The sequence below is a fragment of the Paracoccus chinensis genome, assembly GCF_900102885.1.
Lineage (GTDB): Bacteria > Pseudomonadota > Alphaproteobacteria > Rhodobacterales > Rhodobacteraceae > Paracoccus > Paracoccus chinensis.
Genome location: NZ_FNGE01000001.1, coordinates 1 through 406,966 on the forward strand (window position 1 = coordinate 1; position 406,966 = coordinate 406,966).

Annotated in this window: 375 protein-coding genes, 4 tRNA genes, 1 rRNA gene, 9 pseudogenes and 1 riboswitch; of the genes and pseudogenes, 176 read left to right on the plus strand and 213 right to left on the minus strand. The window is 69.3% G+C overall.

Features of this window, described 5'->3' with window-relative positions; translation table 11 throughout:
* Positions 1-275 (plus strand): annotated as a pseudogene (locus BLQ03_RS00005) (IS5/IS1182 family transposase); the annotation flags it as partial.
* A gap of 41 nt (positions 276-316) precedes the next feature.
* On the opposite strand, the gene BLQ03_RS00010 reads toward BLQ03_RS00005, so the two are convergent.
* From BLQ03_RS00010 to BLQ03_RS00020, 3 genes are all read right to left on the minus strand, one after another.
* Entirely contained in the window at positions 317-1,279 is a 963-nt protein-coding gene (locus BLQ03_RS00010) for a hypothetical protein (RefSeq protein ID WP_090751398.1), read from the minus strand.
* A gap of 104 nt (positions 1,280-1,383) precedes the next feature.
* Complete coding sequence (locus tag BLQ03_RS00015) at positions 1,384-2,520, minus strand: GNAT family N-acetyltransferase (protein WP_090751399.1); 1,137 nt, start codon at positions 2,518-2,520, stop codon at positions 1,384-1,386.
* 31 nt (positions 2,521-2,551) lie between these two features.
* Entirely contained in the window at positions 2,552-3,391 is an 840-nt protein-coding gene (locus BLQ03_RS00020; protein WP_090751400.1) for an AAA family ATPase, read from the minus strand.
* A 168-nt stretch (positions 3,392-3,559) separates the two neighbouring features.
* Between BLQ03_RS00020 and dksA the strand changes: the two genes are divergently transcribed.
* The gene (gene dksA / locus BLQ03_RS00025) at positions 3,560-3,982 is read left to right on the plus strand and encodes an RNA polymerase-binding protein DksA (protein ID WP_090751401.1); all 423 of its coding nucleotides are present in this window, start codon (positions 3,560-3,562) and stop codon (positions 3,980-3,982) included.
* A gap of 58 nt (positions 3,983-4,040) precedes the next feature.
* Positions 4,041-5,180 (plus strand): FAD-dependent monooxygenase, encoded by a 1,140-nt coding sequence (locus tag BLQ03_RS00030; protein ID WP_090751402.1) that lies wholly within the window; start codon positions 4,041-4,043, stop codon positions 5,178-5,180.
* A 90-nt stretch (positions 5,181-5,270) separates the two neighbouring features.
* On the opposite strand, the gene glmM is transcribed toward BLQ03_RS00030, so the two are convergent.
* The 6 genes from glmM to xth form a co-directional block, all read right to left on the minus strand.
* Positions 5,271-6,617 carry a phosphoglucosamine mutase gene (gene glmM, locus BLQ03_RS00035; RefSeq protein WP_090751403.1) on the minus strand — a complete coding sequence of 449 codons (1,347 nt, stop codon included), beginning with the start codon at positions 6,615-6,617 and terminating at the stop codon, positions 5,271-5,273.
* Entirely contained in the window at positions 6,614-7,600 is a 987-nt protein-coding gene (folP, locus tag BLQ03_RS00040; RefSeq protein WP_090751404.1) for a dihydropteroate synthase, read from the minus strand. The genes glmM and folP overlap by 4 nt, the downstream gene beginning before the upstream one ends.
* A gap of 56 nt (positions 7,601-7,656) precedes the next feature.
* The gene (locus tag BLQ03_RS00045) at positions 7,657-8,442 is read right to left on the minus strand and encodes a dihydroneopterin aldolase (RefSeq protein ID WP_090751405.1); all 786 of its coding nucleotides are present in this window, start codon (positions 8,440-8,442) and stop codon (positions 7,657-7,659) included.
* A gap of 68 nt (positions 8,443-8,510) precedes the next feature.
* Complete coding sequence (locus BLQ03_RS00050) at positions 8,511-9,038, minus strand: cell wall hydrolase (protein ID WP_090751406.1); 528 nt, start codon at positions 9,036-9,038, stop codon at positions 8,511-8,513.
* 191 nt (positions 9,039-9,229) lie between these two features.
* Positions 9,230-11,827, minus strand: a complete 2,598-nt coding sequence (locus BLQ03_RS00055; protein WP_090751407.1) for a putative PEP-binding protein — start codon at positions 11,825-11,827, stop codon at positions 9,230-9,232.
* A 58-nt stretch (positions 11,828-11,885) separates the two neighbouring features.
* Positions 11,886-12,674 carry an exodeoxyribonuclease III gene (gene xth / locus BLQ03_RS00060; RefSeq protein ID WP_090751408.1) on the minus strand — a complete coding sequence of 263 codons (789 nt, stop codon included), beginning with the start codon at positions 12,672-12,674 and terminating at the stop codon, positions 11,886-11,888.
* A 105-nt stretch (positions 12,675-12,779) separates the two neighbouring features.
* Between xth and BLQ03_RS00065 the strand changes: the two genes are divergently transcribed.
* Complete coding sequence (locus BLQ03_RS00065) at positions 12,780-13,286, plus strand: DUF421 domain-containing protein (RefSeq protein WP_090751409.1); 507 nt, start codon at positions 12,780-12,782, stop codon at positions 13,284-13,286.
* A gap of 12 nt (positions 13,287-13,298) precedes the next feature.
* On the opposite strand, the gene BLQ03_RS00070 is transcribed toward BLQ03_RS00065, so the two are convergent.
* Both BLQ03_RS00070 and BLQ03_RS00075 read right to left on the minus strand, forming a co-directional pair.
* The gene (locus tag BLQ03_RS00070) at positions 13,299-14,567 is read right to left on the minus strand and encodes a hemolysin family protein (protein ID WP_090751410.1); all 1,269 of its coding nucleotides are present in this window, start codon (positions 14,565-14,567) and stop codon (positions 13,299-13,301) included.
* 6 nt (positions 14,568-14,573) lie between these two features.
* Positions 14,574-14,897, minus strand: coding sequence for a HesB/IscA family protein (locus BLQ03_RS00075; protein ID WP_090751411.1), 324 nt, complete (start codon positions 14,895-14,897; stop codon positions 14,574-14,576).
* Positions 14,898-14,982: 85 nt separating this feature from the next.
* Between BLQ03_RS00075 and BLQ03_RS00080 the strand changes: the two genes are divergently transcribed.
* A complete protein-coding gene (locus BLQ03_RS00080; protein ID WP_090752079.1) occupies positions 14,983-16,143 on the plus strand; it encodes a deoxyguanosinetriphosphate triphosphohydrolase in 1,161 nt (386 codons plus the stop codon).
* Positions 16,144-16,146: 3 nt separating this feature from the next.
* Here the strand turns inward: BLQ03_RS00080 and BLQ03_RS00085 are convergent, their stop codons facing one another.
* Positions 16,147-17,031, minus strand: a complete 885-nt coding sequence (locus tag BLQ03_RS00085) for a DMT family transporter (protein WP_090751412.1) — start codon at positions 17,029-17,031, stop codon at positions 16,147-16,149.
* Positions 17,032-17,132: 101 nt separating this feature from the next.
* Between BLQ03_RS00085 and BLQ03_RS00090 the strand changes: the two genes are divergently transcribed.
* From BLQ03_RS00090 to BLQ03_RS00100, 3 genes are all read left to right on the plus strand, one after another.
* Entirely contained in the window at positions 17,133-17,558 is a 426-nt protein-coding gene (locus BLQ03_RS00090) for an OsmC family protein (RefSeq protein WP_090751413.1), read from the plus strand.
* Positions 17,559-17,664: 106 nt separating this feature from the next.
* A complete protein-coding gene (locus tag BLQ03_RS00095) occupies positions 17,665-18,033 on the plus strand; it encodes a PH domain-containing protein (protein ID WP_090751414.1) in 369 nt (122 codons plus the stop codon).
* A 318-nt stretch (positions 18,034-18,351) separates the two neighbouring features.
* Entirely contained in the window at positions 18,352-18,555 is a 204-nt protein-coding gene (locus tag BLQ03_RS00100) for a hypothetical protein (protein ID WP_090751415.1), read from the plus strand.
* Positions 18,556-18,749: 194 nt separating this feature from the next.
* Here BLQ03_RS00100 and BLQ03_RS00105 read toward each other — a convergent pair whose 3' ends face one another.
* The gene (locus tag BLQ03_RS00105; protein ID WP_090751416.1) at positions 18,750-20,348 is read right to left on the minus strand and encodes a peptide chain release factor 3; all 1,599 of its coding nucleotides are present in this window, start codon (positions 20,346-20,348) and stop codon (positions 18,750-18,752) included.
* A 106-nt stretch (positions 20,349-20,454) separates the two neighbouring features.
* A complete protein-coding gene (locus tag BLQ03_RS00110; protein WP_090752081.1) occupies positions 20,455-21,327 on the minus strand; it encodes a branched-chain amino acid aminotransferase in 873 nt (290 codons plus the stop codon).
* A gap of 161 nt (positions 21,328-21,488) precedes the next feature.
* On the opposite strand from BLQ03_RS00110, the gene BLQ03_RS00115 reads away from it, so the two are divergent.
* Together BLQ03_RS00115 and BLQ03_RS00120 are read left to right on the plus strand one after the other, a co-directional pair.
* Positions 21,489-22,034, plus strand: coding sequence for a MarR family winged helix-turn-helix transcriptional regulator (locus BLQ03_RS00115; protein WP_090751417.1), 546 nt, complete (start codon positions 21,489-21,491; stop codon positions 22,032-22,034).
* Positions 22,031-22,735, plus strand: coding sequence for a response regulator (locus tag BLQ03_RS00120; protein ID WP_090751418.1), 705 nt, complete (start codon positions 22,031-22,033; stop codon positions 22,733-22,735). Before BLQ03_RS00115 ends, BLQ03_RS00120 begins: the two co-directional genes overlap by 4 nt.
* 138 nt (positions 22,736-22,873) lie before the next feature.
* Here BLQ03_RS00120 and rfbA read toward each other — a convergent pair whose 3' ends face one another.
* From rfbA to rfbC, 5 genes are all read right to left on the minus strand, one after another.
* Positions 22,874-23,743: a glucose-1-phosphate thymidylyltransferase RfbA gene (gene rfbA, locus BLQ03_RS00125; protein WP_090751419.1), complete on the minus strand. Its 870-nt coding sequence runs from the start codon at positions 23,741-23,743 to the stop codon at positions 22,874-22,876.
* Entirely contained in the window at positions 23,740-24,591 is an 852-nt protein-coding gene (gene rfbD / locus BLQ03_RS00130; protein WP_090751420.1) for a dTDP-4-dehydrorhamnose reductase, read from the minus strand. The genes rfbA and rfbD overlap by 4 nt, the downstream gene beginning before the upstream one ends.
* The gene (locus tag BLQ03_RS00135) at positions 24,588-25,505 is read right to left on the minus strand and encodes a hypothetical protein (RefSeq protein WP_090751421.1); all 918 of its coding nucleotides are present in this window, start codon (positions 25,503-25,505) and stop codon (positions 24,588-24,590) included. The genes rfbD and BLQ03_RS00135 overlap by 4 nt, the downstream gene beginning before the upstream one ends.
* Before the next feature lie 64 nt (positions 25,506-25,569).
* Positions 25,570-26,607, minus strand: coding sequence for a dTDP-glucose 4,6-dehydratase (gene rfbB / locus BLQ03_RS00140; RefSeq protein ID WP_090751422.1), 1,038 nt, complete (start codon positions 26,605-26,607; stop codon positions 25,570-25,572).
* 1 nt (position 26,608) lies between these two features.
* Positions 26,609-27,157: a dTDP-4-dehydrorhamnose 3,5-epimerase gene (gene rfbC, locus BLQ03_RS00145; RefSeq protein WP_090751423.1), complete on the minus strand. Its 549-nt coding sequence runs from the start codon at positions 27,155-27,157 to the stop codon at positions 26,609-26,611.
* A gap of 108 nt (positions 27,158-27,265) precedes the next feature.
* Here rfbC and rsmD point away from each other — a divergent pair, with 108 nt between their 5' ends.
* Positions 27,266-27,838 (plus strand): 16S rRNA (guanine(966)-N(2))-methyltransferase RsmD, encoded by a 573-nt coding sequence (gene rsmD / locus BLQ03_RS00150; protein ID WP_090751424.1) that lies wholly within the window; start codon positions 27,266-27,268, stop codon positions 27,836-27,838.
* Here the strand turns inward: rsmD and BLQ03_RS00155 are convergent.
* Together BLQ03_RS00155 and mog are read right to left on the minus strand one after the other, a co-directional pair.
* Entirely contained in the window at positions 27,835-28,161 is a 327-nt protein-coding gene (locus tag BLQ03_RS00155) for a hypothetical protein (protein ID WP_090751425.1), read from the minus strand. The genes rsmD and BLQ03_RS00155 overlap by 4 nt on opposite strands.
* A complete protein-coding gene (mog, locus tag BLQ03_RS00160) occupies positions 28,158-28,700 on the minus strand; it encodes a molybdopterin adenylyltransferase (protein WP_090751426.1) in 543 nt (180 codons plus the stop codon). Before mog ends, BLQ03_RS00155 begins: the two co-directional genes overlap by 4 nt.
* A gap of 150 nt (positions 28,701-28,850) precedes the next feature.
* Between mog and BLQ03_RS00165 the strand changes: the two genes are divergently transcribed.
* Genes BLQ03_RS00165 through BLQ03_RS00175 form a run of 3 tightly spaced genes read left to right on the plus strand, consistent with a single transcriptional unit; the run spans position 28,851 to position 31,861 of the window.
* Positions 28,851-29,504 carry a protein-L-isoaspartate O-methyltransferase family protein gene (locus BLQ03_RS00165; protein WP_090751427.1) on the plus strand — a complete coding sequence of 218 codons (654 nt, stop codon included), beginning with the start codon at positions 28,851-28,853 and terminating at the stop codon, positions 29,502-29,504.
* The gene (locus tag BLQ03_RS00170; protein WP_245688615.1) at positions 29,501-30,907 is read left to right on the plus strand and encodes a TolC family outer membrane protein; all 1,407 of its coding nucleotides are present in this window, start codon (positions 29,501-29,503) and stop codon (positions 30,905-30,907) included. The genes BLQ03_RS00165 and BLQ03_RS00170 overlap by 4 nt, the downstream gene beginning before the upstream one ends.
* Before the next feature lie 30 nt (positions 30,908-30,937).
* Positions 30,938-31,861, plus strand: a complete 924-nt coding sequence (locus BLQ03_RS00175) for a hypothetical protein (RefSeq protein WP_090751429.1) — start codon at positions 30,938-30,940, stop codon at positions 31,859-31,861.
* 383 nt (positions 31,862-32,244) lie between these two features.
* On the opposite strand, the gene BLQ03_RS00180 is transcribed toward BLQ03_RS00175, so the two are convergent.
* From BLQ03_RS00180 to surE, 3 genes are read right to left on the minus strand one after another with little or no spacing between them, the layout of a single operon-like run.
* Entirely contained in the window at positions 32,245-33,180 is a 936-nt protein-coding gene (locus tag BLQ03_RS00180) for a murein hydrolase activator EnvC family protein (protein ID WP_217629629.1), read from the minus strand.
* Positions 33,177-33,848: a protein-L-isoaspartate(D-aspartate) O-methyltransferase gene (locus BLQ03_RS00185; protein ID WP_090751431.1), complete on the minus strand. Its 672-nt coding sequence runs from the start codon at positions 33,846-33,848 to the stop codon at positions 33,177-33,179. The genes BLQ03_RS00180 and BLQ03_RS00185 overlap by 4 nt, the downstream gene beginning before the upstream one ends.
* Positions 33,849-33,851: 3 nt before the next feature.
* Positions 33,852-34,646, minus strand: a complete 795-nt coding sequence (surE, locus tag BLQ03_RS00190; protein ID WP_090751432.1) for a 5'/3'-nucleotidase SurE — start codon at positions 34,644-34,646, stop codon at positions 33,852-33,854.
* Between the two features lie 147 nt (positions 34,647-34,793).
* Between surE and BLQ03_RS00195 the strand changes: the two genes are divergently transcribed.
* Together BLQ03_RS00195 and BLQ03_RS00200 are read left to right on the plus strand one after the other, a co-directional pair.
* Entirely contained in the window at positions 34,794-35,705 is a 912-nt protein-coding gene (locus BLQ03_RS00195; protein ID WP_090751433.1) for a sulfite exporter TauE/SafE family protein, read from the plus strand.
* Between the two features lie 2 nt (positions 35,706-35,707).
* Complete coding sequence (locus BLQ03_RS00200; protein ID WP_090751434.1) at positions 35,708-36,565, plus strand: TIGR02186 family protein; 858 nt, start codon at positions 35,708-35,710, stop codon at positions 36,563-36,565.
* A gap of 61 nt (positions 36,566-36,626) precedes the next feature.
* Here the strand turns inward: BLQ03_RS00200 and BLQ03_RS00205 are convergent, their stop codons facing one another.
* Positions 36,627-37,802 (minus strand): pyridoxal-phosphate-dependent aminotransferase family protein, encoded by a 1,176-nt coding sequence (locus tag BLQ03_RS00205; RefSeq protein ID WP_090751435.1) that lies wholly within the window; start codon positions 37,800-37,802, stop codon positions 36,627-36,629.
* 218 nt (positions 37,803-38,020) lie between these two features.
* Here BLQ03_RS00205 and BLQ03_RS00210 point away from each other — a divergent pair, with 218 nt between their 5' ends.
* From BLQ03_RS00210 to BLQ03_RS00230, 5 genes are all read left to right on the plus strand, one after another.
* Positions 38,021-39,760, plus strand: a complete 1,740-nt coding sequence (locus BLQ03_RS00210; RefSeq protein ID WP_090751436.1) for an ABC transporter ATP-binding protein — start codon at positions 38,021-38,023, stop codon at positions 39,758-39,760.
* The gene (gene ygfZ / locus BLQ03_RS00215) at positions 39,760-40,506 is read left to right on the plus strand and encodes a CAF17-like 4Fe-4S cluster assembly/insertion protein YgfZ (protein ID WP_090751437.1); all 747 of its coding nucleotides are present in this window, start codon (positions 39,760-39,762) and stop codon (positions 40,504-40,506) included. Before BLQ03_RS00210 ends, ygfZ begins: the two co-directional genes overlap by 1 nt.
* Before the next feature lie 72 nt (positions 40,507-40,578).
* A complete protein-coding gene (gene dinB / locus BLQ03_RS00220) occupies positions 40,579-41,667 on the plus strand; it encodes a DNA polymerase IV (RefSeq protein ID WP_090751438.1) in 1,089 nt (362 codons plus the stop codon).
* A 60-nt stretch (positions 41,668-41,727) separates the two neighbouring features.
* Positions 41,728-42,597 (plus strand): EamA family transporter, encoded by an 870-nt coding sequence (locus BLQ03_RS00225; protein ID WP_090751439.1) that lies wholly within the window; start codon positions 41,728-41,730, stop codon positions 42,595-42,597.
* A gap of 273 nt (positions 42,598-42,870) precedes the next feature.
* On the plus strand, positions 42,871-43,191 hold the full coding sequence (locus BLQ03_RS00230; protein ID WP_090751440.1) for a DUF6280 family protein: 321 nt from the start codon (positions 42,871-42,873) through the stop codon (positions 43,189-43,191).
* Between the two features lie 51 nt (positions 43,192-43,242).
* Here BLQ03_RS00230 and BLQ03_RS00235 read toward each other — a convergent pair whose 3' ends face one another.
* Together BLQ03_RS00235 and BLQ03_RS00240 are read right to left on the minus strand one after the other, a co-directional pair.
* Positions 43,243-43,962, minus strand: a complete 720-nt coding sequence (locus BLQ03_RS00235; protein ID WP_090751441.1) for an LrgB family protein — start codon at positions 43,960-43,962, stop codon at positions 43,243-43,245.
* Complete coding sequence (locus tag BLQ03_RS00240; protein ID WP_090751442.1) at positions 43,962-44,312, minus strand: CidA/LrgA family protein; 351 nt, start codon at positions 44,310-44,312, stop codon at positions 43,962-43,964. The genes BLQ03_RS00235 and BLQ03_RS00240 overlap by 1 nt, the downstream gene beginning before the upstream one ends.
* Positions 44,313-44,438: 126 nt before the next feature.
* On the opposite strand from BLQ03_RS00240, the gene smc reads away from it, so the two are divergent.
* The 3 genes from smc (at position 44,439) to BLQ03_RS00255 (ending at position 49,385) form a co-directional block, all read left to right on the plus strand.
* A complete protein-coding gene (gene smc / locus BLQ03_RS00245) occupies positions 44,439-47,888 on the plus strand; it encodes a chromosome segregation protein SMC (RefSeq protein ID WP_090751443.1) in 3,450 nt (1,149 codons plus the stop codon).
* A 128-nt stretch (positions 47,889-48,016) separates the two neighbouring features.
* Positions 48,017-48,475: a RidA family protein gene (locus BLQ03_RS00250; protein WP_090751444.1), complete on the plus strand. Its 459-nt coding sequence runs from the start codon at positions 48,017-48,019 to the stop codon at positions 48,473-48,475.
* 148 nt (positions 48,476-48,623) lie between these two features.
* On the plus strand, positions 48,624-49,385 hold the full coding sequence (locus BLQ03_RS00255; protein WP_090751445.1) for a glycerophosphodiester phosphodiesterase family protein: 762 nt from the start codon (positions 48,624-48,626) through the stop codon (positions 49,383-49,385).
* 10 nt (positions 49,386-49,395) lie between these two features.
* Here BLQ03_RS00255 and BLQ03_RS00260 read toward each other — a convergent pair whose 3' ends face one another.
* From BLQ03_RS00260 to BLQ03_RS00325, 14 genes are all read right to left on the minus strand, one after another.
* Positions 49,396-49,860 (minus strand): PTS sugar transporter subunit IIA, encoded by a 465-nt coding sequence (locus BLQ03_RS00260; protein WP_090751447.1) that lies wholly within the window; start codon positions 49,858-49,860, stop codon positions 49,396-49,398.
* 86 nt (positions 49,861-49,946) lie between these two features.
* Complete coding sequence (hpf, locus tag BLQ03_RS00265; protein ID WP_090751449.1) at positions 49,947-50,528, minus strand: ribosome hibernation-promoting factor, HPF/YfiA family; 582 nt, start codon at positions 50,526-50,528, stop codon at positions 49,947-49,949.
* Between the two features lie 132 nt (positions 50,529-50,660).
* Positions 50,661-51,428: an LPS export ABC transporter ATP-binding protein gene (gene lptB / locus BLQ03_RS00270; protein WP_090751451.1), complete on the minus strand. Its 768-nt coding sequence runs from the start codon at positions 51,426-51,428 to the stop codon at positions 50,661-50,663.
* Positions 51,428-51,913, minus strand: coding sequence for a lipopolysaccharide transport periplasmic protein LptA (gene lptA / locus BLQ03_RS00275; protein ID WP_090751453.1), 486 nt, complete (start codon positions 51,911-51,913; stop codon positions 51,428-51,430). Before lptA ends, lptB begins: the two co-directional genes overlap by 1 nt.
* A 35-nt stretch (positions 51,914-51,948) precedes the next feature.
* Entirely contained in the window at positions 51,949-52,518 is a 570-nt protein-coding gene (locus BLQ03_RS00280; RefSeq protein WP_090751455.1) for a hypothetical protein, read from the minus strand.
* A gap of 1 nt (position 52,519) precedes the next feature.
* Positions 52,520-53,476: a KpsF/GutQ family sugar-phosphate isomerase gene (locus tag BLQ03_RS00285; protein ID WP_090751457.1), complete on the minus strand. Its 957-nt coding sequence runs from the start codon at positions 53,474-53,476 to the stop codon at positions 52,520-52,522.
* Positions 53,477-53,485: 9 nt separating this feature from the next.
* Entirely contained in the window at positions 53,486-54,100 is a 615-nt protein-coding gene (locus tag BLQ03_RS00290) for a ribonuclease D (protein ID WP_090751460.1), read from the minus strand.
* A 70-nt stretch (positions 54,101-54,170) separates the two neighbouring features.
* Positions 54,171-55,094: an SDR family oxidoreductase gene (locus tag BLQ03_RS00295; RefSeq protein ID WP_090751462.1), complete on the minus strand. Its 924-nt coding sequence runs from the start codon at positions 55,092-55,094 to the stop codon at positions 54,171-54,173.
* 109 nt (positions 55,095-55,203) lie between these two features.
* Positions 55,204-56,280 carry an AI-2E family transporter gene (locus BLQ03_RS00300; RefSeq protein ID WP_175558729.1) on the minus strand — a complete coding sequence of 359 codons (1,077 nt, stop codon included), beginning with the start codon at positions 56,278-56,280 and terminating at the stop codon, positions 55,204-55,206.
* A gap of 196 nt (positions 56,281-56,476) precedes the next feature.
* Complete coding sequence (gene gltB, locus BLQ03_RS00305) at positions 56,477-61,015, minus strand: glutamate synthase large subunit (protein WP_090751466.1); 4,539 nt, start codon at positions 61,013-61,015, stop codon at positions 56,477-56,479.
* Between the two features lie 50 nt (positions 61,016-61,065).
* Positions 61,066-61,665, minus strand: a complete 600-nt coding sequence (locus BLQ03_RS00310) for a hypothetical protein (RefSeq protein ID WP_245688616.1) — start codon at positions 61,663-61,665, stop codon at positions 61,066-61,068.
* Positions 61,666-61,835: 170 nt separating this feature from the next.
* Positions 61,836-63,410 carry an NAD(P)-dependent oxidoreductase gene (locus BLQ03_RS00315; RefSeq protein ID WP_090751471.1) on the minus strand — a complete coding sequence of 525 codons (1,575 nt, stop codon included), beginning with the start codon at positions 63,408-63,410 and terminating at the stop codon, positions 61,836-61,838.
* Between the two features lie 145 nt (positions 63,411-63,555).
* Entirely contained in the window at positions 63,556-64,359 is an 804-nt protein-coding gene (locus BLQ03_RS00320) for an undecaprenyl-diphosphate phosphatase (RefSeq protein ID WP_090751473.1), read from the minus strand.
* On the minus strand, positions 64,359-65,345 hold the full coding sequence (locus BLQ03_RS00325) for a complex I NDUFA9 subunit family protein (RefSeq protein ID WP_090751475.1): 987 nt from the start codon (positions 65,343-65,345) through the stop codon (positions 64,359-64,361). The genes BLQ03_RS00320 and BLQ03_RS00325 overlap by 1 nt, the downstream gene beginning before the upstream one ends.
* Positions 65,346-65,519: 174 nt before the next feature.
* Between BLQ03_RS00325 and BLQ03_RS00330 the strand changes: the two genes are divergently transcribed.
* From BLQ03_RS00330 to BLQ03_RS00355, 6 genes are all read left to right on the plus strand, one after another.
* Positions 65,520-65,604: transfer RNA gene (locus BLQ03_RS00330), tRNA-Leu, on the plus strand.
* Positions 65,605-65,718: 114 nt separating this feature from the next.
* Positions 65,719-66,291, plus strand: coding sequence for a DUF1269 domain-containing protein (locus BLQ03_RS00335; protein WP_090751477.1), 573 nt, complete (start codon positions 65,719-65,721; stop codon positions 66,289-66,291).
* A gap of 48 nt (positions 66,292-66,339) precedes the next feature.
* On the plus strand, positions 66,340-67,062 hold the full coding sequence (gene mtgA / locus BLQ03_RS00340) for a monofunctional biosynthetic peptidoglycan transglycosylase (RefSeq protein ID WP_090751479.1): 723 nt from the start codon (positions 66,340-66,342) through the stop codon (positions 67,060-67,062).
* 84 nt (positions 67,063-67,146) lie between these two features.
* Positions 67,147-67,827, plus strand: a complete 681-nt coding sequence (gene fzlA / locus BLQ03_RS00345; protein WP_090752083.1) for an FtsZ-binding protein FzlA — start codon at positions 67,147-67,149, stop codon at positions 67,825-67,827.
* 49 nt (positions 67,828-67,876) lie between these two features.
* Positions 67,877-68,899, plus strand: coding sequence for a tRNA epoxyqueuosine(34) reductase QueG (gene queG / locus BLQ03_RS00350; protein WP_425415708.1), 1,023 nt, complete (start codon positions 67,877-67,879; stop codon positions 68,897-68,899).
* Positions 68,896-69,810 carry a DMT family transporter gene (locus BLQ03_RS00355; RefSeq protein ID WP_281200978.1) on the plus strand — a complete coding sequence of 305 codons (915 nt, stop codon included), beginning with the start codon at positions 68,896-68,898 and terminating at the stop codon, positions 69,808-69,810. Before queG ends, BLQ03_RS00355 begins: the two co-directional genes overlap by 4 nt.
* Here BLQ03_RS00355 and BLQ03_RS00360 read toward each other — a convergent pair.
* The 8 genes from BLQ03_RS00360 to cysQ form a co-directional block, all read right to left on the minus strand.
* Positions 69,807-71,192, minus strand: coding sequence for a hypothetical protein (locus tag BLQ03_RS00360; protein ID WP_090751483.1), 1,386 nt, complete (start codon positions 71,190-71,192; stop codon positions 69,807-69,809). The genes BLQ03_RS00355 and BLQ03_RS00360 overlap by 4 nt on opposite strands.
* 79 nt (positions 71,193-71,271) lie before the next feature.
* The gene (locus tag BLQ03_RS00365) at positions 71,272-73,065 is read right to left on the minus strand and encodes a DUF5927 domain-containing protein (RefSeq protein WP_090751485.1); all 1,794 of its coding nucleotides are present in this window, start codon (positions 73,063-73,065) and stop codon (positions 71,272-71,274) included.
* A complete protein-coding gene (locus tag BLQ03_RS00370; protein WP_090752086.1) occupies positions 73,062-74,057 on the minus strand; it encodes a glycosyltransferase family 2 protein in 996 nt (331 codons plus the stop codon). The genes BLQ03_RS00365 and BLQ03_RS00370 overlap by 4 nt, the downstream gene beginning before the upstream one ends.
* Positions 74,058-74,233: 176 nt before the next feature.
* On the minus strand, positions 74,234-75,274 hold the full coding sequence (locus tag BLQ03_RS00375; RefSeq protein ID WP_090751487.1) for a glycosyltransferase family 2 protein: 1,041 nt from the start codon (positions 75,272-75,274) through the stop codon (positions 74,234-74,236).
* A gap of 2 nt (positions 75,275-75,276) precedes the next feature.
* Positions 75,277-76,278: a UDP-glucose 4-epimerase GalE gene (gene galE / locus BLQ03_RS00380; RefSeq protein ID WP_090751489.1), complete on the minus strand. Its 1,002-nt coding sequence runs from the start codon at positions 76,276-76,278 to the stop codon at positions 75,277-75,279.
* 2 nt (positions 76,279-76,280) lie between these two features.
* Positions 76,281-77,171, minus strand: a complete 891-nt coding sequence (locus tag BLQ03_RS00385) for a UTP--glucose-1-phosphate uridylyltransferase (RefSeq protein WP_090751491.1) — start codon at positions 77,169-77,171, stop codon at positions 76,281-76,283.
* Positions 77,172-77,315: 144 nt separating this feature from the next.
* Entirely contained in the window at positions 77,316-78,116 is an 801-nt protein-coding gene (locus tag BLQ03_RS00390; RefSeq protein ID WP_090751493.1) for a 3-deoxy-manno-octulosonate cytidylyltransferase, read from the minus strand.
* A gap of 3 nt (positions 78,117-78,119) precedes the next feature.
* Complete coding sequence (gene cysQ / locus BLQ03_RS00395) at positions 78,120-78,920, minus strand: 3'(2'),5'-bisphosphate nucleotidase CysQ (RefSeq protein ID WP_090751496.1); 801 nt, start codon at positions 78,918-78,920, stop codon at positions 78,120-78,122.
* Between the two features lie 146 nt (positions 78,921-79,066).
* Between cysQ and BLQ03_RS00400 the strand changes: the two genes are divergently transcribed.
* The 5 genes from BLQ03_RS00400 (at position 79,067) to BLQ03_RS00420 (ending at position 85,449) form a co-directional block, all read left to right on the plus strand.
* Entirely contained in the window at positions 79,067-79,888 is an 822-nt protein-coding gene (locus BLQ03_RS00400) for an ABC transporter permease (RefSeq protein WP_090751498.1), read from the plus strand.
* Between the two features lie 429 nt (positions 79,889-80,317).
* Entirely contained in the window at positions 80,318-82,231 is a 1,914-nt protein-coding gene (dnaK, locus tag BLQ03_RS00405; protein WP_090751499.1) for a molecular chaperone DnaK, read from the plus strand.
* 96 nt (positions 82,232-82,327) lie between these two features.
* Positions 82,328-83,473, plus strand: coding sequence for a molecular chaperone DnaJ (gene dnaJ / locus BLQ03_RS00410; RefSeq protein ID WP_090751501.1), 1,146 nt, complete (start codon positions 82,328-82,330; stop codon positions 83,471-83,473).
* A gap of 54 nt (positions 83,474-83,527) precedes the next feature.
* The gene (gene radC, locus BLQ03_RS00415; RefSeq protein WP_090751503.1) at positions 83,528-84,319 is read left to right on the plus strand and encodes a RadC family protein; all 792 of its coding nucleotides are present in this window, start codon (positions 83,528-83,530) and stop codon (positions 84,317-84,319) included.
* Positions 84,320-84,435: 116 nt separating this feature from the next.
* Positions 84,436-85,449: an NAD(P)H-dependent flavin oxidoreductase gene (locus BLQ03_RS00420; RefSeq protein ID WP_090751505.1), complete on the plus strand. Its 1,014-nt coding sequence runs from the start codon at positions 84,436-84,438 to the stop codon at positions 85,447-85,449.
* Positions 85,450-85,507: 58 nt separating this feature from the next.
* Here the strand turns inward: BLQ03_RS00420 and serB are convergent, their stop codons facing one another.
* Positions 85,508-86,398: a phosphoserine phosphatase SerB gene (serB, locus tag BLQ03_RS00425; RefSeq protein WP_090751507.1), complete on the minus strand. Its 891-nt coding sequence runs from the start codon at positions 86,396-86,398 to the stop codon at positions 85,508-85,510.
* Between the two features lie 149 nt (positions 86,399-86,547).
* Here serB and BLQ03_RS00430 point away from each other — a divergent pair, with 149 nt between their 5' ends.
* The 5 genes from BLQ03_RS00430 to BLQ03_RS00450 all read left to right on the plus strand — a co-directional run bounded on the left by BLQ03_RS00430 (position 86,548) and on the right by BLQ03_RS00450 (position 91,378).
* Positions 86,548-87,696, plus strand: coding sequence for a phosphoserine transaminase (locus BLQ03_RS00430; protein WP_090751510.1), 1,149 nt, complete (start codon positions 86,548-86,550; stop codon positions 87,694-87,696).
* Between the two features lie 99 nt (positions 87,697-87,795).
* The gene (serA, locus tag BLQ03_RS00435) at positions 87,796-89,388 is read left to right on the plus strand and encodes a phosphoglycerate dehydrogenase (protein ID WP_090751512.1); all 1,593 of its coding nucleotides are present in this window, start codon (positions 87,796-87,798) and stop codon (positions 89,386-89,388) included.
* 52 nt (positions 89,389-89,440) lie between these two features.
* Positions 89,441-90,190, plus strand: coding sequence for a metallophosphoesterase (locus tag BLQ03_RS00440; RefSeq protein WP_090751514.1), 750 nt, complete (start codon positions 89,441-89,443; stop codon positions 90,188-90,190).
* Between the two features lie 110 nt (positions 90,191-90,300).
* Positions 90,301-90,621: a heat shock protein HspQ gene (gene hspQ / locus BLQ03_RS00445; RefSeq protein WP_090751517.1), complete on the plus strand. Its 321-nt coding sequence runs from the start codon at positions 90,301-90,303 to the stop codon at positions 90,619-90,621.
* A gap of 7 nt (positions 90,622-90,628) precedes the next feature.
* The gene (locus BLQ03_RS00450; protein WP_090751519.1) at positions 90,629-91,378 is read left to right on the plus strand and encodes a TSUP family transporter; all 750 of its coding nucleotides are present in this window, start codon (positions 90,629-90,631) and stop codon (positions 91,376-91,378) included.
* Positions 91,379-91,388: 10 nt separating this feature from the next.
* On the opposite strand, the gene BLQ03_RS00455 is transcribed toward BLQ03_RS00450, so the two are convergent.
* On the minus strand, positions 91,389-92,381 hold the full coding sequence (locus BLQ03_RS00455) for an asparaginase (protein WP_175558730.1): 993 nt from the start codon (positions 92,379-92,381) through the stop codon (positions 91,389-91,391).
* A gap of 140 nt (positions 92,382-92,521) precedes the next feature.
* On the opposite strand from BLQ03_RS00455, the gene BLQ03_RS00460 reads away from it, so the two are divergent.
* Positions 92,522-93,043 carry an invasion associated locus B family protein gene (locus BLQ03_RS00460; RefSeq protein WP_090751523.1) on the plus strand — a complete coding sequence of 174 codons (522 nt, stop codon included), beginning with the start codon at positions 92,522-92,524 and terminating at the stop codon, positions 93,041-93,043.
* Between the two features lie 94 nt (positions 93,044-93,137).
* Positions 93,138-94,352, plus strand: a complete 1,215-nt coding sequence (gene rlmN, locus BLQ03_RS00465; protein WP_090751525.1) for a dual-specificity RNA methyltransferase RlmN — start codon at positions 93,138-93,140, stop codon at positions 94,350-94,352.
* Here the strand turns inward: rlmN and BLQ03_RS00470 are convergent.
* Entirely contained in the window at positions 94,325-95,449 is a 1,125-nt protein-coding gene (locus BLQ03_RS00470; RefSeq protein ID WP_090751527.1) for an NAD(P)/FAD-dependent oxidoreductase, read from the minus strand. The genes rlmN and BLQ03_RS00470 overlap by 28 nt on opposite strands.
* A 67-nt stretch (positions 95,450-95,516) precedes the next feature.
* Positions 95,517-96,137 carry a translation initiation factor IF-3 gene (gene infC, locus BLQ03_RS00475; protein ID WP_425415704.1) on the minus strand — a complete coding sequence of 207 codons (621 nt, stop codon included), beginning with the start codon at positions 96,135-96,137 and terminating at the stop codon, positions 95,517-95,519.
* A 116-nt stretch (positions 96,138-96,253) separates the two neighbouring features.
* Between infC and BLQ03_RS00480 the strand changes: the two genes are divergently transcribed.
* A complete protein-coding gene (locus BLQ03_RS00480; protein WP_139166581.1) occupies positions 96,254-96,904 on the plus strand; it encodes a hypothetical protein in 651 nt (216 codons plus the stop codon).
* 131 nt (positions 96,905-97,035) lie between these two features.
* Positions 97,036-97,896, plus strand: coding sequence for a glycosyltransferase family 2 protein (locus tag BLQ03_RS00485; protein WP_090752090.1), 861 nt, complete (start codon positions 97,036-97,038; stop codon positions 97,894-97,896).
* A gap of 93 nt (positions 97,897-97,989) precedes the next feature.
* Here BLQ03_RS00485 and gdhA read toward each other — a convergent pair whose 3' ends face one another.
* Positions 97,990-99,345: an NADP-specific glutamate dehydrogenase gene (gene gdhA / locus BLQ03_RS00490; protein WP_090751531.1), complete on the minus strand. Its 1,356-nt coding sequence runs from the start codon at positions 99,343-99,345 to the stop codon at positions 97,990-97,992.
* Between the two features lie 250 nt (positions 99,346-99,595).
* Here gdhA and fabA point away from each other — a divergent pair, with 250 nt between their 5' ends.
* From fabA to BLQ03_RS00505, 3 genes are read left to right on the plus strand one after another with little or no spacing between them, the layout of a single operon-like run.
* Positions 99,596-100,105 carry a bifunctional 3-hydroxydecanoyl-ACP dehydratase/trans-2-decenoyl-ACP isomerase gene (gene fabA / locus BLQ03_RS00495; protein WP_090751533.1) on the plus strand — a complete coding sequence of 170 codons (510 nt, stop codon included), beginning with the start codon at positions 99,596-99,598 and terminating at the stop codon, positions 100,103-100,105.
* A 17-nt stretch (positions 100,106-100,122) separates the two neighbouring features.
* A complete protein-coding gene (gene fabB / locus BLQ03_RS00500) occupies positions 100,123-101,352 on the plus strand; it encodes a beta-ketoacyl-ACP synthase I (RefSeq protein ID WP_090751535.1) in 1,230 nt (409 codons plus the stop codon).
* 24 nt (positions 101,353-101,376) lie between these two features.
* A complete protein-coding gene (locus BLQ03_RS00505) occupies positions 101,377-102,165 on the plus strand; it encodes an enoyl-ACP reductase FabI (protein ID WP_090751537.1) in 789 nt (262 codons plus the stop codon).
* 22 nt (positions 102,166-102,187) lie between these two features.
* Here BLQ03_RS00505 and BLQ03_RS00510 read toward each other — a convergent pair whose 3' ends face one another.
* A complete protein-coding gene (locus tag BLQ03_RS00510) occupies positions 102,188-103,327 on the minus strand; it encodes an alpha-D-ribose 1-methylphosphonate 5-triphosphate diphosphatase (protein ID WP_090751539.1) in 1,140 nt (379 codons plus the stop codon).
* Between the two features lie 76 nt (positions 103,328-103,403).
* Between BLQ03_RS00510 and BLQ03_RS00515 the strand changes: the two genes are divergently transcribed.
* Entirely contained in the window at positions 103,404-104,084 is a 681-nt protein-coding gene (locus BLQ03_RS00515; protein WP_090751541.1) for a DUF1045 domain-containing protein, read from the plus strand.
* Here the strand turns inward: BLQ03_RS00515 and phnN are convergent.
* Positions 104,060-104,587, minus strand: coding sequence for a phosphonate metabolism protein/1,5-bisphosphokinase (PRPP-forming) PhnN (phnN, locus tag BLQ03_RS00520; RefSeq protein WP_090751544.1), 528 nt, complete (start codon positions 104,585-104,587; stop codon positions 104,060-104,062). The two genes, BLQ03_RS00515 and phnN, sit on opposite strands and share 25 nt — an antisense overlap.
* A gap of 125 nt (positions 104,588-104,712) precedes the next feature.
* On the opposite strand from phnN, the gene BLQ03_RS00525 reads away from it, so the two are divergent.
* Positions 104,713-105,582 (plus strand): alpha/beta fold hydrolase, encoded by an 870-nt coding sequence (locus BLQ03_RS00525; RefSeq protein WP_245688619.1) that lies wholly within the window; start codon positions 104,713-104,715, stop codon positions 105,580-105,582.
* A gap of 68 nt (positions 105,583-105,650) precedes the next feature.
* Here the strand turns inward: BLQ03_RS00525 and BLQ03_RS17840 are convergent, their stop codons facing one another.
* The 3 genes from BLQ03_RS17840 to thyX form a co-directional block, all read right to left on the minus strand.
* Positions 105,651-106,238, minus strand: a complete 588-nt coding sequence (locus BLQ03_RS17840) for a hypothetical protein (RefSeq protein WP_139166583.1) — start codon at positions 106,236-106,238, stop codon at positions 105,651-105,653.
* A 186-nt stretch (positions 106,239-106,424) separates the two neighbouring features.
* Positions 106,425-106,829 (minus strand): hypothetical protein, encoded by a 405-nt coding sequence (locus BLQ03_RS17845; protein ID WP_175558731.1) that lies wholly within the window; start codon positions 106,827-106,829, stop codon positions 106,425-106,427.
* A 62-nt stretch (positions 106,830-106,891) separates the two neighbouring features.
* Entirely contained in the window at positions 106,892-107,797 is a 906-nt protein-coding gene (thyX, locus tag BLQ03_RS00530; RefSeq protein ID WP_090751548.1) for an FAD-dependent thymidylate synthase, read from the minus strand.
* Between the two features lie 89 nt (positions 107,798-107,886).
* Here thyX and BLQ03_RS00535 point away from each other — a divergent pair, with 89 nt between their 5' ends.
* On the plus strand, positions 107,887-108,309 hold the full coding sequence (locus BLQ03_RS00535) for a VOC family protein (protein WP_090751550.1): 423 nt from the start codon (positions 107,887-107,889) through the stop codon (positions 108,307-108,309).
* A 3-nt stretch (positions 108,310-108,312) separates the two neighbouring features.
* On the opposite strand, the gene BLQ03_RS00540 is transcribed toward BLQ03_RS00535, so the two are convergent.
* Both BLQ03_RS00540 and BLQ03_RS00545 read right to left on the minus strand, forming a co-directional pair.
* The gene (locus tag BLQ03_RS00540; RefSeq protein WP_245688636.1) at positions 108,313-108,714 is read right to left on the minus strand and encodes a winged helix DNA-binding protein; all 402 of its coding nucleotides are present in this window, start codon (positions 108,712-108,714) and stop codon (positions 108,313-108,315) included.
* 178 nt (positions 108,715-108,892) lie between these two features.
* Positions 108,893-109,183 (minus strand): FAD assembly factor SdhE, encoded by a 291-nt coding sequence (locus tag BLQ03_RS00545; RefSeq protein ID WP_090751552.1) that lies wholly within the window; start codon positions 109,181-109,183, stop codon positions 108,893-108,895.
* 78 nt (positions 109,184-109,261) lie between these two features.
* Between BLQ03_RS00545 and BLQ03_RS00550 the strand changes: the two genes are divergently transcribed.
* The 3 genes from BLQ03_RS00550 to BLQ03_RS00560 are packed head-to-tail and all read left to right on the plus strand — an operon-like array spanning position 109,262 to position 112,482.
* Complete coding sequence (locus BLQ03_RS00550) at positions 109,262-110,476, plus strand: pyridoxal phosphate-dependent aminotransferase (RefSeq protein ID WP_090751554.1); 1,215 nt, start codon at positions 109,262-109,264, stop codon at positions 110,474-110,476.
* Positions 110,477-110,520: 44 nt separating this feature from the next.
* On the plus strand, positions 110,521-110,904 hold the full coding sequence (locus tag BLQ03_RS00555) for a host attachment family protein (protein ID WP_090751556.1): 384 nt from the start codon (positions 110,521-110,523) through the stop codon (positions 110,902-110,904).
* Between the two features lie 45 nt (positions 110,905-110,949).
* Positions 110,950-112,482 carry a phospholipase D family protein gene (locus tag BLQ03_RS00560; RefSeq protein WP_090751558.1) on the plus strand — a complete coding sequence of 511 codons (1,533 nt, stop codon included), beginning with the start codon at positions 110,950-110,952 and terminating at the stop codon, positions 112,480-112,482.
* On the opposite strand, the gene BLQ03_RS00565 is transcribed toward BLQ03_RS00560, so the two are convergent.
* Positions 112,479-114,605 (minus strand): malate synthase G, encoded by a 2,127-nt coding sequence (locus BLQ03_RS00565; RefSeq protein WP_090751560.1) that lies wholly within the window; start codon positions 114,603-114,605, stop codon positions 112,479-112,481. The two genes, BLQ03_RS00560 and BLQ03_RS00565, sit on opposite strands and share 4 nt — an antisense overlap.
* 102 nt (positions 114,606-114,707) lie before the next feature.
* Here BLQ03_RS00565 and BLQ03_RS00570 point away from each other — a divergent pair, with 102 nt between their 5' ends.
* Complete coding sequence (locus BLQ03_RS00570) at positions 114,708-115,487, plus strand: IclR family transcriptional regulator (protein ID WP_090751563.1); 780 nt, start codon at positions 114,708-114,710, stop codon at positions 115,485-115,487.
* Between the two features lie 4 nt (positions 115,488-115,491).
* Here BLQ03_RS00570 and BLQ03_RS00575 read toward each other — a convergent pair whose 3' ends face one another.
* The 4 genes from BLQ03_RS00575 to BLQ03_RS00590 all read right to left on the minus strand — a co-directional run bounded on the left by BLQ03_RS00575 (position 115,492) and on the right by BLQ03_RS00590 (position 119,437).
* The gene (locus BLQ03_RS00575; RefSeq protein WP_090751565.1) at positions 115,492-116,316 is read right to left on the minus strand and encodes an NAD-dependent epimerase/dehydratase family protein; all 825 of its coding nucleotides are present in this window, start codon (positions 116,314-116,316) and stop codon (positions 115,492-115,494) included.
* Positions 116,313-117,140, minus strand: a complete 828-nt coding sequence (locus tag BLQ03_RS00580; RefSeq protein ID WP_090751567.1) for a glycosyltransferase — start codon at positions 117,138-117,140, stop codon at positions 116,313-116,315. Before BLQ03_RS00580 ends, BLQ03_RS00575 begins: the two co-directional genes overlap by 4 nt.
* Complete coding sequence (locus tag BLQ03_RS00585) at positions 117,140-118,354, minus strand: NAD-dependent epimerase/dehydratase family protein (protein ID WP_090751569.1); 1,215 nt, start codon at positions 118,352-118,354, stop codon at positions 117,140-117,142. The genes BLQ03_RS00580 and BLQ03_RS00585 overlap by 1 nt, the downstream gene beginning before the upstream one ends.
* 123 nt (positions 118,355-118,477) lie before the next feature.
* Positions 118,478-119,437: a GntR family transcriptional regulator gene (locus tag BLQ03_RS00590; protein ID WP_175558732.1), complete on the minus strand. Its 960-nt coding sequence runs from the start codon at positions 119,435-119,437 to the stop codon at positions 118,478-118,480.
* A 117-nt stretch (positions 119,438-119,554) separates the two neighbouring features.
* Here BLQ03_RS00590 and BLQ03_RS00595 point away from each other — a divergent pair, with 117 nt between their 5' ends.
* The 8 genes from BLQ03_RS00595 to BLQ03_RS00625 all read left to right on the plus strand — a co-directional run bounded on the left by BLQ03_RS00595 (position 119,555) and on the right by BLQ03_RS00625 (position 126,799).
* Positions 119,555-120,631, plus strand: coding sequence for an Ldh family oxidoreductase (locus tag BLQ03_RS00595; RefSeq protein WP_090751573.1), 1,077 nt, complete (start codon positions 119,555-119,557; stop codon positions 120,629-120,631).
* Between the two features lie 122 nt (positions 120,632-120,753).
* Positions 120,754-121,440, plus strand: coding sequence for a FadR/GntR family transcriptional regulator (locus BLQ03_RS00600; RefSeq protein WP_090751575.1), 687 nt, complete (start codon positions 120,754-120,756; stop codon positions 121,438-121,440).
* Between the two features lie 64 nt (positions 121,441-121,504).
* On the plus strand, positions 121,505-122,479 hold the full coding sequence (locus BLQ03_RS00605; RefSeq protein WP_090751578.1) for a sialic acid TRAP transporter substrate-binding protein SiaP: 975 nt from the start codon (positions 121,505-121,507) through the stop codon (positions 122,477-122,479).
* Between the two features lie 67 nt (positions 122,480-122,546).
* A complete protein-coding gene (locus BLQ03_RS00610; protein ID WP_090751580.1) occupies positions 122,547-123,122 on the plus strand; it encodes a TRAP transporter small permease in 576 nt (191 codons plus the stop codon).
* Between the two features lie 3 nt (positions 123,123-123,125).
* Positions 123,126-124,532 (plus strand): TRAP transporter large permease, encoded by a 1,407-nt coding sequence (locus BLQ03_RS00615; RefSeq protein ID WP_090751582.1) that lies wholly within the window; start codon positions 123,126-123,128, stop codon positions 124,530-124,532.
* Between the two features lie 11 nt (positions 124,533-124,543).
* Entirely contained in the window at positions 124,544-125,587 is a 1,044-nt protein-coding gene (locus tag BLQ03_RS00620) for an L-idonate 5-dehydrogenase (RefSeq protein WP_090751584.1), read from the plus strand.
* 34 nt (positions 125,588-125,621) lie between these two features.
* Positions 125,622-125,792, plus strand: a complete 171-nt coding sequence (locus BLQ03_RS18210; RefSeq protein ID WP_217629631.1) for a hypothetical protein — start codon at positions 125,622-125,624, stop codon at positions 125,790-125,792.
* Entirely contained in the window at positions 125,789-126,799 is a 1,011-nt protein-coding gene (locus BLQ03_RS00625) for a zinc-binding alcohol dehydrogenase family protein (protein WP_090751586.1), read from the plus strand. Before BLQ03_RS18210 ends, BLQ03_RS00625 begins: the two co-directional genes overlap by 4 nt.
* A 15-nt stretch (positions 126,800-126,814) precedes the next feature.
* Here BLQ03_RS00625 and BLQ03_RS00630 read toward each other — a convergent pair whose 3' ends face one another.
* Positions 126,815-128,482 (minus strand): alpha-D-glucose phosphate-specific phosphoglucomutase, encoded by a 1,668-nt coding sequence (locus BLQ03_RS00630; protein ID WP_090751588.1) that lies wholly within the window; start codon positions 128,480-128,482, stop codon positions 126,815-126,817.
* 167 nt (positions 128,483-128,649) lie between these two features.
* Here BLQ03_RS00630 and BLQ03_RS00635 point away from each other — a divergent pair, with 167 nt between their 5' ends.
* The gene (locus tag BLQ03_RS00635) at positions 128,650-137,208 is read left to right on the plus strand and encodes a GH36-type glycosyl hydrolase domain-containing protein (protein ID WP_090751590.1); all 8,559 of its coding nucleotides are present in this window, start codon (positions 128,650-128,652) and stop codon (positions 137,206-137,208) included.
* A gap of 181 nt (positions 137,209-137,389) precedes the next feature.
* Here the strand turns inward: BLQ03_RS00635 and BLQ03_RS00640 are convergent, their stop codons facing one another.
* From BLQ03_RS00640 to BLQ03_RS00670, 7 genes and pseudogenes are all read right to left on the minus strand, one after another.
* Positions 137,390-138,493: a flagellar basal body P-ring protein FlgI gene (locus BLQ03_RS00640; RefSeq protein ID WP_090751592.1), complete on the minus strand. Its 1,104-nt coding sequence runs from the start codon at positions 138,491-138,493 to the stop codon at positions 137,390-137,392.
* Complete coding sequence (locus tag BLQ03_RS00645) at positions 138,493-139,506, minus strand: flagellin (protein WP_090751594.1); 1,014 nt, start codon at positions 139,504-139,506, stop codon at positions 138,493-138,495. The genes BLQ03_RS00640 and BLQ03_RS00645 overlap by 1 nt, the downstream gene beginning before the upstream one ends.
* Entirely contained in the window at positions 139,503-139,808 is a 306-nt protein-coding gene (locus BLQ03_RS19160; protein WP_425415709.1) for a flagellar basal body rod C-terminal domain-containing protein, read from the minus strand. The genes BLQ03_RS00645 and BLQ03_RS19160 overlap by 4 nt, the downstream gene beginning before the upstream one ends.
* 270 nt (positions 139,809-140,078) lie before the next feature.
* Positions 140,079-140,950, minus strand: a pseudogene (locus BLQ03_RS18750) (FlgK family flagellar hook-associated protein); the annotation flags it as partial.
* A gap of 31 nt (positions 140,951-140,981) precedes the next feature.
* Entirely contained in the window at positions 140,982-142,298 is a 1,317-nt protein-coding gene (locus tag BLQ03_RS00660) for a flagellar hook protein FlgE (protein WP_090751600.1), read from the minus strand.
* 87 nt (positions 142,299-142,385) lie between these two features.
* Positions 142,386-143,150 (minus strand): OmpA/MotB family protein, encoded by a 765-nt coding sequence (locus BLQ03_RS00665; protein WP_090751602.1) that lies wholly within the window; start codon positions 143,148-143,150, stop codon positions 142,386-142,388.
* A 62-nt stretch (positions 143,151-143,212) separates the two neighbouring features.
* The gene (locus BLQ03_RS00670; RefSeq protein WP_090751604.1) at positions 143,213-144,802 is read right to left on the minus strand and encodes a GMC family oxidoreductase; all 1,590 of its coding nucleotides are present in this window, start codon (positions 144,800-144,802) and stop codon (positions 143,213-143,215) included.
* Between the two features lie 108 nt (positions 144,803-144,910).
* Between BLQ03_RS00670 and BLQ03_RS00675 the strand changes: the two genes are divergently transcribed.
* The 4 genes from BLQ03_RS00675 to BLQ03_RS00690 are packed head-to-tail and all read left to right on the plus strand — an operon-like array spanning position 144,911 to position 149,432.
* Positions 144,911-145,648, plus strand: coding sequence for a paraquat-inducible protein A (locus BLQ03_RS00675; RefSeq protein ID WP_090751606.1), 738 nt, complete (start codon positions 144,911-144,913; stop codon positions 145,646-145,648).
* A complete protein-coding gene (locus tag BLQ03_RS00680) occupies positions 145,645-146,319 on the plus strand; it encodes a paraquat-inducible protein A (protein WP_090751608.1) in 675 nt (224 codons plus the stop codon). Before BLQ03_RS00675 ends, BLQ03_RS00680 begins: the two co-directional genes overlap by 4 nt.
* On the plus strand, positions 146,316-148,703 hold the full coding sequence (locus BLQ03_RS00685; protein WP_090751610.1) for a PqiB family protein: 2,388 nt from the start codon (positions 146,316-146,318) through the stop codon (positions 148,701-148,703). The genes BLQ03_RS00680 and BLQ03_RS00685 overlap by 4 nt, the downstream gene beginning before the upstream one ends.
* 3 nt (positions 148,704-148,706) lie before the next feature.
* On the plus strand, positions 148,707-149,432 hold the full coding sequence (locus BLQ03_RS00690; RefSeq protein ID WP_090751612.1) for a PqiC family protein: 726 nt from the start codon (positions 148,707-148,709) through the stop codon (positions 149,430-149,432).
* Between the two features lie 3 nt (positions 149,433-149,435).
* Here BLQ03_RS00690 and ferA read toward each other — a convergent pair whose 3' ends face one another.
* The 4 genes from ferA to BLQ03_RS00710 form a co-directional block, all read right to left on the minus strand.
* A complete protein-coding gene (gene ferA, locus BLQ03_RS00695) occupies positions 149,436-149,981 on the minus strand; it encodes a flavin reductase FerA (protein ID WP_090751614.1) in 546 nt (181 codons plus the stop codon).
* Complete coding sequence (locus BLQ03_RS00700; protein ID WP_090751617.1) at positions 149,978-150,799, minus strand: 3'(2'),5'-bisphosphate nucleotidase CysQ; 822 nt, start codon at positions 150,797-150,799, stop codon at positions 149,978-149,980. Before BLQ03_RS00700 ends, ferA begins: the two co-directional genes overlap by 4 nt.
* Positions 150,786-152,144 carry a TldD/PmbA family protein gene (locus BLQ03_RS00705; protein WP_090751619.1) on the minus strand — a complete coding sequence of 453 codons (1,359 nt, stop codon included), beginning with the start codon at positions 152,142-152,144 and terminating at the stop codon, positions 150,786-150,788. Before BLQ03_RS00705 ends, BLQ03_RS00700 begins: the two co-directional genes overlap by 14 nt.
* A 75-nt stretch (positions 152,145-152,219) precedes the next feature.
* Entirely contained in the window at positions 152,220-153,878 is a 1,659-nt protein-coding gene (locus tag BLQ03_RS00710) for a DUF2125 domain-containing protein (protein WP_090751621.1), read from the minus strand.
* A gap of 86 nt (positions 153,879-153,964) precedes the next feature.
* On the opposite strand from BLQ03_RS00710, the gene BLQ03_RS00715 reads away from it, so the two are divergent.
* A complete protein-coding gene (locus BLQ03_RS00715; RefSeq protein ID WP_090751623.1) occupies positions 153,965-154,585 on the plus strand; it encodes an enoyl-CoA hydratase/isomerase family protein in 621 nt (206 codons plus the stop codon).
* A 4-nt stretch (positions 154,586-154,589) separates the two neighbouring features.
* On the opposite strand, the gene BLQ03_RS00720 is transcribed toward BLQ03_RS00715, so the two are convergent.
* From BLQ03_RS00720 to BLQ03_RS00730, 3 genes are all read right to left on the minus strand, one after another.
* Positions 154,590-154,952 carry a YbaN family protein gene (locus tag BLQ03_RS00720; protein WP_090751625.1) on the minus strand — a complete coding sequence of 121 codons (363 nt, stop codon included), beginning with the start codon at positions 154,950-154,952 and terminating at the stop codon, positions 154,590-154,592.
* A complete protein-coding gene (gene ahcY / locus BLQ03_RS00725) occupies positions 154,952-156,355 on the minus strand; it encodes an adenosylhomocysteinase (protein WP_090751627.1) in 1,404 nt (467 codons plus the stop codon). The genes BLQ03_RS00720 and ahcY overlap by 1 nt, the downstream gene beginning before the upstream one ends.
* Positions 156,356-156,448: 93 nt before the next feature.
* Positions 156,449-156,874 carry a hypothetical protein gene (locus tag BLQ03_RS00730; RefSeq protein WP_090751630.1) on the minus strand — a complete coding sequence of 142 codons (426 nt, stop codon included), beginning with the start codon at positions 156,872-156,874 and terminating at the stop codon, positions 156,449-156,451.
* Positions 156,875-157,126: 252 nt separating this feature from the next.
* Here BLQ03_RS00730 and BLQ03_RS00735 point away from each other — a divergent pair, with 252 nt between their 5' ends.
* From BLQ03_RS00735 to BLQ03_RS00755, 5 genes are all read left to right on the plus strand, one after another.
* On the plus strand, positions 157,127-159,019 hold the full coding sequence (locus BLQ03_RS00735) for an autotransporter assembly complex protein TamA (protein ID WP_245688620.1): 1,893 nt from the start codon (positions 157,127-157,129) through the stop codon (positions 159,017-159,019).
* Positions 159,019-163,860: a translocation/assembly module TamB domain-containing protein gene (locus BLQ03_RS00740; protein ID WP_090751634.1), complete on the plus strand. Its 4,842-nt coding sequence runs from the start codon at positions 159,019-159,021 to the stop codon at positions 163,858-163,860. The genes BLQ03_RS00735 and BLQ03_RS00740 overlap by 1 nt, the downstream gene beginning before the upstream one ends.
* Before the next feature lie 118 nt (positions 163,861-163,978).
* On the plus strand, positions 163,979-165,529 hold the full coding sequence (locus BLQ03_RS00745; RefSeq protein WP_090751636.1) for an OpgD/OpgG family glucan biosynthesis protein: 1,551 nt from the start codon (positions 163,979-163,981) through the stop codon (positions 165,527-165,529).
* Positions 165,530-165,533: 4 nt separating this feature from the next.
* A complete protein-coding gene (mdoH, locus tag BLQ03_RS00750; RefSeq protein ID WP_245688621.1) occupies positions 165,534-167,693 on the plus strand; it encodes a glucans biosynthesis glucosyltransferase MdoH in 2,160 nt (719 codons plus the stop codon).
* Positions 167,690-168,808: an OpgC domain-containing protein gene (locus BLQ03_RS00755; protein ID WP_090751638.1), complete on the plus strand. Its 1,119-nt coding sequence runs from the start codon at positions 167,690-167,692 to the stop codon at positions 168,806-168,808. The genes mdoH and BLQ03_RS00755 overlap by 4 nt, the downstream gene beginning before the upstream one ends.
* Positions 168,809-168,821: 13 nt before the next feature.
* On the opposite strand, the gene BLQ03_RS00760 is transcribed toward BLQ03_RS00755, so the two are convergent.
* The 13 genes from BLQ03_RS00760 to BLQ03_RS00820 form a co-directional block, all read right to left on the minus strand.
* Positions 168,822-168,897: transfer RNA gene (locus BLQ03_RS00760), tRNA-Ala, on the minus strand.
* Positions 168,898-168,946: 49 nt separating this feature from the next.
* Positions 168,947-169,384, minus strand: a complete 438-nt coding sequence (trxC, locus tag BLQ03_RS00765; protein WP_090751640.1) for a thioredoxin TrxC — start codon at positions 169,382-169,384, stop codon at positions 168,947-168,949.
* Positions 169,385-169,618: 234 nt separating this feature from the next.
* Complete coding sequence (gene gcvP, locus BLQ03_RS00770; protein WP_090751643.1) at positions 169,619-172,453, minus strand: aminomethyl-transferring glycine dehydrogenase; 2,835 nt, start codon at positions 172,451-172,453, stop codon at positions 169,619-169,621.
* A 136-nt stretch (positions 172,454-172,589) separates the two neighbouring features.
* Positions 172,590-172,946 carry a glycine cleavage system protein GcvH gene (gene gcvH / locus BLQ03_RS00775; protein ID WP_175558739.1) on the minus strand — a complete coding sequence of 119 codons (357 nt, stop codon included), beginning with the start codon at positions 172,944-172,946 and terminating at the stop codon, positions 172,590-172,592.
* A gap of 11 nt (positions 172,947-172,957) precedes the next feature.
* The gene (gcvT, locus tag BLQ03_RS00780; protein WP_090751647.1) at positions 172,958-174,058 is read right to left on the minus strand and encodes a glycine cleavage system aminomethyltransferase GcvT; all 1,101 of its coding nucleotides are present in this window, start codon (positions 174,056-174,058) and stop codon (positions 172,958-172,960) included.
* 124 nt (positions 174,059-174,182) lie between these two features.
* A riboswitch (glycine riboswitch) is annotated at positions 174,183-174,270 on the minus strand.
* Between the two features lie 69 nt (positions 174,271-174,339).
* The gene (locus BLQ03_RS00785; protein ID WP_090751649.1) at positions 174,340-174,855 is read right to left on the minus strand and encodes a L,D-transpeptidase family protein; all 516 of its coding nucleotides are present in this window, start codon (positions 174,853-174,855) and stop codon (positions 174,340-174,342) included.
* 106 nt (positions 174,856-174,961) lie between these two features.
* Entirely contained in the window at positions 174,962-176,179 is a 1,218-nt protein-coding gene (locus tag BLQ03_RS00790; RefSeq protein WP_090751651.1) for a class I SAM-dependent RNA methyltransferase, read from the minus strand.
* Entirely contained in the window at positions 176,176-178,029 is a 1,854-nt protein-coding gene (locus BLQ03_RS00795) for an ABC transporter ATP-binding protein (protein ID WP_425415705.1), read from the minus strand. Before BLQ03_RS00795 ends, BLQ03_RS00790 begins: the two co-directional genes overlap by 4 nt.
* On the minus strand, positions 178,026-179,219 hold the full coding sequence (locus BLQ03_RS00800; protein WP_090751653.1) for a CCA tRNA nucleotidyltransferase: 1,194 nt from the start codon (positions 179,217-179,219) through the stop codon (positions 178,026-178,028). Before BLQ03_RS00800 ends, BLQ03_RS00795 begins: the two co-directional genes overlap by 4 nt.
* Positions 179,216-179,806, minus strand: coding sequence for an NUDIX hydrolase (locus BLQ03_RS00805; RefSeq protein WP_090751655.1), 591 nt, complete (start codon positions 179,804-179,806; stop codon positions 179,216-179,218). Before BLQ03_RS00805 ends, BLQ03_RS00800 begins: the two co-directional genes overlap by 4 nt.
* Complete coding sequence (gene hslO, locus BLQ03_RS00810) at positions 179,806-180,825, minus strand: Hsp33 family molecular chaperone HslO (RefSeq protein ID WP_090751657.1); 1,020 nt, start codon at positions 180,823-180,825, stop codon at positions 179,806-179,808. The genes BLQ03_RS00805 and hslO overlap by 1 nt, the downstream gene beginning before the upstream one ends.
* Before the next feature lie 84 nt (positions 180,826-180,909).
* A complete protein-coding gene (gene hemH / locus BLQ03_RS00815; RefSeq protein WP_090751659.1) occupies positions 180,910-181,968 on the minus strand; it encodes a ferrochelatase in 1,059 nt (352 codons plus the stop codon).
* A complete protein-coding gene (locus BLQ03_RS00820; protein ID WP_090751661.1) occupies positions 181,965-182,804 on the minus strand; it encodes a class I SAM-dependent methyltransferase in 840 nt (279 codons plus the stop codon). The genes hemH and BLQ03_RS00820 overlap by 4 nt, the downstream gene beginning before the upstream one ends.
* Here BLQ03_RS00820 and BLQ03_RS00825 point away from each other — a divergent pair.
* From BLQ03_RS00825 to BLQ03_RS00840, 4 genes are all read left to right on the plus strand, one after another.
* Entirely contained in the window at positions 182,803-183,588 is a 786-nt protein-coding gene (locus tag BLQ03_RS00825) for a ComF family protein (protein WP_245688622.1), read from the plus strand. The two genes, BLQ03_RS00820 and BLQ03_RS00825, sit on opposite strands and share 2 nt — an antisense overlap.
* 207 nt (positions 183,589-183,795) lie before the next feature.
* Positions 183,796-184,224, plus strand: a complete 429-nt coding sequence (arfB, locus tag BLQ03_RS00830) for an alternative ribosome rescue aminoacyl-tRNA hydrolase ArfB (protein ID WP_090751663.1) — start codon at positions 183,796-183,798, stop codon at positions 184,222-184,224.
* Positions 184,221-184,694 carry an NUDIX hydrolase gene (locus BLQ03_RS00835; protein ID WP_090751665.1) on the plus strand — a complete coding sequence of 158 codons (474 nt, stop codon included), beginning with the start codon at positions 184,221-184,223 and terminating at the stop codon, positions 184,692-184,694. The genes arfB and BLQ03_RS00835 overlap by 4 nt, the downstream gene beginning before the upstream one ends.
* Positions 184,695-184,701: 7 nt before the next feature.
* The gene (locus BLQ03_RS00840) at positions 184,702-186,117 is read left to right on the plus strand and encodes an inorganic phosphate transporter (RefSeq protein WP_090751667.1); all 1,416 of its coding nucleotides are present in this window, start codon (positions 184,702-184,704) and stop codon (positions 186,115-186,117) included.
* A 5-nt stretch (positions 186,118-186,122) separates the two neighbouring features.
* Here the strand turns inward: BLQ03_RS00840 and BLQ03_RS00845 are convergent, their stop codons facing one another.
* From BLQ03_RS00845 to def (BLQ03_RS00865), 5 genes are all read right to left on the minus strand, one after another.
* The gene (locus BLQ03_RS00845; protein ID WP_090751669.1) at positions 186,123-186,359 is read right to left on the minus strand and encodes an Lrp/AsnC ligand binding domain-containing protein; all 237 of its coding nucleotides are present in this window, start codon (positions 186,357-186,359) and stop codon (positions 186,123-186,125) included.
* A 30-nt stretch (positions 186,360-186,389) separates the two neighbouring features.
* On the minus strand, positions 186,390-187,763 hold the full coding sequence (locus tag BLQ03_RS00850; protein WP_090751672.1) for an MATE family efflux transporter: 1,374 nt from the start codon (positions 187,761-187,763) through the stop codon (positions 186,390-186,392).
* A 70-nt stretch (positions 187,764-187,833) separates the two neighbouring features.
* Positions 187,834-188,727: a methionyl-tRNA formyltransferase gene (fmt, locus tag BLQ03_RS00855; protein WP_090751674.1), complete on the minus strand. Its 894-nt coding sequence runs from the start codon at positions 188,725-188,727 to the stop codon at positions 187,834-187,836.
* Between the two features lie 85 nt (positions 188,728-188,812).
* On the minus strand, positions 188,813-189,313 hold the full coding sequence (def, locus tag BLQ03_RS00860; protein ID WP_090751676.1) for a peptide deformylase: 501 nt from the start codon (positions 189,311-189,313) through the stop codon (positions 188,813-188,815).
* The gene (gene def / locus BLQ03_RS00865) at positions 189,314-189,832 is read right to left on the minus strand and encodes a peptide deformylase (RefSeq protein WP_090751678.1); all 519 of its coding nucleotides are present in this window, start codon (positions 189,830-189,832) and stop codon (positions 189,314-189,316) included.
* Positions 189,833-189,908: 76 nt separating this feature from the next.
* Between def (BLQ03_RS00865) and BLQ03_RS00870 the strand changes: the two genes are divergently transcribed.
* Together BLQ03_RS00870 and BLQ03_RS00875 are read left to right on the plus strand one after the other, a co-directional pair.
* The gene (locus BLQ03_RS00870) at positions 189,909-191,111 is read left to right on the plus strand and encodes a MalY/PatB family protein (RefSeq protein WP_090751680.1); all 1,203 of its coding nucleotides are present in this window, start codon (positions 189,909-189,911) and stop codon (positions 191,109-191,111) included.
* A gap of 11 nt (positions 191,112-191,122) precedes the next feature.
* Positions 191,123-191,731 carry a L,D-transpeptidase family protein gene (locus tag BLQ03_RS00875; protein WP_090751682.1) on the plus strand — a complete coding sequence of 203 codons (609 nt, stop codon included), beginning with the start codon at positions 191,123-191,125 and terminating at the stop codon, positions 191,729-191,731.
* A gap of 75 nt (positions 191,732-191,806) precedes the next feature.
* Here the strand turns inward: BLQ03_RS00875 and hrpB are convergent, their stop codons facing one another.
* A complete protein-coding gene (gene hrpB / locus BLQ03_RS00880; protein WP_090751684.1) occupies positions 191,807-194,230 on the minus strand; it encodes an ATP-dependent helicase HrpB in 2,424 nt (807 codons plus the stop codon).
* Positions 194,231-194,377: 147 nt separating this feature from the next.
* Between hrpB and BLQ03_RS00885 the strand changes: the two genes are divergently transcribed.
* From BLQ03_RS00885 to BLQ03_RS00910, 6 genes are all read left to right on the plus strand, one after another.
* Complete coding sequence (locus tag BLQ03_RS00885) at positions 194,378-197,554, plus strand: helicase-related protein (protein WP_090752101.1); 3,177 nt, start codon at positions 194,378-194,380, stop codon at positions 197,552-197,554.
* Between the two features lie 123 nt (positions 197,555-197,677).
* Complete coding sequence (locus BLQ03_RS00890) at positions 197,678-199,057, plus strand: YcjX family GTP-binding protein (protein ID WP_090751686.1); 1,380 nt, start codon at positions 197,678-197,680, stop codon at positions 199,055-199,057.
* A 78-nt stretch (positions 199,058-199,135) separates the two neighbouring features.
* Positions 199,136-200,344, plus strand: coding sequence for a YcjF family protein (locus tag BLQ03_RS00895; protein ID WP_090752103.1), 1,209 nt, complete (start codon positions 199,136-199,138; stop codon positions 200,342-200,344).
* A 100-nt stretch (positions 200,345-200,444) separates the two neighbouring features.
* On the plus strand, positions 200,445-201,065 hold the full coding sequence (gene pgsA / locus BLQ03_RS00900) for a CDP-diacylglycerol--glycerol-3-phosphate 3-phosphatidyltransferase (RefSeq protein WP_090751688.1): 621 nt from the start codon (positions 200,445-200,447) through the stop codon (positions 201,063-201,065).
* Positions 201,066-201,067: 2 nt separating this feature from the next.
* Entirely contained in the window at positions 201,068-201,313 is a 246-nt protein-coding gene (gene moaD / locus BLQ03_RS00905; protein ID WP_175558740.1) for a molybdopterin converting factor subunit 1, read from the plus strand.
* Entirely contained in the window at positions 201,313-201,744 is a 432-nt protein-coding gene (locus tag BLQ03_RS00910; RefSeq protein WP_090751692.1) for a molybdenum cofactor biosynthesis protein MoaE, read from the plus strand. The genes moaD and BLQ03_RS00910 overlap by 1 nt, the downstream gene beginning before the upstream one ends.
* Before the next feature lies 1 nt (position 201,745).
* Here the strand turns inward: BLQ03_RS00910 and BLQ03_RS00915 are convergent, their stop codons facing one another.
* The gene (locus BLQ03_RS00915; RefSeq protein ID WP_090751694.1) at positions 201,746-202,048 is read right to left on the minus strand and encodes a YciI family protein; all 303 of its coding nucleotides are present in this window, start codon (positions 202,046-202,048) and stop codon (positions 201,746-201,748) included.
* A 147-nt stretch (positions 202,049-202,195) separates the two neighbouring features.
* Between BLQ03_RS00915 and BLQ03_RS00920 the strand changes: the two genes are divergently transcribed.
* Positions 202,196-203,155, plus strand: coding sequence for an acetyl-CoA carboxylase carboxyltransferase subunit alpha (locus BLQ03_RS00920; protein WP_090751696.1), 960 nt, complete (start codon positions 202,196-202,198; stop codon positions 203,153-203,155).
* Positions 203,156-203,808: 653 nt separating this feature from the next.
* On the opposite strand, the gene BLQ03_RS00925 is transcribed toward BLQ03_RS00920, so the two are convergent.
* The 4 genes from BLQ03_RS00925 to fliF all read right to left on the minus strand — a co-directional run bounded on the left by BLQ03_RS00925 (position 203,809) and on the right by fliF (position 207,116).
* On the minus strand, positions 203,809-204,633 hold the full coding sequence (locus BLQ03_RS00925; RefSeq protein WP_090752106.1) for a flagellar type III secretion system pore protein FliP: 825 nt from the start codon (positions 204,631-204,633) through the stop codon (positions 203,809-203,811).
* 92 nt (positions 204,634-204,725) lie between these two features.
* Complete coding sequence (locus tag BLQ03_RS00930; protein WP_090751698.1) at positions 204,726-204,974, minus strand: FliM/FliN family flagellar motor C-terminal domain-containing protein; 249 nt, start codon at positions 204,972-204,974, stop codon at positions 204,726-204,728.
* A 1-nt stretch (position 204,975) separates the two neighbouring features.
* Positions 204,976-205,536, minus strand: coding sequence for a hypothetical protein (locus BLQ03_RS00935; RefSeq protein ID WP_090751701.1), 561 nt, complete (start codon positions 205,534-205,536; stop codon positions 204,976-204,978).
* Positions 205,536-207,116, minus strand: a complete 1,581-nt coding sequence (fliF, locus tag BLQ03_RS00940; RefSeq protein WP_090751703.1) for a flagellar basal-body MS-ring/collar protein FliF — start codon at positions 207,114-207,116, stop codon at positions 205,536-205,538. The genes BLQ03_RS00935 and fliF overlap by 1 nt, the downstream gene beginning before the upstream one ends.
* A gap of 111 nt (positions 207,117-207,227) precedes the next feature.
* Between fliF and BLQ03_RS00945 the strand changes: the two genes are divergently transcribed.
* The 9 genes from BLQ03_RS00945 (at position 207,228) to BLQ03_RS00985 (ending at position 214,257) form a co-directional block, all read left to right on the plus strand.
* Complete coding sequence (locus BLQ03_RS00945) at positions 207,228-207,710, plus strand: flagellar basal body-associated FliL family protein (protein ID WP_090751705.1); 483 nt, start codon at positions 207,228-207,230, stop codon at positions 207,708-207,710.
* Entirely contained in the window at positions 207,707-208,045 is a 339-nt protein-coding gene (locus tag BLQ03_RS00950) for a hypothetical protein (protein WP_090751707.1), read from the plus strand. Before BLQ03_RS00945 ends, BLQ03_RS00950 begins: the two co-directional genes overlap by 4 nt.
* Positions 208,038-208,577: a MotE family protein gene (locus BLQ03_RS00955; protein WP_090751709.1), complete on the plus strand. Its 540-nt coding sequence runs from the start codon at positions 208,038-208,040 to the stop codon at positions 208,575-208,577. Before BLQ03_RS00950 ends, BLQ03_RS00955 begins: the two co-directional genes overlap by 8 nt.
* Positions 208,578-208,581: 4 nt before the next feature.
* Complete coding sequence (gene motA / locus BLQ03_RS00960) at positions 208,582-209,448, plus strand: flagellar motor stator protein MotA (RefSeq protein ID WP_090751711.1); 867 nt, start codon at positions 208,582-208,584, stop codon at positions 209,446-209,448.
* A complete protein-coding gene (locus BLQ03_RS00965; RefSeq protein WP_090751713.1) occupies positions 209,445-209,708 on the plus strand; it encodes a hypothetical protein in 264 nt (87 codons plus the stop codon). The genes motA and BLQ03_RS00965 overlap by 4 nt, the downstream gene beginning before the upstream one ends.
* The gene (locus BLQ03_RS00970; protein ID WP_090751716.1) at positions 209,705-211,783 is read left to right on the plus strand and encodes a flagellar biosynthesis protein FlhA; all 2,079 of its coding nucleotides are present in this window, start codon (positions 209,705-209,707) and stop codon (positions 211,781-211,783) included. Before BLQ03_RS00965 ends, BLQ03_RS00970 begins: the two co-directional genes overlap by 4 nt.
* A complete protein-coding gene (locus BLQ03_RS00975) occupies positions 211,780-212,526 on the plus strand; it encodes a flagellar biosynthetic protein FliR (RefSeq protein WP_090751718.1) in 747 nt (248 codons plus the stop codon). The genes BLQ03_RS00970 and BLQ03_RS00975 overlap by 4 nt, the downstream gene beginning before the upstream one ends.
* Entirely contained in the window at positions 212,523-213,617 is a 1,095-nt protein-coding gene (gene flhB, locus BLQ03_RS00980) for a flagellar type III secretion system protein FlhB (protein ID WP_090751720.1), read from the plus strand. Before BLQ03_RS00975 ends, flhB begins: the two co-directional genes overlap by 4 nt.
* A gap of 256 nt (positions 213,618-213,873) precedes the next feature.
* A complete protein-coding gene (locus tag BLQ03_RS00985) occupies positions 213,874-214,257 on the plus strand; it encodes a hypothetical protein (protein ID WP_090751722.1) in 384 nt (127 codons plus the stop codon).
* 188 nt (positions 214,258-214,445) lie between these two features.
* On the opposite strand, the gene BLQ03_RS00990 is transcribed toward BLQ03_RS00985, so the two are convergent.
* The 4 genes from BLQ03_RS00990 to BLQ03_RS01005 form a co-directional block, all read right to left on the minus strand.
* Positions 214,446-214,874: a GNAT family N-acetyltransferase gene (locus BLQ03_RS00990; RefSeq protein ID WP_090751724.1), complete on the minus strand. Its 429-nt coding sequence runs from the start codon at positions 214,872-214,874 to the stop codon at positions 214,446-214,448.
* The gene (gene tsaB, locus BLQ03_RS00995; RefSeq protein ID WP_090751727.1) at positions 214,871-215,626 is read right to left on the minus strand and encodes a tRNA (adenosine(37)-N6)-threonylcarbamoyltransferase complex dimerization subunit type 1 TsaB; all 756 of its coding nucleotides are present in this window, start codon (positions 215,624-215,626) and stop codon (positions 214,871-214,873) included. Before tsaB ends, BLQ03_RS00990 begins: the two co-directional genes overlap by 4 nt.
* On the minus strand, positions 215,619-216,182 hold the full coding sequence (locus BLQ03_RS01000; RefSeq protein WP_090752108.1) for a NifU family protein: 564 nt from the start codon (positions 216,180-216,182) through the stop codon (positions 215,619-215,621). Before BLQ03_RS01000 ends, tsaB begins: the two co-directional genes overlap by 8 nt.
* Before the next feature lie 73 nt (positions 216,183-216,255).
* A complete protein-coding gene (locus tag BLQ03_RS01005) occupies positions 216,256-216,711 on the minus strand; it encodes a universal stress protein (RefSeq protein ID WP_090751729.1) in 456 nt (151 codons plus the stop codon).
* 288 nt (positions 216,712-216,999) lie between these two features.
* On the opposite strand from BLQ03_RS01005, the gene BLQ03_RS01010 reads away from it, so the two are divergent.
* Complete coding sequence (locus tag BLQ03_RS01010) at positions 217,000-217,626, plus strand: sugar transferase (RefSeq protein WP_175558741.1); 627 nt, start codon at positions 217,000-217,002, stop codon at positions 217,624-217,626.
* Here the strand turns inward: BLQ03_RS01010 and truA are convergent.
* Both truA and BLQ03_RS01020 read right to left on the minus strand, forming a co-directional pair.
* Positions 217,598-218,395 carry a tRNA pseudouridine(38-40) synthase TruA gene (truA, locus tag BLQ03_RS01015; protein ID WP_090751733.1) on the minus strand — a complete coding sequence of 266 codons (798 nt, stop codon included), beginning with the start codon at positions 218,393-218,395 and terminating at the stop codon, positions 217,598-217,600. The genes BLQ03_RS01010 and truA overlap by 29 nt on opposite strands.
* Positions 218,396-218,399: 4 nt before the next feature.
* The gene (locus BLQ03_RS01020; RefSeq protein WP_090751735.1) at positions 218,400-219,362 is read right to left on the minus strand and encodes a 5-bromo-4-chloroindolyl phosphate hydrolysis family protein; all 963 of its coding nucleotides are present in this window, start codon (positions 219,360-219,362) and stop codon (positions 218,400-218,402) included.
* A gap of 325 nt (positions 219,363-219,687) precedes the next feature.
* On the opposite strand from BLQ03_RS01020, the gene BLQ03_RS01025 reads away from it, so the two are divergent.
* Positions 219,688-220,212 carry a hypothetical protein gene (locus BLQ03_RS01025; RefSeq protein ID WP_090751737.1) on the plus strand — a complete coding sequence of 175 codons (525 nt, stop codon included), beginning with the start codon at positions 219,688-219,690 and terminating at the stop codon, positions 220,210-220,212.
* 41 nt (positions 220,213-220,253) lie between these two features.
* Here BLQ03_RS01025 and BLQ03_RS01030 read toward each other — a convergent pair.
* Positions 220,254-220,327: transfer RNA gene (locus BLQ03_RS01030), tRNA-Gly, on the minus strand.
* A gap of 85 nt (positions 220,328-220,412) precedes the next feature.
* On the opposite strand from BLQ03_RS01030, the gene BLQ03_RS01035 reads away from it, so the two are divergent.
* Entirely contained in the window at positions 220,413-221,861 is a 1,449-nt protein-coding gene (locus BLQ03_RS01035; protein ID WP_090751739.1) for a TrkH family potassium uptake protein, read from the plus strand.
* Here the strand turns inward: BLQ03_RS01035 and BLQ03_RS01040 are convergent, their stop codons facing one another.
* Entirely contained in the window at positions 221,862-223,244 is a 1,383-nt protein-coding gene (locus tag BLQ03_RS01040; RefSeq protein ID WP_090751742.1) for a peptidoglycan-binding domain-containing protein, read from the minus strand. It abuts the gene before it with no gap.
* A 95-nt stretch (positions 223,245-223,339) separates the two neighbouring features.
* Between BLQ03_RS01040 and BLQ03_RS01045 the strand changes: the two genes are divergently transcribed.
* From BLQ03_RS01045 to BLQ03_RS01075, 7 genes are all read left to right on the plus strand, one after another.
* Positions 223,340-224,287, plus strand: a complete 948-nt coding sequence (locus BLQ03_RS01045) for a glycine--tRNA ligase subunit alpha (RefSeq protein ID WP_090751745.1) — start codon at positions 223,340-223,342, stop codon at positions 224,285-224,287.
* Positions 224,284-224,766, plus strand: coding sequence for a DUF6446 family protein (locus BLQ03_RS01050; RefSeq protein WP_090751747.1), 483 nt, complete (start codon positions 224,284-224,286; stop codon positions 224,764-224,766). Before BLQ03_RS01045 ends, BLQ03_RS01050 begins: the two co-directional genes overlap by 4 nt.
* A complete protein-coding gene (glyS, locus tag BLQ03_RS01055) occupies positions 224,763-227,057 on the plus strand; it encodes a glycine--tRNA ligase subunit beta (protein WP_090752110.1) in 2,295 nt (764 codons plus the stop codon). The genes BLQ03_RS01050 and glyS overlap by 4 nt, the downstream gene beginning before the upstream one ends.
* A 475-nt stretch (positions 227,058-227,532) precedes the next feature.
* Positions 227,533-228,720, plus strand: coding sequence for a kynureninase (gene kynU / locus BLQ03_RS01060; protein WP_090751749.1), 1,188 nt, complete (start codon positions 227,533-227,535; stop codon positions 228,718-228,720).
* 71 nt (positions 228,721-228,791) lie between these two features.
* Positions 228,792-229,844 (plus strand): efflux RND transporter periplasmic adaptor subunit, encoded by a 1,053-nt coding sequence (locus BLQ03_RS01065; protein WP_245688624.1) that lies wholly within the window; start codon positions 228,792-228,794, stop codon positions 229,842-229,844.
* A gap of 2 nt (positions 229,845-229,846) precedes the next feature.
* Positions 229,847-230,944: an efflux RND transporter periplasmic adaptor subunit gene (locus tag BLQ03_RS01070; RefSeq protein ID WP_090751754.1), complete on the plus strand. Its 1,098-nt coding sequence runs from the start codon at positions 229,847-229,849 to the stop codon at positions 230,942-230,944.
* Entirely contained in the window at positions 230,941-234,000 is a 3,060-nt protein-coding gene (locus tag BLQ03_RS01075) for an efflux RND transporter permease subunit (protein WP_139166589.1), read from the plus strand. The genes BLQ03_RS01070 and BLQ03_RS01075 overlap by 4 nt, the downstream gene beginning before the upstream one ends.
* Before the next feature lie 3 nt (positions 234,001-234,003).
* Here the strand turns inward: BLQ03_RS01075 and recQ are convergent, their stop codons facing one another.
* Positions 234,004-236,025 carry a DNA helicase RecQ gene (gene recQ, locus BLQ03_RS01080; protein ID WP_090751756.1) on the minus strand — a complete coding sequence of 674 codons (2,022 nt, stop codon included), beginning with the start codon at positions 236,023-236,025 and terminating at the stop codon, positions 234,004-234,006.
* Complete coding sequence (locus tag BLQ03_RS01085; RefSeq protein WP_090751758.1) at positions 236,025-236,318, minus strand: YggT family protein; 294 nt, start codon at positions 236,316-236,318, stop codon at positions 236,025-236,027. The genes recQ and BLQ03_RS01085 overlap by 1 nt, the downstream gene beginning before the upstream one ends.
* Positions 236,319-236,460: 142 nt before the next feature.
* On the opposite strand from BLQ03_RS01085, the gene BLQ03_RS01090 reads away from it, so the two are divergent.
* The 5 genes from BLQ03_RS01090 to BLQ03_RS01110 all read left to right on the plus strand — a co-directional run bounded on the left by BLQ03_RS01090 (position 236,461) and on the right by BLQ03_RS01110 (position 240,943).
* Positions 236,461-237,036, plus strand: coding sequence for an acyl-CoA thioesterase (locus BLQ03_RS01090; protein WP_090751760.1), 576 nt, complete (start codon positions 236,461-236,463; stop codon positions 237,034-237,036).
* A gap of 43 nt (positions 237,037-237,079) precedes the next feature.
* Positions 237,080-238,438: an MFS transporter gene (locus BLQ03_RS01095; protein ID WP_090751762.1), complete on the plus strand. Its 1,359-nt coding sequence runs from the start codon at positions 237,080-237,082 to the stop codon at positions 238,436-238,438.
* Positions 238,435-239,295 (plus strand): penicillin-insensitive murein endopeptidase, encoded by an 861-nt coding sequence (gene mepA, locus BLQ03_RS01100; RefSeq protein ID WP_090751764.1) that lies wholly within the window; start codon positions 238,435-238,437, stop codon positions 239,293-239,295. The genes BLQ03_RS01095 and mepA overlap by 4 nt, the downstream gene beginning before the upstream one ends.
* Positions 239,271-240,161: an esterase-like activity of phytase family protein gene (locus BLQ03_RS01105; protein ID WP_090751766.1), complete on the plus strand. Its 891-nt coding sequence runs from the start codon at positions 239,271-239,273 to the stop codon at positions 240,159-240,161. Before mepA ends, BLQ03_RS01105 begins: the two co-directional genes overlap by 25 nt.
* 176 nt (positions 240,162-240,337) lie before the next feature.
* Positions 240,338-240,943 (plus strand): queuosine precursor transporter, encoded by a 606-nt coding sequence (locus BLQ03_RS01110; protein WP_090751768.1) that lies wholly within the window; start codon positions 240,338-240,340, stop codon positions 240,941-240,943.
* A 301-nt stretch (positions 240,944-241,244) separates the two neighbouring features.
* On the opposite strand, the gene BLQ03_RS01115 is transcribed toward BLQ03_RS01110, so the two are convergent.
* Positions 241,245-242,429, minus strand: coding sequence for an acetyl-CoA C-acyltransferase family protein (locus BLQ03_RS01115; protein WP_090751770.1), 1,185 nt, complete (start codon positions 242,427-242,429; stop codon positions 241,245-241,247).
* Positions 242,430-242,612: 183 nt separating this feature from the next.
* Between BLQ03_RS01115 and BLQ03_RS01120 the strand changes: the two genes are divergently transcribed.
* Complete coding sequence (locus tag BLQ03_RS01120; protein WP_090751772.1) at positions 242,613-243,200, plus strand: transglycosylase SLT domain-containing protein; 588 nt, start codon at positions 242,613-242,615, stop codon at positions 243,198-243,200.
* 24 nt (positions 243,201-243,224) lie between these two features.
* Here the strand turns inward: BLQ03_RS01120 and BLQ03_RS01125 are convergent, their stop codons facing one another.
* Positions 243,225-243,821, minus strand: a complete 597-nt coding sequence (locus BLQ03_RS01125) for a LolA family protein (RefSeq protein WP_090751774.1) — start codon at positions 243,819-243,821, stop codon at positions 243,225-243,227.
* A 93-nt stretch (positions 243,822-243,914) separates the two neighbouring features.
* Entirely contained in the window at positions 243,915-245,138 is a 1,224-nt protein-coding gene (locus tag BLQ03_RS01130) for a UbiH/UbiF/VisC/COQ6 family ubiquinone biosynthesis hydroxylase (protein WP_090751777.1), read from the minus strand.
* Positions 245,139-245,318: 180 nt separating this feature from the next.
* On the opposite strand from BLQ03_RS01130, the gene BLQ03_RS01135 reads away from it, so the two are divergent.
* From BLQ03_RS01135 to BLQ03_RS01150, 4 genes are all read left to right on the plus strand, one after another.
* Positions 245,319-246,647 carry an amidase gene (locus BLQ03_RS01135; RefSeq protein WP_090751779.1) on the plus strand — a complete coding sequence of 443 codons (1,329 nt, stop codon included), beginning with the start codon at positions 245,319-245,321 and terminating at the stop codon, positions 246,645-246,647.
* Positions 246,648-246,735: 88 nt separating this feature from the next.
* Entirely contained in the window at positions 246,736-247,917 is a 1,182-nt protein-coding gene (locus BLQ03_RS01140; protein WP_090751781.1) for an aminotransferase class I/II-fold pyridoxal phosphate-dependent enzyme, read from the plus strand.
* A 7-nt stretch (positions 247,918-247,924) separates the two neighbouring features.
* Positions 247,925-250,567, plus strand: a complete 2,643-nt coding sequence (locus BLQ03_RS01145; RefSeq protein ID WP_090751784.1) for a DNA translocase FtsK — start codon at positions 247,925-247,927, stop codon at positions 250,565-250,567.
* Between the two features lie 19 nt (positions 250,568-250,586).
* The gene (locus BLQ03_RS01150; RefSeq protein ID WP_090751786.1) at positions 250,587-251,402 is read left to right on the plus strand and encodes a DUF2268 domain-containing putative Zn-dependent protease; all 816 of its coding nucleotides are present in this window, start codon (positions 250,587-250,589) and stop codon (positions 251,400-251,402) included.
* Between the two features lies 1 nt (position 251,403).
* Here the strand turns inward: BLQ03_RS01150 and BLQ03_RS01155 are convergent, their stop codons facing one another.
* From BLQ03_RS01155 to ribA, 3 genes are read right to left on the minus strand one after another with little or no spacing between them, the layout of a single operon-like run.
* Positions 251,404-252,018: a rhomboid family intramembrane serine protease gene (locus BLQ03_RS01155; protein ID WP_139166591.1), complete on the minus strand. Its 615-nt coding sequence runs from the start codon at positions 252,016-252,018 to the stop codon at positions 251,404-251,406.
* A gap of 37 nt (positions 252,019-252,055) precedes the next feature.
* Positions 252,056-252,586: a L,D-transpeptidase family protein gene (locus BLQ03_RS01160; protein ID WP_090752114.1), complete on the minus strand. Its 531-nt coding sequence runs from the start codon at positions 252,584-252,586 to the stop codon at positions 252,056-252,058.
* A 17-nt stretch (positions 252,587-252,603) separates the two neighbouring features.
* Positions 252,604-253,665 carry a GTP cyclohydrolase II gene (gene ribA, locus BLQ03_RS01165; protein WP_090751791.1) on the minus strand — a complete coding sequence of 354 codons (1,062 nt, stop codon included), beginning with the start codon at positions 253,663-253,665 and terminating at the stop codon, positions 252,604-252,606.
* A 134-nt stretch (positions 253,666-253,799) separates the two neighbouring features.
* Between ribA and BLQ03_RS01170 the strand changes: the two genes are divergently transcribed.
* Positions 253,800-254,486 carry a response regulator transcription factor gene (locus tag BLQ03_RS01170; protein ID WP_090751793.1) on the plus strand — a complete coding sequence of 229 codons (687 nt, stop codon included), beginning with the start codon at positions 253,800-253,802 and terminating at the stop codon, positions 254,484-254,486.
* 140 nt (positions 254,487-254,626) lie between these two features.
* Here the strand turns inward: BLQ03_RS01170 and BLQ03_RS01175 are convergent, their stop codons facing one another.
* Entirely contained in the window at positions 254,627-255,601 is a 975-nt protein-coding gene (locus tag BLQ03_RS01175; RefSeq protein WP_090751795.1) for a glutathione S-transferase family protein, read from the minus strand.
* Between the two features lie 39 nt (positions 255,602-255,640).
* Between BLQ03_RS01175 and BLQ03_RS01180 the strand changes: the two genes are divergently transcribed.
* The 5 genes from BLQ03_RS01180 (at position 255,641) to BLQ03_RS01200 (ending at position 258,757) form a co-directional block, all read left to right on the plus strand.
* Positions 255,641-256,432: an exodeoxyribonuclease III gene (locus tag BLQ03_RS01180; protein ID WP_090751797.1), complete on the plus strand. Its 792-nt coding sequence runs from the start codon at positions 255,641-255,643 to the stop codon at positions 256,430-256,432.
* A gap of 74 nt (positions 256,433-256,506) precedes the next feature.
* Positions 256,507-257,418 carry a thioredoxin family protein gene (locus BLQ03_RS01185; protein WP_090751799.1) on the plus strand — a complete coding sequence of 304 codons (912 nt, stop codon included), beginning with the start codon at positions 256,507-256,509 and terminating at the stop codon, positions 257,416-257,418.
* Positions 257,415-258,047: an LON peptidase substrate-binding domain-containing protein gene (locus BLQ03_RS01190; RefSeq protein ID WP_090751802.1), complete on the plus strand. Its 633-nt coding sequence runs from the start codon at positions 257,415-257,417 to the stop codon at positions 258,045-258,047. Before BLQ03_RS01185 ends, BLQ03_RS01190 begins: the two co-directional genes overlap by 4 nt.
* Positions 258,048-258,082: 35 nt before the next feature.
* Positions 258,083-258,241, plus strand: coding sequence for a Trm112 family protein (locus BLQ03_RS01195; RefSeq protein ID WP_090752115.1), 159 nt, complete (start codon positions 258,083-258,085; stop codon positions 258,239-258,241).
* Between the two features lie 6 nt (positions 258,242-258,247).
* Entirely contained in the window at positions 258,248-258,757 is a 510-nt protein-coding gene (locus tag BLQ03_RS01200) for a GNAT family N-acetyltransferase (protein WP_245688625.1), read from the plus strand.
* Positions 258,758-258,997: 240 nt separating this feature from the next.
* Here the strand turns inward: BLQ03_RS01200 and argC are convergent, their stop codons facing one another.
* The 4 genes from argC to BLQ03_RS01220 form a co-directional block, all read right to left on the minus strand.
* On the minus strand, positions 258,998-259,903 hold the full coding sequence (argC, locus tag BLQ03_RS01205) for an N-acetyl-gamma-glutamyl-phosphate reductase (protein WP_090751804.1): 906 nt from the start codon (positions 259,901-259,903) through the stop codon (positions 258,998-259,000).
* A gap of 40 nt (positions 259,904-259,943) precedes the next feature.
* The gene (locus BLQ03_RS01210) at positions 259,944-260,273 is read right to left on the minus strand and encodes a DUF779 domain-containing protein (protein ID WP_090751807.1); all 330 of its coding nucleotides are present in this window, start codon (positions 260,271-260,273) and stop codon (positions 259,944-259,946) included.
* Positions 260,270-261,328, minus strand: coding sequence for a DNA topoisomerase IB (locus BLQ03_RS01215; protein WP_090751808.1), 1,059 nt, complete (start codon positions 261,326-261,328; stop codon positions 260,270-260,272). The genes BLQ03_RS01210 and BLQ03_RS01215 overlap by 4 nt, the downstream gene beginning before the upstream one ends.
* A gap of 70 nt (positions 261,329-261,398) precedes the next feature.
* Positions 261,399-262,451 carry a quinoprotein relay system zinc metallohydrolase 2 gene (locus BLQ03_RS01220; protein WP_090751811.1) on the minus strand — a complete coding sequence of 351 codons (1,053 nt, stop codon included), beginning with the start codon at positions 262,449-262,451 and terminating at the stop codon, positions 261,399-261,401.
* Positions 262,452-262,607: 156 nt separating this feature from the next.
* Here BLQ03_RS01220 and BLQ03_RS01225 point away from each other — a divergent pair, with 156 nt between their 5' ends.
* From BLQ03_RS01225 to BLQ03_RS01235, 3 genes are all read left to right on the plus strand, one after another.
* Positions 262,608-263,405, plus strand: a complete 798-nt coding sequence (locus tag BLQ03_RS01225; protein WP_245688626.1) for a quinoprotein dehydrogenase-associated SoxYZ-like carrier — start codon at positions 262,608-262,610, stop codon at positions 263,403-263,405.
* A 61-nt stretch (positions 263,406-263,466) separates the two neighbouring features.
* On the plus strand, positions 263,467-264,525 hold the full coding sequence (locus BLQ03_RS01230; RefSeq protein ID WP_090751813.1) for an aldo/keto reductase: 1,059 nt from the start codon (positions 263,467-263,469) through the stop codon (positions 264,523-264,525).
* 72 nt (positions 264,526-264,597) lie between these two features.
* Positions 264,598-265,566 (plus strand): NAD(P)H-dependent flavin oxidoreductase, encoded by a 969-nt coding sequence (locus BLQ03_RS01235; RefSeq protein WP_090751815.1) that lies wholly within the window; start codon positions 264,598-264,600, stop codon positions 265,564-265,566.
* Positions 265,567-265,589: 23 nt separating this feature from the next.
* On the opposite strand, the gene BLQ03_RS01240 is transcribed toward BLQ03_RS01235, so the two are convergent.
* Positions 265,590-267,074 (minus strand): nucleobase:cation symporter-2 family protein, encoded by a 1,485-nt coding sequence (locus BLQ03_RS01240; protein ID WP_090751817.1) that lies wholly within the window; start codon positions 267,072-267,074, stop codon positions 265,590-265,592.
* Between the two features lie 143 nt (positions 267,075-267,217).
* On the opposite strand from BLQ03_RS01240, the gene BLQ03_RS01245 reads away from it, so the two are divergent.
* Genes BLQ03_RS01245 through trxA form a run of 6 tightly spaced genes read left to right on the plus strand, consistent with a single transcriptional unit; the run spans position 267,218 to position 276,913 of the window.
* Positions 267,218-268,069 carry an IclR family transcriptional regulator gene (locus BLQ03_RS01245; RefSeq protein WP_090751820.1) on the plus strand — a complete coding sequence of 284 codons (852 nt, stop codon included), beginning with the start codon at positions 267,218-267,220 and terminating at the stop codon, positions 268,067-268,069.
* 10 nt (positions 268,070-268,079) lie between these two features.
* A complete protein-coding gene (tsaE, locus tag BLQ03_RS01250) occupies positions 268,080-269,519 on the plus strand; it encodes a tRNA (adenosine(37)-N6)-threonylcarbamoyltransferase complex ATPase subunit type 1 TsaE (RefSeq protein ID WP_090751823.1) in 1,440 nt (479 codons plus the stop codon).
* Complete coding sequence (locus tag BLQ03_RS01255) at positions 269,516-270,199, plus strand: nucleotidyltransferase family protein (protein WP_090751825.1); 684 nt, start codon at positions 269,516-269,518, stop codon at positions 270,197-270,199. Before tsaE ends, BLQ03_RS01255 begins: the two co-directional genes overlap by 4 nt.
* Entirely contained in the window at positions 270,196-273,132 is a 2,937-nt protein-coding gene (gene addB, locus BLQ03_RS01260; protein ID WP_090751827.1) for a double-strand break repair protein AddB, read from the plus strand. The genes BLQ03_RS01255 and addB overlap by 4 nt, the downstream gene beginning before the upstream one ends.
* Complete coding sequence (addA, locus tag BLQ03_RS01265; RefSeq protein ID WP_090751829.1) at positions 273,125-276,553, plus strand: double-strand break repair helicase AddA; 3,429 nt, start codon at positions 273,125-273,127, stop codon at positions 276,551-276,553. The genes addB and addA overlap by 8 nt, the downstream gene beginning before the upstream one ends.
* A gap of 39 nt (positions 276,554-276,592) precedes the next feature.
* On the plus strand, positions 276,593-276,913 hold the full coding sequence (trxA, locus tag BLQ03_RS01270; RefSeq protein WP_090751831.1) for a thioredoxin: 321 nt from the start codon (positions 276,593-276,595) through the stop codon (positions 276,911-276,913).
* A 36-nt stretch (positions 276,914-276,949) separates the two neighbouring features.
* On the opposite strand, the gene BLQ03_RS01275 is transcribed toward trxA, so the two are convergent.
* The 6 genes from BLQ03_RS01275 to BLQ03_RS01295 form a co-directional block, all read right to left on the minus strand.
* Positions 276,950-278,641 carry a putative bifunctional diguanylate cyclase/phosphodiesterase gene (locus tag BLQ03_RS01275; protein ID WP_090751834.1) on the minus strand — a complete coding sequence of 564 codons (1,692 nt, stop codon included), beginning with the start codon at positions 278,639-278,641 and terminating at the stop codon, positions 276,950-276,952.
* 377 nt (positions 278,642-279,018) lie between these two features.
* Complete coding sequence (locus BLQ03_RS18755) at positions 279,019-280,617, minus strand: M10 family metallopeptidase (protein ID WP_245688627.1); 1,599 nt, start codon at positions 280,615-280,617, stop codon at positions 279,019-279,021.
* Between the two features lie 108 nt (positions 280,618-280,725).
* Positions 280,726-283,131, minus strand: coding sequence for a phenylalanine--tRNA ligase subunit beta (pheT, locus tag BLQ03_RS01285; RefSeq protein WP_090751835.1), 2,406 nt, complete (start codon positions 283,129-283,131; stop codon positions 280,726-280,728).
* On the minus strand, positions 283,131-283,691 hold the full coding sequence (locus BLQ03_RS17850) for a hypothetical protein (RefSeq protein WP_139166593.1): 561 nt from the start codon (positions 283,689-283,691) through the stop codon (positions 283,131-283,133). The genes pheT and BLQ03_RS17850 overlap by 1 nt, the downstream gene beginning before the upstream one ends.
* A gap of 41 nt (positions 283,692-283,732) precedes the next feature.
* A complete protein-coding gene (gene pheS / locus BLQ03_RS01290) occupies positions 283,733-284,815 on the minus strand; it encodes a phenylalanine--tRNA ligase subunit alpha (protein WP_090751838.1) in 1,083 nt (360 codons plus the stop codon).
* 53 nt (positions 284,816-284,868) lie between these two features.
* Positions 284,869-286,206 (minus strand): cytochrome P450, encoded by a 1,338-nt coding sequence (locus BLQ03_RS01295; protein ID WP_090751841.1) that lies wholly within the window; start codon positions 286,204-286,206, stop codon positions 284,869-284,871.
* A 91-nt stretch (positions 286,207-286,297) separates the two neighbouring features.
* On the opposite strand from BLQ03_RS01295, the gene BLQ03_RS01300 reads away from it, so the two are divergent.
* Positions 286,298-287,707: an alanine/glycine:cation symporter family protein gene (locus BLQ03_RS01300; protein WP_090751844.1), complete on the plus strand. Its 1,410-nt coding sequence runs from the start codon at positions 286,298-286,300 to the stop codon at positions 287,705-287,707.
* Positions 287,708-287,769: 62 nt separating this feature from the next.
* Here BLQ03_RS01300 and rplT read toward each other — a convergent pair whose 3' ends face one another.
* The 4 genes from rplT to pyk all read right to left on the minus strand — a co-directional run bounded on the left by rplT (position 287,770) and on the right by pyk (position 290,196).
* Positions 287,770-288,153, minus strand: a complete 384-nt coding sequence (gene rplT, locus BLQ03_RS01305) for a 50S ribosomal protein L20 (protein ID WP_090751846.1) — start codon at positions 288,151-288,153, stop codon at positions 287,770-287,772.
* Between the two features lie 14 nt (positions 288,154-288,167).
* The gene (gene rpmI / locus BLQ03_RS01310) at positions 288,168-288,368 is read right to left on the minus strand and encodes a 50S ribosomal protein L35 (protein WP_090751848.1); all 201 of its coding nucleotides are present in this window, start codon (positions 288,366-288,368) and stop codon (positions 288,168-288,170) included.
* A 120-nt stretch (positions 288,369-288,488) separates the two neighbouring features.
* On the minus strand, positions 288,489-288,713 hold the full coding sequence (locus BLQ03_RS01315; RefSeq protein WP_090751851.1) for a hypothetical protein: 225 nt from the start codon (positions 288,711-288,713) through the stop codon (positions 288,489-288,491).
* 34 nt (positions 288,714-288,747) lie between these two features.
* Positions 288,748-290,196 (minus strand): pyruvate kinase, encoded by a 1,449-nt coding sequence (gene pyk / locus BLQ03_RS01320; protein ID WP_090751853.1) that lies wholly within the window; start codon positions 290,194-290,196, stop codon positions 288,748-288,750.
* Positions 290,197-290,296: 100 nt separating this feature from the next.
* Here pyk and BLQ03_RS01325 point away from each other — a divergent pair, with 100 nt between their 5' ends.
* A complete protein-coding gene (locus BLQ03_RS01325) occupies positions 290,297-291,061 on the plus strand; it encodes an N-formylglutamate amidohydrolase (RefSeq protein ID WP_425415706.1) in 765 nt (254 codons plus the stop codon).
* 99 nt (positions 291,062-291,160) lie between these two features.
* Here BLQ03_RS01325 and BLQ03_RS01330 read toward each other — a convergent pair whose 3' ends face one another.
* From BLQ03_RS01330 to ruvC, 7 genes are all read right to left on the minus strand, one after another.
* Positions 291,161-293,356, minus strand: coding sequence for a primosomal protein N' (locus BLQ03_RS01330; RefSeq protein ID WP_090751856.1), 2,196 nt, complete (start codon positions 293,354-293,356; stop codon positions 291,161-291,163).
* Between the two features lie 80 nt (positions 293,357-293,436).
* The gene (locus BLQ03_RS18215; RefSeq protein ID WP_175558735.1) at positions 293,437-293,592 is read right to left on the minus strand and encodes a hypothetical protein; all 156 of its coding nucleotides are present in this window, start codon (positions 293,590-293,592) and stop codon (positions 293,437-293,439) included.
* A complete protein-coding gene (locus BLQ03_RS01335; protein WP_090751858.1) occupies positions 293,589-294,005 on the minus strand; it encodes a PaaI family thioesterase in 417 nt (138 codons plus the stop codon). Before BLQ03_RS01335 ends, BLQ03_RS18215 begins: the two co-directional genes overlap by 4 nt.
* Positions 293,998-295,023, minus strand: coding sequence for a Holliday junction branch migration DNA helicase RuvB (gene ruvB / locus BLQ03_RS01340; RefSeq protein ID WP_090751860.1), 1,026 nt, complete (start codon positions 295,021-295,023; stop codon positions 293,998-294,000). The genes BLQ03_RS01335 and ruvB overlap by 8 nt, the downstream gene beginning before the upstream one ends.
* A complete protein-coding gene (gene htpX / locus BLQ03_RS01345; protein ID WP_090751862.1) occupies positions 295,020-295,907 on the minus strand; it encodes a zinc metalloprotease HtpX in 888 nt (295 codons plus the stop codon). Before htpX ends, ruvB begins: the two co-directional genes overlap by 4 nt.
* A 13-nt stretch (positions 295,908-295,920) precedes the next feature.
* The gene (gene ruvA / locus BLQ03_RS01350) at positions 295,921-296,607 is read right to left on the minus strand and encodes a Holliday junction branch migration protein RuvA (protein ID WP_090751864.1); all 687 of its coding nucleotides are present in this window, start codon (positions 296,605-296,607) and stop codon (positions 295,921-295,923) included.
* Entirely contained in the window at positions 296,604-297,098 is a 495-nt protein-coding gene (gene ruvC / locus BLQ03_RS01355; RefSeq protein WP_090751867.1) for a crossover junction endodeoxyribonuclease RuvC, read from the minus strand. The genes ruvA and ruvC overlap by 4 nt, the downstream gene beginning before the upstream one ends.
* 124 nt (positions 297,099-297,222) lie before the next feature.
* On the opposite strand from ruvC, the gene BLQ03_RS01360 reads away from it, so the two are divergent.
* Genes BLQ03_RS01360 through BLQ03_RS01385 form a run of 6 tightly spaced genes read left to right on the plus strand, consistent with a single transcriptional unit; the run spans position 297,223 to position 303,111 of the window.
* On the plus strand, positions 297,223-300,051 hold the full coding sequence (locus tag BLQ03_RS01360; RefSeq protein ID WP_090751869.1) for a monovalent cation/H+ antiporter subunit A: 2,829 nt from the start codon (positions 297,223-297,225) through the stop codon (positions 300,049-300,051).
* Between the two features lies 1 nt (position 300,052).
* The gene (locus BLQ03_RS01365; RefSeq protein WP_090751871.1) at positions 300,053-300,400 is read left to right on the plus strand and encodes a Na+/H+ antiporter subunit C; all 348 of its coding nucleotides are present in this window, start codon (positions 300,053-300,055) and stop codon (positions 300,398-300,400) included.
* Positions 300,397-301,950: a monovalent cation/H+ antiporter subunit D gene (locus BLQ03_RS01370; protein ID WP_090751873.1), complete on the plus strand. Its 1,554-nt coding sequence runs from the start codon at positions 300,397-300,399 to the stop codon at positions 301,948-301,950. The genes BLQ03_RS01365 and BLQ03_RS01370 overlap by 4 nt, the downstream gene beginning before the upstream one ends.
* Positions 301,947-302,438 (plus strand): Na+/H+ antiporter subunit E, encoded by a 492-nt coding sequence (locus BLQ03_RS01375; RefSeq protein WP_090751875.1) that lies wholly within the window; start codon positions 301,947-301,949, stop codon positions 302,436-302,438. Before BLQ03_RS01370 ends, BLQ03_RS01375 begins: the two co-directional genes overlap by 4 nt.
* A 2-nt stretch (positions 302,439-302,440) precedes the next feature.
* Positions 302,441-302,710, plus strand: a complete 270-nt coding sequence (locus tag BLQ03_RS01380; protein ID WP_090752125.1) for a K+/H+ antiporter subunit F — start codon at positions 302,441-302,443, stop codon at positions 302,708-302,710.
* Positions 302,707-303,111, plus strand: coding sequence for a Na+/H+ antiporter subunit G (locus tag BLQ03_RS01385; RefSeq protein WP_090751879.1), 405 nt, complete (start codon positions 302,707-302,709; stop codon positions 303,109-303,111). The genes BLQ03_RS01380 and BLQ03_RS01385 overlap by 4 nt, the downstream gene beginning before the upstream one ends.
* A 6-nt stretch (positions 303,112-303,117) precedes the next feature.
* On the opposite strand, the gene BLQ03_RS01390 is transcribed toward BLQ03_RS01385, so the two are convergent.
* From BLQ03_RS01390 to fsa, 3 genes are read right to left on the minus strand one after another with little or no spacing between them, the layout of a single operon-like run.
* Positions 303,118-304,062, minus strand: coding sequence for a tyrosine recombinase XerC (locus BLQ03_RS01390; RefSeq protein ID WP_090751881.1), 945 nt, complete (start codon positions 304,060-304,062; stop codon positions 303,118-303,120).
* Entirely contained in the window at positions 304,059-304,769 is a 711-nt protein-coding gene (locus BLQ03_RS01395; protein WP_245688628.1) for a DUF484 family protein, read from the minus strand. Before BLQ03_RS01395 ends, BLQ03_RS01390 begins: the two co-directional genes overlap by 4 nt.
* On the minus strand, positions 304,766-305,422 hold the full coding sequence (gene fsa, locus BLQ03_RS01400) for a fructose-6-phosphate aldolase (protein WP_090751884.1): 657 nt from the start codon (positions 305,420-305,422) through the stop codon (positions 304,766-304,768). Before fsa ends, BLQ03_RS01395 begins: the two co-directional genes overlap by 4 nt.
* Before the next feature lie 132 nt (positions 305,423-305,554).
* Here fsa and BLQ03_RS01405 point away from each other — a divergent pair, with 132 nt between their 5' ends.
* Positions 305,555-306,082: a TIGR00645 family protein gene (locus tag BLQ03_RS01405; protein WP_090751887.1), complete on the plus strand. Its 528-nt coding sequence runs from the start codon at positions 305,555-305,557 to the stop codon at positions 306,080-306,082.
* A 15-nt stretch (positions 306,083-306,097) separates the two neighbouring features.
* On the opposite strand, the gene folD is transcribed toward BLQ03_RS01405, so the two are convergent.
* Positions 306,098-306,976 carry a bifunctional methylenetetrahydrofolate dehydrogenase/methenyltetrahydrofolate cyclohydrolase FolD gene (folD, locus tag BLQ03_RS01410; RefSeq protein ID WP_090751890.1) on the minus strand — a complete coding sequence of 293 codons (879 nt, stop codon included), beginning with the start codon at positions 306,974-306,976 and terminating at the stop codon, positions 306,098-306,100.
* Complete coding sequence (locus BLQ03_RS01415; protein ID WP_245688629.1) at positions 306,966-307,274, minus strand: chorismate mutase; 309 nt, start codon at positions 307,272-307,274, stop codon at positions 306,966-306,968. Before BLQ03_RS01415 ends, folD begins: the two co-directional genes overlap by 11 nt.
* Before the next feature lie 115 nt (positions 307,275-307,389).
* Here BLQ03_RS01415 and BLQ03_RS01420 point away from each other — a divergent pair, with 115 nt between their 5' ends.
* Positions 307,390-308,586 (plus strand): ATP-binding protein, encoded by a 1,197-nt coding sequence (locus tag BLQ03_RS01420; protein ID WP_090751892.1) that lies wholly within the window; start codon positions 307,390-307,392, stop codon positions 308,584-308,586.
* Positions 308,587-308,632: 46 nt separating this feature from the next.
* Here BLQ03_RS01420 and ftsH read toward each other — a convergent pair whose 3' ends face one another.
* From ftsH to BLQ03_RS01510, 19 genes and pseudogenes are all read right to left on the minus strand, one after another.
* Positions 308,633-310,525 carry an ATP-dependent zinc metalloprotease FtsH gene (ftsH, locus tag BLQ03_RS01425; RefSeq protein ID WP_090751895.1) on the minus strand — a complete coding sequence of 631 codons (1,893 nt, stop codon included), beginning with the start codon at positions 310,523-310,525 and terminating at the stop codon, positions 308,633-308,635.
* Between the two features lie 63 nt (positions 310,526-310,588).
* Complete coding sequence (gene tilS, locus BLQ03_RS01430; RefSeq protein WP_090751898.1) at positions 310,589-311,848, minus strand: tRNA lysidine(34) synthetase TilS; 1,260 nt, start codon at positions 311,846-311,848, stop codon at positions 310,589-310,591.
* Entirely contained in the window at positions 311,838-312,719 is an 882-nt protein-coding gene (locus tag BLQ03_RS01435) for a tetratricopeptide repeat protein (protein ID WP_090751900.1), read from the minus strand. Before BLQ03_RS01435 ends, tilS begins: the two co-directional genes overlap by 11 nt.
* A complete protein-coding gene (locus tag BLQ03_RS01440) occupies positions 312,719-313,231 on the minus strand; it encodes an OmpA family protein (protein ID WP_090751903.1) in 513 nt (170 codons plus the stop codon). Before BLQ03_RS01440 ends, BLQ03_RS01435 begins: the two co-directional genes overlap by 1 nt.
* 14 nt (positions 313,232-313,245) lie before the next feature.
* Positions 313,246-314,619, minus strand: coding sequence for a Tol-Pal system beta propeller repeat protein TolB (gene tolB / locus BLQ03_RS01445; RefSeq protein ID WP_090751906.1), 1,374 nt, complete (start codon positions 314,617-314,619; stop codon positions 313,246-313,248).
* 50 nt (positions 314,620-314,669) lie between these two features.
* Complete coding sequence (locus tag BLQ03_RS01450) at positions 314,670-316,316, minus strand: hypothetical protein (protein WP_090751909.1); 1,647 nt, start codon at positions 316,314-316,316, stop codon at positions 314,670-314,672.
* Positions 316,309-316,761, minus strand: a complete 453-nt coding sequence (locus BLQ03_RS01455; protein ID WP_090751911.1) for an ExbD/TolR family protein — start codon at positions 316,759-316,761, stop codon at positions 316,309-316,311. Before BLQ03_RS01455 ends, BLQ03_RS01450 begins: the two co-directional genes overlap by 8 nt.
* A complete protein-coding gene (tolQ, locus tag BLQ03_RS01460; protein ID WP_090751914.1) occupies positions 316,761-317,453 on the minus strand; it encodes a protein TolQ in 693 nt (230 codons plus the stop codon). The genes BLQ03_RS01455 and tolQ overlap by 1 nt, the downstream gene beginning before the upstream one ends.
* 98 nt (positions 317,454-317,551) lie before the next feature.
* Positions 317,552-317,947, minus strand: a complete 396-nt coding sequence (ybgC, locus tag BLQ03_RS01465; RefSeq protein ID WP_090751916.1) for a tol-pal system-associated acyl-CoA thioesterase — start codon at positions 317,945-317,947, stop codon at positions 317,552-317,554.
* 122 nt (positions 317,948-318,069) lie between these two features.
* On the minus strand, positions 318,070-318,681 hold the full coding sequence (locus tag BLQ03_RS01470) for a hypothetical protein (protein WP_090751918.1): 612 nt from the start codon (positions 318,679-318,681) through the stop codon (positions 318,070-318,072).
* Between the two features lie 38 nt (positions 318,682-318,719).
* Positions 318,720-319,349, minus strand: coding sequence for a 3-oxoacid CoA-transferase subunit B (locus BLQ03_RS01475; protein WP_090751920.1), 630 nt, complete (start codon positions 319,347-319,349; stop codon positions 318,720-318,722).
* Entirely contained in the window at positions 319,349-320,086 is a 738-nt protein-coding gene (locus BLQ03_RS01480; protein ID WP_090751923.1) for a CoA transferase subunit A, read from the minus strand. The genes BLQ03_RS01475 and BLQ03_RS01480 overlap by 1 nt, the downstream gene beginning before the upstream one ends.
* A gap of 155 nt (positions 320,087-320,241) precedes the next feature.
* Positions 320,242-322,848 carry a type I DNA topoisomerase gene (gene topA, locus BLQ03_RS01485; RefSeq protein WP_090751925.1) on the minus strand — a complete coding sequence of 869 codons (2,607 nt, stop codon included), beginning with the start codon at positions 322,846-322,848 and terminating at the stop codon, positions 320,242-320,244.
* Positions 322,849-322,993: 145 nt separating this feature from the next.
* The gene (locus tag BLQ03_RS01490) at positions 322,994-323,635 is read right to left on the minus strand and encodes a DUF4142 domain-containing protein (RefSeq protein ID WP_090751928.1); all 642 of its coding nucleotides are present in this window, start codon (positions 323,633-323,635) and stop codon (positions 322,994-322,996) included.
* A gap of 81 nt (positions 323,636-323,716) precedes the next feature.
* On the minus strand, positions 323,717-324,571 hold the full coding sequence (locus BLQ03_RS01495) for a ferredoxin--NADP reductase (protein WP_090751930.1): 855 nt from the start codon (positions 324,569-324,571) through the stop codon (positions 323,717-323,719).
* A 42-nt stretch (positions 324,572-324,613) separates the two neighbouring features.
* On the minus strand, positions 324,614-325,066 hold the full coding sequence (locus BLQ03_RS18975) for a DUF934 domain-containing protein (protein WP_342672000.1): 453 nt from the start codon (positions 325,064-325,066) through the stop codon (positions 324,614-324,616).
* A gap of 66 nt (positions 325,067-325,132) precedes the next feature.
* Positions 325,133-325,864 (minus strand): annotated as a pseudogene (locus tag BLQ03_RS18225) (phosphoadenylyl-sulfate reductase); the annotation flags it as partial.
* Positions 325,857-327,521: a nitrite/sulfite reductase gene (locus BLQ03_RS01505; RefSeq protein ID WP_090751935.1), complete on the minus strand. Its 1,665-nt coding sequence runs from the start codon at positions 327,519-327,521 to the stop codon at positions 325,857-325,859. The gene BLQ03_RS01505 and the pseudogene BLQ03_RS18225, both read right to left, overlap by 8 nt.
* On the minus strand, positions 327,514-327,840 hold the full coding sequence (locus BLQ03_RS01510) for a DUF2849 domain-containing protein (RefSeq protein ID WP_090751938.1): 327 nt from the start codon (positions 327,838-327,840) through the stop codon (positions 327,514-327,516). Before BLQ03_RS01510 ends, BLQ03_RS01505 begins: the two co-directional genes overlap by 8 nt.
* A 124-nt stretch (positions 327,841-327,964) precedes the next feature.
* On the opposite strand from BLQ03_RS01510, the gene BLQ03_RS01515 reads away from it, so the two are divergent.
* The 3 genes from BLQ03_RS01515 to BLQ03_RS01525 are packed head-to-tail and all read left to right on the plus strand — an operon-like array spanning position 327,965 to position 330,721.
* Positions 327,965-328,453 carry an Lrp/AsnC family transcriptional regulator gene (locus BLQ03_RS01515; RefSeq protein ID WP_090751940.1) on the plus strand — a complete coding sequence of 163 codons (489 nt, stop codon included), beginning with the start codon at positions 327,965-327,967 and terminating at the stop codon, positions 328,451-328,453.
* A 39-nt stretch (positions 328,454-328,492) separates the two neighbouring features.
* Positions 328,493-329,197 carry a CDP-alcohol phosphatidyltransferase family protein gene (locus BLQ03_RS01520; RefSeq protein ID WP_090752132.1) on the plus strand — a complete coding sequence of 235 codons (705 nt, stop codon included), beginning with the start codon at positions 328,493-328,495 and terminating at the stop codon, positions 329,195-329,197.
* A gap of 57 nt (positions 329,198-329,254) precedes the next feature.
* A complete protein-coding gene (locus BLQ03_RS01525) occupies positions 329,255-330,721 on the plus strand; it encodes an ABC transporter substrate-binding protein (RefSeq protein WP_090751942.1) in 1,467 nt (488 codons plus the stop codon).
* 39 nt (positions 330,722-330,760) lie between these two features.
* Here BLQ03_RS01525 and BLQ03_RS01530 read toward each other — a convergent pair whose 3' ends face one another.
* The 3 genes from BLQ03_RS01530 to BLQ03_RS01540 all read right to left on the minus strand — a co-directional run bounded on the left by BLQ03_RS01530 (position 330,761) and on the right by BLQ03_RS01540 (position 333,679).
* Entirely contained in the window at positions 330,761-331,825 is a 1,065-nt protein-coding gene (locus tag BLQ03_RS01530) for a lytic transglycosylase domain-containing protein (RefSeq protein WP_245688630.1), read from the minus strand.
* A 181-nt stretch (positions 331,826-332,006) separates the two neighbouring features.
* A complete protein-coding gene (locus tag BLQ03_RS01535) occupies positions 332,007-332,738 on the minus strand; it encodes a hypothetical protein (RefSeq protein ID WP_090751946.1) in 732 nt (243 codons plus the stop codon).
* Between the two features lie 137 nt (positions 332,739-332,875).
* Positions 332,876-333,679: a L,D-transpeptidase gene (locus BLQ03_RS01540; RefSeq protein ID WP_090751949.1), complete on the minus strand. Its 804-nt coding sequence runs from the start codon at positions 333,677-333,679 to the stop codon at positions 332,876-332,878.
* 336 nt (positions 333,680-334,015) lie between these two features.
* Here BLQ03_RS01540 and BLQ03_RS01545 point away from each other — a divergent pair, with 336 nt between their 5' ends.
* Positions 334,016-334,309, plus strand: coding sequence for a GlsB/YeaQ/YmgE family stress response membrane protein (locus tag BLQ03_RS01545; protein WP_090751951.1), 294 nt, complete (start codon positions 334,016-334,018; stop codon positions 334,307-334,309).
* 81 nt (positions 334,310-334,390) lie between these two features.
* On the opposite strand, the gene BLQ03_RS01550 is transcribed toward BLQ03_RS01545, so the two are convergent.
* Positions 334,391-334,741, minus strand: a complete 351-nt coding sequence (locus BLQ03_RS01550; RefSeq protein ID WP_139166595.1) for an aminopeptidase P family N-terminal domain-containing protein — start codon at positions 334,739-334,741, stop codon at positions 334,391-334,393.
* A 122-nt stretch (positions 334,742-334,863) separates the two neighbouring features.
* Here BLQ03_RS01550 and BLQ03_RS01555 point away from each other — a divergent pair, with 122 nt between their 5' ends.
* From BLQ03_RS01555 to BLQ03_RS01575, 5 genes are all read left to right on the plus strand, one after another.
* Entirely contained in the window at positions 334,864-336,495 is a 1,632-nt protein-coding gene (locus BLQ03_RS01555) for an MFS transporter (protein ID WP_090751956.1), read from the plus strand.
* Positions 336,496-336,529: 34 nt separating this feature from the next.
* Positions 336,530-337,468 (plus strand): ABC transporter permease, encoded by a 939-nt coding sequence (locus BLQ03_RS01560; RefSeq protein WP_090751959.1) that lies wholly within the window; start codon positions 336,530-336,532, stop codon positions 337,466-337,468.
* Positions 337,465-338,295 (plus strand): ABC transporter permease, encoded by an 831-nt coding sequence (locus tag BLQ03_RS01565; RefSeq protein ID WP_425415707.1) that lies wholly within the window; start codon positions 337,465-337,467, stop codon positions 338,293-338,295. The genes BLQ03_RS01560 and BLQ03_RS01565 overlap by 4 nt, the downstream gene beginning before the upstream one ends.
* The gene (locus tag BLQ03_RS01570; RefSeq protein ID WP_090751961.1) at positions 338,292-339,857 is read left to right on the plus strand and encodes a dipeptide ABC transporter ATP-binding protein; all 1,566 of its coding nucleotides are present in this window, start codon (positions 338,292-338,294) and stop codon (positions 339,855-339,857) included. The genes BLQ03_RS01565 and BLQ03_RS01570 overlap by 4 nt, the downstream gene beginning before the upstream one ends.
* A gap of 67 nt (positions 339,858-339,924) precedes the next feature.
* Entirely contained in the window at positions 339,925-340,263 is a 339-nt protein-coding gene (locus tag BLQ03_RS01575) for a TFIIB-type zinc ribbon-containing protein (protein WP_090751963.1), read from the plus strand.
* Positions 340,264-340,393: 130 nt separating this feature from the next.
* On the opposite strand, the gene BLQ03_RS01580 is transcribed toward BLQ03_RS01575, so the two are convergent.
* Positions 340,394-341,362 carry an L-malyl-CoA/beta-methylmalyl-CoA lyase gene (locus BLQ03_RS01580; RefSeq protein WP_090752136.1) on the minus strand — a complete coding sequence of 323 codons (969 nt, stop codon included), beginning with the start codon at positions 341,360-341,362 and terminating at the stop codon, positions 340,394-340,396.
* Between the two features lie 168 nt (positions 341,363-341,530).
* Here BLQ03_RS01580 and BLQ03_RS01585 point away from each other — a divergent pair, with 168 nt between their 5' ends.
* Positions 341,531-342,391 (plus strand): D-amino-acid transaminase, encoded by an 861-nt coding sequence (locus BLQ03_RS01585; protein WP_090751965.1) that lies wholly within the window; start codon positions 341,531-341,533, stop codon positions 342,389-342,391.
* 53 nt (positions 342,392-342,444) lie between these two features.
* Here BLQ03_RS01585 and BLQ03_RS01590 read toward each other — a convergent pair whose 3' ends face one another.
* From BLQ03_RS01590 to rplO, 19 genes are all read right to left on the minus strand, one after another.
* Complete coding sequence (locus tag BLQ03_RS01590; protein WP_139166597.1) at positions 342,445-343,401, minus strand: calcium-binding protein; 957 nt, start codon at positions 343,399-343,401, stop codon at positions 342,445-342,447.
* Between the two features lie 24 nt (positions 343,402-343,425).
* Entirely contained in the window at positions 343,426-344,169 is a 744-nt protein-coding gene (locus tag BLQ03_RS01595) for an amino acid ABC transporter ATP-binding protein (RefSeq protein WP_217629639.1), read from the minus strand.
* Between the two features lie 48 nt (positions 344,170-344,217).
* Positions 344,218-345,675 carry an amino acid ABC transporter permease gene (locus BLQ03_RS01600; RefSeq protein ID WP_090751971.1) on the minus strand — a complete coding sequence of 486 codons (1,458 nt, stop codon included), beginning with the start codon at positions 345,673-345,675 and terminating at the stop codon, positions 344,218-344,220.
* Between the two features lies 1 nt (position 345,676).
* Positions 345,677-346,936, minus strand: coding sequence for an amino acid ABC transporter permease (locus tag BLQ03_RS01605; protein WP_245688631.1), 1,260 nt, complete (start codon positions 346,934-346,936; stop codon positions 345,677-345,679).
* 118 nt (positions 346,937-347,054) lie between these two features.
* Positions 347,055-348,080, minus strand: coding sequence for an amino acid ABC transporter substrate-binding protein (locus tag BLQ03_RS01610; protein ID WP_090751975.1), 1,026 nt, complete (start codon positions 348,078-348,080; stop codon positions 347,055-347,057).
* Between the two features lie 129 nt (positions 348,081-348,209).
* Positions 348,210-348,959 (minus strand): ATP12 family chaperone protein, encoded by a 750-nt coding sequence (locus BLQ03_RS01615; RefSeq protein ID WP_090751977.1) that lies wholly within the window; start codon positions 348,957-348,959, stop codon positions 348,210-348,212.
* Positions 348,956-349,612 (minus strand): HAD-IA family hydrolase, encoded by a 657-nt coding sequence (locus tag BLQ03_RS01620; RefSeq protein ID WP_090751979.1) that lies wholly within the window; start codon positions 349,610-349,612, stop codon positions 348,956-348,958. Before BLQ03_RS01620 ends, BLQ03_RS01615 begins: the two co-directional genes overlap by 4 nt.
* Positions 349,609-350,646, minus strand: a complete 1,038-nt coding sequence (locus tag BLQ03_RS01625) for an RluA family pseudouridine synthase (RefSeq protein WP_090751980.1) — start codon at positions 350,644-350,646, stop codon at positions 349,609-349,611. Before BLQ03_RS01625 ends, BLQ03_RS01620 begins: the two co-directional genes overlap by 4 nt.
* Positions 350,643-351,008, minus strand: a complete 366-nt coding sequence (gene crcB, locus BLQ03_RS01630) for a fluoride efflux transporter CrcB (RefSeq protein WP_090751982.1) — start codon at positions 351,006-351,008, stop codon at positions 350,643-350,645. The genes BLQ03_RS01625 and crcB overlap by 4 nt, the downstream gene beginning before the upstream one ends.
* A gap of 31 nt (positions 351,009-351,039) precedes the next feature.
* Positions 351,040-352,365: a replication-associated recombination protein A gene (locus BLQ03_RS01635; protein WP_090751985.1), complete on the minus strand. Its 1,326-nt coding sequence runs from the start codon at positions 352,363-352,365 to the stop codon at positions 351,040-351,042.
* A gap of 57 nt (positions 352,366-352,422) precedes the next feature.
* The gene (locus BLQ03_RS01640) at positions 352,423-353,016 is read right to left on the minus strand and encodes an acyl-homoserine-lactone synthase (RefSeq protein ID WP_090751987.1); all 594 of its coding nucleotides are present in this window, start codon (positions 353,014-353,016) and stop codon (positions 352,423-352,425) included.
* 73 nt (positions 353,017-353,089) lie between these two features.
* Complete coding sequence (locus BLQ03_RS01645; RefSeq protein WP_090751990.1) at positions 353,090-353,701, minus strand: autoinducer binding domain-containing protein; 612 nt, start codon at positions 353,699-353,701, stop codon at positions 353,090-353,092.
* Between the two features lie 195 nt (positions 353,702-353,896).
* Positions 353,897-354,322, minus strand: coding sequence for a 50S ribosomal protein L17 (rplQ, locus tag BLQ03_RS01650; protein WP_090751992.1), 426 nt, complete (start codon positions 354,320-354,322; stop codon positions 353,897-353,899).
* A 161-nt stretch (positions 354,323-354,483) separates the two neighbouring features.
* The gene (locus tag BLQ03_RS01655; RefSeq protein ID WP_090751994.1) at positions 354,484-355,500 is read right to left on the minus strand and encodes a DNA-directed RNA polymerase subunit alpha; all 1,017 of its coding nucleotides are present in this window, start codon (positions 355,498-355,500) and stop codon (positions 354,484-354,486) included.
* A 118-nt stretch (positions 355,501-355,618) separates the two neighbouring features.
* Positions 355,619-356,008 carry a 30S ribosomal protein S11 gene (rpsK, locus tag BLQ03_RS01660; protein ID WP_036704563.1) on the minus strand — a complete coding sequence of 130 codons (390 nt, stop codon included), beginning with the start codon at positions 356,006-356,008 and terminating at the stop codon, positions 355,619-355,621.
* 15 nt (positions 356,009-356,023) lie between these two features.
* Positions 356,024-356,392 (minus strand): 30S ribosomal protein S13, encoded by a 369-nt coding sequence (gene rpsM / locus BLQ03_RS01665; protein ID WP_090751997.1) that lies wholly within the window; start codon positions 356,390-356,392, stop codon positions 356,024-356,026.
* Positions 356,393-356,543: 151 nt separating this feature from the next.
* The gene (locus BLQ03_RS01670) at positions 356,544-357,236 is read right to left on the minus strand and encodes an adenylate kinase (RefSeq protein ID WP_090752000.1); all 693 of its coding nucleotides are present in this window, start codon (positions 357,234-357,236) and stop codon (positions 356,544-356,546) included.
* A 21-nt stretch (positions 357,237-357,257) separates the two neighbouring features.
* Entirely contained in the window at positions 357,258-358,628 is a 1,371-nt protein-coding gene (gene secY, locus BLQ03_RS01675) for a preprotein translocase subunit SecY (protein WP_090752002.1), read from the minus strand.
* Between the two features lie 147 nt (positions 358,629-358,775).
* Positions 358,776-359,267 (minus strand): 50S ribosomal protein L15, encoded by a 492-nt coding sequence (gene rplO, locus BLQ03_RS01680; protein ID WP_090752004.1) that lies wholly within the window; start codon positions 359,265-359,267, stop codon positions 358,776-358,778.
* A 207-nt stretch (positions 359,268-359,474) separates the two neighbouring features.
* Here rplO and BLQ03_RS01685 point away from each other — a divergent pair, with 207 nt between their 5' ends.
* The 11 genes from BLQ03_RS01685 (at position 359,475) to napH (ending at position 368,766) form a co-directional block, all read left to right on the plus strand.
* The gene (locus tag BLQ03_RS01685) at positions 359,475-360,323 is read left to right on the plus strand and encodes a LysR family transcriptional regulator (RefSeq protein ID WP_090752007.1); all 849 of its coding nucleotides are present in this window, start codon (positions 359,475-359,477) and stop codon (positions 360,321-360,323) included.
* 214 nt (positions 360,324-360,537) lie between these two features.
* Positions 360,538-361,374, plus strand: a complete 837-nt coding sequence (locus BLQ03_RS01690) for a methylamine utilization protein MauF (protein WP_139166599.1) — start codon at positions 360,538-360,540, stop codon at positions 361,372-361,374.
* Between the two features lie 110 nt (positions 361,375-361,484).
* Positions 361,485-362,828, plus strand: a complete 1,344-nt coding sequence (gene mauB, locus BLQ03_RS01695; protein WP_245688632.1) for a methylamine dehydrogenase (amicyanin) large subunit — start codon at positions 361,485-361,487, stop codon at positions 362,826-362,828.
* 4 nt (positions 362,829-362,832) lie between these two features.
* A complete protein-coding gene (locus BLQ03_RS01700; RefSeq protein ID WP_090752016.1) occupies positions 362,833-363,390 on the plus strand; it encodes a MauE/DoxX family redox-associated membrane protein in 558 nt (185 codons plus the stop codon).
* A 1-nt stretch (position 363,391) separates the two neighbouring features.
* Complete coding sequence (mauD, locus tag BLQ03_RS01705; RefSeq protein WP_090752018.1) at positions 363,392-363,991, plus strand: methylamine dehydrogenase accessory protein MauD; 600 nt, start codon at positions 363,392-363,394, stop codon at positions 363,989-363,991.
* Positions 363,992-364,036: 45 nt separating this feature from the next.
* Complete coding sequence (gene mauA, locus BLQ03_RS01710; RefSeq protein WP_090752020.1) at positions 364,037-364,606, plus strand: methylamine dehydrogenase (amicyanin) small subunit; 570 nt, start codon at positions 364,037-364,039, stop codon at positions 364,604-364,606.
* A 63-nt stretch (positions 364,607-364,669) separates the two neighbouring features.
* Positions 364,670-365,065, plus strand: a complete 396-nt coding sequence (locus BLQ03_RS01715; RefSeq protein WP_090752023.1) for an amicyanin — start codon at positions 364,670-364,672, stop codon at positions 365,063-365,065.
* A gap of 19 nt (positions 365,066-365,084) precedes the next feature.
* Complete coding sequence (locus BLQ03_RS01720) at positions 365,085-365,960, plus strand: methylamine utilization protein MauJ (protein ID WP_090752025.1); 876 nt, start codon at positions 365,085-365,087, stop codon at positions 365,958-365,960.
* Positions 365,954-367,153 carry a cytochrome-c peroxidase gene (locus BLQ03_RS01725; RefSeq protein WP_090752027.1) on the plus strand — a complete coding sequence of 400 codons (1,200 nt, stop codon included), beginning with the start codon at positions 365,954-365,956 and terminating at the stop codon, positions 367,151-367,153. The genes BLQ03_RS01720 and BLQ03_RS01725 overlap by 7 nt, the downstream gene beginning before the upstream one ends.
* Positions 367,154-367,180: 27 nt before the next feature.
* A complete protein-coding gene (gene napG / locus BLQ03_RS01730) occupies positions 367,181-367,843 on the plus strand; it encodes a ferredoxin-type protein NapG (RefSeq protein WP_090752029.1) in 663 nt (220 codons plus the stop codon).
* Positions 367,840-368,766, plus strand: coding sequence for a quinol dehydrogenase ferredoxin subunit NapH (gene napH / locus BLQ03_RS01735; protein WP_090752031.1), 927 nt, complete (start codon positions 367,840-367,842; stop codon positions 368,764-368,766). The genes napG and napH overlap by 4 nt, the downstream gene beginning before the upstream one ends.
* Here the strand turns inward: napH and BLQ03_RS01740 are convergent.
* The gene (locus BLQ03_RS01740; protein ID WP_090752034.1) at positions 368,726-369,541 is read right to left on the minus strand and encodes a CoA transferase; all 816 of its coding nucleotides are present in this window, start codon (positions 369,539-369,541) and stop codon (positions 368,726-368,728) included. The genes napH and BLQ03_RS01740 overlap by 41 nt on opposite strands.
* 120 nt (positions 369,542-369,661) lie before the next feature.
* Between BLQ03_RS01740 and BLQ03_RS01745 the strand changes: the two genes are divergently transcribed.
* Together BLQ03_RS01745 and BLQ03_RS01750 are read left to right on the plus strand one after the other, a co-directional pair.
* On the plus strand, positions 369,662-370,411 hold the full coding sequence (locus tag BLQ03_RS01745; protein ID WP_090752036.1) for an SDR family oxidoreductase: 750 nt from the start codon (positions 369,662-369,664) through the stop codon (positions 370,409-370,411).
* A gap of 1 nt (position 370,412) precedes the next feature.
* The gene (locus BLQ03_RS01750; protein ID WP_090752038.1) at positions 370,413-371,318 is read left to right on the plus strand and encodes a 2-dehydro-3-deoxygalactonokinase; all 906 of its coding nucleotides are present in this window, start codon (positions 370,413-370,415) and stop codon (positions 371,316-371,318) included.
* A gap of 190 nt (positions 371,319-371,508) precedes the next feature.
* Here the strand turns inward: BLQ03_RS01750 and BLQ03_RS01755 are convergent, their stop codons facing one another.
* From BLQ03_RS01755 to BLQ03_RS01775, 5 genes are all read right to left on the minus strand, one after another.
* Complete coding sequence (locus BLQ03_RS01755; protein ID WP_090752040.1) at positions 371,509-372,243, minus strand: SDR family oxidoreductase; 735 nt, start codon at positions 372,241-372,243, stop codon at positions 371,509-371,511.
* A complete protein-coding gene (locus tag BLQ03_RS01760; RefSeq protein ID WP_090752042.1) occupies positions 372,240-373,004 on the minus strand; it encodes a GntR family transcriptional regulator in 765 nt (254 codons plus the stop codon). The genes BLQ03_RS01755 and BLQ03_RS01760 overlap by 4 nt, the downstream gene beginning before the upstream one ends.
* A complete protein-coding gene (denD, locus tag BLQ03_RS01765) occupies positions 373,001-373,972 on the minus strand; it encodes a D-erythronate dehydrogenase (protein ID WP_090752044.1) in 972 nt (323 codons plus the stop codon). The genes BLQ03_RS01760 and denD overlap by 4 nt, the downstream gene beginning before the upstream one ends.
* Before the next feature lie 54 nt (positions 373,973-374,026).
* Complete coding sequence (locus tag BLQ03_RS01770; RefSeq protein ID WP_090752046.1) at positions 374,027-375,169, minus strand: fumarylacetoacetate hydrolase family protein; 1,143 nt, start codon at positions 375,167-375,169, stop codon at positions 374,027-374,029.
* 65 nt (positions 375,170-375,234) lie between these two features.
* A complete protein-coding gene (locus BLQ03_RS01775) occupies positions 375,235-376,482 on the minus strand; it encodes an SMP-30/gluconolactonase/LRE family protein (protein ID WP_245688633.1) in 1,248 nt (415 codons plus the stop codon).
* 121 nt (positions 376,483-376,603) lie between these two features.
* On the opposite strand from BLQ03_RS01775, the gene BLQ03_RS01780 reads away from it, so the two are divergent.
* The 4 genes from BLQ03_RS01780 (at position 376,604) to BLQ03_RS01795 (ending at position 380,666) form a co-directional block, all read left to right on the plus strand.
* Positions 376,604-378,385 carry an IlvD/Edd family dehydratase gene (locus BLQ03_RS01780; RefSeq protein WP_090752048.1) on the plus strand — a complete coding sequence of 594 codons (1,782 nt, stop codon included), beginning with the start codon at positions 376,604-376,606 and terminating at the stop codon, positions 378,383-378,385.
* 31 nt (positions 378,386-378,416) lie between these two features.
* Positions 378,417-379,151 carry an SDR family oxidoreductase gene (locus BLQ03_RS01785; protein WP_090752051.1) on the plus strand — a complete coding sequence of 245 codons (735 nt, stop codon included), beginning with the start codon at positions 378,417-378,419 and terminating at the stop codon, positions 379,149-379,151.
* Positions 379,151-379,918: an SDR family oxidoreductase gene (locus BLQ03_RS01790; protein WP_090752053.1), complete on the plus strand. Its 768-nt coding sequence runs from the start codon at positions 379,151-379,153 to the stop codon at positions 379,916-379,918. The genes BLQ03_RS01785 and BLQ03_RS01790 overlap by 1 nt, the downstream gene beginning before the upstream one ends.
* Positions 379,919-380,000: 82 nt before the next feature.
* The gene (locus tag BLQ03_RS01795; protein ID WP_175558736.1) at positions 380,001-380,666 is read left to right on the plus strand and encodes a GntR family transcriptional regulator; all 666 of its coding nucleotides are present in this window, start codon (positions 380,001-380,003) and stop codon (positions 380,664-380,666) included.
* Between the two features lie 93 nt (positions 380,667-380,759).
* Here the strand turns inward: BLQ03_RS01795 and BLQ03_RS01800 are convergent, their stop codons facing one another.
* The 4 genes from BLQ03_RS01800 to BLQ03_RS01815 form a co-directional block, all read right to left on the minus strand.
* Positions 380,760-381,635: a carbohydrate ABC transporter permease gene (locus BLQ03_RS01800; protein ID WP_090752056.1), complete on the minus strand. Its 876-nt coding sequence runs from the start codon at positions 381,633-381,635 to the stop codon at positions 380,760-380,762.
* 10 nt (positions 381,636-381,645) lie between these two features.
* Positions 381,646-382,581, minus strand: coding sequence for a carbohydrate ABC transporter permease (locus BLQ03_RS01805; RefSeq protein WP_090752058.1), 936 nt, complete (start codon positions 382,579-382,581; stop codon positions 381,646-381,648).
* 53 nt (positions 382,582-382,634) lie between these two features.
* Entirely contained in the window at positions 382,635-383,963 is a 1,329-nt protein-coding gene (locus BLQ03_RS01810; RefSeq protein WP_090752059.1) for an ABC transporter substrate-binding protein, read from the minus strand.
* 64 nt (positions 383,964-384,027) lie between these two features.
* Entirely contained in the window at positions 384,028-385,086 is a 1,059-nt protein-coding gene (locus tag BLQ03_RS01815; RefSeq protein WP_090752061.1) for an ABC transporter ATP-binding protein, read from the minus strand.
* 254 nt (positions 385,087-385,340) lie between these two features.
* Between BLQ03_RS01815 and BLQ03_RS01820 the strand changes: the two genes are divergently transcribed.
* The 4 genes from BLQ03_RS01820 to uvsE all read left to right on the plus strand — a co-directional run bounded on the left by BLQ03_RS01820 (position 385,341) and on the right by uvsE (position 390,176).
* Entirely contained in the window at positions 385,341-386,996 is a 1,656-nt protein-coding gene (locus BLQ03_RS01820) for an alpha/beta hydrolase (protein ID WP_090752063.1), read from the plus strand.
* On the plus strand, positions 386,993-387,844 hold the full coding sequence (locus BLQ03_RS01825; protein ID WP_090752066.1) for a dienelactone hydrolase family protein: 852 nt from the start codon (positions 386,993-386,995) through the stop codon (positions 387,842-387,844). The genes BLQ03_RS01820 and BLQ03_RS01825 overlap by 4 nt, the downstream gene beginning before the upstream one ends.
* Positions 387,845-387,997: 153 nt before the next feature.
* Complete coding sequence (locus tag BLQ03_RS01830; RefSeq protein ID WP_217629632.1) at positions 387,998-389,059, plus strand: single-stranded-DNA-specific exonuclease RecJ family protein; 1,062 nt, start codon at positions 387,998-388,000, stop codon at positions 389,057-389,059.
* Positions 389,052-390,176, plus strand: a complete 1,125-nt coding sequence (uvsE, locus tag BLQ03_RS01835; RefSeq protein ID WP_090752068.1) for a UV DNA damage repair endonuclease UvsE — start codon at positions 389,052-389,054, stop codon at positions 390,174-390,176. Before BLQ03_RS01830 ends, uvsE begins: the two co-directional genes overlap by 8 nt.
* On the opposite strand, the gene BLQ03_RS01840 is transcribed toward uvsE, so the two are convergent.
* On the minus strand, positions 390,173-390,913 hold the full coding sequence (locus tag BLQ03_RS01840; RefSeq protein WP_090752070.1) for a CDP-alcohol phosphatidyltransferase family protein: 741 nt from the start codon (positions 390,911-390,913) through the stop codon (positions 390,173-390,175). The genes uvsE and BLQ03_RS01840 overlap by 4 nt on opposite strands.
* The gene (locus tag BLQ03_RS01845) at positions 390,910-391,590 is read right to left on the minus strand and encodes a phosphatidylserine decarboxylase (RefSeq protein ID WP_090752072.1); all 681 of its coding nucleotides are present in this window, start codon (positions 391,588-391,590) and stop codon (positions 390,910-390,912) included. Before BLQ03_RS01845 ends, BLQ03_RS01840 begins: the two co-directional genes overlap by 4 nt.
* Positions 391,591-391,790: 200 nt before the next feature.
* Here BLQ03_RS01845 and BLQ03_RS01850 point away from each other — a divergent pair.
* A pseudogene (locus tag BLQ03_RS01850) lies at positions 391,791-392,815 on the plus strand (IS110 family RNA-guided transposase).
* A gap of 316 nt (positions 392,816-393,131) precedes the next feature.
* Here the strand turns inward: BLQ03_RS01850 and BLQ03_RS18765 are convergent.
* Positions 393,132-393,374, minus strand: a pseudogene (locus BLQ03_RS18765) (IS5/IS1182 family transposase); the annotation flags it as partial.
* Positions 393,375-393,427: 53 nt separating this feature from the next.
* Between BLQ03_RS18765 and BLQ03_RS01855 the strand changes: the two are divergent.
* Together BLQ03_RS01855 and BLQ03_RS01860 are read left to right on the plus strand one after the other, a co-directional pair.
* Positions 393,428-394,401 (plus strand): annotated as a pseudogene (locus tag BLQ03_RS01855) (IS5 family transposase).
* Between the two features lie 498 nt (positions 394,402-394,899).
* Positions 394,900-397,080, plus strand: a complete 2,181-nt coding sequence (locus BLQ03_RS01860) for a catalase (protein ID WP_090752074.1) — start codon at positions 394,900-394,902, stop codon at positions 397,078-397,080.
* A 224-nt stretch (positions 397,081-397,304) separates the two neighbouring features.
* On the opposite strand, the pseudogene BLQ03_RS01865 reads toward BLQ03_RS01860, so the two are convergent.
* Positions 397,305-398,538, minus strand: a pseudogene (locus BLQ03_RS01865) (helix-turn-helix domain-containing protein); the annotation flags it as partial.
* A 205-nt stretch (positions 398,539-398,743) separates the two neighbouring features.
* Here BLQ03_RS01865 and BLQ03_RS01870 point away from each other — a divergent pair.
* Entirely contained in the window at positions 398,744-400,612 is a 1,869-nt protein-coding gene (locus BLQ03_RS01870) for a YbhB/YbcL family Raf kinase inhibitor-like protein (protein ID WP_175558737.1), read from the plus strand.
* A 166-nt stretch (positions 400,613-400,778) separates the two neighbouring features.
* Here the strand turns inward: BLQ03_RS01870 and BLQ03_RS01875 are convergent, their stop codons facing one another.
* From BLQ03_RS01875 to BLQ03_RS18770, 5 genes and pseudogenes are all read right to left on the minus strand, one after another.
* Positions 400,779-401,894 carry a flavodoxin family protein gene (locus tag BLQ03_RS01875; protein ID WP_090752076.1) on the minus strand — a complete coding sequence of 372 codons (1,116 nt, stop codon included), beginning with the start codon at positions 401,892-401,894 and terminating at the stop codon, positions 400,779-400,781.
* Between the two features lie 286 nt (positions 401,895-402,180).
* On the minus strand, positions 402,181-402,513 hold the full coding sequence (locus tag BLQ03_RS01880) for a four-helix bundle copper-binding protein (protein ID WP_090752078.1): 333 nt from the start codon (positions 402,511-402,513) through the stop codon (positions 402,181-402,183).
* 139 nt (positions 402,514-402,652) lie between these two features.
* A pseudogene (locus BLQ03_RS19295) lies at positions 402,653-404,529 on the minus strand (pyrroloquinoline quinone-dependent dehydrogenase).
* Positions 404,486-404,638: a hypothetical protein gene (locus BLQ03_RS18550; RefSeq protein WP_217629637.1), complete on the minus strand. Its 153-nt coding sequence runs from the start codon at positions 404,636-404,638 to the stop codon at positions 404,486-404,488. Before BLQ03_RS18550 ends, BLQ03_RS19295 begins: the two are co-directional and overlap by 44 nt.
* Before the next feature lie 6 nt (positions 404,639-404,644).
* Entirely contained in the window at positions 404,645-405,235 is a 591-nt protein-coding gene (locus BLQ03_RS18770; protein WP_245688634.1) for a hypothetical protein, read from the minus strand.
* Between the two features lie 208 nt (positions 405,236-405,443).
* Here BLQ03_RS18770 and BLQ03_RS01890 point away from each other — a divergent pair.
* Positions 405,444-406,508: pseudogene (locus tag BLQ03_RS01890) on the plus strand (molybdopterin-dependent oxidoreductase); the annotation flags it as partial.
* Positions 406,509-406,611: 103 nt separating this feature from the next.
* Here BLQ03_RS01890 and BLQ03_RS01895 read toward each other — a convergent pair.
* A tRNA-Met gene (locus BLQ03_RS01895) sits at positions 406,612-406,688 on the minus strand.
* Positions 406,689-406,779: 91 nt separating this feature from the next.
* A 5S ribosomal RNA gene (gene rrf, locus BLQ03_RS01900) occupies positions 406,780-406,894 on the minus strand.
* Positions 406,895-406,966: the final 72 nt, after the last annotated feature.

Below are 406,966 nucleotides of genomic sequence, written 5' to 3' on the forward strand. Positions count from 1 at the left end.
GCCTGCGAGGGCGCCCCCGCACCCGTCCCAAGTATCTCGCGGGCGACAAGGCCTACAGCTACCGGCCCGTCTTCGCCTACCTGCGCCGACGCCGGATCCGGCCGGTCATCCCACCCCGCCAGGGCGGCAACATGGGCAAGGGCTGCCCGCGACGCTTCGACCCTGATCGCTACCGCAGGCGCAATGTGATCGAGCGCTGCGTCGGATGGCTCAAAGGAGCCGCTCCATCGCGACCCGACATGAGAAGCTCGCCGTCAACTTCGGCGCCATGCTGAAGCTCGCCTTCCTGCGCCAATACCTGCGGACCCTCAGGCCGTCAGACAGGACCTAGGTGGATCAGCCGCCCGTCCGGCGTGATGGTGAACAGGCTCAGCCCGTCGTCGGCGCCCCCCACCACCACGAAGGCGCGGCCTTCGATCGTCACGGCCTCCATCACCGTGGCGGACTGGAAGCGCGTCGTGCGTTCGTCGATGACATGGTCCACCGGCACCAGCCCGCCGCCGGGCAGAATGCGCACCGTCGTCAGCGAGGAGCTGTAGGCCGAGCTGACGACCAGGAAATGCCGCCCCTCGACCTCGACCGCTGCGATGTCGCGGGGGCCGTTGAAGCCCGTGCCGCGGGTCGTGCCCACGAACTCGCCGGCATCCAGCCGCCCGTCGGGCAGCACCTTGTGCGCCGCGATGAAGTTGCCGCGGGTCGAGGCGGAGACGATCAGGTCCACGCCCCCGATCCGCAGCGGCACCAAGGCATCGATCTGGGCGTCGGTCGGCATCCGGGGCGGCGCGGTGGTCGTGCCCGCCTGCAGGATCCGCCCGTCTCCCCCTTGCCGCCACAGGGTGAAGACGGCCTGGTCGTGGCGCGCGGCATAGATCATCGCCTGCCCGCTGGCGATGGTGAAGCTGCCCGCCTGCAGCAGGTCCAGCGGCAGGGCCGCGCGTGTCAGGTCCGCATCCACTGCGCCCTGCTTGCCCTCTGGGCCAAGCTGGCGCACCCAGTCCGCGCCCCTTGCCAGCCCGGTGGTCAGAAGCGACACGCCGCCGGGGCGGTCGAGCAGGATCGCCTGCGGCTCGGCCAAATGGGTCAGCGCCTTCGGATAGTCATAGCTGGCGACCGACCGGGCCTTCTGATCGGCCGCCGCCACGCCCCAGACCGACAGCCCGCCCCCTGCATGGGTCGCGCCCACCAGCACGACGCGATCCCCCACCTGCCCCAGGGTCAGGTCCGTCAGGCTTCGGACAAAGCCCTGCGTGATCGTCGTGACATACCGGAACTCGACCATCTGCCCTGCCGATCGCTGTGGTGAAGCCAGCGGTCAGCCTGCGGCGGATCCCTTAAGAAGGGGTGAGAAAAGGGCGTCCTCGAGGCTGCTCTTTCCCTTGCATTTTACCCATCGCCGCGCCGGTAGGGGCCAAAGGCGGCAGTCTCGGCCATGTCGTCGCCGACCGCCTCGGCTTCCTGCGCGAGATAGCCCTGCAGCGCCCGACGGAACCCCGCGTCCGAGACCCAGTGGATCGAATGCGTCTCGGCCGGCATGTAGCCGCGGGCCAGCTTGTGTTCGCCCTGGGCGCCCGCCTCGACGCGGGACAGGCGGTGCTCGATCGCCCAGTCGATGGCGCGGTGATAGCAGAGTTCGAAATGCAGGAAGGGGTGGTCCTCGGTGCAGCCCCAGTAGCGGCCGTAAAGCGTCTCGCGCCCGATCAGGTTCAGCGCGCCCGCCACCGGGCGGCCGTCACGTTCCGCCAGGAACAGCAGGCAGTCGTCCCGCATCGTCTGGTGCAGCAGGTCGAAAAAGGCGCGGGTCAGGTAGGGCCGGCCCCATTTGCGCCCGCCAGTGTCCTGGTAGAAGGTCCACATCGCGTCCCAATGCTCGGGCCGCAAGTCGTCGCCGGTCAGCGCCAGGATGCGGCCGCCGAAGGCATTGGCGCGCTCGCGTTCCTTCCGCAGTGCCTTGCGCTTGCGGCTGGACAGCGCGCCCAGGAAGTCCTCATAATTGCCGTAGCCCGCGTTCTGCCAGTGATATTGCGTCGTCGTGCGGCCTAGCCAGCCCTGCGCCTCGCCCAAGGCTCGCTCGGCCTCGGTGCAGAAGGTGACATGGGCCGAGGACAGGTCCGCCCGCCCGGCGATTTGGGTCATCGCCGCCAGCAGCGCCGCCTGCACCTGCGGGTCATCCGCGATCAGGCGCGGCCCGGTTGCGGGGGTGAAGGGCACGGCGCATTGCAGCTTGGGGTAATACTGCCCGCCCGCGCGCTGCCAGGCATCCGCCCAGGCATGATCGAAGATGTATTCGCCCTGGCTGTGGGTCTTGAGATAGAGCGGCGCGACCCCCACCACCCTGTCCCCGCTGCGGGCGACCAGATGCGAAGGATGCCAGCCCGTCCCCTTGCCCACCGACTTCGACTGTTCCAGCGCCAGCAGGAAGCGGTGCGTCGTGAAGGGATCGCCCCCGGGACCGCAGGCGTCCCACGCGGCGGCGTCCAGCGCATCCACGCCGTGCAGGATCGAGACGGTCAGTTCGGCCATGGCAGGGAAGATAACCGCCTGCCGCCCGGTTTCAACGCTGCCGGCGCGCCATGAAGGCCAGCCGCTCGAACAGCGCCACGTCCTGCTCGTTCTTCAGCAGCGCGCCGTGCAACTTGGGCAGCATCTCGTTCGGCGCGCGCTTGAGATCCTCGGGCGCCAGATCCTCGGCCAGGATCAGCTTGAGCCAGTCCAGGAACTCGCTGGTCGAGGGCTTCTTCTTCAGCCCCGGCGCTTCGCGCAGTTCGAAGAACTGGATCAGCGCCTCGTCCAGCAAGCGCTGCTTCAGCCCCGGATAATGAACAGCCACGATCTGCTTCAGCGTCTCGGCGTCGGGGAAGCGGATGTAGTGGAAGAAGCAGCGGCGCAGGAAGGCGTCGGGCAGCTCCTTTTCGTTGTTCGAGGTGATGATGACGATGGGCCGGTGCCGGGCCACGACGGTCTCGCCGGTCTCGTAGACGTGGAACTCCATCCGGTCGAGTTCCTGCAGAAGGTCGTTGGGGAACTCGATGTCGGCCTTGTCGATCTCGTCGATCAGCAGGACGACCTTGGCCTCTGCCTCGAAGGCCTGCCACAGCTTTCCGCGGCGGATGTAGTTCCCGACGTCATGCACGCGCTCGTCGCCCAACTGGCTGTCGCGCAACCGGCTGACGGCGTCGTATTCGTAAAGCCCCTGCTGCGCCTTGGTGGTGGACTTCACGTTCCATTCGATGATCGGCAGGCCGAGGCTGGCCGCCACCTGCCGCGCGAGTTCGGTCTTGCCGGTCCCCGGCTCTCCCTTGACCAGCAGCGGGCGTTCCAGCGTCACGGCGGCGTTCACCGCCAGCGCCAGGTCGGGCGGGGCGACATAGCTTTCGGTCGAGCGGAACTGCATGGATCGGTCCTTCTGGCAGGCGGGCGGGCCAAGGGGACACTAGGCCGCAGGCTCCTCACGGGCAAGTTTGGCCCCCACGTCATGGAACTATTTCCTTCCCCCGGCTCATCCTTTAAGGGGGCGCCAAAGGAACGGGCACCGCCCTTCGGGCCCGCCTTCGGAGGAGCCATGAAGCGCCAGACATTCCTTCCCGAAGAATACCGTCCCGCCGAGGACGAACCTTTCATGAACGAGCGCCAGCTCGAATATTTCCGCCGCAAGCTGCTCGCCTGGAAGCAGGAGCTTCTGGAACAATCCGCCGAAACGCTGGAAGGAATGAAGGACAGCGCGCGAAACGTCCCCGACATTGCCGACCGCGCCTCCGAGGAAACCGACCGCGCCATCGAGTTGCGCACCCGCGACCGCCAGCGCAAGCTGGTCAGCAAGATCGACGCCGCCCTGCGCCGGATCGAGACGGGCGAGTTCGGCTATTGCGAGATGACGGGCGAGCCGATCAGCCTCAAGCGCCTGGACGCGCGTCCCATCGCCACGATGACGCTGGAAGCGCAGGAACGGCACGAGCGGCGCGAGCGGGTGCACCGGGACGACTGACCGCATCGCCATCCGGCCGCCTGCGCCTTACGGCTTGCCGCGGAACAGGAGGACGAGCATGGCGGATCAGGATCGCGGGGCGCTGGCGGGACGAGAGGCGGTTGTCGTCGGCGGCGGCATCGGTGGTCTGACCGCTGCCTTGGCGCTGGCCCGGCGCGGCGCCCGCGTCATCGTCCATGAACGCGCCGGCGCCTACCGCGAGGTCGGCGCGGGCATCCAGGTCAGCCCCAACGCGGGCCGCGTGCTGGATGCGCTGGGTCTGCGTGACGCCTTCCATGCCGCCTCCGTCCCTTCCCTTGGCGTCGAACTGCGCGACGCTGGAGGCGCCCTCGTCTTGGCAATGGACTTCACCCGCGCCCGTCCGCAGGCGAGCTTCCGCACTGTCCACCGGGCCCGGCTGCTGCAGGTACTGGAGGAGGCCGCGCGTGCGGCCGGCGTCGAGATCCGCCTCGATTCGCCTGTCGAGACGCTGCCCGAGGCACCGCTGCTGATCGGGGCGGACGGGCTGCACAGCCGTGTCCGCCTGGCGCTGAACGGGCCCGAGACGCCCTTCTTCACCGGCCAGACCGCCTGGCGGGCAATCATCCCGGCAGAAGACAACGCCCGCCCCGTGTCGCAGGTCTTCATGGGGCCGGGTCGGCATCTGGTCAGCTATCCGCTGGGCTTCGGCCAGCGCAACATCGTCGCGGTGATCGAGCAGAACGCTTGGACCGCTGAAAGCTGGTCACAGACGGACGACCCGCAGAACCTGCGCCGCGCCTTCGCGGGCTTCGACGGGCCGGTGCCGGGCTGGCTGGCGCAGGTGACGGAAACCGGTCTCTGGGGACTGTTCCGGCACGAGGTCGCCGCCCGCTGGCACGACGACAGCCGCGCAATCCTCGGCGATGCCGCGCACCCCACCCTACCCTTCCTGGCGCAAGGCGCCTGCATGGCGATCGAGGATGCCTGGGTGCTGGCCGCCTGCCTCGACGCCGATCCCGACCAGCCCCGCGCGCTGGCCCGCTACCAGACCCTGCGCCGTGACCGCTGTTTTCGCATCGTCGCGGCGGCCACGGCGAACGCGCGGAATTATCATCTGTCAGGGCCGAAGCGCCTCGCGGGCCACACCGCGCTCAGGCTGGCAAACCGCCTCGCCCCCCACGCGGTGTTCGAGCGCTTCGCCTGGGTCTACGACCACGACCCGACTGCCATAGGCTGACCGGCGAGGTTCTTCTTCGCCCAAATATCCCGCAGGGGATCGTCGTACACGACGATGGGCGCGCGAAGCCCCCCGGTCCGGCGTCTCCACTCAGGCGGCGGCCTTCTCGACCGCCGCGACGATGCCTTCGACGACCTCGCGCAGCACCGCCTCGTCCTCCGCTTCGGCCATGACGCGGATCAGGGGCTCGGTGCCCGACTTGCGGATCAGGACGCGGCCCGATTTCGCCAGCCGCGCCTCGGCCGCGGCGATCTCGGCGCGCACGGCCTCGGCCGACAGGGGGTCCGCCCCGGCCTTGTAGCGCACGTTCTTCAGCATCTGCGGCACGGGCGTGAACTGGCGCACGAGTTCGCTGGCCCGTCGCCCGCTGTCGGCCAAGGCCGCGAGGAACTGAAGCCCGGCGATCAGCCCGTCACCGGTGGTGGCATAGTCGGTCATCACGATATGGCCCGACTGCTCGCCACCGAGGTTGAAGCCCGCGCCCCGCATCCGCTCGACCACATAGCGGTCGCCCACGGCGGTGCGTTCCAGCCGCAGCCCTCGGCCGGTCAGGAAGCGTTCGAGCCCGAGGTTGGACATCACCGTGGCGACCAGCGCCCCGCCGCGCAGCCGGCCCGCGTCGGCCCAGCGTCCGGCCAGCAGCGCCATGATCTGGTCGCCGTCGGCCACGGCGCCGGTCTCGTCGATGATCATCACACGGTCGGCGTCGCCATCCAGGCTGATGCCCAGATGCGCGCCATGTTCCAGCACCGCCGCCGCCGCCGCCTGCGGATGGGTCGAGCCCACGCCGTCGTTGATGTTGAAACCGTCCGGGTCCACGCCCAGCGGGATCACCTCGGCGCCAAGTTCCCACAGGACCTCGGGGGCGGCGCGATAGGCGGCACCGTTGGCGCAGTCGATCACGACCTTCAGCCCGTCCAGCCGCTGCCCCTGCGGGAAGGTGGTCTTGGCATATTCGACATAGCGCCCGCGCCCGTCGTCGATCCGCTTGGCCCGGCCGATCTGGGCGGGGGCGGCCAGAGGGATCTCGGCCGACAGGATCGCCTCGATCTCCGCCTCGGCCTCGTCCGACAGCTTGAAGCCGTCGGGACCGAAGAACTTGATGCCGTTGTCCTCGGCCGGGTTGTGGCTGGCCGAGATCATGATGCCCACGTCCGCCCGCATCGACCGCGTGAGATAGCCTACGGCGGGCGTCGGCACCGGCCCCAGCAGCAGCACGTTCATGCCCGTGCTGGTCAGCCCCGCCGTCAGCGCGTTTTCCAGCATGTAGCCCGAAAGCCGCGTATCCTTGCCGATCACGACCCGGTGGCCGTTGGTGCCGTCGCCCCGGAAATAGCGGCCCGCCGCCGCGCCCAGGCGCAGCGCCATCTCGGCCGTCATCGGGTGGCTGTTGGCGCGCCCGCGCACGCCGTCGGTGCCGAAAAGCTTCCTGCTCATGCCTCTGCCCCTCTTATCGCCTGCCACAGGGCAAGCCCTTGTCTGGTTCCCGCCACGTCATGGACGCGGTGGATCTGGATGCCCTGCTGGACCGCCGCCAGCGTCACCGCAAGGCTGCCCGGATCGCGCTGCGCAGCCGTTTCCGTCCCGCCGAGCGTTCCCACGAAGCGCTTGCGCGAGGCGCCCAGCAGCACCGGCACGCCCAGGCCATGATACAGCGAAATGCGCCGCAGAATGGTGAGGTTATGTTCCAGCGTCTTGCCGAAGCCGATGCCGGGGTCGATCACGATGCGGTCACGAGGGATACCGGCGGCCTCGGCGCGCACGATCCGCTCGGCCAGCGCATCATAGACGTCCAGCAGCACGTCGCCGTAGCGCGGGTCGTCCTGCATGTTTTCCGGCAGGCCCTGGGCGTGCATCAGGCAGACCGCCGCGCCCGTGTCCGCCACCGCCGCCGCCATCCCCGGATCGAAGTCGAAGCCCGAGACATCGTTCACCATCCCCGCGCCCCCGGCCACCGCCGCCCGCGCGACCTCGGCCTTGCGGGTGTCCACCGAGACGGCGGCCTCGGCCGACAGGGCCTCGATCGCCGGACGGGTGCGGGCGATCTCGTCCGGGACGGGCACGGCCGCCGCACCGGGGCGGGTCGATTCGCCCCCGATGTCGAGGATATGCGCGCCTTCCGCGATCAGCTCGCGCCCATGCCCCAAGCCGCCATCACCGTTCCAGCGCCCGCCATCCGAGAAGCTGTCGGGGGTCACGTTGACGATGCCCATGATCCGCGGCGCGTCCAGGGACAGGCCCAGCACCGGCGGGCGGGGAGCGATCAGCGCGGCGATCACCTCGGGCGGGGCGTCGGTCACGATCCGGGGCGGGGCGCCCCGGGTCAGCAGCTCGAAGGAGGAAAAGCCCGTCCAGCCGCCGGCAAGGCGCCAGCGACCACCGGAGAGGTCGGGAATGGGTCGGAAATACTGGATGGACATGACGTGATGGTTCTCAATCAGCGACTCATGCCGCCGCGCGATCCGTGCCGCAAGGCTCAGGCGCCCAGCAGCACCGAGGGAATGCGGAAACCCGCCGCTTCGGGCGGCAACGTGGTCCCTTCAGGCAGCGCCCAATGGATGCGGTCCGCCTCCAGCCGGTCAGCCAGCCAGAGGGCCAGCGCAGCAGGATCGGCAGGCACTTCGGTATCGGCGGCCATCCGGAAAGGCGCCCAGACGACGGCGAGGCCGTTCGCGGCGGCCCAGTCGATCTCGGTCCGGCTGTCCGCCACGTCCACGCCCAGCGCCCCGGCCAGCGACCAAGCCGTCTGGTCCAGCGCCAGCAGCGCGATCCGCCGCCGGTTTCCTCCCTGCGGCAGGGGCAGGTCCGGGGCCGGGGGCACGATCACCAGCGGCCCCGGGGGCAGTGGGACCCGCCGCCCCATGACCAGCAAAGCCGGGCGCACCGCCTGCGCCGCGACCTCGATCTGCGCCGTCCGGCGCGTCAGCGTCACGCCCAATGCGCCGGGCACGCGGTCCAGCTTCTCGATCGTGACCGTCACCTCGGCCGCCTGGGGATGCGTCAGCACCTGCGCCGCGATCCGCTCGGCCAGAGTTTCCAGAAGGTCATAGCGCCGGTCGGCCAGCCCGTCGCCCACGGCCGCGACCAGCACGTCATAGCTGAGGATCTCGTCGACCTTGTCCTCGGCCCCGGTCACGGACTGGACCAGCGCGACCTCGAGGGAAAAGCGCAGGCGCTGGGTCTGGCCGCGCTCGCTCTGGAACGCGCCGATGTCGGCGGGAACGATATAGTCGCGCAGGTGGATGCGGTCGGGTCTGTCCATGGGCGCCAGTTGAAACGAAAGCGGCCCCGCCGCAAGGGCGAGGCCGCACCATCCCTGTCGGGCACGCCTCAGTTCGAGGCGATCCGCTGCCCGCCGCGACGATAGAAGACATGGGCGCCGATCCTGGTGGTGCGGGTGAACCGCTTGGACCAGGACGGCTTGACATAGGTGGTGTGGAAATAGGTGGCCCCACCGGTCAGGTTGCGCGGCGCGCCCGCCAGCGCCTCGGAGGCGATCTTCTGCGCACGGTTGAATGCCGCGCGGTCGCGCATCTTGCCGACCTTGCCCTTGTAGCTGAACTGCTTGGGCTGGTTGACGACGCCGCAGACCGACTTGGGGAAGGCCGGGTGGTCGACGCGGTTCAGGATGACCTCGGCCACGGCCCGCTGGCCCTTGACCGATTCACCCCGCGCCTCGTGATACAGCGCCTCGGTCAGGCACTTCAGCGAGGCATTTGACGTTCCGCCCGCCTTGGCCTGGATCAGCCGCTCGGGCCCGCCCGCGGCTGCACGCGGGTTCTGGGCCTGCGCTGTGGCAGGGATAGCCAGCGCGATACACACTCCGACGTGCGCCAGCCATTTCAGCAGCTTGCTCATGAAGGATCCTGTTGTTGCCATTCCTTTCGCCTCGGACCTGCCAGGATCCTCGGCGGCTGGTGACGGTCATGCGGCACCGGTTCCCTTCGGCGCTACCAAAAGAAGCGGGAAAGGCTAGAAAGGGAGGAAAATGAGCAATTTCCGGCAGGTTCCTGCCGACACCAAACGACCGCTTCGGCAAGAAACGGCGCTCAGGCGCCGTGTGACCTGTGGGAACCGAAGCTGGTTCCGGCGGCGAGGTCGCTGTCATCACGCACCGATTCAGTCAACCGGGACAGAATCGCCTCCTGCGCGGCCGCCAGCCGGGCGACCGGCACCCGGAAGGCCGAGCAGCTGACATAGTCGAGTCCCGCGCGCTGACAGAAGGCGATGGATTCAGGATTGCCCGCATGTTCGCCGCACATGGCGACGGTGATGGCCCCGTTGCGCGTCCGCGCCCGCTGGGCGCCGATCAGCACCAGCTCGCCCACCCCTTCCTGGTCGAGGATGTGGAAGGGGTCCTCGGCATAGACCCCCTGCCCCACGTAGCTGCCCATGAAGCGCGCCGCGTCGTCGCGCGACAGACCATAGGTCATCTGCGTCAGGTCGTTCGTCCCGAAGGACAGGAAGGCGCAATGTTCCGCGATGTCGCCCGCCCGCAGCGCGGCGCGGGGGGTTTCGACCATGACGCCCAGCCGATAGGTGAACTCGGCTCGCGTCTCGGCGCGGACGGCGGCGGCAATGCCCTCGATGCGGTGGCGGACCAGTTCGACCTCGCGCATGGCGCTGACCAGGGGGATCATGATCTCGGGGACCACGCCCTGCCCGCTGCGGCCGACCTCGACCGCGGCCTCGAAGATGGCGCGCGCCTGCATCTCGTAGATTTCCGGCACGGTGATGCCCAGTCGGACCCCGCGCATTCCCAGCATGGGGTTGTATTCGGTCAGCGCCTCGACCCGGCGGACCACGTCCGACAGCGGCAGGTCAAGCGATTCCGCCAGTTCCCGCATCCCCTCGCGGTCATGGGGCAGGAACTCATGCAGCGGCGGGTCGAACAGGCGGATGGTGACGGGATAGCCGTCCATGATGCGGAACAGCGTGGTGAAGTCGCCTCGCTGCATCGGCAGCAGGCGGTCCAGCGCGATGCGGCGGTCTTCGGCGCGGTCGGCGAAGATCATCTCGCGCATGGCGGGCAGGCGCTCGTCGTCGAAGAACATGTGCTCCGTGCGGCAAAGGCCGATGCCCTGCGCGCCGAAGCGGCGGGCGCATTTCGCGTCCTGCGGCGTATCGGCATTCGCCCGCACCTTCATCGTGCGCGCGGCATCGGCCCATTCGAGCAGCTGGTTGAAGCTGTCGTCCAGCGCCGGTTCCAGCATTTCTGCCGCGCCGGCCAGCACCTCGCCCGAGGTGCCGTCCACAGTGATCTCCTCGCCCTCGCGGAAGCTGCGGTTGCCGGCCTGCATGACGCGGCCCCGCAGGTCGATCGTCAGCCCCGAGGCGCCCACGATGCAGGGCAGCCCTAGCCCGCGCGCGATCACGGCGGCATGGCTGGACATGCCGCCGCGTTCCGTCAGCACCGCAACCGAGGCGTGCATCCCCCGGATGTCCTCGGGCAGCGTCTCGCGGCGCACCAGCACGCAGGATTCGCCTCGCGCGGCTGCAGCTTGGGCGGCAGCGGCGGAAAAGACGATGCGGCCGGTGGCGGCGCCGGGGCTGGCGGCCATGCCTCGGGTGATCAGGTCGCGCGGCGCGCGCGGATCGACCTGGTGGTGCAGCAGGTCTGTCAGCGCGCGGGGCTGGACGCGCATCACCGCCTGTTCCGGCGGGATGATCCCGTCACGCGCCAGCCCCACCGCGATGCGCACTGCCGCGCGCGAGGAGCGTTGCACCCGCACTGCGTCGATCAGGGACAGGCGGCCATCGGCTACCACGAACTCGATCTGCATCTCTTCCTTCAGGCGCTCGCGGGCGGCCACGCCGAAGCGGACAAGATCGGCAAAGACCTCGGGTGCGGCTTCCTCCAGCGAAGGGCCGCGCGGGTCGCGGGTCAGATAGATCGACTCGGCGTCATGGCGCTGCGCCCGGCCCTGGGTCTGGCCGCGAAAGCGCCCGGTGATGCGGGGATCGCCCGTCACGCTGTCGATGAACTGGATCGTGCCCGATCCGGTGACGCCCGGTCCCAGAGCCAGCGCCATGTCCTGCACGACCAGCCCCAGAGGCGCCTCTGCGGGCGCGCCCTTGGCCTGGCGCAGCAGACGCGCGGTCGGCCCTTCCCAGGCGCGGGCCATCGAGCGCAGCACCTCGACCAGTTGCCGTTCGGGGTCCTGCGGGAATTCCTCGTCGGTCTCGTCCTGATAGCTGCGCAGCGCCTCGGACAGGGTCGCCTCCGAGTCGCTGAACATGTCAGGGTCAAGCCGCGCGACATGGATCGCATAGGCCTGGACGAAGCCGCGATACAGCGCATCCGCCGCCTCGCCGCCCAAGGTTTCGGTCAGCTCGGCATGGCGGGCGGCGTTCATGCCCACGTTCATGACCGACCGGGGGCCGCCCCATTCGGGATCGAGGGCCGAGGGACGGACGCCCAGCAACCCGCCCGCGCTGCCGATCAGCCGCCCGAGGTCGGCGCCGGGCAGCGGCCGTCCGGCGGCAATGGCCCGCACGGCGGCGGCCGGAATGGCAAAGCTGCGGGGAACCGGCAGGTTCATGCGGATCAGCCGCTGCAGGCACTTGGCCCGCCAGCCGTGGGTGGCGGTGTCGATCCGGGCAGAAGGCGTGATCTCGACGATGGTCGTCTCGGTGGGCTGGTCCATGGCCCGGCACCCTAAGCCCGGCCCGGATCACCGGGCAAGAGCGAAGGCGGGCTGGCCGTTACGCGGCCAGGTCCACCCAGACGGGAACATGGTCGCTGGGCTTCTCGCCCGCGCGCTGGTCGCGGTCGATGCCGGCGCCGCGCATCAGGTCGGCGGCCTGCGGCGACAGAAGCAGGTGGTCGATCCGGATGCCGTTGTCGCGTTCCCAGGACTGGCGCTGATAGTCCCAGAAGGTGAAGGGGCCGCGCGTGGCATGAGGGTCCGAGATGCGGATCGCGTCGGTCCAGCCCTGGTTGACGATCCGGCGGAAGGCCTCGCGCGATTGCGGCAGGAACAGCGCGTCGTCCACCCAGGCCTCGGGCTTGGCGGCATCGCGCGGCTCGGGGATGATGTTGTAGTCGCCCAGCATCACCACGGGCGTTTCCGTTGCCAGCAGTTCGGCCGAGCGCAGCCGCAGCCGCTCCATCCAGGCCAGCTTGTAGTCGTATTTCGGACCCGGTGCCGGATTGCCGTTCGGCAGGTACAGGCCCGCCATGGTGACGGCATGGGTGTCGCCGATCACCACGGCCTCGATCCAGCGGGCCTGCTCGTCCGTGTCGTCGCCGGGCAGCCCGCGGCGCACTTCCTCGACGGGCAGGCGGGACAGGACGGCGACGCCGTTCCAGCTTTTCTGCCCATGGGTCCAGACGCGCCAGCCCAGGTCCTCGATGACTTCCGAGGGAAAACCCTCGTCCACGGTCTTGATTTCCTGCAGCACGACGACATCGGGCTGCGCCTCGGGCAGCCAGGCCGTCAGCTGGTGCAGCCGCGCCTTGATCCCGTTGACGTTGAAACTGGCGATCTTCATGGGCGCGACCCTAGGCCGGGCGCAACGCCGGGGCAAGCGGCGCCGCAGGAACCGGCCCGCAGGCGAAAGGATTGAACATGCTGAACGACTTGAAGGTCCACGTCCATGTTTCAGCTTGAAAACTCCATCCCCGAACTGATGGGACGCGGCGCGTTCCTGTTCATCCTGTTCATGGTCCTGTTCCGGCTGCTGCCCCGCCGCACGGGCGGAGAGCTTGCGCCGATGGACCTGGTGTTCCTGCTGCTGATCACGGAAGCCGCATCGAACTCGATGGGCGATTACAACTCGCTGGCGGACGGCACGGTGATCATCCTGACCATGCTGGCGCTGAACTACATCACCAACCGCCTGTCCTTCACGCTGCCCTGGTTCGAGCGGGTGATGGAGCACAAGCCCCTGCAGATCATCCGCGACGGCCAGACGATCCCGCGCAACCTGAAAAAGGAAATGCTGACGGCCGACGAGCTGATGGGCAGCCTGCGCCTGAACGGCGTGGACGACATCGCCCAGGTCCGCAGCGCCTGGGTCGAGGGCGACGGACGGCTGAGCGTCGTCAAGAAGGAGGACAACAGCCGCGGCGAGGGCGCGCAGCGTGGCAGCAGGGCGGGCTGACCGCCCTTCTTGTCACTCGGCCACGGGCGGGGTGACGATCAGCTTGTCGATCCGCATGGCGTCCATGTCGGCGACCTCGACCGTCCAGCCCTGATGGTGGAACACGTCGCCAGCCCGTGGAATGCGGTTGATGATGGACAACACCATGCCCGCCACGGTGTTGAAATCGCCCTCGGGTACGGGAAAGCCCGTCTCGCCCGCGAACTCATCGGCGCTTTCCCCGCCCGAAACGAGCCAGGAGCCGTCGGCACGGCGCACCATGTCGGGCTCGTCGCCTTCCGCGTCGGCGAAGTCGCCGGTGATGGCCTCAAGCAGGTCCATTGCGGTGATGATGCCCTGGAAATGCCCGTATTCATCATAGACCAGCACCATGCGCGACGGCGTGGCGCGCATGACCTCGATCACAGACAGGGCGTCGGCGGCGTCCAGAACGGTGGGGGCCTCGCGCATCAGGGCGCGCAGGTCGGGCTTTTCCACGCCGATCAGGTCACGCAGGGCCACGACGCCCAAGATCTCGTCGTCCGAGCCTTCCGTCACCGGCAGGCGGGAAAAGCGGGCGCTGCGGGCCTTTTCCAGAACGACCTCGGGCGGATCGTTCACGTTGATCATCTCGACATCGCGACGGGGCGTCATCATCGCGGCGGCTGACCGGTCGGCCACGCGCATCACGCCCGCGATCATGCCGCGCTCGCCCTCCATCAGAACCCCGGCCTGCGTGGCCTCGGCGATGGTCATGCGCACTTCCTCGTCGGTGATCGCGCGGTCCGAGCTGTTGTCGATCCCGATCAGGCGCAGCACCAGCCGCGCGCCCGTGTCGAGGAACCAGACTAGCGGCGTGCCGATCCTGGCCACCATCCGCATCGACGGCGCCACCCGTGCGGCGATGCCTTCGGGATTTGACATGGCGATCTGCTTGGGCACCAGCTCGCCGATGATGACCGACAGGGCGGTGATGGCGGTCACGACCAGAAAGACGCCCAGCGATTGCGCCACGCTGTAGGGCACGCCGGCCACCACAAGGGCGGTGCCCACGCGCGCGCCCAAGGTCGCGCCGGACACGGCGCCCAGCAGCACGCCGACCAGGGTGATCCCGATCTGCACGGCCGACAGGAACTTGCCCGGATGCTCCAGCAGCTCCAGCGCCGCCTGCGCGCCGCGGTCGCCCTTTTCGGCCATGCTGGTCAGGCGCGCGGGGCGCGATGAGACAACGGCAAGCTCGGACATCGACAGCAGACCGTTCAGGATGGTCAGGCCGACGATCAGCAGGATCTCAAGGAACATGGGGTCTCAGATCGAGAAGGACGTGCCGCAGCCGCAGGATGAACTGGCGTTCGGGTTGTCGATGACGAAGCGCGCGCCGATCAGCTCGTCCGACCAGTCGATCCTGGCGCCGGCAAGGAAGGGCAGCGAGACCGGATCGACGACCACGCGCTGGCCCTCGCCTTCCAGCACCAGGTCCTCCGCCGCGGGTTCGTCCATGCGGATGTCGTACTGGAAGCCCGAGCAGCCGCCGCCCAGGACGGCCACGCGCAGCGCCGGCCCCGGTCCGCCTGCGTTGATCTCGGCCAGCCGCGCGAAGGCGCGGGGCGTGACCATCGGTGGCAGGTTCATGGGGCGTTCCCGTTTCGTTGAGGTTTCACAGACTATAGGGTCGCCGATGCACTCCCGCAAGGAACCAGCCCCGATGGTCGCCGTCCTGCCCGCCCCCTATGCCTGCCAGCCGGGCGAAAGCCGGGGTCGCCTTCACCCCGAGGAACTGTCCACCTTCCGCAGCCCCTGGCAGCGCGACCGCGACCGGATCATCCATTCCTCGGCCTTCCGGCGGCTCAAGCACAAGACGCAGGTCTTCGTGGAACATGACGGCGACGAATACCGCGGCGACTATTACCGCACCCGCCTGACCCACACGATCGAGGTGGCTCAGGTCGCCCGCACCATCTCGGCCGCGCTGGGCCTGAACACGGACCTGGCCGAGGCGGTGGCGCTGGCCCACGACCTCGGCCACCCGCCCTTTGGCCATACCGGAGAGGATGCGCTGGCCGCGCTCATGGCCCCTTATGGCGGCTTCGACCACAACGCGCAGGCGCTGCGGATCGTGACGCGGCTCGAACGTCATTACGCGGGCTTCGACGGGCTGAACCTGACATGGGAAACCCTAGAGGGCATCGCCAAGCACAACGGCCCCGTCGCCGCCCCCTACCCCTGGGCGCTGGCCGAGGTGAACGCGGCCTGGGACCTTCGCCTGTCCACCTATGCCAGCGCCGAGGCGCAGGTCGCGGCCGTCGCCGACGATGTGGCCTACAACCACCACGACCTGCATGACGGGCTGCGATCCGGCCTGTTCACCGAATCCGACCTGATGGAGCTGCCCCTGATCGGCCCCGCCTTCGCCGAGGTGGATCGCCTCCATCCGGGGCTGGAAACCATGCGCCGCCGGCACGAGGCCCTGCGCCGCATCTTCGGCACCATGGTCGAGGACGTGATCGCCGTGGCCCAAGGCCGGATCGAGGCCGCCCAGCCCGCCAGCGCCGAGGCGATCCGCGCCATGGATGGACCCATCATCCGCTTCTCGAAGCCGCTCTACCAGAGCCTCAAGGCGGTCAAGCAGTTCCTGTTCCAGCGGATGTACCGCGCGCCCTCGGTGATGGAGGAGCGCGCCCGCGTCACTGCCATCCTGAACACGATCTTCCCGATGATGCTGGACGATCCCCGCCTGATGCCCGAGGACTGGCAGGCCGAGGCGCTGGGCGCAGGCGACCGCACCGCCTGCGCGCGGGTGGTGCTGGACTACATCGCCGGGATGACCGACCGCTTCGCCATCGCCGAATGGCGGCGGCTGACGGGCGGTCGGGACTGACGGTCAGCGCAGGAAGATCAGCCCCATCCCCGTGACCGCGATCAGCGCGCCCGCCCAGCTTGCGGCCGGCGGACGCTCGCCGGTGAGCACCCACAGGACCGGCAGGATCAGCACCGGCGACAGCGCCGACAGGGTGGACACGATCCCGACCTTGCCGCCCTGCAGCGCAAACAGCAGCAGCGTCATGCCGACGACCATGGCCAGTATCCCCGAGGCCCCGATCTGCGCCGCGCCCCTGCCCGACAGCCTGCCCCTCGGCTTGGCCACCCCCAGCGGCAGCCCTGTCAGCGTGCCTAGGCACAGCACCGCCACCCCGACACGCATCAGCGAGGCCACCATCGGGTCGAGCCCCGCCGCCATCGCCGGCCGCGCGATCAGAGACCCCGAGGCCTGCCCCAATGCCGCGAAAAGCCCCAGCGCCACGCCCTGCCAGATCGGGCCATGCACCCGTTCCAGATGGCTCGACGACGCACGCCCCAGCACGCAGATCGCCACCCCTGCGGTGCAAAGGGCCACGCCTGCCGCGCCCTGCGGCGACAGCGTTTCCCCCAGCACCGCCCAACCCAGCACGGCCGCCATCGGCGCGTTCATTGCGAACAGCGCCCCCGTGCGGCGCGGACCCAGGCGGCGCAGGGCAAAGAACAGCACTGTGTCGCCCATGAAGACACCGACGAAGCCCGAGAGCGCCAGCACCGGCAGCAGCGCGGCGTCGATCCCCTTCCAGGCGCCGGACAGCAGCACCAGTCCCCCCAGCACCAGGGTGACAAAGGACTGCCGGTAAAGGTTGAAGGCGAATGGCCCCACCTCGGCCACCGGCCGCGCGGCCAGCAGTCCGGTCAGCGCCCAGCAGACCGCCGCGCCGAGTGCCGCAAGCTCGTGAATCGGCACGTTCGGCCCGTCCCCCGCTCGTTTGCGCAAGTGCTAGCGCGGGCGTTGAACCTGGGCAATGATCCCCGCGTTCGACCGCGAACCAACTCAGGAGAAGCGACATGAAGGTCACGAAAACCGGCTCGGCCCGCTGGCAGGGCGGCATCAGGGACGGCAAGGGCGAAGTTTCGACCGAATCCGGCGCGCTGTCGGCGCTGCCCTATGGCTTCAACACCCGCTTCGAGGGCGCGCCCGGCACCAACCCCGAGGAGTTGATCGGCGCCGCCCATGCCGCCTGCTTCAGCATGGCGCTGTCGCTGCAACTGGAACAGGCGGGGGTGACGGGTGCGCAGATCGAAAGCACCTCGGCCATCACGCTGGAAAAGCAGGACGACGGATTCACCATCACGAAGGCCCACCTGACCGCCCGCGTTTCGGGCCAGGGCGACGAGTCGGCAATCCGGCAGGCCGCCGAGGCCGCAAAGGCCGGCTGCCCGGTCAGCAAGGTGCTGAATGCCGAGGTGACGATGGACCTGACGGTGGGGTAAGACTGGCGGGGACGACAGGATAAGGGATCAGGATTCCGCTCCCTCTTCCGGATGTTAGTTGTTCCTTAACTCCTGTGCCATAGCCTGACTGGCACAGGAGGCAGGAATGATTGATTTCAACAACAAATCCTTCTTCAAGATGAAGCAGGATCCTGAATATGGAATGAAGGTGAATGACCTTCTCATTCCGGGGGAAACGATCGTTTCGTCCTACCGGTCCATGAGGGACGGGGTTGTCTTCACAAACAAGCGGATCATCGCCGTCAACGTGCAGGGCTTCACTGGAAGCAAGAAGGACTACACCTCGCTTCCCTACAAGAACATAGTTGCATATTCCGTGGAAACGTCAGGAACACTCGACCTCGACTCGGAGCTTGAGATTTATTTTTCCGCTCTGGGCAAGGTCAGATTCGAATTCACGGGCAGGACCAACATCGTCGAGATCGCGCGAATCATCTCGGAAAGGATCTTCTAGTCCCGCAGCGCAGCTTCCTGAGTCGCAGTTGACAGGCCCAGTTGGACTGCAGCAACTCAAGTACTGAGGTGGGCTGTGCTCCTGCTCGATCCGGCTCACCGACACATCGAACTGCCGCGTGCCTGTGACGCAGAGGGACCGTTCCGGAAGAGCCCCGATGGCTACCGGAACCACCTGTCAGACCCCGGATGTGCCACGCAGGCAAAGCCTCTTGCCGCCCGCAGCGCCGTTTCACCAGGAGCGGTGCCGGATCACTCTTCGGGAAACTTCTCCCTCTTCTGCATGTTGTAGGGAGGAGATCGAAGAAGGGGACACTCAATGGCGCCGGAACCCAAACCCTCGCGCGGGATGCCGCGTTCGCTGCTTTATGCACTGATCCCCGGCGGGTTCATCCTGATGGTCGTGCTCATGCTGGTGTTCGGGCGGGCCGAACAGGAGGAGGCTGGACCGCCGGGCCAGGTCGAGACAACCGCACCCGCGACAGGCACGGCGGCGGAACGGGCGGCGCAACCGTCGCAGTGATTTCCCTGCTTCCCCCGAGTTGGCCTTACCATGGCCTGCGAGGGTTACAGGCCGAACACAGGCAACAGCTTTTTGGGGCCGCATCGCGGCCCGGCTGAGCGCACCGGAACCGGAGAGCGATCAGGCCTTTGCCAGTCGCGTGAGGGACCGGGGCAAGGCCCCTGCGAGAGGCAGATCAGCCTTTTATGGGGCAATCAGACCATCATTTCCTTGGTCGCGGTCAGCTTCAGTTCGGGATGGTCTCGTTGCACCCGGTCGATGTCCCACTGCAGCCGGGTCAGATAAACCATGTCGCCGTCGTTGTCGGCCGCCATGTGCTGCTTGTTGGTCTGCGCGAACTTCTCGACCGCGTCCTTCGGACCCGACAACCAGCGGGCCGAGGTGAACTGCGAGGATTCGAAGCGCACGGGCAGCCCGTATTCCTGCTCGATCCGGCTTGCCAGCACGTCGAACTGCAGCGCGCCCACGACTCCCACAATGAAGCCCGAGCCGATCATCGGCCGGAAGACCTTGGCCGCGCCTTCTTCCGCGAACTGCATCAGCGCCTTTTCCAGGTGCTTGGCCTTCATCGGGTCGCCCGCCCGCACCGTCTGCAGCAGTTCCGGCGCGAAGGAGGGGATGCCGGTGAAGCGCAATGCCTCGCCTTCCGTCAGCGCGTCGCCGATGCGCAACTGGCCGTGGTTCGGAATGCCGATGATGTCGCCCGCCCAGGCCTCCTCGGCCAGCTCGCGGTCGGCAGCAAGGAACAGCACCGGGTTCGACACCGCCATCGGCTTCTTCGACCGCACATGCAGCAGCTTCATCCCCCGCTCGAAATGCCCCGAGGCGAGGCGCACGAAGGCCACACGGTCGCGGTGCTTGGGGTCCATGTTGGCCTGCACCTTGAAGACGAAGCCCGCGACCTTTTCCTCCTCGGGGGCGATCTCGCGCTCGGCGGCGTTCTGCGGCTGGGGCTGCGGCCCGAACTCGCCGATGCCGACCATCAGTTCCTTCACGCCGAAGCTGTTGATGGCGCTGCCGAACCAGATGGGCGTCATGTGCCCTTCCAGGAAGGACTTGCGGTCGAAGGCGGGCAGCAGCTCGCGGGCCATCTCGACCTCTTCGCGCAGCTTTTCCAGCAGGTCGGCGGGCACATGCTCGGCCAGCTTCGGATCGTCGAGGCCGGAAATCTTGATCGACTCGGCCACGCGGTTGCGGTCGGCGCGGTCCATCAGCTCCAGCCGGTCGTGCAGCAGGTCATAGGTGCCCAGGAAGTCACGGCCCGAGCCGATGGGCCAGCTTGCCGGCGCCACGTCGATGGCAAGGTTTTCCTGGATCTCGTCGATGATCTCGAAAGTGTCGCGGCTTTCCCGGTCCATCTTGTTGCAGAAGGTCAGGATCGGCAGGTCGCGCATCCGGCAGACCTCGAAGAGCTTGCGGGTCTGGGACTCGACGCCCTTGGCCCCGTCGATCACCATGATCGCGGCATCCACGGCGGTCAGCGTCCGATAGGTGTCCTCGGAAAAGTCCGAGTGGCCGGGCGTGTCCACCAGGTTGAAGCGGTATTGCCCGAAGTCGAAGGACATGGCGGAGGCCGAGACCGAGATGCCCCGGTCCTGTTCCATCTTCATGAAGTCGGATCGCGTCCGCCGCGCCTCGCCCTTGGCGCGGACCTGGCCGGCCATCTGGATCGCGCCCCCGAACAGCAGGAACTTCTCGGTCAGCGTGGTTTTCCCGGCGTCCGGGTGCGCGATGATCGCGAAGGTCCGGCGGCGGGCGATTTCGGGCGGAAGTTGGGGGCGATTGTCCAGCATGGGGCGGCATGTAACGCTCAAAGCGGCTTCCCGCAACGGAGGGAACCTCCCGAAAGGTGCATGACCTTCGGGCGGTTCCAAGTTTTGTAGGCGCCCCAAGTTGCGGTTACGACCGCACCAGCGCCTCGTAATCCTCGGCGATCTTCCGCGTGGTCGGGCCGACCTGGAAGTGCCAGTTCTCGCCGATCTGGGCCACCGGGGTCACTTCGGCCGCCGAGCCGGTCAGGAAGCATTCCTGGAAGCTGTCCACTTCCTCGGGCAGGATGTGGCGCTCGTGCACGGCCATGCCCTGGTCCTTGCACATCTGGATGATGGTCTGCCGGGTGATGCCGTTCAGGAAGGAATCGGCCAAGGGCGTGTGGATTTCCCCGTCCTTTACGAAGAAGACGTTGGCGCCGGTCGCCTCGGCCACATAGCCGCGATAGTCCATGAACAGCGCGTCCGAGCAGCCTTTCCTCTCGGCCGCGTGCTTGGACATGGTGCAGATCATGTAAAGGCCTGCCGCCTTGGCCGCCGCCGGGATCGTCTCGGGGCTCGGCCGCTTCCATTTCGAGATGTCGAGCTTGGCGCCCTGCCACTTGGCATCGCCATAGTAGCTGCCCCACTCCCAGGTGCAGATGGCCAGGCGGACCGGGTTGTTGCTGGCGGCGACCCCCATGTCGGGACCCGCGCCGCGGAAGGCGATGGCGCGCAGATAGGCGTTGGTGAAGCCGTTGGCTTCCAGCACCTGGCGCTTGGCCTCGCAGATCTGCTCGGCCGTCCAGGGGATCTCCATGTCGATCAGTTCGCCCGATTTCAGCAGTCGTTCCGAATGCTGGCGCGACTTGAAGATCTTGCCGTCATAGCAGCGTTCGCCTTCGAAGACGGCGCTGGCATAGTGCAGCGCATGGGTCAGGACATGGACCTTGGCGTCGCGCCAGTCGACCAGCTCCCCGTCCATCCAGATCTTGCCGTCGCGGTCTTCGTAGCTGCCTGCCATGATCCCCATGACCCCCGTTCTTTTCGGAATGTTTCGCGCGACCCTTCGCACGCGGCGGAAAGTTGCGTCGAAGGCAAGGCGTAGAGATTGATTCTTGGAAAGTCAACAAGGCTGCCCTATCCTTGGGCAGACCTTCGGCAACAAGGATGCGGCAATCCGGAATGAGAAACGACCCCCATCCCATTCCCGGCGGCGAAAGCCTGCTGTTCCTGACCGACGAACAGATCCGGCGCGGGATCGAGGCGATGTATTTCGCCTATCGCGCCTTCACGGCCGACCCCGACCTGATCCTGGAAGAGATCGGTTATGGCCGCGCCCATCACCGGGCGCTGCATTTCATCACCCGCGACCCGGGCCTGACGGTGACTTCGCTGCTGGCGGTCCTGGGTGTCACCAAGCAGTCGCTGAACCGCGTGCTGCGGACTCTGATCGAGGACGGGCTGGTGGACAGCCGCGTCGGCCGCCGCGACCGGCGCGAGCGCCAGCTTTACCTGACCGAGAAGGGCGTGGCGCTGGAACGCCGCCTGTCCGAGGCGCAGCGCGCCCGCGTCCGTGCCGCCTATCGCGCGGCGGGGCCGCAGGCGGTGGCGGGCTTCCGGCAGGTGCTCGAGGCGATGATGGACGGCGAGATGCTGGTGCAGTTCCGCGCGCTGCGCGAGGCGCCGGACCAGCGGCTGAGCGCCCGCCGCGCGGGGTCCGCGGGATGAGCGTGCCCGAGACCCACCTGCTGATCGTCGACGACGACGAACGCATCCGCACACTGCTGCGCCGCTTCCTGGTCCGCAACGGCTATTACGTCACAACGGCAAAGGACGCCGCGCAGGCGCGCCGCCTGCTGGCGGGGCTGGAGTTCGACCTGATCGTCCTGGACGTGATGATGCCCGGCGAGGACGGCATCGCGTTGACCCGCGCGCTGCGGCGCCACGGCCAGACGCCGATCCTGCTGCTGACGGCCAAGGGCGATACCGACGACCGCATCACCGGGCTGGAAGCGGGGGCGGACGACTACCTGTCCAAGCCCTTCGAGCCGCGCGAACTTCTGCTGCGGATCGCGGCGATCCTGCGCCGGGTGCCCACGGTGGAAAGCCGCGGGCCCAAGTTCCTGACGCTGGGGCCCATGCGCTTCGACACGGCCAAGGGCGAGCTATGGAACGGGGACACGCCCATCCGCCTGACCGGCAGCGAGCAGACGCTGATGCGGCGGCTGGCCGAGACGCCCGGCGAGGCCGTGGACCGCCCCACGCTGATCGAGGAGCTGGGGCGCGAGCCGGACGACACGGGCGAGAACTCGGATCGCGCTATCGACGTGCAGATCACCCGGTTGCGCCGCAAGATCGAGCCCGACCCGCGCGAGCCCCGCTATCTGCAGACGGTGCGCGGCATGGGCTACATGCTGGTGCCGGACTGAGAGAGCGCGCTTGGCTCACCCGCCGGACCGGCGGTTTTCCACCCCCATCGTCGTATACGACGATCCCGGAGGATATTACCGGACAGAAGATGCAGGCTGGGCCTGTTCCGGTCGCAATCTCACGCTTTCGGGCGGCGGTCAGTCCAGCAGCCTTGCCAGATACCGTCCGTAGTCGGTCTTTCCAAACCTTTGCGCCTGTCGGCGCAGCTGGACATCGCTGATCCAGCCCTGCTGATAGGCGGCCTCGTCGGGGCTGCCGGATTGCATGCCTTGCCGCGTTTCCAGTGTGCGCACGAAGTTGCCCGCGTCCAGCAGGCTGCCATGGGTGCCGGTGTCGAGCCAAGCGAAGCCCCGGCCCATGCGCTCGACCGTCAGGCGGCCTTCGTGCAGGTAGGTTTCCAGAAGCGTTGTGATCTCGAGTTCGCCCCGGTCCGAGGGCTGGACCTCGCGCGCGCGGCGCGGCGCGTCGGCGTCGAGGAAGTAGAGCCCTGTCACCGCGTAGTTCGAGGGCGGCACGGCGGGCTTTTCGATGATCTGCACGGCCCGGCCGCCGTCGTCGAAGGCGACGACACCATAGCGCTCGGGGTCGGCCACGTGATAGCCGAAGACGGTCGCGTCTTCCCGCCCGTCCGCGGCCGCCAGCAGCTCGGTCAGCCCGTGGCCGTAGAAGATGTTGTCGCCCAGCACCATCGCCGACGGGGCCCCGGCAAGGAACTCCTCGGCCAGGATATAGGCCTGCGCCAGCCCCTCGGGCCGGGACTGGACGATCCAGGTAAGCGCGATCCCCCACTGGCTGCCGTCCCCCAGCAGGCGCTGAAATTGCGCCTGGTCGTCGGGCGTGGTGATGATGGCGATCTCGCGGATGCCGGTCAGCATCAGGACCGACAGCGGATAATAGATCATCGGCTTGTCATAGACGGGCAGAAGCTGCTTCGAGACGCCAAGCGTGATCGGATAAAGGCGGGTGCCCGACCCGCCGGCCAGGATGATGCCCTTGCGGCTGCTCATGCGGAAAGCTCCTGAATGACGCGGCCCAGCCCTTCGCGCCAGTCGGGGCGCGCAATGCCGAAGTCGCGGGAAATGGCGGTGCAGTCGAGGCGCGAGTTCAACGGCCGTCGTGCGGGTGTGGGATAGGCGCTGGTCGGGATGTCCTCGACCTGCGGCGACAGGCCGGACCGGGCGAAGATCTCGCGCGCGAAACCGGCCCAGCTGGTGTCGGGGGCGCCGGCGAAGTGATAGATGCCGCCCTTCGCGGGGTCCGCGATCATCGCCCGTGCCATGACCAGCAGCGCGGCCGCGATGTCGGCGGCGGGGGTGGGTCCACCGATCTGGTCGGCCACGACCGTCAGCCGGTCGCGCTCGGCCCCGAGCCGGCGCATGGTCTTCACGAAGTTCGCCCCATGCGCCGAGAAGACCCAGGAGGTCCGCATCACCGCCCATTGCCCGCTCGCGGCGGCAATGGCGCGCTCGCCGTCCAGCTTGGTCTGGCCGTAGACGCCCAGCGGGCCGGTCGGGTCATCTTCGGCACGGGGCGCCTCGCCCGAGCCGTCGAAGACGTAGTCGGTCGAGACGTGGACGAAGGGGATGCCCAGTTCGGCGCAGGCACGGGCCATGGCGCCCGGCGCCTCGGCATTGACCAGCCGGGCGGTGGCGGCGTCGCTCTCGGCCCGGTCCACCGCCGTATAAGCGGCCGCATTGATGACGGCGGCCGGTCGGGCAGCGAGGATCCGCGCGGCGCAACCGGCGGGATCGGTCAGATCGGCCTCGTCGCGCCCCAGGAACCGCGCCGCCGGAGCAAGCCGCGCCACTTCCAGCGCCACCTGCCCCGTCCGTCCGAAGATCAGAAGATCCGTCATGTCGTGCCCTCCTGCTTGCGGCGCTCGAGTTGCTCGGCCATTGCCTGGAACAGCCAGGCGGTTGTGGGATCGGCGCGGCTTTCGGCTTCCAGCTCGTCCAGCAGGGCCGCCAACGTCCCGGTCCGGGGGTCGGGCTGCGCCGCCTGCTGGCGCGCAAGCTCGCGCAGCGTGTCGTTGCGGGTGTCCAGGGTGTCCTGCATCAGCGCCAGCAGCGCGTCGCGCGGGCCGCCCTGCGCGCCCAGGGCGTTGATCCTCAACACCGCGGGGACGACCGAGTCCGCGATGGATTCATGCCGTCGCTCGGGCACAGTCGCCCCGGTCGCGTCGATGTCGATCACGCGCGCAAGCTTCGGCATCCAGTTGTCCTGCGCGGACAGCTCGATCAGGTCGCGCGCGCCGAAGCCCGCCGCGAGATCGCGCCGCAGCCCCTTGAGGTCGGTCAGCTTCTGCACCCGTGGTCGGGCAGCGAAGTCGGCCATGTCCAGATCCAGCGCGAAGTCCATGCCTTCCTCGGGCGGGTTGATCATGCACTGCTTCCACATGGACCGCTGCCAGCCCGACAGGTCGCGCGTCATCAGGATCAGCCGCACGTCCCAGCCTTCCGTTTCCTCGCGGAACCAGGCCAGATGTTCGGGCGCGAAGTCGTGGAAATGCAGCGTCAGCCCCTCGGCCGAGATGAGGACGTCGCCGGCGGCCCCTGCCAGCACGGCGGGCAGCCGTTCGTCCGGCCCGTGCCGCAGCGCCGAGACAAGCCAGCGGTGGCGCGCGGCCATCAGCCCGCAGTCGTCGGTCTCGGGCCAGCCCAGCCCCTGCGCGGCCAGCAGCTCGCGGTTCGTGCCGGCCCAGTCCTGCAGCGCCGACGATCCGCAATGGGGCAGCCCGACATGCAGGAAGAGCGAGCGGCGGCCCGTCATCAGCCCCGCCCCCGAAGGCGCCGTGGCCCCGGCCCGGCCCGAAGATCCCTGCGGACGCGCATTCTCAGGCCGTGCCCAGGCGCCGGCCCACGCCCTCGCGATCGAGAAGCGGGCGCCACCAGGCCTCGTTGTCGAGATACCAGGCGACGGTGCGGCGCAGGCCTTCCTCGACCGTGACCGAGGGGCGCCAGCCCAGTTCGGTGCGGATGCGGGTGGGATCGATCGCATAGCGCCGGTCATGGCCGGGGCGGTCGGTGACAAAGCGGATCAGCCGGTCATGGGGCGCGCCTGCGGGGCGCAGTTCGTCCAGATGCGCGCAGATCATGCGCACGAGGTCGATGTTGCGCGCCTCGTTCTCGCCGCCGATGTTGTAGCTGCGTCCGACCGCGCCCTGTTCCAGGCACAGCAGCAGCGCGTCGGCGTGGTCCTCGACATACAGCCAGTCGCGCACGTTGCCCCCGTCGCCGTAGACCGGGATCTCGCGCCCGTGCAGGGCATTGAGGATCACCACCGGCACCAGCTTTTCGGGGAAGTGGAAGGGGCCGTAGTTGTTCGAGCAGTTCGTCAGCACCACCGGCAGCCCGTAGGTCTCGTGCCAGGCGCGGACCAGGTGGTCGCTCGCCGCCTTGGACGCCGAATAGGGCGAGCGCGGGTCATAGGGCGTGTCTTCGGTGAACTGGCCCGTCTCGCCCAGAGAGCCGAAGACCTCGTCGGTCGAGATGTGGTGGAAGCGGAAGCCCTCGGGTTTGCCCTGCCCCGTCCAGAAGGCCCGCGCGGCTTCCAGCAGGTTGTAGGTGCCGGTCACGTTGGTCTCGATGAAGGCGCCGGGGCCGTCGATGGATCGGTCCACGTGGCTTTCGGCCGCTAGGTGCATCACCGCATCGGGCTTGTGCTTCCCAAACACCCGGTCCAGCGCCGCGCGGTCGCGGATGTCGGCCTGCTCAAAGGCATACCGCGGGCTCTCCGCCACGCCCGCCACGTTTTCCAGGTTCGCCGCATAGGTCAGCGCGTCGAGGTTGACGACCTCGTGCCCGCGCGAAACCGCCAGCCGCACCACCGCCGAGCCGATGAAGCCCGCGCCGCCCGTTACCAGTATCTTCATCTCAGGCCTCGAAGGGGGATTGCCAGTCAGCGAAGGGAACGGCCGCCTGGTCCTTGTCGGACAGGAGCGGATCGGCCACGCCCCAGTCGATGCCGAGGCTGTCCCAGCGCACCGCACCGTCGGCGGCCTTGTCGTAAAAGCCCGTGCATTTGTAGACGACCTCGGTGTCGTCCACCCGCGTCACGAAGCCGTGCAGAAAGCCCGGCGGCACCCAGAGTTGGCGGCCGTTCTCGAAGCTGAGTTCCACGCCCACCCACTGCCCATAGGTCGGGCTGCCATGCCGCCCGTCCACGGCCACGTCGTAAAGCGCGCCGCGCCCGCAGCGCACCAGCTTGCCCTGCTCATGCGGCGGCGCTTGGTAGTGCAGCCCCCGCAGCGTGCCCGCCTTCGCCGAGAGCGAGTGGTTGTCCTGCACGAACTCGGGCAGGCGCACGCCCGCCTCTTCCAGAGTGCGCCGGTTCCAGCTTTCCGAGAAGAAGCCGCGCGCATCGCCATGCCGCGCCGGCGTCAGGATCAGCACGCCCGGCAGGGCCGTTTCCTCGATCTGCATCAATAACCCCTCAACTCCGCAAGGGGGCGCTTGCCATTTTTCACGGGAAAGGGAAAGCCGCCTGCAACCGCGGCGGTCCCGCGCCGCATCGTCACAGGAGAGCTTCCCATGCGAATCGTCGGCGGCCGCCTGCGCGGGCTGAAACTGGCCGAAGTCGGCGCGGGCGATCCCGCCGCCCACCTGCGCCCCACGACCGACCGGGTGCGCGAGGCCGTCTTCAACCTGCTGTTGAACAGCCACGGCTTTCCCATCGAGGGCGCGCGGGTGCTGGACCTGTTTGCCGGAACCGGGGCGCTGGGGCTTGAGGCCCTGTCTCGGGGCGCGGCGCGGGTCGCCTTCGTGGACGAGGGCGCGGCTGCCCGCGCGCTGCTGCGGGCGAACGTGGAAAAGGCCCGCGCCATGGGCGTGACCGACATCTGGCGGCGCGACGCCACCAACCTCGGCCCGAACCGGGGCGCGGGCTACGATCTGGTGTTCCTCGACCCGCCCTATGGCCAGCGGCTGGGCGAGGCGGCGCTGGCCTCGGCGCTGGCCGGCGGCTGGCTCGCCCCCGAGGCCATGGTCGTGTGGGAGGAGGATACCGCCCCCCTGCCCCCGCCGGGACTGATCCCCATCGACCAGCGCCGCTACGGCGACACGCTGGTCACGCTGCTGCGGACAGGATCGGAAGCCGGGGCCTAACGGCTCAGGGCCCAGAGACCCAGGGCGGCAAGAAGGACCGTCCAGACCACCGCGGCGTGCCAGAAAGCGATGGACATCAATGCGATCAGCCGCACGACATCGGCAGGCGTCCCGGCCCATGCGGCGGCAGGCACGGCAGGAACGATCCCGACGGCGATGCAGAGGAAGCTCGCCAAGGGCAGTCCTGCCAGCACCAGCGCCACGATGCCGGCCAGCGACCGCGGCTTCGCCTGACGGAAGCGAGGGCGCGGCAGCCGGAGCCCGAGGCGCTCGGGGCCCTGACCCTGCCAGCGGCCCCGGCCGCTCCGCTGCCGCCGGTTCACCCCTTGGGCCGGAAGGCCGTGATCCGCGCGGGGTTCGTCTCGATGCGCCCGGCGCCGATCAGGTCTAGGCAATAGGGCACCGCTGCGAAGACCGCGTCGAGGCAGGTGGCGATGGCGGCGGGCTTGCCGGGCAGGAGGATCATCAGGCAGGCACCGCGGATGCCCGCCGTCTGGCGCGACAGGATCGCGGTCGGCACGCCCTCGGCCAGGCTCGCGCGGCGCATCTCCTCGCCGAAGCCGGGCAGTTCCTTTTCGATGACGCCGGCCAGAGCCTCGGGCGTCTCGTCGCGGGGGGCCGGGCCAGTGCCGCCGGTGACGAGGATCAGGTCGGTCCCCTCGCCCTCGGCCAGGCGGCGCAGGGTCGCGGCGACCCCCTCGCGGCCGTCGGGGATGATGTGGCGCGCGATCTCGACCGGCGAGGTCACGACCTCGCGCAGCCAGGCTTCGGCAGCGGGGCCGCCGCGGTCCTCGTATTCGCCGCGGCTGGCACGGTCTGACACGGTCACGATGGCGATGCGGGCGGTCTGGCGCTGGGTCAAGGTGGGCTCCGGCGTGGCAAGTCTGCCGCATCCTGCAGCGGAATCGCGTAAGTTGAAACGGCGATCTGCGCCGGGTGCGGCCTCCAGCGGCGTTGCCCCGCGCGGGCAATCGTGCCAAAGATCGGGCAAAAGCAACGCCGGATTGCCGCCATGATCGACTACCAGGAACGCCGAACGATGATGGTGGACACCCAGGTCCGCCCGAACGATGTCACCAAGTACAACGTCATTGCCGCGATGCTCGAGATCCCGCGCGAGGAGTTCGTGCCCGACAGCCGCCGCGACGTGGCCTATGTCGGCGAGAACATCGAGATCGCGCGGGGCCGGGTCGTCCTGGAGCCCCGCACCATCGCCAAGATGATCGACGCGCTGGATCTCCAGCCGACCGAGCTGGTCCTGAACCTGGCGGCGGGCTACGGCTACACGGCCGCGGTGCTGGGACGGCTGGCCCAGGCGGTCGTCGCCGTCGAGGAGGATGCCGAGATGGCCGCCGAAGCGACGCGCAGGCTGGCCGGGATCGGGGCCGACAACGTGGCGGTCGTCCAGGGGCCGCTGGCCGCCGGGCACAAGGCCGAGGCTCCTTACGACGCCATTCTGATCGAGGGCGCCATCGAGGAACTGCCCGACTCCCTGGCCGAACAACTGGCCGAAGGCGGCCGCATCATCACCCTGTTTCTCGACGCGACCGTGGGGGTCGTGCGCAGCGGGGTCAAGCTCGACGGGGTGATCACATGGCGCTACGCCTTCAACGCCGGGGCGCCTGTCCTGCCGGGCTTCCGCCGCGTCCGCGAGTTCACGCTGTGATCCGGCGCCGTCTTCTTGTCGCGGCGCTGACCCTGGGAACGGCGCTGTCCAGCGCGCCGGCCTGGGCCGAATCGCTGGCCGACACCCTTGTCGCGGCTTATCGCAACTCGGCCCTCCTGGATCAGAACCGCGCGCTTCTGCGGGCGGCCGACGAGGACGTGGCCCAGGCCATGTCCACGCTGCGCCCGGTGGTCCAATGGGCGGCCTCGCACAACTTCCAGCAGGTGGACGGGATCGAGGCTGTCTCGACCACGCTGGAGCTGGTCGGGCAGATGACGCTTTACGACTGGGGCCGGGGCCAGCTGGCGATCGACATCGCCAAGGAACAGGTGCTCGCCACGCGGGAATCGCTGGTTTCGGTCGAGCAGGACGTGCTGCTGACCGCGGTGCAGGCCTTCCTGGATGTCCGCAGCGCCGAGCAGCAGGTGGCCCTGCAAGGCAGTTCGGTCCAGCTTCTGTCGCGCGAACGACAGGCGGCGCAGGACCGCTTCGACGTGGGCGAGATCACCTCGACCGACGTGGCGCTGGCCGAAGCCCAGCTGGCCTCCAGCCGGGCCGGGCTGGCCTCGGCGGAGGGTCAGCTCGAGGTCGCGCGCGAGAACTACCGGGCCGCCGTCGGGCGCTTCCCCGATGACCTGGACGCGCCCCCGCCCCTGCCGCAGCGCCCCGCCTCACTGGAACTGGCGCGCGAGACGGCACGCCGCACCCATCCGGCGGTCCGCCAGTCGCAGCGCACCGTGGCGGCGGCGGAACTGTCCGTGGCCGCCGCCCAGGCCGAGCGCCGCCCCCAGCTGACGGGCTCGCTGGGGCTTGGCACCACGCGCGCGCCGGGGCGGACGCTGCTGGGCTCCTCGGGACAGGAAAACACCACCACGCTGCGGGCGGGGGTGCAGGCAAGCCAGACGATCTATTCCGGCGGGCGCCTTCCGGCGGTGCACCGCCAGGCGATGGCGCGGCGCGATTCGGCGCGCTCGGCGCTGCTGGACACGGCGCGGCAGGTCGAGCAGTCGGTCGGGACCGCCTGGGCCAACATCGACGTGGCCCGTGCCCAGATCGGGGCCATCGAGGAACAGATCGTGGCCGCGCGCGAGGCTTATGAGGGCGTGCGCGAGGAAGCCACGCTGGGCGCGCGCACCACGCTGGATGTGCTGGATGCCGAACAGGAGCTTCTGGAAGCGCAGGTGGACTTGATCACGGCGGAATCCAACCTGCAGTTAGCACATTATCAATTATTGGCCGCTATGGGTTTGCTGACGGTAGCAGAGCTGCAGTTGGGGATACCCACCTATGATCCATCGGCCTATTACAGCGCGGTCCGCGACGCGCCCTATACCAGCAGCCAGGGCGAAAGCCTCGACCGCGTCCTGCGCGCGATCGGCAAGCAGCCGGGCGGCGGCAACTAGGCGCCTCGCCTCCCTTCCGGGGGCGATGGCATGACCGGGGCGGCTTGCCTGTTCGAGCCTGCGCCCGTTGACACGGGCGACGTGCTCGCCTCGATCCGCCGGCTGATCGCCAGCGACAATGCGATAACCGGCGCCAGGGGCGAGGGCGCCCGGATGACCGGCGCATCCTTCGCCCGGGATGGCGCCCTGCCCTGCGCGACAAGCCTCGGCTGTGCCCGATCCGTCAGGGCTCCGTTTGTGGACGGCGACCGGGCGGCAACCTTGCCCGAGGTTGCGCACCTCGCGGCTCCCGGCATGATCCGGCAGTTTGACTCCGGCCCTGGCCAGATGCCGCTGCGCCTGAAGCCAGAGGCGATGATCGCCACGGCAGAGGCGGCCAGTGATGCGGCCGGACCCCTGCGCCTGTCGCAGGAGATTGCAGCGCCCCGGCCTGTGGTTGCCCCGCCCGAGGAAGCGGCACCAAGCGCCGAGCAGGATGGGGCCGACCCCTCTCTCGATGAAGTTGCGGTGATGCCTGACACGGCGCCGATGGTGACCACTGGTACCGATGCGCAGCCCATGCTGGATGCCGGAAGCGGTTCTCCTGCCGCGCCGGGCTCCGACGCACGTGACAGCAACCCTCATGACCTTCCCAGCCCTTCGAACAAGGAAACGACCATGCATGCCTACCCGACCGGCGTCGTCTCGCCCCTGCATGCCGAGCCCATGATGGCAGGCGCTCCGGAACGCTGCGCGCAGAACATGGTCCCTGCGGCTTCGTCGGCTGCGGCCCCCGCCCCTGCCTCTGCAAATCCCGTAACCGAGGAAAACCCGCTGCGTGCCCTGCTGCGCGAGGTCGTGCGCGAGGAATTCGAGGCCGAGATGCAGCGCCGCCTGGACGACAACCTCCGTGGCATGATCCGCGGCGAGATCGTCGTCGCGCTGACCGAAGCACTGGTCCGTCGGCCCGCCTGACCCTTATGGCAGCGGGTGCAGGAGAGGCACCTTGGATGAGCCTGTTCCTTCCCCGCCCGCTGCGCCCGTGCCTGCTGCGTCAGCAGCTTGGCACGGATGCGTCGGCAGGCGAGGACAAGGGGACGGATACAGGTACCGGCAGCCGCAGACACCAGCCCCCTTCTACATATCCGTAACTCGTGCCCAGTTATCCCGCACTACGCATGTGGGGGCCAATACTTCAGGCATCGAAGGACGTGCCCCCTGCCAAGCAGGGCCAAGGCAAGGAGGTGCAGAACGCCAATCCGGCTGCCGGCCTCTGATCCGCGCATGCCACACTCGGCGGAAGAAGCCGGGGTCGGCGGCTTGGTCTCCTGCACTTTCAGTCGAGGCTGCTAACGGCCCTACAGGTAATCCTCGGGATCGACGCTGTCGAAGCCGTCGCGGACCTCGAAATGCAGGACGCCGCTGCTGCGGGCGGCGCCGATGCTCTGGCCGCGCTTGACGGCGTCGCCCTTGGCAACCGACAGCTTGTCCACGCCCGCATAGACCGTCATCAGCCCGTCATCGTGCCGCACGACCACGATGGGCACCCCGTCGGTGTCGCGCGTCACCGCCGCGACCGTCCCGCCACCCGCCGCCTTCACGGGCGACCCCGGCGGGGCCGAGATGTCGATGCCCTCGTTCGTGCCCTTCTTGTAGGCCCGCATGATCGAGCCGTTGGCCGGCATGGCGAACTTGCCGCTGCCCGAGGCCGCGGTCCGCGTGCTGCCCAGGTTCGGCGCATCCGCCGTCTTCGTCGGGGCGCTGGCGGGCTTGGTTTCCTCACGCGGCAAGGGCTGCCCGGAGGACGGCGGCCGGGGGGTGGGCGACCCGACGCCCGGCGCGGTGACCACGGCCGCCGTTGTCTGCGAACCCGCGGACGGCGTCGCGGCGCGCGCGGGCGTCGCATCCGAGACCGAGGGCTTGCGGACGCCCTGCCCTGCGAAGGGGTCCGTCACCTGCGGCGTGGCGCCCGCAGCGCCCCCCTGGGCCGGGCCCGCACCAGCGCCAGTGCCCACGGGCCAGCGGATCTGCGGGATCCTGAACGGACCCATGCTCACGGTCCCCGCCCCTCCTGCCGCCGGTTGCCCCGCAGCCGCCTGACCCGGCGCTGCGGCGGACCCGGGCTGCCCAGGCGCCCCCGGTGTCGCGCCCGGCTGGACGCAGCCCGCCAGGACCAGCACCAGCCCGCAGGCCACGACCTGCCCCGCAATCCGACCGAAACCCGCGCGGGTCCCCGCCCGCGCTGTCACTGAATTGACCATCTGCCCGTCCTCATCGTCCCTGCCGGGGGTCATGTCTGTCCCAACCCCTCGACCAGCGGCACGAACCGCACCTGCCGCATCTCGTCATAAGCGAAGCCCGTCTCGGTCCGCGTCACGCGGATCAGCGTCTGCACCGCGTCCGACTGCCCGACCGGCACGACCATGATACCGCCGACCTTCAGTTGCGACAACAGCGGCCCCGGAGGGTCCTCGGCCGCCGCCGTCACCATGATGCGGTCGAATGGCGCCTGCTCGGGCAGCCCGAAGGAGCCGTCGGCCACCCGCGCCGTGATGTTGGTCAGGCCGAGACGGCGGAACACCTCCTCGGCCTCGATCACCAGCCGGCGATGGCGGTCCACCGTCATCACGCGACGGCACAGCAGCGACAAAATCGCCGCCTGGTAGCCCGAGCCCGTTCCGATCTCGAGCACCACGTCGCGCGGGCCCACATTCAGCGCCTGCGTCATCAGCCCCACGACCGAGGGCTGGCTGATCGTCTGCCCGCAGGCGATGGGCAGGGGCGTGTCGTCGTAGGCGCGGTCCTCGAAATGGCCGCGCACGAAGGCGCCGCGGTCGATCCGCTCCATCGCGGCCAGGACGCGCGGGTCCGTCACCCCGTGCGAGCGCAGCGCAAACAGGAAGCGCATCTGCCGCTCGGCAGGACCGTCCCCGGGGTCGTCGGGCGGAGGGGCCGGGACCATGGCTCAGCCCTCGTCCAGCACCGCGGCCAGCCGCTCGGTCGTCGCGCGGCAGGTCAGGTCGGGGCGCATGGGGGTCACGGCGATGTGGTTCGCGCGCAGGGCCTCGACATCGCTGCCCGTGCCGCCGGGCGCCTGCTGGGAGCCGCCCGCGATCCACAGGAAGCGCCGCCCGTTGGGGGCGACCTGCGCCTTGACCCCGAATCCCACGCCCTCGCGCCGCCCCTGGGGCGTGACGCGGGTGCCCCGGACCTCGGCCGCCGAGCAGGGCGGGAAGTTGACGTTGTAGAACAGGGGATAGTCCTCGCCCTCGGCCCAGTCGGCATGATCGAGCAGCGCCCGGATCACGCGGGAACCGTGGAGGCGCGCGCCCTCGAAGGGATCGTCCAGCCGCGCCGTGCCCGGTCCCAGGTACTGCGACAGTGCGATCGAGCGCACGCCCTGCAGCGCCCCTTCCATCGCGCCGCCGATGGTGCCCGAATACATCACGTTCTCGCCCGCGTTGTTGCCCCGGTTCACGCCCGAGAGCACCAGGTCCGGCCTGCGGTCCGACAGGATGTCCCCCAGGCCCGCCAGCACGCAGTCAGCCGGGCTGCCCTCGGCCGCCCAGCGCCGGGGCGACAGTTCCGCGATCAGGGTCGGGTGGGCATAGCTGATGCAATGGCCCACGCCCGACTGCTCGAAGGCGGGGGCCACCGTCCAGACCTCGCCCCCGGGTCCGGCAAGCTCGGCCGCGATTTCGGCCAGTGCCTCGAGTCCCGGCGCGTTGATGCCGTCGTCGTTCGTGATGAGTATGCGCATCGCTTTCCCTGACGAGGGGCCGGCATGCTCTGCCCCCGAATGGCCGCATCCTGATTAGCCTCGCGCAGCCTTGACGTGCAAGTCGGCCGAATCGCTGTTTGACGCCCGCCCCTTGGGATATCAGGATGGCCCAAAAGCCGGGCAGCCATGCAGATCTTCCTTCCGATCGCCGAAGTTTCGGTGAATGCCTTTACCCTGGTCGCGCTGGGCGGCATCGTCGGGCTGATGAGCGGGCTGTTCGGCGTGGGCGGTGGCTTCCTGATCACGCCGCTTCTGTTCTTCATCGGCATCCCGCCCGCGATCGCGGTCGCAACCGGCGCCAACCAGGTCGTGGCCTCGTCCTTTTCCGGCGTGCTGGCGCATCTGCGGCGCAAGACGGTGGACATCCGCATGGGGCTGGTGCTGCTGGCCGGCGGCATCGCGGGGTCCGCGCTGGGCGTCGGCGTCTTCAACCTGCTGCAGCGGGTGGGGCAGGTCGAGCTGGTGGTCCAGCTGAGCTATGTCGTGTTCCTCGGCCTGATCGGCCTGACCATGCTGCGCGAAAGCCTGGGTGCGCTGATCGCCTCGCGCTCGGCCGCGCCGCCCAAGCGGCGGCTGCACGAGCACAGCTGGGTCCACCGCCTGCCCTGGAAGATGAAGTTCCGCGCTTCGGGGCTTTACATCAGCGTCATCCCGCCCCTGCTGGTTGGGCTGGCCGTCGGCGTGCTGGCCGCCGTGATGGGTGTCGGAGGCGGCTTCATCATGGTGCCTGCGATGATCTATCTGCTGGGGATGCCGACCAAGGTCGTGATCGGCACCTCGCTGTTCCAGATCGCGGCGGTCAGCGCCTTCACCACGCTGATGCACGCGGTCAGTTCCAACACCGTGGACATCATGCTGGCGGTTCTGCTGATCGTGGGCGGAGTTGTCGGTGCGCAAATCGGCACCCACTGGGGCGCGAAGCTGCGGGCGGAACAACTGCGGGTGCTGCTGGCCCTGCTGGTGCTGGCGGTCTGCGGCCGGCTGGCCCTGGACCTGGTGCTGCGGCCGGACGACCTTTTCTCGCTCGCGGCGGGTTGAGCATGCGCGGGTGGATCACAGCAGCGGCCCTTGCCGCGCTGCTGCCCCTGGCGGCGGCAGGCCAGACCGCGCCCCAGGACCCCCCGGTCACGCAGCCCGGCGTGCCCCTGCAGCGCGGCCCTGCCGTGCCGGCGCCCGAAACCCCTCCGCCCGAGCGGCTGGTCAGCGGATTGTCCCGCGACGAGGTGGCGATCACGGCCACCTTCACCGGGTCCGAGATCCTGATCTACGGCGCCATCCGCCGCGACCGGCCCGCGCCAGCGGCGGCCCCGCCCGGCATCATCGTCACGGTGGAAGGCCCCTCGCAGACCGTCACGGTGCGCCGCAAGGACCGGGTCGGAGGAATCTGGGTCAACACGCAGGGCGTCCGCATCGGCGCCGCCCCCGACTTCTACGTGGTGGCCACCAGCGCGCCCCTGGAAAACATGCTGGACCCCGCCGAGGACGTGCGCCACCGGATCTCGCCGCCGCTTGCCATCCGGGCGCTGTCGGGCGGCCTCGACGTCGAGGACACCACCCCCTTCACCGAGGCGCTGCTGCGCCTGCGTACCGAATCGGGCCGCTACCGGGTGGACGAGGGCGCCGTGCATATCCTCGAGGACACGCTGTTCCGGGCTGACGTGCAGCTGCCCTCGAACCTGGTCGAGGGCGACTATCGCGCCCGCATCTTCCTTTTGCGGGAAGGGCAGGTGATCGACAGCGACACGGTGCCGATCCGGGTGCAGAAGGTGGGGCTGGAACGCTGGCTCTACCGGCTCGCGATCCAGCAGCCCTTCTGGTACGGGCTGATGTCGCTGGCCATCGCCATGGCCGCCGGCCTGATCGCCTCGGCGGCCTTCCGGGCACTTCGGCGGGGCTGAGGCAGCCCCGCGCTTTCCTGAAGGGAAAAGTCCGGCTTCTCCGGAGGCAGGCGGGCGCCCTTCAGCGCGCCGCGCGGCGGGCGATCTCGGCCGCGGCGGCGCCCGTGCCGCCCGGCGCATGGGGCAGGCCCAGCGCCGCCATTCCCGCCTCGACCGTGGCAAGCGTACCCAGGTGCATCGGCGCGGCGATGTGGCCCATATGCGCGATCCGCAGCGCGTCCGAAGGCTCGGGCGCGCCCAGGCCGATGCCCAGCGTCAGCCCGGCGGCTTCCTCGGTCCAGGCCCGCAGCCGCCCGGCGCCGGGCAGGTGGACGGCCGTGACCGAACGCGCCCGCGCCGCCGGGTCGGCCACCAGCGCCCGAGGGCCCTGTCCGCCTGCGCCCCAGGCATCCAGCGCCGCCCAGGTGGCGGCGGCCAGCCCCTCGTGCCGCGCCCAGGCGGCCTCCAGCCCCTCCTCGTCCAGCAGCATCGCCAGCGCCTCGGCCAGCCCGTAGATGTGCTGGACCGGAGGCGTGCCGCCCCAATAGCGCCACAGCTCCTCGGGGCCGCTGCGGGGGCGCCAGTCCCAATAGGGCGTGGCCGCGCCACGGCCCGCGGCGACCTTCTCGGAATACCAGACGAAGCCCAAGCCCGGCGGCACCATCATTCCCTTCTGGCTGGCCGAAACCAGCACGTCCACGCCCCAGTCGTCCATGTGCATCGGCTCGCAGCCCAGCGAGGCGATGGCGTCCACCGCCAGCGCCGCCGGGTGGTCGCCCATGGCCTCGCGCAGGGCGGGAATGTCGCTGCGGACCGAACTGGCCGTATCCACCTGGCAGACCAGCACGGCCCGGATCTCGCCTGCCTTGTCGGCAGCCAGCCGGTCGCGCAGGCGCTGGGGATCGACGGCGGTGAAGGGGGCGGATTCGATCCGCTCGACCTGCACGCCCATCGCCTCAGCGGTGTTCGCCCAGGCGCTGCCGAAATGCCCCGACACCAGCACCAGCGCCCGGTCGCCCGGCGCAAAGAGGTTGATGTTCGCGGCCTCCCAGGCGGCATGGCCGTTGCCGATATAGGCCGCGACATGCTGCGTCGTGCCCGCCAGACGCTTGAGGTCCGCCATGACGCGCAGGTTCAGCTCGACCAGCTCGCCCCCGTAGATGTCGGGCGAGGGGCGGTGCATCGCCCGCAGCACCCGGTCGGGCACGGGCGAGGGACCGGGAATGGCAAGCACGGGGCGGCCGGCGGCAAAGCTCATGAAAGACCTCGGGAAATGGATAGGCCCGGAATGGGTAGAACCGCCCGGCCTTCCCGTCCAGCCCGGCCGCCGATCCGCCGGCGCCACGCCGCATTTCGTCCTGATCCGACTGCTTTCCCGGCCGGGGTCCCGCGAGGGCCGGGCAGAAACGCCCCGACCGCCCCGGCCTTGCCCCCCCTTCCCCGCGCGGCTATCCCGCCCTGAACCAGGAGTGCCCGATGCCCTCACGCGCCGACCGACAACGCGGCCTGTTCCGCAGGCTCTGGCGGGATTACCTGCGCCCCTACTGGCCGCGCATGGGTTTCGCCACGGTGCTGATGGTGATCGAGGGCTCGACGCTGGCGCTGCTCAGCTGGATGCTGAAGCCGCTGTTCGACCGGGTCTTCGTGGGCCGCGACGAAAGCGCGATCTGGTGGGTCGGCGGGGCGATCTTCGGGCTGTTCCTGATCCGGGCCGTCACGTACGTCGTCACCCGCGCGATCCTGACCTCGGTCCAGCAGGGCGTGGCCACCCGGATGCAGGCGGACCTTCTGTCCCACATCATGACGCTGGACGGCGACTTCTTCCAGGAGAACCCGCCCGGCGCGCTGATCGAGCGCATCCAGGGCGACACGCTGGCGATCCGCTCGATCTGGACGACCTTCATCACGGGGGCGGGGCGCGACGCGATCTCGCTGGTGGCGCTGTTCGGCGTGGCGGTCGCAACCGATCCCTGGTGGACGGCCGCCGCGCTGGTGGGCGCGCCGCTGCTGATTCTGCCCACGGGGCTGGTCCAGCGCTATATCCGGCGCAAGATGCGGCAGAACCGGGGCTTCGCCTCGACCCGCGCCACGCGGCTGGACGAGGTGCTGCACGGCATCCGCGCGGTCCGCCTGTACCGGATGGAGGAGTACCAGACCGCCACCTTCCGCCGCATCGTGACCGACATCCAGCGGTCCGAAACCAAGGTCAGCGCGGTGGGCGCGCTGGTCCCTGCCCTGATCGACATCGTGACGGGGCTGGGCTTTCTGGGCGTCCTCGCCCTGGGCGGCGCGCAGGTCACCAGCGGCGAGCGGACGGTGGGCGACTTCATGTCCTTCTTCACGGCCTTGGCGCTGGCCTTCCAGCCGCTGCGGCGCCTGGGCGGGCTGGCCGGAGGCTGGCAGACGGCGGCGACCTCGCTGGAGCGGATCTACGCGGTCTTCGACACCCATCCGACGATCCGCTCGGGGCCGCGCGGCGAGCCGCCGTCCGACACGACCATCCGGCTTGAGGACGTGCATCTTTCCTATGGCGGCCACCCGGTCCTGCGGGGCCTCAGCTTCACCGCCGAGGCAGGCAAGACCACGGCGCTGGTCGGTCCTTCGGGCGCGGGCAAGTCCACCGTCTTCAACCTGCTGACGCGCATGGTGGACCCGGATGCGGGCGCCGTTACCCTGGGCGGCGTGCCGGTGCGGGACTTCACCCTGCCCGTCCTGCGCGACCAGTTCTCGACCGTCAGCCAGGAGGCCGCGCTGTTCGACGAGACGCTGCGCGAGAACATCACGCTGGGCCATCCCGTCCCGGAAGACCGCCTGCGCGCCGCCGTGGCTGCGGCCCATGTGGCGGATTTCGCCGACGAGCTGCCGCTTGGCCTCGACACACGGGTCGGCCCGCGCGGCTCGGCCCTGTCGGGAGGCCAGCGCCAGCGCGTCGCCATCGCCCGCGCGCTTCTGCGCGACGCGCCCGTGCTGCTGCTGGACGAGGCGACGAGTGCTCTGGATGCCGCCTCGGAACGGCTGGTGCAGCAGGCGCTGGATGAACTCAGCCAGGGGCGCACGACGCTGGTGATCGCGCACCGGCTGTCCACCATCCGCGCGGCCGACCGGATCGTGGTGATCGAGGCGGGGCGGGTTGTCGAACAGGGCAACCATGACCAGCTTATGGCGGCAAACGGCGCCTATGCGGCGCTGGTCAGATTGCAGTTCGGGGGCGATTGATGCGACGGATCATCCGGGTCGGCGGGGCCGACCGCATGGACTTCCTGCAGGGGCTGGTCACCAATGACGTGACCCGCGCGCCCGTCTCGGCCGCGCTGCTGACGGCCCAGGGCAAGTACCTGGCGGATTTCCTGGTCGTGCCGGACGGCGAGGCGCTGCTGATCGACGTGGACGCGCGGCTGGCGGACGACCTGCTGCGGCGGCTGTCGATGTACAAGCTGCGCGCGGCGGTCGAGCTTGCGCCGACCGACCTGCAGGTGACGCGCGGCACCGGCCGCGCGCCCGAGGGCGCGATACCCGACCCGCGCCACCCGGCCCTTGGCTGGCGGCTTTATGGCAAGGTTGAAGGCGACGACGGCACCGACTGGGACGCCATTCGCGTTGCCCACACCATTCCCGAGACGCTAGTCGAACTGATCCCCAACGAGACCTTCATCCTCGAGGCCGGTTTCGAGCGCCTGAACGGCGTCGATTTCCGCAAGGGCTGCTATGTCGGGCAGGAGGTCACCGCCCGGATGAAGCACAAGACCGAGCTTCGGAAGGGCCTCGTCACGGTCGCCATCGACGGCGAGGCCCCGGTCGGCACCCCCATCCTGATGGCCGACGGGCGCGAGGCGGGAACCTTGTTCACCCAGTCCGGCGGCCGGGCCATCGCGCATCTGCGCTTCGACCGCATGGACAGCCCGCTGACCGCCGGAGGTGCGGCGATCCTTGCGGCTGATGAGCGGGCCCAAGCCACGCCGTAGGATGCGTGCTCTGCACGCACCATCCCGGCCCCGGTGCGTGGAGGCCATGCACCCTACTGGCGCGTCGAAACCATGACCCCTGACGCGCCCGACCGCATCCGCCGCATCGTCCATGTCGACATGGACGCCTTCTTCGCCAGCGTGGAACAGCGCGACAACCCCGACCTGCGCGGCAAGCCCGTGGCCGTCGGCGGCTCGTCCCTGCGCGGCGTCGTGGCGGCGGCCAGCTACGAGGCGCGGCCCTTCGGCGTACGCTCGGCCATGCCCTCGGTGCGGGCAAAGCGGCTCTGCCCCGACCTCATCTTCGTCAAGGGCAGGTTCGAGGTCTATCGCGCCGTCAGCGCCCAGATCCGGGACATCTTCGCCCGCTTCACCCCCCTGATCGAGCCCTTGTCGCTGGACGAGGCCTACTTGGACCTGACCGACCACCTCGAGGGCCGCACCGCCACAAGCATCGCCAAGGAAATCCGCGCGCTGATCCGGGCGGAAACGGGGCTGACCGCCTCGGCGGGGGTCAGCTACAACAAGTTCCTGGCCAAGCTCGCATCCGACCAGCGCAAGCCCGATGGGATGTTCGTGATCCCGCCCGAAGCCGGGCCGGACTTCGTCCTGACCCTGCCCATCGGCCGCTTTCACGGCATCGGCCCGGCCACGGGCGCCAAGATGGAACGCCACGGCATCCGCACCGGCGCCGATCTGCGCCGCCAGAGCCTTGAGTTCCTGACCGCCCGCTTCGGCAAGTCCGGGCAGTATTACTGGAACATCTCGCGCGGGATCGACCATCGCGAGGTCCGCCCTGACCGCGAGCGCAAGTCGATCGGCGCCGAGACGACCTTCATGACCGACATCCACGACCTCAATGCCGCAGCCGAGGCGCTGGCGCCCTTGGCCGAGAAGGTCTGGCGCCACTCGAGCCCGCGCGGGATTTCGGGCCGGACGGTGACGCTGAAGGCGAAATACACCGACTTCCAGACCGTCACCCGCGCCCACAGCCAGCCCGGCCCCGTGATGTCGCAGACCGAACTGCTGGCCCAGGCCACATTGCTGCTGCCGCAGGTGCTGCCCGACCCGCGCGGCGTGCGCCTGCTGGGGATCACGCTTTCCGGCCTCTGCCCCCTGCCGCAGGGACCCTGGCCCGAACAGCTGAGCCTTTTCGGCTGAGGCTTGCGGCCGGCGCATGGATCGGCTCCAGTGCGGCGATTTCAAGATGCGAGGCGGCGGATGCAGGGGGGCGATCGCGGGCTGGTCCTGCTTGTGCCGGTGTTATGGGGGCTGAACTTCCCGGCGACGGCGCTGCTGCTGACCCATTACCCGCCGGTCCTGGCGGCCACGCTGCGCTTTGTCCTGCTGGCGATTCCCGCGATGCTGTTCGTGCCCTTTCCGCAGGTCAGGCTGCGCTGGCTGATCGGCGGGGCGATGGGCGTGGGCGTCATGCAGTTCGCCTTTCTCTACATCGGGATGGCGGTGGGGATGCCGGCGGGGCTCGCCTCGCTGGTGCTGCAGGCCTCGGCGCCCTTCACCATCCTTCTGGCCGCGGGTTTCCTGGGCGAGCGGCTGACGCCCCGTCGGCTGGCGGGGATCGGCCTTGCCGTGCTGGGACTTGCGATCATCGGAGCCACTCGCGCGCAGTCGGCGGCGCTGCTGCCGGTGCTGCTGACGCTGATGGCCGCCTTCGGCTGGGCCATCGGCAACATCTGCTCGCGGCTCGCGATGCCGCCGAAGCCCCTGCACATGACGATGTGGATGTCGATCGTCCCGCCCATCCCGCTGTTCGCGCTGTCGCTGCTGATGGAAGGACCGCAGATCGTCCCTGCCCTGAGCGGCGCCTTCACGGCCGGGGCCATGCCCGCCAACCTCGGGCTGCTTTACGTCGTCATCTTCGCCTCGTTCATCGGCTATGGCATCTGGAACACGCTGATCTCGCGCTATCCCGCCAGCGAGGTTGCGCCCTGGTCGATGCTGGTCCCTATTGTCGGCGTCGCGTCGTCCTGGGCGCTGCTGGGCGAACGGCCCCACCCGGTCGAGCTGATGGCCGGCGCCCTGGTGATCGGCGGGGTCATCCTTGCCAGCAGGGCGGCCGTCCGCGCATAGACATTTTTTGATGCGTTTTCCCGCAACCCAAGCGGCTTCCAAGGGTTGTCAAGCAGGCTTTGCGGAATAGCTGCCACATCGGCGTCGCATAAGCCTTGATAAACTTGGCTCATGCGCGGTTTGCGTGCGGCGCATGGCCGCAATGCGGGCAAGGGGATAACGAATCGGTGCCGGGGCATATACTGCTACGCGACACCCTTCAGGGCAGATAACACGGGGCCTGCGGCGAGCCCCTTTTCCCTCGTTGTGGGGTGACAGGAATGGAAAGACTTCATGCGTGATTTTGTGGACGGCTCGGCATTCAACTTCGAACAAGGGCAGCGGGCGCGCAAGCTTTTCGCGGCGGTCGTGCTGGCCGCGCTGGATGACGCCATCGCGGACGACAAGAAATACGGCAACGGCGCCGAGCAGATCGCCCGCTGGGCGCGGTCGCGCGACGGGCGCGAGGTGCTGAGCTGCGCCGGCATCGACCCGAACGAGCGGGTGGTGAAGGGCCTGGTCGAATTCGTGACCAAGGGCGTGCGCACCTCGGTCGCCCTGTCGCGCGAGGAAAGCGAGCGCCGCATGGCCGCGGAAGAGGCCGAGGCCGCCTGAGGCATCCGTCCCCTGCATCACGGGCCGCCCCTTGGGGCGGCCTTTTGCGTTTCAGCCGAACAGCCGCAGGACAAGCGGCGCGATCAGCGCCGTCAGGATGGCGTTCAGCCCCATGCCGATCCCGGCGAAGGCTCCGGCCGTGGGATTGACCTGGAAGGCGCGGGCCGTGCCGATCCCATGCGCGGCCGTACCCACCGCCAGTCCCCGCGCGCGCCAGTCGCGCAGGCCCAGCGCATTGAACAGCGGGGTCACCACGATCGCCCCGCAGATGCCCGTCAGCAGCACCAGCACCGCCGCCAGCGTGGGCTGTCCCCCCAGGTTCTCGGCAATGCCGATGGCGACGGGCGCGGTCGCTGACTTGGGCGCAAGCGAGGCGATGACCTCGCCCCCCAGACCGAAGAGCCGCGCGATGGCCAGGGCCGAGACGACCGCCACCACCGACCCCGCGACCAGCCCTGCAACGATCGGCAGCGCCGCCGCCCGCATCCGGGGCAGGTTGTCCTGCATCGGCAGGGCCAGGCAGACGGTGGCCGGACCCAGCATGAAATGGACGAACTGCGCGCCCTCGAAATAGGTCGCATAGGGCGTGCCGGTCGCTGTCAGCAGCAACCCCAGCAGGACGACCGAGATCAGCACCGGGTTGGCCCAGCTCTGCCCCCGCGCCAGGCGGAAGACGGCGGCGCCCAGCGCATAGGCGGCCAGCGTCGCCGTGAGCCACAGCAGCGGCCCCTGAGAAAGATAGGCCCAGATCAGGGCAGGATCGGCGCTCATCACTCTTTGGACCCCGTCCAGCGCGCGACCAGCGTGAAGGCCCCCGCCCCCGCGACCAGCGCCAGCACCGTCGAGACGACGATGGCCGCCAGCAGCGCCAGCCCCTGATCCCGCAGCAAGGGCAGATGCGCGACGATGCCGACGCCCGCCGGCACGAAGAGCAGCGACAGATGCGCCAGCATCCCCTGTCCCACCGGCCGCAGCCAGTCGGCCAGCCCCGGGCGCAGCCGCATGGCCGCGAGCAGCAGCACCAGCCCCACGACCGGCCCCGGCAGCGGCAGGTGGAGGCCGCGAGAGACGACCTCTCCGACAAGCTGGAAGCCGAGAATGGTGACAAGCGCCGGGACCATGCGCCATCGTTAGCACGGGTCTGCCGCTTTGGAAGCCTCCCGCCGTCACGCCGCGGAAAGACGGCTGCCGCGTTGACTTGCCCGCGCGCAGGGGTTGAATCGCGCCCGACCTTCCACGGAGCCGCCTTGCAGTTCGACCGCCTTCGCCTTTCCGGCTTCAAGAGCTTCGTGGACCCGACCGAGCTGGTCATCCGCGACGGGCTGACGGGTGTCGTCGGTCCGAACGGCTGCGGCAAGTCGAACCTGCTGGAAGCCCTGCGCTGGGTGATGGGCGAAAGCCGCCCCACCGCCATGCGAGGCGAGGGGATGGAGGACGTGATCTTCGCCGGCACCACCCGCCGCCCCGCCAAGGGGCAGGCCGAGGTGACGCTGGCCCTGGACAACAGCGCCCGCCGCGCGCCCGTGGGCTTCAACGACACCGACGGGCTGGAAGTCACGCGGCGGATCACGCGCGAGGCGGGCTCGGCCTATCGCATCAACGGGCGCGAGGTGCGGGCACGCGACGTGCAGATGCTGTTCGCGGATGCCTCGACCGGGGCGCAGTCGCCCGCGCTGGTCCGCCAGGGGCAGATCAGCGAACTGATCAACGCCCGCCCCAAGGCGCGCAGGCGTGTGCTCGAGGACGCGGCGGGCATCGGCGGCCTTTACCAGCGCCGGCACGAGGCCGAGCTGCGCCTGAACGGGGCCGAGCAGAACCTGTCGCGCGTGGATGACCGGCTGGAACAGCTCGCCTCGCAGGCCGCCGCGCTGTCCCGGCAGGCCCGCACCGCCGCCCGCTATCGCGAGATCGGCGCGGCGCTGCGCCGGGCCGAGGGGGCGCTGGTCTGGCGCCGCTGGTCCGAGGCGCAGGCCGCCCTGACCATCGCCCTGTCCGCCCTGGCCGACGCCCGCGCCGCAGCCGCCCTGGCCGAAACCCGCGCCCGCGCCGCCAGTGCCGCGCGCACCCGGGCCGAGGCCGCCCTGCCTGCCTTGCGCGAGGAGGAGAGCATCGCCGCCGCCCTGCACAGCCGTGCAGGCGCCGAAGCCGATGCGCTGGACGAGGCCGAGGCCCGCGCACGCGACAGCATCGCCGCCCTCGCCGCGCGCATGGCGCAGCTTGACCGCGACATCGCGCGCGAGTCCGCGCTGAACCGCGACGCGGGCGAGACACTGGCGCGGCTGAAAGGCGAACGGGACGATCTGGATCGGGCGCAGGCAGGCCACGAGGACCGCCTTGCCGCAGCCGCCAGCGCCGCCGAGGCCGCGGGCGCCGCCCTGCGCGACGCCGAGGCGCGGCTGTCCGCCCTGACCGACGAATCCGCCCGGCTCGAAGCGCGCCACCAGTCGGCGGAGCGTCTCGCCACCGACCTCCGTGCCATGCGCGACCGGGCCGAACGCGCCCGCGCCGACGCCGAGGCGGCAGCCGAGCTTGCGGAAAAGGCCGGGTGCGAGGCCGGGGACCTGCTGACGGCCGCGACACGCGCTCTGGACGCTGCGCGGGTCCAGGCCGAGGCGGCCGAAACCCGCCTTTCCGCGGCCGAGACCGCACGCGCCACGGCAGCCGAGGCCGAGACCACCGCCCGCGCCGCCCGCGCCACCGCCGAGGGCGAGGGCGCCGTGCTGGAGGCGGAGCGCGCGGCGCTGGCCCGCCTCGTCGAACGCGGTCGCGCCACGGCGGGCGCGGTGCTGGACGCCGTAACGGTCGCGCCCGGTTTCGAGGTTGCCTTGGGCGCCGCGCTGGGTGACGACCTGCACCTGCCCGTGGCCGACCGGGGCGCCGGCTGGCGCGAGCTTCCCGCGCCTGACCAGACCCCAGCGCTGCCCGAAGGCGCCGCGCCCCTTGCGGCACAGGTGCAGGCACCCCCCGCCCTTGCCCGACGGCTCGCCCAGATCGGCGTCGTTCCGGATGCGGGGACGGCCGCCCGGTTGCAGCCCGCGCTGGGCCCCGGCCAGCGGCTCGTCACCCCGGCGGGCGACCTTGTCCGCTGGGACGGGCTGGCCCTTCCGGCCGGGCAGGCCGCCTCGGCCGCAGCGTTGCACCTGCAGCAGGCGAACCGCCTCAAGGCCACGCAGGCTCAGGCCGCCGAGGCCCGGAACCGCGCCACCGCAGCCATCGCCGCCCATGGCGTTGCCGGCGCCGCGCTGAAACAGGCCGCCGCCGCCGAGGCCGCCGCTCGCGACGCTGCCCGGGCCGCCGAACGCGCCCTGTCCGAGGCCGCCCGCAGCGCGACCCGCGCCGAATCCGACCTGTCGCGCGCGTCGACCAGGGCCGAAGCCGCCCATGCCGAACGCGCCCGCCATGCCGCCGACGCGGCCGAAGCCGCCCGCCGCCTGTCCGGGGCCGAGGCAGCCCTGTCCGCCCTTCCCGACCGTCAGGCCACGGCGGCGGCACTCTCGCAGATCCGGACGGCGGTCGAGGCAGCCCGCACGACGACCCTCGCCCAGCGCGCCGCCTGGGACGAGTTGCGCCGCGAAGGCGAGGCCCGCGCTCGCCGCCTGCAGGCCCTCGCCCGCGAGCTTCCCGGCTGGCGCGCGCGGCTGGACCAAGCCAGCACCCGCGACGCCGAACTGACTGCGCGCCGTCGGGCCACCGCCGCCGAACTGGCCGAGGCCGAAGCGGTGCCCGCAACCCTTGGCCAGCGCCGCGCCGCCTTGTCGCAACGCCGGGGCGAGGCCGAGACCCGCCTGTCCCGCGCCCGTGCTGCACTGAGCGCCGCCGAAGCTGCCCTGCTTGCCGCCACCGCCGCCGAGCGCGAGGCCGAGCGCGCCGCCTCGGATGCCCGCGAGGCCCGCGCCGTCCGCGAAGCCAAGGCAGACGCCGCCCGCGAGGCCGAAGCGCAGGCCCGCGCCCGTATCGCCGAGGACACCGGCGCTGGTCCAGACGCACTGGCCGCGACCCTGGGCGCCACTGACTCCCTGCCCTCGGCCGCGCAGCTCGAGATTGAAATCGCCCGGCTACGCAGCCAGCGCGACGCCTTGGGCGCCGTGAACCTGCGCGCCGAGGAGGACAAGCGCGAACTGGAGGAGGAACGCGAGAAGCTCGCCGCCGAGAAGGACGACCTGACCGAGGCCATCCGCAAGCTGCGCGCAGGGATCGGCAGCCTGAACCGCGAGGGACGAGAGCGGCTGCTGGCCGCCTTCGACACGGTGAACGCCAGCTTCGGCACGCTGTTCGCGCATCTCTTCGGCGGGGGCGAGGCGCGGCTGGTGCTGGTCGAGTCCGATGACCCGCTGGAGGCCGGGGTCGAGATCCTTGCCCAGCCGCCGGGCAAAAAGCTCTCCACGCTCAGCCTGCTGTCGGGGGGCGAGCAGACGCTGACAGCGCTGGCGCTGATCTTCGCGGTCTTTCTGGCGACGCCCGCCCCGATCTGCGTGCTGGACGAGGTGGACGCGCCCTTGGACGACGCCAACGTCGCCCGCTTCTGCGACCTTCTGGACGAGATGACGCGGCGCACCGACACGCGCTTCCTGATCATCACCCATCACGCGGTGACCATGTCGCGCATGGACCGGCTGTTCGGCGTCACGATGGTGGAACAGGGCGTGAGCCAGCTGGTCAGCGTGGATCTCCGGCGCGCCGAGGCCATGGTGGCGTGACGGAAGAAGGGGGCGCTGCCCCCGCCTTCGGCTCCCCCGGGATATTTGGGTCCGGCCCGAGGGGCGCGGGGTGGCAAACCGGGCGGGGCGCGGCTAGCGTGGCGCCCGACCACATATCGGAGGAAGCCATGTCCCACGCTGCCCGCCTGCGCGAGTTGAACATCAGCCTTCCCGACGCGCCGCTGCCGGCCGCGAACTATGTCCCCGCCGTGCAGGCCGGCGACATGCTGTTCGTGTCGGGCCAGATCGCGGCCGGACCCGAGGGGCTGATCCGAGGCCGGCTGGGCGAGGACATGGACGTGGCCCAGGGCGCGGCCGCAGCGCGGGCCTGCGGCCTGGCGCTGATCGCGCAGGCGCAGGCGGCGCTGGGCTCGCTGGACCGCGTGGTGCGGGTCGTGAAGCTGACGGGCTTCGTGAACTCGACCCCCGACTTCACCGACCAGCCCGAGGTCATCAACGGCTGCTCGGACCTGATGGTCGAGGTCTTCGGCGATGCCGGCCGCCATGCCCGCGCCGCCGTCAGCGCCCCCGCCCTGCCACGCGGCGTCGCGGTCGAGATCGAGGCGATCTTCCAGGTGACCGGCTGAGGGCACCTGCCGGTCTTCTTCTCACAAATATCCCGGGCTGCCGAGCGCTCGGGAAACAGTCCGGCGGGCTGTTTCCAACGAGGCAGGCCCGGGAGGCCCGAGCGGGGCAGCGCCCCGGTCCAGCGGTTCCACTATCCGGACATCTGTCATGCTGCATCCCGCCTTCCTGACCCGTCCCCTGGCGCATCGCGGCCTGCACGGGCCGGGGATGCCCGAAAACTCGATGGCGGCCTTCCGCGCCGCCGTCGCGCAGGGCTACGGGATCGAGCTGGACATCCAGCCCGCCGCCGACGGCACGCCCCTGGTGTTTCACGACCATGATCTGAAGCGGCTTGCCGGGCGCGAGGGCATGATCTCGGCGCTGTCTCCATCCGACGCCACCGCGACCCGTCTGCTCGGCACCGACGAGACGATCCCCACGCTGAAGGCGGTTCTGGACATGGTCGCAGGCCGGGTGCCGGTGCTGATCGAGATCAAGGACCAGGACGGCAGCCTCGGCCCTCGGATGGGCGGACTGCCGGACCGGGTGGCCGAGGTCGTCGCGCCCCGGCAGGCGCAGGGACATCCGATCGCCGTGATGTCCTTCAATCCCCATGCCGCGGCCGAGGTGCGCGCGGTTGCCCCCGGCGTCACGGTCGGGCTGACCAGCTGCCGCTTCGACCGCGACAACTGGCCCCGCGTCCCCGAGGCGCGCCGGGTGGCCCTGTCGCGGCTTGAGGATTTCGAAAAGGTCGGCGCGGATTTCATCTCGCACGATCACCGGGACCTCAAGAACCCGGCAGTGGTCCGGCTGGCCGCTCAGGGGGTGCCGGTCCTCTGCTGGACGATCCGATCGCCCGCCCAGGAAACCGCCGCCCGCCGCATCGCCTGCAACATCACCTTCGAGGGCTACCTGCCGCAGGCGTCCTAGCCGAGGCGCCTCAGACTGACGCCGTGTCCTGCGCCGCCGCCAGCACCGCGTGCAGCGCCACCGGGTCGTCGTTGGCCCGCAGCTTTGTGCGCATGTCGCCATCCCGCAGGGTGCGGCTGACGAGGGCCAGGGCCTTGAGATGCTCGACCCCGGGGCTGTCGGGGGCCAGCAGGGCGAAGACCAGGTCCACCGGCTGGCGGTCCACCGCGTCGAAGTCCATCGGCTTTTCCAGCCGCAGGAACAGGCCCGCCACGCGGTCCAGCCCCGGAATGCGGGCATGGGGCAATGCCACGCCATGGCCCACGCCCGTCGCGCCGAGGCTTTCGCGTTCCTGCAGCGCGTCCAGCGTCGTGGCCGCGTTCAGGCCGTAGGCCTGCGCGGCCATCTCGGCCAGGTCGTGGAAAAGCCGCTTCTTGGAACTGACCTGCGCCTGCGAGCGGACCGCCGCAGGGGAAAGAATATCGCTGATGCGCATGTTCTGCTGTCCTGCCCGTCCTTGACCCGCGGCGTGAAAACCGGACAGGCCGAAACCTGCCCGGCTATCGTGCTAACGCTGCGGCGTCAGCTCAGGTTGCGGGGGTCGATCCAGCCGACATTTCCGTCCTCGCGGCGGTGAACCACGTTGACGCCCCCATGTTTCTCGTTGCGGAACACCAGCATCGGCGCGCCCGCAAGCTCCATCTGCATGACCGCGTCACCGACAGACAGCGTCGGCACCCGGGTCTCCATCTCGGCGACGATGATGGGCTGCAGGCCGGCTTCGTCCCGGTCTTCCCACTCATCTTCGTCGGCGGCCAGCACATAGCTGGCTGCGGCGCCGTATTCAACAGGCTCGGTGCGGTCCTTGTGATGGTCCTTCAGGCGGCGCTTGTAGCGGCGCAGCTGCTTGTCCATCTTCTCGCGGCATTTCTCGAAGGCCGCATAGATGTTGTCGGGGTCCTGCCCCTTCGCCTGGACCGTCAGCCCGGTGGACAGGTGCACCACCGCGTCGCAGGTCAGGTGATGGGCATCACGCGAAAAGATCACCGTGGAGTCGGTCGGCCGCTGGGCGTACTTCTCGAAGGTCGCGTCCAGCTCGTTCTCGACATGGGTGGACAGCGCCTCGCCGATGTCGATCTGCCGTCCACTGATCTGATAGCGCATGATTCTTTCCTTTCCGAAAGCCGCCCTGACCACCGCGCCCAGCCGGCACGGGATCGGGCCGGGAAGAGAGCCTGAAGCGGCCCCCTGTTCTTCATTTGGGAACAGCCTGCCTCCCGTGTCAATCAGCGGGGCTCAGCCCAGCGAGAAGCTTTCGCCCAGGTAGACCTCGCGCACGCGGGGATCCTGGACGATCTCGGCGGTGGTGCCCGACATCAGCACGCGGCCGTCATGCAGGATATAGGCGCGGTCCACGATCCCGAGCGTTTCGCGCACGTTGTGATCGGTGATCAGCACCCCGATGCCGCGCGACTTGAGGTCGTGGACAAGGCCCCGGATCTCGCCCACGGCGATCGGATCGACGCCCGCGAAGGGCTCGTCCAGCAGAAGAAAGGCGGGGTCCGAGGCCAGGCAGCGCGCGATCTCGACCCGCCGCCGCTCGCCCCCCGACAGCGCCAGCGCCGGGGCGTGGCGCAGGTGGCCGATCGAGAAGTCGCCCAGCAGCTCCTCCAGGCGCTCGCGGCTCTGGTGGCGCTCGCGGCCCGCGACCTCGAGGACGGCCATGATGTTCTGTTCCACCGTCAGCCCGCGGAAGATCGACATCTCCTGCGGCAGGTAGCCGATGCCCATCTGGGCGCGGCGGAACATGGGCAGGGCGCTGACGTCACGCCCGTCGATGACGATGCGGCCCGCGTCGGGAATGACCAGCCCCGCGATGCAGTAGAAGCAGGTGGTCTTGCCCGAGCCGTTCGGCCCCAGCAGCGCCACGACCTCGCCCCGCGCTAGCCGCAGCGAGACGTCGCGGATCACGGGGCGATTGCGATAGGACTTGCGCAGCCCCTCGACCACCAGCCCTTCCCGCACGGCCGCCCGGGGCCGCGCCGCCTCGCGCGCATCGGCCATCAGTTGGCGCCCGGCTGCAGGACGGTGCGCACGCCCCCCTGGACCGAGGCGGTGCCGTCCGTCAGGTTCACCTCGATCCGGTCTCCCGCGAGCACGCTGCCCTCGCGGGTGACGATGGCATCGCCCGTCAGGACGACCGTGCCCTTTTCCACGTCATAAACGGCCTCGGCCGCCTCGGCGGCGTCGGGGCCGCTGACCAGCGTGACGCCGCCCGTGGCGTTCAGCGAACGGATGCTCTGCGTGCCGCCCTCGGCATAGACGACGGTCACGCTGTCGGCCGACAGCCGCATCTCGCCCTGCCCGATCAGCACGTTGCCGGTGAAGACCGCCTCGCCCGTGTCCTGGTTCACGCGCAGCGATTCGGCCGTGACCTCGACCGGGGCCGCCGTGTCGGCCTGGATGCCGCCGAAGGCCACGGTCTGGGCCGCGGCGGGCAGCGCCAGGCCCAGGGCCAGAAGGCTGGGCAGGAACGGAAATCGCGGCATGGTCAGGCTCCTCTTCCCTTGGGAAACGGCGGCGCTCAGGGGCGGTATAGCAGCCGCACGCCTCCGTTCAATTCAAGAACCTTGCCCCCGCCCTCGCCGGGGCCGAGGCGCATGGCGCCCGCCTCAAGCTCGCCGAAGGGCGCGGTGACGGCGACGGATCGCGGGGCGGTGGCAACGCCGGCCCTGATCCCGGCCTGCAGTTCGGGGGCGGTCATCTCCCATCCCGTGGACAGGGTCATGCGCACACCGCCGTCCAGGGTCAGGCCGTCGCCCTCCAGCTGCGCGCCGGGGGCCGTGACCAGCATCAACAGCCCGTCGCGGAAACGCCAGTCCAGCGTCACGTCGCGCGCGGTGCCGCTGTCGCCCCCGCCCGGAACCGCGCGGGCCGCCCGCAGCGTGACCTGCGCACCATCCGCGGTGACGGTGGTGAACTCGGGCGTGCCGATGCCGGGGCTGCGCGACAGTTCCTCAATCGCGCCGCGGGCATAGGGGATCGCCGCCTGCGGATCGGGCTTGCGCGCCAGCAGGAACAGGACCGACAGCAGCGCCAGCGCCGCCAGCGGCAGGATCACCCGCAGCAGGCGGACGATGCTCGTGCGCAGCACCTCACACCATCCCGGCCCGCAGGCAGTCGTGGATGTGCAGGATGCCGCGCGGGCGGTCGCCCTGAACCGCAAACAGGCTGGTGATCTTGCTGTCCTGCATCTGCGCCAGCGCGGCCTCGGCCAGCGCCTCGGGAGCGATGGTGCGGGGGTTCCTCGTCATCACCTCGCCCGCCGTGTTGTCCAGCAGCCCTTCCATGTGCCGCCGCAGGTCGCCGTCGGTGATGATGCCGACCAGCCTGCCGTCGCCATCCGTGACGCCGGTCACGCCGAAGCCCTTGCGGCTGATGGTCAGCAGCGCCTCGGCCATGGGGGCGGTCTCGGAAACCAGAGGCATGTCCTGGTGCATCAGGTCGTCCACGCGGGCAAGCCGCGCGCCCAGCTTGCCGCCGGGATGGAAGGTTCGGAAATGCTCGGGCGTGAAGCGGCGATGCTCCATCAGCGCCACGGCCAGCGCATCGCCCAAGGCCAGCGTCATGGTGGTCGAGGTCGTGGGCACGATCCCCGTCCCGCAGGCCTCGGCCGCCTGCGGCAGCAGCAGCGCCACGTCCGACTGGCGCAGCAGGGTCGAGCCCTCGCGTCCCGCCACCCCGATCAGCGGGATGGAAAAGCGCCGCGTATGCGCCACGATGTCCGCGATCTCGGGCGTCTCGCCGCTGTTGGACAGCACCAGCGCCACGTCGCCTTTCGTGACCATCCCGAGGTCGCCGTGGCTGGCCTCGGCCGGGTGGACGAAATGAGCGGGCGTGCCGGTGGATGCCAGCGTCGCCGCGATCTTGCGGCCCACGTGCCCCGACTTGCCCATGCCGGACACGATCACCCGGCCCGTGGCTTCCAGGATCAGCCGCACGGCGGCCTCGAAGGGCTTGGCCAGCGGGCCGTCCAGCGCGGCCTCGATCTCGGACAACCCTTGCGCCTCGCAGCGGATCACGCGGCGGGCGGTATCGACATATTCGCTCATGGACGGGACTTAATGGTGGAAGATGTCGTTGTCATCGCCCCAGCCCATCAGGTCCAGCGTGGCGCGGGCGGGCAGGAAGTCGAAGCAGGCCTGCGCCAGCGCCGTCCGCCCCTCGCGCTCCAGCCGCTTTTCCAGCTCGGCCTTGAGCGCATGCAGATGCAGCACGTCCGAGGCCGCATAGTCCAGTTGCGCGAGGGTCAGTTCCGCAGCCCCCCAGTCGCTGGTCTGCTGCTGCTTGGATACGTCCACGCCCACAAGGTCGTTCAGCAGGTACTTCAGCCCATGCCGGTCGGTGAAGGTCCGCACCATCTTCGACGCGATCTTGGTGCACCAGACGGGCCGCGTCACCACGCCGAAGGCGTTTTCCAGCGCCGCGATGTCGAAGCGGCCGAAGTGGAACAGCTTCAACGTGCCCTCGTCGGCCAGCATCCGGGTCAGGTTCGGCGCCTCGCGCTGGCCGCGGGCGATCTGCACCAGATGGGCGTCGCCGTCGCCCGCGCTCATCTGCACCAGGCACAGCCGGTCGCGGCGCGGGTCAAGGCCCATGGTCTCGGTGTCGATGGCCACGACCGGCCCCAGGTCCAGCCCGTCGGGCAGGTCGTGGCGGTGAAGATGGATGGTCATGCGCGGGTCCCTTCGGCTTTGGGGCGGATGTGCCCGCCCCGCCGGGGCGCGTCAATGAAAAGGCGCGGGCTCAGCCGGTGCCCTGCCCGCCGGTCGCGGCATAAACCTCGCCGGTGATGTAGCTCGCCTCGTCGCTGGCCAGCAGCACAAAGATCGGCGCGATCTCGACCGGCTGGCCCGCGCGACCCAGCACGGTGTCGGCCCCGAACTGGGGCAGATCCTCCTTGGGCTGCCCGCCCGAAACCTGCAGCGGCGTCCAGAACGGTCCCGGCGCCACCGCATTCACCCGGATGCCCTTGGACGCGACCTGCTTGGCCAGCGCCTGGGCAAAGACCTTCCCCGCGCCCTTGGTCATCGCATAGTCCAGCATGTCGGGCGAGGGCGAATAGGCGTTGATCGAGGAGGTCACGATGATCGAGGCGCCCTTCTTCAGGTGCGGCAGCGCCTGCTGCGCCATCCAGAAGGGGGCATAGATGTTGGTCTTCATCGTGGCGTCGAACTGCTCGGTCGTGATGTCCGTGATCGACTTCTGCGCCTGCTGCATCCCGGCGTTCAGAACCAGCACCTCAAGCCCGCCCAGCGCCTTCACGGCATCGTCCACGACCTGACGCGCGGCCTTCTCGTCCTTGAGATCAGCAGGCAGCGCCACGGCGCGGCGGCCCTCGGCCTCGATCAGCCTGATCACGGTCTCGGCGTCGCTTTCCTCGCGCGGGTGATAGCAGATCGCCACGTCCGCGCCCTCGCGCGCATAGGCGATGGCGGTGGCGCGACCGAGGCCGCTGTCGCCGCCCGTGATCAGCGCGCGCTTGCCTGCCAGCCGCCCGTTGCCCTTGTAGCTGGTCTCGCCGTGATCGGGCTGGGGTTCCATCTTCTCGGCCAGCCCCGGCCAGGGCTGCTGGTCGTCGGAATACGGGTTCAGCGGCAGGTCGGGGTTCTCGATCGAGCCCGCGCGGTGCGGCGGGATGACGGGATCGTTCTCTTCCTTCGAGGACATGGATTCGGCCTTTCACTTGTCGGAAGCTGCCGGGGGCAACGCCGCGCGTCCCGCCCCGTTCCACCGCGGCCCCGCGATACTGGCCAACAAAAGCGAAATGCGCCGCCCTTCAGTCCACGCGTGGCCGGTCCACCGCCCGCGTGCGGCGGCGGCGGATGCTGGCGCGGTATTCCGCGTCGAAATAGCGCACGACGACCCCGATCGCCGCCCCCAGCGGCACCGCCAGCAGCAGGCCCGCAAAGCCGAAGAGCGTCCCCCCGACCGCCAGCGACAGCAGCAGGAAGACCGGGTGCAGCTTGACGGAATCCCCCACGATGCGGGGGGTGACGAAGTTCCCCTCGGCCACCTGTCCGAAGACGAAGACAAAGGCTACCAGCGCCACCATCCACCAGTCGCCCCAGAACTGCACCAGCGCCACGCCGGTGGCCAGGATGAAGCCGGAGAACGACCCCAGGTAGGGGATGAAGTTCAGCAGTCCCGAGGCGACGCCGATCAGCAGGCCATAGTTCAGCCCCAGCGCCATCAGCACCGTGGAATAGAAGGTCGCGAGCAGGGCTCCCACGATCACCTGACCCCGCACGAAGCCCGTCATCACGTCGTCGATGTCGCGGGCCAGCCTGCGGATCAGCGGCGCCTGCTCGGGCGGCAGGCGCTTGTTCACGCCCTGGAGGATCCGGTCCCAGTCATACAGCATGTAGATCGAGACCGTCGCCGTCGCGATGAAGATGAAGATCGTGCCCACCGCGCTGATCACGGTGCTGACCGTGCCGCCCAGCAGCAGCAGCGCCGTCAGGCGGATGCGCTCGAACAGGTCGGTGATGAACTGGCGCAGGAAGCCGCCGTCCTCCATCAGTTCGGGAAAATGCACGGTCAGGAAATCGAAGCCCGAGCGCACCGCGCGCGGCAGCGCCTCGACCGCCTGGCGGACCTGCGCGATCAGCGTGGGCAGCACCCACAGCGCGACCGCGATCATGGCCGACAGGCCGACCAGCGCGATGATCGCCACCGCCCAGGCGCGACCGATGCCCAGCCGCTCCAGCCGGTCGGCCAGGGGATCCAGGAAATAGGCCAGCGCCGTGCCCAGGACGAAGGGCGACAGCACATGGCCGACCTCGCGCACCAGCAGGACGAACAGCACGAGCCCCGCCAGCATCCAGATCGTCCGCGGCCGAAGCATTACCAGCATGTCGCGCCCACCGTCCCTGTTTTGACCGCGACTATTGGCGACAAAGCCTGCCTGCGCAACGCCGCCGCGCGCACGCCCTTCGCACATCCGCTTGACGCGGAAAGGGGGCGCTTGCGGCGCCCCCAGCATGCTTCTTCTTCGTCCAAATATCCCGCGGGGGCGCGGGGGCGCGAAGCCCCCGCTCCGGCCTCTCCGCTCACTCGGCGGGGATCGCCGCCAGGTCCCCCGTCTCGGCCAGCGGGTGCTTCAGGTGCGGCAGCATCTCGCGCGGGCAGAGCTGCAGGAAGTTCGCCCGCTCGCGTTCCCAGTCGGCCAGGATGTCCCGGGCGCGGCGGCTGCCGGTCTCGGCGGCGTGGCGCTCGATCAGCCCGCGCAGCTCGGCCTCCCAATGGGCGACCGTGACCGGGCAGGTCACCAGCGTCTCGGCATTGACATAGCGATGCGCCACGCCCTCGGGATCGTACAGGTAGGCCATGCCCCCCGTCATGCCCGCGCCGAAGTTCGCGCCGATGGACCCGAGGATCACCGCCACGCCGCCGGTCATGTATTCGCAACCGTTGGTGCCGCAGCCCTCGATCACCACCTTGGCGCCCGAGTTCCGCACCGCGAAGCGCTCCCCTGCCCGCCCGGCCGCGAACAGCCAGCCGTCGGTCGCGCCATACAGCACGGTGTTGCCGATGATGACGTTGTCGGCGGCCTCCAGCGGCGAGCCCATGGCGGGCTTGACCACGATGATGCCCCCCGACAGGCCCTTGCCCACATAGTCGTTGGCATCGCCCGAGACCTCGATCTTCAGCCCCGGCGCCGCGAAGGCCCCGAGCGACTGCCCGGCGGAACCCGTCAAGCGCACCGTCAGATGGTCGGGCTGCAGCTTGTTGCGCATCCCGTAGCGCTGCACGATCAGCGACGAGGTCCGCGTGCCGACCGTCCGCTGGGTGTTCCGCACCGCATAGGACAGCTGCATCTTCTCGCCGTCCTCGAAGAAGCGGGCGGCGTCGCGCTGGATTTCCGCATCCAGCGTGTCCATCACCGCATTCCGGGGCTTCGAGCGGTCATAGACGATCTTCTCGGACCCATCGACGGTGATCAGCAGCGGGTTCAGGTCGAGGTCATCGAGGAAGGCCGAGCCGCGCGACACCTGCGTCAGCAGGTCCGCCCGCCCGATCACCTCGTCCAGGGACCGCGCGCCGATGGACGCGAGGATCTCGCGCACCTCCTGCGCGTAGAAGGTGATCAGGTTCACGACCTTGTCCGCGCTGCCGGTGAACATCGCCCGCAGGCGCTCGTCCTGCGTGCAGACACCGACCGGGCAGGTGTTCGACTGGCATTGCCGCACCATGATGCAGCCCATGGCGATCAGCGCGGCGGTGCCGATGCCGTATTCCTCGGCACCCATCATCGCCGCCATCACCACGTCGCGGCCCGTCCGCAGACCGCCGTCGGTCCGCAGCGTCACCCGGTCGCGGAGCCGGTTCATGGCCAGCACCTGGTGCGCCTCGGTCAGGCCCATCTCCCACGGAAGCCCCGCGAACTTGATGGACGTTGCGGGGGATGCCCCGGTGCCGCCGTTGTGGCCCGAGATCAGGATGATGTCGGCCTTGGCCTTGGCCACCCCCGCCGCGATGGTGCCGACGCCGCCGCCTGCGACCAGCTTGACCGTGATCTTGGCGCGCGGGTTGATCTGCTTCAGGTCATAGATCAGCTGCGCGAGATCCTCGATCGAGTAGATGTCGTGGTGCGGCGGGGGCGAGATCAGCGTCACGCCCTTGGTCGAATGCCGCAGCCGCGCGATCAGCTCGGTCACCTTCATGCCCGGCAACTGCCCGCCCTCGCCGGGCTTGGCCCCCTGGGCGACCTTGATCTCAAGCTCCTCGCAGGCGTTCAGATATTCGGCGGTGACGCCGAAGCGCCCCGAGGCGACCTGCTTGATCTTGGCGCAGGGATTGTCGCCGTTCGGCAGCGGATGCGAATGCGCCGGGTCCTCGCCGCCCTCGCCCGAGTCTGACTTGGCCCCGATCCGGTTCATGGCGATGTTCAGCGTCATGTGCGCCTCGGGGCTCAGCGCCCCCAGGCTCATCCCCGGCGTGACGAAGCGCTTGCGGATCGAGGTGATCGACTCGACCTCCTCGATCGGCACCGGCTTGCCCAGCGGCCTGATGTCCAGCAGGTCGCGGATATGGATCGGCGGGTTCGCCCGCATCGCGCCCGAGAACTGCTTCCAGATTTCATAGGAAGCCTTCTCGCAGGCCAGTTGCAGCAGCCGCATGGTGCTGGCTTCCCAGGCATGCTTCTCGCCCGAGCGACGCGCCTTGTAGAAGCCGCCGACCGGCAGCAGGTCGGCCGAAGGCGTGTGCCAGCCCTTGTGGTGGATGTCCTCCAGCTTGGCCTGAAGCCCGTGCAGGCCGATGCCGGAAATCCGGCTCTGCATCCCGGGGAAGTATTCCGCCACCATCGCACGCGACAGCCCGACGGCCTCGAAGTTCAGCCCGCCGCGATAGGAGGACAGGACCGAGATCCCCATCTTCGCCATGATCTTCAGAAGGCCCGCGTCGATGGCGTCGCGATAGTTGCGCATGACCTCGATCAGGTCGCCCTTGATCAGTCCGCGCTCGATCCGCTCGGCGATGGTGTCCTGCGCCAGATACGGGTTCACCGTGGTCGCGCCGCAGCCGATCAGCACGGCGAAGTAATGCGGGTCGATGCACTCGGCCGAGCGCACGTTCAGCGAGCAGAAGGTCCGCAGCCCCTTGCGCGTCAGCCAGGAATGCACCGCGCTGGTCGCGAGGATCATCGGCAGGCCGATCCGGTCCGGCCCCTGGTGCTCGTCCGTCAGCACAAGCTGTCCCGCGCCCGATCGGACGGCATCCTCGGCCTCGCCACGGATGCGCGCCAGCGCCTCGCCCATGGCCTGCGGCCCCGCGCCGTCGTCGAAGGTGCAGTCGATGGTGGTGACCGCCTCGCCGAACATGGCGATGACCTCGGCCAGCTCGCCATTCGCAAGGAAGGGCGTTTCCAGCAGCGTGATCTCGGTGTGCTTGGAGCTTTCGTCCAGCACGTTCTTCAGGTTGCCGAAGCGCGTCTTGAGGCTCATCACCCGCGTCTCGCGCAGCGAGTCGATGGGCGGGTTCGTCACCTGGCTGAAGTTCTGCCGGAAGAAATGGCTCAGCGGCCGATACTGCGCCGACAGCACCGCGGGCGGCGTGTCGTCGCCCATGGATGCCAGCGCCTCCTTGCCGTCCTCGGCCATGGGCGCCAGCACGGCCTCGATCTCCTCGACGGTGTAACCCGCGGCGATCTGGCGGCGGCGCAGTTCCTCGCCGGTGTAGGTCACGGGCTCGGGCAGGTTTTCCAGCATCGTGCCGGGCTGGACAACCTTTTCCACCCAGTCGCCGAAGGGCTGGCTGGCGGCCAGCTTATCCTTCAGCTCGACATCGTGATAAAGCCGCCCCTCGACGATATCGACGGCGATCATCTGCCCCGGCCCCAGCGCGCCCTTTTCGCGCACGCTGGCCTCGTCCACCGGCACCATGCCGACCTCGGACCCCGCGATCAGCAGGTTGTCGCCCGTCACGACATAGCGCATCGGCCGCAGACCGTTGCGGTCCAGTCCCCCGCAGACCCAGCGCCCGTCGGTCATGGCCAGCGCGGCGGGGCCGTCCCAAGGCTCCATGATGGAGTTGCAATAGGCATACATGTCCGACCAGGCTTTCGGCAGGTCGGTCGTGGCCTTGGACCAGGCCTCGGGCACCATGATGGTCTTGACCATGGGCGCGGACCGGCCCGACCGCACCATCACCTCGAAGACCGCGTCCAGCGCCGCCGAGTCCGACGATCCCCCCGGCACGATCGGCTTGATGTCCTCGGCCATGTCCCCGAAGGTGCTCGAGGCCATGCGGATCTCGTGGCTTTTCAGCCAGTTGAGGTTGCCCTTCAGCGTGTTGATCTCGCCGTTATGGGCCAGCATCCGGAAGGGCTGCGCCAGCCACCACTGCGGGAAGGTGTTGGTGGAATAGCGCTGGTGATAGATGGCGAAGGCGGATTCGAACCGCTCGTCCTGCAGGTCGGGGTAGAAGACGGCGACCTGCTCGGCCAGCATCATCCCCTTGTAGATGATCGACCGGCAGCTGAGCGTGCAGATGTACATCCCCGCGACCTGGGCCGCGACGGCCGCGCGCTCGATCCGGCGGCGGATGATGTAAAGCTCGCGCTCGAAGGCTTCCTCGTCGATGTCCTTCTCGCAGCGGATCAGGATCTGCTCGATCTCGGGACGCGTCGCATTGGCCTTTTCGCCCAGAACCGCCGTGTTCACGGGGACGTGCCGCCAGCCGTAGATGTAATGGCCCATGCGCAGAACCTCGGTTTCCACGATGGTCCGGCAGCGTTCCTGCGCGCCGAAATCCGTGCGCGGCAAAAAGACCTGCCCCACGGCGATCATCTTGGACGCGTCGGGTTCATGCCCGGTGCTGCGGACCTGGTCGTGGAAGAAGGGGACCGGGATCTGGACATGGATGCCCGCGCCGTCGCCGGTCTTGCCGTCGGCATCCACCGCGCCCCGGTGCCAGACCGCCTTCAGCGCGTCGATGCCGTTTTCCACGACCTTGCGACTGGCGGTGCCATCGATGGACACCACCAGCCCCACCCCGCAGGAGGAATGCTCGTCCTCGTCGCGGTAAAGCGAGTTTTCCGCCATCCAGGCGCGGCGGGCTTCTTCCTGGGCTTGCCAGTCCTGGGTCATGGTCGGGCTCCTTGGCGGCGCGACGCGAGGGGCGTCGGAGGGAATGGGGATCAGGCGGGGGTGCGGAGGGTCAGGCCGACCATCTGCATGTTGCAATCATGGTCGGGCGTCGTGGAGCCGAAGCCCGGCTCGCCGGGGCGGATGAAGCGCATGGGCGAATCGTCGGTTTCCTGCGTCTCGCCCGTCCAGTCGGTCGAGGTCTCGATGCCTCCGAAGAAGCGCCCGAGGCTGCGGCTGACGAATTGCGTGCCGCTGCGCTCGATCAGCAGCTCGCCCGTTTCGGCAAAGGTCCGCAGGGTGAAGCGGGTGGTGTCCAGTGTCTCGCCGTCGATCTCGACCGTGCCGGTCAGGTCGTCGCGGCCGATGTGGCGCAACCGCTCGCCGGTATCGGACTGCGTCCAGAAGTCGAAATCGTCGCTGCCGGTCTTCAGCAGCGTGGACAGGCTCGCATGGTCGCGGGCATCCTCGTCCAGCCGGTCGGTGATCCCGCTGACAAGGTCGGTGCTTTCCATCCAGCGCGTCTCGGCGTCGATCCGCGACTGGCTGACAAGGCCGTCCTGCGTGAAATAGGCGACCCACTGGTCGCCCGGCGCATCCGCCGCGCAGCGGTAATGCTGGGCCACGGTGCAGGACCGCTGCTGGACCGTCATCTCAAGCCGGCAGCCCTGCGGCGGCCTCCATTCCGCAGCCACGGCGGGCACCGTGCCAAGTGCCAGAACAAGGCAAAGACCCTGACCCACGCGCCGCGCCGCAGCATTTCCTGCTGCGCCCGCGGTATGCATCGCCTGTGCATGCCATGTGCATGGCTTGTGCATCGGTCTCACTCCGCCGCGATGCTGGCTTCGACGGCCAGTTCGGCGGCAATGGACTCGGCCGCCTCGCGCCCGTCGCGGATCGCCCAGACCACCAGCGAAGCGCCCCGCACGATGTCGCCCACGGCCCAGACGCCGGGCAGGCTGGTGCGATGGGTGCGGTAGTCGGCGCGGATCGTGCCCCAGCGCGTGACCTCCAGCCCCTCGACGCCCCAAAGGCGCGGGATGTCCTCGGGCTCGAAGCCCAGCGCCTTGATGACGAGGTCGGCGGGTTCGTCGTAATCGGCGCCCTCGATGGCTTCGGGCGACTGGCGGCCGGTGACATCCGGCGCGCCCAGCCGCATCCGCGTCACGCGCAGGCCCGCGACGCCCACCGGGCCGGTCGAAATGTCGGTTTCCGTGACCACGTGCACCGGCGACAGCTTCGGGTTGTCGCCGATCCCGTCGCCGTCCACGTCGCCGCCCGCATTGTCCACCAGCGCCTCGGTTTCGGCCGCGGCGACGCCCGTGGCATGGCCCGCGAAGGCCGAGGGGGCAGACAGCCAGACGAACTCGACGCCCTCTTCCTCGGCGTTCTGCACCTCGCGCTGGCTTCCCGGCATGTTGGTCCGGTCGCGGCGGTAAAGGCATTTCACGCTGGTCGCGCCCTGCCGGATCGCGGTGCGCACGCAGTCCATCGCCGTGTCGCCGCCGCCGATGACGACGACGCGCTTGCCTTCGGCATTCAGCTCTCCGTCCGCGAAGTCCGGCACCTCGTCGCCCAGATCGATGCGGTTCGAGGCGGTCAGGTAGTCCAGCGCCGCGACCACGCCGCGTTCGGGCGCGTTGTCGATATCAAGGTCGCGGGTCTTGTAGACGCCTGTTGCGATCAGCACCGCATCATGCTTGCCGCGGATCGCGTCGAAGCTGATCGTGCGGCCCACGTCGGCGTTCAGGACGAACTCGACGCCTGCGTCTTCCAGCCAGCGGGTGCGGCGCTCGACCACGGGCTTTTCCAGCTTGAAGCCGGGGATGCCGTAGATCATCAGCCCGCCCGCGCGGTCGTGGCGGTCGTAGATCGTGACCTGGAAACCCTGCCGCCGCAGGCGTTCCGCCGCTGACAGCCCCGCGGGCCCCGCGCCGATGATGCCCACGCTTTCGGGGCGCTCGGCCACGGGGCGGATCGGCTCGACCCAACCCTGCTCCCAGGCGGTGTCGTTGATGTATTTCTCGATGGCGCCGATGGTCACGGTGCCGTGGCCCGACTGCTCGATGACGCAGTTGCCTTCGCACAGCCGGTCCTGCGGGCAGATTCGGCCGCAGATCTCGGGCAGCGCGCTGGTTTCCTGAGAGCGGAGGTAGGCCTCGTGCAAACGCCCCTCGGCGGTCAGGCGCAACCAGTCGGGAATGTTGTTATGAAGGGGGCAGTGCGACTGGCAATAGGGGACGCCGCATTGCGAACAGCGACTCGCCTGCTCCTTGGCCTTGGCGTCCGCGAACTCGCGGTAGATTTCGTGGAAGTCGGTGTTGCGTTCGTCCGCTGCACGCTTCTCGGGCATCTCCCGATCGACGGTCACGAATTTCAGCATCGTCTGCGTGGCCATGCGCTGCGTCCCTCGAATCAATCGAGAACCGCTGTAAAACAGGGCTTGCCAGCCAAAAAGTCAGCATAGCTGACCTATATGTGATTTTATCCCGCAGCGCTTGATAAATCAGAAGATTTTTCACGTATATTTAGGTCAGCTATATTTACCCAACCAAGCTAAGCCCTAGCAGCGCCACGATTCCCACAATGATCCGCCACCAGGCGAACAGCCCGTAGCCGCGGCGCGAGACATAGTTCAGCAGCCACTTCACCACGAAGACCGCCGCCACGAAGGCGCAGGTGAAACCCACCGCGACATTCATCCAGGCCGCCGCGTCCAACACCGCGCCGGTCTTGTAGAGGTCATAGGTGAAGGCGCCGACCATGGTCGGCATGGACAGGAAAAAGCTGAATTCGGCCGCAGCCCGCTTGCTGGCGCCCATCAGCAGCGCGCCCACGATGGTCGCGCCCGAGCGCGAGACGCCCGGCACCATGGCAAGGCACTGGATCGCCCCAATCCCGGCAGCCACGCGCAGGGGCAGGTCCTCGACCTCGGCATAGCGGGGGCGGGTCGCGATCCGGTCCACGAACAGCAGGACGATCCCGCCCAGGATCAGCATGACGGCGATCAGCGCGGGCGTCTCGAACAGCACGGTCTTGATGATGTCATGCGCCAGCACGCCCACCGCCGCCGCCGGCAGGAAGGCCAGCAGCACCGCCCCGATGAAGCGGCGGGCCTTGGGATCATGCGGCGCACTGGAAAAGATGCGCCACAGCCGCCCGGCATAGATGCCGAGGATGGCCAGGATCGCGCCCAGTTGGATCAGCACCTCGAAGGCGCGGCCGGGGCTGTCGAAGCCGAGGAAATGCCCCGCCAGCAGCAGGTGCCCGGTCGAGGAAACGGGGATGAACTCGGTCAGTCCCTCGAGCAGCCCGAGGAACGCCGCGACAATGGTGTCCTGCTGCATCAGTCGGCGCGCAGGTTCTTCGCCGATTCCTTGATGGCGGTGTATTGTCCCGAGGGCCGGAAGCGCCACAGGTATTGCGGCACCACGGCCGCCGCCGCCGCGGGCTGGATGCCGAGGTCGGCGAAGGTCCTGACCCCCTGCCCCACCCGATTCGGATGCCGCAGCAGCCGCGCCTGGTCGCGGGTCATCACGCGGTTGACCAGCAGCCCGCCGCTGAGCGTCTGAAGCGCGTCAAAGGACACGCCCAGCAGGCTGGCCATGAAGCCGGGCAGCCCCAGGATCCACCGGCGGCGATGGGCGACCTGGGCCACCAGCCGCGCGATCTCTCGCATGGTCATGACGTCCGGGCCGCCAAGTTCATAGATGCCGGGCTCGGCCTCGCCCGTCGCGCCCATCATCGCGACGCGGGCAACATCATCGACGAAGACGGGCTGCAGCTCGGCATTGGCGCCAGGTAGCGGCACGACCGGCCCCAGCCGCATCATGCCGCCGAGCTTGTTTAAGAAATGGTCGTCCGGCCCGAAGATCACGGACGGACGCAGGATCACCGCGTCGGGGCGGTGCTGCAGGATCGCCTGCTCGCCCAGGCCCTTGGTCCGGGCATACTGGCTGTCCGAATCGGGATCGGCGCCGATGGCCGACAGGTGGACCAGCCGCCCGACCCCCAGCTCGGCCGAGATGCGGGCGATGCGGCCCGCGGCCTCGTGGTGGATGGCCTCGAAGGTGTTCTTCTTCTGGCCGACCAAGATGCCGACGCAGTTGATGACCGCATCCGCGTCCATCATCGCGGCCCGCACAGACAGCTCGTCGCGCACGTTGCAGGAAACCGGCTGGACCTGGCCCACGTCGCCATACATCCGCACGGCGCCCGCCAGATGCGGACGGCGGACTGCCACGCGGACGCGCCAGCCCTCGGCCGCCATGATCCGCGCGATCTGCCGCCCGACGAATCCCGAGCCGCCATAGATCGTGACCAGCCTTGCCATGCCTCGCCTCCAGCCGTCGGACGCTGCAGCGGCGCCCCTTTCCGCAATAGCGAACCGGCCCCGCCGCATCAAGCGCAGGGCCGGAACGCGCCTTGGCAGAGGCGGATGATTTTTCTTCGAAAGGGCCGTTGACAGTCCCCGCGGCTCCCTCTACATCCCCGCCTCACGACACCGGCCCAGGTGGCGGAATTGGTAGACGCGCACGGTTCAGGTCCGTGTGCCGCAAGGCGTGGAGGTTCGAGTCCTCTTCTGGGCACCAACGTCGCAAGGCCCCCGCAGCACCCGCTGCGGGGGCTTTGCGTTTCGGGGCTGCGTGAACCCGCGCGGGACTTCGGACGTTGTCGGGCCGCCCCCGAACGCGAAAGGTCCGGCCATGTCCCAACTGATCGTCATCGGCTTCGATGCCGAAGCTGACGCCTTTGCCCTGCGGCAGGAGCTTGGCGCGGCACAGAAGGAATATCTGCTGCGGCTCGAGGATGCCGTGGTGGTCACCCGCCCGACCGAGGGCGAGTACCAGTTGCACCAGGGGCTGAACCTGACCGGCGCGGGCGCGCTGACGGGCACCTTCTGGGGCGGGCTGATCGGGTTGCTGTTCCTGAACCCGCTGGCGGGGGCGGCGATCGGGGCGGCCTCGGGCGCCCTGGCGGGGAACGCCACCGATTACGGCATCAACGACGACTTCATCCGCCAGATCGGCAAGACCGTGCCGGTCGGCAGCGGCGCGGTGTTCATCCTGGCCCGCGACTTCAACCTCGACAAGCTGATGCCGCGACTTGAAAAATACGAGGGGCGCGCGCGGGTCATCCAGACCTCGCTGTCGAATGCAGACGAGGCGCGACTGCGCGATGCGCTGGCCGGAAGCAGCGGGCGGATGCCGCAGGTCGGGGATGCCCCGGTTCCGGACGCGACGGCAGCGCATCCGCCAGGCGTGCCCGGGCGCCCCTGAGGCCAGCGTTTCCTTGACGCAGGCGCGCCGGGCGTGACACGACGGGCCATGTCCCGCCCGGATGCCCTTGCCGATGCCCTTCCGGCCCTGCCGTCACGCACAGGGTCCAGGCGCGCGCGGCTGTGGCGGATGCTGAAACCCCTGCGCTGGCTGGCCCGGCGCTTTCTGGCCCTGATGCTGGCGGCGGTGATCCTGTTCGGCTGGATCCTCAATCCGCCCACCACCTGGACCATCGTCTCGGAGGGCGTCAGCACCCCCCGCAAGTGGACCCGGGCCGCCGACATCGCCCCTGTGATGCTGCGGTCCGTCGTCGCAGCCGAGGACGCCAATTTCTGCCGCCACTGGGGCTTCGACATGGCCGAGATCCGGCGCGTCATCGCGCGGGGGGAAAGCCGCGGCGCCTCGACCCTGACCCAGCAGACGGCCAAGAACGTCTATCTGTGGCAGGGGCGCAGCTGGGTGCGCAAGGCACTGGAAACGGCCTACACCCCCATGATCGAGGCGCTGTGGAGCAAGCGGCGCATCCTGGAGGTCTATCTGAACGTGGCCGAGTTCGGCCCCGGCGTCTTCGGCATCCACGCAGCCGCCGCCCATCACTTCGGCACCACGCCCGACAAGCTGAGCGCGCGGCAGGCGGCGGCGCTGGCGGCGGTCCTGCCCGCACCCAAGACGCGGGCGGCGCAGACCCGCTCGGCCCGGGCGCGCGCCATCGCCGACGGGGCGGCCACGATCCAGCGCGACGGGCGGGCGGCCTGCTTCCAGGACGGGTGACGGTGAGGCCCTGCGGTTGAACAACCGGCCCCGGAGGCGTATCACCCCTTGGTCCCCTTCCTCGGAATGCCGAAATTTCCCCTCATGAACACGCATTCGACCCCGCGTCTTTACCACGTTGCCCTGTCGCCCTTCTGCCGCAAGGTGCGGCTGGTGCTGGCCGAAAAGCGCATCGACGTCGAACTGGTCGAGGAGCGTTGGTGGGAGCCGGGGTCCGAGATCCTGCGCCGCAACCCGGCCGGCAAGATCCCGGTGCTGCGGCTGGACGGGCGGCTCTGGGCGGAAAGCCAGGCGATCGTGGAATATCTGGACGAGGCCTATCCGAACCCGCCGCTGATGCCGCTGACCCCGACCGAGCGGCACGAGGTGCGCCGCCTCTGCGCCTGGTTCGACGACAAGTTCAACACCGAGGTGACGCGGCCCATTCTGTCCGAACGGGTCTGGAAAAAGGTGATGAACGCGGGCTACCCGGATTCGCGGTTGGTCAAGTCGGGGCTGCGGGCCGTCAAGGACCACATGGACTACCTCGGGCACCTGCTGGAACATCGCAAATGGCTGGCGGGGAACATGCTGACGCTGGCGGACTTCACGGCGGCGGCGCATCTGTCCTGCCTCGACTACATCTCGGACGTGGACTGGGACCGTTCGGCGGCGCTGCGGGACTGGTATGCGACGATCAAGTCGCGCCCCGCCTTCCGCAACCTGCTGGTCGACCAGGTGCCCGGCTTCGCACCGGCGCCGCATTATGCCCAGCTTGATTTCTGAAGACAGGGGGGCGTTGCCCCCCGCCGGCGGGGCCGGCTCCCCCCAGGATATTTGGGCGAAGAAGAACGAACTGGTCGCGCGCGCATTGGCCGAGGGGTTTTCGGCGGCGCGGGTGACGACGCCCGACGCGATCCCGCAGGCGGCCGGACGGCTGGCCGCCTATGTCGCCAAGGGCCGGCACGGGCAGATGGGCTGGATGGCCGAGCGCATGAACTGGCGCGGCGCGCCGGACGCGCTGTGGCCCGAGGCGCGGTCCGTCATCATGCTGGCCGAGGCCTATACGCCCCCCCATGATCCGCGCGAGGACCTGGCGCGGCCGGACCGGGGCGCGGTCAGCGTCTATGCGCAGGGCAAGGATTACCACGACATCGTCAAGGCGCGGTTGAAGCGGCTGGGCCGCTGGATGATCGAGCGCTGGGGCGGCGAGATCAAGGTCTTCGTGGACACGGCGCCCGTGATGGAAAAGCCGCTGGCGCAGGCGGCGGGCCTCGGCTGGCAAGGCAAGCACACGAACCTGCTGAGCCGCGACCTGGGAAACTGGTTCTTCCTGGGCGCGATCTTCACCACCTTGGCCCTGCCGCCCGACGCCCCTGAGGCCGAGCATTGCGGGTCCTGCCGCGCCTGCCTGGACGCCTGCCCAACGGGCGCCTTCCCCGCACCCTTCCAGCTGGATGCGCGGCGCTGCATTTCCTACCTGACCATCGAGCACAAGGGTCCGGTGGACCCCGAACTGCGGCCGATGCTGGGCAACCGCATCTATGGCTGCGACGATTGCCTCGCCGCCTGTCCCTGGAACAAGTTCGCCGTTCAGGCGCAGGAGATGCGCTATCACGGGCCGCATCGCGCGCCTGCGCTGGAGGAACTGGCGTCCTTGGACGACGCGGGTTTCCGGGCACGCTTCTCGGGCAGCCCGATCAAGCGGATCGGGCGCGACCGGATGGTGCGGAACGCGCTTTACGCCATCGGCAACAGCGGGCAGGCCCGGCTGCGTCCGGTGGCGCAGGGGCTGGTGGATGACCCCGATCCGGCGGTCGCGGATGCGGCGCGCTGGGCGGTGAGGCGTCTGGCGTGAGAAACCCCACCACCGGCATCCTGCTGAAGCTGGGCAGCGTCTTTCTGTTCACCTGCATGGGCGCCATCCTCAAGGCCACTGCCGAGGAGGTGCCGCCGGGCGAGCAGGTGTTCTTCCGCTCGTTGTTCGCCATTCCCGTGATCCTGGTCTGGCTGCTGCTGCGGCGGGAGCTTGCGACCGGGCTGCGGACCGCCAATCCGATGAGCCATGCCTATCGCGGGATCGTCGGCACGATCTCGATGGGCTGCGGCTTCGCCGGTCTGGGGCTGCTGCCCTTCCCCGAGGCGACCGCGCTGAACTATGCGATGCCGCTGATGACGGTGATCTTCGCCGCGATGTTCCTGAACGAGCGCGTCGGCGTCTTCCGGCTGAGCATGGTGGGCCTTGGCTTCGCGGGCGTGCTGATCGTGCTGTCGCAGCGGCTGTCGGTCGGCATGAACGGCGTTTCGGCCGCGCAGACGCTGGGCGCGATGCTGACGCTGACCGGCGCGGCCTTCGGCGCGCTGGCGCAGATCTTCATCAGCCGGATGGTGGCGACCGAGCGGACCTCGGCCGTGGTCTTCTGGTTCTCGGTCACGGCCACGGTGCTGTCGCTGGTCACGCTGCCCTTCGGCTGGGTGGTCCCCGGGGCCGGGACGGCCGCGCTGCTGGTCGGCGCGGGGCTGATCGGCGGCGTGGCGCAGATCATGCTGACATCCTCCTATCGCTTCGCCGACGCCTCGCTGGTGGCGCCCTTCGATTATGCCTCGATGCTGATGGCGATCGCCGTCGGCTGGTTCGTCTTCGGCGAGCCCACATCGCCCCGGATGCTGGCGGGCGCGGCGGTCATCATCGCGGCGGGCGTGGCCATCATCCTGCGCGAGCGGCACCTGGGCATCCGCCGCGGGCAGCGGGCCGCAACCCCGCGCTAGGGCCGGTCGGGAAAACCGAACGCCACGTAGTCGCGCAGGTAAGCGGCCTTGGCGGCCTTGCGCAGCGCGGGGTCGTCCAGCGCCGCGGGCAGCGGCTCGGGCTCGGGGCCGTCGCGGTCGAGCCCGGCCGCGCGGGCGAGAAAGCCCAGGTCTTCGGCCATGCGGTTCTCGCGCGCGACAAGGTCGGGGGCCGCGATCCGGTTGAACCCCGCCAGCACCTCGGACTGCGAGGCCCAGCCGGGATGCGTGGCAAGCCCGGTCTGGCCATTGAGGTTGCGGCGAAGGAAATCGAGGAACCCGGCGAAGAGCGGCAGCTTGTCCGTCTCGGTCAGGGCGTGCAGGTCTTCGTCGGCGGGTAGGTCGATGCGGTGGACCTCGCGCAACACGCGCCGCAGGTCGGGGTTGCGGGCAGCCAGCAGGACGTGGAACGCCTCCCAGGCGCGGGGCAGCGGATGGCGCAGCACGGTGAAGGCGCGGTGGCCGGGATGGGCGCGCTTCCACTGGCGCAGGGCGTTCTGGGTCAGGTCGCCCTCGACCGGACCCAGGGCGGACAGCCAGGCTTCGATCCGGTCAGAAGGTCCGCCGCGCACCGGCATGAACAGCAGTCCCCGCCCCGCCTCGGCCGTCAGGAACGAGGGCACGGCGGGCCCGCGCTTCGGCTCGAAGCCGGGGATGCGGTGCAACTGGAAGGGGTCAGTGGCGACCAGCTCGGCCTGCATGGCGGTGAAGTTCGTGACCTTCTCGGCCATCTCGCGCGGGTTCTGGGGCACCTGGTCCTGCGCGGGTTCGACGCGGTCCAGGTCGGTGCGGCCGAGCCAGTGCAGAAGGCCCGTCATCACGTCCGCGTCGCGCAGGTCGTCGTAGTTCAGCCAGAAGGCCGTCTGGCCGCGCTGCTGCAACCCATGGTGAATGCGGTCAAGGAAGGCCTGCGTAGCGCCCAGACTTTCGCGGAAGCTGGGCGCGTCGAACTCGACCGCCGCCGGGATCGGGGTCTCGGTCGCGTTCAGCTTCCACTGGTTGGTGGCATAGGCCAGTTGCGTCGAAACCCAGCTGTCGATCGGGTTCCGCGTCAGAACGATCTTGGCGCAGGCGGGATCGTCCATGATCGCGTCGAAGACACGCGGGTCATGGTCGTGGAAATAGCGGAAGCCGGCAAGGTGGTCGGGCTTGTCGAACAGTGCGCGCAGCAGGCGGTGGGGATCGGCCTCGCGCTCGGCCATGGTGACGCCCCGCAACTCGTCCTTGTCGGGCCAGCCCATCATGTAGGGGTTGAAGGCCTCGCCGAAGCAGGTGACGCGCCTGACCCCGTTCAGCGTCGCTTCCAGCAGGTTCGAGCCGGTGCGCATCCCGGCAAAGATCACGAAGCTGCGAAAGGCTGTCATCGGCTGGTCCTGCATGTCGTGGCCCAAGGCGGCCGCGCGCAACCTTGGCGGTTGCGCGGGCGGCGTCAACCAGCGGCCCTCAGCCCGTCCGCTGCCGCGGAAGCGCGATTTCCCGCGGCGGCGCCCCAGCCTCTGCCGGGCTGTCCGCCGCCTCGGGAACGGGGAGTGGCGCGGCCAGCGCCCGCAGCACGCGCGGGTCACCCATCTTGCGCGGTCTCAGGCCCGCGTTCCGCAGCGCCCGGACCAGCCGCAGGACGCCGGTGATGTCCTGCAGGGGCGGCGCGGGAAGGCTGGCGGCGCCCCCTTCCGGCAGCAGGGTCATGCAGATTTCCGACCAGACCTCGTCGGGCTGGGCCAGCGCCTCGGCCAGGGTCCAGCGGCGCACCCGCGCCTTGACCCAGACCGAATCGAGGGTGTCGAGGAACCGGACCTCGGCCCGCTGCAGCTTGGCCGCGATGCGCCGCACGTCGTCGAAAGGCATGCCGGAATGGATCAGCGGCAGGATCCAGGCGCCCGTGACGACCAGAAGCTGCGCGTTCGGATCGGTCGCCATGAACCAGTTGAGATATTGACGGTCCCGCGGCGAATACAGGAACGCGGGCATCGGATCCGAGGACCGGATCAGCGAGGCGAGGAACCCCTGCGGGTCGAGGTTGCGCAGCCCCACATGGGCCGATAGTGCCCCCGGTCCGATGAGGCCGCCATCCGCGAACTCGACCTCCTGCCGGCCGAAGACATGGCCGTGGATCGTCCGGCCCGTGGCTTGGGCCGCAGCCTCGCGCAGGCCCAGGAACAGGTCGCCCACGCCGTAAAGGACGGCATAGGGCTGGGCCGTCTTGCCGTTCTCGGCGTCCTTCCGGGGAAAGCGGCTTTGCATGTAAAGCCCCGGCCGCCCCAGCCTGCGACGCGCCGCCGCCCGGTCCAGCAGCGCCTCGATCCGCTCGGTGTCGGGCTCCTCGTCGGCGTCCGCAGGCTCGGTGCGCCGGGGGAAGGCGTCGTAAAGCGCCGAGGCGCCGGGCCAGATCTTGCGCGCGACGAAGATGCGCGAGGTTCCCAGCAGCGCTAGGTGATCGTCGTAGAAGACGTAGGGCTTGCCCTGGGCGTCGAACTTGGCCAGCGTCAGCGACCGGCTTTCGACATGCACCGAATGGCGGCGGACCAGGGTCTGGAAATAGCTTTCGTCGGGAATCCAGACGTGGCGGAAATAACGGTCGAACTCGGCCCGGCGGGGATCGTTCAGGACCGCTTCCAGTGTCCCGCGCGTCAGGCACCACCATTGCGAGCCGATATGCGGCGTGACGCCCTGAGGGATGGGACGTGCCACACCCAGCCGGCGCTGCAGCCGCACATAGCGGTCGAAGAGCTTGCGGTGGCGGCGGAAGGAAAAGGGGAAATGCAGCGTGAAGCGTTCCTCGTTCAAGCCGCCCACGGTCCAGCCCACGTCGCGCACGCTGACGCTTTCGATGAAATCGGCCTCGGGATAGTTGGCGAGGAAGCGCCGCAGTTCGTCCACCGGGCGCAGGGGCAGGCAGGCCCCCGAGGCGAGAAAGACATGGGTGACGTCGGGATGCGCCTGCAGCAGCTGCGCCGCCGCGTCCAGCGTGGCCGCCACCAGGCTGAAGGTGCCCCAGGTGCAGGACCGGCGCGGGGCGTAGATGGTGCCCGTCCCCTCGAGCGCGTCCTTCAGCGCCTCCACGGCCGCCTCGGGGGCCTTGGCATCGACATGCATGATGACGCGCGCGCCGCCATCCGACCAGATGCGGGCCATCCGCGCGGCCAGGCCGAGGTTCTCGTGGCACAGCATGATGACGCCCAGCCGGACGCCTGCGCCTTCCTTGCCGCCGCGGATGAAGGGGATCGGCGCCGCGTTCATGCCCAGTTGCCCCTCGAGATCAGGCCCAGGTCCTCGAGCTGGCGCCAGTCGCGGTAATCGCGCGACTGCTCGCACCAGAAATCGGCCCGTTGCTGAAGACCCTGCTGGTAGGCGTGGTATTCGCGGCTGTTGGCGTAATGCTGGCGGCGGTCCAGTTCCTCGGCGGACTTGTCGGCGAAGGTGGACAGGAACTTGGCATGCAGCAGCGCACCCGAGGCCATCTCTCCCCCGTCCTCGTCATAGACGACGTTCAGAGAGCGCGGCAGCAGCATGTGGGTCGAGCTGACATAGACATAGCTGCGCTTCCATCTGACCAGCGGGATCTTGTTCAGCGCCGGCGCATTCTCGGCGTCCTCAGCGAACAGGGCGCGGGCGCGCGGGCCGCCCTGGATCCAGAGGTTGCGGTAAAGCGCGTTCTTGCGGATCGAATAGTTGGCCGGATCGAACCACGAGGCGATCTCGAACGGATCCTGTCCTTCCGCATAGGGCTGCGCCGTGACGGGCCCCTTGGGATACATGTCCAGCAGCATCGCCGAAAAGGACCGCATGCCGGACGACGCCAGCCAGTCCGTCAGGGCCCCGAGCGGGCGGGTGTTGATATGGGGATAGACCAGGAATTCGTCGGGATCGACGGTCAAGCACCAGTGGCCGTCGCCATGCCGGCGCAGCAGCGCGTTGATCCAGTCCATCCCGAAGCGCGAGCCCTTGTAGCTGGCCGTCGTGCTCCAAAGCGACAGGTCGGGCTGCTCCGCCAGGTATTCGCGGCTGCCGTCATTGCTGCCGTTGTCCACGATCAGGAAATGCCCGACCCCGATCCGGCGATAATAGTCCAGGAAATAGGGCAGCCGAACCCGTTCATTCCGCAGCGTGACAAAGGCCAGGATATCGCCCGGAGCGATCTGCGCCGTGCGGTCCCTGACCGAATCGAGATGGCGCCCGCGGCGAATCGCCCGGGCAAGAAGATACTGGCGACGTGCCCTCAGTCGGAACATCGTCACCAGACGCTGTTTGAACTTGCGCACACCAAACGCCCTTGAAAGTCACGCGAAACACAGGGCCGTGACGCAGAGTCGGCAAGAAAAAAAGCCAAGGCAACCTGCAGACCAGCATAGGCCAGGCAGATGATCGCGTCACGCGATGCTTTGTTACACCTTTCAGCATCGACATGCTAGCTTGGTCCGTTCCAGCCGCCCGCGGACATCAATCCCGCCTCGACAAGGCTTTCCCAGCCCGCAAGCCGCCACGCCTGCGGAGCCCAGAGATCGGGGTTGTCGATCAGGGCGGCGTAATAGTCCTGGAAGGCCGAGGGATCGTGAAAATGCTGGCGCCGCTCGCGTTCGATCCGCGACTTCTCGACAATCGAGGGCAGGAACTTGGTGTGCAGCAGCGCCCCAGACAGGCGGGGGTCGCCGGGGCCGTCCCAGGCATCGTTCAGCCGCGCGGGCAGGGCCGAATGGGTCGAGTTCACGTAAGCGAAGCCCCGTCGCCAGCGGACCAGCGGCAGCTTGTTCAGCGTGGGCGCGCGGCGCGGGTTGTCCCGGAAGAAGACGCGGTCGCGCACGCCGCCTTGAACCCAGCGGTTCCGCAGCGGCGGCTGGATCGCCGTGCGGTAGTTGTCCGCGTCGAACCACTCCAGCCGGGCAAGCGCCGCCTGATCCTCCATCGGCTCGGGCGGGCAGAGCGGCCCCTTGGGATAAAGCTCGACCATCAGCGCGCCCAGGGCGGTCACGCGGCGGCGGTCGAGTTCGGCGATCAGATCCCGCAGCGTGGCGCGGTCGTGATGGGGAAAGAGGAACAGCTCGTCGGCGTCCAGCGTCAGGCACCAGTGCCCGGCGCCATGACGGTTCAGCAGCCAGTTCGTCCAGTCGCGGCCGAAGCGCGAGCCGCGATAGCTGGCACGCGTCGTCCACAGCGTCACATCGGGCTGGCTGGCCAGCATCTCGGCGCTGCCGTCGTCGCTGCCGTTGTCCACGATCAGGAAGCGACCCACGCCCAGTCGGCGGTGATGGTCCAGCCAGTGCGGCAGGCGTTCCTCTTCGTTGCGCACCACGGCAAACGCCAGCACCGCACCTTGCCCGAGCGTCGGCCCCCCCTTGGTCACAAGCGTCAGGTCATGGCGACTGCGGAAGGCCCGCCACAGCAGGCGGCGGCGTTTCCAGTCAAGCGTCAGGCGCTGTCGCAGAGTCGGGACGGGCGCGGGGTCCGCCACCGTCAGCCGGCGTAATGCCCGGTCTGGTGCCAGCGCCAGGCGTCCGAGATCATGGACGGCAGGGTGGAGCGGTGCGGCTGCCAGCCCAGTACCCGGCCCGCCTTTTCACTGCCCGAGACCAGCTTCACCGCGTCGCCACCACGCCGCGGCCCCTCGACCATCGGCACGGCGCGGTTGGTGACATGGCGCGAATGGTCCAGGACCTCGCGGACCGAGAACCCGTTGCCGGTGCCGAGGCAGAAGACCTCGGTCCCGCCCTGCGGCAGTTCGCCCGCCGTCCGCAGCCAGTTCAGGCCCAGCACATGAGCATCCACCAGGTCCATCACGTGGACATAGTCGCGGATGCAGGTCCCGTCGGGGGTCGGGTAATCGGTGCCGTGGATCGTCAGCGCGTCGCGCTTGCCGTCGATGGCGTCCAGGATCAGCGGGATCAGATGCGTCTCGGGCTGGTGGAACTCGCCCACCTGTGCCTCGGGGTCGGCGCCCGCGACATTGAAGTAACGGAAGATGACAGACCGCAGCCCATGCGCATCGCCGAAGTCGCGCAGCATGTCCTCGATCGCGCGCTTGGAGGCGCCATAGGAGTTCAGCGGCGCCTGGGGGCTGGATTCGTCCAGCACCACGCCGTCCTGGTCGCCGTAGGTGGCACAGGTCGAGCTGAAGACGAAGTCGCGGACACCTGCCGCCACCGTCGCCTCGATCAGGTTCAGCGAGGCGCAGACATTGCCGCGCCAGTACTTGCCCGGCTCGCGCATCGCCTCGCCCACCTGGCTGAGGGCGGCGAAATGCATCACGGCGACGGGCTTGTGGATGGCGAAGACCTCGTCCAGCCGGGCGCGGTCCATCAGGTCGCCCTGTTCGAAGGGGCCGAACTTCACCGCCTCGCGCCAGCCGGTGCAAAGGTTGTCATAGGTCACGGGCACATAGCCCGCCGCCGCCAGCGCCTTGCAGGCGTGCGAGCCGATATAGCCCGCGCCGCCCGTCACCAGAACCGTGTCGGCCATTCTTATTCCGCGGCTTTCCGCATCGCCATGACGTCGTGCAGATATTCCGCGAACTCGTCCTTGAGCTCGTCGCGCGCCAGGCCGAAGGCCACCGTCGCCTGCAGGAAGCCCGCCTTGGACCCGCAGTCGTAGCGCTGGCCGCGGAAGCGCAGGCCATAGACGTCGCGGCCTTCCTCGATCTCGTCGGCAATGGCGTCGGTCAGCTGGATCTCGCCGCCCGCGCCCTGCTTGAGCTTGTTGAGGTTCTCCATCACCGTCGGCGCCAGGATGTAGCGGCCGATCACGGCGAGGTTCGAGGGCGGGTTCTCCTTGGGCTTCTCGACCATGCCCTTGGCACGGACGATGGCGCCCATGTCCTCGGCCACGTCGAGCACACCGTAGGATTTCGTCTTTTCCAGCGGCACTTCCATGGTCGCGACCATGCTGCCGCCGGTTTCGGCATGGGCCTCGATCATCTGCTGCAGGCAGGGCGGTTCGCCCATGACCACGTCGTCGGTCAGCACGACCGCGAAGGGCTCGTCATGGATCAGGCGGCGGGCGCACCAGACGGCATGGCCCAGGCCCATGGCCTTGTGCTGGCGGATATAGGCGATCGCGCCGGATTCCATGTTGGTCTGGCGCAGCAATTCCAGCAGATCGTCCTTGCCGGCCTTGCGCAGCGTGTTTTCCAGCTCGTGCGCATGGTCGAAATAATCCTCGAGCGCGCCCTTGCCGCGCGAGGTGACGAAGATGAATTCCTTGATACCCGCGGCCCGCGCCTCGTCGATCGCGTACTGGATCAGGGGGCGGTCCACGAGGGTCATGATTTCCTTCGGGATCGACTTGGTCGCCGGAAGGAAGCGTGTGCCCAGGCCCGCGACGGGGAAAATGGCCTTTGTAACCTTGCGATTCATCCTGCGCTCCGTCTGCGAACCGGGTTTATTGGACTTATCCTATGGCTGCCGCACTGCGGCAAGATAGCTTGCGGGCAAAATCCACGGAACTGCGGCGAATGCCGCGGATTTTTGCCTAAAAGGACAGCACAGGGCTGGAACGCGTCAGGCCATGCCCATGCGCTGCATCATTTCCTCGATCCGGGGAACATCCTCGGGGTTGTTCAGTTCCCAGAACTCGCGGCCCTGCGCCTGCACCTCGACGCAAAGCACCGAGCCGCCGTTCTCCAGGAAACGCAACTGCTCGAGCCCTTCCAGCCGCTCCAGCCGCCCCTCGGGCCAGCCGGCATAGGCCGCCAGCGTCGCTGGGCGATAGGCATAGACGCCGACGTGGTGGAACACCGGGCTTGCCGCGTCGGGCGCAACCTCGTGGGGTACGAAGGGGATGACCTCCTTCGAGAAATAAAGCGCCCGGCCGTCCACCCCGAAGACGGCGGTGGTGCCGCCGACCCGACCCGCCGCGCGGTCGGCCAGAAGATCGGCGCGCATCGCGCCCGAGCAGTTCAGCACTGGCGTCGCCACCTGCGCCTCGGGCGCGGCGCGCAGGCCCGCGACCAGGTCCTCGACGAACCAGGCCGGCGTCAGCGGCGCGTCGCCCTGAAGGTTCACGATCATTTCGGGCGTCTCGGGCAGACCCACCAGCACCTCGGCGCAGCGTTCCGTCCCGTTGCGGCAGGCGGAGGAGGTCATGGCGACCTCGGCCCCGAAGCCCGCGGCATGATCGGCGATGCGGCTGTCGTCGGTGGCGACGATCACGCGGGCGGCGCCCCGGACGACCATCGCGGCCTCCCAGCTGCGGCGGATCAGGGTCCTGGCCTCGCCGTCCGCCCCCCGCAACTCGACCAGCGGCTTGCCGGGATAGCGGGTCGAGGCGAAGCGGGCGGGAATGACGATGACGACGGACACGGCTCAGCCCTTCGGGTGCAGCAGCACGCCCGGCGCATAGGCGATGAAGAAGGGGTTCTCGAAGCCCGGCTTGCCGTAGGTGAGCGGCGTGTGGTCGTCGAAGCGCACGACCTCTCCCCCTGCCCCGCGCAGCACCGCGTCGCCCGCCGCCGTGTCCCATTCCATCGTGCGGCCGAGGCGCGGGTAAAGGTCGGCCTCGCCCGTCGCCACAAGGCAGAACTTGAGCGAGGAGCCCGCCGAGGTCATGTCGCGCACGCCGTATTGGGCGATGTAGTCGTCGGTCGCCTGGTCGCGGTGGGATTTCGAGGCCACCACCATCAGCGCCCGGTTGTCGGGGGTGGCGTTGACGCCGATCGGCCGGATCGCACCCGGCTGGGGCCCGAAGGGGCCGGTCTCCTCGACCGAGCCGCCGTCGGCCGCCGTATAGAACAGCCGCCCCTTGGCGGGGGCGTAGACCACGCCGCGCACCGGCACGCCGTCCTGCACATAGGCGATGTTGACGGTGAAATCGCCGCGGCGCTGCACGAACTCCTTGGTGCCGTCCAGGGGATCGACGATCAGGAAGCTCGACAGCCTCTGGCCGTGGGTGTCGGCCTGTTCCTCGGTCACCAGCGGGATGTCGGGGAAGGCCGCGCGCAGCCCTTCGGCGATCAGCGCGTCGGCGGCCTCGTCGGCCTCGGTCACGGGCGAGGCGTCCGTCTTGGACCGGACCTCGAAATCGGGGCCTTCGTAGATTTCCATGATCCGGGCGCCCGCGGCCAGCGCAAGGCGGCGCATCTCGAACGTCAATCGGTCGAATTGCATGGATGTTTCCTCGTCGGACGCCGGGATCGGCGGGCTTGCACATTGAACGATGCCTTCGGGCGACTTATGATCGGCTCTCGGACGATGAGCAAGCGACCCGCATCCGGGTCCGGCGAGCGACCGCGCAGGCCAAGGGGGGCTTTCCCATGTTCACGCAGCGCAGAACCCGCAGCATGGGCGGGGCCGTCTTCACCACGGCGGCGCTGATCTATCACCAGACGGTCCAGAACCTGCGCAAGACCCACCGGAACGCGGTCGTGGGGCTGGTGCTGACGATGCTGCAGGCCTCGGTCATGATCGGGGCCTTCTTCCTGATGTATGTCATCCTCGGGGTCCGCTCGGCGCCGCTGCGGGGCGACTTCATGCTGTTCATCATGAGCGGGATCTTCCTGTTCATGGCCTTCAACCAGTGCCTCGGCCAGGTCTCGTCGGCCGGCAAGGCCACCAGCGCCATGCTGAAGCACGGGCCGATGAACACCGCCATCTCCATGTGCGGGGCGGCGCTTGCCGCGCTTTACAATAACATGCTGACGGCCCTGGTGCTGCTCGGGCTTTATCACACGCTGTGGCAACCCATCCAGATCGAGAACTGGAAGGCCTCGCTGGGGATGCTGATCTTCGCCTGGTTCACGGGGGGAACGGTCGGGCTGCTGCTGCTGTCCATCACCACCTGGCTGCCCGAGATCGGGCCGATGCTGTCGCGCATCATCCGGCGGGTGAACATGATCGCATCCGGCAAGATGTTCGTGGCCAACATGATGCCGACCTATCTGCTGAACATGTTCGACTGGAACCCGCTGTTCCACCTGATCGACCAGAACCGGGGCTTCGTGTTCATCAACTACACGCCCCATAACTCGAACCTGGCCTATCCCTTCTATTTCACGCTGACGATGCTGATGATCGGGCTGATGGCCGAGTTCGTGACCCGCAACGCCATTTCGCTCAGCTGGAACGCGGCGCGCTAGATCGGGGAGTCACCCGCAGCGTCAGGTTGACGCGCCCGGCATCGTCGACGTCGAGCGGCCGGGCCGGATGCGGTCGATGGCATGGTGCCTCGGCCGCGCCCGCCCATCACCCCAGGTCGTCCGTGTCAAGCCGCGGGCGCCCGGTCGCCCCGCCCTGCCAAAGGGTGCCGCTGCCGAGCAACCCTTCGTCGCCCGCGCCGACCGAGGCGATGGGCCAGCGGTACCCGCTGCCCCAAGGGGCCGCAAACTCTGGCTAATCGTCGTGAAAATCCTCGGGCGGCGGCGCTTGCACGCCTTGATCGCCGTCTTATATAGCCATCGAACCACCCAGGGCCCAGGCCCGGGGGCAGAATTCAACCACGGGATAGGGACGCGGGGGCCGCGTACGGACCCGCTTCCCGCACCATCGCCGCAAGAAAGGTTTTACGTATGGCCAAAGTCATCGGGATCGACCTCGGGACCACCAACAGCTGCGTCGCCATCATGGATGGCAGCCAGCCCCGCGTCATCGAGAACGCCGAGGGCGCGCGCACGACTCCCTCGATCGTTGCCTTCACCGAAAGCGAACGGCTCGTCGGCCAGCCGGCCAAGCGCCAGGCCGTCACCAACCCGGAAAACACCATCTTTGCCGTCAAGCGCCTGATCGGTCGTCGCGTGGGCGATGCGGAAGTCGAGAAGGACAAGAACCTCGTCCCCTACAAGATCGTGGACGGCGGCAACGGCGATGCCTGGGTGCAGGTCCGGGGCGACAAGTATTCCCCTTCGCAGATCAGCGCGATGATCCTTCAGAAGATGAAGGAAACCGCCGAGTCCTACCTGGGCGAGAAGGTCGAGCAGGCGGTCATTACCGTGCCGGCCTATTTCAACGACGCCCAGCGCCAGGCGACCAAGGACGCGGGCAAGATCGCGGGCCTGGAAGTCCTGCGCATCATCAACGAGCCGACCGCGGCTGCGCTGGCCTATGGCCTCGACAAGAAGGACAGCAAGACGATCGCGGTCTATGACCTCGGCGGCGGCACCTTCGACATCACCATCCTGGAAATCGACGACGGCCTCTTCGAGGTGAAATCGACCAACGGGGACACGTTCCTCGGCGGCGAGGACTTCGACATGCGGATCGTCAACTACCTGGCCGACGAGTTCAAAAAGGAACACGGCGTCGACCTGACCAAGGACAAGATGGCGCTGCAGCGCCTGAAGGAAGCCGCCGAGAAGGCCAAGATCGAGCTGTCGTCCTCGAGCCAGACCGAGATCAACCAGCCGTTCATCTCGATGGACAAGAACTCGGGCACGCCGCTGCACATGGTCGTCAAGCTGACCCGCGCCAAGCTGGAAAGCCTGGTCGGCGACCTGATCAAGGCCACGCTGAAGCCCTGCCAGGCCGCCCTGAAGGATGCGGGCCTTTCCAAGGGCGACATTGATGAGGTCGTTCTGGTCGGCGGCATGACCCGCATGCCCAAGGTCATCGAGGAAGTGACCTCGTTCTTCGGGAAAGAGCCCCACAAGGGCGTGAACCCCGACGAAGTCGTGGCGCTGGGCGCGGCCATCCAGGCGGGCGTTCTGCAGGGTGACGTCAAGGACGTCGTGCTGCTGGACGTGACGCCGCTGTCGCTGGGCATCGAGACGCTGGGCGGTGTCTTCACCCGCCTGATCGACCGCAACACCACGATCCCGACCAAGAAGTCGCAGACCTTCTCGACCGCCGAGGACAACCAGAACGCGGTGACGATCCGGGTCTTCCAGGGCGAACGCGAGATGGCCGCGGACAACAAGCTGCTGGGCCAGTTCAACCTCGAGGACATTCCCCCGGCGCCCCGCGGGATGCCGCAGATCGAGGTGACCTTCGACATCGACGCCAACGGCATCGTGTCGGTCAGCGCCAAGGACAAGGGCACCGGCAAGTCGCAGAACATCACGATCCAGGCTTCGGGTGGCCTGTCCGATGCCGACATCGAGAAGATGGTCAAGGACGCCGAGGCGAACGCCGAGGCCGACAAGTCCCGCCGCGAGCTGGTCGAGACGAAGAACCAGGCCGAAAGCCTGCTGCACTCCACCCGGAAGTCGCTGGACGAGCATGGCGACAAGGTGGACAGCTCGACCGTCGAGGCGATCGAACTGGCCGTGGGCGCGCTGGAAGACGCGCTCAAGTCCGAGGACGCGGGCAAGATCAAGGGCGGCATCCAGAACCTGATGGACGCCTCGATGAAGCTGGGCGAGGCCATCTACAAGGCCAGCCAGTCCTCGGACGAGGGCCAGGGCCGGGACGCCGACGCGCCGCGCGATATCGACGACGACATTGTTGACGCCGACTTCGAGGATCTCGGCGAAGACAAGCGCAAGTAAGCGCGGTGAAGCAAGCGACCGGCCCGCGCCACCCCGCGGGCCGGTCTTTTCGTGAAGGGCCGGCGCTCGCCACGGCCCAGGGGCGTACGGACGATCATGGCAAAGCGCGACTATTACGAGATTCTGGGCATCACTCGCGGGGCATCGGCCGACGAGATCAAGCGGGCCTACCGCAACAAGGCCAAGTCGCTGCATCCCGATCTCAATCCCGACTGCAAGGTTTCCGAATCCGAGTTCAAGGAAGTCAACGAGGCTTACGATTGCCTCAAGGATCCGCAGCGCAAGGCGGCCTATGACCGCTTCGGCCATGCGGCCTTCGACGGCGGCGGATTCGGGGGCGGACGCGCGCCGCAGGGCGATTTCGGCGCGGCCTTCGCAGATGTCTTCGAGGATCTCTTCGGCGAGTTCGTGGGCGCGCGCGCGGGCGGGCGGCCCCGCGCCACGCGCGGGCAGGACCTGCGCTATGACCTGCGCGTGTCGCTGGAGGAAGCCTATCGCGGGATCGAGAAGACCATCACGGTTCCCGGCGCCGTCGCCTGTTCCTCGTGCAACGGCACGGGCGCAGAGGGCGCGGCGGAACCCACGCCCTGCCCCACCTGCTCGGGCATGGGCAAGGTCCGCGCAAGCCAGGGCTTCTTCACCGTCGAACGCACCTGCCCGACCTGCAGCGGCAACGGCCAGATCGTGAAGAACCCCTGCAAGTCCTGCGCGGGCGCGGGCCGCGTGGCGCAGGACCGCAGCCTGTCGGTCGTGATCCCGGCGGGCGTCGAATCCGGCACCCGCATCCGCTTGGCCGGCGAGGGCGAAGCGGGCGTGCGCGGCGGGCCGGCTGGCGATCTGTACATCTTCGTCGAGGTGCGCGAGCACCCGATCTTCATCCGCGACGGCCGGACGCTTGCCTGCCAAGTGCCGGTGGGCATGGCGACCGCCGCCTTGGGGGGTGAAGTCGAGGTGCCGACGATCGACGGCGGCCGTTCGCGCGTCAAGGTTCCGGCCGGCAGTCAGACGGGCCGGCAGATGCGCCTGCGCGGCAAGGGGATGCCGCCCCTGCGCCATGGCGCGGGGCTGAACGGCGATCCCGGCGACATGGTGATCGAGCTGGTCGTGGAAACCCCGGTGAACCTGACCACCCGGCAAAAGGAGCTGCTGCGCGAGTTCGAGGCGATCGCGGCCGACAACCACCCCCAGACGGCAAGCTTCTTTTCCAAGATCAAGAACTTCTGGGAAGGTTTGGGGGCCTGACGCGGCAGTACGCGCATTAACCGCGTGTTAACTGCTCTGGGGCAGGCTGAAGGCATGACCGCGAATCGTGCCTTTCAGGAAGCCTCGCCCTCGCTGTTCGGATTTGTCCCGGCCGAGGATGACTGCACTCCCGTCCCGCCGCAGGCTGCGCCTCCGGGGAAGACCACGCGGCTGCCCAGCTATATCGCCGACCACCGCGCCCGCCTGCGCGACCGCTTCATGCAGGGTGGCGCGGGCGCGATGCCGGATTATGAGCTGCTGGAGCTGATCCTGTTCCGCGCCGTGCCGCGCCAGGACATGAAGCCCATTGCGCGCCGGCTTCTGGACCGCTTCGGCGACTTCAACCGCGTGCTGTCGGCCGACCCGACGCAGCTGGCGCAGGTGGAAGGCGTCGGCCCGGCGGTCGTGACCGAGTTGAAGATCGTTGAGGCGGCGGCCCAGCGGCTCGCCCGGTCCAGGGTGATCAACCGCCCCGTCCTGACCAGCTGGGACGCGCTGCTGGACTACTGTCACACGACCATGGCCCATGGCGCGGTCGAGCAGTTCCGCGTCCTTTACCTTGACCGCAAGAACGTGCTGATTGCCGACGACGAACAGGCGCGGGGCACGGTGGACCACGTCCCGGTCTATCCGCGAGAGATCGTGCGCCGCGCGCTGGACCTGAACGCCAGCGCCATGATCCTGGTCCACAACCATCCCTCGGGCGACCCGACCCCCAGCGCCGCCGACATCGACATGACTCGCCAGATCGTGGCGGCGGCAGGAACGATGGGGATCACCGTCCACGACCACCTGATCATCGGGAAAAGCCGCGAGCTCAGCTTCCGCAGTTCGGGACTGCTGTAGTCCCGGCATCTTCCGCGCGGGTTGCCCGACATCGGACAATCCCGGCGGCAGCCTGTGCCGGCTGGACACCTCGGCCCGCACCCGCATGATGCGGCCAGCGGCAGAGGGAGGGAGACATGAAGATCCTGACAAGGCTGGGAATGCAGGTCCCGGTGATCCAAGCGCCGATGGCGGGCGTCTCGACCCCTGCCTTGGCGGCGGCGGTCAGCACCGCGAGTGGTCTGGGCAGCCTCGGCCTCGCCGCGATGACGGGGGTCGAGGCGGCCGAAGCCATCGCCGAAACGCGCCGCCTGACCGGCCGCCCCTTTGGCGTGAACCTGTTCTGCCACCAGCCGCAGCCCCGCGACCCTAAAGCCGAGGCGCGATGGCTGGACCGGCTCACACCTCATTTCACCAAGGTCCGGGCAGAGCCGCCGAGATCCCTGACCCCGCGCTACCCGAGCGTCCTGGAAAGCGACGAACTGTTGGCCGCCGTCCTTGCCGCCCCTCCGGCGCTTGTCACCTTCCACTTCGGCCTGCCGCGCCCCGACCAGATCGCCGCCCTGCGCGAAGGGGGGTGCCTCTTGGGCGCAACCGCCACCAGCGAGTCCGAGGCCCGGCGCATCCGCGATGCGGGCCTTGACCTGATCGTCGCGCAGGGCTGGCAGGCCGGAGGTCACAGGGGGATATTCGACCCGGCTGGCCCGGACGAACGATTGGAAACGCTGGATCTTGTCCGGCGCATCGCACCCCTGGGACTGCCGGTCGTAGCGGCAGGCGAGATCATGGACCGCACCGACAGCCGCCGCGCGATTGATGCGGGAGCGGTCGCGGTTCAATGCGGCACGGCCTTCCTTCTGGCCCTCGAGGCCGCGACCTCGCCCGCCCATCGGCAGGCGCTGGGCCGGGGCGAGACGTGGATGACCAAGGCGATCTCGGGCCGCCCGGCACGCTGCTGCGCCAATGACTTCACCGCCATCCCGGACGAGGAGGCACCGGGCTATCCTGTCACCTATGCGGCAGGAAAGGCGCTGGATGCGGCCGCACGGGCGCATGGCGTTACGAGCTACGGCGCGCATTGGGCCGGCACTGGCTGCGCCCGCGCCGTGGCGCGACCGGCCGCGGAGACCGTCGCAGCACTGGCACCCTAGCGCGGGCGCCTACCTGTAGCGGCTGACATCGCCCTCTTGCGGGATCGTCGGGTTGCGCTCAGGCGCCCTGCGCGGCCACGAACTCGTCCCGGCCGTAGCCCTGCAGGTACAGCAGCGCCGTCAGGTCGCCGTGGTTGATGCGGATGGGAGCCTGCGCGGCAACGACCGGCTTGGCATGCAGCGCAACGCCCGTCCCGGCCAGCTGCAGCATCCCCAGATCGTTGGCCCCGTCTCCGACCGCGATCGCGTCCGCTGGCGTCAGGCCGCGGACGGCAGTGATCTCGTGCAGCGCCTCGACCTTGGCCTCGCGCCCGAGGATCGGCAGGGCGACCCGGCCGCTGAGCCTTCCCCCTTCGTCCGACAGCAGCACGTTGGCGCGCTGTTCGTCAAAGCCGAGGCGGTCGGCAACCGGCCCGGTGAAATCCGTGAAGCCGCCCGAGACCAGCGCCGTCCAGGCACCGTTGGCATTCATCGTGGCGACCAGTGTGGGCCCTCCGGCCGCGAGGGTGATGCGGGTTTCCAGCACCTGCGCGATCACCGTCTCGGGCAGGCCTTCCAGCAGCGCCACGCGGGCGATCAGCGCCTCGTGGAAGTCCAGTTCTCCGTTCATGGCGCGTGCCGTGATCGCGGCCACGCGCGGGCCGACCCCCGCCATGTCGGCCAGTTCGTCGATGCATTCCTGCCCGATCATGGTCGAATCCATGTCCGCCAGCAGCACCGCCTTGCGCCGCCCCGCCGTGGGCTGCACCGCAAGATCGAGGCCGCGCCCGTCAAGCTGTGCCCAGACCTCGTCGAAATCGGCGGGCGGCGATTCGATGGCGAACTCGGCCGCCGTGCCCCGGTCGAGCCAGATCGCCCGGCCACCGCCCCATCGGCGCTGCAGCGTGGTGATGATGTCGTCGTCGAGATCGGCGCGCGTGGGCGAGGCGAGGATGCTGACGGTATACATGAAGGCCTTTCCGCTGTCGGCCCTCGCATTACGGAGAAATTTCACGATCCGCCAGCGTCACGGGCCTTGCGTGAAGGGAGATGCCGGGCGTATGTCCGTGAGTGGGACACCCCTCCCCAACGAGGGGCTTTTTAGCTGGAAGGCTAACCATGCTCGATACCACGACCCCGGCCGCGCGGCCGGCCAATCCGCGCTTTTCGTCTGGCCCATGTGCCAAGATCCCCGGCTACAATCTCGACCTGCTGAGCGACGCGCCCTTGGGCCGCTCGCATCGCGCAGCCGTCGGCAAGAACAAGCTGGCGCAGGCGATCGACCTGACGCGCGAGGTGCTTGAGGTTCCGGCCGACTACCGCATCGGCATCGTTCCCGGTTCCGACACCGGCGCGGTCGAGATGGCGATGTGGACCATGCTGGGCGCGCGCCCCGTCGAGATGCTGGCTTGGGAAAGCTTCGGCGAAGGCTGGGTCACGGATGCGGTCAAGCAGCTGAAGCTGGATGCGACCGTCCGCAAGGCGGACTACGGCCAGATCGTGGACTTCGCAGAGGTCGATTTCGACAAGGATGTCGTCTTCACCTGGAATGGCACGACCTCGGGCGTGCGGGTGCCGAACGGGGACGCGATCCCGGCGGATCGGCAAGGGCTGACCATCTGCGACGCGACCAGCGCGGCCTTCGCCATGGACCTGCCCTGGGACAAGCTGGATGTGGTGACCTTCTCCTGGCAGAAGGTGCTGGGCGGGGAAGGCGCGCATGGCGTCCTGATCCTGTCGCCGCGCGCCGTCGAGCGGCTGGAAAGCTATGCCCCCGACCGCCCGCTGCCCAAGATCTTCCGCCTGACCAAGGGCGGCAAGCTGATCGAGGGCATCTTCAAGGGCGAGACGATCAACACGCCCTCGATGCTGTGCGTCGAGGACTACATCGTTGCGCTGAACTGGGCCAAGTCCGTGGGCGGTCTGAAGGGCCTGATCGCGCGGGCGGATGCCAACGCCAAGGCGGTGGCCGATTTCGTGGACGGGCGCGACTGGATCGCGAACCTGGCCGAGGACCCGGCAACGGCCTCGACCACCTCGGTCTGCCTGCGCTTCACCGATCCCGCGATCAAGGATGCCGCGGGCTTCGCCAAGGCCGTGGCCAAGCGGCTCGAGAAGGAAGGCGTGGGGCTGGACCTTGGCGCCTATCGCGACGCGCCGGCGGGGCTGCGGATCTGGTGCGGCTCGACCGTCGAGACGGCGGACGTCCGGGCGCTGATGCCCTGGATCGAATGGGCGTTCCAGGCGGAACTGTCCGCGCAGGACTGACGCCAGGCGGTGCGTGGAAACCACGCACCCTACCCCCTTCCCGTAGGGTGCGTGCTCGGCACGCACCATTTCCCCACATCTCACATGGGACGAACCCACATGGCACCCAAGGTTCTGGTTTCCGACAAGCTTTCCGAAACCGCCGTTCAGATCTTCCGCGACCGCGGGGTCGAGGTTGACTATCTGCCCGAGGTCGGCAAGGACAAGGAGAAGCTGGCCGAGATCATCGGCGATTATGACGGGCTGGCGATCCGGTCGGCCACCAAGGTCACCGAGAAGCTGCTGGAGAAGGCCACGAAGCTGAAGGTCATTGGCCGCGCCGGCATCGGCGTGGACAACGTGGAGATCCCGGCCGCCTCGAAGAAGGGCGTGATCGTGATGAACACGCCCTTCGGCAACAGCGTCACCACCGCCGAGCACGCCATCGCTCTGATGTTCGCGGTCGCGCGGCAACTGCCAGAGGCGAGCGTCTCGACCCACGCCGGCAAGTGGGAAAAGAACCGCTTCATGGGGGTGGAACTGTTCAACAAGACGCTGGGCGTGATCGGCGCGGGCAACATCGGCGGCATCGTGATCGACCGCGCCCGGGGCCTGCACATGAAGGTGCTGGCCTATGACCCCTTCCTGTCGGAAGAGCGCGCAACCGAGCTGGGCGCGGCCAAGGTCGAGCTGGACGAACTGCTGGCGAAGGCCGATTTCATCACCCTGCACGTGCCGCTGACGGAAAAGACCCGCAACATCCTGTCGGCGGAAAACCTCGCGAAGACCAAGAAAGGCGTGCGCATCGTCAACGCCGCCCGCGGCGGGCTGATCGACGAGGCGGCGCTGGCGGAAATGCTGAAGTCGGGCCATGTCGCGGGTGCGGCGCTGGATGTCTTCGCCACCGAGCCCGCCACGGAAAGCCCGCTGTTCGGGCTGCCGAACGTCGTGGTGACGCCGCACCTCGGGGCCTCGACCACCGAGGCGCAGGAGAACGTGGCCCTGCAGGTGGCCGAGCAGATGGCCGATTACCTGCTGACCGGCGCGGTGCAGAACGCGCTGAACATGCCCTCGGTCACAGCCGAGGAAGCAGCGGTCATGGGGCCGTGGATCAAGCTGGCCGGTCACCTCGGCGCCTTTGTCGGCCAGATGACGGACGAGCCGATCACGGCGGTCAACATCCTTTATGACGGCGTGGCCTCGGGGATGAGCCTGAACGCGCTGAACGCGGCGGTGATCGCGGGCGTGATGAAGGCCGCGAACCCAGACGTGAACATGGTCTCGGCCCCTGTCATGGCGAAGGAGCGGGGCGTTCACATCGCCACCACGACGCAGGACAAGTCGGGCGTCTATGACGGCTACATCAAGGTCACGATGGTCTCGGGCGACCGCGAGCGGTCGATCGCGGGCACCGTCTTCAGCGACAGCAAGCCGCGCTTCATCCAGATCCGTGGCATCAACGTGGACGCCGAGATCGGCGAGCACATGATGTATACCCGCAACAAGGACGTGCCGGGCGTGATCGGGACGCTGGGGATGACGCTGGGGGGACTGGGCGTCAACATGGCGAACTTCACCCTTGGCCGTGCCGCGAACGGGGGCGATGCCATCGCCATCACCTATCTGGACGAGCCCCTGCGCGACGACGTGCGCCAGGCACTGCTGGCGACCGGCAAGTTCATCCAGGTCCGCCCGCTGCGCTTCGAGGTGTGACGGAACTCCCTCCCCGGCCGGTCCGTTGGCCGGGGAACCTCAAGGGGGCAGCATGCGCATCTATGCCATCGGCGATATCCACGGCCAGCTGGAGCGGCTGCGCGAGGCGCACGCGCGCATCCTGCGTGACGGCGGCGAGGAAGCGCGGATCGTCCATGTCGGGGACCTGATCGACCGCGGTCCGGACTCGCGCGGGGTGGTGGAACTGCTGATGGAGGGCCAGGCGCGCGGCCGGAACTGGATCGTCCTCAAGGGCAACCACGACCGCGCACTGCCCAACTTCCTGCGAGATCCGCGCTGGATCGACCCCCGCGCGGCCGAGCGCAAGGACTGGATCGCCCGCGATGTCGGGGCCGGGGCGGCGCTGGCCTCCTGGGGCATTCCCGATGCCGCCCGCCGTCCGCTGGAGGAGGTCCATGCCGAGGCGGTGGCGAAGGTGCCCCAGGATCACGCGCGCTGGCTGCTGGGCCTGCCCGCCTGGTATCTGAGCCCGCTGGCCCTGTTCGTCCATGCGGGCCTGCGCCCCGGCGTGGACCTCTGCGCGCAGATCGAGGATGACCTGCTGTGGATCAGGAAGCCCTTTCATGACGACCGCCGCGACCACGGGGTGCTGGTGGTCCACGGCCACACCCCGATCCGGCAGCCGACCCATTACGGCAACCGCGTCAATATCGACAGCGGCGCAGGCCACGATGGCCCCCTGACCGCAATCCGACTGGACGCGCAGGGCGTCTGGGTGCTCGGGGACGGACCACCACGCCCGCTGCGGCCCTCACCCTCTCGGATGCGGAATGCTACGTGAGGTTTTGTGAGGTTTCTGGGACATTTGATGCATCCGTGACCGCCCGCCGATTTACTCGGACGCCTCAACGCGTTAAGACTTGTTCCGGATACCCATAGCCGGAAGACCCGATGCGCACGGCGAAATACAACATCGGCCAGGTGGTTCGCCACCGCGAACACCCGTTTCGCGGGGTAGTGTTCGACGTGGACCCGCAATTTTCGAACACCGAGGAATGGTACCAGTCCATCCCCGAGGATTGCCGTCCGTCCAAGGACCAGCCCTACTATCACCTTTATGCCGAGACCGAGGCAACCTATTACGTCGCCTATGTGTCGGAACAGAACCTCGTGCCCGACGCCTCGGGCGAGCCGCTGGAGCATCCCGACCTGGGCATCCGCTTCGGCGAGTTCCAGAACGGCCGCTATCCGCTGCAATACGGGTTGAACTGAACCGGAAATGGAGCCTTCGCTGATCGCGGCCCTGGTGGCGGCGGCCGCTGCGGCCGGGTTCGTCGATGCCATTGCGGGCGGCGGCGGGCTGATCACCGTGCCGGCGCTGATGCTGGCGGGCCTGTCGCCGGATCAGGCGCTGGCGACCAACAAGGTGCAGGGCAGCTTCGGCGCGGCGACGGCCGCCTTCAGCTATGGGCGCAGCGGGCTTGTCGATCTGCGCCGCCAGTTGCCGACGGGGGCCCTGGCCTTTGCGGCGGGCGGCGCGGGCGCGGGCCTGGTCACGGCCCTGCCGACCGATGTGCTGCGCGTTGCCCTGCCCATCCTGCTGATCGGCATCGCGCTGTTCTTTGCCTTCAAGCCCGGTCTGAACGATCTGGACCGCGCGGCGCGGCTGCGGCCGGCGCTGTTCGCCCTGACGGCGGTGCCGTTCATCGGGTTCTACGACGGGCTGATCGGACCGGGGGCCGGGGCCTTCTACATGCTGGCCTTCGTGACGCTGGCAGGCTTCGGCATCCTGAAGGCCACGGCGCATACGAAGCTGCTGAACTTCGCCTCGAACATCGGCGGGCTGACCGTCTTTGCGCTGACCGGCCATCCGCTGTGGATCGTGGGGCTTGCCATGGGCGCGGGCCAGGTGCTGGGCGCGGCGCTGGGTTCGCGGCTGGCGATGCGGGTCGGCGCGCGGGTCATCAAGCCGCTGCTGGTGGTCAGCTCGACCGTGCTGGCGCTGCGGCTCCTGTGGCAGATGATCTGAGGCCGGGCCCTCAGATCTTCAGGAAGCCTTCCGCCAGCCGCCGCTCGGCCACCTCGATCCCGCGCCAGTTCCGCAACGGGTCGGTGAGGTACTTGCCGACGACCGGATGGTTCGCCTCGAGAAAGCCGTAATGGACCAGAAGCGCCGTGATCGCGGCCTCGGAGGCGCGGGTGGCGCCGTCCGCGATCTTCAGCGCGATGCCCATGCCGCGCTCGGGCGCGATGGCGATGAAGACCGCCTCGGCTCCCGTCTTGACAGCGACGCGGCCCTTCATGGCGCGCATCAGGTCCGTGCAGGCCCGCCCCTCGCCTGCGACCAGTTCCGGGTGCAGCATCATCGCCTGCACCAGCCGCTGCATGCCCTGGCCACGCGCGTCCTCTCCGCCGCAGGCGAAGGCCGACATGGCGCGGGCCAGACCCGCGACCGAGGTGGCGAAGTTCGGGGCCGAGCAGCCGTCGATGCCCATGCCCGCGACCGGCTCGCCCGTGACTTCCTCGGTCGCTGCGCGGATCGCCTGCTGCAGGGGATGATCGGGCAGGTGATAGTCGGGGTCGGCCCCATGGTGCCGGTTCCAGGTCAGGAAGCCCGCGTGCTTGCCCGAGCAGTTGTTGTGGATCTGGCAGGGCGCCTCGTCCGAGCAGGTGAGCCGCCGGCTTTCCGCCGCGTCCCATGGCAGATGCGTTCCGCAGCGCAGGTCGGACTCGCCCAAACCCAGGGCGCCCAGCCAGGCGCCCACGCGGTCCACGTGGATGCGCGCACCGCTGTGCGAGGCGCAGGACAGCGCCAGTTGTTCCGTTCCCAGCCGGGCTGCGTCGGCAGCCCCGCTTTCCAGCAGCGGCAGGGCCTGGATCATCTTGCAGGACGACCGGGGGAAGATCACTGCCTGCGGATCGCCCCAGGCGGCGACCATGCCGCCCCGGTCCCAGACCACGGCGTGGCCCTGGTGGATGCTTTCGGGCAGACCGCCCCGCCACAATTCGATCAGGTCGGCCGCCGCCATCATCCAGCCCTTTGACAAATGCGCGATTTCCTGCCCGCAGGGGTTTTGCGGGCCGATGGTTTGCGGTTATTAGTCGCCATCAGGTCGCAAGACCACCGATTTGTGACAACCCGGCCCAACCGGGGCAGCAAGAGGGCACGAGCATGACGAAATCCATCTTCCACCTCGGCCTGGTGGCCGCGGCGCTGACGGCCCTTGCCGCCCCCGCGTTCGCCGCCGAGCCGAAGGTTCTGGGCAGCCAGGGCGACTGGACTGCCTTCGGGGGCGACGACCCCAAGGAATGCTGGGCCGTGTCCCCGCCCAAGTCCATCCGCAACACCGACGCCGAGGGCAACCCGCGCGAGGTGACGCGCAGCGACATCCGGCTGTACATCGCCTATCGCCCCGGCCAGAACGGCGAGGTGTCGTTCCAGGGCGGCTATCCCTTCGCCCCCGATTCCACCGTGGACGTGACCGTCGGCAGCCAGACCTTCAAGCTGTTCACGGAAGGCGAGAACGCCTGGACCGGCTCGCCCGACGAGGACTCGAAGCTGATCAGCGCCCTGCGCGCGGGTTCGGAAGCCGTCGTGAAGGGCCGCTCGACCCGCGGCACCCGGACGACCGACACCTTCTCGCTGTCGGGCATCACCGCCATGACCAACGCGGCGCGCGACGCCTGCCGCTGATCGCGGCTGCGGCGTTCCGTCCCTTGCGCCAACGCCGGGGCCGCCCCATCTGGGTGCGGCCCCCTTCCTTTTTCCCGCCGCTGGATTTCCGCCGATGACGACGCACGCCGCCCCGACCCTTGAGACGCCGCCCGCCCCGGCTGCGCCGATCGTGCAGGATGTGCGGACGATCCCGCGCAAGCTGGACGCCGGCGCCCGCACGAACATCGTCGGCCTGACGCGCGAACAGCTGCGCGACGCCCTGATCGCCGCCGGCACGCCCGAGCGGCAGGCACGGATGCGCGTGGGCCAGATCTGGCAGTGGGTCTATCACTGGGGCCTGCGCGACTTCGCGCAGATGACCAACCTCGCCAAGGATTACCGCGCCTTCCTGGCGGATCGCTTCGAGATCGCCCTGCCCGAGGTCGTGACGCGCCAGGTCAGCGACGACGGCACCCGCAAATACCTTCTGCGGATCGCGGGCGGGCACGAGGTCGAAACGGTCTACATTCCCGAGGAAGGCCGGGGGACGCTCTGCGTCTCCAGCCAGGTCGGCTGCACCCTGACCTGCACCTTCTGCCACACCGGCACGCAGAAGCTGGTCCGCAACCTCACGGCGGGCGAGATCGTGGGCCAGCTGATGGTCGTGCGCGACGACCTGGGCGAATGGCCCGAGCCCGGCGCGCCCAAGGACGAGACGCGGCTTGTGTCGAACCTCGTGCTGATGGGCATGGGCGAGCCGCTTTACAACTTCGACAACGTGCGCGACGCAATGAAGGTCGTGATGGACAACGAGGGGCTGAGCCTCTCGCGCCGCCGCATCACGCTGTCCACCTCGGGCGTCGTGCCGGAAATCGCCCGCACCGCCGAGGAGATCGGCTGCCAGCTTGCGGTCAGCTTTCATGCCACCACCAACGAGGTGCGCGACAGGCTGGTGCCGATCAACAAGCGCTGGAACATCGACGAGCTGCTGGGCGCCCTGCGCGAATACCCCCGCCTGTCGAACAGCGAACGGATCACCTTCGAATACGTGATGCTGGACGGCGTGAACGACACGGACGAGGACGCGCGCCGCCTGATCCGGCTGATCCGGGGCATCCCGGCCAAGATCAACCTGATCCCCTTCAACGAATGGCCCGGCGCCCCCTACAAGCGATCGTCCTGGGAGCGGATCGAGGCCTTCGCCGACATCATCTACAAGGCGGGCTATGCCTCGCCCATCCGCACGCCGCGGGGCGAGGACATCATGGCCGCCTGCGGGCAGCTGAAATCGGCCACCGAGCGTGGCCGCAAATCGGCGGCTCAGGTTGCGGCCGAGGCGGGGATCTGACCCAGCCGGGCTGCGACCTCCTCGGCAATCGCCAGAGATGAGGTCAGGCCCGGGCTTTCGATGCCGAACAGGTTGACGAGGCCGGGGAGGCCATGCGCTTCCGGCCCGTCGATGCGGAAATCAGCGGCAGGCTCTCCGGGGCCGCTGATCTTGGGGCGGATGCCGCAATAGGTGGGCGCCAGCGCCCCCTCGGGCAATTCAGGCCAGTAGCGGCGGATCTCGGATTCGAAATGCGCCTGCCGATTGGGGTTCACGCGATAGTCGATGCTGTCGATCCACTCGACATCCGGGCCGAAACGCATCGAACCGCCAAGGTCCAGTGTCAGGTGGACGCCCAGTCCGCCCGGTTCCGGCACCGGGTAGATCAGGCGCGAGAAGGCGGGCCTGCCCGGCGCGGCGTAATAGCTGCCGCGCGCATAGCGGGTAACGGGCACATGGGCGGGGTCCAGCCCCTGCACCGCCTGCGCCACCTGCGAGGCCCAGAGCCCGGCGGCGTTCACCACCATGTCGGCAGCCAGCCGGAAGCGCTCGCCATCCGTTTCGGTGTCCACGACGAAGCCGTCGGCGGTGGGTTCTATGGCGAAAACCTGCGTGCCAAGGGCCAGAGAGGCGCCCGCGGCTTCCGCATCCGCCAGCAGCGCCTCCATCAGCGCATGGCTGTCCACGATGCCCGTTTCCGGCGACAGAAGCGCACCGTGGCAGGAGAGTGCAGGTTCAAGCTCCATCGCCTGCGCCCCGGTCAGCATGGTCAGTGTCACGCCATTCGCCGCCGCGTGGCCCGCGATGGTCTCCAGCACCGCCAGTTGCTCGGGCGAGGTCGCCACGATCAGCTTGCCGCAGCGCCGGTGGGGCACGCCGCGCCGGGCGGCATAGTCGTAAAGCATCGCCCGGCCCGCCGTGCAGAGCCGCGCCTTGAGGCTGCCGGGGGCGTAATAGATGCCTGCGTGGATCACCTCGGAATTGCGGGAACTCGTCTCGGTGCCGATGGCTTCGGCCTTCTCGGCGATCACCACCTCGATCCCCTGCAGGGCCAGGGCGCGGGCCACGGCCAGTCCCACGACGCCCGCGCCCACAACGATGCAGCCGACCCGATCCATGTCCGAACTCCGCCCAAGAAAAAGGCCCGCCCCGAAGGGCGGGCCGTTCATCCATATGACCGGCGCCTCAGCGGGGCGCGATCATCATCACCATCTGCCGGCCTTCCAGCTTGGGCATCGATTCGACCTTGCCCGCCTCGCCCACGTCGTCGCGGACGCGGTTCAGAAGCTCCATCCCCAGGTTCTGGTGGGCCATCTCGCGGCCGCGGAAGCGCAGGGTGATCTTCACCTTGTCGCCGTCTTCCAGGAAGCGCATCACCGACCGCATCTTGACGTCGTAGTCGTGGTCATCGGTTCCCGGACGGAACTTGATTTCCTTGATCTCGATCGTCTTCTGCTTCTTGCGGGCCTCGGCCTCGCGCTTCTGCTGTTCATACTTGAACTTGCCGAGGTCCATGATCTTGCAGACCGGCGGCACGGCGTTGGGCGAGATCTCGACCAGATCCAATCCGGCTTCCTGGGCGAGGGCGATGCCCCGGGCAGGAGTAACCACCCCGATGTTTTCCCCGTCGGCGCCGATCAGGCGGATTTCCGGAACCCTGATCCGATCGTTCGTGCGGGGGCCGGTGTCGCGGGTGGGCGGAGCGTTGTGCGGTCTGCGGGCTATGGGCGTAGTCCTTGCATGGTTGAAAGAATCGATCACGAGATAATCAAGCGCGCCCCGCGATTCAACAGGCAAGGCGGGCACCTGGGGCAGCCCGCGCGGGTTTTCCGGCGCGTCGCGCTGTGCGATAGAAGGATTGTCCCCTGTGGCGGCGGCGGATGCGGCGGCACGGGCGGGCGATGGATCATGGGGTTTCGCTGATGACGCGCCTTGGGGCTGTGATTCTCGTTCTGGTCATCCTGCTGGCCGGTGTCTTCGCCTGGCAATGGCAGTCGCGCCAGCCGGCCGAGCCGGTCGCGACCGCCCCTGCCCCCCCGCCGGCCGATCCGGCCGCAGAGGCGGGCGACAGCGCCGCATCGGCTGCAGGCAGCGCCGCCGATGCCGCCGCCGACGCCGCGGACATGGCCGCGGATGCCGCAGCGACCGCGACGCAGGCGGCAGAGGGCACGGCCACCGTGCCGCTGGACGAGGCCGCGCGCGCAGCGCAGGAAGCCGCTGAAGCCGCCATCCAGGCAGCCGCCGAGGCGGCGGATGCCGCAGCGCAGGCGCAGGCCGAAGCCCGGGCGGGCGACGCCACGGACGCCGCTGCCGCGACCGAGGCCGCAGGGTCCGCCGCGCGCGACGCGGGGACTGCCGCCGGAACCGCCACCACCGCCGCGCGCACCGCCGCCGAGATCGACCGGCTGCTGACCCCTGAGGGCTTCAACGCGGGGGAGGTCGCCGCCCTGATCGATTCGAGCAACCTCGAGGCCGCGCAGAAGCAGTCGCTGAAGACCATCGTGACGGCGGCCTCGAGCAGCCCGGCCATGCTGCGCTCGGCGCTGGAACAGGTGCGGGCGGTGCTGCGGTGAACGAGGCCAGCCCTCTTGTCCGGCCCGACCCGGCCGACCCCCAGGGCCTGAACGAACCCTCGCGCCCGGCCGCGCCCCCGCTGCCCGCAGCCGCCGAGGGCCAGCCGGCCGCGCCTTTCCGCCCCGTTCCGCTGGACGCCTTCCTGGCAAGTCCCGGCGACCACCTGCGCCGCGGTCCGATCGCCATCATCCTGGTCGAGGACATGGTCGAGGTCGCCGCGACCCTGTCCCATCACATCGAGGCGGGCTTCAAGAAGATCCTCGCCCTGTCGCCCGAGCCGCTGTCCCCTGCCGACCTGCCCGACGATCCCAAGGGCCGGGTGCTGAACCTGCTGTTCGACGCGCGCGCCTCGGGGGCCCATGTCCGCGCGGTCAATGCCGTGATCGAAGCGGCCCCTGCCGATACCTGGCTTTACTACGGCTACAACGCCGAGTTCCTGTTCTATCCCTTCTCGGAAAGCCGCGGCGTGGGCGAGATGCTGGCCTTCCACGCCGAGGAGCGACGGCGGGGGATGCTGACCTATGTGATCGACCTTTATGCCCCGGACCTGGCGCGCCATCCCGATGCCGTCAGCATGGACGAGGCCATGTTCGACGGGACGGGCTATTACGCCCTGGGCCGTTCCGACCGCAGCGGCGGCACCCGCGAGCGGCAGCTGGATTTCTTCGGGGGCCTGCGCTGGCGCTTCGAGGAGCACCTGCCCCCCGACCGCCGCCGCATCGACCGCATCGCGCTGTTCCGCACCGAAAAGGGCCTGCGGCTGCTGCCCGACCACCGGCTGTCGATCGAGGAATACAACACCTATTCCTGCCCCTGGCACAACAACCTGACGGCGGCTGTGGCGTCCTTCCGGGTGGCGAAGGCCCTGGTGCGCAACCCCGGCTCGCGCGAACAGATCCGGGGCTTCACCTGGCGCAACTCGGAACCCTTCCGCTGGTCCTCGCACCAGCTGATGGAGCGCGGGCTGATGGAGCCGGGGCAGTGGTTCTGACGCGGGGCCAAGGACCGCGAAGGAAAAAGGGGGCCGCAAGGCCCCCTTCGCATTCCTGAAGCCGGGGGCGCGCAACCCGCGCCCCGGCCTGCGTCAGATGACGCCCAGCGCGCGCATCGCCTCGGCCACGCGGACGAAGCCCGCGATGTTGGCGCCCAGCACGTAGTCGCCCGGCGCGCCGTATTCCTCGGCGGTTTCGGCGCAGACGTCGTGGATGTCGGTCATGATGCCGTCCAGGCGCTCGACCGTTTCCTCGAAGGTCCAGCTGTCGCGCGAGGCGTTCTGCTGCATCTCCAGCGCCGAGGTGGCGACCCCGCCCGCGTTCGCGGCCTTGCCGGGGGCGTACAGCACGTCGCCCCGGCGGAAGGCTTCCACCGCGTCGGGGGTGCAGGGCATGTTGGCGCCCTCGGCCACGACGCGGACGCCGTTCTGGATCAGCGTCTTGGCATGACGGCCGGTCAGTTCGTTCTGCGTCGCGCAGGGCAGTGCGATCTCGCAGGGAACATCCCAGATCGCGCCCTTCCCGGCCTCGATGAAATAGGTGCCGGTGCCCTTGATGCGGGCATATTCCGAGATGCGGCCGCGGCGCTTTTCCTTGATCTCGCGCACGAGTTCGAGGTCCAGCCCGTCCTCGTCCACGACATAGCCGCCGGAATCCGAGCAGGCGACGACCTTGGCGCCGTATTCCTGCAGCTTCTCGATGGCAAAGGTCGCCACGTTGCCCGAGCCCGAGACGACCGCCGTGCGGCCCTCGAAATCCTCGCCCACGGCCTTGAGCATCGAGCGCACGAAGAACACCGCGCCGTAGCCTGTGGCCTCGGGGCGCGCGCGCGAGCCGCCGTAGGACAGGCCCTTGCCGGTCAGAACGCCCGCCTCGTAGCGGTTGGTCAGGCGCTTGTACTGGCCGAACATGTAGCCGATCTCGCGCCCGCCCACGCCGATGTCACCGGCCGGAACGTCGGTGTATTCGCCCAGGTGCCGGTGCAGTTCCGTCATGAAGGACTGGCAGAAGCGCATGATCTCGCGGTCGCTGCGGCCCTTGGGATCGAAGTCCGAGCCGCCCTTGCCGCCGCCGATGGGCATGGTGGTCAGGGCGTTCTTGAAGGTCTGCTCGAAGCCCAGGAACTTGATGATGCCGACGTTCACCGAGGGGTGGAAGCGGATACCGCCCTTGTAGGGGCCGAGCGCCGAGTTGAACTGGACCCGGAAGCCGCGGTTGATCTGGACCCGGTTCTGGTCGTCGATCCACGGCACGCGGAAGATGATCTGGCGCTCGGGCTCGCAGATGCGCTCGATCAGGCCTTCTTCCAGGTATTCAGGGTGCTTGGCGACGACGCGGCCAAGGCTTTCCATGACCTCGATCACGGCCTGGTGGAACTCGGGCTCGCCCGCGTTGCGCTCCTTCACCGTGGTGAGGATGTGTTGAAGCTTGTCGTCGATGCGTACCATGTCCGTCCCGCCACTGTGGGTCTCCGGCGCGCGGCATAATCCCAGACTCGGGCAGGCTACAACTGCCTTGCACAATTTTTGTGCGGAAATACGATGAAATCTTGGGCCCTCCACCACCTTCCGCCGGGTTGCGCGCAATATTTCGCGGGCCGGGCAGAGGCGCCCTCGCCTGCTTGCGCGGTTTGCCGCCCGGATGATAGACGCGGGAAAAGCCGGCACGGGCCGGCGTGGACAGACAGGACCAAACCGCATGGCGATGGAACAGACCCGCTTCGACAAGGGCGACCTTCTGGCCTGCGCGCGGGGCGAGTTGTTCGGCCCCGGCAATGCCCAGCTTCCCGAGCCGCCGATGCTGATGATGGACCGCATCACCGACATCAGCGAGGACCGGGGCGCGCATGGCAAGGGCCATGTGGTGGCCGAGTTCGACATCACCCCCGACCTGTGGTTCTTCGCCTGCCATTTCCCCGGCAATCCCATCATGCCGGGCTGCCTCGGCCTTGACGGGCTGTGGCAGCTGACGGGCTTCAACCTGGGCTGGCGCGGCTGGACCGGGCGCGGCTATGCGCTGGGCGTGGGCGAGGTCAAGCTGACCGGCATGGTCCGGCCTGACCGCAAGCTTCTGACCTACAAGGTCGATTTCACCAAGGCCGTGCAGACCCGCCGGCTGACCATGGGCGTGGCCGACGGCATCGTGGAAGCCGATGGCGAGGTCATCTACCAGGTCAAGGACATGAAGGTCGCTCTTTCCGAGAGCTGAACAAGAAGGGCTGCATCATGCGCCGAGTCGTCATCACCGGGCTGGGGATCGTCTCGCCCATCGGCAACAACGCCGCCGAGGTCACCGAAAGCCTGCGCACGGGCCGTTCCGGCATCGTCTTTTCGCCCGAATACGCCGAGCGCGGCTTCCGCAGCCAGGTCGAGGGGCGCCCGACCATCGACATCGCCGCCCATGTGGACAAGCGCGACCTGCGCTTCATGGGCGAGGGCGCAGCCTGGAATTTCATCGCCATGCAGCAGGCCGTTGCGGACTCGGGGCTGGAGCCCGGCGACGTGTCGAACCCGCGCACGGGCCTTGTGATGGGCTCGGGCGGGCCGTCGACGTCCAACTTCTTCAACGCCCACCAGATCGTCGTTGAAAAGGGCGCGCCCAAGCGCATGGGGCCCTTCATGGTCACGCGCTGCATGTCGTCCACGAACTCGGCGACGCTGGCGACGCCCTTTTCCATCAAGGGCGTGAACTACTCGATCACCTCGGCCTGCTCGACCTCGGCCCATTGCATCGGCAACGGGACCGAGCTGATCCAGATGGGCAAGCAGGACATCGTCTTCGCCGGTGGCGGCGAGGAACTGGACTGGACGCTCTCCTGCCTGTTCGACGCGATGGGCGCGATGTCCTCGAAATACAACGACGCGCCCGCGACCGCCTCGCGCCCCTTCGACGCGACCCGCGACGGCTTCGTGATCGGCGGCGGCGGCGGCGTGGTCGTGCTGGAAGAGCTTGAGCATGCAAAGGCGCGCGGCGCCAGGATCTATGCCGAGGTGACGGGCTACGGCGCGACCTCGGACGGCTACGACATGGTCGCCCCCTCGGGCGAGGGCGGCGAGCGGTCGATGAAGCTTGCGCTCGGCACGCTGCCGGAAGGCCGCAAGATCAGCTATGTGAACGCGCATGGCACCTCGACCCCGGCGGGCGACGTCACCGAGATCAAGGCCCTCCGCCGCGTCTTCGGCGAGGGTGCGGTGCCGCCCGTGTCCTCGACCAAGTCGCTGACCGGGCACAGCCTCGGCGCGACAGGCGTGCACGAGGCGATCTATTCGCTGCTCATGATGCAGCACGGCTTCATCGCCGCCTCGGCCAACGTCACGGAACTCGACCCCGAGATCCGGCCGGAAGAGATTGCCACCAGCCGCATCGACAACGTCGATTTCGACAGCGTGCTGTCCAACAGCTTCGGCTTCGGCGGCACCAATGCGACGCTGGTGATGTCCAGGTTCCGCAACTGACATTCATAACAAGGATCTTTGTCCATGCCGGGATTGCTCGAGGGGAAACGCGGCCTTGTGATGGGGGTCGCCAATGACCGCTCGATCGCCTGGGGCATCGCAAAGGCGCTGGCCGCGCAGGGGGCGGAACTGGCCTTCACCTACCAGGGCGAGGCCTTCGGCAAGCGGGTCCAGCCGCTGGCGGAGTCAGTTGGGTCGGACCTCCTGCTGGATGTGGATGTGACGAATGACGACTCGCTCGACGCCGCCTTTGCCGCGTTGGGCGAACGCTGGGGGCGGCTGGACATCCTGGTCCACGCCATCGCCTTTTCCAACAAGGACGAGCTGACCGGCCGCTTCGTGGACACGAGCCGGGCGAACTTCAAGCAGTCGCTGGACATCTCCTGCTATTCGCTGATCGAGGTCGCCCGCCGCTCGCTGCCGCTGATGACCGAGGGCGGCACGATCCTGACCCTGACCTATGGCGGGTCGAACCGGGTGACGCCCTTCTACAACGTGATGGGTGTGGCCAAGGCGGCGCTGGAATCGGCGGTGCGCTATCTGGCGAACGACCTCGGGCCGCAGGGCATCCGCGTGAACGCGATCAGCCCCGGCCCGATGAAGACGCTGGCCGGCGCGGCCATCGGCGGCGCCCGCAAGACCTATCGCCATACCGAGGCGAACGCCCCCCTGCGCGCCAACGCCACGCTTGAGGCGATTGGCGGGACGGCGGTGTGGCTCGCCTCGGACTGGGGCGCCTGCACGACCGGAGAGGTCGTGACCGTGGACGGCGGCTATCACGTCCTGGGAATGCCGCAGCCCGAAAACATCTGAGCGCGGGGGCGCGCGGCGCGGATCAGACCCGCCGCCCCTCGACCCAGACCCCCCGCACGGCGGCGGCCTGGCCGATGCGTGCCACGCGGATCACGTCGGCCCGGGCACCGAGGCTCAGGCGCCCACGGTCGTCCAGCCCCGTCGCCGCGGCCGGCGCGGCGGTGACACAGGCGATCCCGCGCGCCATGTCGCCCCACAGGTCGCCCAGCATCAGCGCACCCGACAGCAGCGAGGAGGGGACGTAGTCCGAGGACAGGATGTCCAGCAGGTCCGCCCGCGCCAGTTCCTCGGCCGCCACGTTGCCGCTGTGCGATCCGCCACGGATCAGGTTCGGCGCCCCCATCATCACGCGGATGCCGTGGGCGCGGCAGGACTGCGCTGCCTCGACGGTGGTCGGGAACTCGGCAAAATGGACGCCGTGACGTGCGCTGACGGCCACCTGCCCCGTCGTGGTGTCATCGTGGCTGGCCAGCACCGCGCTATAGCGGCGGGCCTCGGCCACGGCGGTCGCCTCGTGCAGATCGCCGACGCGGTCGCGCAGGGCGCGCTGTTCGGCGACATGCTGGCGGAAGACCTCGTCCGTCAGCCCGTAGCGGGCCAGCGCGAATTCGCGCAGCTTGCTTACGTCGCGGAACTGCCGCTCGCCCGGCGTGTGGTCCATCAGGCTGACGATGCCGACACTGTCGCCGGGACCGAACTTGGCCATCTCCTCGACCAGCGTCTCGGAGCAGATCTCGGCCCGCAGGTGCAGGAGATGGCTGATCCGCAGCGCCCCCTGACCGCGCAGTTCCAGGATCTCGTCGGCCAGCGCCCGGGCGTATTCGCCGTAGTTCGCGTCCTCGTTCGAGACGACCGAGCCCACGCGCAGCGCGTCAAAGACCGTGGTGATCCCGACACTGGCGAGTTCCGCATCATGGGCGATGATCGCCGCCTGGTGCGGCCAGTCGACCTTGGGGCGCGGCTGGATGTGGCGTTCAAGGTTGTCGGTGTGCAGCTCGACCAGACCCGGCATGACCAGGTCGCCCTCGCAGTCGATGGCGCCCTGGGGGACGCCCGCGCCTTCGGCGATCTCGGCGATCCGGCCCCCGGACAGCCGCACCCGTCCCCGCAGGGTCTCGGTCGGCAGGACCAGGGTGGCATTGGCGAGGATCGTGTCGGTCATCGGGCAGTCCTGTCTTGCGCATGCGGAACACCCCCGCCATGCGGGCCGTTCGGGGTCAGCATGTCCGGAGGTAGGAATGAAACGCTTTGCCGTCTATTACGCGCCGCGCCAAGGAGAGTTTGCGTCCCGCACAGCCGCCTGGCTGGGCTGGGACCCCGAAGCGGGACGCGAAGTGGCGCAGCCCGATCTGCCCGGCATGCCCTGCCCCGTGGCGGATCTGACGCGCGATCCGCGGAAATACGGCTTCCACGGCACGATCCGTGCGCCCTTCCGTTTGGGCGAAGGCGTCAGCCCCGACGATGCTGTGGCGGCGGTCGAGGCGCTGGCGGCCCGGCTTGCCTCCGTGACCTGCGACGGGCTGCGAATGGTGGACCTGCATGGCTTCCTTGCGCTGATCCCTGAAGGCTGCGACGAGGCGCTGCAGGCCCTTGCCGCGGCCGTGGTCGAGGGCACCAATTCCCTGCGCGCGCCCCCGACCGACGCCGAGATCGCCCGCCGCAAGCCCGAGCAGCTGTCGTCCCGCCAGCGCGAGTTGCTCGACCGCTGGGGCTATCCCTTCGTCATGGAGGAGTTCCAGTTCCACCTGACCCTGACCGACAAGCTGCCCGGCGACCAGCGTGCGCCGGTGATGGCGGCCCTGCAGGATCACCTGTCCCCCGTCCTGCCGCGCCCTTTCGTCGTCGAGGACCTCTGCCTCTTTGGCGAGGACACCGAGGGCCGCTTCCACCTGCTTCACCGCGCTGCCCTGTCCGGCTGAAGCGCGGCCAGCAGGCCCGCCACGCCGTCCTCCACCGTGCCGTCGTTCATGACCACCGTGGCGCGGGTGCCGGGCGGCAGGTCGAAGGAGGCGCGCTCCAGCCGCTCGCGGATGTCGGCCTCGCTTTCGCGGCCCCGGGCGGCAAGGCGCGCGGCCAGCACCGGTGCCGAGGCGGTCACAAGGATCACCCGCAGGTCAGGGAACAGCGCCTGCGCGGCAGGTAGTGCCGCGCGGCTGCCGTTGAAGATCACGTCGCCACCCCGCAACTGGTCATGGGGGATGCCGTAGCGCAGGCCATGCGCCTCCCAGTCCAGCGCGAACTCGCCCCGCACCTTGCGGGCGGCGAATTCCGCCGGCGTGATGCCCTCGAAATCCTCGCCCCCGGCCTCGGTCGGGCGGGTGATGACGCGGCGGGCCAGCCGCAGGTCGGGCCGACGCCGCAGGGCGCCCGCGATCAGCGTGTCCTTGCCCGCGCCAGAGGGGCCGACAACGGCAAAGATCATGCCCCTGCCCCCCTTTGCAAAGCTGCCGCCGCGCCGCTGAACCCCGTCCCCTGCATCCGGCGGATGTGCCCCCGGCGGTCGCGCGGGTCAACCCGCTGTTGCTCCCGCCCGGCAGGCACGTCAGGATGCCCGCCAAAGCAGGGGGACGGGACATGGACGTGCAGCATTTCACCGCCGCGGACGGCGCGCGGATCGCCTATCGGGACGAAGGCGAGGGGCTACCGGTCCTGTGCCTCGCGGGGCTGACGCGCAGCATGGACGACTTCGACTATCTCGCGCCGACGCTGGCCGACTGCCGGATGATCCGCATGGACTATCGCGGACGCGGGCAGTCCGACTGGACGGGCGCCGCCACCTACACCGTCCCGCAGGAAAGCGCGGATGCGCTGGCGCTGCTGGACCACCTCGGGGTTCAGAAAGCGGCCGTCGTCGGCACCTCGCGCGGGGGGCTGATCGCCATGTACCTGGCGGCCGTCGCCAGGGAGCGCCTGCTGGGCGTCTGCCTGAACGACGTGGGTCCCCAGTTGCGGCGCGAGGGGCTGGAGGCGATCATGGACTATGTCGGCCGCCCCCCGACCGCCCGGACGCTGGCCGAGGTGGCCGAGCGCCTGCCCCGCACGCTGCGCGGCTTCGGCGAGGTCCCTGAGGGCCGCTGGGTTGAAGAGGCTGCCCGCCTCTACCGCCAGGCCGAGGATGGCGTGAACCTGACCTACGACCCGTCCCTGCGCGAGGCCTTCCTCGCCGCCTTCAAGAACCCCGACGCCACCGCCTGGCCCCTGTTCGATGCGCTCGAAGGGCTGCCCATCGCGCTGATCCACGGCGAGGGCTCGGACCTGCTGGGCGAGGATGCGGTCGAGGAAATGCAGCGCCGCCGCCCCGACATGATCTACGGCAAGGTGCCGGGACGCGGGCATATCCCCTGGCTGGACGAGGGGGAGAGCGTGCAGGTGGTCAGGGCGTGGATGGGGGCGGTGCAGGGGACGGCGGCTGCGTAGGGTGCGTGCTTTACACGCACCGTTCGGCGGCGGGATGGTGCGTGCAGAGGACCATCCCACGCTTGCTACTAAATTGCACTCCCTCGGAATTTCTGTGCGGCAGCATGTATACGCTCTTTCCTCATGATACCTTCAACTGACGTAGGCATATCAAGAAATTCCCAGAATTCTTCCACCCTCTCAAACCCGAATGGATTTATTATGAAATGACGAAATATCGGATTGACTAGCTGCTGGCACTGCTGGGCAAGGCAGTCGTCAGCCTCTCCAATGACCTCTCTCCCATGCGTCAGAGCGTTGCGCCGTTCACGTACATGAACACCCAAGTACTGCATTTCAAATGCATCTTCCATCAAGTAAGATGCTCGATCAATGAGAACATCTGATTTGTCACTAGGCTCGCCCGCAACAAACTCCAGCAGCCGCCAAGCACCCAAAACTGTGTTTGAGACTTGATGCTCACTAAAGGCATCATAGTAGAGCAACAGCGCAGTTTCGCAACGCTTCGGCCATTTTGAACTTTTTGCCGCTGATAGCAATTTCCGAACCGCTTCGGCTACCTTGCTGCAGCGATCAGCATTGGGCTGAGTTGCCAGCCTAGCCTTTGGGCTCCATTCAGTATGCCAGAATTTCTTAGCAGCTAGTTGTCCATCCATTGTATGGACTGTTATTTGCGGCGCTATCAACGGTGAAGCTATTGGATATCGCAACCCTCCGATAGCCCACTGAACATGTCCATCAACGTGGGAAATTGCAGCAAGTACTTTCCTCAGGAAAGTGTGAGCTCTCTCAAACGCATCATCTTCATTGTGCGCTGCACTCTGGATGTAGCAAATCTCATATCACTCACATCCAAAATAAATTGTCCGAAACAGATCACTACCTTCCTCCCTCTGCTCAGATCTTTCTTTAAGAATCTTTTCTTCTACCCCCTGATTCAAACCTTGCACAATGCAAGTACCGTTTTCCTCGTAAGCCGTAATACCATCAAGCAGACTAGTGCGACCCCACACAGGAAAGGCAACAATATACGAGCTTTTTAGACGCAAAATTTTTGCGCGCTCTTCCTTGTATAAGTGAAGGAATTCATTTGGAGAATGATCTTGCGCCTTGTGGTTCGCCTTCGCAATAGCCTCTTTCTTGACCGCAATGCCGACACTCTTGTCGACAAGATACGTCTCTAGAAGAGCTTGCCACTCTTCAAATGATCCAATTCTCTGGGTGGATGCCGATCCGTCTGGATTCACAGTTCGGCTCTTCGAAAGGCGCTTCAAAAGTTCGCAGGGCTCTACGCCTTTTCGCCAAGCTGTCACCTCCACACCCCCTCGAACTCCCGCCACTCGCCCTTGCTCATGCCGCTGGTCTCCTGCGTGACCGTCTCGCCGGCCAGCCGCCGCTTCAGCACCTCCACGGCCTTGCCGGACAAGGACACCCCGCCCAGCCGGTAGTCTTCGAAGGCCGCGTAGGCCAGCGGCACCCAGTCGGCCACGATGCGGCACATCGCCTCGGCATAGACGCGGATCTCGTATTGCGCGTGGGCGTCAGCGCGCAGGCGCAGGAAGTGGAACAGGTTGTGCAGGTCGGTTTTCCAGTACCACTGGGTGTAGATGTTCGCGGGCAGGTTCATCCGCGCAAGCTCGCGGGCAAGGCCCTGCTGGCCCTCCTGGCTCAGCATCCCCTCGTAATGGTCATAGGACCGCATCGCGTCGTCGCGCAGGATGTCCAGGACGCGCTGCGCCTCCTCCCCCGACAGCACCGCGCCCCGGCCCTGGTTGTTCACCGTGGACTGGGCAGCCAGCTGTTCCGGCGCGGGGATGTAGAACTCGCGGTCGAGGATCGAGTAGCGGGCGGAGTATTCGTTCACGTTCGCGGTGCGGTGGCGGATCCACTGACGTGCGACAAAGACCGGCAGCTTGACGTGGAACTTGACCTCGCACATCTCGAAGGGGGTCGAGTGCCAGTGCCGCATGAGGTAGCGGATCAGCCCCTCGTCGTTCGACACGGCCTTGGTGCCGCGGCCGTAGCTGACGCGCGCCGCCTGCACGATGGCGGAATCGTCGCCCATGTAGTCGATGACGCGCAGAAGCCCGTGGTCCAGCACGGGGTGGGCTACGTAAAGGTGCCGCTCCATCCCCTCGCTAACCGCGCGCAGCGTCTGGCGCGGGGTGGCGCGGGCCTCGTCGATCTCGGCTTGCTGCTCGGGGGTCAGGGGCATGGCGTCCTCTCGGCTTCTCTTTCCCCCGTCTCTAGCGATCCGCACCGCCGCGTGCCACCATTGCCGCCGCACCAAACGGGAGAAGCACGATGCGTTATCTGCACACCATGGTCCGCGTGAAGGATCTGGACACCAGCATGGGTTTCTATCGCCTGCTGGGGCTCGAGGAGACCCGGCGGGTGGAAAGCGAGCAGGGCCGCTTCACGCTGGTCTTCATGGCCCCGCCCGGCCAGCCGGAAACGCCGGTCGAGCTGACGTACAACTGGGACGGCGACGAGGGCCTGCCCTCGGACAGCCGTCACTTCGGGCATCTCGCCTATGAGGTGGACGACATCTACGCCACCTGCCAGCACCTGATGGACAATGGCGTGACGATCAACCGGCCGCCGCGCGACGGCCACATGGCCTTTGTCCGCAGCCCCGACAACGTCTCGATCGAGCTGCTGCAGAAGGGCGGTTCCCTGCCGCCGCAGGAGCCCTGGGCCAGCATGGGCAACACCGGCCACTGGTAGGCGTCAGTAGATGTAGCGGATCTGATCGGCCCAGAAACGCTCGACCCGCCGCCATTGCAGGTTCACCTGCGGAAGCGGCGGGTCGTCCAGCACGCCCGAGGCCTGCAGCCCCGCCGCGTGGCGCAGGAACATCTGCCCGATGATCTCGCGCACCTCCTCGCCGCGCGGGGTCAGGCGGACGCGGACCGAGCGGCGGTCCATTTCCGAGCGCTGGTGGTGGACATAGCCCATCTGCACCAGCTTCTTGAGATTGTAGCTGACGTTCGAGCCCTGATACATCCCGCGCGACCGCAGCTCACCCGCCGAAACCTCGGCATTGCCGAGGTTGAACAGCAGCAGCGCCTGCACCGGCGTCAGGTCCTCGTGCCGAAGGCGCTCGAACTCGTCCTTGATCAGGTCCAGCATCAGCCGGTGCAGCCGGTCGAGGATCTGCAGGCTTTCGAGATAGGGCTCCAGCACCTCGGGCAGGTCGTCGGCAGGAGGCACAGGCGTCGCGGAGGGGCGCAGCACGGCAAGTCGGGTCATGGCAGGCATCCGTTTGGCGTCTTTCCCGCCACCCTGACACCGACGTCCCAAGATTCGGTTAAGCGCCGCGGATTTCCCTCAGCCGGCCCTGCGCATGGGCCGCGATGCGGTCCAGCATGGGCGCATGGACCTGCGGCCCCGCCGTGCCGCCTTTTAGCCGGGCCGTGATCCAGGGGTAGAGGTCCTGGTCGTTTTCCTCGAGCAGCCGCTCATAGGCGTCGAGGCTGTCGGCATCCATCGCGGCCAACTCGGCTTCCGCGAAGGGACCGAGGATCAGGTCCATCTCGCGCGTGCCGCGCCGCCAGCTGCGCATGACGATCCGCTTCAGCCGGGCCTCGTGATCATCCATTCGCATTCCTCCTGCGCTTGCGGCGGTGCCGCCCCGCGCCTATCACCGCCCCGTCCCCCATGGTTCCGGAGCGCGCCGATGAGCTTTCTGTCGCAGACCCTGTCCCGCGTCAAACCCTCGCCCACCATCGCCATGACGAACCTGGCGCGCGAGCTGGCGGCGGAAGGCCGCGACATCATCAGCCTCTCGGCCGGAGAGCCGGACTTCGACACGCCCGCCCATATCCGCGAAGCGGGCAAGGCCGCCATCGACGCGGGCCACACCCGCTACACCGCCGTGGACGGCATCCCGGAACTAAAGCGCGCCGTCGCCGACAAGTTCCGGCGCGAGAACGGGCTGGACTATGCGCCCGGGCAGATCACCGTCGGCACGGGCGGCAAGCAGATCCTGTACAATGCACTGATGGCGACGCTGAACCCCGGTGACGAGGTGATCATCACCGCGCCCTACTGGGTCAGCTATCCCGACATGGTGGCGCTGGGCGGGGGCACGCCCGTGATCGTCACCGGCAGCCTGGAAAACGGCTACCGCATCACGCCCGAGCAGCTTGAGGCGGCGATCACGCCGAAGACGAAATGGGTGATCCTGAACTCGCCTTCGAATCCCACCGGCGCGGGTTATGGTGAGGACCACATGCGCGCCCTGACGGACGTGCTGCTGCGGCACCCGCAGGTCTGGGTGCTGGCCGACGACATCTACGAACATCTCGTCTATGACGACTTCCGCTTCGTCACCCCGGCGCAGATCGAGCCGCGCCTGATCAACCGCGCGCTGACCATGAACGGGGTCAGCAAGGCCTATGCGATGACCGGCTGGCGGATCGGCTATGGCGCGGGCCCGGTGGAACTGATCAAGGCAATGGCGAACGTGCAGGGGCAATCGACCTCGAACCCCTGCTCGATCAGCCAATATGCGGCACTGGCCGCGCTGACCGGGCCGCAGGACTACATCACGGAAAGCCGCGCGGCCTTCCAGCGGCGCCGCGACCTGGTCGTCTCGGGGCTGAACCAGTGCGAGGGAATCGACTGCCCCACCCCGCAAGGGGCCTTCTACGTCTATCCCTCGATCGCGCGCCTCATCGGCAGCCGCACGCCCGAGGGCACGGTGATCGCCGACGACCGCACCTTCGCGATGGAACTGCTGAACGCGACCGGCGTCGCCGTGGTCTTTGGCGAGGCCTTCGGCCTCTCGCCGCATTTCCGTATCAGCTATGCCGCCTCGGACGAGCAGCTGTCGGATGCCATTGCCCGTATCCGCGGCTTCTGCGGCAACCTGCGGCAGGAACCGGCGTGACAGGGGGGCGTTCTGGTCGGGAATAAACCCGAAAGGACAAGAACATGCTGTCTCGTGATGCGCTGGTCGTCGTTGCCGACGGGAAAAAGGCCGTACTGTTCCGCAACACCGCCAAGTTCAGGATCGAGCTGGAGGAGGTCGAGCGGATCGGCCCGACCAACCTGCAGGACGAAAGCCAGGGCCGGCAACCCGACGACACGCCCCCCCGCGACGAGGACGAGGCGACCTTCGCCAAGCAGCTGACCGAGCGTCTGAACCTCATGGTCCTGCAGAACAAGGTGCAGGAACTGGTGATCATCGCCGACCCCAACACGCTGGGTGTCATGCGGAAGAACTATCACAAGATGCTGGAGCAGAAGGTGGTGAAGGAAGTCGCCAAGACGCTGACCGCCGCCAGCGCCGACGAGATCGCCCGCGCGCTGGCCTGACCGGGAGAATCGACAGGACAGGGCGCCGCGGCGCGGATCATCCCCATGGAGCTTGCGGCCCTTTTCGTCATCGTCCCGGCGCTCGTCCTGGCGATCCTGCGGCTGTATTACCGCCCGCCCTCGCTGAAGAACCGCACGGTCAGCGAGGCCGTGCACCTGTCCGACGCCACCACGATCGGCCGCGCGGTCCTGGCGCATGGGGGTGCGCGGTCCAGCGTCAGCGGGGTCGTGGCGCTGCATGACGGGCTGGACGCCTTCGGCGCGCGCATCTCGCTGATCCGCGAGGCCGAGGTGGCGCTGGATGTCCAGTATTACATCTGGCAGCGCGACATGACCGGCCTCGTCCTGCTGGACGAACTGCGCCAGGCGGCGGAACGCGGCGTGCGCGTCCGGCTGCTTCTGGACGACAACGGCATCTCGGGGCTGGACGCCGATCTGGCCGCGCTGAACGCGCATCCGAATGTCGAGGTGCGGCTGTTCAATCCCTTCATCCTGCGCCGGCCCAAGCTGCTGGGCTATCTTTTCGACTTCCGCCGCCTGAACCGGCGGATGCACAACAAGCTGATGGTCGCGGATGGCGCGGCAGCGATCCTCGGCGGGCGCAACATCGGCGACATCTACTTCGCCTATGGCGAGGGGCCGCATTACCTCGACACCGACGTGCTGGCGATGGGCCGGGTGGCGGTGGACGCGGGCGAGGACTTCGACCGCTACTGGGCCAGCGGCTCGGCCTATCCGGCCGAGCTGATCCTGCCCGCCCCGGGCGAAACCAGCGCCCGCAGCGACCTGGACGTGCTGCTGGCGAACGACCGGGCGCTGGCCTACCGGCAGACCGTGGTCACGCGCCCCCTGGTGCAGGACATGGTGCAGGGGCGGCTGGCGCTGGACTGGGCGCCGGTCACGCTGATCAGCGACGATCCCGCCAAGGGTCTCGGCCGGCACCGCAACCGCGACCTGATGTTCGCGCGGCTGATGCGGATGATCGCCAGTCCCGAGGATTCGGTGGACATCATCTCGGCCTATTTCGTGCCCGGCAAGCGCTTCACCCAGCGTCTGGCGCGGCTGGTCGCCGAAGGGCGGCAGGTGCGCATCCTCACGAACTCGCAGGAGGCGACGGACGTGCTGGTCGTCCATTCGGCCTATGTGAAATACCGCCCCCGGCTGATCGACACCGGCGTGCGGCTGTACGAGCTGCGCGCCAACCGCGGCATGCCGCCCGAGCCGCGCACCCCCGGCACCTCGACCCGCGCGAGCCTGCATTCCAAGACAGTCTGCGTGGATCACGAGCGGATCTTCATCGGCTCGTTCAACTTCGATCCCCGCTCGATCATCTTCAACACCGAGATGGGGGTGATGATCGACAGCCCCCGCCTCGCCTCCGAGGTCAGCCGGGGACTGGACGAGGTGCTGCCGCTGGTCAGCTACGGCCCGCGCCGGGACGAAGGCGGGCGGCTGGTCTGGCACGAGCCTGCGGTGGACGACGCCGAGATCGTCCACCGCCGCGAGCCGGGCACCAACTTCGCCCAGCGCGCGCTGTTGTGGCTGATCGGCAGGCTGCCGATCGAGTGGCTGCTTTAGGCCTGGGCCTTGGCCGCCCGGCGCGCGGCGTGCAGCAGCGGCTCGGTATAGCCCGAGGGCTGCTCGGCCCCCTTCAGGATCAGGTCGCGCGCCGCGTTGAAGGCAGGGCCGTCCAGCGCGGGGGCCATCGGCTGGTACAGCGGGTCGCCCGCGTTCTGGCGGTCCACCTTCTCGGCCATGCGCGCCAGCGAATCCTGCACTTGGCGTTCGGTGATGATCCCGTGCTTCAGCCAGTTCGCCAGATGCTGGGCCGAGATCCGCAGCGTCGCCCGGTCCTCCATCAGCGCCACGTCCTCGTAGTCGGGCACCTTCGAGCAGCCGATCCCCTGGTCCACCCAGCGCACGACATAGCCCAGGATCGACTGGCAGGAGTTGTCGATCTCGTAGGCGACCTCGTCGGGCGAGAGGTTCGCGCCCCCCAGCAGCGGCGGCGTCAGCAGCGCGTCGAGCGAAGGCTTCTCGCGCGAGCGCAGTTGCTCCTGCACGTCATGCACCGAGACCTGGTGGTAATGCGTCGCGTGCAGCGTGGCAGCCGTGGGCGAAGGCACCCAGGCGGTGTTCGCGCCCGCCTGCGGATGGGCGATCTTGGCCTTCAGCATGTCGGCCATGTCATCGGGCTTGGCCCACATGCCCTTGCCGATCTGGCCCTTGCCCGCGAGTTCCAGCGCAAGGCCGGTGTCCACGTTCCCGGCCTCATAGGCGGCAAGCCACGGCTGGTCCTTCATGCGGCCTTTCGGCACCACCGGCCCGGCTTCCATCGAGGTGTGGATCTCGTCACCCGTGCGGTCGAGGAAGCCCGTGTTGATGAACACGACCCGGTCTTTCACCTGCGCAAGGCAGGCCGAAAGGTTGGCCGAGGTCCGGCGCTCCTCGTCCATCACGCCCAGCTTCACGGTGTTCGCGGGCAGGCCGAGGATGCGCTCGACGCCGGCATAAAGCCGCTCGGCAAAGGCGACCTCGTCGGGGCCGTGCATCTTGGGCTTCACCACATAAATCGAGCCGGTGCGCGAGTTCCGCCTGGCCTGCAGGTCATGCATGGCGCCGGCGACGGTCATCAAGGCGTCCATGATGCCCTCGGGCGTTTCCTGCCCGTCCAGCATCACGGCGTCGGTGGTCATCAGGTGGCCGACGTTGCGGACCAGCAGCACGGCGCGGCCGGGATGGGTGACTTCGTTCCCCTGCGGGTCGGTGTAGGCCACGTCCTCGGCCAGGCGGCGCGTCATCTGCCGCCCGCCCTTCTCGAAGGTGTCGGTCAGGTCGCCGCGCATCAGGCCCAGCCAGTTGCGGTAGTTGGCGACCTTGTCCTCGGCATCGACAGCGGCGACCGAGTCCTCGAAGTCCTGGATCGCCGTCAGGGCGCTTTCCAGGATGACGTCCGAGATGCCCGCCTTGTCGTCGCGCCCGATCACCGTGCTGCGGTCCACCTTCAAGCGGATCAGCAGGCCGTTCACGCGCAGGAACACGTCCTCGCCGCTGGTGCCCGCGAATTGCGCCGCATCGGCAAGGCCGGTCTCGCCCGCGCCCGTGGTCAGGACCAGGCGGCCCCCTTCGGCCTTCATCCCGGTCACGTCGGCCCAGGAGGCGCCGTCCAGCGGCGCCACGGAATCGAGGTGCTTGCGCGCCCAGGCGATCACCTGCGCGCCGCGCCCGGCATCATAGCCGCCCGGAGCAGCCTTCCCCGGCAGCGCGTCGGTGCCGTAAAGCGCGTCATACAGCGAGCCCCAGCGCGCGTTCGCCGCGTTCAGCGCGAAGCGGGCGTTGCTGATCGGGACCACAAGCTGCGGGCCCGCGACCTGCGCCAGTTCCGGGTCCACGTTGGACGTGCCGATCGTGAAGGGCGCGGGCTCGTCCACCAGGTAGCCGATCTCGCGCAGGAAGGCGCGATAGGCCTCGGCGTCATGCGGCTGGCCGCGGCGCGCGCGGTGCCAGTCGTCGATCTGCGCCTGCAGTTCGTCGCGGCGCTTCAGCAGGGCGCGGTTCTCGGGGGCAAGCTCGCGCAGCAGCGCGGCATAGCCGTCCCACAAGGCTTGGGGCGTGACGCCGCCCGTCAGCAGTTCCTTTTCGACCAACTCGGCCAAGGGGGCTGCCACCTGCAAACCGGCGCGCTCAACGTGATCGGTCATCTTCAACCCTCCATCAATGCAGCAGGATGGATAGCAGTCCCCGGGCAGGAAGGTGACAACGCCGGCGTTCTTTCCCATGATGCGGGAAACGGAGGAAGACTTATGGCGGAGAATGGGGTTCAGTCGGTCAGCCGCGCGCTGACGCTGCTGCGGTTGCTGGCGCAAGGCGACGGCAGCCGGCTCAGCGATCTTGCGCGGGCTGCGGGGCTGCCGGTGTCCACCGCGCACCGCCTGCTGACGACGATGGAGCAGCAGGGCTTCGCGCAGTTCGAGCCCGCCTCGTCCGCCTGGCACGTCGGGCGCGACGCCTTTTCGGTCGGCATGGCCTATGGGCGCAGGCTCAGCTTCGTGGCCCCTGCCCTGCCGCTGCTGCGGCGATTGCGGGACGCCACGCGCGAGACGGCGAACCTCGGCATCCTGGACGACGATCACCTGGTCACGGTCAGCCAGGTCGAAAGCCGGGAAATCCGCCGCGCGCTGTCGCCGCCGGGGCGGCGGGTGCCGGTATTCTCCTCGGCCATGGGCAAGGCGATCCTGGCCACCTGGCGTGACGAGGATGTGCTGGCGCTGGCCGACCGCGCGGGCCTGCCGCCGCTGACCTCGAAAAGCCTGCGGACACGGGACGCGGCGCTGGCCGACATCACCCGCACCCGCGCGCGCGGCTGGGCGCTGGACGACGAGGAGTTCAACCTTGGCATGCGCTGCCTTGCCGCCGTGGTCTGGTCGCCACAGGGAGAGGCCGCCTGCGCCATCTCGATCTCGGGCGCGGCAGGGCGCCTGACGGACGACCGGATCGCGCCCCTGGGAACACTGGTGGCGCAGGCAGCCGAGGAACTGACGGTGCTGCTGGGCGGTGTGGCACCCGAGAGCGGCACCGGTTGATCCCTCAGGGACGGTCGGGAATGGTCGGGGAGAGCATCGCGGGCAGGCTGGCCCGCAACGCGTCCCAGCCTCCGGGTTGCCAGCCGAGCGCGGCCAGACGCTCGCAACTCATCACGGACACCGCGTTCTCGGCGCCCGGCGGCGGGGGATGCGGGCAGCCGGTCAACCGCTGAACCTCGGCCAAAAGGTCATGGCGGTCGAGCAGGAGGTCCGAGGCGTTGAAGGCACCTCGCGCCCCGTTCCGCAGGATCAGCAGGATCGCGGCAGCGAGATCATCGCCGTGCAGTTCCGTGGCAACGCGCGGTGCAATGGGACGGCCGGCAAGGTAATCGGCGAAGAGGCCGCTCCACTTGTGGCCCTCGCCCGGGCCATAGATGCCGGTCGCGCGGATGCTGGCCGTGGCGAAGCCCTCGCCGCTGAGCGCGGCAAGCCCCGCCTCGGCCTCGGCCTTCACCCGGCCGTAAAGGCTTGCAGGCGCGGCCGGAGTGCCGTCCGGCAGCGGCGTTCCCGCAGGCAGCGCGTCATAGACGGCGCGCGACGACAGGAAGACCACCTGCCCCGCCCCCGCCGCCTTGGCGTCCTCAAACAGCCGCAGCGAGCCGTCGCGGTTCAACGCCACGAAACGCTCGGGATCGTCGCCCTCGCCGCAGCGATACTTGCCCGGCACATGGGCGAAGGCGGCGTGGACCAGCGCCGCGCAGCCCTCCAGCGGCGCGGACTGGTCCAAGCGCCAGCCGGGCAGCGTCTCGACCTGATGGCCCTCGGCCCGGAAGGCGCGGAGGAGGAAGCGCCCGACCAGCCCGCTCGCGCCGCTCAGGGCGATCCTCATGCCGGGTCAGGCAGGCTGCGCGGGTCGGGCACCGGGCCGTCGCCTGCGTAAGCCCGCCACAGGTCGATCAGCGGACGGACACGATCGGCCTTGGCGTGGTCCTGCCACGGTTTCTCGTACTGGAAATGCAGGATCTTCACGTCCTGCCAGCGCCACAGTTCGGGCATGGCGAACCAGACGTATTGCAGCATGTTGAAGAACACCGGCAGGCCGTGCCAGTCGGGGAAGTAGCTTTCAAGGAAGGTCTGGTCGGTCCGCCGCCAGAAGACGCCCGGCACGTCCAGCTTCGCCAGCATGTCCCCGAAAGTCGTCGAATCGGGCCGCGCCGTGAAGACGCCCGAGTTCATGCGGTGGAAGTCGGCTAGGCTTTCATAGACATTCGGCGCGGCGCAGAACTGCGGATAGTCGAACAGCTTGTCCACGTTCTGCAGGACCAGCGCGTCCGCGTCGATGAAGACGACGCGCTCGTAATCCAGTTGCCACAGCCGCAGCTTGGCGAAGTTGTCGAGCGGAGTGTGGAAGGGCGGCTTTTTGCCCTTGGTGAAGGCCGCGCGGCCGTGCAGCGCGTCCTTTGCATGGGTGGCGTTGAACTCGGGGCTCGTCGGCAGCAGCTCGCAGCGAACTAGCCGGGCGCCCAGGGCCGACAGCGGCGCAAGCTCCGCCTCGGCTACGTCGGTGTGCAGGACGCAGATGTCGGCCTGCGTGCCGGAGAGCACGATGGACCGCACCAGCGCCTTTGCACCCAGCGCATAGTCGGCGTTCGTCACGAGCGTGACGAAGGCGCGGTCGGACCGGGCGGAGCGGTCCGGCGTCAGTCCATGCATCAGACGGCCTTGAGCTTCTTGCCCTCGGGGTCATGATCGACGCGCTTGGCGATGTCCTTGGTCCAGGCGCTGACGGCGGGCACGCGCGAGCGGTCGATGCGGTGGGCGTATTTCTTCGCCACGTCCACGACTTCGGCCAGCAGCCCCTCCTGCAGGGTGATCGGGTTCAGGCCCAGCGACAGGAACTGGTCGTTCTTCACGATCAGGTCGTTCTCGTCGGCCTCCTTGCGCGGGTTCGGCAGCATCCGCACCTCGGCTCCGGTCATGCGCGCGACCAGTTGGGCGAGGTCGCGGACGCGGTGCGTCTCGGTCATCTGGTTGAAGATCTTCACCCGCTCGCCCGTCTTGGGCGCGTCCGACAGCGCGAGTTCAATGCAGCGCACGCAGTCCTGGATGTGGATGAAGGCGCGGGTCTGGCCGCCCGTGCCGTGGACCGTCAGCGGATAGCCGATCGCCGCCTGGATCAGGAAGCGGTTCAGCACCGTGCCGTAGTCGCCGTCATAGTCGAAGCGGTTGATCAGCTGCTCGTGCCGCCGCGTCTGGTCGGTGTGGGTGCCCCAGACGATCCCCTGATGCAGATCGGTGATCCGCAGCCCGTCGTTCTGGGCGTAGAACTGGAACAGGATCTGATCGAGGCTCTTGGTCATGTGATAGACCGAGCCCGGGCGGGTGGGGTACAGGATCTCCATCCCCTTCCTGCCCGCGGGCGTGTCGATCTCGACGTCGAGATAGCCTTCCGGGATCGGCGCCCCGACCGAGGAATAGCCGTAGACACCCATGGTCCCGAGATGGACCAGATGCGCGTCGATGCCGGTTTCAACCAGCGCCGCCAGCAGGTTGTGCGTGGCATTGACGTTGTTGTCGACCGTGTAGACCTTGTGGCGGTCGGTCTTCATCGAATAGGGCGCGGCGCGCTGCTCGGCGAAATGGATCACGGCGTCGGGCTTGTGGTCCGCAAGCCACTGCTTCAGCCGCTCGTATTCCTTGGCGAGGTTCAGCAGGTGAAAGTGGATCGTGTTGCCGCTTTCCTGCTTCCAGATGCGGCAGCGTTCCTGGATCGAGTCCATCGGCGTCAGCGACTGCACGCCCAGTTCCGTGTCGATCCAGCGGCGCGACAGGTTGTCGACGATATGGACCTCGTGGCCCAGGTTGGACAGGTGCAGCGAGGTGGGCCAGCCCACGAAACCGTCACCGCCGAGAACCGCGATCCGCATGATCCATTTCCTTCTGTCCATCTGCGTCGCGCGCCGATTACTCCGGCGGCAGGCCGCTGTCGAATGAACATATGGCGACAGATGACGGCTTCGTGAAGCCCTGCCCCCTCCCGTGCGACTGCCTCAGGCGGGTTCCAGCCGCACCAGGTAGGGCAAGGGCTCGGGCTGGATCAGGTCGCGGACCGCCTCGACCCGCAGCATGGCCCGTCTGCGCGAAATCCGCAGATGCGCGACCAGCGAGTCCCTGGCCCCTGCGACATTGCCCGCTTCCAGCCTTGAGACGACCTCGAGATGCTCGGCCAAGAAGGGCTCGGTCCCGAACAGGTCCAGCGTCCAGCGGTAAAGGACGTGGTGCGCGACCAGAAGCGACTGCGCGAGGTTCATCGCCTGCATCAGCGCGGCATTGGCGCAATGGGACAGCAGATCGACATGCAACTGCTGTTCCAGCCGGTCCAGCACGGCGCTATCGCGCAGCGCGCTTTCGGCCATCGCGGCCTGCAGGTCGTCCCTCAGCCCGGCGAGATAGCCCGGCGGCAGGCGCGGCGCGGCCTTTTCCAGCGCCACGGGCTCGAGCACCCAGCGCAGTTCGTAAAGCTCGTCGGTGTAGTCGGGCGTCAGCCCCGGCGCGACCCAGCGGCCCGAGCCGTCCTTGCGCAGGATGCCGCGCTGGTGCAGCCGGGCCACCACCTCGCGCGCGACGGTGCGGCTGACGCCGTGGTGGCGGGCCAGTTCAGCCTCGTTCACCCGCCAGCCGCCTAAGGGCGTGCGGGACATGATGGCAAGCTCGATCTCGGGGTAAAGCCGCTCCCATCCTGCAGGAACGGTCAGTTGCCGGGGCGCCGGGGTCCGGGGAGCGTGAGGCGCGCCTTCCACCAGGGCCACAGCCTCGCCTTCGATCAGCCCGGCCTTGCGCAGCCGGTCCAATGCACGGCGCGCGGGCGTGCGGCTGATGCCGAAGCGGCGCGCGACCGCCGTGGGGCTGAGCCGCGTGCCCGGCGGCAGGACGCCGCGCGCGATCTCGTCGGCCAAGGCCTCGGCAGCGGCCTGCCACAGATGCGTGGGACTGGGCGATGCTCCGGGCAAGGCACTCTCCGTCATCCTGCGCCCAAGGGGGCCTTTGGTGGAATAGCACGCCTCGGCCATTGCCAGCGAGCGTGACGTGGTGAACAGTGTATGCAGAAAACTGGCAAGGACCTTCCCATGACCGCCGAAACGCCGCGACCGCAGCTGCCCCTGGCCGAACTGGACCGCTTCTGCCGGGAGGCCTTCCGGGCGGTCGGCGCGGATGAGCAGACGGCCGACGCGGCGACCCGCGGCATGATGCACGCGACCGAACTGGGGGTGGACAGCCACGGCGTCCGCCTGCTGCCGCATTACCTGCGCGCGCTGGAAGGCGGGCGGCTGAACCGCAATCCGCAGGTGCGCAAGACCGGCGGCTTCGGCGCGGTCGAGGTGATCGACGCCGACCATGCCCAGGGCGCGGTCGGGGCCTTCCACGGCATGGACCGGGCGGTCGAACTGGCCCGGCAGTTCGGCCTCGGCGCGGTCGCGGTGCGCAACAGCTCGCATTTCGGGCCGGCGGGCGCCTATGCGCTGGCGGCGGCGCGGCAGGGCTTCATCGGCATGGCCTTCTGCAATTCGGACAGCCTCGTGCGGCTGCACGACGGGGCCGCGCGTATCCACGGCACGAACCCCATCGCCGTGGGCGTGCCGGTTGCGGGCGAAGAACCGTGGCTGCTGGACATGGCGACCAGCGCCATCCCCTACAACCGCGTGCTGCTGTATCGCAGCTTGGGGATCGAACTGCCGCAGGGCGTGGCCTCGGATACGGGCGGGCATGACACGCGCGACGCCATGCAGGCCGAGATGCTGGCGCCGCTGGGAGGCGAGTTCGGCTTCAAGGGCGCGGCGCTGGCAGGCGTGGCCGAGATCCTCAGCGCGGTGCTGACGGGCATGAAGCTCAGCTTCGACATCGCCTCGATGGAGGGGCCGGATTTCAGCACGCCGCGCCATCTGGGCGCCTTCGTGCTCGCGCTGAACCCTGACGCCTTTCTGGACCGCGGTAGTTTCGACACGGGGATGCGCCGCTACCTGGACAAGCTGCGCAGTTCGCGCCCCGTCACGGGCAGCCGCGTCATGGCGCCGGGCGACCGCGAGTGGCGCGTCGCGGCCGAGCGGCGGCAGGAGGGCGTGGCCATCGACCCCGCGACCGAAACCGCCTTTGCCGAGATCGCCGCGCGCTTCGACCTGCCCCTGCCTGCGGCGACCCGAGGATAGAGGCAAAGAAATCCCTTGACCGATCCAGCGCCGCTGCGGCTAATGACAGAAGTGGTCTGACCACTTGCCCGGATTACCGCGAGAGGAGCGCGGCCCGGGAGCAGGGAAGGGGAGAAGCAGCCTTGCAGGGCGACAAGCCGCGCCGGCCTTATCGGGTGATCGCCGACCAGATCCTGGACCTGGTGGCCGACAACGGGCTTGCGCCCGGCGACCGCCTGCCGGCCGAGCGCGATCTGGCGGAACGCTTCGGCGTCTCGCGCCCCTCGCTGCGCGAGGCGCTGATCGCGCTTGAAGTCGAGGGGCGGCTCGAGATCCGCATGGGCTCGGGCATCTATGTCGGCGCCTGCCCTCGGGCCGGGGCGATCGAGGGCGAAAGCCCCTTCGAGGTGTTGCAGGCCCGCGCCATCGTCGAAAGCGCCATCGCCGAGGAAGCCGCACGCCGCTGCGACCCCAAGGCCGTTGCGGCGATGGACCGAATCCTGTCCCGGATGGCCGAGGCGACGGGCGATCCCGCGCGCTCGCTGGATCTGGACGGGGCGTTCCACATCGCGGTGGCGATGGGGACGGGCAACGGCCTGCTGGCCGACATGACGGCCGACATCTACCGGCTGCGGCTGTCGCCCTTCTTCAGCCGCCTGGCCGCCCATTTCGAGGGACCGGGCACCTGGAGGCTGGCGCTGGCGGAACATGGCGCGATCCGTGACGCCATCGCGGCCGGGGACACGGGCGCCGCGCGCGAGGCGATGCGCCATCACCTGACCGAATCCCAGCGCCGCTTCTGCGGCGCCTTCGCGGCCGACGCCGCATGACCGCCTTGCCCCCGCCGCCCGCGGCCGGGGCCAATGACGACCGCATGCAAACGGGAGGAAAAGCATGACGTTCACGATCCGCGGGTGGCTGGGTACGGCCGCCTTCATCATGGCCGGCACGGTGGCCGCGCAGGCGCAGACCACGCTGAAATGGGCCCATGTCTACGAGGCGTCCGAGCCGTTCCACACCGAATCCGTCTGGGCCGCCGAGGAAATCGCCAAGCGCACCGAGGGGCGCTACAAGATCGACGTCTTTCCCGCCTCGCAGCTGGGCAAGGAAACGGACATCAACCAGGGGCTCAAGCTCGGGACGGTGGACATCATCATCTCGGGGGCAAGCTACGCGGCCCGCGACTATCCGCGGATCGGGATCAGCTATTATCCCTACATCTTCCGCGACCCCTCGCACCTGCTGGCTTACGCGAAAAGCGACGTCTTCAAGCAGCTGGCGCAGGGCTACGAGGAAGCCACCGGCAACCACATCACCGCCATGACCTATTACGGCACGCGGCACACGACGGCGAACAAGGACATCAAGGCCTGCGCCGACATGCAGGGCCTGAAGATGCGCGTGCCGGACGTGCCCGCCTACTTGGCCATGCCCCGCGCCTGCGGCGCCAATACCACGCCCATTGCCTTTGCCGAGGTCTACCTGGCGCTGCAGAACGGCACAGTCGAGGCGCAGGAAAACCCGCTGACCGCCATCGACGCCAAGAAGTTCTACGAGGTGCAGTCGCATATCTCGCTGACGGGCCACATCGTCGATGCGCTGAACACCATCGTGTCCAAGAACGTCTGGTCGCAGCTTTCGGACGAGGACAAGCAGATCTTCACCGAGGTCATGCTGGAAGCCGCCGAGCGGGGCACCCGCATCGTCGAGGAACGCGAGGCGGCCCTGGTCGAGGACTTCCGCTCGCGCGGGCTGACCGTGACCGAGCCCGACCGCGCCGACTTCGAGCGCGCCGTGCTGGACAAGGTGCCGCTGTCCGACTTCGGCTACGAACAGGCCGACTACGACGCGATCCGCGCCCTGCAGTAAGCCCAAGCTCCCTGCCGGTGCCCCGGGGGCGCCGGCCTCCCCTTCCCCCCATCCAAGGTTGCGGCCGATGACCCATGACCCCGCCACGCCGATCAGCGTGGAACAGATGGCGCATGCCTTCGAGGACGACGAGGCCCATGAGGTGGACCTGTCCATCTACGCCGTCGAGGACTGGCTGGTGCTGGCGCTGTTCTGGGGCATGGCGCTCTGCGTCTTCCTGCAGTTCTTCACCCGCTACGCGCTGAACAACAGCCTTGCCTGGACCGAGGAGATCGCGGCCAACCTGCTGGTCGTCATCGTCTTCGTGGGCGCGGCCATGTGCGTGCGGCTGGGACGCCACATCGCGGTGGACCTGCTTTACCGCTTCCTCAGCCGCCCTGTGGGCCGCGTGCTGCAGGTGATCGTGGACCTGATCTCGATCGTCTTCTTCGCCTACATGTCCTGGCTTTTGTGGCGCTATGTCGGGATCGTCGGCTCCGAGCGGATGGTGACGGTCGACCTGCCGCGCGGCCTTGTCTTCTATTCCGTCCTCGCGGGCTTCGTCCTGATGACGCTGCGCGCATTGCAGAACTTTGCCCGCGACCTTCGCAGCCGCCGCACCGTGCGCGAGCAGGCCGAAGACCTTGGCCCCACCGGAGTCTGACCCATGCTGCTGCTGATCGGTTCCTTTCTGCTGCTGATGGTCATCGGCGCGCCCGTCGCGGTGGCGATGGCGGCGGCCTCGCTGCTCTACCTCGGCATCTACGACGTCGCCCCCGACATCATCGCGGCCCAGCGGATGATCGCGGGCGTCGAAAGCTTCCCGCTGATCGCCGTGCCCTTCTTCATCCTGGCGGGCAACCTGATGAACATCGCGGGCGTGACCGGCCGCATCTATCACTTCGCCCTGTCGCTGGTCGGCTGGATGAAGGGGGGCCTCGCGCAGGTCAACATCATCGGCTCGGTTGTCTTCTCGGGGATGTCGGGGACTGCGCTGGCCGACGCCGCCGGCATCGGCACCATCGAGATCAAGGCGATGAAGGACCACGGCTACCCGGTCGAGGCCGCCGTCGGCGTCACCGCCGCCTCGGCCACGCTGGGGCCGATCTTCCCGCCGTCCCTGCCCTTCGTGATCTACGGGATGATGGCCAACGCCTCGATCGGGGCGCTGTTCATGGCCGGCATCATCCCGGGTGTCGTGATGACCTCGCTGATGATGCTGACGGTCTGGATCTTCGCCCGCCGCTATGGCTGGGGCTCGGACACGCCCTTCGACGGGCGCGAACTGCTGGGCGCCTTCCTCGAGGTGGTGATCGTGATGTGCTTCCCGCTGTCGGTCTGGCTGCTGATCCAGGCTGGACTGTCGGTCAACGTGGCCGTCTTTCTGGCGCTGGGCGCGCTGATCGCGCTGGACTGGTACTTCGACTGGCACGCCGTCATGGCGCTGATGGCGCCGGTGCTGCTGATCGGCGGCATGACCATGGGCTGGTTCACGCCGACCGAGGCCGCCGTCGCCGCCGTCCTGTGGTCGCTGTTCCTTGGGCTCGTGCGCTATCGCACCATGACCTTCCGCACGCTGGCCAAGGCATCCTTTGACACGATCGAGACGACCGCCTCGGTGCTGTTCATCGTCACCGCCGCCTCGATCTTCGCCTGGCTCCTGACGGTCAGCCAGGCAGCGCAGCTGTTTTCCGACTTCATGTTCTCGCTGACGGACAACTGGTGGACCTTCCTGATCGTGGTCAACATCCTGCTGCTGATCGTGGGGGCGTTCCTGGACACGATCGCCGCGATCTCGATCCTGGTGCCGATCCTGATGCCGGTGGCCGCGCGCTATGGCATCGACCCGGTGCATCTGGGACTGATCCTCACGCTGAACCTGATGATCGGGCTGCTGACGCCGCCGGTGGGGATGGTGCTGTTCGTGCTGTCGCGCATCGCCAAGATGTCGGTGGAACGGACGGCACTGGCGATCCTGCCTTGGATGATCCCGCTGTTCGTGGCGCTGCTGCTGATCACCTTCATCCCGGCGATCACCCTGTGGCTGCCGACGCAACTCGGCCTGATCCGATGAAAGGGAACCCCATGCGCAGCCGCGTCGCCCGCCTGTATGCCGCCCACGACCTGCGGGTCGAGGAGGACGAGGTCCCCACCCCCGGGCCGGGCGAGGTCCTGCTGCGCATGGCCGCGGGCGGGATCTGCGGGTCGGATCTGCATTATTATCACGACGGCGGCTTCGGCCCCGTGCGGGTGCGCGAGCCGATCATCTCGGGGCACGAGGCCTCGGGCCGGGTCGCGGCTCTGGGGGAAGGCGTCGAGGGTCCCGCGCCCGGCACGCTGGTCGCCGTCAGCCCCTCGCAGCCCTGCGGCGAGTGCGAATACTGCCGCGCGGACCAGCCGATCCACTGCCTGTCCATGCGCTTCATGGGCAGCGCCATGCGCCTGCCGCATGAACAGGGGATGTTCCGCGACCTGATGGTGGTCCCTGCCGCGCAGGTCCACGCCTTTCCCGACACGACCACTCCGGCCGAGGCCGCCTGCGCCGAGCCGCTGGCCGTCTGCCTTCATGCCGTGGCACAGGCGGGTGGGCTCGCTGGCAAGCGCGTCCTGATCACCGGCGCGGGTCCCATCGGGCTTCTGGTGCTGGCCGCCGCGCGCCATGCGGGCGCAACCGACATCACCGTCACCGACCTGACCGACGCGGCGCTGGAGCGTGCGCGCGCGATGGGCGCCAGCCAAGCGATCAACGTGGCAACCGACGCGGACGCGCTGGCGCCGCTGACAAGGGACAAGGGCCAGATCGACGTCGCCTTCGACTGCTCGGCCGCCGGACCCGCGCTGCGCAACGCATTCGCCGCGCTGCGCCCGCGCGGCACGCTGGTGCAGGTCGGCGTGACCGGGGATGTCACGATCCCGCTGAACGCGCTGGTCGGAAAGGAAATCACCTGGCGCGGCTCTCAGCGCTTCCACCCCGAGTTTGCCGAGGCCGTACGCCTTATCGGCAGTCGGGCCATCGACGTGCGCCCGATCATCAGCCACTCCCTGCCGCTGGAACGTGCGGCCGAGGCCTTTGACCTTGCCTCGGACCGCAGCCTCGCCTGCAAGGTCCAGCTGAGCTTCGCCGAATGAGGCGGGGTGCGCAGATGACCCGCGCTGGAACGAAATGATGGCGACCGCCGAAGCCATGACCGGCGACCAGCCCACGGCCCCCTTCCTGGCGCTGGAGGGGCTGTTTCCCGCAATCCTCGCCACCAATGCCGAATGGCACGCTCAGGTCGATGACGCGATCCGCGCCGACCTCGCGTGCGCCCGGCCTGCCGGAGCCACGCGATGAAGGCCCTTGTCTGCGACGAACCCGGCCGCCTGAGCCTTGCCGAACGGCCCGAACCCGTGCGCGCGGAGGGCGAGGTTCTGGTCCGCATCCGCCATGTCGGCATCTGCGGCACGGACTTCCACATCTTCGGCGGCAAGCATCCCTTCCTCGAATACCCCCGCGTCATGGGGCACGAACTGTCGGGCACCGTCGAGGAAGCCCCGCCCGGCAGCGTGCTGAAGCCGGGCGATCCGGTCTACATTGTCCCCTACCTGTCCTGCGGCACCTGTCAGGCCTGCCGGATCGGGCTGACCAACGCCTGCTGCAACATCCGCGTCCTTGGCGTCCATTGCGACGGCGGCATGGCCGAGCTGGTCTCGGTTCCCGAGCCCAACGTGATCCCGACCGGCAACATCCCCCTGGCGGATGCCGCGATGATCGAGTTTCTCGCCATCGGCGCCCACGGCATCAGGCGCGGCGCCGTCACCGCCCGCGACCGCGTGCTTGTGACCGGGGCCGGGCCCATCGGCATGGCCGCGCTGCTGTTTGCCAAGGCGCGCGGCGCCGAGGTGACGGTGATGGACACCCGCGAGGATCGCCTTGCCTTTGCCCGCGACCGGTTGGGCGCGGACGCTGTCCTGCTGGCCGATGCGGATGCCGAGGACAACGCCCGCAGCCTCACCGGGTCCGACTGGTTCGACGTGGCCGTGGACGCCACCGGCGCCGCGCCGCCCATCGAGCGCGGCTTCGGCTTCCTCGCCCACGGCGCGCGCTATGTCCTGCTGTCGGTGGTGCGCGACCGCATCTCCTTCTCGGACCCCGAGTTCCACAAGCGCGAGGCCACGCTGCTGGCCAGCCGCAATGCGCAACCCGACGACTTCGCCGAGGTCGTCCGCCAGATGCAGGCCGGCCGCATCCCGACACGGGCGCTGAATACTCACCGCGGGCAACTGGCCGACGGGGTGGGGCTGTTCGGCGAATGGTCGCGGCCCGAGGCGAGGGTGATCAAGGCGATCCTCGACCTCTGAGGATCGCCCCCGTGCTCAGGTGGTGACGTCGGGCCGGTCGCGGCCGGTATGCTCGCGGATCAGCGCCAGCTCCTCGGCCGCCGCGATCACGGGGGCCAGCGCCGTTTCCGGGTCAAGGTCATGCGGCTGATCCGCGCCGGCATAGCGTTCCAGATAGACGCGCAGGGTCGCGCCCTCGGTCCCCGTTCCCGACAGGCGCAGCACGACGCGGCTGCCATCCTCGAACATCACGCGGATGCCCTGACGGGCCGAGGTCGAGCCGTCCACCGGATCGAGATAGGCGAAATCGTCCGCCGCCTGCACCCGCAGCCCCCCGACGCTCTGACCCGGCAGCGCGGCCAGCAGTCCCCGCAGCCGGTCCACCAAGGCATTGGCGCGATCCGAGGCCACCGCCTCGTAATCGTGGCGGCTGTAGTAGTTGCGCCCGTATTCGGCCCAATGCGCCCTCATGATCTCGGCCACCGACTGCCGCCGCACGGCCAGGATGTTCAGCCACAGCAGCACCGCCCAGAGCCCGTCCTTCTCGCGGACGTGATCCGAGCCGGTACCCGCGCTTTCCTCGCCGCAGATGGTGACGCGGCCGGCGTCCAGCAGGTTGCCGAAGAACTTCCAGCCGGTCGGCGTCTCGTGCATCTCGATGCCTAGGGCCTCGGCCACCCGGTCTGCGGCGCGGCTGGTCGGCATCGACCGTGCGATCCCGCTGATGCCCTTCGCATAGGCAGGCGCGAGATGCGCGTTTGCAGCCAGCACCGCGAGGCTGTCCGAAGGCGTGACGTAGACTCCACGGCCCAGGATCATGTTGCGGTCCCCGTCCCCATCCGAGGCGGCGGCGAAGTCCGGGGCATCCGGTCCCATCATCAGATCGACAAGATCCTTCGCCCAGACCGGGTTCGGGTCGGGATGGCCGCCGCCGAAATCGGGCAGCGGCACGGCATTGACAACGGTTCCCGGCTCGGCGCCCAGGCGGCGCTCGATGATCTCGCGCGCGTAAGGCCCCGTGACCGCGTGCATGGCGTCGAAGCGCATGGAAAAGCCCGAGGCGAAGAGCGACCGGATCGCACCGAAGTCGAACAGCCGCTCCATCAGCGCGGAATAGTCGGCCACGGGGTCGATCACCTCGACCGCCATTCCGCCCAGCTGACGCTCACCCAAAGCCGAGAGATCAACGTCGGGCGTGTCGAGCGTGCGGTATTCCGCGATCTCGCCCGTCCGCGCGAAAATCGCGTCGGTGACGCTTTCAGGCGCGGGACCGCCATTCGGTCCGTTGAACTTCATGCCGAAGTCCTCATCCTCCCCGCCGGGGTTGTGGCTGGCCGACAGGACGATCCCGCCATCAGCGCGGCGGATGCGGATCAGGTTCGAGGCGGCGGGGGTGGAAAGGATCCCCCCCTGCCCCACGATCACCCGCGCCGCGCCATTGGCTGCGGCCATGCGCATGATGACCTGGATCGCGCGGTCGTTGAAGAAGCGCCCATCTCCCCCCAGCACCAGCACCTTGCCCGCGATTCCGCCGATCGCGTCGAACAGCGACTGGGTGAAGTTTTCCAGGTAGCCCGGCTGCATGAAGACGCGGGTCTTCTTGCGCAGGCCCGAGGTGCCGGGCTTCTGCCCCTCGAAGGGCCGGGCGGGCACGGTGCGGATGTCGAGGGTCGCGGAAAGGTCGGTGTCGGAAAGCGCGGTCATCGGGTGCAAGTCCTTGCGGCATTCGGGCTGACGCAGGTGCCATAGCGCAGTTGCGGCGGGCGCGACAGGGGGCCGCGGAGGGGCGCGGGGCCGGGAACCCGGCCGCGGGGATTGCGCTTTCCCCGGTGCCGCACCACCCTTGCGGGCATAACCAATCGGGACAGGACATGACGAAGGACAGCCCCCGGATCGCGCGCGGCCGCCGCCGCAGCGGCGCCACCAGCCTTGAACAGGCCCTGCGCCTGCGGGACCGGGGCGCGCGGGCGAACGGGCGCGGGCGGCGCGACCTGCCGCGCGCCTGGGGCGACATCCCCCTGCCGATCCGGCTGGACATCTGGACGGGCCGCTCGCTGCAGGACGCGGGGGCGGAACTGGCCTCGACCCTGCGGCCCGAGCTGGCGGACGCGCCCGCGCGTCCCATCGCGCGGCTGATCGACAACCAGGCCGCGATCCGGCGCAACTACCTCGACACGGTCGCGGCCGAGGAGCGGGGCGACACGATCACCCCCGCCGCCGAATGGCTGATCGACAACCACCACATGGTCGAGGAGAACCTGCGCCAGTTGCGGCAGGCGCTGAACCCGGCCTTCCTGAACCGCCTGCCCTCCGCGGCGCTGTCGGGCGGCGGCACGGCCCCGCGCGCCCTGGTGATCGCCTGGTATTTCGTGGCGCTGACCAATTCGGAAATCACCGCCGAGGCGCTGACCCAGTTCCTGCGCGGCTACCAGTCCGTCACGACGCTGGCCATCGCCGAACTCTGGGCCGTGCCCACCTTCCTGCGCTATGTGCTGGTGGAAAACCTGCGCCGCCTGTCCGACCGCGTGGTGCTGGCGCGCGAACGCCGCGCCTTCGCCAACGCCCTGGCCGACGAACTGGCCGAGGCGCAGGGCAGCCGCGCCGCCGCCGTGATCGAACGCCACGGCGCGCTGGTCACCAACGACACCGTGGCCGCCCAGCTTCTGTATCGCCTGCGCGACGGCGGCCCGGACGCGCAGGCCGCGCTGACGGCGCTGGAACGGCGCCTGGGCCAGGCGCAGGGCGCCGAGCGGGCCGTCCAGGCCGAATACGCGCGCCAGTCCAGCGGCAACGTGACCGTCGGCAACATCATCCGCAGCCTGCGCCGCATGGGCGAGATCGACTGGCTCGACTGGTTCGAGGGCGTCAGCCATGTCGATGCCCTGCTGGCCGGCGCAACCGAGTTCGACCGTCTCAACCAGGCCACGCGCGCGGATTACCGCACCGAGATCGAGCGCATCGCCCGCCGCTCGGACCTGACCGAGACCGAGGTCGCCCAGCGCGCCATTGACCGCGCCCGGGCCGAGGCCACCCAGCGCGGCGAGCCCCCGGCCGCCCGCGTCGCGGTGGGCCATCTTCTGGTCGGCGACGACCGCCCGTCCTTCCGCGCGGATGCGGGCTATCGCCCCCGCTTCTTCGAGCGGCTGGCGCCCCTGGCGCGCGGCGCCGGCTGGTGGGTGCTGGCCCTGCCGCTGGTCGCCCTGACCGCCATGCTGGTGGCCTCGCTCGGCCATGCCCTGCCCGACCGGCTGCAGGGCTGGCAGGCGGCGCTGCTGCTGGCGCTGGCGGTGCTGCCCGCCTCGGACACGGCCATGCATGCCATCGCCTTCCTGGCCGCGCGCATCGTCCCGCCGCGGCGGCTGCCCGCCTATGACTTCCGCGACGGGGTGCCCGCCGAGGCGCGCACGCTGGTCGTCATCCCCGGCATGATCACCTCGGTCGACGCGATCGACGAACTGGCCGAGATGCTGGAATCGCATTACCTCGCCAACCCCCTGGGCGACGTCTTCTTCGCGCTGCTGTCGGACTGGAAGGACGCCCCCCGCGAGACCCTGCCCGAGGACCAGCGCCTGCTGGCCCATGCCCGCGCCCGCATCGACGCGCTGGCGGAACGCTATGACCATGGCGGCGTCCGGCGCTTCTTCCTTCTGCACCGCCGGCGGCAGTGGAACCCGTCCGAAGGCGCCTGGATGGGGTGGGAACGCAAGCGCGGCAAGCTGACGGAACTGAACCAGCTTCTGCGCGGGCGCGAGGGCACCAGCTTCCTGCCCACCGGGCCGACGCCCCCCGAGGGCATCCGCTACGTGGTGACGCTGGACAGCGACACCCGCCTGCCGCGCGACACCGTCAGCGCGCTGGCCGGCAAGATGATGCATCCCGTGAACCGTCCCGTCCACCGCGAGGACGGCGTGGTGGTCCGCGGCCACGGCATCATGCAGCCGCGCGTGACGCCCTCGCTGACCACGGGGGCCGAGGCCTCGGTCTTCCAGCGCATCTTCTCGGCCAACCGGGGGCTCGACCCCTATGTCTTCACCGTCTCGGACCTGTACCAGGATCTCGCGGGCGAGGGCAGCTTCACCGGCAAGGGCATCTATGACGTCGATGCCTTCGAGCGCGCGCTGGAAGGGCGGCTCAAGGAAAACACGATCCTGTCCCACGACCTGCTGGAAGGCAGCCTCGCCCGCGCGGCGCTGGTCACGGATGTCGAGGTGGTCGAGGACTTCCCCATCCGCTACGCGACCGAGGCCAGCCGCCAGCACCGCTGGACGCGCGGCGACTGGCAGTTGCTGCCGATGATCGTGGATCCCCGCAACGGATTGTCGGGGCTCGCGCGGTTCAAGATGGTGGACAACCTGCGCCGCTCGCTGGTCACGCCCGCCTGGGTCGCGGCCTCGGGCTTCGGCTGGCTGGTGCTGGACGACGGCCATGCCATCCTGTGGCAGGGGGCGCTGATCCTGCTGGTGGCGCTGGTGCCCATCCTGCAGATCGACATGCGCGTGTTCCGTCCCGGCTATGGCGTGTCCTGGGATTACCACCTGCGCCACATGGGCCGCGACCTTCTGACCTACGTCACCCAGCTGGGCCTGCGGCTGGCGACGGCGGCGCACCGGGCGGCGGCCTCGCTGGACGCGGTCGGGCGGTCGCTGTGGCGGATGTTCGTCAGCCGTCGGCACCTGCTGGAATGGACCACGGCGCGCGACGCGGGCCGCTCGGCGGGCGCGGGCGTCCGGGCCGAATACCGGCGCATGATCGCCTCGCCCGTCATCGGGGTGCTGGGCATCCTCGCCACCGCCGCCCTGAACCCCACCGCGCTGCCCCTGGCGCTGATCTTCGGCGGCGTCTGGATCGCCGCGCCCTGGATCATGGACCGCGCCTCGCGGCCCCTGGAAACCGAGGACCGGCTGCTTCTGTCGCCCGGGGACGAGGCCGAGCTGCGCCGCATCGCCCGCCGCACCTGGCGCTATTTCGAAACCTTTGTCGGCCCCGAGACGAACCACCTGCCCCCCGACAACTGGCAGGCCGACCCGGAACCCAAGCTGGCCGAACGGACCTCGCCCACCAACATCGGGCTTTACCTGATGTCGGTGATGTCGGCCCATGACTTCGGCTGGATCGGGCTGGACACGGCCCTGACGCGGATCGACGCCACGATCTCCTCGATGGAGCGGATGGCCCGCTTCCGGGGCCATTTCTTCAACTGGTACGACACCCGCAACCTGGCCGTGCTGCCCGCGCCCTATGTCTCGGCCGTGGACAGCGGCAACCTGGCAGGGCTGCTGATCGCGCTGTCGGCGGGTCTGCGGGCCTGGGCCGAGGATGCGCCCTCGGTCCGCCGCCGCCGCACGGCGGGCCTGGGCGACGCGCTGGCCAACCTGCAGCTGGAGCTTGAGGCGCTGGGCGAGGACCGGCGCAGCCTGCGCGACCTGCGCCGGGCGATGGACGGGTCCATCGCGGGGATACGGGGCGTCCTGGACCAGATGGGCGGGCGGCCGGTGTCGGACCCGCTGGCCGCGTCGCAACTGATCACCCGCGCGGCCGAGATCGCGCGGCTCGCGGCCGAGCTGGACGCGGCGACGCAGGGCGGGGCCGCCGAGGCGCTGGCCTGGGCGCGGCTTCTGGAACGGGACACCCGCGACGTGATGACCCCCGCCCCCGAGGGGCGCGAGGCCATCGAGCTGTTCATGCTGCGCACCCGCCTGCTGGCCGAGCGCGCGCGGATGCTGGCCTTCGGGATGGACTTCAGCCTGTTCGTCCAGGCCGACAAGCTTCTGCTGTCGATCGGCTACCGGCCGCTCGACGACCAGCTGGACGAAAGCTCCTATGACCTGCTGGCCTCCGAGGCGCGCCTGACGAGCTTCCTGGCCATTGCCAAGGGCGACATCCGCAAGGAACACTGGGCGCGCCTGGGCCGCCCCTTCGCCACCGTTGGCCACCAGGGGGCGCTGCTGTCCTGGTCGGGCTGCATGTTCGAATACCTGATGCCGCCCCTGCTGCTGAAGGAACGGCAGGGCGGCATCCTGAACCATTCCAACATGATGGCGGTGCAGGTCCAGATGGACTGGGGCCGCTCGCACGGGCTGCCCTGGGGCATTTCCGAAAGCGCGTTCAATGCCCGCGACCGGCAGATGAACTACCAGTACTACGCCTTCGGGGTGCCGGTGCTGGCGCTGAAGCGGGCCTATGGCGACTATGTCGTGGCGCCCTATGCCTCGATCCTGGCCGCGCAGATCCGGCCCCATGACGCGGCGCTCAACCTTGCGCGGCTGCGGGACCTGGGGGCCGAGGGGGCTTACGGCTTCTATGACGCCGTGGACTTCGCCCCCTCGCGCCTGCGCGAAGGCAAGACCCATTCGGTGGTCAGGAACGTCATGGCCCATCACCACGGCATGTCGATCATGGCCATCGCCAACACGGTGATGGACGGCATCCACCGCGAACGCTTCCATGCCGACCCCGTGGTGCGGGCATCCGAACTGCTGCTGCAGGAAAAATCGCCCCGCGACATCACGCCCGTGACCCGGCGCCCGCCCGCGAACGTGCTGGGCCGGGGCGCGCTGGCCGGCAACGGCGACACCCTGACCGCCGTGGACGAACCCGGCCGTGCCGAGCGCGAGGTGGCGCTTCTGTCGAACGGACCCTTCTCGACGCTGCTATCCTCGACGGGGGCGGGGCGGTCGATGCTGGGCGGCACGGCGCTGAACCGCTGGACGCCGGACCCGACGCTGGACGACGGCGGCATCTTCGTCTTCCTGCGCGACATGCAGTCGGGCGAATGGTGGTCGGCCACCCATTCCCCCTGCTCGGGGCCCGACGAACGGTCAAGCGTGGTCTTCGCCGACCACAAGGCCGAGTTCCTCAAGACCGCCAACGCCATCGAAAGCCGGCTCGAGGTCATCGCCGCGACCGAGGGCCACGCCGACGGCCGCCGCCTGACGCTGCGCAACCGCTCGGGGTCCGACAAGACGATCGAGATCACCTCCTATGGCGAGATCGTGCTGGACAACCCGGCGTCCGACCGCGCGCATCCGGCCTTTTCCAAGATGTTCGTCCAGACCGAGATCCGCGAGGGCGGCGCCCTGATCGTGGCCGAGCGGCGGCCGCGCGACCCCAGGGGCCGCCCCGTCTATCTGGCCCATCTGGTCGCGGGCCCCGAGGGCGCGATCACGCCGGGGGCCGATGCGGAAACCGACCGCCGCGCCTTCGTCGGGCGCGGGCGTTCGATCCGCAACCCCGCCGCCTTCGAGCGCGGCGCCACGCTGACGGGGACGCAGGGGCACACGCTGGACCCGATCTTCGCCATCCGCCGCCGGGTGCGGGTGCCCGCGGGCAAGTCCGTCTCGCTGACCTTCTGGACGCTGATCGCGGACACGGCCGAGGACCGCGACCGCATGGCGGCACATTACGCCCGCGCTTCGGTCTTCGAACACGAGCTGCGGCTGGCCTGGACCTATTCGCAGGTCCAATTGCGCCACCTGAACGTCACGCTCGACCAGGCCAAGCTGTTCCGGGCTTATGCCGCGCTGCTGGTCTGGCCCGACCTGCGCCTGGCCGCGACGCCCAAGCGCCGCACCGAACTGGGCCCACAGTCCGACCTGTGGCCCATGGGTATCTCGGGCGACGACCCGATCCTTCTTCTGCGCATCGACGACGAGGCCGACCTGCCCATCATCCGCGAGGCGCTGCGGATGCACGAGTTCCTGCGCACCCGGGGCGTCGCCCATGACGTGGTGATCCTGAACGAGCGCGCCTCGAGCTATGTGCAGGACCTCCAGCACGCGATCCAGACGGTGGTGGACACCGCGCGCCAGGCGGCCGGGCCCGACGCGCCGCGCCACGTCCACGCCGTCCGGCGCGACCAGATCAGCAAGGCCAGCTTCGACACGCTGGTCTCGGCCGCGCGGATCATGCTGCACACCCGCAACGGGCGGCTGGCGGAGCAGATCGACCGGCTGCGCGACGCGGGCCCTGCCCCCGCGCCTGTCCCTGCCCGGCGCGAGGCGCGCCGCCCTGTCCCGGCCCTGCGCGATCCCCGCCCGGCCGCGCCCTCGCGCTCGCCCCTGCTGTTCTGGAACGGCTACGGGGGCTTCGCCCCGGACGGGCGCGAATACGTCCTGCGGATCACCCGCGACCGCCAGACGCCGCATCCCTGGATCAACGTCGTCGCGCGCGAGAACTTCGGCTTCCACGTCTCGGCCGAGGGCGCGCCCTACACCTGGGCGGTGAACTCGCGCGACTACCAGATCACGCCCTGGTCGAACGACCCGGTGACGAACCGCCCGGGCGAGGCGCTGCTGATCCACGATCCCGCCACCGGCCGCACTGCGACCCCGTTCCTGGGACTGTCCGAGGACCCCGACGCGGTCCACGAGATCGCCCATGGCCTTGGCTACTCGCGCTTCACCGCCGATTACGGCTGGGTGCGGCTCGAGGCCACCATGACGCTGGCCGAGGACGCCCCGGCACGCGTGACGCGGCTGACGGTCACGAACCGCACCGCGCGGGTGCTGAGCCTGCAAGGGATCGCCTATGCGGAGCTGGTGCTGGGCACCGACCGCAGCCGCAGCGCGCCCATGGTCCAGACCCGCTTCGAGCCCGCGATGAACGCCGCGCTGGCCCGCAACCCGTTCTCCACCGAGCACGCAGGCCGCATCACCGCGCTGGCCTGCGACCGCGCCGTGGACGCGCATTGCGGCGATCGGCAGGCCTTCCTCGGCCGCCTGGGGCAGCTGTCGCAGCCGGCGGCGCTGGCCGCCTGGCCGCAGGCCGAGGCGGCGGGCGACCCTTGCCTCGCCATCCGCTGGCCGATGGTGCTGCAGCCGGGCGAGACGGCCAGCGCCACGCTGGTCCTGGCCAATGCGCCCGAGCCCGAGATCGCGGGCGTGATCGCCGCCGCAACCGCGCCCGACGCGGCCGACCGCGCGCTGGCCTCGGCCCGCGCGGGCTGGGACGAGGTGCTGGGCCGCCTTCAGGTGCAGACGCCCGACCCGGCGCTGAACCTGATGGTGAACATCTGGCTGCCCTATCAGGCGCTGGCCTGCCGCATCCGCGCGCGCACCGCCTTCTACCAAGCCTCGGGCGCCTTCGGCTTCCGCGACCAGTTGCAGGACACCAGCGCCCTGATCCTGCAGGACCCGGGCCTCTGCCGCCGCCAGATCCTGAACGCGGCCTCGCGCCAGTTCCCCGAAGGGGACGTCCAGCACTGGTGGCTGCCGCGCACGGGCATGGGCGTGCGGACGATGATCTCGGACGACGTGGTCTGGCTTGGCCACATCACCGCGCTTTACGTCGCCTCCACGGGCGACGCCGCGATCCTGGACGAGGCCGTGCCCTTCCTCACCGGCCCCGCGCTGGAGCCGGGCGAGCACGACCGCTTCTTCGAGCCCCAGCCGTCCGAGGAGCAGGCCCCGGTCTATGAGCATTGCGCCCGGGCGCTGGACCTGGCGATGGCGCGCACGGGCGAGCGCGGGTTGCCCCTGATCCTCGGCGGCGACTGGAACGACGGCATGAACCGCGTGGGCGAGGAAGGGCGCGGCGAAAGCGTCTGGCTGGGCTGGTTCCTGTGCGACACCATCGCGGCCTTCGCGCCCCTTGCCCGGGCGCGGGGCGACCATGCCCGCGCCGACGCATGGGAAGCCCATGCCGATCGCGTGGCGCAGGCGCTGGACAAGGCGGGCTGGGACGGCGCCTGGTACCGGCGCGGCTATTTCGACGACGGAACGCCGCTGGGATCGGCGGGCAGCCCCGAATGCCGCATCGACAGCATCGCGCAAAGCTGGGCCATGATCTCGGGCGCGGGCCGGGCCGACCGTGCGCGCGAGGGCGTGGACGCGGCGCTGGCGCAGCTGTTCGACCGCGATGGCCAGTTGCTGCGGCTGTTCACGCCTCCCTTCCAGAACACGCCGGCCGAGCCGGGCTACATCAAGTCCTATCCGCCGGGCGTGCGCGAGAACGGCGGCCAGTACACCCATGCCGCCGCCTGGATGGTCTATGCGCTGGCGCGCCACGGCGACGGCACCCGCGCCCACCGGCTGCTGAGCGCGCTGAACCCCGTCAACCACGCGCTGGACGCCCGCTCGGCCGAGGTCTACCGGGTCGAGCCCTATGTGGTCGCCGCCGATGTCTATGCCGCGCGCGACAAGATGGGGCGCGGCGGCTGGACCTGGTACACGGGCTCGGCCGGCTGGATGTACCGCGCGGCCGTTGAGGGGCTGCTGGGCATCCGCCGCCGCCCGGGCGGGATCGAGATCGACCCCAGCCTGCCCGACGACTGGCCCGGCTTCACGGCCCGCCTGTCCGGCAACGGCGCGACGCACGAGATCGCCGTGACCCGGGAGGACGGCCGGACCCGCATCACCCTGGACGGGCAGGAGATCGGAGAAGGCCGGCTTGTCGCCCTGCCCGGTCTCATCGGGGAATCTGCCGGCACCTAAGGTCGGCGGGTCCCGGCTCCCGGCCTCAGGGACCAAGGTCGAGGCCCCGTTAACCGTTAACCTTGGGGCAAGACGTCCTCACCGCAAGGGCAAACAGGGGCATTCCCGAAGGCCAGATGGCCACATAAGGGGCAATCCCGCCCTGCATGGAAGGCGCGGCAGGCATCGGCCCCGCCTTCCCTCAGTTCACGATGAACTCGGCGTGCAGCGCGCCCGCGGCATGGACGGCCTTGAGGATGTCGATCAGCTCGCGCGGGCGGACCCCCAGCGCGTTCAGCCCCGCGACCACGTCGGACAGCGAGGACTCTCCGCTGACCTCGGCAAAGCCGATTCCCGGCTCCTGCGTGATCTCGGCGTCGGTGCGCGGCACGACAACCGTCTCGCCGGGCGAGAAGGGATTGGGTTGCGACACCATGGGCGTCTCGCGCACCCGCAGCGTCAGGTTCCCCTGCGAGACCGCGACGCGGGAAATCCGCACCTCCTCGCCCATCACGATGGTGCCCGAGCGGTGATCGACCACGACGCGGGCGCGGCTTTCCGGCTCGACCGAGATGTTCTCGATGCGGCCCACCAGCCGCGCCGGGTTCACCGTGCCGAGGCTGGTGGAGTCGATCGAGATCGTCGTCGCGTCCAGCAGCGTCGCCACCCCGTCCCCCAAGTCGTCGTTGATCGCCTTCTCGATCCGCGCGGCGGTGGTGAAGTCGGCCGAGCGCAGCGCCAGGCGGAAGCTCGACATCTGGCTGAAGTCGAAATCGACCTCGCGCTCGACCCGCGCGCCCGAGGGGATGTGCCCCGAGGTCGGCACCCCCTGGACGACCGAGGCGGCCTCGCCCTCGGCCGAGACGCCGCCCGCGATGATCGACCCTTGCGCCACCGCGTAGACCTCGCCATCGGCGGCATTCAGCGGCGTCATGATCAACGTGCCCCCGAGCAGGCTCTTCGCGTCGCCGATGGCCGAGACCGTGACGTCGATCTGCCCGCCCGCATGGGCGAAGGGCGGCAGCGTGCCGGTCACCATGACGGCCGCCACGTTCTTGGGCCGGAAGCTCTCGCCTGTGACGTTCACCCCAAGGCGTTCCAGCAGGCTGCCCAGCATCTCCTCGGTGTAGGGCGTGTTGCGCAGGCTGTCGCCGGTACCGTTCAGGCCGATCACCAGTCCGTAGCCCAGAAGGTCGTTGCCCCGGACCCCGTCCACGGTGGCCAGGTCCTTGATCCGGACCGGGGCCGCCCAGGCAAGGCAGGGCAGCAGCAGGACAAGCGCGAGAATCCGTGTGAATGCCGCCATCAGAGGTAATCCGTCAGCGAAAGGCGCGACAGCCGTGCCGTCAGGGCGTAAAGGTTCTGCAGGCTGGCCTCGGCCTGGGTCAGGGCCGTGGCGGTCTCATAGGGATCGGCGGCCAGGATGTCGGACCGCGCCAGCGACATCGCCGTGGTCTCGGCCGCGTTCCGGCTCGAGGCGCGCTCGACCGTTTCCTCCAGCAGGCCGACCTCGGCGCGCCGCATCGTCAGCGTGGTCCCGGCGCCGCTCACCTGCCGGCCGGCTTCGGCCAGCAGCGCGGCCTTGCCGTCCCGCGTCAGGCCGAGGTCGGGATCGTCTGCCAGCGCCGCCATCGCCAAGCCCTTCAGAAGCCCGCGAAAGGATGGATCGAGCGCGCTCAGATCCTGCCGCACCGCCTTGTCGGGCGAGACCGCGACCTCGCGCGCGGCGGCATTGCCGTGGAACTGGCTGTCCGCGAACCCGCCCGCGCCCGCCGGGGCCTCGAACCAGGCCGCAAGCGCCAAGGTGATGTCGGCGGGCGCGGTCAGCCCAGCCACCTGGGCTTTCGCGGCGGCAAGGATATCCTCGGGATCGGAGAGGGGCGGCCTGTCCACGGCCGTCCCCGACAGCAGGTAGCGGCCGCCCACATCGACATTGAGCAGGCGCACGGCCGTCCCGAAATCCTGCCGCGCTTCCCCGGCCCGGACGGCAAGGCTGGTGTCGTCGCCCATGGTGGCCGCCGTCTGCAGACCGGGCCCCATGTCAACGGCAATCCCCTCGAGTTCTCCCATCGCGGCCTGCAGCCCGCCCAGTTCGACCTGCGCAAGAGCCGCGTTCCGGCCATGGGCCGCCAGCGCGGAAAGGCGTGCCTGCACCTGCGCCAGCCGCCCCATCTGGCCGTTCGTCGCGGCGGGGACATCGGCCTTGAGGCCGGTGGCGGCCTCTTGCGTCAGCGTGGCCAGCTGCGACTTGAGCTGTCCGCTTGACTGGCGAAGGATCGTGGCGCGCGCCAGGTCGCCCCCGGAAACAGGATTGCTCATGTCAGCCTCAGCATTGTCTGGAGCATCTCGTCGACGGCCTGCAGCACCTTCGCGTTCGAGGCATAGGCCCGTTCCAGCGCCAGCAGAGTCTCCATCTCGCGGTCGCTGTCCACGCCGTCCTGCTGGCGCATCGCCTCGAAGGTCGCGGATTGCGCGGTCGCACCGCCCAGCACGCGCTCGGCCTCGATCCGCCCCGACGCGGCCCAGGAACTCAGGTCGGCGGCCAGGGTCGCGGCCGACCGGGGCACGGGGCTCATGCCCGCCAGCGAGGAGGGCCGCAGGGCACCAAGCGCCTCGTGCATTCCAAGCAGCAGGTCCGCGTTGCCGACCGGCCCCGGCGCGGATGCCTGAAGGCCGTCGCGCACCCGCCACAAGGCGCCCCCTGCCGCGGGATCAGCGGCGGCGTTGACGGTCAGGCGCTGCGCCAGGCCGGGAACGGCGGTCGCCGCCCCGCCCGGGTCGGTGAACAGCCCCGGTGCGCCAGGGGGAAGCGTGGGGTCGGGGCCAGCGGCGAAGCGGTCGTGAATGTCCCGGGCCGCCGCGTCGAGGCTTGCCTGCGCGCCGGGCCCGTCGAGGTCGCGGATCTGGAAGTTGGCGGCCAGCCGCCCCCCGGCGAAGCGGCCCATCTGGGCGGGCGGGATCTCCTCACCGTTCAACCTCAGAAGGCCGAGGGCGGGCGCGCCCACCGCCTCGGCGGTCATGACCGGGACGGGCGAGAACTCGAAGCGCGCCGGCGCCGTGCCGTCCAGAAGCGTGCCGCCGGTGGCCGTGAACAGCGCGACCTTGCCATTCTCGCGGGGCAGTTCCTTGATCGGAACGATCTCGGACAGACCGTCCACGATCCGCTGGCGCTCGTCCAGAGGGCATTGGCGTCACCGCCGCTGGCCATCTGGACGGCGATCTGCCGGTTGAGGTCCGCGACGCGCGCAAGTCCCGTGTTCAGCCGGTCGACGTCGGCGGCGATGGCGCGGTCGGCGTTGCCCCGCGCCTCCTGCACCCGGGCACCCAAGGCGTTGCAGGTTCCCGCAAGCGTGCGGGCGGCCGAGACGACGCGCGCGAGGCCCGTTTCGCTTTCCGGCCGCGCCCCGGCGGCCACCAGCGCGCTGTCGAAGTCCGACAGCGCCGTGGCCAATGCCCCCGCCTCTCCCGGAACGCCGACGGCGTCGGACAGGGTCTTGTGGAACGCCGCCAGCGTTCCGGCCCGCGCCGCCTCGGCTTCCGCCAAGCGGCCCTGCGCCACGACCGAGTTGCGCAGGACGCGGGCCACGCCCTCGACCTGGACACCGCCCCCGCCGGCGATGACGGGACGCGAGGTCAGCTGCAGCTCGCGCCGGGCAAAGCCGGGCGTTGCCGCGTTGGCGAGGTTCGAGGCCACGACCTCGGTTCCGCGCGCGGCGGCCCCCAGGCCCGACAGGGCGTTCGACAGGGCGTTCGACAGGCTCATCTTCGGTCAACCCGCGGCATGGCACGGCCCCTCAGCGCTTGATGTTGGTGGTTTCCTGCAGCATCTCGTCCACCGTCTGGATGACCTTGGCGTTCGAGGAATAGGCGCGCTGGGTCTGGATCAGGTCGGTCAGCTCCGAGGCGACGTCGGTGGTCGATCCCTCGCGCGCATAGCCCGCGATCGCCCCCGTCGGCCCGTCGCCCGCGTCCCACAGGAAGAACGACCCCGAGGTGGTCGAGACCTGGTAGGTCTGGTTGTTCAGGGCGGTCAGCCCGTTCAGGTTCGGGACATCGACCAGCGGGATCTGGTAAAGGGTACGGATGAAGCCCGTGTCATAGGTCGCCCGCAGCATCCCCTGCTCGTCGATCTCGACCGTCGCCAGGTTGCCGACGGGCGAGCCGTTCTTGGTGATGTTGGTCGGCGCGAAGTCGGCCGCGAACTGGGTCAGCCCGTTGCGGTCCCCCAGTCGCCCGATGCCGATCGTCATCGGTCCGCCCTGGACCTGCAGCGGAAGCTCACCCGTCGCCGGATCATAGGCCGGGCCCGTGAGCGTCGTCACCGAAGACAGGGTGCCGCTGCTCGGGGGTTGGTCGTTGAAGACCAGGGCGTAGCTGCCGATCAGGTTGGACGCGGGATCCATCGCGGCGTCCCGGATCTCCATTGTCCAGCCGTTGGAGGGCAGCGCGCCGGTGGCGGGGGTGGGCGTGAAGGTGACAAGCAGGTTCTCGGAGGTGCCGAGATTGCCGAAATACTCGATCGTGGCCGATTGCGGCGTCGGGATTGCGCCCGGCCGCGTGGCCCCGGCCGGCAGGTTGATGCCCAGCGACATGCGCGTGGTCGGGTCCGCCGAAGTCTGGTTGGTGTTCAGCACCACCGGCCGCAGCCCGCCCACCGCATCGCGCGTCTGCACCGGGATCGTCCCGTCCGCATTCGCGGGCCAGCCCATCAGCACCAGCCCCGAATCGGTCCTGAGCACACCTTCTGCGTCGGGGCGGAAAGAACCGGTCGAGGTCATCATCATGGGCCGGTCCCCCATGCCCACGTCCAGAAGGACCGAGGGCATGACCGGCAGCATCCCCCGTCCCGTCGTGGCGATGTCCAGCGCGTTGGAGGAGGTGACCAGCGCGCCCTTTTCATCGATCAGCCGCGTGCTCATCCCCCGCACGCCGCCCGCCGAGTAAAGCCCCGCGCCGCGCGCCTGGCTGATCACCAGGCTTTCGAATTCCGTGTTCACCCGCTTGTAGCCATAGGTGCCAGAGTTCGCGATGTTGTCCGAAATGCCGGCCAGCCGCGTCGCGTTCGCGGCGAGGCCGGCGATTCCGGCATTGAGGGACGAGGAAATCGACATTCGGATCACCTTGGTTGTGAGTCGCCGTTGAAGCGCAGGATGCAGGCAAGGGTTTAATTTCCCGCTAACGCGGGCCGCCGAAGCCGGTCATCTGAGCAGGATCACCTCGATCCGGTTGTTGGCCGGGTCCATGGCATTAGCGTTGCGGGGCTTCTTGTCGCCGAAGGCCGTGACGCGCTGGATCCGGCCTTCGTCCAGGCGGCCCTGCACCAGCAGTTCGCGCACCGCATGGGCGCGCTGGTCGGACAGGGGCCAGACCGGATTGTCGATCATCATCCGGGGAAAGGCGCGGACATGGCCCGTGATCGCCACCTGATTCCTGGCCCGGCCCAGGACCGAGGCAAGGATCGCCGTCAGTTTGCGCAGGGCCGGGGTGGGCTCGGCCGTCTCGCCCTCGAACAGGGGCTCGTTCACGACGTCGCCCAGTTCGATCACCAGCCCCTCGTCGGTCATGCGGGTGACGACATGGCGCAACAGGTTCACCCGCTGCATCGATTCGCCGCCGCGTGCCGTCAGCGCATCCTGCAGGGCGCGGGCAAGCTCCTGCATCTCGGCCTCGCCGGCCGGGGCGGAAACGGACTGGTCCGCCGGAGGGTCGAGCGACCTTCCCCCGTCCACTCCCGCCGCCCCGCCCGACCGCGAGTGCGCGATCGTGGGGTCGAAATACTCGGCCAGGCCCTGCCGCTGCTTTTCGGTGGTGGCGTTCAGCAGCCACATCAGCAGGAAGAAGGCCATCATCGCGGTCACGAAATCCGCATAGGCGACCTTCCATGCGCCGCCATGGTGGCCGGCTTCGCCCCCGCCCTGCACGCGCTTGATGATGATCGGCGAAGCAGTCCTGTCAGCCGGCATCGGCACCCCCGTTTCCCTGGGGAGAGCCTTAGCAGGACGGGACTTGCCCGGGCGTTAACGGATCAAATGCCGCGCATTTCCTCGGCCATCATCACGGCCGCCTTTTCCGCGATCATGATCGTCGGCGCATTGGTGTTGCCGGAGGTGATCACGGGCATGACCGAGGCATCCACGACCCGCAGCCCCTCGACTCCGCGCACGCGCAGGCGCGGGTCCACCACCGCGCCCTCGTCCGCGCCCATGCGCGCGGTGCCCACGGGATGGAAGATGGTCGAGCCGACCACCCCGGCCGCATGGGCCAGTTCCTCGTCGCTCTGGTAGTCGGGGCCGGGCTTGAACTCCTCGGGGCGGTATTTCGCCAGCGGCGCCTGCGCCATGATGCGCCGCGTCAGGCGGATCGCGCGGGCAGCCGTCAGGCGGTCGCCGGGCGTGGACAGGTAATGCGGCGAGATCACCGGCGGCCGCATCGGGTCGGGCGAACCGATCCGCACATGACCCCGGCTTTCTGGCCGCAGGTGGCAGACGCTGGCGGTGATGGCGGCGAAATCGTGCAGGGGCTGGCCGAAGGCCTCGAGGCTCAGCGGCTGCACGTGCCATTCCAGGTCGGGCGTCGCCACGTCGGGCGAGGATCGGGCGAAGGCGCCAAGCTGGCTGGGGGCCATGCTCATCGGGCCGGTTCGGCGCAGGACGTATTCCGCGCCGATCATCCCCTTGCCCCACCAGCGGCGGGCGAGCTGGTTCAGCGTCCGCGCCTCGGACACCTTCCAGCTGCAGCGCAGTTGCAGGTGGTCCTGAAGGTTCTCGCCGACCGGGGCCTCGCGCAGGACGGGAATCCCCATTTCCTGCAGCAGGGCACCGGGGCCTATGCCGGAGAGCTGCAGGATCTGCGGCGTGTTGATCGCGCCCGCGCTCAGCACGATCTGGCCGCCGCGCACGATCTCGGACCGGCCGTCGGCGTAAAGCTCGAGCCCCACGGCGCGGGTGCCCTCGAAGACCACGCGGCGGACGTGGCGGCCGGTCAGCACCGTCAGGTTCGGCCGCCGCATCGCCGGGCGCAGGAAGGCGCGGGCGGCCGAGACGCGGAAGCCCGACTTCTGGCTGACCTTGAAATAGCCCACGCCCTCGTTGTCGCCGGTGTTGAAATCGTCGGTGGCAGGAATGCCGACTTCGTTCGCGGCCTTCGCCCAGTCGTCCAGGATGTCCCAGCGCAGCCGCTGCCGCTCGATCCGCCACGGGCCGCCCTCGCCGTGATGCTCGGACGCGCCGGCGAAGTAATCCTCGGACTTGAGGAACAGGGGCTGCACGTCGTCCCAGCCCCAGCCGGTGCAGCCCATCTGCCGCCAGCCGTCGTAATCGGCGGCCTGCCCGCGCAGATACAGCATCCCGTTGATGGAACTGCAGCCGCCCAGCACCCGCCCCCGCGGATAGATCAACTGCCGCCCGTGCAGCCCCGGGTCGGGCGCGGTCTTGTACATCCAGTCGGTGCGCGGGTTGCCGATGCAGTAAAGATAGCCGATCGGGATGTGGATCCAGGGATAGCGGTCGCTGTCGCCCGCCTCGATCAGCAGGACGCGCAGGCGCGGGTCCTCGGACAGGCGGGCGGCCAGCACGCAGCCGGCGCTGCCCGCCCCTGCAATGACGACATCGTGCATCCTGGCAACCCCTCTCCCCCTCGTGGCGGGTGATGCTAGCAGGGCCGCCAGCCGGAGCAAGCGCAGCGGCGCGCTTGCGCGGCGGCGCGCCCGGCTTATCTTGGGCCCATGATCGAGGCGGGGCAGTATGACATGCGGACCGGCGCGGGGCTGATCGCCTGTCCGCGCTGCGACGCGCTGCATGTGGAAACCGAGCTGCTTGACGGCGAAAAGGCGGCCTGCATCCGCTGCGGCCATGTGCTGGCCCGCCCGCGCGAGGGCGCCTTCACCCAGATCGTGGCGCTGTCCTTTACCTCGCTGGTGCTGATGGTGGCGGCAGTGTTCTTTCCCTTCCTCGAGATCTCGCGGATGGGTCTGGGAAATGCGACCTCGCTCTTCGGGGTGGCGATGGCCTTCTCGCAGGGCTGGCTGATGCCACTGACGGTGGCCATGCTGGCCTTCATCGTGGGCTTGCCAGCGCTGCGCGCCGCGCTGCTGGTCTATGTGCTGCTGCCGATGCGCGGCCAGGGACGGCCCGCGCGCCATGCGGGCGAGGCCTTCCGGCTGTCGGAACTGCTGCGGCCCTGGTCGATGGCGGAAATCTTCGTGATCGGCACCTCGGTCGCGCTGGTCAAGGTCGCGGGACTGGCGACGGTCAGCCTCGGGCCCGCCTTCTGGGCCTTCTGCGCGCTGATCATCGTGGGCGCGGCCAGCGACGTCTTCACCTGCGCCGCGACGATCTGGGACACGCTGGAGGACCGCGGCGCCTTCACCGACGGGCGCGAGGTCGTGCCCGATACTGACGCCGCCGCCCGCGAGCGCCGGATCGTCGAACGCGCCCCCTCTGCACCGGACCGCGCCGGATGAGCGGTCCCGACGGGCTGTCCGATCACGCCCCGGTCCTGACCGCCCATCGCGCGGGGCTGGTCGGCTGTCGCGGCTGCGGGCGCGTCTGGCCCAGGCACACGGATGTCTGCGGCCGCTGCGGCGCGCGGCTGGCCCCGCCCGACCGGCGCAGCCTGCAGGCGGTCTGGGCCTGGTGGCTGGCCGGGCTAATCTTCTACATCCCCGCGAACCTGTGGCCGATGCTGCGGACGCAGTCCTTCCTGGGGCTGGCCGGGAACACCGAGGCCACCATCCTGGGCGGCGTGGTGGACCTGATGCATTACGGCAACTACGGCATCGCCGCGATCGTCTTCGTGGCCTCGATCGTGGTGCCCATCGGCAAGTTCGTCGTCATCGCCTGGCTGGCGCGCGTGGCGGGCAAGCCCGCCAGCGTCGAGGCCGCCCACACCCGCCTGCGCGCGCTGGAGGCTGTCGAGTTCATCGGCCGCTGGTCGATGATCGACGTCTTCGTGGTGGCGATCCTGTCGGCGCTGGTGCAGCTGGGCTTCGTCGCCTCGATCCACCCCGGCCCCGCCGCCGTCAGCTTTGCGCTGTCGGTTGCCTTCACCATGCTTTCGGCGCTTAGCTTCGACCCGCGGCTGATCTGGCGCGGATTGCCGCTTCGCACGCGCAGGGACAGAACAGCCGAATGACCGACACGCCTCCGACCGACGACACGTCCCGCGCGGACGCCGCCCCCCTGCGTCCTGCCAGCCCCGTCCGCCGCACCGCCGCCCGGGCCGCCCGCGCGGGCGTGTCCGTCATCTGGGCCGTGCCGATCATCGCGCTGCTGGTGACGATGGCGCTGGCCTGGAACGCCTATGCCGGGCGTGGCACGCTGGTCTCGGTCGCCTTCAACGATGCGACCGGCATCACCCCGGGCGAAACCGAACTGCGCTTCCGCGAGATCCCCGTGGGCCGGGTCGAGGCCGTGCGCTTCACCCACGACCTGCAGCGGGTGATCGTGGACATGCGGGTGGACAAGGACATCGCCCAGTTCATCGACGACGACGCCGAGTTCTGGATCGTCCGCCCCGAGGTCTCGGCCCAGGGCATCTCGCGCCTCGACACGGTGCTGACCGGCGCCTTCATCGAGGGCTGGTGGGACAACGAGTCCGGCGGCGCCGACCTGGTGGTGCACGAGGGGCTCGAGCGCGCGCCCCTGACGCGCAGTAACGAACGGGGCACATGGGTCACGCTGACCGCCAACGATGCCTCGGGGATGACCGAGGGCGCACCGATCTTCTATCGCGGGCTCACGGTCGGGCGGATGCAGAACCTGCGCCTGGCCGAAGGGGCCGAGTCGGTGGTGGCCGACGTCTTCATTGAAGCGCCGCACGACCAGCAGCTGACCACGACCACCGTCTTCTGGGACACTTCGGGCTTCTCGGTCTCGCTGGGCACCAATGGCATCTCGCTGGACGTGGCCTCGGTCTCGTCGCTGCTGCAGGGGGGCGCCGAGTTCGCCACGCTTTCCTCGGGCGGCCAGCCCGTGCAGCCGGGTCATGTGTTCCAGCTTCAGCCCGACCGGCAGACGGCGCAGAATAGCCTCTTCGCGGCCTCGCCGCAGGACGAGCTGCGCCTGACCATGCTGATGAGCGAGGCCGTGCGCGGGCTGACCGAGGGCGCCGAGGTCCAGTTCCAGGGCCTGACCGTGGGCCGGGTCACGGGCCTGTCGGTGCGCGTCGTGCCCGGGCCCGAGGGCCAGCCGGGCCAGGTGCTGCAGGACATCACGCTGGCGGTCTCGCCCCAGCGCATGGGGCAGCCCGAGGACGCCGGACCCGACGAGGCCCTGGCCTTCCTGTCCCGCAGCGTCGAGGAAGGCCTGCGCGCGCGCATCACCGGCGCCGGATTCTTCGGCACCTCGCTGATGGTGGAACTGGTGGACCTGCCCGGCGCGGCGCCCGCGCGGATCGTCGCGGATGCCCAGCCCTATCCCGTCATCCCCTCAGCCCCGCCGGACCTGTCGGACATCTCGACCACGGCGCAGGGCTTCATGGCGCGGATCGGCAACCTCAAGCTCGAGGAGCTGCTGAAATCCGCCACCGACATGATGAACAGCGTCACGGCCATCGCCAGTTCGCAGGACACCCGGGCGATCCCGGAATCGCTGCGCCGCACCATTGACGAGGCGAACGTGACCATGACGGAACTGCGCACGGCCACGCAGGACCTGCGCGCCTCGGGCGTGGTGGAAAACGTCGCGGGCGCGACCGCTGCCGCCAACGAGATCGCGGGCAAGCTGAACGGCGTGGCCGACCGCCTGCCGCGCATCGCCGAGAACGTGGAAACCGCCACGACCTCGATTCGAGACGTGGATTTCGACGGCATCGGCGACCAGATCACCCAGGCGCTGGCCGACATCCGGGGCGTTCTGGGAACGGAAGCCGCGCGCAGCCTGCCCGACCGGCTGGGAAATGCCGTGGACAGCCTGGGTTCGGCGGCAGGCGACGTGGGCGCCATCGCCTCGGACCTGCGCGGGCAGAACCTCGGGCCGCGCGTGGGCCAGTTCATGGACGAAGCCTCTGCCGCCGCGACGGCGGTGCGCGACGCCGCCGCCGACGTGCCCGAGATGGTCCTCCAGGTGGACGAGGCCGCGGCCTCGGTGGACGAGTTCGACTTTGCCGGGGTCAGCGCCTCGGCCCGCGGGCTGATCGAGGACCTGCGCGCCATGCTGGGGACCGAGGATGCCGAGCAGCTTCCGCGCAACCTGTCGGACACGCTGCAGGCGGCCTCGGGGTTGCTGAACGACCTGCGCGAAGGGGGCGCGGCCGGCAACCTGAACGCAGCCCTGCAATCGGCGCGCCGGGCAATGGACCAGGTGGCGCAGGCGGCCACCACCCTGCCGGGCCTGTCGCAGCGCTTCCAGGCGCTGGCCGCGCGCGCCGAGTCCGTGATCGCCGCTTACGGCGACCGCGGGGCCTTCAACACCGAGACCATCAATACCATGCGCAGCCTGCGCCGCGCGGCCGAAGCCTTCGGCAGCCTCGCCTCCACCATCGAGCGCAATCCCCGCGCCTTCATCCTGGGACGATAGACCATGCGCCTTGCCTTCCCCCTTCTGGTCCTCGCGGCGCTGGCGGGCTGCTCCAATCCCGAGAAGACGGGACGCTACCTGATCGATCCGCCGACGCCGCAGGCCCGCGTCGCCAACAACCTCGGCACGGCGGAACTGCGGGACGTGTCGCTGCCCGAATACGCGGCCTCGGGCGAGGTCGCCTGGCAGACAGGCGACGGCGCGGTGCGGTCGAACCCGCGCAACCTGTGGGCCGACAACCCCGAACGCGCCTTCACCCTGACCCTGGCGCGGGCGATTTCCGACATGTCGGGCGCGACCGTCATCGCCGAGCCCTGGCCCCTGGCCGAGCCGCCCCGGCGACGGGTCGAGGTGCGGGTGGAAAAGGCGCTCGCGCAGCTGGACGGAATCTACCGGCTCAGCGGGCGCTATTACGTCTCGCAGGACAGCGCGGGCGGGACCAACCACGCGCGCAGCTTCGACATCGCCGTGCCGCTGCCGGTAACGCAAGGCTCGGCCAGCAGCCTGTCGCGGGGCGGCGCACGCAAGATCGAGGCCTCTCCGCCCGCCATCGCCGCCGCGCAGAACGCGGCCATCGCTCAGCTTGCGGCGCAGATCGCCACGCTGGGCGGACCAGGCGGTACGATCCGCACCACGGCGCCGCAGCTTGATCCGATCTTTTCGACGCCGCTGGAACCGCTGGCGCCACTGGAACCCCTGCCCGAGGTCAGCATCGAGCCGCTGGGCTGAGGCTCAGCCCTCGCCCGGCTCGAAGGCGCCGAAGCGGCCGGCTGCGAAGACCAGCGGATGGTCGTCCGGGCCGCCGACGGTGACCTGAGCCACGCGGCCCACCAGAACGCTGTGGTCCCCGCCCTCATGAACCGCATGGGCATGGCAGTCGAAGCGCGCCGCGACCCCGGGGATCAGCGGCGTGCCAAGCGCGGTCACGCCGAGGTCCAGCCCCTCGAACTGCGGGCCGCCGCGCGTGAAGCGCAGGCAGATGTCCAGTTGCTCGGCCCCCAACACGTGGATCGACCAGGCCTTGGCCTCCGCGAAGATGTCGTGGCGCGACGAGGACCGTGCCGGGCACCACAGCACCAGCGCCGGGTCCAAGGACACGCTGGTGAAGCTGTTGACCGTCATCCCGACGGGGCACTTCGGCCCCGCGACGGTGACAACGGTGACCCCCGTGGCGAAGCGTCCCAGCGCCTGTCGGAACAGGCGGCCGGGCTCGGTATCGGGATGAAAGCTGATGGCATCGGCCAGGCGGTCAAGCGACTCGGGCGGCAAACGGTTCATCCTGCGGCCCTTCCCGGTCCTGCCTGCGCGGGTTCTGGCGGCTCAACGTCCAGCGCCGCGATCAGTTCGTGGTGCAATCCCGGCGGGGCGACGATCAGCCCGTCGCCCAAGGGCGGCATCCGGTTGAAGACCAAGGCCCGCCCGCGCCGGTCCGTGACGGTGCATCCCGCCTGCACGGCAATGAGGCTTGCCGCCGCGACGTCCCATTCCCAGACGGGCCGCATCGACAGGGTGGCGTCGAACCGCCCTTCGGCAACAAGACACAGCCGCCAGGCCAGCGACGGCCGGAAGCTGCGCCTGATCCGGGGTACCCGGCGCCCGCGCCAGAAGGCGGGGTCCAGCGCGGCCTTGGTGGTCAGCACCTCGGCGCCCTCCAGCCGCGCCTTGCGGGGGCGGATCAGCTGGCCGTTGCGCGTGGCGGGCTGCCCGGCTGCGGCCGCATAGGTCACGCCGCGCGCGGGCTGGTGGACGACCCCGGCGACGGGCTGGCCGTCTTCCACCACGGCCACGGCCACGGCAAATCCGTCCTCGCCCGCGATGAAGGCGCGGGTGCCGTCGATCGGGTCAATGACGAAGACGCGGGCGGCCGTCGCGCGGCGGGGGTCCTCGGGGCTTTCCTCGCTGAGCCAGCCGTAATCGGGACGGGCCGCGCGCAGCGCCTGTTCCAGCGCGGCATTGACGGCCAGGTCGGCCTCGGACACCGGCCCCGCGCCTTCGTCCTTTTCCCAGTGGCGGAAGGTGCCGCGCCAATGGGCCAGCGCGATCTGCCCCGCCTCTTCGGCGGCCCGGACGATGAGGTCGAGGTCAGCTTCCGGCAACGGTCATTCCTTCGACCAGAAGGCTCGGAACGCGCAGGCTGCGCCAGTCGGGCAGGTCGCTGGCCGCCGTGATCCGCATCAGCATCTCGCGCAGGTTGCCGGCGATGGTGCATTCGTTGACGGGATAAGCGATCTCTCCGTTCTCGACCCAGAAGCCTGCCGCGCCGCGCGAATAATCCCCCGTGGTCGCGTTGATCGAGGCGCCCAGCATCGAGGTCACGACCAGCCCCCGCCCCATGTCGCGGACCAGGTCGGCGGGCGAAGCCGTCCCCGCCGTCAGCGCCACGTTCGTCACCCCCGGCGAGGGCGGCGAGGAGGTGCCCCGCACCGCATTCGCCGTCGAGGCCATCCCCAGCTTGCGCGCGGTCGCCAGATCCAGCGTCCAGCCCTGCAGCACGCCGCCTTCCACGATCATGCGGGACGCGGTCGGCAGCCCCTCGCCGTCGAAGGGGCGCGAGGCGCCGTGGCGCGGCAGGCGCGGGTTCTCGGTCAGGTCGAAGCCCCCCGGCAGGACCGGCTGGCCCAGGTCGTTGCGCAACCAGCTAGACCCGCGCGCCACCGCGCTGCCGTTCACGGCCGACAGCAGGTGCGAGATCAGGGTCGCGGCGACCCGCTCGTCGTAAAGGATCGGGAAGGCGCCGGTCGGGGGCTTCCTCGCCCCCCGCCGCGCCACCGTGCGCTCGCCCGCGCGGCGGCCGATCTCCTCGGGCGAGGGCAGGTCCTCGGCCCAGACGCGGCTTTCCCCGGCCCAGTCGCGTTCCATCCCCAGGCCCTCACCGGTGATGGCAACGGTGGACAGGCCGTGGCTGCTGCGCCTGTAGCCGCCCGAAAAGCCGTTGGTGCCGGCGATCCAGCTTCGGCGGTGCATGACCGAGGCGCTGGCGGATTCGACCATGCTGATGCCCTCGACCTCCAGCGCCGCCGCCTCGGCCCGCAGGGCCAGATCCAGCAGCGCCTCGGGCTCGGGCGCGGGGGCGCCATCGTCCAGTTCCAGCGCCGCCGTGTCCGGATCGCGGGCAAGCTGCGCGGGATCGGCCAGACCCACGTTGTCGTCCACGGGCGCCTCGCGCGCCATGGCGACGGCACGCTCGGCCATCTCGCGGATCGTGCGGTCGGACCGGTCGCTGGCCGAGACACAGGCCTGCCGCCCGTTCACGATGACGCGCAGGCCGATCTCGACCCCATCGGCGCGCTCGGCATGTTCCAGCGCGCGGCCCCGCACCTCGACCGAAAGGGACTCGCCCGCGACCGCCACCGCGTCGGCCTCGGTCGCGCCCGCGGCACGGGCGGCGGCCAGCAGGGCCTCGGTCAGGGGCGCGAGATCTTCGGGCGCGGGTCGGGTCATGGGCAAGGCCTTTCCGTGGATGCGCAAAAGGGGGCCGGACATCGCCCGGCCCCCGGTATTCGCCGTCACGTGGTGTTACTTCACCTGCTGGCCGTTGGCAAAGATCTGCCCGCCTTCGCGGAACTCGAACTGGCCGACCAGCGCGTCGCCGCCCTCGGGGGCGGGACGGGCAAAGAGCGCCAGCATCATCCGGTAGCCCGCGACCTCGTCCTGCGAGATGGCGCCCATCTGCACAAGCCGGTCGAGCAGGCCGTTCACGCCCTCGAACCGCGCCTGCACCTGGCCCACCGGCTGCTCGGGGTTGCCGCCCTCGGGCACGGACAACTCGCCCGAGGCATCCAGGCTGGCGCCCGCCGCCGCAAGGGCCAGCTTGTTGATCGACAGCTGCACCGGCTCGAAGGGGTTGGGGGTCTCGGCGGGAAGCTCGGCGCTGTCCTCGGCGGGCGCCGCGTCAGTTCCGGCCGAGGGCGCGGTGACAGGAGCCGCCGAATCGCCCTCGGCAGCGGGGGCATCGTCATGCGCGTGCGCCTCGCCCGCGGCCTCGGCCTCTTCCGCAGCCTCCATCAGCGCGGGATCGAACAGGTCCATGGTCACGCGGACCAGCCCGGTAAGATCGATGTCCAGGCTTGCCGGGTCGCGCGGCAGCACGCGGGCGCTGTCGAACATGTTCCAGACGCTGTCGGCCAGCGTCAGCCCGCCAATGGAATAGGCGAACTTGAAGGGCTGGGCCTCGGTGGCCTGCATCACCGGGAACTGCATGTCGAAGCTGGCCTCGGTCACGGTGTAGCCGACCGGCGCGGGCAGGTCGCTGACCGTCATCTCGGTCGAGGTCGAATCGAGCCCGCCCTGGTATTTCAGCCCTTCGGGACCCACGGCGACCGTGACGTCCAGCCCCTGCAGCGTGGTGTTCGCCTTGGCCGTGTCCTGCTGGCCCTGGTCGTCCGTTCCCGCGAAGTCGAGATCCAGCCGCCCCTGCCCCGCCGACAGCGCCGCCGTCACGTCCATGCCCGCCCGCAGGGCCGTATGCATGGCCTGGGTGATGTCCACATCCTTGGGCAGGCTGCCCGCGCTGGTGGCCTGCAGGTTCTCGAGTGAACCATTCACCTTGATGCGGCCCGGGGCCTCGGTGCCCTCGGGATCGGCATAGTCTGCCGCAATCTCCATCCGGTCGGCGGACATGGTCGCGTCGAAGCGCATCATCTCGGCGTCGGTGATCTGCTGGCGGCTGGTGGCATTCACCAGCTTGACCGAGGCGGGAACCTCGCGCGTTCCCTCGGCCGTCTGGACCGTCTGCAGCGCCAGCGTCAGCTCGCCCGAGCGGCTCTCATGGGTCATGTCCGCCGCGGTCCCGCCCGACACGATCTCGGTGTCGCGGGCGACCAGCGAACCGTTCAGCGTGACCTGCCCGCCCTCGGAGTCGCGGAAGGTCGCAGTCACGGGCGAGGTTTCGGCCAGCGTGGTGCGCACGCGTCCGTCGCCGGTGGCGGTCATGGTGATCTCGGGGGTGCGGAACTCGACCCTCGTACCCTCGTCGGGCTGGGCGTAGCCCACCACCACGTCCCGCAGGGTCAGCGTCTCGCCCGCCTCGTCGCGCGCGCCTTCGGTGACGGTGTAGCCGTTCGCCTTGTAATACTCGACCCAGTTCTGCCAGACTTCCGAGGGCGTCACCTCGGCCAGCGCGGGGGCGGCGCAAGCGACGACGGCAAGGACAGAGGTGGTCGTCCGCAAGAACATGAATCGATTCCTTTGAAGAATTACGGCGATGCGACGATAGACGGCGCATCGTCGCACATCCACGCGCCGCGTCACAGGAGACAGTCTTGATCGAAACGAATTCTTCCCGCGAGGGGTTCTTCACGATCGCGTTGAACCGGCCCGACAAGGCCAATGCCCTGACCCCCGGGATGATCGAACAGCTGATCGCGGCCGTGCGCTCGGCCGTGGACGGCGGCGCGCGGGCCATCGTGCTGACCGGCCGGGGGCGCGTCTTTTCCGCCGGCGCCGACCTGGAGGCCGCGCGGGCGGGCCTTGCGACCTCACCCTTGTGGGAAGAGCTTTCGGGCGCGATCGCCGAGGCCCCGGCGCTGACCATCGCCGCGCTGAACGGGACGGCGGCGGGCGGGGCGCTGGGGATGGTGCTGGCCTGCGACCTGCGCATCGCGGTGCCCGAGGCGCGGATCTTCTATCCGGTGATGAAGCTGGGCTTCCTGCCCCAGCCTTCGGACCCTGCCCGGCTGGGGGCGCTGGCGGGGCGGTCGCGGGCGGCGATGATCCTGATGGCGGGCCAGAAGATCGGGGCCGAAACGGCGCTGGGATGGGGCCTTCTCGACCGGATCGTGCCGTCTGATGCACTGATCGAGACGGCCGGGGAACTGGCCGCCGACGCGCTGGGCGCGGCGCCCGCCCATGTGGCGGGGGTCAAGCGGATGATCCGCGGCTGAAGGCTCAGGGATGCGTCGGCGGGTTCGCGCGCGTCACGATGAAGACCGCCACCGCCGACAGGACCGCCACCTGCACCGCCCAATAGGGATGGGGCAGGATGAACCAGCTGACGCAAAGCCCGACCGCCATGCTGACGCAGACGATGACCTTGACGCGGGGGTCAATGGCCCGGTGTTCCTGCCAGTCCCGGATCTGGGGGCCGAACACCGGATGCGTCATCAGCATGTCGTGGAACCGCGGCGACGAGCGGTTGAAGGCGAAGGCCGCCACGATCAGGAAGGGCACGGTGGGCATGATCGGCAGCACCGTCCCGGCGAAGGCCAGGACGACAGCCAGAATCCCGATCGCACCCCAGAGAAGCCGCATCAGTAGCGGTAATGCTCCGACTTGAAGGGCCCCTCGACCGGAACGCCGATGTAGTCGGCCTGGTCGGGACGCAACTGGGTCAGCTTGACCCCGATCTTGTCCAGGTGCAGCCGCGCGACCTTTTCATCCAGCGCCTTGGGCAGGATGTAGACGCCGGGCTGGTATTCGTCGCCCTTGGTCCACAGTTCGATCTGCGCCAGCACCTGGTTGGTGAAGCTGGCCGACATGACAAAGGACGGGTGGCCCGTGGCGTTGCCGAGGTTCAGCAGGCGGCCCTGGGACAGCAGAATGATGCGGTTGCCCGAGGGCATCTCGATCAGGTCCACCTGGTCCTTGACGTTGGTCCACTTGTGGTTGCGAAGGGCCGCGACCTGGATCTCGTTGTCGAAATGGCCGATGTTGCCGACAATGGCCATGTCCTTCATCTCGCGCATGTGCTCGATGCGGATCACGTCCTTGTTGCCGGTGGTGGTGACGAAGATGTCGGCAGTGGACACCACGTCTTCCAGCAGCACGACCTCGAAGCCGTCCATCGCGGCCTGCAGCGCGCAGATCGGATCCACTTCCGTGACCTTCACGCGCGCGCCCGCGCCGCGCAGGCTGGCGGCCGAGCCCTTGCCCACGTCGCCATAGCCGCAGACCACGGCGACCTTGCCCGCCATCATCACGTCGGTCGCGCGGCGGATGCCGTCCACGAGCGATTCCTTGCAGCCGTACTTGTTGTCGAACTTGGACTTGGTGACGCTGTCGTTCACGTTGATCGCCGGGAACGGCAGGCGGCCCTGCTTGTGCAGGTCATACAGGCGATGGACGCCCGTCGTGGTTTCCTCGGACACGCCGCGGATGGCGTCGCGCTGGCGGGCGAACCAGCCCGGCGACTGCGCGAGCCGCTTGCGGATCTGGGCGAACAGCGCCTCTTCTTCCTCGGACTGGGGCACGGCGATCAGGTCGGTCTCGCCCGCCTCGACCCGCGCACCCAGCAGGATGTACATCGTGGCGTCGCCGCCGTCGTCGAGGATCATGTTCGCGCCTTCCGGGAACTGGAAGATGCGGTCGGTATAGGCCCAGTATTCCTCCAGCGTCTCGCCCTTGACGGCGAAGACGGGGATGCCGGCGGCGGCGATGGCCGCGGCGGCGTGGTCCTGGGTGGAATAGATGTTGCAGGACGCCCAGCGCACCTCGGCGCCCAGCGCGACCAGCGTCTCGATCAGCACGGCCGTCTGCACCGTCATGTGCAGGCTGCCCGCAATGCGCGCGCCGGTAAGCGGCCTGGCCGCGCCGAATTCCTCGCGCAGGGCCATGAGGCCCGGCATCTCGGTCTGCGCGATGTCCAGCTCCTTCCGGCCGAAATCGGCCAGACCGATGTCGCGCACGAGATAGTCTTGGGGAGCTACCTGATTCATCGAGGGCCTCACGGGGAAATGGAACAGGGCGGCCTTGTCACAGACCGCCCTCGAAGGCAACGCAGCTTGGGTGAAACGCAGCGTTTTTCCCGCTCAACCCAGGCCGACCTTGGCGTAGAAGGCGCCGGGATCGACCCCATCCTGGTAGCCGATGCCCGAGGCGATCACGCAATGGGTGTCGCCGCGTTCCAGAAGCACTGTCCAGGTGCCCATCATGTCCGAGCCCCAGAGCTGCGTCCCGTCGGCGCGGCGGGCCACCAGGTTCTCGTCGAATTCGGATTTCAGCGCGGTGCTGACAACGGGCGCGGCATCGCACCAGGGCAGGTTGCCGCTGGCTTCGGTCGTCTGGGCAGGCAGGCTGCGCACCAGCTCGACGACTTCGGGGCCGGACATGCCTGCGACGGCGGTCCATCCCCGGACGGGCGCGTTCAGCACGGGCGAGGGGACGACGGCGGATTGGGCGGCGCCCACGGAAAGGGTCGCGGCGAGGGCAGCAAGGGCAACTCGATGGAAACGCATAAGAAGCGCCTTTCCTCAAACATCGTCAAGCGGTTTCATCTGGCTCGTGACCAAAACACCACAATCCGGGCGCAGTTCCTGATCCCTTCCAGATGGACTCTTGACAAACCCGTGAAGGCTTGTGCTGGGGGTTGTTTTTCCATCACAATCCTGTCTCGAAAAATCCGCCTGCCTTGTGGCAGAGGGTAGCAATCGCGGTCCCGTCCTGCGACACTCGGGTCAAAACAAGACATCAGGCGGCGGGCAGGGCAGATGACGAACTGGTGGAGGATGGCGGCAGCGGCCACCGCGGCGGGCTGCATGCTGGCCGGCACGGCCGCGGGGCAAAGCGGCAGCGGCTCGGGGTCGTCGGCCTCCTCGCCCTTCTCGGGGCTGTTCTCGCGCGGCGACCCGGTCGCGAACTCGCCCGTCGACCTGCAATTCCGCGTCACGACCGGGGACGAGGACCTGGAACGGCGGCTGCGCAACACCTCGCGCATCACCGGCGCGCTGGTCGAGGGACGCTATACCGCCCAGGACGTGCTGGCGGCGGCGCGCGCGGATTACTCGCGCCTGCTGGGACTGCTTTACGACGAAGGCTTTTACGATTCGATCGTCGAGATCCGGCTGGACGGGGTCGAGGCGGCGGGGATCGCGCCGCTGGATGCGCCGGAGATCGTGCGCCAGGTGGTCGTGACCGTCGATCCGGGCCAGGCCTTCCGCTATTCGCGCGCCGAGATCGCGCCCGTCGCGCGCGGCACCGAACTGCCCGAGGATTACCGGGTGGGCGAGATCGCCCGCACTTCCGACATGCGGACGGCCGCCCGGGCCGGGGTCACCGGATGGCGCGACCAGGGCCATGCCAAGGCCGAGGTCGCCGCGACCGAGATCATCGCCGACCACGAGATCCACCGCGTCGAAAGCCGCATTGCCCTGTCCCCCGGGCCGCAGGTGCGCTTCGGCCAGTTGCGCGCGACCGGGAACCAGCGGCTCAGCACCCGCCGGCTTTACAAGATCGCGGGCTTCCCCGAGGGCGAGCGCTTCGACCCCGAGACGCTGGAGGAGGTCCGCCGCCGCCTGCGTCGCACCGGGGTCTTTTCCTCGATCACGTTGGAAGAGGCCGAGACGCTGGGCCCCGGCAACACGCTGGACGTCAACCTGACCGTGCTGGAACAGCGCCTGCGCCGGATCGGCGGGGGTTTCGAGATCAGCAGCACCGACGGGGCGCTGATCTCGGGCTACTGGATGCACCGCAACCTGCTGGGCGGGGGCGAACGGCTGCGCGTGGACGCCGAGGCCAAGGACATCGGCTCGGGCACCTCGGGGCGCGACTACCGCCTGGGCGTGCGGATCGACCGCCCCGCGACGATCACGCCCGACATCACCGCCTCGGTCGAGGCGCGGGCCGAGCGGCTGCGCGAGGAGGACTATGACCTCGACCTCGGGGTCCTCGGCTTCGGTCTGACCTGGCTGCCCAGCGAGCGGCTGACCGGCCAGACGACGCTGGAATACCGCCGCTCGCGCGTGCGCGACGACACGGGGATCACCGATTTCGAGATCCTGGCCCTGCCGACCTCGGTCACCTGGGACCGTCGCGACGAGCCCACGGACGCCAAGCGCGGCTATTGGCTGACCGCAACGGGCACGCCCTTCTACGGGCTGAACGAGGCCGGGTCCGGCCTGCGGCTGGTGGGCGAGGGCCGCGCCTACCGCAGCTTCGGCACGGACAACCGCTTCACCCTGGCCGCGCGGGCGCGGGCCGGGTCGATCTGGGGGTCGGACATCGCCGAAACCCCGCGCGAGTTCCTGTTCTATTCGGGCGGCGGCGGCTCGGTCCGGGGCCAGCCCTACGAATCCCTCGGCGTGCGGGTGATCGAGGGGCCCGACGGCGTCACGGTCAAGACCGGCGGCATGAGCGTGGCGAACCTGACTGCCGAGGCGCGGGTGCAGGTCCGTCCCCGCATCGGCGTCGTGGCCTTTGCCGACGCGGGCCGGGTCTGGGCCGACAGCTCCTTCGAGGGGCAGACCGACTGGCACGCGGGCGCGGGTCTCGGCGTGCGCTACAACACCCCCATCGGCCCCTTGCGGCTGGACGTCGCGGGCCCCGTAGGCGGCGACACCGGCGAGGGCGTGCAGCTTTACCTTGGACTGGGGCAGGCCTTCTGATGAAACAGCTTCTGGCCGCCTTGGCCTTCGTCCTTCTGCTGCCCGTGACGCCGATCACCGCGCAGGAACCCCCGGCCCCGCCCGCCTCCGAGGCTGCCGCCGAAGCGGAAGGCGGCATTGCCGCCGAGGCCGCCGAGATTTCCGCCGAGGTCGAGGACGACCAGGGCTTCATCACCCGCTTCCTGGAACGCAACCTGTCCAGCGCCGGCCGGCAGGTCGAGATCCGGGGCTTCCAAGGGGCGCTGTCCTCCCGCGCGACATTCACCGAACTGACCATCGCCGATGACCAGGGCGTCTGGATCACGCTGCGCAACGGCGCGATCCAGTGGAACCGCTCGGCCCTTTTCGCCCGGCGCATCGACATCCAGGAACTGTCCGCGGAGGAAATCATCATCCCCCGCCTGCCCCAGGGCGAGGGTGACCCCCGCACCCCCGAGGTGCGCGAATTCGCCCTGCCCACCCTGCCCGTGGGCATCAACATCGCCCGCATCGCGGCGGGCCGGGTCGACCTGGGTCAGCCCGTCATCGGCGAGGCGGCCGTGGTATCGCTCGACGGCGCGATGAACCTTGCAGGCGGCGAGGGCGCGGCGCGGCTGGCCATCAACCGCGTGGACGGCAAGCGCGGCACCTTCGCCGTGGACGCGGGCTTTTCCAACGCCACCACCGTCCTGCGACTGGACGTGAAGCTCGATGAAGCCGAGGGCGGGCTGTTCGCCAACCTCGTGGGCCTTTACAACCGTCCGGCCGTGCAGGCCGAGATCCGGGGCGAGGGGCCGCTGCGCGACTTCATGGCCGAGGTCCGGCTGGCGACGAACGGGCAGGATCGCGTGACTGGCCGCGTCTCGGCCCGCACCGAGGCCGGGTCGGACAACACCCCCGGCACCGCCTTCCGGCTGGAACTGGGCGGGGACGTCGCAAGCCTTCTGCCACCCGAGAACGCGCCCTTCTTCGGCCCGCAATCGCAGGTGCTGGTCGAGGGCTGGCGCGGCGAGAACGGGCGGCTGTCGCTGCCGGTCCTGCTGATTGACACGGAATCTCTGAACCTGACCGGCTCGGTCACGACCAACGAACAGGGCGCGCCGCAATCCGTGGTGCTGCTGATGTCGCTGGGCGAGGATGCGGGCGCGACCACCCTGCCCGCCCGCCTGCCCCTGCGGGGCGAGCCCATCGACGTGCAGTCGGGCAACCTGCAGATCAGCTATGACGCCGCGCAAAGCGATGCCTGGACCCTGAACGGGCGCCTGGGCGACGTGACCCGCGGGGCCAACCGCATCGGCGCGCTGACGCTGGAGGGTGGCGGCTCGGTCCGGCTGGAAAACGGAAAGTTGCAGGCCGTGCTGGGCCGCATCGGCTTCGGCACCCAGGGACTTTCGCTGGCCGATGCCGGGCTGCAGGCCGCGCTCGGGGCCGAGATCACAGGCGAGACCGGCTTCGACTTCACCCCCGGCAACGCGCTGGAACTTGCGGGCTTCAGCCTGTCGGGGCGCGACTACGGCCTCAGTGGCGACATCCTGATCGACGGGCTGCGCTCGGGGATCACCGTCTCGGGGGCGCTGGACGCGGCCTACGAGGACGTGTCGCACCTGTCCGCGCTGGCCGGGCGGCCCCTGACGGGACAGGCCTCGGGGCGCGTGAGTGGGCTTTACACCGTTCTGACCCGCGGCTTCGACGCCGAGGTCGAGCTGAACGGCACCGACATCACCCTGAACCAGGAACAACTGGATCGTCTGCTGGCTGGCGAGGCCGCGATCACCGCCAGCGCGCGCCGCGACGAGACGGGGATCGAGATCCGTGACCTGACGGTCGACGGACAGCGGCTGACCGCGCGGGCGCAGGGGCTCATCAGTTCAACCGCGACCGACCTGCGCGCGACGATGCGGCTGGCCAGCCTGACCGACGCCGACGCTGCGATGGCCGGCGCGCTTGAGGCCGAGGCGACGGTGACCGGCGCCCCCGGCGCGCGTCGCGTCAGCGTCGAGGGGATGGCCACGGACCTCGTGCTGGGTTTCGAACAACTGGATCCGGTGCTGCAGGGCCGGACCGAGCTTCTGGCCGTCGCGCAGGAACGCGAGGGCAGCTTCGTCATCGACAGCTTCCGCCTGACGAACCCGCAGATCGCGGCGGAAGGCAGCGGCAGCTTCGGCGAAGTCCTGGACGCCACCCTCGACCTGAACATCCCCAGCCTGACCGCTCTGCGCCCCGAGATGTCGGGCGCCGTCCAGGCGACGGCCCGCGTCAGCGGCCGCGACGGCGCGCGCGTCTTCGAGGTCAGCGGCACCGGCGAGGACCTGCGGCTGGGCCAGCAGGACGTGGACGGCGCGCTGACCGGCACGACCGAGTTCCGTCTGTCCGCCGAGCAGACCCCGGACAGCCTGACCATCAACGACCTGCGCCTGACGAACCAGCAGATGCAGGCCACTGTCGCGGGCACAGTGGGCGAGAACGTCACCGACCTCAGCGGGAACCTCGACATCCGCTCGCTGGCCGCCTTCGGACGCGGCTGGCGCGGCGCGGTGCAGGTGAGCGGCAGCCTTCAGGATGACGGCAGCGGCGTCCGGCGGCTGGTGGTGGATGGCACGGGGCAGGACCTGTCGCTGGGCCAGCGTAACGTGGACGGGATGCTGGCGGGCGAAACGCGGCTGACCCTGCGCGGCAGCCAGCAGGGCCAGCTTTTCACCATCGAGCAGGCGATCCTCGACAATCCCAGCGCGCGGGCCGACATCTCGGGCGTTATCGGGAACGGCAGCACGGATGTCAGCGGGCAGGTGGACCTGCGTGACCTGTCGGCGCTGGGACTGGGCTGGCGCGGGTCCTTCGCGGCCCGGGGCAGCTTTGCCGATGACGGCACCGGCACCCGGCGGCTGGTGGTGGACGGAACGGCGAATGACCTGTCATTGGGGCAGGCGCAGGCCGACGCCGCGCTGGCTGGGGAAACCCGCCTGACCTTGCGCGGGACCGAGCGCGAGGGCGTGCTGACGATCGACGAGGCGGTGGTGGACAACCCGCGCCTGAACGCCACGGCGCAGGGCACCCTGGGCGCGGGGCAGACCGACGTGACAGCGCAACTGCGCGCCGACAGCCTCGCCTTCCTCGGCCGCGGCATCGGTGGCGGACTGACCGCAAGCGCGCGCCTGACCGACACGCCCCAAGGCCGCCGAGTCACTGCCGAAGGGACCGCCAGCGGGCTGCGGATCGGCAACGAGCAGGTGGACCGGCTGCTGTCGGGCGCCACCCGCTTCGATGCGGCCGCCACCCTGCCCCGCCAGGGCCCGATCGCCATCGAGCGGCTGAACGCGAGCAACCCGCAGTTGCGGATCAGCGCGGATGGCTCGGCCACGGCGCTGAACGTGGATGCGGGGCTGGCGAACACGGGCCTGCTGGTGCCGGGCCTGACGGGGCCGGCGACCGTGACCGGCAGCGTCCGGCAGACGGGCGGCAGCTACGCGCTGGACCTGGCCGCGACCGCGCCGGGCGGCACCCGCGCCACCGTGGCGGGCAGCCTGGCCGCGGATTTCTCGAACGCCGACATCCGCGTCTCGGGGGTCAGCGACGCCGCGCTGGTGAACCCGCTGCTGCGCACGCGCTCGATCGCCGGGTCGGTGGACTTCGACCTTGCGCTGAACGGGCGCCCCGCGCTCGAGAACCTGTCGGGCCGGGTCAGCCTGCCCAATGCGCGGCTTGCGGACCCCAATATCGGCCTGTCGGTCGAGAATCTGTCGGCCACAGCCGACATCGCGGGCGGGCTGATCACCGTCAATGCGACGGGGGCCATCGCGGACGGCGGCACCCTGACCGTCACCGGCCCGGTGGACCTGCGCAACGGCACGCAACTGGACCTTCAGGCGCGGCTGAACCAGGTCGTCCTGCGCGACCCCAACCTGTACGAGGCGGTGGCGGACGGCACGGTTTCGATCTCGGGCAACCCGGCCGACGGGCCGCTGGTCACGGGCGCGCTGACCCTGGGGCCGGTCGAGTTCCGCATCCCCAACACGGGCTTGGGCGGCCGGGCGATCCCCGACATCGTGCACCTGAACGACCGCCCTCCAGTCCGGGCCACCCGCGCCAAGGCGGGGCTGCTGCCCTTTCCCAGCGCCGACAGCCGCATCGCGGGCATGGTGGCGCCCCCCGCCACGCCGCCCGCGAATCCCGCGCGTCTGGACCTGACGATCAACGCGCCGAACCAGGTCTTCGTGCGGGGGCGCGGCGTGGACGCGGAACTGGGCGGGCAGATCCGCCTGACCGGCACTGCCCGCAACGTCGTCCCCATCGGCTCGCTGCAGCTGATCCGGGGACGCGTGGATCTGCTGGGCCGCCGCTTCGACATGACCGAGGGGCTGATCGAGATGCAGGGCAGCCTCGTGCCCGTTCTGCGTCTGGTTGCGCAAACGCAAGCCGACGGGATCACCACCCGCATCGTCATCGACGGCGACCTGCGCGACCCCGAGATCACCTTCCAGTCCGATCCCGAGCTGCCCGAGGAAGAGGTGCTGTCGCAACTGCTGTTCGGGCGCGGCCTTGAAACCATCTCGCCCCTGCAGGCGGCGCAGCTGGCCAATGCCGTGGCCGTGCTGGCGGGACGGGGTGGCGAGGGGCTGGTCGGCAACCTGCGCAACGCCGCCGGGCTGGACGACCTGGACCTGACGACGGACGACGAGGGCAACATCTCGGTCCGCGCCGGGCGCTACCTGTCGCGCAACCTTTACAGCGACGTTTCAGTGGATGCCGACGGCAAGTCCCGGATCAACCTCAACCTGGACGTGAACGACGCGATCACGGCGCGCGGCTCGGTCGCCAGCGACGGCGAAAGCACGCTGGGCGTTTTCTACGAGCGCGATTACTGAGGCGGCGCCCCGGCCATGGTTCCGGGGCGTCGATCCCTGCCAACATTCTGGAATCTTGCGGCAAGCAGGGGCATTCTCTAATGTCCTTGGCAAACCGCACCATCGGATCGAGACACGCTTGGAACGTCGCTTCTTCATCGGCACGATGACTGCCGCGCTGGCTGGCGCCATGCTGCCTCCCCAAACCGGGCGGGCGCAGGACATCACGGCCCCGGCCGAGGCCGAGCCCGTCCTGTTCAGCTTCGAGGAAGTGGCGCGGATCGCCGCCGACCTTGCGCGCGCACCCTATGTCGAACCGCCCTCGACGCTGGACCCGCCCTTCCGCGACCTGGGCTATGACGCCTATCGCGGAATCCGCTTCCGGCGCGAGGCCGACCCTTGGGCCGCCATTCCCGGCTTCGGGCTGGATCTCCTGCCGCCGGGGATGCTGTTCACCCAGCCTGTGCGGATCAACCTGGTCGAGGCGGGGGTCGTGCGCCCCTTCCCCTTCGATCCCTCGGTCTTCGATTATCACGAGAACTCCTTCCCGCCCGACGCCGCCCAGATGCCGCCCGGCAACATGGGCTGGTCGGGCTTCCGCCTGCGGACGGTGATGAACCACCCCGGCTTCCTGGACGAGATGGCCGTCTTCCAGGGGGCGAGCTACTTCCGCGTCCTCGGCCGCGGCAGCCGCTACGGCCTGTCCGCCCGCGGCCTCGCCATCGGCACCGGCAGCCGCGAGGGCGAGGAGTTTCCTGCCTTCCGCGAGTTCTGGATCCACACCCCCGACCAGACCGGGCAGAGCGTCACGGTTCATGCGCTTCTGGACAGCCCCTCGGTCGCGGGCGCCTTCGAGTTCATTCTGACGCCCGGCGACGACACGGTGGTGGCGACCCGCGCGGCGCTGATCCCGCGCCGCGACCTGGCGGACGTGGGGCTTGCGCCGCTGACCTCGATGTTCTGGTTCGGTCCCGGCGACCGCGGCAGTTTCGACGACTATCGCCCGGCCGTCCATGACAGCGACGGGCTGGAAATGGTGACGGGCGGCGGGCTGCGCTTGTGGCGGGCGCTGAACAACCCGGCGACCCTGCAGATCTCGGCCTTCGCCGACCGCAATCCGCGCGGCTTCGGCCTGATGCAGCGCGGGCGCGACTTCGACGTCTACCAGGACGCCGAGGCCCGCTATGAGCTGCGCCCCTCGGGCTGGATCAAGCCTGCGCCGGGCTGGGGCGACGGGTCCGTGGTGCTGGTCGAAATCCCCGTCCAGTCCGAGTTCCACGACAACATCGTGTCCTTCTGGAAGCCAGCCGAGCCGCTGGTCGCGGGCGTGCGCCATGATTTCGCCTATGAACAGCGCTTCGGCATGGCGCCGGGCGACGGCTTCCCGGTCGCGCGGGTGCGCCAGACCCGCTCGGGGCGGTCGGTGAACGCGCAAGGGGCGCGCAGCTATTTCATCGATTTCGACCTGGACCTGTTCCAGGACCAGCCCGACCCCGTCGCCGTGGTCAGCGCCTCGGCCGGCAATGTCGAGCATCCCTATGTCGTGCGCCTGCCGGGCGAAGGGCTGCTGCGCCTTGCCTTCGAGTTCCGGCCCGAACGCGTCGACCTGGCCGAGATCACCGCCCGGCTGGAAACCCCGGATGGCAGCCCGCTGAGCGAGACCTGGCTGTACCGCTGGACAAGGGAATGATCGGTTGGAACGGACCGATCCACCCCTGCTGACCGACCGGGACGCCCCGGCCGGGATGATCCACCGCCCCGCGCCCATGCCTCCGGTCGCAGGATCGCGCTGGCTGGGCCACATGCCTCCGGTCCCGCCGGAAGCGCCCCTGCCCATGCCTGCGCAGGACTTCCGCGCAGCCCCTCCTCCGGGTCCCGCGCGCGAGCCTGCCACGGCCAGCGTGCTGGCAGCGCGGCTGATCGCCTTCGGCGGCGCGGCGCTGATCACGGCCATCGGCTTCTGGCAGATGCTGATCGTCTTCAGTGACGGCATCCAGCCGCTGCAATGGGCGCTGCTGGCCTTCTTCACCCTGACCTTCGGCTGGGTCGGCTTCAGCTTCTGTTCGCTGATCGCGGGGCTGGTCGCCCGCCCGCCCGTGACGCCCGCCGATCCGGGGACCGCCCGTGTCGCCATCGTGATGCCCATCTATCACGAGGACCCCGCCGACAGCATGGGGATGCTGGGCGCCCTGGCCGACCAGCTGGCCGAGGCGGGCCTGTCCGACCGCGCCGAGATCTTCGTCCTGTCCGACAGCCGCGACCCCGAGTTCTTCGCGGCCGAGACGCTGGCCGTCGCCGCCCTGCGCGACCATTGCCCCCTGCCCGTCTGGTATCGCAGGCGCACCGACAACACCGGACGCAAGGCGGGCAACATTGCCGAGTTCGTGCGCCGCTGGGGCGGGCGCTACGACCAGATGGTGGTGCTGGACGCCGACAGCGTCGTCAGCGGCGATGTCGTGCGCCAGATGAGCGCGCGGATGAGCGCCGATCCCGCGATCGCCCTGATCCAGACCCTGCCGATGCTGGTCGGCGGCCAGACCCTGTTCGCCCGCGTGATCCAGTTCGCGGGCCGGGTCTATGGCCCGCCCATCGGGCGCGGGGTCGCCGCCTGGTCGGGCGACAACGGCAATTTCTGGGGCCACAACGCGATGATCCGCGTCAGGGCCTTCGCCGAATGCTGCGGCCTGCCGGAACTGCCCGGCTCGCCCCCCTTCGGCGGCACGATCCTGTCGCATGACTTCGTGGAGGCCGCGCTGCTGCGACGCGCCGGCTGGAAGGTCCGGCTCGACTGGGACCTGCGCGCCAGCTACGAGGGCTGCCCGCCGACGCTGCTGGACATGGCCGTGCGCGAGCGCCGCTGGGCGCAGGGCAACCTGCAGCACCTGCGCCTGATCGGGGCGCGCGGCTTCACCGCCATCAGCCGGGTTCATTTCGTGATCGGCGTCCTCGGCTTCCTGATGAGCCCGGTCTGGCTGGCCATGATCCTTGTCGGCCTTGCGCTGACCGCCAACGTGATCCTGTCGCGGCCCGAGTATTTCCCCAACAGCTACCAGCTGTTCCCCGACTGGCCGACCTTCGACGCGGCGCGCATGACCTGGCTGTTCGTCGCCGCCATGACGCTGCTGCTGCTGCCCAAGTTCGTGGCGCTGGGACGGGCTTGGCGGCGGCCGCTGGCCTCGGACGTGGGCGGTCGGCCCCGCATCCTGCTGAGCGCCCTGTTCGAGATCGTGCTGTCGGCGCTGATCGCCCCCGTTCAGATGCTGATCCAGACCCGCCAGATCCTCGAGATCCTGCGCGGTCGCAATTCGGGCTGGGAAAGCCAGGTCCGCAAGGGCTCGATGCCGCCTTGGGGCCTCGTGCTGCGCCGCCACGCGATCCATGTCGTCTCGGGCGTGGTCACGCTGGTGGTGGTCACGATGCTGTCCCCCAGCCACGCGCTGTGGCTGTCGCCCATCCTCGCGGGGCTGATCCTCGCGCCGGCGATCTCGCGCTGGACCGCCTCGCCCGTCTTCGGCCGCTGGGCGCGCATGGCGGGCCTGCTGGTCACGCCCGAAGAACGTGTGCCTCCCGCCATCGTCGTCTCCAGCATGGCCCATGCACGCCGGCTGCGCCATGTCGAGGGCACCACCCCGGCCCTGGGACGGGACCCGCAGGCGCGGGCGCGCCATGTCGCCCTGCTGCCACCCCTGCCCGACCTGCCCGTGGCCGAGCGCCTGCCCGCCATCGCGGCCGAGGCCAAGATCAGCGCTGCCGCCTCACAGCCGCAGGCGCTGGGTTTCCTCGACCGGGCCGAGCGGGCCGCCCTGCTGTCCGATCCGCGGCTGCTTGAACGCTGGGCCGCGCTGCCAAGATGAGCCGGATCGTTTCGCTGGACATGCTGCGCGGTTACGCGCTGGTCTGCATCATGCTCAATCACATGCCGCACGGGGTGCTGAGGCAGGCAACGCTGACCAACTTCGCCATCTACGACTCGGCCGAACTGTTCGTGCTGCTGTCGGGCTTCCTTGTCGGTCTGGTCTGGATGAAGGTCGAGCGTTCGGAAGGCCGCCTGGCCGCGCAGTGGCGCTTTGCGAGGCGCGCGGGGCAGGTCTGGCTGGCGCTGGTCCTGGGCGGCATCATGCTGGCCCTGCTGTCACGCGGGCTGCTGGAACTGGGCTTCGCCCACAGCGCGATCTGGAACGAATACGCGCGCTGGATCATCGACGTGCCCGTGGGCTATGTCGCCACGCTGGCGCTGATGTGGATGCAGCCGAACCTGCTGGACGTGCTGGCGCTTTACGTCATCCTGCTCGCGCTCGCGCCCGTGCTGGTGCCCCTGATGCTGCGCTGGCCGGTGGCCTTCTTCGCGGGCTCGGTCGCGCTGTGGCTGGTGGCGGTTCCGCTGAACGCCGCCCTGCCGAACCAGCGGGTCGAGGGCGGACTGCTGTTCAACCCCTTCGGCTGGCAGCTTCTGTTCCACAGCGGCGTGGCCATGGGAGCCTTCCGCCACCGCTTCATGCCGGTGCTGCGCCGGCACGGCGCCTGGATCACGCTGCTGGCCGTCGCAGTGACCCTTTATTCACTGGGCATGGTGACCCTGTGGCGCATGGGTCCCGAGGGCAAGCGACTGGCTGACATCATGTGGCACGCGGTCGGCATCGTGGACAAATGGTCACTCGACTGGGTGCGCTACGTGGCGATCCTGGCGGCAAGCTGGCTGGTCGCCGTGCCGCTGGCGGGTCTGTTCGCCTGGATGGCCGCGACCGGGCCCGGGCGCGCGCTGGCCACCATCGGCAAAGGCGGGCTGGTGGCCTTTGTCGCCTGCGTGCTGCTGTCGGTCCTGGGTGATGCGATGATGGTCAGCTTGCCCCAAACGACCTTGGCACGGCTGGCCGTGGACCTGTGGACGATCGGTGCCCTGTGGCTGAGCGCCCATGTCTGGCTGAAAGCAAAGGCGCAGCGCGCGGCCAAGGGCCGGGCAAGCAGCTGAGATTTCAGGAAACTGGTGGAGCCGAGGGGAATCGAACCCCTGGCCTCATCATTGCGAACGATGCGCTCTACCAACTGAGCTACGGCCCCACAGGCGCGGTATTTGGCCGGTCGGCGAAGGGTTGTCAAGCAGCCTTCTTCAGCTCGTCGTGATATGGCCGCGGGTCCAGTCGGCCAGTTGCGCGGCGGGCCGAGCGCCGGCCAGGCGCGCCCTCTCGCGGCCGTCCCGGAACAGGATGAAGGCGGGGATTCCCTGGATGTTGAAGCGCACGGTCGCGTCGGGATGGCTTTGCGTGTCGATCTTGGCCAGCCGGGCCGTGCCCTGCAGCATCGTGGCGGTTTTCTCGAACTCGGGTGCCATCATCCGACAGGGGCCGCACCAGGGTGCCCAGAAATCGACCAGCAGCGGCAGATCATCCGTCCGGGCCGCCTTTTCAAGCGTGGCGAAATCTAGCGCTACGGGCTTGCCGGGCAGCAGAGCCGCCCCGCAGGTGCCGCATTTTGGTCCCGCCGACAATCGGTCCTGCGGGACGCGGTTGACCTGACCGCAGTGCAGGCATGTCAGCTTGAGCGACATGGCCGCTCAGAAGATGCCGATGAGATAGAACAGGATGATGACGATGACGGGAACGCCGAGAAGCCAGGCGATGATGCCCTTCATGGAAAATTCCTTTCGGTTCATGACTGTGGGCCAACGCCGCCACCGGGATGAGGTTCCTGCATCATGGCGGCGCGTCAGCCGGGCGTCCTGCCTTCAAAGCAGAAAGCCGCGCGAGGGGCGCGGCTTTCAAGGCTGGATGGCAGGAACGGATCACTCCGCCGCTTCGGCGTAGGCCTCCAGCGGCGGGCAGGTGCAGATCAGGTTGCGGTCCCCATAGGCGTTGTCCACCCGCCCGACCGGGGGCCAGTACTTGTCCACCCGGAAGGCCCCGGGCGGGAAGCAGCCCTGCTCGCGCGAATAGGGGCGATCCCATTCTGCGACGAGATCCTCGACCGTATGAGGGGCGTGGCGCAGGGGACTTGCCTCGGCGTCGATGCGGCCCTCGGCGACTTCGGTGATCTCATCCCGGATCGCCAGCATGGCGGTGATGAAGCGGTCGATCTCGGCCTTGGTCTCGGACTCGGTCGGTTCCACCATCAGCGTGCCCGCCACGGGCCAGCTCATCGTCGGCGCGTGGAAGCCGTTGTCGATCAGGCGCTTGGCGATGTCATCCACGGTCACGCCATGTTCGGCGAAGACACGGGTGTCGATGATGCATTCATGCGCGACCCGGCCACGGTTGCCCATGAACAGGATCGGATAGGCCCCGGCCAGCCGCGAGGCGATGTAGTTCGCGTTCAGGATCGCCACGCGGGTCGCCTGCGTCAGCCCCTCGCCGCCCATCATGCGGATGTAGGCCCAGGAGATCAGCAGGATCGAGGCCGACCCCCAGGGCGCGGCCGAGACCGCCCCTGCCCCCTCGCGCGGGTCGGCGGGCAGATAGGGGGCCAGGTGCGCCTTGACGCCGATCGGGCCCATGCCTGGGCCGCCGCCGCCATGCGGGATGGCAAAGGTCTTGTGCAGGTTCAGGTGGCTCACGTCGCCGCCGATCTCGCCGGGCTTCACCAGCCCCACCAGCGCGTTCATGTTGGCGCCGTCGATGTAGACCTGGCCGCCGTGTTCGTGCGTGATGCGGCAGACCTCGCGCACGGTGTCCTCGAAGACGCCATGCGTGGACGGATAGGTGATCATCACCGCCGCCAGCCTGTCCCCGGCCTTCGCGGCCTTGTCGGCGAAGTCTTCGAGGTCGATGTCGCCGTTCGGCGCCGACTTCACCACCACGACCTTCATCCCGCACATCTGGGCGGATGCCGGGTTGGTGCCATGCGCGCTGGTCGGGATCAGGCAGATGTCGCGGTCCTCGCCATTCGCCTTGTGATAGGCGGCGATGGTCAGAAGCCCCGCATATTCCCCCTGCGCGCCGCTGTTGGGCTGCAGCGAGAAGGCGTCATAGCCCGTGATCGTGCACAGCTTGTCGGACAGGTCCTTGAAGACCCGGTGATAGCCCGCCGCCTGCGCCTGCGGCGCAAAGGGATGCAGCATGGCGAACTCGGGCCAGGTCAGCGGCATCATCTCGGCCGCGGCGTTCAGCTTCATGGTGCAGGACCCCAGCGGGATCATCGCCCGGTCCAGCGCCAGGTCGCGGTCCGACAACCGGCGCATGTAGCGCATCATCTCGGATTCGGCCCGGTTCATGTGGAAGACCTGATGGGTCAGGTAGTCGCTTTCGCGCAGCAGATCCTGAGGGATCGCGGGCTCGGTGGCGGGTTCGGCCGGATCGGTGATCCCGAAAGCGTCCAGCACCCGCGCGATCACGCCCTCGTCCGTGGTCTCGTCCACGCTGATGCCGACGCGGTCGCGGCCGACGCGGCGCAGGTTGATCCCGCGCTGCTCGGCGGCGGCGAGGATGCCCGCCTGTCCCACGCCCACGCGCACGGTGAAGGTGTCGAAGAAGGCGTCCGTCTCGACCTCGGCTCCGGCGGCGCGCAGGGCATTGGCCAGCGTCACCGCGTTCAGATGCACCCGCTGGGCGATGGCGCGCAGGCCCACAGGCCCGTGGAAGACGGCATAGAAGGACGCCATGACCGCCAGCAGCGCCTGCGCCGTGCAGACGTTGCTGGTCGCCTTCTCGCGGCGGATATGCTGCTCGCGCGTTTGCAGCGCCAGCCGATAGGCCGGGCGGCCCGCCGCGTCGATGGAAACGCCCACGATGCGGCCGGGCATGGCGCGCTTCATCTCGTCGCGGCAGGACATGAAGGCGGCATGCGGGCCGCCATAGCCCATGGGGACGCCGAAGCGCTGGGCCGAGCCCACGCAGATGTCGGCGCCCATCGCCCCCGGCTCCTTCAGCAGGCACAGCGCCAGCAGGTCGGTGGCGACGATGGCGACGGCGCCCGCCTTGCCCAGCGCCTCGCAGTCGGCACTCAGGTCACGGATATGGCCGAAGGTGCCGGGATACTGGAAGATCGCGCCGAAGACCTTCGACGGATCGCAGTCCTCGGGCTTGCCGCGCAGGATCTCGATCCCCAGCGGCTCGGCCCGCGTCTCGATCACGCTGATGGTCTGCGGATGCAGGTTGTCGCTGACAAAGAACGCCTTGGCCTTCGACTTCGCCACCCGCTGCGCCATGGCCATGGCCTCGGCCGCCGCCGTCGCCTCGTCCAGCAGCGAGGCGTTGGCGACCGGCAGCCCGGTCAGGTCCGCCACCATGGTCTGATAGTTCAGCAGCGCCTCGAGCCGCCCCTGCGCGATCTCGGGCTGATAGGGCGTGTAGGCCGTATACCAGGCCGGGTTCTCGAAGATGTTGCGCTGGATCGCGGGCGGCGTGACCGTGCCGTAATAGCCCTGCCCGATCAGGCTGGTCATGACGCGGTTCTCGCCCGCGACCTCGCGCATCAGCGACAGCATCTCGCGCTCGGACAGAGCCGGCCAGTCCAGCCGGGTGTCCTGACGGATCGACCCGGGCACGGTCTGCTCGATCAGCTGGTCAAGGCTGCCCGCGCCCACGACCTTCAGCATCTCCTCCATCTCGGAAGGGGAAGGACCGATATGGCGGCGGTTGCCGAAATCGTCGGGGTTGTAGGAGGTCGGGTTCCAGCGGGTCATGGGATCGCTCATGTGCAAATGGCCACACCGGGCCGGATTACCTGCATCGGTGGCGCGGCCGTTCGCCGCCCGCGCCTCGTTCTTCTTCGCTCAAATATCCCGTGGTCCGGCAGAGCCCCGGACCGGCGGCGAAATCTCAGCCGATCAGTTCCTGATAGGCCGACTCGTCCATGAAGCCGTCCAGCGACACGCCGTCAGCGGGCTTGATGCGGAAGAACCAGGCCGACATCGCGTCCGAGTTCACGTCGCCCGGCGCATCGGCCAGCGCCTCGTTGACGGCGGTGATCGTGCCCGCGACGGGCGCCACGATGTCCGAGGCGGCCTTGACCGATTCGATCACCACGATCTCCTCGCCCGCCGCGACCTCGCGCCCGGTTTCGGGCAGCTCGATGAAGACCACGTCGCCCAGCTGCTCGCTGGCATGGGGGGTGATGCCCACGACGATCTCGTCGCCCTCGGCGCGCAGCCATTCGTGGTCGGAGGTGTATTTCAGCATGGGGCGCCTCAACGTTTGTAGGTGGGTTTGACGAATGGCATGGGGGCGATCACGGCCGGCAGGCGCTTGCCGCGCAGTTCGGCATAGACGGTCGCGCCTTCGGGGATCTCGGCGGGCAGGCTGGCCATGGCGACCGGCGCCCCGACCGAGGGGCCGAAGCCGCCCGAGGTCACGCGGCCGACCGGCTCGCCGCCCTCGGCCTCGGCAAAGACCGGCGTGCCTTCGCGGATCGGGGCGCGGCCCTCGGGGCGCAGCCCGCGGCGGGCGCGCGAGGACTTGCCGAGTTCGGGCAGGATCGCCCCGGCGCCTGGGAATCCGCCTTCGCGCTCGCCGCCCGCGCGGCGGACCTTGGGGATCGACCAGCCGAGACCGGCCTGCGCGGGCGTGACCCCGGTATCCATGTCGTGGCCGTAAAGCGGCAGCCCGGCTTCCAGCCGCAGCGAGTCGCGGGCGCCGAGACCGATGGGCGCGACGCCCTCCTGCGCCAGCAGGGCGCGGGCGAAATCAGGGGCACGGCTCTCGTGGATGCTGATCTCGAAGCCGTCCTCGCCGGTATAGCCCGAGCGGCTGACCCACAGCCTGTCGCCTTCCCAGGTCAGATCGACGGCATCCATGAAGCGCAGGTTGGCGGCATCCGGCACCAGAGCCGCCAGCGCGGCCTCGGCCCCCGGCCCCTGCAAAGCCAGCAACGCACGGTCGGTCACGACTTCGGGCGCCAGCCCGGTCGCGGTCATGTGAGCGATGTCCTGTTCCGCGCAGGCGGCGTTCACGACCAGCAGCAGGTGGTCGCCCTTGTTGGCCACCATCAGGTCGTCAAGGATGCCGCCCTCGTCGTTGGTGAACAGCCCGTAGCGCTGCCGCCCCCGGGCAAGCCCCACGATGTCGGCGGGCACCAGGCGCTCAAGCGCCTGCGCCGCGTCCTCGCCGCGCAGGATCACCTGCCCCATGTGGCTGACGTCGAACAGCCCGGCGGCCTTCCGGGTGTGCAGATGCTCGCCCAGCACGCCCATGGGATACTGGACCGGCATCTCCCATCCGGCAAAGGGCACCATCCGGGCGCCGAGTTCGATATGCAGGTCGTAAAGCGGCGTGCGGCGCAGTTCGGTCATGGCATCTCCCCTGGCGGCCAGCGGCCGCGTGTCGATGCCCCCTCTGTCCCTGCCCGCAATGGGCGCCTGAGATCGTTATCCTTCGGCGGGCCGCCCCGAGAGGCAAGCCACTCTTCAGAGTTTTATGTGGACGCGGTCTTTCTGCCTGAGAGTTTACCGGGGCGGTTGCTCCTTCGGCCCTGGCCTGCGCCAGCGTCTCCCGTCATCCACGACTTTGGTAGCAGCGCAGGTGGCGCGCTGGCAAGGGCCTTTGAGCCGGGGCCGGCACCGGCACCTGCCCGTCAGGGATAGATCACGACCGGCACGCCGGGACGGACCATCGCGAAGATCTCCTCGATCTCCTCATCGTTGACGGCGATGCAGCCTGCGGTCCAGTCGCGGTTCTTCTGCTTGTTGCCGTAGGGTCCGCGGCCATGGATCATGATGTCGCCGCCCGGCTGCTGGCCCAGCATCATCGCCCGCGCCTTGTCGGTCGGATCGGGATAGGAGATCCCCAGCGACAGGTGATACTGGCTGTTCGGGTTCTGCCGGTCGATGAAGTAGATGCCTTCCGGCGTGCGGCCGTCGCCTTCGTAAAGCTTGTGGCCGATCGGCTGGAAGCCCAGGCCGATGTCATAGGCCTTCAGCACCGTGCGGCCGCTCAGCAGGAACATCTGCCGGTCGCCCTTTTCCACCACGACCTGCGTGACAGGCGGGCCGTTGTAGGTGCGGAACTTGCTCTTGGGCTGGCTGCTGCCACAGGCTGCCAGCAAGACAAGCGCGGTCAGCGCAAGAAGATTGCGGATGGTCGAGATCATCACTGCCCCAGAATCGCTTATTTGCGTCTTATTGATCGAGCGTTACCACAACCGGCGGTTTTCCGCCAACTCTGTCTCTCGACAATCTTAAGCAGTTCCAGCGGCCCTAGTGCGTGAAAGCCGCAGTCAGTTCGACATGGGGCGACCAGCGGAACTGGTCCACGACCTCGATCCGGCCTAGCGCATAGCCTCCCTCCAGCATCACACGCGCGTCCCGCGCGAAGGTCACGGGATCGCAGCTCACCCATGCCACGACTGGCACAGACGACTGCGCCAGCGCCGCCGCCTGCGCGGGGGCCCCGGTGCGCGGCGGGTCGATCACCACCGCGTCGAAGCGCGCCAGCTCATCGGGCAGCAGGGGCCTGCGCGCGAGGTCGCGGACCTCGGTCGTGACCTTCCTCAGCCCCGGCGCCGCGCGCCAGCCCGCCTGCAGCGCGGCCAAGGGCGTGGCCAGCCCCTCGACCGCGTGGACCTCGGCCGTTTCCGCCAGGGGCAGCGTGAAGGTCCCGGCGCCGGCAAAGAGATCGGCGATCCGCCCTGCCCCGCCCACCGTGCGGCGGACGAAGTCCAGCAGCGCCGCCTCGCCTTCCACCGTCGCCTGCAGGAACCCGCCGGGCGGCGGCACGACCCGTGCGCGGCCGAAAGGCACTGCGGGAGGGCGGATCACCAGCGGCTCGCCATCCCAATCGAGTCGCGCCCAGCCCGCTGTCCCGGCCAGCACCGCGAGTTCGCCCAGCAGCGCGGGCGTCATCGGCTTGCCCCCGCGCACGGCGAGATCCAGCCCGGCGGGCGTCTCGGTGACGACCAGTGACAGTTCGGCCGCCCGCGAGCCGCCCAGGCTCACCAGCTGCCGAAGATCGGGCAGGGCGGCCAGGATCGCGGGCCGGACCACGAGGCATTCGGCCACGTCCACGATCACGTCCGAGGCCCGCTGGTGGAAGCCCACCAGCGCCCCGGCCTTGGTCCGCCGCCCCGACAGCACCGCCCGGCGGCGCGAGCGCGACGGAGAGATATGGACTTCCCCCACCTCGACCTCGATCCCCTGCGCGGCCAGCGCCGTCCGCACCACCTGCGCCTTCCAGCCCGCGACGAAACCGTCGCTCGCGTGCATCAGCGAACAGCCGCCGCATTGCTTGTAGTGGGGGCATGGCGCCCGCACCCGGTCCGCCGAGGGCGTGACGATCCGCGGCCTGGCGATCCGGCCATCCTCGGCCTCGCCCTCGATCTGCTCGCCCGGCAGCGTCAGGGGTGCGAGCGCACGCTCCTCCCCCCGCACCGCGACGCCGTCGCCGCGCCGGCCCAATCGCTCGACAGTCCAGGTCATTCGGCGGCCTGCGCGTCCTCGGGCTCGGTCCCCAGGAAACCGCCCGACTGCCGGTTCCAGTAGCGGGCGTAAAGGCCGCCCCTGGCCAGCAACTCGGCATGGCTGCCCTGCTCGACGATCCGGCCCGCGTCCATGACGACGATGCGGTCCATCTCGGCAATGGTGGACAGGCGATGGGCGATGGCGAGCACCGTCTTGCCCTGCATGATCCGGTGCAGCGAGTCCTGCACCTGCGCCTCGACCTCGCTGTCAAGCGCGCTGGTGGCTTCGTCCAGCACCAGAATCGGGGCGTCCTTGACGAATGCGCGGGCCAGCGCGATCCGCTGCCGCTGTCCCCCGGACAGCTTCACGCCCCGCTCGCCCAGATGCGCGTCGTAACCCTTGCGGCCCGTGGAATCCTGCAAGCCGAGGATGAAGTCATGCGCCTCGGCGGCCTTGGCGGCGGCGATCATCTCCTCCTCGGACGCGCCGGGGCGGCCGTAAAGGATGTTGTCGCGGGCCGAGCGGTTGAACATCGCCGTCTCCTGCGTGACCATCCCGATATTGCGGCGCAGGGATTCCTGCGTGACCCCGCGCACGTCGAAGCCGTCCACGCGCACCGCGCCCTTTTCCACGTCATGCAGCCGCAGCAGCAGCGAAACCAGCGTGGACTTGCCCGCGCCCGAGGCACCGACGATCCCGATCCGCTCTCCGGGCGCGATCCGCAACGTCAGATCGTCGATCCCGCCGTCGCCCCGGCCGTAGGAGAAGCTGACGCTGTCGAAGACGACCTCGCCCCGCAGCCGCCTAAGTTCCACCGCATCCGGCGCATCGACCAGCGTGTGCGGTGGGGACAGGGTCTGCATCCCGTCCTCGACCTCGCCGATGGACCCCCAGATGCCCATCAGCGACATGCTGACCCAGCCGGTCATCTGCGCCAGCCGCATGGCGATGGCGCCTGCCGCCGCCACGTCGCCCGGCGTCGCCGCGCCGCGTTGCCACATCATCACCGCGCCGCCGACCAGCACCACCGGCAGGATGCCTGCGACCAGCGTCAGGGACAGCCGGAACCAGGTGTTCAGCCGGCCGAAGTCGATGGCGCGGTCGCGGAAGGTCTCCATCGCGCCCAGCGCCGCCTGGTCCTCGTATTCGGCACTGGCGAACAGCTTGACGGTCTTGATGTTGGTGATCGTGTCAACGACCTGCCCCGTGATCATGGCCCGCGCACTGGCCCGTCCCTTGGACTGGGCCCGCACGCGGGGCAGGAAGAAGCGGATCAGCGCCAGATAGACGACCAGCCAGACGACCAGCGCCACCGCGGCCCAGGCGTCGATCGTCACCAGGAACAGCGCCGAGCCCAGCACCGCCGAAAGCGCGAAGGTGCCGGTGTTGACCATCTCGCTGGCGACGTCGGTGATGGCGCGGGCGGTCTGCATCTGCTTCTGCGCGATGCGTCCGGCGAAGTCATTGTCGAAGAAGGTGACCGCGTGCCCCATCGTCCAGCGGTGCAGGCGCGACAGCACCAGAGGCAGGATGTTCGGGCCGATGATGACGTTCGACGACGCCGCCGACAGGCCCATGATGACCGGTCGGGCAATCAGGAAAAAGGCGACAAAGGCGGCGATCAGCAACCCCTGATCGACCAGCACCCGCCCGCCCGACTGCGCCACCGCATCCACGACCCAACCCAGCAGCGTGGCCGAGGCGACCTCGGCCGCCCCAGACAGCGCCGAGGTGAAGGCCGCGACCCCCAAGCCACCCCAGGCCCCTGACAGCGCCCAGCGGAAGAAGGCCAGCAGCGTGCGGGGCGGCGGCCCGTCGGCGGGGCGGAAGGCGTCGATCAGCCGCTCGAAAGTCTGGTGCAGCATCATGGCGCTTCTCCTGTCAGCAGGGCGATGTCCACCAGCGCGGGCGCGGGCATCAGAAAGTCGCTTTCGATCCACGCCGCTTCGGCCGCCTTGAGGCCCCGCCCCAGCGCCGGTCCCGACAGCCGGTGCGACAGGTCGGCGGCGGAAATCGGCAGCACCTGTCGCGCCGCGAAGTCGATCTGCTCGCGCCAGTCCGCCCGCAGCGCCTCGCCGCGCGAGGCCCGCAGCAGGGCCAGCTGCCCCGCTCGCCCGGCCCCCAGCCGATAGGCCGCCTCGCCCAGCGTCAGACCCGAGTGCAGTTCCTCCTGCACCCGCGCCTCCGCCCGGGACAGCCGCAAGGCGCCTGCCGGGTCGTCCGCCCCAAGCGAGGCAAGCCGAAGCTCCCAGTCTTTCTTCTTTGTTAAAATATCCCGGGGTCCGGGGCAGCGCCCCGGTCCGGCATCTCCATCCGGCGCCACCGCGCAAAGCGCAGCCAGACCCCCAGCCCTTGCCCCCTGCAGCACCTGCGCCAGAACGCCAGCGTCCTCCATCAGCTGCACCGCCTCCACGGGATTATCCGCCGACAGGAGCTTCCGCATCTCGGCCCCGATCCGCTCGCGCGAGATGTGCGCCAGCCCACCGGCATGGCGGGCACAGGCGGCCAGCGCCTTGGCGTCCGCCGCGCCGGGGCGGCCGTAATGGGCATGGAAACGGAAGAAGCGCAGGATGCGCAGATAATCCTCGGTGATGCGCTCGTCGGGGTCGCCCACGAAGCGCAGGCGCCGGGCGGAAAGGTCGGGCAAGCCCCCCACGGGGTCCAGCACCTCGCCCGAAGGCTCGGCATAAAGGGCGTTCATGGTGAAGTCGCGCCGCGCGGCGTCGTCCTCGATCCGGTCCGAGAAATCTACGACAGCGCGGCGGCCATCCGTTTCCACGTCGCGGCGGAAGGTCGTGACCTCGAAGCCGCGCCCGTCCGCGACCACGGTGATCGTGCCGTGCTCGATGCCCGTGGGCACCGGCTTCAGCCCTGCTGCCCGCGCGAGGTCCACCACCCGCTCGGGCAGCGCGTCAGTCGCGATGTCGATGTCCTCGACCGGCTGGCCCAGCAAAGCGTTGCGGACCGCGCCGCCCACGACCAGGGCCCGGTGCGGCGACAGCGCCGCCAGCACCCGGCGCAGGGCGGAGTCGCCCATGATCGCCTCGGGCATCCTCATGCGGAAAGCCTTTTCGCAAGCGCCAGCAGCACCCGCGCCGTCGCGCCCCAGATGTAATAGGGACCGAAGGGCGCCACGTGATAGGATCGCCAGCCCCCACGCCAGAGCCGCCGCTCAAGACGATAGTTCCCGGGATCGGCAATGTGAGCGAAGGGCACGGTGAAGGCCTCCTCGACCTCGCCCGCCTCCGGGACCGGCGTGAAGGACCCCCGGATCATCGCCAGCACCGGTGTCATGGCAAAGCCGGTGACCGTACGGTGCGGCGGCAGAACGCCCAGCACCTCGACCTGCGTGGGGTCCAGCCCTACCTCCTCGCGCGCCTCACGCAGGGCAGCGGCAGTCTCGTCGGTATCATCCGGATCGACCTTGCCGCCGGGCAGGGCGATCTGGCCCGGATGGTGGCGCAAGCCGCTCGCGCGCTTGGTCAGCAGCAGCCGCCCGTCCTCGTGGAAGGCGGCCAGCACCCCCGCCGGCCGCGCCGGAAGGTCCGCCGGGATGGCCCCGTTCCGGTCGAAGTCCGAGGTGGCCCCGGCGGGCACATCGAGCGCCCGCTTGAGCCTTCCCCGGACCTCGGCCGCCTGCAGCATCAGCCGCGCTCCTCCGCGCCGGACAGGGCGTTGCCGTCGGCGTCCACGGTCGCCTCGAAGCCCAGCGAGGCCGGGTCGAACTCGTAATGCGCGCCGCAGAACTGGCAGTCGGCGGTGACCGTGCCCTCGTCCGTGGTCATGTGGCGGATGTCCTTGGCCGAATAGATAGACAGCGTCCCGCGCACCCGGTCGGCCGAGCAGGAGCAGCCGAACTCGACCCGCTGGGGATCGAAGACGCGCGGCGTTTCCTCGTGGAACAGGCGCACCAGCAGGTCGGTGGGCGCGACCGAGGGGCCGATCAGTTCCATCGACTCGACCGTGGACAGCAGGTGGTTGGCGCGGTTCCAGTCCTCGGACTGCGCGCCCTGCAGGATGTCGGCGGCCTCGATCAGCCCATGCTCGCCCGAGCCGCCCTTGCCCGCGTCCATCGGCTGCGCCGGCAGGGTCTGCAGCATGACGCCGCCCGCGCGCCAGCGTTCGGCGTCACCGGCCATCCGGCTTTGCCCGTAGGACAGGGTGAAGCTGGTCGGGATCTGTTCGGACTGGGCAAAATAGGTGCCCGCGCAGGCTGACAGCGACCCGCTCGCCAGAGGCGTGATCCCCTGGTAGGGCAGGTTGCCCGCGCCCTGGTCGATCAGGATGGCGAAATAGCCCTCGCCGATCTGCTCGAACGGCGTGCGGTCGTCCAGCCGGTCGGTGTCGAAGCTGGCCCAGGCGCGGATGCGGGCAGGGCCGCCGTCCGAGGCGGGCGCGTAATAGTCCGCCGCGATGGTGCGGACGGCGCCATTGCCGCGCACCTGGATCGACAGCTTCCAGCGCAGCTTGATCGTGGGCCCGATCAGCGCAGTCAGAAGCGCGACCTCGGCCACGAGCGCCGCCACGGGGGCAGGATAGTCGTGGCGCGACAGGATATGTTCGAGCACGCCGTCCAGGCGGGCCACGCGTCCGCGCACCCCCGAACGGTCAAGCTGGAAGGGCAGAACGGTATCGTCCCAGGCGATCTGGTTGATGTTGGTCATGGGGGCCTTTCGGAAATCTGCGCGCCAAGGGTCGCGGCGCGGCGTCGCCCGCCAATATAGGCAGGCGCGCGCGCCAACCCAAGGTCAGGCCCAGCCGGCCATGTTCTCGGCGATCACCCCGGTCAGGACGGCGATATGGGCGTCGTCGTCGTTCAGGCAGGGGATGTAGGTGAAGCCCTTGCCGCCCGCGTGCTCGAAGGCCTCGCGGATCTCGCCGTTGATCTCCTCCAGCGTCTCGATGCAGTCGGCGCTGAAGGCGGGCGAGATCACCGCGATGTCGGTGATGCCGTGCTTCGCCAGTTCCGCCACATGCTCGACCGTATAGGGCCGCAACCATTCCTCGGTCCCGAAGACCGACTGGAAGGTGGTGTCGATCGCGTCCTCGGGCCAGCCCAGCCGCTCGCGCAGCAGGCGCGAAGTCTTCTGGCACTGGCAGTGGTAGGGGTCGCCTTCCATCAGATAGCGCCTGGGCATCCCGTGATACGAGGCCACCAGCTTCTGCGGGCGGCGGCCCCCCAGCGTGCGTTCGACCGACTGAGCCAGCGCCTCGATATAGTCGGGGCGGTCGAAATAGGGCGGGCAGACGCGGGCCGAGGGTTGCCATTTCTGCGTCATCAGCGCGCGGAAGAACTGGTCGTTCGCCGTGGCCCAGGTGGCGCCCGCATATTGCGGATACATCGGCAGGAAGACGATCCGGTCGCAGCCCGCCTTGACCATACGTTCCACGGCCGACTGGGTCGAGGGATTGCCGTAGCGCATGCAGAAATCGACGATCACCCGGTCGCCCCACCGTTCGGCGCAGGTCTGGCGCAGCTTGGCGACCTTGGCCTTGGTGATCGTCATCAGCGGGCTTTCGTTCGCCTCGTTGTTCCAGATCGAGCGGTAGTTCCTGCCCGAGGTGAAGGGCCGCTTGGTCAGGATGATCCCCTGCAAGAGCGGCTGCCATTTCCACGCCGGATAGTCGATCACCCGCTTGTCCGACAGGAACTCGCTGAGATAGCGGCGCATCGACCAGTAGTCGTGGCCGTCGGGCGTGCCGAGGTTGGCCACAAGGATGCCGATCTTGGGCTGCGGCAGCGCCGGATGATCCTTGGGGGCGTGGCGCGGCTGGCTCAGGTCTTGCGGGCGAGCGTGCTGGTTCATTGGGTCCTCTGGCTCAGCGCCTCGGCCAGGCTTTTCCTGGCGGATCCGGGGCGCAGGGGTTTCGGCTGGTTCTCGGCGGGGGCCCATCCGGTCAGGAACATCAACTCAAGCTCGAGCCGGATGCGGCCGGGGTCCTGGGGATCGGGGGCGGTGTCGGAAAGGATCTGCGCCGCGCGCAGCAGCACGTCGCGGCGCGTCGGGTGCCGCAGGCGGCGGTCGAGCGCATTGCCCTCGCCCATCGCGCGCAGGTCGCGGGCCAGGTGGAAGAAGTCGCGGTAGCTGACCTTCTGGCTGATCTGGTCGGCCACCGGCAGCGCCAGCCCCGCGCGGGCCAGCAGCGCGCCGAGGTCGCGGATCTCGCCCAGGGGCACGACGCGCGGCGAAAGGCCCCCCGTGACCTCGACCTCGGCCTGCGCCAGCGCGGCGCGCAGGGGGGCGAGCGTCTCGCCGCCCGGCAGGACGGCCATGAACAGCCCGTCCGGCACCAGCGCGCGGGCCGACTGGATGATCTGTCCCACCGGATCGTCGGCCCAGTGCAGCGCCAGCACGTGGATCACGAGGTCGTGCGCGCCCTGCTCAAGGTCCAGCACGGCCTCGTCCGGCACCACCCGGGCGCCGGGCATCGCGGCGGACCAGAACGCGGGATGGCCGGTCACGACGGCGGGCGCGGTAAACCTTCTGTTAATCTCGGAAAGCCTATCCTGGATCTCGTCCAGCACCAGCGCGTGCAGCCAGTCCTCGCGCCCCGTCCGGGCGGCGCGGGCGCGGTTGCGTTGCAGCGCAGGGCGGTCGGTCAGGCGCGGCGGGGCGCTGGAGGAGGGGGCAGGGGCGGACATGGGACTGCAACTTAGGGCCTTCGGTGCGGTGATGAAAGCGGGGCGCACGATTCTGTTCCCGCCGCAATGCCTCGATTGCGGGGCGGGCGTGGCCGAGGACGGGGCGCTCTGCCCCGCCTGCTGGCGCGAGGCCGAGTTCATCGGGGCCTGCCTGTGCGACACCTGCGGCATTCCCCTGCCCGGCGACGGCGGAAACGAGGCGGGGCTGCGCTGCGACGACTGCCTCGCCCGCCCGCGTCCCTGGACGCGGGGCCGGGCAGCGGTGGTCTATGCGGGCAGCGGGCGGCGGCTGGTCCTGGCACTGAAGCACGGGGACCGGCCGGACCTTGCCCCCGCGTTGGGCCGTTGGCTCGCGGCGGCCGCGGCACCGCTGGTCGCGCCGGGCATGGTGGTGGTGCCGGTGCCGCTGCATCCCCGTCGGATGCTGGCGCGGAAATACAACCAGGCGGCGCTGCTGGGCGCGGCCGTGGCACGCATCCACGGCCTGCGGCTTGAAGCCGCAGGCCTGAGGCGGGTGCGGCACACGCCCATGCAGGACCACGGGTCGGTGGGTGACCGCTTCGCCAATGTCGAGGGCGCGATCCGGGTGGCCGACCGCGTGCGGGCGCGGCTCGAAGGGCGACCGGTGCTGCTGGTCGATGACGTGATGGCCTCGGGGGCGACGCTGGCGGCGGCGGCACGGGCTCTGGCCGAGGGGGGCGCGGGACCGGTCTCGGTCGCGGTGCTGGCGCGGGCCGTCAAGGAAGGCAAGCCAGGCGCCGCGGTCACCGAACCGCCGGAATGAAGCGCCGCAGCGAGGCACATCCCCGAGACCTCATTCGCCGCAGGGTCATCCCGCACCCCCTTGCATGGCTACAGCACGCAGCGCCCTGCCGAAGCGACTGCCATCCTGCCCGGCGGCCGCAGGATTTCCGGGCAGGAACGCAAGCATTCAAGATAAGTTATCCTTCGACCTCTTTCCAACCGTCACAGGGATTTGCATCTTTTCTCCATGCTGCGGATCAACGACACCATTGCCCTTGCGGACTGGGAACTGTCCGAGCAGTTCACGCGTGCCCAGGGACCGGGAGGACAGAACGTCAACAAGGTCTCGACCGCCGTCGAGCTGCGCTTCGAGGCCGAGCGTTCGCCCCACCTGCCCGCGCCCGTCAAGGCGCGGCTGCGGCGGCTCGCGGGTCGGCGCTGGACCTCGGACGGCGCCATCGTGATCCAAGTCCAGGACACCCGCAGCCAGGCCCGCAACCGCGAGATCGCGCGCGAGCGGCTGGCCGAGCTGATCCGCTCGGCTCTTGCCGCCCCCCGCCCCCGCATCGCCACACGCCCCACGCTGGGCAGCCAGCGCCGCAGGCTGGCCGCCAAGGCGCAGCGCGGCACGGTCAAGGCCCTGCGCGGCTCGGTGAGCACGGCGGACGACGGATGATCGGGCTGCGCCAGCGCCTGGCCCGGCTTCTCGGCGCGCGCCGTCCCCGCCTGCAGGTGGGGGCGGTCTGCCGCGATGCTGCGACGGGCGACGTGCTGATGATCACCAGCCGCGGCACGGGGCGCTGGATCATCCCAAAGGGCTGGCCCATGCCCGGCCGCACCCTGGCCCAGGCCGCCCTGCAGGAAGCGTGGGAAGAAGCGGGGGTGCGCGCTCCAGCGGCTCAGGAACTGGGCGGCTATCTTTACGACAAGGCCCAGGACGAGGGCTTCGCCATCCCGGTCGAGGTGCGGGTCTTCGTGGTCCCGGTCGAAACCCTGGCCGACCAGTGGCCCGAACAGGCCCAGCGCAGCCGCCGCTGGTTTCCCCCCGCCCAGGCGGCCGCGCTGGTGGCCGAGCCCGAACTTGCCGCCCTGTTGAAGGGACTTGCGCGCGTCCCTGCGCCCGCACTCCGCCCCGCGCGCGCCTAACCGGGGGATGAGCAGCTTCCGCACCCTCGACAAGGACCTCGACCGCGTGGCCAATGCCGAAAGCGCCGGGGTCCATTCCTTGCGCGCGGTGTCGCGGCTGGGGCTCGCCCTGACCTTTGCCGCACTCGTTGCGCTTGTCGGCGCGGTCGTGACAGGCGGGACCGCCGCGCCCGGCATGATGATCGCGGGCCTGCTGGTGGCGGCCTTCCTGGCACTGACGATCGGCGCCAACGACGTGGCGAACGCGCTCGGGCCTGCTGTGGGCGCGGGGGCGGTCTCGATGAAGACGGGCCTTCTCCTTGTCGCGCTGGCCGAGGTCGCGGGCGCGATGCTGGCGGGCGGGCGCGTCACCGAGACGCTGACCACCGGCATCCTGCCGGCCGAACTGATGCTGCAGGGCACCGCCCCCGCCACGGTCATGCTGGCCGCGATGCTGGCCGCCGCCAGCTGGATCGCGCTGGCCACCTGGGCAGGCGCGCCTGTCAGCACGACCCATGCGGTCGTGGGCGGCATCGCGGGCGCGGGGCTCGCGGTCTTCGGCCCCGGCGCGCTCTACTGGGGCGGGCTCGCACGGATCGCGACGGTCTGGGTCGCCTCGCCCATCGCGGCGGCGCTGGTGGGGGCGGCGCTCTTGGCGGTGCTGCGGCACCTGATCCATCGCGCGCCTGACCGGACAGAGGCGGCCGTGCGCTGGCTGCCCTGGCTTGTGGGAGTCATCGCGGCAGTGCTGGCGGTCAACGCGCTGACACTGGGCGGCGCGCGGCCTGCGCTGGTCATTGTGGCGACGCTGGCCATCGGCGCGGGCGCCGTCCTTGCCGCCCGCATCCGCATGGCCGGAGAACTCGCGGCGGGTCATCCGAGCCGCCAGATGCTCGACCGCCTGCTGGGGCCGCCACTGGTGCTGGGGGCGATCCTGATGGGCTTCGGCCACGGCTCGAACGACGTGGCCAACATCGTGGCGCCCCTGGCGGTGCTGGTGCGCGCGGCCGCGATGTGGCCCGAGGCGGGGCCTGCCTCGCTGCGCCTGCTGGCGCTGGGGGGCGCGGGGATCGCGGTGGGCGCCCTGCTGTTCGGGCGGCGGATCGTGCACATGGTCGGCAGCCGGATCACCCGGCTGAACACCGCCCGCGCGCTCTGCGTGCTGCTGGCGACCTCGCTGACGGTGCTGGTGGCGACGCGGCTGGGGATGCCGGTGTCCACCACCCATGTCGCCGTGGGCGGCGTCTTCGGCGTCGGCTTCTACCGCGAATGGGAAGAGCGGCGCTTCCGCCGGACCCGGCCCCGCAAGCCCCTGCCACCCGAGGAACTGCATCGCCGCCGGCTGGTGCGCCGCTCGGCCGTGCTGCGGACGCTGGCCGCCTGGGTGGTGACGCTGCCCGCCGCGGGGGCGTTGGCCGCCGTCATCGCCCGGGTGATCGCCTGACGCCCTCAGAAGGCGCGGAAGGTCATCGTGGTCAGCGTGCGGTTGATGCCGGGGATGTCGAACAGCCGTTCGGACAGGTAATGGCCCACGTCCTGGTCCTCGGGGACATACACCTTGGCCAGCAGGTCGTATTCGCCCGAGGTCGAGTAAAGCTCGCTCACGACCTCGCGGTCGTAGATGGCATCGGCGACCTCATAGGTCTTGCCGGGGGTGCAGCGGAACTGGACAAAGACGGGACGCATGGGAACCTCGCAGGAAGGGCGCGGGCCAGTCTAGCGGGCTTGCGGCGCGCGGGCCAGAGCGGCGCCCTGCGCGCCCGCCCAGCGCCAGAAGCGCGACATCAGCAGCCCGGCCGCCGCCGTCAGCCCGAGAAGCAGCCCCAGCCACAGGCCTTGCGGCCCCATGCCCAGCGGGAAAGCCAGCAGCCAGCCCGCGGGCAGGCCGATCAGCCAATAGCTGACCACCGCCAGCACCATCGGCACGCGGGTGTCCTGCACGCCCCGCAGCAGCCCCAGCGCGATGGCCTGCATCGCGTCCGCCAGCTGGAACAGCCCGGCGTAAAGCATCAGCGAGGCCGCCAGCGCGACGATCACCGGCGCCTTCGGATCGGCGGGGTTGAGGTAAAGCCCGGTCAGCGTCTCGGGGATGGCAAGGAAGGCCGCCATCGGGATCAGGGCGAAGCCTGCCGACAGCAGGATCGCCGCGATGGCGGCCAGCCGCATCCCTTGCGCGTCGCCGGTTCCATGCGCCGTCCCCACGCGGATCGTGGCGGCGTTGGAGATCCCCAGGTGGACCATGAAGGTCAGCCCCGCGATCTGCAGGGCAATGCCATGGGCGGCCAGCGGCTCGGCCCCGAACCAGCCCATCAGGACATTGGCGCCGGTGAACATCCCCGTTTCCGCCACCAGGGTCAGCCCGATCGGCAGCCCTAGCGCGAAGACTGACCGGAAGGCCGCCCAGTCAGGCCGCCAGAGCCGCTGGAACAGGCGGTACTGCCGCCCCTCGGGCGCCCAGGCGGCGCAGGCGGCAAGTGCCGCAAGCTGCAGCCAGTTCACCGCGAGGCTGGCGATGCCGGAGCCGCGCACGCCCAGCTCCGGCAGGCCCCAGTGGCCGAAGATCAGCAGCCAGTTGAACAGGGCGTTGACCGGCAGTCCGACCACGTTGATGACAAGCGCCAGGTTGGGCCGCCCCAGCGCCGCGAGATAGCTGTTCAGCACCATCCCCGCCAGCACGGCGGGCATCGCCGGGATCATCACCCGCAGCCATTCCTGCCCCAGCGCGGCGACCCGGGGTTCCTGCCCCAAGGCCGACAGGATCGGTCCCGACCACCACAGAAGCGGCACGATCAGCAGGGAGTGCAGGACCGACAGCCACAGCGCCATGCGCGTCGCCCGCCGCAGCTCGGCCGCGTCATCCCGCGCGCGGGCATTGGCGATCACCCCCATGACGCCCAGCGCATAGCCGGACCCGAGCATGGTCAGGATGAAGAAATACGAGGTCGCCAGCACCAGCGCCGCCAGCTCGTCGACGCCGTAGCGGCCGATCAGGATCGTGTCCGTCACCCCGATCAGCATCCGGCTGACATGGGTGCCGACCAGCGGCAGGCCGAGAAGGAATGTGGCGGTCAGGTGCGGGCGCAGGCTCATGCCCTGCCCGTTACTCTCAATCAGGCGGCGCGGGAAGGCCGCGCCTGACTGCTCGCCCGGACCGTGCCGGTCAGTCCAGCCTCGCGGGCAGCGCCATTCCCCGCAGCGCCTCGGCGGTGGGCAGGGGGCGCTTGCCCTCGCGCTGGACCTCGGTGATCTCGACCGCGCCCTCGCCGCAGGCGACGACCAGCCCGCCCAGCACCTCGCCCGGCGCGCCCTGCCCCTCGGCCAGCCGCGAGCGCAGCAGCTTCAGACGCTCGCCCCCGGCCATGCACCAGGCGCCGGGAAAGGGCGACAGCCCCCGGATCAGCCGGTCCACCTCGGCGGCGGGCCGGGTCCAGTCGATCCGCGCCTCGGCCTTGTCGATCTTGGCGGCATAGGTCACGCCCTCGGCCGCCTGCGGCACGGCGGGCAGCGGCAACCGGTCCAGCACCTTCAGGATGAGGTCGGCACCCATCCCCGCCAGCCTATCGTGCAGGTCGGCCGTGGTGTCCTCGTCTCCGATCAGGGTGCGCGCTTCGGCCAGCACCGGCCCGGTATCCAGCCCCGCCTCCATCTGCATGATGGCGACGCCGGTCTCGGCATCCCCCGCCATCACCGCCCGATGGATCGGCGCCGCCCCACGCCAGCGCGGCAGCAGCGAGGCGTGGATGTTGAGGCACCCGAGCCGCGGCGCATCCAGCACCGGCTGCGGGAGGATCAGCCCATAGGCCACCACCACCGCCACATCAGCGCCAAGGGCCGCGAACTCCGCCTGCTCCTCGGCCCCCTTCAGCCGCACGGGGGTCCGCACCGGAATGCCCATCGCCTCCGCCGCTGCCTGCACCGGCGAGGGCCGGGGTTTCTGCCCCCGTCCCGCAGCCCTCGGCGGCTGCGAATAGACGCAGACGACCTCGTGCCGTGCGGCAATCGCCTGAAGCGCAGGAACCGAGAATTCGGGTGTCCCCATGAACACGACGCGCATCACCCGCTCCCCTCTTTTCCTCTTCGTGAAAATATCCCGGAATTGTCGTATACGACGATGGGGCAGAGCCCCGGTCCGGCGCGTCTCACCTGCGCGCCAGCTTCGCCGCTTTGGCCACCAGCATCCGCCGCTTCAGGGGTGACAGGCGGTCCACGTAGACCCGCCCGTCCAGATGGTCGATCTGGTGCTGCACGCTCGTCGCCCACAGGCCCACGAAGTCCCGCTCCTCGACCTCGCCCGCCGCGTTGAGGAACCGCACCGTCACCGCCCGCGGCCGCTCGATCACTGCCGAGACGCCCGGCAGGTTGGGTGAGGCCTCCTCGTGCGACCGCATCTTCACCGAGGCGTGCAGCACCTCGGGGTTCGCCATCCGCACCGCCTGCCCCCGCTGGTCCGAGGCATCCACGACCGCCAGCCGCAGCATCACGCCAATCTGCGGCGCGGCCAGGCCCACGCCGGGCATCGCCTCCATCGTGTCGATCATGTCGTCCCAGATCGCGCGGATCTCGTCCGTGACCGCCTCGACGGCTGCTGCGGGCGTGTGCAGCCGCCGGTCGGCATAGGGGATGAAGGGCCGGACCGCCATTCAGGCCCGCGCCATCTCGCGCTTCATCTTGGTCATGCGGCGCGAAATCATCTGCCGCTTCATCGGCCCGATATGATCGATGAAGAGCTTCCCGTTCAGGTGGTCCAGCTCATGCTGCGCGCAGGTGGCCCAGAGCCCGTCGAAGTCGCGCTCGTGCACCTTGCCATCGAGGCCCGTCCAGCGCATCCGCACCTCGGCCGGGCGCGTGACCTCGGCATATTGCTCGGGGAAGGACAGGCAGCCCTCCTCATAGGTGTTCAGCGCCTCGGACGTGCCCACGATCTCGGGGTCCACCATGACCAGCGGCGCGCGGGGCGCGTCGGGGTCCTTGGTGCAGTCCATGACAAAGAGGCGTTGCAGCACGCCCACCTGCGGCGCGGCCAGGCCCACGCCCGGCGCGGCATACATGGTGGCCAGCATCTCGTCGGCCAGAGCCTCGATCTCGGGCGTGATCCGGCCCACGGGGTCGCAGAGCTTCTTCAGCCGGGGATCGGGGAACAAAAGGATGGGGCGCGTCATGGCCCTCGCACATAGGACAAGCCTTTCCGCCGCGCAACAAGCCGCTATGGTCGGGGCGCGTGACAGGAGACCTCCGATGAACAGACCCGACCGCTTCGCCGCCCCCGACTTCGACCACGCCATCGAGCGCCGGGGCACGATGTGCAACAAGTGGGACGACATGGCCGGGGTCTTCGGGCTGGACGCGCCCGACGCCCTGCCGATGTGGGTCGCCGACATGGACTTCGCCGCGCCCGCAGGCGTCCGCCGCGCGCTGGAGGCGACGGTCGCCCATGGCGTCTACGGCTATCCGGGCGTGAACGAACCCTATCTCGACGCGATCCGCTGGTGGATGCAGACCCGGCACGGGTGGCAGGTCGAGCGTGATCACATCCTCTCGGTCCACGGACTCGTCAACGGCACGGCGCTGGCGGTGGACGCCTTCACCGCGCCGGGCGACGCGGTGGCGCTGATGACGCCCGTCTACCACGCCTTCGCCCGCGTCATCAAAGCCGCAGGCCGCACCGTGACGGAACTGCCGCTGGCGGTCTGTGACGCCCAGTATGCGCTGGACTGGAACGGCTGGGAAAGCCGCCTGACGGGCCGAGAACGGATGCTGATCCTCTGCTCCCCCCACAACCCCGGCGGCCGGGTCTGGAGGGCCGAAGAATTGCGCGAGATCGCCGGTTTCTGCCGCGCCCGCGACCTGATCCTCGTCTCGGACGAGATCCATCACGACCTCGTCCTGCCCGGAGGTCCCCGCCACACTGTCACGGCACTGGCCGCGCCCGAGATCGCGGACCGGCTGGTGACGCTGACGGCCGCCACCAAGACCTTCAACATCGCGGGCGCGCACTTGGGCAACGCGATCATTGCCGATGATACCCTGCGCGACCGGTACAAGGCGCGGATGATGGCGCTGGGCATCTCGCCCGGCCTTTTCGGCCTGCCGATGGTGACGGCGGCCTATTCGCCCGAGGGCGCTGCCTGGGTGGATGCGCTGGTCGATTACATCGCCGGCAACGCCCGCATCTTCGACGAGGCCGTCAACGCCATCCCCGGCGCGCGGTCCATGCCCCTGCAGGCGACCTATCTCGCTTGGGTCGATTTCACCGGCACGGGGATGGAGCCGGCAGAAATCCACCGCCGCATCGAGCAGGGCGCCCAGATTGCGGCCAACCACGGCGAAAGCTTCGGCCTGGGCGGCGCGGGTCACATGCGCTTCAATCTCGCCACGCCCCGCGCGCGGGTGGCCGAGGCCGCGTCCCGTCTGCGCGAGGCCTTCGCCGACCTGCAATGAGGCCGCTGCGCATGGCCGCGCTGGGGGCGGTGGCGCTGGCCGGGTGGTTCGCCTGGACCGGCGGCATCCCCCTGCCGCTGCCGCTGCCGCTGCCACCCACCCTGCCCTTGCCGGTGCCGCCTCCGGCCACGAACATCCCGATCCCGCGGCCGCCGCGCCTGCCCGAGATCCGCATCCCCCAGCCTGCACCGGCAATCACAAGCCCGGTCGAGCGCATCCTGGTCGAGAAATCCGCCCGCCGGATGACCATCTTCCAGCGCGACGGCAACCCGCGCGTGATGTCCATCGCTCTGGGCTTCGCGCCGGAGGGCGACAAGGTGCAGCAGGGCGACGGCAAGACCCCCGAGGGCATCTTCACCGTGGACCGGCTGAACGACCGCAGCAGCTTCACCCTGTCGCTGGGCCTCGACTACCCGCGCCCCGAGGACCGCGCCCGAGCGAGCGCAGAAGGCGTCGATCCCGGGGGCGACATCATGATCCACGGCCAGCCCAACCAGGTCGATGAGGGTTTCAAGGTCAGAGGCGACTGGACCGCCGGCTGCATCGCCGTCACCAACCCCGAAATCCGCGAGCTTTTCGCCCATACGCCCATCGGCACCGAGGTCGAGATCAGGCCCTGAGCGCGCCTCGGCGTCTTTCTTCTTTGTCCAAATATCCCGGGGGAGCCCGCAGGGCGGGGGCAGAGCCCCCACTTCTCACGTCCCGCGCGGCTTGGCCCGCAGTGTCGGATCGGCGCTCGTGGGGTCCTCGGGCCAGGGATGGCGCGGATAGCGCCCGCGCATGTCCTTGCGCACATCGGCATAGCCCCCGGCCCAGAAACCCGGCAGGTCGGTCGTCAACGCGATGGGCTTGCCACCCGGCGACAGCATCTGGATGCGCAGGGGGCGGCTGCCCGCCGTGGGGTGGCGGGTGACGCCGAACAGCTCCTGCAGCCTGGCCTCGATGGTGGGCGTCTCGGCATCGTAGTCGATGGGAATGCGGCGGCCGAGCGGCGAGACAAAAGCTGCGGGCGCCGCCTCGTCCAGCCACCGCTGGCCGTCCCAGCCGATTAGCGCCTTCAACGGCTCGGTCAGGTCCAGCGACCGCAGGTCGGCGCTCGTGCGGGCCTTTCCCAGCCAAGGCAGCAGCCAGCCAGGATCTGCCAGCAGCGCCGCGTCGGACACATCCGGCATCCCTTCCACCAGCGCGATCCTCGCCCGCAGTCGCCGGGCAGCAGGCGACCAAGGCAGGCCGAGGTCGCGCAGGCCCTCCCACGCCGCAAGCGCCACCGCCTCGGGGTCGGGATCGTCCAGTGCCCGATCGGACAGAACCAGCGCCTCCAGCCGCTCCTGCCGCCGCGCAAGCACCCGGCCGTCGCGGCGGGACCACTCGACCACCTCAACCACCTCGATCCGTTCGGCGTAGAGCGCCCGCAGGTCCGCCTCGTCCAGCGCAGCCGCCATCCGCACCCGCGCCTCGCGCGCATCGCCGTCGAGGTCGGTCGCCACGATCAGCCGCTGCCCGCCCAAAGGATCACCTTCGGCCAGCACCGCGCCCTTGCCGCCGGACAGGACATAGCGCGGCGCATCCCCCTTGCGGCGCAGACCGATGCGGTCAGGGTAGGCCAGCGCCGCCATCTCACCCAGGCTCATCGGGGGCGCGTCGGGCGCGAGGCGGCGCAGGCGGCGTCCTTCCGCACGGATGCGTTCCACCGTGCCGCGGTCGGCGGGCCAGGGGTGGCGCTCGGCATAGGCGCGGGGATCGCGGATGGCCTGAAGCCGCAGCGACAGGTCGGCGGGCGCCCCCCGGATCGGGTCGCGCTCGGCCATCAGCGCGGCAAGGTCCGCCGCCTCGCGCCCGGCCCTCAGCAGCATGTGCCCGAGGCGCGGATGCAACGGCAGCGCGGCCAGCGCCCGGCCATGCGGGGTGATCCGGCCGTCCTTCAGCGCGCCCAAGGCTTCCAGAAGCGCCCGCGCCTCGGCCAGCGCGGCAGTGGGGGGTGGGGTCAGGAAGGCCAGCCCCTCCTCGGAACCCCAGGCCGCCAGTTCCAGGGCAAGCCCCGCCAGATCGGCGGTGGCGATCTCGGGCGGGGCGAAAGCGGGCAGGCTCCCCTCCTCGGCCCGCGCCCACATGCGATAGCAGATGCCCGGCGCGATCCGGCCCGCGCGGCCACGCCGCTGCTCGGCTTCGGCGCGGCTGACGCGCTCCGTCACCAGCCGCGTCATGCCGGAGCCGGGGTCGAACCGCGCCCGCCGCGCCCTCCCTGCGTCCACCACCACCCGCACGCCCGGGATCGTCAGCGAGGTTTCCGCGATCGAAGTCGCCAGCACGATCCGCCTTCGCTCACCGGGCGGGGCCAGGGCGGCACGCTGCGCCGACAGCTCCATCGCGCCGTAAAGCGGCATCACCTCGGCGGGACCGTCCAGCATCGCGGCCACGCGGCGGATCTCGCCCTCGCCCGGCAGGAAGGCCAGGATCGTGCCGCCGGTCTCGCGTGTCTCAGACTCGGCCTCAGCGATCAGCCGGGCGGCCTCGGGGACCAGCCTTGCGCCCGCAGGCAAGGGCCGTTCGAGCCAGCGCGTTTCCACCGGAAAGGCCCGGCCCCGCGAGCGCACCACGGGCGCGTCGTCCAGCAGCGCCGCGACCGGTTCCGCGTCCAGCGTGGCCGACATCACCAGCACCGCCAAATCGGGCCGCAGCGCCGCGCGGCTTTCCCACACCAGCGCGAGCCCGAGGTCGGCGTTCAGGCTGCGCTCGTGGAACTCGTCGAAGATCACGCAGCCGGTGCCGGGCAGGTCGGGGTCGGACTGGATCATGCGCGTCAGGATCCCTTCCGTCACGACCTCGATCCGCGCCCCCGGCACCGCCTCGCCCCGGATGCGGTAGCCGACGGTCGCGCCCAAGGGTTCGCCCAGCGTCGAGGCCATCCGCTCGGCCGCGGCCCGGGCGGCCAGGCGGCGCGGCTCCAGCATGACGATGCGGCCGGGGATCAGGTCGAGCAGCGCCAGCGGCACCCGCGTCGTCTTGCCCGCGCCGGGCGGGGCCACCAGCACCGCACGGCCCTGTTCGGCCAAGGCCGCCCGCAACTCGGGGATTGCATCGTCGATGGGAAGGGCGTCGGGGGATCGGGCGTCGGTCATCGCCCTTGTCGTGGCCGAAAACGCGCGCGGCTGCAAACCTGCCGTCCGCGCCGGAACCGGCGCGCGCGAATGTAGTTGAAGCTGACGCAGGAAGGGCCGGACACGGACCTGATTGCCTCCGGACCCGTTCCTTTGCCGAAAGCCATCATGCCCCCATCTCCCGAGAAGGCCCGGCCCGCCGGCCGCCTTGGAAATGCCGAAACCGCCGCGGCCCTCGCCGAGCAGCTACCGCAGGGCGACATCATCTTCGCCGCCGAATCGGAAACCGAGGCCATGGCCGTCGCCCGTGCGCTGGCCGTGGCTGCGCCGGGGGCACAGGTGATCCTTCTGCCCGAAAGCGACGCGCTGCCGGGGGACAGCTCGCCCGCCTCGCCCGCCAACATCGGCCTGCGGAACGCCGGGATCTCGCGCCTGCGCGGGCGCGAGGACGGACCCGTCGCCCTGGTCACCACGGCCGACGCGCTGGCACTGGCCTGGCCCGCGCCGTCCGAGGTCCCGGCCGAGCTGCTGTCGGTGACGGTGGGCACCGAGATCAACCTGCCTGCCCTGCGCGATTCCATCGTGGCGCTGGGCTATGCCGAGGACGACCGGGTGGACGAGCCGGGCGAGGTCGCCCTGCGCGGGCAGGTGCTGGACGTCTTCCCCGCACAGTCCGAGGACCCCGTGCGGATCGAGGTGGCGGAGGGCCGGATCGCCTGGATCAGCCTTTACGACATCCTCGACCAGCGCACGCTCTCCGAGGTCCAGTCCTGCACCATCGCCGCCGTGACCGAGCCTGCGCTGGGCGAGACGCGCTGCGCCCTGCCCGACCACCTGCCCGGCGCGCGGCTGGTTCTGTCCCCCGCCGCCGACAAGCGTCGCCGCAATGTCCTGAAGCTGGCCGCCGAGATCGGCAGCGCCGCTGCGATCCGGCGCGTGCTGCCGGAAGAGGCTTGGGCGGCCTCGATCAAGGACCGCGAGACCCTGGAGCTGGCGCGCGCCGGCGACCCGCCGCCGCGCTTCGTCGAAAGCCGCGCGCCCGAACGCGCCTTCACCCGCACTGCCCGTGCCGTGCTGGAGGCAGGCGAGCGGCTGGTCCTTCTGGGCAGCGAGCGCGACCTGCGCTTCCTGTCCCGCCGCGCGGCACGTCTGCTGGAACGCACGATCCGCGCCGCCGGCTCTTGGGAGGAGGTCGCGGGGGCCGAGCCCGGCAGCCTCCTGTCCCTGCCCATGCCGGCCGAGCGGGGCTTCCGGCGCGACTGCGTTCTGGCCGTTGCCGCCGCCGACCTGCTGGGCAGCCGCGCCCTGCGCGAGGATGCCGTGGCCTCGGGCCAGACGCTTCTGGACCAGGTGGGCATCCGTATCGGCGACGTGGTGGTCCACGAGGACCACGGCATCGGCGTCGTGGCGGGCATCGAGCCCTTGCCCGACCTGGGCGAGGGCGACCCGGGCGAGGCGATCCGCCTGACCTATGCGGCGGACGGCGTGCGGCTGGTCCCCGTCCTGCAGGCGCACCGCATCTGGCGCTATGGGGCCGAGCCCGAGGCGGTCACGCTCGACCGCCTGGACGGCTCGAGTTGGCGCAAGCGCAAGGACGAGGTCGAGGCGGCGGTTGCGGAAACCGCCCAAGCCCTTTCGGAACTGGCCGAGGCGCGCAGGGGGCAGGAGGCCCCGGTGCTGGAGGGCGATCCTGCGGATTACGAACGCTTCGCCGCGGGCTTCGCCTTCACCGAAACGCCCGACCAGGCCCGCGCCATCGAGGCGGTGCGCGACGACCTTGCCTCGGGGAAGCCGATGGACCGGCTGGTGATCGGCGACGTGGGCTACGGCAAGACCGAGGTCGCCCTGCGCGCGGCCGCCATCGCCGTGCTGGAGGGCCGTCAGGTGGCGGTCGCCGCCCCCACGACGGTTCTGGCGCGCCAGCATGTCGAAACTTTCCAGCGCCGCTTCGCCGCCTTGGGCAAGACGGTCGGCGCACTGCACCGCCTGTCCACTGCCGCCGAGAAGAAGGCGGTAAAGGAAGGACTGGCTGACGGCTCGATCGACGTCGTGATCGGCACGGGCGCGGTCGCGGGCAAGGGGGTCAGCTACAAGGACCTCGGCCTTGTCATCATCGACGAGGAGCAGCGCTTCGGCACCGCCGACAAGGGGAAGCTGCGCGAGCTGTCCGCAGGCCATGTCCTGACGCTGACCGCGACCCCCATCCCGCGCACCCTGCAATCGGCGCTGGTAGGCCTGCAGCAGCTGTCGGTCATCGCCACGCCCCCCGCGCGCCGCCAGCCCATCCGCACCTCGGTCGCGCCCTTCGACGCAGGCACCCTGCGCGCGGCCCTGCTGCGCGAGCGCGCCCGGCGCGGGCAGAGCTTCGTCGTCGTCCCCCGGATCGAGGACATGGAGCCGATGGCCGAGCAGTTGCGCGAGCTTCTGCCCGGCTTCGAGATCCTGCAGGCCCATGGCAAGCTGCCCGCCGCCGAGATCGACGAGTCCATGATCCGATTCGCCCGCGGCGAGGGCGACGTGCTGCTGGCCACCAACATCATCGAGGCGGGGCTGGACGTGCCGCAGGCCAACACCATGGTCGTCTGCAAGGCCGACCGCTTCGGCCTGTCGCAGCTGCACCAGTTGCGGGGCCGCGTAGGCCGGGGCAACCAGCGCGCCCACATGCTGATGTTCACGGAAGCCGGAAAAACGATCCCCGAGCTGACGCTGAAGCGTCTGCAGACGCTGGAGACGCTGAACCGCCTGGGCGCGGGCTTCGAGATCAGCGCCCGCGACCTCGACCTGCGCGGGGCGGGCGACCTGCTGGGCGAGGAGCAGGCCGGCCACATGAAGCTGATCGGGATCGAGCTTTACCAGCGGCTGCTGGCCGACGCCCTGTCGGCGCGGGGCGGCGCAGGCGAGCGCTGGATCCCCGACCTTCAGCTTGGCCTGCAGGGGAAGCTGCCCGAAAGCTGGATCGCCGACCCGGACACGCGGCTGGAAATCTACATGCGTCTGGCCCGCATGGATTCCTCGGAAGCCGTCGACCTGCTGGAAGCGGAACTCGAAGACCGCTTCGGCGAGATCCCGGCCGAGGCGCGGGTGCTGCTGCAGATCGTCCGCCTGCGCGAGGCCGCCCATGCGGCGGGCATCGCCCGCGTGGTCGCCGGTCCCGCGGGCATCGTCCTTTACCCGCGCGAGGGGGCTACACCCGACGCCGAGGCGCTGGGGCTCGATGGCAAGGAGGACTGCCTCGTCCTGCGCGAGGCGATCGAGGACCCGCGCGAACGGCTCGAACGCACCGCCGGGCTGCTGGCGGCCGTGGCGGAGCGCGCCGAGGAGATGGAGCCCGCCCGGGCCGCCTGACGCAGGGGCCGCGGCGTCAAGCCTGCGCCGGACACTGAACCCGACGGCCCCGCTGGCCGTTGGGGCCGGGACCGCCTATGTGACAGGCCGTTCATTCATGCCGTTGATTTCACGGGGGACCGCATGGCCTTGTCCGACACCACTGGCAGTCTGATGCGCGGGCTTGGGCTGGCCGATCCGGTCATCCGCCTGGGCGTCACGGGTCTCAGCCGGGCGGGCAAGACGGTGTTCATCACCTCGCTGGTGGCGAACCTGCTGGACAGGGGGCGGATGCCGGGCCTGCGGGCGGCGGCCGACGGCACCATCCGCGCGGCCTGGCTGCAGCCCCAGCCCGACGACACCGTGCCCCGCTTCGAGTTCGAACGTCACCTTGCCGCCCTGACCGGCCCCGACCCCCACTGGCCCGAGGGCACCCGCCATGTCAGCGAGCTGCGCCTGTCCTTGCGGGTCCAGCCGCGCGGGCTTCTGTCGGGACTGAGGGGCGTGCAGAACATCCACCTCGACATCGTGGACTACCCCGGCGAGTGGCTTCTGGACCTGCGCCTGATGGACCGCAGCTTTGCGCAATGGTCCGCCGAGACGCTGGAGCGGATGGAGGGCCGCCCCGGCGCGGAGGCCTATCTTTCGGGCCTCGGCGGCATCGACGCGCAGGCGCGCTTTGCCGAGCCTCTGGCCCAGCGCATGACGGCCTCCTACACGGCGCATCTGGCGGCAGCGCGGGACGCGGGCTTTTCGGACACCACGCCGGGACGGTTCCTGCTGCCGGGGGAGATGGAGGGCTCGCCCGCGCTGACCTTCTCTCCGCTGCCCGAGACAATGGCGGGCTCACCCCTGTACAAGGAATTCCGGCGCCGCTTCGACGCCTACAAGTCGCGCGTGGTCCGGCCCTTCTTCCGCGACCACTTCGCCCGCATCGACCGGCAGGTGGTGCTGGTGGATGTCCTCGGCGCCATCCATGCCGGTCCCCGCGCGGTCGAGGACATGCGCCGCGCCATGGCCGACATCCTGTCGGCCTTCCGCCCCGGCCGGGTGGGCTGGCTTTCCCAGCTTCTGGGCACGCGGCGGGTGGAACGCATCCTGTTCGCCGCGACCAAGGCCGACCACTTGCACCATCTGCAGCACGCGCGGCTGACGAACATCCTGACCGCCATGCTGCGCGAGGCCCGCGACCGCGCCGACTTCCAGGGCGCGCGCACCGAGGCGCTGGCCCTTGCCGCCCTGCGCACCACGACCGAGGAGATCATCCGGCAGGAGGGGCTGGATCTGCCCGCCGTGCGCGGCACGCTGATGGACGGACGGCAGGCGGCCTTCTACCCCGGCGAGCTGCCCGACAACCCCGCCGACCTGCTGCGCCCGGCAGCGGAAGGCGCGACCCGCTGGCTCGATGCAGATTATGCCGTGATGAACTTCGCCCCTGCCCCGAACACCCTTCGCCCCGGCGACGGCCCGCCCCATATCCGGTTGGACCGCGCCGCCGAGTTCCTGATCGGGGACCGGTTGTGAGGAGCCGAGGGAAAATGCAAATGGAAAACCTTTCCATGCAAGACGATCAGATATCGGTCCTGCTCAACGAGGGTCGTGATGGCTGACACTCCTCCGCCCCGCCGCGGGCCGGTGCTGATCGAATACGGACCCGCTGCGCCCGAAAGCGCGGCAGAACCCGAGGCAGCTCGCACGGCTTCCGGGCCCGAGGATGCCACGTCGCGGCCGCAGGAGACCCGCCCGGACCCGCAGGACCGCGTGGTGCCTGGTCCGGTCCCGCCCCGCGTCGAACGGACCGACACGCCCCCTCCGCGCCGGGACGCCCGCGCGCCGCGCCTGCTGGATGCGCCCCCCGGTCCCTCGCCCGCCGACGCGCCGCCCATCGACGATGGGCTGGCCTCTCCCCTGCCCCGCCCGCGCACGATGGAGATGGTGACGCGGATCGTGGGGCGCGGCCCCTCGAAGGTGACGCGGTTCTTCCTGAACAGCCTCGCGGCTCTGCTGACCTTTCTGCTGTCCATGGCGGCGCTGCGATTCTTCGACAGCCTCATGGCGCGCTCGCCGGTGCTGGGCTGGATCGGGATCGGGCTGTTTGCGGCCTTCACGCTGGCCACCCTGGCGCTGGCGGTGCGCGAATACGCCGCCTGGGCGCGGCTGGGGCGCATCGACGCAATCCACCGCGAATCGGGGCTTGCCCTGTCCTCGGGCGACCTGAAGCGCGCGAACGCGGCGGTGGACCGGCTCGACGCGCTTTACGCCCGCCGCCCCGAGATGGCGCGCGCGCGCCAGAACCTCGCCCAGCGCCGGGGCGACAGCTTCGATGCCCGCGTGGTCCTGGCGGTGGCCGAGGCCGAGTTGCTCGCCCCCCTCGACCAGCAGGCGCGGCGCGAGATCGAGGGCGCGGCCCGCACCGTCGCCGCCGCGACCGCCCTGATCCCGCTGGCGCTGGCCGACGTGCTGACGGCGCTGGCCGCGAACCTGCGGATGATCCGCCGCATGGCCGAGATCTACGGCGGCCGCGCGGGTGCGGTGGGCGGCTGGCGGCTGGCCCGCACCGTCATCACCCACCTGATCGCCACGGGCGCGGTCGCGGCGGGCGACGACCTGATCCACACCGTCGCGGGCGGCGGCATCCTCGCCAAGGTCAGCCGCCGCTTCGGCGAGGGAGTCGTGAACGGCGCGCTGACTGCCCGGGTCGGCATCGCCGCAATGGAGGTCTGCCGCCCCCTGCCCTTCATCCAGGCGCCGCGTCCCAAGGTCGGCAACCTGCTGACGCGGGGCCTCAAGGGTCTGTTCGGCAACGACTGACGCCCGATCGGGCGCCGGTCCGCCGTCAGCGGATGAAAGCTCCGTGCATCGCGCCTGCCGCCCCTTTCGCCCGCGCGCCCGAGACACTAGCCTGCGGGGCATGAGATGGAACCTGCCCAACCTGCTGACGCTTCTGCGCCTGGTCGCCGCCCCCGGGGTGCCGCTGATGTTTCTGTTCATCAGCCGTCCCTTCGCCGATTTCGCGGCGCTGGCGCTGTTCGTTCTGGCAGCGGTGACAGACTGGATCGACGGCCATCTGGCACGCAGCTGGCAGCAGGAAAGCCGTTTCGGCGCGGCGATGGATCCGATCGCGGACAAGGCGATGGTGGTGATCGCGCTGGTCGTGATCACCGGCTATTCCGGCATGAACCCCTGGCTGATCCTGCCCGCGACCGTGATCCTGTTCCGCGAGGTCTTCGTGGCGGGCCTGCGCGAGTTCCTGGGCTCGGATGCCGGGCGGCTGAAGGTCACCAAGCTTGCCAAGTGGAAGACCACCGCCCAGATGATCGCCATTGCCGTCATGTTCCTGGGCACGGGCATCGACTATTACGAAAAGGGCCTGCCGCCGCTGGTGGGCGAAGGCCGCGTCTGGCGCGGCGACTGGTCGGACCTCGCCACGCATCTGGGGCTGGTCCTGATGTGGATCGCGGCGATCCTGACCGCGATCACCGGCTGGGATTATTTCCAGAAGGCCCGGCCCTGGCTGAGGGATGTGCGATGACGCTGGATATCCTTTACTTCGCCTGGCTGCGCGAGCGCATCGGCGCCCCCCGCGAGCGCGTGGAAACCTCGGCCGCGACCGTGCGTGAGCTGGTGGCGGAACTGGTCGCCCGCACCGACCGCCACGCGGCGGCGCTGTCGGACCTGGGCGCGGTGCGCGTGGCCGTGGACCAGGCACTCACGGATCTGGACGCGCCCTTGGGCAATGCCCGCGAGGTCGCCTTCTTTCCGCCGATGACGGGCGGCTGATGCGTGTCCTTGTCCAGCCGGAGCCCTTCGACGCCGCCGCCCTGACGCAGGGCTTCGGCGCGGGCGCGGGCGCGGTCGTGACCTTCACCGGCCTCGTGCGCGGAGACGACGGCCTGACGGCGCTGGAGATCGAGCATTACCCCGGCATGACCGAGCGCGCCCTGTCCGAACACGCGCAGGCGGCCGCCGAGCGCTTCGGCCTGTCCGACGTGCTCGTTGTCCACCGTCATGGCCGCATCGCGGTCGGCGAGCCGATCATGATAGTCGCCACCGCCGCCCGCCACCGCCGCGCGGCCTTTGATGCCGCCGATTTCCTGATGGACTGGCTGAAATCCCGCGCGCCCTTCTGGAAGCGCGAGATCGGCGCGCAAGGCCCGCGCGGCTGGGTCGCCGCGAAGGACGAGGACGAGGCGGCACTGAACCGCTGGTAGGTCAGGATCCCGGCAGGATCAGCCCGCCCATCTGCACCGCCGTATAGCGGAAGCCGAGGCCCGCGGTCAGCACCGGGTCGCCCTTGACCAGCCGCAGCGCGTCGGCCTCGCTGTCGGCCCAGACAAGGGCCAGGCCCCAGACCCCCTCGGGGTCCAGCACGGGGCCGACCGCAATCGCGTAGCCCTCGTCGGCCATCGCCTGCCACCAGGCCGCATGGTGCGTCATCGCCTGCTCTTCGGCGGCGGTCGCGCCATCGGGAAAGTCGGGGCGGGGAGGGTGAAGGCGTAGAAGGATGGCGGGCATGGCAACCTCGTGCCTTTCTGGCGCGAGACTGCGCCCCCGGACGCCCCTTGGCAAGCGGCCCTGCGCGCGGTCCCTGCCGCGCGGCCTTCGTTGCAATCCGCCGCCTTGCCCCGCATATAGGCGGCGATCAGCGAAAGGCGCCCGCCCATGACCTATCTCGAGTTCGAAAAGCCGCTGTCCGACCTGGAAGGCAAGGCCGAGGAGCTGCGCGCGCTCGCCCGCCGGGGCGAGGGCGTTGATCTCGAGAAAGAGGCCGCGGCGCTGGACCGCAAGGCGCAGGACATGCTGCGCGACCTTTACCGCAACCTCGATCCGTGGCGGAAGGCGCTGGTCGCGCGCCACCCCGACCGGCCGCACTGCAAGGACTATGTCGAGACGCTGTTCACCGAATGGACGCCGCTCGCGGGCGACCGCGCCTTCGGCGACGACCACGCGGTCATGGGAGGCCTTGCCCGCTTCCGCGACCAGGCGGTGGTGGTGATCGGGCACGAGAAGGGCAACGACACCCGCTCGCGCATCCACCGCAACTTCGGCATGGCCCGCCCCGAAGGCTATCGCAAGGCGATCCGGTTGATGGACATGGCCGACCGCTTCCGCCTGCCGGTGGTGACCCTGGTGGACACGCCCGGCGCCTATCCCGGCAAGGGCGCCGAGGAGCGTGGCCAGTCTGAAGCCATCGCGCGATCGACCGAGAAATGCCTGCAGATCGGCGTGCCCCTTGTCTCGGTCATCATCGGCGAGGGCGGGTCGGGCGGCGCGGTGGCCTTCGCCACGGCCGACCGCGTGGCGATGCTGGAACATTCGATCTATTCGGTGATCTCGCCCGAGGGCTGCGCCTCGATCCTGTGGAAGGACGCCGACAAGATGCGCGAGGCGGCCGAGGCGCTGAAGCTGACCGCGCAGGACCTGAAAAAGCTGGGCGTGATCGACGCGATCATCCCCGAGCCCACCGGTGGCGCCCAGCGCGAACGCGACGAGACGATCCGCTCGGTCGGCGACGAGATCGCGCGTCTTCTGGGCGAGTTGCAGGGCCGCAAGCCCGCCGACCTGATCCGCGCCCGGCGGCAGAAGTTCCTCGACATGGGCGCGCGCGGCCTGGCGGCCTGAGCGGCAGGCACCTTGAAGCAGAGCGCCAGGCCTCCTCAGGAGTACTGGTGCCTTCCTGCGCGATGCACTCCTGAACTTCGGCCCAGCTGGCGCGCAGCGCGCCGGGTCTCGGCGTCCGTCTGGCGAGGTCGGGACTCCGGCCTTTCCGCTCCATCTAAATCCGAGGAACTTTGCCTTCCTGACGGCTTGGTGCTGATGAAAATAGACTCGTCCATCAATGGCAAACGCATCAATCCGCCTTCGTGGCCCCCTGGCAAAGGTCGGCAGAAACCTGCAGCTTGACCTTGGCTGAAGCGCTGATGGCTCCTCGCAACGAGCGCTGCCCCGAGGGGCTCGCCTCATGCCTGTTGTTCGAAGCCTGCAGCCGCGATCAGCGACACCGGTCATCGGCATAGACTTGGCAGGCCGTGTGACGCGCCGCCGCTCCCCTTGTCCATTCCCGGCGTCAGCACTGTCGCGGACCGTTGGGGCGTAGCCATGCGTTTTCGGGATGCTGCGGGACCTGCTTGATCCCGACATGGCCAAGGTCAGGCCAAGCGCATGATCTCACCTGCATGATAAGCTTCCCGAGGTCGCATTTACCTTGGACCGCGTCACGGCGGGCATTGCCGCATTAGTACCACCTTAGGTCTATCAGAGCTCGAAGCCTGCGCTCATCCACCACCCTGGTAGCCCCGCACCAAGGCCGCAGCGATCAGTCCCCAGCCATCGACCGCCACGAAGAAGGCCAGCTTGAAGGGCAGCGCGACCACGGTGGGCGGCACCATCATCATCCCCATCGACATCAGGATCGCGGAAACCACCAGGTCGATGATCAGGAAGGGCAGCGAGACAAGAAAGCCGATGGCGAAGGCGCGCTCGATCTCGGTCAGCATGAAGGCGGGCACCAATAGCGACAAGGGGGCTGTCTCGGGATCCGGCATGTCACCCTGAGCCGTTTCTGGTGCGAAAGGGCCGGGCTGCGACACCTCGGGGCGCGGCGCCACCTCGGCCAGGGCGGCCATCGTGTCAAGGTCGGTACGCTCGGCCATGAAGCGGCGGAAGGGCTCGATTCCGCGATCGAAGGCCGTGTCCAGTGCGATCTCGCCCCGCGTCAGCGGCGCGCCCGCGACCTCCCAGGCATCCCGCAGCACCGGGTCCATCACGTACCAGCTGAGGAACAGGGCAAGGCTGACGATCAGCATGTTCGGCGGCGACTGCTGCAGCCCGATCGCCTGCCGCATGATCGACAGCACCGTCACGACAAAGGGAAAGCAGGTCACCATGACCGCGAGCCCGGGCGCGAGCGACAGCAGCGTCAGCCCCACCACGAGGATCACGGCATTCTGGCTGACCCCGCCCGCAGCCTGGGTGGCAAGACCCGAAAGATCCTGCGCTGCCGTGCTGTCCGGCAACGCTGCAAGGACAGCCAGCGCAACCCAACCAAGCGGGCAGCATATCCCACAGGCCCTGCTCTGCCTTGACGCTGCCGAACCCATTTCGGTCGTCGCCCGGCCAGGGCCGCTTGGCGCGATCATTGCAGGAATTGGCGCCCCCCTGCCGCGCCCGTCGCCGCCACCGCCCTTCGCAGTCATGCGGCGGCCGGGCCGAGGATGCGCACGGCCAGGCGGCCCTCGCCATGTTCGACAAGCTCGCCGCGGGCCACGACTTTGTCGCCGATGCAGATTTCGACCCCGTCCGCGGCATCCTGGTCCAGCGGCAGCACGTCCTCGGCCTGAAGGCGCGCGAGGTCCGCCACTGACATCCGCGTGCGGCCGATGCGGATCGCGATCTCGACCTGGATCTGCTCGGTCGGGATCAGGCCCTGTTCCAGGTCCATGTCATTCCACCTCTATCATCTCGAGGACAAGGCCGCGCAACTGCTCGGTTACGCGCGCAACCTCCCAGGTCGCGGTGCCGCCCAGCATCTCGGCCTCGATGCACCCCTCGGGTCCCGAGGGATCGATCCCGATCGCCTCGATGCCGGTCATGGCGAGGCAGGCGGCCGTGAAAGGCGCCATGTCCGGCCCGCATCGGATCTTCACGGTCAGCGGCGCGACCGAGGCCGCAACCTGCCGCAACTCGGCCAGAAGCGCCGCTTCCAGCCGCGCCCGCGCCACGACCGGCATGATCCCGTCCAGAAGCGCCCCGACCAAAGGCGCAAGTGCCTGGACCTGCCCCTCTCCTGCAGCAAGGCGGGCGGCGCCTTCGGCCTCGAGTCGCTCGGACAGTCCGCTCAGGGCGGCGCAAAGCTGGTCGAGCTGCAGGGCCTCCGCCTCTCGCCGACCCTGTGAAAGACCTTCGGCAAAGGCGGCCTCCAGGTCGGACTGGGCGAAGACAGGCGGCGGTGACGCCTTCTCGGCACCAGTGTCGAAGCGTTCCAGCTGAAGCAGCGCGCCCATCAGGCTTCCTCCTTCTGGCCGATCCAGCCCGACAGGATGCGCATGCTTTCCTCCTGACGCTCGCGCATCAGCTCGCGCAGGCGGGCCACGGGATCGGCCAGCGCGGCGGGCGGCGTCACCTCGAACTCGGGCGCCGCAGCCGACAGGCTCGGCAGTTCCGCCCCGGAGGCAGCCCCGGGCGGCGCAAGGGCAGGCGCAAGGATCTCGCCCGCGCCTGCGCCCGAGTTGTCCAGCAGCGCGGGCTCGGCGCTGCCCGAGCGTGCGCGCAGGATGGGACGCATCACGACCATCGCCACGGTCAGCGCGAAGAACCCGATCAGCGCCAGCCGGGCCAGGTCGTTCAGCGGCAACTGCGCCAGCAGCCCGCCGGGTTCGGCCGAGCTGCCCTCGGTGCCAAGCGCCGAGAAGGGCAGCGACTTGACGGTGATGACATCGCCCCGCGCCTCGTCGAAGCCCACGGCCGAGGCGACAAGCTCGCGCAGCGCCTCCAGTTCCGGCTCGCTGCGGGGCACCAGGGTTTCGGTGCCGTCGGGGGCCTTTTCGGCCGTGCCGTTCACCAGCACCGCCACCGTCAGCCGCCGCGTGGCACCGGGCTGGCGCAGGACCTCGCGCGTCAGTCGGCTCACCTCATAATTCTGCCGCTGCCGCGTTTCCGAACTGGATGTCCGGCTCTGCTCGCCCTGTGCGCCCGTCCCCTCGGGCAGGTTCGACGAGGCCGTGACCGCCGCCTGCTCGCCGTTGGTGGACTGGTCGGTGGTTTCCTCGTTTTCCTGCGAGACCAGCGCGCGGCCGTTCGGGTCGAAGGTCTGCTCGGACAGCTGCTCGGTTTCGGTCACCAGGTCGAGGTTCAGTTCCACGATTGCATTGCCGGGGCCGACATGGGGCTCGAGGATGCGCTCGACGTTGCGCTTCATCTCGGCCGCGCGGTCGGCGGCGACGGTTTCCTCGCCGGTTGAGACGATGCCGCGGGCGCTGTCGATCACCTTGACCCGCTCGGGATCGAGCCCGGGCACCGCCGAGGAGACCAGGAACTGCAGCGACTGCGCCTGCCGGGCGTCCAGCGTGCCCCCGCTCATCGTGACCGTGACCGAGGCCGCCCCGCCCGCGTCACGCCGATAGCCCCGCGTGGAAGGAGGCGCGACATGCACGCGCGCCGCCTTGACACCCGGAACCGTCAGGATGGTGCGGGCAAGCTCGCCTTCCTTCGCCCGCCAATAGGCCGCGTCGAACATCTGCGAGGTCGTGCCGAAGCCCGACATCCCGTCCAAGATCTCGTAGCCCGCGCCGCCCTGTGAGGGCAGACCCATGCCCGCCAGCGTCATCCGCAGCCGGTCTCGTTCTGCCTCGGCGACCCAGATAGCGTCGCCACGGATTTCCGAAGGGATGCCGGTCTTGTCGAGCTCGGCCATCACCTCGCCGGCCCGGGCCGAATCGAGGCCGGAATAGAGCAGCGCCATGGGCGTGCGGCTGGCCAGCCAGGCAAAGCCCGCAACGGCCACGAAGGTCAGCAGGAACGCCGCCCCGATCAGCCGCTTCTGGCTGGCACTGCGGTCGTTCCAGTACTCGGCAAGCTTCTGCATTCCGCCCTCTCGAATCGTTCTCGAATCGACAGGAACGGTGATGGCACGGGGCCGATTAAGAATTGGTTAGCCCCCTGCTGCTACTCCGGTCCCATCAGGACGGAGAATCAGATGACGGACATCAGCGAACCGCTTGACGCATCGCCCCCCCGGCCATTGCTGAAACGGCTGCGTCCGGTGCTGCTGCCGGTCCTGGCGCTGGCAACGGGGGCAGGCACAACGGCCACGGGGCTCTGGTCGCCGATGGCAATGCTGCGCCCTACCGAACCCGCCCCGGCCGAGGTGCAGGCGCCCCCTGCCGCGACCTTCCTCGACGTGCCGCGCATCGTGCTGACACTGCCGGGCGAGCGGACGCAGACGCTGGCGCTGGCCGTCACGCTCGAGGTCGCGCCCGAGGCGCTTGCTCAGGCGCGGCTGCTGATGCCGCGCATCACCGACAGCTACAACGGCTTCCTGTCGCAGATCGACGCAGCCGCCTTCAGCCGCCGCGGCATCCTGGAAATCCTGCGCGGCGAGCTTGCGACCCGCACCCGCTTCGTCCTGGGCGACTCGGCTCTTCGCGACCTTCTCATCACCGAGTTCCGTATCCAATGACCCTTTCCCTCATCCTGCAAGTCGCGCTGGTGGTCGCGGGACTGGCCGTGGCCGGCTTCTGCCATGTCCTCGCGCGGCGCCTGCGCAAGCTGAACGACCTGGAAACCGGCTTGGGGGGCGCGATTGCCGTCATGGCGGCCGAGATCGCGCGGCTGGAGGCGGCGTTGGCTGCCGCTCAGGCGGGCGCCACGACCGCCAGCGACGGCCTTGCGCGCGAGATCGAGAAGGCCAAGTCCGAACGCGCCTATTGGGCGCTGCAGCAGCAGTTCCTGCCCCAGGCGGCGCCCGCCCGTCCGCTGCGCCGCCGGCGGGTCAAGGAGGCCGGCCATGCCTGACCGCATCTTCTGGATGGGCAGCGCCATCGCCCTTGTCGCGGGACTGGCCATCGCGCAGGGGGACCGGCTCGCGCGCTCGCTGACAGCCGAGGCCGCTCCGGCCGAGCTGCTCGACGGCTGCACCGACATTCCCGAGGCCGTGGCCCTGGCCGAAACGCTGCGGCTGCGGGGCATCGCCGTGGACCGCGCGCTGGCCGATCTCGAGCGCCGCAAGGGCGAGATCGCCGCCGCCGAAGCGCAGATCACAGCGCGGCTCCTGTCCCTGAAAAAGGCCAAAGCTGCGCTGGGAGAAACCCGCGCGGGCCAGGACGCGGGCCGCAGCGAGGGGATCGAGCGGCTGATCGCCGTCTATGACGCGATGAAGCCTGCCGAGGCCGCGACGATCATCGCGGCCCTGCCGCCCGATTTCGCGGCCGAGATCCTGACGCGCGTCCAGCCCGACGCGGGCGCGCGCATCATCGCCCAGATCGACCCGGGCCAGGCCGCGGTCCTGACCGCTCACATGGGCGCGCGCCGCCTGACCGGAGACTGAGCCCATGTTCGGCATCATCGGCATCGTCCTGACCTTCGCCATGGTCTTCGGCGGCTATATCCTCGCCGGCGGCAAGATGGCGGTGATCACCCATTCGCTGCCCTTCGAGATGATGATGATCGGCGGCGCGGCGGTGGGGTCGTACCTGCTGTCGAACGACGGCGCGACCCTGAAGCACACGGTTCCGGGCATCCTGCGCGCCTTCAAGGGGCCGCGCTGGCACGAGGCCGACAACACGCAGATGCTGTGCCTGCTGTTCCAGCTGCTCAAGATCGCGCGCTCGAACCCCGTGGCGCTGGAAGAGCATGTCGAGAATCCGCAGGGGTCCGCAATCTTTCAGGCCTATCCCGCGATTCTAGCAGATGAGAACGCGGTGACGCTGATCACCGACACGATGCGCTCGGCCAGCCTCAACTACGACGACCCCTACCAGGTCGAGGACATGCTCGCCCGCCGCATCGCCCTGATGAAGGAAGAGGCGATGCATGTCCCGCACGCGCTGCAGAACATGGCCGACGCCCTGCCCGCGCTGGGGATCGTCGCGGCCGTGCTGGGCGTCATCAAGACCATGGGGGCGATCGACCAGCCGCCCGAGGTGCTGGGCGGCATGATCGGCGGCGCGCTGGTCGGCACCTTCCTGGGCGTCTTCCTCGCCTATGGACTGGTCGCGCCCTTGTCGCAGCGGCTGGCAGCGGTGATGAAGCAGGACCTCGCCTTCTACGAGGTCATCAAATCGGTGCTGATCGCGGGGCTGCACCAGCACGCGACGAACCTCTGCGTCGAGGTGGGCCGCCAAGCCGCGCCCGAGCACCTGCGCCCGAGCTTCACCGAGGTCGAAAGCGCGCTGCGCGAGATGAAGAAGGCCGCATGATGCTGGCGGCTCTTGCCCTTGCCGCCGCCCAGGCGCTCAGCCCCGCCGCGGCCGCCTTTGTCGATGACGCGACCGCGCGCCTGCTGGCCGGAGAGGAGCTTGCCCCCGACTTTCCCGTCCGGCTGCAGGCCCTGCCCCCCGACCAGCGGCTGCTGGTGATCGTCTATTTGCGCCGCGCGGGCTTTCTGGCGGACGTGGTGATGCCGGTGGACTGGGTGATCTCGCCCGCAGGCCCCGCCGAGACCGAGGGTGGAAAATGACCGCGGTGGCGCCCGCCGAGGGGCTCGGGGCCTCGGCCAAGCCGCTTGCCATCACAGGCGTGCTGGTGCTGGTGGTGATGTCGATGGTGATCCCGATCCCGGCCGCGCTGCTGGATGCCGGGATCGCGCTGTCGATCGCCACGTCGGTGCTGATCCTCGTCATGGCCAGCGTCGTCCACAAGCCCACCGACTTCCAGGCCTTTCCGGTGATGCTGCTGCTGTCGCTGGTGATCCGGCTGTCGCTGAACGTCTCCTCGACGCGCCTGATCCTGACCGAGGGGCATACCGGCCCGGTTGCTGCGGGCGAGGTCATCAACGGCTTCGCGCAATTCGTCGCGGGCGGCTCGCTGATGGTCGGAATCACGGTCTTTGCCGTCATCTCGATCGTGAACTTCATGGTGATCACCAAGGGCTCGGGGCGGATGGCCGAGGTCTCGGCGCGCTTCGCGCTCGATTCGCTGCCGGGCAAGCAGCTCGCCATCGACGGCGACCTGAACTCGGGTGCGATCACCCATGACGAGGCCAAGCGCCGCCGTCTTCAGGATCAGCGCGAGATCAGTTTCTACGGATCGCTCGACGGCGCGTCCAAGTTCGTCAAGGGCGACGCCATCGCAGGGCTGCTGATCACCGCCGTCAACTTCTTCGTGGGCTTGGGCGTGGGCCTGATTTCCCACGGGATGCCGGCGGGTGAGGCGCTGTCCACCTACTCGCAACTGACCATCGGCGACGGGCTGGTCACGCAGGTCCCCGCGCTCATCACCTCGATGGCGGCGGCGCTGCTGCTGTCGCGCGGCGGATCGACCGAGTCGACGGCAGACCTGCTGTCCCAGCAACTGGCGGAGAACTGGCACGCCCCGGCGCTGGCCGCGGGCGCGATGGCCGTACTGGGCTTCGTGCCGGGGATGCCCACGCTGATGTTCTTGGGGATCGCCGCCGTCGCCGGCTGGTTCGCTTGGCGCAACGCTACCCGCCCGGCCCCGACACCCGAGGACAGCAAGGCCGCCGCCCTGCCCGCGCAGGAGGCGCGCCCTCGCATCGGCGACGTGCTGGATACCGACGAGATCTGCGTGGAAATCGGCGCGGACCTCATCGCCGCCGCGCTCGACCCGGCGCGGGGCCTCGGCGGGCGGATCAACAACCTGCGCATCCACATCGCCCGCAGCTACGGCATCATCCTGCCCGAGGTGCGGATCACCGACGCGATCGGCATGGGCGGCGGCGACTATGTCATCCGTGTCCACGGCGTGGTGCGCGCGCGCGGACGGCTGAACCCGCACCAGATCCTTGCGCTCGGCTCCGAAGACATCCTGGCCGACATCCCGGGCGAACGGACACGCGAGCCCGTCTACGACAGCCCCGCCCGCTGGATCGCCCCCTCGCACCAGGACGAGGCCGCCATTGCCGGCGCCAGCGTCGTGACGCCGATGGAGGTCCTGTCCACCCACCTCATGGAAACCGTCAAGTCACAGATGCCCGCGCTGCTGACCCTTGGCTCGATGCAGCGGCTGATGCAGGAACTGCGCGCGTTGTCGGACGAAACGCGGGCGCAGGGATACCAGCGCGTCTTCGACAGCCTGATTCCCGACAAGGTCGCGCCCGAGCAGCTTTTGTCCGTGCTGCGCCTGCTGCTTGAGGACCGCATCTCGATCCGAAACCTCGCGCTGATCGTGGAAGGCATCCATGAAAGCCGCTCGCCCGACCCCGAGATTGCCGCCGAGTTCGTCCGTCGGCGCCTGCGCGGCCAGATCACCGAGGCGCTGACGGACCCCGACGGGCAACTGGACGTCCTGCAACTGCATCCGGGGTGGGAGGCCGAGTTCCTGCGCGCCGAATCCGAGCCGGGCCGCGCCGCTGGTGCCGTGACCCCGCCGCTGATGCAGCGCCTGACCGAGAAGCTGCGCCTCGCCGCCGCCGGCCTGCCGCCCGGGGCCCAGCCAGCGCTGGTCGTCCCCGACCACCGCCGCCGGTTGGTCCGCGCGGTGGCGGCGGGCGCGGGTCTCTCCTGGCCGGTGCTCGGCCTCGAGGAGGTCGACCCGCAGGCCCGCGTCCGGCTGGTGGGCTCGGTCGAGCCATGACGCTGGACCCGGGTCTTCTTCCCTGGCTGATGCCGCTGCTGCTGGTTTACGCGCGCATCCAGGCCTGCCTGCTGGCGATGCCGGGCCTGGGCGAGCGGATGATCCCCGTTCGCATCCGCGTGGCCGCTGCCATGGCGCTGACGCCCCTTTACGCGGGCGCTGCCCGACCCGGGCCCCTGCCCGCGCCGCTGCAACTCGTGGCCCTGGTCGCGGCCGAGATCGTGGCGGGGCTGGCGCTCGGCCTCATGGTGCGGGTGGTCGCCATGGCGCTCGACGTGGCCTCGACGGCGCTGACGCAAAGCGCCTCGATGTCGGCGATGCTGGGGATTTCCGAGGACATGCCGCCCCATCCCATCGGCAACCTCATGCACATGGCAGGCATGGCGCTGCTGATGGCGCTGGGGCTGCCGGTGCTGGTCTGCCAGCTTCTGACCGACAGCTTCGTGCTGAAGCCCGCGGGGCTCTGGCCTCAGATCGCGCAGGTGTGGCCCGCCTTCCTGACCCTGGTCGTCCATGGCTTCACCCTGGCGCTGCTGATCGCCTCGCCCTTCGTGCTGGGCGGGCTTCTGTTCCAGATGCTCTCGGGCGTGGTCTCTCGGGTCATGCCCGCCATGCCCGTCGTCTTCGTGGCCGCACCCGCCGCGATCGGGCTCGCACTGGTGGCGCTGGCCCTGCTGACGCCGGCGCTGCTGGCGATCTGGGCCGATGCCGTCCTGTCCGTCGACCTGCCGGGGCTGCGATGAGCGGCGGCGAGGACAAGGACGACCGCCAGCACGAGCCGAGCGAGCAGAAGCTGCGGAAGGCCCGCGAGCAGGGCGACATCCCGCGCTCGACCGAGGCCACGACGGCGCTGGCCTACCTAGGGATCTTCGGTGCCTTTATCATGGGCATGGCGGCGGTGGTGCCGGCTTGGCTCGGCATGGCCGAGCGGCTGATGGGTGCCGAGCCCCTGCCCGATGGCGCCGAGGCCGCGGCACGGTCCTTGGGCCTTCTGTCGGGAGCAGCCGTGCTGGGCGCCGCACTGGTTCCGGCCGCACTGGTGGTGGCGGGGCTGCTGGCGCAGCGCGGGCTTGTCTTCACGCCGTCGCGCCTCGCCCCCGATCTCAAGCGGATCGACCCGTTCAGGAATGCGGGCCAGAAGTTCGGCAAGACCGGGCTGGTGAGCTTTGCGATCTCGCTCGCCAAGCTCTGCGGCGTCACGCTGGGGGGCGTGCTGCTGTTTTCCACCTTGGGCCGCAGCATCGCGCAGGCAGCGAACATGGGCGCCACGGCCTGGATCGAGGCGCTGCCCCTTTTGATCCGGCAGGTGCTGCTGCTGGCGCTGGCCGTGGCAGCGGTTTTCGCGGTGATCGATCTGCTGTGGAAGCATCTCGATCACCGCCGCCGCAACCGCATGACCCGGAAAGAGGTCGAGGACGAGCACAAGGACAGCGAGGGCGATCCCCATCTCAAGGCCGCGCGGCGGCAGAAGGCGGTCGATCTGGCCTTGGGCTCAATGCTGGCGGATGTGGAACGCGCCGACGTGGTGATCGTGAATCCGACGCATTACGCGGTCGCGCTGGAATGGAAGCGGGGCAGCGGCCGGGCGCCGGTGTGCCTCGCCAAGGGCGTGGACGAGGTCGCGGCCCGCATCCGCCAGCGCGCCCGCGACCACAGGGTGCCGATCTGGTCCGACCCGCCCTGCGCCCGTGCCCTGCACGCAACCGTCAGGATCGGCGACGAGATCCCGCGGACCGAGTTCGGTCCCGTCGCCGCCGCCATCCGCTTTGCGGAGGCGATGCGCGCCAAGGCGCGGCGCGGCTATGACGGCGCTCTCGAAGGGGCGGCGCGATGATGGGCAAGGGGGAACTCTGCCCTGCTCCTAATACCGGTTGGGAGAGGCAAGCCCGGAGGATGGAACCTGCTTGCGGCGGGTGCGGCACTGCTTTCGGGAGTTGGGAGCGTGCGCGCCGGAAGACGTTCAGCCGGTACGCCCGTTGGGTTGGCCAGACGCGCTGGAGAGGACATCTGGCCTGCCTCGCGCCTTTGCGCGTCGATCAAAGGGCGGGCACGGTTGCGCGCGTCCGTTCGCCTGTCGCGGGAACCGGAAGATGAGCCGCAAGGCCGATCAGCTCGGCAAGCTGGCGCGGATCGCGCGGCTGAAGGCCGATGCGGACCTGCGGCGCTATTCGGCCTATCGCGCCCATGCCGACGCCATGCAGCGGCAGGTCGAGGGTATCCGGGCCGAACTGGCCGAGGCAATCGCCACTCCGGTTTCCGATGCGCTGGGCCAGTGGCGGCTGACCACCGCGCTGGTCGCCTATCGCGCCGGAGAGGCGCAGCGCAGCGAGGCGGCGCTGGCGCGGATGAAACCGGGCCTCGACGCGGCCCATCGTGCCGCCCTTCTGACCTTCGGGCGGGCGGAAGCGCTGCTGCAGGTGCAGCGGCAGGTCTTGGAGCAGGAGAAAACAGAGGCAGAGCGCAGGCGCTGGTGACAGGAGAGCCTGCGGGCCGGCATGCGCAGGAACCGGCGCCTGTGCCAGATGATGGACCTTGCAAGCAGTGAGGTCCCGCAGGGGCACCAGGAGGATCGAAGGCAAGGCACCAGCGCTGCCTCGCCGCGCTGCAGCTCGGATGGCTGATCAGGCGCGTTCCACCTTCCAAGGCGGTCCGGAATGGACCGTCACGCGGCCCGGCCCAGCCCGTGCCGCATCACCACGGCATCGATTCCGGGGGCATAGTATCGGGGGCGGCGGCCGACTGCCTCCCACCCCGTCCGGCGGTAAAGTGCAAGGGCGGCGGCGTTATCCGAGGCAACCTCCAGAAAGGCGGCCTCGGCGCCCTGGGCTTGGCATTGCTCAAGGAATCGGCCGACCAGAGCCCGGCCCTGGCCCGCGCGGCGCGCCTCGGGGGCAACGGCAAGGGTCAGAAGCTCGGCCTCACCCCCCGCAATCCGGCCAAGGAGAAAGCCGTCAGCTGCCGTCAGCAGGACGCAGCCGGGCGCAGACAGCAGCCCTTCGAACTCGGTTGCGGTCCAGGGACGCGGCGTCACGAAGCACCGGCCGTGCAACGCGGCGAGTTGCTTGGGCCCCGTCGCGGAACCGCCGCTCATCGCAGGATCACGGGTGCCGGGTCGCGAGGCGGCGCGGCATCGGCCGGACGCAGGTAAAGGGGCGCGGGGCGCAAGCCCGGAGGCGCGGCGTTGCGGGTTCTGCTGAGGGGGGCGCCCTTGTCCGCCGTCCCTGCAAGACCCTCAGTCCTACGCTCATGGGCAATCCGCGCGATGGCGACCGCGACGGGATGGAGAGGGGCGCAGTCGGGCGGACCCGGTGGAAGATCGTCGATCATGCCCAGCCGGGGACCGGAGGCACGGGCCTGACTCGCGTGGTTTCCGTCCTGAGAAGGCGCAGCATGGGGCCAGTCAGCCTTGACGTCCTCGCGTGCCGTGAACCCGTCCTGCAGGCCCGCGCTGTCCCGGGAACCGAAGTCCTCCCACACGACCTCGTTCCCGCGCAGCGGGACCACGGCCCGGCAGGGGCGGGGTGCGCCGCAGGCGGCCGCCTCGGTCGCGCTGACGCCGATCGCCGGAATGCCCAGCGACAGCGCCAGCCCGCGCGCGGCGGCGACCGAGATGCGCACGCCGGTGAAGTTGCCGGGGCCCACACCCACGCCGATCGCGTCGAGGTCGGACCACACCAGGCCCGCCTCGGCCAGCAGTTCTTCCAGCAGGGGAAACAGCCGCTCGGCCTGGCCCTTGGTCATGGGCTCGGCGCGTTCGGCCAGGACGCGGTCGCCGCAAACGACAGCGGCCGCGCAATGCGCGGCCGACGTATCAAAGCCAAGCACCCAGAGAGGGTCAGGCAACGGGGCGCACCTCGACCACCTCGGGGATGTAGTGGCGCAGCAGGTTCTCGATCCCCATCTTCAGCGTCAGGGTCGAGGACGGACAGCCCGCGCAGGCGCCCTGCATGTGCAGGTAGACTACGCCCCGGTCGAAGCCGTGGAAGGTGATGTCGCCGCCGTCCTGGGCCACGGCCGGGCGGACGCGGGTGTCCAGCAATTCCTTGATCTGGCCCACGATCTCGGCGTCGGGGCCGTCATGGGCGGCATGCGCGCTGGCCTGGGTTGCGGCGGCCCCCGGCATCACGGCGTCGCCGGACTGGTAGTGGTCCATGATCGCACCCAGGATCGACGGCTTGATCTGGTCCCAGATCGCCGCGTCGGACTTGGTCACGGTCACGAAATCCGACCCTAGGAACACGGCCGTGACGCCGGGCACCGCGAAGATGCGGCGCGCAAGCGGGCTGGCCACCGCGCCCTCGGGCGTCGGGAAGTCGGCGGTGCCGCTGCCCAGCACGGTCTCGCCGGGCAGGAACTTCAACGTGGCGGGGTTCGGGGTGGTCTCGGTCTGAATGAACATCGGGTGCTCCTCGGTCAGGTCCGATATGGTCGCGGCGGCCCCCAAGTCAAGGCTGGCGGTCCTTCGGCACCTGTCAGGTGATCTGCTCCAGCCGCTCGCGCGAGATGTCGCCGGGCACGATGGTCAGCGGACAGGGCAGCGTGGTCATCTCGCGCATCAGCCGCGTGACGAGGGGACCGGGGCCGCCGCTGTCCGAGGCCGCGGCCAGCACGACGATGGCGATCTCGGGGTCGCCGCTGATCTGGGCGATCAGCTCGCCCCCCGGATCGCCCTCGCGCACGACCAGCTCGGGCTCGACGCCGGGGCGGTCGCGCATCCACTTGGCGAAAACCTCGAACTGCTGCTCGATCCGCTCGCGCGCCTCGGCGCGCATGACCTCGGCCACACCGAAGCCGTGCTGGATCTCGCTGGCTGGGATGACAGCCAGCACCTGCACCGCGCCGCCGGTGTTGGCAGCCCTCAGGGCGGCATAGCGGATGGCGTTCAGGCACTCCTTGCTGTCGTCCAGCACGACCAGAAACTTGCGCATCGTCCCGCCCCTTCGGTGCCATCGGCCAATTCCTGCCGGTCAGAGTCGCAAAACTGCATCAGCTTCTCAACCCCCGAAGGAAAGGGGTTTGCTGCACTTGCATTGAACCCCCACTATGCTAACCGCGGGCAGTGTCCCCAGCATGACCAACCAAAGGTGGCAGGGCGAGTGACGGTCCAACACGACTGGAACAGCGAACAGATCGGTCTTGCCTCCTTCGCCGCCCCCCTGGCGCGCGACGCGGGGCTGATCGCGTCACGGCGTGCGGGCCGTGCGCCTGCCGTGGGGATGACCCTCGGCAAGCGGCTGTTCGACGTGACCCTGGCGCTGCTGCTGCTGGTGCCGCTGTCACTTGTCATGCTGGTGGTGGCCGGCCTCTTGCTGGTGGCCGAGGGGCGGCCGATCTTCTACGTCTCGGAACGGATGCGGGCGTCCGACCGGGCGTTCCGGCTGATCAAGTTCCGCACCATGACCGCCGTCAAGGAAGACGCGGGCGCGACCGGCGCCCACAAGGCCTGGCGGATCACGCGGCTCGGCTGCATCCTGCGCCGCACGCGCATCGACGAGCTGCCGCAGCTGTTCAACATCCTCAAGGGCGACATGAGCTTCGTCGGCCCCCGCCCACCCCTGCGCGAATATGTCGAGCGCTTCCCTCGCCGCTATGCCCAGGTGCTGCGGACGCGGCCGGGCGTCACGGGCCTCGCCACGCTGATCTATCACGGGCATGAGGACCGGATCATGGCGCGCTGCCATTCGCCCGAGGCGACCGAGGCCGCCTATTACCGGCGCTGCCTGCCCACGAAGCTGCGGCTGGACCTGATCTACCAGCAGCGCCGGACGCTGGCCCTGGACCTGTGGATCATCCTCAATACCGTGATGACGGTGATCATCCCCGGCTGGAAGCGGCGCCGCTGAACGGGTCCGCCGGGTAGTCCGCCCCGACCAGATACAACCCCTGCGGCGGGCAGACCGGCCCGCAGGCCGCGCGGTCGCGCGCCTCAAGCGCCTTGCGCACCCGGTCAGGCGCCCAGGCGCCGGCGCCCACCCGCTCCAGCGTGCCCACGATGGACCGGACCTGGTTGTGCAGGAAGGACCGCGCGGAAAGGTGAAAGCGGTATTCCGCGCCATGCGGGACCGCGATCTCCTCGATGGCGATGCAGTCCAGCGTCTTCACCGGACTGGCCGCCTGGCACATGGTCGAGCGGAAGGTTGTGAAGTCATGCCGCCCGACCAGATGCGCCGCGCCGTCCCGCATCGCCTGAACGTTCAAAGGATGAACGACCTGCCACACGCGGCCCCGGTCATGGGTCGCAGGCGCCCGGCGGGACAGCAGGCGGAACAGGTAGCGCCGTCCTTGGGCCGAGAAGCGGGCATGGAAGTCATCGTCCACACGTGCGGCGGCAAGGATCGCGACCGGAGCGGGCTTGAGGTGCCAGTTCAGCGCCTCGGACAGCCGGAAAGGGTCCCAGTCGCGTTCTAGGTCGGCATGGGCCACCTGCCCCGTCGCATGAACACCCGCATCCGTCCGCCCCGCCGCCGCGATCCGGGCGCCCGCGCGAAAGCCGGGGTCGAGCGCGGCCAGCGCGCGCTCGACCGCGCCCTGGACCGAGGGCAGCTCGGCCTGCGCCTGCCAGCCGGCGAAGGGTCCGCCGTCATATTCGATCTTCAGCGCGAAGCGCGGCATGGGACTAGCGGCGGCGAAGGTTCTCGGGGATGCGGAACAGCTCGTCCGCGGTCTGCTCGCTGCGATCCTCCAGCAGGGCGCCCTCGGGCGGGCGGACACCCTCGCGAGCCAGGCGGTCGCGCAGGACCTGGATCTCGATGTCCATGTCGGTGCGCCCGCCCTGGTGCAGCCGCTGGGTCACGGCTTGGAAACCGGCTTCCAGATCACCCAGCAAGGCCTCGTATTGCGCCCGGGCGCCTTCATCGCGGGTGCGGGCGTAAAGATCGACGAACTTGACCGTCGCGTCACGGGCGCCGATCAGGTAGACGCCCAGGTAGCGGCGGGCCGCGGCCAGCGCGCCGGGGTTCTGTTCCACCCCGTCAAACAGGTGCCGCGCGGTCGCGGCGAACATCCCCACCCGCGCTTCCAGCCGCCGGTCGTCCACCCGCTTGATCGCGTCGGTGATGCCGGCCAGATGCTTTTCCGCCTCCTCGACCATGCGGGACGCGCGGTCCTGCTGGAAGCTGTCCACGCCCTCCATCCCCTTGTCGCTCATCGGGTCCGGGCCAAAGGTCAGCCAGTGCAGGATCGAGCCGGTGAAGCCGATGGCCAGCGCGCCCCCCAGCGCGCCCGGCTCGGCCGAGCCCACGGCCAGTCCGAGGCCCGTCAGCACGCCGCCGAACAGCTTGCGCGGGATCGCCGGGCGGCGCGCCACGCGGCGCGCGTCATAGGCGGCCTCGGCCTGCAGGCCTTCGCGCGTCATCCACATCGCGCCTGCGGTGATGCCGAAGCCGGCAAGGCTTGTGGCCATCACAACCGGATCGCCCTGGAAGAAGGCCGTCAGCAGGAAGGGCGAGGCCATGAAGGTGATCCACTTGGTCCGCCCTTCATGCGGGTGGCGCACCTCGCCCGGCGCGGGACGCGCGGGCGGGGCATTGTCCGCCCGGCCCGCGTTGGGGGAATACTTGCCGCCGAACCGTTTCGCCATGATCCCGCCCTCAGCCCGCGCCGAAGAGCGAGGCGTAAAGCGTCACCCCCATCAGAAGGAAGAAGGACAGGCGCTGCGCGGCGGGACGGGACATGGCATGATCTTTCGGCGGATCGGCGTTTCGGCGGTGGCCGCTCTTGCGGTCGCACGGGGGCGGTCGCCCGGTCAACCCCGCAGCGGCCCGCCCGTTCCGGGGCGCGGCACGGGAAAAGGCGCAGGCCTGCGTGGCAGGCAGGCCGGAATCAGGAACATCCGCCTTGCGCGCGCGGTTGTCCCGGGCGAGTTGCCCTTCGCTTCACGCAAACCGCGACCTGCAGGTGTCCCCTTGATCTGGCGCACAGCCGTCCTTGCCGCCATCGCCTGCCTGTTCCTGGCCGTGCCGGACGTGGACCTGATGCTTCTGTCGCTGCTGCACCACCGCTCGATCCTGACGCATTCGGCGCTGCCCGCACTCATCCCCTTCCTTTTCCGCCGCAGGATCGGGCTGATGCCCACGGCCGGGGCGCTGATCGGGCTGTACGTCCACCTGATCTGCGATGCGCTGTCGCCCTCGGTGGGCTTCGGGCAGGTCTGGCTGCCCGCGCCCTTCAAGATGCCGCTGGGCGGGCTCAGCCGCCTGTGGCTGGCCGGGAACGCCGCCCTCTGCTTCCTGCTGGCGCAGGGAATCTGCCGCCGCCTCTCGCCCGGCCTGGCGGGCTTGGTCGCGGTGGTGCTGGCCAGCGCCGGGGTCGGGATCTTCTATGGGCTGGTCAACGAAAGGTCGCTTCTGTCCGCAGCGGTCTGCCTGGTTTTCCCGGGCCTTCTCGGCCTGTCGATCCGGCAGCGCCTGCGGAAGCGTCCTTCCGCCTAGAGGGCCTGCGCTTCACGGCGCCTGCCGACAAGAAAGGGGATTGGAGCGGGTGATGGGAATCGAACCCACGTATTCAGCTTGGAAGGCTGCTGCTCTACCATTGAGCTACACCCGCATGACGGGCAGCTTTACCCAAGCAGGACCCGCCGCGCAAGCGGGCCGCGCTTGACCGGCGCAAGGCGCGGGGGCAGTCAGGCGGGATGATCGACATCCGCCCCGTCGCCCAAGCGATCTCAAAGCTTTCCGTCGCCATGGGCGGGCTGATGCTGCTGCCGGCCGCCGTCGACTGGAGCATGGGCGACCCGAACTGGCGCGCCTTCTTGGCCTCGGCCTGCGGGACGGTCGTCCTGGGCCTGATGACCATGCTGGCAACGCGGGGCGGCGGCGGGCGGCTGCAGATCGAGCAGGCCTTTCTTCTGACCACGGGCCTCTGGATGGTGCTGCCGGTGCTGGGGGCGATTCCCTTCGTGCTAGGCGCGCCGGGGGCAAGCTGGACCGACGCGATGTTCGAATCGATGTCGGGCATGACCACGACAGGGGCCACGGCCTTCCGGAAACTCGACGGCCTGCCGCTGGGCACGCATCTGTGGCGCGGCATCCTGCAATGGGCGGGGGGCCTGGGCATCGTCGTGGTCGCCATGGTGTTCCTGCCCATCATGCGGGTCGGCGGCATGCAGTTCTTCAAGTCCGAGGGATTCGACACCATGGGCAAGGTCATGCCGCGGGCGGGCCAGATCGCGGCCGAGATGGCGCAGCTTTACCTCGGCATCACCATCGCCTGCGCCCTGGCCTATGCCGCGCTGGGGATGGGCGGCTTCGACGCGGTGATGCACGCGCTGACGACCTGCTCCACCGGCGGATTCGGGCGCTATGACGCGAGCTTCGTCCCCTTCATCGGCCCCATCGAATACGCGGCGTCCTTTTTCACCATTCTGGCCTCGCTTCCCTTCGTGCGGATGCTGCAACTGGCGCATGGCGACCCCGGCCCGATCTGGCGCGACAGCCAGATCCGCACCTACCTGGGCATCATAGCCGCCATCTGCGGGCTGATCATGGCCTATGAAGCGGCCTGGCGCGAGGTCGCGCCCTCCTTCGACTTGCTGCGCGAGGTGATCTTCAACGTCGTCACCATCATTTCGGGCACGGGCTTCGCCTCGGCCGACGTGACGCAATGGGGTCACCTGCCCTTCGTGCTGCTGGTGCTGGCGGGGCTGATCGGGGGCTGCACGGGCTCGACAGTGTGCTCCATCAAGGTCTTCCGTTATCAGGTGCTGTTCGAGGCCCTGCGCGGCCAGTTGGTGCAGATGCACTCGCCCCATCGCGTGCGGCCCTTGCGGCTGCAGGGGCGCAGGCTGGACGCCGAGGTGGTGAACTCGGTCATGGCCTTCTTCACGCTGTTCGTGCTGACCTTCGGCGTGCTGATCGTGGCGCTGGCGCTGAGCGGACTGCATTCCCGCACCGCCCTGACCGCTGCCTGGACCGCCATCGCCAACGTGGGCCCGATCTGGGGCCCCGAGGTGACGGCGAACGGTGGCGTCGCGGCCTTCCCCGAGACCTCGAAGTGGCTGATGATCCTGGGGATGTACCTCGGCCGGCTGGAACTGATCACCGTTCTGGTCGTGCTGCTGCCGCGCTTCTGGCGGCAGTAGTCAGGCGGGATCGGTTCCGGCGGGGCCTTCCGCCTGCGGGGCAGGTTCCGGCGCCGGGGTCGCCCGCAGGCTGTCGAGGATTTCCGCCGCGACATGGGGCTGGTCGGCAGCGTCCATCACCGGCCAGATCAGCACCACGCCCTGCACGCGTCCATCGACGACCCGCGCCTCGGCCTGGCCGATATGGGTGTCGTTGCGCCCGATCAGCGAGGCGCGGCCCTGCGCCACCTGCCGCTCGGGCGAGGGCACCCAGCCCAGCGCGGTGACAAGGCCGGTGAAGTCCAGCATCTCCTGCTGCCCGCCGGGCGCGCCGTAAAGGATCAGCGCCGAGCCCGAGTCGTCCTTGGGCCCGTAGATCGACAGCCCCTGTTCGTTGCGGTCGAACTGCAGCCGGTCCATCGGCACCATCAGCGACAGGCCCGACTGCGGGTCGTCCAGTTGCGTCAGGTTCATCTCTGCCCGCCACGCCTCGCGGCGCTGGATCAGGGCGCGCATGGTTTCGGCCGCATCGGGCGAGGCGCGCAGGGACAAGACCTCGGCCGCGATGGCGGCGCGGGTCTGCGGGCCGTCCTTGCCGTCGATCTCGCCGTTGTAATGGCCAGCCCAGCGCAGGGCGCGCTGGACGTCCTCCAGCGGCGGCATCTCGGCGCCGGAACCCGCTTGGGGCAGTTCGATGGCGCCGGCAGGCTCCAGCGGCTCGCCCAGGTCGTCGGGCGGCAGGACGGCGGCGAAGCGGCCCACCCGCTCGGCCCGCCGGAAGGCGCCGAGCCAGGCCTCAGCCACCTCGGCGGGCATGGGACCCAGCGCGATGGCGAGGCCGCCGTCCGGCTGCTGGAACAGCCCGGCCTCGGGGAAATCCTCGCGCCAGGTCGCCAGCGCCGCATCCGCCGCCTCGCGCGTGTCGAAGCGCTGCAGGCGCAGGTAGTCGCCGGGCGGGGGCGCAATGACGGGTTCGGCGGCGGCCGTGTCAGGCGCAGCGCTTGCGGATGCGCCCCCCGTACCCGCGCCCTGCGGCGCGAAGGTCGAGGCCCCTGCCGCCGGACCCGCCCCATCGGGCGGAGCGCCGGCAGCCCCCGCCACGGCGGCCGCAACCGGCTGCGCGCCCTCGGGCACCGGCACGATGAAGCTGTCGCCGGGGATCTCGCCCGCCGCGCTGAGGCGGGCAAGCTCGGCCTCGGCCTCCTCGCGCTCCATCGGTCCCAGGCCGATGCCGGTCCAGCCGCCGGGCAGCGGGAAGCGCATCACCTCGGGGTAGCGCCCGGCCCAGCGGGCGATCATCGCCTCGGCCGCCGCCGCGCGCTGCGCCTCGACCCGCAGCACCACCGGCTCGGCCAGCACCGCCCCCGGCAGCATCGCGCAGATCAGAAAGGCCAAGCCCCGCATCGGTCACATCCCTTGCCCCTGGGCCGATTGACCCGGCCCGGACCGCACCCTATGAGCGGCCTGCATTCGCGTCAGTTATGCGAAAGGACGCCGGGATGACCAGCCCCGAACAGGCCGACCGGCCACGCTGTTTCCAGGACGTGATCCTGCGCCTGCAGAGCTATTGGGCGGCCACCGGCTGCGCCATCCTGCAGCCCTACGACATGGAGGTGGGCGCCGGCACCTTCCACCCGGCGACCACGTTGCGATCCCTGGGCACCCGCCCCTGGGCCGCGGCCTATGTCCAGCCCTCGCGCCGCCCGACCGACGGGCGCTATGGCGAGAACCCGAACCGGCTGCAGCATTATTATCAGTACCAGGTCATCATCAAACCCTCGCCGCCGAACCTGCAGGAGCTTTACCTTGGCTCGCTCAAGGCGATCGGTCTCGACCCGCTGGTCCACGACGTCCGCTTCGTCGAGGACGACTGGGAATCCCCCACCCTCGGCGCTTGGGGCCTCGGATGGGAAGTCTGGTGCGACGGCATGGAGGTCAGCCAGTTCACCTATTTCCAGCAGGTCGGCGGGCATGACTGCCGCCCCGTGTCGGGCGAACTGACCTATGGCCTCGAACGGCTGGCCATGTATGTGCTGGGGGTCGAGCATGTCATGGACATGCCCTTCAACGCGCCCGATGCGCCGATCCCGCTGACCTACGGCGACGTCTTCCGCCAGACCGAGCGCGAATATTCCCGCTGGAACTTCGAGGTTGCCGACACCGAGATGCTGTTCCAGCACTTCAAGGACGCCGAGGCCGAATGCGCCCGCATCCTCGACGCGGCAGCAGAGGACAGCGCCGGGCGGCATATCCCGATGGCGCACCCGGCCTATGACCAGGCGATCAAGGCAAGCCACATCTTCAACCTGCTCGATGCGCGCGGCGTGATCTCGGTCACGGAACGGCAGGCCTATATCGGCCGCGTCCGGGCGCTGGCGAAACGCTGCGCCGACCTGTTCGTGACGACCGAGGCCGCGACCGGCGCCAACGCGGGGGATGCGGCGTGACCTCGGGCAAGATCATGGCATCCATGCTGGTGCTGGTGGCAGTGCTCGCGGGCGTCGCCGTCTGGTACCTGCAGGTCTACGGCTTCTACGAGGACGTGGACGAGATCACCGGCGCCTCGCAGATGATGGTGACCCTGCCGGACGGCTCGACCCGGCCCGTCGCCGTCTCGGAGTTCAAGGGCATCGACGCGGACTCCTCGCCGATCCGCTGGCGCTCCTGCTTCACGCTGGACCCGGCCGAGGTCGCGGACGCGGCCCCCTTCCCGGCCGCCACGCCCCTGAACGGACCGAACTGGTTCCAGTGCTATTCTGCCAAGGCCCTGACCGCCGATCTCGAGGCCGGGAATGCCCGCGCGATCCTCGGCCAAGCGGAAGTCCACCCCGACGTGGACCGTATCATCGCCGTTTATCCCGACGGCCGTGCCTTCGGCTGGCACCAGTTGAACGACAAGACCCCCGCACGCGGAGTGATGGACTGATGGACCTGCTGATCGAGCTGTTTTCCGAGGAAATCCCCGCCCGGATGCAGCCCCGCGCACGCGAGGACCTCAAGCGGCTCATCACCGACGGGCTGGTGGACGCGGGCCTGACCTATGCCTCGGCCGGCGCCTTCTCCACGCCCCGCCGCCTCGCGCTGGCGGTCGAGGGGCTGACAGCGGAATCCAAGCCCGTGCGCGAGGAGCGCAAGGGGCCGAGGACGGACGCGCCGGAAAAGGCCATCGAGGGCTTCCTGCGCTCGACCGGCCTGACGCTGGACCAGCTGGAACGCCGCGCCGAGAAAAAGGGCGAGGTCTTCTTCGCCGTCATCGAGAAGCCCGGCCGCAAGGCCGCGGACATTGTGGCCGAGGTTCTTGAGGCCACGATCCGCGACTTCCCCTGGCCCAAGTCGATGCGCTGGGGCTCGGGCTCGCTGCGCTGGGTCCGCCCGCTGCATTCGATCATCGCGATCCTGTCGGACGAGGGTGGCGCACAGGTCGTGCCGCTGACCGTGGACGGCATCGCGGCCGGCGACACCACGCGCGGCCACCGCTTCATGGCCCCCGACGCCTTCCGCGTGACGGGCTTCGACGACTACGCCGCCAAGCTGCGCCGCGCGAAGGTCATGCTCGACCCCGCCGAGCGCGAGGCCGCGATCCGGCAGGAGGCCGCGAACCTCGCCTTCGCGCGCGGGTGGGAGATCGTGTCCGACGAGGGCCTGATGACCGAACTCGCCGGGCTGGTCGAATGGCCGGTGCCGCTGATGGGCGTGATCGAGCAGCGCTTCCTCGACCTGCCGCCCGAGGTTCTGCAGACCTCGATGAAGGAGCACCAGAAATTCCTGTCCGCCCGTAACCCGAAGACGGGCCGGATCGAGGGCTATGTCACCGTCGCCAACATCGAGACGCCCGACCACGGCGCGACGATCCTGGCCGGCAACCAGCGCGTCCTGGCCGCCCGCCTGTCCGACGCCGCCTTCTTCTGGGAGAACGACCTGCGCGAGGCTCGCGCGGGGATGCAGGCCTGGGCCGAGGGCCTGAAGGCCGTGACCTTCCACGCCAAGCTGGGATCGCAGGCCGACCGGGTGGAACGCATCGCCGCGCTCGCCCGCGAGATCGCCCCCGCCGTGGGCGCGGACCCCGATCAGGCCGAGCAGGCGGCCAAGGTCGCCAAGCTGGACCTGCGCTCGGCCATGGTCGGCGAGTTCCCCGAGTTGCAGGGCACGATGGGCCGCTATTACGCGCAGGCCGCCGGGCTGCCGGATGCGGTGGCGGATGCCGCCCGCGACCACTATTCGCCCCTGGGGCCGTCGGACGAGGTGCCCAGCGCGCCCGTCTCGGTCGCCGTGGCGCTGGCCGACAAGTATAATATCCTTGGTCACTTCTTTGCCGCAAAAGAGAAGCCCACTGGCTCAAAAGATCCCTTTGCGCTCCGGCGTGCAGCGCTCGGGATGATCCGGCTTATCGTTGATAACAGCGTCCGGCTCTCGCTCGAATATCTAGTCAGCAAAGATATCGACGGCGCTTCATTCGTTTATGCAATGCACAATGGCGCGGCTTTGATGACGGGCCAACCTGATGGCTCGACTGTCATAACCGATTTCAACAGCGCAATGGTATTAGGTAATCAGTTTCCGGACACGTTTGGCCGCGCCCGCAGCCAAATGCTCGAAATGTTCGAAACCGGACACGATGATTTCGTGAAGCTTGTGGATGACAAGCCGGCTGGCCGCTTCCCGACAAAGCGCGAAGTATTAGAGTTGCTCGCCGCTGACCTCCTCGCCTTCCTTCACGACCGCCTCAAGGTCCATCTCCGCGACCAGGGCATCCGCCATGACGTGATCGACGCGGTGCTGGCGATGCTGGGGTCGGACGACCTCACGCTGGTCGTGCGCCGGGCGACTGCTCTGAACGGGATGCTGGGGACCGGAGACGGCCCGAACCTGCTGCAGGGGCTCAAGCGCGCGGCCAACATCCTGGCGCAGGCCGAAGAAAAGGACGGCGTCGAATATTCCTTCGGCGCGGACCCGAAATTCGCGGAAACCGACGAGGAACGCGCGCTGTTTGCCGCGCTGGACGCCGCCGAGCCGAAGATCGCCGCCGCCATGCGGGCCGAGGACTTCCCCGCCGCCATGTCGGCCATCGCGGCCCTCCGCGCCCCCATCGACGCCTTCTTCGAGGCGGTGCAGGTCAACACCGACAACCAGGTGGTCCGCCGCAACCGCCTGAACCTTCTGTCCCGCATCCGCGAGGCGGGCCGCCTGATTGCCGACTTCGGCCGGATCGAGGGGTGAGCCGGATCAGGGAAAGGTCCAGTGGACCTTTCCCCCGGCGAACGCCCGGCGCGCAAGCGGAGGGCCCGCATGACGTCCGCAAACAGTCTGGTGGACCGTTTCCAGTCCCGAACGCCCGGAACGAAAGCAGAGGGCTGGGCCGGATCAGGCGCGAATGCCCGAAGCGCAAGCGAAAACCTGGATAGGGAAGGGAGCGCGGCCTTTTTTCCCTTGGCAGCGTGGCGCATCGCACGGATGCCCCCCCCTTCGCACCCAGCCCCGTTCCGCTGAACTGAAGGGCGGACGAATAGTCGAAACAGGCGTTCCTGCCGCGCCTTCGTTCCGCTGGCCGACGGCTTCCGAGACTGTGGCCCAACCTTGCGGATCGACGCTTACGGCATCGGGTCGCAAGCCCATGCATTATCGCGAAAATGATAGCGATACCCCATCTTGCAGCCGCCGGTTGCGCTGCTAGCTTGCGTCAAAGGGGAGCCTCATGACCGACTTCGCCGCCACGCGCGACGCCTTCCACCTACCCGAAGGCATCACCTACCTTGACGGCAACTCGCTGGGACCGATGCCCCGCCATGCCGTTGACCGGGTGGCGGCAATGATGCGGGACCAGTGGTCGGAGATGCTCATCACCGGCTGGAACCGGGCGGGCTGGTACGTGCAGCCGCGCAAGGTGGGCGACCGGATCGCACGGCTGATCGGCGCAGGCGAGGGACAGGTCGTCATGGGCGACACGCTGTCGATCAAGGTCTTCCAGGCGGTCTCGGCCGCGCTGCGGATGCGGCCGGGCCGGCGGGTGATCCTGTCGGACAGCGGCAACTTCCCGTCCGACCTCTATGTCGCGCAGGGGCTGGCCGAGACGGTCGGGGCCGAGTTGCGCGTCGTCGCGCCCGAAGAGGTGGCGGCCCACATCACCCGCGACCTTGCCGTGCTGATGCTGACCGAGGTCGATTACCGCACCGGCCGCCGCCACGACATGGCCGCCCTGACGGCCGCCGCGCATGAGGCGGGGGCGCTGACCGTCTGGGACCTCGCCCATTCGGCGGGAGCGGTGGACGTGGACCTGCTGGGCGCGGGCGCGGATTTCGCGGTGGGCTGCACCTACAAGTATCTCAATGGCGGGCCGGGTGCCCCGGCCTTCATCTGGGTCCATCCCGACCATGCCGACGCCGCCCGACCTTGCCTGCAGGGCTGGATGGGCCACGCCCAGCCCTTCGCCTTCGAGCAGGGCTACGCCCCCGCACAAGGCATCGAGCGGATGCGGGTCGGCACCCCTCCGGTCATCGCACTGGCAGCACTGGACGCCGCGCTCGACGTCTGGGAGGGCGTGGACATGGCCGCGCTGCGCGCCCGGTCGATCGAACTCAGCGAGGCCTTCATCGCGGGCGTCGAGGCCGCCTGCCCCGAACTGGTTCTGCATTCTCCACGCGACCCGGCCCAGCGCGGCAGCCAGGTGGGCTTCCGCCACCCGCAGGCCTATGCGGTCATGCAGGCGCTGATCGCGCAAGGGGTGGTCGGCGACTTCCGCGCCCCCGACGTGCTGCGCTTCGGCTTTGCGCCGCTTTACAACGACATGGAGGACGTGGCCCGCGCGGTCGAGGTACTGGCCGGGGTCCTGCGCCAAGGTCTCTGGGACCGGCCCGAGCATCACCGCCGCGCGGCGGTAACCTGACATGGCGGCTGTGGCTTCCCGTGCGACCGGGCTGGAACCATAAGGCCCCCATGCCGCCCAGAAATCGCCGCTTGACCCTTCGCTCGCTTCTGGCCCTTTGCACCATCATCCTGGGGGCTGGAACCGCTTGGGCTGTCGACGCCATTGCCGTCGAGATCGTGCCGGTCGAGGAACGGCCGCTCACCTTCGACATCAAGCTGACCGGCACCATCGCCGCCCAGGACAGCATCGACCTGTCCTTTCCGGCCGGCGGCAGGATTACCAGCATCCTCGTGCAGGCGGGCGACAGTGTCAGGGGAGGCTATGCGCTGGCGCGCAGCGACGATGTCCAGCAGCAGCAGGCGCTGGTGCAGGCGCTGGCCGGGGTCGAAGCCGCCCAGGCCGCCGAGCAGCAGGCCGCCCAGGCCGCCGCCCGCACGGCCGAGCTGCTGGAGCGCGGCGTGGGCACGCGCGCGGCCGCCGATGCCGCCGAGCAGGCGCTGGCCGCGGCAAGGGGCCAGCTGGAAAGCGCCCGCACCAGCCTCCGGCAGGCGCGACGCGCCGTGCTTGATGCCGTGATCCGAGCGCCGCAGGCGGCGGTGGTGACCGCGCGCTGGGCCGAGCCGGGCCAGGTCGTCGGCGCCGCCCAGCCGATCCTGAGGCTGGCGGCGCTGACACGGCTCGAGGCGGTGTTCCAGGTGCCCGACACGCCGCAGCTTGACGGCGCGGCGGATGCGCGCATCTCGCTGGTGCCGCTGGACCGGCCGGGGGCCGAACTGACCGCCCGCGTCACCGAGATCGCGCCCTTAGTCGATCCGGCCACCGGCTCGGTCACGGTGCGCGCGGCGGTCGACGGGCCCTTCGACGCCAGCCTGCTGGGGGCGGCGGTGCAGGGCACGCTGCACATGCCTGCCGGAACCGGCATCGAGGTGCCCTGGTCGGCGCTGAGCGCGTCGGGCCCGTCCCCGGCGGTCTGGCGCGTGGCCCCCGACGGCACCGTTGCCCTTGCCCCCGTGGAGATCGAGCGCTTCGCCACCGGCCGCGTGGTGCTGCGGTCGGGCGTGTCGCCCGGCGATTCGGTCGTGGGCGAGGGCTCGCACCTGATGTTTCCCGGCCGCCGCGTCGTGCCCGGGAAGGGGAGCTGACGATGCGGCTGGCGGCGACCCTGATCCTTTGCCTGCTGGCGGGTGCGCCAGCATGGGCCTTCACCCTGCCCTTCGGAGGCGGCGAGCCGCAGGCGCCGCCTGCCCCGGCGCGCCCCGTCGTGTCCGAGATCCTGGAGGCCGGCACGACCATCGCCGCGGTGCGCAGCATTCCCGGCGTCATCGCGGCGGCAACCGAGGTGCAGATGGCCTTCCAGACGCTGGGGCGGATGATCGAGCGTCCGGTGGACATCGGCGACCGCGTGAAGGCCGGCGACCTGCTGGCGCGGCTCGACCCCGAGGGTCTGGCCGCCTCGACCCGCGCGGCCAAGGCGGCGCTGGCCTCGGCCGAGGTGAACCTGACCACAGCCCGGAACGCCGCTGACCGGGCGCGGTCGCTGGCAGAGCGAAACGTGGCCTCGATCGCGCAGCTGGAACAGGCCGAACGGGCCTTGTCGGGCGCGCGCTCGGCGGTGGAACAGGCCCGCGCCCGGCTGAAAAGCGCACGCGATGCGGAAGGTTACGCGGTGATGAGGGCGCCCATCAGCGGCGTGGTCAGCGCCATCCGCGCCGCCCCCGGCGCGGTCGTGGCAGCGGGCGATCCGGTCCTGACGCTGTCCTCCGAGGACGAGCTTGAGGCGCGGGTGGACCTGACCGAGGCAGAGCTGTTCGGCGTCGTTCCGGGGACCGAGTTCCTCATCACGCGCGAGCACGGCGACGCGCAGCCGATCCGCGGGCGCGTGGGCCGCATCTCTCCCGTGGCCGATCCGCAGACCCGCACGCGGCGCGTCCATATTGCCCTGCCGAAGGGCAGCGGGCTGCGGCTGGGCAGCCTGGTCCGGGCCAGCCGCCTTGCGGGGCCGGCCGTGGCCCTGACCATTCCCGCGACCGCCCTTCTGAACTCGCCTGAGGGTCCCGCTGTCTGGGTCGTCGAGCGCCAGGGGGAAACCGCCCATGTGGCGCTCAATCCCGTGGCACCGGGCGTGCGCGTCGGCGACCGCATCGAGGTCATCCAGGGATTGGCCCCCGGCGCCGAGATCGTCATCCGGGGCGTGCACTCCCTGACAGATGGGCAGCCCGTCGGCCGCAGGGTCGCGCCATGATCCGCCAGCGCCGCTTCAACCTGTCGGACTGGGCCCTGAAGCACCGCTCTCTGGTGTGGTTCCTGCTGATCGTGTCGATGGTCGCGGGCGTCATGGCCTACCGCAACCTCGGGCGCGAGGAAGACCCCAGCTTCACGGTCAAGGTCATGGTGGTCAGCGCCGCCATGCCCGGCGCCACCACCGACGAGATGCTGGAACAGGTCACCGACCGGATCGAGACCAAGCTGGAGGAACTGGACGAGCTGAAGATGACCCGCTCGGTCACGATGCCGGGGCAGGCGGTGGTCTATGTCGAGCTGCTGGACAGCGTGCGCGGACAGGACGTGCGGCGTGCCTGGCAGCGCGTCCGCCACATGCTGACGGACCTGCGCCCCGAGTTCCCTCAGGAATTCGCGGGCCTTCAGTTCAATGACAGCTTCGGCGACGTTTACGGCAACATCTACGCCTTCACGGCGGACGGCTTCACCTCGCGCGAACTGCGCGACCGGGTCGAGGACATCCGCAAGCAGGTCCAGGCGCTGCCGGCCTCGGGCAAGACCGGGCTGATAGGCGTGCGCGAGGAACAGATCTACATCGAGTTCTCCTCGGCCCGGCTGGCGGCCTTCGGGCTGAACGAAGCCCAGGTCCTGCAAAGCCTGGCCGCGCAGAACGCCATCGCCCAGTCGGGCATCGTGCAGGCCGGCGACGAACAGGTGCTGGTGCGCGTGGGCGGCCAGTTCGACACCGCCGCGGCCATTGCCGCCGTCAACCTGCGGATCGGCGACCGCTTCTTCAACCTGGGTGAGGTGGCCACGGTGCGCCGCGGCTATGCCGACCCGCCCGCCAGCATCTTCCGCTACAATGGAAAAGAGGCCGTCGCCCTGCGGATCGCCATGCGCCAGGGCGAGAACATCCAGACCTTCGGGGCCGAGCTTGATGTCCTGATGGAGAAGATCGCGCGCGACCTGCCCATCGGCATCGAGATGCACAAGTTCGCAGACCAGCCCCATGTCGTCGCCGAGGCGGTGGGCCATTTCGTGCAGGCGCTGGCCGAGGCCGTTGCAATCGTGCTTCTTGTCAGCTTCATCAGCCTCGGGCTGCGGGCGGGCTTCGTCGTGGCGCTGACGATCCCGCTGGTGCTGGCGATCACCTTCGTCATCCTCGACATCTGGGGGATCACGCTGCAGCGGATCTCGCTGGGGGCGCTGATCATCGCGCTGGGGCTCTTGGTCGATGACGCGATGATCGCCATCGAGACGATGATCTCGCGGCTGGAACTGGGCGAAAGCCTGACCGAGGCCGCCAGCTACGCCTGGACCTCGATCGCCTTTCCGATGCTGACTGGGACGCTGGTCACGGTCGCGGGTTTCATCCCCATCGGGCTGAACAGCTCGGCGGCGGGCGAGTTCACCTTCTCGCTGTTCGTCGTGATCGCCGTGTCGCTGCTGGTCAGCTGGATCGTGGCGGTGCTGTTCGCGCCGCTCCTGGGCGTGACCTTCCTGCCCCGCACGCTCAGTCATCACGCCGGCCGCGCGGGTCCCCTGCGGCGGGCCTTCCATGCCATGCTGAGGGCGGCCATGCGGTTCCGCTGGACGACCGTGGCGCTGACCTTCGCGCTGTTCGCGGGCTCGGTCTGGGGGATGCGCTTTGTCGAGCAGCAGTTCTTCCCGACCTCGGACCGGCCCGAGGTGATGATCGACATCACGGAACGCCACAACGCCTCGATCGCGCGCACCGACGCCTCGGTCGCGCGGCTGGACGCCTTTCTCGCGGACCAGCCCGAGGCGCTGTTCTGGACCAGCTACGTGGGCCGGGGCGCCCCCCGCTTCGTGCTGGCGATGGACGTGCCGACGCCAGGGCCCTTCATGGGGCAGATCGTGGTCCAGACACCCGATATCGAGGCCCGCGACGCGCTGAAGGAAAAGCTCGCCGCCTTCGCCGCGGCCGAGATGATCGGCACCGACATCTACCTGAAGAACCTCGAGATCGGCCCGCCCGTGGGCAAGCCCGTGCAATACCGCGTCAGCGCCGACGACCCGGCCGAGGCGCGGGACGCCGCACGCAGTCTCGCCGCCCTTCTGGCCCAAGAGCCGCGCCTGCGCGACATCACCCTGGACTGGAACGAGCCCGCCCGCGTGGTCCGCGTCGAGGTGGACCAGGACCGCGCCCGCCAGCTTGGCCTGTCCAGCGCGGACATCTCGAACGCGCTGTCGGCGCTGTTCTCGGGCAAGATCGTCACGCAGCTGCGCGACGGGATCTTCCTGATCGACGTGGTGGCGCGCGGCCAGGAGGCCGACCGGCAGTCGCTGGAATCGATCCAGAACTTGGAGCTTTCCCGGCCCACGGGCACGCCCATCCCGCTCGCCGCGCTGGCACGGCTGAGCTATGACACCGAGCAGCCGGTCATCATGCAGCGCGACGGCCGGCCCACGGTGACGGTCAAGGCGGCGGTTGCCACCGACGACCAGCCTGCGACGCTGGTGGCGGCGCTGGCGCCGCGCGTGGCGGATTATGCGGCCGGCCTGCCGCCCACGGTCGCCATCGCCATCGGCGGCACGGTGGAAAGCTCGGCCGAAAGCCAGCAGCCGATCGCGGCGGTGGTGCCGCTGATGCTGCTGATCATGGCGACGCTGGTGATGATCCAGACGCAGAGCTTCCGCCTGTCACTGATCGTCTTCGCCGCCGCGCCCCTGGGCCTGATCGGCGTGGTGGCGACGCTGGTGCCTTTCCGCGTGCCGATGGGCTTCGTGGCGATCTTGGGCATCCTTGCGCTGATCGGCATCCTGATCCGCAACTCGATCATCCTGGTTCATGAAATCCAGGCGCTGCTGGTCCAGGGCCGCAGCCAGTGGCAGGCGGTGTTCGAGGCCTCGGACAGCCGCGCCCGGCCGATCCTGCTGACGGCCGCGGCGGCGAGCCTCGCGCTGATCCCGATCTCGAGGCAGGTGTTCTGGGGACCGATGGCCTTCGCGATGATGGGCGGCATCATTGCGGGCACGCTGATCACGCTGCTGTTCGTGCCGGCGCTCTATTGCGTGGTGTTCCGGGTGAAGAAGCCCGAGGGCAGAGCGGACTGAGCCTCAGCCCTCGGCGATCTCCTGCGCGAAGGCCGCGCCGAAGCGGTCGAGCCGCGCGGGGTCGAGATAGCGCGACAGGTCGCGGGGCCGGTCCTCGGCGATGCGGCGCAACTGGCTGGCCGTCAGCGACAAGGGCTTTTCCGTGCCGTCCTCGCCACATGCGAGCCGCTGCGCCGTCTCGGCAAGGCGGTCGTAAAGCGCGGCCGAAGCGCGCCCCGCAAGCGCCCGGCGAGCCGGATGCATCTCCGGCACCTCGCCCGCGATGACGGACAGGAAGGCCGCGCCGTAGCTTTCCAGCTTCTTCGCGCCGACGCCGCCGATGCGGGCCATGTCGTCCAGCGTTTGCGGGCGGACCTGCGCCATCTCGATCAGGGTGCGGTCGGGGAAGATGACATAGGCGGGCACCCGCTGCGCCTCGGCCAGCGCGCGGCGCTTGGCCTTGAGCGCCGACAGAAGGGGTGCGTCTTCCTCCTCGACCTGCGTGCGGACGACGGTGGCAGGCTTGGCGCGGCGGATCAGGTCGCGGCGCAGGGTGACGGGCGTTTCGCCCCGCAGGACCGGATGGGCGGCGGCGGTGATGCGCAGGCCCCCGTGGCGTTCCGGGTCGGGGCGGATCAGGTCATGGCCCAGCATCTGGCGCAGGATCGCCTGCCATTCGGCCTTGGATGTGGCCTTGCCCACGCCGAAGGTCGGCAGCTGGTCATGGCCGCGCTGGGTGATCTTGTCGGTCGCATTGCCCGTCAGCACGTCGATGATGTGCCCCTGCCCGAACCATTCGCCCGTCCGCAGGATCGCCGACAGCGCCATCCGCACCGGCTGGGTCGCGTCGAAGACCTCGGGCGGCGTATCGCAGAGGTCGCAGTTGCCGCAGGGCTCGGCCGTTTCGCCGAAATAGGCCAGCAGGTGCTGGCGGCGGCATCCCGTCGCCTCGGCGAGGCCCAGAAGGGCGTTCAGGCGGCCGTGGTCGGCCTCCTTCCGCTCGGGGGGCGCGAGCCCCTCGTCAACCTGCGTCCGGCGCAGGCGGATATCGTCGGGGCCGTAAAGCGTCAGGGTCTCGGCGGGCGCCCCGTCGCGGCCGGCGCGGCCGATTTCCTGGTAATAGGACTCGATCGACTTCGGCAGGTCGGCATGGGCCACCCAGCGGATGTCGGGCTTGTCGATGCCCATGCCGAAGGCAACGGTGGCGACCACGACCAGCCCGTCCTCACGCTGGAAGCGAGCCTCGACCTCGCGGCGCGTCTCGGCCTCCATGCCCCCGTGATAGGCGACGGCGGGAATGCCGGCGGCGTTCAGCGCGGCTTCCAGCGTTTCCGTCTTGGCGCGGGTGGCGCAGTAGATGATGCCCGACTGCCCGCGCCGGGCGGCGGCGAAATCCATGATCTGGCGGCGCGGGCTGTCCTTGGGCTGGAAGGCGAGATGGATGTTCGGCCGGTCGAAGCCGCGCAGGAAGGTCAGCGGCGCGCGGCCGTCGAACAGGCGCGCAACGATCTCCTCCCGCGTCTCGGCGTCGGCCGTGGCGGTGAAGGCGGCCAGCGGCACGCCCAGCGCGCGACGCAGGTCGCCCACGCGCAGGTAATCGGGGCGGAAGTCGTGGCCCCACTGGCTGACGCAATGCGCCTCGTCCACCGCGATGGCGGTGACGCCCGCGCGCTTGAGCATCGGCACCGTCGCGCCCGAGGCCAGCCGTTCCGGCGCCATGTAGAGCAGCTTGAGGCTGCCCTCGGACAGCGCCCGGAACACCTCGTCGCTTTCCTCCTCGGTATTGCCCGAGGTCAGCGCGCCCGCGGCCACCCCTGCCTCGCGCAGGGACCGCACCTGGTCCCGCATCAGGGCAATCAGGGGCGAGATGACCACCGTCACGCCGTCGCGCATCAGCGCGGGCAGCTGGTAGCACAGCGACTTGCCGCCGCCCGTGGGCATGATCGCCAGCACGTCGCGGCCTTCGGCCACGGCCTCGACGATCTCCTGCTGGCCGGGGCGGAATCCGTCGAAGCCCCAGACCTGCCGCAGCAAGTCCCCCGGCATCAGTAGCCCAAGAAGAACCCGGCGTTGTTCACCAGCGCCCGCTGCAGGATGATGATGCCGATGAAGACCACCAGCGGCGCAAGGTCCAGCCCGCCGAGATCGGGCAGGATGTTCCGGATCGGGCGATACAGCGGTTCCAGCAGGCGCGACAGCCCGTCCCAGACCTGCCGCACCAGCGGCTGGCGCAGGTTCAGCACGTCGAAGTTGATCAGCCAGGACATGATGATATGCGCGATCATGATGAACCACAGCACATCCAGGATCAGCATCAGCGCCTGAAACAATGTCGTCATCCGTGGTCCGCCCTTTTCCGCATCTCGGCCCGAGGTAGGCGAGCCCGCACGTCCGCGCAAGCGCCCGCGCGCAATGCCGCGCCGTCGTGATTGACGCGCGCCGCCCGTCCCCTTAGCGCAGGGGCGGAAAAGGAGCCGGCCCATGTATCCCATCCTGCGCTTCCTGGGCGAGGTCGCCTCGGCCCGCCGCGCCCCCCGGCTGGGCCCTCTGGAGCCCCATGTCTCGACGCACCGCATCTCTCCGCTCGACCTCGACCCGTGGTGGGAGCTGAACAACGGCCGGACGCTGACGATCTATGACCTGGGCCGGATTCCCATGGCGATCCGGCTGGGCATCACCGACACGCTGAAGAAGAACGGCTGGGGCTTCACCGTCGCGGGCAACACCGTGCGTTACCGCCGCCGCATCAAGGCCTTCCAGCGCGTCACGCAGGTGTCCCGCACGATCGGCTGGGACGACCGCTTCGTCTACATGGAGCAGTCGATGTGGGCCAAGGGCGACTGCCTGAACCACATGCTGCTGCGGGTGGCCATCGTCGGCGGCAGCGCCCGCAAGGGGCTGGTGTCCCCGGCCGAGTTCATGGCCGCCTTGGGTTATTCCGATCCCAGCCCGCCCCTGCCCGACTGGGTCACGGCCTGGATCGAGGCCGACGCCCGGCGCCCTTGGCCGCCCGTCCTGCCGCCAATGTCCAGCCGCACGGACGACTTGCCAGCCTGAGCGACTTTGCGCCTTATGCGCCCGCATGGGCATGAGGGGCGCGATGGACCGCAAACGCATCTGGGGCTGGTGGTTCTTCGACTTCGCCAGCCAGCCCTATGCCACCCTTCTGCTGACCTTCATCTTCTCGATCTACTTCGCCGAGGTGGCGAGCACCCGCTTCGTCCTTGAAGGCACGGACCCGGCGCAAGCGGGCGCGCGGGCGCAGGCCCTGTGGGGCTGGGGGCTGGCCGCCTCGGGCATGGTCATCGCGGCTCTGGCGCCGATCCTCGGCGCGGTCGCGGACACCACGGGGCGGCGGATGCCGTGGATCCGGCTCTTCTCTGCCTTCTATGTCGCGGGCGCGGCGGGGCTGTGGCTTCTCGCGCCCGACGGGAAGGGGCTGGTGCTGGCGCTGACCTGCTTCGGCCTCGGCCTGATCGGGATGGAGTTCGCCACGATCTTCACCAACGCCTTGATGCCGACGCTGGCCGGGCGGGAGGAGATCGGCCGCATCTCGGGCTCGGGCTTCGCCTTCGGCTATGTGGGGGGCGTCCTGTCGCTGGCGCTGATGCTGGGGCTGTTCGCCGAAAGCGCCGTCACTGGGCTGACGCTGCTGGGGAACCCGCCCGCCCTGGGGCTGGACGGCGCGGCGCGCGAGGGCACGCGCTTTGTCGGACCCTTCACGGCGCTGTGGTACCTGATCTTCATGATCCCGTTCTTCGTCTGGGTGCGAGAGCCGCGCGGCGTGGCCCGGCCGCTGCAACTGGGCAGGGCGATGCGCGACCTCGGCGCGCTGCTGCGCAGCCTGCGACACCGGCGCTCGCTGGCGGCCTGGCTGCTGTCGTCAATGTTCTCGCGCGATGCGCTGAATGCTCTTTACGGCTTCGGGGGCGTCTATGCGGGCACGGTACTGGGCTGGCCGGTGATCCTGTCGGGCATCTTCGGCGTCACCAGCGCCGTTTCCGCCGCCGTCATCTGCTGGATCGGCGGCCGCGCGGACCGGCGCTGGGGGCCGCGCCCCGTGATCGCCGCCTGCACGCTGGTGCTGATCGCGGTCTGCCTTCTGGTCGTCGGAATGGACCGGACCAGCATCTTCGGCGTCAAGCTTCCCCCCGGCTCGCGCCTGCCCGACGCGCTGTTCTTCGCCTGCGGGGTCGCCATTGGCGGCGCGGGCGGCGTGGTGCAGGCGGCAAGCCGCACCATGATGGTCCGCCATACCTCGGCCGAGCGCGCAACGGGCGCCTTCGGCCTTTACGCGCTGTCGGGCAAGGCCACGGCCTTTCTTGCGCCGACGCTGATCGCCGTTGTCACCACGGCCACAGGCAACCAGCGGCTGGGCATCTCGCCCCTGATCGTGATGTTCCTTCTGTCGCTTGCCCTGCTAAGCTGGGTAAAACCAGAGGGAGAACCCGAGCAGTGATCCGCAAGTTCAAGTCCATGCTGGCCGCGCTGGCTCTTTCGGCGCTGGCCCTGCCCGCCGCGGCCGCCGACCCGCTGGCCAAGGACGTCTTCGGCGCCTTCCGGCAATCGAACGGAGGCCCCTCGGGCGCCTTCGGCGGCTATTCCCGCGGCTGCGCCACCGGCAACATCCAGCTGCCCGAGACGGGCCCGACCTGGCAGGCCATGCGGCTGTCCCGGAACCGCAACTGGGGCCATCCGCAACTGGTCGATTTCCTTGTCGGGCTGTCGCAGCAGGCGACGCGCTACGGCTGGGCCGGGCTTTACATCGGCGACATGAGCCAGCCGATGGGCGGACCCATGACCTCGGGTCACGCGAGCCACCAGATCGGGCTGGACGCCGACATCTGGATGCTGCCGCCCTCGTCCCTGCGGCTGACGCCCTCGCAGCGGGAAAACCTGTCCTCGCAGTCGGTGGTGGCGAAGAACGGCATCCGGCCCAGCCCGCTCTGGTCGGCCAGCCACCACGCCATCATCCGCGCCGCCGCGTCCGACCCGCGCGTGGCGCGCATCTTCGTCGATCCCGTGGCCAAGGTCGCGATGTGCCAGGCCGAACGCGGCAACCGCGCCTATCTGCGCAAGATCCGCCCCATCAACGCGCATGACTACCACTTCCACGTCCGCCTCGCCTGCCCCAACCAGGGCTGCGAGAACCAGGCGCCCCCGCCCCCCGGCGACGGCTGCGAGGAAGCCGCCCGGTGGATCCGCAACCGCATCGACCCGCCGCCGCCTGCCCCCGCCGATCCCGACTATCGCCACCCCCGCACCTACCGGCTGAGCGAGCTTCCCCGGACATGCCAGACCCTCGTCGCGCGCTGATCGCGGCGGCGCTGGCATGGGGGCTGTCGGCGCCCGCCCATGCGGCCGCCCTGATCGTGGATTACCTGGGCACCCATGTGTGGACCGGGACCGATGAGGATTTCGGCGGGTTCTCGGGGATCGAGATGTCGGCGGACGGGCGCAGCTACACGGCGCTGTCGGACCGGGGCACGGTCCGCTGGGGCAGCATCGAGCGTGACAACCAGGGCCGCATCCGCGCGCTGTCCACCGCGGGCCGGGCACGCCTGCAGGACAGCACCGGAACCAAGCTGAAGCCCGGCTACCTGGGCGATGCCGAGGGACTGGCGATCGACGCCGAGGGGCGGATGTTCGTCAGCTTCGAGGGGCTGGACCGGATCGCCCGCTTCGACGACCCCGACGACCCGGCCGAGCGCATCCCCCCCGCGTCCGCCTTCAAGGCGCTGGTCCGCAACGCGGGGCTCGAGGCGCTGGCGATCACGCCCGAGGGCGACCTTCTGACCATGCCGGAACGGTGGGAGTCATCCGAGCCCCTGACGCCGGTCTGGCGCTTCCGCGACGGCGCCTGGTCCACCGCCTTCCATCTGCCTCGCGACGAGGTCTGGGCCCCGGTCGGGGCCGACGTGGGGCCGGACGGCAAGCTTTACGTCCTTGAACGGGACTTCCGGGGCCTGCGCGGCTTCGCCAGCCGCGTGCGCCGCTATGCGATGGAGGACGACAAGATCGGCCCGCCCGAGCATATCCTGACCACCAGCCTGATGCAGTTCGACAACCTCGAAGGCATCGCCGTCTGGGCCGACGGCCAGGGCATCCGCATCACCATGATCTCGGACGACAATTTCCTGTTCGTCCAGCGCACCGAACTGGTCGAATACCGGGTGCGGTGAAGCCTCCCCTTGTTCTTCTTCGCTTAAGTATCCTGGGGGAGCGCGTCGCGCGGGGGCGAAGCCCCCACTTTGACGCCCATCCTGCTTGACTTGCCCCGAGGCAAAGGCGTAGGCGCCCCTCGTTCCGCCCTTGCGGGGCCGAGTTCTTCCGCCACCTTGTAAAACGGAAACCATCCATGCGCCCGATCCTTCCCGCCATCCTGGCGATGGCCGCGACTGTGCTCGCCTCGAACATCCTTGTGCAGTTCCGCCTGGGCGACTGGCTCACCTGGGGGGCGCTGACCTATCCGGTGGCTTTCCTCGTCACCGACATCACCAACCGCATCCACGGCCTTGCCGCCGCGCGGCGCGTGGTGGTGGCAGGCTTCGTGATCGGCGTCATCTGCTCGCTAGTCGCGGCGACCGGAGGCGGAACCACGCTCAGGATCACCGTGGCCTCGGGCGCGGCCTTCCTGCTGGCGCAACTGCTGGACGTGTGGCTGTTCGACCGGCTGCGCCACCGTGACTGGTGGCAGGCGCCCTTCCTGTCCTCGGTCGTGGGGGCGGTGCTGGACACGGTGCTGTTCTTCACCATCGCCTTTGCCGTCTTCCTGCCCGCCGACGCCAACACCGGCTGGTCGAACGAGGCCGTGCCGCTGCTGGGCGCGGGCCCGCTGGCGCCGCTGTGGGTGTCTTTGGGAATTGCCGACTGGATGTGCAAGATGACCCTTGCCGTGCTGGCTCTTGTGCCATTCCGGGTGCTGGTCCGCAAAATCTTGTCTGCGCCGGTCCGCGGCTATTGACTTGTTGCCCGCCTGTGCCAACCTCAACCCTACGAGCAACATTGAAAGGAGGTGGTCCAGTGTCGAGAGTGATGTTGGAGAGAGGTGCCGGGACAGCAGGGGGGACCAGCGCCTGAGGGCAGCCCCAAGGGTGCAGAACCCCAGTCTGGGACGGATCATCCATCCCTAACCGGACCATCTTCCTGATCTCGCGGGCCGTCCTCAGGGGGCGGCCCGTTCGGTTTTCCGGGCGCCTGTCAGGCGCCCATGAAAAAACCCCGGCCGCGTTTCCACGGCCGGGGTTCCTTTTGGTCGAAAGGCGTCAGATCCGCTCGATCGCCAGCGCGATGCCTTGGCCACCGCCGATGCACATGGTGATCAGCCCGTACTTGCCGCCCGTGCGCTCAAGCTCATAGAGCGCCTTGACCGTCAGGATCGCGCCGGTCGCACCGATCGGGTGGCCCAGCGCGATGGCGCCGCCGTTCGGGTTCACCTTGGACGCATCGAGCCCGAGCCCCTTGTTCACCGCCAGCGCCTGAGCCGCGAAGGCCTCGTTCGACTCGATCACGTCGAAGTCGTCCACGGTCAGGCCGATCTTTTCCATCAGCTTCTGGACGGCCGGGATCGGGCCGATGCCCATGACCTCGGGGCGCACGCCCGCATGGGCATAGCCCAGCAGCTTCGCGCGCGGCTTGAGGCCCGCGCGTTCGGCCGCTTCCGCGCGCGCCAGGACGATGGCGGCCGCGCCGTCGTTGATGCCGCTGGCGTTCCCGGCGGTGACGCTGCCGCCGTCCTTCTTGAAGGCGGGGCGCAGGCCCGCCAGCGCCTCGGCCGAGGTCTGCTTGGGATGCTCGTCGGTGTCGAAGCTGATCACGCCCTTGCGGGTCTTGATCTGGATGGGGACGATCTGGTCCTTGAAGCGGCCCTCGGCGATGGCCTCGGCGGCGCGCTTCTGGCTTTCCAGCGCAAAGGCGTCCTGCTCGTCACGGCTGATCTGGTGCTCGGCCGCGACGTTTTCCGCCGTCACGCCCATGTGGCCCGTGCCCATCGGGTCGGTCAGCGCCCCCACCATCATGTCCAGCGCCTGCTGGTCGCCCATCTTGGCGCCGTGGCGCATGGACGGGATGATGAAGGGCCCGCGGCTCATGCTTTCGGCGCCGCCCGCCAGCGCGAAGTCCGCATCCCCCAGCATCAGCGACTGCGCGGCCGAGGCGATGGCCTGCGCGCCCGAACCGCAGAGCCGGTTCACGTTCATCGCCGGAGTGGTTTCCGGGATGCCCGCGTTCAGCATCGCCACCCGCGACAGGTACATGTCGCGCGGCTCGGTGTTGATGACATGGCCATAGGCCACGTTGCCGATCTGGTCGGGCGTGACGCCCGCCCGGGCCATTGCCTCTTTCGCGACGGTGGTCGCAAGCTCGATCGGCGGAACGCTTGCCAGGCTGCCACCGAAACCGCCGATCGCGGTCCGCACGCCCGACAGGATCACGATGTCGCTGTCTGCCATTCTGAGTCTCCCCCTCGGAAAATATTGTCGTCCGAGATTAGCGACTGCATCCCACGGGATACAAGGGAAACCCGGCAGGATGCGGCAGCGCAGCGTTGCCCCTTCTGACGCAAAGGCGATTTTACAGGGCGGCGCGAGGCCCTAAGATGCCCCGCAAAAGAAAAGAACCCGAGGGCACAGGCAATGAACACCTATCTGAAGCTGGCCATCGTCATGCTGGTCGCGTCCTGCGGGGGCGGCGGCGGGAACTTCAAGGCGCCGCGCGATCTGGACAACGCCTGCTCGATCGTGGCCCAGCGCCCAGCCTACCTGCGCGCCATGAAGGCGGCGGAACGCCGCTGGGGGGTGCCGGTCGCGGTGCAGATGGCCTCGATCCACCAGGAATCGAAATTCATCGGCGATGCCCGGACGCCGCACCAGTATGCGCTGGGGATCATCCCCATCGGGCGGCAAAGCTCGGCCTACGGCTATTCGCAGGCGCTGGACGGCACGTGGGAGGAATACCTGAAATCCACCGGCAAGCGCCGCGCGCGCCGCGACGACATCCGCGACGCCACCGACTTCATGGGCTGGTACATGGACGGGACGGCGCGAAGTCTGGGCGTGTCCAAGGCGGACGCCGCGAACCAGTATCTCGCCTATCACGAGGGGCGCTCGGGCTATGCCCGGGGCAGCCACCTGTCCAAGACCTGGCTGCTGGGCGTCGCGGGCCAGGTGCAGCAGCGCGCGGTCATGTACCAGGCGCAGCTTTCGGCTTGCGGCCGGGCCTGAGCCCGGCCACCGGAGCCCGGCGCCTCAGCGCCGGCGCTCGACCTCGGAGGTGATCGAAAAGCGCGAGGGCGGGATCTGCACGCCTTTCTGCATCTCGCCCAGGATCACCGTCGTCTTCTTGCCGGTGTCATCGGTCACGATCCACTGGCGCAGCTCGGTCGGGTTGGCCGTGAAGACCATCTGGATGTTGCCGTATTCCGGATGCTGGGGGTCCTGCGCGGTCACGACCGTGGTGTTCTTGCGCTCGCTATGCCCGATGACCGAGCCGTTGCGGCCCAGGTTCACGTTGTCGGCCAGGATGATGTTCAGTGGCGTGCGCGACAGGGGATACTGCTGGGCGCCGGTGTTCGACTTCCTGTCGAAGACCGCGACCTGTCCGCCCGAGGCCAGCACCAGCGTGCTGTCGCCCTTGTACTCGAAGCGCACCCGGCCGGGGCGGTGGATGAAGACGCGGCCCGGCGTGACCGATCCGTCGGCGTTCACCTGGGTGAAGTCGGCCACCACGGTCTTGAGGCCATTGAGATAGCGCGAGATTTCATTGAGCGAGATCTTCTCGGCCGCCGCGGGCAGCGCGAAGACAAGGGCGAAGGCGGGCGCAAGAGCGAGAGAGCGAAGGTTCATGAGCGAAGTGAATACCGCCTTTCCAAGGACTTGCACGTCACGAAACAGGGACGGCACCGCCCCGAACGCTCGCGCGCAAGTGAGGGTTCCGGTCTAGAGCGGGCGACCCGTCAGCAGCCGGGGCATCGGCGCGACCGACAGCCCCGCCGCCTGCCGCATGAAGGCGCGGCGCAGGGGCGCGATGGCCGTGACAAGGCCCATGCCCAGCCCGCGCGCCTGCCGCAGGACCGGCAGGTCGTTGGAAAACAGCCGGTTCACCGTGTCCATCCCCAGCCCCAGGGCCGTCGCGTCGAATCGCCGCCACCTCTGGTAACGCTCCAGCACGTCGGGGGCGCCGATATCCTCGCCGCGCCGGGCGGCCTCGACCACGACCTCGGCCAGCGCCGCGACATCCCGCAACCCGAGGTTCAGCCCCTGCCCCGCGATCGGATGGACCCCATGCGCGGCATCCCCCACCAGCGCGATGCGCGGCGCGACGTAGGATTCGGCCAGGCTCAGGCTCAGCGGATAGGAGAATCGGGGCCCGGCCAGCCGGATCTCGCCCAGATAGTCGCCGAAGCGCGGGCGCAGGACGTCGAGGAACTCGTCGTCCGGCAGGGCGGCGATGGCGCGGGCATTCTCGTCCGTTTCGGACCAGACGATGGAGCTGCGGTTACCCGGCAGGGGCAGGATCGCCAGCGGCCCGGTCGGCATGAAATACTGCCAGGCAGTGCCACCGTGGGGCCGCTCATGATCGACCGCACAGACCAGTGCCGTCTGGCCGTAGCCATGCCCGCGCCGGGTGATCCCCGCGCGCGCCGCCACGCCCGAGCCGCGTCCGTCCGCGCCGACCAGCAGCCGCCCGGTCAATTCGCGTCCGTCGTCCAGCGTGACGGCGACATGGCCGGGGCGCTCCTGCTGCCCCGTGACCTGCCGGCCGGGCAAATGGGTCACGCGCCCTTCCATCGCCTCGACCAGGGCCGCGTAAAGGAAGCGGTCCTCGAGCATGTGGCCGACCGGGCCTTCCTCGATCTCGGCCGAATCGAAGATCAGGTGGAAAGGCCCTGCCCCTTCGCCCGGCTGGCCCTGCGCGGCCTCGACCCGCAGGATCGGCTGCGCCTTGTCGGCCAGCCCGCCCCAAAGCCCCAGCGCCGTCAGCAGCCGCCGCGAGGCCAGCGCCAGCGCATAGGCGCGCCCGTCGAAGCCCTCCCCGGCCCGGTCGCGGGCAGGACGCGCGTCGATGACGGCGACGGATAGCCCCACCTGGGCCAGGGCAAGCGCCAGCGCAGGCCCGTTCAGGCCTCCGCCCGCGATGATGATGTCGTGATCCACAGCCATGTCACCTACCCTATCCCGGGCTCCGACCACGGTCCATGCGGCGCATGGCACCGGGCTCCATCTTCTTCGCACGAATATCCCGGGATCGTCGGATACGACGATGGGGCAGCGCCCCGGTCCGGCATTGCCGCCCCGGCCCGGCGCCGCTAGCGTGTGGCCGACACTTTCAGGGAACACCGCATGGACTGGCTCAAGGCATCGGCGACGGAACAGGGGCGCGCGATCATGGCCGGGCTGGTCAGTCCCGTTGATCTGGCCGAGGGCTATCTGGACGCCATCGCGCGCGCACCGCTCAGCCCGCGCATCTTCGCCCGCACCACGCCCGAACGTGCGCGGGCCGAGGCCATTGCCGCCCATGACCGCGCCAAGGCGGGCCTGCGGCGCAGCCTGCTGGACGGCGTGGCGCTGGCCTGGAAGGACAACATCGACAGCGCGGGCGTGGCGACCGAGGCCGGCTCCATGCTGCTGGAAGGTCGCGTTCCCGCCCAGGATGCGGCGGTGCTGGCAACGGCGACGCTGCAGGGCGCGGTGTGCCTCGGCAAGACCCACATGACGGAACTGGCCTTCTCGGGCCTCGGGCTGAACCCCACCGTCGCCACGGTGCCCAACGCCTATGACGCGAGCCTTGTCGCGGGCGGCTCCTCGGGCGGCTCGGCCGTGGCGGTGGCGATGGGGCTCTCGGCGGCGGCCATCGGGTCGGACACGGGCGGCTCGATCCGCCTGCCCGCGGCCTGGAACGGCATCGTCGGCTTCAAGCCCAGCCCCGGCGCGGTGGACATGACCGGCACCCTGCCGCTCTGCCGTCGCTTCGACGTCGTGGGGCCCTTGGCCCGGACGGTCGAGGACTGCGCCGAGGTCTTCGCGATGATTCAGGGCATTCCCGCCCCGGACCTGCGCGAGGCCGAGCCGCGCGGCCTGCGGCTGATGGTGCTGGACGGCCTGCCGTTTGAGGGCGCCCGCGAGGAACCCGTCGCCGCCTTCGAGGAGGCAGTGGAGCGCCTTGCCGCCGCCGGTGTCTCGATCACCCGCGCGGCGCCTTCCTGCGTCACCGATGCCGCGGCGCTGTCGCCAACCCTGTTCGCCCCCGAGGCCTATGGCCTCTGGCGCGACCAGATCGAGGCCGCGCCAGAGGTGATGTACCTGCCGATCCTCGAACGCTTCCGGGGCGGACGCGAGGTCAGCGCCGCCGATTACGTCGCGGGATGGGAACGGCTGATCCACCTGCGCCGGGACTGGGCCGCCACCGTGGCCCCTTATGACGCGGTGATCCTGCCCACCGCGCCGATCCTGCCGCCCGAGATTGCCCGGCTGGAAGAGGACGCCATCTTCTTCGCGGCCGAGAACCTGCTGGCGCTGCGCAACACCCGCATCGGCAATTCCATGGGCCTGCCCTCCATCAGCCTGCCTACCGCGCGGCCTGCCTGCGGGCTGATGCTGATGGGCGCGGCGGGAGGTGATCTTGCCCTGCTGCGCGTGGCGCAGGCGGTCGAGGCCGCCCTGCGGGACTGACCCCGTCCGGCCTTTGTCTGGACGCATCGGCCCTTTGCCGATAGTCTGGCGCCAAACGGGACGGCAGATCCCGTGAGAGCGAGGCAGCATGACATCCCCCCAGCGGTTTTCGAACCTGCCGGACTATGCGTTTCCGCGCCTGCGGAAGCTTTTGTCCGACGTGGCTCCCGGCCCCGACCCGATCGTGATGACGATCGGCGAGCCGCGCCACGGCATCCCCGATTTCGTCGCCCCGATCCTGTCGCGGACCGTGGGCGAACTGGGGAAATACCCGCCGAACGAGGGCACGCCGGAGCTGCTGGCGGCGATCTCGGGCTGGCTGAAGACTCGCCACGCCATCGAGGTGCCCCCCGAGGGAATCACCGGCCTAAACGGCACGCGCGAGGGGCTGTTCAACGCGGCCCTCGCCCTCTGCCCCGAACGCAAAAACGGCACGACGCCGCGAATCCTCGTGCCGAATCCCTTCTACCAGGTCTATGCCGTGGCCGCCGCCGCGGTGGGCGCCGAGCCCGTCTTCGTCAACGCGACCGGGACGACCGGCCACCTGCCCGACTTCGCGGCGCTGGACCCGGCCACGCTGGACGCCGCCGCGATCTGCTATCTCTGCTCGCCCGCGAACCCGCAGGGCGCGGTCGCGGGCCGCGACTACCTGGAACGGCTGGTCGAGTTGGCCGAGCGGCATGATTTCCTGATCTTCGCCGACGAATGCTATTCCGAGATCTGGCGCAGCGCCCCCCCGCCCGGCGCGCTGGCCGTCGCCATGGGCATGGGTCTGGGCCACCGGGTGGTGATGTTCAACTCGCTGTCGAAGCGGTCGAACCTGCCCGGCCTGCGTTCGGGCTTCGTCGCGGGCGCGGTGGAACATATCGCGCGGCTGCGGACGCTGCGCAGCTATTCCGGCGCGCCGGTCCCCCTGCCCCACCAGCGCGTCAGCGAGGTCGCCTGGGCCGACGAGGATCACGTCATGGCGAACCGCGCGCTGTATCAGGAAAAATACGCCATCGCCGACCGGGTCTTCGGCAATGTGCCCGGCTACGTGCCGCCCGAGGGAGGCTTCTTTCTGTGGCTGCCCGTGGAAGACGGCGAAGCCGCCGCCCGCAGGCTGTGGGCCGAGGCGGGGGTGCAGGTGCTGCCGGGGGCCTATCTGTCGCGCGACACCGATGCCGGCAATCCGGGCAAGGGCTACGTCCGCGTGGCGCTGGTGGGCCCGGCCGGGGAAACCGAGGATGCGCTGACCCGCATCCGCGACACGCTGTATGGGAAAGGGTAAACGGGGCATGGCCAGCTGGCAGGCGAAACACCGCGATCCGCTGTTCGACCAGACCACGCAGGTGGCGCTGGAACGACGGGTCAAGGAACTGGTCGGCGCGGGCCTGATCGTCGCGGGCGTGCTGGTCGCCACCATGCTGTTTTCCTTCAATCCCGACGATCCGGGCGTGGGCACCGCGACCGACCAGCCCGCGCAGAACCTGCTGGGGCGGGTCGGGGCCTATATCGCCTCGGCGCTGTTCATGATCGTGGGGCACGGCAGCTGGATGCTGGCCATTTCGGGCATCGTCTGGGGCCTCCGGCTGATGCTGCACCGGGGCGAGGACCGGCTTTTGCGCGGCGTCTTCACGCCCATCGCCATGGTCGTGGCCTCGCTGCACGCCTCGTCCATGGTGCCGCCACCCGGCTGGACGCAGAGCTTCGGCCTTGGCGGGCACCTGGGCGACATGCTGATGGGGGGAATGATCGGCATCCTGCCCTTCAGTGCCGCCGTGGGCCTGAAGATCCTGGCGCTGCTGACCGCCGCTGGGGCGGTGGCGATGGCGGCTTTCGTGCTGGGCTTTGACCGGCGCGAACTGATGGGGATCGGCCGCTTCCTCGCCACGGGGCTGGCCACCGCCTATGACCTGGGCATGACGGCGGTGGGACACGGGGCCTCGGCCTCGGTCGCCGCCGCGCGCGAGGTCCGCCGCCGGGCCGAGGCGCGCCGCCGCCGCATGGCCGGAGAGGAGGCCCCTTCCGAAGCCGAGCCCGAGGCGCAGGCCCCCTCGCCGGTCATGTTCTCGCGCCTGCGCCGCCCTGCCCCCCTGCCCCCGGCCGAGGACGCGGCGCTGCCGCCCGAACTGGTCGAACCCGCTCCCCAGTATGACGAGGCGGCGCCCGCCCCCGACGCACAGGTCGTGCGCGAGCGGATCACCGAGGCGATCCGCCACCATCACGAACCCGAGGCCACGCCCGAGCCTGACGGCCGCTCGGTCCTTTCCGCCGTCACTGCCCGGCTGACGGGGCGCGCGCAATCGGTCCCGCCGGTGTCCCCGGCGCCGCCCACGGACACCTCGCGCGTGGTGATGCCGCCCGCACGGCAGCTTGCGCCCTCGCGCCAGGCGATGGCCGAGGCGCAGCCGGGCCTGTCCTATGACAGCGCCGCCGTCGCCTATGAACGTCCGCCCCTGTCGCTGCTGGCCGCCCCCGGCACGGTCGAGCGCCACACGGCGAGCCCCGAGGCGCTGGCCGAGAACGCCCGGATGCTGGAGGCCGTGCTGGACGACTATGGCGTCAAGGGCCAGATCACCGCCGTGCATCCCGGCCCGGTGGTCACGCTCTACGAACTCGAACCCGCGCCGGGCCTGAAGGCGAGCCGGGTGATCGGCTTGGCCGATGACATCGCCCGATCCATGTCGGCGCTGTCGGCCCGTGTCTCGACCGTGCCCGGCCGCACCGTGATCGGGATCGAGCTTCCGAACCAGCGCCGCGAAAAGGTCGTGCTGCGCGAGATCCTGTCCGCCAGCGCCTTCGGCGACAGTTCGGTGCCGCTGCCGCTGGCGCTGGGCAAGGACATCGGCGGCGAGCCCGTCGTGGCGAATCTCGCCAAGATGCCGCATCTGCTGATCGCGGGGACCACCGGCTCGGGGAAATCCGTCGCCATCAACACGATGATCCTGTCGCTTCTCTACAAGCTGACGCCCGAGGAATGCCGGCTCATCATGATCGACCCCAAGATGCTGGAACTGTCGGTCTATGACGGCATCCCGCATCTGCTCTCCCCCGTCGTGACCGACCCAAAGAAGGCCGTGGTGGCCCTCAAGTGGGTCGTCTCCGAGATGGAGGAGCGCTACCGCAAGATGTCCAAGATGGGCGTCCGCAACATCGAGGGCTATAACAGCCGCGTCCGCGAGGCGCTGTCCAAGGGCGAGTTGTTCCGCCGCACCATGCAGACCGGCTTCGACGAGGAAACCGGCGAGCCCGTCTTCGAGACCGAGGAATTCCAGCCCGAGACCTTCCCCTATATCGTCGTCATCGTGGACGAAATGGCCGACCTGATGATGGTGGCGGGCAAGGAGATCGAGGCCTGCATCCAGCGCCTTGCCCAGATGGCGCGGGCTTCCGGCATCCATATCGTCATGGCGACGCAGCGCCCCTCGGTCGATGTCATCACCGGCACGATCAAGGCGAACTTCCCGACCCGGATCAGCTTCCAGGTGACGTCCAAGATCGATTCGCGCACTATCCTTGGGGAACAGGGGGCCGAGCAGCTTCTGGGCATGGGCGACATGCTCTACATGGCCGGGGGCTCGCGCATCACCCGCGTCCACGGGCCCTTCGTCTCGGACGAGGAGGTCGAGGAGGTCGTCAACCACCTCAAGTCCTTCGGGCCGCCGCAATATGTGTCCAACGTGGTCGAAAGCCCCGAGGACGAGCGCGACGCCGAGATCGATGCGATCCTGGCCTCGGACGGCTCGGACGATGCGCTCTATGACCAGGCGGTGGCGATCGTGGCCAAGGACCGCAAGTGTTCCACCAGCTACATCCAGCGCAAGCTCGCCATCGGATACAACAAGGCCGCGCGGCTGGTCGAGCAGATGGAGGAGCAGGGCGTCGTGAGCCCGGCGAACCACGTCGGCAAGCGCGAGGTCCTGGTGCCCGAGGTCTGACCGCGGGAGCCGGCGCGCCATGCCCTACTGGCAGGTCCATTTCCTGAACGCCCGCCACGCGCTGACCGGCATCATGCCCGAGGTCCGCGCGGCCATTGCCGAGTCGGTGGCGCGGGTCTCGGACCACCTGGACCTGCCTGACTTTGACGTGGTGGTGCGGGCGGGCGACGGCGGGTCCGACTGGGGCGTAATCGGCGCCGCGCCTGCGCCGGGCGTGGTCGAACTGACACTGTCGCCTGCCCGCTTCGCCCATGAGCTGACGGTCCGCCGGATGCTGCGCGAGCTGCACCACGTCGCCCGCTGGGACGGGCCGGGCTATGGCCGCTCGCTGGGCGAGGTGCTGGTCAGCGAGGGGCTGGCTGGGCATTTTGTCACCCGCGTTCTAGGCAGTCCCCCGGACCCATGGGACGCGACCACGCCACCCTCGGGACTGGCGAAGCGGGCCATGACGGAATGGGCCTGGCGCGACCTCGACCGCGGGCTGTGGTTCGAAGGCCGCGGCAACATCCGCAAATGGGCGGGCTACGGGCTCGCGCACCGGCTGCTGGCCGAGCACCTGTCGCGCGAGCCGGAACTTGAAGCTGCGGCCCTGGTCCACATCCCGGCCGAGGTTCTGCGCCCCGCGATGCGGCGTCTGAGCGGCGCGCCCGAGGCCGAGCCGGAACCCGGGGCTTCGCCGCAGGAACCCTCGGGGGAAACGCCGGGCGAAGAGATTGTTCCGCAGTCCGGCGCCGAGTCACAAGCGCCCGCCGAGGAAGCGTCGGGGACAGACGCCCTCTCGCAAGGCAGGGATTCGCCCGCAGCCTCCTGCGACGAACCTCCGCCGCAGGCCTGAGTCAGCGCCGGCGTGGCCGGTAAAGCAGGCCCATGACAAGCCCGGCCACGGCCCCGCCCAAGTGGGCCTGCCAGGCAATGTTCGGCACGGCCAGCGTCAGCAGGACGTTCAGCAGGACGAACTGCAGCACCGGGCCCATGAGCGGGCGCAGGCTGCCGCCCTTGCCCAGCTGGATGCGGGCGGCGATGGCAATCTCGGCCCCCGCAAGTCCGAAGATCGCGCCCGAGGCCCCCACCACCGGCAGGGGGCTGTCGGAGAGCCACAGTTGCACCGCCCCTGCCGCGACCTGTGCCACGACATACAGCGCCACCATGGCCACCCCGGACATCGCCAGCGACAGCGAGCGGGCCAGCACGTAAAGCGCCAGCATGTTCATCCCCAAGTGCAGCAGCCCCCCATGCAGGAAGCCGTAGGTCAGGAACATCGTCACCTGCTGGCCGGGAAACATCGGCCGGACATTCTGGAACAGCTGCGGCCACAGGGCGCCGTGCAGCATCCCCCATTCGTCCCAGGCAGGCACCAGCATCAGCAGCTGGACCACCACGCAGGCCAGGATGACGCCCATGAAGGCGCGCGGAACGGACGGACGGGGAAAGGTCGGGATCGGCTCTGTCATGGGGACAGCATAAGCGCGGATCGGGCGGCGGAAAGCCTCATGCCGCCTGCGCGACGGCCCCGTGGCGGCCAAGGCGGCCGGACAGCGTTGCCGGCACGACCAGCCTGGTCCCCGGCGCGGCCTCGGCGGCAAGGCGGATCAGGTCGCGGCGGGCGAAGGCGATGCAGCCCGCCGTCGGATAGCGCGGACGCCGCCACTGGTGCAGGAAGATGGCCGAGCCCTGCCCCGCCCTCGCCTCGGGCCAGTTCCAGTCGGTGACCACCACCAAGTCGTACAGCGGATCGGCCCGCCGCAGCCGTTCATGGCTGGCGGCGAAGGGCGCCTGCACCCAGTGGTTATAGGCCGGATGGCCGCTTTCGTCGCACCAGAGGTCGCGGGGTCCGATCGCTTCCGCCCAGGGCGCGGGCCGCGCGATGCGGTCAGGCCGATAAAGCAGCCCGACGATCCGGTGGATGCCGGCAGGGGTGGCGCCGTCGCCCTCGCGCTTGGCGGCCAAGACGCCGCCCCGGCCGAGGCTGCAGGGAATCAGGCGACCCGCGAAGCGCAGTCCCGCTGGGGTCAGCACCATGTCCTTGAAGCGCCCGATCACAGCAGGTGCCCCGACTTGTCGCGCTTGACGGTCAGGTAGGCGTCGTTCCAGCGGTTGCGACCAACCTGCAGGGGCACGCGCTCGACCACCTCGATGCCGTGGCTCTCCATCATCGCCACCTTGCGCGGGTTGTTCGTCATCAGCCGCACCGACGAAAAGCCCAACCGCCGCAGCATCGCCGCGCCCAGGCGGAAGTCGCGCTCGTCATCCTCGAAGCCCAGCCGGTGGTTGGCCTGCACCGTGTCAAAGCCTTGGCTTTGCAGGTCATAGGCGCGCATCTTGTTGGCCAGCCCGATGCCCCGGCCTTCCTGGTTGAGATACAGGAGCACGCCCGCGCCCTCCGCCCCCATGGCCGCCAGTGCCGCGTGCAACTGCGGCCCGCAGTCGCACTTGAGGCTGCCCAGCACGTCGCCGGTGAAGCAGGCCGAATGCAGCCGCGCCAGCACGGGGGCGTTGCGGGGCGGGTCGCCGATCTCGACCGCGTAATGCTCGGACCCGCCGTCCTCGGCGCGCAGGATGTGCAGGCGCGTGTGCTCGGCCGCCGCGATGGGCAGGCGCGCTGCGGCGACGGGGGCCAGTGCCGTCTCAGTGGCAAGTTGCGCCAGCACGGGGCCGGCGGGCAGGATCGTCAGGCCCGGGGGCGGCTCTGCCACGGGCACCATCAGCACCGCGGGCAGAAGCTCGGCCGATTTCGCCAGCGCCAGCGCCGCGCGATGGGCGGCCGGGTCGCCTTCGCGCCGGGTGAACAGCGGCCCCTTCATCGGCACCCGCAGGTCGTCCGAGGGATCCGCCACCGCCCGCAGCCAGGCAAGACCGGCATCCCCAGGAACCTCGACGCGGGCGAGATCGCCGTCATAGGCCCGGGCCTTCAGCGTCTCGGCGCGGCGGTCGGTCAGCGCCAGCACGGGCTTGCCAAAGCTGCGCAGCGCCGCCAGCCGGGCGGGCGCCAGCGTTTCCACCGCCGCCGCCAGATGGCCGTCGATCACGACCGGCAGGCCCACCCGTAGGTCGGTGCGGGCGCGGCTGATCGTCTCGGTCAGGGTGGGCAGCAGGGTCATGGGGCCATAAATCCTGAAACATTCCGTAACATAAGGGCGCTCGGCCACAACTGCTTGTGAGAAACATTGCAACCCACTGGACGTGGGCGCCCGCAGGGCCATCTTCGCGCAAACGTCAACCGAAGGAGGCATCCATGGCCGGACTGAAGAAGATCCTGCTTGTCGACGACGAGGAAGACCTGCGCGAGGCCCTGGCCGAGCAACTGGTCGCCACCGAGGATTTCGACGTCTTCGAGGCCGGCAGCGGGGCCGAGGCGGTCGAGAAGACAAAGGGCGCCATCTTCGACCTGGTGGTGCTGGACGTGGGCCTGCCCGACACCGACGGGCGCGAACTGTGCAAGCGGATGCGCAAGCAGGGCGTGAAATGCCCGATCGTCATGCTGACCGGCCATGACACGGACGCCGACACGATCCTGGGCCTCGACTCCGGGGCCAACGACTACATCACCAAGCCCTTCAAGTTCCCGGTCCTGCTGGCCCGCCTGCGTGCGCAGCTTCGCACGCACGAGCAGTCCGAGGACGCGATCTTCCAGCTTGGCCCCTATACCTTCAAGCCCTCGATGAAGATGCTGATCGACGGCAAGGACCGGAAGATCCGCCTGACCGAGAAGGAAACCAACATCCTCAAGTTCCTGTATCGCGCGCAGGACGGGGTGGTGCCGCGCGACGTGCTGCTGCACGAGGTCTGGGGCTACAACGCGGGCGTGACCACCCACACGCTGGAAACCCACATCTACCGCCTGCGCCAGAAGATCGAGCCCGATCCCTCGAACGCGCGGCTGCTGGTGACGGAAAGCGGCGGCTACCGCCTGGTCGCGTAAATTATTTCAAGCGACGCCGGGAACCCGCCGCGCAGCCGCGGGTTGAACAGGACGAAGCCCAGTGGTCGGGGACGCGGCCACATTCCTCCCTCCCTGTCTCACTGGCCCCGGCATTCTTGCCGGGGTTTTTTTCTGGGCACTCAGCCGCGGCCATGCGGCTCGTCCCAGTCGATGACCGGGTTGATCGGGATCAGCCCGTGCGGGTTCAGGTCGGGGTGGCTGCGGTAATAGTGGTGGGTGATGTGGTCCTGCCGCACGGTGGGGGCGATGCCGGGGATCTGGTAAAGCTCGCGCGTCCAGGCCCAGAGGCTCGGATAGTCGCGCAGCCACTGGCGGTTGCACTTGAAATGCGTGTGATAGACCGTGTCGAAGCGCACGGCGCTGGTGAACATCCGCCAGTCGGCCTCGGTCAGCCGCTCGCCGGTCAGATAGCGGTTGCGGGACAGGATGTCGTCCGCCCATTCCATCGTTTCAAAGACGGGACCGACCGCCTCGTCATAGGCCTCCTGCCGGGCGGCGAAGCCCGCGCGATAGACCCCGTTGTTGAAGTTCGGGTAAACGCGGTCGTTCACGGCCTCGATGGCGTCACGCAACTCCTCGGGCCAGTAATGCGTGTCGTTCCCGGTCAGCGCATCGAAGGCACTGTCGAACATGCGGATGATCTCGCTCGACTCGTTCGAGACGATGGTGCCCTGCTGCTTGTCCCACAGGACCGGCACCGTGACCTTGCCCGTCATCTTCGGATCGGCGCGCAGGTAGATCTCGCGCAGGTAGTCCGCGCCGAAGAGCGGATCGCCTGTTGCCCCGTCGAAATCGGTCGCGAAGGTCCAGCCCTCGTCGCCCATGACGGGGTGGACCATCGAAACGTCGATATGCGGCGCCAGCCCCTTCAACTCGCGGAAGATCAGCGTCCGATGCGCCCAGGGGCAGGCGTAGGAGACGTAAAGATGATAGCGCCCGCTTTCCGCCGCGAACCCGCCCTGCCCCGAGGGTCCGGCCGCGCCGTCGGGCGTGATCCAGTTGCGGAAGCCCGCGTTCTGGCGCTTGTAGGCGCCGTCCTTCTTGCTGGCCCCGATGCTGCCCTTGGTCCAGACCCCGTCCACCAGCTGGTTCATCGGCTTCCCCTTTTCCGCGCTGCGGGTTAAGTCGCCCCCATGTTCACCATTGCCACCTGGAACATCAACTCGGTCCGCCTGCGGGCCGGTCTCGTCACCCGTCTCTTGGGCGAGGAAGCCCCGGACATCCTCTGCCTGCAGGAATGCAAGTCGCCGGTCGAGAAGATGCCCTTCGAGCTGTTCCACGAACTCGGCTATCGCTGGATCGTGGCGCGCGGGCAGCGGGGCTACAACGGCGTCGCGATCCTGTCGCGGCTGCCGATCACGGACGCGGGCGACCGCGACCACGCGGGGCTTGGCCACGCCCGCCACGTCGCGGCGCGGCTGGAAAACGGCGTCACCATCCATAACGTCTACGTGCCCGCGGGCGGCGACACCCCCGACCGCGAGGTCAACGTCAAATTTGGCCAGAAGCTCGACTACCTGACCGACATGCGCGACAGCTTCCATGCCGAGAAGCCCGAGCGGTCCATCCTCGTGGGCGATCTCAACATCGCGCCTTTGGAGGACGACGTCTGGTCCCACAAGGCCATGCAGAAGATCGTCAGCCATACGCCCATCGAGATCGACCACCTGTCCGAGGCGCAGGACGCCGGCGCCTGGGTGGACGTGACCCGCAAGGACATCCCCGAGGGCAAGCTTTATTCCTGGTGGAGCTATCGCGCCCGCGACTGGGATGCCGCCGACAAGGGCCGCAGGCTGGACCATATCTGGGCAACGTCCGACATCGCCCCGGCGGGCCACGCCAGCCGCATCCTGCGCCCCGTGCGGGGATGGGAGCAGCCCAGCGACCACGTTCCCGTCTTCGCCTGCTTCGACCTGAGGGTGTAAGCAAGGCCCCTTCCGGTCCCCCGCTGCAGCGCCCATATTGCGGCCAAGCAAGGAAACAGCCGGGGATCAGGACGATGCTGCTGCAAGGCTCGGGCGAGACAGCGCCGAACACCGCCGATTTCATCAAGAACGTGACCGAGGCGGATTTCATGGCCGAGGTCGTGGACGCGTCCATGCAGGTGCCGGTGATCGTCGATTTCTGGGCGCCCTGGTGCGGCCCCTGCAAGACGCTGGGCCCGCAACTGGAAGCCGAGGTCGCCCGCCACAAGGGCCGCGTCCGCATGGCCAAGGTCAACGTGGACGAGAACCAGATGATCGCGGGCCAGTTGCGCGTGCAGTCGATCCCGACCGTCTATGCCTTTTTCCAGGGCCGCCCGGTCGATGCTTTCCAGGGCGCGATCCCGCAAAGCCAGATCAAGGCTTTCGTTGAAAAGCTGGTGGCGCTGGGCGGCGATGACGGCGGCCTCGGCGCGGCGCTTGAAGCCGCCGAGGCGATGCTGGCCGAGGGCGCGGCGCTGGACGCGGCCGAAACCTTCGCCGCGATTCTGGGCGAAGAGCCCGAGAACGCCGAAGGCTGGGGCGGGCTGATCCGTGCGCATCTGGCCGCAGGCGATGTCGCATCCGCCGAGGAAGCGCTGGAGCAGGTGCCCCCTGCCGCCGCCAATGCCGCCCCGGTCGAGGCTGCCCGCGCCCAACTGGCGCTGGCGCGGCAGGCCGAGAAGGCCGGGCCACTGGCAGACCTGGAATCGCGGGTCAGCGCCGATCCCGCCGACCACCAGGCGCGCTTCGACTATGCCACTGCCCTGCACGCGGCCGGCCGGGTCGAGGAGGCGATCGACCAGCTGCTCGAATCCTTCCGCCGCGACCGCGACTGGAACGAGGGCGCGGCCAAGACGCAGCTGCTGACGATCTTCGATTCGCTCAAGCCGACCGATCCGCTGGTGCAGAAGGGGCGCCGGCGGCTGTCGTCGCTGATCTTCGCGTGACTCCGCGGGGCGCCCTGCCGGACACCATTCCGCTGTTCCCCCTGCCGGGCGCGGTGCTGCTGCCGCGCACGCGCCTGCCGCTGCACATCTTCGAGCCGCGCTACCTGCAGATGCTGGAGGATGCGCTGAAATCCGGACACCGGCTGATCGGCATGATCCAGCCCGTCGGTGATGGCCTGGCTGCCGTGGGCACGGCCGGCCGTGTCACGATGTTCTCGGAAATGGACGACGGGCGGCTGATGATCTCGCTTCGGGCGATCTCGCGCTTCCGGCTGGAGGAGGTGATCGAGGGCTTCACCCCCTATCTGCGCGGCCGGGTGGACTGGACACCCTTCCGGGCCGACCGCGCCCCCTCGGTTCCACCCGACCAGGAGTTCGACCGCCCTGCCTTCATCGAGCGGCTGCGCCGCTACATGGCCGAGCGCGAGTTGTCGACCGACTGGAACGCCGCCGAGGAAGCCGACGACGAGCTGCTGGTGAACAGCCTGTCCATGCTGCTGCCGCTGGGCGTCGAGGAAAAGCAGGCGCTGCTGGAGGCCGTGGACCTGCCCGCCCGGCGCGAGATGCTGGACGGACTGCTGGAATACGCCCTGCATGGCGGCGGCGACGACGAGGAGATGCTGCATTGACGACCCAAGCCCCCGCCCCCGCCTTCGACCGGCACATGCTGGAAGCGCTGGTCTGCCCGGTCACGCATGGTGCGCTGGATTATGACGCGGCCCGGCAGGAGCTGATCTCGCGCCGGGCGGGGCTGGCCTTTCCGATCCGCGCGGGCATCCCGATCATGCTGGTCGGCGAGGCGCGCCAGATCAAGGCGGACTGAGCAGCCGTGCCCGATCCGGGCCTGACCCTTCGTGACGAGACGCTCGAGGATGCAGAGGCGATCCGCAGCCTGATCACAGAGGCCTTCCGGAACGCGGCCCATTCCAGCGGGACCGAGGCGCAGATCGTGGACGATCTGCGCGCAGCGGGTGCCCTGACCCTGTCTCTGGTGGCCGAGGATGATGACGGCATCGCAGGCCATCTCGCCGCCTCGCCCGTCCACGTCGGAGAGGCGCCCGGCTGGTCCGGCATTGGTCCGGTCGCGGTCAGGCCCGACCGGCAGTCGCAGGGCATCGGCTCGGCGCTGATGAAGGCGGCGCTGGCGCGCTTGCGGGCCGAGGGGGCGCAAGGCGCGGTGCTGGTCGGAGATCCGGCATATTACGGGCGCTTCGGCTTCGCTGCCGATCCGCGGATCGTGGTTCCCGGCATCCCGGCCGAGTATGTTCTGGCACTGCCCTTCGCCGAGCCTGCCTGTGGCCGGGTTCGCTATCATCCCGCCTTCGGACTCGACGACTGACAGCTGGAACCGCCTTCACGGCCTCGTCCCCCGGGGCGCTGGCCGAAGGTCAGCCGCGAGCCATGATCTTGGCTCGCATCCCGTACGACAGGCCGGCGCGTGACCGAGCTTTCAAGGATGCAGTGTCCCGGTCCGCTCAGTCTCTCGGAGGCTCAGCCAGCATCACGCCGGATCCTCGACTGTCCTGCTCATGGCCGGTCCCCTTTCCGTCGCTGGATCGCGGACCGGCCGCGGCGGGAACTAGAGTCCTGCCGCCTCGTCCGCCCCGATCATCAGGTTGAGGTTCTGCACCGCCGCACCCGAGGCGCCCTTGCCGAGGTTGTCCAGCACGGCGACCAGCATTGCGCAGCCGTTCTCGTCGCTGCCATGGACGGAGAGGTGCATCTCATTGGTGTCGTTCAGCACGGTCGGGACCACGCGGGCGACGGGGTCGATCACCTTGACGAAGCGCGACTCCTCATAGTGGCGGGCCAGCGCGTCGCGTAGGTCGGCCAGCTTGCGGGCCTCAAGCTGCAAGGGGATCTGCACGACCATGCCCTGGGCGAACTGGCCCACGGAGGGCGCGAAGACCGGGCGGCGCGTCAGCTTCGAGTGCTTGATGATCTCTGGCAGGTGCTTGTGGCCCTGGGCCAGCGCATAGACGAAGTGGTCGGGCGCGCCCTCGGCCTCCATCTCGGCGATCAGTTCCTTGCCGCCGCCGGTATAGCCCGAGACGGCGTTGATCGAGGCGATCTCGTCCGGGGCCACCAGCCCCGCCGCGACCAGCGGCGCGGCGAGCGCGATGGCACCGGTGGAATAGCAGCCGGGATTCGAGACGCGGGCGGCACCCGCGATGGCCTCGCGCGCGCCGGGGGCCAGTTCGGGGAAGCCGAAGGCCCAGCCGTCGGCCACCCGATGCGCGGTCGAAGCGTCGATGAAGCGCACGTCCAGCCCCTCGGCCAGAGCCACGGCTTCCTTTGCGGCGGCGTCAGGCAGGCAGAGAATGGCGATGTCGGCTGCGGCCAGCGCCTCGCGCCGGGCGCCCGCGTCCTTGCGGCGGGCGGGGTCCACCTGCACCAGCTCGATATCGGTGCGGGGGGCCAGACGCTCGCGGATCTGCAGCCCCGTGGTCCCGGCCTCGCCGTCGATGAACACCTTGTGCGCCATGTCGCCCCCTTTCGCTTGCCCCGCGATGTGGCCCGTTCGCTCAGGCGGCGCAAGTGGGCGGGCGCAGGACGAAATGGCGGTCCATGGCGTTGTCGAGGCTGAAGCCCGACCCGCGCCCCGGCACCGCGTCGACAGCCAGGTCGGTGTCGGCCCAGGCCTCGGCCTGAAGGCTTCCGGTCCAGAAGGGCGCGGTGCCCACCGTCCCAAGCTGCACATCGTTGGCTCCGATGCGGAAGTCGCCCTGCGCGTAGACCATGGGCGCGGTCCCGTCGCAGCAGCCGCCCGACAGGTGGAACATCACGGGGCCATGCGTGGCCTCGATCTCGGCCAGCAGGTCCAGCGCGGCTTGGGTGGCGGTGATGCGGTTCATGCGGCAAGCCTCTGCTTCAGGAAATCCAGCACCTGCCGTTCCTCGGGGCGCAGGGCCGGTTCCTCCAGTTCGTCCTCGATCTCCTCGCTGATTTCCAGCGCCAGATCGTCGGACAGGTAGCTGTCGATTACCTGCGGGTGGACATAGCACTTGCGGCAGATCGTGGGGGTGTTGCCGAGGCGGGCCGAGACCTGCTCGATCGCCTCGCGGACGTTGCGCTTGGCGGCGGCCGCGCTGTCGGCCTTTTCGTATTCCGCCAGCGCCAGCGCCGCCAGCACCGTGCCGGTCCAGGTGCGGAAGTCCTTGGCGGTGATGTCGGTGCCGGAAATCTCGCGCAGGTAGGCGTTCACGTCGCCCGAGGTGACCGTGCGCCGCTCGCCCTCGTCGTCGAGATACTGGAACAGGTGCTGGCCCGGTAGGTCCTGGCTGGCCTTGACGATCCGCGCCACCCGGCGGTCGCGGATGCCGAGGTTCCATTCCTTGCCGCTTTTCCCCTTGAAGCGGAATCGGACCTGGGCGCCGTCCACCTTGACATGCCGGTCGTTCAGCGTGGTCAGGCCGTGCGACTTGTTCTGCTTGACGTAATCGGCGTTGCCGACCCGGATCATCGTCGTTTCCAGCAGATGCACGACCGTCGCCAGCACCTTCTCGCGCGGCATCCCCCGGCGGCCCATGTCCTCATCCACCCGCGCGCGCAGGGCCGGAAGAGCTGCGGCGAAGTCCAGCATCCGCTCGTACTTGGTGCTGTCGCGGACCTCGCGGAAGCGGGGGTGATAGCGATACTGCTTGCGACCCCGCGCATCGCGGCCCGTGGCCTGGATATGGCCGTCCGGGTCGGCGCAGATCCAGACGTCGGTATAGGCGGGCGGGATCGCCAGCGACCGGATGCGGTCCAGCGTCTCCTGGTCCTTCACCGTCCTGCCCTGGGCATCGCGGTAGCTGAAGCCCTTGCCGGCGCGGCGGCGGGTGATGCCCGGCTCGGTGTCGCTGACATAGACCAGGCCCGCGCTGACGGCGGCCTCCTGCGGATCGACGATATTGCCTGTCGCCATCATCCGCTCCCTGCGGCTGTGGCCCCGAACGCGGCAGAAGCGCGTTTGGTTCGCGCGCAAGGGACCGGAGGGCTCACTCCCACTCCAGCTCGGCATAGGCGGCGGCGGCATTGCGGGCAGTCGTCGCCTCGAAATCGGCCCAGCCGGGCGCGAGCGGCGCCATGGCCTGCCCCACGGCGGGAACAGCCTCGGACAGCCCCAGTCCCGCGTCCAGCGCCTGTCGCACGGCGTCGCGCAGCGCCGCCAGATAGCTGCCCTGCGCGGCGCCGGCCTCCTTGAACGATCCCGCCACGGGTCCGTGCCCCGGGATCACCGGGTCGCCGTCATGGGCTCCGGCCAGCCAGTCGAGCCAGCCCTTCAGCGAGCCGTCCACCACCGGCGTCAGCCCCCGGAACACGAGGTCGCCCGTGAACAGCGCGCCGGTGACGCTGTCACGGACGGTCAGGTCGGTGTCGGTATGGGCAGCGGGCGCGGGTGTCAGGTCCAGGCTGCGGCCGCCGAGGTCCAGCGTCTCGGGACCTTCGATGGTGCGGGTCGGCCCGATCAGGACCGTGCCCGCCCATGCCGCTGCGCCGATCTGGGCAGGGATGCTTTCGGCCCAGGTGTCGCGGCGCAGTTCCAGCGCCTCGGGCAGCCGGGCGTCGGCGATGATCTCGGCGCCGGCCTCTGCGAAAACCTCGGCGCCCGCGAGGTGGTCGGGGTGCATGTGGGTCAGGACCACGGGGCCGATCGGCAGGTCGGTCAGGCGGCGGATGGCAGTGTAAAGCGCCTCGCCCTGTTCGCGCGATCCGCCGGGGTCTATGACGGCCACGCGGTCCTGGCCCAGCACCACGCCGAGATTGGCGATCCAGCCGCGGTTTTCGGGGGAAAGCTGCGCGTCGGCGCCGCGATGGACATGGACGCCGGCTGCGACCTCGGTCAGATCCAGCGCAGGGGCCTCGGACAGCGGGGCGCAGCGCCAGTCCCGGCCCGACAGGTCAGGGTGAGCGGCCAGCCAGGCGGCGGCTGCCTGCGCGGCGCGGGCTTCGCAGGCGGCGGCATCCGGGGACTCCACCATGGGCAGCAGCCGGTCCGCGCAGAGCGAGGGGTCGGCGGCAAGGCAGGCGGTCAGGATCAGGACATGCATGGACGGGCCTCCTGCGCGAAGGATGGCGTCCGACGGCGCGGCGTGCAGCAGGCAGGCCGGCTTCTACGACCTTCGTCGGGGTCGCCGCATCGGCCCCTGCCTTGTCACCATTGCCGCGCATCCGCGCCGATCCCATCGGCGCAAGGGAGATTCGCCATGTCCCCTTTCCTTGCCACCCCCATCCGGCTTGCCGCCCTTGCACTGTCGCTTGCGGCCGGTCCCGCGCTGGCGGCCGACAACCCCCTGCAACCCTCGCCTGCCTGGGAGGACATGCGCTCGGGCGTGATCGGCAGCGATACCGAGCCTCCCATCGACCCAGCTGTCTTCGACCTTGACGCACCGGTGCGGGCGGAAAACCCGGCGCTGGTTCCGATCCGCGTGACCCAGGCCCCCGGTGCCCCGCGCATCACCAAGCTGGCGCTGGTCATCGACCAGAACCCCGCCCCGGTCGCCGGGGAGTTCACCTTCGGCCCCGCCACCGCGCCCTTGGATTTCGAGGTCAGGGTGCGGGTGGACGCCTATTCCGACGTCCGCGCCATCGCCACGCTGGAGGACGGGCGGCAGGTCATGGCGGGGCGCTTCGTCAAGGCCTCGGGCGGCTGCGCGGCGCCTGCCGGCGGCGGCGCCAAGGCGCGCGAGGGGATGGGCGAGATGCGCTTCCGCGCCGAGCCCCAGGGCGACCGCGCGATGGGGACGCTGATGATCCGGCACCCCAATTTCTCGGGCCTCCAGCGAGACCAGGTGACGCTGCTGAACATCCCCGCCGAGTTCGTCCAGACCGTCGAGCTGAAGCAGGGCGACGAGACGCTGATGACCATGGAGGGCGGCATCTCGATTTCCGAGAACCCCGTCTTCCGCCTGGGCTACAAGCCGAACGGCCAGCCGGTCGCGGCCCATGCCGAGGACACCGACGGCCGCGTCTTCGACGCGAGCTTCCCGGCGGCGGGCGGTTGACCGGGTTGCACGCGCCAGGCGCCGCTGTCAGGTTGCCCGCGCATCCGCGACAGGACCCTTCATGATCGACACACGCAAGCTGGGCGGGCTGACCGTCAGCGACATCTGCCTGGGCACCATGACCTTCGGCAAGGACACCCCGAAGGACGAGGCGCTGGCCCAGATGGACCGGGCGATCGGCGCCGGGATCACCTTCTGGGACACGGCCGAGATGTATCCGGTGAACCCCGCCGCCGCCGAGACCTATGGCCGCACCGAGGAGATCATCGGCGAATGGCTCGCCTCGCGCGGGGGACGCGAGCGGCTGCAGATCGCCACCAAGGCCAGCGGCCCGAACGGCGGCCATACCCGCGGCGGCAAGGGGTTCGAGCCCGGCAACATCGCCCAGGCCGTGGACGATTCGCTGCGGCGGCTGGGGACCGACCACATCGAACTTTACCAGCTTCACTGGCCCAAGCGCGGCAGCTACGCCTTCCGCCAGAACTGGACCTTCGACCCCAGCCGCGCCTCCAAGGCCCGGGTGCAGGATCACATGGACGGCATCCTCGAAGCCCTGCGCGGGGTGGTCGCCGCGGGCAAGGTGCGCGAGTTCGGCCTGTCGAATGAAACGGCCTGGGGCACGATGGCTTGGCTTGCGGCGGCAGACCGCACGGGCGGGCCGCGCGTGGTGTCGGTCCAGAACGAATACGGGCCGCTCTGCCGGCTTTACGACACCGACCTGGCCGAGGTGGGTCACAAGGAAAACGTGACGCTGCTGGCCTATTCGCCGCTGGCCGCCGGACTGCTGACCGGGAAATACGCGGGCGGCACGCTCCCGCCGGACAGCCGCGCGGCGACCGGGATGCCGCGGGGCGAGGACGGCCGGCTCGGCGGGCGGATGACCGCGCGCGGCATCGCTGCCGCCGACGCCTGGGGCGACATGGCGCGCGGGCTCGGGCTCGACCCGATCCACGCGGCCATCGCCTTCGTGCGGCAGCGGCCCTTCCCCTCGGTCCCGATCGTCGGGGCCACGCGGATGACGCAGCTCGACCACCTACTGGCCGGGCTGGACGTCCGGCTGGACGCCGAGGCGATGAAGGCGATCGACGCCTTCCACCGCGCCCACCCGCTTCCCTACTGACGCAGCGGCGGGGGTTGCGGCCCCCGCCCTGCCCCGCATCATGACCCGCGTCTGGCCATGAAGGGGGGAACCATGCTGCCGCCGATCCTGTCGAACCTGCGCGTCCCGGTGGTCGCCGCGCCCATGTTCATCGTCTCGGGCCCCGAACTGGTCATCGCGCAGTGCAAGGCCGGGATCGTGGGCTCGTTCCCCGCCCTGAACGCGCGCGAGAGGGACGGCGAGCCGCCGCTGCTGGATGCCTGGCTGACCCGCATCCAGGAGGAACTGGATCGCCACAATCAGGCCAATCCCGACAACCCCGCCGCGCCTTTCGCGGTGAACCAGATCGTCCACCGCTCGAATGCGCGCCTCGAACGCGACATCGAGATCTGCCACCGCCACCGCGTGCCGATCTGGATCACCAGCCTCGGCGCCCGCCCCGAGGTGAACGCCGCCGCCCATGACTGCGGCGGCATCGCGCTGCACGACGTCATCAACGCGACCTTTGCGCGGAAGGCGCTGGAAAAGGGCGCCGACGGGCTGATCGCGGTCGCGGCCGGCGCGGGCGGACATGCGGGGCCGCAAAGCCCCTTTGCGCTGATCCAGGAAATCCGCGCGTTCTTCGACGGCCCGCTGCTGCTCTCGGGCGCCATCGCCACGGGCCGGGCGGTGCTGGCCGCGCAGGCGATGGGGGCGGACCTCGCGTATGTCGGCAGCCCCTTCATCGCGACCGAGGAAGCGAACGCCGTTCCCGACTACAAGCGAATGATCGTGGAAAGCGGTGCCGAGGACATCGTCTACACCCCCGTCTTCACCGGCATCGCCGGCAACTACCTCAAGCCTTCCATCCGTGGTGCGGGCATGGACCCGGACGCGCTGGATGCCAGCCACGGCGAGGGCATGGACTTCGGCAAGTCTGCCGGCAAGGCCAAGGCCTGGAGCCAGATCTGGGGCTCGGGCCAGGGGATCGGCGCAGTGCGCGAGGTCGTGCCCGCCGCCGCGCTGGTGGAGCGGCTGGCGCGCGAATATGCCGAAGCGCGCCAGGCCCTGCTGGAACGGTAAAGGGGGGCCGAAGCCCTCCCCGATCAGTGCGCGTCGGCCTGGGCCGCGGCGCGGGACAGTTCGGTCCGGTCAAGCTGGCGCGCGCCGTTGAAGAACCAGTTCAGCCCCACCGCCGAGACGGCCGCCAGCAGGATGCCCGAATGGGTCAGAACCTTGGTGGAGGCGGGCAGCCACTGGTCGAAGTTGCCCGCGATCATCGGGATCATCCCCATGCCCAGCGACACTGCCACCACGAACAGGTTGTGCCGGTTCGCGGCGAAATCGACCCGCGACAGCACACGGATGCCCGTGGCCGCGACCATGCCGAACATCACCAGCCCCGCGCCGCCCAGCACGACCGTCGGCAGCGCCTCGACCAGCGCGCCCATCTTGGGGATCAGCCCCAGCACGATCATGATGATGCCGCCCGCCACGCAGACATGGCGCGACCGTACGCCCGTCACGCCGACAAGCCCCACGTTCTGGCTGAACGAGGTATAGGGGAAGGTGTTGAATATCCCGCCCAGCAGCGTGCCCACGCCATCCGCCCGCAGGCCCGCCGCCAGCCTCGGCTGGTCGATGCGCTGGTCCACGATGTCGCCCAGCGCAAGGAACATCCCCGTCGATTCGATCATCACCACCAGCATGACCATGGTCATGGTCAGGATCATCACGGGATCGAAGGTCGGCGTGCCGAAGTGGAAGGGCTTGATCGGCGCGAACCAGGCGGCGGCCGCGACCTTCTCGAAATGCATCAGTCCCAGCGCGGCGGCGATGATGCCGCCGACCAGAATGCCGACCAGCACGGCGATATTGGCCACGAAGCCGCGGCCGAAGCGGGCGATCAGCAGGATCGTGGCCAGCACGAGAACGGCGATCAGGATGTTGCCGGGCGCGGCGTAAAGCGGGTTCGGCACGGTCGGCGCGAGCTTCAGCCCCTCGGGCACGCCCCCCGCCGCGACCTGCGCGTCCAGCCAGGCCTGCATCGCCGGATCGACCAGCGTGGGCGCGGTGGGCCCGGCCTGCAGGCCGAAGATCCAGTTGATGCCGATGGGCATCAGGCTGACCCCGATGGTCAGGATCACCGTGCCGGTCACGACCGGCGGGAAGAAGCGCAGCATCCGGCTGACAGCGGGCGCAAGGAAGATCGAGATCACCCCCGCCCCGATCACTGCGCCGAAGAGCGCGCGCGCCCCCTCCTGCCCCGGCATGGACTGGGCGATGGCGACCATCGGTCCGACGGCGGCAAAGGTCACGCCCATCATCACCGGCATCCGGACGCCCAGCCACGCCCCCATGCCCAGCGACTGGATGATCGAGGCGATGCCGCAGACGAAGAGGTCGGCCGAGATCAGGAAGGCCACCTCCTCGGGCGGCAGTTGCAGGGCGCGGCCCACGATCAGCGGCACGGCAATGGCGCCGGCATACATCACCAGCACGTGCTGCAGGCCCAGCGTGAACAGGCGCGGCGCGGGCAGCACCTCGTCCACCGGATGCACGTCTGCGCGTCGATGAGTGAGATCGGTCATGTATCCTCCCCCCCGGGCGACGTTCTCAGGCCCGGTTCTTCCCATCAGACTGCAGCAGCGTGCCGGTGCCGCAAAGCCTTTCCCCGTATTTTCCGCGATGCGGATTGCGGACTGCCGCCAATTGCGTCAGCTTGGCGCGCGCCATGAACGACACCCGCCCGCAGAAAGGCCCCGCCACCTCCTCTGGCCGCCCCGCGCGCGAGGGTCCGGCGGCGGGCTCCCCTGCCGTGGACCGGGCGCTGATGCTGCTGGACACATTGGCCGAGGGCGACGGCCTGTCGCTTTCCGAACTGGGCCGCAGGCTGGGGCTCGCCCCCTCGACGGTGCACCGCCTGCTGGGGGCGCTTGCCGCGCGGCGGCTGGCCGAGGTCGATCCAGCCACGCAGCTGTGGGGCGTGGGCCCCGGCGCCTTCCGCCTGGGCGCGGCCTTCCTGCGCCGCGGGGGCCTGGCCGAGCGCGCCCGCCCGGTGCTGGCGCAACTGGCCGAGGCCAGCGGCGAGACGGCGGTGCTGGCCGTCGCGGATGGCGATTCGGCGCTGGTCGTGGCCGAGGTGCCGGGCACATCCAGCCTGCGCGCCGTGCTGCCCCCCGGCACCCGCCTGCCCTATCACGCGACCGCCCCCGGCAAGGCGCTGATCGCGCATCTGCCCCTGGCGCAGGTCCGGGCGCTTCTGGGCCGCGCGCCCCTGCCCGCGCTGACGGGACGTTCGATCACCGACCAGGGGGAACTGACCGCCGATCTTGCCACCCTGCGCCACGGCGGCTGGCTAACCGAGCGGGGCGAATCCGCCGTGGGCCAGAATGGCATCGCTGCCCCTGTTTTCGGGGGTGCGGGCGACCCGGTGGCGGCGTTGGGGCTGGCGGGCCCCTCGACCCGGCTGGACGACGCGGCGCTGGCCGCGCTGGGTCCGCAACTGGCCGAGGCCGCCGCTGTTCTTGGCGCGGCGCTGGGCGGCCCCGCCCGGCATCTTTCCCCGGCCGCGCAGGGGCGATAGTTTCGCGGGCATGACCACGCCCCTTCCCGCCCTCGCCGCCATTGGCGACGCCGATGAAACGCTGACCGCGACCCTGGCGCGCGTGCTGAGCGCCGTCCTGCATCCCGGCGACACGCTGCTGCTGGAAGGCCCCGTCGGCGCGGGCAAGACCCATTTCGCCCGCGCCCTGATCCGGTCGCGCCAGGGCGATGCGGCCGAGGACGTGCCCAGCCCCACCTTCACCCTGGTCCAGACCTACCGGGACGCGGCGGGGGCCGAGATCTGGCACGCCGACCTTTACCGCCTGACCGATCCCTCGGAACTGGTGGAACTGGGCCTGGACGAGGCGATGGAGCAGGCGGTCACCCTGATCGAATGGCCCGACCGCCTGGGCGCGCCCCTGCCCGGCGCGCTGACGGTGGCGTTGACGCCTGCGGGAGAGGACCGTCGCCAGATCGTCCTGTCGGGCGATCCCGCCCGCTGGCGGGGTGTCGAGCGGCTGCTTCAGGTGGCGCAATTCCTGCGCGGCACGCCTTGGGCCGATGCGCGGGTCGAGCCGCTGGCCGGGGACGCCTCGGCCCGGCGCTATTTCCGGCTGCAGGGCGATCAGGGCAGCGCCGTCCTGATGGACGATCCCACCGGCGCGATCTCCCGCTATGCGGCCATGACCGACTGGCTGCGCCAGCGCGGCTTCCACGCCCCCGCCATCCTTGCCGAGGACCAGGCGCAGGGCCTTCTGATTGCCGAGGACCTGGGCGACGATCTCGTGGCCCACGTGCTGGACCGTGCGCCCGATGACGCGCCCGCGATCTACGACCGCGTCACGGACCTGATCGTGGACCTGCACGCCCACCGCCCGCCGGAGTTCGTCCCTGCGCTCGACGGCCCCGCGCTGGCGGAACAGGTGGCGCTGTTCGCAGACTATGCCGCTGCCGCAGGTGTCCCCGGGGCGGGCGCAAGGGTGCCGCAGACCATCGCCGCCCTTCATGCCGAGCTTTGCGCCGACGCGCTGCCGGTCGTGTCCTTGCGCGACTTCCACGCCGAGAACCTCGTCTGGCGGGGCGAGGCCCCGTTGGGCCTTCTGGACTTCCAGGACGCGGTGGCCACGCATCCGGCCTATGAACTGGCCTCGGTCCTGCAGGATGCCCGGCGCGACGTCCTGCCCGAGATCGAGGAAGGTGCAATCACCCGCTACCTGACCGCGACCGGGTTGGATTATGCCGCGTTCCGCGCCGCCTATGCGCTGATGGGCGCGCAGCGGAACCTGCGGATCATGGGCATCTTCACGCGGCTCTGCCTGCGCGACGGCAAGTCGCGCTATCTGGACATGATGCCGCGCGTCTGGGGCGCGATCACCCGCAACCTGTCCCATCCGGCGCTGGCGCCACTGGCCGCCGCGCTGAAGGACGTGCCCCCGCCCACGCCCGAGATCATCGCGGCAATCCGCGCCCGTTGCGGGTCTGTGCAATGACCGCCCCCGACAGCCTGATGCTGTTCGCGGCCGGCAAGGGAACGCGCATGGCGCCCCTGACGGACGTGACGCCGAAACCGCTGATCCGCGTGGCGGGCCACCCGCTGATCGATCATGCGCTGGCGCTCGCCCGCGCGGGCGGGGCGCGGCGGATCGTGGTGAACACCCATCACCTCGGGCAGCAGATCGTCGATCACCTTGCGGGCAGCGACGTGGTCGTCTCGGACGAAAGCGGCGCGCTGCTGGAAACCGGCGGCGGGCTGCGGAAGGCCCTGCCGCTGCTGGGTCCGAGTCCGGTGCTGACGATGAACCCCGACGTCGTCTGGACGGGGCCGAACCCCGTCGCCGCGCTGCGAGCGGCCTGGGACGGCCGGATGGACGCGCTGCTGATGCTGGTCCCGGTCAAGCGCGCGCAGGGCCGCATTGGCGGGGGCGACTTCGCGCTGGACGCAAAGGGTCGCATCGCGCGCGGCGGGCCCTTCGTCTATACCGGCTGCCAGATCATCCGCACCGAAGGACTGGCCGAGGTCGACGCCGAGATGTTCTCGCTGAATCTCCTCTGGGACCGCATGATCGCGCAGGGCCGCGCCTATGGCCTGGTCCATCCGGGCGGCTGGTGCGACGTGGGCCGCCCCGACTGCATCCCGCTGGCCGAGGCGATGCTGAGAGAGGCCGCATGACCGAGATGCAGGGCCTTTACGCGCTGCCCCCCGGCGTCGATTTCGCGGGCGAGGTCGTGCGCGGACTTCTGGACCGCATGAGCCATCTTCCACCCGAGGCGCTGGCGGGCGTCACGATCTACGGCAACTCCAGCCACACGCTGCGGGCGATCGAGGCCGCCTTCCACGAGGCGGGGCCGCTGCTGCTGCCGCGCCTGCGGCTGCTGGCCGAGATCGGCAGCGAATGCGGCTTCCCGCCCCCCGCCTCCCCTTTGGCGCGGCAGTTGGAACTGGCGCATCTGGTCGCCCGCGCGATGGCCAGCGACGACACCGGCCAGTCGGTCGCCGCCATGACCCGCTCGCTGGCCGAACTCATGGCCGAGATGCAGGCCGAGGGCTTGGGTGCCGAGGCGCTGGACGGCATCGACGCCGAGGATCACGCCGCCCACTGGCAGCGCGCCCTGGCCTTCCTGCGTATCGCCGCGCGCTTTCACCTGGACGGCGGCCCCGTCGACCGCGAGGCCCAGGCGCGCGCGGCGGCCGAACGGCTGGCCGCCGATTGGGCTGAAGGGCGCAACCTGCCCCCGGGACCGGTGATCGTCGCAGGCTCCAGCGGCTCGCACGGGGCCACGCGGCTGTACATGGAGGCCGTGGCTCGGCTGCCCCAAGGGGCGGTGATCCTGCCCGGCTATGACCCCGCCCTGCCCGAAGCCGTCGCCGCCATGCTGCGCGAGGGGAACGAGGATCACCCGCAGGCGCGCCTGGCCCCACTGGCTGCCTCCTGCGGGGCGCCGCGCCCCTGGACCGATGCAGCACCCCCGGATCCAGGGCGGAACCGGCTTCTCAGCCTCGCCCTTCGTCCTGCGCCGGTGACCGACCAGTGGGTGGCCGAGGGGCCTTCGCTGGGCGATCTCGGCGTGGCCGCTGCGGGCATGACGCTGATCGAGGCCGACAGCCCCGCCGACGAGGCGGGCGCGCTGGCCGTCCTGATCCGCGACGCCGTCCACCGGGGCGAGGAGGTCACGCTGATCTCGGCCGAACGGGGGCTGACGCGCCGGGTCGCCGCCGCGCTGGACCGCTGGGGGATCATCCCCGACGACAGTGCAGGCGTGCCGCTGCCCCTGACCGCTGCCGGCCGCTTCGCCCGCCACATCGCGGAACTGCCCGGCCGCCCCTTGGGGATCGATACGGCGCTGATCCTGCTCAAGCACCCGCTGACGGCGACGGGCCGGGGCCGCTGGGCCCGCCGCGCCCACCTGCTGCGCACGCGCGAGTTGGAACTGCACCTGCGCCGCAACGGCCCCGCCTTCCCCGACGGCGCGGCACTGCGCAAATGGGGCGAGCAGCCCCGGCGCGGCAAGCGCGACGAGGCCCGCGTCGCCTGGGCCGAGGGCATTGCCGCGCTGCTGGACGCGACCCTGCCCCTGATTGCCCACGCAGGCCCCCTGCCCTTGGCCGAACGCGCCGCGCGGCACCGGCAACTGGCCGAACTGTGGGCTGCCGGGCCCGATGGCTCGGTCGAAGCCTCGGCGCTTTACGCGGAACGGCCCGGCGAAAAGCTGCGGGCGGTCATGGACCACATCGCGCTGCACGCCGCGCGGGGGCCCATGATGTCGGCGCGCGACTTCGCCCGGCTGCTGTCGGACCAGTTGCAGGCCCAGGCCGTGCGCGCGGATGTCGAGGCGCATCCGCTGGTCCGCATCCGCGGCCCGCGCGAGGCCCGGACCGAGGCGCAAGGCCTCGTGATCCTGGGCGGGCTGAACGAGGGCGGCTGGCCGCAGCCCTTGGACCCCGACCCCTGGCTCAGCCGTCCCATGCGGCGGCAGGCGGGGCTGTCCCTGCCCGAGCGGCGCATCGGGCTGGCCGCCCACGACTTCCAGATCGCCGCCGCCGCTCCAAAGGTCGTCCTGTCCCGCGCCCATCGCAGCGACGAAGCCGAGACGATCCCCTCGCGCTGGCTGAACCGGCTGGTGAACCTGATGAACGGGCTGGGGTCGCAGAACGGGCCCGCCGCGCTGGCCGCGATGCGTGCGCGGGGGCGGCACTGGCTGGACTGCGCGGCGGCGCTGGCCGCACCCGGCCCCGCGGACATGGCGCCCCCGTCGCCCCGCCCCTCGCCGCGCCCGCCCGCGCCCGCGCTGCGCGAGCTGTCCGTGACCGCCGTGTCGCAGCTGATCCGCGATCCGTACGCGATCTACGCCCGCCATGTCCTGCGCCTGCGCCCGCTGGACCCGCTGCGCCCCGAACCGGACGCCGCCGAGCGCGGCAACGTCCTGCACGCCATCATCCAGACCTTCCTGTCGCCGCCGCCCGCGCCCGATCTGCCGCCCGAGGCGCTGATGGCACGGCTGATGGAGGCGGCCGACCGCGTGCTGGCCCAGGTGCCCTGGCCCTCGGTCCGGCTGTTCTGGCAGGCCCGGATCGCGGGCATCGCCCGGCAGCTGGTGCGCGACGAGCACGAGCGGCTGCAGTTGGGCACGCCCCTGGCAGTCGAGACGCGCTACCAGATCAAGGTCGCGGGGATGGAGTTCACCCTGACCGCCCGGCCCGACCGCATCGATCGGCTGGCCGACGGCACCGCCGTGATCTACGACTACAAGTCCGGCACGCCCCCCAGCCGCCCGCAGATCCTGAGCTTCGACAAGCAGCTTCCGCTGGAGGCGGCCATGGCCGAACGCGGCGTCTTCGGGCAGCCTATGAAGGTGGCGGACCTGCGCTACATCCGCCTTGGCGGCGAGGGCGAGACCACGCCGCGCGGCTGGGACGCGGAGATGGCGGAAACCTGGGACCAGTTCGTGGCCCTGATCTCGGCCTATCTGCGGGGCGAGCACGGCTTCACCGCCCGCCGCGCAATGGAGCGCACGGGCTTCGGCTCGGACTACGACCACCTCGCCCGCTATGGCGAATGGTCCGAGGCCGATCCGCCGCAAGCGATCAGGGTGGGGCATGAATGATCTTTCGGTGAAGACGCTCGGACCGGACCCCGCGACCCGCGCGCAGCATGTCGCGGCGGACCCCGACCGCTCGACCTGGCTGACGGCCAATGCGGGCTCGGGCAAGACAAGCGTGCTGACCGACCGGGTGGCGCGGCTGCTTCTGGCGGGGACGCGGCCGGAACGCATCCTTTGCCTGACCTATACCAAGGCCGCCGCGACCGAGATGCAGAACCGCCTGCTCAAGCGTCTGGGCGAATGGGCGATGCTGGACGACGCGGCGCTGACCCAGCGGCTGGCCCGCATGGGCGTGGGCGCGGGGGCGGACCTGAACGCGGCCCGGCGGCTGTTTGCGCAGGCCATCGAGACGCCGGGCGGGTTGAAGGTCCAGACCATCCACAGCTTCTGCGCAGGCGTCCTGCGGCGCTTTCCGCTGGAGGCCGGGGTGCCCCACGGCTTTGCGGAGCTCGATGAGCGCAGCGCCGCCAACCTGCGCGCCGAGATCATCGAGGCCATGGCGCGCGACGGCGCCCCCGAAATGGCCGACCTGCTGGCGCTGCAATCCGACAGCGGGCTGGACGGCTTCCTGGGCGGCCTGCGCGACTATGACCAGCCGCCCTGCACCCGGACGCTCTGGGGCGATTGCGGGCTGCCCGAGGGCTTCGACGACGCCACCCTTCTGGCGCAATGCTTCGACGGGGACGAGGCGACGCTGATCCCCGCGCTGATCCCGCTGTTGAGGGCGGGCGGCAAGACCGACGCCACCGCGGCCGAGAAGCTGTGCAAGGGCGCCTGGGACCGCGCGGGCGTGGACGAGCTTGCAATCCTCGAACAGGTGCTTCTGACCGGCGAGAAGGCCAAGGCGCCCTTTTCGGCCAAGCTCGGCGCCTTTCCGACCCAGGCACTGCGGCAGGGCTCCTGCACAGCGCTGATGGACCGGCTCGAGGAGATGATGTCCCGCGTCGAGGCCGCGCGGCCCATGCGGTTGGCCCTGGCTCACGCCCAGCGCACGCTGGCCCTGCAGCGCTTCGGCCATGCCTTCTGCCGGCGCTATGCGGCGGCCAAGACGGGGGGCGGCTGGCTCGACTTCGACGACCTGATCCAGCGGACGGCGAAGCTTCTGGACCATCCGACCATGGCACAATGGGTGCTGTTCCGGCTGGACGGGGGGATCGACCACATCCTCGTGGACGAGGCGCAGGACACCTCGCCGCTGCAATGGCAGGTGATCCAGCGGCTGACGGACGAGTTCACGGCCGGGGCCGGCGCCGCCGACCGTCCGCGCACCCTGTTCGTCGTGGGCGACCCCAAGCAGTCGATCTATTCCTTCCAGGGCGCCGACATCGCCGTCTTCGAGGCGCGGCGGTCCGAGTTCTCGCGCGCCTTCGAGGCCGCGGGCCAGCCCATGCAGGACGCGGCGCTGCGGCATTCCTTCCGCTCGTCGCCCGCGATCCTGCGGCTGACGGACGCCGTGTTCCAGGGCGAGGCCGCCCAGGGGCTGGGCGACACCCCGGCGCATATCGCCTTCCACGAGGGGATGCCCGGCCGGGTGGATCTCTGGCCCCCCGTGCCCGACCCCGAGAAGCCCGAGCCCATGCCCTGGCATGCGCCGGTGGACACGGTGGCCGCCAATGCCGCCCCTCGCGTGCTGGCCGATGCGGTGGCGAAAGCCGCCCGCGACATGATCGACACGCCCATCACCTTGCGGAACGGGCAGGTCCGGCCGCTGCGGCCGGGCGACATCCTGATCCTCGTCCAACGCCGCTCCGCGATCTTCCACGACATCATCCGCGCGCTGAAGCAGGCCGGGCTGCCCGTGGCGGGCGCCGACCGCCTGAGGCTGGGGGGTGAGCTTGCGGTGCGCGACATCCGCGCCGTCCTGTCCGTGCTGGCCACGCCCGAGGACGACCTGTCGCTGGCCGCCGCTCTGCGCTCGCCCCTGTTCGGGCTGACCGAGGACGAGCTTTACCGCTTGGCCGCCCCGCGTCCCGGCCTGCTGATCGAGGCCCTGCGCAAGTCGCCCCACGAACAGGCCCGCGCCCTGCTGGCTGACTTGCAGGGGCACGCGGATTTCCTGCGGCCCTATGACCTCATCTCGCGCCTGCTGGTGCGTCACGGCGGTCGCGCCCGGCTGATCGGGCGCTTGGGCCCCGAGGCCGAGGACGGCATCGACGAGCTTCTGTCGCAGGCGCTGACCTACGAGACGACGGAAACGCCCTCGCTGACGGGCTTCCTGGTGTGGCTGGCCGACGACGAGGCGCAGGTGAAGCGCCAGCCCGGCGCGGCGCAGGAAGGCGGCGGGCTGATCCGCGTGATGACGGTGCATGGCGCCAAGGGTCTGGAAAGCCCCGTGGTGATCCTGCCCGACTGCGCCAGGCGCAAGGGCGCAGGACGCGGGGCACCCACGATCCTGCCCGACAGCGGCCCGCCCGCGCATTGGCGCCCGGCCAAGCCCTGGCAGACGCCGCAGGTACAGGAATGGATCGCTCGCGACCAGCAGCGGCAGGAAGAGGAACGGCGGCGGCTTCTCTATGTGGGCCTCACCCGCGCGGAAAGCTGGCTGATCGTGGCGGCGGCGGGCGAGACGGGCGAAGGCTGCGAAAGCTGGCATGCGATGGTGGCCGAGGGCTTTGCCCGCGCCGAGGGGATGATGCAGGCCGACCTGCCCTGCGACTGGGGCGACTGCGGCATCCGCCGCCTGTCCTTCGGCGACTGGCCCGCCGAGGCGGCGGCCGAGGCCCCGCCCGCGCTGCATGAAACCTTCTTGCCCGACTGGCTGCGCGAACAGGCCCCCGCGATGCCCCGCGCGCCCGGTCCCGTGGCCGCGACCGCGCTGGGGGGCGACAAGGTGCTGTCCTCGGACCTTGCCACCGGCAGCGCGGGCGACCGCGAGGCCGCGCTGCTGGCGGGCACCCGGCTGCATCTGCTGCTGGAGCATCTGCCGGGCGTTTCTCCCGAAGAGCGCGCAACCCGCGCCCGCGACCTGCTGGCGGGCTCCGAAGGAGGCCTGCCCACCGAACCTGAACTGGCGGTTCTGCTGGAAGAACTGTCGGCGCTGCTCGAGGCCGAGGAACTGGCGTCCCTTCTGTCGCCCGCGGGCGCCACGGTTCTGCGCGAGGTGGCGCTGTCGGCGCCCCTGCCGAACGGGCGCCGGCTTTCGGGCACCATCGACCGGCTGGTCGTCACGCCCGACCGTGTCACCGCCATCGACTACAAGTCGAACGCCGCCGTGCCCGACCGGCCCGAGGAGGTCCCCGAGGGCTATCTGCGCCAGATGGCCGCCTATCGCCACGCCCTGCGCGGCATCTATCCGGGCCGCGCGGTGGACTGCGCGATCCTCTGGACCCGCGCGCGGTCTGCCATGACCCTGCCCGACTCGCTGCTGGATGCCGCGTGGGAGGCCGCCATGCGCGCCCTTGACCCCGCCGGGGCGGGCCCATAGCTCTGCCCTGACCCCCAGATCCCCGCAAGGAGCTTTCCCATGGCCACCTCCAAAGCCACCGACGCCGATTTCGACAGCGTCGTCCGTCAGTCCGATGTCCCCGTTGTCGTGGATTTCTGGGCCGAATGGTGCGGCCCCTGCCGCCAGATCGGCCCGGCGCTGGAAGAACTGTCGGACGAATACGCCGGCCGCGTGAAGATCGTGAAGGTCAACGTGGACGAGAACCCCGACACCCCGGCGACGCTGGGGGTGCGCGGCATCCCGGCGCTGTTCATGTTCAAGGACGGCGAGGTCGTGTCGAACCGCATGGGCGCCGCGCCCAAGGCCTCGCTGAAGGCCTGGATCGACGAAGCCGTCTGATCCCGTAACCCGGACGCCGTCCCTGCCGGGCGGCGTTCAGGCCACCGCGGCCGGGGCCGGGCACAGTTCGGACAACCGGCGCGGGCGGTCGTAGTAATAGCCCTGCACCAGCCGCACCCCGGCCGCGCGCAGACACTCGAGTTCCTCGTCCGTCTCGATCCCCTCGGCTACCACGGTCAGTCCCAGGTCGTCGCACAGGTTGACGACATGGCGCAGCACCATCCAGGCCCGGTCGGCGGTGCAGCAGTCGGCGATGAAGTCGCGCGACAGCTTAATCCCGTCGAACAGGCCCGAGCTGACATGCGACAGGGCCGCGTATTCCGTCCCGAAGTCGTCCAGCACCAGCCGGAAGCCGTGCCGCCGCAGCGCCTCGACCTCGGATCCGGGCGCGACGGTGCTGACCGCGACGCTTTCCGTCAGTTCCAGCGTCAGCCGTGCCGGGTCCAGCCCGTACGCGTGCACGATCGCGGCCGCCGCCTCGGCAAAGCCCGGCTCGGCCAGTTGCCGGGCCGAGACGTTGATTGCCAGCCGGAGGTCTGCGGGCGCCCGCAGCAGGTCGGCACAGGCGCGGTTCAGGACCCAGCGCCCCATCTCGCCGATCATGCCGTTCTGCTCGGCCAGTGGAACGAAGACCGAGGGCTCGATGCGGCCGTGGGTGGGATGCTGCCAGCGCAACAGGGCCTCGAAGGCAATGGGGCTGTCGCTGTCCAGCGAGATGATGGGCTGGTATTCCAGGAAGAATTCGTCGTTGCGGCAGGCGCTGCCGAGGGCGTGCAGCAGCGTCTCGCGCGCATCGGCCTCGTCCTGCATCGCGGGGGTGAACTGCAGGGCCGAACCGGGCTGCGCCTTGGCGGAATACAGCGCCAGATCCGCCTGCCGCAGCACGGTCGAGACGGGATTGCGCGCGGTCCAGTCCGCATCGGCGATTCCCGCACTGAAATCCGGCACGCAGAAGACGGGGCCGATCGTCATCCCTGCCGCACAGGCCGTCTTGAGCCGCGCGCAGAGCGCCCGCGCCTCGACCGCGTCCGCGACCACCGCGCAGAACTCGTCCCCGCCCATGCGCGCGCAGACGGCATGGGCGGGTGCGCAGGCAACCAGCGCCTGGGCAAGCCGCACCAGGAAGCGGTCGCCGATCTGGTGACCATGGAGGTCGTTGATCGCCTTGAAGCGGTCCACGTCGATCAGCACCACGGTTGCGGTCGCGTCCTTGCCGCGCAGGCGGTGAAGATGCTCGTACAGGGTGCGCCGACTGCCCAGGCCCGTCAGCGCGTCCCGTTCCGCCAGATAGCGCGCGCGTTCCAGCGCCAGCCGCTCCTCGTGCATGTCTTCCAGCGTGCCGACCCACTCGGCCGGGTGACCATCGGATTTAGGGATCAGCACGCCGCGGGCCCGCACCCAGCGCCAGTGGCCCTGGGCGTCCCGGACACGGCATTCCACCTGCAGGCTGTCGCAATGCTCCAAGCCGCGGAAATCCAGCCGGGCGCGATCCTCGGGGTGGAAGCGACCCAGGCTGGCCCGGCCCAAGGCCAGGTGGTCGGGCTGGCCGGTCAGGGCTTCCCAGCCGAGGACGGCCCGGACGCGCCCCGCCAGATCCGCCCGCCACAGCACCAGCGCCCCCGCCTTCAGCGCCGCGCGATAGCGATCGCTGCTGCGCTGAAGATCAGCCTCGGCGCGGCCCGACGCCCCACCGTCGAAGCCGAAGTCGTCGTGGTGCGAATCCGTCATGGTTCATCCGCCAGCGGAAATTGCCCCTTTTGTATAGGCAAACACCTGCCGGTCAAAGAGAATCCGCCGCTTTGCAGGTTTCCCGGGAAAGCCTCAACCGAAGGGATGAGGCCCTGACACCTTGCGCGCCAATGGACCCGCACCGAGGCGGCGGCATCCGGCCAAGACCAAGACGGTGCGCCTTTCAGCCGCCTTTCCCTGCACCCAAGACGAGGCACTGCCGAACCCAAGGTCCGGCAAGCCAGATGATTCCGCGTGCAAAGAGCCTCGCCGCCGGACCCTATGGTTCACGGCCCGGCACTGGGCAGGAGATCACGGCAGACGGGGCCCCTCTCAGTCCTTAGCGTCAGCTACCGCAATTCCCCGGCAGGCAGGCGTCACCACAGGAAGTCGTCCGACCCCAGTTCGGCAAGCCTTGTCCATTCGATCCGCAGCACATCGCCGCCCTGCCGGAACTCGACATGATTGCCGGCCTGGACCAGCTGGCCGCGCACGTCAGCCCATGTGTCCAGCCCCGCGAAGCTGCGCAGGTCGATGACGTCCTGCGCCTCGTCGAAGTTGCGGATCGTGTCCAGCCCGTCGTTGAAGACGAAGCGGTCCACCCCCGCGCCCCCGCGCAGAAGATCGCTTCCTGCCCCCCCGTCCAGCACGTCGCGGCCGCCCTCTGCCGCCAAGTCGTCGTTGCCGGCCCCGCCCAGCAGGGTGTCATCGCCCGCGCCGCCGATCAGGATGTCGTGCCCCGCGCCGCCCTGGATCCGGTCGGCGCCGTCCTGCCCGAACAGGCGGTCGCCGCCATCGCCGCCGTCGATCTGGTCGTTGCCGCCGTTGCCCGAAATCGTGTCGGAGCCCGCGGCCCCCAGCAGCCGGTCGGCGCCCCCGCCACCGATCAGCGCATCATTCCCGGCGGCGCCATCCAAGAGGTTCGCGCCGCCCGAATCCGTCAGCCGGTCGTTGCCCGCACCGCCGTAAAGCGAGTCGTTGCCCGCCCCCCCAATCAGCTGGTCGTCGCCATCCTCGCCCCACAGCCGGTCATTGCCGTCGCCGCCGTTCAGCACGTCCGCTCCGCCACGGCCATAAAGCTGGTCCGCGCCCGCGTTGCCCGTCAGCCGGTTGGCCGCGCCGTTGCCGACGATCGTGTCTGCGCCGCCGCCGCCGGTCGCATCCTCGATCATCGTGTCGGGGGCGATCTGCATGTTGCCCACCGCACCCATCACGTTGGAAAAGGCGCCCGGCATCAGGTCGATCCGCTGCGCCGCGCTTGTGCCCGAGAAGTTCACCGCGTCCCGCCCGCCGTGGTCGGCGATCAGGAACGTCGCCTGCGCCCCCAGACGCGCCGCCGCGTCCAGCGAGCCGCCTGCGTTCGAGTTCACGCCATAGGTCGTGTTGCCCATGTGCATGTTCGAGGCGCCATACATCTGCCGCAGCGCCAGATAGTCGGCCAGCATCGGGGTCAGGTGATAGGCCTTGGTCGCGGTGACCCAGGTGTTCTCGTTCTGATCGAAATAGGACATGATGCTCATCTGCCAGCTGTCGTTGGCGATGGCGGACTGGCTGAACTCCTCGACCCGGTCATAATCCTGCGGGTGGCCCAGCCCGAGAGCATGCAGGGTTTCGTGCACATAGGTGCGGAAGGCGAAGCTGCCGTAACTGTCGCCCGGCTCGACCCGGTCGGCCGCGATCCGCACGGTCGCGTTGTTGATGGTGGTCCCGGAATAGGTCGTGCGCGTGTTGGCCCCCGAGCCCTCGTGGCTGTAGGTGATCTTGGCCGAGCCCGTCGTTTCGCGGAAGTTCAGGCCGGTCATCCGGGCGATCTCGGCCAGCGCGTTGCGGGCGAGGCCCTGTTCCTGCGCGGTCAGGGCGGTGATGTTGACGGTGATGGTGCCGTCCGAGCCCGGCCGCATGGTGCGGATGGCCCCTTCCCCGTAATTGCTGGTCATCAGGCGTTGCGCGAACTGCTGGGCGGTCAGAACCTGCATGGGCTGAATCCTTCCGGTCGTGGCGGACCCAGCCTAGGCAGGAATGACCCGGCCCGCCAACCTGTGATTGCGATCTTGGTTAATCATCTACCAAGGCGCGAACGACCCTCAGCCGCGCAGGGTTCCTCCGGTCGCCTTGCCGACCTTCTCGACGATCTTCTCCGCGACCGCCTCGATTTCCGCGTCCGTCAGGGTCTTGCCCCTGGGCTGCAGGCGGACGGTCAGGGCGATGGACTTCTTCCCGGCACCCATCTGCGCCTCGGCCCGCTCGCCCTTGAACTCGTCGAAGACGGTGACGCGCTCGACCAGCGCCTTGTCGGCGCCCTGCGCCGCGTTGACCAGCGTCAGAGCCTCGACGCGGTTGTCCACGACGAAGGCAAAGTCGCGTTCCACCGCCTGCAGGTCGCTGATGTCCAGCGCAGGCCGCGTGGGCGTCTTCACCTTCGGCAGCGGCACGTTGGCGAGGTGAACGGTGAAGGCCACCGCCGGCCCCTTGACGTCCAGCGCCTTGAGGATGCGGGGGTGAACCTCGCCGAAACTGGCCAGCCGCTTCGGCCCCAGCGCGATGTTGCCGGCGCGGCCGGGATGCCACCAGCCGTCCAGCTTGCGGTCGATCTGGGCACGGGCGGGGGCGCCGATGGCGGACAGGATCGCTTCGGCGTCGGCCTTGGCGTCATAGATGTCCACCGCGCGGCGCGAGCCATGCGGGTCGCGGGCGGCGCTGGCGCCGACCAGCAGGCCCGACAGCTGCACCGCCTGCTCGCCCGGCTCGCCGCCGGCGAAGACGGGGCCGACCTCGAAAAGCGACAGGTCCATGAAGCCCCGCGCCTGGTTGCGGGCCGCCGCGGCCAGCAGGCCGGGCAGCAGGTCGGGGCGCAGGTGGGTCATCTCGGACGAGATCGGGTTCTCGATCCGCACCGCCTCGGACCCGCCGCCGAACAGCGCGGCCGAGGGCTGGTCGATGAAGCTGTAGGTCACGCATTCGTTGTAGCCCAACGCCGCCGCCATTCGCCGGGCGGCGGATTCGCGGCGCTGCAGCGGCGTCAGCACCGGCTGCGGCACGCCCGCGCGGGGGCGCGGCAGGGGCTGGCCCTGCAGGCGCGAGAGGCTGGCGATGCGGGCGATTTCCTCGACCAGATCGGCCTCGCCCTGCACGTCGGGACGCCAGCTCGGCACCTGGGCCATGTCGCCCTCGAGCCGGAAGCCCAGAGCCTCCAGCGTGGCGCGCTGCTCGGATTCGGGGATCTCGAGGCCGACGAGGCTTTGCGTCCGCGCGGGGTCCAGCTTGTAGGCGCGGGCGTGGTCGGGGGCGGCGCCCGCCTCGACCACGTGGCTCGGCTCGCCGCCGCAGAGGTCGAGGATCAGCCGCGTCGCCAGTTCCAGCCCGTCACGGGTGAAGGCCGGGTCCACGCCGCGTTCGAAGCGGTAGCGGGCGTCCGAGTTGATCTTCAGCGCCCGGCCCGTCGCGGCGATGCCGATGGGCTGCCAGTAGGCGCTTTCGAGGAAGACATCGACGGTCTCCTCGGTCACGCCCGAGGCCTCGCCGCCCATGATCCCGGCCAGGCTTTCGGGGCCGTGGTCATCCGCGATCACCAGGTCGCCCGCGCGCAGGGCATAGGTCTTGCCGTCGAGCGCAAGCAGGCTTTCCCCTTCGCGCGCGCCGCGCACGGTCAGGTCGCCCTGCACTTTCCCCGCGTCGAAGACATGCAGCGGGCGGTTCAGGTCGAAGGTGAAGAGGTTGGTGATGTCCACCAGCGCCGAAATCGGCCGCAGCCCGATGGCGCGCAGGCGGCTTTGCAGCCAGTCCGGCGAGGGGCCGTTCGTCACGCCCCGGATCAGCCGACCCGCGAAATGCGGGGCGCGGTCCAGCACGTCCGCCTCGATGGTCACGCCGAGGGGGCTGTCGAAGCTGCCCGCGACGGCCTGCACCTCCAGCGGCTTCAGCGTGCCCAAGCCCCGCGCGGCGAGGTCGCGGGCGATCCCCCGCACGCCCAGCGCATCGGGGCGGTTCGGGGTGATCTTGATGTGGATCATCGGGTCGATCTTTTCGGGCGCGTTCTCGGCCAGCCAGTCGATGAAGCGCTGCCCGACCTGCCCCGAGGGCAGCTCGATGATGCCGTTGTGCTCGTCGGAAAGCTCGAGCTCGCGTTCCGAGGCCATCATGCCGTGGCTCTCGATCCCGCGGATCTTGCCGATGCCGAGGGTGGTGTCGATGCCCGGCACATAGTCGCCGGGCTTGGCCAGCACGCCGACCAGCCCCGCCCGCGCATTAGGCGCGCCGCAGACGACCTGCTTCTCGCCCTCGTTCGTCGCCACCCGCAGCACCCGCAGCCGGTCGGCGTCGGGATGCGGATGGGCCTCCTCGATCCGGGCGATGGTGAAGGCGGAAAGCTTCGAGGCGGGATCGACTACCTCCTCGACCTCGAGCCCGAGGTCGGTCAGCGCGTCGGTGATCTCGGTCAGGCTCGCCGTGGTGTCGAGATGGTCACGGAGCCAGGAGAGGGTGAGTTTCATCAGAGTTCGATGCCTTCTGAACCGCCTTTTAGCATGGCGCTTACAACGGCGTTCTCAACGGTCTCAGGACGTCGCACATCGTAGATCTTGAAACCATCCCACTTCGGTGGAAGTGGGCGAGGGGCAAGCTGCTGCTCCAAGAAATCAACTGCTGATTGAACATCCCTGACAAACTGCGGAACTGCTTCCCTCAGATCATTGTATCCCCCTGCCACAGTTAACGCGATATTAAAAGCGAGCATTATATCAAAGCGAGCCTCACGGGAACCGGGTATGAAATGAATACCCGAGAAATAAACTCCCAAATACTCAAATAATGGCTGTTCGTTGCTCCCGGGTAGTGCAGCAGGTGCAACGAACTGGAAGTTCTCTGTCTCAGCGGCCACAAGTCGGCGGGGTTCGTATGACCTCATTGCGCCAACTACACTCTGAACCTCCTCCGCAAGGCGACCTGACGAGAGACCCATTTGGAAGCCCTCATCGCTCAACTTGTATCGTGCTTTGGCAATATCTACAGTGATAACATTATGTCGATCTTCAAATATGGGCCACACTGCCATTTAATTAATTCCTTGCTCCATTTCTTTCGGCACAAATGCACTCACCGCGACAGCCCCCCACTCACACTCGGCACATCCCCCGCCGCGAACCCATAGTGCCGCAGCCAGCGCAGGTCGCTCTCAAAGAACGCCCGCAAATCAGGAATCCCGTATTTCAGCATCGCGATCCGGTCGATGCCCATGCCGAAGGCGAAGCCCTGCCACTCGGCGGGGTCGATCCCCCCGGCCTGCAGCACCTTGGGATGGACCATGCCGGAACCCAGGATTTCCAGCCAGCTTTCCCCCTGCCCGATCTTCAACTGGCCGCCGGACCAGTCGCAGCGGATGTCCACCTCGGCCGAGGGCTCGGTGAAGGGGAAATGCGAGGCGCGGAAGCGCAACTCGACCTCGTCGACCTCGAAGAAGGCGCGGCAGAATTCTTCCAGCGTCCATTTCAGGTTGGCCATCGAGATGTCGCGGCCGATCGCCAGCCCCTCGACCTGGTGGAACATGGGCGTGTGGGTCTGGTCCATGTCCATGCGATAGACGCGGCCGGGGCAGATGATCCGCAGGGGCGCGCCCATCGCCTCCATCGCGCGGATCTGGACGGGCGAGGTATGGGTGCGCAGGACATGGGGCGGGCGGGTGTCGCCTTCCGCGCGGGCCATGAAGAAGGTGTCGTGCTCCTGCCGCGCGGGGTGTTCGGGCGGGATGTTCAGGGCGTCGAAGTTGTACCAGTCGGATTCGACCTGCGGCCCCTCGGCCACCGAAAAGCCCATGTCGGCGAAGATCGCGGTGACCTCGTCCATGACCTGGGACACGGGGTGGATGGTGCCCTGCGGGCGCGGGCGGCCGGGCAGCGTGACGTCCAGCCATTCGCCCGCGAGCTTTGCCTCCAGCGCCGCGTCTTCCAGCGCCAGCTTGCGGGCGCGCAGGGCGGCGTCGATCTCGTCCTTGACGCGGTTCAGGGCGGCGCCCGTGGTCTGGCGCTCCTCGGGGGTCATCTTCCCCAGTTCGCGCATCTTCAGCGCGATCTCGCCCTTCTTGCCAAGGGCCGCCAGGCGGACCTCCTCCAGCGCCGTGACGCCTTCAGCCTCGGCGACGCGGCCAAGCCAGGTGGAACGCAAGCTGTCGGGATCGGTCATCGGGGGCCTCGCGGGAATTGCGGGGCGGGGTTAGCACGGGGGACGCGCGGTTTCTAGCGCGGCGTGGCGCGCAGCCAGACGCCGCCCTCGGGGCGCAGCGTGAGGATCATCCGGGGGTAAGGGTCGCGGCCGGGAACCAGCGCGAAGTCGAAGCGGGCGAGCAGCGTGGCCAGGATGATCGCGGCCTCCTGCAGGGCGAAGCTGGCGCCGATGCAGATGCGGGGGCCGCCGCCGAAGGGCAGAAAGGCGAAGCGGTCGCGCTGGACACCGGGGGCGAAGCGGTCGGGGTCGAAGGCGTCGGGGTTGTCCCACAGCAGGCGGTGCCGGTGCAGCGCGTAGATCGGCAGGATGACGGTGTCGCCCGGCTCGATCCGCCGTCCGCAGAGGGTGTCGGCGCTGCGCGCGGTGCGCGAGAAGAAGGCGGCGGGCGGATAAAGCCGCAGCGATTCCTGCACGACCTGCTGGACGTAGGAAAGGCGCGGCAGTTCGGCGGCGGTGATGCGCGGGCCTGCCGCCTGCGCCTCGGCCGCGGCGCAGGCCTGCACGGCGGGGTCGAAGGCGCAGAGGTACAGCGCCCAAGACAGGGTCAGCGCCGTCGTCTCGTGCCCCGCGACGAGAAAGGTCAGCAGGTTGTCCCGCAGTTCCGACGGGTTCATGGAGCGTCCCGTTTCCGGGTCCACGCCCGCCCGCAGCAGATCCAGCAGGTCGGGCGGCAGGCGGGCACCACGGCGGGCGCGTTCGGCAATGGCGTGATCGGCGAGCGCCCGCGTTTCCCTCAGCACCCGCCCCGAGAAGATGCGCCCCGGACGCGGCACCCAGCGGGGCAGTCCCAGCACGTCCAGCAGCGACACTTGGGCGACCGAGGCGATGTAGCCGTTGAACGCGCGGTAGACGACATCGCGGTCGATGCTCTCGCCGCCGGAAAAGGTCACGTCGCTGATGATGTCGAAGGTCGCGGCGACCATCTCGGCATGGGCGTCGAAGGGCTGGGGGGCTTGGGCGATGCGCGCGGCGGAAGCCTCGGCGGCGGCGGTCATCACCGGGGCCAGCGCCTCGACATGGCGGGCGGCGAAGGCGGGGGCGGCGGCCAGCCGCTGCCAGCGCCACTGCGCGCCTTCGGCGATGAACATGCTGTTGCCAATGGCGGGTTCCAGCAGCAGCTTGGTGACGACGGACTTGGGATAATCCTCGACCCGATCCTTCAGCACGCGACGCAGGGCGCCGGGGTCCATGACCATGTGCCAGCGAAGGCCCGCGCGCCCCGAGATGATCGGCTCACGCAGGGCGGCCTCGGGGATCAGCTCCAGCACGTTGCGCTGCGCGGCCACCGCCCAGCCGAGGACTCCTCGCGGGCGCGGGGCAAGGGCAACGCGGGGCGGCAGGCGGTCCATGGCTTTTCCAATCCCCGCCCCCCAGCCTAGTTGCAGCGGCGCGCGCAAGCTGTCACGCCTGCGTGATGGCACCCTTGGGACGGAGAGACCCATGCTCGACCCCATCATCGACGCAATCAACGGCGTTCTGTGGAATTACGTGCTGATCTACGGGCTGATCGCCGTCGGCATCTATTTCACCCTGCGCCTGCGCTTCATCCAGTTCGTCCATTTCGGCGAGATGCTGCGCTGCACCTTCGGCCGGACCGAGAAGGACCGGGACGGGATCTCGCCCTTCCAGGCGCTGTCGGTCAGCCTGGCCAGCCGCGTCGGCACCGGCAACATCGCGGGCGTGGCGGTGGCGATCACGCTGGGCGGCCCCGGCGCGGTCTTCTGGATGTGGATCGTGGCGCTGGTCGGCATGGCCACGGCCTATGCGGAATCGGCGCTGGCGCAGCTTTACAAGGTTCACGGGCCCCACGGGATGTATCGCGGCGGGCCCGCCTTCTACATCGCCAACGGGCTGCGGCTGCGCTGGCTCGCCATGCTCTTCGCGGTGGCGCTGCTGATCTCCTTCGGGCTGGTGTTCGAGGCGGTGCAGGCCAATTCCATCGCCGAGGCCTGGGAAACCTTCGGCGTGCCGCGCTGGGTCACCGGCGTGTCGCTGGCCTTCTTCACCGCAATCATCATCTTCGGCGGCATTCCCCAGATCGCGAAGGTGGCCGAACTGATCGTGCCCTTCATGGCCGGGGCCTATCTGCTGGCCGCCGCCTGGATCTTCGCCACGAACATCGCCGAGGTGCCGGGCGTCCTGGCGCATATCTTCCGCCAGGCGCTGGGGCTGGAGCCTGCCGTGGGCGGCGTCGCGGGCGGCATGGCGGCGGCCATGCTGAACGGGGTCAAGCGAGGGCTCTTTTCCAACGAGGCGGGGATGGGTTCGGCTCCGAACATCGCGGCGGTGGCGACGCCCGACCCGCATCACCCGGCGGCGCAGGGCTTCGTGCAGTCGCTGGGCGTCTTCATCGACACCATCCTCGTCTGCACGGCGACGGCGGTGATGATCCTGCTGTCGGGCGCGGTGCCCTCGGCCGAACTGACCGGAGTCGCGCTGACGCAGGCCGCGCTGGGCGAGCATTTCGGACAGACGGGCATCTATTTCGTTGGGCTGGCGATCCTGTTCTTCGCCTTCACCTCGATCATCGGCAACTATGCCTATGCCGAGAACGCGCTGGTCTACCTGGGCTTCGGCGACCAAGGCATCTTCGTGCTGCGACTGGCCGTGCTGGGCATGGTGATCTGGGGCGCGCAGCAGGCGGTCACCACGGTCTTCAACTTTGCGGATGCCTCGATGGGGCTGATGGCGACGATCAACCTGATCGCCATTGTGGCGCTGTCGGGGATCGTGGCGCAGCTGACGCGCGACTATGTCACCCAGCGCCGCATGGGCCGCCGGCCCGAGTTCCACCTGTCCGCCCATCCCCAGCTGGCGGATCGCGGCGTGGACAACGACATCTGGCGCTGAGGCCTAAAACGAAAGAACCCGCGCCGAGGCGCGGGTTCCTGCATTCCATCCTGTCCGATGGATCAGGCGGCGACGGTGGCCGGGGTGCCGGCGGCGGCCTTCGCCTGGGCCACGATGGCGTTGAAGGCCTCGGGCTCGTGCACGGCCAGGTCGGCCAAGACCTTGCGGTCCACCTCGATCCCCGCCTTCGACAGGGCGGCGATGAAGCGCGAATAGGTCATCTCGGCATCCACCGCGCGGACGGCGGCGTTGATGCGGGCGATCCACAGCGCGCGGAAGTTCCGCTTGCGGACCTTGCGGTCGCGGGTCGCGTACTGCAGCGCCTTGTCCACGGCCTGGGTGGCGGTGCGGAAGTTGCGCGAACGGTTGCCGTAATAGCCCTTGGCGGCGTCAAGGACCTTCTTGTGGCGGGCGTGGGTGACCTTGCCGGATTTAACGCGGGACATGGTTCAGATCCTTCTCAGCGGTCGTAGGGCATGTATTTCTTGACGATCTTCGCGTCCTGGTCGGACAGGATCATGGTCCCCGTCACGTCCCGGATGAATTTCGTCGAGCGCTTGATCATGCCGTGGCGCTTGCCCGCCGGGCCTGCCTTGACCTTGCCGCTTGCCGTCATCGAGAACCGCTTCTTTGCCGCGGCCTTGGTCTTCATCTTCGGCATTTTCTTCTCCTTGTCAGAGTGAACGCGCGACTCGGCAATGCCAACCGGCCGGCCGCGCGGGACGTGTGGAAGCGCGCCTGATACCGGCGCGCGGGCGGGATGGCAAGCGGAAGTTGCGGCCTACAGCCGGACCTGACCCGCTATAAGGCGCTGCCAGGCCTCGCCCAGGTCCTGCACCCGGAAAGGCGTCGGGTCCATCCAGGCGCCCAGGAACAGCGCCGCCACGCCGAGAACAAAGGCGATGGCCGCGCCGCGCGGCGGCTCGATCCGGGCCAGCGAGACGATCGCCAGGATGACCGACACCGCCATCAGCGCGGTGCCCAGCAGGATAAGGACGTCGGACATGGGATCGAACTCGTGCAGAAGGCGGACCGCCCCGTCACTCGGGGTCGGTGCTGGATAGCAACAGCTCGTCGCAGGATGCAACGCGAAGAATGTTCGTGGACCCCGCGGTGTTGAAGGGCACGCCCGCGATCACGATGACCTTCTGGGTGCGATCCGCGAAGTCGAACTCCTGCGCGGCGTTCACGGCGTTCAGCACCGCCTGCTTGAAGCGCTCCAGCGCGGGCGTGCCCACGCAATGCGCTCCCCAGACCAGCGCCATGCGCCGCAGCACGGCAGGCTCGGAGCTCATGGCGATGATCGGCACCTTGGGGCGTTCGCGGGCGACCAGCCGCACGGTGGTCGAGGACTGGGTATAGGCGCAGATGGCGGCGATGTCGGTCGTTTCGGCGATCTCGCGCGCGGCCACGGCCATGGAATCGGCCACGCTGGTGCGGTTGTCCGTCCCGCGCGAGCCGTCGATGATGATCCGGTAGGTCGGGTCGCTCTCGACCGAGCGGGCGACGTTGTCCATCGTCGCGACCGCCTCGACCGGATAGCGCCCCGCCGCCGATTCGGCCGACAGCATGACGGCATCGGCCCCCTCGTAGATGGCGGTGGCGACGTCGCTGACCTCGGCCCGGGTGGGCATGGGGCTTTCGATCATGGATTCCAGCATCTGGGTCGCCACGATGACGGGCTTGGCCGCCTGACGGCAGGCCCGGACCAGCCGCTTCTGGATCGGCGGCACCGAATGGACCGGCAGTTCCACGCCGAGGTCGCCCCGTGCGACCATGATCCCGTCCGAGACCTTCAGGATGTCGGCAAAGCATTCGACCGCCGCGGGCTTCTCGATCTTGGACAGGATCGCCACGCGACCGCGGGACAGCTCGCGCGCCTCGGTCACGTCCTCGGGTCGCTGGACGAAGGACAGCGCCAGCCAGTCCACGCCCAGCCCGCAGGCGAATTCCAGATCCGCGCGGTCCTTGTCCGACAAGGCCTTCAGCGGCAGCACCGCGTCGGGGACGTTGACGCCCTTGCGGTTGGAAATCATGTCCCCCGCCGTCACGACGCATTCCGCGAAGTCCGGCCCGCAGCTTTCCACGCGCAGCCGGATCTTGCCGTCGTTCACGAGCAGACGAGAGCCGACCTTGAGCGCGGCGAAGATCTCGGGATGCGGCAGTTGCACCCGCCGCCCGTCGCCCGGCGCGGGGTCGAGGTCGAAGCGGAAGCGGTCGCCTTCCTTCAGCTCATGCGGGCCGTTGGCGAAGGTGCCCACCCGCAGCTTGGGTCCCTGCAGGTCGGCCAGCACGGCGATGGGACGGCCGAGTTCCGCCTCGACCGCGCGGATCGCGTCATAGCGAGCCTTCTGCTCGGCATGGTCGCCATGGCTCATGTTCAGGCGGAAGACGTCTGCGCCCGCCTGGAACAGCGCGCGGATCGTGGCCAGGTCACTGGACGACGGCCCCAGAGTCGCCACGATCTTCACGTTGCGGTGTCGTCTCATCTGCCGGTCCCTCCCGATCATGTTTGCGCTATCGTCTACCTGTCGGCGGCCGCACGGGCAACTGGCGCGGCCATGTCGCGGGACGTATACCGCCCCCATCATGAACGCGCATGACAGCAATCCGATCGACGCCCCGCCCTTCACCATCGAGGGAGAAGACCGCCCCTCGCGCTGGCTCGTCACCTGCGACCACGCCACGAACCGCGTGCCGCCCTGGGTCAACGGCGCCGATCTGGGCATCGCGGCGCAGGACATGGCGCGCCACATCGCTTGGGACGTCGGTGCGGCTGGGCTGGCATCCGCGCTGGCCCGCAGGCTGAACGCGCCCATGATCCGGTCGGACTTCTCGCGCCTCGTGATCGACCCGAACCGGGGCGAGGACGACCCGACGCTGCTGATGCGGCTTTACGACGGCACGGTGATCCCGGCGAACCGCCGCGCGGACGCGGCCGAGCGGGAACGCCGGCTCGACCGGCTCTACCGCCCCTATCACCGCGAACTCGCACGATTGGCCGCGGCCCACCCGGCGCGTGCGATCTGCGCGGTCCACAGCTTTACCCCGCAGCTCAAGGGCCGCCCGCCGCGTCCTTGGCTGGTGGGCATCCTCTACTCGCACCGCGACGAGCGATTGGGTCCTGCGATGGTCCGCGCCTGCCGCGCGCAAGGGTGGATCACCGGCGACAACGAACCCTACAGCGGCCATCTGGAGGGCGATTCCATCGACACCCACGCGCTGTCACATGGCCGGCCCAACGTGCTGGTCGAGGTCCGGAACGACCTGATCCGCGATGCCGAGGGGCAGGAACAATGGGCGGGGCGACTCGCCGCGGTGCTCGAGTCGGTGCTGGCGGAAAGCGGGGCGTAGCGCGGGCTGCCTCGGACCGGGGCTCATGCGGAATAGTTGTGCGAAGATCTTCGCAGTTGGCTTCCTTCGATCCCGGATGGCCCGATCTGGAGGCTGCCCTTATAGGAAGCTCTGCGGATCGATGTCCACCGCCAGCCGCAGGTTTGTCGGTGCCTTGGGCGCCAGTGCCAGCCAGGCGGCGATGGCCGATTGCAGCGGCGCCTGGCGGGGCGCGCGGACCAGCATCCGCACCCGATAGCGCGCCCGGACCCGCGCGATGGGGGCGGGGGCGGGTCCGAACAACTCGGCCCCGATCTCGGACAGCGGCGCGGCGCGGCGGGCGAGTTCCTGCGCATAGGCCTCGACCACCGGCTGGTCGGGGTGGGACAGGATGATGCCGGCTAGTCGGGCAAAGGGCGGCATCCGGGCGGCGTGGCGGGATTCGGCCTCGGCGTTCCAGAAGGCCTCGTCGTCGCCCGACAGGATCGCGCGGATCACCGGATGCTCGGGCTGGTGGGTCTGCAGCAGCGCCACGCCCGGCCGGTCGCCCGCCTGCCGGCCCGCGCGGCCCGCGACCTGCCGCATCAGCTGGAAGGACCGTTCCGCCGCCCGCAGGTCCGCTCCCTGCAGCCCGAGGTCCGCGTCGATCACCCCCACCAGCGTCAACAGGGGGAAGTTGTGCCCCTTGGCGACGATCTGGGTGCCGATGATGATGTCGGCCTCGCCTGCCGCGATGTTCGCGATCGTCTCCTTCAGCGCGCGGGCCGAGGTGTAGAGGTCCGAGGACAGCACCACCGCGCGTTTTTCCGGGAAACGCTCTGCCACCTCCTCGGCCAGCCGCTCGACGCCGGGGCCTATGGCGGCCAGCTTGCCCTCGACCTCGCAGGCCGGACAGGCGACGGGGATGGGCTTGGTCGCGCCGCACTGGTGGCAGATCAGCCGCCGCTGGAAGCGGTGCTCGACCATCCGCGCGTCGCAGTCGTCACAGCCGATCTGGTGGCCGCAGGCGCGGCAGGTCGTCACCGGCGCATAGCCCCGGCGGTTGAGGAACAAGAGCGACTGCTCCCCCCGCTCCAGCCGCTCCTCGACCGCCCGGCCGAGGGTGGGCGAGATCCAGCGCCCCGAGGGCAGGTCCTCCTTGCGCAGGTCGATGGCGGCCATTTCGGGCAGTTCCGCCTCGCCATAGCGGGCGCGCAGGTCCACGCGGCGATACTTGCCCGTGGCCGCGTTCACCCAGGTCTCGACTGACGGCGTGGCCGAGGCCAGCACCACCTGCGCCCCCTCGATGCTGGCGCGCAAGACGGCCATGTCGCGGGCGCTGTAATGGACCGTCTCGTCCTGCTTGTAGGAACTGTCGTGTTCCTCATCGACGACGATCAGGCCGAGGTCGCGGAAGGGCAGGAACAGGGCCGAGCGGGCCCCGACGACCAGCCCGACCTCTCCCCTGCCCGCCATGTGCCACAGGCGCCGGCGTTCGGTACGGGTGATGCCCGAGTGCCACTCGCCCGGGCGGGCGCCGAAACGGGCCTCGACCCGGTCGAGAAACTCGGCCGACAGCGCGATCTCGGGCAGCAGGACCAGCGCCTGCCGGCCCATGCGCAGGGTCTCGGCCACGGCTTCCAGATAGACCTCGGTCTTGCCCGAGCCGGTGACACCCCGCAGCAGCGTCGTCGCATAGCCACCGCCGCGCAGGCCCGTCCGCAGCGTCTCGGCCGCCTCTGCCTGGTCCGGGGCCAGAGGCTTGCCCGGCAGCGAGGGGTCCAGCCGGGGATAGGGCGTGTCCTTCGGGGCCTCGGTCTCGACCAGCGTGCCGGTGCCGACCAGCCCCTTGACCACCGACGTGCCAACACCCGCTAGCTGCGCCAGTTCCGAGGGCGCGAAGCCTGCGCCGCCATGTTCGTCGATCACCCGCAGGACGGCGGCCCGCGCATTCGTCATCCGCTCGGGCGCAGGCCCCACGCGATGGACAACGCGGCGGGCGGCGGGCGGCTGGTCCAAGTCCGGCGCGCGCAGCGTCATCCGCAGCATCACCGGCAGGGGCGTCAGGGTATAGTCGGCGGCGCGCTGGATGAACTCCAGCATCCCTTCCCCGAAGGGTGCCGCGTCCACCAGCCGGGCCACGGGCCGCAGCTTGGCCGCGTCGAAGTCACCCGTCCCCTTGCCCCAGACCACGCCCAGCACCCGGCGAGGCCCCAGCGGCACGACGACCAGTTGCCCCAGCAAGACGCCCCCCTCGGGCGAGAGGTAGTCGAGCAGCCCCACCGGCTCGGTCGTCAGCACCCCGATGCGGGCGCCCTGGGGGAAATGCGTGGTCATGGATTCCTGCGGATGGCGGGCGGGACGTCCCCCTACCTAATCATGTCGCCGCGTCCTGTCAGGGGCGAGGCCCCGGGGCATCAGATGTCCGACAGGAAGAGCCGCTTGAACACGAAGGCACAGGCGGCGACGCCGATCACAGCCAGCAGCATGTGACCTGTGCTGAAGGCCCAGATCGTCAGGGCGAAGACGATCGCCGTCACGGCGTAGCGCAGGATCAGGGGCCAGTCGCTCATGGCTCGACCGGAACCATCGTGCCCAGCAGGGTGGCGACGTGCTTGCGACCCTTGTCGCCCTCGGCAAAGACGTCCGAAGCCACGGCGACGATGCGGCGGCCGGGGCGGATCACCCTTCCCTCAGCCACGAGGCGGTCACCCACGGCGGGCGACAGTAGGTTGATCTTCATCTCGACGGTGACGACCTCGGCCCCCTCGGGCATGACCGACAGCGCCGCGTAGCCCGCTGCGGAATCGCCGATGGCGAAGGCCAGCGCGGCATGGGCGAAGCCCTGCTGCTGCAGCACATGATCCGCGATGGGGGCGGCGATGCGGGTGCGGCCCTCGGCGGCCTCTTCCAGTTCCGCCCCCAGCGTCTGCATCATCGTCTGCCGGGCAAAGCTGCCCCGCAGTCGGCTTTCCACGTCAATCATCGAACAATCCTGCCTGCGCGGCCTTGGGCATGTCCATCCCCAGATGCCGCCATCCCAAATGCCCCAGCATCCGGCCACGCGGCGTGCGCAGGATCAAGCCCTGTTGCAGCAGATAAGGCTCGATCACCTCCTCGATGGCGTCGCGGCTTTCCGACAGCGCGGCGGACAGCGTTTCCACCCCGACCGGCCCGCCGCCGTAATGCTCGGCCATGAGCGTCAGGTATCGCCGGTCGGCCGAGTCCAGCCCGAGGTCGTCCACCCCCAGCCGCGTCAGCGCCATGTCGGCCAGCTCGCGCGTCAGCCGCCCGTCGCCTTCCACCAGCGCGAAGTCCACGACCCGGCGCAGAAGCCGCCCCGCGATCCGGGGGGTGCCGCGCGCACGGCGGGCGATCTCCTGCGTGCCGTCGGGCTCGGCCTTGATCCCCATCAGCCGGGCGCCGCGGGCGACGATCAGGTCAAGCTCATCGACCGTATAGAACTGCAGCCGCGTCGGGATGCCGAAGCGGTCGCGCAGCGGCGTCGTCAGCAGGCCGAGACGGGTCGTCGCGCCCACCAGCGTGAAGGGCTGAAGCTCGATGCGGACGGTGCGGGCGGCGGGCCCCTCGCCGATCACGAGGTCCAGTTCGAAATCCTCCATCGCCGGGTAAAGGACTTCCTCGACCGCCGGGTTCATCCGGTGGATCTCGTCAATGAAGAGGACGTCACGCGCCTCGAGGTTCGTCAGGATCGCAGCAAGGTCCCCTGCCCGCGCCAGCACCGGCCCCGAGGTCATCTTGAAGTTCACGCCCAGTTCCCGCGCCATGATCTGCGCGAGCGTTGTTTTCCCCAGCCCCGGAGGCCCGTGGAACAGCGTGTGGTCCATCGCCTGTCCCCGCATCCGGGCGCTGTCGATGAACACGCGCAGGTTGGCGCGCGCCTCGGCCTGGCCGATAAACTCTTCCAACTTCTGGGGGCGCAGGGCGCGGTCCTCAGCCTCGCCCTCCATCCGCTCACCGCGCAGGGTCGGGTCGGGCGTCATCCGCGGCGCACCGGCGGGACGGAGCTACGGGCGAAGGACGGGGCGGCGGGCGCCACCTGCATCCGCGCCAGCAGGTCGATCCGCTCCTGCGTCGAGGGATGGGTCGAGAACAGCTGATCCATCCGCAGCGCTCCCAGCGGGTTGATGATGAACATGGACGCCGAGGCCGGGTTGCGTTCGGCCGGGATGTTGACCGTGCGCCCCGCCGCATTGGCGATCTTCGCCAGCGCCGAGGCCAGCGCCATCGGGTTGCCGCAGATTTCTGCCCCCGAGCGGTCCGACACATATTCCCGCGACCGCGAGATCGCCATCTGCACCAGCATCGCGGCCAGCGGCGCGAGGATCATGGCAAGGATGCCGCCCAGCGCCCCTCCCGGGCGGCCCCGGTCGCCCGTGAACAGCATGAGGTTGCCCAGCATCGCGATGGCCCCCGCCATGGCAGCGGTTACGGTCATGACCAGCGTGTCGCGATGCCTGATATGGGCCAGCTCATGCGCGATCACGCCCGCCAGTTCGTCGCGCGTCAGGATGCGCAGCAGCCCCTGCGTCACCGCCACGGCCGAGTTCTCGGGGTTGCGCCCGGTGGCGAAGGCATTGGGCTGCTCGGTCGCCAGCACGTAGACTCTGGGCATCGGCAGGCCCGCGCGGTCGGCAAGCTGCCGCACCATCCGCACGAGATCAGGGGCCTCGGCCTCGGTCACCGGCATCGCGCCATGCTGGCGCAGCACCGCCTTGTCGCTGTTCCACCAGGCCCAAAGGTTACCCACGCCCGCGACGACCAGTGCAAGCACCGCGCCGCCCTGCCCGCCGATCAGCCAGCCCATCCCCATCAGCAGCGCCGTCATCGCCGCCATGAGGATAAAGGTGCGCATGTTCCCGTGCATCGCCCGAACCCTCTTATTCCTTGGGCGCCAGAGACTTGAGCGCCGCGCGGATCAACGCGGCCGTGCCGGCGTCAGGTTCCCTGGTAGAAGCCTCGGCCACCGCCATCGCCGCCTCGGACGGGCCATAACCCAGGTTCGTCAGCGCCGAGAGCGCATCGGCCGAAGCCGCCGCAGAACCGGCACCCCTGACAGGCACAGGCTTCGGGGCGGCAGCGGGCGTGCCGGGCTCGATGCCCGGCTCGTCCGCATCCAGCACCGCACCCGCGTCCACCGTCAGCGCGCCGCCCATGGCGATGATCCCCGGCGCCTTGTCCTTCAGTTCCAGCACCACACGCTGCGCGAGCTTCGGCCCCACGCCCGGCGCGCGGCGCACGGCCGCCCAGTCGCCCAGCGCGATGGCGCGGCCCAGGCCCTCGGGCCCCAAGGTGCCCAGAATTGCCAAAGAAGCCTTGGCCCCGATCCCCTGCACCGAGGTCAGCAGCCGGTGCCATTCCTTTTCCAGCAGCGTCGGAAAGCCGAAAAGCTGCAGAAGATCCTCGCGCACCAGAAGGTCGGTATAAAGCGCGGCGGCCTGACCCACAGGGGGCAGGCTCGCGGCCGTGCGCTCGCTCACATGGACGATGTAGCCGACGCCGCGGACGTCGATCAGGACGTGGTCGGCTGCGCGGTGCAGGATCAGCCCGGCAATGCGTCCGATCATGCGACGACCTTGATGCGCAGGCTGCGGCTCTGCAGGTGGCGCGCGTGGCAGATGGCGATGGCCAGCGCATCCGCCGCATCCGGACCGGCAAGCTCCACCCCCGGCAACTGGAAGCGGACCATGTGCTCGACCTGCTGCTTCTGGGCGTGGCCCACGCCGACAATCGCCTTCTTCACGGCGTTGGGCGCGTATTCCCCGACGGCGATCCCCGCCTGCGCGGGCGCCAGCAGTGCGACCCCGCGCGCCTGCCCCAGCTTCAGCGTGCCGACCGCGTCCTTGTTGACGAAGGTCTGCTCCACCGCCGCCGCATCGGGCGCATGCGCGGCGATCACCGCCACCAGCCCCCGGTGCAGGTCACACAGCCGCGCGGCAAGGCTGTCGCTGTCGGACCGGATGATCCCGTTCGCCACGTGCCGCAGGCGCGAGCCATCCGCGACAATGATCCCCCAGCCCATGTTCACAAGACCGGGGTCGATGCCCAGAACCTTCATGCCCGCCCCTTCGGCCCTGTTTTCCCAAGGGCTAGCACGAAGCGCGAACATCGCAAAGCCGGTTTCGTCAATCGCTTGACACCCGGCGGCCCACTTGGGACACCCTCTCAAATCTGAGGAGCCCATGTCCCCAGCCCTGATCGCCGTCCTTCCGTTCCTGGGTGCCCTGCTGCCCGGCCTCATGGTCCGCTCGGGCCGCAGTCCCGCCGCCATCGCCTGCGCGGCCATCACTGCCGTCGCGCTTCTGGGATTGCTTCTGCACATCCCGACCGTGCTGGCGGGCGAGGTCGTCACGACGCGCCTGCCTTGGATGCCCCAGATCGGGCTGAACGCGGATTTCATGCTGGACGGGCTGGGGCTGCTCTTCGGCATCCTGATCCTGGGGATCGGGCTGCTGATCATCCTCTACGCAAGGTTCTACCTGTCCGAACAGGACGCGGCGGGTCCCTTCTTCACCTACCTGATGCTGTTCCAGGGCGCGATGACGGGCATCGTGCTGTCGGACAACATCCTCATGATGCTGGTCTTCTGGGAACTGACGTCGCTGTCGTCCTTTCTGCTGATCGGCTTCTGGAAGCACCTGCCCGAGGGGAGGCAGGGCGCGCGCATGGCGCTGACCGTGACCGCGCTGGGCGGACTTGCCATGATCGCGGGCTGCCTGATGCTGGGGCAGGTCGCGGGATCGTACCGCCTGTCCGAGATCATCGCCCAGCGCGAGGCGATCCAGGGCTCGGACCTTTACCTGCCGGCGCTGCTTCTGATCCTGCTGGGGGCCTTCACCAAGTCGGCGCAGTTCCCTTTCCATTTCTGGCTGCCGCGGGCGATGGCCGCGCCAACTCCGGTCAGCGCCTACCTGCATTCGGCCACGATGGTGAAGGCGGGGATCTTCCTGATGGCGCGGCTGTGGCCCGCGCTGTCGGGCACGCCCGAATGGTTCGGGATCGTCGCCACCGCTGGTCTTGTCACCATGCTGGTCGGCGCGGTGATCGCGCTGTTTCAGGACGACCTCAAGGGACTGCTGGCCTATTCCACGGTCAGCCACCTGGGGCTGATCACCATGCTGCTGGGCTTCGGCACCGAGGCCGCCGCCACCGCCGCCATGTTCCACATCACGGCCCATGCCAGCTTCAAGGCGGCGCTGTTCATGGGCGCGGGCATCATCGACCACGGGACGCATACCCGGTCGATCCGCCAGCTTGGGGGCCTCAGGTCCCTGATGCCGCTGACCTTCAGCCTGATCCTGGTCGCCTCGCTGTCGATGGCGGGCATCCCGCCCTTCAACGGCTTCCTGTCCAAGGAGATGATGCTGGAACAGGCCGCGGCCCAGGCCGGTCAGGGCATGAGCTGGGCCATCGGCGCGCTGGCGACCCTGGCCGCACTGGCCTCGGTCGCCTATTCGCTGCGGCTGGTGGCGCATGTCTTCCTGGGACCGGCGCGCGACGACTATCCGCACGCGCCCCATGACCCAGGCCCCGGCCTCTGGGCAGGACCGGCGCTGCTGGTGGGGCTGGTCGTGGTCACGGGGCTGTTCCCGAACGCGACGCTGGGCTGGCTGGTCGCCGCTGCGGGCAGCGCCGTCACGCAGACCCCGCAGCACCCCCATTTCACGCTGTGGCACGGCATCACCCCGGCGCTGGCGATGTCGGCGCTGGCCATCGGGGGCGGCGTCCTGCTGCTGCGGCGCTGGCACCGGGCGGACAGGCTGCGTCACCGCCTGCCCCGCCCCGACGCCAAGCGGGTCTTCGACGCGGTCGAGCGCGCCGTCGCCCGCATCTCGCGCGGCTTCACCGACAGCTTCACCAACGGGTCCATGTCGCGGGCGCTGGCGCTGCTGATGCTGTCCTGCGTCATCTGCGGCTTCGCGGCCTGGCACACGGGCCTCGCCCGCCCGGACCTGAGGCCCATGCTGCCGGTCACCCCCGTCGCCCTGATGGGCTGGGTGCTGATGCTGGTGGCGACCGGCACCATGGTCGCCCTGCACCGCCGCCGCATCCTGGCGCTGGTTCTGGTCGGCATCGTCGGGCTGATCGTGTCCTGCACCTTTGTCTATTTCTCGGCCCCCGACCTGGCCCTGACCCAGATCACGGTCGAGGTCGTCACGGTCATCCTGATGCTGCTGGCGCTGAACTTCCTGCCCAAGCGCACCGTGCTGGACACCAGCAACGTCAAGCGCGGCGCGGACGCCTTTGTCGCGGCGCTGGCGGGACTGGGCGTCGGCATCCTCGCCTATGCCATCCTGCGGCGCGACTTCGCCTTCCCCTCGATCTCGGGCTACATGGTCGAGAACAGCTACAAGCTGGGCGGGGGCGACAACGTCGTCAACGTGATCCTTGTCGATTTCCGCGGCTTCGACACCTATGGCGAAATCACCGTGCTGGGCATCGCGGGCCTTGCGATCTTCGCCATGACCCAGGCGCTGCTGGGAGGCCGCGCCTCGGCCCGGCTGCGGGGCTGGATCAGCGAGATGCGCCGCGCGGGCGACCGCCACCCGCTGATGCTGGTGGTGGCGACGCGGGTGCTGATGCCCCTGTCGCTGGTCGTGGGCCTTTACATCTTCCTGCGCGGGCACAACGCGCCGGGCGGCGGCTTCATCGCAGGCCTTGTCGTGTCGGTGGCGCTTGTCATGCAGTACATGGCCTCGGGCTATGCCTGGGCCATGGCCCGGCAGAACATTCCCTATCACGCGCTGATCGGACTGGGCGTGCTGGCGGCGGGCATCACCGGCGCGGGCGCCTGGTTCGCGGGCATGCCCTTCCTGACCTCGGCCTATGGCTATGTCCACCTGTGGGGCGTCGATCCGGTCGAATGGGCCACCGCCATGGGCTTCGACACCGGCGTCTTCCTGGCCGTGGTGGGCGCGGTGATGCTGGCGCTGAACTCGCTGTCGCGCATCGCCCGCGCGGCCGGGCAGGAAACCGCCCCTTCCGACACCCCGCAGAAAGGGAGGCGCTGAGATGGAGTTCCTGCTGGCCTCGGCCATCGGCTGCCTGACTGCCGCCGGAGTCTACCTGACGCTGCGCAAGCGCAGCTTCGCCGTTGTCCTCGGCATGACGATGCTGAGCTATGCGACCAACCTGTTCCTGTTCGCCACCGGGCGGCTGGTGATCGACCGCCCGCCGATCCTGAGCGAGGCGGCGCAGGGCTATACCGATCCCCTGCCGCAGGCGCTGGTGCTGACGGCCATCGTGATCTCCTTCGGGATGACGGCCCTGGTGGTGATGATGGCGCTGGGGGCATTCGTCGAAGGCGGCGACGACCGCATCGACCTGCCCCGCCGCGACCGCAGGGGGCCGCGCGCATGAACCACTGGCTTGTCGTCCCGGTGGTCCTGCCCGCCTTCGTGGGTCCGCTGATCGTTCTGGGAATGCGGCGCGACCTGCTGCTGCAGCGGGTGTTCAGCACCGCCGCCACCGCCGCGCAGCTTGCGCTGGCCGTCTGGCTGATGGTCCAGGCGCTGGGCGGCGAGGTGCAGGTCTATCGATTGGGCAACTGGGCCGCCCCCTTCGGCATCGTGCTGATGCTAGACCGGCTGGCCGCGCTGATGCTGGTTCTGGCCGCGCTGGTCGGGCTGGCCGTCCAGCTTTACGCCATAGGGTCCGGCTGGGACCGCCGGGGCTGGCACTTCCACGCGCTGTGGCAGTTCCAGCTGATGGGGATCAACGGCGCCTTCCTGACCGGCGACGCCTTCAACCTGTTCGTCTTCTTCGAGATCCTGCTGATCGCCAGCTACGGGCTGATGATCCATTCGGGCGGAGAGCTGCGGCTGCGCGCGGGCGTGCAGTATGTCATCTACAACCTCGCCGGGTCGTCGCTGTTCCTGGCCGCTCTGGGGACGATCTATTCCGCGACCGGCACGCTGAACATGGCGGACCTCGCGCTGCGCGTGGCGCAGATGCCCGCAAGCGACACGGCGATCCTGCGGGTAGGCGCGGTGCTGCTGATGCTGGTCTTCGCGATCAAGGCCGCGCTGGTTCCGCTGCATTTCTGGCTGCCCTCGACCTATGCGCGCGCACCCGGGCCGGTGGCCGCGCTGTTTGCCATCATGACCAAGGTCGGCATCTACGGGATCATCCGCTTCTTCACGCTGGTCTTCCCCGCCGACAGCGTGATCGAGCGTTTCGCCGCCGATATCCTGCTGCCTGCAGCCCTTGTCACGCTGATCGTGGGACAGTTGGGCGTTCTGGGCTCGCGCCACCTCGGGCGGATGGCGGCCTTTGCCGCGCTGGGCTCGGTCGGCACGCTGATGATCGCGGTCGCGCAATTCCGCCTGCCGGGGCTGACGGCGGGGATCTGGTACCTGGTCCACTCGACGCTGGCCACCGCCGCGCTGTTCCTGGCCGTGGACCTGATCGCCACGCGCAGGCAGGGCGGCAGCCAGTGGCTGCGGGTCGCGCCCCCCATCGCGCAGGCGGGGATCGTGGCGGCGCTGTTCTTCGCGGCGGCCATCGGCATCGCGGGGCTGCCGCCCCTGTCGGGCTTCCTGGGCAAGCTCGCGGTCTTGCAGTCGGTGCGCGACGCCGAAGGGGTGGCGGTGATCTGGGCGATCATCCTGATCACCTCGCTGCTGGCCATCGCCGGGCTGACGCGGGCCGGCTCGCTGGTCTTCTGGAAGGCCCATGCCGCGCAGGACGCCCCTCCCCCGCAGGCCGAGCCGGACGAGCCCCCCCATGACGCCACGCCGGTTTCGGCGCCGCTTGCGCTGACCGCCACAGCGGCGCTGGTCGCGGGGATGGTGCTGCTGACCGCCTTTGCCGGGCCGGTGATGCGCTATGCCGACGCGACCGCGCGCCAGTTGATCGACCCCGAGCCCTATATCGAGGCCGTGCTGCGCAACCAGGAGGGCGTGAAATGATCCGCCGCCTTCTGCCCCACCCTGCCCTGTCACTGGCCGTCGCGCTGATCTGGCTGCTGCTGGTCAACCGCTTCGCCTGGGGATCGCTGGTCTTCGCCCTGGCGCTGGGGCTGGTGATCCCGATCGTGACCGAGCCCTACTGGCCCGGCCGCGCCCGCCTGCGCAGCCCCCTGCGCATCCTTGGTTACCTGGGCATCGTCATTCATGACATCGTCAAGGCCAACATCGACGTGGCCCGTATCGTGCTGTTCATGCCCAAGGCCGATCTGCGTCCCTGCTGGCTGGTCGTCCCGCTGGAACTGACCGCGCCCGAGGCTGTCGCCGCCCTGATGGGCACCATCACCCTGACCCCCGGCACCGTCAGCTGCGACCTGGCCGAGGACGGGTCCGCCCTGCTGGTCCACGCGCTGCACTGCCCCGACCCGGCCGCCACGGTGGACGAGATCAAGACCCGCTACGAGGCCCGCCTGAAGGAGATCTTCCGATGAGCATCCTGGACGCCGCCCTGTGGTTCGCCTTCGGCTGCTTCGCGCTGGCGCAGCTTCTGTGCCTTTACCGCGTCGTCCGGGCCCCGGGCTTCAGCGACCGGGTGCTGGCGCTGGACACCATGACCATCAACATGATCGCGCTGATCACGCTGTTCGGCATCCAGCGCGGCTCGGGCTTCTACTTCGAGGCGACGATGCTCTTCGCCATGGTGGGCTTCGTGTCCACCGTCGCCTTCGCCAAGTTCGTCCTGCGCGGGGACATCATCGAATGATGGCGCTGGCGGACATCCTGATCGCGGCGCTCCTGGTGGCGGGCGGGGTCTTCGGGCTCGTCGGCGCCTGGGGCCTGGTGCGGCTGCCCGACATGATGACGCGCCTGCACGGGCCGACCAAGGCGGCGACGCTGGGGGTGGGCTCGGTCCTGATCGCCTCGATGGCCTTCTTCTGGGTCCACCATGACCATCTCAGCTGGCACGAGCTGCTGATCGGCCTGTTCCTGTTTCTGACCGCGCCGATCACCGGGCTGTATATCGGCAAGGCGCACATGCATCTGTCCTGGAAGCCCGAGGAACTGCCGCAGCCCCCTTCGGGCGCCGAATGGGCGACCTGGGGCAAGGGCGCCGAGACGAGCCCCATCGTCACCGTCCCGGACGATGCCCCGGGCCGCGAGTGAAGGCCCTCAGCGCCGCGGATGCGCGGCGCGGTGGACGGCCAGCAGATGCGCGTCGTCCACGCCGGTATAAACCTGCGTCGTGGACAGGCTCGCGTGCCCCAGAAGCTGCTGGATCGTGCGCAGGTCGCCCCCGGCGGCCAGCAGATGCGTGGCGAAGCTGTGGCGCAGCGCATGGGGCGTCGCGGTTTCCGGCAGGCCCAGCGACTGGCGAAGCGAGGCCATGGCGCCCTCGATGGCGCCTGCATAAAGCCGCTTGCCCTTGACCGTGAAGAACAGCGGCCCGTCCGGGGTCAGCGGAAAGGGGCAGATCCGCAGGTAGGCCGCGACCGCCTGCCGCGCGGCGGGCAGGACGGGCACCATCCGCTCGCGCCCGCCCTTGCCACGGATCACGAGCGAATCTTCCATCGGCCAGTCGCGTCCGTTCAGCGCGAGAGCCTCGCCGATGCGCAGGCCCAGACCGTAAAGCAGCGTCAGCACCGCCATGTCGCGGGCGGCGATCCAAGGCGTCGGATGCCGCTCGCCCGCGAGATCGAGGACGGCGCGGGCCTGCTCCACCGGGATCGGGCGCGGCAGGCTCCGGCGATAACGGGGGCTGCGGGCGGACAGGGCGCGGCTGGCGTCGAAACCCTCGCGGTCGCTGATCCAGCGCAGGAAGCTGCGGATCGCGGACAGGCGGCGGGCGAGGCTGCGGGCCGACAGGCCCCGCGCCCGTTCGGCGGCGGCAAAGGCGCGCAGGTCGGACTGGGTCAGCGCGGCCAGTGCTCCGGGCAGCGCAGGCGTTCCGTGATAGCCGCCCAGGAAGGACAGGAAGGCCAGCAGGTCACCCTGATAGGCAGTGATCGTATGTTCGGACCGGCCGCGCGTTCCGCGTTCGCTGTCCAGCCAGCGGGCCAGCGCGTCCGACATGGCCGGGGCCAGCGCCAGGGGCGGCACCGGACCCTGCCCGCTCATCCCCGAAGCCAGCCGATCAGGACCAGCCGGAAGACCTGCGCGAAGAAGCGCAAAAGGTCCGTGCCCTGCGCGGGCGAGAACCGCCCCACATCGCGCGAGCCCATGACCAGCAGCGCGGGCCTGCGCCCGGGGCCGAGGTCCAGCGGCAGCAGCGCCTCGGACCGGACCTCGGTGCCGTGGACGGCCAGCGTCTCGGGGCTGGCGCGGCGCAGCACGATGTCGTCGCCGCGCGGGGCCTTGCGGCCCGCCGCGATCAGCCGGCCGATGCTGCCCGCCGGCAGCACCACCAGCGGCCCCGTGTCCGAGGGCGCCGCGTCCTCGGGCGATTCCATCACCAGCTTCAGCGTCTCGACCCGCAGGATCGGGGCCACGTCCGTTTCCAGCGTTTCCAAGAAACCCGGGAAATCCATCGGCTCGAGCAGCGACAGCACCGCGCGGTGGATCGTCTGCGTGCCCGCCTGATTTTCATAGGCCGCCGAGATCACGCTTTCATGCGCAGATTCCAGCCGATCGAGCCGATGCTCCAGCGCCTGCATGGCGCGGCCGCGGATGTCGATGACATTCTCGCCCAGTTCCGCCTCGCGCGCGGCCACCAGCGCCCGCATCAGCTCGCGGTCGCCCAGGATCAGCGCCGGCTCGGCCAGCAGCCGGTCGCGCGTGCCGGGGTCCAGCGCGGCCTCGGGCGTCCTGTCCAGGGCCTCGGTCACAGCCCGATCTTCTGGCCGGTCTTGGCCCAGTCGGCGTTGAACTGGTCCAGCCCCTTGTCCGTCAGGATGTGGTTCGCCATCGCCTTGATGACGGCGGGCGGTGCCGTGATCACGTCCGCGCCGATGCGGGCGCATTCGATGATGTGGTTCACCGACCGGATCGAGGCGGCGAGCAGGTTCGTCTCGTAGCCGTAGTTGTCGTAGATGCGGCGGATGTCGGCGATCAGCTCCATCCCGTCCAGGCCGATGTCGTCCAGGCGGCCGATGAAGGGGCTGATGAAGGTCGCCCCCGCCTTGGCCGCCAGGATCGCCTGCGCGGGCGTGAAGCAGAGCGTGACGTTGACCATGTGGCCCTCGTCCGTCAGCGCCTTGCAGGCCTTAAGCCCGTCCCAGGTCAGCGGCACCTTGACGGTGACGTTGGGCGCGATCTCAGCCAGGTGCTTGCCCTCGCGGATCATGCCTTCGGCGTCCGAGGCCACGACCTCGGCGCTGACCGGGCCGGGAACCATCTCGCAGATCTCGCGGGTGACCTCGGCGATGTCGCGGCCCGATTTCAGGATCAGCGAGGGGTTGGTCGTGACCCCGTCCACCATGCCCAGTTCGTGCAATTCGCGGATGGCGGCGATGTCGGCGGTATCGACGAAGAATCTCATGGCGCGGTGGCCTCCTGACCTTTGGGTTGCGCGTGGTGTAGACCAGATCGCCCCAGCCGAAAAGCCCGGCGCGGGCTTGCCTCGGGCCGGGCCCACTCGTATCTGCCCGCGAAAACCGGGAAAGGGACACCCATGGAAAAGGCGTTCGAGCGGCTGATCTTCGCCTCGCGCTGGCTGATGGCGCCGATGTATCTGGGGCTGGTCGCCGTGCTGGGGATGATGCTGGCGGTGTTCCTGCGCCAGACCTTCTACTACGTCCCGCAGGCGCTGACGATGTCGGCGGAAACCGCGATCCTGGCGGCGCTGTCGCTGATCGACCTGACGCTGGCGGCAAACCTGCTGCTGATCGTGATCTTCTCGGGCTACGAGAACTTCGTCTCGCGCCTCGACGTGGGTGACGAAGCCGAGCGTCCGGGCTGGATGGGCACGGTCGATTTCTCGGGGCTGAAGATGAAGCTCATCGCCTCGATCGTGGCGATCTCGGCCATCGACCTGCTCAAGCGCTTCATGGAACTGGGACGCCCGAACATCACGCCCCTTGGCGACCGCGAGCTGCGCTGGCTGGTCATCATCCACGTCGTCTTCGTGGTCTCGGGCCTTCTGATGGCGGCAATGGACTGGCTGATCGCCCGCAGCGGAAAGAAATACGGCGGCCAGTAAGGCCGCCGCCCTCGGTCAGGGCGTCAGGCCCTCGGGTTCCGGCAGGCCGTTCACCCGTGCCGTGGCGGTCAGGGTATTGGCCAGCAGGCAGGCGATGGTCATGGGACCGACGCCGCCGGGAACCGGGGTGATGGCACCTGCGACCTGGCGGACGGACTCGAAGTCCACGTCGCCGACCAGCCCGTCCTCGGTGCGGTTGATGCCCACGTCGATCACGGTCGCGCCCGGCTTGATCCAGTCGCCCTGCACGAAGCGCGCCCGGCCCACGGCGGCCACGACGATGTCGGCGCGGCGGCAAAGGTCGGGCAGGTCCTCGGTGCGTGAATGGGCCACGGTCACGGTCGCGCTGTCGGCCAGCAGAAGCTGCGCCATGGGCTTGCCGACGATGTTCGACCGCCCGATCACCAGCGCATCCTTGCCCGCGAGCGAGCCCAGCCGGTCCCGCAGCAGCATCAGGCAGCCCAGCGGCGTGCAGGGCACCATGGCCTTCTGCCCCGTGGCGAGCCGCCCGGCGTTCAGCACCGTGAAGCCGTCCACGTCCTTTTCCGGCGCGATGGCATTGATGACCGCCGCCTCGTCCATATGCTTCGGCAGAGGAAGCTGCACGAGGATGCCGTTCACCTTCGCATCGCCGTTCAGTCGCGCGACCAGCGCCAGCAGGTCGTCCTGCGACGTTTCGGGGGGCAGGCGGTGCTCGAAGCTTTCCATGCCGACCTCGACGGTGGCCTTGCCCTTGCTGCGGACATAGACCGACGAGGCCGGGTCCTCGCCCACCAGCACCACGGCCAGGCCCGGCGTGACGCTGTGATCGGCCTTCATGGCGGCGACCGCCGTGGCGATGCGGCCGCGCAGGGCGGCGGCGAAGGCCTTGCCGTCGATCAGGTCAGCGCTCATCGGCTTCCCCCAGCTGTCGGGCTTCCTGAGCAATGAAATGCTCCATCATCAGGCGCCACAGGGCCTCGGCCAGGTCGGGATCGTAGCCCGTCGCCTCGGCGTTCCGGCGGGCCTTGGCGGCGACCTCCTCGACGCGTTCGTCGATGCGGGCAGGCAGGCCAGCCCCGGCCTTGATCTGGGCCGCGCGGTCGATCATGCGCGAGCGCCGGGCGAGAAGGCGCGCAAGTTCCAGGTCAAGCGCGTCGATGGCGGACCGCAGGGCGGTCATGTCGCTCAGATGCATCAGGTCATCGGTCATGCGCCGCCTCATGCCCTCTGCGCGGGGGCGGTGCAAGGCCGGCAAGCGCGGCCCTTGCATCATGACGGAAATGCGTCACCTTCCTGACGATCAACCTCAGCCGGATGACAGAACCATGACGCTGACAGTGCTGACCGGGGCCGCGGGGGCGGGAAAGACCTCCGAGGTCATCCGCATCATCAACGACCTGCGCGAGCGCAAGCAGAGATCCTTCCTGATCGCCACGCTGGACGGCGGCACGGTGCGGCCCGCGCTTGAGAAATTCGACATGATCAATGCCCGCAGTGGGCGCAAGGTGCGCGTGGACTTCAAGGGCCATGCCCCCGAGATCCGGGCCTTCATCGGTGCCCGGACGACCGCCCCCTCGACCTTCGTCTTCGACGAGGCGCAACGCTTCGGCCAGGATTTCGCCGAGGACTGGATTTCCCTGTCCGAAGCCGGGCACCGGGTCATCGTCTCGACACCCTCCAGCCAGCAGCTCGAGCGCCTGCGCGCGGCCGGGGCCACCGTCACCCGGATCCGCAAGATCTGCGACCTGATGGCGGACGGCGAGGCCACCACCACGATCCGGCTGCCGGGAGGGGACGGGACCATCTCCGTCTGCCCGCGCTGCGCGGGGCAACTGCAGGCGCAGGCCCGCACCCACCTGCGCGAGCGCCTGATCGCCAGCGCCCCCGGAGCCGGCTCGGTCCAGATCTACCAGCCGATCGACAGCGACTTCCCCGAATTCGCCGGCCTTGAGCCGATCCGCGCCGACAGCGCCACCCGCGCCGGCATCATGGCCGAGTTCGTCGGCAAGCACGTCGACCTGACGGACGCGGGGCAGAAAAGCTACATCGACGTCGGCTGCAACAGCGGCTTCTTCTGCAAGCGCATGTCGGACCTCGGCCTGCGGGCCATGGGCATCGACGTCGCGCCGAACGACATCGAGATGGGCCGGGTGGCCGACAGCTACATCTACAACCGGCACCTGGACCTGCAGGTGCAGAACGCGCTGACCTGGGTGCCCGAGGTGATGGCGGAGCACGACGTCGCCTCGACCTTCAGCGTCTACCAGTGGCTCTTCGACAAGCATGACGCCGAGGCGGTCCACCGCTCGCTGCGGGCGCTGATGGCCAAGACGCGCAAGCTGTTCTTCTTCGAGATGGGCTATACCGAGGAAGCGCATTACCGCGACCGCCTGGGGCTTCGCATCGACCGCGAATGGTGCCTGGCGCAGATGCGCGAACACGGCGGCTTTGCCGATATCGTGACTTATGGCGCTGGCTGGAACGGGCTGAAGCGCGACTTCTTCGTCGGCATCAAGCCCTGAAACGAAGAACCCCGGCCGAAGGGCCGGGGTCGGGTGCGTGACGGGCTCAGGCCGTGGGCACGGGCGCCGGGCCACTGCTGGCCGGGGGAATGCGCGGCACGGCCGGCACCGCCGGGATGGCCGAGCTGGGCGTGTCGTCATCGCCACCCAGCTGCTCGCCGCGGATGACCTTGCCGATTTCCTCGCCGGTCAGGGTCTCGTACTCCAGCAGGCCCTTGGCGAGGCGCTCGAACTCCTGCTCCTTTTCCAGCAGGATGCGGCGGGCGGCCTGGTAGCCTTCCTCGATCAGGTCGCGGACTTCCTGCTCGATCAGTTCCTTGGTCTTGGTGGACACCGAGAAGCCGCCGGTGTTGCCCTGATAGCCCTCATGCGCCTCGGCATAGTCCACGGCGCCGACCTTGTCGGACATGCCCCAGCGCATCACCATCGCGCGGGCCAAGGCCGAGGCCTGCTGGATGTCGCCGGCCGGGCCGTTGGACACGCCTTCCTCGCCATACTTGATGATCTCGGCGGCCTTGCCGGCCATGGTCATGGCGATCTTCTGCTTGGCCTCGTCCTTGTGGTAGTTCAGCCGGTCCATCTCGGGCAGGCTGACCACCATGCCCAGGGCGCCGCCGCGCGGGATGATGGTGGCCTTGTATACGGGATCGCACTTTGGCAGCGACAGCCCGACGACGGCGTGACCGGCCTCGTGATAGGCGGTCTTTTCCTTCTGCTCGGGCGTCAGGACCATGCTGCGGCGTTCCACGCCCAGCATCACCTTGTCCTTGGCGTTCTCGAAATCCTCCATCGTGACGAAGCGGCGGCCGATGCGCGCGGCCATCAGCGCGGCCTCGTTCACGAGGTTCATCAGGTCAGCGCCCGAGAAGCCGGGGGTGCCGCGCGCGATGATTCGCAGGTCCACGTCGGGGCCTTGCGGCACCTTGCGGGCATGAACGTTCAGGATCTTCTCGCGGCCCTTGATGTCGGGGTTCGGCACGTGGATCTGGCGATCGAAGCGGCCGGGGCGCAGCAGGGCCGGGTCCAGCACGTCCTTGCGGTTCGTGGCGGCGATGATGATGATCCCCTCGTTCGCCTCGAAGCCGTCCATTTCCACCAGAAGCTGGTTCAGCGTCTGCTCGCGCTCGTCGTTGCCGCCGCCGATGCCAACGCCCCGGGCGCGGCCCACCGCGTCGATCTCGTCGATGAAGACAATGCAGGGGGCGGATTTCTTGGCCTGCTCGAACATGTCGCGCACGCGGGACGCACCCACGCCCACGAACATCTCGACAAAGTCCGAGCCCGAGATGGTGAAGAAGGGCACGCCCGCCTCGCCCGCGATGGCACGCGCGAGCAGGGTCTTACCGGTGCCCGGCGGGCCGACCAGCAGCGCGCCTTTCGGGATCTTGCCGCCGAGGCGCGAGAACTTCTGCGGGTTGCGCAGGAACTCGACAATCTCCTCAAGCTCCTCCTTGGCCTCGTCGATGCCCGCCACGTCGTCAAAGGTGACGCGGCCGTGCTTTTCGGTCAGCAGCTTGGCCTTGGACTTGCCGAAGCCCATGGCCCCGCCTTTGCCCCCGCCCTGCATCCGGTTCATCATGAAGATCCACACGCCGATCAGCAGGATGAAGGGCAGCCAGACGCCCAGCAGGGACATGAAGCCCGACTGCTGCTGGCGCTCGACCTTCACCTCGACGCCGTTGTCGATCAGCCGGTCGGCCAGGTCCTCGCCCACGGGGCGGACGGTCGAATAGCGGCGGCCGTCGGTGCCGGTCACGATAACGGTCTCGCCATCGATGGTGGCCGCCGTGACCTGGTCGTTCTCGACCCTCTGAATGAAGTCGGAATAAGCGATCTGGGTGCTGTTCATCTGCGCGCTGTTGCCGCCGAAGGCGTTGAACAGGGCCAGGATCATCAGGAACAGGACCACCCAGAAGGCGATGTTGCGCGCGTTGCCCAAGGGCGTTGTCCTCCGAGGGATGGAAGTCTTTCCCCGTGAAAATAGGGGCTGGAGTCCCCTGTATCAATGCGCTCGCAAGATTGCGAGGAAGTCGTCAAGTCCGCGCAGCGGCAGGGCGCCGACAGGCGAGGGATCGAGCAGCGGCAGGATGACCCTTTCGCCAAGGATCACGGCGGGCGAGGATGCCAGCGCCATGCGCGGCAGACCTGCCGCGCGCCAGTCGCGCCCCGCCAGCGCGGCCTCTCGGGCGGCGGTCACCACGGCATCGTCGGGCAGTCCCGCCAGGCGCCAGCGCCGGTCCCAGAGGACTTCGGGTGCATTTCCCCTGACCCGAATATCCTGAGGCCCCGGCCCGGTGCCACTTCGGGCGGCGGCGGCTGGTTCGCGGATGAACTCGACCATCTCGCCGCGGGTCCGGGCGATCACACCATCCAACGTGCCCTGCCCGCCTGCCGCCAGCAGCGCGATCAACCGCGCGACATCCGCGCCGCGCGGCGGATAGTCGGCGCCCGTGACCCAGCGCAGCGCCGCCACGACCAGACGCCGCCTGATCTCGGGGCTTGCTTCCATGACATGCCGGGGCAGGCGCAGCATCCCGCGATCCGCCTGCGCGCCCCTAGCGGCAGCCACGGCGGCTTCGGAGAGGGCCGCGCGGGCCTCGGCCAGGTTCTCGGCCGAGCGGGCCAGACCCTCGACCGGCAGGTTCAGGGCGGCGATTGCCTGACGGATGCGGACACGCTCGTAAGCCCGGTCCTCGTTCGAAGGGTCGTCCACCCATGCGATGCCGCGCCCTGTCAGCCAGTCCTGCAGGGCCTTCCGACGCAGCCCCAGCATCGGCCGCAGCCAGAGCATCCCGTACTGCTGACGCGAAGGAGCCATCCCCGACAACCCGTCCAGCCCCGCGCCGCGCCCCAGCCGCATCAGCAGGGTTTCGGCCTGATCGTCCTGCGTGTGCCCCAGCGCCACCGCCGGAAGGCCCTGCACCTTGGCCCAGCCGGCCAGCAGGTGCATCCGCGCCCGGCGGGCGGCATCCATGACATTGCCCGTGACACCCTCGTGCTGCCAAGTCAGGACGGCATGGGGCAGACCCAGCCCCTCGGCCATGCGCCCGACCCACGCCGCCTCGGCGGCGGCTTCGGGCCGCAGGCGATGGTCCACGGTGGCGGCCTCGATCCGCACCCCATGGGCACGTGCCCATTCATGGGCCAAGTGCAGCAGCGCGACCGAGTCGCTGCCGCCCGAGACGGCGATGCCCAGCGCGGGCAGTCCGCCCGCGAGCCGGTCAAGCTCAGTGGAAACGACGGACTGCGGCTCAGCCGCCATTCGCCCCCTGCGCCGCCTCGCAGCCTGCCGAAACCATGCGCCGCCCGGCTTCCTCGGCTTGGGGTGTGCCGGGGAAGCGCGCGGTCAGCTCGGCAAGATAGACGCAGCCCTCCGAGGGCGGGCGCCCCGCTGCCGAGACCCGCGACAGGCCCAGCAGCGTGTCGGGCGCCCGGGGGCCGGTCGGCTCGGCGGCAAAGGCCTGCAGCCAGGCGGCGGCGGCGCCCTTGGGATCGTTCGCGCTGTCCAAGGCCGCGCCCTTGAGGAACAGCGCCTCGGCCGCGGCGGGGCTGCCGGCATGGGTTTCGGCGAAGCGGCCGAAGAGCTCGGCCGCGCGGGTGAAGTCGCCCGCCTGCATCGCCTCGCGCGCCTGACCCAGGTCGGCTTCCTCCTGAACGGTCAGCGGCGCGTCGGGAGCCACCGGCGCCGGACCGCCCAGCGAGGGCTGCAGCATCCCCCCGCCCGCATCCGCCTCGCCCAGAGTGGGCGTGGTCAGCGCGCCCAGGTCGCAGCCTTCCTCCATCTCGCACAGGCGGAACTCGATGTCGCCGATGCGGTTGGTGCCGTCGCGCACGACGCCGTCGATGCGGTGCTTCAGCCGCTCGGTCTCGCCGGTCAGGCGGGTGATCTCGCGCTCCATCGCGTTCATGCGGTCAATGGCGCTGTCGCCGCCTGCCGCGCGGAAGCCCTCGGCACCCGAGGCGTTCAGCTCGGCACGCAGCGCGCGCAGTTCGGTCCCCACGGCGCGCAGGTCGGCGCGCAGGTCGGCCAGGGTCCGGCCCGAGGCCGCGGCAGCCGACGGGGGCACGGCCTCCTGCGCCAGCGCGGGCGCCGCCAGCGCAAGAGCCGCGCCAAGGACCAATGCGCGCAGCATCAGACGCCCGCCCCCGGCGCGACCACCGTCACCGCGCGGCGGTTCTGCGCCTGGCAGGCCGGGTCCGAGCAGACCTCGATCGGCCGTTCCTTGCCGAAGGAGCTGGTGCGGATGCGCCCTGCCTCGACCCCTTGCGAGATCAGGTATTCCTGAACTGCGCTGGCCCGGCGCGCACCCAGGGCAAGGTTGTATTCCCGCGTTCCCTGTTCGTCCGAATGGCCCTCGACGACCGAGGAGAAGCTGCCGTTCCGCTTGAGCCACTCGGCCTGGCGCACCAACGTCGCCCGGGCGGTGCCGTCCAGCGCCGCGTCGTTTTCGGGGAACAGCACGGTGTCGCCGGCGGTGCGGCGGAAATCCTCGGCCGTGACACCGGGCAGGCTGCCGCCGGGCAGCGTGCCGGTATAGCGGCTGCCCGCATAGGGGTCCGTGACCACCGCCGGCGGCGGGGCCTGGGTGCAGGCGCCAAGTCCGGCAAGGACAAGGGCGGCAACGGCGATGCGAAGGCCGGTCATCGGGGGCAAGCTCCTCATGGCAAAAGCGGTCCCCAGTCGGGGTCGGAGGCGGCACCCTCGATCGAGAGGGGACGCATGTTCCGGCCGGTCACGTCCACCGAATGCAGGCGCGGGGTGCCGTCGCCGCCCGGCGTCTGGCGCGTGAACATGACGACGCGGCCATTGGGGGCCCAGGTCGGACCCTCGTCAAGGAAGGATTCCGTCAGCAGCTTTTCCTCGGTCCCGTCGGGCCGCATCACGCCGATGTGGAACTTGTCGCCGTTGCGCTTGGTGAAGGCGATCAGGTCGCCCGTGGGCGACCAGGCGGGGGTGCCGTAGCTGCCCTCGCCGAAGCTGATCCGGGCGGGCTCGGCCGAGCCGTCGGCGGGCATGACATAGATCTGCTGCGTGCCCGACTGGTCGCTTTCGAAGACGATCTGCCGTCCATCGGGCGAATAGCTGGGCGAGGTCTCGATGGCCGCCGTTTCCGTCAGCGGGCGTTCCGCGCCGGTCGCCACGTCCATCTGCCAGATGTCCGTGTTGCCGCCTTTTTCGCGCGAATAGACGATCCAGCGGCTGTCGGGCGAAAAGCGGGGGGCAAAGCTCATGGTGCCCGCCTCCTGCTTCAGCGGCCGGGACTGGACGGTCGCCACGTCCATCAGCATGACCTGCGGCATCCCGTTGCCGAAGCTGGTGTAAAGCAGCTGGCTTCCGTCCGGCGAGAAGCGGGGCGAGACAACCAGCGCGCTGTCGTCCGTCACCCACAGGGGGTTCGCGCCGTCGTAGTCCATGATGCCGATGCGCTTGAGACGCGCGTCCTTGGGCCCGGTTTCCGATACAAAGGTCACGCGACTGTCGAAATAGGGACCCTCGCCCGTGATGCGCGCATAGACCTGGTCGGCCAGCTTGTGGGCCACGCGGCGCCACCCGGCCTCGGGGGCGTCGAACTGCATCCCGTCGCCCAGCGGCTGGCCGGAGAAGACGTCGAACAGCCGGAACCGGGCCGTCACCTGCCCGTCGCGAACCGCGACCGAACCCAGGATCAGCGCCTCGGCATTGATCGCGCGCCAGTCGGGGTAGGCCACCGGATCGTCGAAGCCCGAAGGACGCGCCACATGGGCCGAGGCCGGGATCTCGCGGAACAGGTCCGTGCCGGTCAGGTCGGCGGTCACGACCTGCTGGATGCGGGCGGCCATCTCGGCCGCGCCCCCTTCGTCGAAGAAGGGGGCGATGGCGATGGGCATCGCCTCGACCTGACCGCCCGTGATCTCGATCCGCAGCGGGCCCTCGTCCTCGGCGGCAGGCAGGGCCAGGGGCGCGGCCGCATCCTGCGCGGCGACGGGTCCGGCCAGGACCACGGCGGCGGCAAGGGCAAGCGAAAGGCGGGCGAGAGAGACGGAAAACGGCATGGTGCGTGAAGCCTAACCTGTTTGGGATGCGATGGAAATGCGGGCCATCTTCACCGGATCGAGGGGCCGCCCTGGGGGCGGAAGTCGATGATCGTGTCACGCCAGCGGCCGTATTTCTCGGCCGGCAGGTTGAAGCCGCCGCCCTGCAGGGCGCAGCGCAGGATCGCGCGGCGTGCGGCCTCGAAGGCCTGCGCGGCGGCCGCGTCCGAGCCACCGTCGAAGCCGATCATCCGCACGCTGTCGGTCTCGGGCATCCCGTCGGCGGACATCGAGAACTGCACCGAAACCGCCGTCCGCTGCGCCTCGCGCGACAGCGAGCCGATGTTCCAGCAGGCCTCGATCTGCAACCTGAGCCCGTCCTTTTCCCCCTGCGACAGGGGCGGGCCCAGAGCGGCGCGGCCGCCGCCGCCTTCCTCGACGGCACCGGGCAGATCCAGCGCCTCGTTCAGCGCGGCCATCAACGGGTCGGCGTCCTCGGGGGCCTGCCGCGCGGCCTCGGCCTCCTCGCGGGCTTGCGCCTCGGCACGGGCGCGGGCGGCCTCCTCCTCGGCGCGGGCGAGCGCCTCGGCGGCCTCGGCGGCAGCGGCTTCCTCCTCGGCGCGGCGGCGCGCCTCCTCGGCCTCGCGCTCTTCGGCAAGGCGGCGGGCCTCGGCGCGTTGGGCTTCCTCGGCCAGCCGCTGCTGCTCGGCCCGGCGGGCGGCGGCCTCGGCACGTTCACGGGCCTCGGCCTCGCGCCGCTCCTGCTCCTGCCGCTCGGCTTCCAAGGCGGCCTGCCGCTCCGCCTCAAGCGCGGCCTGCGCCTCGGCTTCCGCACGAGCAGCCTCTGCGGCAGCGGCTTCGGCTGCGGCGCGCTCGGCCTGCTGCCGCGCGGCGGCCTCGGCGGCGATGCGGGCCTGCTCGGCCGCAAGGCGCTCGGCTTCCAGCGCTTCCTGCGCCTGCCGCTGGGCCTCGGCCTCAGCCTCGGCCTGCCGGGCTGCTTCCTGCCGTGCGGCTTCCTGCCGGGCCGCTTCAGCGGCCTGCGCCTGGGCGCGTGCCTCGGCCTCCGCCGCTTCGGCGGCCGCGATCCGCTCGGCGCGGCGTTGGCGGGCGGCAGGAACGTCGAAGGGCGCGGCCGAGGTCATCAGCACCGGCGGGGGCGGAAGCGCGGCAGGCGCCGCCGCCTCGGCCGTGGGCGAGGAAAGGGGCGGGACCGCCGCGACCCTCGGCAACTCGGGCGGCAGGTCCACCGCTGCCGGGGGCGGTGCCTCGTCTTGCGCCTGCGGGGGCTGCTGCGGCATGGGCGCGACGGTGGCGACAGCCACGGGGGTCTGCGGCACCTGCAGGTCGGACAGGTTCGGCGCGGCCTCGCCTGCGAACTCGGGCGCGGGCAGCGCCTGAGGGTCGGCGTTCGGCGCAGGCGGGGCCATGGCCACCGGGCCGCCGGCGATCACCTCGGCCGAGGGCGGGCGCGGCTGGGCGGGCGTGACCGCCACCTCGGCGCCGATGGGCCCCGAGCCGCGCGCGGCGGCGGCCATCGACTCGAACTCGGTCGCCGACATGGTTTCCACGGGCGACATCCGCAGCGCGGGAGCCTGCGGCGGGCGGAACAAGGCGCCGCCGACCGCCACCCAGCCGATCAGGGCCGCGTGCGCCACGCCCGAAACCCAGGCGCCGATCCGGCGCTCGCGCGCCTCGGTGGGGGGAAACGGGTCAGCCATCCATCCGCGGGCCGCCCGAATCGGTGACCAGCACGATGTCGCGGAAACCGGCCGCGTTCAGCGCGCCCATGACCTCCATCACCCGGGCATAGGCCACGGCCCCGTCGGCGCGCAGGTAGATGCGGCTCGACTGCCGTTCGGCGGCGACCGCCCGCAGGCGGGACACGAGCTCGCCCGCGGGCACCTCGGTCGTCATCAGGACCAGCGGCCCTTCGGCAGGCAGCGAGATGGTCAGCGGCTCTTCGGGCTCGGCCGTGACGGCCTCGGCCGCCGTGCGGGGCAGTTCCAGCGGCACGCCCACGGTCAGAAGGGGGGCGGCCACCATGAAGATGATCAGCAGCACCAGCATCACGTCCACAAAGGGCGTGACGTTGATTTCCGCCATGGGCGCGTGACGCTGGCGCCCGTGGCGGCTGAGCTTGCGCCGCGCGACCCCGCCCGCCATCACGCGTCCTCGACCTGGCGCGACAGGATGGTGGCGAATTCATCGGCAAAGGCCTCGTGCCCGGCGCTGATGCGCTCGGCATCCGAGGCGAGCTTGTTGTAGAAGATCACGGCCGGGATCGCGGCCAGAAGGCCCAGCGCGGTCGCGACCAGCGCCTCGGCGATGCCGGGGGCCACGACGGCGAGGCTGGTGTCCTGGCTCAGCGCGATGCCCTCGAAGGCGGTCTTGATGCCCCATACGGTGCCGAAAAGCCCGATGAAGGGCGCGGTCGAGCCCACCGTCGCCAGAAAGGGCAGGCCGCGCGTCAGCCGGTCGCCCTCGCGCCCGATGGCCACGTTCATGGCGCGTTCCACCCGCTGCAGGACACCCGCGATCAGGCCCCCGTCATCGCGCTGCGAACGACGCCATTCGGTCATGCCGGCGGAAAAGATCCGCTCGGCCGGGCCGCCCGCGCGCCCGTTCATGCGGTCGAAAACGTCGTCCAGGGGCTCGCCCGACCAGAAGCGCCGCTCGAAGCCTGCGGCCTCGCGGCGGGCCGTGGCGTGGACCATCAGCTTCTGGATGATCAGCGTCCAGGACCAGACCGAGGCCAGGACCAGCAGCACCATCACGATCTTGACGGTGAGGCCCGCGCGCAGGAACAGCGCGATCAGCGAGAAATCGGCCGGCGCACCGATTGCGAGGTTTTCCATCGAGACTTGCCTGTTCTTGCGCAGTTCCGCGCGTTTGCCATCATCCTATCGAGGAAGGCCATTCAAAAGGTCAACACAGTTCCGTGCGGCGGCGGCTGTCAGCCGGCCAGCGCGGCCCGGACCGCCTCGGGCAGGCGATGCGGCCGCATGGTCCGCAGATCCACGCAGACCACGGTGACGCGGGCGCGAAACAGCGCCTTTCCGTCGCGTTCCACCACCTGCGAGACGGTCACGCGCGGCCCCGTGGCCTGTTCCAGCGTGGTCACGACCTCGAGCTGGTCGTCGAAGCGGGCCGGGCTGAGGTAGTCGGCCTCGACCCGGCGGACGACAAAGGCCAGATGCGAGTCCTCCAGCAGGCGCTGCTGGTCCACGCCCGCCGCGCGCAGCCATTCGCTGCGGCCACGCTCGATGAATTTGAGGTAGTTGGCGTAATAGACGATCTGCCCGAGGTCGGTGTCCTCGTAATAGACGCGGATCGGGAAACGGTGAGTCATGCGCGGGGGCCCTTGCCGGTTTGGGGCAAGGGTCAAGCACGTCCGGCGGCGGAAGGGAACCTCGGGCAGGAAGATGGGGGCTCTGCCCCCGCCGTCCTGCGGACGGCTCCCCCGGGATATTTTCACAAAGAAGAAGGCGTCTGGAGCCGTGCGGCCAGGCGCAGGGCGTGGCTGGGGTCGCAGGCGCAGGCGGGCAGCAGGGGGTCATAGGCCGCGCGGATGAGACCGGCGAGCGGCTGCGAGGGCGTCACCGGATGCGCCCAGGTCAGAAGCGCGTTGACCGCGACGGACTCGGCCAGCTGCGCGGGGTGGCACTGGCCCAAGGGCCCGCCGAGGCGCAGGAACGCAAACGCGGCGCGGATGCTGCCGTCGGGGTCGAAGCGGAACAGGCGATACTGGTCGGCCCCTTGCCCTGCCAGCCTCTCGGGCAGCCCCTGCATCCCCGTCAGCCGGTCGAGGTCAGGCAGTTCCGCCAGCTCGTCCCAGTCGCGGACGGCGAAGACCATGAGGTTTGCGCCCATATCGGGGTCGGTCTCGGCCAGGGGGTGGCGGGCATGGGCGAAGACGGCTGCGATGGCAGCGCGGAAGACGGAAAGCGAGGCGTCGTCCAGCCCGAAGACGACCGGGGCGACCGGCCGACCCCAGCGGGCGCAGAGGAAGGCGCCGGCGGGCGCGGTGAACAGCGCGGCGATCCGGTCGGGGGTCAGCGTCGCACCGTCGTCAGCGGGCCGCATGGACGGCCCGCCGAGGGTTGCAGGGGCGGATATGCCGGTCAGCCGACAATCGTCGCCTCGGTGGCGGCGCGCAGCTCGTCCTCGGTCACGCCATCGGCGACCTCGACGATCTTCAGCCCGCCCGGCACAACGTCCAGGACGCCGAGATTGGTAATAATGCGGTCCACCACGCCCTTGCCGGTCAGCGGCAGGGTGCATTCGCGCAGCACCTTGGATTCGCCGGCCTTGTTGGTGTGGTCCATGACCACGACCACGCGCTTGACGCCGGCAACGAGGTCCATCGCCCCGCCCATGCCCTTGACCAGCTTGCCGGGGATCATCCAGTTCGCGAGGTCGCCGTTCTCGGCCACTTCCATCGCGCCGAGGATCGCCATGGCGATCTTGCCGCCGCGGATCATGCCGAAGCTGGTGGCGCTGTCGAAATAGGCGGAATGGGGCAGCTCGGTGATCGTCTGCTTGCCGGCGTTGATGAGGTCGGCGTCCTCCTCGCCCTCATAGGGGAAGGGCCCCATGCCCAGCATCCCGTTTTCCGACTGCAGCGTCACGTGGACGCCCTCGGGAATGTAGTTCGACACAAGCGTCGGGATGCCGATGCCGAGGTTGACATACATGCCGTCCTCGAGTTCGCGCGCGGCCCGCGCCGCCATCTGGTTGCGGTCCCAGGCCATCAGGCTTCCTCCCCTTGCGCGGCGGGCGCATTGTTCTGATCGGCGCGCTTGCGGACGGTGCGCTGCTCGATGCGCTTCTCGTGCTCGCCTTGGATGATGCGGTGGACGTAGATCCCCGGCAGGTGGATGTGGTCGGGGTCGATCGAGCCCGCGGGCACGATCTCCTCGACCTCGACCACGCAGACGCGGCCGCAGGTGGCGGCGGGCACGTTGAAGTTGCGCGCGGTCTTGCGGAAGACGAGGTTGCCCGTCTCGTCGGCCTTCCAGGCCTTGACGATGGCGAGGTCGGTGACGATCCCGCGCTCGAGGATGTAGTCCTCGCCGTCGAAATTCTTGACCTCTTTCCCTTCGGCGATGACAGTGCCGACGCCGGTCTTGGTGTAGAAGCCGGGGATGCCCGCGCCGCCCGCCCGCATCCGCTCGGCCAGCGTGCCCTGCGGGTTGAACTCGAGCTCAAGCTCTCCGCTCAGATACTGGCGCATGAACTCGGCGTTCTCGCCGACATAGGACGACTGCATCTTCCGGATCTGCTTGCTGTCCAGCAGGATGCCCAGACCGAAGCCGTCGACGCCGCAGTTGTTGGACGCAACCGTCAGGTCCTTGACGCCGGACTTGTGGATGGATGCGATCAGCAGTTCGGGAATGCCGCAAAGGCCGAAGCCCCCGGCCGCGATGGACATGCCGTCCTTCAGCAACCCTTCCAGCGCGGCATCCGCGTTGTCGTAAATCTTGCGCATGGTCCCCCCGTGCAAACCTTTCGGGGGGTTCTGCACGGGGGGGGCGCAGGTGTCAACGACGGGTCCCCGACCCAGCGGCACACAGTCGTGACGCAGCGGCATTTCCGTCCCGCCCTCGGGCGCCGCGAGGCGGGCAGGACGGCCAAGGCCGCGCCTCAGCCCTCGGCCGCCTTCCTGGCGGCTGCCTTCCGGGTCGTGGTCTTGGCGGGCGCCTTCTCGGCCGTTTTCGCCGTCTTCTTGGCAGCGGGCTTCTTGGCCGCCGTCTTCGCGGGCTCCTTGGCGGCCTTCTTCGGGGCGGGTTTCTTGCCGCCCTTCGAGGCCTTGGCCGCGATCAGTTCAAGCGCCTGCTCCATCGTCACCGACTCGGGCGTCATGTCGCGCGGCAGGGTGGCGTTGACCTTGCCCCATTTCACGTAAGGCCCGAAGCGGCCGTTCAGCACCTGCACGGGACCGCCCTCGGGGTGCTCGCCCAGTTCCGCCAAGGCCGCTGCCGGGGCCGCACGGCCGCGCTGGGGCTTCGCGGCCAGCACCTCGACCGCACGGTTCATGCCGATGGTGAAGACCTCGTCCACCTCGGGCAGGTTCGCATAGCGCGGCCCGTGCTTGACGTAGGGACCATAGCGGCCGATCCCCGCCTCGATCATCACGCCGTCCTCGGGATGCGGGCCGATCTCGCGCGGCAGGTTCAGCAGCATCAGCGCCTTTTCCAGGTCCATCGACGCCGCGTCCCAGCCCTTGGGGATCGACGCGCGCGGCGGCTTCGGCTGCTCCGCCGTCGCCTCGCCGCGCTGGACGTAAGGCCCGAAGCGACCGGTCTTGAGGCTGATCTCAATGCCTTCCGGGTCCAGCCCCAGCACGGTGTCGCCCACCGCCTCGCCTTCCGCGCCCGAGATCGGGCGGGTGTAGCGGCATTCGGGATAGTTGTTGCAGCCAATGAAGGCCCCGCCCGAGCGCGCGGTCTTGAGGTTCAGCCGCCCCTTGCCACACAGCGGGCATTCGCGCGGATCGCCCCCGTCGGCACGCGCGGGATACAGATGCGGGGCCAGCGCCTCGTCAATGGCCTCCAGCACCTCGGTGATCCGCAGCTCGCTGGTCCCTTCCAGCGCGGCCGTGAAGTCGCGCCAGAAGCGGCGCAGGACCTCGCGGTATTCCCGCTCGCCCGAGGAGATGTCGTCGAGTTCGCCTTCAAGGTCGGCGGTGAAGTCGTAACTGACGTAGCGCGGGAAGTATTTCACCAGGAAGGCCGTCACCAGCCGGCCCTTGTCCTCAGGGATCAGCCGGTTCTTGTCCTTGCGGACATATTCGCGGTCCTGAATCGTGGTGACGATCGAGGCATAGGTCGAGGGCCGACCGATGCCGAGCTCCTCCATCCGCTTGACCAGCGTGGCCTCGGTATAGCGCGGCGGCGGCTGGGTGAAATGCTGCTCCGGCACAACGGCGCGCTTGGCGGCGGGCTCGCCCTGCGCGATCTGTGGCAGGCGGGCGCTGTCTTCGCCCTCGTCATCATCCGTGCCCTGGTCGTAGACCCGCAGGAAGCCGTCGAACAGCATCACCTGCCCTGTCGCGCGCAGGCCCACCTGGCCGTCGGCGGAACCGATCTCGACGGTGGTCCGCTCCATCCGGGCGGCCTCCATCTGGGAGGCCAGCGTGCGCTTCCAGATCAGGTCGTAGAGCTTCCTCTGCTCGGGCTCCACGTTCAGCTTGTCGGGGGACAGCATCATGTCGGTCGGCCGGATGCACTCATGCGCTTCCTGCGCGTTCTTGGCCTTGTTCTTGTACATGCGCGGCGACTTGGGGACGTAATCCGCCCCGAAGCGCGCCTTGATGGCGTCGCGCGCAGCCATCACCGCCTCGGGCGCCATGTCGATGCCGTCGGTCCGCATGTAGGTGATGTAGCCGGCTTCATAGAGCCTCTGCGCGGCGCTCATGCAGGCCCGCGCACCAAGGCCAAGCTTGCGGCTGGCCTCCTGCTGCAGGGTCGAGGTCATGAAGGGCGGCCAGGGGTTGCGGCTGGCGGGCTTCGAGGCGACCGAGGTCACCTTGAGGTCGCGGCTTTCGACCGCCTTCACGGCCAGCCTGGCGGCTTCCTCGTTGGCGAGGTCGTAGCGTTCCAGCTTCTTGCCCGCATAGGTGACAAGCTGGGCACGGTATTCGTCGCCCTTGGGTGTCGCCAGCGTGGCGTGGACGGACCAGTATTCGCGGGCGCGGAAGGCCTCGATCTCCATCTCGCGGTCCACGATGATCCGCAGGGCGACGGACTGGACGCGGCCTGCCGACTTGGCGCCCGGCAGCTTGCGCCACAGGACCGGCGACAGGTTGAAGCCCACGAGATAGTCCAGCGCACGGCGCGCCAGATAGGCATCGACCAGCGGCTGGTCGATCTCGCGCGGGTTCGCCATCGCCTCGGTTACGGCGTTCTTGGTGATCGCGTTGAAGGTGACGCGGCTGACCTGCGCCTTCTTCAGCGACGAGGCCAGCGCCTCGCGTAGGTGCCAGCTGATCGCCTCGCCCTCGCGGTCGGGGTCGGTCGCGAGGATCAGGTTCGGGTCCGAGGCCAGCGCGTCCTTGATCGCCTTGACGTGCTTCTTCGATGCCGACGCGACTTCCCATTTCATGGCGAAATCGGCGTCGGTATCGACCGAGCCGTCCTTGGGCGGCAGGTCGCGGACATGGCCGAAGGACGCGAGAACGGTGTAGTCGTCGCCCAGATACTTGTTGATTGTCTTGGCCTTGGCCGGGGATTCGACGACAACGACGGGCATGACACGACCTTTGGCAGATTCGGGGCGGCAACATGGGTGCCCCGAGGGGCGGAGTCAACGCGGGGCAATCCCTGCCCCAACGTGGCACAAGGACGCGAAAGGGCGCCGGGCGACCGGCTCCGGCGCCCTGGATGATCCGGGCCGCTCAGTCGGCGCGGATCTTTTCCAGCGTCTCCTGGTGGGTGCGGATGTGCTGAACGGCTTTCTGCGCCAGGGCGGCCATGTCGGTGTCGTCCGTCTGCTCGGCCCAAGGCTCGAACAGCGCGATGGCCTCGGCATGGGCCTGCGCCTGATGGCCGAGGTAGGCCTGATCGAAGCTGTCGCCCTCGGCCCCCATCACGGCCTCCATGTGCTGCGCCGGGGGGCCGGCGATCTCGGCCGGAACGGTCAGGCCCTTGGCGGCGGCCACGGCCTTGAGCTGCTCGTTCAGCTCGCCATGGTCGCGGATCATCATCCGGGCGAAGTCCTTGACCTCGTCGCTGCCGGCGCGCTCCAGCGCAAGCTCGCTTGACTGGACCTCGAACATGCCGCTGCTGGCGGCCTGGTTGACGAAATCCTGCGGTGTGGCGGCAGGGGTGGCCGAGGCGGCGGCGGGGGCCGTCGCAGGCTCGGGCGCGGCCTCGGAATGGGGCATCACCACCGGGTTCTGCGACGCGGCCCCGCCGGTCGCCTCGCCGGAGGGCATGGTGCCGGTCACGGTGGGGTCGGTCGGCGGGGTGGCCGTCTGCGCCAGAAGCGCGGCGGGCGCGGCCATTCCCAGGAAGGCGGCAAGAACTGCGAGTTTCATGGTCGTCTCCGGCTTTGCGTGGATCCTGTCACCGAACAGGGCCACCAAAGCCGGAGTTCCGCCCAAGGGCTCACGGACGGGTCAGACGCCCTCGCCGACGAAAGCCTTTTCGACCACGAACTCGCGCGGCTCGCTGTTGGCGCCCTCGTGCAGGCCGAAGCTTTCCAGCACCGCCTTGACATCCACGTTGAAGGCCAGGCTGCCGCAGACCATGGCCCGGTCCTCGGCCGGGTTCATCGCCGGAAGGCCGAGATCGGCGAAGACCTTGCCGCTGGCGAGGTTGTCGGTGATCCGGCCCATGAAGGGCGATTCCTCGCGCGTGGTCGTGGGATAATAGACCAGCCGGTCGGTGAAGTCGTCGCCGTGGATCTCGCTCAGCAGCGGGTCGTGGCGCAGGTTCTCGACCAGCTCGCGGCCGTATTCCAGTTCGGCCTTCGTGCGGCAGGTGTGCATCATGATCACCTGCTCGTAGCGCTCGAAGGTCTCGGGATCGCGCATCAGGGACGCGAAGGGCGCGATGCCGGTTCCCGTCGCCAGGAACCACAGCCGCTTGCCCGGCAGCAGCGCGTCAAGGACCAGCGTGCCCACGGGCTTGGGGCGCAGGATGATCTGGTCGCCAGGGCGGATGTGCTGAAGCTTCGAGGTCAGCGGCCCGTCCGGCACCTTGATCGAGTAGAACTCCAGTTCCTCGTCCCAGTTGGGCGAGGCGATGGAATAGGCGCGCAGGATCGGCTTGCCGTTGTCGCCCAGGAGGCCGATCATCACGAACTCGCCCGACCGGAAGCGCAGGGATGCGGGCCGCGTGACCCGGAACGAGAACAGCCCGTCCGTCCAGTGCCGGACCGACGTGACGGTCTGCGCGTCGGGCAGGATATGCGCGGTCGATTTGGGCTGGGTGACGTGGGGATCGTCTGCCAAGGGAATATCCAGGGTCATGTCGGGTGTCCGCAATAATCTAGGGGAAAAGGCGGCCGGGGACTAGCCCGCCAGCCGCGACCTGTGGTCCCACTCGCGCCAGTCGGCGCGGGCGAGCCACTGGTCCGCCGGCTGACGGCGGGCAAGGGCCGCAGGGATCTGCACCTCGTCGATGCCGACCCGGCGGGCCATGGCATACTGATCGGCGATCAGGCTGCCGGTCGCCCGGATGCGGCCCTTGTAGCCCAGTTCCCGCAGCAGCCGCGCCAGGGTGAAGCCGCGACCGTCGGTCATGGCCGGGAACTCGACCGCGATCATCGCGGCGTTCAGGTGATCCGCCAGCGTGTCGGGGTCGGTGTCTGAAGGCAGGCTGACGTCGGGCTGCCCTTCCAGCGGGTGGAAGCCGTCGTCACGAACCAGCACCGGCGCATCCGCCTGAGGCACGGCGGAAGTGGAGGCTTGGGTCAGGTCGGCGGTCGTCATCTCGTTGTCCTTGCTTGCGGCGGGGCGTTCCATGACCGGCGTCACTACGTGCAGATGGGCAACGGGGGCAACCCGCGCAACCTCCGGCTCGGGCTGGGGCTCGGGCGCGACGGGGCCGCGCACGATCCTGCCGCCGATGAAATGGATGCCGCATTCCGTCTTGGCCGAGCCGCGCCAGCGGCCCGAGCGGGGGTCCTCGCCCGGTTTCACCGGCGAGGTGCAGGGCGCGCAGCCGATGGACGGATAGCCCCTGGCCACCAGCGGATGCCGGGGCAGCGCGTTCTCGTCCATGTAGTCGATGATGTCCTCTGGCCGCCAATGCGCCAGCGGGTTCACGCGCAGCCGGAAGGGCGGCTCGGGTTCGAAGAACTCCAGTTGCTTCCGCTCGCCGCCCTGGAACCGCTTGCGACCCGTGATCCAGGCGTCGAAGCCGGACAGCGCCCGTTCCAGCGGCACGACCTTGCGGACGTTGCAGCAGGAATCGGTGTCGCGCTGGTGCAGCGTGCCGTCGGGGTCCACCGCCGCGATCTCGTCCTCGGATGCGCGGATCACGCGGACGTCGGTCAGGGGCAGGCGCGCGGCGATCTCGCGCTGGTAGTCCAGCGTTTCGGGGAACAGCATCTCTGTGTCGATGAACAGCACCGGCGTGTCGGGCGAGGCCACCGACAGCATGTGCAGCAGCACGACCGATTCCGCCCCGAAGGAGGACACCAGCGCCACCCGGCCGAGATCGGGGTCGGACAGCGCATGGCGCAGCACCTGCACCGCCGCGTGGTTGCGATAGCGCGCGTTCAGCGTGGCGGCGCGGCTGTCGAGGTTCGCGTCAAGCATGGCTCGCCTCGGCCGGGTAAAGCGCCGCCTTGAAGGGCGCAGGCCCCAGCCGCCGCAGGGCATCGATGAAGCGTTCCTCGGGCGATTCCCGGACCTCGAGATAGGCGTCGATCAGCCGGCCGATGGCGGGCACGACCTGGTCATAGGGGAAGCCCGCGCCGGCGCGCTCGCCGATGGCCGGCATCTCGTAGCCGTCGCCACCCAGCGTGATCTGGTAGTTCTCGACCCCTGCCCGGTCCAGGCCGAGGATGCCGACATGGCCCAGATGGTGATGGCCGCAGGCGTTGATGCAGCCCGAGATGCGGACGTCGAACTTGCCGATCTCGTCGTCAAGGTCGCGGGCGCGGACGTAATCCGCCAGCTCCTGCGCGATCGGGACCGAGCGCGCGGTCGCCAGCGTGCAGAAGTCCATGCCGGGGCAGGAGATGATGTCGGTGATATGCCCCGCGTTGGCCGTGGCCAAGCCCGCCTCGCGCAGCGCCGCGTAAAGCGCGGGCAGTTCCGACTTCGGCACATGCGGCAGGACGATGTTCTGGTCATGGGCGATGCGGATGTCGCCATGGGCATGACGCTCGGCCAGTTCCGCGATCAGGCGCATCTGCGCCGCCGTGCAGTCGCCCGGCACCGCGCCCGGCGCCTTGAGCGTCACGGTAACGCTGGCATAACCCGGCACGCGGTGTTCCGACAGGTTGGTGTCGATCCAGGACCGGAAGGCCCCGCTGGCGGCGCGGGCGGCGTGGAAGCCGGTCTCGTCCACCTCGCGGAAGACGGGCGCGGCGAAGCGGTCGCGCAGACGGGCCAGCAGCTCCTCGTCATGGCCGCGGAAGACGGCGCGGCGGCGCTGGAACTCTTCCTCGATCTCCTCGCGCAGCACGTCCAGCCCGCGCTCGGCCACGGTGATCTTCAGCCGCGCCTTGTACTTGTTGTCGCGGCGGCCGCTGAGGTTGTAGGCGGCGAGGATGCCCTCGACGTAAGGAAGCAGGTCCTCGGCGGGCAGGAACTCGCGCACGACCTTGCCGATCATGGGCGTGCGGCCAAGTCCGCCGCCGATCCAGACCTGGAAGCCCAGGCGTCCGTCCTGGCGACGCAGGCGCAGGCCGATATCATGGGCGGCGATCACCGCGCGGTCGCGCTTGCCGCCCGAGATGGCGATCTTGAACTTGCGTGGCAGGAACTGAAACTCGGCATGGTCGGTGGACCAGAAGCGCAGCAGCTCCGCCCAGGGGCGCGGGTCCTCGATCTCGTCGGCGGCGGCACCGGCGAAGGCGTCGGTCGTCACGTTGCGGACGGTGTTGCCCGAGGTCTGGATGGCGTGCAGGCCCACGTCGGCCAGCGCGTCCAGCATGTCGGGGATATCGACCAGCTTGGCCCAGTTGAACTGGATGTTCTGCCGCGTGGTGAAATGGCCGTAGCCGCGGTCCCAGCGGTCGGCGATGTCGGCCAGGCCCCGAATCTGGTTCGGGCTAATCGTGCCGTAGGGGATCGCCACCCGCAGCATGTAGGCATGCAGTTGCAGGTAGACGCCGTTCATCAGGCGCAGGGGGCGAAACTCTTCCTCGGTCAGGCTGCCGTCCAGCCGCCGCGCGACCTGGGCGCGGAACTGCTGGGCGCGGTGCTGCAGATAGGCGCGGCCGTCGTCGTTGGTGGCGTCAAGCATGGGCAGCCTCGGGGATGGAAGTGGCGTTGGTCTCGACCGAGGGGCCTGCCTGGCGGAAGGCCTCGCGGAAATGGACGGGGATCGGCAGGCCCTCGGCATCGCGGCCGGATTCGACCAGGTAGGGGCCGACCACGACATCGGGCTGGGCCTGCGCGGCCAGCAGCGCGGTTTCAGCGGTGGCCGCGTCCTCGTAAAGCGTGGCGGCCCGAGGGTCCGTGGTCCAGCCGCGCGCCGACATCCAGACGGACAGCCCGTCCAGTAGATTATTGGCGGTCAGCACGGCGGGCGTGCGGGGCGAGGGGACGAAGGTCTTGGACATGAATGGCGGCCTGCTGAAGAATTCCCTTTCAAAATAGGAAAAACATGTTGCCAAAAGCCAGAGAGGCAAGGAAATAAGGACATATTCACGGCCTGACTGGCCCATTACAGGAAGAATTATCCAGATGGCTGAGGAAAGGCAGACGCCGGTCCGGCTGGACGAACTGGACCGCAAGATACTGTCCCTGCTGCAAGGGGACGCAAGCCTGCCGCTGGAGGAGATCGCCTCGCGCGTGGGGGCCTCGCGCACGCCCGTCTGGAACCGGATTCGACGCATGCGCGAGCAGGGCGTGATCCGGGCGCAGGTCGCACTGCTGGATGCCGAGGCCCTGGGGCTGGAAGCCTGCTTCTTCGTGCTGATCCGCACGACGGAACATGACGCCGACTGGGCCGCCCGCTTCCTTGCCGCCGTCCGCGCCCGCCCCGAGGTGATCGAGGCGCATCGGCTGGCCGGCGACATCGACTATATCCTGAAGGTCATGGTGCGGAACGCGCGAGCCTACGACCGCTTCTACCAGTCGCTGATCTCGGAAGTGCGCATCCAGAACGTCACCGCGCTTCTGTCGATGGAGGAGATGAAGGCGACCTCGGCCCTGCCGATCCCCCCCGCCTGACCCGGTTGCATGGCCCGCGCGGCGGTGCGAGAAAGCCGCATGATGCTGCGTCTCAAGGCCCTCGGGGTCCATCTCTTCACCGCCACGGGCGCCATCTGGGCCGTGCTGGCGCTGCTGGCCGCCGTGGACGGGGACTGGTCCACCATGTTCGTCTGGCTGATCGTGGCGATGGTGGTGGACGGCATCGACGGGCCGTTGGCGCGCCGCTACGGGGTCAAGCAGAACTGGCCGACCTATGACGGCGTGGCGATGGACCTGATGGTGGACTACATCACCTGGATCTTCATTCCCGCCTTTGCGCTGTTCAAGTCGGGGCTGCTGCCGGGCTGGACGGGCTGGGTCTGCACCATCGCCATCGTCTTCGGCTCGATCCTGTACATGGCCGACACGCGGATGAAGACAAAGGACAACAGCTTCGCGGGCTTTCCGGCCTGCTGGAACATGCTGGTGCTGGTGCTCTTCGCGCTCAAGCCCTCGTACTGGGTGATCTTGGCGCTGGTGATCCCGCTGACGGGGGCGATGTTCCTGCCGGTCAAGTTCATCCACCCCGTCCGCACCGAGCGATGGCGCGCGCTGTCGCTGCCGATGATGGGGGCCTGGGTGGTCTTCGCCCTCTGGGCCATCGCGGTGAACTTCCATCCGCAAAGCTGGGCGCTGTGGGGGCTGGTCGTCAGCTCGATCTGGCTGCTGCTGGCGGGACCGTTGCAGCAGATGATCCCGCCCAGGGGGCGACAGCGCGCTTGATCGCGCGGCGGCAAGCCCCTTAGTGTCCGCGCCAAATTCCGTCACAGGGGAACGTCCATGCTCGACCGCCTGCTGCCCGCCGCCCTGGCGCTGATCGCCGCGCCCGCGCTGGCCGCCACCGACACGATCCGGCTGGGCATGGTGCTCGAACCGCCGGGCCTCGACCCCACCGCCAACGCCGCCGCCGCCATCGACGAGGTGGTCTATGCCAACCTTTTCGAGGGGCTGACCCGCTTCGCCCCCGACGGCACGATCGTCCCCGGCCTCGCCTCGGAATGGCAGGCCAGCGAGAACGGGACGGTCTATGAATTCAGGCTGCGGCAGGGCGTGACCTTCCACGACGGCGCTGCCTTCGACGCCTCGGACGTGGTCTTCTCGCTGGACCGGGCGCGGGCCGAGGATTCGACCAATGCGCAGAAGCAGCTCTTTGCCGGGATCACGGCGGTCGAGGCGGTGGCGCCCGACCTCGTGCGCGTCACGCTGGACGGCCCGGACGGCAGCTTTCCCTGGAAGATGGCCTGGGGCGACGCAGTGATCCTGGACCCGGCCTCGGCCGCGCAGGCTGCGACCGCGCCTGTGGGAACCGGCCCCTTCCGCTTCGGCGCGTGGACCCAGGGCGACCACATCACGCTTGAGGCCTTCGACGGCTACTGGGGCGAAAAGCCCGCGCTGCGCTCGGCCACCTTCCGCTTCATCCCGGACCCGACGGCGGCCTTTGCCGCGATGATGGCGGGCGACGTGGACGCCTTCCCGATCTATCCCGCGCCGGAAACGCTGCCGCAACTCGAGGCCGATCCCCGCTTCAAGGTGATCGTGGGCACGACCGAGGGCGAGACGATCCTGTCCATGAACAACCGCCATGCGCCCCTGAACGACCCGCGCGTGCGCAAGGCCATCGCCCTGGCCGTGGACCGGCAGGCCATCATCGACGGCGCGATGTTCGGCTACGGCACCCCCATCGGCAGCCATTTCGCCCCCCATCATCCCGATCACGTGGACCTGCTGGACCGCTCGCCCCATGACCCGGACCAGGCCAAGGCCCTGCTGGCCGAGGCGGGCGTGTCGAACCTCAGCCTGCGGCTCGCGCTGCCGCCCCCGCCTTATGCCCGACGCGGCGGCGAGATCGTGGCGGCTCAACTGCGCGCGGTCGGGATCGAGACGCAGATCACCAACATGGAATGGGCGCAGTGGCTGGAAACGGTCTTCCGCGGCGCCGACTTCGACCTGACCATCATCAGCCATGTCGAGCCGCTGGACATCGATATCTACGCCCGCGACGGCTATTACATCGGCTATGACAACCCCGTCTTCCGCGACCTGATCGCGCGCTTCACCGCCTCGACCGACGCGGGCGAGCGCAGCGAGCTGCTGCGCGAGGCGCAAGGGATGCTGGCCGAGGACAATCCCGCCGCCTTCCTGTTCCAACTGGCCAAGATCGGCGTGGCCGACGCCCGGATCGAGGGCCTGTGGGAAAACGCCCCCACCCCCGCGAACGATCTGACCAAAGTGCGCTGGACCGAGTGAGGGAGTGGCAATGGTGCGCGCAAAGCACGCACCATTGCCTCAGTTCTTCAGCACGATGCAGCGGCCGCCGATGGCGCGGAACTGGCTGCAGAAGGCATTGGCCTCACCGCGCGAGGAATAGCCGACCTGCGCGGTGTAGACACGCCGGCCGCTGCCTGACAGCGTCTTGCGGACATAGGTGATCTGCTTGCCGCCCAGGATCGGCCGCAACTGGCGGTTCAGCCGGCTGACCTGCTGCTGCGCGCCCGACTGCCTGGGATGCGAGGCCAGGATCACGCCCCAGGGGAAGCTGCGCTGCGGGGACTTGAATTCCTTCAGCTTGCGGTTTGCGGCCAGCTGCACGCAGGCCTCGCCGAAGGGCTTGTCCTTGTCCAGCCGCACGTCGATCTGCCCGGGCGGGTCGTCGCGCCATTTCCAGGCGTTGTGGCCGGTGATCGCCTCGACATAGTCCTGCGTCTCGAAGGGCAGGACATTGCCGCCCTTGTTGAAGGTCTCGGCCCGCCGCTCGCCGCCGTTATAGGCAACAGCCGCCAGCCCCATGTTGCCGAAGCCGTCGATCAGATAGCGCAGGTAGTCGGCCGAGGCATGGATCGCCTTGGCCGGATTGAAGGGGTCGTCGAGCTTCCGCATGCGCGCCGTGTCCGGCATGAACTGCGCGATGCCCAGGGCGCCTGCGGGGGACACCGCCTCGGGCTCGAACAGGCTTTCCTTCCACAGCAGCCGGGCCAGGAAGTTGGGATCAAGCCGGTTCTCGGTCGCCGCACGCTCGATGGTGGAACAGACATCCGCCACATAGGAGGCCACGGTGATGCAGCTGCGTCCATCCGCCGTGCAGCGCCGCTCCTTGCTGTCGGCGGTGGGCGTGGTTCCCTTGGCCGGAGCAGCGGCTTCCTTCGCGGCTGCGGGTTGAGCGGGCTGGGCCGTCGCCGCAGGAGCGCCGGGCGCCGGAGCGGCCGGTTCCTGCAAAGGTGACCCGACCGCATTCAGAGAGGCCTGGGCGTCGGCAGCTGCAACAACGGCAGGGGCCGGGGGCACGCCTGCGTCCTGCGCAAGGCCGGGGGTCGCGGCCAGTGCCGCAAGGACGACGATCTGGAAACGGCGCACGGGGAGTCCCTCGTCATGTAACGGGTCCGCGATAGCAAAACCCCGCGCCGAAGTGAACCTTGGCGCGGGGTTTCCCATGAACTCGGACCCTGCTCTCAGCGGACTGCTGCCAGCCTTCGGCCGACGCAAGAGGCCGCGCCAGAGCAAGGGCCCGTCATGCCCTTGAAGGCAAGCGCCCTGCTCAGGAGGCCGCGCTGTCTCCGGGGCCCTTCCCGGCCTTCCTTCCGGCCTTCTCGGCCTCTTTCTGGGCCTTGCGTGTCGCCTTCTCCTCAGCCTTCTCGGCCTCCTTGACACGCTTGCGCTCGGCCTTTTCGGCCTCCTTGCGGGCCTTCTTCTCCGCCTTGTCCTCGCGGGCACCCCCGGCGTCCACCTTCGCGGGTGGCGGGGTCATGCCGCCCGCCCGGCGCGCTCCTGCGGCGGGGGCTTCGGGCGCAGTGGCGCCCGCCTCGGCCCGGCTCATCTTCGGTGCGCGGACAGGCTCCGCCGCCGTATCCCCTGCGGGCTCACCCGACTGCGGTTCGGCCCGCTGCGGCTTGGGCATCTTGCGGGCGCCCGGGCGGCCTGTCCGGATTCCAGGCGAGCGCGGCGCGCGGGCGCCCCCCGCCCCTGCCGTTTCCGCCGCACCGGTCGGGACCGGCTCCTGGTCGCCGGCCTCCTCGTCGGACGCGGCCTCGCCACGCCGCGCGATCTCGGCCCGCACCCGTCGAAGCGCCGCGCCCAGATCCTTGATCCCCTGCTCGTCGCCGCCCTGCGCGCGCGTCTCGTCACGCAAGGCCCTGATCTTGCGGGCCAGCGCGCCCAGCGCTCGGTCCGCCTGCCGGCCTAGGGCAGGCTGCCGCGACCTGGCGATCAGCGTCTCGGCATCGTCCGAGCCGCCACCACCGGCTTCATCGGGTTTCGCAACTTTCGCCATGCTCGTCCTTGCCGTCCTTCATGGGGGGCGGATCGCCCGCAAACGCCTGTTTTGCCCAAAAGTTCGCGCAAGAATCGCAGCGTTGCAACGCAAAAACGCCCGGCACGGGGCCGGGCGCCTGCAGCGATGTCAGCCGATCAGTAGGACGGGACCGCGCTTTCGACCAAGGCGACATTCTGGACGGGGGCGCCCGCCGCCGCCACGGTCTGCACGGGCGCGCCCGCGGGCTCCAGGTAGCCGTCCGGGGTCTGGAGCAGCGGGCCTTCCAGCCTTTGCGATTCCGCCTCGGTCCGCACCTTCACGGTCGTGCCGTTGGGGATGCGCTCATACAGGTCCATGATGTCCTGGTTGAACAGCCGGATGCAGCCCGCCGAGGTGGCCTTGCCGACCGACGAGGGATCCATCGTGCCGTGGATGCGGTACATCGTGTCCTTGTTGCCCTCGTAGAGGTACAAGGCGCGCGAGCCCAAGGGGTTGCTGAGGCCGCCCGGCACGCCGTTGCGGAACTGGGCGTAAAGCTCGGGCTCGGTCGACACCATGTTCGACGTGGGCGTCCAGGACGGCCACCGGGCCTTGCGCTTGATGGTCGCCGTGCCCGCGTAGCCCACGCCCGCGCGGCCCACCGCGATGCCGACGCGCGTCGCCATGCCGCCGTCCTCGACCAGGTAAAGGAAGCGGGCATAGGGATCGACAACCACGGTGCCGGGCGCATCGGGGCCGTTGTAGGGGACGCGAGCGCGCACGTTGCGGTCGCGCAGGTAGGCGGGCTTGATCGCGGGGATCGGCAGCGCCTCGCCGTTCGGGCCCTGGTCAACGCGAGCCTGGTAGATCTCGGGGACGAAGTTGTTGGTCTGGGGCGCCTGCTCGACAGGCGGGGTGCTGGGGCCGCAGGCGGCAAGGCCCAGGGCGCAAGCCAGGAGGGCGGCAGAGGCGAGACGCATCCGAGGTTTATCCTTCAAGATGGGCAGCACGCGGGCAAGCCGTGCGCCGCTCAAAGGGTGGCAGAATGGACAGCACGAATCGCAGGGCAGGCTGCGGGCCGGTCCGATCGGCCCATAGGCCGACGAACCGAAGGCATCGTCAAGAATTCGCACGGTGCCCAGAGGGGGGGCGTGACAAATTTGCCGCGCGCGCGACTTTTTGAACACGGCGTGATCTGTTGCCGATATGGCGCAGCTTTCCGGAACGGTGCCAGCGCCGGAACCGGCCTGCCAGATCGACGTTCGGACCACATCCGGCAGTCACACATGGCCTGCTGCAACTGCAAAGGACAGAACATGGGCTTCATCATCTCCATCATCATCGGAGCCATCGCCGGCTGGCTGGCCGGCCTGATCGTCAAGGGCGACGGACAGGGCGTCTTCATGAACATCATCGTGGGCGTGCTGGGCGCCGTGCTGGCAAGCTGGCTGTTCCCGAGCCTCGGCTGGAACCTGGGGGCCGCCCCTGCCGTTCCCGGCGCCACCGTCCGGGGCACGAGCTTCCTGGGCTCGATCGTCTTCTCGACCATCGGCGCGGTGATCCTGCTGCTGATCGTGTCGCTGTTCACGGGCCGCCGCCGCCGCGGGTGACCCGCCCTGCTGCCCGGCGGCCGTCTCCTCCCTCCGGCCGCCGCTCCAGGCCCCCGCCGTCTGCCCGGCGGGGGCCTGTGATCACCTGCCCCCGACCTGACGGGCGATCTCGGCGGCAAGGCACAGCACCCGGCGGGGGCCGAGAGCCTGCACCAGGATCGCCAGTTCCTCGGCCGCCGCATTCTCATGGCCCAGCGCGCAGCCCTTTGGCAGCAGCGCCGCCGCCCGCTCCCATCCCCCGGTCTGCAGCAGAAGCGCCTCGCGCGCGGTGACGACCAGCAACGCGCCCCCGGGTGCCGCGAGGCCGCCGTAATGGGCAAGGCTGCGGGGCCGGGACAGGATCACCGCATCGACCCCGCGCCCGTCCATGATGGCCCGCAGCGCAAGGCGGCGCGGGGCGAACCCGTCGCGGGGCAAGGAAACGGGCGGCATCGGAACCTCGGCATTCAAGGGAAAGGGGCAGAGTGGCCCTTTCACCCCGGCGGTCAAGCCATCCCGCACCGGCAAGCCCGCGCCGGATTGCCCTTCCCGCCGGGGCCGCTAGTCTGGCCGGGATGTCACGCCCTTCTGCCCTTGCCCCCTTCCGCCACAAGGCGTTCCGCACCCTTTGGGCGGCGACGCTGGTGTCGAATTTCGGCGGGCTGGTGCAGGCGGTTGGCGCGGCCTGGATGATGACGCAGCTGACCGACAGCGCGACGCTGGTGGCGCTGGTGCAGGCCTCGAACACCCTGCCGATCATGCTGTTCGCGCTGCTGTCGGGCGCCCTGGCCGACATCTTCGAGCGCAAGCGGCTGCTGCTGATCGCGCTGGGCGTCATGGCCAGCGTCTCGCTGCTTCTGGCGGTGGTGGCGGGCTATGGCTGGCTCGACCCCTACAGCCTGCTGGCACTGACCTTCCTGATCGGGATGGGGCAGGCGCTTTACAACCCGCCCTGGCAGGCCAGCATGGGCGACCTCGTCCCGCGCGAGGACCTGCCGGCGGCGGTCACGCTGAACTCGGTCGGCTTCAACCTGATGCGGTCCGTGGGACCGGCGGCGGGCGGGCTGATCGTGGCGGCCTATGGCGCAGCTGCGGCCTTCGCGGTCAACGCCTTCAGCTATGTGCCGCTGATCTTCGCGCTGACCCGCTGGAAGCCGCCCCTCCGCAAGCGCGACGTCCCGCCCGAGCCCCTGGCCCCCGCCATCGCCGCGGGCCTGCGCTATGTCGTGCTGTCGCCGAACCTGGTGCGGGTGCTGGCGCGCGGCGCGCTGTTCGGCCTGTCGGCGGTCGCGGTGCTGGCCCTGCTGCCCCTGATCGCGACCGAACACCCCGAGGGCGGCTCGCTGACGCTGGGCCTGCTGCTGGGCTGCTATGGCTTCGGCGCGATCATGGGCGCCGCCGCCAACGGCCGCATCCGCGAACGGATGAACAACGAAAGCGTCGTGCGCGTCGCCTTCATGGGCTTCGCGGCCTCCTGCCTGATCCTGTCAGCCAGCGACAACGTCCTTGTCCAGGGACTGGCGCTTCTGCCCGCCGGGGCCTCCTGGGTGCTGGCGCTGTCGCTGTTCAACGTCACCGTCCAGCTGTCCACGCCGCGCTGGGTCGTGGCGCGGGCGCTCGCGCTCTACCAGACCGCGACCTTCGGGGGGATGGCGGCGGGAAGCTGGCTCTGGGGGATGGTCGCCGACCTTCAGGGGCTGGACGCGGCGCTCGCCTGGGCGGCGGGGCTGCTGATCTTCGGGGCGGTGATCGGGCACTGGTTCAGCCAGCCCGAGTTCGGCAAGCTCGACCTCGATCCCATCGGCCGCTTCCGCGCGCCCGAGCTTGCGCTGGACCTGCGCGGGCGGTCGGGGCCGATCATGGTGATGGTCGACTACGTCATCGACATCGGCGACACGCCCGAGTTCCTGCGCCTGATGGCCCGGCGGCGCGCCATCCGCCGCCGCGACGGGGCGCGCAATTGGGCGCTGCTGCGCGACCTGGAAAACCCTCGCCATTGGTCGGAAAGCTATCACATCGCCACCTGGGACGAATATGTCCGCCACAATCTGCGTCGCACCCGCTCGGACGACGAGGTGATCCTGGCCCTGCGCGCCCTGCACCGGGGCGAGGGCGATCCCCATGTCCACCGCATGATAGAGCGCCACAGCGTCAGCCCCGGCGACGACCTGCCGCTGATCGGCAAGATCGAGGTGCCGGGCTCATGAGCGCCCCCGCCCCTGCCCCCAAGGGCAGCCCCGGATGAGGATGCTGGCGCGGCGGCTCGCGCTTCTGGCCTTGGCGCTGGTCGGCGCCTCGGCGGTGATCTTCGCGGTGGTGGACCTGGTGCCGGGGGATCCGGCGGTCTTCGTGCTGGGCACCGGGGCGCGGCCCGACACAGTGGCGGCGCTGCGCGAGCAGCTGGGCCTGGACCTGCCTTGGCCCGTCCGCTACGCGCAGTGGCTCGGGGGCGTGCTGACGGGCGACATGGGCACGAGCCTTGCCTACAAGACGCCGGTCGCGGGCATGATCCTGGACCGGGTGCAGGTGTCGCTGCCCTTGGCGCTGATGGCGCTGGCGCTGGCCGTCGCGGTGGCGCTGCCGGTGGGGATGCTGGCCGCCTCGAGGCGTGGGCGCCCGGCCGACGCCCTTGCGATGGGGGCCGCGCAAGTGGGGATCGCGCTGCCGAACTTCTGGTTCGCCATGCTTCTGGTCCTGGTCTTCGCCGTGAAGCTGCGCTGGCTTCCGGCCGGGGGCTTTCCCGGCTGGTCCGATCCCTTGGCGGCCCTGCGCGCCCTCATCCTGCCCGCTTTCGCGCTGGCGCTGCCGCAGGCCGCAATCCTTGCGCGCGTGCTGCGCTCGGCCCTGATCGAGACGCTGGGCCAGGACTATATCCGCAGTGCCCGCGCCAAGGGCCTGAGCCGGGCGCAGGTCTTGCGCCGCCATGCGTTGCGGAACGCCCTGATCCCGGTGCTGACGATCCTGGGGATGCAGTTCTCGTTCCTGCTGGCGGGCGCGATCATCATCGAGAACGTCTTCTACCTGCCGGGCCTCGGCCGGCTGATCTTCCAGGCGATCAGCCAGCGCGACCTCGTGGTCGTCCAGTCGGCGGTGCTGGTGCTGGTCGCGGCCGTGATCCTTGTCACCTTCCTGGTGGACCTGGCCTATGCCGCCGTGGACCCGAGGCTGAGGGGCCGATGATCCCCGGACGCCACCGCATGGGACTGGTCGCGGGCGCGGCGCTGGCAGGGATTGCGCTGGCGATGGCGCTGGTCTCGGCCGTGTGGACACCCTTCGACGTGACGGGGGTGGATGTCGCGAACCGCCTGCTGCCGCCCGGCGGCGTCCATCCCCTGGGCACCGACCACCTGGGCCGCGACCTCTTGTCGATGGTGATGATCGGGGCGCGGACCTCGCTGTCGGTGGCGCTGCTGGCGGTGGGGATCGGCGCGGGCATCGGCGTGCCGCTGGGGCTGGCGGCGGCGGCTTCGCGCGGGGGATGGCTCGACGAGGCGATCATGCGCGCGGGCGACCTGGTCTTCGCCTTCCCCGCCTTGGTGACGGCGATCCTGATCACGGCGGCGCTGGGCCCCTCGGCCATGAACGCCATGCTGGCCATCGGGATCTTCAACATCCCCGTCTTCGCCCGCGTGACCCGGGCGGGCGCGCTGCCGCTGTGGACGCTCGACTACATCCGCGCGGCCGAGATCGCGGGCAAGGGCCCGGCCCGCATCAGCACCGAACACATCCTGCCCAACGTGGCGAGTCTGCTGATCGTGCAGGGCACCATCCAGTTCGCCTTGGGTATCCTGGCCGAGGCCGGGCTGTCCTATGTGGGCCTGGGCGCGCAGCCCCCCACCCCAAGCTGGGGGCGGATGCTGGCCGAGGCGCAGACAATGGTGACGCTTGCGCCCCATGTGGCGGTCGTGCCGGGCCTGGCGATCGTGCTGACGGTGCTGGGGCTGAACCTGCTGGGCGACGGCCTGCGTGACGCGCTGGATCCAAGGCTCAAGGCGCGGCTGACATGATCGCGCTGAGGGATCTGTCCATCACCATCGCGGGGCGCCGGGTGGTGTCGGACGTCACGCTGCCGCTGGCGCCGGGACAGGTCACGGCGCTGGTGGGCGAAAGCGGCTCGGGCAAGTCCATGACGGCGCTGGCGGCCATCGGCCTTCTGCCCGAGGGCGCACACGCCAGCGGCCGGGTGGACCTGGACGGCCGCAACCTGCTGGACCTGCCCGAGCGCGGGATGGACGCCCTGCGGGGCCGCCGCATGGGCATGATCTTCCAAGAACCAATGACGGCGCTGAACCCGCTGATGACCATCGGCGATCAGGTGGCCGAGGGCCTGCGCCGCCACCGCGGCCTCGGCCGGGCGCAGGCGCTGGCCCGCGCGCGCGAAAGGCTGGACCGCGTGGGCCTGCCCGCCGCGCGCTTTCCGCTGGGGCTTTACCCGCATCAGCTGTCGGGCGGCCAGCGCCAGCGCGTGGCCATCGCCATGGCCATTGCCGCGGCCCCCGACCTGCTGATCGCGGACGAGCCCACGACCGCGCTGGACGTGACGACGCAGGCCCAGATCCTCGACCTGCTGCGCGGGCTGGTGCGGGACGAAGGAATGGCGCTGTGGCTCATCACCCATGACCTGGCGGTGGTCTCGGGCGTGGCGGATCATGTCGCGGTCATGCAGCAGGGCCGCATCGTCGAGGCGGGACCCACGGCGCAGGTCTTCCGCGCCCAGGCCCATCCCTATACCCGGGCTCTCTTCGCCGCCGCCCGCCATGTTCCCCCCGCCTCGCCCGCGCGCGCGCCCGGCCCGCCCCTGCTGCGGGTAGCAGAGGCGTTGCGCGAATACCGCCTGCCGCGCCCGGCCCCCTTCGCCCGCCGCCCGGTGCTGCGGGCGGTGGACGGAGTCAGCCTCACCATTGCAGAGGGCGAGTCGGTCGGGCTGGTGGGCGAGTCGGGCTGCGGGAAATCGACGCTCGCCCGCGCGATCCTGGGGCTGGATGCCCTGCAGGGGGGCGCGATCCGGCTGGACGGCGCCGGCGTCGGCCCCCGGATGCCGAAGGATCAGCGGGCGCAGGTGCAGGCGGTCTTCCAAGATCCCTTCGCCAGCTTCGACCCGCGTTGGCGGGTGGACAGGCTGGTGGCCGAGCCTTTCCACCTGACCGGCCGCCCTGCCGACTGGCGCGACCGCGTGGCCGAAGCGCTGGCCGAGGTCGAGATCGGCACCGAGGCCATGTCGCGCCACATCCACGAATTCTCGGGCGGCCAGCGCCAGCGCATCGCCATCGCCCGCGCGCTGATCATCCGCCCCCGCCTGATCCTGCTGGACGAGGCGGTCAGCGCGCTCGACGTGCAGGTGCGCGCGCGCGTCCTGGACCTGCTGGCACGGCTCAGGCGCCAGCACGGGCTCGCCTGGCTCTTCATCAGCCACGACCTGTCGGTGGTCCGCGCCATCACCGACCGGGTGCTGGTGATGGACGCGGGCCGCATTGTCGAGGAAGGCCCGACCGGCCGCATCCTGTCCCAGCCGCTCCATCCCGTCACCCGGCGGCTTGTCGCCGCCGCGCCGATCCTGCCGCCGGCGTGACGCCCCGTGCCCTTGCACCCCGGCCCGGGCGCCCTACCTGTCAATCGGCACAACAAGGGAGCGGCCCATGAAATGTCCGGTTGACGGCGAGACGCTGGTGATGACGGACCGCAGCGGCGTCGAGATCGATTATTGCCCGAAATGCCGGGGGGTCTGGCTGGACCGGGGCGAGCTGGACAAGATCATCGACCGCGCCGGCGCAAGCGCGCAGCCGACCCAAGCAGCCTTTGCCGCGCCTGCCGCGCCGCCCACCGCCGCGCCCCATCTGCAGGACCGCCCGCAGTTCGAGAACCGGTCCCGCGGCGACGACCATTATCGCGACCGCCACGACGATGACGACGACTATCACCGTCACGGCAAGAAGAAGCGGCGCGAGTCCTTCCTGGGCGATCTCTTCGATTTCTGAAGGGACGGCGCGGTCCGGAAAGGTGGCGGGCAGCCCCTGAAACAGCGACAGGCCCCGCAAGGGACGGGGCCTGTCGCTCCTCCCCCGGAACGGCTGGCCTCCCCGCCGCGCCGTCCGGGTATACACTGCGTCAGTGGGCTGCCTCTGCCGCGATCAACTCTGCCTGCCGCACGATCACTTGTGCCTGACGAATCGACGCGATGTCAACCAGTCGACCTTTGTATACCGCGGCACCGGCGCCCGACCGCTGAGCCTCTTCCATCGCGGCCAGGATCTCGCGCGCCTCGGTCACGGCCTTCTCGCCGGGCGAGAAGATCTCGTTCGCAAGCGCGACTTGGCTGGGATGGATCGCCCATTTGCCGACCATGCCCAGCGTGGCCGAGCGCAGCGCCTGGGCGCGGAAGCCCTCGGCGTCGCTGAAATCGCCGAAGGGGCCGTCCACCGGCAGGACGCCATGGGTCCGGCAGGCCGCGACGATGGCCGCCTGCGCCCAATGCCAAGGATCGGACCAGTATTTCTGGCCCTCGCGCGCCATGTAATAGTTTTCCTGCGTCCCGCCGATGCCGGTGGTTGCCATCCCCATGCTGGCGGCGAAGTCGGCCGCGCCCAGGCTCATCGCCTGCAGGCGGGGGCTGGCGGCGGCGATTTCCTCGACATGGCTGATGCCGGCCGCAGATTCGATGATGACCTCGAAGGCGATGGGCTTGGCGCGGCCCCTGGCACGTTCCACGGCCGTCACCAGCGCATCGACCGCATAAAGGTCCGAGGCATTGCCGACCTTCGGGATCATGATTGAATCCAGCCGGTCCGAGGCCTGTTCCAGCAGGTCCACCACGTCGCGGTACCAGTAGGGCGTGTCCAGCCCGTTGATGCGCACGGACAGCGTCTTGTTGCCCCAGTCGACGTCGCCGATCGCCTGGATCACGTTCCGCCGCGCCTGCTCCTTGTCGTCGGGCGCGACCGAGTCCTCGAGGTCAAGGTTGATCACGTCGGCGGCCGAACCCGCCATCTTCTCGAACAGCTGGGTGCGGGAGCCGGGACCGAAGAGCTGGCAGCGGTTCAACCGGGCGGGCGCGGGGGGTTGCAGGCGGAAGGACATGGGACCTCGGGCAAGGTTGTTGCGTCTGGCGGCGCCAAGTTGAAGGATCATTGCTGTGCTTGCAACCATGCTTTCTGCACCTGCACGCGCCCCTTCCGGCGGACAGCCCATTGATCGACCGCCCGCCTTGGCGCAAAACCCGAGGCGCGCGCTTTCCAGGAGAACCCCATGACCCGCATCGTCCATGTCAACGGCCGCTACCTGCCCGAGGACCAGGCCACCGTCTCGATCTTCGACCGGGGCTTCCTCATGGCCGACGGGGTCTACGAGGTCGTCAGCGTGCTGGACGGCCGCCTGCTGGACTTTGAGGGCCACATGAAGCGGCTGTCGCGCTCGCTGGACGAACTAGGCATGACCCACCCGATGACCGACGAGGAATGGCTCGAGGCGCACCGCCGCCTGATCGCGGAAAACGACATCACCGACGGGCTGGTCTACCTGCAGGTCACGCGCGGCAATCCCGGCGACCGCGACTTCGCCTATCCGCCCAAGGACACGCCGCCGACGGTGGTGATGTTCACGCAATCCAAGCCCGGACTGGCCGAGAACCCGCAGGCGGACAGCGGGCTGCGCATCTGCACCCTGCCCGACCTGCGCTGGGCGCGCCGGGACATCAAGACGGTGCAGCTGCTTTACCCGTCCATGGCCAAGATGGAGGCCAAGGCCCGCGGCTGCGACGACGCCTGGATGGTCGAGGACGGGCTGGTGACCGAGGGTACTTCGAACAACGCCTATATCGTCAAGGACGGCACCATCGTCACCCGCCAGCTGTCCAGCGACATCCTGCACGGGATCACCCGCGCCTCGGTCCTGCGGCTGGCGCAAGAGGCGCAACTGGCCGTCGAGGAGCGCAGCTTTACCGTGGAGGAAGCCAGGGCCGCCGACGAGGCCTTTGTCACCTCGGCCTCGGCCTTCGTGATGCCGGTCGTGGCCATCGACGAAGCGACCGTGGGCACCGGCGCCCCCGGTCCCGTCGCGCGGCGCCTGCGCGAGATCTACCTGGACGAAATGCGCCGCACGGCCATCTGAAAATCCAAAGGCCCGCCAATCCGGCGGGCCTTTTCGTCAAGGGGTCCTGGTAATCAGCTGACGCTTACAGGGCCGCCGGGACCAACGGTTCCCCCAACCGTGGAACCGCCAGGCCCGCCCACGACAGATCCTACCACGGCGCCCGTTGTGCTGGTCTGGGCCACGAGATCGATGTTCCCGACCTCGTCCGCATCGGTGTCCTGCAGCACGGCCACGACCCGGCCGTCCACCACCAGGTGGGCGTCCGCGCCGGACTGGACGACATCCACCTCGGGCGGGTTGTCGGGGCTGCCGATATAGTTGACCACGATTTCGTCGTCGTCGCGGTTCCAGTCCACGATCCGCGCGGCGCTTTCCAGGTCCGCGTCCATGACAAAGCGGTCGTCGCCGTCGCCGCCGTCCCCGGTGTCGCCCGCGCCCAGCGTCAGTTCGTCGTCGCCCTCGCCGCCGTAAAGCATGTCGACCACCGAGGGGTCGCCCGAGCCGCCGTCATGAGCGGCCAGCGTGTCGTCGCCCTCCCCGCCGCGCAGCGTCACCTGCCCGCCATTGGCCGTCAGCAGGTCGTCGCCTTCCTCGTCATCGTCGGAATCGTCGCCCCAGACCTCGTGGTTGCCGCCATTGACGGTGATGGTGTCGTCGCCGCTGCCGCCCTCGATCCAGTCGTTGCCCTCGTCGATGCCGCTGCCGGGCGCGCCATAGACGTCATCGCCCGAACCCAGGAAGACGCGGTCGTCGCCCGCGTCGGCGATCACCGAATCTTCGCCCGTGCCGGCGTAGATCCAGTCGTCGCCCGCGCCGCCGTCGATCGTGTCGCGCCCCTCGAAGCCGCGGATGATCTCGGCCCCGTCGGTGCCCGTGATCTCCTCGCTGTCGTCCTCGCCATCGATGATCGGCAGGTCGGGGATGTCCTCGCCCGTGTCGAATTCCTCGTCGTCGTCGTCGCTGGACATGAGGCTGCCCAGCGCGGCGATCCCCAGCGCCCCAAGCAGCAGCAGATACATCTGACTCATCCGATCACCCCCTTCTTTTGTCCCTCAATGCCCCAGAATCTGGCTGAGGAACAGCTTGGTGCGATCGGACTTCGGATTGTTGAAGAACTCCTGTGGCGTGTTCTCCTCGACGATCTGGCCCTGGTCCATGAAGATCACCCGGTGCGCCACGGCCTGGGCGAAGCCCATCTCGTGCGTGACGCAGATCATCGTCATGCCGCCCTCGGCCAGTTCGATCATGGTGTCCAGGACCTCCTTGATCATCTCGGGGTCCAGCGCGCTGGTGGGTTCATCGAAGAGCATGATCTTGGGCTTCATGCAGAGCGAGCGGGCGATGGCCACGCGCTGCTGCTGGCCGCCCGACAGCTGCCCCGGATACTTGTGCGCCTGGTCGGGGATGCGGACCTCGCGCAGGAAATGCATGGCCGTCTCCTCGGCCTCGCGCCGGGGAATCTTGCGGACCCAGATCGGGGCCAGGGTGCAGTTCTCCAGCACGGTCAGGTGCGGAAACAGGTTGAAGTGCTGGAACACCATCCCGACCTCGGACCGGATCTTGTCGATGTTCTTGATGTCGTTGGTCAGCTCGATCCCGTCCACGGTGATGCGGCCGGACTGGTGTTCCTCGAGCTGGTTGATGCAGCGGATCAGCGTCGATTTCCCCGAGCCCGAAGGCCCGGCGATCACGATCCGCTCGCCCCGGCGCACGGTCAGGTCGATGTCGCGCAGCACGTGGAAGCTGCCGTACCACTTGTTCAGCTTCTCGATGCGGACGGCGATCTCGGATCCCATCGCGGGGGCCGGCCGAGGTTGGGTGTTCAGGTCGGTCATGTCAGCCCCTCAGCGGTGGTCGGTCTTGAGCCGCCGTTCCAGGTACATCGCGTACCGGGACATGGCGAAGCACAGGATGAAGAAGATGGCGCCGGTGAAGACGTAAGGTTCCCAGTAGGCGCCCTTCCAGGCGAAGGTCGCGCGAATGGTGTCGGCCATCTGCTTGAGGGGGTCGAAAAGGCCCACGAAGGTGACCAGCGTGGTGTCCTTGAAGACCCCGATGAAGGTGCCGACGATGCCGGGGATCGAGATCTTCAGCGCCTGCGGCAGGATGATCAGCCGCTGCGCCTGCCAGTAGGTCAGCCCTAGCGAATCCGCGCCCTCGTACTGTCCGCGCGGCAGGGCAGCGAGACCGCCGCGGATCACCTCGGCCATGTAGGCGGCCGCGAACAGCGTCACCATGATGATGACCCGCAGGATGATGTCGAAATTCGTGCCCGGCGGCAGGAAGTAGTTCAGCAGGATCGAGGCCACGAAAAGCAGCGTGATCAGCGGCACGCCGCGGATGAACTCGATGAACATGACGGCCAGCGTCCGCACCACAGGCAGGTTCGACTGCCGCGCGAGCGCCAGGATGATGCCCAGAGGCAGCGACATGACAATGCCCGAAACGCCGATGGTCAGCGCCAGAAGGAAGCCACCGAAAGACCGCGATTCGACCGGCACCAGCGCCAGCGGCATCAGCCCCTGCAGGTCGGCCGCAACGCGCGGCCCAAGCGCCGCCCACCACCAGACGGCCGCCGCGACGCCCAGGGCAAGCCCCAGCAGTCCCACGCCGAGGCGCGCGCCCAGGCGCCAGACCACCAGCGCCAGGGCGAAGCCTGCCAATACGGCGATCGGGCTCCAGATCGAACCGCCCCACAGCATCCAGACGGCAAGGAAGGGATAAAGGACGCTGAAGGCCAGCGCCCGGCGCGGCGCGTATTCGATCAGAGCCGCCAGCGCCACGAAGCCTGCGCCCACGGCCAGCAGCACGCGATCGGGCGCACCCAGCGCCACGCAGGCGGCGAAGCTTGTGACCGCGCTGACCGCCAGCACCGTCCAGCGCAGGCGGCGGCTTTCGGAAAACAGGATCGGCGCCACCGCGAACATCATCAGCCCGAAGACGGCGGTCGGGCGCCAGTAATGCTCGGCCGGGTAGAAGCCGAAGATGAACTGGTTCCAGCGCTCGCGGATGATGGCGAAGCAGGCCCCCGTCGTGCCCTCGCCGTGACGCTCGGCGATGATCTGGCGGCATTCGCCGATGCTGGAGGCGTTCCAGACCGCATGGGCGAACCAGGGCCACAGGTGCGACACAATCCCCCAGACGGCGGCCAGCCCGGCCAGCGTCAGCAGGATGTTCAGCGGCCCCGAAAACAGGTTCTCGCGCAGCCACAGCACCACGCCTGACTGCCGTGCGGGCGGGGCCGCGGACGGCAGCATCGTGTCGCGGACGAAGGGAACGGTTTCGGCATGGACCTCGCTCATCTCAGCGCTCCTTCAGCCGGACACGGGAATTGTAAAGGTTCATGACCGCCGAGACGATCAGGCTGATGGCAAGGTAGATGCCCATCATCAGGATCATCGACTCCATCTCGCGCCCCGTCTGGTTCAGCGTCGTGCCGCCCAGCGTCGCCCGCAGGTCGGGATAGCCGACCGCGATCGCCAGCGAACTGTTCTTGGTCAGGTTCAGGAACTGCGAGATCAGCGGCGGGATGATGACCCGCAGCGCCTGCGGCAGCACCACCAGCGCCATGATGGGGCGCGGGCGCAAGCCCAGGGCGGCAGCGGCCTCGGTCTGGCCGCGGCTGACGGCCAGGATGCCCGCGCGGACGATCTCGGCGATGAAGGCGCCGGTATAAAGCGACAACGCCAGCAGCAGCACCACGAAGCCGTTGTCGAGGTTCATGCCGCCCGCGAAGTTGAAGCCCCGCAGCTCCGGCGCGACCAGATGGATGCCGAAAAGCTGCATCAGCCCCAGGATCGGCAGCAGGTACAGCAGGACCGAGATCCACCAGGTCGTCGGCCGCCGCCCGGTGCTGTCCTGCCGTTCCTGCGCCCAGGCGCGCAGCCAGAGATGGATCATCCAAGCGGCCAGCAGCGCCAGGGCGAAGGCCACCACCATCGCGTCGATCTGCAGCCCCAGCACCGTCACGGGGCCGGGATCATGTTCCGCCACGATGGCGGGGACGGCGGTATAGCGGTTGGTGGGGGCGATGCCGCCGAACAGGATCATCTCGGCGCCGGCGGTCCCGTCCTCGGCCACGCGATAGTCGCGGGGGGCGGGCATCACCTCGGTGAACAGCGCGAGGATCACCAGGATCCACAGCAGCAGGGGCACGTTGCGGAAGATCTCGACATAGACCGTCATCAGCCGTGCCACGAGCCAGTTCCGCGACAGGCGCAGCACGCCCGCGAAAACGCCCAGGATCGTGGCGAAAAGGCAGCCCAGCGCCGACACCAGCAGTGTGTTCAGAAGCCCCACCATCGCCGCGCGCAGGTGGGTCGAGTTCGAATCGTAGGGGATCAGGCTGAAGGGGATGTCATAGCCCGAGCGATTGGTCAGAAAGCCGAAGTCGAAGGTCTTGCCCATGCGGGCGAGGTTCTGAACCGTGTTGTTCACCAGCCAGGACGCGACCGACATGACAAGGATGAAGACCAGCGCCTGGATCAGCAGGGCGCGGTAATGGCGGTCGTGGATCAGCATGGACAGCCGGAACGGCTGCCCTGCCCCGGGTGCAGGCGCCATGAGCGTGTTTCTCCCAGTTGGGCCGGGCGGATCTTCCGTCCACCTCGGCCGGGCCGTGTCGTTCAGCCGGAACGAAGCGCCCCGCCGCGCAGGTCAGCGGGGCGGGGCGTCAGGGTTCTCAGCGGAAGGGCATCGCGTACATCAGGCCGCCCTGGGTCCACAGCGCGTTCAGCCCGCGCGGCAGCCCGATGGGGGTCTGCTCGCCGATGTTGGCGGCGAAGATCTCGCCGTAGTTGCCCGAGGCGGCGATGGCGCGCTTGGCCCATTCCTTGTCCAGCCCCAGCATCGCGCCGTAGTCGTCGGTCGCGCCCAGCATCCGCTGCACGTCCGGGTTGGTCGAAGAGCGCGACAACTCGTCGAGGTTGGCCGAGGTGACGCCGTATTCCTCGGCCGAGATCAGCGCGTAAAGCGTCCAGCGGACGATGTCGGTCCAGTTGTTGTCGCCATGGCGGGTGGCGGGGGCCAGCGGCTCCTTCGAGATGATCTCGGGCAGGATGACGTGGTTGTCGGGATCGGCGAAGGCCGCGCGCGTCGCCGCAAGGCCCGAGGCGTCGGTGGTGTAGGCGTCGCAGGCGCCCGCCATGTACTGCTGCTCGCCTTCGGCGTTCGAATCGATGTTGACCGGCTGGTAGGTCATGTTGTTGGCCTTGAACCAGTCGGCGAGGTTCAGTTCCGTCGAGGTGCCGGTCTGGATGCAGATGGTCGCGCCGTCCAGTTCCGTGGCCGAGCTCACGCCCAGGTCCTTGCGGACCATGAAGCCCTGCCCGTCGTAGTAATTGACGCCCGCGAAATCCATCTTGAGGTCGGTGTCGCGCTGGAAGGTCCAGGTCGAGTTCCGGGCCAGCAGGTCCACCTCGCCCGAGGTCAGCGCGGTGAAGCGGGTCTGCCCGGTGGTGGGCACGTATTTCACCTTGGAGGGATCGCCCAGCACGGCGGCGGCGACCGCCTTGCAGACGGCGATGTCGAAGCCCGACCAGTTGCCGTTCGCATCCGGCGCGGCAAAGCCGACAAGGCCGGTGTTCACGCCGCAGTTCAGCACGCCGCGCTGCTTGACCTGCGCGAGGGTGTCCCCCTCGGCCGCAAGCGCCACGCCCGCGGTCAGCGCCGAAGCCGCCACCGTGGCCAGGAAAGCCGTATAACGCATGAAAGTCCTCTCTGCTGTCGGCCGGATCTGCGCCCGGCGCGGTTCCGCGGGTCGGCGCCCCGGCCCGGCCCTGGGCCGCACCTCGGCGCGCCCCGCCTGACCCTCATACTGCCGGTCGGATCGCGTCCGTCAAGCGTCAGGCTCGGCCGCGCTTTCGGACCCCGCGTCCGCAGGGGCGAGTAGCGCGAGCAGCCGCGCGGCGTTGCACAGGGCCTGCAGCCGGTCCCCGGCGGCGAGGTCGGCTTCCTCGTCGCGGCCCCAGATCTCGGCCTGGTGCTCCTCGTCGATGCGCGACAGGCGATGCGCGGCCTCGGCGTCCAGCCGGCCTTCCAGCACGGCCAGCCCCAGCACCAGCGAGCCGGACAGCGTCACCAGGTCATGCAGCGCGGTCAGCTGCCAAGGCGTCAGCCCACCCAGCCGCGCCCGCAGCCGATCCAGCGCGGCCTGTTCCTGCGTGACCGGGATCACCCCCTGCGTGACCCGCAGAGCGGCTCCCAGATCGTGGCGCGCCCAGTCCAGCCAAGGGTTCCACCCCTCGGCCTGGCGCACGACCAGTTCGACCGGGTGTTCGGCGCGATAGCACAGAAGATCGGTGCCGCCGTATTCGGCCAGCATGTCGGCGACGGCGTCGAACTGCGGCGCAACCCGCTCGATGGCCGAGTTCGCGGCGCGCGTAAGAGGCATCGCGCCGGGGTCGATCGCGTCGGCCTGCGCGTCCCATTCGGCGGCCACCGCCTGCGCCAGCGCAAGGGTCGGCATCACAAGGGGCAGCTTGCCCGGGGTGCGGACGGGACGGCCGTCCAGCCGGACCTCATAGCCGCCCTCGACGGCCGCGACCTCGGCCTGCGTCCAGAACCGGCGGGCCTTCCATTCGCTCATGCTGCCCACTCCTCGATCAGATCGGAAAGTTCGGGAAAGTCGCGGGCAACCGCCCGCGCCCCCGCCTGCGCCAGTTCCTCGGCCGGATGATGGCCCCAGGCGACGCCGAAGGACGCGATGCCGGCGTTCCCCGCCATGAGGATGTCGAAGCTGGTGTCGCCGATCATCACGGCACGATCCGCATGGGCGCCGCTGTCGTTCAGGCAGGACAGGATCATCCCCGGCGCGGGCTTCGACGGATGGCCGTCGGCGCAATGGGTGGCGACGAAGTAGCGCCCAAGGTCATGAGCCACGAGCAGCGCGTCCAGCCCACGCCGCGACTTGCCCGTGGCGACCGCCATCAGCAGGTCGTCCCGCGCAGCCAGCCGGTCGAGGCAATCCCGCGCGCCGGGAAACAGGGGCGATTCGCCTTCGCCGCGCGCGGCGCCATAATGGCTGCGATAGCCCTCGACCACGACATGACGCGTCGCCGGGTCATGTCCCGGCAGCAGGGTTTCTACCGCCACCGGCAGCGACAGGCCGACGATGCTGCTGACGGTGCGATCCGGCAGGGGAGCCAGGCCGGCGGCGGCCATGCCGGCCGCCATCGAATCCATGATCATCGCATGGCTATCCACCAGCGTGCCGTCGATGTCCCAGATGACGAGCTTCATTCTTCCTCGAACGGGTCTGCGGGCACGTCGCGTTCCGACCAGCCCAAGGTCTTCCAGGTCCGCGCCATGTGATCCGGCAGGGGCGCGGTCAGGGTGATGCGCTTGCCGGTGATCGGGTGGTCGAAGCTGATCGAGCGCGCGTGCAGGTGCAACTTGCGGCTGATCTCTCCGCCAAGCTGCGCGCCCCAGCCGTCGCCCAGGTTTTCCTGCCCCGAGCCGCCATACTTGCCGTCGCCGATGATCGGGTGGCCCAGTTCCGCCATATGGGCACGCAACTGGTGCGTGCGGCCCGTCACCGGAACAAGCGCAGCCCAGCTGACACGGGTGCCGAGGCTGTCCAGAACAGCGTAATCCGTCGTCGCGCGCTTGGCGCCCTCGGTCTGGTCCACGCGGGCGGGGTGGACGCAGATCATCTTCTCGCCCTCGCCGCCGCGCCCATGACCTGGCGCCTTGACCAGCCCGAAGCGGACCGTGCCCATCTTGGGCGAGGGTACGCCCGCAACGGCGGCCCAGTAGATCTTGCGGGTGGTCCGTGCCCGAAAGGCCTCGGACAGGCGCCGCGCCACCCGGTCGGTGCGCGCCAGCAGCAGGACGCCCGAGGTGTCCTTGTCCAGCCGGTGCACCAGCCTGGGCTTTTCCTTGTAGCCGAACATCAGCGCGGGCGTCAGGCCGTCCACGTGACGCTCGCCCTGCCCCGACCCGCCTTGGCTGGGCAAGCCCGGCGGCTTGTTGATCGCGATGATATGCTCGTCCTTCCACAGGACGGCGGCCTGGATCATCTCGGCATCGGTTTCCCGCAGGCGCGGCGCGGCAGGGGCCGGCGCGGCGTCGGGCAGCGGCGGCACCCGCACCTCCTGTCCCGGCTCGATGCGGGTTGCGGGCTTGACCCGGCCGGCATCGACGCGGATCTGGCCGGTTCGGCACAGCTTTTCGATGGCGATCTGGTTCAGCTGGGGAAAGCGCTTCCGCAGCCAGCGATCAAGCCGCTGCTCGCCCTCTTCCTCGCCCACGCGAAGGATCTGCACGCCACTCATGCCACACGTCCCATGGAAAGCCCCGCCACAAGCGCGGCAAGCGAAAGAATGACGCTGGCGCCGACATAAAGGGCGGCCATGCCCCCCTGCCCCTTCTGCCACAGCGCCACCGCGTCCAGCGAAAAGGCGGAAAAGGTGGTGAAGCCTCCCAGCAGCCCCGTCAGCAGGAACGGCGCCCAGGCGCTGTCCCGTCCCAGGACCGCCACCAGCAGCCCCATGAGGAATGAGCCCGCGAGGTTTACCGTCAGCGTCGCCCAAGGGAAGGCAGGCCCGAACATGCGCGCTGCGCCCAGGTTCACGCCATAGCGCGCCGAGGCGCCGAGGGCGCCGCCCAGCGCCACCTGAAATACCGAAGTCATCATCCCGCTGACCTGTAGGCGGACCCGCGCAAAGTCAACCGCCGCGCTTGAGGCGCTGACTCACGAACCAGTCGAGCCGCTTTTTCAACTCCCGCTCGAATCCCCGCTCGACGGGCGTGTAGAGGACCGGGCGCTTCATGCCCTCGGGGAAATAGTTCTGGCCCGAGAACCCGTCCTCGGCGTCGTGGTCATAGGCATAGCCCGCGCCATAGCCCTGGTTCTTCATCAGCGCGGTCGGCGCGTTCAGAATATGGGCGGGGGGCATCAGGCTGCCCGTGCGCTTTGCTTCGGCCCGCGCGGCCTTGTAGGCGGCATAGCCCGCGTTCGACTTGGGCGCGAGCGCGAGATAGATTACCGCCTGCGCCAGCGCCAATTCCCCCTCAGGGGAGCCCAGCCGTTCGTAAAGCGCCCAGGCGTCGAGGCAGTGCCGCTGCGCCGCCGGATCGGCCAGCCCGATGTCCTCGACCGCCATGCGGGTGATGCGGCGGGCGAGATAGCGCGGGTCCTCTCCCCCCTCCAGCATCCGCGCAAGCCAGTAGAGCGCGGCATCCGGGTCCGAGCCGCGGACGGATTTGTGCAGGGCCGAGATCAGGTTGTAATGCTCGTCGCCCGACTTGTCGTATTTCGCGGCCCGCCTCATGAGGCGGCGCGACAGCTCATCGGGACCGAGGGGACGCTCGACCTTCCAGGCCATGACCTGCTCGATCAGGTTCAGCGCGGCGCGACCATCGCCGTCCGCCATGGTCAGCAGCGCCTCGCGCGCCTCTCCGGTCAGGGGCAGCGCCCGGCCCATCTCGCGCTCGGCCCGCTGGGCGAGCAGTTCGAGGTCTGAAAGCTCGAGCCGCTTCAGCACGATCACCTGCGCGCGGCTGAGAAGGGCGGCGTTCAGTTCGAAGGAGGGATTCTCGGTCGTGGCGCCCACCAGAAGGATGGTGCCGTCCTCCATATGCGGCAGGAAGCTGTCTTGCTGCGCCTTGTTGAAACGGTGGATCTCGTCCACGAACAGCAGCGTTCCCCGGCCCCGGCGGTGCAGCATCCGGGCGGTGTCGAAAACCTTCCGCAGTTCGGCGACACCCGAGAAGATCGCCGAGATCTGCACGAAATCCCGGTCGGTCTGGTCCGCCAGCAGTCGCGCGATGGTGGTCTTGCCAACCCCCGGTGGCCCCCAGAGGATCAGCGACGACAGGCTGCCTGCCGCCAGCATCGCCCCCAGAGGGCCGTCCGGGCCCAGCACCTCGCCCTGGCCGATGACATCGGCCAGCCGCCGCGGGCGGATGCGGTCCGCCAGCGGCCGATGCGCCGAGGGCGCGGTGCCGGGCTCGGGATTGTCGGGCATGAGATTGTCGAAAAGATCGGCCATGGCGGGCAGATTACGCTGCCCGCCACGCGGTGGGTATCCCCCACCCCTGCCGGGGCATCAGTGCATCTTCGGAACAAGGTTGATCGACACGCACTGGTTTTCTTCGCCTTCAATCAACATGACCCGGCCGATCGCCTCGGCATCGAGCCCGCAGCGCCCGTACCAGCGCGGCCAGGTGGCGCCGGTCAGGGCGATCAGCCGCGTGGCGCCCAGTTCGCGCGCCGTCTTCGTCATGGCGCCGGCCATGGCCATGTGGACCTTGCGGCGGATCGCCATGGGGGTCGAATGGTTGACGAAGACTCGGGTGCATTCCCACACCTGCGGATCGACGGGGGCTTCTTCATACAGTAGGTCCTGCGGGATCGTTCCCCCGAGGACACCCCGCTGCGCGTCGCGGATCATGTAGGAATAAACACCGCACTGCGCCGTGGTGGGCGTCAGGCGGAAGCCACCCAGCACCTGGTCGGCACCGTCGTGGACCGCAACCCAGCGGCTGGCAGGGGTGTCGTACTGATCAAATTCCATTCCATCCGCCTGCGGCAGATCCCAGTTCTTCTGGACGATGAAGCTCTGGCGGCGGGCGCGGAACAGGTTGGCAAACAGTTCGCCGTGGTTGTGAAGATTGCTGAAGGAAAGGGTGGTGGTCTGCATGGTCTTCTCCGTGGGTTGAGGGATTTGGCCCCCCGGAGCGACCGCGGTTGAAGTTTGTCTTGGGCGAGCGTTCCTATAGCAGTCGGTAATCCTTGGCTCGTTGCAGTGCCTCGGCCGTTGTCTTGGCCATCAGCCGTTCGCGGGCCGAGATCAGACGGGCCTTGAACGCACTTTCCGTGATGCCGAGCTTGGCAGCCGCTGCCGCGTGGCGATCGCCCTCCGCGATACATCGAAGGGCCTCTTGCTGAGCCTTCGTCAGGCTCTCCGGCGGCTCGGTGATGTCGTGGAGCCGTCGTACCATCGTCGAGATCGTCTCGATCTCGTCATCCTTGAATTCGCGCGTGCCGTTGGCAAAGCTCGCGATGGTGCGCGACTTGATGGGCCCGCAGGACAGCGTCAGCCCGTAGGTCAGCCCGTGGCTGGCGGCATCCGCCAGGATGCCGAAGGGGTCGGGGATCGGCATGGCCGACCAGCGGACCGCGCCCGTCGTCGAAAACCCCCAGGCGATCGTGGGATCCCGCAGCGCATAGGCGTTGCTGGAATAGCGTTCCGCCCAGGTTTCCGGATAGGTCTGGAACTGCATGATGGGCGCGGCGAAGCGAATGTGCAGGCCGATGTAATAGCCCTTGGGCGCCAGCTTCTGCAGACGGGCCAGGGTGGCGGAAATTTCAGCTCTGGATGACATATCTTTTTAGACAAATTGCAACCAACAAGGTCAACCGAGATTATATGGATGCAAGGCGCCCGACTTGCCACGCACTACTATGGTCTAACGGGTGACTGGTTAGTTTTCGGTAAACGGTGGTGCAAAATAACCCGCGCAGCGGTGCTGCGCGGGTTATTCAATGACGCAACGTCAAGGTGACGTAAAGGGGTGGCCTCAGGCCGGGAAGTCGGCGTCCGCCTCGGCTTCCAGACGGGCGCGGTCGGCGGCGCCCTTGGCCGAGGTGTCGCGGTCAACGAACTCGATGATCGCCATCGGCGCCATGTCGCCATAACGGAAGCCGGCCTTCAGCACGCGGACATAGCCGCCCTGACGGTTGGCATAGCGTGGGCCGAGGATCTCGAACAGGCGGGCGACATGCTGGTCCTGCTTCAGCTGGGCAGCAGCCTGGCGGCGGGCGTGCAGGTCGCCGCGTTTGGCCAGCGTGATCAGCTTCTCGATGATCGGGCGCAGTTCCTTGGCCTTGGGCAGGGTGGTCTTGATCTGCTCGTGCTCGATCAGCGAGCCGGCCATGTTGGCGAACAGCGCCTTGCGGTGTTCGTGGGTGCGGTTCAGGCGGCGGTAGCCACGGGCGTGACGCATGATGATTCTCCGTTTACGTCTTTTGCTTTGTCCGGCAGCCCATGCGTGCGGGCCGCTCTCCTTGGGGCGGGATTGCCCGGTCTTGCGGGGGCACGGGCGTTGCAGCGTTCATGCACGGTTCATGCACAGGCGATGCAGACGCACCCGCGCCCCCGGATCTCTCAGAACTGGTCGTCGAAGCGCTTGGCCAAGTCCTCGATGTTCTCCGGCGGCCAGTCGACCACGTCCATGCCGAGGTGCAGGCCCATGCCCGACAGCACTTCCTTGATCTCGTTCAGCGACTTGCGGCCGAAGTTCGGAGTCCGCAGCATCTCGGCCTCGGTCTTCTGGATCAGGTCGCCGATATAGACGATGTTGTCGTTCTTGAGGCAGTTGGCCGAACGGACCGACAGCTCGAGTTCGTCCACCTTCTTCAGCAGGCGCGGGTCGAACTCCAGGCCGTCCTCGGCGTCCGCGCTGCGGGCCGATTCCGGTTCCTCGAAGTTCACGAAGACCGACAGCTGGTCCTGCAGGATGCGCGCGGCATAGGCCACCGCGTCCTCGGGCGTCAGCGAACCGTCGGTTTCCACGCGCATGGTCAGCTTGTCATAGTCCAGCACCTGGCCCTCGCGGGTGGGCGTGACCTCGTAGGAGACGCGCTTGACCGGCGAGAAGATGGCGTCGATCGGGATCAGGCCGATGGGCGCATCCTCGGGGCGGTTCTTGTCGGCCGCGACATAACCTTTGCCGATGGCAACCGTCAGTTCCATGTTCAGCTCGGCACCCTCGTCGAGGTGGCAGATCACATGGTCGCGGTTCAGCACGGTAATGCCGGCGGTTTCGGTGATCTGGCCGGCCCTGACCTCGCCCGGCCCCTTGGCGGAAAGCGTCAGGCGCTTGGGGCCGTCCACGTCCATGCGGAGCGTGACGCCCTTGAGGTTCAGCACGATGTCGGTCACGTCCTCGCGCACGCCCGGCACAGAGGAGAACTCGTGCAGGACGTTGTCGATCTGCACGCTGGTGATGGCCGCGCCCTGCAGCGAGGACATCAGCACGCGGCGCAGCGCGTTGCCCAGGGTCAGGCCGAAGCCCCGCTCCAGCGGCTCGGCGACCAAGGTGGCCACGCGGGTCGAGTCGCCGCCCGCGCGGATGTCGAGCTGCGCGGGCTTGATCAGCTCGGCCCAATTCTTGTGGATCATGCGATTTCCTCCATTCCTGTTTCCGGCCCCATGACCAGCCGCCGGAAACGCCCGAGGCAAAATGCGAAAGCCGTCCCGCGCCGATCGATGCGGCGCGGGACGGGTCAATGTGGTGTCGTCAGACGCGCCGGCGCTTGGGCGGGCGGACGCCGTTGTGGGCGATCGGCGTCACGTCGCGGATCGCGGTGATGTTGAAGCCGACGGCGGCCAGGGCGCGCAGCGCCGATTCGCGGCCCGAGCCGGGGCCCTGGACCTCGACCTCGATGGTGCGCATGCCGTGTTCCTGGGCCTTCTTGCCCGCATCTTCGGCGGCCATCTGGGCGGCATAGGGGGTCGACTTGCGCGAGCCCTTGAAGCCCATGGTGCCGGCCGAGGACCAGGCGATGGCGTTGCCCTGCACGTCCGAGATCAGGATCTTGGTGTTGTTGAACGACGAGTTCACATGCGCCACGCCGGTGGCGATGTTCTTGCGTTCCTTGCGCTTCATGCGCGTCTTGTCGCGTGCCATGAGTCTCGCCCTCCCTTACTTCTTCTTGCCGGCGATGGGTTTCGCCGGGCCCTTGCGGGTGCGGGCGTTGGTGTGGGTACGCTGGCCGCGCACGGGCAGGCCGCGGCGGTGGCGCAGGCCACGGTAGGAGCCGAGATCCATCAGGCGCTTGATGTTCATCTGCGTCTCGCGGCGCAGGTCGCCTTCGACGGTCAGGTTGGCGTCGATATATTCGCGGATCTGCAGGACTTCGGCGTCCGACAGCTCGTTCACGCGGCGCGCGCGGTCGATGCCGACCGCCTCGCAGATCTGTTCGGCATTCAGCGGGCCGATGCCGTGGATATATTGCAGCGCGATGGGAACGCGCTTCCCGGTCGGGATGTTGACGCCAGCGATACGGGCCAAGTCCGTTCTTCCTTTACGTTGCGCTTCCGTAATCCCGGAAGCTTTTTTCACAACCAATGGCCCGCGGCGTCGTGCCGTCGGGCCATCGCTTCACCCCGAATGGGTGATTCTCGAATGAGATGACTGCGGTTAATGGATCACGGACGGCCCGTCAACCGCCGGCCGATCGCACCTTGCCCGCCGTGCCGGACCCGAGGCCGTCCATGATGGCCGCGACCTGCGTACCCACCTCCTCCATGGAGGCCATGCCGTCCACGGGCGCCAGGGTCTTCTTGGCGTAGTAGTAGCCGACCAGTGGCGAGGTCTTCTTGTAGTACTCCATCAGCCGCGTCTTGAGGCTTTCGGCATTGTCATCCGCCCGGCGGCGCAGGTCGGTCGAGCCGCAGACGTCGCAGCTGCCCTCCTTCGCGGTGGGCTTGGTCCGGTCGTGATAAACCTCGCCGCAGCTGCCGCAGGTGTAGCGGCCGCTGATGCGGTCCACCAGCGCCTCGTCATCGACCCGCATCTCGATCACCGCGTCAATCCTGCGGCCCATGCCCGACAGAAGCTCCTCCAGCGCGTCGGCCTGGGGCAGCGTGCGGGGGAAGCCGTCGAAGATGAAGCCGGGGGCGTCCACCGTGTCCAGCTTCTCGCGGATCAGGCCGATGACGATCTCGTCGGTGACGAGCTGGCCGCGGTCCATGACGTCGGCCACGACGCGGCCCATCTCGGTGCCCGAGCTGCGCGCCTCGCGCAGCATGTCGCCGGTGGACAGCTGGACGAGGCCCCGTTCCTCGACCAGCGTACGGGCTTGGGTGCCCTTGCCCGCACCGGGCGGCCCCAGCAGGATGATGTTGATCGTCACGCGTCCCCCCTTCGTGGCTGATCAGCGGCGGGCGGGCAGGCGACGGGGCTTGGGTTCCCCGGCCTTGCGCTTGCCGCGCAGCTGCGACCGTTCGATCAAAGCCTCATACTGATGGGCAAGCAAGTGGCTTTGGACCTGGTTGATCGTGTCCATCGTCACCGAGACGATGATCAGCACCGAGGTGCCGCCGAAGTAGAAGGGCACCGAGAACCAGTCGCGCACAACCTCGGGCAGAAGGCAGACCAGCGCGAGGTAGAGCGAGCCGATCACCAGCACCCGGTTGACCACGTAGTCGAGGTATTCCTCGGTCCGCTTGCCGGGACGGATGCCGGGAATGAAGCCGCCCTGGTTCTTGAGGTTCTCGGCGACGTCATCCGACTTGAAGGCCACGTTCTGGGTGTAGAAGTAGCTGAAGAAGATGATCATCGCCGCGAAGAACAGCAGATAGAGCGGCTGCCCCGGGCCGAAATAGGCCAGGATCGTGGACATCACGGGCCCGGTCTGGTTGCCCGAGAAGGTCGAGATCGTCACCGGCAAGAGCAGCAGCGAGCTGGCGAAGATCGCGGGGATGACGCCCGCCGGGTTCACCTTCAGCGGCAGGTGGCTCGACTGGCCGTCATAGATCTTCATGCCGACCTGGCGGCGGGGATACTGGATGCGGATCTTGCGCAGCGCGCGTTCCATGAAGACCACGAAGGCCATGACCACGATCACAAGGGCAATGATGCCCAGGATCACCGGCGTCGAGATCGCGCCCGAGCGCCCCTGGGCGAAGAACTGCGCCAGATGGCCGGGGATCTCGGCCAGGATGCCGACATAGATGATGAGGCTGATGCCGTTGCCGATGCCGCGGGCGGTGATCTGCTCGCCCAGCCACATCAGGAACATGGTGCCGCCGACCAGCGTGATGATGACGGCCGCGCGGAAGAACCAGCCCGGATCATGGGCCATGCCGCCCGCTTCCAGGCTGAGCGCAATGCCATAGGCCTGGAACAGCGCCAGGACCACCGTGCCGTAGCGGGTGTACTGGTTGATCTTCTTGCGGCCCTGCTCGCCTTCCTTCTTCAGCTGTTCCAGCGAGGGAACCATCGCCGTCAGAAGCTGCACGATGATCGAGGCCGAGATATAGGGCATGATGCCCAGGGCGAAGACGCCCATGCGGCCCAACGCGCCGCCCGTGAACATCGACAGGATGCCGCCGATGCCGGCCTGCGCCTGCTCCATGAAGGTGCGCAGCGCGCCGCCGTCGATGCCGGGGACCGGGATATAGGTGCCGAGCCGGTAGATGATCAGCAGACCGATGGTGAACCAGATGCGGCTCCGAAGCTCGGTCGCGCGGCCCAGCTGTCCCCAGCTGAGGTTCGCGGCCATCTGTTCTGCGGCTGACGCCATGACTGCCCTCGTCTATCGCCCACCCGCAAAAAGGGGGGACCGGATTTGGCAGCGCCGCCGGACCGTTTCCGGTGCGGCGGCGCCTTTGGAAAAACTCACCGCTATCTAGGCGGCGCGCCGCACCGCTTCAACAGCTTATTCGGCCGCTCACTCGGCGGTGGCGTCGTCCTGCGCGGCCACGGGACGGGTCAGCGTCAGCGAGCCACCGGCAGCCTGCACGGCGGCGGCGGCCGAGCCCGAGGCGCCCGACAGCGTCAGGTTCAGCGCGGTGGTCAGCTGGCCCTTGCCCAGCAGGCGGATGCCGTCGCGCTTGCGCTTGGTGGCGCCGGCCGCGATCAGCGCGTCCTCGTCGATCGAGGCGCCGGCGGTCAGCTTGCCCGCATCGACCATGGCCTGCAGCTGGCCCAGGTTGACCACGGCGAATTCCAGCCGGTTCGGCTTGGTGAAGCCGCGCTTGGGCAGGCGGCGGTACAGCGGCATCTGGCCGCCTTCGTAGCCGTTCAGCGCCACGCCCGAACGCGAGGTCTGACCCTTGATACCACGGCCGGCGGTCTTGCCCTTGCCCGAACCCGGGCCGCGCGCCACGCGCTTCTTCGTGCGGTTCGCGCCTTCGTTGTCGCGCAGTTCATGCAGTTTCATGTCGCTATCTCCCTTGCCGGAAGCACCCCAACAGCGACAAAGGGGCGCACGCGGCGTGATGAATCGAGGAATCGCCGCGAAAACCCCGAAGGGGCGGCGACCGCATGCATCTACAGCCCGCGCGCGCCCGGCGCAAGACCGCGCGCGACCGGGCTGTTCCCGGCGCACGCCTGAGGTATCACGCGCCGTGCGAAGACGGGGGGCGCGATGAACTGGGACGACCTGCGCGTGGTGGCGACGATCAACCGCACCGGCTCGTTCACCCGCGCGGCGGCCCTGCTGGAGGTGGACGAGACGACGATCTCGCGGCGGCTCGCGCGAATCGAGGCGACGCTGGGGGTTACGCTCTTCGCCGCCAGCCACGGGCGGCGCGAGCCGACCGAGGACTGCCGCCGCATCCTGCGCCACCTCGCGGTGATGGAGCAGGCGACCGAGGCGATCGACGCGATCCTGACCGCCCCCAATGCCGCCCAGCGCCGGCTGCGGCTGTCCACCATCGGCGCCATCGCGCATTTCTACTTGGCCCCGGCGCTGCCGGAACTGCTGGAGGCCGAGCCGGAACTGGCGCTGTCCATCGACACCTCGGACCACAATATCGCCATGTCGCGCTGGGAGGCCGACTTCGCCCTGCGCCTCGGGCGCCCGAGCCGGGGCGATTTCACTGTCCGCCGCATCGGCACGCTGCAGTTCGCGCTGGTCCGGCCCAGCGATCCCGGCGCCAGTCCCCTGCTTGCCGCCTATCCAGAGGCGCTGATGGAAACGCCCGAGATGCAGGCGCTGCAATCGCTTCTGGGCAATGTCCGGTCTCGGCTGGAAACCTCGGACCTGGAGCTCACGCGGCGCTTCCTGGCTTCGGGGCGCGGCATCGGCGTCGTGCCGGACCGGCTGGCCCGGTCGCTTGCCGGCAACCCCGCCATCGAGATCGAGCCGCTGGAGGTCACGCGCGATGTCTGGCTGCTGTCGCAGCCGCACCTGCGCGACGATTCCCTCGCCCGGAGCGTGTCCGAATGGTGCACCCGCCAGTTCGCATCCATGCCGCCTCAGTCGAAGGTCTGATCCGGCAGGCTTCTGCCGAGCCGCCGGTCGGGGCCCGGTATGCAAACGAATACAGTAGGTTGGTGGGGTACGACCGCAATCCTGCAGAAACGCAGCCCCCCGCCGCGTAAATACACGTTTACGATGTGCGACCTTACGTCACAGTTGCCCGGGAATTAGGCAGCGGACGGGCATGGAGGACGCCCCCCGCTGCCGGAGAGAGGGAGGGTGCAGCGTGGCTTCGATCGACAGGTTCCCCGAAATGGTGGAAGGGCAGACGGGCGTTCCCGACTGCCAGGTCTTCGCCGAAGGGTTTTCCGGCCCGGCACGGGCGGCGATCCTGGGGGCCTCGGCCATTGCCGGCGCAGCGGGCGGCCTGGCCCTGGCCGGCGCCCCCGACATCCGGGGGGCGGCCTGGGGAGTGCTGGGCGTCTCGGCCATCGCGGGGGGCGTGCTCTCCACCTGGTCGCCCTGCGGCTATTCCTCGATCTCGCTGCTGCGGCCCACGGGACGCGGCGCGAAGGCGGTGGCCGACTGGCTGCCGACCTTCGCCATGCATGGTGCGGGCTATGCGCTGGGGGCGCTGATCCTGGGCACCGCGCTGGGCGGCATCGGGGCGATCCTGGGCTTTGCGGGCTTCGGCACGGCGGCGCTGGTGATGCTGGCGCTGGTCGGGCTGATCTACGGCGCGCATCAGCTGGATTTCCTGCGCGTGCCCTATCCGCAGCGACGGGCGCAGGTGCCCCATGACGCGCGGGTGCGGTTTTCCAAGCCGGTCGTCGGCGGCCTTTACGGGCTGGCGCTGGGGCTGGACTACATGACCTATGTGCAGACGCCGCTTTTGTACCTGATCACGCTGGCGGCGGTCCTGACCGGCAACATCCCCGAGGCCATCGCGATGATCGCGCTGTTCAACCTCGGCCGCTACCTGCCGGTCGCGGCCAGCGCCCTGCCGGTCAACGACTACCAGATCCAGGCCTGGCTGGCCCGCAACCAGGAACGCGCCGCCATGGCCGACGGGGCGATCCTCGTGGCCTTGGGCGCTGCCTTCGCGGTCGCCGCGCTGGCCTGATTTCCACCGGATTCATGACACCGGACTGCGCGGCCCCGCCCGCGCAGCCAGCACCACGCTGCCATCAATGGGAGGACAGGATGGTCGAAGCAGGCCAAAAGCCGCGGATCTTGCGCGCATCTTTCGTCGGGGCGGGGCTGACCTGCTCGCTTCTCGCCCTCAGCGCCGCCTGGGCCCAAACGCCCACCCCGGCCGAGGGCCAGCCGCCGGCGGCCGAGGCCCCTGCCGCCACTACGCCCGCGGCTGACGCCGCCCCCGCGGCGACCGGCGCAGCCCCCGCGGATGCGTCTGCAACCTCCGCGGCACCGGCCGGGGGCCAGACCCACGGCCAGCGCGCCGCCGCCGAGGCCGCCGCCGCCCTGGCCGCCGGCGAGGATGACGAGCCGGTGATCCTGGACGCGCCCGCGCCGAACAGCCGCCGGGTCTATGTCAACGACTCGGCGCACTTCGCCTCGCTGACCCAGCAGTTCGCCATCGACACGGAAGAAGGCCGGGTGATCGGCATGACCGACAGCGGCTTCCTGCCGAACCCGGTCGTTTCGGACGACGGCTCGGTCTATGCCCAGGTCAGCACCACCTATTCCCGCATCTCGCGGGGCGAGCGCGAGGATTACGTCGAGGTCTTCGACCCCGTCACCTTCAATCCCGTCGCCGACATCACGATCCCGCCCGAGGGGCACCGCTTCCTGGTCGGCACCTATCCCTGGATGTCGGCGCTGACCCCCGACAACAAGACGCTGCTCTACTATCAGTTCTCGCCCGCGCCCGCCGTCGGCGTGGTGGACCTGGAAGGCAAGGCCTTCCGCCGGATGCTGGAAGTGCCGGACTGTTATCACATCTTCCCGACTGCGGCGGACAACTTCTTCATGCATTGCCGCGACGGCAGCCTGGCGCGCGTGCAGTTCGACGCCGCAAGCGACGCCGAGCCGCAGGTCACCCATTCCGAGGTGTTCCACCCCGAGGACGAATATGTCGTGAACCACCCGGCCTATTCGCAGAAGTCCGGGCGGCTGGTCTGGCCGACCTACGAGGGCAAGATCTACCAGTTCGACCTGTCCTCGGGCGAGGCGAAGGCCCTGAACACCATCGAGGGGCTGACCGAGGAAGAGCGCGCCGACAACTGGCGGCCGGGCGGCTGGCAGCTGGTGGCCTATCACCGCCCGTCGAACCGGATCTACATGCTGGTCGATCAGCGCGCGGAATGGACCCACAAGACGCCCAGCCGCCATGTCGTCGTGATCAACGCCGACACGGGCGAGCGCATCGCGCGGCACGAACTTGGCCATGGCATCGACTCGGTCGCGGTCAGCCAGGATGACGATCCGCTGCTCTACGGTCTCTCGACCGGGGCGAAGACGCTCTACATCTACGACGCCGAGACGGGCGAGGAGCTGCGTTCCGTGAACCAGCTGGGCCATGGCCCGACGGTCATCAGCCTTTCGGACATGGGCTGAGGCGATGGTGCACGAGCTTCTTGCCAATCCCGCGCTGCTGCTGGGGGTCCGCGTCTTCCTGGCGCTGGTCTTCGCCACGGCCGCCTTGTCCAAGCTGGGCCATGCCGAGGAATTCTATGGCGTCGTCCGCAACTTCCGCATCCTGCCCGACGGGTTGTCCCGCGTGACCGCGCTGGTGCTGCCGGTGGTGGAACTCGCCGTCGCGGCGGGGCTGCTGATCGGCGCGACGGCCGTGCCTGCCGCCATCGCGGCGGCCGCGCTGCTGGCGGTCTTCGGGGCGGCCATCGCGGTCAACGTGCTGCGCGGACGGACCTGGATCGACTGCGGCTGCTTCCGCAATGGCCTCAAGCAGCAGGTCGGCTGGGCCCTGGTCGGGCGCAACGCGCTGATGGCCGGGGCGGCGCTGGCGGTGGCGGGGCTTTTGCCCGCCGCCCCCGGCCCGATGCTGCCCGAGGCGCTGGTCGGCCTGATGGCCGGGCTGACCGCCATGATGCTCTACCTCAGCGCCGCGGCGCTGGGGGGCCTGCGGGCTGCGCAAACCACCACGTCGAAAGGACGCTGACATGACCAATCTTCTGATCGTTTCCAACGTCCTGCTGTGGGTGGCCTTCCTGGGCGTCACGGTGGTGATGCTGGGGCTGATGCGCCAGGTCGGGCTGCTGCACGAGCGGTCCTCGCCCATGGGCGCGATGATCACCGACCACGGGCCGGACATCGGGGACAAGGCGCCGGAACTGGACCTCAAGGACTTCGCCGGCCGCGCCGTCAAGATCGGCGGCCCGGCGGCGGACGGGCGGCAGACCCTGCTCATGTTCACCGCGCCGACCTGCCCGGTCTGCGACAAGCTGTTCCCGATCATCAAGTCGATCGCACGGGCGGAAAAGATCTCGGTCGTGATGATCTCGGACGGCGCGCCGGAAGAACACCGCCGCTTCCTCGACAGCCATGACCTGGGCGAGATCCGCTATGTCGTCTCGGCCGAGGCGGGGATGGCCTTCCAGGTCGGCAAGATCCCCTATGGCGTCCTTCTGGACCCGCAGGGCGTCATCCGCGCCAAGGGCCTGACCAACACGCGCGAGCATCTGGAAAGCCTGCTGGAGGCCGACAAGACCGGCTTCGCCTCGCTGCAGCAGTACATCGCCCGCCGGAAGAAGGCGGCCTGACCGCCGCCATCCGCAACCCCGCAAGGAACAAGGGAGGAGACTTCGATGCTGGGGAACTTCAGGTTCGACGACATGGTCGAGAAGATGTCGCGGCGCGTGGCAGGCCGGACCAGCCGGCGCAGCGTCATCGGCAAGGTGGGCACCGTGATGCTGGGCATCGGCCTCGTGCCGCTCTTGCCGGTGGACCGCCGGGGCCGCGTCAGCCGGGCCAATGCCGCCACGCCCGAGCCGGGCGCGCCGAGCCCCCGCCAGGGCTTCACGCCGCAGGACCATGACATCCAGGCCTGCGATTACTGGCGCCACTGCTCGATCGACGGCAACGTCTGCGACTGTTCGGGCGGCTCGCTGACCAGCTGCCCGCCGGGCACCAAGCTGGCGACCGCGTCCTGGGTGGCCAGCTGCTACAACCCGACCGACGGGCAGAGCTACCTGATCGCCTATCGCGACTGCTGCGGCGCCAACGTCTCGGGCCGCTGCCCCTGCTTCAACACGGAAGGCGAGCTGCCCGTCTATCGCCCGGAATTCGGCAACGACATCATCTGGTGCTTCGGGGCCGAGGACGACGCGATGACCTATCACTGCACCATCTCTCCGATCGTCGGCCGCGCCGGCTGATCGAGAGTGCCGGAGGGGCGGCTCCCCTGCCCCTCCGGTCCTTCTGAACCCCACGGAGCCATCATGACCTTCGCCGCCAAGACCCGCACCCTGCTGACCGCCCTCGCCCTGACCGCGCTGGGCACGCAGATGGCGCTGGCCGACAAGATCTCGATCCTGACCGAAACGCCCGCCCCCGCCGCCGAGGCGCCCGCCGACGCGGTGATCGTGAACATCGCCAAGATGAAATACGAAACGCCCGAGGTCACCATCAAGCCGGGCCAGACCGTCACCTGGATCAACACCGAGGCCATGCCCCACAACGTCGCCTTCAAGGCGGGCGTGGTCGGCGACGCCAAGATGGACGGCGCGATGATGAAGAAGGACCAGTCCTACTCGATCACCTTCAACGAGGCGGGCACCTATGCTTACCACTGCACGCCCCATCCCTTCATGAAGGCCAAGGTCATCGTCGAGTGAGGTGAGAGGGCCAGCGTCGATGTGGATCCCCTATGACATCAGCGGATCGCTGAAGGCCGCCACGGCCCCCGAGACGATCCGTCTGTCGCGCGCCGACGAGACGCCCCGGCCTTTCCTCGTCGGCTTCCTGCTGCGGAACCCGGTGACGCAGGCATGGGAGCTGGACCTGGTCGCGGACCCTGCGGGGACCGAACTGGCCGAGGGCGACCTGCACCTGACGCTGCACGGCAACGAGGCCGGCAAGCTGGCCGAGGTGATCGTCCGCGTGACGGCCACCTCGGCCGCCGCCGCGCTGGAACGCGCCCATGCGGCGATGACCCGGCGGCTGCTGCGCTATGTGGTGGAAACGGGGCGCGGCATGGCCATCGCGGGCTGGCGTGTGGCCGACATGGCCCATGACGCCCGCTGGCGCTGCACCCCCTTCCGGCCCAGCGCCTTGGTGCTGAACCATGCGAGCCTTGCGCCGATGCCGGACGACCTCGCGCCGCTGGCCGAGCTGTTCCAGTCGGCCCGCGCCGCGACCGAACCCGGCGCGCGGCTGCTGGCGGCCTTCGCCCTGCTGCACGCGGCGCAGGAGGGTCACCCGGCGCTGGGCCGGGCCGATGTCGCGGGCTTCCGCGTCACCACCGAGATGTTGGTCCACGCGGGCGCCGACGACGCCTCGCTGGCGGGGCTGGACCTGCCCGGCCTGCTGGCCGCGCTGCGCCCCTTCCATGACCGGCTGGTCGGGCCGGCCGGCGTGCGGCTTCCGCTCTGCGACGACCTGCCCGCGCGGCAGCGGCTGTCGCGGATGGCGAACCTTGCCGACCTCGCCGCGCACCGGCTGCTCGCTGCCGAGATCCGGGCGCGGGCGCTTGAGACCCCGCAGCCTGCGCTGGAGCCGGCGCCATGCTGAGGGCTTCGCTCGGTCTCGGCGCGCTGGTCGCGGCGGGCTGGGCCGCCGTGGCGCTGGCTGCCATCGCTGAGCCGCCCGAGAGACGCGCGCCCGACCCCGCCCGCCTCGCCGCGCTGGGCGAGCGGCTGTTCTTCGAGACCGCGCTGTCGATGAACGGCACGCAGTCCTGCGCCACCTGCCACGACCCCGCCCGCGCCTTCACCGACCCGCGCGAGGGTCGCGCGGGCCTCGCCGTCTCGGTTGGCGACAACGGCGAATCGCACGGCGACCGCAACACGCCGACGCTTTCCTACGCGAGCTTCAGCCCCGAGTTTCACCAGACCGCATCCGGCGACTGGAAGGGCGGCCAGTTCTGGGATGGCCGAGCCGCGAACCTGCGCGAGCAGGCGGGCCAGCCGATGCTGAACCCGGTCGAGATGGCGATGCCCGACAAGCAGACCGTCGCCGCCCGCCTTTCCGCCGATCCCGGCTACCCGGCCGAGTTCGAGGCCGTCTGGGGCCCCGGCACGCTGGACGACCCTGCCCGCGCCTTCGACGCCGTGGCCGAGGCGCTGGCCGCCTATCAGCAGACCGAGGAATTCGCGCCCTTCGACTCCCGCTATGACCGCTGGCTGCGGGGCGAGGAGACGTTCACCGCGCAGGAGGAATTCGGCCACACCGTTTTCATCACTTGGAACTGCCGGCTCTGCCACATGAACCGCAAGCAGGGCGTGGCCGAGAACGAGACCTTCACCAATTTCGAATATCACAACATCGGCGTGCCGGTGAATCCCGCCGCGCGGAACGCAAGCGGGCTTGGCCCCGATCACGTGGACCTCGGGTTGTCCGCCCATCCCGGCATCGACGATCCCGCGCAGGACGGCCGCTTCAAGGTGCCGACGCTGCGGAACGTGGCCGTGACCGGCCCCTACATGCACAACGGGGTGTTCCAAGACCTGCGGACGGCGATCGTCTTCTACAACAAGTACACGAGCCGCCGTAAACACGCGAAGATCAACCCCGAGACGGGCGAGGACTGGGGCCCGCCCGAGGTCGAGGCGAATCTCTCGCTGGCCGAGCTTGAATCGGGCCTGATGGTGGACGACGCGCGGGTCGATGCGCTCGTCGCCTTCCTGGAAACGCTGACCGACCGCCGGTACGAGCCGCTGCTGGCCGAACAGAAGGCCGCCCGCGCGGCCGCGCAAGGGGACTGAACCGGCGAAACCTCGGGGAGGGTGACGATGGCCGGACCACGCAGGATCACCCGCCGCGCCGCCCTGGGCGAAGTCGCCCGCGTGGGCGGCGCGGCCTGCCTTGCCGGGCTGTCGCTGACGGCGCTGGTCAGCATGGCCAGCCGGGCCGACGCCCGGGCGCTGCGGCCTCCGGGGGCGCTGCCGGAAGATGACTTCCTATCGGCCTGCGTCCGCTGCGGCCTTTGCGTCGAGGCCTGCCCCTATGACACGCTGTCGCTGGCCGAATGGGGCGACGAGGCCGCCGTCGGCACGCCCTTCTTCACCCCGCGCGACGTCCCCTGCTTCATGTGCAAGGACGTGCCCTGCGCGCGGGCCTGCCCCACGGGCGCGCTCGACCGTGAGATCCCGGACATCCGGCAGGCCGACATGGGCGTCGCGGTGCTGGTGGGGCACGAGACCTGCCTGAACTACAAGGGCCTCAACTGCAGCATCTGCCACCGCGTCTGCCCCATCCGCAACGAGGCGATCACGCTGGAAAAGGGCGAGATCAACGGCCGTGCCGTGGTCCTGCCGGTGGTCCATTCCGACAAGTGCACCGGTTGCGGCACCTGCGAGAAGCACTGCGTCACCGGCCATGCCTCGATCCGCGTCCTGCCCCGTGATCTGGGCTTGGGCGGAGAGGGCCGCAACCGCGCCGGGCGGGCCACATGATCGGGCGGCTCGATCTCGACGCAAGGCAGCAGTCGGTCGCGGCGCGGGGCTGGTGGCGGTCGCACAAGTGGTGGCTGTTGCGGCGGACGAGCCAGATTGCGGCGATGGCCGTCTTCATGCTGGGACCTTGGGCAGGGATCTGGCTGGTACGGGGCAACTTCGCCTCCAGCGACGTCCTGGGCGTCCTGCCGCTGACCGACCCCTACATCCTGCTGCAATCCCTTGCGGCGGGACACGGGCTGGCACTGACGGCGCTGGTCGGGGCGGGGCTGATCGTCGCGCTTTACCTGATTGCCGGGGGCCGCGCCTATTGCAGTTGGGTCTGCCCGGTCAATGTCGTGACAGACAGCGCCCACTGGCTGCGGGAAAAGACCGGGCTCACGCGCGACCGCAAGCTTGATCGCCGGACGCGGGTGGTGATCCTGGCGGCGACGCTGCTCGCCGCATTCCTGACCGGCCGCATCGCGTGGGAGTTCGTCAACCCCGTCAGCATGATGCAGCGGGGGCTGATCACCGGCGTGGGTCTTGGCTGGGGACTGGTGCTGGCGGTGTTCCTGCTGGACCTGTTCGTCGCGCGCCGCGCCTGGTGCAGCCATCTCTGCCCCGTGGGCGCCTTCTACGGCGTGGTCGGACGCGCCTCGCTGACCCGCGTGGCGGCGACCCGGCGCGCGGCCTGCACCGACTGCGCCGCCTGCTTCAACATCTGCCCCGAGCCGCATGTGATCGCGCCTGCCCTGAAGGGAAAGGGCAGCCCGGTGATCCGCTCCGGCGATTGCCTGAACTGCGGGGCCTGCATCGATTCCTGCCCCGTGGACGTCTTCCGCATGACCCACCGCTTCGCGGGGGTCGAGGAGGGCGCAGCCCCCGCGCGGCGGAGGGCGGTCACACCGAGAAGGGCTCCAGCGGCAGGTCCCGCTCGGTAGCCAGCGCGCGGCATTCCTCGGCGGACATCCTGGCGAAGAAGCCGGGGATGTCATCCCCCGCAACCTCGGCCAGTCGCGCCGAGAAATGCGGCTCCAGGGCAGCGCAGGCGACAAGGCCATCGCGCAGGCGATAGATGGTGTAATCCGGCAAGGCGCCGGACAGAAGCCCGCCGTTTACCGTGATCCCGTGGCGCACCGGCGCGGCGAAGCGTTCCGCGGCCTGCCGCAGCCCGATGACGGCATGGCGCTGGGGGCGTCCCCGTTCGCGCGCCAGCAGCAGGGTGACGGCGGCGCGGGCGGCGGCCTCGGCCCCGGCCATGTCGGCGATCACCGTGCGCGGCATCCGCCCGTCCAGCAGCCCGGCCGAGGCCTGGTAGGTCAGGTCGTGGCCGGGCACGTCCGGGGCCTTCTCGTCGCCGACGATCTCGACCCAGGCGAGGCGCGGGTTGACCTGCACCAGTGCCGCTTCGGTGATCCCCAGCCGCCCCAAGGCCGAGCGGCGGTGGCTGGAGATCAGCAGGTCCGCGCCCTCCAGCAGCTCGCGGAACCGCGCCTGCCCTTCCCCGGAGCGCAGGTCCACCGTTTCGATCCGGGCGGCGCGGTTCAGCTCGGCGTACCATTGCGGCATCACGTGGCCCGTCATGTCGCCCGAGGGCGGCTCGATCTTGATCACCGCCATGCCCTGCGCGGCCAGCAGCGCGGCCGCAGCGGGGCCGGGCACGTTGGCGGCCATGCAGACGGCGGTCAGGCCAGACAGCGGCAGGTCGTCGGACATGGAAGCGGGCCTTTCCTTGCTTGGCCGCAGCTTGTCACGCCCCCGGGGCGCAAGGCAACCAAGGTCGCCCTTGCGCCCCGGGGGCAACGGTGCATCCTTCGGCGCAAACAGGGGGACGGCATGGCAGGACGGCTGGAAGGCAAGCGGATTCTCATCACGGCGGCGGGCCAGGGGATGGGCCGGGCAGCGGCGCTCGCCTGCGCAGCGGAAGGCGCGCGGGTGCTGGCAACCGACCGCGACGCGGGCCTGCTGGAGGATCTGGCCGCGCAGGGGATCGAGACGGCCGCGCTGGACGTCACCGACGCCGGGGCCGTGCGGGCGGTGGTCGGGGGTGCGGGCGACCTGGACGGGCTGTTCAACTGCGCGGGTATCGTGGTGAACGGCGCGCTTGGCGACACGGTCGAGGCCGAGTGGCACGCCAGCTTCGACGTGAACATCCACGCCATGTTTCATGTCACCCGCGCGGCCCTGCCGGGGCTTCTGCGGCGGGCCGAGGCGACAGGCGCGGCCTCGGTGGTCAACATGGCCTCGATGGCCTCGAGCGTGAAGGGTTTCGCCAACCGCTGCGCCTACGGGACGACCAAGGCGGCGGTGATCGGCTTCACCAAGTCGGTCGCCGCCGATTACGTCCGGGCGGGGCTGCGGGCCAATGCGCTGTGCCCCGGCACGGTGGACACGCCTTCGCTGCGGGGCCGGATCGCGGCGGCGGCGGACCCTGCCCAGGCCGAGCGCGACTTCATCGCCCGCCAGCCGATGGGGCGGCTGGCCCATGTGAACGATCTCGCGCCAATGGTGGTCTATCTTCTGTCCGACGAAAGCCGCTTCATGAGCGGCCAGGCGGTGGTGGTCGATGGCGGGGTCACGATCTGAGATGGACAGGCCCGACTGGATCGCCGTCGACTGGGGCACGAGCCGGCTGCGCGCCTGGGCCATGGGCGCAGACGGGCGCCCCTTGGCGCAGGCAGACTCCGCTCAGGGCATGGGCGGGCTGGCCCCGGATGCCTTCGAGCCCGCGCTGCTGGCGCTGGTCGAGCCCTGGCTCGACCCCGGCCGCGTCACGCCCGTGGTGGCCTGCGGCATGGTCGGCGCGCGCCAGGGCTGGGTCGAGGCCGCCTATCGCGCGGTCCCCTGCACGCCGCTGGGCCCGCCCCTGACGCAGGCGCCCGCGCGAGACCCGCGCATCGCCGTTTCCATCGTGCCGGGTCTGTCGCAGACCCGCCCCTCGGCCGACGTGATGCGGGGCGAGGAAACTCAGATCGCGGGCGTGCTGGCCGCCGCCCCCGACTGGGACGGCGTCATCTGCCTGCCGGGCACGCACAGCAAATGGGCCGAGGTCTCGGCGGGCGAGGTCGTCAGCTTCCGCAGCTTCCTGACGGGCGAGCTGTTCGCCTGGCTGTCCACCGGATCCGTCCTGCGGCACGGGATGGCGGGGGAAGGCTGGGACGAGGGCGCCTTTGACGGCGGGGTTTCGGACGGCATGTCCCGCCCCGAATGGCTGACCGCGCGGCTGTTCACCCTGCGGGCCGAGGGGCTGCTGGCGGAACTGCCGCCGGACGCCGCGCGGGCGCGGCTGTCGGGCCTGCTGATCGGCACGGAACTGGCGGCGGCCAGGGCCTGGTGGCTGGGGCGCGACGTGGTGATCCTGGGCGAGGGCAGGCTGGCCAGGCTTTACGCGCGGGCCTTGGGCGCGCAGGGGGCCGCCGCGCGGCAGGTCCCGGCCGAGAGCGCCGTGCTGGCGGGACTGGCCCGCGCACGGGCGCTTGCGGGCCGGGCCTGAGCTGCAACCTTGTCACCAAGGGCGCCGGTCCATGCCGTGGCCAGGGCGGATTCCTTGAACCTTACCGAATGGGCACGGCGGGCTTCGGGATCGGCGGTGTCCTTTACCGTCCCGGCCAGACGCCCGAGCAGACGGCAAGGGCGGCGGCCGGGATCGGCGCAGCCCATGCCGCCGCGATAGCGGGGCACGCTCAGTAGGTCGCCCGTCCCCCCGACAGGTCGAAGACCGCGCCGGTCGAGAAGGCGCAGTCCTCGGACGACAGCCAGGCGACCATGGCCGCCGCCTCGGCCGGTTCCAGGAAGCGCTTCATCGGGATCTTCGACAGCATGTAGTCGATATGCTCTTGGCTCATCTGGTCGAAGATGGGGGTGCGCGCAGCGGCCGGGGTCACGCAATTCACGAGGATGCCGGTTTCCGCCAGCTCCTTGCCCAGCGACTTGGTCAGCGCGATCACCCCGGCCTTGGAGGCCGAGTAATGCGCGGCATTGGGGTTGCCTTCCTTGCCCGCGACCGAAGCGATGTTGACGATGCGGCCATAGCCCCGCCCGATCATGCCGGGCACCAGCGCGCGGCAGACCACGAAAGGCGCGGTCAGGTTCACCTCCATCACCTGCCGCCAGACGGCGGGGTCGAGTTGCCAGGTGGGCGCATTGCCCCCGGTGATCCCGGCGTTGTTGACGAGGATGTCCACCGCCCCGGCCGCCTCGGCCGCGCGGGCCACGGCATCGTCGTCGCACAGATCGACCACGCGGGCGCTGACCGCACTGCCGATTTCGGCCGCCACGGCCTGGGCGGGGCCATCCTGGATGTCCCAGATCTCGACGGTGGCGCCGCTGGCGGCCAGCCGCTCGGTGATGGCGCGGCCCAGGCCCTGGGCGCCCCCGGTCACAACGGCGCGGCGGCCCGTCAGGTCGATGCGGTTCATGTCAGCTCCTTGTCGGACGGAAGAATGGGCAGGACCGGCGGCTCGGCCGGGGACAGCACGCGGTGCAGCAGGGCCAACTGCACCCGGTCGGCGCGTGCCCGATGCGCGAGATGCCCCGCATGGGCCGCGGCCACGTCGCCCGACAGCACGGCGTCGAGGATTACCCGGTGCTCGGTATCCGATGCCGTCGGCAGCGGCCGGTGCGTCAGGATCAGGCGGCGGCCGCGATATTGCAGTCCCCAGTATTCGCCGATGGTGCGCTGCAGGCGCGGGTTGCCGCACAGCCCCACCAGCGTGGAATGGAAATCGTCGTCGAGGTCCGACCAGCGGGCGATGTCGCCCTCGGCGGTGGCGCGTTCCATCTTCTGGACCAGCTGCACCAGCGCCTCGCGTGCGGCAGGCTCGACCGGGCGCGAGGCGGCCAGCGCCACCGCCCGCACCTCGAGCGCCGAGAACACGTCCAGGATGTCGCGGAAATCCACAAGCGTCAGGTCCACGACCGTGACGCCGTGGCGGGGGCGGATGCTGACCAGCCCTTCCTCGGCCAGACGGATCGCAGCCTCGCGCACGGGGGTGCGCGACAGGCCCAGAAGCGCCGCCAGTTCCGTTTCCAGCAGCGTCGTGCCGGGCGCGAGCCGCCCGGTCAGGATGCGGTAGCGCAGGTCGTGATAGGCCCGGTCACGCGCGTTCAGCCCCGTGGCCTGCGAGGGCACCGGGCGCGGCCGGGCGGCGCGGCTGATGGCGGGGCCGCCCGGTGTCATCCGGCGGCCGCGGTGTCGCGGATATGGGCGCGGATGATGTCCTGGAAGCTCGCGTCGGCCGTGAAGCCGAGTTCGCGCGCGCGGGCGGGCTCGAAGTTGCGCGGCCAGCCGGCAACGATGCCCCGGATGGTGGCGTCGGGCTCGCGCCGGATCAGGGACACGGCCTCGGGGCCCGCGACCTCGCCCAGCGCCTCGATCATCTCGCCCACGGTGACGGACAGCCCCGGCATGGTCAGGTTGCGCCGCGCGCCCAAGGTCGAGGTATCCATGGTCGCCGCATGCAGAAGGAATCCCGTGGCGGCCGCAGGGCTCGCGACCCAGTGGCGCACGTCGTCATCCACCGGCAGCACGGCCTCGATCCCCGCCAGCGGTTCTCGGATGATGCCCGAGAAGAAGCCCGAGGCCGCCTTGTTGGGCTTGCCGGGGCGCACGACAATGGTGGGCAGGCGGATGCCCACGCCGTCGAAGATGCCGCGCCGCGAATAGTCGTTGAGCAGCAGTTCCCCGATCATCTTCTGGGTGCCGTAGCTGGTCATGGGCGCGTTCAGGAACTCGTCCCCGATCGCCTCGGGGAAAGGTGCGCCGAAGACCGCGATCGACGATGTATACACCATGCGCGGATAATAGTCGTTCAAGGCGCGGATCGCCTCGAACAGGTAGCGGGTGCCGTCGAGGTTGATGCGGTAGCCCTTGTCGAAATCCGCCTCGGCCTCGCCCGAGACGATGGCGGCAAGATGGAAGATGACCTCGGGACGCTCCGCCACCAGTGCCTGGACGGTGGCGGCGTCCGAGATGTCACCGGCCCTGACATGCACATTCGTGCGGTCGGTCCCCTGAAGTTCGGCGGGCACGACGTCGAACAGCGTCAGCGCCTCGACGGTCTTGCCGCCGAGTTCACCATCCGCCAGCAGCCGCGCCGCCAGGTTGCGGCCGACCATGCCCGCCCCGCCAAGGATCAGAACCTTCATGCGTTTCCTCCACGCCCCTCGCTCATGTATACATTACGAGAGGCGCAGCGGGTTTCAAGCGCCGAGAAGGCTTCGCGCGGCCAGGTTGCGCATCAGTGCCGCCGCGCCGAAGTCCCAGGGCGGGCAATCAGTGGACAGGCGGACCGTGTTGACCAGCGCGCCCAGGCCGGGCTCGGCGATGGTCACCACGTCGCCCGCGTGATGGGTGAAGCCCTGTCCGGCTGAATCCCGGTCCTGCGTCGGCGCGAAGAGCGTGCCGAGATACAGCATGAAGCCGTCGGGATACTGGTGATGACGCCCGACCGCCTGCGCCACCAAGTCCGCGGGGTCGCGGCTGATCTGCGCCATGGACGAGGCGCCTTCCAGCACGAAGCCGTCCTGCCCTTCCACCCGCAGCGTCAGTTCGGCCCGGCGCACGTCGTCCAGCCCGTAGCTGCCATCGAACAGCCGGATGAAGGGGCCGATGGCGGCCGAGGCGTTGTTGTCCTTGGCCTTGCCCAAGAGCAGCGCGGACCGACCCTCGACGTCGCGCAGGTTCACGTCGTTGCCAAGCGTCGCGCCCTTGATGCGGCCCTGGCTGTCCACGGCCAGCACGATCTCGGGTTCCGGGTTGTTCCAGCGGCTGATCGGATGCAGCCCCACGTCCGCGCCCCAGCCGACCGAGGCCATGGGCTGGCACTTGGTGAAGATTTCCGCGTCGGGACCGATCCCGACTTCCAGATACTGCGACCACAGACCCTCGGCCTTGAGGATGCGCGCGACCTCGGCCGCGCGGTCGGACCCGGGCACGATCCCGCGCAGGTTGGCGCCGATGGCCTCGCCGACGCGGGCGCGGATGCCGGCGGCAAGGTCGGGATTGCCCGCAGCCTGCTCCTCGATCACCCGTTCCACCATCGAGGCGGCGAAGGTCACGCCGCTGGCCTTGATCGCCTGAAGATCGGCGGGCGAGAGCAGCCGCGCCGCATCGCCCGAGGCGCCGGTGGCCGCGAAATCCGCCAGCGAGCCAAGGTCCCGGCCCGCCTGCGCGTCCAGCCAGCCCAGCGGATCGTCCAGTTCCAGCAGGTCGCGCATCGTCGGCACCTCGGCCGAGGTGACATCGACCAGCCGGTCCCCGCGCCGCTCCACCAGCGCCGGGCCCATGCCCGGCAACCATGCGCGTCCGACAAAGCGGCCCTCGTCAGGCAATCCGAATTCCATGACCGCTTCCTCCCTCGCGTGTTCCGGCGCGGATGCTAGTGCAGCCGCGCGCAGTGGCAAGCGGATCAGGACGGGCCGGCGCCCTGGGTGGCGGTGTGGACGGCATAAAGCGACTGGCTGGCTGCCATGAACAGCACGTTCCGCTTGGGCCCGCCGAAGCAGAGATTGCCGCAGACCTCGGGCAGACGGATGCGGCCCAGCAGTTGCGCCTCGGGCGACCAGACCGTCACGCCGTTGTACCCGACCGCCCGTCCCGCGTTGCTGGAGGCCCAAAGGTTGCCGTTCACGTCGCAGCGCAAGCCATCGGGGGCGCATTTCACCCCGTCCACCATGCAGTCGGAAAAGACGCGCGGGTTTGACAGCACGCCATCCGCCACGTCATAGACGAAGATCTCGCCTGTGCCGCCCTGCCCGTTGTCGCCCGGCCCGGCGCCGGTGCTGGCGACGTAAAGCCGCGTGTGGTCGGGCGAGAAGCACAACCCGTTCGGGTTCGCCACCTGGTCCTGGGTGCCCACGCGGGTGATCGCGCCGTCCTGGGCGATGCGGTAGATGCCGTGGTCCATCTCGCGCACGGCCTCGCCGATCTCGGGCGGCTGGCCCAGGCGGTTGTTCAGCAGCCCGTCCGGGTTCGACCGGCCGCCGGGCGCATCGGGGGCGCCTTCGTAAAGCTGGCCGCCATAGGGCGGGTCGGTGAACCAGATGCTGCCGTCCTGATGCTCGATCACGTCGTTGGGGGAATTGAAGCGCTTGCCCTCGAAGCGATCGGCCAGGATCGTGACCGAGCCGTCCAACTCATAGCGGACGACCCGCCGCGTCAGGTGTTCGCAGGACAACTGCCGCCCCTGCCGGTCGAAGCTGTTGCCGTTCGAGTTGTTGGAGGGCGCCCGGAAGACGCTGACATGGCCGTCATCCTCGAGCCAGCGCATCTGCCTGTTGTTGGGAATGTCCGACCAGACAAGGAACTTGCCGACGCCGTTCCAGGCCGGCCCCTCGGACCAGAGCGCCCCGGTCCAGAGCCGCCGGATCGGCGCGTTGGGCTGGGCGAGCCCGTTGAACGAAGGGTCCACGGCGATCACGTCGGGGTCCCAGAAATAGACGTTCGGGGCCGCGTCGGGGGCAAAGCTGCGCGGCGGCGTGGTGACGGTGCTGGGCGGCTCGGGCGTCTGGGCGGCCTGCGCCAGCACCATCTGCGGCGCGACCATCGCCGCCGCGGCCCCAAGGCCGATGCTGCGCAGCGACTGGCGCCGGCTCATCCCCTGCGATGGCGGGACCGGCATGGCATCGGGCAGGGCAGGATCGTCATGGATCAGCATCGTCACCTCCTCGTTGAGTCATGCGGTGCCGGGTGGCCCGCTTTACAGGGCTTTTCGAAATGGTATACCAGAATCATGCCCCGGTAAATCGCAAGGGCGATCCACCAGCCAGGAGACGCTCATGGGTGACACGCGCGCCAACAAACGCTTCCGCAGCCAGGAATGGTTCGACAATCCGAACAACCCCGGCATGACGGCGCTGTATCTGGAACGCTACCAGAACAGCACCTTCACCCGCGAAGAGCTGACGTCCGAGCGCCCGATCATCGGCATCGCCCAGACGGGCAGCGACATTTCCCCCTGCAACAAGATCCACGTCTTTCTGATGGACCGGATCAAGGCGGGCATCCGCGACGCGGGCGGCATCCCGATGGAATTTCCGGTCCACCCGATCCAGGAAACCGGCAAGCGGCCCACGGCTGCGCTGGACCGCAACCTCGCCTATCTGAGCCTCGTCGAGGTGCTGCACGGCTATCCCATCGACGGGGTCGTGCTGACCACCGGCTGCGACAAGACCACCCCCGCGATGCTGATGGGGGCGGCCACCGTGGACATTCCCGCGATCACGCTGAACGGGGGGCCGATGCTGGACGGCTGGTGGCAGGGCCGCCGCGCGGGGTCCGGCACCATCGTGTGGGAAAGCCGCCGCCTGCTGGCCGAAGGCAAGATCGACTATCCCGAGTTCATCGAGCGCGTCTGCGCCTCGGCCCCCAGCCTGGGCCATTGCAACACCATGGGCACCGCCTCGACCATGAACGCGATGGCGGAAGCGTTGGGCATGTCCCTGCCCGGCTGCTCGGCCATCCCCGCGCCCTTCCGCGAACGGATGAGCATGGCCTACCAGACCGGCCGCCGGATCGTGCAGATGGTGCTGGACGACCTCAAGCCCTCGGACATCCTGACGCGCGAGGCCTTCGAGAACGCGATCCGCGTCAACACCGCCATCGGCGGCTCAACCAACGCGCCGCCGCATCTGCAGGCCATCGCGCGCCATGCCGGGGTGGAACTGGACGTCAAGGACTGGGAAACCGTCGGCTTCGACCTGCCGTTGCTGGTGAACATGCAGCCTGCCGGGGAATACCTGGGCGAAAGCTTCTTCCATGCGGGCGGCGTCGCGGCCGTCATGGGCGAGCTGCAGGAAGCGGGCCTTCTGCACGAAGGCGCCATGACCGTCACCGGCAAGCCCGTGGGAGAGAATATCGCCAGGCACCGGTCCACCGACCACAAGGTGATCCGCCCCGTGGGCCAGCCCCTGCGGGAAAAGGCGGGCTTCCTGGTCCTGTCGGGCAACCTCTTCGACAGCGCCCTGATGAAGACCAGCGTGATCTCGAAGGACTTCCACGACCGCTTCCTGTCGGACGAGGGCCGCGAGGGCATCCACGAAGCCCGCGCCATCGTCTTCGAGGGCCCCGAGGATTACCACGAGCGCATCAACGACTCTGCTCTCGCGATCGACGAACATTGCATGCTGTTCATCCGCAACGTGGGCTGCGTGGGCTATCCCGGATCGGCCGAGGTCGTGAACATGCAGCCGCCGGACGCGGTGCTGAAGGCCGGGATCAACCACCTGCCCACGGTGGGCGACGGGCGGCAGTCGGGAACCTCCGAAAGCCCCTCGATCCTGAACGCCACGCCCGAGGCGGCGGTGGGCGGCGGCCTTGCCCTGCTGCAGACAGGCGACCGGGTGCGGCTGGATCTGAACGCCCGCCGGCTGGACGCGCTAGTGGACGAGGCCGAATGGCAGGCCCGGCGCGACGCCTGGACCCCGCCCGAACTGGTCAACCAGACCCCTTGGCAGGAAATCTATCGCAAGACCGTGGGCCAGCTGGCGCAGGGCGGCTGCATCGAGCTTGCCACCGCCTATCGCCGCGTGGCGCAGTCGCTGCCGCGCGACAACCACTAGGCGGCACCTCCACAAGAAAAAGGGACAGGGCATGGACAGGACTATCCTCATCACCGGGGCCGGCAGCGGCATCGGCCGGGTCACGGCGCGGACCTTTCTGGACGCCGGCTGGCGCGTGGGCCTGATCGGCCGACGCGAGGAAAGCCTGCGCGAGACGGCGGGCGACAGCGCGGCGCTGGTCCTGCCCTGCGATGTCTGCGACGCGGACGCGGTGGACGCGGCCTTCGACCGGGCCGTGGCCGAATGGGGCCGGGTGGACGTGCTGTTCAACAACGCGGGCACCGGGCTGGTGCCCCAGACCCCCGACGAGATCCCGGCGGACGAGTTCCGCCGCGTGATCGACGTGAACGTCAACGGCGTCTTCATCTGCGCCCGCGCGGCCTTCCGCGTGATGCGGGCACAAAAGCCGCAGGGCGGGCGGATCATCAACAACGGCTCGGTGTCCGCGCACGCGCCGCGTCCGGGGTCCATCGGCTACACGGCCTCGAAGCACGCGGTGACGGGGATCACGCGCTCGATCAGCCTCGACGGGCGACCCTTCAACATCGCCTGCGGCCAGATCGACATCGGCAATGCGCTGACCGACATGGCGGTGGCGATGACCAAGGGGGTGCCGCAGGCGGATGGCTCGACACGGGTCGAGCCCGTGATGGACGCGCAGGTGGTGGCGGACACGGTGCTGCACATGGCCTCGCTGCCCGACGGCGCGAATGTCCAGTTCGTCACCGTCATGGCGACCAACATGCCCTTCATCGGGCGCGGGTGATGTCGCTGAAGCTCTTCGACCTGACCGGTCGGCGCGCGCTGGTCACGGGCTCGTCCCAGGGGATCGGCTTTGCGCTGGCCCGCGGCCTTGCCGAGGCGGGCGCGGCGCCCGTGCTGAACGGGCGCGATCCGGCGCGGCTGAACGCGGCGGCCGAGGCGCTGCGGGACGAGGGCTTCCGCGTTGAAACCCTCCCCTTCGATGTGACCGACCACGCCGCCGCCCGCGCGGCGGTGGACCGCTTCGAGGCCGAGACCGGCCCCATCGACATCCTGATCAACAACGCGGGCATCCAGCACCGCGCCCCGCTGGAAGAGTTTCCCGCCGACGCCTTCCAGCGCCTCTTGCAGACCAACGTCGCCAGCGTCTTCAACGTGGCGCAGGCCTGCGCGCGGCACATGATCGCGCGGGGACGCGGGCATATCGTCAACATCTGCTCGGTGCAAAGCGCGCTGGCCCGCCCCGGCATCGCACCCTACACGGCGACCAAGGGGGCGGTGGCGAACCTGACCAAGGGCATGGCCACCGACTGGGCGCGGCACGGGTTGAACTGCAACGGTCTCGCGCCCGGCTATTTCGACACGCCCCTGAACGCCGCGCTGGTGGCGGACCCGGCCTTCAGCGACTGGCTCTGCCGCCGCACCCCGGCGGGCCGCTGGGGCCGGGTCGAGGAACTGGTCGGCGCCGCGATCTTCCTGTCCTCGGACGCGGCATCCTTCGTGAACGGCACCGTCGTCTATGTGGACGGCGGCATCACCGCCTCGCTGTGAAAGGGATTGCCATGCGGGACCTGAAGCGGCGGAACTTTCAGGCGGTGCCGTCGGACCGGCCCGCCCCGATCCCGGTCAACTGATGTCTGACCCTGCGCCCGAGCCCGCCACCTTTCCGGCCGCCATCGCCGGGCGGCTCCGGCGCGAGATCCTGACGGGCGTCCTGCCCCCCGGCAGCCCGATCAAGGAACGCGACCATGCCGAGCGGCTGGGCGTCAGCCGCACGCCGCTGCGCGAGGCGGTCCGCATCCTGGCAAAGGAGGGGCTGGTCACGCTGCGCCCCCTGCGCAGCCCGCTGGTGGCCGACCCCACCCGCGACGAGGCGCTGGACGAGGTCGCCGTGCTGCGCCAGCTGGAACTCTTCGGGGCCGACCTTGCCTGCCGGAACGCCACCGGCGACGAGATCGCCGCCATCGCCCGCCTCAGCGAGACGGTCGAGCGCAACCACGCGGGCGGCGATGCGGTCGAGGTCTTCGACCTGGACATGCAGATGCACCGGCTGATCGTGGCGGCGGGGCACAATGCGGCGCTGGCCCGGACGCACGGCGAATACCTCGCGCGCCTGTGGCGCATCCGCTTCATGTCGGCGCGGCAGCGCGCGGATGCCGACCGCGTGCTGGCTGATCATCGCGGCATGGTCGCGGCACTGGCCGCACGGGACGCCGGGGCGATGCGGCGGCACATGGAAAGCCACCTCGACGGGCTGGTGCGCAACGTCGAGCGCCACTTCGCCGAAGCCAGCCCCTAGACCTCGATCCATGCGCCCCGCGCCCCGATCACCCACAGGGTGAGGCGATGGCCCGCGTACAGGACGGCAAGAGTGGCCCCTTGGGGAACACCGCTATTCCTTGACCGCCCCCGTCATGGACGAGACGTAGTAGTCCACGAAGAAGGAGTACAGGATGACCACCGGCAGCGAGCCCAGCAGCGCCCCGCTCATCAGCGCGCCCCATTCGTAGATGTCGCCCCGCACCAGTTCCGTCAGCACCCCCACCGGCACGGTCTTGTTTTCCGAACTGGAGATAAAGGTCAGCGCATAGATGAACTCGTTCCAGGACAGCGTGAAGGCGAAGATCCCGGCCGAGATCAACCCCGGTACCGCCAGCGGCAGGACGATCTTGGTCAGGATCTGCCAGCGGCTCGCCCCGTCCACCAGCGCGGATTCCTCAAGCTCGTAGGGGATCGACCGGAAATAGCCCATCAGCAGCCAGGTGCAGAAGGGAATCAGGAAGGTCGGATAGGTCAGGATCAGCGCCAGCCGCGAGTCGAAGATGCCGACCTGGAAGACGATGAAGGCCAAGGGGATGAACAGGATCGAGGGCGGCACGAGATAGGCCAGGAAGATCATCAACCCCGTGATCCGCGAGCCCTTGAAGCGCAGCCGCTCGATCGCGTAGGCCGCGAAGACCGAGGCCACCAGCGAGATCGTGGTCGAGGCGACCGACACGATGATCGTGTTCCACATCCAGCGCGGATAGGTCGTCTCGAACAGCAGGTAGCGCATGTGCTCAAGCGTCGGGCCGACCACCCAGAAGGGGCTGTGGTTGGCGTAGTCCGTCAGCTGGTTGTCCGGCTTCACCGCCGTGATCGCCATCCAGTAGAACGGGAACAGCAGCACGAAGACAAAGACGAACAGCGGCAGCCAGACGGTCAGGATGCGCCGGGCCAGGCTTTCATACTGGTCGAGGCCGACGGCATGGTCTTCGGTTTGCGCCATTTCGGCCTCCTCAATCGTTGCCCTGCTGCCAGCGGCGGCGCTGCAGCCCGAAGAAGCTGAACAGGATCGCCGCCAGCAGGAAGGGGATCATCGCCACCGCGATCGCCGCGCCCTCGCCCAGCTGGCCGCCGGGGATCGCGCGCTGGAAGGACAGCGTCGCCATCAGGTGCGTGGCGTTCACCGGGCCGCCGCGCGTCAGGACGTAGATCAGCTGGAAGTCGGTGAAGGTGAACAGCACCGAGAAGGTCATCACCACCGCGATGATCGGCGTCAGCAGCGGCAGCGTGACCTTGGTGAAGCGCTGCCAGCTTGTCGCGCCGTCGATGGCCGCGGCCTCGTTCAGCGACTGCGGGATGGTCTGCAGCCCCGCCAGCAGCGAGATCGCCACGAAGGGGATGCCGCGCCAGATGTTGGCCGCGATCACCGACCAGCGCGCGTTCCACGGGTCGCCCAGGAAGTTGATGGGCTGGTTGATGATCCCCAGCTGCATCAGCGTCCAGGAAATGATCGAGAACTGGCTGTCGAAGATCCACCAGAAGGCCATGGCCGACAGCACCGTGGGCACGACCCAGGGCAGCAGGATGATGGCGCGGAAGAAGTTCTTGAACGGCAGGTGCCGGTTCAGCAGCAGCGCGAGCCACAGGCCCAGCGCGAATTTCGCGATCGAGGCGAAGGCCGTGTAGAAGATCGTGTTGAACACCGCCAGCCAGAAGACCGGGTCGTCGAAGAGCCACTGGTAGTTTTCCAGGCCGACAAAGATGCCGGGCCGCCCGATCTTGGTGTCGGTGAAGCCCAGCCAGACCCCCAGTCCCAGCGGATAGGTCAGGAAGAACAGCAGGAAGATCGCCGCGGGCAGCATGAACAGGAAGCCCAGGCCATTGCGGCTTTCGGACAGGCGGCCAAGGCGGCGCCTGCGGGGCGCCTGTGTTTCAAGCGTGGCGGTCATGGTCCCTCCTGAAAGGAAGGGGCCGGCGGTTCAGGCCCGCCGACCCCGGGGGATCAGCGGTAGTAGCGCTGCAGGCGCCGTTCGGCGTTGGCGATGGCGTCCTCGGTCGAGCGCTGGCCTGTCACGGCCTCGGCGAACATGTCCACCAGCACATAGTCGGCCATGGCCCCTGCCGATGCCGGCCCCAGCGGCCCGGCATAGCCGTTCACCCGCAGCGACTGCGACGCCTTGGCATAGGGCGCGTGGATCGGGTTCGAGGTCCAGACCGGGTTCGCCTCGAACTCGCGCAGCGACTGGCAGCAGTAGGCGCTGGCCGCCTCCAGCCAGCGGTTCATGTTCTCGGACCGGAACATGAATTCCAGGTAGGCCTTGGCCGCGTTCGGGAACTTGCAGTGGTTGAAGATCGAGATCGTCGAGGTCTGGTGCAGCTCGACCGACTGCCCGACAGGGCCGATGGGCAGGTTCACCGTGCGGATGTCCTGCGCGATCTCGGCCATCGCCGGGTCCTTCATCGCGGCGTAATAAAGCGAGACGCCGTTGGCGGTCAGCGACACCTCTCCGGCCAGGAAGGCGCGGTTGTTGTTGATGTCCAGCCAGCTTTCCGTGCCCGGGATGAAGGTCGCGTAAAGCTGCTTGGCATATTCGATCGCGGCCGCCGTCTCGGGGCTGTTGATGACGACCTCGCCGGCCTCGTTGACGGTCTGGCCGCCGTGCGACCACAGAAGCCAGTGGGCATAGTTGTTGCCGTCGCCCACCGCCTTGCCGTGGGGGAAGCCCGCCGGCGTGCCCTTTTCCTTCAGTGCCTGGCAGAGCTTCAGGAAGCCGGCGGTATCGTTCGGGAACTCATTGAAACCTGCAGCCTTCATGTGGCTGTCGCGGTAGCAGATCGCGTTGCCGATGGCGCAAAGGGGCGTCGAGATCCACTTGCCGTCCTGCTGGCCATAGGCCGCAAGCCCCTCGTAGAAGCCGCCGTGGCGTTCCGACAGCATGGTGCAGAGGTCGGTCACGTCCACCAGCTTGTCGGGATACTGGAAGGGGTCGTCGAACCAGCTCATCACCATGTCGGGGCCGGTGCCCACGTTGGCGGCCACGGCGGCCTTGGGACGCACGTCCTCCCAGCTTTCCTGGTCGATGGTGACCTGCACGCCGGTGGCCTCGGTGAAGGCCTGGGTGTTGGCGTTCCAGGCGTCCTCCTCGCCCTTGACGAAGGGCACCCAGCGCAGCAGGCGCAGGGACGCGCCCTCCTCGGGGGTGAACATGGCGGCGCCGGTTGGGGCTGCCGCTTGGGCGGCGGCGCGGCGGGCGCCGAAGGGGCCGATCAGGGCGCCGGCGGCAGCCATCGCGGCCGTGCCCTTGAGCAGCGTTCTGCGGTCGATGGTCATTCACTCTCCTCCTCTGTCGTCCCCTTGGCGCAGGCTCCTCTTCCGGCGCGGCGGGGTTGTTATGTCAGGCGGTCAGGCGCTGCCCTCCCTCGGCGTCGAACAGGTGGACGGCGGCAGGGTCGATGGCGATGTCGAGCGTCCCGCCCGGCGCCACGCTGATGCGGTCGCGGAAAACGCCGGTGATCGGGGTGCCGCCCATGCGGCCGACGACATGGGTCTCGGCCCCCGTGGGCTCGGTCACCTCGACGGTCAGGGGCACGGACCCACCCAGCCGCATCGCCTCGGGGCGGACGCCGTAGACCAGGGGCTGGCCCGCGCGCGCGCGGCCCGTGTCGGCCAGCGGCAGCCGGGTGCCGTCGGCAGCCGCGAAGCTGCCGTCGGGGGCGAGCGTGCCGCGGATCATGCTCATGGCCGGGCTGCCGATGAAGCCCGCGACGAACAGGTTCGCCGGACGGTCGTAAAGCTCCAGCGGCGCGCCGACCTGCTCGACCCGGCCATCGTGCATGACGACGATCTTGTCGGCCATGGTCATGGCCTCGATCTGGTCGTGGGTGACATAGACGGTCGTCGTGCGCAGGCGCTGGTGCAGGTTCTTGATCTCGGTCCGCATGGTGACGCGCAGCTTGGCGTCCAAGTTCGACAGCGGCTCGTCGAACAGGAAGACCTGCGGGTCGCGCACGATGGCGCGGCCCATCGCCACGCGCTGGCGCTGCCCGCCCGACAGCATCCGGGGATAGCGGTCCAGCAGATGCGCAAGCCCCAGGATCTCGGCCGCGGGGCGCACCTTCTCCGCGATCGCCGCGCGCGAGGCGCCCGCCAGCTTCAGCGAGAAGCCCATGTTCTCGGCCACCGTCAGGTGGGGGTAGAGCGCGTAGTTCTGGAACACCATGGCGATGTCGCGGTCCTTGGGCGGCAGGTCGTTGACCACCCGCCCGCCGATCAGGATGCGCCCGGCGGTGATATGTTCCAGCCCCGCCAGCATCCGCAGAAGCGTGGACTTGCCGCAGCCCGAGGGGCCGACCAAGACGACGAACTCGCCTTCCTCGATGCCGATGTCGACGCCGTGCAGGACCTCATGCGAGCCATAGGACTTGCGGACGCCGTCGATCGTCACCGAAGCCATGCACACCCCCTTCCAAAGGTATTCATTGCAAGGATGCTAGGCGCGGAGACTTCCGGCTGGCAAGCGTTTTGTTGGTTTGCACAGGCGTGCCGCCGCTCGCCCATCAATGTATACAAAAGCGCTATAGCCCCCCGGCGGCGCCACGCCGAAGCTTGGGCGACCCGGGCCCGCCCCGCCACGGTCTCGTGATCTTGCGCTGTCATCGGCGCGGAAAGCTGCCAAACCTGCGGGCGACCGAAGCACAGGCGGACCGAATGCACCGGCGGCGATTTCTCGACGTGTCCCATTTCCCGCTCTATCTGGGGCTGGCCCTTTTCGCCGCCTCGCTCACGCCCTCGCTGATCCCGCGCGGATGGCTCGTGCAGGGCGTGCTGGGCGGAGTGGTGGCGGCGCTGGGCTACATGATCGGGCGCCTGATGGTGACGCTGTGGCGCGCGCTGGACCTGCCCACCCCCGGCGGCCACGTCGCCACGGCCGCGCATCTGCTGGCCGGGGTCCCGGCGCTCACGCTGCTGGTCTTCTGCCTGGCGCGGGCGCGGGACTGGCAGAACGGCATCCGCAGCCGCATGGGGATGGAGCTGCTCGACAGCGTGGACGTTCCGAACATGGCCGTGGTGGCGCTGCTGGTCTTCGCGGTGCTGATGCTGCTGGGGGCGCTGGTGCGCTGGGCCTTTGACCGGCTGCGAGCGTGGCTTTACCGGCACATGCCGCGGCGGACCGCGGATGTCTCGGGGCTGCTGCTGGTGACGCTGGCGCTTGCGGTCATCACCCGCGACGGCGTGCTGGACCGCGTGATCCGCGGGCTGGACCAGTCCTATACCGCCGCGCAGGAGCTGTTCGACACCGCGCCCCCGCCGCCCGGCGATGCCCGGGTACCCGGCAGCGCGGCCTCGCTGATCGACTGGGGCGCAATGGGCCAGCCGGGGCGGAACTTCGTCACCCAGGGGCCGGATGCCCGCGCCATCGCGGCCTTCGCGGGACGGCCCGCCCTTGACCCGATCCGGGTCTACGTGGGCGTGGCCGAGGCCGACAGCGCGCAGGACCGCGCCGAGCGTGCCCTGGCCGAACTGCTGCGCCTCGGCGCCTTCGAGCGCGAGGTGATGATCGTCGCCATGCCGACGGGGACCGGCTGGCTGGACCCGGGCAGCTTCGATGTGGTCGAATACATGCATGGCGGCGACATCGCGACGGTGGCGGTCCAGTATTCCTACCTGCAGTCGCCGATGGCGCTGCTCTTGGAAACCCGCGCGGGCCTCGACCAGGCGCGGGCGCTGATCGGCACGATCCACCGCCACTGGCGCAGCCTGCCGCGCAACCGCCGGCCGCGCCTGTATGTCCACGGGCTGAGCCTCGGGGCTTGGGCCTCGATGTATGGCACGGATCTTTTCGCGCTTCTGGACGACCCCATCGACGGCGCGCTCTGGGCAGGACCGCCCTTCCCTTCGGCCCGCTGGAACGAGGCCATGGCCGAGCGGCGGCCCGACAGCCCCTATGTCGCCCCCCGTGTGGGCGAGGGACGGCTGATCCGCTTCGCCAGCCACACGCAGGATGCGGGCGGTCCGCAGGGCTGGGGCGACATGCGCCTGATGTTCCTGCAGTATTCCAGCGATCCCATCGTCTTCTACGAGCCCGCCTCGTTGTGGCGCGCGCCCGCCTGGATGCGCGAGCCCCCGGCACCCGACGTGTCGCCCGACCTCAGCTTCACCCCCGTGGTGACCCAGTTCCAGCTGGTCGTGGACATGATCCTGGCCACCAGCGCCCCCGAGGGACACGGCCATTCCTATTACGCCCGCGACTACATCGGTCCCTGGGTGGCCGTGACCGACCCCGAGGGCTGGACCGCCGAAGACAGCGCCCGACTGGCTGCCCGCTGCGACAGGGGATTCCAGCAGGGATGCGACAACGAATGAGACTGGCGCTGCTGATCGCCGCCGCGCTGGCGGTCCTGATCCTGGCGGGGCTGGGCGCCAACACGGCGCGGCACTGGGCCGGGTTGGTCGGCCCGACCGAGGCCCCGGCCCTGCGCCGGGCGGAAGTGGCGCCCTTCTGGAGCGTTATGGCACCTTTCCCGGGCGCGGCCGAGACCGGCGGCGCGGTGCTGCTGTCGGGCTGCGACGGCGTCCACGACAATATGGACTTCTGGGCCGACCGTCTGGCCGCACAGGGATACCGGGCGCTGATCCTGGACAGTCACCGCCCGCGCGGGCTCGACCGCTTCGAGGCCTGGCGGCTGGTCTGCGCGGGGCAGGCGCTGCCAGGGGCCGAGCGGGCGGGCGACCTGGCCGTCGCGCTGGCCGACCCGGCACTGCTTCAGGGCGGCAGGGTCGTGCTGGGGGCCTCGCATGGCGGATGGACGGCGATGGAGTTCCTGCGCCTTGCCCTGACCGGGCAGGCCCCGCCGGGCTTGGGGAGCTGGCCCTCGGACCCGGCAAGGCTGCTGCGCGGGCTCGATGGCATTATCCTGCTTTACCCCTATTGCGGGCTGCTGAACGGCGCGGATGAGGGCGACTGGAACGCAGCCCCGCCGATCCTGATGATCCTGGCTGCCGAGGACCGCATCACCAGCGCCCCGGCCTGCGAGGAGATGGCCGACCGCCTGCGCGGGCGTGGTGCGCGCATCCGGGTCGAGGTCCTGCCCGGCGCCGACCACGGCTTTGACCAGCGCGAACGCTCGGCACTGTCCCCCCTCAGCTTCGACGCGGCCCTGCGGGAGCGCACGGATCGTGAGGTGGAGGAGTTTCTGGAAAGCCTGAACTGAGGGAGGGATTGCTTACCTGGTCTCGGTGGGACCGTGGGCAGTGCGGGATGCGGCCCGCCGTTCATCAGCAGGAGCTTGGCCGCAGACGATCCCCGGAACGCCCTCCTGCCCATGAAGTCGTGAAACCACCTGCGGCCTGCGCCGTTGAGGGCCATGTCCTGCCCGCCCGTCCAGACCCCCGCCGATGCAAGCGCCGCCTTCCGGGCCGCGCTGGGTCGCTTCGCGCCTGATCGGCGCCCGCTGATCCTAGGCCATTTCGACGCGGACGGGCTGTCGGCCACGGCGATCCTGTCGCGGGCGCTCGACCATGCAGGTCAGCCCGCCGACATCCGCATCATGGGCAAGGGCGAGAACCCCTGGTCGCCCCCGTTTCGGGACGAACTCGAGGCGCGCCGCCCCGGCGGGCTGATCGTCACCGACCTCGGCGTGGGCGAGGGCGGGATCCTGCCCGGGACGCCGACCGTGCTGATCGACCACCACGTGCCCCGGGGCACCCCCGGCGACGCGGTGGTGATCACCGGAAACGGCCGGTTGCCCGAGCCGACCTCGTCGCTGCTGGCCTGGTGGTGCGTGCAGGCGCTCGATCCGCCCGGTGACCTGCTGTGGCTCGCGGCGCTGGGGCTGGTCGGCGACATGGCCGAAGGGGATTTCCCCGAACTGACCGAGGCACAGGCGCGCCATGGCAAGACCGCGCTGCGCGATGCCGCCTCGCTGGTCAACGCCCCGCGCCGCACCGCCCTGGCCGACCCTGCGCCCGCCCTGGCGCTGCTGCTGAGATGCAATTCGCCCAAGGAACTGCTGAAGGGCGGGCATCCCGAGACTGACCAATTGCTTGCCGCCAAGGCCGAAGTCGCGGCGGCGCTGGAAGGCGCGAGGCGCGTGCCGCCCAAGGTGCGGGGCGATGTGGCGCTGATCCGCTTTTCCTCGCCCTGCCAGATCCATCCGCTGGTCGCGCAGTCCTGGCGCGGGCGGCTGAAGGACAAGATCGTGCTGGCCGCTAACACCGGCTATCGCCCCGGCTGGGTCCATTTCGCCGCCCGCAGCGCCACAGGCACCGACCTCATCCGCTTCCTGGCCGGGCACCGGCCCGCGGGCGCCGGCCCTGAATACGGCGGCGGCCATGCCCAGGCCACGGGCGGGGCGCTGCGTCCCGCCGACTGGAACGACTTCGCCGCCCGGATCGGCTTTCCCGAGGAGACCCTGCCCCATGAGTGACCGCCCCCTGCGCCTGGGCTTTCCCGTCAAGGTGATGGGCAGGCCCGGCCTGAAAAGCAACGACACGCGGCGCTGGCGGCAGAACCCGCATCTCAGGACCTCGCTGGAATACCTGGACGCGATCTTCGACTATATCGTGCAGATGGGCATCGACATGTACCGCATGTCCTCGGACCTCGCGCCTTACGCGACGCACCCCGACATGCCGCAGTTCCACGACATGGTGGCCGAAAGCGATGCCGAGCTGGCGGCGCTCGGGCGGCGGGCGCGTGAGCTCGACATCCGGCTGTCCTTCCACCCGTCGCAATTCGTGCTGCTGAACAGCCCCGATCCCTCGCTGACGGCGAAAAGCATCTGGGACCTCGCCTCGCAGGCCGAGATGCTGGACCGCATGGGCATGGGCCCCGAAGGCGTCCTCGTCACCCATGTCGGCGGCGTTTATGGCGACCGCGAGGAAAGCCGCGCCCGCTGGATCAAGGGCTACGAGCAATGCCCCGACCATGTCCGCCGCCGCCTGGTGCTGGAGAACGACGACATCCGCTTTTCCGCCGCCGACGTGCTGTGGATCCACGAGCGCTGCGGCGTGCCGCTGATCTTCGACTATCAGCATCACTGGTGCCTGAACCCCGAAGGACTGGCGCTGCGCCCCACGCTGGAGCGTGTCCTGCGATCCTGGCCCGAGGGCGTGCGGCCCAAGATCCATTTCTCCTCTCCGCGCACCGAGATGCGCGAGATCAAGCGCAAGGTGACCGACAAGGAGCGCGAGGCGGCAAAGAGCGCGAGCCCCCGCAAGGGCGCGCTGACAAGGGGCGTGGTGAAGCCCACCTCGCGCATCAAGACGGTGCTGCTGCCGCCGGTCTGGACCGGCCACGCGGATTTCACCAACCCCTTCGAATTCGCGACCTTCATGCGCGAGGCCGAGGGGCTGGAGTTCGACGTCATGCTGGAGGCCAAGACCAAGGACCTGTCGCTTCTCAGGCTGAGATCGGACCTGTCGCGCTATGCCCCCGACGTGGCCGCCCGCTTCGGCGCGGGCCCGGCAGGCGCCGCCGTTCTGGCCGAGGAGATGCTCGACCAGGGGATGGAGGCCGAAACGGTCGGGGACGAGGACGGCTAGCGGCGGCGGGGCCTTGGCGCCGCGATCCACCCCCAGATCACCATGGCCACATAGCCCAGGCACAGCACGATCAGCGTCAGCCAGGCGAAGCTGAACAGCGCCGCCCCGACCACCGCGACGCCCACCAGGAAGAACTTGACGTTCTCGCGCGAGATCTTGGTGGTCTTGAAGGACCAGGTCGGCAGGCGGCTGATCAACAGCAGGCCCACGACGATCATGTAAAGGCAGATCGCCGTGTCCGGCAGGACCGCCCGGTCGGCGATCGCGAAGGACAGATACATCGGCAGCATGACCAGCAGCGCCCCGGCGGGCGAGGGCACGCCCTGGAAATAGGCGCTGTCGCGCGGCTCGTCGGACTTGGCGGTGACGTTGAAGCGCGCCAGCCGGATCACGCAGCAGACCGCGAAGACCAGGACCGAGATCCAGCCCAAGCCCCGCATGTCCTGCAGCGCCCAGAAATACAGCGTCAGCGGCGCGGCCACCCCGAAGTTCAGGAAATCGGCCAGCGAGTCCAGCTCGGCGCCCATCTTGCTGGAACTGCCCAGAAGCCGCGCGAGCCGCCCGTCGATCCCGTCGATGATCCCCGCGCCGATGATCAGCAGCACGGACAGGACGTAATCCCCCTGCACACCCAGTCGGATGGCCGTCAGCCCGGCGCAGATCGCCAGGATCGTCAGCGCGTTCGGCAGCAACTGGAACAGCGAGAATTCGGATTGCGAAGTCACCGGTTCGGTCATGCCGGCCCCCTTGCATCCCCGTTGAGTTCGGCCAGGACGGTCTCGCCCGCCACCATGGTCTGGCCCACGCGGACCAGCGGCTCGACCCCTGCCGGCAGGTAGACGTCCAGCCGCGAGCCGAAGCGGATCAGGCCGAAGCGCTCACCCGTTCCCAGCCGGTCGCCGGGCTTGACGAAGCACAGGATGCGCCGCGCCACGAGCCCCGCGATCTGCACCACGGCAAGATCGCGCCCGTCCTCCATGCGAATGCGCAGGCTGTTGCGTTCATTGTCCGCGCTGGCCTTGTCCAGCGAGGCGTTGAAGAACTTGCCGGGCCGGTAGGAGATCGCGGTGACCTCGCCCGCGACGGGGCTGCGGTTCACGTGGCAGTTGAAGACACTCATGAAGACGCTGACGCGGGTCAGGGGGATGTCGGTCATCCCCAGCTCGGCGGGCGGAACGGCCGGCTCGATCAGCGAGACAATGCCATCGGCAGGGCTGACGACCAGCCCGGGACGTGCCGGAGTCACCCGCTCGGGGTCGCGGAAGAAGTAGTAGCACCAGACCGTCAGCCCGACCCCGATCCAGCCGAGCGGCTCCCACAACAGGAACAGCAGCAGGGTGATGACGGCGAAGATGGCCAGGAAGCGGAAACCCTCCGGGTGCATCGGCTTGATGATGGTGTCGCGCATCCGCATCGCGGACTCTCCTGTTCCGTTTGGCTGGCCCGTCATAATGGCTTCCGGCCCCGGTGATCCATCCCGGAAGATCACCGCGACGCTGCGCCTTTTGGCCGGGAGGCCTAGGTACAGGATACCGGCTCTGATGATGTGAGCGCCCCCCGACGATATCGCTGTGCCAGGGTGGGCCTGCGACGATCCACAAAGGGGAGGCGGTCATGTCGGAGATTACCACGATCAGGCTCGATCTTGCGAAGAATGTCTTTCAGCTCCACGGAGACAATGCTTCGGGACAAGCGGTGCTGCGCAGGAAGCTGCGGCGGGATCAGGTGCTGGAATTCCTCGTACGCTGTCCCCCTGCGTCGTCGCTATGGAAGCCTGCGGCGCCTCCCATTTCTGGGGCCGTGAGATCGGGAAGCTGGGTCATGAGGTGCGGCTGATCCCGCCGGCCTACGTCAAGCCTTTTGTGAAGCGCCAGAGGAATGACGCGGCTGATGCAGAGGCCATCTTCGAAGCCGCGCTGCGCCCGACGATGCGCTTCGTGCCGGTGAAGATCGAAGAGACGCAGGGCGCCGCGATGGTCTTCCGTGTGCGCGAGCTTCTGATCCGGCAGCGGACGCAGGCAATCAAAGCGCTGCACGGGCACTTGGCCGAGTTCGGGCAGATCGTGCCCCAAGGTGCGGCCAGTGCCGCAGGGCTGATCGCGATCGTCGAGGATCCGGACAGCGGCTGCCTGCCGATGCCATCGCCACGCTGACGGTACTGGTGGCGGCGCTCGCCCATCTTGAGGCGGAGATCGCCAGGCTCGATGCCGGGATCACCCATCGGGCCAGGGAGAACAAGGTCGCTCGGCGGTTGATGACGGTGCCGGGCATCGATCCACGGATTGCCACGGCCATCGCGGTCCTGGCCCCGCCACCCGAGACCTTCCGCCGAGGTCGTGACTTTGCTGCCTAGCTTGGCCTCACGCCGCAGCAACACTCGATCAGTGGCAAGCAGCGGCTCGGGGCGACGACGCAGATGGGCGAACGCTCGCTGAGGCGATTGCTGATCATGGGCGCCAACAGCGTGATCATCAAACGTCACGTCCATGCCAAGGCAAGGCCGGGCACTGGCTGGCGGTTACACATGTCGCAAGCCGCCGCTGCTGGTGCAGGTGGCCTTGGCGAACAAGATGGCGCGGATTGTCTGGGCCCTGATGGCTCGGGGAAGCGTGTACCAGTCTCCGGCCGCGGCGGCATAAGCCGACCGTTGTCGCGAGGGCGTCGGAGCGGAAGAGGGCAAGGAGCGGTATGGCGCAACGGTCGTTGGACGGGATCGGGAGAACCAGTGCGCAACAGAGTGCCTCCGAGCACGCCGCTTTGATCTGGACCTGGCCCGCGAACACCATACGGGCCCGCGGCATGACGAGGGCCGCAGCAGAGGCGGGACACATGTCAGCACCCGACAGCGCGCCAAGGTCAGCTCCAACAATCCCTCTTGCGCGTGGGGCGGTTACACATGTTGCACAAATCGGGTGAGGGCCGGGCTTTCCCTTTCCTTGGACCGATCCATACCATGGCCTCTGTGACAGAGATGCCAAGAGCGGATGGCCGTTGAAAAAGGCAGACCTGAAGTTCTGCAACCTGGCGGCCGAAGTCCCGCGCCATCAGGCACTGTCGCAGCAGTTTCACGCGCTGCCTCCTGACTTCGACACGGCTCGGGCGGTGACATCCGCTCCATCACCGCCACAGCGCCCGGCCAAGGTATTTCGATGCCCGCAGTGCTTCACTTCTTGCGAGGGCGCCGGCAGTGATCGTCTTTCAACTCCACGGTCTGCAGGACGCTGTGCCTTTGACAGGTCAAAGGTCACGGCATGACGAAGCCCGAACCTTCCTGCTACCGCACAACGAACTGGAACGCCGATAAGGCGGCACTGAAGAAGTGCGGTTCGCTGCTGATCTGGCTGGACAAGGACATGGCTTGGCTTGGCTTGGGACCCAGGATGGAAGTTCTGGTCGTCCCATTGTGTTCTCCGATGCGGCGATCCAGGCCTGCCTGATGATCAAGGTTCTGTTCGTCCTGCCGCTCCGGCAAACGACCGGCATGATGACCAGCATCGTGAAGCTTGCCGGTCTTGACTGGCCGGTTCCGGATTATTCCACCTTGTGCCGGCGGCAGAAGAGCCTCGCGGTGCAGGTTCCGTTCCGGCGTGCCCCGGGACCATTGATCCGTCTTGTAGACAGCACCGGCATCAAGTTCCTTGAAGATGGCGAATGGTTGGCCCGCAAGCACGGCGCACAGCGCAGGCGTCGATACCGGAAGGTTCATCTGGCCATGGACACAGCCACAAGCGATATCAGCGCCGTCGAGTTCACGTCGAGCCGCGAGGGCGACAGCCCGCTGCTGCCCGACCTGCTCGGTCAGATCGCCTCTGACGAGCAGACTGGCACTGTAACCGGTGGTGGCGCTTTCGACACCCGCCGCTGCCATGCGGCTATCCTCACACGGGGCGGAACGGCGTTCGGGCCTTCCTTCGGACCGATGGCAGTCAGGCCCTCACTCCCGATCCGCAGGAACGGGCGGTTCTGGAAGGAGGACTGCCCCGCGGCCCGCGTACGCAATGAGACGCTGCGAGCGAACAGACGCTTTGGACGCGCAAACTGGAAACGTTTGGCCGGTTACCATGTCCGAAGCAGCATCGAGGCGAAGATGCGGTGCCTGAAGTCGTTCGGTGAACGCATCGCCTCGCGAGATCCGGACCGCCAAGGCGCCGAAATCCACGTCCGCGTCGCACTCATGAACCGCTTCTCGGCTCTTGGGAAAGCTGAGATCGCCCGCGTGGCCTGATATCCCCGGGGAAAACCTGGAATCACGTCCCGCAGCAGACTTCTGCAACAACGCCGGTCAAGTCAGTCACTGCGGTGGAAATCCTGCTGTGGCCTGGAGGCACCCAGACAGTGGAAGGTATCGATCTGCGCCTTTCCAAACTGGCAGGCGGTCGCGCCGCAACATAGGGCGGCTCGAGTCTCGCCGCCGGCCTTCCCCGAAGCATCATCCCGCTAACTGCGCGCCCGGCGGACAAATGGATACAGGAGCGCGATACCATGAACCGCGCCTTGCAGGGCGACGTGCTGCTCGGCAAGTGCGAGGTGCGGGTGCGGGAGGTCCTGAGCCCCCGTCGAGGCAGGACGGCAGGTCCGGGTCAGGCTTGATAGCAAATGGAACGAGTCGTTCGCGCGCCATGTTGAGACCCCGCGCCCCGACCCTATGAGCCACGGCCTCTGGCCATGGCCTTCCTGTCGGTACGCGTGACGCACAAACGAGCTCGACAGAGAGGATCCAGCCATGAAGACCGAAGGCAGGCCGCAACCGGCCGCGCAGTTGTCGTCGTCGAACCCGACCACCTCGGCTTCGCTGCAGAAGCACAGCAACAGCGACGCCGTGGACACGCGCTATCAGGAAGGCACCGGTCAGGGCGGCGAGCCGCAGGACACTACCACCGATCCGCAGGGCCGCATCACCACCAACCACGGCGTCCCGATCAGCGACAACCAGAACAGCCTCAAGGCGGGGACGCGCGGGCCGACGCTGCTGGAGGACTTCGTGCTGCGCGAGAAGATCTTCCATTTCGACCACGAGCGCATCCCGGAACGCATCGTCCATGCGCGCGGCTCGGGCGCGCATGGCACCTTCACCGTCACCCGTGCCATTCCCGAACTCACCCGCGCCGCGCTGTTCCGGAAAAAGGGCAACAGCTGCGACGTCTTCGTGCGGTTCTCCACCGTGGCCGGGTCCAAGGGGTCCAAGGACACGCCCCGCGACGTGCGCGGCTTCGCCACCAAGTTCTATACCGAGGAGGGCAATTGGGACCTCGTCGCCAACAACATGGCGCCGTTCTTCATCCAGGACGCCATCAAGTTCCCCGACATCGTCCACGCGGTGAAGCCCGAGGCCGACCGGATGATGCCGCAGGCGGCGTCCGCGCATGACACCTTCTGGGACTTCGTGTCGCTGGTGCCGGAAACCCAGGCCATGATCATGTGGCTGATGTCGGACCGCGCCCTGCCCCGCAGCTTCCGCATGATGGAAGGCTTCGGTGTCCACACCTTCCACCTGATCAACGACCGCGACGAGGTCAGCTTCGTCAAGTTCCACTGGAAGCCGCGGCTGGGGATGCAGTCCACCCTGTGGGACGAGGCGGTCAAGATCTCGGGCGCCGACCCCGATTTCCTGCGCCGCGACCTGTGGGAATCGATCGACAAGGGCGACTATCCCGAATGGGATCTGGGCATCCAGGTCTTCGACGAAAAGTTCGCGGCCAGACAGCCCTATGACGTGCTGGACGCGACCAAGATCATCCCCGAAGAGGACGTGCCGATCCAGTTCATCGGCACCCTGCAGCTGAACCGCAACCCCGACAACTTCTTCGCGGAAACGGAACAGGTCGCGTTCCTGCCCACGAACGTGCCGCCGGGCATCGGCTTTTCCAACGACCCGCTGCTGCAAGGACGGCTGTTCAGCTACATGGACACCCAGAAGTCGCGGCTGGGGACGACGAACTTCCACCAGATCCCGATCAACGCGCCGCGCTGCCCGATGCACAACTTCAACCGCGACGGGCTGATGCAGACGCAGGTGCCGAAGGGCCGTGCGAACTACGAGCCCAATTCGCTGGGCGAGGCGGGCGAGCCCTCGGGTCCGCGCGCGGATGCCCGGGGCGGCTACCGCACCCTGTCGCGCATGACCGAGCTTGGCAACGAGCCGACCGAGAAGCTGCGCGTGCGGCCCGAGCGCTTCGCCGACCACTTCACCCAGGCGCGGCAGTTCTACCTGTCGCAGACCCCGGTCGAGCAGGCGCATATCGTCAGCGCGCTGATCTTCGAGCTGTCCAAGTGCGAGCTGAAGCACATCCGCATCCGCCAGCTTTCGCAGCTGCGCAACATCGACGAGGACCTGGCGCAGCGCGTGGCGAACGGGCTGGCGATGGACCTGCCCCCGGCGGCGCCAGCCGCGAAGCCCGCGGTGAAGGTGCCGCCGTCGGATGCGCTGTCGATCATCAAGCAGTCCAAGCACAGCTCCAAGGGCCGCAAGCTGGGCATCCTCGTCACCGACGGCGCGGACGGCAACACCGTCGAAGCGCTGCGCTCGGCCGCGACCGCTCAGGGCGCGACGGTGATGGTCGTTTGCCCGAAGGTGGGCGGACCGGTGCTGGCCAGCGGCAGGCAGATGGAGGCGGACGCCCTGCTCGACGGCGCGCCCTCGGTCATCTTCGACGGGGTGGCGGTCGTCGCCTCGGCCGCGGGTGCGGCGGAGTTGGCGCGCAACAAGGCCGCAATCGACTGGGTGTCGGATGCCTTTGCCCATCTCAAGGCGATCGCGGCCACGCCCGAGGCGCAGGTCCTGCTGCAGAAGGCCAATGTCGAGCCCGACGCCTTCGTGCTGGAAGCGGGCAGCCCCGACTCCTTGGTAGCGAAGCTCGGCGACCGCAACTGGGACCGCGAGGCGACAATCTGGCCGGCCCGCTGATCGGCGGGTTCGGGCGCAACAGGGAGCCGTCGCGCAAGCGGCGGCTCCTTTCGCAATCTTGTGAAAGGAGCCGGCCGAGCACCGCCAGATGAACTCGGCTTGCCCTAGAAATAAGTGGCCTTTCCCTGCTGGCATGACCCAGCGCAGTTCCTTTCGGCAGGCCTGCTGATCTTCACCAACAAGAAGTGTCCGTCGTCGAACGATCTGGAACAGGCTGCGTGATTTTTGGACTGGAGGGTCAGTTTCTTGATCTTCTCCCTTTCTGCCGGGATTGCCGGCCCGCGCCCGAAGTAGACGCCAGCGGGTGCCAGGTTGCCGAGGCTCTCGTGATGGCAATGGTTGTTGCAATGCTCGACGAAGGCGACGATGGCCGCCTCGAGTTGACCCTGCAGGTAGGAGTTCTCGAGCAGGATCCGGTTCTTGAGGGTCTGATGCCAGTGTTCGATCTTGCCCAGCGTCTGCGGGTGATTTGGGGCTCCGCGGACATGATCCATGCCGTGTTGGTCGAAGTATTCGGCAAGGTCGCTGGCGATAGCAGGGGCCGTTGTCGCTGAGCAGCCGGGCTTGTGCAGCACGGTGACCCGGCCACACCCGGATGCCGCCAAGGCAGTATCCAGCGTTGCGCTGACATCGTCCGCCGCCATGCTGGTGCAAAGCCTTCAGCCCACGATGTGAGCCGCGGGAAGTCGTCCAGAACGGTGGACAGGTAGAACCAGCCCCATCCAGTCACCTTGAGACAGGTGAAGTCGGTCTGCCACAGTTGGTTCGGCGCAGCCGTCTTGTCCCTGAACTCGTCCGCGGCCTTGACCACATAGGCAGGGCTGGTGATCAGGTCATGGGACTTCAGCAGCCGATAAACGGAAGCTTCTGACACGAAATACCTCTCCGTATCCGTGAAGTGGATCGCAAGCTCCCGTGGCGACAGGTCGGGCTCTTGTAGGGCCAGAGCGGCAATCCGGTCACGCACAGCGTCGGGAATGCGGTTCCAGACCTTCGATGGCGGGGACGGGCAGTCGTCCAGCCCCTCCGGGCCATGCTCGACGTATCGATCATACCACCGGTAAAAGGTTGTCGGCGGGATCCCGATCTGGGCCAGGGTCCGGCGGACAGGCAGGTTGGACTGCCCGACAATGCGGATGATCTCGAGCTTTTCGGTGCCAGAGTATCTCATTTGTGGTCGCCCCCAGCTCCGATCGTTTTTTTTTTAGAGGAGGCGACTTTTGAGCGTCAGCTCTGCCATGACTTCCTTGAGCGCCAAGGCCTCGGCGCGCAAATCCTTCACCTCGCCGCTGCTTGCCTGTCGCGGCGGCACAGCTCTGCGATGCAGTCCTCTCCGCAAAGCTCAGCCAGGACAATGCGGATCTTTTCTTCAGCGCTGTGGACCTTGCAGGTCGCCCGGCGGATGTCTTTCACGGCCTGATCGACCTCGACTTTCGTCGTCACGGGTTTCTTGCTCATCTTCGCTCCATGAAGGTTACGATGAGCCAGAAACCCTCCTTCAGCCGATCTGTCCCAGGGATGCTGACGTCAGACCCGCATGTTCCCTGCGGCATCCGTTCCGGCCCTCGCGGAACCGGGAAGGTCCGGGGCGGGTTGCCGAGACGCGCTCTCGTCGGCGTCCCGATCCTGGGCCTGCATCCCCTTCCCTTCCGCGAGGTTCCCGATGCCGAAGATCCGCCTGGCCACCTCGGCCGCCGCCCTTGCCCTTGCCGCCGGGGGCGCAGCCCTGGCCCAGACGGCCGAGCCGCCGCCGGTGTCGGAGCAGCTGAAGGACCCGAAGGCGGCCGATGTCACGGTCGTCGGCAGCATCCTCGAACCCGCGCAGCTTGCGCCCACGCCCGAGCGGCTGGACCGCCTGTCCCTGCCCGAAGGCTTCGGGATCTCGGTCTTCGCCGAAAACCTCGTCAACCCGCGCATGATCGCTGTCGCGGATGACGGCACCCTGTATGTCTCGCGCCGTGAGGTCGGCGACCTTCTGATGCTGCGCGACACCGATGGCGACGGGCGGGCGGACCAGCAGCAGACGGTCGCCAGTCGTCCCGACCTGCATGGCGTCGCGGTGGACGGCGACACGGTCTATCTCGTCACGGTCAACGACATCTACCGCACAACCCGGCGCGAGGACGGCACCCTGGAACCCTTGGGCGAGCCGATCGTGGACGACCTGCCCACCGCCGGCCAGCACCCGAACCGCACGCTGGCCGTGGGGCCGGACGGGATGCTTTATGTCTCGGTCGGCTCGACCTGCAACGCCTGCGCCGAGCCCGACCCGAAGAACGCGACCATGATGCAGGTCGCGCCGGACGGCAGCAGCTCGACCATCTTCGCCAGCGGTCTGCGCAACACGATCGGCTTCGGCTTCCATCCCGAGACCGGCGAGCTGTGGGGCATGGATCACGGCATCGACTGGCTGGGCGACAACGAACAGCACGAGGAGCTGAACCACATCGTCAAGGGCAACAAGTACGGCTGGCCCTATGTCTATGACGACGACCGCTTCAACCCGCAGGACGACCCCCCCGCCGGCATCACTATGGAGGAATGGGCCGCCGAGAGCACGGCCCCTGTGGGGATGTATGTTCCCCATTCCGCGCCCATGCAGATGGCCTTCTACACCGGCGAGGCCTTCCCCGAGGAGTATCGCGGCGACGCCTATGTCGCGATGCGGGGGTCGTGGAACCGGCGCCCTCCCTCGGGCTACGAGGTGGTGCGGATCGATTTCGAGGACGGCAAGCCGGTCGGCTTCGAACCCTTTGTCACCGGTTTCCTGATGGAGGACGCGGAAAGCCCCTCGGGCTGGGGCCACCTCGGGCGGCTGGCCGGTCTGGCGCAGGGGCCGGACGGCGCGCTTTACCTGTCGGATGACAAGAACGGCGTCATCTACCGTATTGCCCATGAGGGCGAAGGCGCGGCAGCAGACGAGGCGGCGCTGCAGCCGACCAATGCGGACGGCGCGCGGGTCGGCGTCGGAGGGCAGGACACGGCGACGCCTCCCGCCCCCGGCGAGGCTGAACTGGCCTCGGCCATCCTGCAGCCGCAGGGCGGTCCGATCGACGTGACCTCACCGGCCTTCGCGGAGGGTCAGCCGATCCCCGACGCCCATGCCGCCGAGCACGAGAACATCTCGCCGCCGCTCGACTGGGCCGAAGGCCCCGAAGGCACGCAAAGCTATGCCATCGTGGTCGAGGACCCGGACGTGCCGAAAGAGCCGCCCTTCGTTCACTGGCTGATCTGGGACATCCCCGCCGAGGTGACCGAACTGCGCGATGGCGTCCCGGGCACCCCAGCGCTGCCCCTACCCGAAGGGGTAAGACAGGGCGCGAACGATCAGGGCTCGGTCGGCTGGTTCGGAATGCGGCCGCCGCTGGGGGACCCGCCGCATGACTATCACTTCCAGGTCTTCGCGCTCGACACCAGGCTCGACCTGCCGGCCGGCGCGGGGCGGGTCGAGTTGCTTGAAGCCATGCAGGGCCATGTGCTGGCCGCAGGCGAGGTAATCGGCACATACGCCCGGCAGGATCCGACGCAGTAAACGTGCGGCCCCGCCCGGCGAAGACGACGGGGCGGGGCAAGCTGGCGATAGGTTGCCTGTCGCGGCTGCGGCCGATGCGGGAATGAACTGCAGGACCCTCCTGCGGCCGTTTCCTCGGACCGGTCGCCGTTCCCGACCTTCCGGCCATCTGGCCGCCGGCGGTCCGCTACTTCTCCCGCGGCTCCTCCAACCCTTCTCCGGTCGGCTGCAACCGGCCGGCCCGCCGCGCCTGCAGGGCTTGGCACAAGGTGCGGGCGGCGTTGCGGACCTCATCCTGCACCGCCTCGTCGCGGTCCAGTTCCTCGTGGCTGGTGGCGTAAGGTTTGAAATAGCCGATGTAGCGGTCAAGCTCGGCCTCGAAGCCTGCGCTTTCCATCTGGATCGACCGCATCCAGTCGCTGAGCGAGCGGCGGACGTTCTCGGCCCCCTCGGCGTCGCCGTGGACCACGACCGAGAACATTCGCCCCTTGAGGTGGCGCGGATAGGACCAGCCCTTCAGCTCCTCGCGCTTGGCGGCCTTGGCGTCCTTGCCGTGGGTCAGCGTCGGGTCGGGGTTGCCTCCGTCGGCACAGACCAGCCGGTCCATCATCAGCTTCAGCCCCGATGTCGGGCTGAACCAGTTGACCGGCGAGACGATCATCACGCCATGGGCCTCGACCCACATGGGATAGATCTCGTTCATCATGTCCTGCGCCTGCCCCAGCGAATAGTTTGGATAGCACGAGCAGGGCCAGTGGCAGAGCGCGGCCGCCGTCGAGAAGCAGGCCTTGCAGGGATGGATATGGCGCCCGTATTCCGAGGCAAGCCGCGAAAGATCGAGAAATTGGACCGATATCGCGGCGTCCTCCAGCACCTCGCGGGCAAGCTGCGCCAGCCGCCAGGATTTCGACAGCTCGCCGGGACAGGTATGTTCCGACCGGCCCGATCCGTTGATCAGCAGGACGCGCAGGGGGCCGTCCGGATCGTCGTGGCGGGCCTGCGCGGCCTCGATCGCTTCGCGTGCCTCGATCCAGTCCACCGCCAGGTCATAGTTCGGGTCGGCGTAGCCAGGACCGGCCTTGCGGGTCAGAGGGCTTTTCCGTTCATGCGCATAGCCGTCCCAAGCCGCCTCGGCGATGCGGCCGAGTTCGGGGCCGAGCGCGTCGAAGGCCGGGTCCTGGAATTGGCTGCGGAAGCGGCGCTTGAACTCGGCCTCGTCAAGGCGCGGGCTGTCGGACCCGGTCCGCGGCTCGGGCGAGATGGGGTTGCCGATCACTTGGCGAGCGAGATCCCTGATACGCATGATGGCTCCTGTCCGTGGGCTACTCCCAACGCTGGGATCGTCGGACGGCTCCGTCAACGACCTCGATCACAGGTCGCGCACCCACCATTCCTGCACCATGCGCATCCCGATCTGCCCGACGCCGCCCCGCCACACCATGCAGTGGGGAACCGCAGATGCCGACTTGCGACACCGGAAGCAAGCTTGAATATTTTCTCTTGATCGGGTCAGCCATCGCCTCCGCAGGTTTCCGTTCTGCCGGGATAGCGCCAGACGGACCGCTCAGGCGCAGGGCGGAAAGCGGGTCTCAGGCGGCCATGCGGCGGCAGCTTTCGGCACAGCGGCGGCACTGCGCGGCGCAGGATTCCATGCCCTCGATGCCCTCGCAGCTTTCAGCGCAGGCCTCGCAGATCTCGGCACAGGCAGCACAGCTGTGCCTGTGCAGGTCCGAGCCTGTCAGCATCAGATGCGCGCTGGTGCGACACATCTCCGCGCAGGCGATCATGGTGCGGAAGTGCGCGGGCTCGGTATGCTCTCCGCCCGCCTCAAGGCAGTGGTTCATCGCCTCGCCCAGACAGGTCCGGTAGCAGGCGAGGCATTCGTCGATGCAACTCTGCATCTCGGGTGTCATGGCGTGCATGGTCCATCCTTTCACTTGCGGCCTGTCCTGCTCGTGCAATTCGCCGTCGTCACCTCGTGCTGGCGATGGCCGTGGAAGGACAACGGGCAGAGCGGACGGCCGTTCCCTAACGACACGCCCGACCGGGCCGGGGCCTACGTCACTCGCGCTGCGGCAGGGTCCACGCGATGACATGGTCGCCGATGGGCGTTTCCATGAAGTGATGGCTACCCGCCATCATCACCAGGTATGGCGGGCCGCCCTGCTCGTAGACCATCGGGGTGGATTGCCCGCTGGCGGGCAGCACGTCCTTCCACAGCGTCTCGCCCATCTTGATGGCGCGGATGAGGTTGTCGGTCGTGGCGGCAATGAAGATCAGGCCTCCGGCCGTGACCACCGGGCCGCCGTTGTTGGGCGTGCCGATGGTGAAGGGCAGCATGGATGGAATGCCGAAGGGCCCGGTGCGGCGCGCCGAGCCGAGTGCCCGATCCCACAGCGTCTCGCCGGAGGCCAGGTCGATGGCGCGGATGCCGCCACAAGGAGGCTGGGTGCAGAGGATCCCCGTCAGCGGCACGCGCCAGCCTGCATCGAGCTGGATGCCCCAAGGGGTGCCGGCCTGCGGGTCGATGTTGTCGCGCGGCTCCCAGTCGCCGACCTGTGGATCGTTGATGGCAGTGACGCCTTCCGCCTCGGCCACCTTGCGGGGCACCAGACGGTTGTAGTTCGCGGTGTTGTTGTAGTTGGCGATCAGCACCCCGCGCACGGGATCAAGGCCCAGGCTGCCCCAATCCTGCCCGCCGTTGTAACCCGGGAACTGGATATACGGCCGGTCGGCGCTGGGGACCTATAGGGCCCCCTCGCAATAGGCGCGGCGGAACTGGATGCGGCACCACATCTGGTCGATGGGCGACATGCCCCACATCTGCCGCTCGGTCAGGTCAGGCATCAGCAGGCTGTGCCAGCGCGACACCGGCTGGGTGGGCGACAGGTTCTCGGGCTCGACTCCGCCCTGCGGCACCGGCACTTCCTCGACCTCGTGCAGCGGCTCGCCCGTGCGGCGGTCCAGCACGAAGATGTCGCCCTGCTTGCTCGACAGGATGACGGCAGGCACGGTGCCGCCCTCGGCCGGGAAGTCCACCAGCGCGGGCTGGCTGCCCAGATCATAGTCCCATACGTTGTAATGCACCGTCTGGAAGTGCCAGGCCGGGCGCCTCGTGGTCACGTCGATGGCCACCAGCGCGGTCGAATACTCGCTCTCCGCCTCGGATCGGTCGCCGCCTCAGCAGTCTACGGCAGGGTTGCCCATGGGCAGGTAGACGAGACCGAGTTCCTCCTCGCCGGCGGCGATGGTCCACATGTTGGGGGTGCCGCGGGTGTAGGTCTCGCCCTTGGGCGGCAGTCCGGTCAGCCCGGGATTGCCGAGATCCCAGGCCTACAACAACTCGCCCGTGACCGCGTCATAGCCGCGGATCACACCCGAAGGCGCGTTGCGGGCCTGACCGGCGCTGACCTGATGCCCCATCACCGCAACACCGCGCACGATGGTGGGCAGCGAGATCACGGCGACCCAGCCCGGCACCGTGTCGCCCAGGCCGCGCTCGAGATCGACCTGCCCGTTCTGGCCGAAGCCCGTGCAGACCTCCCTGTCCGGGCATCTACCGCAATCAGCCGCACATCCAGCGTGCCGGCCAGCACCCGCTCGGCGCAAAGCGCGAACCGGTCGGCCGCCGGATCCGCGTAATAGGCCACGCCGCGGCAGCTGGCGCTGTAGGGGATGGCGTCCTCGGAAACACCGGCCTTGAAGTGCCACTCCTGCAGCCCAGTCGCCGCGTCCATCGCGATGATGTCCCCCATCGCCGAGCAGAGCAGCAGGTCGTCGCCGATCTTCAGCGGCGTCGTCTCGGCCGCATATTCGCCTTCGCTGTCCGGGGCGGGCATATCGCTGGTGCGGTATTCCCGCGCCCGTTCAAGCGAGGTCGTTCTCCCTATCGACCTAGTCGAAGGGGAAATAGCGCGTGCCATTAATCGTGCCGCCATAGGCCGGCCAGTCAGTGCCCGTCTCCAGCATAGGCATCGCCGCGCGGGTCTCGGGGGCCGCAGCAGGCGCAGCCGCCTGTCCGGCTGCCGGTGCCTGCGCCACGGGCATTACTGGCTAGCCAGTCGGTCCGACGTCAGATTCCTCGGCCTGGGCCTGCACGATGTAGGGCACTTCCTCTTGGGCAATCGCGCGGTCGGGCTGGACGATCTGCTGCGTTCCCACCGCAACGAGTGCAAGCGCGGCCACTGCCGCCCCGCTGGCACCAAGCATCGTACCGGACCCGCGTTGGCGACCGGTGCGCCGCAGGATGGGGATCGTGCAGAGGACGAGAACCAGCAGCACGGTCGGGGCGACCACGCGGGGCACGAGCGGCCAGACCTTCCAGCCGACCTCCCAGACTGCCCAGATCCAAGTTCCAAGATAGATCAGCAGATAAAGCCAGAGTGCGGCCATGCGCTGCATCGTCAGCAGCACGCCAACCGGAAGGAGGTCCAGCCCCGCGATCAAGTAGTACCATGACCCGCCCAGCGCCATCAGCCAGACACCGCCGGCGACCAGCGCCGCGCCGACCAGCAGGAAGACCACACCGAGAATGATCGTGGTCCAACGTGCGACGGGATGGGCCCGGGGCACCTGATGCCGTGCACCGGCGCGCTCGGCAGAGTGGATGGTGGATCGATCGTCAGGCCGGACGTGCGCCATCATCTCCTCCTCGGGACAGGTATCCATTCCCGACCGGCTCCGGGAACAGGGGTTCCGCTGAGACGGGCGTTCCACGTGGCATACGCCGGGGCATCGCGGCCTTCGCCGCCGGATGCAGGCTGTCGTCGGCGCTGGAACCTGGCACCGTGCGCTCGTGTTGCCGATAGGTCTGACCCGGCGCCTGCATGTCCACCGCCCAGAGGACAAAATGATGAGCGAGGACGAGCCCACCGGAGTCGAATCCACCCAGCAGCGAGAGGACACCTCCTATTACACCAATGCCACCGGCGGCTGAGGCTCGCTCAAGGGCGTCGGGCGCATCTCGGCCGACCAAAGGCCGACCGCGAGGGCATTCCGCACCCTGATGCGGCAGAACAAGCCCGGCGGGCACATGTGCACCTCCTGCGCCTGGACCAAGCCTGCGCATCCCCATTCCTTCGAGTTCTGCGAGAACGGCGCCAAGGCGACCATCTGGGATCTGACCCGCGACCGCTGCGGCCCGGATTTCTTTGCCGAGCACAGCGTGACTGAGCTTCGCGAGCTTTCCGACCACGATCTGGAAAAGACCGGCCGTTTGACCTATCCAATGCGCTATGACGCGGCAACCGACCACTATGTCGAAACGACTTGGGACGAGGCGTTCGAAGGCATCGGAGCGCGGCTCAGGGCGCTGGATCCGAAATCGACGGTCTTCTACACCTCGGGCCGGGCGAGCCTTGAGGCATCCTACCTCTACGCGCTGTTCGCGCGGCTCTACGGGCATAACAACCTGCCCGACAGTTCCAACATGTGCCACGAGACGACCAGCGTCGGGCTGAAGAAGTTCATCGGCGTGTCGGTCGGCACCTATGTGCTAGACGACTTCGACCACTGCGACCTGATCATCTTCATGGGGCAGAACACGGGATCGAACTCGCCCCGCTTCCTGCACACGCTGAGATCTGCGCGGGAACGCGGCTGCAGGATCGTCACCTTCAACCCGATACGCGAACGCGGCCTGGTCGAGTTCGCACGCCCGCAGAAACCCGCTCAGATGACGGTGACGCCCTCGACGACGATCTCGGACCTTTACCTGTAGGTGAAGCAGGGCGGCGATGTCGCGGCGCTGGCGGGGATCTGCAAGCGCGTGATCGCGCAAGACGAGCGGAACAACCGCCAAATCATCGACCATGCCTTTCTGGAAAGCCACACCGCCTGCTACTAGGAGTTCGTTGACCGGATAAGTCAGATCCCGGGGAACAAGATCGAGCGGACCTCGGGCCTGCGGCGCGAGGACCGCCGCCACGATATCGACCTTCAGGGCGACCTGATGGCGCTGCTGGCGGCAGCGGACAACAAAAAAGCCGCCTCGTATGAGGCGGCTGGATCTTCGCTAAGACTGGTTGCGGGGGCAGGATTTGAACCTGCGGCCTTCAGGTTATGAGCCTGACGAGCTACCGGGCTGCTCTACCCCGCGTCCGTGCTGCGTTTGTGCAGCGGGTTCCCCGCGGGTTTTTGGGTGCGGGGGGTGGTGCGATCGTTTCAGAGAGATGTGCGTTTCTTTCCAGGTCTGGCGGTGACCTACTCTCCCACGTCTTGAGACGCAGTACCATTGGCGCGACGGCGCTTAACGGCCGAGTTCGGGATGGGATCGGGTGTTTCGCTCGTGCTATGGCCACCAGACCGGGAAAGAAACGCTCAGCGTTGCGGCTTTCGCCACAGGTTGTCCAAGGTGATGCTGAGGAAGACGACAGG

Excerpts from the sequence above, each read along its gene's own strand:
- BLQ03_RS00010 (WP_090751398.1), bottom strand. The coding sequence starts at position 1,279 with ATGGTCGAGTTCCGGTATGTCACGACGATCACGCAGGGCTTTGTCCGA.
- BLQ03_RS00015 (WP_090751399.1), bottom strand. The coding sequence starts at position 2,520 with ATGGCCGAACTGACCGTCTCGATCCTGCACGGCGTGGATGCGCTGGAC.
- BLQ03_RS00020 (WP_090751400.1), bottom strand. The coding sequence starts at position 3,391 with ATGCAGTTCCGCTCGACCGAAAGCTATGTCGCCCCGCCCGACCTGGCG.
- dksA (WP_090751401.1), top strand. The coding sequence starts at position 3,560 with ATGAAGCGCCAGACATTCCTTCCCGAAGAATACCGTCCCGCCGAGGAC.
- BLQ03_RS00030 (WP_090751402.1), top strand. The coding sequence starts at position 4,041 with ATGGCGGATCAGGATCGCGGGGCGCTGGCGGGACGAGAGGCGGTTGTC.
- glmM (WP_090751403.1), bottom strand. The coding sequence starts at position 6,617 with ATGAGCAGGAAGCTTTTCGGCACCGACGGCGTGCGCGGGCGCGCCAAC.
- folP (WP_090751404.1), bottom strand. The coding sequence starts at position 7,600 with ATGTCCATCCAGTATTTCCGACCCATTCCCGACCTCTCCGGTGGTCGC.
- BLQ03_RS00045 (WP_090751405.1), bottom strand. The coding sequence starts at position 8,442 with ATGGACAGACCCGACCGCATCCACCTGCGCGACTATATCGTTCCCGCC.
- BLQ03_RS00050 (WP_090751406.1), bottom strand. The coding sequence starts at position 9,038 with ATGAGCAAGCTGCTGAAATGGCTGGCGCACGTCGGAGTGTGTATCGCG.
- BLQ03_RS00055 (WP_090751407.1), bottom strand. The coding sequence starts at position 11,827 with ATGGACCAGCCCACCGAGACGACCATCGTCGAGATCACGCCTTCTGCC.
- xth (WP_090751408.1), bottom strand. The coding sequence starts at position 12,674 with ATGAAGATCGCCAGTTTCAACGTCAACGGGATCAAGGCGCGGCTGCAC.
- BLQ03_RS00065 (WP_090751409.1), top strand. The coding sequence starts at position 12,780 with ATGTTTCAGCTTGAAAACTCCATCCCCGAACTGATGGGACGCGGCGCG.
- BLQ03_RS00070 (WP_090751410.1), bottom strand. The coding sequence starts at position 14,567 with ATGTTCCTTGAGATCCTGCTGATCGTCGGCCTGACCATCCTGAACGGT.
- BLQ03_RS00075 (WP_090751411.1), bottom strand. The coding sequence starts at position 14,897 with ATGAACCTGCCACCGATGGTCACGCCCCGCGCCTTCGCGCGGCTGGCC.
- BLQ03_RS00090 (WP_090751413.1), top strand. The coding sequence starts at position 17,133 with ATGAAGGTCACGAAAACCGGCTCGGCCCGCTGGCAGGGCGGCATCAGG.
- BLQ03_RS00095 (WP_090751414.1), top strand. The coding sequence starts at position 17,665 with ATGATTGATTTCAACAACAAATCCTTCTTCAAGATGAAGCAGGATCCT.
- BLQ03_RS00100 (WP_090751415.1), top strand. The coding sequence starts at position 18,352 with ATGGCGCCGGAACCCAAACCCTCGCGCGGGATGCCGCGTTCGCTGCTT.
- BLQ03_RS00105 (WP_090751416.1), bottom strand. The coding sequence starts at position 20,348 with ATGCTGGACAATCGCCCCCAACTTCCGCCCGAAATCGCCCGCCGCCGG.
- BLQ03_RS00110 (WP_090752081.1), bottom strand. The coding sequence starts at position 21,327 with ATGGCAGGCAGCTACGAAGACCGCGACGGCAAGATCTGGATGGACGGG.
- BLQ03_RS00115 (WP_090751417.1), top strand. The coding sequence starts at position 21,489 with ATGAGAAACGACCCCCATCCCATTCCCGGCGGCGAAAGCCTGCTGTTC.
- BLQ03_RS00120 (WP_090751418.1), top strand. The coding sequence starts at position 22,031 with ATGAGCGTGCCCGAGACCCACCTGCTGATCGTCGACGACGACGAACGC.
- rfbA (WP_090751419.1), bottom strand. The coding sequence starts at position 23,743 with ATGAGCAGCCGCAAGGGCATCATCCTGGCCGGCGGGTCGGGCACCCGC.
- rfbD (WP_090751420.1), bottom strand. The coding sequence starts at position 24,591 with ATGACGGATCTTCTGATCTTCGGACGGACGGGGCAGGTGGCGCTGGAA.
- BLQ03_RS00135 (WP_090751421.1), bottom strand. The coding sequence starts at position 25,505 with ATGACGGGCCGCCGCTCGCTCTTCCTGCATGTCGGGCTGCCCCATTGC.
- rfbB (WP_090751422.1), bottom strand. The coding sequence starts at position 26,607 with ATGAAGATACTGGTAACGGGCGGCGCGGGCTTCATCGGCTCGGCGGTG.
- rfbC (WP_090751423.1), bottom strand. The coding sequence starts at position 27,157 with ATGCAGATCGAGGAAACGGCCCTGCCGGGCGTGCTGATCCTGACGCCG.
- rsmD (WP_090751424.1), top strand. The coding sequence starts at position 27,266 with ATGCGAATCGTCGGCGGCCGCCTGCGCGGGCTGAAACTGGCCGAAGTC.
- BLQ03_RS00165 (WP_090751427.1), top strand. The coding sequence starts at position 28,851 with ATGATCGACTACCAGGAACGCCGAACGATGATGGTGGACACCCAGGTC.
- BLQ03_RS00175 (WP_090751429.1), top strand. The coding sequence starts at position 30,938 with ATGACCGGGGCGGCTTGCCTGTTCGAGCCTGCGCCCGTTGACACGGGC.
- BLQ03_RS00180 (WP_217629629.1), bottom strand. The coding sequence starts at position 33,180 with ATGACCCCCGGCAGGGACGATGAGGACGGGCAGATGGTCAATTCAGTG.
- BLQ03_RS00185 (WP_090751431.1), bottom strand. The coding sequence starts at position 33,848 with ATGGTCCCGGCCCCTCCGCCCGACGACCCCGGGGACGGTCCTGCCGAG.
- surE (WP_090751432.1), bottom strand. The coding sequence starts at position 34,646 with ATGCGCATACTCATCACGAACGACGACGGCATCAACGCGCCGGGACTC.
- BLQ03_RS00195 (WP_090751433.1), top strand. The coding sequence starts at position 34,794 with ATGCAGATCTTCCTTCCGATCGCCGAAGTTTCGGTGAATGCCTTTACC.
- BLQ03_RS00200 (WP_090751434.1), top strand. The coding sequence starts at position 35,708 with ATGCGCGGGTGGATCACAGCAGCGGCCCTTGCCGCGCTGCTGCCCCTG.
- BLQ03_RS00205 (WP_090751435.1), bottom strand. The coding sequence starts at position 37,802 with ATGAGCTTTGCCGCCGGCCGCCCCGTGCTTGCCATTCCCGGTCCCTCG.
- BLQ03_RS00210 (WP_090751436.1), top strand. The coding sequence starts at position 38,021 with ATGCCCTCACGCGCCGACCGACAACGCGGCCTGTTCCGCAGGCTCTGG.
- ygfZ (WP_090751437.1), top strand. The coding sequence starts at position 39,760 with ATGCGACGGATCATCCGGGTCGGCGGGGCCGACCGCATGGACTTCCTG.
- dinB (WP_090751438.1), top strand. The coding sequence starts at position 40,579 with ATGACCCCTGACGCGCCCGACCGCATCCGCCGCATCGTCCATGTCGAC.
- BLQ03_RS00225 (WP_090751439.1), top strand. The coding sequence starts at position 41,728 with ATGCAGGGGGGCGATCGCGGGCTGGTCCTGCTTGTGCCGGTGTTATGG.
- BLQ03_RS00230 (WP_090751440.1), top strand. The coding sequence starts at position 42,871 with ATGCGTGATTTTGTGGACGGCTCGGCATTCAACTTCGAACAAGGGCAG.
- BLQ03_RS00235 (WP_090751441.1), bottom strand. The coding sequence starts at position 43,962 with ATGAGCGCCGATCCTGCCCTGATCTGGGCCTATCTTTCTCAGGGGCCG.
- BLQ03_RS00240 (WP_090751442.1), bottom strand. The coding sequence starts at position 44,312 with ATGGTCCCGGCGCTTGTCACCATTCTCGGCTTCCAGCTTGTCGGAGAG.
- BLQ03_RS00250 (WP_090751444.1), top strand. The coding sequence starts at position 48,017 with ATGTCCCACGCTGCCCGCCTGCGCGAGTTGAACATCAGCCTTCCCGAC.
- BLQ03_RS00255 (WP_090751445.1), top strand. The coding sequence starts at position 48,624 with ATGCTGCATCCCGCCTTCCTGACCCGTCCCCTGGCGCATCGCGGCCTG.
- BLQ03_RS00260 (WP_090751447.1), bottom strand. The coding sequence starts at position 49,860 with ATGCGCATCAGCGATATTCTTTCCCCTGCGGCGGTCCGCTCGCAGGCG.
- hpf (WP_090751449.1), bottom strand. The coding sequence starts at position 50,528 with ATGCGCTATCAGATCAGTGGACGGCAGATCGACATCGGCGAGGCGCTG.
- lptB (WP_090751451.1), bottom strand. The coding sequence starts at position 51,428 with ATGGCCGATGCGCGCGAGGCGGCGCGGCCCCGGGCGGCCGTGCGGGAA.
- lptA (WP_090751453.1), bottom strand. The coding sequence starts at position 51,913 with ATGCCGCGATTTCCGTTCCTGCCCAGCCTTCTGGCCCTGGGCCTGGCG.
- BLQ03_RS00285 (WP_090751457.1), bottom strand. The coding sequence starts at position 53,476 with ATGAGCGAATATGTCGATACCGCCCGCCGCGTGATCCGCTGCGAGGCG.
- BLQ03_RS00290 (WP_090751460.1), bottom strand. The coding sequence starts at position 54,100 with ATGACCATCCATCTTCACCGCCACGACCTGCCCGACGGGCTGGACCTG.
- BLQ03_RS00295 (WP_090751462.1), bottom strand. The coding sequence starts at position 55,094 with ATGTCCTCGAAGGAAGAGAACGATCCCGTCATCCCGCCGCACCGCGCG.
- BLQ03_RS00300 (WP_175558729.1), bottom strand. The coding sequence starts at position 56,280 with ATGCTGGTAATGCTTCGGCCGCGGACGATCTGGATGCTGGCGGGGCTC.
- gltB (WP_090751466.1), bottom strand. The coding sequence starts at position 61,015 with ATGACCCAGGACTGGCAAGCCCAGGAAGAAGCCCGCCGCGCCTGGATG.
- BLQ03_RS00310 (WP_245688616.1), bottom strand. The coding sequence starts at position 61,665 with ATGACGGTCCAGCAGCGGTCCTGCACCGTGGCCCAGCATTACCGCTGC.
- BLQ03_RS00315 (WP_090751471.1), bottom strand. The coding sequence starts at position 63,410 with ATGGCCACGCAGACGATGCTGAAATTCGTGACCGTCGATCGGGAGATG.
- BLQ03_RS00320 (WP_090751473.1), bottom strand. The coding sequence starts at position 64,359 with ATGCAGCAGGACACCATTGTCGCGGCGTTCCTCGGGCTGCTCGAGGGA.
- BLQ03_RS00325 (WP_090751475.1), bottom strand. The coding sequence starts at position 65,345 with ATGGCAAGGCTGGTCACGATCTATGGCGGCTCGGGATTCGTCGGGCGG.
- BLQ03_RS00335 (WP_090751477.1), top strand. The coding sequence starts at position 65,719 with ATGTCCCAACTGATCGTCATCGGCTTCGATGCCGAAGCTGACGCCTTT.
- mtgA (WP_090751479.1), top strand. The coding sequence starts at position 66,340 with ATGTCCCGCCCGGATGCCCTTGCCGATGCCCTTCCGGCCCTGCCGTCA.
- fzlA (WP_090752083.1), top strand. The coding sequence starts at position 67,147 with ATGAACACGCATTCGACCCCGCGTCTTTACCACGTTGCCCTGTCGCCC.
- BLQ03_RS00360 (WP_090751483.1), bottom strand. The coding sequence starts at position 71,192 with ATGACAGCCTTTCGCAGCTTCGTGATCTTTGCCGGGATGCGCACCGGC.
- BLQ03_RS00365 (WP_090751485.1), bottom strand. The coding sequence starts at position 73,065 with ATGAACGCGGCGCCGATCCCCTTCATCCGCGGCGGCAAGGAAGGCGCA.
- BLQ03_RS00370 (WP_090752086.1), bottom strand. The coding sequence starts at position 74,057 with ATGTTCCGACTGAGGGCACGTCGCCAGTATCTTCTTGCCCGGGCGATT.
- galE (WP_090751489.1), bottom strand. The coding sequence starts at position 76,278 with ATGGCCGACACGGTTCTGGTGACGGGCGGCGCGGGCTATATCGGCTCG.
- BLQ03_RS00385 (WP_090751491.1), bottom strand. The coding sequence starts at position 77,171 with ATGAATCGCAAGGTTACAAAGGCCATTTTCCCCGTCGCGGGCCTGGGC.
- cysQ (WP_090751496.1), bottom strand. The coding sequence starts at position 78,920 with ATGCAATTCGACCGATTGACGTTCGAGATGCGCCGCCTTGCGCTGGCC.
- BLQ03_RS00400 (WP_090751498.1), top strand. The coding sequence starts at position 79,067 with ATGTTCACGCAGCGCAGAACCCGCAGCATGGGCGGGGCCGTCTTCACC.
- dnaK (WP_090751499.1), top strand. The coding sequence starts at position 80,318 with ATGGCCAAAGTCATCGGGATCGACCTCGGGACCACCAACAGCTGCGTC.
- dnaJ (WP_090751501.1), top strand. The coding sequence starts at position 82,328 with ATGGCAAAGCGCGACTATTACGAGATTCTGGGCATCACTCGCGGGGCA.
- radC (WP_090751503.1), top strand. The coding sequence starts at position 83,528 with ATGACCGCGAATCGTGCCTTTCAGGAAGCCTCGCCCTCGCTGTTCGGA.
- BLQ03_RS00420 (WP_090751505.1), top strand. The coding sequence starts at position 84,436 with ATGAAGATCCTGACAAGGCTGGGAATGCAGGTCCCGGTGATCCAAGCG.
- serB (WP_090751507.1), bottom strand. The coding sequence starts at position 86,398 with ATGTATACCGTCAGCATCCTCGCCTCGCCCACGCGCGCCGATCTCGAC.
- BLQ03_RS00430 (WP_090751510.1), top strand. The coding sequence starts at position 86,548 with ATGCTCGATACCACGACCCCGGCCGCGCGGCCGGCCAATCCGCGCTTT.
- serA (WP_090751512.1), top strand. The coding sequence starts at position 87,796 with ATGGCACCCAAGGTTCTGGTTTCCGACAAGCTTTCCGAAACCGCCGTT.
- BLQ03_RS00440 (WP_090751514.1), top strand. The coding sequence starts at position 89,441 with ATGCGCATCTATGCCATCGGCGATATCCACGGCCAGCTGGAGCGGCTG.
- hspQ (WP_090751517.1), top strand. The coding sequence starts at position 90,301 with ATGCGCACGGCGAAATACAACATCGGCCAGGTGGTTCGCCACCGCGAA.
- BLQ03_RS00450 (WP_090751519.1), top strand. The coding sequence starts at position 90,629 with ATGGAGCCTTCGCTGATCGCGGCCCTGGTGGCGGCGGCCGCTGCGGCC.
- BLQ03_RS00455 (WP_175558730.1), bottom strand. The coding sequence starts at position 92,381 with ATGATGGCGGCGGCCGACCTGATCGAATTGTGGCGGGGCGGTCTGCCC.
- BLQ03_RS00460 (WP_090751523.1), top strand. The coding sequence starts at position 92,522 with ATGACGAAATCCATCTTCCACCTCGGCCTGGTGGCCGCGGCGCTGACG.
- rlmN (WP_090751525.1), top strand. The coding sequence starts at position 93,138 with ATGACGACGCACGCCGCCCCGACCCTTGAGACGCCGCCCGCCCCGGCT.
- BLQ03_RS00470 (WP_090751527.1), bottom strand. The coding sequence starts at position 95,449 with ATGGATCGGGTCGGCTGCATCGTTGTGGGCGCGGGCGTCGTGGGACTG.
- BLQ03_RS00480 (WP_139166581.1), top strand. The coding sequence starts at position 96,254 with ATGACGCGCCTTGGGGCTGTGATTCTCGTTCTGGTCATCCTGCTGGCC.
- gdhA (WP_090751531.1), bottom strand. The coding sequence starts at position 99,345 with ATGGTACGCATCGACGACAAGCTTCAACACATCCTCACCACGGTGAAG.
- fabA (WP_090751533.1), top strand. The coding sequence starts at position 99,596 with ATGGCGATGGAACAGACCCGCTTCGACAAGGGCGACCTTCTGGCCTGC.
- fabB (WP_090751535.1), top strand. The coding sequence starts at position 100,123 with ATGCGCCGAGTCGTCATCACCGGGCTGGGGATCGTCTCGCCCATCGGC.
- BLQ03_RS00505 (WP_090751537.1), top strand. The coding sequence starts at position 101,377 with ATGCCGGGATTGCTCGAGGGGAAACGCGGCCTTGTGATGGGGGTCGCC.
- BLQ03_RS00510 (WP_090751539.1), bottom strand. The coding sequence starts at position 103,327 with ATGACCGACACGATCCTCGCCAATGCCACCCTGGTCCTGCCGACCGAG.
- BLQ03_RS00515 (WP_090751541.1), top strand. The coding sequence starts at position 103,404 with ATGAAACGCTTTGCCGTCTATTACGCGCCGCGCCAAGGAGAGTTTGCG.
- phnN (WP_090751544.1), bottom strand. The coding sequence starts at position 104,587 with ATGATCTTTGCCGTTGTCGGCCCCTCTGGCGCGGGCAAGGACACGCTG.
- BLQ03_RS00525 (WP_245688619.1), top strand. The coding sequence starts at position 104,713 with ATGCCCGCCAAAGCAGGGGGACGGGACATGGACGTGCAGCATTTCACC.
- BLQ03_RS17840 (WP_139166583.1), bottom strand. The coding sequence starts at position 106,238 with ATGGATGGACAACTAGCTGCTAAGAAATTCTGGCATACTGAATGGAGC.
- thyX (WP_090751548.1), bottom strand. The coding sequence starts at position 107,797 with ATGCCCCTGACCCCCGAGCAGCAAGCCGAGATCGACGAGGCCCGCGCC.
- BLQ03_RS00535 (WP_090751550.1), top strand. The coding sequence starts at position 107,887 with ATGCGTTATCTGCACACCATGGTCCGCGTGAAGGATCTGGACACCAGC.
- BLQ03_RS00540 (WP_245688636.1), bottom strand. The coding sequence starts at position 108,714 with ATGCTGGACCTGATCAAGGACGAGTTCGAGCGCCTTCGGCACGAGGAC.
- BLQ03_RS00545 (WP_090751552.1), bottom strand. The coding sequence starts at position 109,183 with ATGGATGATCACGAGGCCCGGCTGAAGCGGATCGTCATGCGCAGCTGG.
- BLQ03_RS00550 (WP_090751554.1), top strand. The coding sequence starts at position 109,262 with ATGAGCTTTCTGTCGCAGACCCTGTCCCGCGTCAAACCCTCGCCCACC.
- BLQ03_RS00555 (WP_090751556.1), top strand. The coding sequence starts at position 110,521 with ATGCTGTCTCGTGATGCGCTGGTCGTCGTTGCCGACGGGAAAAAGGCC.
- BLQ03_RS00560 (WP_090751558.1), top strand. The coding sequence starts at position 110,950 with ATGGAGCTTGCGGCCCTTTTCGTCATCGTCCCGGCGCTCGTCCTGGCG.
- BLQ03_RS00565 (WP_090751560.1), bottom strand. The coding sequence starts at position 114,605 with ATGACCGATCACGTTGAGCGCGCCGGTTTGCAGGTGGCAGCCCCCTTG.
- BLQ03_RS00570 (WP_090751563.1), top strand. The coding sequence starts at position 114,708 with ATGGCGGAGAATGGGGTTCAGTCGGTCAGCCGCGCGCTGACGCTGCTG.
- BLQ03_RS00575 (WP_090751565.1), bottom strand. The coding sequence starts at position 116,316 with ATGAGGATCGCCCTGAGCGGCGCGAGCGGGCTGGTCGGGCGCTTCCTC.
- BLQ03_RS00580 (WP_090751567.1), bottom strand. The coding sequence starts at position 117,140 with ATGCATGGACTGACGCCGGACCGCTCCGCCCGGTCCGACCGCGCCTTC.
- BLQ03_RS00585 (WP_090751569.1), bottom strand. The coding sequence starts at position 118,354 with ATGCGGATCGCGGTTCTCGGCGGTGACGGTTTCGTGGGCTGGCCCACC.
- BLQ03_RS00595 (WP_090751573.1), top strand. The coding sequence starts at position 119,555 with ATGACCGCCGAAACGCCGCGACCGCAGCTGCCCCTGGCCGAACTGGAC.
- BLQ03_RS00605 (WP_090751578.1), top strand. The coding sequence starts at position 121,505 with ATGACGTTCACGATCCGCGGGTGGCTGGGTACGGCCGCCTTCATCATG.
- BLQ03_RS00610 (WP_090751580.1), top strand. The coding sequence starts at position 122,547 with ATGACCCATGACCCCGCCACGCCGATCAGCGTGGAACAGATGGCGCAT.
- BLQ03_RS00615 (WP_090751582.1), top strand. The coding sequence starts at position 123,126 with ATGCTGCTGCTGATCGGTTCCTTTCTGCTGCTGATGGTCATCGGCGCG.
- BLQ03_RS00620 (WP_090751584.1), top strand. The coding sequence starts at position 124,544 with ATGCGCAGCCGCGTCGCCCGCCTGTATGCCGCCCACGACCTGCGGGTC.
- BLQ03_RS18210 (WP_217629631.1), top strand. The coding sequence starts at position 125,622 with ATGATGGCGACCGCCGAAGCCATGACCGGCGACCAGCCCACGGCCCCC.
- BLQ03_RS00625 (WP_090751586.1), top strand. The coding sequence starts at position 125,789 with ATGAAGGCCCTTGTCTGCGACGAACCCGGCCGCCTGAGCCTTGCCGAA.
- BLQ03_RS00630 (WP_090751588.1), bottom strand. The coding sequence starts at position 128,482 with ATGACCGCGCTTTCCGACACCGACCTTTCCGCGACCCTCGACATCCGC.
- BLQ03_RS00635 (WP_090751590.1), top strand. The coding sequence starts at position 128,650 with ATGACGAAGGACAGCCCCCGGATCGCGCGCGGCCGCCGCCGCAGCGGC.
- BLQ03_RS00640 (WP_090751592.1), bottom strand. The coding sequence starts at position 138,493 with ATGGCGGCATTCACACGGATTCTCGCGCTTGTCCTGCTGCTGCCCTGC.
- BLQ03_RS00645 (WP_090751594.1), bottom strand. The coding sequence starts at position 139,506 with ATGAGCAATCCTGTTTCCGGGGGCGACCTGGCGCGCGCCACGATCCTT.
- BLQ03_RS19160 (WP_425415709.1), bottom strand. The coding sequence starts at position 139,808 with ATGCACGAGGCGCTTGGTGCCCTGCGGCCCTCCTCGCTGGCGGGCATG.
- BLQ03_RS00660 (WP_090751600.1), bottom strand. The coding sequence starts at position 142,298 with ATGTCGATTTCCTCGTCCCTCAATGCCGGAATCGCCGGCCTCGCCGCG.
- BLQ03_RS00665 (WP_090751602.1), bottom strand. The coding sequence starts at position 143,150 with ATGCCGGCTGACAGGACTGCTTCGCCGATCATCATCAAGCGCGTGCAG.
- BLQ03_RS00670 (WP_090751604.1), bottom strand. The coding sequence starts at position 144,802 with ATGCACGATGTCGTCATTGCAGGGGCGGGCAGCGCCGGCTGCGTGCTG.
- BLQ03_RS00675 (WP_090751606.1), top strand. The coding sequence starts at position 144,911 with ATGATCGAGGCGGGGCAGTATGACATGCGGACCGGCGCGGGGCTGATC.
- BLQ03_RS00680 (WP_090751608.1), top strand. The coding sequence starts at position 145,645 with ATGAGCGGTCCCGACGGGCTGTCCGATCACGCCCCGGTCCTGACCGCC.
- BLQ03_RS00685 (WP_090751610.1), top strand. The coding sequence starts at position 146,316 with ATGACCGACACGCCTCCGACCGACGACACGTCCCGCGCGGACGCCGCC.
- BLQ03_RS00690 (WP_090751612.1), top strand. The coding sequence starts at position 148,707 with ATGCGCCTTGCCTTCCCCCTTCTGGTCCTCGCGGCGCTGGCGGGCTGC.
- ferA (WP_090751614.1), bottom strand. The coding sequence starts at position 149,981 with ATGAACCGTTTGCCGCCCGAGTCGCTTGACCGCCTGGCCGATGCCATC.
- BLQ03_RS00705 (WP_090751619.1), bottom strand. The coding sequence starts at position 152,144 with ATGACCCGACCCGCGCCCGAAGATCTCGCGCCCCTGACCGAGGCCCTG.
- BLQ03_RS00710 (WP_090751621.1), bottom strand. The coding sequence starts at position 153,878 with ATGTTCTTGCGGACGACCACCTCTGTCCTTGCCGTCGTCGCTTGCGCC.
- BLQ03_RS00720 (WP_090751625.1), bottom strand. The coding sequence starts at position 154,952 with ATGCGGCTTCTCTGGGGTGCGATCGGGATTCTGGCTGTCGTCCTGGCC.
- ahcY (WP_090751627.1), bottom strand. The coding sequence starts at position 156,355 with ATGAATCAGGTAGCTCCCCAAGACTATCTCGTGCGCGACATCGGTCTG.
- BLQ03_RS00730 (WP_090751630.1), bottom strand. The coding sequence starts at position 156,874 with ATGCGTTTCCATCGAGTTGCCCTTGCTGCCCTCGCCGCGACCCTTTCC.
- BLQ03_RS00735 (WP_245688620.1), top strand. The coding sequence starts at position 157,127 with ATGACGAACTGGTGGAGGATGGCGGCAGCGGCCACCGCGGCGGGCTGC.
- BLQ03_RS00740 (WP_090751634.1), top strand. The coding sequence starts at position 159,019 with ATGAAACAGCTTCTGGCCGCCTTGGCCTTCGTCCTTCTGCTGCCCGTG.
- BLQ03_RS00755 (WP_090751638.1), top strand. The coding sequence starts at position 167,690 with ATGAGCCGGATCGTTTCGCTGGACATGCTGCGCGGTTACGCGCTGGTC.
- trxC (WP_090751640.1), bottom strand. The coding sequence starts at position 169,384 with ATGTCGCTCAAGCTGACATGCCTGCACTGCGGTCAGGTCAACCGCGTC.
- gcvP (WP_090751643.1), bottom strand. The coding sequence starts at position 172,453 with ATGACCCGCTGGAACCCGACCTCCTACAACCCCGACGATTTCGGCAAC.
- gcvT (WP_090751647.1), bottom strand. The coding sequence starts at position 174,058 with ATGACCGAACTGCGCCGCACGCCGCTTTACGACCTGCATATCGAACTC.
- BLQ03_RS00785 (WP_090751649.1), bottom strand. The coding sequence starts at position 174,855 with ATGATCTCGACCATCCGCAATCTTCTTGCGCTGACCGCGCTTGTCTTG.
- BLQ03_RS00790 (WP_090751651.1), bottom strand. The coding sequence starts at position 176,179 with ATGACCTGGACTGTCGAGCGATTGGGCCGGCGCGGCGACGGCGTCGCG.
- BLQ03_RS00795 (WP_425415705.1), bottom strand. The coding sequence starts at position 178,029 with ATGATGCTGCACCAGACTTTCGAGCGGCTGATCGACGCCTTCCGCCCC.
- BLQ03_RS00800 (WP_090751653.1), bottom strand. The coding sequence starts at position 179,219 with ATGAGGATGCCCGAGGCGATCATGGGCGACTCCGCCCTGCGCCGGGTG.
- BLQ03_RS00805 (WP_090751655.1), bottom strand. The coding sequence starts at position 179,806 with ATGCTGCAGGCGGCCGAGGTCCGGGGAAGGCTCAAGCGGGCGCTCGAT.
- hslO (WP_090751657.1), bottom strand. The coding sequence starts at position 180,825 with ATGACCAACATCAACCAGATCGCCTGGGACGATACCGTTCTGCCCTTC.
- hemH (WP_090751659.1), bottom strand. The coding sequence starts at position 181,968 with ATGAACCAGCACGCTCGCCCGCAAGACCTGAGCCAGCCGCGCCACGCC.
- BLQ03_RS00825 (WP_245688622.1), top strand. The coding sequence starts at position 182,803 with ATGGGACTGCAACTTAGGGCCTTCGGTGCGGTGATGAAAGCGGGGCGC.
- BLQ03_RS00820 (WP_090751661.1), bottom strand. The coding sequence starts at position 182,804 with ATGTCCGCCCCTGCCCCCTCCTCCAGCGCCCCGCCGCGCCTGACCGAC.
- arfB (WP_090751663.1), top strand. The coding sequence starts at position 183,796 with ATGCTGCGGATCAACGACACCATTGCCCTTGCGGACTGGGAACTGTCC.
- BLQ03_RS00835 (WP_090751665.1), top strand. The coding sequence starts at position 184,221 with ATGATCGGGCTGCGCCAGCGCCTGGCCCGGCTTCTCGGCGCGCGCCGT.
- BLQ03_RS00840 (WP_090751667.1), top strand. The coding sequence starts at position 184,702 with ATGAGCAGCTTCCGCACCCTCGACAAGGACCTCGACCGCGTGGCCAAT.
- BLQ03_RS00845 (WP_090751669.1), bottom strand. The coding sequence starts at position 186,359 with ATGCGTCCCGTCTTTGTCCAGTTCCGCTGCACCCCCGGCAAGACCTAT.
- BLQ03_RS00850 (WP_090751672.1), bottom strand. The coding sequence starts at position 187,763 with ATGAGCCTGCGCCCGCACCTGACCGCCACATTCCTTCTCGGCCTGCCG.
- fmt (WP_090751674.1), bottom strand. The coding sequence starts at position 188,727 with ATGCGCGTCGTGTTCATGGGGACACCCGAATTCTCGGTTCCTGCGCTT.
- def (WP_090751676.1), bottom strand. The coding sequence starts at position 189,313 with ATGGCGGTCCGGCCCTTCATCCCCTATGCCGACCGGCGGCTGCACACG.
- def (WP_090751678.1), bottom strand. The coding sequence starts at position 189,832 with ATGACGCGCCCCATCCTTTTGTTCCCCGATCCCCGGCTGAAGAAGCTC.
- BLQ03_RS00870 (WP_090751680.1), top strand. The coding sequence starts at position 189,909 with ATGAACAGACCCGACCGCTTCGCCGCCCCCGACTTCGACCACGCCATC.
- BLQ03_RS00875 (WP_090751682.1), top strand. The coding sequence starts at position 191,123 with ATGGCCGCGCTGGGGGCGGTGGCGCTGGCCGGGTGGTTCGCCTGGACC.
- hrpB (WP_090751684.1), bottom strand. The coding sequence starts at position 194,230 with ATGACCGACGCCCGATCCCCCGACGCCCTTCCCATCGACGATGCAATC.
- BLQ03_RS00885 (WP_090752101.1), top strand. The coding sequence starts at position 194,378 with ATGCCCCCATCTCCCGAGAAGGCCCGGCCCGCCGGCCGCCTTGGAAAT.
- BLQ03_RS00890 (WP_090751686.1), top strand. The coding sequence starts at position 197,678 with ATGGCCTTGTCCGACACCACTGGCAGTCTGATGCGCGGGCTTGGGCTG.
- BLQ03_RS00895 (WP_090752103.1), top strand. The coding sequence starts at position 199,136 with ATGGCTGACACTCCTCCGCCCCGCCGCGGGCCGGTGCTGATCGAATAC.
- pgsA (WP_090751688.1), top strand. The coding sequence starts at position 200,445 with ATGAGATGGAACCTGCCCAACCTGCTGACGCTTCTGCGCCTGGTCGCC.
- BLQ03_RS00910 (WP_090751692.1), top strand. The coding sequence starts at position 201,313 with ATGCGTGTCCTTGTCCAGCCGGAGCCCTTCGACGCCGCCGCCCTGACG.
- BLQ03_RS00915 (WP_090751694.1), bottom strand. The coding sequence starts at position 202,048 with ATGCCCGCCATCCTTCTACGCCTTCACCCTCCCCGCCCCGACTTTCCC.
- BLQ03_RS00920 (WP_090751696.1), top strand. The coding sequence starts at position 202,196 with ATGACCTATCTCGAGTTCGAAAAGCCGCTGTCCGACCTGGAAGGCAAG.
- BLQ03_RS00925 (WP_090752106.1), bottom strand. The coding sequence starts at position 204,633 with ATGGGTTCGGCAGCGTCAAGGCAGAGCAGGGCCTGTGGGATATGCTGC.
- BLQ03_RS00930 (WP_090751698.1), bottom strand. The coding sequence starts at position 204,974 with ATGGACCTGGAACAGGGCCTGATCCCGACCGAGCAGATCCAGGTCGAG.
- BLQ03_RS00935 (WP_090751701.1), bottom strand. The coding sequence starts at position 205,536 with ATGGGCGCGCTGCTTCAGCTGGAACGCTTCGACACTGGTGCCGAGAAG.
- fliF (WP_090751703.1), bottom strand. The coding sequence starts at position 207,116 with ATGCAGAAGCTTGCCGAGTACTGGAACGACCGCAGTGCCAGCCAGAAG.
- BLQ03_RS00945 (WP_090751705.1), top strand. The coding sequence starts at position 207,228 with ATGACGGACATCAGCGAACCGCTTGACGCATCGCCCCCCCGGCCATTG.
- BLQ03_RS00950 (WP_090751707.1), top strand. The coding sequence starts at position 207,707 with ATGACCCTTTCCCTCATCCTGCAAGTCGCGCTGGTGGTCGCGGGACTG.
- BLQ03_RS00955 (WP_090751709.1), top strand. The coding sequence starts at position 208,038 with ATGCCTGACCGCATCTTCTGGATGGGCAGCGCCATCGCCCTTGTCGCG.
- motA (WP_090751711.1), top strand. The coding sequence starts at position 208,582 with ATGTTCGGCATCATCGGCATCGTCCTGACCTTCGCCATGGTCTTCGGC.
- BLQ03_RS00965 (WP_090751713.1), top strand. The coding sequence starts at position 209,445 with ATGATGCTGGCGGCTCTTGCCCTTGCCGCCGCCCAGGCGCTCAGCCCC.
- BLQ03_RS00970 (WP_090751716.1), top strand. The coding sequence starts at position 209,705 with ATGACCGCGGTGGCGCCCGCCGAGGGGCTCGGGGCCTCGGCCAAGCCG.
- BLQ03_RS00975 (WP_090751718.1), top strand. The coding sequence starts at position 211,780 with ATGACGCTGGACCCGGGTCTTCTTCCCTGGCTGATGCCGCTGCTGCTG.
- flhB (WP_090751720.1), top strand. The coding sequence starts at position 212,523 with ATGAGCGGCGGCGAGGACAAGGACGACCGCCAGCACGAGCCGAGCGAG.
- BLQ03_RS00985 (WP_090751722.1), top strand. The coding sequence starts at position 213,874 with ATGAGCCGCAAGGCCGATCAGCTCGGCAAGCTGGCGCGGATCGCGCGG.
- BLQ03_RS00990 (WP_090751724.1), bottom strand. The coding sequence starts at position 214,874 with ATGAGCGGCGGTTCCGCGACGGGGCCCAAGCAACTCGCCGCGTTGCAC.
- BLQ03_RS01000 (WP_090752108.1), bottom strand. The coding sequence starts at position 216,182 with ATGTTCATTCAGACCGAGACCACCCCGAACCCCGCCACGTTGAAGTTC.
- BLQ03_RS01005 (WP_090751729.1), bottom strand. The coding sequence starts at position 216,711 with ATGCGCAAGTTTCTGGTCGTGCTGGACGACAGCAAGGAGTGCCTGAAC.
- BLQ03_RS01010 (WP_175558741.1), top strand. The coding sequence starts at position 217,000 with ATGACCCTCGGCAAGCGGCTGTTCGACGTGACCCTGGCGCTGCTGCTG.
- truA (WP_090751733.1), bottom strand. The coding sequence starts at position 218,395 with ATGCCGCGCTTCGCGCTGAAGATCGAATATGACGGCGGACCCTTCGCC.
- BLQ03_RS01020 (WP_090751735.1), bottom strand. The coding sequence starts at position 219,362 with ATGGCGAAACGGTTCGGCGGCAAGTATTCCCCCAACGCGGGCCGGGCG.
- BLQ03_RS01035 (WP_090751739.1), top strand. The coding sequence starts at position 220,413 with ATGATCGACATCCGCCCCGTCGCCCAAGCGATCTCAAAGCTTTCCGTC.
- BLQ03_RS01040 (WP_090751742.1), bottom strand. The coding sequence starts at position 223,244 with ATGCGGGGCTTGGCCTTTCTGATCTGCGCGATGCTGCCGGGGGCGGTG.
- BLQ03_RS01045 (WP_090751745.1), top strand. The coding sequence starts at position 223,340 with ATGACCAGCCCCGAACAGGCCGACCGGCCACGCTGTTTCCAGGACGTG.
- kynU (WP_090751749.1), top strand. The coding sequence starts at position 227,533 with ATGACCGACTTCGCCGCCACGCGCGACGCCTTCCACCTACCCGAAGGC.
- BLQ03_RS01070 (WP_090751754.1), top strand. The coding sequence starts at position 229,847 with ATGCGGCTGGCGGCGACCCTGATCCTTTGCCTGCTGGCGGGTGCGCCA.
- BLQ03_RS01075 (WP_139166589.1), top strand. The coding sequence starts at position 230,941 with ATGATCCGCCAGCGCCGCTTCAACCTGTCGGACTGGGCCCTGAAGCAC.
- recQ (WP_090751756.1), bottom strand. The coding sequence starts at position 236,025 with ATGCCGGGGGACTTGCTGCGGCAGGTCTGGGGCTTCGACGGATTCCGC.
- BLQ03_RS01085 (WP_090751758.1), bottom strand. The coding sequence starts at position 236,318 with ATGACGACATTGTTTCAGGCGCTGATGCTGATCCTGGATGTGCTGTGG.
- BLQ03_RS01090 (WP_090751760.1), top strand. The coding sequence starts at position 236,461 with ATGTATCCCATCCTGCGCTTCCTGGGCGAGGTCGCCTCGGCCCGCCGC.
- BLQ03_RS01095 (WP_090751762.1), top strand. The coding sequence starts at position 237,080 with ATGGACCGCAAACGCATCTGGGGCTGGTGGTTCTTCGACTTCGCCAGC.
- BLQ03_RS01105 (WP_090751766.1), top strand. The coding sequence starts at position 239,271 with ATGCCAGACCCTCGTCGCGCGCTGATCGCGGCGGCGCTGGCATGGGGG.
- BLQ03_RS01110 (WP_090751768.1), top strand. The coding sequence starts at position 240,338 with ATGCGCCCGATCCTTCCCGCCATCCTGGCGATGGCCGCGACTGTGCTC.
- BLQ03_RS01115 (WP_090751770.1), bottom strand. The coding sequence starts at position 242,429 with ATGGCAGACAGCGACATCGTGATCCTGTCGGGCGTGCGGACCGCGATC.
- BLQ03_RS01120 (WP_090751772.1), top strand. The coding sequence starts at position 242,613 with ATGAACACCTATCTGAAGCTGGCCATCGTCATGCTGGTCGCGTCCTGC.
- BLQ03_RS01125 (WP_090751774.1), bottom strand. The coding sequence starts at position 243,821 with ATGAACCTTCGCTCTCTCGCTCTTGCGCCCGCCTTCGCCCTTGTCTTC.
- BLQ03_RS01130 (WP_090751777.1), bottom strand. The coding sequence starts at position 245,138 with ATGGCTGTGGATCACGACATCATCATCGCGGGCGGAGGCCTGAACGGG.
- BLQ03_RS01135 (WP_090751779.1), top strand. The coding sequence starts at position 245,319 with ATGGACTGGCTCAAGGCATCGGCGACGGAACAGGGGCGCGCGATCATG.
- BLQ03_RS01140 (WP_090751781.1), top strand. The coding sequence starts at position 246,736 with ATGACATCCCCCCAGCGGTTTTCGAACCTGCCGGACTATGCGTTTCCG.
- BLQ03_RS01145 (WP_090751784.1), top strand. The coding sequence starts at position 247,925 with ATGGCCAGCTGGCAGGCGAAACACCGCGATCCGCTGTTCGACCAGACC.
- BLQ03_RS01150 (WP_090751786.1), top strand. The coding sequence starts at position 250,587 with ATGCCCTACTGGCAGGTCCATTTCCTGAACGCCCGCCACGCGCTGACC.
- BLQ03_RS01155 (WP_139166591.1), bottom strand. The coding sequence starts at position 252,018 with ATGACAGAGCCGATCCCGACCTTTCCCCGTCCGTCCGTTCCGCGCGCC.
- BLQ03_RS01160 (WP_090752114.1), bottom strand. The coding sequence starts at position 252,586 with ATGGTGCTGACCCCAGCGGGACTGCGCTTCGCGGGTCGCCTGATTCCC.
- ribA (WP_090751791.1), bottom strand. The coding sequence starts at position 253,665 with ATGACCCTGCTGCCCACCCTGACCGAGACGATCAGCCGCGCCCGCACC.
- BLQ03_RS01170 (WP_090751793.1), top strand. The coding sequence starts at position 253,800 with ATGGCCGGACTGAAGAAGATCCTGCTTGTCGACGACGAGGAAGACCTG.
- BLQ03_RS01175 (WP_090751795.1), bottom strand. The coding sequence starts at position 255,601 with ATGAACCAGCTGGTGGACGGGGTCTGGACCAAGGGCAGCATCGGGGCC.
- BLQ03_RS01180 (WP_090751797.1), top strand. The coding sequence starts at position 255,641 with ATGTTCACCATTGCCACCTGGAACATCAACTCGGTCCGCCTGCGGGCC.
- BLQ03_RS01185 (WP_090751799.1), top strand. The coding sequence starts at position 256,507 with ATGCTGCTGCAAGGCTCGGGCGAGACAGCGCCGAACACCGCCGATTTC.
- BLQ03_RS01195 (WP_090752115.1), top strand. The coding sequence starts at position 258,083 with ATGCTGGAAGCGCTGGTCTGCCCGGTCACGCATGGTGCGCTGGATTAT.
- argC (WP_090751804.1), bottom strand. The coding sequence starts at position 259,903 with ATGGCGCACAAGGTGTTCATCGACGGCGAGGCCGGGACCACGGGGCTG.
- BLQ03_RS01210 (WP_090751807.1), bottom strand. The coding sequence starts at position 260,273 with ATGAACCGCATCACCGCCACCCAAGCCGCGCTGGACCTGCTGGCCGAG.
- BLQ03_RS01215 (WP_090751808.1), bottom strand. The coding sequence starts at position 261,328 with ATGATGGCGACAGGCAATATCGTCGATCCGCAGGAGGCCGCCGTCAGC.
- BLQ03_RS01220 (WP_090751811.1), bottom strand. The coding sequence starts at position 262,451 with ATGCATGTCCTGATCCTGACCGCCTGCCTTGCCGCCGACCCCTCGCTC.
- BLQ03_RS01225 (WP_245688626.1), top strand. The coding sequence starts at position 262,608 with ATGTCCCCTTTCCTTGCCACCCCCATCCGGCTTGCCGCCCTTGCACTG.
- BLQ03_RS01230 (WP_090751813.1), top strand. The coding sequence starts at position 263,467 with ATGATCGACACACGCAAGCTGGGCGGGCTGACCGTCAGCGACATCTGC.
- BLQ03_RS01235 (WP_090751815.1), top strand. The coding sequence starts at position 264,598 with ATGCTGCCGCCGATCCTGTCGAACCTGCGCGTCCCGGTGGTCGCCGCG.
- BLQ03_RS01240 (WP_090751817.1), bottom strand. The coding sequence starts at position 267,074 with ATGACCGATCTCACTCATCGACGCGCAGACGTGCATCCGGTGGACGAG.
- BLQ03_RS01245 (WP_090751820.1), top strand. The coding sequence starts at position 267,218 with ATGAACGACACCCGCCCGCAGAAAGGCCCCGCCACCTCCTCTGGCCGC.
- tsaE (WP_090751823.1), top strand. The coding sequence starts at position 268,080 with ATGACCACGCCCCTTCCCGCCCTCGCCGCCATTGGCGACGCCGATGAA.
- BLQ03_RS01255 (WP_090751825.1), top strand. The coding sequence starts at position 269,516 with ATGACCGCCCCCGACAGCCTGATGCTGTTCGCGGCCGGCAAGGGAACG.
- addB (WP_090751827.1), top strand. The coding sequence starts at position 270,196 with ATGACCGAGATGCAGGGCCTTTACGCGCTGCCCCCCGGCGTCGATTTC.
- addA (WP_090751829.1), top strand. The coding sequence starts at position 273,125 with ATGAATGATCTTTCGGTGAAGACGCTCGGACCGGACCCCGCGACCCGC.
- trxA (WP_090751831.1), top strand. The coding sequence starts at position 276,593 with ATGGCCACCTCCAAAGCCACCGACGCCGATTTCGACAGCGTCGTCCGT.
- BLQ03_RS01275 (WP_090751834.1), bottom strand. The coding sequence starts at position 278,641 with ATGACGGATTCGCACCACGACGACTTCGGCTTCGACGGTGGGGCGTCG.
- BLQ03_RS18755 (WP_245688627.1), bottom strand. The coding sequence starts at position 280,617 with ATGCAGGTTCTGACCGCCCAGCAGTTCGCGCAACGCCTGATGACCAGC.
- pheT (WP_090751835.1), bottom strand. The coding sequence starts at position 283,131 with ATGAAACTCACCCTCTCCTGGCTCCGTGACCATCTCGACACCACGGCG.
- BLQ03_RS17850 (WP_139166593.1), bottom strand. The coding sequence starts at position 283,691 with ATGGCAGTGTGGCCCATATTTGAAGATCGACATAATGTTATCACTGTA.
- pheS (WP_090751838.1), bottom strand. The coding sequence starts at position 284,815 with ATGACCGATCCCGACAGCTTGCGTTCCACCTGGCTTGGCCGCGTCGCC.
- BLQ03_RS01295 (WP_090751841.1), bottom strand. The coding sequence starts at position 286,206 with ATGGACCGCCTGCCGCCCCGCGTTGCCCTTGCCCCGCGCCCGCGAGGA.
- BLQ03_RS01300 (WP_090751844.1), top strand. The coding sequence starts at position 286,298 with ATGCTCGACCCCATCATCGACGCAATCAACGGCGTTCTGTGGAATTAC.
- rplT (WP_090751846.1), bottom strand. The coding sequence starts at position 288,153 with ATGTCCCGCGTTAAATCCGGCAAGGTCACCCACGCCCGCCACAAGAAG.
- rpmI (WP_090751848.1), bottom strand. The coding sequence starts at position 288,368 with ATGCCGAAGATGAAGACCAAGGCCGCGGCAAAGAAGCGGTTCTCGATG.
- BLQ03_RS01315 (WP_090751851.1), bottom strand. The coding sequence starts at position 288,713 with ATGTCCGACGTCCTTATCCTGCTGGGCACCGCGCTGATGGCGGTGTCG.
- pyk (WP_090751853.1), bottom strand. The coding sequence starts at position 290,196 with ATGAGACGACACCGCAACGTGAAGATCGTGGCGACTCTGGGGCCGTCG.
- BLQ03_RS01325 (WP_425415706.1), top strand. The coding sequence starts at position 290,297 with ATGAACGCGCATGACAGCAATCCGATCGACGCCCCGCCCTTCACCATC.
- BLQ03_RS01330 (WP_090751856.1), bottom strand. The coding sequence starts at position 293,356 with ATGACCACGCATTTCCCCCAGGGCGCCCGCATCGGGGTGCTGACGACC.
- BLQ03_RS18215 (WP_175558735.1), bottom strand. The coding sequence starts at position 293,592 with ATGAGCGACTGGCCCCTGATCCTGCGCTACGCCGTGACGGCGATCGTC.
- BLQ03_RS01335 (WP_090751858.1), bottom strand. The coding sequence starts at position 294,005 with ATGATTGACGTGGAAAGCCGACTGCGGGGCAGCTTTGCCCGGCAGACG.
- ruvB (WP_090751860.1), bottom strand. The coding sequence starts at position 295,023 with ATGACGCCCGACCCGACCCTGCGCGGTGAGCGGATGGAGGGCGAGGCT.
- htpX (WP_090751862.1), bottom strand. The coding sequence starts at position 295,907 with ATGCACGGGAACATGCGCACCTTTATCCTCATGGCGGCGATGACGGCG.
- ruvA (WP_090751864.1), bottom strand. The coding sequence starts at position 296,607 with ATGATCGGACGCATTGCCGGGCTGATCCTGCACCGCGCAGCCGACCAC.
- ruvC (WP_090751867.1), bottom strand. The coding sequence starts at position 297,098 with ATGAAGGTTCTGGGCATCGACCCCGGTCTTGTGAACATGGGCTGGGGG.
- BLQ03_RS01360 (WP_090751869.1), top strand. The coding sequence starts at position 297,223 with ATGTCCCCAGCCCTGATCGCCGTCCTTCCGTTCCTGGGTGCCCTGCTG.
- BLQ03_RS01365 (WP_090751871.1), top strand. The coding sequence starts at position 300,053 with ATGGAGTTCCTGCTGGCCTCGGCCATCGGCTGCCTGACTGCCGCCGGA.
- BLQ03_RS01370 (WP_090751873.1), top strand. The coding sequence starts at position 300,397 with ATGAACCACTGGCTTGTCGTCCCGGTGGTCCTGCCCGCCTTCGTGGGT.
- BLQ03_RS01375 (WP_090751875.1), top strand. The coding sequence starts at position 301,947 with ATGATCCGCCGCCTTCTGCCCCACCCTGCCCTGTCACTGGCCGTCGCG.
- BLQ03_RS01385 (WP_090751879.1), top strand. The coding sequence starts at position 302,707 with ATGATGGCGCTGGCGGACATCCTGATCGCGGCGCTCCTGGTGGCGGGC.
- BLQ03_RS01390 (WP_090751881.1), bottom strand. The coding sequence starts at position 304,062 with ATGAGCGGGCAGGGTCCGGTGCCGCCCCTGGCGCTGGCCCCGGCCATG.
- fsa (WP_090751884.1), bottom strand. The coding sequence starts at position 305,422 with ATGAGATTCTTCGTCGATACCGCCGACATCGCCGCCATCCGCGAATTG.
- BLQ03_RS01405 (WP_090751887.1), top strand. The coding sequence starts at position 305,555 with ATGGAAAAGGCGTTCGAGCGGCTGATCTTCGCCTCGCGCTGGCTGATG.
- folD (WP_090751890.1), bottom strand. The coding sequence starts at position 306,976 with ATGAGCGCTGACCTGATCGACGGCAAGGCCTTCGCCGCCGCCCTGCGC.
- BLQ03_RS01415 (WP_245688629.1), bottom strand. The coding sequence starts at position 307,274 with ATGACCGATGACCTGATGCATCTGAGCGACATGACCGCCCTGCGGTCC.
- BLQ03_RS01420 (WP_090751892.1), top strand. The coding sequence starts at position 307,390 with ATGACGCTGACAGTGCTGACCGGGGCCGCGGGGGCGGGAAAGACCTCC.
- tilS (WP_090751898.1), bottom strand. The coding sequence starts at position 311,848 with ATGGCGGCTGAGCCGCAGTCCGTCGTTTCCACTGAGCTTGACCGGCTC.
- BLQ03_RS01435 (WP_090751900.1), bottom strand. The coding sequence starts at position 312,719 with ATGCTGCGCGCATTGGTCCTTGGCGCGGCTCTTGCGCTGGCGGCGCCC.
- BLQ03_RS01440 (WP_090751903.1), bottom strand. The coding sequence starts at position 313,231 with ATGACCGGCCTTCGCATCGCCGTTGCCGCCCTTGTCCTTGCCGGACTT.
- tolB (WP_090751906.1), bottom strand. The coding sequence starts at position 314,619 with ATGCCGTTTTCCGTCTCTCTCGCCCGCCTTTCGCTTGCCCTTGCCGCC.
- BLQ03_RS01450 (WP_090751909.1), bottom strand. The coding sequence starts at position 316,316 with ATGGCTGACCCGTTTCCCCCCACCGAGGCGCGCGAGCGCCGGATCGGC.
- BLQ03_RS01455 (WP_090751911.1), bottom strand. The coding sequence starts at position 316,761 with ATGGCGGGCGGGGTCGCGCGGCGCAAGCTCAGCCGCCACGGGCGCCAG.
- tolQ (WP_090751914.1), bottom strand. The coding sequence starts at position 317,453 with ATGGAAAACCTCGCAATCGGTGCGCCGGCCGATTTCTCGCTGATCGCG.
- ybgC (WP_090751916.1), bottom strand. The coding sequence starts at position 317,947 with ATGACTCACCGTTTCCCGATCCGCGTCTATTACGAGGACACCGACCTC.
- BLQ03_RS01470 (WP_090751918.1), bottom strand. The coding sequence starts at position 318,681 with ATGCGGCCCGCTGACGACGGTGCGACGCTGACCCCCGACCGGATCGCC.
- BLQ03_RS01475 (WP_090751920.1), bottom strand. The coding sequence starts at position 319,349 with ATGGCCTGGGACCGCAACCAGATGGCGGCGCGGGCCGCGCGCGAACTC.
- BLQ03_RS01480 (WP_090751923.1), bottom strand. The coding sequence starts at position 320,086 with ATGCGCAAGATTTACGACAACGCGGATGCCGCGCTGGAAGGGTTGCTG.
- topA (WP_090751925.1), bottom strand. The coding sequence starts at position 322,848 with ATGCCCGTCGTTGTCGTCGAATCCCCGGCCAAGGCCAAGACAATCAAC.
- BLQ03_RS01490 (WP_090751928.1), bottom strand. The coding sequence starts at position 323,635 with ATGAAACTCGCAGTTCTTGCCGCCTTCCTGGGAATGGCCGCGCCCGCC.
- BLQ03_RS01495 (WP_090751930.1), bottom strand. The coding sequence starts at position 324,571 with ATGACCCTGGATATTCCCTTGGCAGACGATCCCCACGTCACCCAGCCC.
- BLQ03_RS18975 (WP_342672000.1), bottom strand. The coding sequence starts at position 325,066 with ATGGAACGCCCCGCCGCAAGCAAGGACAACGAGATGACGACCGCCGAC.
- BLQ03_RS01505 (WP_090751935.1), bottom strand. The coding sequence starts at position 327,521 with ATGCTTGACGCCACCAACGACGACGGCCGCGCCTATCTGCAGCACCGC.
- BLQ03_RS01510 (WP_090751938.1), bottom strand. The coding sequence starts at position 327,840 with ATGTCCAAGACCTTCGTCCCCTCGCCCCGCACGCCCGCCGTGCTGACC.
- BLQ03_RS01515 (WP_090751940.1), top strand. The coding sequence starts at position 327,965 with ATGGCTGAGGAAAGGCAGACGCCGGTCCGGCTGGACGAACTGGACCGC.
- BLQ03_RS01520 (WP_090752132.1), top strand. The coding sequence starts at position 328,493 with ATGATGCTGCGTCTCAAGGCCCTCGGGGTCCATCTCTTCACCGCCACG.
- BLQ03_RS01525 (WP_090751942.1), top strand. The coding sequence starts at position 329,255 with ATGCTCGACCGCCTGCTGCCCGCCGCCCTGGCGCTGATCGCCGCGCCC.
- BLQ03_RS01535 (WP_090751946.1), bottom strand. The coding sequence starts at position 332,738 with ATGGCGAAAGTTGCGAAACCCGATGAAGCCGGTGGTGGCGGCTCGGAC.
- BLQ03_RS01540 (WP_090751949.1), bottom strand. The coding sequence starts at position 333,679 with ATGCGTCTCGCCTCTGCCGCCCTCCTGGCTTGCGCCCTGGGCCTTGCC.
- BLQ03_RS01545 (WP_090751951.1), top strand. The coding sequence starts at position 334,016 with ATGGGCTTCATCATCTCCATCATCATCGGAGCCATCGCCGGCTGGCTG.
- BLQ03_RS01550 (WP_139166595.1), bottom strand. The coding sequence starts at position 334,741 with ATGCCGCCCGTTTCCTTGCCCCGCGACGGGTTCGCCCCGCGCCGCCTT.
- BLQ03_RS01555 (WP_090751956.1), top strand. The coding sequence starts at position 334,864 with ATGTCACGCCCTTCTGCCCTTGCCCCCTTCCGCCACAAGGCGTTCCGC.
- BLQ03_RS01560 (WP_090751959.1), top strand. The coding sequence starts at position 336,530 with ATGAGGATGCTGGCGCGGCGGCTCGCGCTTCTGGCCTTGGCGCTGGTC.
- BLQ03_RS01565 (WP_425415707.1), top strand. The coding sequence starts at position 337,465 with ATGATCCCCGGACGCCACCGCATGGGACTGGTCGCGGGCGCGGCGCTG.
- BLQ03_RS01570 (WP_090751961.1), top strand. The coding sequence starts at position 338,292 with ATGATCGCGCTGAGGGATCTGTCCATCACCATCGCGGGGCGCCGGGTG.
- BLQ03_RS01575 (WP_090751963.1), top strand. The coding sequence starts at position 339,925 with ATGAAATGTCCGGTTGACGGCGAGACGCTGGTGATGACGGACCGCAGC.
- BLQ03_RS01580 (WP_090752136.1), bottom strand. The coding sequence starts at position 341,362 with ATGTCCTTCCGCCTGCAACCCCCCGCGCCCGCCCGGTTGAACCGCTGC.
- BLQ03_RS01585 (WP_090751965.1), top strand. The coding sequence starts at position 341,531 with ATGACCCGCATCGTCCATGTCAACGGCCGCTACCTGCCCGAGGACCAG.
- BLQ03_RS01590 (WP_139166597.1), bottom strand. The coding sequence starts at position 343,401 with ATGAGTCAGATGTATCTGCTGCTGCTTGGGGCGCTGGGGATCGCCGCG.
- BLQ03_RS01595 (WP_217629639.1), bottom strand. The coding sequence starts at position 344,169 with ATGGGATCCGAGATCGCCGTCCGCATCGAGAAGCTGAACAAGTGGTAC.
- BLQ03_RS01600 (WP_090751971.1), bottom strand. The coding sequence starts at position 345,675 with ATGAGCGAGGTCCATGCCGAAACCGTTCCCTTCGTCCGCGACACGATG.
- BLQ03_RS01605 (WP_245688631.1), bottom strand. The coding sequence starts at position 346,936 with ATGGCGCCTGCACCCGGGGCAGGGCAGCCGTTCCGGCTGTCCATGCTG.
- BLQ03_RS01610 (WP_090751975.1), bottom strand. The coding sequence starts at position 348,080 with ATGCGTTATACGGCTTTCCTGGCCACGGTGGCGGCTTCGGCGCTGACC.
- BLQ03_RS01615 (WP_090751977.1), bottom strand. The coding sequence starts at position 348,959 with ATGAGCGAATGGAAGGCCCGCCGGTTCTGGACGCAGGCCGAGGTCGCG.
- BLQ03_RS01620 (WP_090751979.1), bottom strand. The coding sequence starts at position 349,612 with ATGAAGCTCGTCATCTGGGACATCGACGGCACGCTGGTGGATAGCCAT.
- BLQ03_RS01625 (WP_090751980.1), bottom strand. The coding sequence starts at position 350,646 with ATGAGTGGCGTGCAGATCCTTCGCGTGGGCGAGGAAGAGGGCGAGCAG.
- crcB (WP_090751982.1), bottom strand. The coding sequence starts at position 351,008 with ATGATGACTTCGGTATTTCAGGTGGCGCTGGGCGGCGCCCTCGGCGCC.
- BLQ03_RS01635 (WP_090751985.1), bottom strand. The coding sequence starts at position 352,365 with ATGGCCGATCTTTTCGACAATCTCATGCCCGACAATCCCGAGCCCGGC.
- BLQ03_RS01640 (WP_090751987.1), bottom strand. The coding sequence starts at position 353,016 with ATGCAGACCACCACCCTTTCCTTCAGCAATCTTCACAACCACGGCGAA.
- BLQ03_RS01645 (WP_090751990.1), bottom strand. The coding sequence starts at position 353,701 with ATGTCATCCAGAGCTGAAATTTCCGCCACCCTGGCCCGTCTGCAGAAG.
- rplQ (WP_090751992.1), bottom strand. The coding sequence starts at position 354,322 with ATGCGTCACGCCCGTGGCTACCGCCGCCTGAACCGCACCCACGAACAC.
- BLQ03_RS01655 (WP_090751994.1), bottom strand. The coding sequence starts at position 355,500 with ATGATCCACAAGAATTGGGCCGAGCTGATCAAGCCCGCGCAGCTCGAC.
- rpsK (WP_036704563.1), bottom strand. The coding sequence starts at position 356,008 with ATGGCACGCGACAAGACGCGCATGAAGCGCAAGGAACGCAAGAACATC.
- secY (WP_090752002.1), bottom strand. The coding sequence starts at position 358,628 with ATGGCGTCAGCCGCAGAACAGATGGCCGCGAACCTCAGCTGGGGACAG.
- rplO (WP_090752004.1), bottom strand. The coding sequence starts at position 359,267 with ATGAAACTGCATGAACTGCGCGACAACGAAGGCGCGAACCGCACGAAG.
- BLQ03_RS01685 (WP_090752007.1), top strand. The coding sequence starts at position 359,475 with ATGAACTGGGACGACCTGCGCGTGGTGGCGACGATCAACCGCACCGGC.
- BLQ03_RS01700 (WP_090752016.1), top strand. The coding sequence starts at position 362,833 with ATGGTGCACGAGCTTCTTGCCAATCCCGCGCTGCTGCTGGGGGTCCGC.
- mauD (WP_090752018.1), top strand. The coding sequence starts at position 363,392 with ATGACCAATCTTCTGATCGTTTCCAACGTCCTGCTGTGGGTGGCCTTC.
- mauA (WP_090752020.1), top strand. The coding sequence starts at position 364,037 with ATGCTGGGGAACTTCAGGTTCGACGACATGGTCGAGAAGATGTCGCGG.
- BLQ03_RS01715 (WP_090752023.1), top strand. The coding sequence starts at position 364,670 with ATGACCTTCGCCGCCAAGACCCGCACCCTGCTGACCGCCCTCGCCCTG.
- BLQ03_RS01720 (WP_090752025.1), top strand. The coding sequence starts at position 365,085 with ATGTGGATCCCCTATGACATCAGCGGATCGCTGAAGGCCGCCACGGCC.
- BLQ03_RS01725 (WP_090752027.1), top strand. The coding sequence starts at position 365,954 with ATGCTGAGGGCTTCGCTCGGTCTCGGCGCGCTGGTCGCGGCGGGCTGG.
- napG (WP_090752029.1), top strand. The coding sequence starts at position 367,181 with ATGGCCGGACCACGCAGGATCACCCGCCGCGCCGCCCTGGGCGAAGTC.
- napH (WP_090752031.1), top strand. The coding sequence starts at position 367,840 with ATGATCGGGCGGCTCGATCTCGACGCAAGGCAGCAGTCGGTCGCGGCG.
- BLQ03_RS01740 (WP_090752034.1), bottom strand. The coding sequence starts at position 369,541 with ATGTCCGACGACCTGCCGCTGTCTGGCCTGACCGCCGTCTGCATGGCC.
- BLQ03_RS01745 (WP_090752036.1), top strand. The coding sequence starts at position 369,662 with ATGGCAGGACGGCTGGAAGGCAAGCGGATTCTCATCACGGCGGCGGGC.
- BLQ03_RS01750 (WP_090752038.1), top strand. The coding sequence starts at position 370,413 with ATGGACAGGCCCGACTGGATCGCCGTCGACTGGGGCACGAGCCGGCTG.
- BLQ03_RS01755 (WP_090752040.1), bottom strand. The coding sequence starts at position 372,243 with ATGAACCGCATCGACCTGACGGGCCGCCGCGCCGTTGTGACCGGGGGC.
- BLQ03_RS01760 (WP_090752042.1), bottom strand. The coding sequence starts at position 373,004 with ATGACACCGGGCGGCCCCGCCATCAGCCGCGCCGCCCGGCCGCGCCCG.
- denD (WP_090752044.1), bottom strand. The coding sequence starts at position 373,972 with ATGAAGGTTCTGATCCTTGGCGGGGCGGGCATGGTCGGCCGCAACCTG.
- BLQ03_RS01770 (WP_090752046.1), bottom strand. The coding sequence starts at position 375,169 with ATGGAATTCGGATTGCCTGACGAGGGCCGCTTTGTCGGACGCGCATGG.
- BLQ03_RS01775 (WP_245688633.1), bottom strand. The coding sequence starts at position 376,482 with ATGCTGATCCATGACGATCCTGCCCTGCCCGATGCCATGCCGGTCCCG.
- BLQ03_RS01780 (WP_090752048.1), top strand. The coding sequence starts at position 376,604 with ATGGGTGACACGCGCGCCAACAAACGCTTCCGCAGCCAGGAATGGTTC.
- BLQ03_RS01785 (WP_090752051.1), top strand. The coding sequence starts at position 378,417 with ATGGACAGGACTATCCTCATCACCGGGGCCGGCAGCGGCATCGGCCGG.
- BLQ03_RS01790 (WP_090752053.1), top strand. The coding sequence starts at position 379,151 with ATGTCGCTGAAGCTCTTCGACCTGACCGGTCGGCGCGCGCTGGTCACG.
- BLQ03_RS01795 (WP_175558736.1), top strand. The coding sequence starts at position 380,001 with ATGTCTGACCCTGCGCCCGAGCCCGCCACCTTTCCGGCCGCCATCGCC.
- BLQ03_RS01800 (WP_090752056.1), bottom strand. The coding sequence starts at position 381,635 with ATGGCGCAAACCGAAGACCATGCCGTCGGCCTCGACCAGTATGAAAGC.
- BLQ03_RS01805 (WP_090752058.1), bottom strand. The coding sequence starts at position 382,581 with ATGACCGCCACGCTTGAAACACAGGCGCCCCGCAGGCGCCGCCTTGGC.
- BLQ03_RS01810 (WP_090752059.1), bottom strand. The coding sequence starts at position 383,963 with ATGACCATCGACCGCAGAACGCTGCTCAAGGGCACGGCCGCGATGGCT.
- BLQ03_RS01815 (WP_090752061.1), bottom strand. The coding sequence starts at position 385,086 with ATGGCTTCGGTGACGATCGACGGCGTCCGCAAGTCCTATGGCTCGCAT.
- BLQ03_RS01820 (WP_090752063.1), top strand. The coding sequence starts at position 385,341 with ATGCACCGGCGGCGATTTCTCGACGTGTCCCATTTCCCGCTCTATCTG.
- BLQ03_RS01825 (WP_090752066.1), top strand. The coding sequence starts at position 386,993 with ATGAGACTGGCGCTGCTGATCGCCGCCGCGCTGGCGGTCCTGATCCTG.
- BLQ03_RS01830 (WP_217629632.1), top strand. The coding sequence starts at position 387,998 with ATGTCCTGCCCGCCCGTCCAGACCCCCGCCGATGCAAGCGCCGCCTTC.
- uvsE (WP_090752068.1), top strand. The coding sequence starts at position 389,052 with ATGAGTGACCGCCCCCTGCGCCTGGGCTTTCCCGTCAAGGTGATGGGC.
- BLQ03_RS01840 (WP_090752070.1), bottom strand. The coding sequence starts at position 390,913 with ATGACCGAACCGGTGACTTCGCAATCCGAATTCTCGCTGTTCCAGTTG.
- BLQ03_RS01845 (WP_090752072.1), bottom strand. The coding sequence starts at position 391,590 with ATGCGGATGCGCGACACCATCATCAAGCCGATGCACCCGGAGGGTTTC.
- BLQ03_RS01860 (WP_090752074.1), top strand. The coding sequence starts at position 394,900 with ATGAAGACCGAAGGCAGGCCGCAACCGGCCGCGCAGTTGTCGTCGTCG.
- BLQ03_RS01870 (WP_175558737.1), top strand. The coding sequence starts at position 398,744 with ATGCCGAAGATCCGCCTGGCCACCTCGGCCGCCGCCCTTGCCCTTGCC.
- BLQ03_RS01875 (WP_090752076.1), bottom strand. The coding sequence starts at position 401,894 with ATGCGTATCAGGGATCTCGCTCGCCAAGTGATCGGCAACCCCATCTCG.
- BLQ03_RS01880 (WP_090752078.1), bottom strand. The coding sequence starts at position 402,513 with ATGCACGCCATGACACCCGAGATGCAGAGTTGCATCGACGAATGCCTC.
- BLQ03_RS18550 (WP_217629637.1), bottom strand. The coding sequence starts at position 404,638 with ATGCCCGTGGCGCAGGCACCGGCAGCCGGACAGGCGGCTGCGCCTGCT.
- BLQ03_RS18770 (WP_245688634.1), bottom strand. The coding sequence starts at position 405,235 with ATGATGGCGCACGTCCGGCCTGACGATCGATCCACCATCCACTCTGCC.